Here is a 421,359-nt window from a genome sequence, read left to right on the forward strand (position 1 = left end):
ACGCTTGGCTGGCCGGACAAGACGCCCGAACTGAAGAAGTACTACCAGACCGACGTGCTGGTGACGGGCTTCGACATGATCTTCTTCTGGGTTGCCCGGATGATGATGATGGGCCTGCATTTCATGGACGAGGAGCCGTTCCAAACGGTCTACGTCCATGCGCTGGTGCGCGACAAGAACGGCGCCAAGATGTCGAAATCCAAGGGCAACGTCATCGACCCGCTGGAACTGATCGACGAATACGGAGCCGATGCGCTGCGCTTCACGCTGGCCATCATGGCCGCCCAGGGCCGCGACGTGAAACTCGATCCTGCCCGTATCGCCGGGTATCGCAATTTCGGCACCAAGCTGTGGAACGCCACGCGCTTCGCCGAGATGAACGGCGTCGCTCGCGATCCGGGATTTGCGCCGGAAACGGCGGTCGATCCGGTCAACCGCTGGATTCTCGCCGAACTGACGCGCACGGCGAATGCGGTCACCCAGGCCATCGAGGCCTACCGTTTCAACGATGCCGCCGGCGCCGCCTACCGCTTCGTGTGGAACCAGGTCTGCGACTGGTATCTCGAACTGCTCAAGCCCGTGTTCAACGGCGAGGACGAGAAGGCCAAGGCGGAGGCGCGCGCCTGCGCTGCCCATGTTCTTGACGAGACCTACAAGCTGCTGCACCCCTTCATGCCCTTCATCACGGAAGAGCTTTGGGACCACACGGCAAGCCGCGACGGCCTTCTTTGCCACGCGGCATGGCCGCAGCCGTCCTTCGAGGATGACGAGGCTGCCGCCGACATCAACTGGCTGATCGATCTCGTTTCCGGCGTGCGCTCGGTGCGCGCCGAGATGAACGTGCCGGCCGGCGCCATGGCACCGCTGGTGGTCACGGGCGCCAGCGAACCGACCCTGGCGCGCCTCGAGCGCCATGACGCGGCCATCCGGCGCCTTGCGCGCGTGGAGAGTATCGCCACGGCAGCCGAAGCCCCCCGTGGATCCGCCCAGATCGTCGTCGGCGAGGCCACCGTTTGCCTGCCGCTCGGTGACCTGATCGACCTCGAGGCGGAAGCCGCCCGGCTGGAGAAGGCCCATGCAAAGGCGGCCGACGAAACCGCGCGCATCGAAAAGAAGCTCGCCAACGAGAAGTTCGTCGCCAATGCGAAGGCCGAGGTCGTGGAGGCCGAGCGCGAGAAACTGGCCGAGGCGCAGGAAACGGCCGCGCGGCTGGCAACGGCCTTGCAGCGGATCCGCGAAGCCGGATGACCGGAGCGCACTTCAGGCGCAGCGATGCGTTACTGCAAATGGCAACAGGCCGGGCATCGTCGCCCGGCCTGTTTCGTTTTCTGGCACAGTTGCAAGGGGTGCCCGGTCAGGCCCCGCTGGCCGCCGTGCCATTGCCCTTGCGCTGCTCGGGGTGCAGGGTCTTGCCGAGGATATGGTCGTCCTGACCGATGACGTGGTGCGTGGACCCGACGATGAGCGGGTCGGGCGCATGGACCACGTGACGGTTCTTGTTGGGATAGGGCAGCGAATAGAGGAAGTGGCGCATGGTGTTGAGCCGCGCGCGCTTCTTGCAGTTCGACTTGATGATCGTCCATGGCGCGTCGGCGGTGTCCGTGTAGAAGAACATCGCTTCCTTCGCCTCCGTGTAGTCGTCCCACTTGTCCAGCGAGGCCTTGTCCACGGGCGACAGTTTCCACTGCTTCAGAGGGTCGGTCTCGCGCGCCTTGAAGCGGCGGTACTGCTCGTCCTGGGTCACGGAAAACCAGTACTTGTAGAGGCGGATGCCGGAGCGCGAGAGCATTTTTTCCACCTCGGGCGCCTCGCGCATGAATTCGAGATATTCCGTCGGCGAGCAGAAACCCATGACCCGCTCGACCCCGGCGCGATTGTACCAGGAGCGGTCGAACAGCACCATTTCGCCTGCACCTGGCAGGTGCTGGATATAACGCTGGAAGAACCATTGGGTCTTTTCCCGCTCGGTGGGCTTCGGCAGGGCCACGACGGTCGCCGCGCGCGGGTTCAGATGTTCCATGAAGCGCTTGATCGTGCCGCCCTTGCCCGCCGCATCCCGGCCCTCGAACAGCATCACCACCTTCTGCCCGGTCTCCTCGATCCAGCGCTGCGCCTTGAGGAGTTCCACCTGGAGCGCGGCCTTTTCCTTCTCGTAGGCCATCCGCTTCATCTTGCTCTTGTAGGGATACACGCCCTGTTCGAACAGCTTGGCGATGGCCTGCGGATCGTGCCGCATCTGCGCAAGATGGTGGTCGGGAACACGCACCTTGGACTTGACCGCAGCCTTGGTGTCTTCCTTTTCCACCAACGCCGTTTCCCCGACGGCCGCCATCGCCTCTTCCGCTGGCGCCGGAGGAGGCGCCGGGGCCGGTTCGCTGGCGGTGGTTGCCGTGTTGTCATCGATCATCGTGAACCCTCCGATATTTGCTAATATTCTACCTATGGTCGATGATAAGGCTTCATGTGTCCTTGATGCGTGTCAATCCGTGGCAAGACTTTTTTCTTCCCGTCTTGTTATTGCGGAGGCTGAAATCCACATACACGGTCCGGCGTCCCTGAGGGGTGCGTCGGCCATCCGATGGAGCGGGGCGAATGCACGGTACTGACTGGCTCTGGCCCGCATTCCTGGCCTTTGTATTCGCGGTTCTTTCATTCGACCTGTTCGTCATTCACCGCCGGGCAGAAGCCCTGTCCATCCGCAACGCGCTGATGACATGGGGCGTCTATGTGGCCCTGGCGCTGATCTTCGCGCTCGGCGTCTTCCACTTCGGCGGAGCGGGGAAGGGGGCGGAGTTCCTGACCGGCTATCTGGTCGAGCAGGCCCTGTCGATGGACAACATCTTTGTCATCGCCATGATCTTCGCCCATTTCAAGGTGCCGCCGGAAGCCCAGCACCGCGTGCTTTTCTACGGCATTCTTGGCGCCATCGTCATGCGCCTGTCGCTCATCGTGCCGGGGGTCCACCTCGTCCAGCAGTTCCATTTCATCGGTATGGCGCTTGGCGCCCTCCTGGTCTGGTCGGGCTGGAAGATGCTGCGCCACGACGGGGCGCAGATCGATCCGGGCCAATCGGCGGTCGTGCGGCTGCTCACGCGAAGCGGTCGCTGCCTGGACAGTTATCGCGGCAATCGTTTTCTCGTGAAGGTGGACGGCCGGCTCTGGATGACGCCGCTCTTTGTCGTCCTGGTCGCGGTCGAGGTCACCGATCTTGTCTTCGCCGTCGACTCGATCCCGGCCGTTCTCGCCATTTCCGATGATCCCTTCATCGTCTTTTCATCCAACGTCTTCGCCATCATGGGCCTGCGCGTGCTCTATTTCGTGCTTGCCGGCATGATCCGGGAATTCGAATACCTCCAGACCGGCCTGTCGCTCGTGCTCGTGTTCATCGGGATCAAGATGCTGCTGGCCGGCACCATCGAGATCCCGTCGCTTGTCGCCCTCGGAGTCACGGCCCTTCTCATTGGCGGATCGGTCATTGCCTCCATCGTCGCGCGGGCGGAGAATCCGCCGCCGCCAGGCCGGTCCTGAGCGGCTGGAAGGGGCGTCTTGTTGCGCTTCGGCAACAGCTATTCATCCAGCCATCGTGTAGGCATGGAAGGTGGCGGCGATTGCCCAAGTCCCGCCACAAAACGGGAGCACCCCGAAGCCATCGGAGAAAACGGCCCGGCATGCGGGCCAGGGCAGGCGTCGCGCGTTCGCGATGCGCGCTTGCGGACAGAAGCAGGGCCAACACGTGCAGGGCACAGGAACGAAACGGAGTTACCGGGCATTCGGCGGCCTTGCAGTGCTGACGATTGCCCTTCTCCTTCCCGTAACGCATGCTGCCGCCTTCGATCCCGGCAAGGGACAGAAGAGCGACGATCCGTGGGCGGCTTTCCGCTTCGGCTTCGATGCCTATCGCAGCGGCGACAAGAAGGAAGCGATCGAGGCCTATCGCTATGCCGCCGACAAGGGCCATGCCGGCGCGCAATGGAAGCTGGCGCGCATGTATGCCGATGGCGACGGTGTCAGCCGGAACGAATACGAAGCCTTCAAGATCTTCCGTAACATCGTTCGCATGGGCGCCGAACCGGGCAGCCCCAACGAGAGTTACGTGTCCGACGCGCTTGTGGCGCTGGCCGGCTACGTGCGCAAGGGAATACCCATGTCGCCCGTGCGCGCCGACCCTAGGCTCGCCCGCGATCTCTATCTCCAGGCCGCGTCCATGTTCGGCAATCCTGATGCGCAGTTCGAGATGGGCCGGATGCTGCTCGAGGGCGATGGCGGACGCGCGAACCGCAAGCAGGCGGCGCGCTGGCTTCGCCTGTCGGCCCGCAAGGGGCACTACAAGGCCGAGGCGCTCCTGGGCGACTTGCTGGTGCAGGACGGCAAGATGGTTCGCGGCCTCGCCATGCTGACGGCGGCGCTGGAACGCGCCGAGCCGGTCGACCAGGGCTGGATCCGCACCCGCCAGGAGGAAGCCTTCGGCCTTGCCGCCGAGAGCGACCGCCGCACCGCGATGGTCCTGGCCGAGCAATTCCTCCGCGAAGGCTACAAGTAAGCCCCTGGCACGATCCGGTCAGGAACCGGGGCGCCCGCCGGCCTTGCCGGTCCAGCGTGCCGGTTCGCACATCGAATCGGGCGGCAGGGTGAGGGGTGGCGTGCTATCCAGCCGGAAGGCAGCCCTGCGTGTCGCGGCTGCGCTGGCATTCTCCTGCTCGCAATCGCCGGTCCTGAGCCATGAGGTGTTGTTGAGGACCATGACGCAACGCGCCCGGAACGGCTTTCCCGCAGAGCGTATGCACACCTCCTCGTCCAGCCGGTATTCGGTCCCGTTGGCGCGGCATCTGCAATCGGGCGCGGCCTGAACCGCGCCGAAGAGCGGGAACAGAAAAAACACTGCGAGGATCACACGCGCCGTCTTCATGCGTGCCAGTCTAGCACAAGACGGTTCGCGGGCGCGACAGCACGTCATCACGCCAGGTGGACGAACACCGGTACATGGTCCGACGGCTTCTCCCAGCTGCGCACATGCTTTTCGATGCCCGCCGAAACGAGCCTGTCCGCCGCCTCTGGCGAGAGCATGAGGTGGTCGATGCGGATGCCGTTGTTCTTTTGCCAGGCCCCGCCCTGGTAATCCCAGAACGTGTAGGTTCCGGGTGCGTCTGTGACCGCGCGGATGGCATCGGTGTAGCCGAGGTTCTCCAGCCGCCGGAAGGCAGTGCGGCTTTCCGGCCGGAACAGCGCGTCGCCTTCCCATACCTTCGGATCGTGGCAATCCTCCGGTTCCGGGATGACGTTGTAGTCGCCGGCCAGGACATAGGGCTCTTCCAGTGCCAGGCGCTGGCGCGCATGGGCTTCCAGCCTGTCCATCCATGCCAGCTTGTAGGCGAACTTCTCCGTGTCCACGGGATTTCCGTTCGGCAGGTAGAGCGAGGCAACGCGAAGCACGCCCGATGGCATCGACCACACGCCTTCGATGAAGCGGGCCTGCTCGTCGCCGTCATCGCCGGGCAGGCCCCGCATCACCTCGTCCGGTGAGGTCTTCGACAGCAGCGCCACGCCGTTGAAACCCTTCTGGCCATGCGTCTCGACATGGTACCCGAGCGCCTCGATCTCCAGCCGGGGAAAGTTCTCGTCCACGGACTTGATTTCCTGCAGGCAGGCGATGTCCGGCGCGCTGTCGCGGAGCCAGGCGAGCAGGTTGTCGATGCGCGCCTTGACGCCGTTGATGTTCCAGGTCGCGATCTTCATGGCAAACTACGCAAAGCAAGTGTTTCAAGAAAATATGGATGGTTCCGCCAGTCCGTCTGCATGATCCTGCCGGAAAGCTGCGGCCGGTGGGGACCGGCGGCACTTAACAACAACAGAGGGGTCAATTCAATGAGTGACGCTGCTTCAATGCCGGCCGCCGCCGGTTCCGCGGACATGAAGGCCTTGCTTCGCGATCCGGACTATACGCCGCCGATTGCCCAGGCGGTTCCGCTTGGCATCCAGCATGTCCTTGCCATGTTCGCCTCGAATGTCACGCCGGCCATCATCGTGGCGGGTGCCGCCGGTTTCGGTTTCGGGTCCAATTCGCCCGAGTTTCCGAACCTGATCTACATGATCCAGATGTCTATGCTGTTCGCCGGCATCGCCACCCTGTTCCAGACCATCGGCATGGGGCCGGTCGGGGCGCGCCTGCCCATCGTGCAGGGCACCAGCTTCGCCTTCCTGCCGATCATGATCCCCGCCGTGGCGGGGCAGGGTGTGGCAGGCCTTGCCGGGCTCATGACCGGCGTGCTGATCGGCGGCATCTTCCACTTCTTCCTCGGTTTCGTGATCGGACGCATCCGCTTCGCGCTGCCGCCGCTCGTCACCGGCCTCATCGTCCTGATGATCGGTCTGGCCCTGATCCGCGTCGGCATCCAGTATGCCGCCGGCGGTGTGCCGCTGATCGGAAAGCCCGCCTATGGCACCATGGCCTATTGGGGTCCGGCGCTTGTCGTTGTCGTCGTCACGCTGGCCATCAAGTTCTTCACCAGGGGTTTCCTGTCCATCGCCGCGGTGCTGCTCGGCCTGATCGCCGGCTATGTCGTGGCCCTTCTCCTTGGCCAGGTCAACTTCGACAATGTCGGTCGCGCCGCTGCGTTCGCCCTGCCTGAGCCGTTCAAGTGGGGCTTCGAGTTCAATTCGGCGATCGTCATCGGCATGTGTTTCATGGCAATCGTCTCGGCCATCGAGACGGTCGGTGACACGTCGGGCATCTGCAAGGGCGGGGCAGGGCGCGAAGCCACCGACAAGGAAATCTCCGGCGCCACTTTCGCCGATGGTCTGGGCACGGCGGTTGCCGGCGTCTTTGGCGGCCTGCCGAACACCTCCTTCTCGCAGAATGTCGGCCTGATCTCGATCACCGGCGTCATGAGCCGCCACGTCGTCACCTATGGCGCGATCTTCCTCATCCTGTGCGGTTTCATTCCGAAGGTCGGTGCGGTCGTCTCCACCGTGCCGATCCACGTGCTTGGCGGTGGCGTCATCGTCATGTTCGGCATGGTGGCGGCCGCCGGCGTCAACATGCTGTCGGAGGTCAACTGGAACCGCCGCAACATGGTGATCTTCGCCGTCGCGCTCTCGGTCGGCCTCGGCCTGCAACTGGAACCCGACGCGCTGCAGCACCTGCCGGCCACGCTCAAGATCCTGCTGACCTCCGGCCTGCTGCCCTCGGCGCTGATTGCCATCGTGCTGAACCTGGCGCTGCCGGAAGAACTCGACTGACGGCCTGCCGGAAGCCGAAAAAACAGAGCCGCGGCGGGCCTCCCGTCGCGGCTCTTCCATTCGCCAATGTTTGCGTCTCAGACCGAAAAGCTCGTCCCGCAACCACAGCTTGCCACGGCATTCGGATTGTCGATCCGGAAGGCCTGGCCCATCAGTTCGTCAACGAAATCGACCTTCGAGCCGCCCATGTAGACCAGCGACAACTCGTCGATGAAGACCTTCGCGCCGTTCTTCTCGAACACGACATCGTCCTCGTTCTGGGCGTCGGTCAGGTCGATCAGATAGGAAAAGCCCGAACAGCCGCCGCCCTCGACGGCGATTCGCAGGCCGATCTTTTCCGGCTCCCGTTCCAGCACCTTCAGGATGCGGCGCGCGGCCGCATCGGTGACATCCACACCCTTCATCGTGCTTGCTGCGTCGTGACCCATCGTGTCCAGCCTTGCATTCGTTGTTGCCCCATAGGTAAGTAACCGCCACGGGACCGTCAACAGCGGCACGGATGACGGACCTGTGCGATTGCGGCAACAGGGGCGGGACAGGCATGATTCTCGGCGACATCGGATTCGGCTATCGCGAGCGCGCGGCCTGGGCCTGCGATCCGGCCCGCACGCGCGGCCGCCTGATCCCGGAACCGGAAAGCCGCACGCGCACGCCGTTTCAGCGCGACCGTGACCGGATCATCCATTCCAACGCCTTCCGTCGTCTCAAGCACAAGACACAGGTATTCGTCGCCCATGAGGGCGACCATTTCCGCACGCGCCTGACGCACACGATCGAGGTCTCGCAGATTGCCCGTGCGATTGCCCGTTCCCTGAAGGTGGACGAGGATCTCGCGGAGGCCGTGGCGCTGGTGCACGATTTCGGCCACACGCCCTTCGGCCATACCGGCGAGGACGCGCTGAACGAGAAGATGGCGGGCTTTGGCGGTTTCGATCACAATGCCCAGTCGCTGCGCATCGTCACGCGGCTGGAGCGCCGCTACGCCCAGTTCGATGGCCTGAACCTTTCATGGGAGACGCTGGAAGGCCTGGTCAAGCACAATGGCCCGCTGACAGACGCGGAAGGCAACGGGCTGGATGGGCCGGTGCCGCAGGACATCCTCGATTTCGACGCGGCCTTCCCCATGGGATTGTCCCAGCATGCGTCACTGGAAGCCCAGGCCGCGGCCATCGCCGACGACATCGCCTACAACACGCATGACATCGATGACGGCACCCGCGCGGGCCTGTTCACACTGGATGAACTGGAAGCCGAGGTGCCCTTCGTCGCCCGCACCCTGGCGACCGTGCGCGAGACCTGGCCCGTCCTCGATCCCGTGCGCACGGGCCACGAATTCATGCGCCGGCAGATCACGGCCATGGTCGAGGATGTCATATCCACCGCGCTTGAAAGGCTGGCACGCATCAGGCCGGCCAGCGCCGCCGATGTTCGCGCGGCCGGTCTCGCGATCGCGGGGTTTTCCGACGCGATGAAGGAAACCGACCGGGCGCTCAAGCGCTTCCTGTTCGCCCGCATGTACCGCCACCCGGATGTCATGCGCTGGCGGGTGGAAGCCGACCGCGTGGTCCGCGAACTCTTCGATGCCTACATGGCCGACCCGGCGGCGATGGGCGGACACTGGGCCGCCGAAACGCCCGCCGGTAAGGCGACGCGCGCGCGCCACGTCGCCGATTTCCTGTCCGGCATGACCGACACCTTCGCGCTCAAGGAATATGAACGCCTGTTTGACCGCAAGGTGGAGATGGGCTAGGCGAGGCCCGGCCTTTCCGGGCACCGGCCCGGTGTTTCATTTCTATGGACAGCAACCCATGAACATCTTCGCCGATTTCACGCAGCGGATTCTTGCCATTGTCGAAGGCCTCGGCCTGGAGGCGAAGGACGGCGGCGCACCCGACGTCTCGCGCATGGCCGTCGAGCCGCCGCGCGATGCCTCGCATGGCGACCTGGCGTGCAATGTCGCCATGGTGCTGGCCAGGCAGGTCGGGCGCAATCCGCGCGAACTGGCCCAGGCGATCGCCGATGCCATCGCGGGTGATGCCGACGTGGCGGCAGCCGAGGTCGCCGGTCCGGGCTTCATCAACCTGCGGCTTTCCGACAGGTACTGGCAATCGCTGCTGAAGGACATCCTGGCGTCCGGCGCCGGTTTCGGCCGTTCCGCCATGGGCCAGGGCCACAAGGTCAATGTCGAATACGTCTCGGCCAATCCCACGGGCCCGATGCATGTCGGCCATTGCCGCGGCGCGGTGGTGGGCGATGCGCTGGCGAACCTTCTCGGATTTGCCGGTTATGACGTGACCAAGGAATATTACATCAATGACGCGGGCGTGCAGATCGACGTGCTGGGCCGTTCCGCCCTGCTGCGCTACCGCGAGGCGCTCGGCGAGGATATCGGCGACATCCCGGCCGGGCTCTATCCCGGCGACTACCTGAAGCCCGTCGGCGAAGAACTGAAGGCCGAGCATGGGCCCGCACTCCTGTCGATGGACGATGACACGGCGCTTGCCATCGCCAAGGACAAGGCCGTCGCCATGATGATGGACATCATCCGGTCGGACCTGGCGGCGCTGAACGTCACCCACGAGGTGTTCTTCTCCGAACGCCAGCTTCACGCCGACAACGCCACGCTGATCCGCTCGGCGATCAACGACCTGACGATGAAGGGCCATGTCTATCGCGGCAAGCTGCCGCCCCCCAAGGGCCAGAAGCCGGAGGACTGGGAGGATCGCGAGCAGACCCTGTTCCGCTCCACCGATGTGGGTGACGATATCGACCGGCCGCTGGTCAAGTCGGACGGGGCCTATACTTATTTCGCCGCCGATGTCGCCTACATGCTGGACAAGTACCGGCGCGGCTACGAGAAGCTGATCTTCATACTCGGCGCCGACCATGGCGGCTATGTCAAGCGCATGGAGGCGCTGGCGCGCGCCATTTCCGGCGGGAAGATCGACCTGACCATCGTGCTGACCCAGCTCGTCAAGCTTTACCGCGACGGAGAACCGGTGCGCATGTCCAAGCGTGCGGGCGAGTTCGTCACCTTGCGCGACGTGGTCGACGAGGTCGGGCGCGATCCCGTGCGCTTCATGATGCTCTATCGCAAGGCCGACGCGCCGCTGGATTTCGACTTCGCCAAGGTGACCGAACAGTCCAAGGACAATCCGGTCTTCTACGTGCAATATGCCTCGGCGCGCTGCCATTCGGTCTTCCGCCAGGCTGTCGAGATGTACGGCCCGGACATCGCGGTCCGGGAAGGCCTGGAGGAGGGTGTGTCGCTGCTGACCGACGAGGGCGAGATCGCGCTCATCCGCAAGCTCGCCGAATGGCCCCGGCTTGTCGAGCAGGCCGCCGCAGCGCTGGAACCCCATCGCGTCGCCTTCTATCTCTACGACCTCGCCAGCGCCTTGCACGGCCACTGGAACCGGGGCACGGACAATCCCGACTTACGTTTTCTTAAGGTTAACGATCCAGTATTGACACGCGCCAGGCTAGGGCTGGTGCAGGCAGTACTGGACGTTCTCGTGGCCGGACTGGGTCTGGTCGGGGCGGATGCACCGGAAGAAATGCGTTAGTCAAGCAATCTTCTGCCTGTCACCTTTTGCCCACAATGGGCTGGTAACGCCGGTAATTTGGCGCCCGGCGGCGCCCGTTTGGTAAGGTGTACGGGACAGGACATGGCAGACACCAAATCCGCGAAGCTGGATCAAGATTTCAGCCTTTCGCCCGACGATCCCTTGTCGAAGCTGGCGAATTTCTTTGTCGTTTCGGACGATCCGCTCGGGCCGAAACCGGCGCCTGAACCCGTGATCGACATGGAGCAGGAACTCCTGCCCGCGCGCGACGAGGGTAACGCTCCCTTTGACGCTGCCGGCGAGGTGCAGGCCCCGGCGCCAGCAGAGCCGGTTTCGGCACAGCCCCCGCTTTCCGCGTGGGATTCGCCGGAACAGGCGCGTCCGGTGTACGCGGAAAGGGCGATGCAGGACGAACGGCCGGACAGCGGAACGGATGCCGGCGATGCGCCACTTGATGAGGCGACCGCGCTGGATGCCGAACTTGATGCCGAGTTCGCCGGCCTGCATTGGGAAACGGACGACACCGCGGAGCCTCGCGCCTTCGAGCCTGCCGTTCCCGATGATGCGGCCTTTGCGCCGGCCGGGAACGAGCATGTCAGCGAAGCCGGTTCCTTTGTGGCGCCGCAATCCTGGCAGACGCAGGCGGCCGATACGGCTGAAGGTCCGGTGCCGGACGCGTTGCCGGGCTCGGAACATGCCCCGGACGATATGCCCGAGACGGCAGCGGGATCCGCTTCCGCCGGGTTCGCGCCCTTGCCGGCCGGCCATGCGTGGCAACCGCCCGCATCCGGTCTGAAGGCGTGGGAACCGCCCGCATCCGGGCTTGACGAGGGCGTCGCGGATGACGTGCTGGACGAGATGATGGCGGTCGACTGGTCTTCCCGTTCGGGAGAGGCCTGGTCCGCCGAACAGGACGGCGCTGGCGCCGATGCCGGGCACGATGGTGCCGAGGAAGCCGCCTTCCAGCCGGAATTTGCTGACGAACCGTTTTCGACCGCCGCAGAAGACGGGGGCGACTGGATGCCGGAAGAACCGCTCGCGATGCGCGACGGCGGACCGGATCATGCGCCGCCGGCCCCGGAAAAGCCGCTGTCGTTTGCCGCAACGACGATCGAGGACGAACTGGCGGCCCTGCTCGCCGGAGAACCGGACAATGGCGCTCGGGACGACGTGCCGGCCCCCGTTGCGCCGGCCGTGGAGGCCTCTGGGCATGGTCCCGATGCCGACGTCGCCGGGTTTGACAGTCATGCCGGCATGCCGGCCTTGGACGCGAGTGAGGCGGCGCCATCTTACCAAGTGTCCCACGCCACCCATGAAGCGGCACGCATGAGCCGCCAGACGAATTTCGGCTGGGCGTTGCCGCCCCAGCAGCAACCGGGTTGGGGCGATGCCGCAACCAGCCATGAGGCAGGCGCGACCGATACCCTTCAGGATGAGGCGGATCCGGTTGGATATGCGCCGGCCACCCGTCCGTGGAACGACGGATCGCCCGAACCTGTGGAAGCGGCCGCCAAGAATGCGCCCGATTCGCAGGCCGGATTCGAAGCCGACGACCGGGCGTTTGAATTCGAGGGAGCGTTCACGGACGACTTCGATGTGGTCGACGCGGCGGATCTTTCTGCCAGCGAAACGGCCGAGGAGTTGCCCGAACGCATCGAAGCGGACGAGGAACCCGATATCGATCTCCCGGAATTCGACGAATCCGCCTTTCTCGACCAGAGTTTCATCGAGGATGACCTGCGGCTCGACAGTGAGGATCCCGCGCCGCCGTCCATTCCCGGGCAGGCGGCAGCCGGCGGCGAGGGCGATTTCGATATCGACCCCGACCTGCTGGCGGAGATCGAATCGATCCAGATGGAGCATCCCGGGGAAGGCGACGACTACGGCTACGGTTCGGACGGTGTCGAATTGCCGGACGCTCGCGATTCGGCCTCCGGGTCCGGCCAGTCCGCTGGCGGGTCCGCCATGCGAACCGGGCTGGCCGCAGGTGCAGCAGCAGCGGTCGGCGGCCTGGCCTCACGCTTCAGCACAGGTTCAAGGAAATCGGCGGCGGAACCCTTGCCCCCGGAAATCGAGACAACGGATGTCCCGGAATCCCGGATCGACATGGCCGATGACCTCGATTTGCCGGAAACAGCCTACCAGACGGATTCGGCGCACCATGCCGGACCGGACGACCTGGAAGAGATGCTGGCCGGACAAGAATTGTCCGACACCCATGTCGCGGCTGGTCAGCCGCAGGCGGCGATGGATTTCGAGACCTTCTTCGAACGCGAACTGGAAGATGCCGGCATATCCTTTGGTGCCGCGAAAAAGCCGGTCCATGCCCCCGATAGCCAGGCAACCGCCAGGCTTGAGGAACCCGTTTCCGTCCCCGTCACGCCAGGTGCCGCGCAGCGCACCTATGACGACGTGCTGCATGACGAGGATCTTGAACGCGAACTGGCCTTCGACGACTTCGCGGAACCGGCAGACGAGGGGCAGAAATCGAAACGCGGCCTGATGATCGCCGCCGTTGTCGCCGGTGTTGCCCTGGTCGGCGGTATCGGTGCGTTTGCCCTGACCGGCGGCGGCGGGGATGCCGGTGACACGCAGGCAATCGTCCGCGCCGATCCCGAACCGGTCAAGGTCAAGCCGGAAAACCCGGGCGGCACGAAGGTGCCCAACCAGAACCGGGTGGTCTACGAGGAAGCGGCCGGAGCGCCGGCCGGTGCCGAGCCGCAACAGGACAAGCTGGTGAGCAACGCCGAAACGCCGGTCGATGTAAGGACCCGTCCCGTGCGGGTCGTGTCGCCGGGGCCGGTCGATGCGGCTGCGGGCGGTGATTCGCCAGCGAATGAGCCATCAGGAACGGCCGCGCCGGCTGCGAAGTCGGAGGATCGCATCGATCCCGACCGGACGGCGCAGGAGCCGGGACCGTCGAGTGAACTGGCTGCAGTCGCGCCGCGGCGTGTCCGCACCTATGTGGTCCGGCCGGACGGAACGCTGGTGGCCACCGAGGCGCCGGCCCCTTCAGGCGCGGATATCGCTGCGACCGCGTCGCCTCAGGCAGAAGCCGCCGCAACAGAGCAGAAAGCGGGCGAAGAGGCGCCTGCCACGGCCGCAGGAATCCCCGTTCCCCAGCCCCGACCGCAGATTGGCGGCGAGACACGGACGGCCGGGACCGCGCCTGCCGAAACGGCTGCGCCGGCGCCTGTGACCGCGGCAGCGGACACGGCCAGAACCGAGGCTCCCGGCCTTCAGCCGCGCCAGGTGCGTACCACGACGATCCGGCGCGATACGGTCACCGCGCCGCCGGTCGTGCCCGAGCGCCCGGCCGATCAGCCGGTCAACATCGTCGGCACGACACGGCGCGACGGCCAGCAGGTCGCGGCTGCCCCGCCGGCTGCGCAGACGGGTCTCGCCAATGCCAATCCGCCGGCATGGGTGCAGATCGCCTCCCAGCCGTCGCGTGAACTCGCGCAGTCTTCCTATCGCAACCTTTCGCAGCGCTTTGGCAGCATCATTGGCGGACGCGGCGTCAATATCGTGCCGGCCGAGATCCCGGGGCGCGGCACCTTCTACCGCGTCAACATCCCGGCCGGCAGTTTCAACGAGGCAGCCAGCCTTTGCCGCGAGATCAAGGCCGCCGGCGGAGACTGCCTGGCGAAACGCTGACCCGGTTTCGGCCAGGCACCGGTTCCAATGGGGCCGCCCCGCGCGGCCCCTTTGCCTGTGGGGAAAGCCGCAAGCCCGGCCTTGCTTCGTGTCTTCACGGACGATTCGTGCAAGAATCGGAACATGAGCGAATCACGTGCGATGATCGCCGGCATGTCCGGCCTCGAACTGACGGCGGAAGAAAGGCACTTCTTCCGTGGTGAGCAGCCATGGGGCTACATCCTGTTCGCGCGCAATGTCGCGGATGCCGGGCAGCTCCGTGAGCTGACAGCATCGCTGCGCGAGATCGCCGGGCGTGACGTGCCGGTGTTCATCGACCAGGAAGGCGGACGCGTCCAGCGCATCAGGCCGCCGATGGCGCCGGATTACCCGCCCGGCGCCGCGCTTGGCGCGCTCTACAGGCGTGACAGGGAAGCCGGCCTGCGTGCCGCCTGGGTGATGTCCCGCCTGCATGCCTTCGACCTGAAGCGCTACGGTATCAATGCCGACTGCCTGCCCGTGCTCGACGTGCCGGTCGAAGGCGCCCACGACGTGATCGGCAACCGCGCCTATGGCAAGGATCCAGCCACCGTGGCCGAAATGGGCCGGGCCGCCGCCGAGGGCCTCCGGGCAGGCGGCGTCATGCCGGTCATCAAGCATATTCCCGGCCATGGCCGCGCCTTCGCCGACAGCCATCTGGAACTCCCCGTCGTCGATGCGAGTCCCGGGGAACTGCGCGCCCATGATTTCCCGCCCTTCAAGGCGCTGGCCGATATCCCCATGGCGATGACGGCGCATGTCGTCTATTCGGCGCTGGACCCGGACAATCCCGCGACCACGTCGCCGCGCGTGATCGCGGAGATCATCCGCGGCGAAATGGGCTTTGACGGGCTGCTGATGAGCGATGACGTGTCCATGAAGGCGCTCGCAGGCGCGTTCGGCGAGCGTACGCGCGCCATTTTCGCCGCCGGCTGCGATGTCGTGCTCCACTGCAATGGCCGGATGGACGAGATGCGCGCCGTGGCCGCCGGGGCGCCGCCGCTGGCAGGCCGGGCGCTTGAGCGTGCGCAACGGGCCGTGCTCGACCTTGGCCGTGATGACGGTGCCGATGAGAACGCCCTGCGGGCCGAATTCTCCAGCCTCTTCGAGGCCGTGGCGTGACGGGGGGCGCAAGGGTGGCGCCTGTGCACGACAGGCATGCGCGCACGCCGATGGACCAGCTCTGGTCCGAGCGCGAGGAACGGCCGTCCGGTCCGGAACTCGTCATCGATGTCGACGGCTTCGAGGGACCGCTCGATCTGCTGCTTCATCTTGCGCGCAACCAGAAGGTCGACCTGGCCCGCATTTCCGTTCTGGCGCTGGCCGAGCAGTATCTTGTCTTCATCGAGAAGGCCCGCGCGTTGAAGCTGGAACTGGCCGCCGATTACCTGGTCATGGCTGCATGGCTCGCCTTCCTGAAGTCGAAACTGCTTATCCCCAGGCCGCCGCGCGACGACGAACAGTCGGGCGAGGAAATGGCAGCGATGCTTCAATTCCGGCTGAAGCGCCTGGAGGCAATGCGCGATGCGGCCGCGCGTCTCGTCAACCGCAACAGGATCGGCCGGGACGTGTTCGTGCGCGGACAGCCCGAAGCCGTGATCGTGGATCGCAAGAACGAGTATGCCGCCTCGCTCTACGACCTGCTGATCGCCTATGCCTCGCAACGCCAGCGGCAGGCCGTTTCCCGCGTGCAGATCGCCCGGCGCGCGGTCTGGTCGCTGAAGGATGCGCGCGCGGTGCTGGAAAGGCTCGTGGGATCGATCACGGACTGGACCGCGCTTGACCGGTTCCTCGTCGATTTCCTGTCCACGCCGGAGGAACGCACGACCGCAATCGCCAGCACTTTCGTTGCCAGCCTTGAAATGGTCAGGGAAGGCGCATTGGATATCCGGCAGGACAAGGCCTTTGCGCCGATTTTCCTGAGACCGCGCGCCGTGCCGCGCGGGGGCCGGAATGCCATGGACGACGCCAATGGATGATCACGGACATGCGCCGATGACCCGCGATGACGAGCATTTTGCGCCCGGGCGCGCGGATACCGCGCCCGTGGATGCAGCTGCGCTCGCAGAAGTGGCGCGCATGGCAGAGGCGCTCGTCTTTGCCTCCGCCGATCCGGTTCCCGAAAAACTGCTCGCCGAGCGTCTGCCGGCCGGCGCACCCGTTTCCGCCGTCATGGAAAAACTCAAGGCCGATTATGCCGCGCGCGGGGTCAATCTCGTGCGGGTCGGCGATGCCTGGGCGTTCCGCACCGCCGGCGACCTGTCCTTCCTGATGAGCCGGGAGGCGGTGGAACAGAAGAAGCTGTCGCGTGCCGCGCTCGAAGTGCTCGCCATCATCGCCTACCATCAGCCGGTCACGCGTGCCGAGATGGAGGAAATTCGCGGCGTCGAAACATCGAAGGGCACGCTCGACACGCTGTTGGAAACAGGCTGGGTGCGGTTGCGGGGCCGCCGCCGCACGCCCGGCCGCCCGGTGACTTACGGAACCACCCGGGCATTCCTCGACCATTTCGGCCTGGAGGAATTGCGCGACCTGCCGGGGATGGACGAGTTGAAGGGGGCGGGGTTGTTGTCCTCGCGGATGCCTTCAGGCTTCTCCATGCCGACGCCGCTGGCTTCCCCGGATGACCTGACCGAGGACGAGGATCCCCTGAGCGATATCGATCTGGAGGAACTCGGCTTGTTGACACCGCGCGCAGGGGATGATTGACCCTGCTGGCCCGCGCTGTTTGCGCAGGCGGCAAGCGGATCGCGGCAGGCATGGCGCAGGCATGGCATTGATGCAAAAAAAGATCGGGCGCATGCCGGCGGGGGTTTCCTTCGCAGCCGAACTGGCGTTCGAGGACATTCATCACGCTTATGGCACCAAGCCGACGCTCAAGGGACTGTCCCTCGTTGCCGATGCCGGCAAGGTGACATGCCTCCTGGGCCCGTCCGGTTCCGGCAAGACGACGCTGCTGCGGATCGCTGCCGGTATCGAGAGCCAGGCAAGGGGCAGGGTGCTGCTGAACGGCCGCGAGATCGCCGGCCCGGACGTTTTCCTGCCGCCGGAGGAACGCTCCATCGGCCTTGTGTTCCAGGATTTCGCGCTGTTTCCCCACCTGACGATCCTGCAGAACGTGATGTTCGGGCTCACCGCCCTGTCGGCGGGCGAGGCGCGCGACGAGGCCATGATCGCGCTGTCGCGCGTCGGGCTGGAGCATTATGCCGGGGCCTATCCGCATGTTCTGTCGGGCGGCGAGCAGCAACGTGTGGCGCTGGCCCGCGCGATCGCGCCACGGCCGGCCGTGTTGCTCATGGACGAACCGTTTTCCGGTCTGGATTCCCGCCTGAAGGATGCCATCCGCTCCGAGACGCTGGCGATTTTGCGCCAGAGCCGCACAACCGCCATTGTCGTGACCCATGATGCGGAAGAGGCGATGCGCATGGGCGACCGTATCGCGCTGCTGAAAGATGGCCGTCTTGTGCAGGCCGGAACCGGCGACGAACTCTACCACGCGCCTGCCAACCTGTTCGCGGCCGGGTTCTTTTCGGAACTCAACTTGTTCGAATCGGTCGTGACGGGAGGAGCGGTGGAGACGCCGGTTGGCCGATTTGCGGCCGGAACGCTGGCCGACGGGACGCGGGCGACGGTGGCGATCCGCCTGGCCGGCATCGAGGTCGACCCGGCCGGCACCGCCGATGCGCGTGTGCTTTCGCGGCGGTTTCTCGGCATCGCCGAGATGGTCGATCTGGCGGTTCCGGGCGCGGAGAACACGATCCGGGCGCGTATCCGGCATGGTACACTGGAGCCTGGCCGGCGCGACATTCGCATCTCCGTGCGAAAAAGCGACGTACTTGTATTTGAAACCGGCGGCGAAAGCGCTTAAGTCACTCTCGAGAACGCACACACGAGGTTTGTCATGGGTACCTTTTCAATCTGGCACTGGATCATCGTTCTGGTGGTCGTGCTCCTGCTCTTCGGCCGCGGCAAGATTCCGGAGCTGATGGGCGATGTCGCCAAGGGCATCAAGAGCTTCAAGAAGGGCATGCAGGACGACGAAACGTCCGACAAGGCCAAGACCGTCGAACACCGCAAGGACGAGGTGGTGTCGGAAAACAAGGAAAAGTCCGCCAACTCCTGATGCCGTCCGGCATGGGGAAGGGGCGCCGCGCCCGGTTCGGGGGCGGCGTCGTGGCGTGTCTGACGGGGCGCTGGTGATATGCTCGACATTGGCTGGCCGGAACTGCTCGTAGTCGCGATCGTGATGATCATCGTCGTGGGTCCGAAGGATCTGCCGAAGATGTTGCGGACGTTCGGCAAGACGACGGCGAAGATGCGATCGATGGCCGGCGATTTCCGCCGCCAGTTCGATGACGCCTTGAAGGAAGCGGAACTGGAAGAACTGAAGTCGTTGGCCGACACTGCCCGGTCGATGAACCCGGCCAACGAGATCCGGAAAAATCTCAATCCGCTCAACAAGATCGGCGACGAGATCAAGAAGGATCTCAACGACGCAACGCGTGCGAAGCCGGCCGAGCCGGCCAAGGGCGGGGCGAAGGCCGATGGCGCCAGCCATCCCGCGGAACCTGCGAAATCGGGCGCAAGCGCGCTTCCGGGCGGGGGAGAGTCCGGCATGACGCCGAAGGACGGCGCAGAGACAGGAAAAGGCGCGTGAGCAAGAAGCAGGACGAAGTGGATATCGACGCCTCGTCGGCGCCGCTGATCGAACATCTCATCGAATTGCGCCAGCGCCTGATGTGGGCCGTGGGCGGGTTCTTCATCGCCTTTCTTCTGTGCTTCTTCTGGGCCAAGGACCTGTTCAATTTCCTGGTCCAGCCGTTCAAGTGGGCGGTCGAGTGGGCCGGGCTCGATCATCGCAAGGTCGCGCTGATCTACACCGCACCGCAGGAATTCTTCTTCACGCAGATCAAGATCGCCATGTTCGGCGGTCTGGTGCTGGCTTTTCCGCTCATCGCCGCGCAGATCTACAAGTTCATCGCGCCAGGCCTTTATCGGAACGAACGCCGCGCCTTCGTGCCGTTCCTGGTAGCGTCGCCGCTGCTTTTCCTGCTCGGTGCCGCGCTCGTTTACAGCTTCTTCATGCCCATGGTCATGTGGTTCTTCCTCGCCATGGAACAGACCGGCGGCGAGGGCCAGGTGGACATCTCGCTGCTGCCGAAGGTGTCTGAATATCTCAGCCTGATCATGACGCTGATCTTCGCCTTCGGCCTGGTCTTCCAGCTTCCCGTTGTGACCACGCTGCTCGCCCGCGCGGGGCTTGCCACGTCGGAAGGCTTGAAGGAGAAGCGCAAATACGCCATCGTCTTCGCCTTCATCGCGGCCGCAATCCTGACACCTCCCGATCCGGTGAGCCAGATCGGCCTTGCGCTGCCCACCATCCTTCTCTACGAGATTTCCATCTATACCGCGCGCCTTGTGGAGCGCGAGCGTGAGCAACGGCAGACGGATGACGACGGGGAAGGCGAAACCGAAACGCCCCCGGCGGACGAGGCGGCCGGACAGCCCGGTGAGCCGGACCTGGAGGAACAGGGCCGCGGCTCCATGCCGTGACCGGCCGGCGTGCTCTTTCCGAACCGGTTTCCCGCCCTGCCGGTCTCGCTTCGCTCGTGCGACTCGCGTAGGAAGCGCGTGCCGCAACTGACAAGGTCCGGGACTGTCCCATGCTCGATATCAAGTGGATCCGCGAAAATCCTGAAGTTCTGGACAAGGCGCTCGCCAGCCGTGGCGCGGCGCCCCAGTCAGCCGCGCTGATTGCGCTTGACGAGGAACGCCGTTCCCATATTGCGCGCCTCCAGGCGCTGCAGGAGCGCCGCAATGCCGCGTCGAAGGAAATCGGCATGGCGATGGGCCGGAAGGATGCGGAAACCGCGGAACGGCTGAAGGCGGAAGTCTCATCGATCAAGGATGAACTCCAGGCCGGCGAAGCCGTCGAGCGCGATCTGAATGCCCGGTTCACCGATGCCATGGCGCGCGTCCCCAATGTGCCTCTGCCCGACGTTCCCTTGGGCGAGGACGAGAGCGGCAATGTCGAGGTGCGCAAGGTCGGCCGCCGTCCGGAATTCGCGTTTGCCCCGAAGGAGCACTGGGAACTGGGCGAGGCGCTCGGCCTGATGGATTTCGAGGCTGCTGCAAGGCTGTCCGGCGCCCGTTTCACCGTGCTGAAAGGCGTGCTGGCCCGGCTGGAACGCGCGCTTGGCCAGTTCATGCTGGACGTTCATACCGGCGAGAATGGCTATACCGAGATCAATCCGCCGCTGCTCCTGAAGGATGATGCCTATTTCGGCACCGGGCAATTGCCGAAATTCGAGGAAGACCAGTTCTTTACCGCGCATGGTTCAAGCCGGCTGGGCCTGATCCCGACGGCTGAAGTGCCGATGACCAATCTCGTCGCCGGGCAGATCGTGGAGGCGGAAAGCCTGCCGTTCCGTTTCACCGCGCTGACGCCCTGCTTCCGCTCCGAGGCCGGATCGGCCGGCCGGGACACGCGCGGCATGCTGCGCCAGCACCAGTTCAACAAGGTCGAACTGGTGTCGATTACCGACGCCGAAACGTCACGCGACGAGCATGAGCGGATGACCGCCTGTGCCGAGGACATCCTGAAGCGGCTCGGCCTGCCCTTCCGCACGGTCGTCCTGTGCACCGGCGACATGGGCTTCGGTTCGCAGAAGACCTACGACATCGAGGTCTGGCTGCCGGGCCAGGACGCCTATCGCGAGATTTCATCCTGCTCCGTCTGTGGTGATTTCCAGGCCCGGCGCATGAATGCGCGCTACCGTGCCGCCGGAGAGAAGCAGACCCGCTTCGTCCATACGCTCAACGGTTCCGGCATCGCTGTGGGCCGCGCGCTGATTGCGGTCATGGAAAACTATCAGAACGAGGACGGGTCGATCACCGTACCGGAGGTTCTGCGTCCCTACATGGGCGGCATGGAGACCATTGCAGGCGCTTGAGGCCGCACCGGACAACAAAGAGGAGAGAGCATGCGAATCCTGCTGACCAATGATGATGGCATTCACGATGAGGGAATCGCCGTTCTCGAGCGGATTGCGCGGCAATTGTCCGATGATGTCTGGGTCGTGGCCCCGGAAACCGACCAGTCCGGCCTTGCTCACTCGCTGACGCTGTCGCATCCGCTGCGGCTTCGCAAGCTCGACGACCGCCATTTCGCCGTACGCGGCACGCCGACCGACTGTGTCATCATGGCGGTTCGCCACATCATGCCGGAAGCGCCCGATCTCATCCTTTCGGGTGTCAATTCCGGCACCAACATCGCCGATGACGTGACCTATTCCGGCACGGTGGCCGGCGCCATGGAGGGCACGCTGGTCGGCATACGCTCCATCGCGCTTAGCCAGGGATACAATTTCTCCGACGAGGGCAGGGTGGTTCCCTATGAAGTGGCCGAAACCCACGCCGTCGATGTGCTGCGCAAATGCCTGGCCGTCGACCTGCCCGAAGGCACGCTGCTGAACGTGAATTTCCCGAACTGCCGGCCCGGCGAGGTCAAGGGCGTTGCCGTGACGACGCAAGGACGCATCGTTCACGGGGTCGGTGTGGAAGAACGCCGCGACGGGCGCAACTTTCCCTATTTCTGGATCCGCTTTGCCCGCAAGGAGTTCGATGCCGTCGAGGGCACCGATATTGCCGCGCTGCGTGACGATTACATTTCCATCACACCGCTCAAGCTGAACCTGACCGCCCACGAGGCCCAGGACGCGCTCAGGAGCGCGTTCTGATGATCGGAATGCCCGGTTCGGGGACAGAAGCGCTCGCCGCCTTCGTCTTGCGGATGCGGGCGCAGGGCATCGACGACAAGCGCCTTTTCGCAGCCATTGAGGCGACGCCGCGGCGCGCCTTCATTCCGGCGGAGCATCAGCAGGCCGCCTACGGGTCCAGGTCCTGTCCGATCCCCTGCGGCGAGAGTATCGAAGGGCTCGACCTTCAGGCCAGGATCATCAACGCGCTCGACCTGCAGTCCGGCCACCGTGTCCTTGAAATCGGGACCGGATCCGGCTTCACCGCCGCGGTCATGGCGCGGATGGCATCCCGCGTCACGACGGTGGAGCGCTTCAGGACACTTGCCGGTCAGGCGGGCGAGCGGTTCCGGACCCTGGGGCTGCCAAATGTGGTCCATCGGCATGGCGATGCGGAAAAGGCCGTTGACGGCGAGGGCCCTTATGACCGGATCGTGGTCTGGGCGGCTTTCGACAACCTGCCGCGCGGTTATGTGGACCTGCTGTCGTCCGGCGGCGTGATGGTCGCCGCTGTTGGCGGTGCCGAAGAGAGTCAGTCGCTGGTCCGGCTGACGAAGGTGGGCAGCCGTTTCGAAAGGTCGGATTTCGGCCAGGTCCGCTTCCAGCCGCTGGCGCGTGGTGTTGCCGCCGCGCTTTGATCCCTGTCACCGAAGGTTGTTTTCAGCGGACCGCTCACGTCCGCAAATCGCAGGGAATCGCGCGCGCTTAACCCGTCAGTAACTCTAACGCGCTTTAATGATGTCGTGCGAGTTAGTGAGTATGGCGGGTTTCTGAACATGCGGATCACCAGTTTCAAGGGATATGCACGACACCTCTCCAGGGGAGCGGCCATCGCCCTGGTCGGTGGTGTGGCGGCCGGCTGCAGTTCCGATTCCATGCGCTTCACCGATGGCTTCTATACCGCATCGGTTCCCCCGCAGGCCACATCAGCCGCCGGCACCCAGGCCTATCCCGGCGACATCGACCGGCGCTCGACCGGTTCGGTGGCGCGTGGCAATGCGAATCTCATTCCCGGCGGGCGTGTCGCGCCCAGCGAAGGGGTCGGGTCGGTGTCGGTGTCCGGATCCAGTCCCCGCCCGCCGACCTCCGCCTATCCGGTTCGCCCCGACGGGGTCTACCGCGCGCCGGAAGCCTATCCGGGCACAGCAGGCGCAAATGTGTATCCGGCCGCGCCGGCCCGCCAGGCCGTTTCCGCGCCGTCCGTCGAGCGCCGAACCCTGGTGGCCCCGCAGCAGGCTGCCGTCGATACGATGGCGACAGGCTCGACACCTGCGCCGAAACCGGCGCCCGTCACATCCGGCGGTTCGGACAATGCGGCCAGCAGAGTTCGCGCGCCGGTGCCGGCGGTTTCCGCCAGTCAGGGCAATTCCGGAAACGAGCAGGGCTGGACGGCGTCCGGCGGTACGCGGATCACGCTGCGCGAAGGCGAGACGATCTACAACCTGTCGCGGCGCTTCGGCGTTCCGGCCCGCGAGATCATGCGTGTCAACAACATTTCCGATCCGCGTGACGTGTCCGCGGGTCAGGGAATCGTCATTCCGACCTATGTCTATTCCCACAAGGCGCCGACCTCCGCCCCGGATGCCAACCCGCAGACACAGGCAGCGAAATCATCGCGGGGCACGAAATACGACGTTCCTGCCGACAGGGTTCCGGTGCCCGGCCAGGCGCCGGCACGCAATGTTGCCGTCGTGCGGGAGACGCCGCGCCCGGAGGCCCCCCGGCCAAATGCCGTGACGGCGGGCAAGCAGAACCGTGCAACCGCCGCGACGAACTCTGGCGGAACCGGCTACACGGTCGCTTCCGGCGATTCCCTCTACGCCATCGCGCGCCGCCACGGCGTGAGCGTTGATGCCCTCAAGACCGCCAATGGCCTGGAGAGCGGTACCATTCGAGTGGGACAGAAGCTCACCATTCCAGGCCCGACCGGCGAGCCCGCGCGCACCGCTGCCGCCACGCAAAAGGTCGATCCGATCATCACGGGCGGCGCCGGACCGTCGGTGAAGTCCGGGAACGACCTGCCGACCTATACGCCGCCCAAACGCAAGGACGAGATCATCGAGCAGGCCGAGAAGGTGGCCGCCGTCGCGCCGGAGACGACCGGGATCGGCAAGTTGCGCTGGCCGGTGCGCGGACGCATCGTCTCGGCTTTCGGCGCCAATTCCGGCGGCAAGGCCAATGACGGCATCGACATCGCCGTTCCGGCCGGAACGCCGGTCAAGGCGGCCGAGAATGGCGTTGTGATCTATGCAGGCAGCGGGCTGAAGGAATTCGGCAACACGGTGCTGGTGCGCCATGACGACGGTCTCGTATCGGTGTATGGCCACAACAGCACGCTTCTGGTGTCGCGCGGCGACAAGGTCCGGCGCGGTCAGGAAATCGCCAAGGCGGGCAATTCCGGCTCCGCCAGCCAGCCCAAGCTGCATTTCGAGATCAGGAAGAACTCCAACCCGGTCAATCCGGTCGAATATCTGGAGTAAGGTTGGCGGACAGGCTGACCTCCAGGGCTCATCCGCAATCGTGCAATGCCCCGCCGCTTCCGGCGGGGCATTGTCGTTTCGGAACGCCCCCGCGGCGGACGCTTGGCATCACCCGAGCGGTTGCCCCAGCCGTCCGGCGAGATCCTGGATGAACTGCCAGGCAACGCGGCCCGAACGCCCGCCGCGCGTGACGGCCCATTCCAGCGCCTCGGCCCTGAGCGCGTCGGGGTCGATGTCGAGACCGAAATGGCCCGCATAGCCGCTGACCATGTCGAGATAATCGTCCTGCGAGCACTTGTGGAAGCCGAGCCACAGGCCGAAGCGGTCCGACAGCGACACCTTTTCCTCCACCGCCTCGCCCGGATTGATCGCGGTGGACCGCTCGTTGTCGATCATGTCGCGGGGTAACAGGTGGCGCCGGTTCGATGTGGCATAGAAGATGATGTTGTCCGGCCGGCCCTCGACACCGCCCTCCAGCGCGGCCTTGAGGGACTTGTAGGATGTGTCGTCATGGTCGAAGGAAAGATCGTCGCAGAAAAGGATCACGCGCACCGGCGCATCTTTGAGCAGCGACATCAGGCGCGGCAGCGTGTCGATGTCCTCGCGATGGATTTCCACCAGTTTCAGCGCCGGTCCGCTCAGGTCGCTCCTTCCCTGCGCCGCCACGGCATGGGCGGCCTTGACCAGGGACGACTTGCCCATGCCGCGCGCGCCCCAGAGCAGGACGTTGTTGGCCGGCAATCCGGCCGCGAAGCGTTCGGTATTGGCGACGAGAATGTCGCGCACCCGGTCCACGCCCTTGATAAGGCCGATATCGACACGGTTGACGCGGACGACAGGAGCAAGGGTGCCGGTTTCGGGCTCCCAGACGAAACAGTCGGCGGCGGCGAAATCGGGTGCCGGGGCAGGGCGGGGCTTGAGGCTCTCAACGGCCTCGGCGAGCCTGTCGAGGCGGGCGGCGATCTCATCGAGCGATATGCGGGTCATGGGTCCTCCATTCGGTCATGAGCCCGTAGCATGGCCGGTGACGCCGGAAAAGCGCCCGGGCGGTGTCTGTCGCAGTTGCATTGGGGGCCTGAACCACTATATTCCGCGCCAGTTTGCCATGCGGGATTCGACCCGCCTTCTCTCGTTTTCGCAGGAGTTTCCCGATGTTCGTCACCCCGGCATTCGCCCAGTCCGCCGCCCCCGCCGGCGGCGCCGACATTTTCATGAGCATCCTGCCGTTCATCCTGATTTTCGTGATCATGTACTTCCTCATCATCCGGCCGCAGCGCCAGCAGATGAAGAAGCGCGAGGAAATGCTCTCCGCGGTGCGCCGTGGCGACACGGTCATCACGAGCGGCGGAATCATCGGAAAGGTCGTCAAGGCCGAGGACTCCGAACTCGACGTCGAGATCGCCCAGGGCGTCAAGGTGCGCGTGCTGCGCGCCATGATCGCCGATGTCCGGGTGAAGGGCGAACCGATCGCCAACCAGAACGAAAAAGCCTGACGAGGCGCGGCCCGGGTTCCCGGGCTGGCCGACCGCAGCCGGAAACGGACTGATCCATGCTCTATTTCACGCGTTGGAAAACCATTCTCATCTGGCTGTCGGTCCTCGCCGGCCTTGTCTTCGCGGCACCCAACCTGTTCTCCCAGTCGACGCTCGATGCGCTTCCCGACTGGATGCCGAAGCAGCAGATGACGCTCGGCCTCGACCTCCAGGGCGGGTCGCATATCCTTTTGCGGATCGAGCGGGACGACATCGTCAAGGACCGGCTCGAGGCGACGCGTGATGAAATCCGCCGGCTGCTGCGTGAGGAAAGCATCGGCTACACCGGGCTCACCGGGTCGGGGCGCAACGTTCAGGTGCGCATCCGCGATGCCCAGCAGGTGACCGCGGCCAGGGAAGCCCTGTCACCGCTGACCGAGCCGGTTTCGGCGGGCATGTTCGGTGGGGGCACCATTCAGGAGGTAAGCCTTGAGGAGCCCGAGCCGGGCCTTTTGCGCTTCACGCTGACCGAGGATGGCCTCGACTATCGCACCTCGGCAGCCCTTACCCAGTCCATCGAGGTCGTCAGCCGCCGCGTCAACGAACTGGGCACCACCGAGCCCGTGATCCAGCGTCAGGGCAACGACCGCATTCTCGTCCAGGTGCCGGGTCTCGACGATCCCCAGCGCCTGAAGGACATACTCGGCCAGACCGCCAAGCTGACCTTCCAGATGGTCGACCAGTCCGTGCCGGTACAGGATGCCCTTGAGGGGCGCCCGCCTGCCGGCACCACGATCATGTATTCCAACGACGATCCGCCGGTTCCCTACCTGATCGAGGATCGCGTCATTGTTTCCGGCGAGAACCTTGTCGATGCGCAGCCCACCTTCGACCAGCGCACCTCCGAGCCGGTCGTCTCGTTCCGCTTCGACACCAAGGGCGCGCAGCGCTTCGGCCAGGCCACCCAGCAGAATGTCGGCCGCCTGTTCGCCATCATCCTTGACCAGCGGGTCATTTCCGCTCCGGTCATCCGTGAGCCGATCCTGGGTGGCTCCGGCCAGATATCGGGCTCCTTCACGGCGCAATCGGCCAATGACCTTGCGGTGCTGCTGCGTGCCGGCGCGCTGCCCGCCACGCTCACGATCATCGAGGAGCGCACGGTGGGTCCGGGCCTGGGGGCGGATTCCGTCGCCGCCGGCCAGTTGGCGGCGATGATCGGCGCGGTGCTCGTCCTCGTGTTCATGGTGCTTGCCTACGGCCTTCTCGGCGTCATTGCCAACATCGCGCTCATCGCCAACATCGGCATGATCGTGGCGCTTCTGTCCGTTCTTGGAGCGACACTCACGCTGCCGGGCATCGCGGGTATCGTGCTGACCGTCGGCATGGCGGTGGACTCGAACGTGCTGATCTACGAGCGCATACGCGAGGAGCGGCGCAATGGCCGATCGGTCATCCAGGCCATCGATGCCGGCTTCTCCCGCGCCATGGCGACCATCATCGATGCCAACGTGACGACGCTGATCGCCGCCGTAATCCTTTTCTATCTGGGCACGGGCCCCGTGCGCGGCTTCGCCGTGACGCTCGCCATCGGCATCCTGACCACGGTCTTCACCGCCTTCACCTTCACCCGCTGGATGATCGCCGCCTATGTGCGCAGCCAGCGGCCCAAGGAACTGCCGGGCGCGCTTGTCCACCTGGTTCCGGCCGTCACGAAGATCCCGTTCATGTGGCTGCGCCGCGCGACATTCAGCTTGTCGGCGCTCGCTGCCATTGGCGCGCTCGCATTGTTCGTGACCGTCAACATGAACTACGGCATCGACTTCAAGGGCGGTTCCCTCATCGAGATCAAGGCCCGTGAAGGCGCGGCCGACATCTCCGACATTCGCGGCCGCCTCGGCGAACTCAATCTGGGCGACGTCCAGGTGCAGGAATTCGGCGACCCCTCGGAGGTGCTGATCCGCGTCGAGGCGCAGGGCGGCGGCGAGAATGCCGAGCAGAGCGTGATCGCCAAGGTGCGCGACGAACTGGAGGAAGCCTACGAATTCCGCCGGGTCGAGGTGGTCGGGCCGACCGTGTCGGGCGAACTGGCGCGGGCCGGAACGCTGGGCGTCCTCGCCTCGCTCGCCGCGATCCTGCTTTACATCTGGGTCCGTTTCGAGTGGCAGTTCGCCGTCGGTGCCATCCTTGCGACGATGCACGACGTCATCATGACGATAGGATTCTTCGTCATAACGGGAATCGAGTTCAACCTTTCGTCCATCGCCGCGATCCTGACCATTGTCGGCTATTCGCTGAACGACACGGTCGTCGTCTACGACCGTGTGCGCGAGAACCTGCGACGATATCGCAAGATGCCCTTGCCGCAACTGCTCGACATGAGCATGAACGACACGCTGGCGCGCACCGTGATGACATCGGTGACAACGCTCCTGGCCCTGCTGGCGCTCTTCATGTTCGGCGGCGAGGTCATCCAGTCGTTTACCGCGGCCATGATCTTCGGTGTGGTGATCGGCACCTATTCGTCGATCTTCATCGCCGCGCCGCTACTCATCCTGTTCAATCTTCGCTCCGGCAAGGTCACGATCGAGGAGGATGAGAAGGCCGCCGGCGCGGAACCGGCCAAGGGCTGAACGATGGGTTCGGGCATCCAGATGCACCAGGCGCACTTTCCCGGTCGCGCCGCCATCGATGCCTATGGCAATGGCGGGTTCCGCTTCGCCGGGATGTCGCATCGTGGCTCGCTGATGTGCCTGCCGTCCGGTATTTACGGCTGGAAACCGTCCGATGCGGAGAATCCGACTGCCGCGGATCTGCAACGCATCTTCGATGAGGCCGGCGAAATCGAGATCCTGCTGGCGGGCATGGGCCCCGACCTGAAGCGGCTTCGTCCCGATCTCGCGCGCAGCCTGCGCGAGGCCGGCATCATCGCCGACGCCATGAGCACCGGCGCGGCGGTCAGAACCTACAATGTCCTGGTCGCCGAGGATCGCGCCGTTGCCGCTTTCTTCATAGCGGTCTGATGGAAGCCCCGGGCGCGCCATCGCTGGAAGCGCTGCTCGCCGAGCTGAAGGCGGGTGATCCGGACCGCTATCTGGCGGTCCTCTATGCCCCGGCGCAAAAGCGTGCCGATCTTGCCTCTCTCTACGCGTTCAACCTGGAGATCGCGCGCATCCGCGATGCCATCCGCGAGCCGATGGCAGGCGAAATCCGGCTGCAATGGTGGCGCGATGCGCTGTCGTCGCCAGAGGCTGGCGCCGATTCGGGCCACCCGGTCGCCGAAGCCTTCGCGAAGGTCATCGGAACATATGGCCTGCCTACATCCGCGCTGGATGCCTATTTCGAGGCGCGGATCTTCGATCTCTACGACGATCCCATGCCGTCGATGAACGATCTTGAAGGCTATTGCGGCGAGACCGCCGGGACGATCCTGCAACTGGCCGCCACGATCCTCGACCGTGACGCGGCGACCGGCACCGGTGAGGCCGCCGGCCACGCCGCCTGTGCGCAGGCCATGACCGGTCTCATCCGTTCCATGCCGCTGCACCGTGCGCGCGGCCAGTGCTACGTTCCCGCCGAACTCCTGGCCGCCAGCGGGCTCGACCGTGAAACCTATCTGGACAAGCCTGGCGCCAGACAGGCCGCGGCCCTGGTCTCGGCGCTTCGCGCCAAGGCAGCGGAACACCTCGCCCGCGCCAGCGCCGCCGCTGTGGCCCTGCCGAAAACCCTGCGCCCGGCCTATATCGTGCTCGCGCCGGTGCCGGCCTATCTCAAGGCCATTGAGCGGGCCGGGGCCGCCTGTCTGGAACAGACGCCGGAGATTTCGGCGCTTCGTCGTTCGTGGTCCTTCCTGCGCATGGGTCTGCGCGGCTGAAGGGCGGCAACGCGCTGCTTGACGTGCTGGTCCTGGCGACCGGGATGGCACCACGTTGAACCGCGGGAGGATTGCCGGTCAGGACCTGCCTGAATAACGGGACGTTTGGCAGCACTCCTTCCGGAATGCTGCTAACATGCTGTAATTGTTTATCTAAATCAGAAATCCGTCTTGACGGCGGGGCTATCGCATGGCGCAATCTCCAAGTCAACAATGCACTTGGAGGTTTCCCGTGAAGGTCAGTGACGGTTTCAGGAAGCAGATTGAGGGCTACGGTCTGACAACGGCCAGAATCGCCTACAGGATGCCCGATCACCGGTCCGTGCTGCAGGAATTCATCTGGCAGGAATACGATCTGTGGCCGAAATTTCCGGTGCTGAAGAAGTTTCTCGCCTTCTGGGAAGAGACCATCGAGGGGCCGCTTCACTCGGTCACGGTCGCCCATGCCCGGCTGATCCAGCCGGCGGAAGTGCGCGCGCTTGGCGCGGAGTTCCGGCTCCACTGAGCCGGAACCCGGTCAGGCCGGCGCGCCGAGGTCCTTGAAAACCGCCGCCCGCTTCTGCGCGCGCGCCTGGATGGCTTCCATCAGGTCTTCCGCGCGCAGCATGCCGCCGTTCCAGGTCGCGATGTAGTCCAGGCCGTCGGCGACCGAATGGTCGCGCGAAAAGGCAAGGTTGCGCTTGATGCCGGCGATGGCAAGCGGCGAGCGGGCCGCAAGCGCATCCGCCAGCAACCGTGCCTCCGCGATCATGACGTCGCGGTCGGGAAATGTGCCCGTGACAAGGCCGATACTGCGTGCCTCGGCGCTGTCGAAACGCCGCCCGGTCAGCGCCAGTTCCGCCGCGATGCCGGGGGCGATCAGCTTGGGCAGACGCTGCAAGGTGCCGACATCGGCGGCCATGCCGATATTGATTTCCTCGATGGCGAAGAACGCATCCTGCGACGCGAGGCGGATGTCGCAGGCGGTGATCATGTCGATCGCCCCGCCGATGCAGGCGCCGTGAATGGCCGCGATCACGGGGAAGGGGGCCTGTTCCAGTGCCGTGAACGTGTGTTGCAGCTTCAGGATCAGCCTGCGCAGCGTGTGGGCCGCGCGGCCCGGCTCAGCCTTCAGCATGGAGGCAATGGAATTGAAGGTGGAGAGATCCATGCCGCCGGAGAAATGGCGGCCGGCGCCGCACAGGATCGCCGCGCGCACGCTGCCCTGCGCGGTGAGGTCATCGATGATACGCGGCAGGTCCTCCCAGAAATCCGGCGACATGGCATTGGCCGTGTCCGGCCGGTTCATCGTGATTTCCGCGACCGGTCCGTTCCGTTCCACGGTGAAGAAGGGGCCTTCGGCCTTGCTCATCCATGCCTCCTGTTGTCCTGGCGGGCGCAGTTTCGTTTGCCGGGGTCCGCATGTAAAGCAGGCCGTCAGCCTTGCGGATCGGGAACCGTCATGTCCGCCGGGGCCGGTTCATTCTCCTGGATGATCGTGTTGTGCGGGCTGACGGTCTCTATGCGCCAGGGAAAGCCGGTTTCCGCGTCGATCCAGTATTTCCCTTGCATCGCCATGCCGGATGGTTGCAGCACATAGTCGAGGCTGAAGAGGTGAACCTTGCGCCCGTCCAGGTCCGCCTCGTAGTCGCAGGTGATGTTCGTCGCCGCGTCGGCCTGGGTACGCAGCGTTTCCATGGCCTGCGCCTGTGCCTCCTCCGACGATTCGCTCATCAGCGTCCACGTCTGGCCCTTGTCCGGTGTCGTGTAGAACCGGCCGCCTTCCCACAGTGTCATGGGTGTGCCGTCCTCCTCCATCGACATCCCGCGATTGTCCGGCAGGGTCAGCGCTTTCGATCGCATCGTCGTGTCGCCCATGATCGTCTGAACGTGCTGCAGGATCGCGACCGGGTGACGCACATCGGTCATGGCCGCGCGGGCATCCGCCTCGCAATCGCGCGCCAGCGCAGGGTTGGCAGAGAGCCAGAGCAGGCCAGCCGCTAGGAAAAGGTCGGTTCGGTTCGCCATGACGCGTTTCTCCGGGCACGGATGTTCTTCGCCCGGCAGCATGCCACACCCGGCACGTTTCGCCATACCCCTGATGGCGTATTACTCCGCTGCCTGGGCTTCCGGTGCCAGGCCGAGCCAGGCGCGGCAATCCGAAAGCGCGCGCGCGCTCATCGCCTGTTTCCGGGCCACGGCCTTTTCCTTGCCCCGGAAGCGCTTCACGCCTTCCGGCTTGCGGATCGCGCCGGGCTCAAGTGGCGGGAACAGCCCGAAATTGATGTTCATCGGCTGGAAGGAGCGTTTGCCCGGTTCTTCGTCGGAAACGATATGACCGCCGGTGATATGCCCGAGCAGCGCGCCGAAAGCGGTTGTTTCAGGCGGCGGCGCCAGTTCCGCCCCGAGCCTGCTAGCTGCCGCGAACCGTCCGGCCAGAAGTCCCATGGCAGCGGATTCGACATAGCCCTCGCAGCCCGTCACCTGGCCGGCGAAACGAAGGCCGGGGCGCGATTTCAGTTGCAGGGTGCCATCGAGGAGCAGCGGGGAATTGATGTAGGTGTTGCGGTGCAGGCCGCCGAGGCGGGCGAACTGGGCATCTTCAAGACCCGGAATCATGCGGAAGATGCGAACCTGTTCGGCATATTTGAGCTTCGTCTGGAACCCGACCATGTTGTACAGCGTGCCCAGCGCGTTGTCCTGGCGCAGCTGGACGACCGCAAAGGGCTTCACATCGGGCTGGTGCCGGTTGGTCAGTCCCATCGGTTTCATCGGGCCATGGCGCAATGTCTCGCGCCCGCGTTCGGCCATCACCTCGATGGGCAGGCAGCCGTCGAAATAGGGAACGCCCTCCCATTCGCGGAATTCGGTCTTCTCCCCCGCCAGGATTGCGTCGATGAAGGCATTGTACTGCGCTTCGTCGAGCGGGCAGTTGATGTAGTCCTTGCCGGTACCGCCGGGTCCCACCTTGTCGTAGCGCGACTGGAACCAGGCGGTATCGAGATCGACCGATTCGAAATGGATGATCGGGGCGATGGCATCGAAGAAGGAGAGCGACTCCTCGCCCGTTTCCTGCGCGATCGCCGCGGCAAGGCCCGGTGCGGTGAGGGGGCCGGTGGCGATGATGGCCTGATCCCAGTCTTGCGGCGGAAGACCGGTGATTTCCTCGCGCACGATGGTGACCAGCGGATGGGCTTCCAGCTTCTGCGTGACGGCATCGGCGAAACCTTCGCGGTCGACCGCGAGCGCCGATCCGGCCGGGACCTGATGGGCATCGCCACATGCCATGATCAGCGAGCCGGCCAGGCGCATTTCGGCATGCAGAAGGCCCACGGCATTGGTTTGCGCGTCGTCCGATCGGAAGGAATTGGAACAGACGAGTTCGGCCAGCCGGTCGGTCTTGTGGGCGTCGGTGCCGCGCACGCCGCGCATCTCGTGCAGGATGACCGGCACCCCCGCATTCGCGGCTTGCCAGGCGGCCTCGGAACCGGCCAGGCCGCCACCGATGATGTGAATGGGCTTCATGCCGAACTCCGTGATTGTCGCTGGCCGGGAAATAGGGCTTTTCGGCGCTGCGATCAATGCGTCGTCACCAGTGTGGACGAGTGGTCGAAACCGTCGCACCTGCCATTGCCTTGGCCGCCGTCATGGCAATAATGACGCCATGCACACTATACGTATCCTCTCCATTTGCCTGTTGGCGCCCGTTCTGGGCGCCTGCACATCCGTCTCGGCCAACTACTCCGCCTCGCTGTCCAAGGTGGCGGCATCGCGGCTGACGGTCTGCCACGGCTACAATTGCTATTTCCGCACGCAACTCGCCCTCGGCCCGGCCGACATGGAGCGGATCGGCCAGATCATGGACGCCGGCGCGGCATCGCCTGCCGCCGAGCGGCAGGCCGTTGGCGATGCGGTGGCCTATTTCGAGGACAGGGCAGGCGACACGATCGGCGTTCGCGACCGCGCCAAGTCCGAGCTCAATGAGGGCGGGACCAAGGGCCAGATGGACTGCATCGACGAATCCACCAATACGCGGACGTTCATGCTTCTTCTGCAGAAACAGGGGCTTCTGAAGCATCACACGGTCCAGACGAACGTGTCGCGCGGTTTCTTCCTGGATGCCCGTTATCCGCATTCGACGGCCGTGCTGAAGGAAACAGGGTCCGGAAAGCTCTGGGCGGTCGATAGCTGGTACGAACCGATGGGCGGCCGTCCGGACATCCTCGCGCTGGCCGAATGGAAGACCCGCGGCGTAGCCGGCGTTCGCTAGCAGGCCGGCCGGCCCGGAAGACAAAAAACACCCGCCGGGGGAGGAGATCCGGCGGGTGTCTTTATGTCAGGTTCGCGATTGGGAGGAGGAGGTCGCGAACCCATTTTCGCCGCGATTGGGAGGAGGTAATCCCGGCGAAATTCGTCAATTCCGTTCAGCGCGCCCGGCGCGCAATGAACGGAATGTCGGCGCGGGCGATGCCCAGATCGGCCAGTTCGCGGTTCGACAGGCGGTTCAGTTCGCTGATCGTCTCGCGCTCACGGCGCCAGTTGCGGTAATTGCGGATGATGTTCATCTCTTCGGACCTCGTCTTGTCAGGCCGTTCGCTTTCGTCCGGCCGTTGAGTGGAAGATAGGAGCGGGCCTGCGGTTTGTGGAGTGCCAATTCTGCAAGACAGCCATGCAATTTGTGCAATGCACAACACTCAAGACATTGATAACGCTGCGTAACCGCTCGTGATTGTGCATGTGCAACATGGATTGTGCCTTCAATCGGGTGCCGAAATCCAAATCGATTGAAGTGACCGGACCCGACGGGTGTGGCTGCGCCTGGCCTTTCGGGCGGCGTCATGCCGTTCCCGATCTTGCCGGAAAGCCTCGAAAAAACCGGATTCCGCGCCATTTTTCCTTTGAACGCCGATAGCGCGGTGATATAGAACGCGCGCTTCGGGCCGGTACGCACCGGCGGAGGCGGGTGTGGTGGAATTGGTAGACACGCCAGATTTAGGTTCTGGTGCCGCAAGGCGTGGGGGTTCAAGTCCCTCCACCCGCACCAGGCAGGCCAACCGGGCTTGAGGACAGGAAAGGCGGACCGGGAACCGGAAGCGGCGTCCCGGAGCGTCGACACGAAAGAACAAAGGTTTTGTGATGCAGGTTACCGAAACGCTCAATGAAGGGCTCAAGCGCGAGATCAAGGTTGTCGTGCCGGCCACCGACATGGAAGCGCGTCTCGCGGAGCGTCTCGCGGATGCCCGCTCGAAGGTGCGGATCAACGGTTTCCGTCCGGGCAAGGTCCCGACCGCCCATCTGCGCAAGATGTACGGCAAGTCGATCATGGCCGAGATCGTGAACGAGATCCTTGCCGATTCCTCGCGCAGCGTTCTGCAGGAGCGCGGCGAGAAGGCCGCCATGCAGCCCGAGGTCGCCATGACCGAGGACGAGGCCGAAGCCGGCCAGATCCTCGACGGCAAGGCCGATTTCGAGTTCACGCTTACCTATGAAGTCATTCCGCCCATCGAGATCCAGGACGCATCCTCGATCGCGGTGACGCGCCAGGTCGTCGACATCTCCGACGAGGAAGTGGACGAGCAGGTCCGCCAGATCGCCGAATCCGCCCGCGACTACGAGCCCAAGAAGGGCAAGGCCGCTGACGGCGACCGCGTGACCATCGACTACGTCGGCAAGCTGGACGGCGAGCCCTTCGATGGCGGAACCGACAGCGATGCCAACCTCGTTCTCGGTTCCGGCCGTTTCATTCCCGGTTTCGAGGAACAGCTCGTCGGCGTCAAGGCCGGTGAGGAGAAGACCATCACCGTAACCTTCCCGGACGACTACCAGGCCGCGCACCTTGCCGGCAAGGAAGTCACCTTCGATATCACCGTCAAGGAAGTGGCTGCACCCGGCGCACTCGAGATCAACGACGATCTGGCGCAGAAGCTGGGCCTTGAAAGCGCCGACAAGCTGCGCGAGATCGTCCGACAGCAGATCGAGAGCCAGTATGGCCAGGCGACCCGCCAGAAAGTGAAGCGCCAGCTTCTCGATGCGCTGGACGAGGCCTACAAGTTCGAGGCGCCGTCGCGCCTCGTCGACGCGGAATTCCGCAACATCTGGGGCACCGTCGAGGCCGACCTGCAGCGCGCGGGCAAGACCTTTGCCGATGAGGACACGACCGAGGAAGAAGCCCGCGAGGAATACATGCGCCTGGCCGAGCGCCGCGTGCGCCTGGGTCTCGTGCTCTCCGAGATCGGCGAAAAGGCCGGTGTCCAGGTGGGCGAGGAAGAAGTTCAGCGCGCAGTTTACGAACAGGTGCGCCAGTATCCGGGCCAGGAGCAGCAGGTCATCGACTACTTCCGCCAGAACCCGGAAGCCATCAATGCCATCCGCGCGCCCCTTTTCGAGGAAAAGGTCGTCGACCACCTGCTGACCCAGGTCAACGTGACAGACGAGACGGTCTCCAAGGAAGCCCTGCTGGCCGATGACGAGGACGAGCAGTCCGCCTCCGAAGCCAAGCCGGAGAAGAAGAAGGCCCCGGCCAAGAAGAAGGCTGCCGCAAAGAAGAAGGCGGACGACGCCGAGGAATAAGGCGAACGTCTTCTTGCAGGAACAGGACAAGGGCCGCCGGAAACGCTCCGGCGGCCTTTTTCATGGCCGTGATCAGAAAAGCTGAAGCGCCTTCATGCTGACATGGCCATCCTTGCCGATGATGATGTGGTCATGCACGGTGATGCCAAGCGGCGCCGCGCTTTCGGCGATTGTCCGGGTCATGTCGATGTCGGCACGCGACGGCGTCGGGTCACCCGAGGGATGGTTGTGCACAAGGATGATCGCGGTTGCGGCCAGTTCGAGGGCACGGTGAATGACCTCGCGCGTGTAGACCGGCGTGTGATCGACCGTTCCCGTCTGCTGGACCTCATCGGCGATGAGCGCGTTCTTCTTGTCCAGGAACAGGATCCGGAATTGCTCGCGTGGCTCGTGCGCCATCGCCGCGGTGCAATAGTTGATGACGGCGGACCATGACGCCATCACCTGCTTGTGCCGGATTTCCGATTTCAGCGCACGCTGCCCCACGGCCGAGACGAGCTTCAGTTCCGCCGCCACGATCGCGCCGACCCCGCTCACCTCCTGGAGCAGGTTGACCGGCGCGCCGAGAACGCCGGCGATCGAGCCGAACCGGCCGATCAGCGCCTTGGCGACCGGTTTGGTATCCCGGCGCGGTATCAGCCGGTAGAGCAGCAGTTCAAGCAACTCGTAATCCGCAAGCGCGCCTTCGCCGGCCGTTGCGAACTTTTCCCGCAGCCGTTCGCGGTGGCCGTGCCAGTGCGGCTTGGCTTCCTCGGGGCGGGACCTTGTCCGGAACGGGGAGGGTGCATGTGCGGAATCGGCAAACATGCCGCGCTCGTCGGCGTCTTCATCCATGGCTCAGTCTGTCCGCCCCGTGGCGCCGCGAGGGAATCGCCGGCAACCACAAACCCCACAGCCCTGAAACTACCGGATCGGGATCATGGAGGGAAGGGCAGAGCCTCAGCCCGCAGGCAGGCCCGGCTTGTCTAGACCCGCGGGCGACAGCGTGAAGATCTCGCAACCGTCGGCCGTCACGCCCACCGTGTGTTCGTATTGTGCCGAGAGCGAGCGGTCGCGGGTCACCGCGGTCCATCCGTCAGCCAGCACTTTCACATGCGGGCGCCCGAGATTGATCATCGGCTCGACGGTAAAGATCATGCCTTCCCGCATTTCCACGCCGTCCGAAGGCGTTCCGTAGTGCAGGATGTTCGGCGCGTCGTGGAACAGGCGACCGACACCGTGACCGCAGAAATCACGCACGACGGAGCAGCGCTCGCCTTCGGCATAGGCCTGGATGGCGGCCCCGATGGCGCCGGTCTTCACGCCAGGCCGGATGGCGGCGATGCCCCGCATCATGGACTCGTGCGTCACTTCCATCAGGCGTTCGGCAGCCCGCTTGATCTGGCCGACCGGGTACATGCGGCTTGAATCGCCATGCCAGCCATCGAGGATGTAGGTGACGTCGATGTTGACGATATCGCCTTCGCGCAGCGGCTTCTCATTCGGTATGCCGTGGCAGACGACGTGGTTGATCGAGGTGCAGCTGGACTTCGTGTATCCGCGATAGTTCAGCGTTGCCGGAATGGCGCCATTGTCAGCGCCGAATTCATAGACGAAACGGTCGATTTCCTCTGTCTGGAGGCCGGGACGGACCATGCCGGCCAGTTCGTCGAGGCAGCGCGCGGTCAATTGGCAGGCCTTGCGCATGCCTTCGAAGTCATCCGGCCCGTAGAGGCGGATCTGACCCGTGTTCTTCAGCGGCGCCGACGCCGCATCCACATATGTGACCATGATCCCGTTTCCCTGTGCCGGCTGTCGACCGGGTTGCAACCTGATTTCCACCCCCGTCAATGGCATCCAAATGGCATCAAATGCCGGGGCATTCAAGGCTTGGCCCGCCTGGCGCGTCATCCCGCCGGATCGATCATCCCGATCAGCCTGTCCGCCACGATGCCCTGCGTGGTCAGGCTGCAACCGAGCGCATGGGCCTCGACGCCCGCGGCGCGCGCGGCGCTGAAAGCCGCCGCATAGGCCGGGTCGAGGTCTGTGCACAGGCGGAACCGCTCGCAGTCGCCGCGCTGGATGAGATAGATCATCACCGCCCGGTGTCCCTCCTGTGCCATGGCGGCCAGTTCACCGAGGTGCTTGGCGCCGCGCGCCGTGACGGTATCGGGGAATTCCGCCAGGCCCTTTTCCCGCATCAGGTGAACGTTCTTCACCTCCACATAGGCGCGCCCCTTGGCGGGATCCTCGAGCAGGATGTCGATGCGCGAATTCCGGCCATAGCGCTGTTCGCGCTTCAGGGCGGCCCAGCCGTGGAGCCCCGGCACCAACCCGCCAAGAATTGCCTCCTCGACAAGCCGGTTGGGCAGGCCGGTATTGATGCCCACCAGCGTTCCGTCCGCCTCCACCAGTTCGAGCGTATGGGCATATTTGCGCTTGGGATTGCCGGAATGCGACAGCCAGACCGTCATGCCCGGTTCGCTCAGCCCCATCATCGATCCGGTATTGGGCACCGATACGGTCACCTCCTGCCCGTTGGCAAGGGTGACATCGGCCAGGAAGCGCTTGTAGCGCCGGATCAGCGTGGCGCGAAGGAGGGGACCGGGAAACTGCATGACAGACTTGATGCCGCAGCCGAAAGCATCGCGCAAGGCATCATCCCCGTGTTTTCCATGATCGGGGAAGCAGGCCCCGGACCAGGTCCACATGGACCGTACGACAAGTCAGCGACGGAACATCACGAAGCGGCCAACCTCCGGCTTTCCGGCGGAGTGATGTCCTGGCATGTCCTGGCCATGGCAAGCATCAAGAAAAATCCATATTATGAGGAAGAATGTTCTGTGGAATAGAATTATGTCGATCATCAATCTTCATCATCTCCGCCTGTTCAGGGCGGTTGCGCGCGACGGGACGCTGACCGGCGCCGCCCGGGCGCTCAACATTTCGCAATCGGCTGTCTCCACACAGATCAAGGCGCTGGAAGCGTCCCTTGGCCATGATCTCTTTGAACGGGCGGGGCGCAACCTGGTCCTGACCGAAGCCGGACGCATCGCCCTCGACCATGCGGAGGAAATCTTCCGTGCCGCGGAAGACCTGGCAGCCACGTTGAAGGCCGCCGGAACCAGGCGGCAAGTCCTGCGGATCGGCGCGCTCGCGACACTGTCGCGCAATTTCCAGATCGCCTTTCTCGAACCGGTCCTCGGCCGGGCGGATGTCGAGGTCGTGCTGCGATCGGGTGCGCAGCCGGATCTTCTGCGGGCGCTGGAAGCGATGGCTGTCGACGTGGTTCTCACGAATCTGGTTCCAGCCCGCGATTCGGTCAGCCCCTATCTCGTGCACAAGCTGTCGGAACAGCCCGTGAGCCTGATCGCGGTGCCCGATCCGGACTTGGCGGACCGGACGGTGCGGCAACTCCTGGAAGCGCGCTCGCTGATTCTCCCGACGCCGGAATCGGCATTGCGGGCCTCCTTCGACGCGCTCGTCGCACGGCTTGGCGTCGTGCCCCGGCTCGCGGCGGAGGCCGATGACATGGCCATGCTCCGGCTTCTCGCGCGAACGGGCGCCGGCCTTGCCGTGATCCCGCCAATCGTCGTTCGTGACGAACTTTCTGCGGGCACGCTTGTGGAATATGCAAGGCTCGACGGGATCACCGAGAATTTCTGCGCAGTCACCCTGCAAAGGCGGTTTGCGAATCCCCTCGTTGCCGAAGCGCTGGCCGCCTACACGGATATCGAGTGAGGCGTGCCGTCATTGCCTGTCAGGATTCGTCCTGAAGCGGGATTGCGCAGGAGAAACGATAGGGCCCTTCCATTTCCACGGTCATGGTCCCGCGCCATTTCTGTTCGACAAGCGCGTGTTTCAGTCTTGAACCGAAGCCCGTCCCGGAGATTTTCTTCGCCACTTTTTCGCTGTCGCTCCAATCCAGATGAAATATTCGCGCCTCGCCGGCCGGTTCGATATGCCAGGTGAGGCTGACCTTTCCACCGGGAGTCGACAGGCCCCCGTACTTGAGTGAATTGGTGGCCAGTTCGTAGAGGACGAGAGCCATGTCGAATGCCAGATCCGCCGGCAGGCGGATATCCCGGCCCCGGATTTCCAGACGGTCCCTTTGCAGGCCCAGCACTTCCTCGATCAGCGACCGGAACCGCATGTTGCTCCAGCCGCTCCTGGTGATCAGTTGATTGGCGCGGGATAGCGATTCCAGCCGGCTGATGAAGGATTGCAGCGCCGTGGCAGGGTCTGAATGGGTCCGGAAGGTCTGCGAGGCGAGCGAGGCAACCACCTGGAGAAGGTTGCCGGAGCGGTGCGCCATCTCCCGCAGGATGAGCCGCTGGCGTTCATTGGCCTCGTGCTGCCGGGCGCCCTGCGCGACGATGTTGGCGATGGAAATCAGCGCATCGACGTCATGTTCGTCGAATGTCCGCAGATCCCGGTCATGAATGCCGAAGACGCCGAAGGGACGGTCCGACGCCCCGGCGATCACGACGCTCATGCCGCTGCGCACACCGTGATCCCGGAGCAGGGCGGGGCCGGAAAAGCGGCTTTCGACCGTCAGGTCGGACACGATCACCGGCCGGGATGACGTGAGGGTGTAACCGGCCTGCGAATCCAGGTCGATCCCGACGCTGGCCTTGCCGACGAGGCCCTCATTCCAGCCGGTGCCGGACACCAGCTTCAGTTCATCGGCGCTGTCGACGAACTGGAGGATCTTGGCCAACGGAACATCGAAGACCTGTGCCGCGGTTTCGACGGCCTTGTCCATGATGTCGTTGAGCGAGACGTCGCCCAGCGCATAGCTGCCCAGTTCCTGTATGCCCTTCTGCTGGGTGAAGCGTTTCTCCAGGTCCTTCTTGCCACTGACGCTGGCCGTGACATCCCTGCAGACACCGGTCAGGTACCGCTCGCCGTTGCGGCCATGGAAGACACCGCCCTTCGCCTCGATCCACACCGGCCGGTTCGCGCGGGCCAGCGCGGACCGGTAGACCACCGCATAGGGTTCTCCCGTCTCGATGCTCCGGGTGATGGCGAGCCAGACCGCTTCCGCGTCTTCCGGATGCAGGTCGCGGCGAAAGCTTTCCAGGGTTCCGTCGAAGGAACCGGGCTCCATGCGGTGTATGGCTTCCAGGTTTTCGGTCCACTCCAGCGCCTCGCCTTCGATACGCCAGCGCCAGACACCGACTTCGCCCAGGCGAAGACCTGGAATGATATCGTCCGGATCCACCAACACCTCACCCGGCATGATACCCCTCGCGGCTTTGACAGGAAATTATCGGGCAGATTAGGAAACAATCACGACCTGGTCACCCGGAATCAGCCGCAGGCCGTGCGAATTCGCAAACCGGGCCGCCCGGTCCGGCCTGCCATCGTTGCGCCTTGCCTTCGGCGAGGACAGCGCGGATACACGGCATCGTCCGGGAAGCGGACATGCGGAAAACGGGACGGACATGCTTCTGACAACGATCTGGCCGATCTTTGCCCTGATCTGCGCCGGCTATCTGCTTGCGCGAAAAGGGTTCCCGGCAGCCGGATTCTGGCCCGCCGCCGAGCGTCTCACCTACTTCCTGCTGTTTCCGGCACTTCTCGTGTCCAGCCTGGCCGAAGCGCCGGTTCACGATCCGCATGTGCCGCGCCTTGGCGCGGCGGCCGTGGCGGCCATCCTGGTGGCGAGCGCGGGACTGGCCCTGGCGCAGCGCTTCCGTCCCATGCCGGCTGCCCGCTTCGGCCCGGTCCTCCAGGGCGTGGTCCGCTTCAACACCTATCTCGCCCTTGCCGTTCTTGCCCTGATCGCGGGGAGCGAAGGCATCGGGCGAGCGGCGGTCTATCTCGCGGTCTCGGTTCCCTTGGTCAATGTTCTGGCGATCATCGCGTTGAGCGGGGGCAGCACAACGCGGGCACCGCGGGCGCTGTTGCGCAGCGTCGCCGCAAATCCGCTCGTGCTTGCCTGCCTGGCGGGATTTGCCCTGGCCCTGAGCGGCATTGGCCTTCCCTTCGGCACGGGCGCTTTCCTGAAACTCCTGGGGCAGGGCAGCCTGCCGCTGGGACTGCTCTGTGTCGGTGCCGCGCTCAGACCCGAAACCCTGCGCGCCGATCTGCCCGGCCTGTTCGCGACCGGTGCGGCACGCCTGCTGTTCATGCCAGTCCTGGCCACCGCATCAGCATGGCTGTTCGGCCTGTCCGGTATCGAGGCGCTGGTGCTGGTCGTCTTCTCCGCCGTCCCCACGGCCCCGACGGCCTATGTCCTGACGCGGCAGATGAAGGGCGACGGCACGTTCATGGCCGGCATCGTCACTTTCCAGACCCTGGCCGTCGTGTTTACGCTCCCGCTCGTCCTGATGCTGGCCGGCGTCGATTGATGCCGGCGGGCAACACCCCGACCGCCAGATGACACCCGGCAAGCGGCGCGGAGACGAACAGTATCGCGGCGTTGACAGGCGTCAATGCCGGTATTTCCCGCCGTTCTCCTATTTGCGTCGTTGTTGATGTCTCTGGGAGAGAGAGAAATGCCGATAGCGATTGCACCGGTTCTGACCAATCTCGACGGCGACCGGGTGACCTTCACCCAGGGGCAGGGACCCGTCTTCATCGATGCGGCGGGAACAGGCACCGACAATCACGGCATGGCGCCGGTCGCGGCCGGATTGAGCGATGCGGACTCCGCCGATTTCGACGGCGGCAACCTGACGGTCAGCGTCGCGGCCGGTGCCGTGGCCGCCGAGGATCTCCTCACCCTCGATACATCCGGCACGGTGGCCCTGTCGGGCACGACGGCCGGTGCGACGGTCTCGGTGGGCGGCACCGTCATCGGCACGCTGGTCAACGATATCGCCGCGGGCAACGACCTCGTTGTCAGCTTCAATGCCAATGCCACGGCGTCCCTGGTGAGCACCCTGGTCCACTCGGTCCAGTACGAAAACACGAACACGGCCGGACCCGATACGGGCCTGCGCACGATCCGCGTCACGGTCGACGACGGCGATGGCGCGGTTTCGGCGAACAATGACGTGACGGTCGGCATCCTGCAGTCGGGTTCGGCTGAATTCACCGACAGCGGCCAGACGCTTGGCAGCAGCAACAGCCGCTATGTCACCATGGGCGATGTGGATGGCGACGGCGATCTCGATGTTCTTGTCGCAAACTCCAACCAGGCCAACCGCGTATATCTCAACGACGGAAGCGGAACTTTCGTCGACAGTGGCCAGGCGCTCGGCACGGCCGACAGCTGGGGCGTGGTTCTCGGCGATGTCGACAACGACGGCGATCTGGATGCATTCGTGACGAACCGGAACGCGGGCAACCGCGTCTGGTTGAATGACGGTACGGGTGTCTACACCGATAGCGGCCAGTCGCTTGGCACGGGTGACAGCCGCGCGGTTGCCTTTGGCGACGTGGACGGCGATGGGGATCTTGATGCCGTCGTCGCGAATTACGGACAGGCCAACCGGGTCTGGCTGAACAACGGCGCCGGCACGTTTACCGACAGCGGCCAGGCGCTCGGCACCTCGCAGACCCTCGGCATCACGCTCGGGGACGTGGACGGCGACGGCGATCTCGACATGTTCACCGCCAATGCGAACCAGGCGGACCGGGTCTGGATCAATGACGGGTCAGGCACCTTCACCGACAGCGGCCAGACCCTTGGCACCAGCTATGGAAGCAACGTCGTCCTGGGCGATCTCGACGGCGATGGCGATCTGGACGCTTTCGTGACCAATTGGGGTCAGCCCAACACGGTCTGGCTCAATGACGGCACCGGAACCTACACCGACAGTGGCCAGGCGCTCGGCAATTCGCGAAGCAATGGCGTCATGCTGGGCGACCTTGATGGCGACGGCGATCTCGACGCGTTCGTCGCCAACAACATCGATGGAAACCGGGTCTGGCTCAATGACGGGTCCGCAGTGTTCTCGGAAGGCGGGCTGGCGCTTGGTTCGGATTATGCCATTGGCGTCGCCCTCGGCGACATCGATGCGGATGGCGACCTCGACGCCTATGTGGCCAATGATCTGGGGTCGAACCGGGTTTGGGTGAATATCGAAAGCCCGGCAATCTCCGAACTGGCATCCGACACGGCTGGCTTTGTCGAAGGCTTCGGACCCGTCATCCTCGACCAGGCGCCAGGCGCGGTGGTCGTCGATGGCGACTCGGCCGATTTCGATACCGGAACGCTCACGGTTTCCATCGTGGCCGGAGGACATGCTGCGGAAGACGTGCTCGCCATCCGCAACGAGGGAACCGGCGCGGGCCAGATCGGCATATCGGGTGGCACGGTCACCTGGGGCGGCGTCGCGATCGGCACCTGGACGGGTGGCACCGGCGGCGCAGCCCTCGTGATCACCTTCAACGCTTCGGCAACGCCGGCCGCCGCCGAGGCCCTGATCCGCAATATCACATACGACAACCCCGGCAACGATGTCCCGACACCCGGCGACCGCACGGTGCGGTTCACCCTGACCGATGGCGATGGCGGGTCCAGCGGGGATCATGATGTCGTCGTCACGGTCACAGGCGTCAACGACGCTCCGGTCTTCACCGGCCTCGACGCGGCGCTCGTGGCACAGGCAAGCGGCGCGGCAGTCGTCATGGACAATGATGTGACCATTGCTGACGCCGAACTCGATGCGGCCGGTTCCTATGCCGGTGCGTCGATCACCATCCAGCGCCAGGGCGGCGCGGATGCCGGTGATATTTTCGGCCATTCCGGGACCCTTGAGACCTTGACGGAAGGGGGAAGCCTGACGGTTGGCGGTACGGTGATCGGGACGGTCACGGCGAACTCGGCTGGAACCTTGACCTTGACCTTCGAGGCAGCAGCAACGGCATCCCTCGTCAATGACGCCCTCCGCCAGGTCACCTTCCGCAACACCGGCAACGATACGTCGGCCGTCACTCTGGACTGGACCTTTTCCGACGGCAACAGTGGTGCCCAGGGAACAGGCGGCGCGGGCACGGCATCCGGATCCATATCCGTGACGCTGGCGATATTCACCGCACAAGACGATGTTGTCGATCTGAACGACTACGACCTGTCGGCGTTCCCGGGGCAGGCCGATGGCCTTGCCGGAAACGATGTGGTTGTCCTGAGCGAAACGCAGAACATCGGAACCCCGTTCTCCGCAGGCGTTGGCAACGATACGGTGACGGGTTCGGGCAGCGGCGATGTCATCAACGGTGATGCGGGAAATGATGTCCTGGTGGGGCGGGGAGGCGATGACACGCTTTCCGGCGGCGATGGCAACGACACGGTCCGTGGCGGATCAGGGGCGGATGTCCTGTCCGGCGGGGCTGGCTTCGACACGCTGAATTACGCGGATTCGACGGCGGCCGTTCAGGTCTTTCTGGGCGGGAACACGGCTTCCGGCGGCGATGCCGCCGGCGATACGATCTCCGGTTTTGAAAACCTCGTCGGTTCCAATTTCGATGACCGGCTCTATGGTTCCGCCCAGGTCAATCTTCTCGACGGAGGCGCCGGGAACGATATCCTGCTGGGTAACAATGGCAATGACACGCTGCGCGGGCGCGCCGGGCGCGATATCCTCTATGGCGGCAATGACGCCGACGTTTTCGTCTACCTCTCCATGTCCGATTCCGGCCAGTTGTTCGCCGACCGCGACCGCATCCAGGACTTCACCGATGGCGAGGACCGGTTCGACCTGTCGGCCCTTGATGCGAATGCCGGCCTTGGCGGGGATCAGGCCTTCACCTTTGTCGGCCGCTTCTTTTCCGGCACCGCCGGGGAATTGCGTGCCTATGAATATGCCGGTTTGGTCACCATCCTGGAGGGCGATGTCGACGGCGACCGGGTGGCCGATTTCCGTCTCGAAGTACTCGGCACGGGGCTCGGTATCGACGCAAGCGATTTCATTCTCTGACGGCCGCGGGATTGTGCCGACTGAAGTCCGGGACGGTGGGGGGACAGAGCGTAAGGCCGTCAGCTGCCGGAAACAGGCAGAACGCCGGGCAGCGGCCGAAGCAGACAATTGTTCTGGAAAGAGGTGGTACGCCCTACGGGACTCGAACCCGTGTTTCCGCCGTGAAAGGGCGGCGTCCTAGACCGCTAGACGAAGGGCGCGTTCAAGACGAGACGGCGTATAGAAAGATTCCGGGCGGTGGGCAACCCCTGTTGATGCGGATTGCGAAAAAAAGTTCTCCGCATGCCGATGCCAATGGCAGTTTCAGCGGACCGGGCATGGAGGCGGAAAGGCAAGGATCCGGTGCCACTGCCGCAGCGCGCCGGCATTTCAGATGCTTCCGGCATTTTTTTCATGTCGATTCGAGCGAGGCCGGCCCGCGTGACGGCTGCTTTCGGGCGCCGGGGCATGAAACGATCTGCGGAATGCCGATCGTTCTATTTGCGCTTGCGGGACGAACGGCGGCAGCGCCAGTTCCAGTCGCGTTCCGGGCCTATATCCACGTGCACCGACTGGGTGTGGCAATAGGTGCCGACACCGCCACGACCCGGCATGGTGCGCAGGTATTTCGCCAGATCCCACTTGGAAACGCCGGCGATCTGGATGTCGGCGGCAGCGCAATACATGTGCAGGGAATTTTTCGCGCCGCGCGCGCGCCTGTTGCGTTTCGGGCTGCGGTAACCGGACGTGACAACGACCTTCTGGCCGTAGTGGCGTTCCAGTGTCTTCAGGACGCGAACGAGCTGCGGCTTGAGGCAGGCGACATCGACGTCGGCGGTCTGCACGGCCAGTCCGTTCGGTGCAAGGCGCGCCAGGCCCGTGACCGATGCCACGCGCACCGGCCTGTCATCGGCTTCGTTGATATCGACGTCGCTGTCGTCGTAACCGCCGGACTTGCGCGTGATCTCGAAAAGGGATTCCGCGCGAACGCCGGGCAGGGCTGTCAGGCTCCCGGTGGCACCTGCGGGAAGGTCGGAGGTCAGCGATGCCGTCCGCACCGCTTTGCGCGCCGTGGCCGCGGGTTTTGGTGCGGCGGCCGGGGCACGGCTGCGGCCGGTGTCCGCCAGCGCCATGGCCGGGCGGGGAGGTTGCGTTGAAAACAGCGAGGACAGGAAGCCCCGCTTTTCGATCTGCGGAGAGGCGGAGGCAACCTGGATCGGCCGCGCTTCAGCCCCGCCGGCGGGGTTTGCCGCCACTGCGGCTGTTCCGCTCCCAGGCCGCGGCGCGGCGCTCGGCACGGGCAGCGGCCCCGCCGCCTGGGCCACGCGGGCCGATGCGATGGCGCTTTCGGCCGATTGCGATCCGGAGGATCCGTCGATCGTTTCGCCTGATTCCGGCAATGCTGCAGAGGCTGCCACCGTTTCGAACGGAGTTCCGCTTTCCCCCTGATCGCCGTCCGGGCCATCGCCGGAAGCGCCGGTTTCGGTGCCGGCTTCATTGCCCGCGGCCTGCAAGGAACTGGCGGCCACGTCGGCACCGTCCTGGCTGACCGGTTCGAAGGCGGCGGCGTCGCCCTGTGACTGACTTGTTCCCAGCGAGGCCTGGGATGCCACATCGGCCAGCGCGACTTCCATCGGCGGAACCGCTGTTGTGCTGCAACCGGTAAGGCCCGCTGCAATCGTCGCGACGGCCACACATCCCGCCAACGCGCTCCATCCGGGCAATCGCGCCTTGTTCAACAATCATCCCCCTTGGCCGCCGGCCCCCTCGGGCTCAAGCCACGGCCAGGCTCGCGGTAAAGTTCACAACGCCAATCGAATCGAGTCCCCTGGCGCGTGTTTGTGACTATAGCACGGCGGTTAATCGTCAATTGAGGCGACAAGATGAAGATGGCATGGCGGCCAGCTTGCGGCAAGGCGACGCATCTTGTGCCGGTATCCGGTCAGACACGCGCCAGCACATATTCACCAGGCGCATCGCAAAGGGCCTTGAGCTTCCTGCCGCCGATCTTGCGCGCCTTGACCCGCTCGCCGGCCTCCATGGACTCGATCCAGGCCTGCCAGTGCGGCCACCAGGATCCGGGGGTTTCCCGGGCCGAGGCCACCCAGTCCTCGAAAGAACCCTCCGGCTTGCCGCCGGTCCAGTACTGGTACTTCACCTTGTCGGGCGGATTGACGACACCCGCGATATGGCCGGATCCCGCCATCACATACTGGACATCGCCGCCGAAGAAGCGGCAGCCGTGAAAGACGGACTTGGCCGGCGCGATATGGTCCTCCCGCGTGGCGAGGTTGTAGACCGGGATCTTGATGTCCTCGAGATGAACCGGCGCGCCGCCAAGCTGCATGGTTCCCTTCGACAGGTTGTTCTCAAGATAGCAGTTGCGCAGGTAGAAGGAATGATTGGCGGCCGTCATCCGCGTGGAATCCGAGTTCCAGTAGAGCAGGTCGAAGGCCATCGGCGTCTTGCCGCGCATGTAGTTGTTGACGGCGTAGTTCCAGATCAGTTCGCGCGAGCGCAGCATGTTGAAGGCCGTCGCCATCTTGCCGCCATCCAGGTAGCCCTTCGTCTCCATCTGCCGCTCAACGGATTTCACCTGGTCCTCGTCGACGAAGACGAGCAGGTCGCCGCCATACGTGAAATCCACCTGGGTGGTGAAGAAGGTCGCGCTGCGGATGCGCGTTTCGCCGTCGCGGGCGAACATGGCAAGGGCGGCTGCCAGAAGCGTCCCGCCAACGCAATAGCCGATCGCATTGACCTCGCGCTCGCCGGTCGCCGCCTCGATGGAATCGAGCGCCAGCACGATGCCTTCCTCGATATAGGCCTCCCAGGTCTTCTTGCGGTGGCGCTCGTCCGGGTTGACCCAGGAGACGACGAAGACGGTATGCCCCTGTTCCGTCAGCCAGCGGATGAAGGATTTCTCCTTGTTGAGGTCGAGGATGTAGAACTTGTTGATCCACGGCGGGACGATCAGGAGAGGGCGCTTGAGCACGGTCGCGGTCGCCGCCTCGTACTGGATGATCTCGGCCGTCTCGGACCGCGCGATCACCTTTCCGGGCGTGTTGGCCATGTTGACGCCGACCTTGAACGGGCTCGTGTCGACCTGCCTGATCTTCAGGTCGCCCTGGCCTGCCTCGATATCCTCTGCCAGCATCTGCATCCCGCGCACGATGTTCTCGCCGTTCGAGGCGATCGTCTCGCGGTAGAGTTCGGGGTTGGTCAGCAGAAAATTGGATGGCGAAATGGCGTTGGAGATCTGGTCGACATAGAACCCCGCCTTGTGACGCGTCTTCGGGTCCAGGCCGTCGGCTTCCGTCACCAGGTCATGCGCCCAGCGGCTTGTCACCAGGTAGGTCTGCTTGAGGAAGTCGAAGAAGGCGTTGTTGTCCCATTCCGGATCCGCGAACCGCTTGTCGCCCTTTTCGGGTTTGACCGCACCCTCGTCGACGTCACCGGTGGCGCGGCGCACCGAGTTCGTCCACACCGTCATGTAGTTGGAGAAAAGGCGGGTCTGCGCGTCGAGCGCGCGCGCCGGATCAGAGAGCCAGTATTCGCCGACCTTCGAGAAGGTCTTGACCATGTCGGCCATGGGTTCGGCCATCGGATCGACCTTGCCCTCCTCGCGCGGCGCGATCCAGTTGGAAGCCGCCTTGCCCGCCGCCTCAATGGCCCTGGCCATGTTGCGCGCAAAGGCCTCGGGATCCTTGACGACGTAGGAATCAAGCTGATCGGTCGACGGACCCGATTCCTTCTTGTCCTTGCCGTCCTTAGACATTGGCCCTATTCCTCCCGAAAGCTCGTGTACCGGCTTGTTATTGACACAATAGGCTGTAACCGTTGCCCCATACAAGCGCGACAAAGGTTGGTCAGCTTTTCCTTGTCTCCCGCCCGCGCGATCCTGCGGAGTGCGCCTACAGGATGAATTCGATGAGGCTTTTCATGCCGCAAGGTGTCAGCATGATGACGGCGTTGCGGGCGGCGGCCGCTGCGTCCGGCCTGATTGTTGCTGCCTGCACGACCGCCAGCCTCGAGGATGCCGCGCCGCGCTCGCTCCTGCCTCCGCCTTCTGTTCCCGGAGCGGCCGAAACCCCGGCGCCGGCCGGAACGGTTGCCGGGGCGGATGAACCGGACACCGGCCGGCCTGCTCCGGTGCCGCCCACCTTGTCCAATGCGCGCGATACCGGCCAGTTCCCGAACATCAACGTCGTGCCGAAGGGCCAGACGGCCCAGATCAGCCCTGCGCAGCGGGCGGCCACCGTGTCCGAACTGAACGCGGCGCGCAATTCGCAGCGTGCGTCGGGCGCGGGCGCACGCGTCGGCGGCGAGGGGGAGTTGCGCCGTCTCGGACGCACGCACACTCGCGAAGCGCTGGAAGAGATCGAAAGCGAGTGACGGTATCGACCCGGCTCCGGCGAGGGTGTATAGCGAACGACTGAAGGGGTTCCGGCCAGCGCCCGGAGCCTTGCATCTCCAGGGATTTCGACGGTCACGAACATGGAAGAATTTCACAAGGTCCGCAGGCTTCCACCTTACGTCTTCGAGCAGGTCAACCGTCTGAAGGCCAGCGCCCGCGCCGCCGGCGCCGACATCATCGATCTCGGCATGGGCAATCCGGATCTGCCGACGCCGAAATCCATCGTCGACAAGCTTGTCGACGTGGTCCGCGATCCGCGCACCCACCGCTATTCCTCCTCGCGCGGAATTCCCGGCCTGCGCAAGGCTCAGGCCAACTACTATGCCCGCCGCTTCGGCGTGAAGCTCAATCCCGACACGCAGATCGTCGCCACGCTGGGCTCGAAGGAAGGCTTCGCGAACATGGCCCAGGCGATCACCGCGCCGGGCGATGTCATCCTGTGCCCGAACCCGACCTACCCGATCCATGCCTTCGGCTTCATCATGTCGGGCGGCGTGATCCGCGCGCTGCCGGTGGAACCGGATGACGCCTTCATGGCGGCACTGGACAGGGGCGTGCGCCATTCCATCCCCAAGCCGCTGGCGCTCATCCTGAACTATCCGTCGAACCCGACGGCCCATGTGGCATCGCTCGACTTCTACAAGGAAGTCGTGGCCTATGCCCGCAAGAACGACATCATCCTCCTGTCCGACCTTGCCTATTCGGAGATCTACTTCGATGGCGCTCCGCCGCCCTCGATCCTCGAGGTGCCCGGCGCCATGGATGTGGCCGTGGAGTTCACCTCCATGTCCAAGACCTTCTCCATGCCCGGCTGGCGCATGGGTTTCGCTGTCGGCAACGAACGCCTGATCGCGGCGCTTGCGCGCGTGAAGTCCTATCTGGACTACGGCGCGTTCACGCCGATCCAGGTGGCGGCCACCGCCGCGCTGAACGGCGACGGCACCGAGATCGAGGAAGTCCGCCAGATTTACAAGGCGCGCCGCGACGTCATGGTCGATTCGTTCGGCCGCGCCGGCTGGCAGGTTCCGCCACCGCCGGCGACCATGTTCGCCTGGGCCCCGATCCCCGAACCCTTCAAGGCGATGGGTTCGCTTGAATTCTCCAAACTGCTGGTCGAGAAGGCCCATGTGGCCGTGGCGCCTGGCATCGGTTTCGGCGAGCATGGCGACGATCACGTGCGCCTGGCGCTGGTGGAAAACGAGCACCGCATCCGCCAGGCCGCGCGCAACATCAAGAAGTTCCTGTCCGCCGCCTCGCCGGTGGACAACGGAAATGTCGTGCCGCTTTCCGCGCGGCGTTGACGTCGGGCGGGCCGGCGTCCTGCCGGCCCTGTCAAACCATATGACCGGATATCGAATCGGGGGACAAGGCGACCATGGCTGAGGCGCTGCGGGTAGGAATTGCCGGATTGGGCACTGTGGGCGCATCGGTGGTGCGCATTCTCGGCGAACACGGCGCCGTCCTGACGCGCCAGTGTGGCCGCGTGATCGAAGTCGCCGCTGTGAGCGCGCGCGACCGCGGCAAGGATCGCGGTGTCGATCTGTCCGGCGTGACCTGGTACGACGATCCGGTGGCGCTCGCCGCCTCGGCGGATATCGATGTCTTTGTCGAACTGATCGGTGGCGATGCCGGCGCGCCGCTGGATGCGGTCAAGGCCGCACTTGCAGCGGGACGCCATGTCGTGACCGCCAACAAGGCATTGCTGGCCCGGCACGGCGTGGAACTGGCCGCCAGCGCCGAGGAAAACGGCGTGCTCCTGAACTTCGAGGCGGCGGTGGCTGGCGGCATACCGGTCATCAAGACCATGCGCGAGGCGCTGGCGGGCAACACGGTCGAGCGCGTCTTCGGCATCATGAACGGCACCTGCAACTACATCCTGACCCGGATGGAGGAAGAGGAAATCCCGTTTGCCGAGGTGCTCGCCGATGCCCAGCGCCTGGGTTATGCCGAGGCCGATCCGACCTTCGACATCGAGGGCAACGACACCGCCCACAAGCTTTCCATCCTCACGGCCATTGCCTTCGGGACACAGATTGCCGCCAACGACATCTACCTCGAGGGCATTTCCAACATCACCCTGGCGGATATCCGCGCGGCCGGCGAGCTTGGCTACCGCATCAAGCTGCTCGGCGTGGCACAGAAGACCGACAGCGGCATCGAGCAGCGTGTCCATCCGACCATGGTGCCCAAGAGTTCGGTCATCGCGCAGGTTCATGGCGTGACCAACGCGGTCGCCATCGAAACGGACCTGCTCGGCGAACTTCTCCTGTCCGGCCCTGGCGCTGGCGGCAATGCGACGGCCTCGGCGGTCATCGGCGACATCGCCGACATTGCCAAGAGCCGCCCCGGCTTCCAGCACGGCCCGGCGCTCGGCTGGCCGGCGCGCGACCTCAAGCCCTGCGAGAAGGCGCAGATGCGCAGCCATGAGGGCGGCTACTTCATCCGCCTGACGGTGCATGACCGGGTCGGTGTCTTCGCCGACATTGCGCGGCGCATGGCCGACAACGCCATCTCGCTGGAGTCCATCGTCCAGCATTCCGATCCGGCCGGCGACGGCAAGGGCGCGGCCAAGACCGTCATCCTCGTCACGCACGAGACCACGGAGGCGGCCGTGCGCAAGGCGGTCGAGGGAATCACGGCCGACGGCCATCTGACCGACAGGCCGCAGGTCATCCGCATCGAGAGGGCGGGTTGAGCGTGCCATTCCGGGCATCCTCGGCAAGTCGTTGACTTTCAATCGGTTTGAATTTTACCGAACCGGCAGAAAGACCGGCGCGGGCCTTGCGGGCCGTCCGATGCTCTGACAAAAGATCGCGCCAGCAGGGGTGCGCCGGGAGGCCCGCCCCGCTTTCTATCGGATCTTTCCAGTCAGGACGTGCCATGGCCAAGAACGCATCTTCCGGTCTCGACCGTATCCTTACCCTCGAACTGGTGCGCGTCACCGAGGCGGCGGCCGTCGCGGCGGCGCGGCTGCGCGGGCGTGGCGACGAGAAGGCCGCCGACCAGGTGGCCGTCGATGCCATGCGCAACGAACTCAACCGCCTGCCGATCTCCGGCACGGTGGTGATCGGCGAGGGCGAACGCGACGAGGCGCCGATGCTTTTTATCGGCGAGGAGGTCGGCATGGGCGGCTCGGAGGTCGATATCGCGCTCGATCCGCTGGAAGGCACCACGATCTGCGCCAAGAACCTTCCCAATTCGCTGGCCGTCATCGCCATCGCGGAGAAGGGCAGCCTGCTCTACGCACCGGACGTCTACATGGACAAGATTGCCGTCGGCCCCGGCTATCCAAAGGGCATCGTCAGCCTGGAAGCCAGCGCCAGGGACAACATCAACGCCCTCGCCAAGGCCAAGGGCGTGCCGGTCAACGAGATCACGGCCTGCATCCTTGACCGTCCGCGCCATGCCCGCCTGATCGAGGACGTGCGCGAGACCGGCGCGGCGATCCGCCTGATCGGCGACGGCGACGTGGCCGGCGTGATCCACACCACCGACCCGGACGAGACGGGCATCGACATCTATCTTGGCATCGGCGGCGCGCCGGAAGGCGTGCTCGCGGCAGCCGCGCTGCGTTGCATCGGCGGCCAGATGGAGGGCAGGCTGCTGCTCAATTCCGACGAGAAGATCGCGCGCGCCCGATCCATGGGGATCGAGAATCCCGACAAGATCTACACCATGGAGGAAATGGCGCGCGGCGACGTCCTCTTCGCGGCGACCGGCGTGACCGACGGCAACCTGCTTTCGGGCGTGAAGTTCGCTCGCGACTATATCGGCACGCACACCATCGTCATGCGGTCCTCGTCGCAGACCGTGCGCGAGATCAAGGCGAAGCACCAGGACCAGAGCAAGTTCTGACCGGGTCCGACGGGGCAGCCGTCGCCCGGCGCAATTGCGGGTTGTCTGCGTTTCTTGCCAATATTGTGCCATCATGTCCGCGGAGGCTTGCGCCGCAGGAGACAGGAAAGGCGATATGTCGGCAAACGGAGGCCAAGGGCCCCAGCAGCCCGAACTGCGCCACCGGATCATGGCCGGTTTCATCGGCAATGTCGTGGAGTGGTATGATTTCGCACTCTATGGCTTTCTTGCGGGCGTCATCGCACCTGTGTTCTTTCCGGCCGGCAGCCCGACGGCCGGATTGATCGCGACATATGGCATCTTTGCCGCCGGTTTCATCATGCGGCCGCTCGGTGCGGCGGCGTTCGGCTGGTTCGGCGATCGCTACGGCCGCGCGCGCACGATGCAGATATCGGTCGTGATGATGGCGCTGCCGACGCTGTTGCTCGGACTGTTGCCGTCCTACCAGACAGCTGGCCTTCTGGCGCCGGCACTTCTGGTTCTGGTGCGCCTTGTGCAGGGGCTGTCGGTCGGTGGCGAATTTTCGTCCTCCGTGACCTATCTTGTGGAAACGGCGCCTGAAGGCAGGCGCGGTCTTGTCGGAAGCTGGACCAATATCGGGTCCATGACCGGGTCGCTGCTTGGCGTCGGCGCTGCCGCGCTGGTGACAAACGTCTTCAGCCAGGAGGCACTTGGCGAATGGGCCTGGCGCCTGCCGTTCCTGGCTGGTGCGCTGCTGGGCACCACGGCCATCTGGCTGAGGCGCAACCTGCATGCGTCCAAACGGTTCATGGCGCATCATGCCGCTCGTGACGACACGTCGCCGCTTCTGCAGGCATTCACCACCAACCGGCACGAGACCTTCCTGGCGCTTGCTTTCGCCGCCTCATACGGCACCAGCTACTATATCGCCTTTGTCTACCTGCCCGAATGGCTCTCGGCGCAAGGCCTCATGGAACGCGCGACTGCGCTCACGATCAACACCGGAATGACGCTGCTCATCATTCCGGCCATGCCGCTTCTGGCCATCGTGGGTGACCGCCTGCTGGCGCGGCGGACTTGGATCGCGATGGCCATGCTTGCGCTCGGCCTCGCCGCATGGCCAATGCATGAATGGATGCTGGCGTCCGGCGGATCGTGGCTGTCGGTGATCTGCACCCATGTGCTGACCTTCCTGCTGCTTGCGGTTCCGCTTGGGTCCGGTCCGGCCCTGTTTGCCGAGCTTTTTCCCGAAGCCGACCGCCTTTCGGGATACTCGGTCGCATTCAATCTCGGGCTGGGAGTCTTCGGCGGCCTGACGCCGATGATCTCTACGAGCCTGATCGCCGTAACCGGTCTGGCGACGGCGCCGGCCTTATACATGACATTGGCCGCCACGGTTGCCGTTGTAGCCCTGTTCATGATGCCGGACCGTAGCCGTACCCCGCTGCGATGACCCATGGCCACGCCATCGCGGCGCTTGCCAACCGGACGCAATCAACGCCACGGTGACCAGCCGCAACGAATCACTGTCAGGGAAGTCGATGGATAGTGCCTGTTTCCTCAATGTCCGGCAATCGGCTTCCGGTCTGGCCTGGCGTTCGCGCCTCGGGCCGGTGGAGGAAAACGCCGCGCTGGCCATGGCTCAGACCCTTGGCATCGACGATCTCGTCGCCCGGGTCATGGCAGGCCGCGGCGTCACGCTGGAGGAGGCAAAGGGCTTCCTGCAACCGACCATTCGCGCCCTCATGCCCGATCCGTCCAGCCTGACCGGCATGGACGAGGCGGCGGCGCGCATTGCCGCCAGTATCCTTGGAGGCGAGCGGGTCGCAATTTTCGGCGACTACGATGTCGACGGGGCAGCGTCCTCGGCGCTGATGAGCCGCTACCTGCGCCATTACGGGGTTCCGCACGAGATCTACATTCCAGACCGGATCTTCGAGGGTTATGGCCCCAATCCGGCCGCCATGCGCGAACTGCGCGCCCGTGGCGCGTCGCTGATCGTCACGGTCGATTGCGGCTCCAACAGCACCGAGGCCATCGCCGCAGCCAGCGATGCGGGCGCCGATGTGGTCGTGCTCGATCATCACCAGGTCGTCGGCGCATTGCCGGAAGCCGCACTTGGCGTGGTCAATCCCAACCGGGATGACGACCTGTCGGGCCAGGGCCATCTTTGTGCTGCCGGCGTTGTCTTCCTGGCGCTGGTCCGCGTTTCGGCCATGCTGCGCGCCCGTCCGGGTGTCAAGCCGCCGCCGGATCTGCTCGCCATGCTCGACCTCGTGGCCATGGCGACGGTCTGTGATGTCGTGCCGCTCAAGGGCCTCAACAGGGCCTTTGTCAGCCGTGGCGTCCAGGTTGCGCGGCGGCTGGAAACGCCCGGCATGGCGGCACTCGCCGAGGTTGCCCGCATCGGCGAGCCGATCGCGCCCTGGCATTTCGGCTTTGCACTCGGTCCGCGCATCAATGCCGGCGGGCGCATCGGCGATGCCGCGCTCGGAAGCCGGCTTCTGGCCGGCGACGATCCGGCCGAGGCACGCGAGATCGCGGCGCGGCTCGACATGCTGAACCGTGAACGCCAGGCCATGGAGCAATCCATGATGGAGGAAGCGCGCGCCCAGGCCGACGCCGAACTCATGCATGGCAATGGACCGGCCGTGCTGGTGACGGAAAGCACGGAGTGGCATCCGGGTATCGTGGGACTGATCGCCTCGCGGCTGAAGGATGCCGCCCGCCGGCCGGCCTTCGCCATCGCCTTTGACGCCAATGGCAGGGGGACGGGGTCCGGCCGGTCCATTCCGGGCCTCGATCTCGGCCGCCTGGTCGGCGAGGCGGTGCGCGAAGGGCTGCTGGTAAGGGGCGGTGGGCATGCCATGGCGGCCGGCATCACGGTGGAGCGCGCCAGGCTCGGCGATCTGCGTGCTTTCTTCGAGGAGCGGGCCCGCCAGGCGGTCGATACGCTGATGTCCGGGCAATCGATCAAGGTGGATGCCGCGCTGTCGGCCGAGGGCGCCAACCTGGCGCTAATGGACAGGCTGGATCAGGCCGGGCCGTACGGCGCCGGCCACCCGCAGCCGGTTTTCGCCATGCCCCGTCACACGGTGAGCGGGGTCCAGCCCGTCGGCAATGCCGGCGCGCATCTGCGTGTCACGCTGCAATCGCAGACCGGGCGGCGGATCGACGCCATGGCCTTTCGCGCCGCCGGTACGCCGCTCGGCCAATTCCTCACGCAGAGCCGGGGCCGCATGATCCATACGGCGGGCACACTCGCTGTGAATCACTGGAACGGCCAGATGCGTGTTCAGTACCGGCTGCTCGATGCGGCGGAAATCGTCTGAGAGTCAGCCCGTCACGGCCTGCAGGCGCTTGATGTCGGCCATGCGGTGCATGGTTTCCGCATAGCCCAGTTCAATGGCTTCGGCGGCCCGGTGGAACTCCGTCAGCCCGATCTGCGAGAGCGCGGGAAACAGCGACAGGTCCGGCGGATCGCCGGCAAGGCGGGCACGCGAGATGCGGTCCTGGATGATGTTGAAGGCCTCGACCATCACGCCGGTAATGCCGAGACGCATCGGCCGTGTATCCGGCTTTGCCATCTCTTCCTCGTCATTGTCGGCCGACTGGTCCATGGCCGCGTGCTTGACCACTGCGGCGCGGCCGAACAGGTCGTAGTGCAGGTTCACCGCGATGACGAGACGCTGTTCGTAGGCGCGGCAAACGGAAACGGGAACCGGATTGACCAGCGCGCCATCCACGAGGGTCCGGCCGTTGGAAATCACCGGCTCGAACACGCCCGGCAGCGCGTAGGAAGCGCGCATGGCCGTGATCAGCGAGCCGCTGTGCAGCCAGATCTCGTGACCCGTCATGATTTCCGTGGCCACGCAGACGAAGGGCGCGGGCAGGTCCTTGAAGGTCAGGCCTTCGAGATGGTCGCGCAGGCGCGCATCCAGCCGCATTCCGCCGAGAAGGCCGTTGCCGCCGAAGTTCAGGTCCAGCAGGCCCAGCAGGCGGCGGCGCGTCAGGCCGCGCGCGAATTCCTCCAGGTCATCGAGCTTGCCGGCCAGGTAGCAACCGCCGACCAGCGCGCCGATGGACGTGCCGGCGATCATCCCGATGGGAACCTCGGCTTCGTCCAGCGCCCGCAATACCCCGATATGCGCCCAGCCACGGGCGGCGCCGCCGCCAAGGGCGAGCGCGATACCCTTCTTGCCCGCCTTCGTCCGGGGAGGGGGTGCCTCCGTGGCCAATGCCGGCGGCGGCGCATCGATTTGCGCCGGGACGGTTCCCTTCCGTGACATGGCCCAAAGCTGCATGGCAGCCTCCTTTCGAGCCTCCACTCTGACACATTTTATTCAACGATGCGTAAATTCGAATGGAAGTTCGCGCGTTGAGCGGTATCAATGATTGTGCTTGTAGACCGTGTCCGCGTCGAACCGCGCCGGCGATCCGTCATCGGCAAGCGTTGGAACGCTGCCTTCCAGGCTGGCGATCCGGTAGAAGCAGGAGCGTTTGCCCGTATGGCAGGTGGCGTCGTGTCCGCCGACGCGAACCTTCAGCCAGACCGCGTCCTGGTCGCAATCTGTGCGAATCTCGACCACTTGCTGCATGTTGCCGGAGGTCTCGCCCTTCTTCCACAACTGGTTGCGCGAGCGCGACCAGTAATGCGCCAGGCCGGTCTCCAGCGTCAGCGCCAGCGCCTGCGCATTCATGAAGGCCACCATGAGGAGTTCGCCGTCGTCCGCATCGGTGACGACGGCGGTCACGAGGCCGTTGGCATCGAAACGGGGCGTGAAGTCCGTGCCCGTTTCAAGCGCGATCTTGTCGGAGGAGGGGGCCTTGAAGGCAATGTCCGTCATGTCCGGTCCCGGATGGTCTGCCGGCCGGGGCCGGACCGGCGGTTCAGCGGCGGCCCATGTCCCTTGCCAGGGTGAAGAAACGCACCTGCTCTTCCGGGTTGTCGCGGAAGGCGCCGGTGAAGGTGGATGTCGTGGTGGTCGACCCCTGCTGGCGGATGCCGCGCATGGCCATGCACATGTGCTCGGCCTCGATCATCACCGCGACGCCGCGCGGATTTAGCACGTCCTGGATGGAGGTCGCAATCTGCGCCGTCATGGCCTCCTGCGTTTGCAGGCGGCGGGCGAAGACATGGACCAGCCGGGCGATCTTGGACAGGCCGAGCACCTTGCCGTCCGGTAGGTAGGCGACATGGGCGCGCCCGATGATCGGCACCATGTGGTGTTCGCAATGGGAATGGAAAGAAATGTCGCGCACGAGGACGAGATCGTCGTAGCCGGCGACCTCCTCGAAGGTGCGGCCCAGTTCCTCCGACGGGTTGGCGCCGTAGCCGGAGAACATCTCCTCATAGGCCTTGACCACGCGCGCGGGCGTGTCGATGAGGCCTTCGCGGTCCGGGTTGTCGCCAACCCAACGCAGCAGCGTGCGAACGGCCGCTTCGGCCTCCTCACGGCTTGGCCGCTCCATGGCAGGCGGCTGGATTTCGGTGTCGGTGAGCGAAGAGATATTGGTAGCGATGGCATCCATGACGAGGCGTCTCCCGTAGTTCCTCACAAGATACGGAGGAACGAGTTGAACGGACCACTGCCTGCAACGGTTTTCCGGAAAATTCCGAAACCTGCCGACCTGCGGCGTTTCCAGCCAGGCCGTTGAGAAACTGTGCGATCGCACAGCTTGCCGCATGGCCTTTCCAGACCTTATATATGCTCACGAGACGGAAATCAAAGATGCATCCCGCGGCATTTGCCGTTCCGGTTGCGCCAGAGGACGGGACGATCATGATCGACGACGTCTACAATGCGAAAATCCTGGGGTTTGCGGGAAACATCCCGCGGATGGAGAGGCTTGCCGATCCGGATGCCACGGCGACAGCCCATTCCAAGCTGTGCGGCTCCACGGTGACGGTTGACCTCAAGGTTGCCGATGGCGTGGTGACGGATTTCGCCCATGACGTGAAGGCCTGTGCGCTCGGCCAGGCTTCGTCCTCGATCATGGCACAGACAATTGTCGGCGCCTCTGTTGAGGAACTGCGCGCGCTGCGCGAGACCATGCGGCGGATGCTGAAGGAAAACGGACCCGCTCCGGAAGGCCGGTTCGCCGACTTCAGGTACCTGGAGCCGGTGCGCGACTACAAGGCCCGCCATGCCTCCACCATGCTGACCTTCGATGCGGTGGTGGACTGCCTCGACCAGATCGAGCGGAAGGCGGCGGCCGCCTGACCATGACGGCCACTGCACGATCACGGGGGCGCAACTGGGCCGGTCCCTGGCGCAAGACGCCCGGCCGCCTGCTCGGAACCGGCTTCATCCGCCTTTACCAGCTCACGCTTTCCGGCTTCATCGGCAACACATGCCGTCACATGCCGACCTGCTCGGAATATGGATACGAGGCCGTGGCCCGCCATGGTTTGTGGAAGGGCGGCTGGCTGACGCTGTTCCGCGTCGGACGTTGCGGACCCGGAGGCACCTGCGGCATCGACAATGTGCCGGAGACGCTGGCACCGGACCAGCACTGGTGGACGCCCTGGCGCTTCTGGCGAAACGGCCGCCACGTTCACCGTCATTGACAGCGCGGCGGCGCGGCCAATCGTCGCCAGACCCTTTACGCCGGAGAATGTGCCGTCTAGATAGGCCGCGAAAATCAGGCCCGCGCCCGCGGGCCTTCAACCACCCGCGATCGTAGGCGGGACTGGACAACAGGAGACAGACCGATGGCTGATGCCGTTTCCCTGACATTTCCCGATGGTTCGAAGCGCGATTATCCGTTTGGCGCGACCGGCCGCGATGTGGCCGAGAGCATTTCCAGGTCGCTGGCCAAGAAGGCTGTCGCCATCGCGCTGGATGGTGTCTTGCGCGATCTTGCCGATCCGGTCGCCGACGGCGAGATCGAGATCGTGACGCGCGACGACCCGCGCGCGCTGGAACTCATCCGCCACGACGCCGCCCACGTCATGGCCGAGGCAGTGCAGGAATTGTGGCCGGGTACCCAGGTCACGATCGGACCGGTCATCGAGAACGGCTTCTACTACGACTTCGCCCGCAACGAGCCCTTCACGCCCGACGATCTGCCGAAGATCGAGAAGAAGATGAAGGAGATCGTTGCGCGCAACCGGCCCTTCACCAAGGAGGTCTGGTCGCGTGACAAGGCAAAGGAAGTCTTCGCCGGCAAGGGTGAGCATTTCAAGGTCGAACTGGTCGATGCGATTCCCGAAGACCAGGACGTGAAGATCTATCATCAGGGCGACTGGTTCGACCTGTGCCGCGGGCCGCACATGGTCTCGACCGGCCAGATCGGCAACGCGTTCAAGCTGATGAAGGTGGCCGGCGCCTATTGGCGCGGCGATTCCAACAACCCGATGCTGACCCGCATCTACGGCACCGCCTGGGCCGACCAGCAGCAGCTTGAGGATTACATCCACATGCTGGAGGAGGCGGAAAAGCGCGACCACCGCAAGCTCGGCCGCGAGATGGATCTGTTCCATTTCCAGGACGAGGGACCGGGCGTCGTCTTCTGGCACGCCAAGGGATGGCGCATGTTCCAGAGCCTCGTGTCCTACATGCGCCGGCGCCTCGACGAGCAGGGCTATGACGAGGTCAACGCGCCGCAGATCCTCGACAAGAGCCTTTGGGAGACGTCGGGCCACTGGGGCTGGTACCAGGAGAACATGTTCGCGGTGAAATCCGCCCATGCCTTCACCAACCCGGACGACGAGGAAGCCGATCACCGCGTCTTCGCGATCAAGCCGATGAACTGTCCCGGCCATGTCCAGATCTTCAAGCATGGCTTGAAGTCCTACAAGGAACTGCCCATCAAGCTGGCGGAATTCGGCAATGTGCACCGCTACGAACCGTCGGGCGCCCTGCACGGTCTGATGCGCGTGCGCGGCTTCACGCAGGACGATGCCCACATCTTCTGCACCGAGGAGCAGCTTGCGGCCGAATGCATGCGCATCAACGACCTCATCCTCTCCACCTATGCCGATTTCGGCTTTGACGAGATCACGGTTCTCCTTTCCACGCGGCCGGAAAAACGCGTCGGCCCGGACGAGAACTGGGATCATGCCGAGGAGGTGATGACCGCTGTCCTCAAGCAGATCGAGGAGAAGTCCGGCGGGCGCATCAAGACCGGCATCAATCCGGGCGAAGGCGCCTTCTATGGCCCGAAGTTCGAATATGTGCTGAAGGACGCCATCGGCCGCGAATGGCAATGCGGCACCACGCAGGTGGACTTCAACCTGCCGGAACGCTTCGGCGCCTTCTACATCGACGACAAGTCGGAGAAGAGGCAGCCGGTGATGATCCACCGTGCCATTTGCGGCTCCATGGAGCGCTTCCTCGGCATCCTGCTGGAAAACTACGCCGGCCATATGCCGCTGTGGTTCGCGCCGCTTCAGGTGGTGGTGGCCACCATCACGTCGGACGCGGACGGCTATGCCCGCGACGTGGCGGCGAAACTGAGGGATGCCGGCCTGATCGTCGAGGCCGACCTGCGCAACGAGAAGATCAACTACAAGGTCCGCGAGCACAGCCTCGCCAAGGTCCCCGTGATTCTCGTCTGCGGAAAGCGCGAGGCCGAAGAGGGTACGGTCAACCTGCGCCGCCTGGGATCGCGCGACCAGGAATCGCTGACTGTCGAGCAGGCCATGCATCGCCTGCTGGAAGAGGCAACGCCACCCGACCAGCGCCGCCGCCAGCAGGCCCGCATCGCCAACGTCAACTGACGCTGCGAAGCCGAAGGGCAGTGCTTCTTTCCATTCCGGCGCGGCCATGCCGCGCCGGTTTTTCTTGTCCGGACGCCTGCTCGATCAGGATATTAAGAATTGATTTACCAGTCTTCCGTTGTCCGGGCAGAAATTGTGACCGGGGTCACGGTGCCGGAAATGAACAAGTCATTCCTGATGCTTTTGTTCTTCCTGACAACTTGCTGCTTCGCCCGTATTGGCATAAAATGCAAACGTTCTTCCTTAACCTTCGCGGCTTGGAATGGCCGCGCTTGTGACGTTGGGTCCACCATGAAGCCGTTCCGCATGTTTCTTGCCCTTTCCCTCGCAGCAGCAGTGCTGACCGCCGCACCGGCGTCCGCCGAAAGCGATTGGCGCGCGTTCAAGCGCGATCAGGCTGCCGCGAAGATTAATGCAAATCCGCAGGCCAGCCTCCGGTCCGGCAAGAAGGATGCCGGGAGGAAACAGGCCGCCAGGCCGGTGAGCAAGAAGATCGCCAGCGTGACGGCGAAGAAGGCCAAGGCTTCCCCGGACGCGAAATATGCCGCGAAATTCGCCCCGGAAACGGTTGCCTTCAAGGGATACAAGCCCGGCACGATCGTCATCAATTCGGCGACGAAGGAACTCTTCTATGTCGAGAGCTGGTTCCGGGCGACGCGTTATCGCGTGGCGGTGGGCAAGGAGGGCCTCGGCTTTACCGGCCGCGCCAAGGTGGGCGACATGCAGGAATGGCCGCGCTGGATTCCGACGGCCGACATGATCAAGCGCGAGCCGAAGAAGTACGGCAAGTACAAGGATGGCATGGATGGCGGTCCTGGCAATCCGCTGGGCGCACGCGCCATCTACCTGTACCAGGGCAAGAACGACACCCACATCCGCATCCACGGAACCAACGCACCGCAGACCATCGGAACGGCGTCCTCGAACGGTTGCTTTCGCATGATCAACGACCATGTGATCGAACTCTTCGAGAAGGTGGAGATGGGCGCCGAGGTGGTGGTCCTTTAGAGCCGGCATTGAAAACGGATGGAGGCCGGCCCGCGAGCCGGCCTTTTTTCGTCGGCGCGGTCATCCTGCCAGCGGTGGAAAAATGCGCATCGGCAGAATTTAGGACTCGCATAATCGGCGTTCGCGCGCTAACCCTCCACTCCCATGGCGCGATATGTTTTCATCACTGGCGGCGTGGTTTCCTCCCTCGGCAAAGGCATCGCTGCGGCAGCGCTGGGCGCTCTGCTTCAGGCGCGTGGCTACCGAGTCCGGATCAGGAAACTCGACCCCTATCTCAACGTTGATCCGGGCACGATGTCGCCCTATCAGCATGGCGAAGTCTTTGTGACCGACGACGGGGCGGAAACCGACCTCGATCTCGGCCACTACGAGCGGTTCACCGGGCGGTCGGCGAACCAGCAGGACAACATCACCACCGGCCGCATCTACAAGAACATCATCGACAAGGAGCGGCGTGGCGACTATCTCGGCGCCACCGTGCAGGTCATCCCGCACGTCACCAACGAGATCAAGGACTTCGTTGTCGAAGGCAATGACGATTACGATTTCGTCCTGTGCGAGATCGGCGGCACGGTGGGCGACATCGAGGCCATGCCCTTCCTGGAAGCGATCCGCCAGCTGGGCAACGACCTGCCGCGCGGCCAGGCGATCTACATCCACCTGACGCTGATGCCCTACATCCCGGCGGCGGGCGAACTGAAGACCAAGCCGACCCAGCATTCGGTCAAGGAACTGCGTTCCATCGGCATCGCTCCCGACATCCTTCTGGTGCGGGCCGACCGGCCCATCCCGCCGGAGGAGCGGCGCAAGCTGTCGCTGTTCTGCAATGTGCGCGAGAGCGCCGTCATCCAGGCGCTGGATGTCGCCAATATCTATGACGTGCCGATCGCCTACCACGCCGAGGGGCTGGATGGTGAAGTGCTGTCGGCCTTCGGGATTGACCCGGCGCCCAAGCCGCGCATGGAGCGCTGGCAGGAAGTGTCTGACCGGATCCACAACCCGGAAGGCGAGGTGACCATCGCCGTGGTCGGCAAGTATACCGGCCTGAAGGATGCCTACAAGTCGCTGATCGAGGCGCTCGCCCATGGCGGCATGGCCAACCGGGTCCGCGTGAAGCTGGAATGGATCGAGGCGGAGATCTTCGAGAAGGAAGACCCTGCGCCCTGGCTGGAAAAGGTGCACGGCATCCTCGTGCCCGGCGGCTTCGGCGAGCGCGGGGCGGAAGGCAAGATCCTGGCCGCGAAGTTCGCCCGCGAGCGCAAGGTTCCCTATTTCGGCATCTGCTTCGGCATGCAGATGGCCTGCCTTGAGGCAGCCCGCTCGCTGGCGGGCATCGCGAATGCCTCGTCGACGGAATTCGGCGAGACGCGCGAGCCGGTCGTGGGCCTGATGACCGAATGGCTGAAGGGCAACATGCTGGAAAAGCGCAAGGCCTCCGGCGATCTGGGCGGAACCATGCGTCTTGGCGCCTATCCGGCGCAGTTGAAGGAAGGCACGCGGATCGCCACGATCTATGGCGCGACCGCGATATCCGAACGTCACCGCCACCGCTACGAGGTCAATGTCGACTACATGGAGCGGCTTGAGTCCTGCGGGCTTGTCTTCTCCGGCCTGTCGCCGGATGGTGTGCTGCCGGAAACGGTTGAATACGCGGACCATCCCTGGTTCATCGGCGTGCAGTACCACCCGGAACTGAAATCGCGGCCATTCGAGCCGCATCCGCTGTTCGCCAGTTTCATTGCCGCCGCCGTGGACCAGAGCCGCCTGGTGTGACGTCCGCCACGCGACAACAGCGCCGTCCGGTGCTAATGTTCGCGTTGATTCTGGGCAATGGGGACGGGCATGGATATCATCGGCATTGGCATTCTCGCGGCGCTCGCGCTGTATGCGGTCGTCACCTATAACGGCCTCGTGAAGGCGCGCCAGATGGTGCGCGAGGCCTGGTCGGGCATCGATGTGCAACTGAAACGGCGCGCCGACCTGATCCCCAACATCGTCAACACGGTGAAGGGCTATGCGGCCCACGAGCAGGAAACCCTGCAACGCGTCACCGAGATGCGCACGCGGGCGCAGGCCGTTCCGGCGGGCGATGTGGCGGGCAGGGCCGCGGCCGAATCCATGCTGTCCCAGGCGCTCGGACGGCTCATGGCGGTTGCCGAAGCCTATCCCGATCTCAAGGCAAACGAGAACTTCCGCGACCTGCAGGGCACGCTCGACAAGATCGAGGGCGAGTTGCAGATGGCGCGCCGCTACTACAATGGCGCTGCGCGCGACTTGAACGTGCGCGTGGAAAGCTTCCCCTCAAACCTGGTCGCCAACACGTTCAAGTTCTCCCAGGCCGACTATTTCGAGATAGAGGACGCATCCGACCGCGCCGTTCCGGAAGTCAGCTTCGGTCAGTGACGATGCCGGGGTGTTGTCGCCTGTCGCAGCCCGGCTTGATCCTTGCCGCAGCACTGCTTGCGGTTCTTTCCTGGCTTGCTGTCCCGGCCCTGGCGCAGGAGCAGATCCTGTCCTTCGATTCGCAGGTCGTGATGGCGCCCGACGGCGATCTGTCGGTCACCGAAACCATCCGCGTCCGCGCGGAAGGGCGCAACATCCGCCGCGGCATCTATCGCGACTTCCCGCTGCAGTTCGAGGATGCCGCGGGAAGAATGCGAACCGTCGGCTTCACCGTCCGCTCGGTGACCCGCGACGGAAAGCCGGAGCCCTACCGGATCGAACGGAACCGCAAGGTGGCCCGGGTCTATGTCGGCGATGCCAGCGTCTTCCTTTCCCCCGGCGTCTACGAATACACCATCGCCTACACCACGGACCGTCAGGTCCGCTTCTTCGATGGCCATGACGAACTGTTCTGGAACGTGACAGGCAATGCATGGGACTTTCCCATCAACCGGGCCACGGCGACCATCACCTTGCCCGAGGGCGGCCGCGTCGAGGAGACGGTTTCATTTACCGGGTCCTACGGATCGCGCGAGAACAATGCGGTGTCATCCGTTTTCAATGACCGGCGTTCCGCCATGTTCTCCACAACCGGACCCCTTGGACCGCGCGAAGGCCTGACCGTTGGCGTGCGGTTTGCCAAGGGCCTTGTGGCAGCCCCTGATCCGGCTGATGAATTGCGCTACTGGCTGCGGGAGAACCGCGACATCATCGTTCTGGGGACCGGGCTTTTCCTGATCCTGGCCTACTACCTGTTCGCCTGGTTCCGCGCCGGCCGCGATCTCCCCGAAGGCGTCATCGTGCCGCGGTGGGATCCCCCCGATGGCATCTCGCCGGCCCTGACAAGCTATATCGACCGGAAGGGGCTGTCTGGCAGCGGCTGGGGCGCGATCTCCGCCGGCATCCTCAACCTTGCGGTCAAGGGGCATGTTCGCCTTGAGGATGTCGGCAGCAAGACCGCGATTGTCGCGGAGAAAGGCGCTCCGCCACCGCTTGGACTGCCTGTGGGCGAGGCCGCGCTGATGAAGGCGGTCAACCGCAACGGCGGCCGGCTGGAACTCTCCAAGGCCGACGGGCCGAAGGTGCAGACCATGCAGCGGTCATTCGCGTCCGCCATGGAAAAAGAGCACCGCAATGCCTTCTATGTCCGCAATCTGGGATGGGTGATCGGCGGGGCCGGCCTGTCCGTTGCCGTTCTCCTGGTCACGGTCTTTTTTGGCAACATGGCTGAAGAAGAGATCGCCATGCTCTTGTTCCTGGGCGTTGCTTCGATCATCGCAACTGTGGTCATCGCCAATACCGCGCGCGATTTCGGCGCCGGCCTTGCCGGCAAGATCAGGGCGGTGTGGTCCATCGGGTTCGTGCTGGTGATGCTGTTTTCCTTCGGTGGCGGAATCGTCTCCTCGGTCATGGAGGACCGGCTTCCGCTGCTCGGCGGCAGCCTGCTCGCGCTGGCCGCGCTCAACGGCGTCTTCTATGTGCTGATGGGCGCGCCCACGCCACTGGGACGCAGGATGATGGACGGCATCGAGGGGCTGAAGACCTATATCCGACTTGCCGAGGCGGACAGGATGAACCTGAAGGGCGCACCGGCCATGTCGCCGGAGCATTATGAGCGCCTCTTGCCCTATGCCGTCGCCCTGCGGCTGGAAAAGCCGTGGAGCAGGGCATTCCAGGCATGGCTGGCGACAGCGGCCGCGGCGGGCGTCGCCGCAGCGGCCGGCTACCATGGTCCGCGCTGGTATGGCGGCCGCAGCTTCAGCGCCGATCGTTTCTCCGACACGATCGGCAACGTGACGTCCGGTCTCGAAAGCAGTCTTGCCGCCTCCATTCCCGCACCGAAATCATCCTCTTCGGGCTTTTCGGGCGGTGGCGGTTTTTCCGGCGGCGGCGGCGGCGGTGGCGGCGGGGGTGGCTGGTAGCCGCCTTGAAGAACGGGCCGCCAGGGGATAACAATTGTGCCGACAGCTCCGGGCCCAGGGGCGCAACAGGCAGAGCGGGTACCTTTGGGGGAGCCCTTGCAGACTTATCTTGATCGTGCCCGGCGTTTGCCGGCCCTACTGGTCTTGTTGACGCTGGGGCTGCTCGCAGCCTGCCAGGGCGTCGATGTCGTGGAATTCGCGCCGCTGTCGGGTCGTTACTCCGCACTGGTCGTCAATGCGGATACCGGCAATGAGATTCATGCCGAGAATGCCGATTCGCCGCGTTTTCCCGCCTCGCTGACCAAGATGATGACGCTTTACATGCTGTTCGAAGCCATCGAGCAGGGCAGGATTGCGCGTGACGGCGCAATACCGGTTTCGGCAAACGCGGCGCGCCGTCCGCCATCCAAGCTCGGGATCCGGGCAGGGGAGCAATTGCCGGTGGATACCGCCATCAGGGCGCTTGCCGTCAAGTCGGCAAACGATGTGGCGGCCGCCGTGGGCGAGTTCATTGCCGGATCGGAGAGCCGGTTCGCCGAGATGATGACCGGCCGCGCACAATCGCTTGGCCTGACACGTACGCGGTTCCGCAATGCGTCCGGCCTGCCGGACGAGGGGCAGGTCACCACGGCGCGCGACATGGCCCGCCTCGGCATCCTGCTGCGCCGGCGCTTCCCGCAATATTTCCACTATTTCGACCTGAAGGAATTCAGCTACAACGGCCGCACCATACGCGGCCACAACAGGCTCCTTGGTGATCCCGGCGTCGACGGGATCAAGACCGGCTATATCCGGGCATCCGGATTCAACATCGTCACGTCGGTCACGCGCGGCGGAAAGCGCTTCATCGTGGTGGTGATGGGCGGGGACAGCGGGCGGGAACGCGACACCCGCGTCCGGCAGCTGATCGCGGCCTATGCCAGATAGCCGCGCCGGCAGCGCATGAGACGCGAAGCGCCCGGATTTGTTGGCAGATACCGGTTTTTGGTGTTGACCGCCCGGCAGGCTCTCAATATGGTCCGGCCACTTTCGGCGGGGGCCATTTCGGCCAGCCGACGGGAGCGCGTAGCTCAGCTGGTAGAGCAACTGACTTTTAATCAGTAGGTCCAGGGTTCGAGCCCCTGCGCGCTCACCAATATATTCAAAAAGTTGGCTAGTTGTGAAGTCTCAGGAGGTTGTTCATCCTTGCGGGCCATCGGCTGGAGTTGTCGATTGCGGCCTAACCCCGTTCCGGATGAATAACCTCCTGTAACGTCACAGCTAGTGCCTGCCGCTCCTGCTTTCTCTGGCGTCTTTTCCAGGGACTACTTTGTGCCGTCCGTTTCCGCCGGCGTTCGCCTTGGCGATCAATCGGTTTGTGCCCCCACCTATACGCGGCCCTTCGGCGCCGCATCGGACTATTCCGGGTACAACGCCACGGTGGGCACGGACCTGTCCTGCGACTTCCACCTTTCGGACCGGGTTCCCTTCTAGGCGCTTCGCCCGTCCGACATCGTGCTGTCACCGCAGGAATAGGCGGTTGACGATGGTCAATGACCCGGCACGGCCGTGCGCACCATTGTAGGGATGAGAGGATCAGTTTTTCGGTGACCCATGGAAAGCCTGCGATTTTCCTGCCTTCGGCTCGTTCGTCTTCTGGCTTGTCTTTGGCTTTTTTCCGTTTCCATGTCGGTGGCCAGCATCGCGGATAGCGATCCTGGTTCATCCGGCCCTGCGTCTGCCGGACTGATGGACAACGGCTTCGACGTGGCCCAGGCCCTGCTTCCCGAGCCGGAAGACGAACCGGATGATCGTTCTGGTGCCAGGGTAGATATCGAGGGCATGGCACGCGTTCTGAAGATGACGGACGCCCAGGTCCGCATCGCCCGCATGCTCCACGAGGTGCGGACGGGAGACCGGACGCCGGAGCAGTTCTTCAGGGGACTGGCTTCAGATGACATGAAAGCGACCATGTTCGACGTGATGAAGGTCCGGTCGAAGCTGGTCGATCATCCGGAAAGCTGGTTCAAGGATCAGATCCTGGGTCCAACATACGAAGCCGGCGGGAGCCCCGTTGAGAGAAAACTGCTTCTCTGGCGCAGGACGGAGACCAAGGCTGCCATCAAGGAAGTTATCAACCGTTTCCGGAAGGCCGGCCGGGTGCCGGCCAACGACTTCAAGCTGATCATTTCACACATCGGCAAGTGGGCGAGCCAGGCGGATGTCTCACTGACCTTTACCGGCGATATCGATTTCAGCTTCGTATGCAATGATATCGATCTTGCCAAGGACATGAAGGCGGCTTTCGGAGAGATCATCTTCGAAAGGACCGGGCTGACGCCGACGGCGCTGGATTCCGTCGCCACGGCGCACGGGGCTGCGGGCCTGGAAGTCTATATCGGCGAACACGGGATGCAGTTTGCCGAAGAGCAGATGAAGATCAACGAGGTGGTCAATCTTGCAACCGGTGCGAGCCGGAAGGTCGAAGGGGATAATGCCGTGATGGAAATCGCCGGCATCCTGACTTCGGAACGCGCATTCGCCAGGGCGGCGGGTATCGAGTTGCCGACGCCAAAGGTCAACAACGAGCCGGGGCTGTCGATGGAGATGGCCCGTCATTTCCAGCACGACATCGTCAAGCCGAAGCTTTTCGACACGACCAATGCCGTCGTGAAGGCCGCAAAGTACCTTGACCGGAGCTACAAGGCGCTCGAGGCGGCCGGCGGTACGGCGGGGGATCCGAAACTGGCGAAATTCGCCGGCGAGATCACCACGCTTGCCAATGCAAAGCCGCAGACCGGGGCGACACGGGACAGCACGGTTCGTGCCATCTCCGACTATTTCGGCAGCCCGCCGCGAACGGTCTGGGATGCGAAATCGAAAAAGCTGGTGCTGACCATCGATACGAAGGCCATCGACGTTTTTCACGCCAAGGCCACGAAGGCGCTTTGGGCCACGGTCGTCCAGGGGTCCGATACGCAGACGAAAATGATGGACCAGCGCCTCCGCGACCTGCTCGAGCGGGATGCGAAAGGCGACCAGGAGGAAGCCGTCAAGGAGGAGATCGCCAAGCTCCGCCAGGACATGGTCGGCCTCGTCGACATGGTGGAAGCCGAGATACTCGCGATGAAGGGCGAGACGGTGCCGGTCGAGGTCTACGTCAACAACGCCAAGGTCAAGGCAATGATTGAGTTGCTGGCCAAGCGTTTCGGCACACGGATTCTCAGTATCGAGGAACTCAAGGACAAGCGGTTCGTCGAGGAATGGCTCAAGGCCCAGGGCGACAATCCCAAAAAGACCGGGCTCGAACTGATCAAGAGCTACATCATGGAGCGGACGATCGACGCCGCGGCGCGGGGAGCGATGCAGGGGGTGGAGAAGGCGAACCTGTTGCTCGACTTCGTGGACGACCGGCTCCTGGGGTCGTTGCGGGGCGAGGGCGACTTCGCCGCGTTCGAAGCGGAGATGAAGAATATCCACCTCGCCGAGATCGATCCGAAAACACAAACGGACGCCTTGGGCATGCTGACCGCGCTCAAGGGCAAGGTCGCATCCAAGATCCGGGAAACCAACATCCGCCTGAACGAACAGTTGCAGGCAACTTCGGCCCGGCGCCAAGGCATGAAGCTGATCATGGTCTACGGCCTGATCGATGAAATGGTGGCGTATCGGGATGCCTGGAACGCCGAGGGATGGAAGGGATTTGCCACGGAGTGGGTGCGCCGCCGCGTGCCGCTCGGCTCGGCGATCGAGAGCTACGTGATGGGCAATACGCTGCGGGCGGGATGGGATGCCATCACCACCATCGTGCCTCCGCTCGGGCTGCCAGAAGCCGCCTATGGCATGGCCGCGGCCGCTTATGACCGGCTGCAATCGACCTACTGGAACGAGCAACTCGAACTTTTCACCGACAGCCTTTATGAGACCGCCGTCTTTAAGCCCGAGTTCGAAGGCGCCGGCGACGAGCGCCGGATCGTCCGGTTTCGTCTCATCTCGACGACGTACGAGGGCAAGGAACTGAACCTGCGGGAGTTTGCGGAAAAACGGGAGGAAGAAGTCGCGGCCCTGCGCGACCAGGTCGCCAGGCACCGCATCGATCCGCGGGACTACCAGGACAGCCTGCACGGTTTTTCGGCATGGCTCGATGCCGACAAGGTGCTTAAGGCCAATCTCGAATCCACCGATCCCGTGCTGATGATGCTGGAAGACATGGCCAACCACGAAGCGACGGGGCCGAAACTGCTGGAGCGGATCGCGGAACAGCGGTTTGCCCGTTGGGAGGAGGTCAAGCTCGGCTACATCGTCAATCTGATCAAGCATCTGGAAGACCGGCGCCAGGCCGACCAGATTCTCCTGGACGGGACCGAAATCGACCTGTTCGAGGAATTGCGCCGGATCGCGATCGAACTGGGGATCGAGCAGGCGGTCCGCGATGGCCTTCAGAACGAAGCGCAGTCCAGCATTGCCAGGAACATCTACACCTGGCTCTGGGACACCAAGCGGTCCACGCTTCTGCAAGCGCCCGTGCGAAGCGAAATGTCGAAGGCGGTGCAGATCGGCAAGAAATACCTCGAGGCCTACAAGAAGGTTCTCGTGCTGGCGCGACGCGCAACAGCAGAGCCGTCGGAAGGTGAGGAAAGAAAACTGCCGGCGGGGGCGGCGCGCGATATCGAGGGCCCCTACCTGACCTCGACGCTGTTTCTTTCGGGGAATGGCGAACCCGACCTGGCGCGGGCAAGGATGTGGTTCGATGCCATCGACCGGTCGCGGGAGCGCACCCGGGCAGCCCTGGTCGAAATCAAGCGCGGTTTCCTGCCCAACGCCAATCTCGACGAGACGGATGCAGATTACGTCAACCGGGCGTTTGGCCACGAAGTCTGGATTGGGCCCTACCAGAACGCGAGGCTGCGCGATCCGCGCTGGACAGCGCGCGGCGCCTGGCATCGCGACGAACGCGACAAGGTCTACGACGAATATCGGCGCTGGCTGGAGCAGAAGGGGCCGGTGGAACTGACGGTGACGGCCGTCGACGCCGAAGACGCGAAAAAACGGCTCCACGCGCTGACGATCTCGCTGGAGCCCACCGACGGGCTCGGTGACCCGGTCAGTGCCTTCGCGCTCGGCAATTCCGTGCGGGCTGGCGTTTCGATGGGCCGCTACAGTCTCACGGTGTCCTCACCGGGTTATCTCGATGCGAAGAAGTCCGTGCTTCTGGGTCGCGGCCTGACACCAAAGCCACAGGAACATTTCGAGTTGAAACCCGATCCGGCGATCAAGACGGAGGAGGGGAAACAGGACGACGGTACCAAGAATATCGAAACGCCGCCCGACGAGAAGGACAAGGGCAAGGAGGAAACGGGGGAAAAGAACAAGAAGACGGATGGCGAGAAGGTCACCGACCAGGGTGAACAGGACGATGGTGGCGACGGCAAGGAAGATACGGCCGTGACCGGCCCCGAGGACGGTGGCGTCACCGACGAAGAGGAGTCAAAACGCGACGAGCCCGAGACGCCGGCCGAAACGCCGGTCTTTACAGGCGCTTGCGGCGACGGGTCCGTGTCCACGCCAAAGGCGCCAACGGTCACCCAGCCGAAAACCGGCTACCCGCCCGTGGCCAAGGCGCTGAGCCCGAGGCAGCAATGCATGGCCGGAAAGCCCAGGGGATCGGAAATTCCATGCCTCGACGGTGAGGACCAGCACTGGTACGAAGGCAAGTGGACCTGCTGCGACATGCTCGATGACCGGGTCACCGGCGTCGAGGTGATCGAAAGCCGCAAGATCGAGGGCGAGCTCCCGCCGCCGCCGCAGGATGACACCCTCTCCGCCTCGATCGAAGCGCCGACCCTGGACCTCGAACCCGGGCAGACCATCCGGCTCTCGGCGAAGGTCACCGGCGGGTCCGATCCCTGCACGATGCAATGGAAGGGCCCGGTTTCCGGCGCCAGCAAGACTGTCGACCTGACAGCTCCGGACACCCCGGGCGATATTCCTGTCGAGTTCCATGTTTCCGATGCCGACGGCCGGACCGCCATGGCCAGGAAAATCTTCAAGGTCGGCGGGTTGACGCTCTTCCTCTCGGCAACGCCGGGCCCACCGGTTCGGGTCGCCGTCGGCGATTGGGTCGACCTGTCTGTCACCCTGGAAAAGGCCGGGAAGTCCGTTGCGCCCCGGGACTACACGCTGCGCTGGGAACCATCGACCGAGGTCGAGTTCGCCAATGCCGAGGGGCCAGGCGTTGTCACCAACCGTGTCCAGTTCAAGAAAACCGGACGCCACCTTGTGTGGGTGGTGGCGCTGGCGAGACGCGACGGCGCCCTGTCGACGGTGGCGGAGTCCAACCAGGTCGCGATCGATGTCGTCGAGCCGTCGGTCGCTCTGACCGTCCTGCCGCAGGCGCCCTACATCGGCGAGGAGGTTCGCATCACGGCACAGGAACGGCCGGTGCTGGACGACAAGGACGCTTCCTACTGGTGGGAATTTTCCGGCGACGCCTATGCCGCCGGAGCCACCGCCGACCAGCGGGTCTTCAGCTTCAAGCCCCGGAGCACGGCACCGGTGGTGGTCACGGCGCACCTGAAAGGCAGGGCGGACGGGAACGAACTCGCGTCCGAATCCGTGACGGTCACGGCGCAACCCTACAGCGTTTCGGTGGTCAACCTCGGTCCTGCCTGGGGTGGGGACACGACGCGGACGAAGGTCTGGAAACCCGGCGAAGGCACCGCGACCCTGGAACAGGGAATCTCCACCTTCGAAGACGTGCGCCTGCGTGCCGACATCATGCCCGTTCCGAAGGATACGGTGCTGCGCTATGTCTGGTCGGTCGACGAGGCGTCGACCCTCTCGGGAAACGGGGCGACCCGAGAAACCCGGGTCCAGAGGTTGTCTGCCGGATCGATCGATGCGAGGGTGGAAATCCGCAACGCCGACAACGTGGTGCTCGGCACGGGAACCATTTCGGTGCCGGTCACGGCTCCGACCGATGATTCCATGACCGACAAGACCAGGGCGGACGAACTCACGTCGCTGATCACCCAGGCTCGCCAGCAATGGGCGGCCGGCGAAGTGGATCGCGCCTGCGACAGGGCCCGGAAAGCCGCGGCCACGGACGGGACGTCCCGTGAGGCCGCGTCGCTTGTCTCGTCCTATTGCGAGGGCGCGCGCACCATTTCCGGGGCGGTGGCCGCAGCAGACCGGGCGCTTTCCGGCCTGGATATCGCCTCGGCACGAACATGGCTTGCCGCCGGTGAGACCGTGAACCGGAAGGCGAAGGCGCTCGAGGACCTGGCGAAGCGGATCGCGGAGGCCGAGTCGCGGCGAGATGCCGTCCCGGAGCTCATCGGGGAGGCCAGCCAAGCGTTGGCAAACGGCGATATCGACGGGGCACGAAAGGCCGTCGAGGAGGCCCTCGCGATCAACCCGAATGATCCCGAGGCAAATGCCCTGAAACAGCAGGTCGAAACCGAGGCCGCGGCGCTTGCCGCGCGGAAAGCGGCTTGCGAACAGCGGCTGGCGGTCATTGCCCAGGGGGCGCGGCAGATCAGTGCAAGGGACTGGGCATCGGCGGTGGAGATGCTCGACAGGGGGCTTGCCGATTTCCGCACCGTGTGTCCGGACGACCAGTACGACGCGGTCTATGACAAGGCCATGGCGCTCAAGCAGAGGGCGGCCGGGGAAGTGGCGCGCAAGGCGGCCTGCGACCGGCGCTTGGGGCTCATCGCCACGGGCGCGCAGCAGTGCCAGAAGCAGAACTGGAGCGAATGCCAGTCAGCGCTGGAGACGGCGCTGCAAGGTATCGAAGCGGATTGCCCGCCGGACGCCGGCGCCGTCATCAACCGGGCAAAATCGATGCTCGCCACTGCCCAGGACCGGCAGAAGCGTTGCAACGAGCGTCTGGACCTCATTGAAAGCGGCATGAATGATTGTCGCCGCGGCGAGCTCGCGAGTTGCCGGGCATCGATCGAAAAGGCCGCGGACGGTGCAGAGGCCGATTGCGATCAACAAGGCATGATCGCAATCGGCCGGGCCAGGGACCATCTCGCTCAACTCGGCCCTGTTCCCGATGAAAACAGCAAGCCCGATGACGTACTCGACGTCATCGGCCGGGAAACGATCGGCAACTATGAGATCGTGTACACTGGTGGAGGCTTGACCTGGGCTGAGGCGGAAAGCGCTGCCCGGGCAGCCGGCGGCCACCTGCTCGTGATCAACTCCGCGCAGGAGAACGAACATTTTCTCGATCTGGTCAGAGAGAAATCCGAACTCTGGTTCATTGATGAGGCGGGCAATACCCAGGGACCATGGCTCGGCGGATATCAGCCGGAAGGTTCCAGTGAGCCCGGCGGCGGCTGGCGCTGGGTCACCGGCGAAGCTTTCGATTACACGAACTGGACACCCGGAGAGCCGAACAATGTCGGTGGCGCGGAGAATTGCGCACAGTTTTTCGGACGCGGTCGCGACAATCGCAACGTGACCTGGAATGACGTCGGCTGCGAGTCGAGATCGGTGCGCGCCTACATCATCGAGTTTCCGGCCAGCGATGCTCCCGATGCCAAGGCAGCCTGCGACCGGCGCATGGCGCTCATCGCCACGGGCGCGCAGCAGTGCCAGAAGCAGAACTGGAGCGAATGCCAGTCAATGCTGGAGACGGCGCTGCAAGGCATCGAAGCGGATTGCCCGCCGGACGCCGGCTCCGTCATCGACCGGGCAAGATCAATGCTCGCCACTGCCCAGGATAGGCAGAAGACCGAATCGGACCATGCGCCGGAGCCGCCGGCAACCCCGGACCTGCCAACCGTGCCAGATCAGCCGAAAGTACCCGATCAGCCGGTCACGCCGGTGACGCGTGATTCATGGGTTCTCGTCGAGAGCAAGGCATTCAAGCAGCCGACGACCAGGGAGACGAACATCAACATCGAGATGCCCCTTGTCGCCAACCGGGCCATGCTCGCCACCCGGGACATCTGGGGTGGCAATAACAATGACTACGTGGGTGAATGCCGATGGACTTCGCCGGACCCGCGCCTGGTACCGGGGCAGGTCTACAGCTTTACCGCGGACGTGGTGGCACATGGTGTCGCCCGCGACCGGTACAAGCACCTGGACTACGAGAATGCGCAACTCGCGCACGGGTTCAGCGTCTTCAACAAGGAGGGCAAGTGGACTGGCGGCTATTCGATCGGGAACTGCGTGGCATCCATTGGTGCGCAGACTTACGACGCCAAGAACACATGCCAAACCAATGACTGGAGCCCGCCAGAAGGGCAACCGGGAGACCGGCTGGTCTTCGACGTCACCTGCTCCGCACGCGCCGGGAGTTCCGGCTATCATTTCACCTATGAATGGCAAGCGGCTGGCGCGCAAACGGGCGAGGCGGCCAGCGACGCCGCGGCCGGTTGCGCGGGACTGCCGGGTGAGTGGAACTGGTTCATCAACGGTATCGTGACGATCCGGCCCGACCATACGCACCAGCAGGGCGATATCGGCGGGACATGGTCCTGTACGGGGACGACGGTGCGCATGGAGTGGAACCACGGCTACGTGGACGAACTGGAACTGTCCGCCGACGGGATGCACCTCAGTGGCAAGGGCTGGCCGAAGTCGAACCCGAACGGCACCTACCCGGTGAGCGGCGACCGCCGGAACGTCGAGACCGGGACAAAGCCAGGCGGAGGATGAAACCATGCCGAGCCAGAAAATCGTTTTCGCACTTTCATGCCTGCTCTTGGCCATGCCAGGCTTCGCGCATGCCGGGGACCCCTTGCAGGATGCGCTTGATGCCCTGAAGAAGGCGGAAGAGACGGTATCCGGGACGACTGCCGGCCAGGCGCCAAAGCCGGAAGAGCCATCACGGGCGGTGAAGCAGGGACCCGCCGACGGCGAAGAGACGGGACAACCGGCGGATGCGGCGCCGAAGCCGGACGGGTCCCAGGCGGAGATCGTCTTCTGGCAATCGATTGCCGCGTCGCGGAACGCTGCCGATTTCGAGGCCTATCTCGCCCGCTGGCCGGATGGCACGTTTGCAGCGCTGGCCCACAACCGGCTAGAAGCGCTGGCAACGGACCAGAGCCCGGCTTTGGAAGATCACTTACCCTCGGACGAGCCGCCGCCGGTTGCCGAGCATGAGCCGGCCGAGCCGGACAAGGACGCCGAACTGAACCGGCTCGTTGAGGAGATGGAGAGCAATTTCTTCGGTCGCGACCGGCCTGTCGACTATGCGCGTTCCTACGAGATCGCCCTGCAATGCGCGCCGATGGGTCATCCCAAGTGCATGTTCCGCCTGGGGCGGCTGCTTGAGACCGGGCGCGGCGTCCGTACGGATCCTGTTGCCGCAACGGACTGGTACAAGAAGGCTGCCGAGGCCGGCGAGCCTTACGCGATGTTCAACCTCGGCAACCAGTACTTCACCGGAACCATCGTGCCGAAGGATCTTACCCGCGCCTATTCGCTCTACGAACGGGCGTACCAGTTGAACCTGACCGAGGCGGGGTACGGCCTGGCGATGGTGCTTGTCGACAAGGCCTATCGCGGACGGCGCGATCCGGACCTGGCTGCGGATTTCATGCTGACGGCCATACAGCATGGGTTCGACCACGCGCGCCGCGTCATGATCGACAAGGGGCAGACGTGGCCGCGCGATTTCCGCATGGCGTTGCAACGGAGCCTGCGACGGGACGGGTTCTACCAGGGTGCGATCGACGGGGATTTCGGGCCGGGTACGAAGGGGGCCATCGAGCGCGCGTTCAAGACCATGTGAGCCTCGCTGCACGTCGCTGGTTTCGCGCCCAACCCAGACTGGAGAAGTGACAACCACTTCCGTCGTCCAGTCCGCACACTTAAGCGACAGGGCCGGTGCGGTGCGGCGTGTGGGTAAAAGAAAACGTCGATGGCGGCGATGTGCTCGGCGTTCGCATCAAGGCGCGAGCCACGACGCCGGCCTTTCTTCGCCGGAGTCAACCGACCCTGCCGCGCACTCGCAATCCGGGCGATGGCTGTTGAAACGCCAATCCCAAACCGGGCCGCTGCCGAGTGCGCAGACATGCCGGCCCGTGACACAGCCAGAACGCGGCTGCGCAGATCACCTTGCTGAAAGCGCGGGTCATGTTGCCTCCGACCAAATCACCTGTGGGAGCCATGGGATCAGAAGTCACTGGCAAAAGGAATCCTCAAACCGGATCCGTGTTCAACGGACGTGCTCTAGTAATCTTCTCTCGCGAAACGCGTCTTTCCCGTCTTGAGATCAAAGGTCATGCGTCCTTTCCAGGACGGGCAGCAATGCGGATCGTTTTCGAGCCAGCGCAGACCGAGGAATTCGATCTTGTCCCAGTCGACATGGAATCGCTCGATGATAAAGCGCATGTCGCCGATGACATCGGTCAGCACTAGCCGAACTCCGTTCTTGCCAGATACGGCAAAATACTGCCCATGCTTGTTTCCACCCGAACATTGGCGCGTATCGATCAACATCGCGTAGGAAGATGCCCCGAAAGGCTTGATGTCATAGGCTTCGACGAACTCGAAGCCCCACTCGCTTCGGTCGTCCCCTGGACATGCCGCATAGCGGCCGACCAGCCCCGAACCCTCCGTGAGCAGGTGGCGATGGGCGGCGCGAGACGCCTCTGCCAGCAACGTCGCCGCCTGGTCGAACCCGGAAAGGCCGGCGGCTCCGGAATGAGCGGCTTGGCACGGCCCGATCACCTTGATCGCATTCCGATCCAAGTCGAGGCTGTCGCCGGGCGACAGAAACCCACTTACGCGCAGCCTGTTGCCTTCATAGGGTCTCAGGTCCGCAGGCACGCGTTGCGTACCGCTTGCGGATGATCGTGACAGGAACAGATGGATCACATACTCGCCGGTGCTCTGGTGAGTGCCGAAATCGGTTGTCTCGGAAACAAATCTGCCGTCATGGACGCATCCGGTGATTTCAACGGCAACCGGTTCGGAAGCAAGGGCTCCAGAGGCGAGGCCAAGCATGATCGCAATCAACAGCACTATTCGCATTTCCAATCTCCGCGATTGAAAGAGCTGAGTTCATCCGATCGCGAACCAACGGTCCCCGATCAATTCCTGAACGCCCAAGCTTCGGCGGCCTGATAAGCTAATGGAACATGCGCCTCGGGGAATGCCTTGTGATTGATCGGAATCAATTCATTGCCCTCGAACCCTGTTGCTCACTCATTGACCTGCAACTGTGTTTTTCCTCCACTTGGGAATAGGGCCCGGCACGATCTGAAGCGCTAGCTAATGCACCCCTGGCGGGTGGTGGAGTTTCCGGGCCATCACCCTGAGACTGTCAGGATGCGTTCACCCCGATGCGGCGCGCACCCTTCTTCGCGCCGGATGCCTTAGGCATGGTCACCTTGAGAACGCCCTTGGAAAATTCGGCTGTGATCTTGTCTTCGACGATGCCTTCCGGAAGGCGAAAAGCCCGGCTGAACACGCCAAATCGGCGTTCGGTCAGCTCGCCTTTCTCTTCGCGCTCGGATTTCTTTTCCCCTCTGATCGGATGTGCCGGTCGGTCCTGCAAGACAAATGGCCAGTATATGAGGGACACCGTGGAGATAGCCCATGCGGGCCAGCATGGGAGGGTCCGCCTGCGATGCAGGCGGCTGCGGAACAACCGTCTTCTTGCTTCCGCCGTGAAAAGCCACCTTGAGGCCGAACCGCGTCTGGATGTGGTGGAGATGCGCCCATCCACGGGGTCCGTCATCGTCGGGGCCGTGCCACCACTGGCGCCCGAAGCAATCGCTGGCCTGGTAGGGGAGGCGCTGGCCTGGTAGGGGAGGCGCTGGCGAGGGCATTGGATGGGAGCGCGCCGGCAAATGCGCCCCTTCGTGAAATGGCTGGCGGGCAGGCGCCGGTTTACCGGCGTCATTTCCATCATCGAATCGCCGACCTCAGGCTTTTGCAGGTTCCGCGTCATCGGCGCCCTCTTCTGCCTCGGCAGCCGCTGCCCCGGCTTCTTCCTTCATGTTCGCGCGGATGTCGGCGAACATGTCCTCGAAATGCTCGAAGGCTTCTGCGCCGGCCATCTTCAGGTCATCGAAAATTGTTGATCCGTTCTTCATGGCGGAACGCAGGAAAGGACGCCCAGCGCGAGCCACTGCGGCCGCGACGCCGGATACAAGCAGGATTGCGCCCGTGGCGACCACGGCTCCGAGAATGAACGTTTTCTTTCCCATCGAATTGCTCCAAAAACGACAGGACGGGGCCGCAAGGATCATCGTATCTTATGGCATCGCCAACATGCGCATCTGCGTTGACGGATATCAAGACGCATTGGTTTGGCCACTCCGGTTGTGCCGTCCAGAAGCAGCAGGCTGCTTGCGCTCCGCGCCATGGTATCTTGAAAACCGGCATGCAGCGCCTTCCGGCCAGTACGTAGGCCCGCCAGCAAGCGGCCTCGCCATCAGGCGACCCGCTGGCCCTCGCGCCAGACCGAGCGGACAACAGGCACGTCTCCGGTTCTGCGGACACGGACGAGATCGGCGCGCAGGCCGGTCGCGATCCGGCCACGATCGTTCAGCCCGACTGTCCGAGCCGGGGTCGCGGTGACAAGGCGGATGGCGCGGGCCAGGTCCATGCCTTCCACATTTTCGGCCAGCACGAAGGGCGCGTGTAGCAGGCTTGCCGGAACATAGTCGGAGGACAGCACATCCAGAACACCTGCTTCGGCGAGCGCGCGCGCGGAAATGTTGCCGGAATGCGATTTGCCACGAACGACGTTCGGCGCACCCATCAGCACCGACATGCCAGCCGCATGGCTGGCGTCGGCCGCTTCGCGCGAAGTCGGAAACTCGGCCAGGCGGACTCCGAAGCGTTTTGCTTCCTCGACATGCTCCAGCGTGGCGTCGTCATGGCTGGCGATCGTGACGCCACGCGCCGCGCAGGCATCGGCGATCTCACGGCGATGCGGCGCGGCATACCGCGCCGATGCATCCTGGCGGCGCTTGACGAAATGGGCGAAGGCTTCATCGGAAAGGCCCCGCTTCTCCTTGTAGTAGAGCACGTACTGATCCATGGTCTGGAACTGGCGCTGGCCTGGCGCATGATCCATGAGCGAGGCAAGGCCGACCATGGGATCGGTGCGGAAATCCTCGAAATGCTCGATGACATCGGCGGCCGAGACCTCGCAGCGCAAATGGATGCGATGCTCCGCGCGCAGCCGGTCTTCCCGTGCCGCCTGCGCCAGCGCATCGGCAATGAGGCGCATTTCGCCCTTTGCGAAACCGCCTTCTTCATCGGATCCCAGGCGCAGGCAGTCGAAGACCGTCGTGATGCCGGAGGCCGCTACCTGCGCGTCATGCGCCTGGATGGCCGAGATCGCGTTCCAGCGCACGCCCGGGCGCGGCGAATAGTGCGCTTCGAGATGATCGGTATGCAGTTCGATCAGGCCGGGGAGGAGATAATCGCCCTCCAGGTCCTCGCCGCCTGCGGACCGGCCGTTGTCGATACAGGCGATCCGGCCGTCGCGAATGACGATCGTGCCGTCGATGACTTCGTCCTCAAGCACGAGGCGGGTATTGGTGAAGACCTTTTCAGACATGGGAAAGCGCCGGTTTCTGGCAGGGAATTGGCTGCCTGAAACGATGCAGGCTACGGACGGTGAATGGCGCGCCGGGCTCGTTTTCAGCGAACAGGGCCAGTCCGCCGACGGTCAGAGCCTCTCCGATCCGAGGGCCGAAATGATTCCGGATCGCCGTTTCCGCAAGTTCTTGCTTTTCAGGCTCGACAGGTCCCGTAAGGGTCATGTGAAAGCGGAACTCCTCGCGCACATAGGGATAACCCCATTGCAGGAGGTTCTTTCTCTGCCTTGCCGTCAGCTGGTCCGGATCGCGCCGCGCGATGTCGATCTCGCTGAGCGGGGCCATCAACGGATGGAAGTGCTCGACCGCGGCGCTTTCCATCGCATTGAGTGCATCGACAGGACTTGACGGAACCAGGGCGAAAAAGCGTCCGATGCGGCCCAGCGCCAGTTCCGGGATGTCGAAGGCCTCGTATTGCGTGCAAAAGGCATCAAGCGATGCCTCGATCGCGCTGGCGTCCAGCCCTGGTGCAAGCTGGAACGGGGCGACGATGGTCCCGTGAAACCCGTATCGCCGCGGCGCGGCGGTCATGAAGGCGATTTCGGCACGTTCAAGGCCGGCGTGACCGGTCTGCGCAACGGGTTCACCGGTGAAGGCATCGCGGCCCAGCCATCCGGACGCGGCCATGGTCAGCGGATGTTCCGCGGGCGGCGTGAAATAGATCGCGTAACGCATCGTCATGATCCTTCCGGTTTTCCGCCCCGATAGTCGATTTGCATGACAGCCTGACGATGCATCGCCTTCATCGCGTGCCCCGGCCGATCAGCTTCAGCCGCAGCCAACCCGACAGCGTGTCCATGGCCATCACAAGCAGAATGATGAGAATGATGTAGTAGGAGACCTCTTCCCAGTCCTTCTGCGTGGCGATTGCCTGCGTCAGGAGCAAGCCGATGCCGCCGCCGACAATGGCGCCGATGACGGTGGCGCTGCGCGTGTTGGATTCGAAATAATAGAGCACCTGGCTCAGGAAGACCGGCGTGACTTGTGGCAAGACACCGAAACGCGCCCGCTGCATGGCATTCGCCCCGGTCGAACGGACCCCTTCGATCTGGCGGTCATCGACGTTTTCCAAGGCCTCGGAAAACATCTTTCCGAAGGAACCCGTGTCGGTCATCAGGATGGCGAGCGCACCGGTCAGCGGTCCGGGTCCGAAGGCCCGGCTGAGAATGATCGTCCAGATCAGGCCGTCGACGCCCCGCACGAAATCGAAGAGACGGCGCAGCAGGAAACGGATGGACCGGGCCGGCGCGAAGTTGGATGCGGCCATGAAGGCGAGCGGCAGGGCGATCAGCGCCGCGCTCATCGTGCCGAGGAAGGCCATGAGCAATGTCTCGAACAGGGCCCAGTAAACATCGGCATGACGCCACATGCGGTTTTGAAGGAATTCCGACACCATGTATCCGGCATTGCTGCGCGCGGGGTCGATGCGTTCGCCTGAAACGGCCAGCGTGAACAGTTCCGCTACGCCCTTGCCGGAAAACGGGCTGTCGAGCGTGAAGAAGAAGAGTTCCCAGCCGTAGCTGTAGCGGAAGGTCTCGGTTCGCGCATTGGTGACGGAGATCCGTCCGCCGGGGACGGTCAGGGTTGCACGCGTCGACGAGGCGTTGATCCATTCCGGGGAGGTGCCGTCCGGCGTTGTCACGACAATCTGGCGGCCATCGCGCCGGATTTCGACCGTGCCATAGCCAAGCCGTTCGTAGACGACCGTGTCGCCCCGGTAACGGACAGTCTGGCCCTGCGGAAGGCCGATGTCGACATCGCCACCATCGACCCGGACCCAGTCCGGATAGACACCGTCGGGATAGACGCCTTTTGCCTCTCCCTCGATGGCGACGGAGAACGTGCCGTTGCGGTTGTCCCTGGTGACATGGGTCTTGTAGGAGACGAAGTCCGACAGGAGGATGCCGACATTGTCGAGGCGTGCCTTCGCCATGACGCCGGGAACGTCGAAGGCAAAGAAGACATAGACCAGATAGGCGAGAACGATCACGGGCACCGACATGGCCGCCAGTTTCCGGCGCCGGAACGACCGTTGGACGGTCACACCCAGCCGGACGGACGTTCGCGAAGGGCGGTCGAGCACGGCATCCAGCGACATTGTTCAGGCTCCGTGGACGAGGCGCGCGCGCAGACGGCCGGACAGCTGGTCGATCGCGACGATCGCAAGGAAGAGGAGAATGAAGATCGCCACGACCTCGTCATAGCGGCCTGTGCCCCATTGCATCGCGATCTTCAGGTCGTAGCCGATGCCGCCGGACCCGACGAAGCCGAGGATGGCGGATGCGCGCACGTTGATCTCGAGGCGCAGCAGGGCATAGGACAGCCAGTTCGGGCTGACCTGTGGCACGACGCCGAGCCACATGCGCTGGGTCCAGTTGGCGCCAACGGAGGTCAGGCCCTCGACCGGCTTGAGATCGGCGTTCTCGTTGACCTCCGAGAACAGCTTGCCGAGCGCGCCCACGGTATGGAAGGCGATCGCGATGACCGCCGGGATGGGGCCGCCGCCGATGATGAAGATGAGGATGAGCGCGATCACGATCTCCGGTAGCGCACGCATGATATCCATCATGCGCCGTACCACCGGGATCAGCGGGGGATGGGCGGCAAGGCCGCGTGTGGCCAAAAGCGACAGCACCACCGCACCAAGTCCGCCGACCAGTGTCGCCACGGCAGCGATGTTGATCGTCTCGATAAGGGAGGGGAGGAATTGCAGGAACAGGCCCGGCAGGTTGGCTGCCTTTTGGATGCCTTCGGCAAGAACTTCGCCGGGAAATTCGAAGAAACGGTGGATGCCATCCCAGAAACCGCCGGCGTTGCGGCTGTCGGCCAGTTGGAAGCCGGAAATCATCAGCAACGCGAACAACATGACGATGATCGCGCTATAAAGCTGCTTGCGGCGCGCCTGTTCCAGATAGGCGTGTCCGACGGGGGGAACTGGCGCAGTGGTGACGGATCTGGTCATGGATGTTCCGGACAGGACGGCGGCGGGCATCCTCGCCGGATGCCCGCCGCCAGGTGTCAAAATGGGATCAGCTGCCCTTGGCCTTGCGGACCTCGATGATGGTCTCATAGGCTTCATGGGTGATCGGCTGGAAGCCTGCGGTTTCACCGGCCGCCATGTTGTAGGCGCACTGGGCGTCCTGGGCGTGCAGGCCCTTCAGGAAGTCGGTGACCTTGGTCTTGACGTCGGCCGGCAGCGAACGGCGCAGGACGATCGGGCCTTCCGGGATCGGCTTGGACTTCCAGATCTCGACCAGGTCGTTCATGTCGACCAGGCCGGCATCAACAGCCTTGCGGAGTGCGCCGGAATTGTAGCCGTCTTCCCAGTTGCCCTGACCATCGGCCCAGGTCACGCCGGCATCGATGTCGCCGTTCTTCACCGCGACGATGGTCTGCTCGTGACCGCCCGTGAACACGACTTCGCCGAAATAGGCGCCGCTTTCCATCGTCGAGCCCGTCTCACGCGGGATCTCGATGGAGGGGATCAGGTAGCCGGAGGTAGAATTCGGATCGCCGAAACCGAACTTCTTGCCCTTGACGTCGGCCAGCGAGGTAATTCCGCTGTCCTTGCGGGCAAAACCGATGGAATGATAGGCGTAGGATCCGTCGAGATTGGTCTTGACGAGGACCACGTCCACGGCTTCCGGGTTGGTCAGGTAGGTCTTGGCATAGGACGAGGCGCCGAGCCAGGCCATGTCGATGGTGCCGCCAAGAAGCCCCTGGATGACGCCGTCATAGTCTGCAGGGGTGAAAATCTTGGTTTCAACGCCAAGCAGGTCCTGCACATAGGCACGGACGCATTCGTTGGACGTCAGACGGTCCTGGGCGTTTTCGCCACCAAGCACGCCGATGCGGAATTCCTTGATGTCCTCGGCCGAAGCCGGAGCGGCAAATGCGATGGCTGCCAGCGAGGCTGCAGCGAGAAGGGCTTTCCTGAACATGCGAGTTCTCCTGGTTGAAGCCGGTCCATCCGGCCCGTTTCTCAAGTTCCGGTCCGTTCTCAGGCAGGGGTGACGGCACCGGTTTCCAGCATCCGCCGGCTGGCGGCTTGCGGAATTCCTTCCGATCTTGCAGCCGCCCCCTCAAGGGCGGTCGAGGTCATGTCTTCCGACAGTTCGCCGTCGGCGACGCCGTAGATCATGCGCACCGCGTCGGTGGTCAGTTCGCTGGCAGGACCGTCGAACACGACCTTTCCGGCCGCCATGCCGATGATCCGCTCGCAATAGGCGCGCGCGGTGTCGAGCGTATGGAGGTTCGTGATGACGGTGAGGCCGTGATCGCGGTTGATGCTGGCGAGCGCATCCATGACGATCTTTGCATTGAGCGGGTCGAGCGAGGCAATGGGCTCGTCGGCCAGGATCATCTTGGGCGCCTGCATGAGCGCCCGGGCGATTGCGACGCGCTGTTGCTGGCCGCCCGACAGGGCTTCGGCCCGCTTCAGCGCATTCTCGCTGACCCCGAGGCTTTCCAGGATATCCACCGCCCGCAGGATGTCTTCGCGCGGATAGATGTTGAACAGGGTGCTGATCGTCGAGCGGCGGTTCAAGGTTCCGTGCAGCACGTTGGCCACGACATCGAGGCGCGGCACGAGATTGAACTGCTGGAAGATCATGGCGCAATCGCGCTGCCAACTGCGAAGCGCACTGCCGCGAAGGGCGGAAACTTCCGTTCCCTCGAAACGGATGACACCCTCCGACACGCCGATGAGGCGGTTGATCATGCGCAGCAATGTCGACTTGCCGGCGCCGGACCGGCCTATGATGCCGACCATCTGCCCCTGGGGGATGGAGAGCGTGACGGAATCGACCGCCGTGTTGGCCCCGAAGCGGCGGGTCACATCGGTGAGTTCAAGCATGTTCCATCCCGTCCACAAGCCGCAGATTATTAAGAGTTCATGATTTCGCTAACGCGGTTGTGTGAAGCGTCCATGTCGCATCCGTGACAGTTCGGTGACAGTGCACAGCGCTGTTACGGCCGTTCACAGGGCTTCGTGCTTGTCGAGAAAATCCGCTGCATCGAGCGCGCGGAAATCGTGGAGCGCGGCGCGCAGGCGATCATGGTCCCAGTCCCACCACGCCAGCCGGTCCATGCGCTCGCCCATGCCTTGCGCAAATCGCAAGCGGATCAGCCGGGCAGGCACGCCGCCGATGATCGTATAGGGTTCGACATCCTTCGAAACCACGGCGCCCGCGCCGATCACCGCCCCGTTGCCCACGGTTACGCCGGGCAGGATGGTCGCGCCGTGCCCGATCCAGACGTCGTGTCCGATGGTCACCACGTGCTCGCGCCGCCAATCGAAGAATTCCGCCTCGTTCTCGGCATCGGACCAGTAGTCGCCGGCGCGGTAAGTGAAGTGATGCAGACTTGCGCGCCAGACCGGATGATTGGTGGCATTGATGCGCACACTGGCAGCGATGTTGGCAAACTTGCCGATTTCGGCGCACCAGACGTTTCCATCCTGCATGATGTAGGAATAGTCACCGAGCACGGTATCCTGGATGCGGCAGCGTTCCGCCACTTCGGTGAACCGTCCCAGCGTCGAACCCGCGACCTCGGCGGTGGGGTGTATGAGCGGCGAAGGCGAAAGGCGCGTCATCGGTCAGGCCGCCGTTTGCCTGGGCCGGAAGCCGCTCACGTCGACAATCGTGTCGGCGACCCGCTCGCGAACCTGTTCGTCATGGAAAATGCCGAGCAGCGCCACGCCTTTCCGTTTCTTTTCCTTGATCATGGCGATGACAACGTCCCGATTGACCGCGTCCAGGGATGCGGTCGGCTCGTCGAGCAGCAGCACCGGATGGTCGGTGATGAAGCCCCGGGCGATATTGACGCGCTGTTGTTCGCCACCGGAAAACGTGGCCGGCGGCAGGTCCCAGAGTTGCGGCGCGAGGTTGAGTTGTTCGAGAAGCCGTGCCGCCGCCTTGCGGGCGCTGTCCCGGTCGCCCGTTCGCGCGGCCAGGGGTTCGGCCACGATGTCGAGACAGGAGACGCGCGGAACGACGGAAAGGAACTGGCTGACATAACCGATCGTCGTCTTCCTGAGCGCAACCACTTGCCTTGGCGATGCGCTCACCACGTCGACGCGGCCATTCGGCGTCGTCAGGAGGAGCTGACCGGCCCCGGCTGCATAGTTGCCATAGGCCATTTTCAGGATCGAGCTCTTGCCTGCGCCCGAAGGTCCGCCCAGAACGGCGCATTGGCCGGCATGAACGCGGAAGGACGCGCCCGCGATGACCGGAAGCACCACGCCGCGCCGCAGGTGCATGGTGAAGCTCTTTGCGAGATCGATGGCTTCGAGCATGACCGTCATGGTGTCAGACCTGCAGGATGGAAGAGACGAGAAGCTGGGTATAGGGGGCCTGCGGATCATCCAGCACGCGGTCGGTCAGACCGTGTTCCACAACGGCGCCGTCCTTCATGATCAGCAACCGGTCAGAGAGCAGGCGCGCCACGGCAAGGTCATGGGTGACGATGATGGCTGCAAGCCCGAGATCGGCGACCAGTCCCCGCAAAAGGTCGAGCAGGCGTGCCTGCACGGACACGTCGAGGCCGCCGGTCGGTTCGTCCATGAAGACAAGGCGCGGTGCGGTGACCAGGTTGCGGGCGATCTGCAGGCGCTGGCGCATGCCGCCGGAAAAGGCGCGCGGCTGGTCGTCGATGCGGTCGGCGCCGATTTCCACCCTTTCAAGCCAGGTAAGCGCCTCCTTGCGGATATTGCCATAGTGCCGGTTGCCAACCGCCATCAGGCGCTCGCCCACATTGGCACCGGCCGAAACCGTCATGCGCAGGCCATCGGCGGGATTCTGGTGCACGAAGCCCCAGTCGGTGCGCATCAGCATCCGCAGGTCGGCTTCCTCCATGTCCGCCAGATCCGCCACGACGCCATCACGCATGCGATAGTGCACGTTGCCGCCGGTCAGCGGCAGACGCGCGGAAATGCAGTTCAGCAGCGTTGTCTTCCCGGAGCCGGATTCGCCGGCTATGGCGAGGACTTCGCCGGGCCACAGGTCGAAGGAGATGTCCCGGCAGCCGGTCCGTGCTCCATAGCGCTTCGTTACGTTACGTACCGAAAGCAGGGGTTCGGCGTCCGCCTCGGCAACAGGTGCGGCGGGGAGGGCGATGTTGGCCGTCATTGCGCTGCCTCCGCATGAGTGTTCCCGGAGGCTGAACGCATGCCTTCGCAATGATCCGTATCGGAACAGACGAACATGCGCCCTCCCTGGTCGTCGAGGATGACTTCGTCGAGATAGACACCGCGTGACCCGCACAGGGCGCAGGGTTCGTCGAATGTCTGAACCGTGAAGGGATGATCCTCGAAATCGAGGCTGACGACCTGTGTGTAGGGCGGGATGGCGTAGATGCGTTTTTCGCGTCCGGCGCCGAAAAGCTGCAGCGCGGGCGAATTGTTCATCTTGGGATTGTCGAATTTCGGCGTCGGCGACGGGTCCATGACGTAGCGTCCCTCGACCTTGACGGGATAGGCGTACGTTGTGGCGATATGGCCGTTGCGCGCGATGTCCTCGTAGAGCTTGACGTGCATGAGGCCGTATTCCTCCAGCGCATGCATCTTCCGTGTCTCGGTTTCCCGCGGTTCCAGGAAGCGCAGCGGTTCGGGGATCGGCACCTGGTAGACGAGGATCTGTCCCTGCCTGAGCGGCGTCTCGGGGATGCGGTGCCGGGTCTGGATGATCGTCGCCTCCGACGTTTTCGTCGTCGGCGCAATGCCGGCCGTCTTTTCGAAGAACTTGCGGATCGAGACCGCGTTCGTCGTGTCGTCGGCGCCCTGGTCGATCACTTTCAGGCAATCGTCTTCCCCGATGATCGATGCGGTCACCTGGACACCGCCAGTGCCCCAGCCATAGGGCATGGGCATCTCGCGGCTTGCAAAGGGAACCTGGTAGCCGGGAATGGCGACCGCCTTGAGAATGGCGCGACGGATCATCCGCTTGGTCTGTTCATCAAGGTAGGCGAAGTTGTACTGGGCGATGACGCCGTGCTCGTTCGTCATTCGGCCGCCTCCAGTCCGTCGTCAGTCTTTGCGGTGGCGCCGCCATGGCTGGCGCGCATGCGCCGGATCAGGTCGAGTTCGGCCTGGAAATCCACATAGTGCGGCAGTTTCAGATGCTCGACGAAGCCGGTCGCCTGCACGTTGTCGCAATGGGAAATGACAAATTCCTCGTCCTGCGCCGGTGCGACGACATCCTCGCCATGTTCGCCGGCCCGCAGCGCCCTGTCGCAAAGGGCCATGGACATGGCCTTGCGCTCGGCCTGGCCGAAGACGAGACCGTAGCCGCGCGTGAATTGCGGCGGTACGCTGGCAGAACCCTTGAACTGGTTGACCAGTTGGCATTCGGTGACCTGCACGCGGCCTGCCGGGACCGAGAAACCCAGTTCCGGGATCTCGACCTCTACATCCACCTCGCCGATGCGGATTTCGCCGACAAAGGGATGGCTGCGGGCATAGCCGCGCTGCGTGGAATAACCGAGCGCAAGCAGGAAGCCCTCGTCGCCGCGGGCAAGTGCCTGCAACCGGGTGTCGCGTTCCATCGGGAATTCCATCGGATTGCGCGTGAGGTCCCCTGGTTGGCGATTCCGGTCGCTTTCGCCGTCGTCCTCGATCAGGCTGTCCCTGGCCAACAGGTCGGTCACGCGGGGCGCTGCTCCGGTGTCGGCATCGGTGCGGGCGCCTTCATCGACAGGCCGGTCGCCGGCAAGGTCCGGGTCAAGCAGGCGATGTGTGTAGTCGAAGGTCGGACCGAGCAATTGTCCGCCGGGCAAATCCTTGAAACAGGCCGAGATGCGCCGTTCCAGAAGCATGGTGCCCGTGTCGACCGGCAAGCTGTAGCCGAAACGGGGAAGGGTGGTCCGGAAGGCGCGGATGAGGAAAATCGCCTCGATCAGGTCACCGCGCGACTGCTTGATCGCCAGTGCTGCAAGCCGGCGATCGTAAAGCGAGCCTTCGCCCATCACGCGGTCGACCGAAAGGGCCAGTTGCTCGCTGATCTGCTCCAGCGTCAGCGCGGGGACCGAGCGGTCGCCGCGGCGCCGGTCGGCCAGAAGACGGTGGGCATTGTCGATGGCCTTTTCGCCACCCTTGACAGCGACATACATGGTTCAGCCTCCTGCCCCGGAAATGCGGACAGTACGCGGCAGGCAGGCAACCGCGGGTTTGCCGCTCGCGGCATCGATGCCGGTGAGGATCATGTCGATGCCGCGCGGGAAAAGCGCGCCATTGGCCTGCCATTGGCCAAGAAAGCCCTTGGGAAGGGTCCTGGCATGAAGTTCGGCGGTGGCGGCAATGCCGGGACCTTCCAGCCGCAGTCCGGCAAGGCCGTCGCGTGCGGTAGCGCTGAGAACGCCGGCGTCCAGGACGATCGTCGCGGAGCGGTCGGGATAGTCCTGCGTCCCCGCCCGGAAGCGCCTGATTTCCGGCAGGGCAAGAGGGTCGCAACACAGCACGAAATCGGCTTCCCGTTCCCCGGATACGGCGCGTGACCCGCAGTGAAACGCGATCCATGCCTTCAACGCATCGTTGCCGCGGAGGTCGTCGCCGAGCCACACGGTGACGTCGGCATCCGCCAGCGTCAAAAGCACAGCGGCCGAAGCGGCACTGACCGGAGCGGGAGCGAAGACCGCGGCATCGATCGCGTGCAGCGTGCCGGGATGCGCCATCGCATCCAGCAGGCACCGGAAAACGGCCTGCGACTGCCGGGCCGCGTCGGAAAAGCCGCCGGCATAGACGCCAGCCTGGTTGGGCATAGAAGCGTTCATCAATCCTCGCCCCGCACCATGGTGAAGAAGTCCACTTTCGTCGCGGCAGTCTGTTCACGCCGGGTCCGTTCGACGCTTGCCTCCGCGACGCGTAATGGCGTGAGAAGTCCGCTTTCGATCCGCTCCAGCTGGCGTTCGTCCTGGCACAGCGCATCAACCAGTGCGGCAATGCGCGCCTTTTCCAGGTCCCGGCCAAGCACCATCGCATGGCCAACGGTTCCATCCGCGAGGCCGACCGCCGCCCGGGTGACCGTCGCTTCGCCGAGGTTGAACGGCGCGCCGCCACCGCCCATTCGCCCGCGCACGGTGATGGCGCCGGTTTCGGGCCCGCGCAGGATGCTGTGCTCCGGTTCTTCGCCGAGCTTTGTCCAGAGGTCCATGAGATGGCGTGCGGAACTGCGGGCGAGAATGCCCATACGGGCCCTGCGCGCGTTCTGCTGGTCGGTCAATGCCATGCTGTCTGCCTCTTTGTCTATTTGTTTAGACAAGTAGATGAGATACTCTTGAAATAGAGTGGCCGCGTGACGGCGATGTGACAGGCAGGCCTGCCAGCGCCTGGAAAGGAGGACCAATGCAGCCCGACACAGCCCGGATGCCGAGGCAGAAGGGCGTCGCCCTCTGGCGACAGATTTCAGACCGGTTGCGTGCCGAGATCGCCGATAGCGGGTTTCATGCGGATGGAAAGCTTCCCACGGAAGCGGAACTCGCGGCCGCGTTCTCGGTCAACCGGCATACGATTCGCGCGGCGCTTTCCGCGCTCGCCGCCGAGGGCATCGTGCGGACGGAACAGGGCCGCGGAACCTTCATTGTCCGGCGGGAGCGTTTCACCTATCCGATCGGCCTTCGGACGCGGTTCTCTGCCGCGCTCGACGGCCAGACACCGCAGGCCAGGACGCGCATCGCCGGACACCGGGAGGAGACGGCACCGGCAGCCGCGGCACGCGCGCTCGCTTTGCCGTCGGGAAGCTGTGTCATACGCGTGGAAACCGTTGGTGATGCCGATGGCGAACCGATCACCTGCGCGACGCACTGGTTCGACGCGCGCCGTTTTGCCGGTATCGGCGCGGCGATCATGGCGCACGGGTCAATTACCCGGGCACTGCGGGATGCCGGCGTGGACGACTATACCCGTCGCGAAACGCTGATCGATGCCAGCCATGCCAGCCCGGAAGACCTGCATGTCCTCGTGCTTGCGCCGGGCGCCATCGTGTTCGTGACTACCGCCATCAATATCGACCCGGATGGCAAGCCGATCCAGTTTTCGCTCGCCCGTTTCGCCGCCGACCGGGTTTCATTGAAGGTTGGCGGCTGAACGCGTCAGCCTGCGATCGCGATGCCGCCGGGATCGGTGATCCAGCCATCCTCGCCGGTGACCTCCCATTTCACCTTTTCCTCGTCCAGGAAGTCGATGGAATGGACGACCACGTCCTCGCCGCGAATGAAGCAGACATTGTAGTTGGGCTGCAGCTCGCCATAGCCCATCCGCCGGGCATCGCCGGAAAAATCAGGCCAGCAGGTATGGTTGGTCGAGCGCGGCGCCGAAAACGGGATGCCGGCCGCCGTTCCGCTCAGCGTGTAATGGCAGTGTCCGAAGAACATGTGGCGCACCGTATCGCGATGCCTGCGCAGCAAGGCCTTGAGGTCCTCTTCCTCCCGGATGCCGATAAGGTCGGCATTGGCGACATGAACCCTGGTCGGATTGTGGTGCATGAAGAGATAGGCACCGACGCCCCTGTTCCTGGCATTGACCAGTTGTCCCTCCAGCCAGAGGCGGCGGGTCTCGCAATAGCTGCCCGCATGCTCCCCCTGAAGAACGGTATCCATGTAGATGAAATCGCCCTCGGGGGTCTCGTCCGTCCATTGAACGAATCCCGCTTCATCAGCCGGTGTATCGGGAAAGGCGGCGCGGAAGTTGGCGCGATTGTCATGGTTTCCGATCAGGAGGCGCGGTGCGCGCTCCCCCGTCAGGCTGCTGCCGGCCAGCATGGACCGGAGCAATTCATAGCTTTCCGGACGGCCGTGGTGGGTCAGGTCACCCGTGATGATCACACGGTCGGCGTCTCCCTGGAAGCGCTCGACATGGGCAAGGCATTTGCGGAAGTTCTCCAGCGGATCGAGTCCCAGGATCGGTTCCGGGTTGATGTGGATGTCGGAGATATGGACGATTTTCATCACGCGCCCCTCGGGATTGGAATTGCCGTCCTCTAGCCGTCTTGCTTATCATTCCCGTGACAAGATATGACTTTGCGAAACTGGCAACGGTCATCATGACAGCATCACTTCAGAAGCTCGCGGGCAATTTCGCCAAGGCGGTGGCGCAAGGCAACTGGCCCAAGGCGCTGGAAGCCTGCGATGGGCTGGTGGTCATCATGCCGGATCATGCCGGCGTCCTCTACAATCGGGCCCTTGTTCTCAAGGAACTTGGCCGGCACGAAGAGCGCATCGACAACCTGACGCAGGCGCTGACTCATGATCCCGGCCATTCCAATGCCCGGTTCGAACTGGCATGCGCGCAGATGGACAAGGGCCTGTTCCAGGAGGCAGCTGCAGGTTTCGCGGCGCATCTGGAGAACCAGCCTGGCGATGCCGATGCGCGTCTCAACCTCGGCCAGTGCCTGCTGCGCCTCGGCCGCGCCGGCGAGGCGCTGGAACACCTCAAGGCCGCGCGGGCGAAAACGGGAAGTCCGGACGTCATCGCCGCGCTGGCGACGGCCCTTCGTGAGACCGGTGATCTTGATGGTTGTGAAGCGGTGCTGGATGATCTGGGTCCAGGCCCTGAAAATGCGGCGCTGCGCCTGAAGGTCATGACACAGGGCGCGCGCGGGCGGTTCGCGCTGCGGCCCTGTCAGCCGCGCGCGGCGCGGTAGGCCTTGCGGTAAAGCCCCGGTTCCGCCTGAAGGCTGTCCTGGACTTCGAGATGGCGGGAAAGCGCCGCATCATCCATGGTCTGGAAGTCCAGTTCCAGCGTTTCGCGGCGCACTGGAAAGCCTTGTGCCACCGGCGTGCCGGCCGGCAGCACGCCCTCGAAATCCGGCTCGGTCCACAAGGCGGGGAAGTGGACGAAACCGTCACGCCAATGGTCGCAATCAACCAGGCCGGACAGCGTGCGGTAGGGCAGGTCGAGCCTGTTGACAGGGTGGATGAACAGCATGGACCATCCTTCCGGCAGGCCCACGGTCCAGAAATTGTTGAACTTGACGGCGAAGGACTGTGGATCGACACCGGGTACACCTGCGGCCTGTTCCGGTGCATGGAAACCCAAAGGGGAACGCGTCATGCGCGCCAGGGGATGCAAGGGCAGGTCCCAGTCCCATTCGAAAATGCCGTTGCGGACCCGGACGTCGCAGGCCAGCGGAAACAGGATCCCGCTACGCATGGCGTCGAGAAAGGGCGGGCATTGCTTGACGGTTCGCACCTCGCCGCCATCCAGCACGGCGCTTCGGGCCTTCGCGGGCAAGGCCCTGACCCATGACGGCAAAGACCCGGTGGCCGCGCAAGGTCTGCGAAGGCGGTCCTCGTAGCCGGGCAGGCAGGTCAGGGTGATCTTCATTTGCGCTTTCGTATCACCAGCGTGTGGGTAACCGCAACGATGACGGTTATGGCGATGAAGATGACGCCGATTGCATTGATCATCGGCGACAGGCCGAACCGCATGCGGCTGCCGATTTCGGTCACCAGCGTCCAGGAACCGCCAATGGCGAAAAACGTGGTGTTGTAGTTCTCGATCGATTGCAGAAAGGCGATGAAGGCGGCCGTCAGCACGGTCGGCATCAGAAAGGGCAGGGTAACGCGCCTGAAGGCGAAGAAGGGCGAGGCGCCGAGATCGAGCGCGGCCTCTTCGAGGACACGGTCCTGGCGCTGCAGGCGGGCCATGAACATGAGCATGCAATAGGCGGCAATGAAGGCAGCTTGCGCCATGATCGTGGTGAACAGCCCGGCCTGCACGCCGAACAGGTCGCGCCAGAAGATCATGGTTGTCGCGCCCAGAACGATGCCTGGTGTGAGAACGGGTGACACAAGCAGGGTGTAGAGGAAGGTGTTGGCGCGCGATTGCATGCGGGAGAGAATGAGAGCCCCGGCCAGTCCCATCGGGATGGCGGTGGCGATGACGCCCGCGGCGATGATCAGCGAATGCGCCAGGCCCTGCATGAAGCGATCGTCCTGCGGAAGCCTTGCGAACCATTCCAGCGTGAACCCCTGCCATTCGGTGGCAGAAGGCGTCGGATTGGCGTTGAATGCAGCCAGCACCATCAGGATCAGCGGCAGGAACATCCACGCGAAGAACAGGAGGAGGTAGCCGTTGAGGATCGCCTCGCCCCAATCGGCCGTGGCGCGCCCTTTCCGCAAGGGCGCCAGGGCCGGAATCGCCGCGGTCTGATCGGTCATGCATCCGTCTCCCGAAACAGGCCAGTCCTACCTGGCAATGTCGCGAATGCCGACCTTGAACACGGTCATGACGGCGAGAATGAAAACCATGCAGGCGGCGAGCAGCGAAAGCGAATAGGCCGCGCCCTCGTTCCAGCTGTCGGCTTCGAAAAAGCGACGGTAGATCACCTGGCTGAACCAGTCCGGATGCATGCCGCGTCCCACGATTTCAGGGACCGCAATGGAACCGGCCGACAGCATGAATGTCATGATGGCGCCGACAGCGATGCCGGGCTTGGCATGCGGGATGACGATGCGAGTATGGATGCGCCAGGTGGAGGCACCGAGGTCACGGGCCGCCTCGATCTGGTTGCGGTCCAGTGTCTCGACGGTGTTGTAGATCGGAAACACCATGAACAGGACATAGGCATAGACCATGACCGCAAAGACCGCGCCATTGGAAGCGACGAAGCGGAAGCCTTCACCGGCGGCGAAATCGATGATGCCCAGCCAGTCCAGCACGGAATTGATGAGGCCCTGGCGCTCCAGGATCATCACCCAGGCGAAAATGCGCAGCAGTTCGTTGATGGCATAGGGGATGACGAGCGCCAGCAGCAGCAGCGCCGCCCGGTCCGGCGTACCGGCCATCGCCACGGCATAGGCAACCGGATAACACACGAGAAAGGCCAGGACGGTCACGCAGAGCGCATAGAAAAGCGTTGCGATGAAGATCTGGAAATGCACCGCCGTCATGGAGGTGAAGTTCTCGAGCGAATAGTGCAGGTCGACGGCAACGGGACCCGATTCACGGGCTTCCAGTTCTCCGATCTGCGCCACGACATCGGCACGCTCGGCGATCAGCGCCTGCCGTTTCTTCTCCGTTTCGACAGGATTGGCCGCAGGCACCTTGCTGGCGGACAGGCCGGCAAAGGGATCGTTCGGTGACGGCGCGGCGGGCGCGCCACCAACCGACGGCGCGAACGGCGAGGGTGCGGCGGCGGCCGGTTGTTCAAGCGCCTTCAGTTGCTGGTCGATCTCGAATTGCCGGACATAGAGCTTCTCGATCTCGACGGAAAGCTGCGCCGAAACGCCACCGCGGTCTTCCACCTGGAACGCACGCTGGATCATGGAAAGCTGCGGCAGCAGGATCAGTCCGAAAAGCCAGAGCGCTACGATCAGGAACAGGCCGAAGGTCAACGGGCGGCCGAAACTGCGATAGAGCCCGTCCATTGCTCAGTCCTCGGCGCGCAGGACGATCGCGTCCTTGCGACGGAAGCCGATGGGCACCGGCTGGCCGGGCGCCAGCGCAGGTCCGTCCCCGGCATTGGTGACGTGAAGCGTGACGGGATGGCCGCCGGCGCGCATCAAAAGGTTCAGGAAAGGCCCTTCAAGGTCGCGGCGTTCCAGTTGAGCTTCCACCCGGTTTTCGAGGCCGGCGGCCGCACCGTTCAGCGCCAGCGCCATGCGTTCCGGGCGTATGAACAAATGGGCGTTGTCGCCGCGCTTCAGGCCATGCCTGTTGATGCCGGACAACCGTCCGAGCGGAGTCTCGATCAGGGCTGTTTCATTGTCGGTTTCGACGACTGTGCCGGAGAAGCGGTTCTGTTCGCCGACGAAGGTGGCCGCGAAAGCGGTCGATGGGGCGTTGTAGATTTCCTCGGCATCGCCGACCTGCTCGATGCGTCCCCGGTTCATCACGGCGACACGGTCCGACATGGTCAGCGCCTCGCCCTGGTCATGGGTGATGTAGATGAAGGTGACGCCGGTCTTGCGCTGGATGTCCTTGAGTTCCGCGCGCATGTGCTGGCGCAGCTTCAGGTCGAGCGCGGAAAGCGGCTCGTCGAGCAGCAGGACAGCCGGTTCGACGGCAAGCGCTCGTGCCACGGCGACGCGCTGGCGCTGGCCCCCGGACAATTCGCCCGGCTTCTTGCCGCCCTGGCCGTCGAGGGCGACGAGGGACAGGAGTTCGTCCGCGCGCCGCCGGCGCTCGGTTTTCGCCATGCCGCGGGCTTCGAGACCGAAGGCGACGTTCTCCCGGACGGTCATGAGCGGGAACAGGGCGAGGTTCTGGAAGATGAGTGCCGTGGGGCGATGGTTCGGGCCGATGCCCTCCATCGGCCTGCCACCGATTGCAACCGATCCCGTGGTCGGATCGAGAAAGCCCGAAATCATCCGCAGGATCGTGGTCTTGCCGCAACCCGAAGGGCCGAGAATGGAAAAGAACTCACCGGCCCGGATCGTCAGGTCCGTGGGTTCCACGGCAACGAATCCGTTTGGATAGCGCATCGAGACGCCGTTCAGGGTGACATCCTGTCCATGCATGGAGCATCTCCGCAAGCCGGTGAAAGGAGAGGGCGCGGGCGCCCTCTCCGGAGCCATCGCCGGTCAGGCGTTGGTGATCTTGTCGACATATTCCTGGCGCAGCGGGGCAAACCAGGGCGTATCGGCCTGCCACCACCAAAGGTTGGCAAGGTTCTCGGCGTTGTAGACCTCGTTGAACTGCTTCTTGTACTCGTCGCCGGCAAAGTCGGCGGCCCCGGCAACGGCGGAGTTGTAGCTGGTGTTCTTCGACATCATGCCACCCATTTCCGGCGTCATCAGCGCGTTGATGAAGGCATAGGCCTGTTCGATGTTCTCGGCGCCGGAGGGAACGCCGACGGAATCCATCCAGGTGATTCCGCCTTCCTTCGGCATGCGATACTTCCAGGCCGCGTCCTCACGGTTGAGCAGCAGTCCGGTCGTATCCCAAGTCTGGCCGATCTTTGCGCCGGCCTGCTTGAAGGCGTTGGTGGCTTCGGTGGCATTGTTCCAGAAGGCCGCGATCTTGTCCTTGTTGTCGATGACGAAGCGGGCGCAGGCGTCCCAGACGCGGCGGGCGTCGTCTTCGGACTTGTAGACATCGAGCATGCGGTCCGACTTCACCTCGCCCTTGGCATCGAGATAGAGGCCGACACCCATGATCACCGATTTCTGCCGGAAGGCCGACTTTCCGGCGGCTTCCGGCATCCAGAGCGAGCCATAGGACACGTCGCCATCGGCGATCGGCATGTCGGCGCTGTTGAAGGTGATCGCCTCGGTACCCCAGTTGAACGGCATCAGCATGCGCTTGCCGCGATAGGTGCCGCCCAGCTTGACGGAATCATTGACCATGGACTGGATCAGGTTGCCGGCATTGACGAGCTTGCCCTCGTCGAGTTCTGTCAGCAGGCCGTCGGGGTAGTAGTTGTTGCCGTTGGTGATCGACGGGAAGATCACGTCGAAGCCCTTGCCGCCGGCGGCCTTGAGCTTCTGCTCCGCCTCGTCGTTGGAGCCGTAGGTCGAGAGGTTGATCTTGATGCCGGTGTCCTTTTCGAACTTCTCGATCTGGTTGGCCTGGATGTAGTCGCCCCAGGCAAAGACATTGACCTGGCCGGAGGAGGCCAGGGCATCGGTAGCCCTGAGAATGGCGGGCGCAGCGACGAAGGCCGTTGTGGCCACGGTGGACTTGAGAAGCGAACGGCGCGAAAGCATGGGCAAACTCCTGGGCGGTTTTGCGTGAAATCCGGTTTGGGTGGACGGCGGCAAGAAATCCGCTCCACCACGATCCCGTTAGTTCGCGATTGCTACAGATGCCTGACAGTTTTACGACAGTTCCGTGTCAGGATGCCTTTGCCGGCCTGACCTTATGTGGTGGGTGGCAACCGCACCTCCCGCATCAACCCGTGCACCTTGAAGACGTGCTTGGCGATATCCAGACCCACTGAGAAACCCACCTTGCGAACCACATTGCGCGAGACTTTCAGGTCCCGGCAAATCGCCTTGATCGCCTTCTTCTTCATGAAATGGGAACGACGTATCTTCGCAAGCGTCTCCACAACCAGCATGTGGGCGACGATGTGCGCATCGAACATGAAGTCGTTTTACGGGAAGAGGCCGCCATCCGTTCGGGCGGCGGCCCGCATCGGGTCACTGCGACAGGCGCAGGCGAGTCAGGTTCAGCGCGATCTCCTGGAAGACCTCGTCGAGCTTGCCGGTGCTGGCGGCGTCATAGAAATTGGCCGGGCTGCTCGCGCAGCGCTTCATCAGGTTCTTCGCCGAAATCGGCACCTGCGTTCCATAGGTCACCGTATAGACCTCGATGCCCTGCTGGCGGCTGTAGTTGCAGGCCTGCTGGGTCCAGCTGTCCGCGCGCGCGGTGCTGGTGCCGTTGTGGTCGGCGGAAACGGGAAAGTTGGGCGCGCGCGTGTTCTCGCCATCGGTCATCACGACCATGATCTTGCGGACGACGGCATCCGTGGTGACCGGATCTGCGCCTTCCGTGAACGGCGCCACCGGGGAAAGGACGCGAAGGCCCCACATGACCCCATCGGCGATATAGGTCATGCCGCTGGCGTTCATGTTGTCGATCTTGGCCAGCACGTCAGCGCGGGTGCCGGACAACGGAAGCAGCGGTTTCGGGCAGGTGGCGTTCATGATGCCGGGAAAACGCTCGGACGGCGTGTCGTCGGTCAGGGCAAGCTTGTCGCTGGCGCTGCCGCGCGAACCCGCACAACCGCGCCAGACCTGGCTTCCGGTGTCGGCGGGAACGTCCATCCAGGCCGCATTGCGGTTGCTGGTTCCGACATTGACATATTGGGCGAAGGGCACCACGCCGACCTTCACCGAGACCGTCGGCTTGACCGCATCGAAAAGCGTGTTGGTGAAATTGGTCGCCGCGACCTTCAGCCCGCCGATCTTTCCCTGCGAGGCCATGGACCCGGTATTGTCGAGAACCAGCGCGACCTCGATACGCGTATCAGGCGAGATGAACGCCGCTGACCGGACGTCCATGTCGTAGTCCTGGTTGACGACCGCGCTCATGATGAGCGGTGAATAGGTAATCCGCGTGTCGAGCTTGACCTCATTGTCCTCGAAGCCATACCCGGTGACGACAAGACCGTCGAAATCGCCGTTGGCGGCAAGGAAGTCGTTGATCTCCGAGACCGGCGGCAAGGCCTTGTTCAGCTCGTAGTAGCGGGCAGCATAGAGCGTTGCGGCATCCGAGGCATTCTGCAGCTCTCCGCGCAGGCGCAGCATGTTGTTGTAGTCGACCGTGAAGGCCACCGCGGCAAGCAGGGGCACCGCCATGACGGCGAACATCATCGAGAAGTTGCCTTCGTCGCGATCACGGAGGAAGCGGGCAAGGGCACCGGGAAACGCTGGCATGGCAGGCCTGTCCTTGGATGATTGATAGCGCATCCAAAAACACTAAAAAACAAACATCTAAATTCCGCTAAGACGTTTGGTTTACGGCCCACTTCCCGCCATGAAACAAGTTTAGCGAAACCGGAACCACCCGGATATGCGCATGCCCATCGCCGGTGATGGACCCCGGCCGGTGGCGCGGGCGCTACTCCGCGGTCATGACCTCGACGTCCTGGTTCTGTCCGGCGACAACCGTGAAATCCCGCTGGTAGATGCGGTCGCGGTTCTTGGCCACGATGACATACTTGCCCTCCGCCAGGACCATGGAGGCGAAGGCACCGACATTCTCGCGCACGATGTCGCCGGCTTCCGTCATCACGACCCAGGACGTGTCGGCGATGGCTTCGCCGCCGCGCTCGCGTACAAGTTTCAGCGTGAGTTGGGCGGCACGGTGTTCCACCACGGCCTCGGTCAGCTTGCCCGATTCCACGCGGATGTCGGAACGGATCACCGCGTTGACGGAGCCATAGGTGGAGACGACATGATAGGTCCCCGCATTCAGGCGCACCACCGTTCCGGGTTTCACATCGGGGATGATCAGGGCCCGGTCGCCGTTCTCGTCTTCCTTGACGTCGTAGATGGAGAATTTGAGCTTCTGGGCCGGAATCCGGACGCCGCCCGACAGCATGGCGTTGAGTTTCAGCCCGCCGGCATCGAGAACGAGCGTTTCCGCTCGCGTTTCGCCCGGATTGACCGTCACGCGCTTGGTCGCTCCCGCGCGGCCGAACGCGGCGTGGACGAGATAGGACCCAGGCGCCAGGTCGAACCCGGCGCTGCCGCCCTGGGCGCTGGCGACGAGCGGCAACTGTCCGTCATCGCCGGGCGTGGGAAGAAAGACCCGCCAGACCATGCCGCGCGGGATCGGTTCGGAGCCTTCCACGAGGGTGGCGGCGAGTGTGAGGCGGCCGGCCCGGACAGCCAGCGGTCCGGAATCGGGCGCGGGGGCATAGGCACGGATGCCGGGCAGGCTGATCGGTGGCAGATCGGGGCCGGTGGCGTTCTGCGCCGACGCTGCCGGCATCATCCATGCGATAGCGGCGAGGGCCAGCAAGCCCGCGCGAATCCGGTCCAGACGGTGTGTCCATGCGCTCATGGCTTGCCATCAAGCCCAAGGCGGTGGCAATTTCAAGGCCGAAAAGCCGCCCGCGGCTCCAGCCTGTGGCCATTCCGGCCGACATTGCCATGCACAAGTGAGGACCGGGTATTGAATGCACTTGCAGACTATTTGCTGACGCGCCAGTCGCCGGCGATCCCCATGCTCAAGGAGCCCGGACCGGGGCCGGAGGAAATCGAGACGATGATCCGGATCGCCGCCCGCGTTCCGGACCACGGAAAACTGCAGCCCTGGCGGTTCATTCTCTACCGGGGCGAGGCGCGCCACCGCGTTGGCGAACTGCTTGCCTCGCGGCTGGAGGAACGCGACGGTCCTCTGTCGCCGGGCGCGCGGGAAAAGGAACTGGAGCGCTTCTCGCGGGCGCCGTTGGTCGTCGGCGTGATTTCATGTCCGCGCGAAAGCGACAAGATACCGCAATGGGAAATGTTCCTGTCCGCGGGCGCGGCCTGCATGAACCTCGTCCATGCCGCCCATGCGCTGGGATACGGTGCCAACTGGATCACCAACTGGTATTCGGAGGACGGCGAGGCGCGGCGTCTTCTGGGCCTGAAGCCCGGCGAGCGTGTTGCCGGGTTCGTTCACATCGGCACGGTCGAGGGAAGCCGTCCGGACCGGCCGCGCCCTGAACCGGGCGATGTCATGAGCGACTATGCCGGACCGGAGGAAGCATGATGTTCTACCAGCCCGCCAAAGGCCATGGCCTGCCGCATGATCCGTTCAAGGCCATCGTCGCGCCCAGGCCGATCGGCTGGATCTCGACCCGCTCGAAGGACGGCAGCCTCAACCTGGCACCCTATTCCTTCTTCAATGCCATCTCGACCCATCCCCATCTCCTGTTCTTCTCGTCGGAAGGCGAGAAGGACAGCGTGCGCAATGCCCGCGAGACAGGCGAGTTCGTCTGCAACCTGGTCTCCGCCGACCTGTTCGAGCAGATGAACAAGAGTTCGGTGGATGCACCGCGCGGCACGTCCGAATTCGACTATGCCGGCCTGACGCCAACCGGTTCGCGGCTGGTGCGCACGCCGCGGGTGGCCGAGGCCCATGCCGCGCTGGAATGCCGCGTGACCGACATCCAGGAGCCGCGCGGACTGGAAGGCCGCATGGCCGGCGTCTTCCTGGTGTTCGGCGAGGTGGTCGGCGTCCATATCGACGAATCGATCATGACCGACGGCCTTGTCGACATCGTGAAGGCCGGTACGGTCTCAAGGCTCGGCTACATGGACTACGCAAAGGTGACCGGGATCTTTTCGGCGCGGCGGCCGCGCTGGGAGTGATCGATCCCGCCCGGAAGGGCAGGGCAGGCTTGCCTTTCGCGCTGCAATGCATTATGGCGCGACCATTCCACACACGGGCTTCGGGCCTGACCGGGAGAAATCCGGTCCGGTCCTCCGGTGCCGGCACACGCCGTCATTGCCCGTGGAGGTTCAACCGGAAAGGATAGACGCAGATGTCTCTGCCTGATTTCTCCATGCGCCAGCTTCTGGAAGCCGGCGTCCACTTTGGTCACCAGACCCACCGCTGGAACCCGAAGATGTCGAGCTACATCTTCGGCGCCCGCAACAACATCCACATCATCGACCTCTCGCAGACGGTGCCGCTGCTGCACCAGGCGCTCAAGGCGGTGTCCGACACCGTGGCCGGCGGCGGCCGCGTGCTGTTCGTCGGCACCAAGCGCCAGGCTTCCGATCTGGTCGCCGACGCTGCCAAGCGGTCCGCGCAGTATTACGTGAATTCCCGCTGGCTCGGCGGCATGCTGACCAACTGGAAGACGATCTCGAACTCCATCCAGCGCCTGCGCAAGCTCGAGGAACTGCTGGCCGGCGAAGCCCAGGGCTTCACCAAGAAGGAGCGCCTGAACCTCGAGCGCGAGCGCGACAAGCTCGACCGCGCGCTCGGCGGCATCAAGGACATGGGTTCCACGCCGGACCTGATGTTCGTGATCGACACCAACAAGGAAGCCATCGCCATCCAGGAAGCCAAGCGCCTTGGCATCCCGGTCGTCGCGATCCTCGATTCCAACTGCGACCCTGACCTCGTCGATTACCCGATCCCGGGCAATGACGACGCCGCCCGCGCCATCTCGCTCTATTGCGACCTGATCGCGCGCGCCGCCATCGACGGCATCGCGCGTCAGCAGGGTTCCATGGGTGTCGACCTTGGCGCTTCGGAAGAAGCACCGGCCGAGCCGGCTCTCGGCGATACGGGCGCACAAGCCGCCCCGGGCGCCGAAGGCGAAGCCTGATTGGCGGTCATGTGACGGCGGCTGTCATGCCGCCGTCACGCGCCGTACCGTATTCCAGCCGGACGCGGGCGATTTCCGCGTCCATTTTCCGGCGCATCGCGGCGGCATCGATGCCGGTGTGATGCGCCCTCGCATTTCGACATGACGAGGCGACTTATGACGATTACCGCTGCAATGGTGAAGGAACTGCGCGAGAAGACCGGCGCAGGCATGATGGACTGCAAGACCGCGCTCAACGAAACGGCCGGCGACATGGAAGCCGCCGTCGACTGGCTGCGCGCCAAGGGCATTGCCAAGGCCGACAAGAAGGCCGGCCGCACTGCCGCCGAGGGCCTTGTCGGCATCGCTTCCGACGGCCCGTCGGCCGTCGTGGTGGAGGTCAACTCCGAAACCGACTTCGTGGCTCGCAACGAGGCCTTCCAGGAACTGGTCGCCGGCATCGCGAAGACGGCTCTTGGGACCGACGGTTCCGTCGATGCCGTCGGCGCGGCCACCTATCCGGCCTCCGGCAAGTCTGTCGCCGACACCGTGAAGGACGCTGTCGGCACGATCGGCGAGAACCTGACGCTTCGCCGTTCCGCCAAGCTGTCGGTCGGCAAGGGCGCGGTTGCGACCTATGTCCACAACTCGGTTGCCGAGGGTCTCGGCAAGCTGGCCGTGCTCGTCGGCATCGAGACGGACGGCGACGCGGAAAAGGCAGCGGCCTTTGCCCGCCAGGTGGCGATGCACGTTGCCGCGACCAATCCGCTGGCGCTGACGGACTCGGAAGTGGACGCCGATGTGGCGGCGCGTGAAAAGGCGATCTTCATCGAGCAGGCCCGCGAATCGGGCAAGCCGGACAACATCATCGAGAAGATGGTGGAAGGCCGCATGCGCAAGTTCTACGAGGAAGTCGTCCTCCTGAAGCAGGCCTTCGTCATGAACCCCGACCTGACGGTCGAGAAGGCGCTTGCCGAAGCCGTCAAGGAAATCGGCGCGCCGGCGAAACTGACCGGTTTCGTGCGGTTTGCCGTGGGTGAGGGCGTCGAAAAGGAAGAAACCGATTTCGCCGCCGAAGTGGCGGCCGCCGCCAAGGGCTGATGCCCGGCCGGCCTGTTCGGCAGAAAAATGCGATGGGGCGCTGCGTGACAACGCGGCGCCCTTCGTGTATCCGCATCCCCGTTCCGCCAGCATCAGCAAGGGAAAATCCATGACGTCCGAGCCCATCTACCGCCGTGTTCTTCTCAAGGCCTCGGGAGAGGCATTGATGGGCGGGCAGGGGTTCGGCATCGACGTCTCGGTCGTCGACCGGATCGCCGCCGACATCGCCGAAGCCCGCGCGATGGGGGTCGAGGTCGGTATCGTGATCGGAGGCGGCAACATTTTCCGTGGCGTCGCCGTGGCCTCGAAAGGCGGCGACCGGGTAACCGGCGACCACATGGGCATGCTCGCCACCGTCATCAATTCCCTGGCGCTGAGAACCTCTCTCGTCAAGCTTGGCATTGACGCCGTCGTGCTCTCCGCCATCGCCATGCCGGAATTGTGCGAGAGTTTTTCGCAGCGCCAGGCCACTGCCTACATGAATGCCGGCAAGGTCGTCATCTTCGCCGGCGGCACCGGAAACCCATTCTTCACCACCGATTCAGCCGCTGCGCTGCGCGCCGCCGAGATCGGTGCCGACGCCCTGTTCAAGGGCACGCAGGTCGATGGCATCTATTCGGCCGATCCCAAGAAGGATCCGCAAGCCGAGCGCTTCGAGCAGATCACGCATGACGAGGTCATCTCGCGCGGGCTGAACGTGATGGACACCGCCGCGATCGCGCTTGCGCGTGAGAACAACATTCCGATAATCGTCTATTCCATTCATGAAAAAGGCGGATTCGGCGAAATTCTGCGTGGCAATGGCCGTTGTACGGTCGTGCGCGATTCCTGAAGCGGACGCGCGTCCCGTTGGCCGAACTGGAGGATTGAAAGCATGAGCAACGGCATCGACATGAAAGATCTTGAGCGCCGCATGGAGGGCGCGGTCAACGCCTTCAAGAACGACCTGGCGTCGATCCGCACCGGGCGCGCTTCGTCCAACCTGCTCGACGCGATCACCGTCGAAGCCTATGGCTCGGCCATGCCGATCAACCAGGTCGCCACCGTCTCGGTTCCCGAACCGCGCATGATCTCGGTGTCGGTCTGGGACAAGACCATGGTCGGCGCCGTCGACCGGGCGATCCGCGAATCCAATCTGGGCTTCAATCCGATCATGGACGGCACGACGCTGCGTATTCCTGTTCCCGAACTCAATGAGGAACGCCGCAAGGAACTGGTAAAGATTTCCCATCAGTATGCCGAGCAGGCGCGTATCGCCGCCAGGCACGTTCGCCGCGACGGCATGGACCACCTCAAGAAGGCCGAAAAGGATGGCGATATCAGCCAGGATGAGCACCGCGCATTGTCCGACCGGGTCCAGAAACTGACCGACGACACCATTGCGCGCATCGACAAGCTCGGCCATGAAAAGGAAGCCGAGATCATGCAGGTTTGAGCCGCGCCGGCGCGCGCGGCCACCGATCGCGAGGACCGGGGCACGTCATGTCACAACCCGCCCATGTGGCGATCATCATGGATGGCAATGGCCGCTGGGCCGAACAGCGGCACCTGCCGCGCAGCGCCGGCCACAAGGCCGGCGTGGACGCCTTGCGCCGGACCGTGCGCGCCGCCGGCGACATGGGCTTGGACTATCTGACGGTCTACGCCTTTTCCTCGGAGAACTGGTCGCGCCCGCCAGGCGAGGTCACCGATCTGCTCGGGCTGTTCCGTCTGTTCGTGCGCCGCGACCTGGCCGAACTCCACGCCAACGGCGTGCGCGTTCGCATGATCGGCGACCGGGAAGGCCTGGCCCGCGATCTCGTCGCGCTGATCGACGAGGCGGAAGTGCTGACCCGCGACAATACCGGGCTGACGCTGGTCATCGCGTTCAACTACGGCGCCCGCGATGAGATCACCCGGGCGATGCAGCAGATCGCCGAACGCGTGGAGCGCGGCGAGATCGCTGCCTGCGACGTCAGCGCGGACATGATTTCCGGCCATCTCGATACCGCCGGCATGCCCGATCCGGACCTCCTCATCCGCACGAGCGGCGAGCTGCGCCTCTCCAACTTCATGCTCTGGCAGTCCGCTTACGCCGAGTTCCTGTTTCCCGACTGCTACTGGCCGGATTTCTCGGAACGTCACCTTCGCGAAGCCGTCGAGGCGTTCGCGGCACGTGACCGCCGCTTCGGCGGCTTGCGGCAACAGGATATCGCCTAGTGAGCAATCTGCGTCAGCGCGTCATCTCGGCACTCATCCTGGCGGCCATCGTCCTGACGCTGACCTGGCTGGGCGGAATCTGGTTCCGCTTCGTCGCTGCGGTCATCGGCGTGGCGGTGATGCACGAATGGCTTTCCATGCATCGCGACAGGCTGCACCCCATGGTTCGCGCCATGGCATGGGCCGCCATCGCGGCCGTGGCCGCGGCAATCCTCGCCGACGTTCCGGCGGCCTGGACCGGCCTTCTGATCGCGGGCGCCGGTTTCATCCTGCTCGCGCTGGGCATCCTGCGCGGTCAGGGCGGCATCGGTGCGCTCGGCTTTGTCTATGCGGCGGCACCAGCCTTGGTGCTTGCCAAGCTGCGCGGTGCCGACCCTTCCGGGCTGACGGCTATTCTGTTCCTCTTTGCCGTGGTCTGGGGCACCGATATCGCGGCCTATTTCTGCGGCCGGGCGCTGGGCGGGCCGAAGCTTGCCCCGTCCATTTCGCCGGGCAAGACCATTTCCGGCGCGATTGGCGGCGCGGCCGGCGGCGTGGCTGCCGGCATCGGCGTGATGGCCCTGACCGGCGGCATGGCGGGCGCCGGCGCATGGACGGTGCCGCTCCTTGCCGTGGCCATGTCCGTCGTTTCGCAAGGCGGCGACCTGTTCGAATCCGCGATCAAGCGCAAGGCCGGCGTGAAGGACAGCTCGAACCTCATACCCGGTCACGGAGGCGTGATGGACCGCGTTGACGCACTTGTCATCGCCGCCATCCTTCTCTACCTCTTCTGCGTCGTCACCGGGGGGGCGGATTCTCCGGCATCGGGGGTTTTTCCCGCTTTTGGATGGCGTTAGAAACGCTGCCATCGTGTTGCCTCGCTCGCGGCCGAGTGTGCGGGATCGGGAACGCCTAGCGTAGGGAAGAATACGTGTCGGATCTTCTGACTTCACTTGCCGGAACGGATGGCATCCTGCTGGGCGTGATCGTCCCGTTCCTGTTCGTTCTTGTCATCGTCGTCTTCGTGCACGAGATGGGGCACTATCTGGTCGGCCGCTGGTGCGGCATCGCCGCGAAGTCCTTTTCCATCGGGTTCGGACCCGAGATCGCAGGCTTTACCGACCGCCATGGCACGCGCTGGAAACTGTCGCTCATTCCGCTTGGCGGATACGTCAAGTTCCTCGGCGACATGACGGTCACGAGTTCCACCGCGGACGAAGGCGAACTGGAAGGCCTCACGCAAGCCGAGCGCAGCCGCGCCTTTCATCTGCAGCCCGTCTGGAAGCGCTTCCTCACCGTGCTGGCGGGCCCGGTGTTCAATTTCATCCTCACCATCATCGTCTTTGCGGTCATGTTTGCCACCAGCGGCCGCTACGAGATGGATGCGGTTGTCGGCGAACTGGTTGCCGACGGTCCGGCGGCCGCGGCAGGTTTCGAGCCTGGCGACAGGTTCGTGTCCATGGATGGTGTTCCGGTCACCGACTTCACGGATATCCAGCGCTATGTCCCGACCCAGGCGGGCGAGCCGATCCGCTTCGTTGTCGAGCGCAACGGCGAGCAGGTGGAATTGACTGTCACGCCGGAGCAGGTGGAACAGACCGATCCGCTCGGCAACCGGATCACCCGCTACCTGATCGGCATCCAGGCCGACACATCGCCGAATGCGACCCGCCATATCGAACTCGGCCCGCTCGAATCGCTCGGCCACGCCGTCAGTGAAACCGGCTACATCATCGTCGCGACCGGTCAATTCATGAAACGTCTTGTCATGGGACGTGAAGACCGATGCCAGCTTGGCGGGCCGGTGAAGATCGCCGACATGGCGGGCAAGGCGGCTGCCAAGGGCTTCGTCTGGCTGGTGCAACTGATCGCCATGCTGTCGGTCGGAATAGGAATTCTCAATCTGTTGCCCATTCCGCCTCTTGATGGCGGCCACCTGATGTTCTACGCCATCGAGGCGGTGAAGGGGCGGCCTGTCTCGGAAGCGGCCCTTGAGTCGGTTTACAAGGGCGGGTTTCTGGTCGTGCTTTTGTTCATGGGGTTCGTTTTCTGGAACGACCTCGTTGCGTGCAGGATGTAGAGTGGGAGGTTCCCGGGCAACGGCGATTTAGCGATTGTTTACCATGGTTGCAGTCGGGCGTGGCGTTAAAGCCACGGTGGCGGACTTAGTAAACACAATTTAACCGCCAGCCTTGCTTGTGTTGAAAATCCGGGTATTACGGTGTGGAGCAAGCGCCGGAAATTGCCCGGTATTCTCGCCAGGGGACTTCGAGAAACAAGGTAATTGAACCTGATGAAGGCATCATCCCATTTCAAGAGCGCCGTTTCCGCGGTAGCGCTGTCCGCCGGTCTTGCTGTGACCGGGTCGGTCGCACTGCAGGTCGCGACGGTGGCCGAGGTTCACGCGGCCGTGGTGCGCGCGATCGACGTGCGAGGCAATACCCGCGTCGATGACGACACGATTCGCTCCTACATCGACATCAAGCCGGGCCGCAATTTCGGTGCCGCCGATATCGACGAGGCCGTGAAGCGGCTGTTTTCCACGGGCCTCTTTTCCGATGTCCGCATCAATCAGGTCGGGTCGACCCTCGTCGTCGAGGTCGCCGAGTACCAGGTCGTCAACCAGGTGCTCTTCCAGGGCAACAAGAAGATCAAGGACGAGCAGCTTGCCGCGCGCGTCCAGACTCAGCCGCGCAGCGGGTTCTCGCCGGCGACCCTCGAGATCGACGCCGACACCGTGCGTGAGTCCTACCGGCGGATCGGCCGCTCGGATGCTGTCGTCACCACGGAAGTGATCGATGTCGGCCAGAACCGGGTCAACGTCGTCTTCAACATCCAGGAAGGCGGCCGCACGAAGATCGCCAATATCGATTTCGTGGGCAACAATGCCTTTTCGGATCGGCGCCTGCGCGATGTCGTGTCCATCAAGCGGTCGAACTTCCTCTCCTTCCTCATGCGCGACGACGTCTATGACGAGAACAAGCTGCGCGCCGACGAGGAAGCCCTTCGCCGCTTCTACTACAATCGCGGCTATGCGGACTTCCGTGTGATTTCCGCCGACGCGACGCTCGACGAGACAGAGAACGAGTACCGCATCACTTTCACCATCGACGAGGGCGAGCGGTACACGTTCGGCGACGTGCAGATCGAGAGCACGATCCCGGGTGTTGATACCGAGCAGCTCAAGCGTGTCGTTGAGACCGACAGCGGCGATGTCTACAGCGCCAAGAATGTCGAGGACAGCATTGTCGGGCTGACCGAGAACGTGGCCGGTGAGGGCTATGCCTTTGCGCAGGTCACCCCGCGCGGTGACCGTGATTTCACCAACCGCACCATTTCGGTCGTCTACACGGTCGACCAGGGTCCCAGGACCTATGTCGAGCGCATCGAGATCCGCGGCAATGATCGCACCCGCGATTACGTCATCCGCCGCGAATTCGACATCGCCGAGGGTGACGCCTTCAACCAGGTGCTTCTCCAGCGCGCCAAGCGCCGCCTCGAGGATCTGGACTATTTCGACTCCGTCAACATCTCGACCCAGCAGGGTTCGGAGGGCGACCAGGTCGTCATCGTCGTTGACGTCAAGGAGAAGTCGACCGGTGAATTCTCCATCGGCGGCGGTTATGTGACCGGCGGCGAGAATCCCGGACCCAAGGTCGAGCTTTCCATCGCGGAGCGCAACTTCCTCGGCCGTGGCCAGTTCATCCGCTTCTCCGCCGGTGGCGGACAGGATTCGCGTGACTACTCGGTGTCCTTCACCGAGCCGTATTTCCTCGGACGGCGCATTGCGGCCGGTTTCGACATTGCTCGCGAAACGACGGACGGCACCTTCTATGATACCGAGGTAACGCGGGGCACGGTGCGGTTCGGCTTACCGATCACTCATGCGCTGACGACGCAACTGGCCTACAACCTGTCCAGCGAACGCTACACGATGGACAAGCAGGCCAACACGGCGAACCTGCCGGCAACCGATCCCCTGTTCAACAGGCCGACCTATCGCGGTCTGCCCACCGATTGCGGCTCGGCCATACCGACAAACTGCCCGCTGCCGACAGCCACGCTTGACGCGATTGCCAACAGTCCGTGGGTCAAGTCCTCTGTCAGCGCCGCGTTGCTCTACAACACGATCGACGACATGAAGAACCCGCGCGACGGCATCTATGCCAAGTTCAGCGCGGAATATGCCGGCATTGGCGGCGATGCGCATTACATGCAGTTCACCGCGCGCGGACAATATTACAAGCAGTTGAACGAGGAACTGGATCTTGTCGGACTGCTGACCGCGGGCGCTGGTCATACCGCGCAGATCGGCAACAATCCGATCCGCCAGTTTGACCTGTTCAAGAATTCTGACCGGATGATCCGTGGTTTCGCCTACAACGGTTTCGGGCCTTACCAGAACATCGGCGGCGGCCTGATCGATCATATCGGCGGCACGACCTATTTCCACGGTTCGGCGGAACTCCAGTTCCCGATGCCGATCCTGCCGGAATCGCTGGGTATTCGCGGCGCGGTCTTCGCCGATGTGGCGACACTCTATGGTGTGCCGACCGGTGCTGCCTATGCCGGCGCGCTCGGAACAGGCATGGAATGGCGCGCTTCGGCCGGCGCCTCGCTCATCTGGCAGTCGCCGTTCGGTCCGCTGCGCGTCGATTATGCTGTTCCCTTCGTCAAGCAGACCGGGGACGAGATCGAGAACTTCAACTTCGGCATTTCGGGCCGCTTCTGACGCGGCCCGGCCTGTCGGTTCCTTGCTGAACCCGGCGCGGGTGCCAAAGGCATGACAGACATCGCCTTCTTTCACATGGCGCGTTCGCTGACTGTGGCTGACATGGCGTCCATGTGCGGCGCCCGGCTGGAGTCGAACGGTGGCAACCTGGATGCCGTCATTGGCGGGCTGGCTTCGGCGGACCGCTGCGGCGCCAGCGATCTCGCCTTTGTCGAGGGCCGGCGCAACCGGCATCTTCTCGACGGCATCGCCGCCGCCGCCGTGCTGGTCTCCGACGAACTCGTGGCGCACGTGCCTTCGGGCGTGGTTGCCCTTGTGGTGAAACAGCCGCATCGGGCCTTCGCCCAGGCCGGCCGTGCGCTCTATCCGTCCGCCGTCCGCCCGGAACCCGTGACCGGCGAGAATGGCATCTCGGCCAGGGCCTTCGTCCATGCCCAGGCAGCCCTTGAGCCGGGCGTGATCGTCGAGGCGGGGGCCGTCATCGGCGCCGGTGCGCAGATCGGGACAGGCACGGTCATCGGTCCGGGCGCTGTCGTCGGCCCCGGCTGCCGCATCGGCCGGGACTGTTTCGTCGGCCCGAACGCTTCGTTGATCGCTTCGCTGGTCGGCAACCGCGTGATCATCCATCCCGGTGTCCGGATCGGGCAGGACGGTTTCGGTTACATTCCCGGTCCCGCGGGCATGGAAAAGGTTCCCCAACTCGGCCGCGTTGTCGTGCAGGACGATGTCGAGATCGGCGCCAATACCACGATTGATCGCGGCGCGCTTGGCGATACCGTCATCGGCGAGGGCACCAAGATCGACAATCAGGTCCAGGTGGGGCACAACGTGAAGATCGGCCGCTGCTGCGCCATCGCCGCGCAATGCGGGATATCCGGGTCTGTCACGATCGGCAATTACGTCATGCTGGGTGGCCGCGCGGCCATTGCCGATCACCTGACACTCGGAGACGGGGCGCAACTGGGCGCCGCTTCAGGGCTCATGCATGACATGCCCGCCGGCGACAAATGGGTCGGCGCGCCAGCCATGCCGGCCAAGCGTTTTTTCCGCCAGATTGCAGCGCTGAAGGCCCTTTCCGAGGGACCTCGCAAGAAGGATGGTGACGATGAGTGAGACGACGACGCTGGAAACCTTCGACATCTTGCGCCTGATGAAACTTCTGCCTCACCGCTATCCGTTTCTGCTCATCGACCGGGTCATTGAGGTCGATGGCGACCGGTCGGCCATTGGCATCAAGAACGTGACCGCCAATGAGCCCCACTTCCAGGGTCATTTTCCGGCAGCGCCAGTGATGCCGGGCGTGTTGATCATCGAGGCAATGGCCCAGACAGCCGGCGCGATCTGCATCAATTCCGCCACGGGCACGGACGGTGACGCACCGAGCGTCGTCTATTTCCTGACCATCGACAATGCCAAGTTCCGCAAGCCGGTCGTTCCCGGAGACCGCCTTGAGATCCACGTGCTCAAGCAGAAGCAGCGCGGTTCGATCTGGAAGTTCGCCTGTGAGGCGAAGGTGGACGGCGCCAAGGTGGCGGAAGCTGTCATTTCCGCCATGATGACCGTTCCGGAACACGCGTGAGTGCCCGGCGTGGGTGAAATGCGCATTCATCCTTCGGCCGTCGTCGAGGAGGGCGCCCGGCTCGGGGAGGGCGTGATCGTCGGGCCGTTTTGCCATGTCGGTGCGAATGTCACCCTGGGCGACAATGTGGAACTGGTCAGCGGCGTCACCATCCTGGGCCATACCACGCTGGGACAGGGATGCAGGGTTTTTCCCGGCGCGGTTCTTGGCTGCGAGCCGCAGAACCATGCCCACAAGGGCGGGCCGACGACACTGGAAATCGGGCGCAATGCCACGATCCGTGAGGGCGTGACCATGCATACGGGGACCGATACGGCACGCGGGCGGACCACGGTCGGCGACGATTGCCATTTCCTGGCCTTTTCCCACGTCGCCCATGATTGCGATATCGGCAATCGCGTCACGCTCACCCAGGGCGCTGTCCTGGGCGGCCATTGCCAGGTTGGCGATGCAGCCATTCTTGGCGGCCTTGCCGCGGTGCACCAGTTTGTCCGGATCGGTCATCATGCCTTCGTCGGTGGCATGACCGGAGTCGAGCGCGACCTCATCCCCTACGGCATGGTCACGGGCAATCGTGCACGCTTGCGGGGGCTCAACATCGTCGGCATGCGCCGGTCCGGCATGGCGCGCGACGAGATCCGCTCCGTGCGCGCCGCATACAAGATGATCTTCGATCCCGCCACGCCCTTGCAGGACAATATCGAACGGGCCCGGCAGGCGTTTGCCGGCAGCGCGGCCGTGATGGATGTCATTGCGTTCATGACCAGCGACGCCCGGCGCAAGTTCGTCATGCCTCCGGTGAGCGGGCGCGGGGTGCCGGACGAAGCCGATGACGAATCATGAGACGGAACGGCCGGCGGTCCTGTCGGGCCGGAAAATCGCCATCGTCGCTGGAAGCGGCGCCTTGCCGGAAGTCCTGGCCGATGAACTCGAACGCGAGGGCAACAAGCCGGTCCTGATCGCCATCAAGGGCGAGGCGGACCGCTCCGTTCCCGCCCGTGCCGATGCCATACTCGATATCGAGGCGCTCGGCGGACTTCCCAAGCTGCTCAAGGGTCATGGTGTGCGCCATGTCGTGTTTGCCGGCGGTGTTTCGCGGCGGCCGAAATGGTACCGGATCCGGCTGACCTTCGGCCTGCTTCGCCTGCTGCCGCGCGGAATCCGGGCGCTTGGCGCGGGCGATGACGCGCTGTTGCGGATCGTCACGACCTTCATGGAGAACGAAGGCATCACGGTTGTCGGTGCACACGAGATCATGCCGCGCCTGCTATGCCCTGAGGGAACGCTCGGGGCCGTCACGCCCGGAAAGGACGACTGGACCGCCATTACCGCCGGTTTCAAGGCGGCGCGCGCCATCGGGGCGCTGGATATCGGTCAGGCCGCTGTCGCCTTCGGGCGTCGCGCCATCGCGCTTGAAGGGATCGAGGGGACCGAGGGCCTGCTGGAACGTACCCGGGACATGCGCAACCATGGCCGTCTCACAACCACACGCCGCGGTGTGCTGGTGAAATGCGCCAAGCCGGGCCAGGACGAGCGGGCCGATCTGCCGTCCATCGGGCCGCAGACCGTGATCAGTGCCCATGCCGCGGGCCTGTCCGGCATTGCGGTGGAGGCGGGACGCTCGCTTCTGCTGGAAGCCGGGCGTATCCGGGAGGAAGCCGACAGGCTGGGCCTTTACGTCGTCGGCGTGCGGGAGGACATGCTGTGAACCGGCCGATCCGCCTGGGCGTCGTTGCCGGCGAGGAGTCGGGCGATCTGCTGGCCGCCGATCTTGTCGATGCCTTGCGGCGCTTGACCGGACGCGACATCGAACTGACCGGTGTCGGCGGGGAACACCTCGCCGCACGCGGACTGAAAAGCCTGTTCAACCCCGGTGAAATCGCGCTGATGGGCTTTACCGCTGTGATCGCGCGGCTGCCCGGTCTCATCCGGCGGATCAGTCAGACCGCCGCCCATCTGGCTGCCGCGAAACCGGACCTGCTGCTCATCGTGGACAGTCCCGACTTCACCCATCGCGTCGCCCGCAAGCTGCGCGCGGCCTGTCCGGACGTGCCGGTTGTGGATTATGTCTGTCCGTCCGTCTGGGCATGGCGGCCCGCCCGCGCGCCCGCCATGACGGCCTATGTGGACCATGTGCTGTGCCTGTTGCCGTTCGAGCCGGAGACGCTGGAACGGCTCGGCGGGCCGGCGGCAACCTATGTCGGGCACAAGCTGGTGCGTGACGGAGGCCTGGAGCAGGCCTGGCAGGCCCGGCTTGAACGATCATTCGATCCGCGCAGTCCCGTGCTGTGCCTGTTGCCCGGCTCGCGCCGCTCGGAAGTGAAGTCGCTGCTGCCCTTCTTCGGCGAGACTGTCAGCGAACTGGCGAAACTGGGACCGGCGCCGGACCTGCTTCTGCCGACCGTTCCCCATGTGGAGGCCATGGTGCGCGACATGACGCGTGATTGGGACATCCGGCCTGAAATCGCGACGGGCGAGGATGCCCGGCGCGCCATGTTCGCCCGGACTGACGCTGCGCTGGCGGCATCGGGAACGGTGACGCTGGAACTGGCCCTTGCGGGCATCCCGCTGGTTTCCTGCTACCAGACCGACATGATCGCGCGTCTCCTGCGGCGTCTCATAACAGCCTGGTCGGCCTCGTTGCCGAACCTGATCGCCGGTTATCCGGTTGTGCCGGAGCTTTACGAGTTCATGCTGCGGCCAAACTATGCGGCGCGTCACCTTTCGGCGCTGTTGAGCGAGACGCCGTCGCGCAGTGCCCAGATCGCGGGCTTTGAAACGATCCGCGACCGGATGGCCACGGAGCGCCCTTCGGGCGAGATCGCGGCCGGTGTCGTCGCTTCCCTGATGGAACGCTGAACGGCGGCGGGACCGCTTCATCCGGGCAAGAAAAAAGCGCCCCGAAAGGCGCTTTTTCCGTCCCGTGTCTTGCCGCAGCTTCAGCGCTCGGTCACCGGCAGATAGTCGCGCTGCGCCGCACCGGTATAGAGCTGGCGCGGGCGTCCGATCTTCTGGCGCGGATCCTCGATCATTTCCTTCCACTGTGCAATCCAGCCGACGGTGCGGGCCACGGCGAAGAGGACGGTGAACATGTTGGTCGGGAAGCCCAGCGCCTTCAGCGTGATGCCGGAATAGAAGTCGATGTTCGGATAAAGCTTCTTCTCGATGAAGTACTCGTCCGTCAGCGCGATCCGCTCCAGTTCCATGGCCACGTCGAGCAGCGGATCGTCCTTGATGCCAAGTGTCTCAAGCACCTCGTGACAGGTCTTCTGCATGATCTTGGCGCGCGGATCGTAGTTCTTGTAGACGCGATGGCCGAAGCCCATCAGGCGGAACGGATCGTTCTTGTCCTTGGCCCGCGCGATGAACTCCGGAATGCGGTCCACAGAACCGATTTCCGAGAGCATGTTCAGCGCGGCCTCGTTGGCCCCGCCATGGGCCGGACCCCACAGGCAGGCAATGCCGGCAGCGATGCAGGCAAACGGATTGGCGCCCGACGAGCCGGCGAGGCGGACCGTCGAGGTGGACGCATTCTGCTCGTGGTCGGCATGAAGGATGAAGATGCGGTCCATGGCGCGCGCCAGCACCGGGTCGATCTTGTATTCCTCGCACGGCACCGCAAAGCACATGTGCAGGAAGTTGGAGGCGTAATCCAGATCGTTGCGCGGATAAACGAAGGGCTGGCCGATGTGGTACTTGTAGGCCATGGCCGCGATCGTCGGCATCTTGGCGATCATGCGCATCGAGGCGACCATGCGCTGGTGCGGATCGGAAATGTCCGTCGAGTCATGATAGAAGGCCGACATGGCGCCGATCACGCCGCACATGATGGCCATGGGATGGGCATCGCGGCGGAAGCCGGTGAAGAAGCGGCTCATCTGCTCATGCACCATGGTGTGGCGCGTGATGCGGTAGTGGAAGTCGTCGTTCTGCTCCTTGGTCGGCAGTTCGCCGTAGAGCAGCAGGTAGCAGGTTTCCATGAAGTCGCCGTGCTCGGCGAGCTGCTCGATCGGATAGCCGCGATGCAGCAGGATGCCTTCGTCACCGTCGATATAGGTGATCTTGGATTCGCAGCTTCCCGTGGACGTGTAACCCGGATCGTAGGTGAAATTGCCGGTCTTCGCGTAAAGCGCAGTGATGTCGATGACATCCGGCCCGATTGTCCCTGAATGGACCGGCAATTCGATCGTTTCGCCGCCTACTTCGAGTTTTGCGGTTTTCTCGTTCATTCAGGTCTCCTTTCGTGACGATCGACGCCAACAAACGATTTTGCATTGCAAAAATGTTGGCTGAGTAGCTATCCCATTTTAGACAGTCTGCCAAGCATGGCGGTCCCGTTTCCAGCCTTCCCAGCGTAAGCCTTTTGTCTTGCGGCGAAGGGCCTGAACCGGCCTCAAGGTCATGAAAAACAGGGCATTCACGCCGCCTGGTCGGCAATTCGCGCCAGGCTTTCCTCCCGGCCCAGCACGGCGAGCACGTCGAACACGCCGGGCGACGTTGCCCGTCCGGTCAGCGCCGCGCGCAGCGGCTGGGCCACCTTGCCGAGCTTGAGGTCCTTTTCCTCGGCGAACCGGCGAACGGCCGCCTCGGTGGTTTCCGCCGACCACGGATCGGCCTGTTCCAGCAGGGGCAGGATCCCGGTCAGCAGGACGCGCGCATCGGCGTCGAGAATGCCGGCGGCCTTCTCGTCCAGCGCCAGCGGCCGTTCATCGAAGATGAAGCCGGCGCCGTCGGCCAGTTCGTTGAGCGTCCTGGCGCGCTCCTTGAGCCCCGGCATGGCGGCCAGAAGCTGGGCCTTGCGTGTCTCGTCCAGTCTTGCCGCCAGAGCCGGCCCGGCAGGCAGGTGGGGCAGGGTATCCAGGAACACCGCCATCAGGTCGTCGGCATCCATGTTGCGCATGTGGACGCCGTTCAGCGCTTCCAGTTTCTTGAAGTCGAAACGGGCCGCGCCCTTGTTGATGTCGGCGATGTCGAACCAGGCGATCATGTTCTCCAGGCTCATCACCTCGTCGTCGCCATGGCTCCAGCCGAGTCGGACAAGGTAGTTCCGCATGGCGGACGGCAGGTAGCCCATCTCGCGATAGGCCTCCACGCCCAGCGCGCCGTGGCGCTTGGAAAGCTTGGCACCGTCCGGGCCGTGAATGAGCGGGATATGCGCCATCACCGGCACGTCCCAGCCCATGGCATCGTAGATGATGGTCTGGCGGGCGGCATTGGTCAGATGGTCGTCGCCGCGGATGATGTGGGTGACACCCATGTCGTGATCGTCCACCACCACCGCCAGCATGTAGGTTGGCGTGCCGTCGGAACGCAGGATGATGAAGTCGTCGAGATCCTTGTTGGGGAAGCGCACATCGCCCTGCACCTTGTCGGCGACCAGCGTCTCGCCGGAGAGCGGCGCCTTGATCCGCACGACCGGCGCGATGCCTTCCGGGGCTTGCGCGGCATCGCGGTCGCGCCAGGTGCCGTCATAGCGCGGCGGCCGGCCTTCGGCCCGGGCCTTCTCGCGCATTTCCGCCAGTTCTTCCTGCGAGCAATAGCAATAATAGGCCTTGCCCGCCTCGACGAGTGCATGGGCCACTTCGGCATGGCGCGCCGCGCGTGCGGCCTGCGACACCGGTTCGCCGTCCCAGCCGAGACCCAGCCAGGAGAGCCCGTCGAGGATCGCGGCCGTGGCGGCCTCGGTGGAGCGTTCCCGGTCGGTGTCCTCGATGCGAAGCAGCATCGTGCCGCCCGTATGGCGGGCATAAAGCCAGTTGAAAAGCGCGGTGCGCGCGCCGCCGATGTGCAGGTAGCCGGTGGGAGAGGGCGCAAAGCGGGTGACGACGGGTTTGGTCATGACAAGCCGGTCCGTTAGAATGGGAGCCCGGATGCCGGGGGGACAAGCGGGCTGGAAAAAACGTGCGCTCCATGTAGCATAGGGGCCGTGGGGCGCAAGTGCTGGCCGGAAGGCGCTGGCGGTTGGCCACGGGGGCGGACAAAGGGGTGAATGACGAACGGGCCATGTATGCGGCCCGTCCCCGTTTGCATGGCAACGGATTTTCGCCGCCCGTGGCGGCGCCGGAGGAAACGGGGAGCGCAACTCTTCCGGCAATCCGGCCGTCGACCCTGCCTGCAAGCCGGCCGCGCCGGGACGGGTGGCACAGGTGGCGAGACCGTCTCGTGCTTCCGGCCGTTGTCCGTTCCCTGCGCCACGACCTTGCTCTGGAGATCGATCGCGGCCTGATGTTCCTCGGCCTGCCGCTGGGCTTCGGGGCAGGCGCGGCCATCTATTTCGCTCTCCATGTGGAGCCGGACCTCTCCGCCCTCGTGTCGGGGGCGGCCGTCCTGTCGCTCTTTCTCTGGCTTGCGCGCGGGCGGGCGCGGCTGAGGCTGCTTCTCGCCGCGGTGCTAACGGTGATCTGCGGGATCACGGCTGCAAAGCTGGAAGCGGGACGCGGCGCCGCGGTCACCCTTGGCAGCGCCGTCACCACCACCCTGACCGGTCGCATTGCCATGGCGGAACGGTTGAGCGGCAAACGCATGCGGCTCATTGTCGAGACGGCCGGTTCAAGCCGGCCAAGCCTGCGATACCTGCCCGGGAAGGTTCGCATCACCACACGCGCCTCGGACCGGCTCCCGGAGGCCGGCGACGGTTTCCGCGCCCGCGTCCGGCTGATGCAACCGCCCGGACCGGTCCGGCCCGGCGGCTATGATTTCTCCTTCGAAAGCCATTTCGACGGCATCGGCGCCACCGGATTCGTCCTTGGCAGGCCCGAGATCGTCCGGCAGGCCGGCGCGGACGGGCTGCAGGCAGTGATCGCCCGGTTGCGTCATGCGCTGGCCGAACGGATCCGCACCCGCATCCCAGGCCAGAACGGGGAAATCGCGGTGGCCCTCGTGACCGGCCACAAGGGAAGCATCTCCGAGACCAACGCGGAGGCTTTGCGGACCAGCGGTCTGGCCCATATCCTCGCCATATCGGGTCTGCACATGGCCCTGGTCGCCGGAACTGTCGCAGGCGGATTGCGCGCCATCATGGCCGCCTTTCCCGGTTTCGCGGCCCGCCATCCCGTCCGCAAGCACGCCGCGCTTGCCGCGCTGCTGGCCGTGACCGGCTACCTCCTGATATCCGGAGGCGCCGTCGCCACGCGCCGAAGCTATGTGATGCTCGCTGTCATGCTGGTCGCGCTGTATGCCGACCGCATGGCGCTGACGATGCGCAACATCGCCATAGCGGCACTGGTCATCCTGGCGCTCAATCCGCACGAGATCGCCGGACCGGGGTTCCAGATGTCCTTTGCCGCAACCGCGGCGCTGGTCGCCGCCTATGCCGCTGTCCAGCAACACAGGATGGCCAGGCAGGCTGGCCGGCTGCAAGGTCCGGCGGGCTGGTTGTTGCGCTTCGCGGCAGCGTTGCTCTTCACATCGGCGATCGCCGGTGCCGCGACAGGTCTCTACGGCGCGTACCACTTCCAGCGTTATGCGCCGCTCGGGCCCGTAGCGAACCTGCTGGCCATGCCGGTGGTCTCGCTCGTTGTCATGCCGTCGGCGTTGGTCGCACATCTGCTGATCCCGTTCGATCTGGACGGCATCCTCTTCCGGCTGATGGGCGAGGGCATCGGCCTTGTCCTGCAGATCGCCCGCGCGGTATCCGCACGCACGGGCGCGGACGGCACCGGCATGCTGCCCGCCGCAACGCTCATCCTCGCCACGGCCGGGCTGGTCCTGCTGACGGTTCTCACGACCCGGCTGCGCCTTGCCGCCCTGCCGTTTTTCCTGGCCGCCATTCTGACCTACAAGGGCGCTGACGTGCCGGACGGATGGATCGCCGACGACGCAAAGACCTTGGCGCTGCGTGATGCCGGTGGGGCACTTGCCTTCAACCGCAATCGCATTTCCGGCTTCCTCCGGGAAAACTGGAGCCGGGCCGCGGGTGCCAAGGCGGTCCTTTCCGCCGAACGCCATTCAGGCGGAAACCTGACGGCACTGCTGGCGCAACCGCCAGCCGGAGACGGCACCGGTTTTATCTGCGATGAGCGGCTCTGTCTGGCAGCGGTGCGGGGCGGCTGGATCGTCCAGACCGGCGATCCCGGTGTCCTGCGCGAGGCCTGCGCGACTGCCCGCCTCATCCTTTACAGCAAGCCGTCCGGCGCACCGCGATGCACCGGCCGGCGCGCGGCCCTGGTCGTGACAGCGCGCGACCTCGCGCTGTCGGGATCGGCGGCGTTCCGGCTTCACCGCAAGGGCAGGGGCGTCACCGTCGAATACGCGATTTCGCGGCCTTACCGGCCCTGGCACAGCCACCGGCAATGGTCACGGGCGGCGCGGGGCCTGGACGAATGGAAACCAGATGACGACGGATGAAGGGGGCGGCTTGGGGGTGAAGGCACCGCGCCTGCGCGCGATGCCCGTTGTCGTGGCCTGGATGCAGGACAGGACTCAGGCGAAGGACCAGCGCTCCATCCAGCGTTCGCCGTCCATGTCCCAGACGGACGAGAACTCGTCCCCGGTGACCACTTCGGGACCGGTTGCGAAGACCCAGTTGGCGAACATCGGGATGATGGCGCCGCCGTCCTCGTTCAGGATCACCTGCATCTCGTAATACATCTGGCGGCGCTTTTCCTCGTCCAGTTCGGCGCGCGCCTTCACAAGCAGTTCGTTGAAGCGCGCATTGTCCCAGAACGTATCGTTCCAGGCGACGCCCGAGGCATAGGCCGTGCTGAACATCGCATCCTCGACGGCGCGGCCGCTCCAGTAGACGGCGCTGAAGGGATGCTTCATCCAGACATCGGCCCAGTAGCCGTCATTGGGCATCCGGTTGACCTTGAGATTGATCCCGGCGGGCTTGGCGGAATTCTGGTAGAGGACCGCAGCATCCACGGCGCCCGCAAAGGCGGCCTCGGCTGCCGACAGCGTCACGTCGAGGCTGTCGAGACCGGCCTGCTTCAGGTGGAATTTCGCCTTGTCGGGATCGTAGGCGGTTTGCGTCATCTCGTCGTTGAAATAGCGCTGGCCGCGCCCGATGGGATGATCATTGCCGACCGATCCGTAACCGAACAGGATCTTCTCGACCAGTTCTTCCCGGTTGACGGCGTACTTCATGGCGCGGCGGACATGAACGTCGGTGAAGGGATCCTTGTTGGTGGACATGGCGAAGGTGTAGTGCTGGTTGCCCGCCACCGAATGGATCGTCAGCTTCGGATTGCGCTCCAGCAGGCCGATCGTCTTGAGGTCCAGCCGGTCGGCAGCGTGGACGTCGCCGGAGATGAGCGCGGTCGTGCGGGCATTGACGTCTATGATCGACAGCAATTCGATCGCGTCGAAGAAGCCGCGGTCCTGGTTCCAGTCGTCCTTGTTGCGCTCGAAACTGGCCGAAACGCCGGGGTCGAAATTGGCGAGCCTGTAGGGTCCGCAGCCGATACCGGATTTCCAGTCCACGCCGCGGTCGTCGCCGGGCGGCAGGATGGCCAGGTGATAGTCGGCGAAGACGGCCGGGAAGTCGGCGCTGCCGGCATCGAGCGTGAACACCACGTCGTCGCCGTCAACCTTGATGTCGGTGATAGCGCTCAGGAGCGGTTTCGCGGCGGAGGTGGACTTCTCGCCGCGATGGTAGTTGATCGAGGTGGCCACATCGTCGGGTGTCACGGTCTTGCCGTTGTGGAACGTCACGCCCTTGCGGATTCGGAAGCGCCAGGTCTTGGCGTCCGGGGAAGGCTCCCAGCTTTCCGCCACCTGCGGTTCGATGGAGCCGTCCCGGGCAAAGCCTGTCAGGAAGCCGTGCGTGCCGTAGGACAGCGCGGTCATGAAACCGTTCTCGTAGGTCGCCGGATCGAGCTTGTCGGTTGTCGCGCCATGCCCCTTGGCGACACGCAGCGTCCCGCCCTTTTTCGGCTCGGCCCGGACCAGCCCCGGCAAAAGGCTGGTTCCGGCCATCGCCATCCCGGCAACGGCTGCACTCGTTCCCAGGAACCGGCGGCGGTTCGGCAGCAGAAGTCCCGTGTTGTTTCGCTTGGTCATGTCCTCTCCTTATCGTCTTTTCATTGGAAACCGGCACCGGCGGACGCCATGGCAGGGTTTGTCAGGAGGATAGGACAATGTTTCCGGAATGGCGAATCCGGGGCCGCAATCCAGGTTTCCTGCCCGGATGCATGCCATGCAGCCCCCGGATTCCAGCCGGTCATCCAGGCGCTGTCGTGGCTGCCGGAGCTGCAGGCGGCCACTTCGCACATGCAGGGCAAGGCGGCGGCTTTGCGATACTTCCGCTCGGTCATCAGCAAGGTGATTGCTTTATCAGCGATAATAGGTTTCCCTGCGACTATCGTTGCGCGGTTTTCGTGCAACATGCCCGCATCTCAATGACGGGAAAGCCTGGCAATGGGCTACAACGAACATGAAACAGAGGAGCACTCGATCACATGAAACCGATGAAGACCTTGCTCGCCGCGACCATCCTTGCCGCGGGTTTTGCCACGGCGGCGTCCGCCAAGACGCTCGTCTACTGCTCTGAAGGCTCTCCGGAAGGTTTCGATCCGGCGCTGTACACCGCCGGAACGACGTTCGACGCCTCGTCCAAGCCGGTCTACAACCGTCTGGTCGAATTCAAGCGCGGAACGACCGAAGTCGTGCCAGGCCTGGCGGAAAGCTGGGAAGTGTCCGACGACGGCATGGAATACACCTTCAAGATCCGGCCGGGTGTGAAGTTCCACACGACCGATTTTTTCACGCCGTCGCGCGAACTCAACGCTGATGACGTGATCTTCTCCTTTGAGCGGCAGCTCAACAAGGACAATCCCTTCCACGCCTATGTCGAGGGCGCGAGCTGGGAATACTTTTCCTACATGTCCATGCCTGACCTGATCAAATCCATCGAGAAGGTGGACGACATGACGGTCAAGTTCGTGCTGAACCGCGCCGAGGCGCCGTTCATGGCGAACATGGCGATGGATTTCGCCTCCATCGTGTCGAAAGAGTACGCCGACAAGCTGCAGGACGGCGGCGCGCTTTCCGACCTGAACCAGAAGCCGGTCGGCACCGGACCCTTCAGCTTCGTCGCTTATCAGCCCGACGCGGTCATCCGCTACAAGGCATTCCCCGACTACTGGAACGGCAAGCAGCCGATCGACGATCTCGTCTTCGCGATCACGACCGAAGCCTCCGTCCGCCAGCAGAAGCTGCTCGCCGGCGAGTGCCACGTCATGCCCTATCCGAACCCGGCCGACGTCCAGTCGCTCAAGGACAATCCGGACGTGACGGTCATGGAGCAGCAGGGCTTCAATGTCGGCTATCTGGCCTACAACACCCAGCAGGCGCCGTTCGACCGCGCGGAAGTCCGCCGCGCGCTGAACATGGCCATCAACAAGCAGGCGATCATGGATGCCGTCTTCCAGGGCTCCGGCTCGATTGCCAAGGCACCGCTTCCGCCGACCATCTGGGGCTACAACGACGGTCTCAAGGATGATCCCTACGATCCGGAAGCGGCGAAAAAGGCGCTCGAGGAAGCCGGGGTCTCAGATCTCAGCCTCAAGATCTGGGCCATGCCGGTGCAGCGCCCCTACAATCCGAATGCCCGCCGCATGGCGGAGTTGATGCAGGAGGATTTCTCCAAGATCGGCGTCGATGTCGAGATCGTGTCCTATGAATGGGCCGAGTATCTGGAGCGTTCGAAGGCGACAGACCGCGACGGTGCGGTCCTGCTCGGCTGGACCGGCGACAACGGCGATCCGGACAACTTCCTGGGCCTCCTGGGATGTGACGGCGTGGGCGGTGCCAACCGCGCGCAGTGGTGCAACGAAGAGTTCAACAAGATGCTCATCGAGGCCAAGTCCGGCACGCAGGAAGAACGCGCGGCGATCTACATGAAGATGCAGGAGCTCTTCAAGCAGGAAGCGCCGTGGGCCACGATCGCCCATTCGGTGGTGTTCATGCCGATGCGCTCCAACGTGACCGGCTACGTCATGGATCCGCTCGGCGGGCACTGGTTCGACGGCGTCGACATCGCCGAATAAACCTTCGGACCTGAACCTTCGGACAGCCGGGGCGCAAAACCGCCCCGGCTGTCCGGATCATTTCATGGCTCACGGGACGGCGTTCTGACCCATGCTTCGTTTCTTCCTCTACCGTCTGGCCCTGCTGGTTCCGACATTTGTCGGCGTCTCCATCGTGGCCTTCGCCTTCATCCGCATGTTGCCGGGCGATCCCATCATGCTGCTGGCCGGCGAGCGGGGCATGTCGGAAGAGCGCTACCGCGAGCTTCAGCAGCTTTACGGCTTCGACCAGCCGATCATCGTCCAGTACTTCGACTATGTCGGTGACATCCTGAGCGGCGATTTCGGCACGTCCATCGTCACCAAGCGGCCGGTTCTGGAAGAGTTCTTCACGCTGTTTCCCGCGACCATCGAACTGTCTCTGTGCGCCATCATCGTCGCCACGGCCATCGGCATTCCCGCCGGCGTGTTCGCCGCGGTCAAGCGCGGCTCGTGGTTCGACCAGTCGATCATGGGCGTCGCCCTCGTCGGCTATTCCATGCCGATCTTCTGGTGGGGCCTGCTGCTGATCATCTTCTTTTCCGGCGTGCTGCAATGGACCCCCGTCTCGGGCCGCATCTCGCTGCTCTACTTCTTCCCGCCCGTCACCGGCTTCATGCTGATCGACAGCCTCCTTTCGGGACAGAAGGGCGCTTTCGCATCCGCGGTGAGCCATCTCATCCTGCCGACCATCGTGCTCGCAACGATCCCGCTGGCCGTCATCGCCCGCCAGACGCGCTCCGCCATGCTGGAAGTGCTCGGCGAGGACTATGTGCGCACCGCCCGGTCCAAGGGATTGCCGCCAATGCGTGTCATCGGGCTGCACGCGCTGCGCAATGCGCTCATCCCTGTCGTCACCACCATCGGCCTCCAGGTCGGCGTGCTCCTTGCCGGCGCCATCCTTACCGAAACGATCTTCTCCTGGCCGGGAATCGGCAAGTGGATGGTCGATTCGGTGTTCAAGCGCGATTATTCGGTGGTGCAGGGCGGACTGCTGCTGATCGCCGCCATCATCATGATCGTCAATCTGCTGGTCGATGTGCTCTACGGGCTCATCAATCCGCGCATCCGGCGCTAGGAGGACAGGCTCATGGTCCATACCGAAGCCATGCAGGATACCCCTGCGACCGTGACCGCCGGCGCCATGCGGCGCGCCATGCTCAAGGAGTTCTGGTACTACTTTTCCCAGAACAAGGGCGCGGTGATCGGCCTTTACGTCTTTACCATCATCGCCATCATCGCGATCTTCGCACCGGTCTTTGCGCCGCACAGCCCGTCGCTGCAGAACCGCGAGGCGCTGCTGATGCCTCCGTTCTGGCAGGATGGAGGACAACTGACCTATCTCCTGGGAACCGATGCGGTCGGCCGCGATGTCCTTTCCCGGCTGATCTACGGCGCGCGCTATTCACTGTTCATCGGCCTCGTTGTCGTGACACTGTCGGTCAGCGTGGGCGTCCTGATCGGCCTGATCGCGGGTTTCTTCCGCGGATGGATCGACACGGCCATCATGCGCGTCATGGACGTCATCCTGGCTTTCCCCTCGCTGCTGCTGGCGCTCGTGCTCGTCGCCATTCTCGGTCCGGGCCTGATGAATGCGATGATCGCCATTGCGCTGATCCTGCAACCTCATTTCGTGCGCCTTACCCGCGCCGCGGTGCTGTCGGAGCGCGAGCGCGAATATGTCGTCTCCGCGCGCGTGGCGGGCGCCTCGCGTCTGCGCCTCATGTTCGTGACCATCCTGCCCAACTGCCTCGCGCCGCTGATCGTCCAGGCAACGCTGTCCTTCTCCTCGGCCATCCTCGATGCCGCCGCGCTCGGCTTCCTCGGCATGGGGGCGCAACCGCCGACGCCGGAGTGGGGGACGATGCTCGCAGACGCGCGCGAGTTCATCCTGCGCGCCTGGTGGGTCGTCACATTTCCCGGCCTTGCCATTCTCGTCACCGTGCTCGCCATCAATCTGATGGGCGACGGCCTGCGCGATGCGCTCGACCCGAAACTCAAGCAGAGCTGACGCCATGGCCCTTCTCGAGATCGAAAACCTGACCGTCACCTTCAAGACCTCATCCGGTCCGTTCAAGGCCGTCGACGGGGTGAGCCTGACCTGTGACAAGGGCGAGATCCTGTCGGTGGTCGGCGAATCGGGTTCCGGCAAGTCGGTTGCCATGCTTGCCCTGATGGGCCTGCTGCCCTGGACAGCGACGGTGACGGCGGACGCCATGCGCTTCGACGGCCGTGACATGCTGAAGCTTTCCGCGCGCGACCGGCGCAAGATCGTCGGGAAGGACATCTCGATGATCTTCCAGGAGCCGATGTCCAGCCTCAATCCGTGCTTCACGGTCGGCTTCCAGATCGGCGAGACGCTCCGGCTTCATCTCGGCATGGGCCGTGCCGAGCGGCGCGCCCGCTCCATCGAACTGCTCGAACTGGTCGGCATCCCGGCGCCGGAGGATCGCCTGTCGCAGTTTCCGCACCAGCTTTCCGGCGGCATGAGCCAGCGTGTGATGATCGCCATGGCGCTGGCCTGCAATCCCAAACTGCTGATCGCGGACGAACCGACGACGGCGCTCGACGTGACGATCCAGGCGCAGATCCTCGATCTTCTGGTCCGTCTCCAGCGCGAGCAGGGCATGGGTCTCATCCTCATCACCCACGACATGGGCGTGGTGGCCGAAACCGCCGAGCGCGTGCAGGTGCAATATGCCGGGCAGAAGGTTGAAGAGCAGGACGTGAAAGGCCTGTTCGACGACCCGCATCATCCCTATACCGCTGCCCTGCTTTCGGCCCTGCCGGAGCGGGCCCTGCGCCGCGGACGGCTGCCCTCCATCCCCGGCGTGGTTCCGGGGCAGGGCGACCGGCCGCCCGGCTGCCTGTTCGAACCGCGCTGCGCGTTCGCCACCGAAGCGTGCCGGCGCGGTGCGAAACGGCAGGGCCGCGAACTCGGCCTGGCGCTGTGCAACTACCCGCTCGTCAAGGGCGTTCCGCAAGGCCATCCGGACAAGACGGCGGAGGTGAAGGCATGAACGCGGTCGTAGCCGAAGCGTCAGGACTGAAACGCCACTACACGGTCAACCGGGGCCTGTTTCGCGATGCTGCCACGGTCAAGGCACTCAATGGCGCGTCCTTCTCGCTGGAAGCGGGCAAGACCTTGGCCGTGGTCGGCGAATCGGGCTGCGGCAAGTCCACCCTCGCTCGCCTCGTCACCATGATCGAGGAACCGACGGAAGGCACGTTGCTGATCGACGGCAAGCCGGTGAAGGCCGGTGATCCGGACCTCAGGCGCAAGGTGCAGATCGTTTTCCAGAATCCCTACGGCTCGCTCAACCCGCGCCAGAAGATCGGCGCGATCCTGGAAGAGCCGCTCAGGATCAATACCGGCGATTCGGCTGAAACGCGCCGCAGCAAGGCACAGGCGATGATGCAGCGCGTCGGCCTGCGGCCCGAGCACTATGAACGCTATCCGCACATGTTCTCCGGCGGCCAGCGCCAGCGCATCGCCATTGCCCGCGCGCTGATGCTCAATCCGAAACTGCTGGTGCTGGACGAGCCGGTCTCCGCGCTCGACGTGTCGATCCAGGCGCAGGTTCTCAATATCCTGATGGACCTTCAGAAGGAATTCGGCCTGGCCTACCTGTTCATCAGCCATGACCTGTCGGTGGTGCGCCACATCGCCGACGACATCATGGTGATGTATCTCGGAAAGCCGGTGGAGACCGGACCGGCCGAGGAGGTCTTCGCCAATCCGAAACACCCCTACACCGTCGCGCTTCTGTCGGCGACACCCTCGGCGGACCCGGCCGCGGCGCGCAAGCGGATCAAGCTGGAAGGCGAATTGCCGTCGCCGCTCAATCCTCCGCCAGGCTGTCCGTTCAATCCGCGCTGCTGGCGGGTGCTGGACGAATGCCGCAAGGTCGAACCGCCGCTGGAAGGTTCCGGTGCCCATCGCGTCGCCTGCTACAACCCCGTCGACGGTGCGGAACAGCGCTGACGCCGGCCGCGCGCATCATTGCCCGGCCGGACCGGTGCGCAAGGGTGCCCGGCTCATCCCGTTGGCGTTCCCGGCCGCCTTCTTGAGAAGTGCCAGCAGGGACGCACGCTCGTTCTCGTCGAGGCCGCAAAGGATGCGGTCCTGCACCTTGCCGACCACTGGCAAGACGGCCTCGAGCATGGCTTTTCCCGCAGGCGCCAGATGCAGCCGGCGCGCACGCCGGTCCTGCGGATTGACCGACCGGACCACGAGCCCCTTCTGGACAAGGCGGTCGACCACGCCGCCCAGGGTGACGCGGTCATGGGCGATGAGGCCGGCAAGCGTCGCCTGGTCGATGCCCGGATGGACTTCCAGCGCGTTGAGGGCGGCAAACTGGACGGGCGTGAGATCGAAGTCCATTGCGGCAAGATCCTCCAGGAAGATCGCGACGGAAATCTGGTGCAGGCGCCGGATCAGGAATCCCGGCATCTCCTGGAAATCCAACATGCGCGCACATCCCTGCCTGATCGCGAACCCGGTGCGCCTGACTATACGCCGGAAAGGGAAATCGCAAACGGCGTTGCCGCATATAGTTTATTGACATAATAGTTTCGATTGGCAATCATTTGGGCAACAAGCGCCCGAAGGGTGCCGGAATGACGGGAGTTTCCATGCTCGACATCGATATCCAGGGCGACATCGCGGTGCTCGCGATGAACCGTCCCGAGAAGCGCAACGCCATGTGTGACGAGCTGCTGGAGCGGATCGACGGGTTTTTCCGCAAGGTTCCCGATGGCGTCAAGGTGGCGGTCCTGTGTGGCCGCGGCGGGCATTTTTGTTCCGGCCTCGACCTCTCGGAACACGTCCAGCGCGATGCGGAAGGCACGATGCGCCATTCGCGCAACTGGCATGCGATCATGGACACGATCCAGTTCGGCGGCCTGCCCGTGGTCTCCGCCATGACGGGCGCTGTCATCGGCGGCGGACTGGAACTGGCCACCGCCACCCATGTGCGCGTCGCCGAGCCTTCCGTCATCTTCCAGCTTCCCGAAGGCCGGCGCGGAATCTATGTCGGCGGCGGCGCATCGGTGCGCGTCAGCCGGATCATCGGGGCCGACCGCATGACCGAGATGATGCTCACGGGCCGCAAGTACGATGCCGCCGAGGGCCTTGCGCTGGGTCTGACCCACTACAGCGTCGGGGAGGGCGAGGCCCTGCCGATGGCGATGGACCTGGCGCGCAAGATCGCCGACAATGCGCCCCTGTCGAACTACGTCATGATCCAGGCGCTGGCGCGCATCGAGGACATGGACAAGGCCGGCGGCCTTTTTACCGAAAGCCTGTGCGCGGCGCTGACCCAGACCAGCCCGCATGCCGTCGAAGGCCTCCAGGCATTCCTGCAGAAGCGCGATCCGAGCTTCCGCTGATCCGCTTTGACATTTCCATCCAGGGCAGGGAGGCCCGTCATGGTCGACATCACCAAGGTCCGCGCAATCGACATTCATACCCATGCGGAGGAGCCCTGCGGCTGCCACCCCGATGACGGCTATGATGACCTGCAGGCGACGATGGCGAAATATTTCGGTGCGCCGTGGAGCCATCCCCCGACCATCGAGCAGACCGCGGCCCATTTCCGCGAGCAGAACATCGCGGCCGTGATCTTCCCCGTCGATGCCGAACGGGAGACGGGTTACCGGCGCTACAGGAACGAGGAAGTGGCAGAGATCGCCGCGAAAAACGACGACATCCTCATCCCCTTTGCCTCGATCGACCCGTGGAAAGGCAAGATGGGCGTGCGTGAGGCGCGCCGCCTGATCGAGGATTTCGGCATCAAGGGCTTCAAGTTCCACCCCACCTTCCAGGGGTTCTATCCCAACGACCGCATGGCCTACGAGCTTTACGAGGTGATCGAGGAGGCCGGCTGCATCGCGCTCTTTCACACCGGACAGACCGGTGTCGGTTCCGGCATGCCCGGCGGCAACGGCATGCGCCTGAAATACTCCAATCCCATGTATCTTGATGACGTGGCGGTGGATTTCCCCGGCATGAAGATCATCATGGCGCATCCCTCCTTCCCCTGGCAGGAAGAGGCATTGGCCGTCGCCCAGCACAAGCCCAACGTCTATATCGACCTGTCGGGCTGGAGCCCGAAATACTTCCCGCCCATCCTCGTGCGCTACTGCAACTCGATCCTGAAGAACAAGGTCCTGTTCGGGTCCGACTGGCCGATGATCACGCCGGAGCGTTGGCTTGCCGATTTCGAGAAGATCGACATCAAGGACGAGGTCAGGCCGAAGATCCTCAAGGAGAATGCCGGCAAGCTGCTCGGGCTTCTCTGAGCAAGGCTGCCGGAGACGGAGCGTTTCCGGCGCCCGTCGAGGAGAGACGCAGGACGCTCTCCATCGCCCGCATCGGGCGCCTTGCGACGTGCGCGCAGCCGATGGCTTTTGCGCGCTATCCGCTTATGGTTTGATCTGCGTCAGGTCGCCGCCTGACAGGCCGTGTCATAAGGTGCAGCGGGAATTTCGGTTTTCGCCAGGCAGGCTTTGCCGAATTCTTTTTCCCCGGACGTGCACTGCGCGGGTGGAAATGCTATGCGGGACCGGCGGTTTTCGTCTAGTTTCCGGCGGTCATTTCCCTGCGGATCTGACGGCAGACCAAGAGAAGGATGGACAGGATGGCAGGCGTGGAAGCGGCGCAGACGATGGAGAAGACGGGCGAATTTCCGATCCCGGCCAATTGCCACGCCGAGACCGTGACGATGGTGCAGCATTATACGGACCGGCTCTTCCGTTTCCGGATCACGCGCCCGAAAACCTTCCGTTTCCGATCCGGCGAATTTGTCATGATTGGCCTGCCGAATGCTGCGCGCCCGGTCTTCCGCGCCTATTCCGTCGCCTGCCCGGCCTGGGACGAGGAACTCGAGTTCTTTTCCATCAAGGTGCCCGGCGGCCCGCTCACCGAACATCTCCAGAAGATCCAGCCCGGCGACACCGTTCTGATGAAGCCGAAGGCGACAGGCACACTTGTGGTTGACGCACTTCTGCCGGGCAAGCGCCTGTTCATGCTCTCGACCGGCACCGGCATCGCGCCTTTTGCCTCGCTGATCCGCGAACCGGAGGTCTACGAGAAGTTCGAGCAGGTGATCCTCACCCACACCTGCCGCCTCAAGGCCGAACTGCAATATGGCTACGACCTCGTGTCGCAGGCGAAGGAAGACATCCTTGTCGGCGAGGAGGCCAGCGCCAAGCTCGTTCACTTCCCGACCACGACACGTGAGGAAAGCTCGCAGATGGGCCGCATCACCACGCTGATCGAGAGCGGCGAACTGTTCGAGAAGCTCGGCCAGCCGCCTTTGGACCCGGCAACGGACCGTGTGATGATCTGTGGCTCGATGGGACTGAACAAGGACCTGAAGGCCATCCTGGAAGCGCGCGGCTTCGTCGAGGGCGCCAATTCCAAGCCGGGCGACTATGTCGTCGAACGGGCTTTCGTCGATTGAGCAAGGCACCGCATGGTGTGAACGAAAAGGCGGGTTCATCCCGCCTTTTTCATTTTCCGCTACAGGCGGTCAGCGCAATCCGTCCTCGCCCTTGACATCCGACGCCTCCAGCCCGCCCATGCGCGAATGGATGCGCGGTCCCTTGGCCATCGCCAGAACGAAGGCGATTTCGCCCGCGCGCGGGGCGTCGGATACGCGAATCTCCATGGCATCGAAGTGGCTGCGCACATAGGCGGCGTTGATATGGCCGAGCGGCACGTCCAGCGATGCGCCCATGCCGGCGAGCTTCATCGCCGAAGGCACGATGGCCTTCGCCTCGCCAAGGCGCTCGCGCATCGCGTAGCCGCCTGGCACATGCCACAGCGCGCCGTGCTCGATTTCCCCCGCTTCGCCAACGATGGCGCCCTTGCCGTAGCCGTCGATGCCCTCCAGCCCGCCGAGTTCGACGATCAGGCGTTCGGTCAGGTCGCGGCCGAGCGGCTTCAGGTCCTCCATGGCCGGTTGCAGGTCCGGCTCGTAGCGGCCGGCAAACGGGTTCGCGACGATGGCGATGGCAGCGGCGCGAAGGCGCGGGGCACGTCCGGCCGGTCCGTTGTCATGCAGGATTTCCTCCGAATGGACGACGATCTTGCGCACGATGAATTCAGGCATCTTGGGTCTCCATGCGTTGGCCACCCGGCAGGTGGCCAGGACAATTTCCGGCGGTCATGACCGCGCCGTTCAGCGAAAGGAGCGCCCCGCCGATCACGCCGCGCGCGGCCAGATCATCGGCGCAGGCCCGGCCGCGATCAAGCGCCGTGCGCACATCCGCAGCGTCGAGGGTGCCGACAGCGGTCGTCACCGGAAGCCCGCCAAGATCGGAATCGGGGGCAAGGGTGCAGGCCGCCTCCCGCGTGATGGCGGGATGGCCGGGCAGGTCCACCGCATTGGCGATGACCGTTGCCGCCGCATCGGCATCGGCGGCCGTGCGGGCAAAGACGGTGACGCTGTCGGCAATGCCCAGCGAATGGCTCCGCCCGCGCCAGCCCGAGGTCGCGATGCCGCGCCAGGGATTGTCATGGGACAGGATCAGGCGCCCGCCCGGAACGCCGGCGATGGCCGCCGTCATGCTGTCACCGGGAGACAGCCGGAAAGCGATGTCGCCGCCATTGTTCACGCTCGCCTTGCCCAGACCTCCAGCCTGCTCCATTGCCGCCAGAATCTCGTCCGCGACAGCACCGGCCACCGCGGCCATGGGTGTGATGAAACCGGGCAGATGCGGGCGCACGGCTGTCTCCATCGCCTTTGCGACCGGGCCGGCGCAGCGTCCGGTCGCGGTCGCCACACTGCGCAGCAGCGGCAATTCGTCGACCAGTTCCTGCAACAACCCGTGGAAGCGCCTCGCGGCGAAGCGAAATGCCTCTTCCGCGCCCGGACCGCCGGCATCGAGCACGAGATCGATGGGCCCGTGGTGGAAATGCATCCGTCGGCCGTCGGGCAGGCGGCGGAACTGCGGAGGTGCGAAGGTCATGGTCCTGGGCCGCGACGGACATGGGCCAGACCGCGAAACGCCGAGCCGTATTCGCCGCCGGCGCGCAGGATGTCGGCGAAGTCGCGCACCGCCTCGTCATGGCCGCCGAGCGCCCGGAATTCATCGCGCGTCATCGTGAACTCCAGCGGCGCGACGAGCGCGGGCGTCGGCACGGAGCCGAAGGAACGGGCCGGCAGGTCCAGCACATCGGCCATCACCGTGATGCCGCCGCCGGGCCAGAGGCAGGTGGCCGCGCCGCCAAAGGTCACCCGCGTGCGCCCTTCATGGACAGAGCGCGTCAGGCGCACGGGATTGCGGGTCACGCCGGAACGCAATGAACCGCCGGCCCCGCCCATGAACAGCACCGAGCACAGCGCCGGTTCGCAATTCTCCTCGATCAGCCGCACCGAGGGTTTCAGCGTCTCCGGCATGGGGTGGCGAACCGGCTTGAGGTCTTCGTCCAGCACGTAATAGGCGGACTGCTCGCCGGTCGTCGAAACCATGAGCAATGTCAGGCCCGGACGCGCGCCCTTATCCCGTTTCCATTCGCCCAGAATGATCAGCGGATCCTCGATGTCCGTGCCGCCCCAGCCAAGGCCGGGTTCTGCAACGCGGAAATAACGCCCGGGCGTGGACTTGCGGCCCTTGATGCGGATGCCTGTATCCGGCCACCCGATCACCTTGCCGGCCTGGTGTTCGGAAACGACGCCGGTGATGTGGTCGTCGACCACGACGACCTCGTCGACCAGCCCCTGCCATTGCGAGGCGAACATGCCGATGGTGGCGGATCCGCAGCCCACGCGCATGCGTGTCTCCGGCTTGCCGTCGACGACCGGCGCGGCCCCGGCCTGGACGACCACCGTGGAACCGCCGTCGATGGTGAGTTCCGCCGCTTCGCCATTGGCGAGCGCCAGCAGCGTCTCGCATGTCACGCGGCCTTCGGACTTGGAGCCGCCCGTGAGGTGATGGACGCCACCGAGCGAGAGCATCTGCGAGCCGTACTCCGATGTCATGACATGGCCGATGGCCTCGCCGCCGGCGCGCACGGTCACGGCTTCGGGACCGACATGTCGGTCCGTGTCGATTTTCACTTTCAGCCCGCAATAGGAGAAGATGGCTTCAGTGACCACGGTGACCACGTCCGCGCCCTCGATCTCGCGCGAGACGATGAACGGCGCCGGCTTGAAATCCGGATAGGTCGTGCCCGCGCCGATGGCGGTCAGGAAACCGGCGTCGTCGGAAAACAGTTCCCCGTTCCAGTCCTGTCCCTGGAACGGGATGACCTCGTCGCCAGCGGCAAGGCGGCGGTCCAGGATCGTCACCGGGTCGACGCGGACGATGCGCCCGGCCTCGTTGGCATAGCGGTCGCAGGCGCCCGCGCGACCCTCGGCGATGTAGCACATGACAGGGCAGGCATCGCAGCGGATCTTGTCGCCCTGGGCGGTGCTGACGGTCGGGCGCTCCGCGGTCATGCCTGCGCCTCCTTGGCCCTGAGCGCCGCGCGCAGCCGGTGCGGCAGGGCCGGAACCTTCGTCAGGCGGATGCCGGTGGCATGGGCGATGGCGTTGAGAATGGCCGGCGCGGTGGGGATCAGCACGTGTTCGCCCAGGCCCTTGGCGCCCATCGGTCCTTCCGGGTCCGCCTTCTCGATCAGGATGGAGCGGATCTCCGGCATGTCGCCTGATGTCGGGATCAGGTAGTCGTGCAGGTTCTCGGTGCGCCCGGGGATGTATTCCTCCATCAGCGCCATGCCGAGGCCCTGGGCGATGCCGCCCTCGATCTGGCCTTCCGCCAGTTGCGGATTGATGACGCGGCCGAGATCATGCGCCGCAACGATCCGCACGACGCGCACGGAGCCGAGCGCAAGGTCAACGTCCACTTCCGCCAGTTGCGCGCCATAGCCGTAAACCGCATAGGGCTTGCCCTGGCCATTTTCGTCGAGCGGTTCGGTCGGCGGGTCGTAGGTCTCTTCCGCGGCCAGGACATAGCCATGCGCATCGGCGGGCAGGGCGCCGAGGTCGACACGGCGAACGGCCGGCCCCTCGTTGAGCACAAGCGAGCGTCCGTCAATGGCGATTTCGGCGGCGGGTCCCATATTGCCCTGGCGAAGGATCGCCTCGCGCAAGGCCTTGCCGGCCAGGAGCGCCGCCTTGCCCGAGACGACCGTCTGGCGCGAGGCCGAGGTCTTGCCGCAATCCGGCGTCAGCGCGGTATCCGGGCCGATCCGCTCCACCATGGAAAGCGGCACGCCCAGCGCGTCGGCGAAGATCTGGCTGATGACCGTGTTGGCGCCCTGGCCGATATCGGTCGCGCCCTGGTGCAGCACGAGGCGCCCGTCAGGCGTGATGCCGGCGCGCATGGTGGAGGGATTCGGCAGCGCGGTATTGCCACAGCCATACCAGCAGGACGCCACGCCGACCCCTCGCTTGCGCCCCGTATTCTCGGCATTGAACGCGGCCGCTTCGTCCAGCGCCCGGTGCCAGTCGCCTTGCAGGGCATCCAGGCATTCGGCGATGCCCGCCCCGTCCATGACCTGGCCGCAGACGGACCGTTCGCCATCGGTGAGCGCATTGAGCCGGCGGAAGGCGAGCCTGTCCATGCCAAGGCTGTTCGCCAGGTCGTCATAGAGGCTTTCCTGCACGATCGCCGCCTGCGGAACGCCGAAACCGCGAAAGGCGCCCGAGATCGGCCCGTTGGTATGAACGGCCCTGGCCTCGGCATGATAATGGGGCGTTCGGTAGGGGCCGGATGCGTGAACCGGCACGCGCGTGGCGACCGTCGGTCCCCAGCTTGCATAGGCGCCGGTGTTGAAATCGCCGTCGAAGATCATGCCGGTGATGCGGCCTTCGGCATCGGCCCCGATGCTGGCCGTCATCAGCGCGGGATGGCGTTTCGTCGTGGCCATCATGGATTCGCTGCGCGTGAAGACCATGCGCGCCGGCCGGCCTGTCTTCAGCGCCACCAGTCCGATCAGGGGTTGCAGCGAAACGTCGAGCTTGGAGCCGAAGCCGCCGCCCGCGCTCACGGGAAGAATGCGGACCCGTTCCTTCGGCAGGCCGAGCACCAGGGCGGTTTCTTCCTGGTCCATGACCGGGGCCTGGGTACAGGCCTGGATTTCCAGCACGTCGCCGTTCATGCGGGCGAAGCCTGCCTCCGGCTCGATATAGGCATGTTCCACGTAACTGGTTTCAATCGAGATTGCAGCCCGGTGGACGGAAGCGGCGAGGGCACCACGGGCATCGCCGCATTTCACCTTGCCGGTTATCAGGACATTGCCCGGCCGCGTCTCGTGCAGGCAGTCAGCGCCGTCGCGCCTTGCCTCCTGCGGCTCGAGGATCGGGGGAAGCGGCTCCCATGCAACGGGAAAACCGGCCAGGTCGATCGCGCGGATCGCCTCCGCCTCACCGGCGACCAGCGCGACGGCTTCACCGCGAAAGCGGGTTTCATGCTCGGCCAGCACAGGCTGGTCGGCGAAGGGCGGGATCACGCCGAAACGGTTGCGTCCGGGAATGTCGGCGGCGGTGAAGACGGCGGCGATGCCGGGCCTGTTCGCCAGCCAGGCCTCGATGTCGCCGAGGCGGAACCGGGTCCGGTGATGCGGCGCGCGGATGGCGCGCACGACAAGCGCGTCGTCCGGCCAGGCGTCGGCGCCGAACACGTCCGTCCCCGCAACCTTCCGCCATCCGTCCAGGCGGGGCAAAGGCGTGCCCACGGCCTTGCCTGCAGCGGGATTGAGCGCGCCGTCGCCGGCCTCGCGCCAGGCGTCGCAGATCGCATCGACGATCTTGGTGTAACCGGTGCAGCGGCACAGGACGCCGCCGATGGCATCCTCGGCCTCTTGCCTGGTCGGCCGTGGCGTCGCGTCGAGCAGCGCCCTTGCCGCCATCAGCATGCCGGGGGTGCAGATGCCGCATTGTGCCGCGCCATGGCGCAGGAAGGATGCCTGAAGCCGGTCCGGCGCGCCATCGGGGGATAGTCCTTCCACGGTCAGCACGGACCGGCCGGCAACCTGCGCGGCGGGCGTCAGGCAGGCGCAGGCCGGAGCCCCGTCGATGAGAACGGTGCAGGCCCCGCAATCGCCGGCATCGCAGCCCGATTTCGTGCCGCGCAGCCCCAGTTCCTCGCGAAGCAGATGGCTGAGCCGGGCGCCGGGCGGTGTTTCGGCCTTGCAGGCCAGCCCGTTGAGGGTGAAGGCGATGGCGCTGCTCATGGACGCGCCCCGTCGGCCAATTCCGCAATTGCCCGGCGCAGCAATTCGGTGGCCGCCTCCAGCCGGTAGGCGCGGTCGGCGCGGATGTCGTCGATCGGCGCAAGGGCCGGGAAGACCAGTTCGTTGGTCACCGTGGCCGGCGCATGAGCCGCGGGCAAGCCTTCCAGCATCGCCTCCAGGGCGGGCAACCGCGTGGCGACAGGCCCGCATGCGCCGACGGCCAGCGCCGCCCGCCGGATCGTTCCGCCATCGATTTCCAGCCGCGCCGCGACCATGGCGACCGAGATCAGCAGGTGCTTGCGTGCGCCGAGCTTGATGAAATGCCCGTTGCCTCCGGCGCCGTGACCGGGAACGAGGATGGCGGTGACCATCTCGCCGGGCCGCAATGCCGTTTGCCGGGGACCGGTGATGAAATCTGCCAGCGGCAGGCATCGCGTGCCGCTGGCGCAGGTAATCTCGACCTCGGCATCGAGGATGAGGAGCGGCGGCACGCCATCGGCGGCGGGCGAAGCATTGCACAGGTTTCCGCCAATGGTGGCTGCGGTCTGGATCTGCGCCGAGCCCACTTCCCGGGCAGCAAGTTTCAGCGCATCGAAGGCAGGGGGCAGGTCGGCTGCGGCAATCGCGCGCCAGCTTGCCGCCGCGCCGATGCGCCAGCCGTCCCCGGTGCGGCGGATGGTCTTGAGTTCGGCAATCGCCGTTACGTCGACCACCGGCCAGGGCAGGGCCTGGTCTTGCGTGAGGGTGAAGAGATCGGTGCAGCCAGCGGCAATGCGGGCATCCTTTGCCGCAAGCCTGTCCAGCGCCTCGCCAAGCGTTTCGGGTCTCACATACGTCACGGACCGTCAGCCTCTCCTCTCGCTGCGCCCCTTATTGTTTGTATGCAAACGGATTTTGCGCTTGCACCGGAGTGGTGTCAACCGCAATGATCGGCCGTGGCCTGGCGATGGGAGAGGACCTGCCCGTGACTGATGGCGTCTACCGGCTGGACGAGCAGATCGGCTTCCTGCTGCGCAAGGCAAACCAGCGCCATCTCGCCATCTTTGCCGCCGGCATCGCCGATCTCACCCCGACCCAGTTCGCGGCCCTGGCCAAACTGCACGAATGCGGACCGCTTTCGCAGATCGATCTCGGCCGCCAGACGGCGATGGATGCGGCGACGATAAAGGGCGTGATCGACCGGCTTCGTGAGCGGGGGCTCGTGATGAGCAGGGCCGACGCCCGGGACCGCCGCCGACTCATCGTCAGCTTGACGGACGAGGGCAAGTCCGTTTTCCAGGATCGCGTGGTTCGTGCCGCCGCCATATCCCGCGAGACGCTCGCGCCCCTCGACAAGGAAGAGCGCCAGGTCCTGCTCGATTTGCTCGTGCGGATCGCGGAGAGTTCGGGCATCCAGTGAACAAAGCGATACAAGGGACTGTCATGACTATGAAAATGCCGGACACAGCCTTGCTGATGATCGATATCCAGAACGACTTCTGCCCCGGTGGCGCGCTCGCCGTCGGTGATGGCGACGCGGTGGTTCCCGTGGTCAATGCGCTGCAGGACCGGTTCGGCGTGCGTGTGCTGACCCAGGACTGGCACCCGGCGGATCATGCCTCCTTCGCCGCCAATCACGAAGGGAAAGAGCCGTTTTCGATGACCACGATGCCCTACGGGCCGCAGGTGCTCTGGCCGGTGCATTGCGTGCAGGGCAGCGAGGGAGCGGCGTTTCACAGTGACCTGAAGACCGATACGGCCGACCTGATCATCCGCAAGGGCTTTCGCGCCGCCATCGACAGCTATTCCGCCTTCTACGAGAACGACAAGACCACCCGCACGGGCCTCAGCGGCTACCTGCGCGACAGGGGCGTGTCCCACGTGGTCCTGACCGGCCTGGCGACGGATTTCTGCGTCTACTATTCGGCCATCGACGCGGTGCGCGACGGGTTTTCCGCCACGCTGGTCACAGATGCCTGCCGGGCCATCGACATGGACGGATCGCTTGCCGCGGCAATGGACGACATGCGGGCAAAGGGTGTCCGCATCACCAACAGCGGCGAACTGTAGGCGTCAACCGACACCGACATAGCGCTCGACAAGGCTGTGGTCGGCGCGCAGGACATCGGCCGCGATCACGTCACGGATGCGCCCGTTCTCCAGAAAGGCGACCCGGTCGGCGATGGCGAGCACCGCATCGACGCGCTGCTCGACCAGCAGGATGGCGACACCTTCGGCCTTCATCCCCACGATGACGTCCCGGATCAGGTCGATCATGGAGGGCTGCAGGCCCTCGGTCGGTTCGTCCAGCAAGAGGACCGACGGCTCGATGCAAAGCGCCCGGGCCGTGGCCAGCATCTGCTGTTCGCCGCCCGACAATGTGCCCGCCCGCTGGCGGTAGCGTTCGCGCAGGCGCGGGAACATGGTGAGCACCCGGTCGCGCGTTTGCGCGCCATGACCGCGCACCATCAGCCCGACTTCGAGGTTTTCCGCCACCGTCAGTTCCGAGAACAGCCGTCGTCCCTGCGGGATGTAGCCGATGCCGCGTTTGGGCACCTCGTGCGGTGGCAGGCTGGACAGCACCTGGCCGTCAAGCCGGACGGCGCCGCCGGTCAGCGGCAGGAGGCCCATGACGGCTTTCATGGTCGATGTCTTGCCCGCACCGTTGCGGCCCAGCAGGCAGAGGATCTCGCCGCGTTCCAGCGAAAGCGAGACGCCATGCAGGACAGGCGCGGCGCCATAGGCGGCGTGGATGGCGTCCAGTTCAAGCATGGGCGGTCCCCAGATAGGCTTCCTGCACCGCCCGGTTGGCGCGGATGGCGGCGGGTTCGCCTTCCGCCAGCACCTCGCCGAAGTTCATGACCGTGATGTAGTCGGCCAGTTCCATCACCACACGCATGTTGTGCTCGATCAGCAGGATCGTGGTCTGTGACGCGATGGCGCGGATCAGCGCGTTGAACTCCGCGATCTCGCTGTCGGAAAGGCCCTGCGTCGGCTCGTCAAGGATCAGCAGGCGCGGCGCCTGGGCAAGGCCCATGGCGATCTCGGCCAGCCGCTGGTGGCCGTAGGACAGGTCGCCGGCAAGCTGTCCGGCGCGTTCGCCGAGGCCGACACGGGCCAGCGCGTCGTCGACGGCGTCCTGCACGGCGGCGCGATCCCTGGCAAGGCGGCGGCGGGCGGCCAGCGCGATGTTCTCGTGCAGCGTCAGTTTCGGAAAGACGGACGTGATCTGGAACGTGTAGGCCATGCCGGCCTGGATGCGCTTGTGCGCGGGCAGGGCGGTGATGTCCCGCCCGTCGAAACGCACGCTTCCCTCGTCGCCCGGAATGCGGCCGCAAAGCAGCGACACGAAGGTCGTCTTGCCGGCGCCATTCGGTCCGATCAGCGCGCGGACCTGTCCCTCCGGCAAATCGAAATCGACGGCGTGCACGGCGCGCAGCCCGCCGAAACTCTTCGATACGCCCCGCGTTGAGAGGAGCGGCGTCACGGCAGCCATGGCGCGATCCTCCTGCGTACGGTGCCTGCAAGGCCAAGCGGGGCAAACAGCGTCAGCAGCACCAGCGCCGCGCCGGCCAGCAGCATGTAGGCCGTGGTGACGCTGCTCGTCAGGTCGATGAGGTAGAACATGAACAGCGTGCCGATAAAGGGGCCGACAATGGTGCCGGCGCCGCCAAGCAGCACCCAGAGCAGGGGAAGGATGGAATATTGCACGCCGGCGAAACTGGCGCCGGCATAGCCGAACAGAAGGCCGTAGGCCGCGCCGGACGCAGCCGAGATCGTGCCCGAAACGATGACGGCGCCGAGCTTGTGGGCAAACACGTCGTAACCGAGCATCCGCGTGCGTTCCTCGTTCTCGCGTATGGCAACAAGCACGCGCCCGAACGGCGACTGGACAAGGCGCGACGTGGCCAGCAGGACCACGGCGAACAGGATCAGCGCGGCAAAATAGCGGTTGTCGGCATCCGACAGGTCGATACCGAACAGGATCCGGTCGGCAGGCTGGATCACGAAACCCTCGTCGCCGCGTGTCCACGGCGTGAAATAGAGGATGGTGAGAAAGAGCGCCTGCGAGAACATCAGCGTCACGATCATGAAGGCGACGCCGGTCGTCCGCAAGGCGAGAAAGCCGACGGCCGCCGACAGCGCGATACCGGCCAGAAGCCCCAAGGCAAGGGCGGGCGCTGCGGAGAAGTCCAGATGCTGGATCGTCAGGCCCGTGCCGTACATGCCGGCCGCAAAGAACATGGCATGGCCGAGGCTGAGCAGGCCGGAATAGCCGAAAAGCACATTGTAGCCCATGGCGTAGACGGCCAGCACCATGATGCGTGCCAGGTTGCCCTGGTGGTAGTCGGGCAAGGCGAAATGCGCCAGGACGAGCGCGCCGACAAGCCCGCCATGCAGCAGGAAGGCCTTGGCCGCCGGGCTCATCGCGCCACCTTCCCGAACAGGCCCTGCGGGCGGAACACCAGCACAAGGGCGACGGCCAGCGTGGCGATGATCTTGGCCAGTGTTGGCGAGAAGAAGACCGAGATGATGCCGTCGCTCATGCCGATCAGCACCGCCGCCACCACGGTTCCGGCAAGGCTTCCCAGGCCACCGATGATGACGACGATGAAGGAAAGCAGCAGCGGATCGCCGCCCATCAGGTAATGGGCCTGCTGGATGGGCACGATCAGCACCGCGCCGAGTGCGGCCAGGCCCGCGCCAAGGCCGAAGGTCAGGGCATAGACCCGGTCAACGGGAATGGCGAAGGCCAGCGCCGTCTCCCGATCAAGCTGGGTGGCGCGCAGGATGATGCCGAGGCGCGTGCGCGTCATGACCAGCCACAGCCCGAGCAGCAGCACGATGGCGGCGCCGATGACGAACAGCTTGTAGGTGGAATAGCCGAACCAGGGGAAATAGATGCGGTGGTTGAACGGCGCTTCCACTGGCCGGGCTTCCGGTCCATAGGTCATCAGAACCAGTTGCTGGATGATGTAGAGGAGGCCGATCGTCGCGACGATGGTGCGCTCGGGATCGTATTCCACGCGCTTGAGCACCAGAAAGTCCGCCGCCGAGGCGATTGCCGCGACGATCAGCGGCGCGATGACCAGCGCCAGCACGAAACCGATGGCGGGGTGCCCGCCGGCCATGGACGCCACCCACCACGCGATCACCGCGCCCAGCATGAAGAACTCGCCATGGGCGACATTGACGACGCGCATGATGCCGAAGACCAGCGACAGGCCGGCCGCCGTCAGCGCCAGGACTGCCGCCGTGACCGCCCCCTCGAGCGAGGCCAGGAAGAGATAGGGTCCGAAATCCATGGTCAGGAGGGTCGACTGCGCCGGCACGGCAGGTCATGCCGGCGCGATGTCTGTCCCCGTTTGCATCCCCCGTTTGTGCGCGTCAGAGCGCCTGCGTGGTGTAATCGACCTCGTCGGGATAGAGGCCGTCCTCGATGGATGTCGTGTGCTGGACGACCAGCTTGTTGTTCTCGACCTTCGAAATGTATTGCGGGCCAAACACCTGGTGGGTCTTGCCGTTGAACAGCTTGTCGCCCTGCGGATGCTCGTTGGAGCGCGGCATCGTGGTCATTGCCTCGACGGCCTCGATCAGCTTCGCCCGGTCGCCAGGCCCCTGGTAGCCGGCGGACTCCATGCCCGCCTTGATGACGAACAGCGTTTCCCAGCACCCGAACATGTGGGCGTAGGTGGACACATCCTTGGGATCGGAGACCGAGGCACCATTCCCGTCCACGCCGACATGCTCGCGGTAGAACTTGTCGTATTCGCTCTGGTCGGCCTGGGCATAGCGGGGCATGCCTTCCCAGAAATAGGTGCCGTCGAGGAATTCCAGCCCCGGGCTGTTGAGGTCGACAGCCTCGAGACTGTCGATGAAGCCGAAGATCTGCGGCTTGTTCGGACCGTAGAACTCGCCCAGTTCCTTGACGAAGGTCAGCACGGCCGGCCCGACCATGACGTGGTAGATGACCTCGGTGTCGCGCGGGATCTTCGGGAAGTACTTGGTGAAGGAGGTTTCCGTGGGCGGAATGGCGATCTTCTCGATGATCTGGCCGCCATTGGCCTCGACAGCCTCCGAAAAGAAGTCGCGGTGATCGTGGCCGAAGGCATAGTCGGGGAAGATCATGGTGACCTTCTTGCCGAGGTTCTGGGTGACGAAAGGCGCCATGGACTTCACCTGGCTCTTCACGTCGCAGATGCCCGGCTGGAGCGTGTAGCGGTTGAGCGCGCCCGAGGCGACGTGATGGCCTTCGGAAACCACGAAATAGGGGATCTTCAATTCGCCCGCGCGGGGCGCCGAACCCATCACGACATGGGAAAACAGCGTGCCGTAGGCGATGTCGCAATTGTGCTGGCTGGCGAATTTCTCGACCACTTCCGCGCCGCGCTTGGGATCGGTACCGTCGTCCTCGGCGATGATCTCGACCGGCCGCCCGTTGATGCCGCCGCCTTCGTTGATGAGCTTTGCCGCCGCGGTCGTCACCCGGTCATACCAGCGCCCGTAGGCCGCGCCGATGCCCGTGCGGTGAACCTGGAAGCCGATCCTGATCGGCTCTGAGGACTGCGCCTGGGAATAGCGCACGAAGCCGGGCAGCGCCGCCGTGGCGCCAAGGGCGCCGGCACCGGCGGCTGCGCCCTTCAGGATGTCGCGGCGGGTTATTCCAAGGTCTTTCCTGTCATTGGTCTTCATGACGTTCTCCTCTGGAAGTCGGGCGGCGTGCCCCTTCAGATCGTAACCTTGCGCAAGGTCAGCCACGGAGTCCAGCGTTTTCAAGCGCTTCGCATCAGGCCCCGCGCGGGGCGGCCAGAAGCCAGAGGCCGAACAACGTGAAAACGATCATCACCGCGACGAGCGGGACCTGGGAGAGCAGCGCCTTGCGGTTGGACGCGAACATGGACAGCGCGATGGCATGGGCGGCGCAGATCGCGATCACGTGGCCGGCCACGACGCCGCCGGCCTGAGTCAGGAAGAGGATGCGCACGCTCTCGGTGGTGTTCAGGAAACCTGTCGTGATCTCGTTTTGCTCGCCGTGCTCGTGAAAGGCGTGGGTCAGGACTTCCAGCACATATTGCCCGTTGACAAGCAGGACGGTCAGGTAATGGGCGAGATGGTAGCCAGCCGCGATGGGCAGGATCGCGCCTGCCTGCCTGCAGAAGGTTTCGCCAAAGCGACCCGGTTCGCCGGCCAGTTTCAGGCCCGTCCATATCGCGGCGGCGAAGATGGCGGCAAATGCCAGCATGGTCGCGAGCAGGCCGAGCACGGTCTGCAGCCAGACCGCCGAACGGCCCGGGAACTCCAGCGGGTTGACGCCAATGAAGGCGAGCCATGCAAAGGTCTCGTTGATGCCGTCGAAGGAACCGGTTGCCATCATCATCAGGACAAGCAGGGCAAGCGAAGCCGTCAGGGGTTTCCCCTTGGCGATGGCATGACCCCAGAGTCCGATCCGCCAGCCGCCGTCATGGCGCGCAATGGGGCCGACCCAGGCCATCAATCCCATGATGACGGTGACGAATTCGCCGCGCGCCAGCCAGTCGCGCGGGCCGAAGAGCACCATGGCCGCCAGCGTGAAGCCGAGATAGCCTGAGAGGATCGCCGCCAGGCGGTCCGGATCGTCCGGGGCGATATCGGCGAGGTAAAAGCAGCCGAAGGCAAGGTAGAGCACGATGGCGGGCAGGGTCCCTGCAGCCTCCGGAAGGGGCACGAGGGCCGTTGTGCGGCCGGCGCGCTCCAACAGCCATGCCATCGCGGCAAACGGGTTCAGCCAGCGCCAGATGTCACCGGTCAGTGCCTGCAGAAACAGAAGCACGATCCACCAGACCGTCCAGACGGCAAGGGGCAGCGGGTTTTCCAGCGGATCGCGGGTGCCCAGAAACCCCGCTGCAATCAGCGCGAGGAGCAGGACGAGCGCGCCGACCTGGCTGGCATGGCGCAGGCCGTCCAGTCCCGGCAGGGGCAGGCGCAGCGATGAAAACAGCCGGGCCGTGAGGCTGCGTGGAAGCGCCAGCATCGCCAGTATCGTGACCACGACGACGGTGACGCCGGAGGCGATATAGATACCCGTCGGCAGCAGCAGGACAAGCCCGCCCTCCGACACATGCGCCAAGGCTGGCGATGCGCCGGAAAGGAGGAAGATCGATGCGCCGGCACCTCTCCGCCATGCCAAGCCGTTCGTCATCCGGCTCCCCAGAGTTCCCGCCACCATGCGGCCCCCGCATTCGACCCCGTCCGCGTTGACAAGGCAAGAGGTTTGCGCGTTCATTTGCATACGAAGAATTCGCGGGAGCGAGCATGGATGAGGCGGGCGTCCGCATAGCCGGGATCGACGTGGGCGGAACCTTCACCGACCTGGTCCTGCTCGACCAGGCAAACGGACGCGTGCGTCTGGCCAAGGTGCCGAGCACGTTGGACAACCAGGCATTCGGCGTTCTGGCGGCGCTGGAGGAAGCGGGCGCGGACCTCGCCAATCTGGGCCTGATCATCCACGGGACCACCACGACCACGAACGCCGTGCTGGAACGCAAGCTGTCCCGAACCGGCCTCATCACCACGCAAGGCTTTCGAGACGTCCTCGAGCTTGGTCGCAGGACACGGCCACAAGCCTATGGCATGAAAGGCGAATTCCGGCCGATCATCTCGCGCGACTTGCGTCTGGAAGTCAGCGAGCGCATGGATGCGGAAGGTGCGGTCGTCATCCCCCTCGATGAAGCGGCGGTGGAAACCGCGGCACGGCAATTGCTGGAGGCGGGATGCGAGTCGGTCGTCGTCCACTTCCTGCATGCCTATGCCAATCCGGCGCATGAGAAACGGGCCGGCGAGATCGTGCGCGCGCTATGGCCCAACGGTCATGTGACGCTCGGGCATGAAATCCTGTCGGAAGCACGCGAATTCGAACGCGGCGTGACGGCAGCCGTCAATGCCTCTGTCCAGCCCTTGCTGGAGCGCTACGTCCGGCGATTGCGCGAGGAACTGGAAGCGCGCGGCTATGGCGGCGAAGTCCTAGTCATGAATGGCAATGGCGGCATGGTCTCGTCTCGGCTGGTGGCCCGGGAGGCCGCCAAGACCGTCATGTCCGGCCCGGCGTCGGGCGTGAAGGCGGCGGCACATGCCGGTCTGCTGGCCGGCATCGCCAACCTCGTGACCTACGACATGGGCGGGACTTCGACCGATGTCGCGCTGATCCGCGGCGGCGTGCCGCCGGTCTCGTCGGAGATCGAGATCGAATATGCCATGCCCATCCACGTGCCGATGGTGGATGTGCGCACCGTCGGCGCCGGCGGCGGGTCCATCGCGCGGGTCAATGCCGCGGGCCTGCTCGATGTCGGGCCGATGAGTGCGGGCGCCGTGCCGGGGCCGGTCTGCTATGGCCGTGGCGGCACCGAACCGACCATCTCGGACGCCAACCTGCTTCTCGGCCGGCTCGACCCCGCGCGCCTGAAATCCGTGGAGGGTGGCGTATCGGTGGACCGGGTGGCCGCGATTTTCGAGGAACGGATCGGCAGGCCGCTCGGCCTCGACGCGACGGGTGCGGCTGCTGCCGTCATACGTATGGCAAACACGAAGATGGCCGGCGCGATCCGCATGGTCTCCGTCTCGATGGGCGCGGACCCGCGCGATTTCGCGCTGTTCGCCTTTGGCGGGGCGGGGCCGCTCCATGCCTGCGCACTGGCGCGCGAACTGGCCATTCCGCGTGTTCTTGTTCCGCCGCGCCCGGGCATGACCAATGCGCTCGGCTGCATCGTCGCCGACATGCGCCATGATTTCGTCAACACGATCAACAGTCCCGTCGCTTCCCTGGACATCAATGCCCTGCACCGCCTGATCGCGGAACGCATGGGCGAGGGTGAGGCATTGATCCGCAAGGAGAAGGTGGAGACCCGGACCATCCGGCACATCGTCTCCGCCGACATGCAGTTTGCCGGCCAGACCCACCTGTTGCGGGTCGCGATGCCGGATGCCTGGCCGGACAGGCAAACGATCCAGACCCTGTTCGAAAAGGCCTATTTCGCGCGCTTCAAGGTACAGTTGCCGGACATCCGTGCCGTCCTCGTCAATATCAATGTCTCGGTGATCGGTGAACGCCCGGCACTGGACCTCTCCGCCCTGATCGACCCGGCTGGCCGGAAGGCATCCCTGCCTGAGGCGCGGACCGGCACGCGGCCGGTCTGGTTCGACAGCGGCTGGTGCGAGACGCCGGTCTACTGGCGTGATTTCCTGCCACTCGCCTTCGATCTCGAAGGCCCGGCGGTGATCCAGCAGATGGATACGACCATCCTGGTCGAGCCGGGCGACCGCGCCAATGGCGATGTCCATGGCAATATCCTCGTCACGGTGGGAGGCAGTGATGGCACTTGATCCGGTGACACTGTCGGTCATTCAGGCTGGCCTTCAGCAGGTCTGCGACGAGATGGACCTGACCTTCTCGCGCGCCGCGTTCTCGCCCGTCATCGCGGAAGCAAACGACCGCTCCGACGGCATCTATTCCGCCGGGGACGGCTCGCTGATCGCGCAAGGCGCGGGCGGCCTTCCGGTCTTCGTCGGCACCATGCAATATTCCACACGCGCGCTGATCGCCATGATCGGCGAGGGCAGGGCCGCGGCACCCGCACCGGGCGACATCTACATCGTCAACGATCCTTATCTCGGCGGAACGCATCTCATGGATGTGCGCTTCGCCATGCCCTTCTACCGCGACGGCGAGATTTTCTGCTGGCTTTCCAACACCGGCCATTGGCCGGATACCGGTGGGGCGGTCCCCGGCGGCTTTTCGGCGTCGGCAACAGCGGTCGAGCAGGAGGGACTGCGCCTGCCACCGGTCCGGCTGTTCAAGCAGGGCGTTCTGGACCCGGAAATCTACGCGATCATCTGCTCCAATATCCGCGTGGCGGACCAGCGCATCGGCGATGTGAAGGCGCAGGCCGCGGCCCTTCAGGTGGGCGCTGACCGGCTTTCCGAACTGCTCGACCGCTATGGCGACGCAACCGTGCGCCAGGCCATCGGCGAATTGCGGTCACGCGCCGCCGAGCAGATGCGGGCGCTCGTTTCGGCGATCCCGGACGGCTGCTACCGTTCCGTCGCCTGGGTGGACAGCGATGGCGTGGTCAACGAACCGCTCGCCATCCGCCTCGCGGTCACGAAGGCCGGTGACACCCTGCATTTCGACTTTTCCGGCTCCTCGCCGCCCTGTGCCGGGCCCATGAACTCGGTGCTGGCGACGACGCTGTCCTCGGTCTATCTCGCCATGCGGCATATCTTCCCGGAAGTGCCGATCTCGGCAGGGGCGTTCGAGCCGCTGCATGTCACCGGCTACACCGGCACATTCCTCGATGCCCGTTATCCGCGCCCGGTCTCGGGCTGCGCGGCCGAGGTGTCGCAGCGCATCGCCGAGGCGGTCTTCGCGGCGCTCGTCGAAGCCTTGCCGGACCGGGTGACGGCGGCGCCCGCCGGCACGTCGGGCAATTTCGCCCTTGGCGGCCACGACCCGTCGAAAGGGCGCGATTTCGTCATGTATCAATTGTCCGGCGGCGGCTATGGCGGCAATGCCGACCATGACGGGCTTGCCAATGGCTGTTCGACCATCGGCATCTCGAAGGCGCCACCCGTCGAGATCATGGAGCAGGCCTTCCCGGTGCTCTACCGGCGCTATGCGCTGCGCGAAGGATCGGGCGGAGCCGGGCGTCATCGCGGCGGCTTCGGTCTCGACTATGAACTGGAACTCAGGCGCGGGTCCGCGCGCGCCTCCTTCGTCATGGACCATGGCCGCTTCGGTCCGCAAGGCGCGCTCGGCGGCGCCGATGGCGCGGTGAACGAGGTGACGGTCTGGCGGTCCGGCAAGCCCTACACGCCGGTCCACCTGTCGAAGGAGCAGGATATCCCGCTTGCCCCCGGCGACCGGGTGCATGTGCGCACGCCCGGCGGCGGCGGGTTCGGCGATCCCTTGACGCGCGACCCGGACGCCGTGGCCGAGGATGTGCGCCTGCAACGCTACACCGCAGACCAGGCGCATCGCCTTTTCGGCGTGGTGCTGGCCGGCGACTTGCTTCATGTCGACGCGGATGCAACAGCGAGGCTGCGCCGTGCGATGCGCGAAGGCGTTGCGCCACCCGCGGCGCTTGCCTATACGGACGCGGACAAAAGCGCGCATTGACCGGAACCGTGCCATGACAAAGCCCCATGTCCTGATAGCCGGCGGCGGCATCGGCGGCCTTGCCGCCGCCCTGACGCTCAACCAGATCGGCGTGTCCTGCACCGTCTTCGAACAGGTGCGCGACCTGAAGCCGCTCGGAGTCGGCATCAATATCCAGCCCAATGCGGTCCGAGAACTCTATGATCTGGGCTTCTCGGCCGGCGATCTGGACCGCGTTGGCCTGCCTGCAAGGGAATGGGCACTGGTGGGGCTGAACGGGAACGACATCTATTCGGAGCCGCGCGGCCTGCTGGCCGGCTACAACTGGCCCCAGTATGCGGTGCATCGCGGCCAGTTCCACATGATGCTGGCCGAGGCGTTCATGGCGCGGGCAGGTGCCGGTGCCTTGCGTCTCGGCGCCAGGGTCACGGGCTACGAAAACAACGCCGACGGAACCGTGACGGCGCTCATCGAACAGGGCGACGGCTCCACGACCCGCGAAACCGGCTCGCTGCTGATCGGGGCCGACGGCATCCATTCCGCCATCCGCGCGCAGATGCATCCCGGCCAGCCGCCGATCCACTGGGGCGGCGCGATCATGTGGCGGGGCACCACGCAAGCCGAACCGATCCGCACCGGCTCCTCCTTCGTCGGACTCGGAACGCACCGGCATCGCATGGTGATCTACCCGATTTCCCATCCGGACCCGGCGACAGGTCTGGCAACGATCAACTGGATTGCCGAGATGACGCTGGACAATTCGGAAGGCTGGCAGGCGAGCGGCTGGTTCCGGCCTGTCAAAATCGAGGAATTCGTCCACAATTTCGAGGGCTTCCGCTACGACTGGCTGGATGTGCCCGAAATGCTGCGCAAGGCCGATATCGCATACGAGAACCCGATGATCGACCGCGATCCGGTACCGACCTGGGTGGACGGGAGCGTGGCCCTGATGGGAGACGCCGCCCATGCCATGTATCCCACAGGCTCCAACGGCGCGAGCCAGGCGATCATGGACGCCCGGGTCATGGGCGCGGCCATGGTGGAACACGGGGTAACGCGGAATGCTCTTTCTGCCTACGACGCGAAGCTGTGCGGCCCTGTCTCCGAACTGATCCTGCGCAATCGCGGCGCCGGGCCGTTCGGCCTTCTCAACATGGTGGATGAGCGCTGCGGGGGCGAGTTCGACGACATCGACGATGTGATCCCGGCGGCGGAGCGGGCCGAATTCATGGCAAAGTACAAGGCCGCGGCCGGTTTCGCCATCGAGAAGCTCAATTCTTCCGGACCGACCATCGAACCCGGCTCCCGCGCCGCCGCCACCCAGCCGGCCTGACGCTCCGGTCCGGCCGGCTGTCTTCAAGGAACCATTGAAGTTCGATCGGCGGTTTTCACCGACGGATGAACCGATTCCGGTTGAAAAACCGACCTGGAACCGCCAAAACGCAGGGTCATATCAGAAGAGGGATGAACCATGCCTGCCTATCGCTCCCGCACGACCACCCACGGCCGCAACATGGCCGGCGCCCGCGGACTCTGGCGCGCCACCGGCGTGAAGGATTCCGATTTCGGCAAGCCGATCATCGCCGTGGTCAACTCCTTTACACAGTTCGTGCCGGGCCATGTCCACCTGAAGGACCTGGGCCAGCTCGTCGCGCGCGAAATCGAGGCGGCCGGCGGCATCGCCAAGGAATTCAACACCATTGCGGTGGATGACGGCATCGCCATGGGCCATGACGGCATGCTCTATTCGCTGCCGAGCCGCGAGATCATCGCCGACAGCGTGGAATACATGGTCAACGCGCATTGCGCCGACGCCATGGTCTGCATTTCCAACTGCGACAAGATCACGCCCGGCATGCTGATGGCCGCGCTGCGGCTCAACATTCCCGTCGTCTTTGTCTCCGGCGGACCGATGGAGGCCGGCAAGGTGGTCTGGGAGGATGGCCGGGAGCAGGCGCTGGACCTGGTCGACGCCATGGTCGCGGCCGCGGACGACAACGTGTCAGACGCCCAGGTCGAGGTGATCGAGCGCTCCGCCTGTCCGACCTGCGGTTCCTGCTCGGGGATGTTCACCGCCAATTCCATGAACTGCCTGACCGAGGCGCTCGGCCTGGCGCTGCCGGGCAACGGTTCCACGCTTGCCACCCATGCCGACCGCAAGCGCCTGTTCATCGAGGCGGGCCACCTGGTCGTGGACCTGGCGCGCCGCTATTACGAGCAGGACGACGAGAGCGTGCTGCCGCGCAACATTGCCAATTACGATGCCTTCGCCAACGCCATGACGCTGGATATCGCCATGGGCGGATCGACGAACACGGTCCTGCATCTGCTGGCAGCCGCGCACGAGGGCGAGGTCGATTTCACCATGTCCGACATCGACAAGCTGTCGCGCAAGGTGCCCGTCCTGTGCAAGGTCGCGCCCGCCGTCAGCCATGTGCACATGGAGGACGTTCACCGCGCCGGCGGCATCATGGCCATCCTCGGCGAACTCGATCGGGCCGGGCTCATCGACACGAGCCTGCCCACGGTGCATTCGGCCACGATGGGCGAGGCGCTGGAGCGCTGGGACATCATGCGCACGGAGGCCAGCAATGTGCACGAGTTCTACAGTGCGGCACCCGGCGGCGTGCCCACCCAGGTCGCCTTCTCGCAGTCGCGGCGTTATCCCGACCTCGACATGGACCGCGAGAAGGGCGTCATCCGTTCCAAGGAACACGCCTACAGCCAGGATGGCGGCCTTGCCGTGCTGTTCGGCAATCTCGCCGAGGATGGCTGCATCGTGAAGACGGCGGGCGTGGACGAATCGATCCTCAAGTTCTCCGGTCCGGCACGCCTGTTTGAAAGCCAGGACGCGTCGGTGAAGGCCATCCTGTCCAACGAGGTGAAGGCGGGCGACGTGGTGGTGATCCGCTACGAGGGCCCGCGCGGCGGCCCCGGCATGCAGGAGATGCTCTATCCGACCAGCTACCTGAAGTCGAAGGGCCTGGGCAAGGCCTGCGCCCTGATCACCGACGGGCGTTTTTCAGGCGGTACGTCGGGCCTCTCGATCGGCCATGTGTCGCCGGAAGCCGCCGAGGGCGGCACGATCGGCCTGGTGCGCGAGGGCGATCTGATCGAGATCGACATCCCCAACCGCACCATCCATCTGGCGGTCGACGATGCCGAACTGGCGCGCCGTCGCGAGGAACAGGACGAAAAGGGCTGGCAGCCGGTGGAAAAACGCAAGCGCAAGATCACGACGGCGCTCAAGGCCTATGCCGCGCTGACCACGTCCGCTTCCAAGGGCGCCGTGCGGGTCATCGAGTAAGCCGCGCGGCCGCCAGATCAAGTTATGCGGGGCGGTCATCCTGTGATGGCCGCCCTTTCGCATCGAAGCGCCGCTTGAACGGACCGGCGATTTCGGGCAAACCCGCGTCATGACAAACGCGCCACGCCCCCTCGATCATCTTGTATTGCCGGTTCCCTCGCTCGACGCCGCGCGCGCACGGCTTGCAGCACTCGGGTTCACCTGCGCGCCGGACGGCATCCACCCCTTCGGCACGGTCAACGCCTGTGTCTTTTTTTCCGACGGCACCTTCCTGGAACCGCTTGCCATCGGCGATGCGGTTCTGGCGGAGCGGACCGCGCGTGACGGCAATGCCTTTTCCGCCGGCGACGCGCGGTTCCGGGCCAAGGTTGGGAACAATGGTTTCTCGGCGCTCGTGCTCGGCAGCAACGATGCCGATGCCGACGATGCGTCCTTTCGCGCCGCAGGTTTCGGCGGTGGATCACGGCTGGATTTCTCGCGCGGATTCCGCGCGCCCGATGGCACCGGGGGTGAAGCCTCGTTCCGGCTGGCATTTGCAGCGCCACGGCCGGACGACGCAGCCTTTTTCTTCACCTGCCAGCGATTGAACGTTCCGAAGGTGGACCGCTCCGCCCTGGAGAGACACGTCAACGGCGTGACCGGTATTCGTGGCGTGGAACTGAGGGCCGGTGACCCGTCGCGCCTTCGCGGCTTTCTTGAGCAATTTACCGGAGGCGCTGCAACCGGCGATGACAAGTGCATCAGGGTGACCTTGCCCAATGCGGAAATTGCCATCCGCCGGGATGCCGGGGCGCAAGGTCCGGTTTGCCATGCCATCCGTTTTTCCTGCCGCGACCTGTCCTTGCTGCGCACAAGGCTGGATGAAGCCGGCATCGTCAGCAAGTCGGCGGAGGGTGGCGTGACCGTCCTGCCCGCGCCGGGGCAGGGCGCAACCTTCATCTTCGAGGAATGAACTCATGACCGCACCCAACAAGAGCGTCAATGTGGGCGCAGTCACCTTCTCCAATGCCGGGCCGCTCGCGCTGATCGCCGGACCATGCCAGCTTGAAAGCCGCCAGCATGCCTTTGACATGGCAGGCAGCCTGAAGGAGATCTGCGACAGCCTCGGCATCGGGCTTGTCTACAAGTCGTCCTACGACAAGGCCAACCGGACAAGCATCGGCGCGACACGCGGAGCGGGCCTTGATGCGGCCATGCCGGTTTTCGACGACCTGCGCCGCGAATTCGGCGTGCCGGTGCTGACCGATGTGCATACCGAAGAGCAATGCGCCATCGTCGCACCGCATGTCGATGTGCTGCAAATCCCGGCATTTCTTTGCCGGCAAACGGACCTGTTGGTGGCTGCTGCGCGCACCGGCAAGGTCGTCAATGTCAAGAAAGGGCAATTCCTCGCGCCCTGGGACATGACGAATGTCGTGAAGAAGGTGACCGGCAGCGGCAATCCGGACGTGCTGATCACGGAACGCGGCGCGTCCTTCGGCTACAACACGCTCGTCTCCGACATGCGCGCGCTGCCGATCATGGCCGAGTCCGGGGCGCCGGTGATCTTCGATGCCACCCACTCGGTGCAGCAACCCGGAGGGCAGGGTGCATCGTCGGGTGGCGACCGGCGCATGGTGCCCTATCTGGCCCGCGCTGCCGTGGCGACCGGAGTCGCCGGCGTTTTCATCGAGACCCATGACGATCCGGAAAACACCACATCCTCGGATGCGCCAAACATGATGAAGCTCGCCGACATGCCGGGGCTTCTCGAGCAATTGCTGGCAATCGACGCGATTGTCAAGAAGGCCGGCAATTAACCGGAATAAAGTTAACTTGCCGCGACCATGCCGGCTGGCAGGATCTGGCCTCGCTGCCCGTCGTCCGGGGGCTCCTGGCAACTGGTCAGGACTGCCGCGCCGAACAGGGCGAGAAGCGCAAGGGCTGTCAGATTGGGCATAACGTTGCTCCCTTCATAAAGGGCCCGGCCGCCGCTTTCTCGAGCATCGTTGCGCAAGCCGGCAGAAAAAGGACGCCGGTCATCAAGAATGATGACGGGCCGTAATCCGCGAGGCCGGGTTGCGGTTTCAAACGATTGCAGTTTTGCGACCAACCGTTCCGGGCCTTTCGGGCGGGCGCGCTTTCCGCTATGGAAGCCGCGGACCCTCCCATTCTTGTCTTGCAAAGGACCGATTCAATGACTGCGATCATCGACATTGTCGCTCGGGAAATCCTCGACAGCCGCGGCAATCCCACGGTCGAAGTGGATGTACGCCTGGAAGACGGCTCGTTCGGCCGTGCCGCCGTCCCCTCCGGCGCCTCGACCGGTGCCCATGAAGCCGTCGAACTGCGCGATGGCGGAACACGCTATCTCGGCAAGGGTGTGCAGAAGGCGGTGGACGCGGTCAACGGCGAGATCTTCGAGGCCATTGGCGGCATGGAAGCCGAGGACCAGATCCATGTCGACCAGGTCCTCATCGACCTCGACGGGACGCCGAACAAGGCGCGCCTTGGCGCCAATGCCATTCTCGGCGTCTCGCTTGCCGTCGCCAAGGCGGCCGCCGCGGCCTGCGGCTTGCCGCTCTACCGCTATGTCGGCGGCCCGAATGCCCGTGTGCTTCCCGTGCCGATGATGAACATCATCAATGGCGGTGCCCATGCCGACAACCCGATCGACTTCCAGGAATTCATGGTGATGCCGGTCGGTGCGTCCAGCATCGCGGAGGCCGTGCGCATGGGGGCCGAGATATTCCACACGCTCAAGAAGGATCTATCGGCGGCCGGCCACAACACCTCCGTCGGCGACGAGGGCGGCTTCGCGCCGAACCTGAAGAGCGCCGAAGCCGCGCTCGACTTCATCATGAAGTCGGTCGAGAAGGCCGGATACAAGCCCGGCGACGAGGTGGCGCTCGCGCTCGACTGCGCCTCGACCGAATTCTTCAAGGACGGAAAATATGCCTATGAGGGCGAGGGCGTGACCCGCTCGGGCGATGAGCAGGCCGCCTATCTGGCCAAGCTCTGCGAAAGCTATCCCATCATTTCCATCGAGGACGGCATGGCCGAGGACGACTGGGATGGCTGGGTGGCCCTCACGAAGGCCGTGGGCGACAAGGTGCAGCTTGTCGGCGACGACCTTTTCGTGACCAATTCGGCCCGTCTGCGTGACGGTATCCGCATCGGCGCCGCCAACTCGATCCTCGTCAAGGTCAACCAGATCGGTTCGCTGACCGAAACGCTCGATGCGGTGGAAACGGCGCACAAGGCATCCTACACGGCCGTCATGTCGCACCGCTCCGGCGAGACCGAGGATGCCACGATTGCCGATCTGGCGGTCGCCACCAATTGCGGGCAGATCAAGACCGGCTCGCTCGCGCGCTCCGACCGGCTGGCCAAGTACAACCAGCTGATCCGCATCGAGGAGGAACTGGGCGCCCAGGCCCGCTATGCAGGGCGCGGCATCCTGAAAGCCTGACACCTCATCGTTGCCAGATCGCTCAAGCGGCCGTATCCGGCAGGATGCGGCCGCTTTCTTTTTCATTTTAGCGGGTGATGTAACCAAGCCTTAAGCATGAGCGCCCATGATGCGGGCCTGTCTCTGGTATCGAGTAGCAGCCTGCCCATGTGGACCCGCCAGCACAAGCGCCGCAAGACCGGCCGATTGATCCTCCCCCTGATCGCGGGCGTTTTTCTGGGCTATTTCGGCTTCCACGCTTTCGAGGGTGAATACGGCCTGAAGAACAAGGCGCGGCTGGAGGAGCAGGTTGCGCAACTGGAACAGAAACTGGCCGAGGCAACCGCATTGCGCCACAGGCTTGAAGCCCGCAACAACCTGCTTCATGATGGGTCGATTGAAAAGGACATGCTGGACGAGCAGGTCCGCAGGCAATTGGGGCGGGTCGGCCCGGACGAGATCGTGATCCTCGTGGACCCGCGCAGTTGATGCATCCTGCGTAATTAACCGAAATTCGGTTCATTCTTGTTTTCCTCAACCTTTTGAGGGATTTGAATGCATGGCTCCCATGCGAGAAATGCACTTGCCGCATGAATGAAACCTGCTAGCGTGTCTGCCAAGGAACGGGTGGGAGGCCGTTCGGCTGCAGAGCCTTGCGCTTCCGTCCCGCAGAAACCCCAGACAGGGAGTGCAGCATGGCCGCAGCAGCAAGGAAGTCCTCATCCCGCAAGGGCGCGACCGGTTCGCCGGATCTCGTCCGCAAGGCGCCCGCGCCCGAGGAATTCGACAAGGACCAGGAATTCCGGGCCTATCGCGACATGTTGCTGATCCGCCGCTTCGAGGAGAAGGCCGGCCAGCTTTACGGCATGGGCTTCATCGGCGGGTTCTGCCATCTCTATATCGGCCAGGAGGCCGTGGTCACCGGCATCGAGATGGCCAAGAAGGATGGCGACCAGTTCATCACCGGCTATCGCGATCACGGCCACATGCTCGCCGCCGGCATGAGCGCACGCGGTGTGATGGCGGAACTGACAGGACGCCGGGGCGGCTATTCCAAGGGGAAGGGCGGCTCCATGCACATGTTCTCCAAGGAAAAACACTTCTATGGCGGCCACGGCATCGTCGGCGCGCAGGTGTCGCTGGGCACCGGCCTGGCCTTTGCCAACCGCTACCGCGAGAACGGCAGTGTCTCGGTCACCTTCTTCGGAGACGGCGCGGCCAACCAGGGCCAGGTCTACGAGAGCTTCAACATGGCCGCGCTCTGGAAGCTGCCGGTGATCTATGTCATCGAGAACAACCGCTACGCCATGGGCACGTCGGTGAGCCGTGCGTCTGCCGAGACCGATTTCTCCATGCGCGGCGTTTCCTTCAAGATCCCCGGCATGCAGGTGGACGGGATGGATGTGCGCGCTGTCAAGGCGGCTTCCGAGGAAGCCTTCGAATGGTGCCGCGGCGGCAACGGGCCGATCATCCTTGAAATGATGACCTACCGCTATCGCGGCCATTCCATGTCCGACCCGGCCAAGTACCGCACCAAGGACGAGGTGCAGAAGATGCGCACCGAGCAGGACCCCATCGAGCAGGTCAAGGCGCGGCTTCTGGAGAAGGAATGGGCCAAGGAGGACGAACTGAAGAAGATCGACAAGGAGGTGCGCGACGTGGTCGCCGACTCCGCCGAATTCGCCCAGAACGACCCGGAGCCGGATACGTCCGAGCTTTACACCGACATCCTGCTCTGAGGGGAAGACGACCATGCCGATTGAAATTCTCATGCCCGCCCTTTCCCCGACCATGGAGGAGGGCAACCTGGCCAAGTGGGTCAAGAAGGAAGGCGACAGCGTCGCCGCCGGCGACGTGATTGCCGAGATCGAGACCGACAAGGCGACCATGGAAGTCGAGGCCGTCGACGAGGGCGTGCTCGGCAGGATCCTCGTGGCGGAAGGCACCGAGGGCGTGAAGGTGAATACGCCGATCGCCCTGCTGCTGGCCGAGGGCGAGGATGAATCCGCGCTCGATGAAGCCGCTTCCGGCGGTGGCGGGTCCGAAGCATCGGAAACGTCTGGCGGATCCGGCAAGCCGGCCGGTGATGGCGGTCCGGAAAGCGGCGACCCCGTCTCCGACATGGAGGCACGCCGCGTGCCGGGCGAGGGCAAGGTTCACCCCGAACCGAAGAAGCCGGATGCCGGCGCCGATCCGGATATTCCCGACGGCACGAAGATGGTGAAGATGACCGTGCGCGAGGCGCTCAATTCGGCCATGGCCGAGGAGATGCGCCGCGACGGCGACGTGTTCATCATGGGCGAGGAGGTGGCCGAATACCAGGGCGCCTACAAGATCACCCAGAACCTGCTGGAGGAATTCGGCCCGAAGCGCGTCGTGGATACCCCGATCACCGAGCACGGCTTTGCCGGCATCGGCGTCGGTGCGGCGATGGCAGGACTGAAGCCCATCGTCGAGTTCATGACCTTCAACTTCGCCATGCAGGCCATCGACCAGATCATCAACTCGGCTGCGAAGACGCTCTACATGTCGGGCGGCCAGATGGGCGCGCCCATCGTCTTCCGCGGTCCCAATGGCGCGGCGGCGCGCGTGGCGGCACAGCATTCGCAATGCTACGCGGCGTGGTACAGCCACATCCCCGGCCTGAAGGTGATCCAGCCCTACACGGCGGCCGACGCCAAGGGCCTGCTGAAGGCGGCGATCCGCGATCCCAACCCGGTCATCTTCCTTGAAAACGAGATCCTCTACGGCCAGTCCTTCGAGGTGCCGGAGATGGAGGATTTCGTCCTGCCCATCGGCAAGGCGCGCATTCACAGGACCGGCAAGGATGTCACCATCGTCTCCTTCGGCATCGGCATGACCTATGCCGCCAAGGCGGCCGAGGAACTGGCGGGGCAGGGCATCGACGCGGAGGTCATCGACCTGCGCACCGTCCGGCCGATGGACATCGACACCGTCATCGAGAGCGTGAAGAAGACCAACCGCCTCGTGACGGTCGAGGAAGGCTTCCCGCAGTCGTCGGTCGGCGATCATATCGCCAGCCAGGTGATGCAGCGCGCCTTCGACTGGCTGGACGCGCCCGTCGTCACGGTCTGTGGCAAGGACGTCCCGATGCCTTACGCGGCCAACCTTGAGAAACTCGCCCTGCCCAGCGTGGCGGAGGTCATCGAGGCGGTGAAGGCCGTCACCTACAAGGCCTGAGGAGAGCGCCATGCCGATTGAAATCACCATGCCCGCGCTGTCCCCGACCATGGAGGAGGGCAACCTCTCCAAGTGGCTGGTCAAGGAAGGCGACAGCGTTTCCGCCGGCGACGTGATCGCCGAGATCGAGACCGACAAGGCGACCATGGAAGTGGAAGCCGTGGACGAGGGAACGGTGGCGAAAATCGTCGTTCCCGAGGGCACCGAGGGCGTCAAGGTCAACGCCGTCATCGCCATCCTGGCAGAGGAAGGCGAGGACGTTACCGAGGCTGCGAAGGGCGGTGGCGTCACCAAGGGAAGCTCTGAGAAGTCGTCCGGAGAGGAAAAGCCCGCTCCCTCCGCCCAGGGTCCGGCAAAGCATACCGCCGATCTGCTCGGGCCGGCCACCGATGCCGCGCCGAAATCGCCGCAGGCGGGACCCGCGCCGGATTCGGGCGGCGATCGTGTATTTTCCTCGCCGCTGGCGCGGCGCATCGCCAGGGAGGCTGGCATCGACATCGCGAAGGTCTCCGGCTCCGGTCCGAAGGGCCGCGTGGTCAAGGCCGATGTCGAGGCCGCCATCAAGGGCGGCGCGGCCAAGGCCGGAGCGCCCAAGGCCGAGCCGCAGAAAGCCGCACCCGCTGCCGCGCCGGCCATGGCAAGCGGACCGTCGACGGATGCCGTCTTGCGCAATTTCGCCGAGGGCAGCTATGAACTGGTCAAGCATGACAACATGCGCAAGACCATCGCCAAGCGCCTGACCGAAGCCAAGCAGACCATCCCGCATTTCTATGTGTCGATGGATTGCGAACTGGATGCGTTGCTGGCGCTGCGCGGACAGCTCAATGCTTCCGCACCGCAAAAGGATGGCAAGCCGGCCTTCAAGCTGTCGGTCAACGACATGATCATCAAGGCGCTGGCGCTGGCGCTGCGCGACGTTCCGGATGCCAACGTGTCGTGGACCGACGAGGCCATGGTCATGCACAAGCATGCCGATGTGGGCGTCGCGGTCTCCATTCCGGGCGGGCTGATCACGCCGATCGTGCGCCGCGCGGAGGAGAAGAGCCTGTCCACCATCTCCAACGAGATGAAGGACATGGGCGCGCGGGCGAAGGAGCGCAAGCTGAAGCCCGAGGAATACCAGGGCGGCACGACCGCCGTGTCCAACATGGGCATGATGGGCGTGTCGAACTTCTCCGCCGTGGTCAATCCGCCCCACGCCACCATCCTGGCCGTGGGTGCGGGCGAGAAGCGGGCCATCGTCAAGGATGATGCCATTGCCATCGCCACCATGATGACGGTGACGCTGTCGACCGATCATCGCTGCGTGGACGGCGCGCTCGGCGCCGAACTGCTTGGCGCCTTCAGGGGCTATATCGAGAACCCGATGAGCATGCTGGTCTGAGTCATGAAGACGGTCCTGGCCTTCGGCGATTCGCTGACCTGGGGATCCGATCCCGCCACCGGCGGACGGCATCCCGAGGCCATGCGCTGGCCCGTCGTGCTTGAAAAGGCGCTGGATGGCCGAGCGCGGGTGATTGCCGATGGCCTGCGCGGCCGGACAACCGCCTATGACGAGCATCTGGCCGATTGCGACCGCAACGGCGCGCGCATCCTGCCGACGGTTCTCTACACCCATGCGCCGGTGGATCTCGTCGTCCTCATGCTCGGCAGCAACGACATGAAGCCGCACGTCGCGGGCACGGCCGTCGCCGCGCTTCAGGGGATGCGCCGCCTGGTGACGATCGTCAGGAACCATGTGCCGGGCATCGAGGGCGCCGAGCCGCCGGGCGTGCTGATCGTGGCGCCGCCGCCGCTGTGCGAAACGGCCGATCCCTTCTATGCCGCCATGTTCGCCGGTGGCGTGGAGCAATCGGCCATGACGGCCTCGCTTTACGCCGATCTGGCGGACGAAGCCGATTGCGGCTTCTTCGACGCGGGCAGCGTGGCCCGGACCGCGCCCGCGGACGGCGTGCACATGGATGGCGAAAACACGCGCGCGCTCGGCAAGGCACTGGCGCCGATGGTTCACGTGATGCTCGGGCTTTGATCCGGGTCAAGGGATTGGAAGGAGGCAGGCCATAGGGTAATGGCGAACGGACAAAACAGGAGGTTCGCCGATGTCCCATGTGCCGCACGAACTGGCGGAGGAATTCCCGGAACACGTCGAGAAGATGCATGAGATGAAAACGTCAAATGCTCATTTCTCAAGGCTTTTCGACGAGTACCACGATATCAACCGCGCGATCCATCGCGCTGAGACCAATGTCGAGCCGACCGATGACTTCCACATGGAGGACATGCGCAAGCAGCGGCTGCGGCTGAAGGACGAAATATACGGGATGCTCGCGGGCTGAGCCTGCCATAACGGGCCGCGCGCCATCCCCCCAGAGAGCCGCAAGGCTTGAAAGAAGGAGAGGGCGCGTGGCCGAAACTTACGACGTGATCATCATCGGTTCGGGGCCGGGCGGCTATGTGACCGCCATCCGCTCCGCCCAGCTTGGTTTCAAGACCGCCATTGTCGAGCGCGAACACCTGGGCGGCATCTGCCTGAACTGGGGCTGCATCCCGACCAAGGCGCTGCTGCGTTCCGCCGAGATCATGCACTATGCCGATCATTTGAAGAATTACGGCCTCAAGCTGGAAGGCAAGGTGACCGCCGACGTGAAGGCGGTCGTGGACCGCTCGCGCGGCGTTTCGGGCCGGCTCAACGGCGGTGTCGGCTTCCTGATGAAGAAGAACAAGGTCGACGTGATCTGGGGCGAGGCCAAACTGGCCGGCAAGGGCCGGATCACCGTCGGCAAGCCGTCCAGGGCCGCGATGCAGCCGCAGCATCCCGCGCCCAAGGGCACGAAGGGCGAGGGCGAGTACACGGCCAAGCACATCATCGTGGCGACCGGCGCCCGGCCGCGCGCGCTGCCCGGCATCGAGCCCGACGGCAAGCTGATCTGGACCTATTTCGAGGCCATGGTGCCGCAGGAACTGCCGAAGAAGCTGCTTGTCATGGGATCCGGCGCGATCGGCATCGAGTTCGCCTCCTTCTACAATGCCATGGGCTGCGACGTGACGGTGGTCGAGGTCATGCCCACCATCATGCCGGTGGAGGATGCCGAGATTTCCGGCATTGCCCGCAAGCAACTGGAGAAGGCCGGGCTCAAGATCCACACGGAGGCCAAGGTCACGAAGGTGGAAAAGGGTTCCAACTCGGTGAAGGCCACGGTGGAAATGAAGGGCGGCAAGAGCGAGGTCATCGAGGCCGACCGCATGATTTCAGCCGTCGGCGTGCAGGGCAATATCGAGAACCTGGGGCTTGAAACGCTTGGCGTGAAGACCGAGCGCGGCTGCATCGTCATCGATGGGTACGGCCGCACCAATGTGGAAGGTATCTACGCCATCGGCGACGTGGCCGGTCCGCCCATGCTGGCGCACAAGGCGGAGCATGAAGGCGTCGTCTGCATCGAGAAGATCGCGGGCCTGCCCAACGTGCATCCGACCGACAAGGGCAAGATACCGGGCTGCACCTATTGCCATCCGCAGGTTGCCTCGGTCGGCCTGACGGAAGCGAAAGCAAAGGAACAGGGACGTGACATCCGCGTCGGACGCTTCTCCTTCGGAGCCAACGGCAAGGCCATCGCGCTCGGCGAGGACCAGGGGCTGGTCAAGACGATTTTCGACCGTAAGACCGGCGAACTGCTCGGCGCGCACATGGTTGGTGCCGAAGTCACCGAACTCATCCAGGGCTTCGTGGTCGCCATGAACCTGGAGACGACGGAAGAGGAACTGATGCACACGATCTTCCCGCACCCGACCTTGTCGGAAATGATGAAGGAGAGCGTTCTCGACGCCTATGGCCGTGTGCTGAACGCCTGAACGGACAAATGACGCATGTCATTGCGGTCCATGCAGACGGGTGGGAATCTGCATCGATGCCAATGCCGATCACCGCAAAGGAGCCTGCCATGATGAAACGTGCCATTCAGTGCCTTGCCGCCCTTGCAACGCTTGCAACCTTCAGCGTCACCATGCCGACGAGCGCCAGCGCCGACAGTTGCTGGGACCATAACGGATCGGTCATGCGCCTGCAGGCGCAGGGCAACAGCCGGTGGTTCTATTACGAGCGGCCGAAGTCCTCGCTGCGCGCGGCGGGGGTCCGCCGCGGGACATTGCTGTTCAATGGCCGCAAGTCCGGCGACTGGTATTCGGGAACCGCGCGGCGCTTTTCGCGGTATTGCCCGGGCGAACCGCTCGAATATTTCGTGGAAGGCCCGGTTGCGCGGTCGCAGACCCGCGTCACGGTCCGCGGCACCCGCGAGGTCTACGAGCGCTGCCGGCCGACCGGCCGTTACACCGAGGATACGCTTGTCTTTACCTATCTCTACCAGTGCTGAGCGGTGTGGCGGCTGAAACCGCACCGTGACAAACACCCTGCCGGTCACCATATGTCCGGCAGGGCGCGCAACGGGAAAGGATCAGGCGATGATGCATTCCTACGGACCTGAATTCGGCATCATGGGCATGGCCGGCGTGGGCTTTTTCGGCATGCTGCTGGTCGGTTTCCTGGCCGGCTACGTGGCCGAACGGGCGATGAACCGCGATCACGGCCTGCTGACCAACATCCTGGTCGGCATTGCGGGCTCGTTCGTTGGAGGCACACTGGCCAGCCTGTTGAACATCACCTATTACGGTTTCCTCGGAAACCTCGTGGTTGCGACTCTTGGCGCGATTGCCATCCTCTGGCTTTTCGGCAAGAGCAGCCGGGCCTCCTGATTGCAAGGCCGTCGAAAGGCGAAGGAAGACATGGTCACCATTCTCGACACCGTCACCGGAAAACAGCGTCCGCGCCATCCGGAAAAACAGAAAAACCCGGAAAACGAGATCCAGCGCAAGCCGGCCTGGATCCGGGTCAAGGCGCCCGTGTCGAAGACCTACCAGGAAACGCGCGCCATCGTGAAGGACAACAACCTCGTTACGGTGTGCGAGGAAGCCGGCTGCCCGAATATCGGGGAGTGCTGGGACAAGAAGCACGCCACCTTCATGATCATGGGCGAGATCTGTACCCGCGCCTGCGCCTTCTGCAACGTCATCACCGGCAAGCCCAACGCGCTTGATCCGAACGAACCGGAAAACGTGGCCAAGGCCGTGCGCCAGATGGGGCTCCAGCACGTCGTCATTACATCCGTCGACCGCGATGATCTGGCCGATGGCGGGGCGCGGCACTTCGCCGACGTGATCGCGGCCGTGCGTGCGGCATCGCCGGAAACGACGATCGAGATCCTGACGCCGGATTTCCTGCGCAAGGACGGCGCGCTGGAAGTGGTCGTGGCGGCGAAGCCCGACGTCTTCAACCACAACCTCGAGACCGTCGCCTCCAATTATCTGACGGTGCGGCCCGGCGCGCGCTATTTCCACTCCATCCGGCTTCTGCAACGGGTCAAGGAGATGGACCTCTCGATCTTCACCAAGTCAGGCATCATGGTCGGGCTGGGTGAGGAGCGCAACGAGGTGCTTCAACTCATGGACGACCTGCGTTCGGCCGACGTGGATTTCATCACCATCGGGCAATATCTCGCACCCACGCGCAAGCATCATCCCGTCAAGGCCTTCGTGACGCCCGACGAGTTCAAGTCCTATGAGACCGCGGCCTATTCCAAGGGCTTCCTTATGGTCTCGGCCAGCCCGCTGACCCGGTCGTCCCACCATGCCGGTGAGGATTTCGCCCGGCTGAAGGCCGCGCGCGAGGCCAGGCAGGCATCGGCAAGGGGCTGATCGCGTATCCATGCCCAAGTTCGAGACGAGACGGCCGGTCGATCACGCTGCCGGCGACATGTTCGCCCTTGTCGCCGACGTGGAAAAATATCCGGAATTCCTGCCCATGTGCGAGGCGCTGACGGTTCGCTCGCGCCGGGAGCGCGATCATCGCGAGATGATCGTCGCCGACATGACCGTTGGTTACAAGGCCATCCGCGAGACCTTCACCAGCCAGGTGCTGCTCGACCGCGAGGCACAGACGATCTCGGTGAAGTATATTGACGGCCCGTTCCGGTATCTCACCAACGAGTGGTCTTTCGAGCCACGCGGCGAGGGCGCCTGCACGGTGCATTTCTACATCGACTACGAGTTCAGGAGCCGTATTCTCGGCGCGATGATGGGTGCGGTGTTCGACCGTGCTTTCCGCATGTTCGCGGAAGCCTTCGAAAAGAGGGCCGACACCATCTACAGACGGGCCGGCAGTGCCTGATCACGCCTCCAGCGCCGTCTTGAGCATTGCAAGTGCATGCAGCACGGTGGCGCGGCGTACGCCGTCCCGGTCCAGTCCGGCAAAGACTCGGGCCTCGGTCAGGACCGGCTTGCCGGTTTGCGCAAGGCCGAACCAGACTAGTCCCACCGGCTTTTCCGCGCTGCCGCCACCCGGCCCCGCGACGCCCGTCACCGAGACGGCGAGAGCCGCATGCGAGCGGGCAAGCGCACCGGCGGCCATTTCGCCAGCCGTCTGTGCCGAAACCGCGCCATGGGCGGCCAGCGTTTCGTCGCTGACACCCAGCATGTCCCGCTTGGCTTCGTTGGAATAGGTGATGAAACCGCGATCGACCACGTCGGACGAACCGGCAATTTCGGTGAGGGCGGCGGCGATCAGGCCTCCGGTGCAGCTTTCCGCCGTGGCGATCATGACGCCCTTCGTCCGGGCGGTGTCCAGCACCGTGCTGGCGAATTCCCGCGTCGAAGCGCTCATTCCGGCACCTCGCCGGGATAGATGACGCTCGCCGTGGCGATGGCCGCGATGCCTTCGCGCCGGCCGACAAAGCCCATCTTCTCGTTGGTCGTCGCCTTGACCGAAATCCGCTCGGCCCCGATGCCGAGCATGGCGCCGAGCGCCGCCGTCATGGCTGCCCGATGGGGCCCCACCTTCGGCGCCTCCGCGATCAGCGTGATGTCGGCATTGGCGATGCGCCCGCCCTTCGCCTTCACCAGCCGCACGGCGTGTTCCACGAAGATATGCGAGGGAGCGCCTTTCCATTGCGGATCGGAAGGCGGGAAATGCGTTCCGATATCGCCTGCGCCGATTGTCGCCAGCAGCGCGTCGGTCAGGGCGTGCAGGCCGACATCGGCATCCGAATGACCGGACAAGGTCCGGTCATGGGCGATCTTCACGCCGCACAGCCAGACATGGTCGCCCGGCCCGAAGCTGTGCACGTCATAGCCGTTCCCGGTGCGCACATCGGGAAAGGCCGGGGTCAGAATGCGGTCTGCCATGGCAATGTCCCTCGGCCAGGTGATCTTGAAGTTGCCGGGCGACCCGTCGATGAGGCGGACCGGCAGGCCGGCCCATTCGGCGATGGCCGCGTCGTCGGTGAAGGTGCGCAACCCGTCCCGCGCGGCCTTGCGATGGGCTTCCAGGATGGCGGCAAAGGGAAATCCCTGGGGCGTCTGCGCGCCGTAAAGGCCCTCGCGGGCGACCGTGCCGGCGACAAGGCCATCCGCGTCGCCCTTCTTCAGGGTGTCGGAAACCGGCACCGCGGCCAGCACCCCGTTGCCGGGCGACAGCGCCTCGATGGCGCTGTCGATGATCGCCGTATCGCAGAAGGGACGCACACCGTCATGGATCAGGACGAAGCCGGGCGGATCGCCAGCCAGCGCTTCCAGGCCGGCCAGAACGGAGCCCTGGCGGTCCGCCGCGCCCGTCACCGCGGTCAGGCGCGCGGGATCGAGCCCCGTCGCGGCCTCGCCGAAAAGGCTCCGGTCATCGGCATGGACGACCGCGACGACACGGCGAATGCGCGGATGGCCCAGATAACATTCCAGTGCATGGCGCAGCACCGCCTTGCCGCCGATCCGGCGGTACTGTTTCGGTCCGCCGTCCTGACCGGCCCGTTCGCCCCGGCCCGCCGCAACGACGATTGCATCGTACCTTGCTTCCGCCATGCTTGTCCTTTTGAAGACCCTGTCCTTGCACTGACCGGGGCAAAGCCTTAATCGGCCATCGCCCTTCACGCCAGTCCGCGGCCCATTATCTTTTGCGGCATTGCGAAAGGCAATTGCAATGCCGTTTGAAACTGTCTAGAAAAGAGGCAGTCTTACAAATGCACGAAAATTAATCATGCATGATATCGCAGCATTGGCCGAACCTCTTGCGATCGGCAATGTGACCGTTCCGAACCGGGTATTCCTGGCGCCCATGTCGGGCGTGACAGACCAGGCGTTCCGCCTGCGCGCCCATCAGGCGGGCGCCGGCCTGACCGTCTCCGAGATGGTCGCCTCCGGCGAGCTTGCGAAGGGCCGTGCCGAATCGGTCCGGCGGATCCGGCTGGCGGGTGTGCCCGTCCAGTCGGTACAGCTTGCCGGGCGGGAAGCCGCGGCCATGGCCGAGGGCGCGCGCATTGCCGAGGAGGGCGGAGCCGACATCATCGACATCAACATGGGCTGTCCGGCGAAAAAGGTGACCGGCGGCTATTGCGGCTCCGCCCTGATGCGCGATCCGGACCATGCGCTTTCGCTGGTGCGCGCCGTCGTCGCTGCGGTTTCGGTCCCAGTCACGCTGAAGATGCGTCTCGGCTGGGACGGGGACAGCATGAATGCGCCGCTGATCGCGCGCATGGCGCAGGACGCCGGCGTTGCCATGATCACGGTGCATGGCCGCACGCGCATGCAGTTCTACAAGGGCAGGGCGGACTGGCGCGCCATCCATGCCGTGCGCAAGGCGGTGAGCGTGCCGCTGGTGGCCAATGGTGATGTGGAAACGGCGGCGGACGCGGCCGCCATCCTGGCGCAATCGGGCGCGGATGCCGTGATGATCGGGCGCGGCCACTACGGTCAGCCCTGGCTTGCCGGATCCATCGCGCGGGCCGCCGGTGCGGCCGGCGGCCAATTGCCCGTGCCGGCAGGCGGGGAAGCACTTGCCGAGTATGTCATCGAACATTACCGCGCCATGCTTGCGCTTTACGGCGAACAGTCCGGCCTGCGCCAGGCGCGCAAGCATCTGGGCTGGTATCTCGACCGCCACGCCCCGGCCTGTCCGCAAGACAGGCGCGCCGCAATCATGACCGGGACCGATCCGCAAGCCGTGATCGATGCGCTGCGGATGGTCCTGACCAATACGACCTTCACCCAGACACGGAGAGCCGCATGAAGCCGGCCGCGCAAACGCTGACAAGCACGGCCGACCCGGCCCAGCTCGTTCTCAACACGATCCGTCATCCCGTCATCATGGTCGACGAGAAGGGCTACATCACGTTCGCGAACGCCGATGCGGAATCCTTTTTCCGCTCGTCCTCGGCGATCCTCGCACGCAACCGGCTGGACCAGTTCATTCCCTTCGGTTCGCCGCTGGCCACGCTGGTGGATCAGGTGCGCGAGCGCCGCGCGCCGGTCAACGAATACCGGGTGGACATTTCCTCGCCGCGTCTCGGGCCGGACAAGGTGGTGGACATCTATGTCGCGCCGGTGATCGAGATCCCCGGTTCCGTCGTGGTGATGTTCCAGGAACGGACCATGGCCGACAAGATCGACCGCCAGATGACCCATCGCGGCGCGGCCCGCTCCGTCACCGGGCTGGCGGCCATGCTGGCGCACGAGATCAAGAACCCGCTGTCGGGCATTCGTGGCGCGGCGCAATTGCTTGAACTGTCGGCTTCCGACGAGGATCGCGCGCTGACGCGGCTGATCACCGACGAGACCGACCGGATCGTCGCGCTCGTCGACCGCATGGAAATCTTCTCCGACGAACGGCCCGTGGACAGGGCGCCCGTCAACATCCACGTGGTCCTCGATCATGTGAAGGCTTTGGCGCTCAACGGCTTTGCCCGCAAGCTGCGCATCAGCGAGGATTACGATCCGTCGCTGCCGCCGGTCTATGCCAACCGTGACCAGCTCGTGCAGATCTTCCTCAACCTGGTGAAGAACGCGGCGGAGGCGCTCGGCGAGCGGGGCGATGGCGAGATCACGCTGTCGACGGCCTTCCGGCCAGGCATCCGCCTGTCGGTTCCGGGCACCGCCGAACGCGTGTCGCTGCCGCTGGAATTCTGCGTGCGCGACAACGGCCCCGGCGTTCCCGAGGACATCCTGCCCTATATCTTCGATCCCTTCATTTCCACCAAGACCAATGGCTCGGGCCTGGGCCTTGCCCTGGTCGCCAAGATCGTTGGCGAACATGGCGGGGTGATCGAATGCGACACGTCGGTGCGCGGGACCACCTTCCGCATTCTCATGCCCGCCTTCAAACCCGGCATCAACGAGACCGGCGACATGCTGCCGGCAACGGAGAACTGACCCATGGCCAACGGAACCGTTCTGGTCGCCGACGACGACGCGGCAATCCGGACCGTGCTCAACCAGGCGCTGGCGCGCGCCGGCTACGATGTGCGGGTGACGTCGAATGCCGGGACGCTGTGGCGCTGGGTCGCGGCGGGCGAGGGCGATATCGTCGTCACCGATGTCGTCATGCCCGACGAGAACGCCTTCGACCTGCTGCCGCGCATCAAGAAGATAAGGCCAGAACTGCCGGTCATCGTGATGAGCGCGCAGAACACCTTCATGACGGCGATCAGGGCGTCGGAACGCGGCGCCTACGAATATCTGCCCAAGCCCTTCGACCTGACCGAACTGCTGAACATCGTCGGACGCGCCATGGCCGAGCCGAAGCGCCCGGTGGTGGACCGCAATGCCGAGGAACAGCCCGATTCCATGCCGCTGGTCGGCCGCTCGCCGGCCATGCAGGAAATCTACCGCATGCTTGCACGCATGATGCAGACCGACCTCACGGTGATGATCACCGGCGAGTCCGGAACCGGCAAGGAACTGGTCGCGCGCGCCTTGCACGAATACGGCCGGCGGCGCAACGGCCCCTTCGTCGCCATCAACATGGCCGCCATCCCGCGCGACCTGATCGAATCGGAACTGTTCGGGCACGAGCGCGGCGCCTTTACGGGCGCCCAGCACCGCTCCACCGGCCGTTTCGAGCAGGCCGAGGGCGGAACGCTCTTTCTCGACGAGATCGGCGACATGCCGATGGAGGCGCAAACACGCCTGCTGCGCGTGCTCCAGCAGGGAGAATACACCACCGTCGGCGGGCGCACTCCGATCAAGACCGATGTGCGCATCGTCGCCGCCACCAACAAGGACCTGCGCGTGGCGATCAACCAGGGCCTTTTCCGCGAGGACCTGTTCTACCGCCTCAACGTGGTGCCGCTGCGCCTGCCGCCGCTGCGCGAACGCGCCGAGGATGTCCCCGACCTGGTGCGCCATTTCTTCAAGGCCGGCGAGAAGGAAGGCCTGCCGGCCAAGCGCATGGCGCAGGACGCGCTGGAGATCATGAAGCGCTACCCCTGGCCGGGCAACGTGCGCGAACTGGAAAACCTCGTCCGGCGCCTGGCTGCCCTCTATCCGCAGGACGAGATCACCGCCGAAACCGTTGAAAGCGAACTGTCCGGCGTGTCGCCCGGCGCGGCGCCCGCTGCCATGGCGGGCCTGCCCGAGGAAATCACCATTTCCCAGGCGGTCGAACACTACCTGCAGCGCTATTTCCGTTCCTTTGGCGACGACCTGCCGCCGCCGGGCCTCTATCAGCGGGTGCTGCAGGAGGTCGAGTATCCCCTGGTGCTGGCCTGCATGACTGCCACGCGCGGCAACCAGATCAAGGCCGCCGAACTGCTCGGCCTGAACCGGAACACGCTGCGCAAGAAGATCCGCGAATTGGGGGTCAACGTGTACCGGACGGCGAAAACCGGATGAACGTGAATCCGCCTCAATTTCACCATTGGCCGCCAATAGAGCTTCCGTTCGCGCGTATTTTGTTGCAGAATCGCCACATTGCGTTGCAATAGGGTCACGCTCGGCTGACGCGCCAAAACCGAAACGGGTGGACGGTTTCTCGTGCTGGATCGCATGACGAAGGAGAGGAACGGCATGACGCCGGGCGAGGGGCGCAGGCTGCTTGCCCTGCCGGGTGTCCTGACGGTCGTCGCAGCCCTTCTGGTTGCCGTCGTTTCCTTCGTCATCCTGATGGGCCTGACGCCCATCCGTCCCGACGAGACGACGACGCTCGTGCTGATCGCCATCAATGCGGCGCTTGTGCTGACACTGATCGTCCTGATCCTGCGCGAGGCGCGCCGGATCATCCAGTCGCGCCGCGTCGGGAAGGCGGCTTCCCGGTTGCATGTGCGCATCGTCGCGCTGTTCTCGCTCGTCGCAGCCGTTCCGGCGATCATGGTCGCGATCGTCGCCTCGATCACGCTGGATGCGGGCCTCGACCGCTGGTTCGAGATCCGCACCCGCGCCATCATCAATTCCTCGCTCTCCATCGCCGAAGCCTATATCCGCGAGAACGCCGGGAGCCTGCAGGGGACCACGCTCTCCATGGCCGGTGACCTGGACCAGAACCGCCTCCTGTTCAGTCTCGACAAGGGCGGCTTCCGCAAGTTCCTGTCCGATCAGGCCAATGGCCGCGCGCTTGCCCATGCCGCCCTGATCAACGCGCAGGGCGCCTTTGTGATGACGGCCGAGACAGCGGCTGATTTTCCCATGCCGGAGCCGTTTCCGGAGGTCATTGAGCAGGCACAGGACGGCCGTCCGGTGCTCATTCCGCCGCGCTTCCGCAATCTTGTCGGTTGCGTGGTGAAGCTGCGCGAACTGGAAGACGGCGACCTGTTTCTCTATACGGTGCGCGTTGTCGATCCGGAGGTCATCAAGGCGCGCCAGATCGTTGCCGCCAACGTGGCCGAATACCAGGGGCTGGCCAACAACCGCACATCCACCCAGGTCGCCTTCGCGCTGCTCTATCTGGGCGTGACGCTGGTCGTTGTGCTGTCGGCGATCTGGACCGGCATCGCGGTCGCCGACCGGCTGGTGCGCCCGATCCGCCAGCTGATTGGCGCCGCCGACGAGGTTTCCACCGGCAATCTCGACGTCCGCGTCCCCGTCCGGCTTTCAGACGGCGACGTCGCCTCGCTTGGCGACACCTTCAACAAGATGCTGGCGCAGCTGAAAAGCCAGCGCAACGAACTGCTCGCCGCCAAGGACCAGATCGACGAACGCCGCCGGTTCTCCGAGGCCGTGCTGTCCGGCGTGACAGCGGGCGTGATCGGCGTTCAGTTCGACGGGTCGATCTCGCTCGTCAACCGGTCGGGTGAGCAGATGCTGGGCGTCCTCTCCGCCGATGTGGAAGGAAAGAACCTGTCGGAAATCCTGCCGCATATCGGCCAGGTCTTCGAGATCGCGCGCAACTCCGGACGTCCCGTCTGGCGCGAGCAGACGGCCTTCTACCGGAACGGGATGGAGCGGACCTTCAACGTGCAGATAACGGTGGAGGATTCCGACGACGAGGACCACGCCTACGTTGTCACCGTCGACGACATCACGGATCTGGTCACGGCGCAGCGAACCTCCGCCTGGGCGGATGTGGCGCGCCGCATTGCCCATGAGATCAAGAACCCGCTGACGCCGATCCAGCTATCGGCCGAGCGTATCCGCAGGCGCTACGGCAAGGTCATCACCGAGGACCGCGAGGTGTTCGACCAGTGCACCGACACGATCATCCGCCAGGTTGGCGACATCGGGCGCATGGTGGATGAATTCTCGGCCTTCGCGCGGATGCCGAAGCCGTCCATGGAGGAAACGGACCTGCGCGAGGCATTGCGCGAGGCGTCGTTCCTCGTCGAGGTTTCCCGCAGCGAGATCGCCTTCGAGCGGGCCTTCATGGACACGCCGCTGCCTGGCCGCTTCGACAATCGCCTGATGGCGCAGGCCGTCGGCAATCTCGTCAAGAACGCCGCCGAATCCATCGACGGGGCGATGGTGGAAGACCCTTCGCTGAGAGGGGTGATCCGCATTGCCGCCCGGGTGGAGAACGGACGGATCGTCGTCGAAGTGATCGACAATGGCCGCGGCCTGCCGCGAGACAACCGCCAGCGCCTGCTGGAACCCTACATGACAACGCGGGAGAAGGGCACGGGCCTCGGGCTGGCCATTGTCCGCAAGATCATCGAGGACCATGGCGGCACGCTCAGCCTGCACGATGCACCGGCATCGTTTCACGGCGGACGCGGCGCGATGATCCGCATCATGTTGCCTGCGACCGGCGCCGGCAGCGCCCGGTCACGGGAAGGGGCGCAAACGCAACAAGAAGAAGACCGGAAGGTGGACCATGGCGTCTGACATTCTCATCGTCGACGACGAAACCGACATTCGCGAGCTTGTGGCGGGTATCCTTGAGGACGAGGGACACGAGACGCGCACCGCCCACGACAGCGACAGCGCGCTGGCGGCGATCACGGAGCGGGTGCCGCGGCTTGTCTTTCTCGACATCTGGCTCCAGGGCTCCAGGCTCGACGGGCTTGCCCTGCTCGACGCGATCAAGAAGATGCATCCGGACCTGCCGGTCGTCATGATTTCCGGCCATGGCACGATCGAGACAGCCGTCTCTGCCATCCGGCGCGGCGCCTATGATTTTATCGAGAAGCCGTTCAAGTCGGACCGTCTGATCCTGATCGCGGAGCGGGCGCTGGAAACCTCCAAGCTCAAGCGCGAGGTTTCGGAACTGAAGAAACGGTCCGGCGATTCCTTCGACCTGATCGGCAATTCCAACGTGATGATGCATCTGCGCCAGATCATCGAGCGCGTTGCGCCGACCAACAGCCGCATCATGATCGTCGGGCCGTCAGGGTCGGGCAAGGAAGCCGTGGCGCGCGCGATCCATGCCCAGTCGGCCCGCGCCACCGGCCCGTTCGTGACGATCAACGCAGCCGCGATCACGCCGGAGCGCATGGAGATCGAACTGTTCGGCACCGAGTCGAACGGGGCCGAGCGCAAGGTCGGCGCGCTGGAGGAGGCCCATCGCGGAATCCTCTATCTCGACGAGGTGGCCGACATGCCCCGCGAAACCCAGAACAAGATCATGCGGGTCCTGGTCGACCAGCAGTTCGAGCGGGTGGGCGGTACGCGGCGGGTGAAGGTGGATGTGCGTATCATCTCGTCGACGGCGCGAAACCTGGAAGCCATGATCGCAGAAGGTGCGTTCCGCGAGGACCTCTATCACAGGCTTGCCGTGGTGCCGGTCGTCGTCCCGCCGCTGGCCGACCGGCGCGAGGACATTCCCTACCTGGCGGACTATTTCGTCAGCCAGATCGCCCGCCAGTCCGGCATCAAGCCGCGCCAGATCGGCGACGATGCGATGGCTGTCCTCCAGGCGCACAACTGGCCGGGCAATGTGCGCCAGCTGCGCAACAACGTGGAACGGCTGATGATCCTGGCGCGTGGCGATGATCCCGAATCGCCGATCACCGCCGACCTCCTGCCCGCCGAGATCGGCGAGATGATGCCGCGCACGCCGAGTCAGACCGACCAGCACATCATGGCCCTGCCGCTGCGCGAGGCCCGCGAGATGTTCGAGCGCGATTACCTCGTTGCCCAGATCAACCGGTTCGGCGGCAATATCTCGCGCACGGCGGAATTCATTGGTATGGAGAGGTCCGCGCTTCACCGGAAGCTGAAGTCGCTGGGCGTTTGAGGAAGGGCGGGGACCTGCCATGCGTGTCATCATCTGCGGAGCGGGCCGGGTGGGCTACGGCATTGCCGAGCGCCTGGCGGCGGAAGAAAACGACGTGACCGTCATCGACACGTCGCCGGAACTGATCCGTGCCATCCGCGACACGCTCGACGTGCGCGGTTTCGTCGGACACGGTTCGCACCCTGAAGTGCTCCAGGCCGCCGGCGCCGAACAGGCCGACATGATCGTCGCGGTCACGCTGCATGACGAGGTGAACATGGTGGCCTGCCAGGTCGCCCATTCGCTGTTCAACGTGCCGACCAAGATCGCGCGCATCCGCTCGCAATCCTACCTGCGCAAGCACTACCAGGACCTGTTCTCGCGCGATCACATGCCCATCGACGTCATCATCTCGCCTGAAGTCGAGGTGGGCGAAATGGTGCTGCGGCGCATCGCATTGCCCGGCGCGACGGATATCGTGCGTTTCGCGGAAGGCAACGTGGTCATGGTGGCCATCGAGTGCATGGAGGAATGCCCGGTCATCAACACGCCGCTGGCGCAGTTGACGGAGCTGTTTCCGGACTTGCCGTCGACCGTGGTCGGCGTGTCGCGTGACGGCAAGGTGTTCATTCCCCATTCCGCCGACCAGCTTGCAGCCGGCGATCTCGCCTATGTGGTCACCGAAAAGGGCCAGGTGAAGCGCACGCTCGGCCTGTTCGGGCACGAGGAGCCGGAAGCCAAGCGCATCGTGATCGTCGGCGGCGGCAATATCGGCCTGTTCGTCGCCCGCACGCTGGAAGGCCGCCAGGCCAACGCCAAGGTCAAGATCATCGAGAACAACCGCGAGCGCGCCATCGACATCGCCGACCAGCTGAACCGGACGGTCGTGCTGCATGGCGATGCACTCGAACAGCGCCTGCTCATGGAAGCCGACATCGCCGATGCCGATCTGATGGTGGGCCTGACCAATGACGACCAGGTCAACATCCTCGCCTCCGCCATGGCCAAGCGGCTTGGCTGCAAGTCGAATCTCGTTCTGATCAACAATCCGGGCTTCCACGAATTCGCCCGCACGCTCGGCATCGACGCCTATGTGAACCCGCGCAACATCACCATCTCGCGCGTCTTGCAGCATGTGCGCCGCGGCCGTATCCGCGCGGTCCACACCATCCAGCGCGGCGCCGCCGAGATCATCGAGGCCGAGGCACTGGAAACGTCATCGCTTGTGGGCGCGGAACTGCGCGAACTGGACCTGCCGGATGGAATGCGGATCGGCGCCATCTGGCGCGACGGAAAGATGACCAAGCCCGGAGGCTCGGTGAAGATCAGGCCCGGCGACAGGGTGGTGATCTTCGCGATGCAGGGGGCCGTGAAACAGGTGGAGCAGATGTTCCGGGTCAGCCTCGAATTCTTCTGACCGCCGCGCCCGCCAAGAAAAACCAGCCCTTTTCGGAGACCGGATCCCATGCCCCGCATCGCCTATGTCAATGGCCGTTACGTTCCCCACCGGGAAGCGGTCGTCCACGTCGAGGATCGCGGCTACCAGTTCGCCGACGGCGTCTATGAAGTCTGCGAGGTGGCCCGCGGCTACATCATCGACATCAGCCGCCATCTGGACCGGCTGGCGCGCTCGCTGCACGAACTGGACATCGCATGGCCGATGCACCGCGATGCGCTGGAAGTGGTGATGCGCGAAGTGGTCCGTCGCAATCGCGTCGCCAACGGATTGGTCTACCTGCAGGTCACGCGCGGCGTTGCACCGCGCGATCATGTCTTTCCCAACCCGCCCGTCCGGCCTTCGCTCGTCATCACCTCACGGCGGACAGACCCCGCGGTGGCGGCGGCACGGGCGGAGAAGGGCATCGCGGTCGTCACCGTGCCGGAAAACCGCTGGGAACGCGTCGACATCAAGACCACCGGCCTGCTGCCCAATGTCATGGCGCGCCAGGCGGCGAAAGAGGCCGGGGCCTCGGAGGCCTGGTTCGTTGACGATGACGGCCTGGTCACCGAGGGCGCGGCGACCAATGCCTGGATCGTCACCGGCGACGGCATCCTCGTCACGCGGCCGGCCGAGTTCGGCATCCTGCGCGGCGTCACCCGGACCACGGTGTTCGACGTGGCCGCTTCGCTTGGACTGGCGATCGAGGAGCGCCCGTTCAGCGTGGAGGAGGCGATGGCGGCGCGCGAGGTCTTCATCACCGCGGCGACCATGCTCGTCATGCCTGTCGTGCGCATCGATGAACGGACCGTTGCGAACGGAATTCCCGGTTCGATTGCACTTTCGCTGCGCAAGGCCTTCTTTGACATTGCAGAAAAGACCATGGTTTGATAACCGCAGGAAACGGAGAGGGCGGACTGTTTCTTTTGTGTTGCTGTGTCAGGCCGTCTGCCATCGCCAGATTGCTGCCGGTCGCCGGTGACAATGCCCCCGGATTGTCAATCAAGAATGACACGGTGAAAGAAAAAAATGGCTGAACGCTCACAAAATTTGCAAGATCTCTTTCTCAACACCGTCCGCAAGAACAAGAACCCGCTCACGATTTTCCTGATCAACGGGGTAAAACTGACCGGTGTTGTAACGTCATTCGACAATTTCTGCGTTCTCCTGCGCCGTGACGGTCATTCGCAACTTGTCTACAAGCATGCGATTTCGACAATCATGCCGAGTCAGCCCGTGCAGATGTTCGAGAGCGAAGAAAGCGCATCCTGATTGAGCCCTGACCGCAAAGACGGCGGGGGTGGCAATGAGGGCGAAGGCCTGCGCCTGGGTGTGCGGGCGCTCGTTCTCGTTCCCGTGCTCACCCGTCTGCAGGATCGCCGCGAAGGCGAGACCGGCGCGCGGCGCAAGCTGACGCGGTCCCCGGAAGCGCGCCTGGAAGAAGCCTGCGGTCTCGTCCGCGCCATCGACCAGGAGATCGTCCATGCGGAGGTCGTCACCGTCGCGCAGCCGCGACCGGCGACCCTGTTCGGCACCGGCCGGATCGAGGGTTTCGCCGAGATCGTTCGCGAGGCCGGCGCCGAGCTCGTCGTCGTCGATCATCCGCTGACCCCCGTCCAGCAACGCAACCTCGAACGGGAGCTGGGCGCGAAGGTTCTCGACCGAACCGGCCTTATCCTCGAAATCTTCGGCCGGCGGGCGCGCACCAAGGAAGGCGTGCTGCAGGTGGAACTGGCACATCTGGAATACCAGCGCGGCCGGCTGGTCCGGAGCTGGACCCACCTGGAGCGTCAGCGCGGCGGCGCCGGTTTCCTGGGTGGTCCCGGCGAAACGCAGATCGAGGCCGACCGGCGCATCCTCCAGGACAAGATCACCAAGCTGAAGCGCGAACTGGAAACCGTGCGGCGCACGCGCGACCTGCACAGGGCCAAGCGCCGGAAGGTTCCCTATCCGGTCGTTGCCATCGTCGGCTACACGAATGCCGGCAAGTCGACATTGTTCAACCGCCTGACCGGCGCCTCGGTCATGGCCGAGGACATGCTGTTTGCAACGCTGGACCCCACGTTGCGCCGGGTGAAATTGCCCCATGGCGCCACCATCATCCTCTCCGATACGGTCGGTTTCATTTCCGACCTTCCGACGCATCTGGTGGCCGCCTTCCGTGCGACGCTGGAGGAGGTCGTGGAAGCGGATCTCGTCATTCACCTGCGCGATATCTCCGACCCGGACACCTCCGCACAGGCAGAGGACGTGGAAGGCATCCTCGCCAGCCTGGGTGTCGATCCGGAGGACCGGCGCCGGGTTCTGGAAGTCTGGAACAAGATCGACAACCTGGCCGACAACGACCGTTTGCGGATCGCCGAGGATGCGGCGGAAATGCCGGATGCAAACCGGCCCATCGCCGTATCGGCTGTCACGGGCGAGGGGATCGACACGCTGATGGCGGCCATCGAGACCCGCATATCGGGTACCTTGCGGCCGCTCTCGGTCTCGCTCAAGCCGGATCAGATGGCGCTGGTCGACTGGATCTACCGCCATGCCTCGGTTCTCAAACGGACCGACCATGACGATGGCGGCGTCAGCCTGGAATTGCAGGCGCCGCAGGCCGCAGCCGACGAAATCCTCGAGCGGGTCTACGGAAAGCGTTCGCGCGATCCCTGGGAGGGGTAAGGCTCAGGGCTGGCGCTTTGCGGCCTGCCACAGTGCCTCCATCTCGTCGAGGCTGGCACCCCCGAGCGAATGTCCTTGCTCGTCAAGGGCCTGTTCAACCTTGTGAAACCTGTGCGTGAACTTGTCATTCGTTTGGCGCAGGGCGTCCTCGCTGTCGAGGCCCAGGTGCCGGCCAAGATTGACAAGGGCGAACAGGACATCCCCATATTCCTCGCGCGCATGGGCCGTGTCGCCGGAGGCCAGCGCCTCGCGCAGTTCGCCGATTTCCTCCTCGATCTTGTCGAGGACGGGCGCGGCGTCCTTCCAGTCGAATCCGACCTCGGCGGCGCGCTGCTGAAGTTTCAGCGCCCGCGTGAGGGCGGGAAGGGCGGTGGGAACCGAATCGAGATAGCCCTTGCCGCCGGGTTCGGGATCGAGACCCAGGGCAAGCCGTTCAGCCCGCTTTGCCGCCCGTTCCTCGGCCTTGATCTGGTTCCATGTGGCCTTGACCGCCGCCGGATTTGCGGCGTCGCCATCACCGAAGACATGCGGGTGCCGGCGGATCATCTTGGCGGTGATTGCCTCGACCACGTCCGCAAAAGCGAAGGCACCGCGCTCCTCGGCCATCCGTGCGTGAAAGACGACCTGAAGCAGCAGGTCGCCCAGCTCATCGCGCAGGTCGACCATGTCGCCGCGCTGGATCGCGTCCGCCACCTCATAGGCTTCCTCGATCGTGTAGGGCGCTATCGAGGCGAAGTCCTGCTCCAGGTCCCAGGGGCATCCCGTCACAGGCGTGCGCAACGCCGCCATGATCTCCAGCAGGCCCTCGATATGGCGCGCTGGCACCTTCTTGCCGCCGCTCATTCTTCGCGCCACCAGGTCTGCAACTGATAGCCGTAGACCGGCGTGGCATCGGGATGGCGGATCGCGCTGGAGTGGGCCACGCGTTGGCCTTCCAGGTGATAAAGCTGCACAAGGTAATGGCCAGACAGGAGCACGCGGTCATAGGCCCGCACGGCGGTGACGAAATCGTCCTTGTCGCGCGCCTTGAGAAGGGCATCGATCATGGCGTCGACAGCCGGGTTCGCGACACCGGCGAAATTGTAGGTCCCTTCCAGATCGCGCGCGGCCGATCCCCAGCGGCCGATCTGTTCGGCGCCGGGCGACAGCGACGAATAGTAGAATTGCATCATCACGTCGTAATCGTAGGTTTGCAGGCGCTGCTGGTATTGCGCGTCATCGACGCTGCGCAAATCCACCCCGATCCCGAGCGCGGCCAGCGTGCGCTGCCAGGCCGATGCCAGCGCCTCCCCGGACTTGCCCTTGAGCAGGATCTCGAACCGTACCGGTTGTCCGTCCGGCGCCCGCATCACCTGGTCTTCCAGCCGGTAGCCGGCCTCCTTCAGGATGTTGAAGGCATGGCGCAGGAAGGCGCGGTCGCGGCCCGAGCCGTCTGACGAGGCCGGCTCCAGGGTCCCCGCCATGGCCTCCGGTTCGACCGCTTGCGGAAAGGGAGCCAGAAGGTCCTGTTCCGCCTCGCTCGCCGGGCGGCCATGCGAGGCGAGTTCGGAGCCGTCAAAGAAGCTCTTTGTCCGGGTATAGGCCCCGTCATAGAGGTTGCGGTTGATCCATTCGAAATCCATGAGCGCGGCGAGCGCCTTGCGCAGCGCCTTGTCTGCCAGCAGGGGGCGGCGCGTGTTGAACACGAAGCCGAGCATCCCGGACGGCAGCCCTTCCTCGAACTCCGATTTCACGATGCGGCCGTCGGCGACGCCGGGAAATCCGTACTCGTTCTTCCAGCGCACCGGGTCCTTGTCGACGAAGACATCGACAAGCCCCTTCTTGAACGCCTCGAACATCGTCGCCTCGTCACGGAAATAGTCGATGCGGATCTCGTCGTAATTGTCGAAACCGCGCTTGGAGGGATGATCCTTCGCCCAGTAGTCCGGATTGCGCTTGAGCGTGATCGACTGGCCGGGATCGATCTGCGCCATCACGTAGGGTCCGGATGCGACCATGGGTTCCAGGGTCGAGCGGTCGAAGGTGTCAAAGTCGGTGGCGTGTTCGGGAAGGATGGGCAGAAGCGCGAGCAGCAGGGGCAGTTCGCGATCCGCCTTCTCGTTGAAGGTGAAGCGGACACCGCGCTCGCCGGTCCTCTCGATCGACTCCACGCCGTCCAGCCATCGCCGGTAGAGAGGGCGCGCCTTTTCCTTCATCAGTTTCATGGAAAAGAGTACGTCCTCCACGCGGATCGGCGCGCCGTCGGAAAAACGCGCGCGCTCATCCAGCGTGAACTCGATGAACGTCCGCTCCTCGTCCGTTTCGACCGAACGCGCGATCAGCGGGTAGAGCGTGAAGGCCTCGTCACGCGAACGCGCCATCAGGCTTTCAAAGACGTTGTATCCGAATTCCTGGTCGAACAGGCCGCGCGCGGCGTCGCCCTGCACGATGAACGGATTGACCGAGTTGAAGGTGCCACGAACGGCATAGACGATGCGCCCGCCCTTCGGCGCCTGCGGATTGGCATAGGGAAAATGCAGAAATCCGGCAGGCAGCGCCGGTTCGCCATGCATCGATATGGCATGGACCGGTTCGCCGTGGCTTGCCCCCGCGAACAGCACTGCCCCGATGATGGCGAAGACGATGCGCAGGCGAAGCATGGGCGGGCCCCCGGGTTGCGTTCTGGGTGTGATTCGGCAATGAAGGTAACATGCATGGTAGGCGGCTCAATGGCCAAGGCCGGCCATGCGGCGCACGGGTTTTTGCGGGCGTGCGGGCATCATGCGCGCTTGCCCTTCACCGCGCCCCGGTGTAACACCCGCGCGAACGGCATATGCTCGCCGCATTGGGTCCGGCGACATTCAATTGCCTCATTTTGGCAACACGAGACCTGCTGGCGGCGGCTGACAGCCGCCAAGGATTTAAGAGGATAGACATGATGAAGAAGCTGACTCTTGCAGCTTTCGCCCTGGCCGCCGCCGGAATGGCGTTCAGCACCCCTGCATCCGCCCAGCAGAACCAGATCCCGGAAGGCTGGTTCAAGCTTTGCCAGAAGCAGAAGGACAGCGATGTCTGCAACGTGCAGTTCATCAAGGCGGCCAAGGAGACCGGCCAGCTGCTGGTGGGCATCTCGCTCATCGAAATCACCGGCAAGGCCCAGCGCCGGATCATGCAGATCACGGTGCCGCCCATGCGCATCCTGCCGCCCGGCATCGGTCTCCAGATCGATGGCGGCAAGACCGCGAAGCTGGAATACGTGATCTGCCCGATCCAGCCGTCGCCAAGCTGCATCGCCGAGGCGCCGCTGACCGATGAGATCATCAATTCCTTCAAGAAGGGCGGCGAACTGACGATCACGGCGGTGAACTTCCAGAATCAGCCCACCCCGGTGAAGATCACGCTGAAGGGCTTCACCGAAGCCTATGATGGCGAGCCGATCCAGCAGTCGGACTACGAGGAGCGGCAGAAGAAGCTGCAGGAAGAGATCGCCAAGCGCCAGGAGGAGTTCCAGAAGAAGCTCCAGGCCGAGCAGGAAAAGGCGAAATCGAACTGAGCGGTTCCCGCCAGCATCGAAATGAATGAAAAAACGGGGCCGCAAGGCCCCGTTTGACGTTCAGGCACGCAAGCGAGGCGGTCAGTGCATGCTGGCCTCGCGTGGCACATAGCGGCCGTTGCTCATTCCCGCGAAATATTCGCGGACCTGGGGATGACGCACCGGTTCGCCGCTTTCGTCGGGCAGCAGGTTCTGCTCCGACACATACGCCACGTATTCGGTTTCGGCGTTCTCGGCGAAGAGGTGGTAGTAGGGCTGGTCCTTTCGGGGCCGGATTTCCGGCGGAATGGCCTGATACCATTCCTCTGTGTTGGCGAAGACCGGATCGACATCGAACACGACACCGCGGAACGGAAAAAGGCGGTGCCGGACAACCTGTCCGATCTGGAACTTGGCTTGGTTGATCATCGTCATCTGCTTCAAACTCCCCGTTAATTATGTGGGGCTGGCGCCGGTGCGATCAATACCCCGAAAGGCCGCATGTCCGCTTTGCCGGCTCATCTTGGCACAGGGAAATGAACCGGCCATGAACCGGAGCCTGATTGTGGGCGGTGCACGGCCGGACTGATCCGGCAGTGAAGGTTTTTCCAACCGGCCAGGCGTGACGGAACAGGCGTCCCGGTGTATGGGGAAGCGATGGTCCGGCCGTGTCCGCCGGGCATTCGCCGCCTTTCCTGTCGCAACAGCCCGTCCTGTCCCTCCATGAGCAATGTCATTGGCCTCGTTCTGCCATTCTTCGGGCTGATCCTCCTCGGTTTCGTTGTTGCGCGAATCACCCGCAAGCCGCTGATCGAAACCGGCTGGATGAACACCTTCATCATCTATATCGCGCTGCCGGCCCTGTTCTTCCAGCTTCTCTCCAAGACGCCGATCGAGAAGCTGACCGAATGGGGCTACATCTTCGGATCCGTCTTCTCCACTTATGTCGTCTTCGCGCTGATGTTCGTCTGGTCGGCGATCCGCTCGCGCGGCGAGATCGCCCAGAGCACGATCAAGGGCCTGGCCGCGGCCTATGGCAATATCGGCTACATGGGGCCGGGGCTTGCCCTGCTGGCTCTGGGACAGGACGCGGCCGTTCCGGTCGCCCTGATCTTCTGTTTCGAGAACATCCTCCATTTCGCGATCGCACCGCTGATGATGGGGCTGGCCGGCGGCACGGATGAACCGCCTTTGCGCATCGCCCTCGGCGTCGTGCGCAAGATCGCGCTGCATCCCTTCATCCTGGCGACCGTGGCGGGCGTCGGCGCCGCGGCGTTTCACGTAACGCCGCCGCTGCCGCTGGAGCGCCTGTTGCAATATCTCGCCAATGCGGCTGCGCCCTGCGCGCTCTTCGTCATGGGCGTGACGCTTGCCCTGCGGCCATTGACGCGAATGCCGGCCGAGATCGGCCTCATCGTGCCGCTGAAACTGCTTGTCCATCCGCTGATCTGCTGGGTGACGCTGAGCTGGGTGGGGAATTTCGACCCGGTCTGGGTCTGGTCCGCCGTACTGCTGGCCGGGCTTCCGACCGCCACCAACGTCTTTGTCATAGCCCAGCAATACGGGGTCTGGGTGGAGCGCGCCTCGGCAACGATCCTGGTGACGACGACGTTGTCGGTGCTTTCCGTGACCGGGCTACTGCTGCTGGTGACGGGCGGTCATCTTCCGGCCGACCTCTTTCCCTAGGCTTCGCAGGTCATCGGCGAAGCGGCCGAAACCGGTTCCCGGTGCCATTCCCTCGCGCATGAAGAATCCGCGCAGGGGTGGCAGCGAGCGCAACAGGGCAAGTCCGGCGCTGCGCGCGATCTGGGCTGGCAGGAAATCCGACAGGAGCGTTCCGTTCAGCGCGTTGACGGCGCCGGCACGCGCCAGGATATCGGGACGCCGGCGAGCGGTGTAACGGGCCAGCACCTCCGGCGCGCCGGGATCGCCGGCGCCTTCCAGCACTGAGGCAAGGTCCGTCACGTCGCGAAGACCGAGGTTCAGGCCCTGCGCGCCGATCGGCGGAAAGACGTGGGCGGCCTCGCCGACAAGCGCGATGCGCCGCGCCGCGAATGCTGACGGAAGGGTCGCGCTCAGCGGCCATGGCTGGCGCGGTCCCGGATGCGATATCTTGCCCAGCATGGAATCCAGGCGCTGCTCCAACGCCATGCAGAAGGCGTCTTCGGCCAGACCGGCAAGGCGTTCCGCCTCGTCCGGTGCGCTCACCCAGACGAGACTGGACCGGTGCGGATCGGCAAGCGGGACCTGCGTGACGGGGCCGTGTTCGGTATGCAGTTCGGTGGAGGTATCCTCATGCGGCCGTTCATGGTGAAAGGTCGTGACCAGGGCGACCTGCGGCAACGGGCGGCTTCGCACGTGAATGCCGGCGGCCTCGCGCCCGGGCGAAGCGCGGCCGTCTGCGGCGACGCCAAGCCTGCCCCTCAGCATATGGCCGTCGCCAAGCGACACGCTGACGCCGTCCTCCTCCGGCATCCACGATGTCACCGCCTGTTCATGACGCCGGATGGTGCCAGAAGACGCCACCGCCGCGGCAAGGAGTTCGTTGAGCCGGCGATTGGCGATGTTGTAGCCGAAGGCATCCTCTCCGATTTCGCCCGCCCGGAACGTGACGGTTGGGCTGCGGATCAGCCGCCGCGTCGCGTCGACGATCCGCATGGTGCGCAGGGGCGCCGCGTCGGCGTCTGCGATGTCAACGCCAAGGCCGCGCAGAAAAGCGATGCCGGGCATCATGATGGCCGTTGTGCGCAGATCACCGGCGTTGGCGGGCGGACCGGCAAGTGCCACGGTCCAGCCAGCCTGCGCAAGCGCCAGCGCAGCCGCCATGCCGGCCGGCCCGGCCCCAACGATGACGATATCGGTCTGCGCCATGCGATCTCCCGTGAAAAACGATCAGCCGGTGGCTGGTAGTCTCTGGTCTTGTCGGCTCGTATATGGCAGCACAAGGGCCTGCGGCAATGGGAAGCCGGCAGGCGGCATCGGTCTTGTCCAGGGGCAAATGCGCGCACAACGCTTTCCCGCACCGGAACAAGGAGGGGACATGGCGGCGATGACGGATTCCTCCGCGGGAGCGGGCAGGTGAAGCGTCCCCTGTTCTCCCGGCCGACCGGCAAGAAGGTGACATGGCCGCAGGCCAAGGCCTTTTCCGTTCACCTGCTGACGGCGTCCGGTTCCTTCCTGGCCTTCCTGTCCCTCGTCGCCTGCGCGGAGGAGCAGTGGACGGCGATGTTCCTCTGGCTGGGGCTCGCCCTGTTCGTCGACGGGATCGACGGGCCCATGGCGCGCAAGCTCCAGGTCAAGGAAGTCCTGCCAACCTGGTCCGGCGACATGCTCGACAACATCATCGACTATGTCACCTACGTGCTGATACCGGCCTTCGCGCTCTACAATCGCGGCTTCATGGGCGAGGGGCTGTCCTTCCTGTCGGCCGCGATCATCGTCGTGTCCAGCGCCATCTACTACGCCGACACTTCGATGAAGACGAAGGAGAACTTCTTCAAGGGATTCCCCGTCGTCTGGAACATGCTCGTCTTCACGCTGTTCGTGATCGAACCCGGCGAATGGACCTCGTTCGCGGCGGTCGTCTTCTCGGCGGTCCTGACCTTCCTGCCGGTCAATTTCCTGCACCCGGTCCGCGTCAAGCGGCTCCGCGAGATCAACCTGCCGGTCTTCCTGGCATGGTGCGCCCTCGGTGTCGTGGCGCTCGTGGAAGGCTTGCAGGCCAGTTTCTGGGTCAAGGTGGGCATATCGATCACCGGCCTCTACCTCTACTGGATCGGCGCCATCATGCAGCTGTTTCCCAATCTCGGCAAAAGGAGTTCGTGACAATGCACAAGGCTGTTCGCGTTCATGAAACCGGCGGGCCCGACGTCCTGCGCTACGAGGATGTGGAGACGCCGTCGCCCGCCAGCGGCGAGGCGCTGGTGCGGCACACGGCCATCGGGCTGAATTTCATCGACACCTATTTCCGCACCGGGCTCTATCCTGCGCCGGCCGGGCTGCCCTTCATTCCCGGCAACGAGGGCGCCGGGGTCGTCGAGGCTGTCGGCGAAGGGGTGACGGACCTCGCCGTTGGCGATCGCGTGGCGTATGCAGCCGGCCTTGGCGCCTATGCGGAGAAACGGGTCATCCCGGCCGACCGGCTGGTGAAGATTCCGGACGGTGTCAGTGACGAGCAGGCCGCCGGCATGATGCTCAAGGGCATGACCGCGTGGTACCTGCTGCGCCGGACCCACGCGGTGAAGCCGGGCGAGACGATCCTCTTCCATGCCGCCGCCGGCGGTGTCGGCCTGATCGCGGGGCAATGGGCCAAGCACCTGGGTGCGAACGTCATCGGCACGGCCGGTTCGCCCGACAAGATCGAACTGGCGCTCGCGCATGGCTATGACGAGGTGATCAACTACCGCGACCAGGATTTCGTGGCGGAAGTGGCCCGCCTGACGGGGGGCAAGAAATGCGACGTTGTCTATGATTCGGTGGGCAAGGATACCTATCCGGGATCGCTGGATTGCCTGAAGCCGTTCGGCCTCTTCGTCTCCTTCGGGCAATCGTCCGGGCCCATCGAGGGGTTCAACCTGGCGCATCTGAGCCAGAAGGGCTCGCTCTTCGCCACGCGTCCCACGCTGTTCACCTATGTCGCGGCGCGCGAAGATCTCGTACAGGCGGCCGGTGAACTGTTTGACCTCGTCGCGCGTGGAATCGTGACGATCAACATCAACCAGCGCTACGCGCTGAAGGACGCCGCGCAGGCCCATCGCGACCTGGAAGGCCGCAAGACGACCGGCACCACGGTACTCGTCCCGTGATTTGCCGGGAAAATGGTTGAAGCTGTTTCAAGGCAGGGATGGCTAAAGCCTTCGGGAACAGCCGATAGACTGCCGTCGTGTCATCGGAGTGGGGGGTAGGGCCGGTTGAGCGCAGTGTCAGCAGACAGCAATGGACGTCTACTTGATGTCGAGGGACTGACAAAGGTCTTCGGCACGCTGGTCGCCAACGACCACGTCGACCTGTCCATCGCGCCGGGCGAGATCCATGCGCTTCTCGGCGAGAACGGCGCCGGCAAATCCACGTTCGTGAAAATGCTGTTCGGTTCGCTGGAACCCAACGAGGGCGTGATCCGCTGGAAGGGCGTGCCGCAGGCGATCACCTCGCCGAACATGGCGCGCCAACTGGGCATCGGCATGGTCTTCCAGCATTTCTCGCTGTTCGAGGCCCTGTCGGCCGCCGAGAACATCGCGCTTGCGCTGGACCGCTCGACGCCGTTGGCGCAGATCGCTGACAGTGCCCGCAAGCTCTCCGTCGAATACGGCCTGCCGCTGGACCCGCATGCACTCGTCGGCGACCTGTCCGTCGGCGAGAGGCAGCGTATCGAGATCATCCGCTGCCTGCTGCAGAAGCCGGAACTGATCATCCTCGACGAGCCGACCTCGGTGCTGACGCCGCAGGAAGCCGACAAGCTGTTCGAGACGCTGGAGCGCCTGCGCGAGGAGGGCAAGTCGATCCTCTACATCTCGCACCGCCTGGAAGAAGTGAAACGGCTGTGCGACCGTGCAACCGTCTTGCGGCATGGCAAGGTCGTGGAGCATTGCAATCCGCGCGACGAGACCGCCGCGTCGCTGGCGCGCATGATGGTGGGCGAGGAAATCCAGACCGTCTCGCGGCCCGCGCCCGCGGGCGGCGAGGGCGATCCCCTTCTGGAGATCAACAGCCTTTCGCGCCCCGCGGCGACACCGTTCTCGGTTCCGCTGCGCGACATCACGCTGACGGTGCGCGCAGGTCACGTGATCGGCATTGCAGGCGTTGCCGGCAACGGGCAGGGCGAGTTCTTCGAGGCGGTGTCGGGCGAGGTGCGCCAGGACGAACCGGCATCGGTGCGCATTCGCGGAACAGACGCCGGATACCTCGACATCTCGGCTCGACGCAGGCTCGGCGCTGGTTTCGTGCCCGAGGAACGGCTCGGACATGGCGCGGCACCGGGGCTGCCGCTGTCGCAGAACCTGCTGCTGTCGCGCCATGCGACCGACCGGGAGACCTATCTCGGTCCGCTCGGCACGGTGAATTCGGCAGCGCTGGCCGATGGCGCGCGGCGGATTTCCAAGGCGATGGACGTGCGCAAGAGCGGCGACGACCCGGAAGCGTCCGCACTTTCGGGCGGCAATCTCCAGAAATTCATCATAGGCCGCGAGATGGACCGTCAGCCGGCGGTCATGATCGTCAACCAGCCGACATGGGGTGTGGATGCCGGTGCCGCGGCACGCATCCGCCAGGCGCTCATCGAACTGGCCCGCAAGGGCTCGGCAGTGCTTGTGATCAGCCAGGATCTCGACGAACTCTTCGAAATGTCCGACGCGATTGCCGTGATGCACAATGGCCGCCTGTCCGATCCCCTCCCGATCGGCGAGGCGACGTTCGAGAACATCGGACTGCTGATGGGTGGTGCCGAACCCGGCCACAGGGCCACGCCGCACGCGGAGGGGGCATGATGCGGATCGAACTTGTCAAGCGGCCTGGCCATTCGGTCCTGTTCAGCGCCCTGTCACCCTTTGTGGCGCTGGGATTGACCATCATCGCCGGCGCCATCATGTTCGCGCTTCTGGGCAAGAACCCGGCGGTCGGGCTTTATTCCTATTTCATCGAGCCATTGACGGAAACCTGGTCGCTGCACGAACTGGCGATCAAGGCCGCGCCGCTGATCCTCATCGCAACCGGCCTGTGCGTCTGCTACCTGTCGAACAACTGGAACATCGGGGCGGAGGGCCAGTTCATCACCGGCGCCATGCTCGGTTCGCTCCTCCCGGTCATCTTTCCCGGTTTCACCGGTCCGTTCGTGCTGCCGATGATGATCGTCATGGCCATGATCGGTGGCGCCGCCTATGCGGGGATACCTGCGCTGCTGAAAGTGCGTTTCGGCACCAATGAAATCCTGACGAGCCTCATGCTGGTCTATGTCGCCCAGCTTTTCAACGACTGGCTGGTGCGCGGGCCATGGCGCAATCCGGAGGGGTTCAGCTTTCCCGGCACGATTTCGTTCCATGCCGATGCGCTGTTGCCTGAAATCCTGCCGGCCTCCGGGCGTGCCAATCTCGGCATCGTGCTCGCCATCGTCGCGGCGGTTCTGGTCTGGTTCCTGCTGTCCCGCACGCTGAAGGGCTTCGAGGTGAAGGTTCTCGGCCAGAGTCCGCGCGCCGGCCGGTTCGCAGGCTTTTCGCCGAAGCGAATGACGCTGTTCGCCTTCCTGGTTTCCGGAGCGCTGGCCGGCCTTGCCGGGATCACGGAAGTTGCCGGCGCGGTGCAGAGCCTGAACGAGAAGCTTTCCGTCGGCTACGGTTTCACCGCCATCATCGTGGCGTTTCTCGGCCGCCTCAATCCGCTCGGCGTCATCGTGGCCGGTTTCGTGCTTGCGCTGACCTATCTGGGCGGCGAGGCAGCGCAGATATCGCTTCAGATCTCCGACAAGACCGCGCGCGTCTTCCAGGGCATGCTGCTTTTCTTCGTACTGGCGAGCGACACGCTCATTCACTACCGCGTGCGCATCGTGCGCGGCGCAGGGGAGGCAAGCCGTGCTTGAGGCCATCCTTCTGACCGTGGCCACGGCCGCGACTCCGCTCCTGTTGGCCGCCATCGGCGAACTGGTCGTGGAGCGCTCCGGCGTCCTGAACCTGGGCGTCGAGGGCATGATGCTGATCGGCGCCGTCACCGGCTTCGGCGTGGCGCTGACGACGGGCTCGCCCTGGCTCGGCGCCATCGCCGCCGTCATTGCCGGCGCGGCCTTTTCGCTGCTGTTCGGTTTCCTGACATTGACCCTCGTCACCAACCAGGTCGCGACCGGTCTGGCGCTGACCCTGCTCGGTATCGGCCTGTCGGGCCAGCTTGGCGAGTCCTTCGTGGGCACGCCGGGCGTGCGCATGGAAGCCATCGTCATTCCGGGCCTGACCGGCCTGCCATATGTCGGGCGCCTGCTGTTCGGCCAGGATCCGCTCTTCTATATTTCCATCGCGCTGACCGCCGCGACGGCCTGGTTCCTGTTCCGCACGCGGGCAGGCCTGACGCTGCGCGCGGTGGGAGACAGCCATGGCTCGGCCCACGCGCTGGGCATCAAGGTGATCCTGATCCGTTATCTCGCCGTGATGTTCGGCGGCGCCTGCGCCGGCCTTTCCGGCGCCTACCTGTCGCTGGCCTATACGCCGCAATGGGTGGAAAACATGACGGCCGGGCGCGGCTGGATCGCACTCGCACTGGTCGTGTTCGCGTCGTGGCGTCCCTGGCGTGTGCTGGCAGGCGCCTACCTGTTCGGCGCGATCACCATTCTCCAGCTTCACATCCAGGCGATCAGCCTGAACGAACTCGGCTTCCTGCCGGCACCTCTGTTCTGGATGGCGGAAATGGTGAAATCAGTGCCGTCGCAGTTCCTTTCTGCCTTGCCCTATCTGGCAACGGTGGTGGTGCTTGTGCTTATCTCACGGAACCGGCGGCTGACGATGATGAACACACCGGCCTCGCTGGGGCGGCCGTTTGTGCCAGACCGCTAACTATGACAAAAACCGGGAAAGCCCCTCGACATTCACACTCAAGAGGTTGAACACATGAAGAAACTGCTTCTCTCCCTTGCCACGGCAACCGTGCTGGGCGCCGCGGCCACATCCGGCGCCCTTGCGCAGATGGACAAGGTCAAGGCCTGCTTCATCTATGTCGGCCCCATCGGCGACTTCGGCTGGTCCTACCAGCATCACCAGGGCCTGCTCGCCGTCGAGGAAGCCCTCGGCGACAAGGTGGAAACCGCCTATCTGGAAAGCGTGCCGGAAGGTGCCGATGCCGAACGCGCCATCGAGCGCTTCGCGCGCTCCGGCTGCAACATCATCTTCACGACGTCCTTCGGCTACATGGATGCGACCAACAAGGTGGCCGCCAAGTTTCCCGACGTGAAGTTCGAGCACGCCACCGGCTACAAGCGCGAGCATCCGAACGTTGCCACCTACAACGCCCGCTTCTACGAGGGCCGCTACGTGCAGGGCGTGATCGCTGCCTCGCTGTCCGAGGCCGGCACGGCAGGCTACATCGCATCGTTCCCGATCCCGGAAGTGGTGATGGGCATCAACGCCTTCATGCTCGGCGCGCAGTCGGTCAATCCGGATTTCAAGGTGAAGGTGGTCTGGGCCAACACCTGGTTCGATCCCGGCAAGGAAGCCGACGCCGCCAAGGCGCTGATCGACCAGGGCGCCGACATCATAACGCAGCACACCGATTCCACCGCGCCGATGCAGGTTGCATCCGAGCGTGGCATCAAGGCCTTCGGCCAGGCCTCCGACATGATCAAGTTCGGGCCCGAAACCCAGCTGACCTCCATCGTCGACAACTGGGCGCCCTACTACATCAAGCGGGTCAAGGCCGTGCTCGACGGCACCTGGGAACAGGTCGACGTCTGGGCCGGCATGCCGGAAGGCGAAGTCCTGATGGCGCCTTACACCAACATGCCGGATGACCTGAAGGCCAAGGCCGAGGAAATCGAAGGCAAGATCAAGGACGGCACGTTCCATCCCTTCACCGGCCCAGTGAAGAAGCAGGACGGCTCCGACTGGCTGGCCGAGGGCGAAGTGGCCGATGACGGCACGCTGCTCGGCATGAACTTCTACGTCCAGGGCGTGGACGACAAGCTGCCGCAATAAGGCAGGAGCAGCTTCCTGAACGAGAGAGAGCGCGGGGCCTCGGGGTCCCGCGTTTTCAGTTTCGCCGAAGCGCGGCCCCGAAAAACGGCAATCTGTCGGCAAGCCGCACGGCGCCATGAAGAAGCGCTGAGACGGCGCGCCGGCCTGGTGTCTCGACGTGGCGCCAGACAGCCCAGGCGAGCGCGGTGACGATCAAGAGGGCGGCGACCGCTGCCAGGGCATGACCGGCATGGGGCGCCAACATATTGATCAGCACGTAGCCGATGTTCTGGTGCAGCAGGTAAAGCGGATAAGTGAGGCCGCCGAGCATCATGACGAGCGGTGTGGCCGGGATCAGGCTGCGCACCGCGACGGCAAACCAGAACAACAGGTGCACCACCAGGCCGCCGGTGAGAAGCTGCCGGTCGGTCAGGGCGATGCCGTAATGGGAAAGCATCCATCCCTGCATGCCCTTCATGTGCGACAGCGCCATCAGGAACGCCGCCGCGCAGAGCAGCACGGCCTCCATGCTGCGTCCGCGCGAAAGGAGGTAATGAGCCAGCATGCCACCGGCGAAGAATGGTGCATATTCGGTGATCAGCACCATGCGCAGGACGCCGCTGCCCAGCCAGTATTCGTTGACAATCGAAACGGCGAGCCAGAGCGCGAGCACAAGGAGCCGCGCATTTGAAAAGACACGGGTGAGGATCGCCACCGAGACCCAGAAATAGAAGACAAGTTCAAGCACGATCGTCCAGTAGACGCCGTCCATGAAGGGCTGACCGAATGCCGGGGCCACCATGGCGAGATTGGCGGCGTATTGGGCTGCGCTTGCGGGAAGCCGGGGATCGTCCGCAAATGCCAGCACAAGGAAGGTGATGGACATGCAGGCGACAAAACCGGGGTAAAGCCGGGAGAAGCGGGCAATCGCGAAACCGGTGAAACTGCGCCCTTCGGCCGACCAGGCAATGACGAAGCCGGAAATCAGGAAGAAGAGGTTGAGGCCGAGATAGCCGAAGATCGCCACCGCCCCGGCGGCCGGATAGGCGGCATCAAGAAGGGGTGCGCCGCCATGCGCGCCCCGGAACAGGTAGTGGAAGGCCACGACAGCCAGCGCCGAAACAAGCCGCAACAGGTCCAGCGACCCGACCCGTTCGGTTATTTCCGCATGTCTTTCACCTTGACTGGCCATTCGTCAACGCCTCGATCAGAGGCGCGACCCTAGCGTCAAGTATTCGTTAACGATACCGGAGCCTGCGGACAGGGTGAACCGGCAGGGTTAATTCAGACGGCCGTGCCCCGGAGGTCGTAGGCGTCCGCGGCGTCGATCTTGACGGTCACGATGTCGCCGACACGCAGCGGCCGGCGCGATTGCACATGCACCACGCCGTCGATCTCGGGCGCGTCGTATTTCGTGCGCCCTGTTCCCGATGTGCCGTCCGCCTTGTCGATGATGACGGGCAGGCGCTTGCCGACGCGCTGCTTGAGGAGTTTTGCAGAGACGCCTTGCTGGCGTTCCATGAAGCGCTTCCACCGCACCTGCTTGATTTCGTCCGGCACTTCCTCAAGGCCGAGGTCGTTCGAACGCGCTCCCTTGACCGGCTCATACTTGAAGCAGCCGGCCCGGTCGATCTTCGCTTCGTCGAGCCAGTCGAGCAGCATCTGGAAATCTTCCTCCGTCTCGCCCGGGAAACCGGCGATGAAGGTGGAACGGACCGCAAGGTCAGGACAGATTTCGCGCCAGCGGCGGATACGTTCCAGCGTCTTTTCCTGGTGGGCCGGGCGGCGCATGTTCTTCAGCACGGCCGGGCTGGCGTGCTGGAAGGGAATGTCGAGGTAGGGCAGGATCTTGCCTTCCGCCATCAGCGGAATGACGTCGTCGACATGGGGATAGGGGTAGACATAGTGCATGCGCACCCAGACGCCCATCTCGCCCAGTTCGCGCGCAAGATCGAGGAAACGCGTGCGCACCTGCCGGTCCTGCCAGGGGCTTTCGGCATATTTCAGGTCCAGGCCATAGGCACTGGTATCCTGGCTGATGACGAGGATTTCCTTCACCCCGGCCTTGACCAGCTTTTCGGCCTCGCGCAGCACGTCACCGGCCGGCCGGGAGACGAGGTCCCCGCGCAGCGCCGGGATGATGCAGAAGGAACAGCGGTTCGAGCAGCCCTCGGAAATCTTGAGATAGGCATAGTGGCGCGGCGTCAGCTTCACGCCCTGTTCCGGCACCAGGTCCAGGAAGGGATCATGGACGGGCGGGGCGGCTTCGTGCACGGCGGCCATGACGCTTTCATAGGCTTGCGGGCCGGTGATGGCGAGCACGCCCGGATGCCGTTCGCGGATGACATCCGGCTCCGCCCCGAGACAGCCGGTCACGATCACCTTGCCGTTCTCGTTCAGCGCCTGGCCGATGGCGCCCAGGGATTCGTCGCGGGCTGAATCGAGAAAACCGCAGGTATTGACGACGACGAGATCCGCGCCGTCGTGCTTTCGGGCGATCTCGTAGCCTTCGGCGCGCAGGCGCGTGATGATGCGCTCGGAATCGACCAGCGCCTTGGGGCAGCCGAGGGAAACGAAACTGACACGCGGTGCGGACATTGTGGCTCTTTCCGTGCTTCAGGGGGCAGGCGGCGGGCACGCGAAGGCGTGCATCGGGCCGCGATCGGTGAGGCGCATAAACCGGATCGGTGTCGAGAGCAAGGCAGACCGGCCGCGCCGGTCAGCCAAAAGCGATGGCAACGCTCCCGAACGGGCCGAAATCGGCCATGAACCGGCTCCCCGGCGGGGCCTCGACCGGGCGGACGAAGGACCCGGACAGGACGACGTCGCCCGCCGAAAGGCCTTGACCGTAAGCCGCCAGGCGCTTGGCCAGCCAGACAATCCCTGTCACCGGATCGTCGAGGACACCGGCGCCCAGCCCCGTTTCCTCCACCACGCCATTGCGCTTGAGAATGCATCCGGTCCAACGCAGGTCGAAAGTGCCGGGGGCATGGCGTTCATGGCCAAGCACGATACCGGCATTGGCGGCGTTGTCGGACACCGTGTCTGTGATGATGCGGGCCTTTCCCGTCTGCGGATCGGCGCGCAGGATGCGCGTGTCGAGGATTTCGAGCGCCGGCGCAACCGCTTGCGTGGCAGCCAGCACATCCTCCCGCGTCACGCTCGCACCCCGGAGATCACGGTTCAGGATGAAGGCGATTTCCGCCTCGATACGCGGCTGGATGAACCGGCCGGCCGGCACGGTTGCGCCCGTCTCGAACAGCATGTCGTCCAGCAGGACGCCGGAATCCGGCGTGGTGATGTTCAGTGCCTGCTGCATGGCGCGCGAGGTCAGGCCGATCTTCCAGCCGATCACGCGCGGGCCTTCCGCCATCTTGCGCGCGACCAGCGCGGCCTGGACCGCATAGGCCTCGTCCAGCGTCATGCCGGGATAAGCCAGGCTCAGCAAACCGCATTGAATGCCCGTTCGTTCCGCCTCCAAAAGCCTCCTTGCGGCATCCTCGATCTCGCCGGGCGTCATTCGTCCATCACTCCGTTGCGCAACAGGCCGATGCCGTCGGCCTCGACCTCGATGACGTCGCCGGGCTTGAGATAGCGCGGCGGATCGAACCGGGCGCCGGCCCCGGTCGGCGTCCCGGTGACGATGATGTCGCCGGGAACGAGCGTGGTGAAAGTCGAGATGTAGGCGATCTGGCGGGCGACGGGAAACAGCATCCGCCCGGTCCGGTCGTCCTGGCGCGTCTCGCCGTTGACGCGGGTCCGCAAGCCCACGTCGACGATCTGCGACGCATCCGTGAAGGGCACGAGCCAGGGACCCATGGCGCCCGAACCGTCCCAGTTCTTGCCCTGTGTCACGTTGAACTTGGCATGGCGCACCCAGTCGCGCAGCGTCCCCTCGTTGCACAGGGTGAGCGCGGCGATGTGTTCCAGCGCCTGCGTTTCGGCTATGCGCCGGCCGCCCTTGCCGATGACGATGGCGATCTCGCCCTCGTAATCAAGCTGATGCGTTTCCGGCGGCCGGGTGAGGGGCGTTTCATGGCCGACAAAGGAGCGCGCGAAGCGGATGAACAGGCTCATGTTGGGCGGTGCATCCTGCCCGTCCTTGTACTCGGCGTTCCGGTCGGGGAAGTTGACGCCGACGCAGATGATCTTCTCGGGATCCGGAACGGGGATTTCCCATTGGAAGGACCCATCGGGATGCGTGATGGCGCGGCCCATTGCGGCCTTGCCGACCGCTTCGAGCGCGCCGGCCTCGATGACGTTCCGGAGCGTGCGGTACTGCGGGAAGTCCGGCGACAGGGCGATCAGTCCGCCATCGGCGACTGCGCCCCAGAAGGCCTGTCCGCCCGATGAAAAGCTTGCCAGTCTCATGCGTCCTCCGCCAGTTCGATGAGGACGTCTCCGGCCATCGCCACGTCCGCTTCTTCCGCGTCGAACTGCCCGGCCTGGAAGCGGATGGCGATGGCGCCGTCGACCCGTGTCTGGGTGATGTAGATGCGCCCGTCGTCATTGATCCGGTTGACGAAGGCAAGCTGGGCCGCGTCGTCGCGTCCGGCAAGCCGGAAGGTGAAGAGCGACAGCACCGGCTCGGTGACGATCTCGAAGCCGGGTGTAGCACGCAGGCGTTCGGCCAGGGCTTCAGACCAGGCGACATGGTTGCGGATGCGCTGGCGCAGGCCTTCAAGGCCATGGCCGCGCATCAGGAACCAGAGCTTCAACGCGCGGAAACGGCGGCCGAGCGGGACCGACCATTCCGAATAGTTGATGAGACCGTCATGGCCGTGGGTTTTCAGGAATTCCGGCTGGATGGCGAGCGTCTTCACCAGGCTCGTCGGATCGGCGATGAAATGGGCCGAGCAGTCGAATTGCGCGCCGAGCCACTTGTGCGGGTTGAAGACAACGGAATCGGCGCCCTCGACACCGGTCCACAGTGTCCTGAACTCCGGGCAGATCATGGCCGAACCGGCCCATGCCGCATCGACATGGGTATAAAGGCCATGTTCCTTCGCGACCTTGATCACCGCCGCCAGGTCGTCGCAGGCGCCCACGCTGGTGCCGCCCGTGCAGGCAATCAGGCCGGCCGGCAGAAAACCGGCGTCGCGGTCGGCGCGAATGGCGGCTTCCAGCGCGGCCGGGTCGAGGCCGCGCCGCTCTCCGGTAACCGGAACGCGCACGAGGTTGTCCTGGCCGATGCCGGCAATCCAGATGGCGCGGTCGACGGAGGTATGCACCTCGGCGCTGGCATAGACGCGCAGGCGCGGCTGGCCCGACAGGCCCTGGTGGTTGCCGGCCCATTCCAGGGCGCGTTCGCGCATGGTCAGCACGGCGGCCAGCGTGGCCGAGGACGCGCTGTCCTGGATGACACCCGAGAAACGGTCCGGCAAGCCGATGGCCTGGCGCAGCCAGTCCATCATCCGGGTCTCCATCTCGGTCGCCGCCGGGCTTGTCTGCCACAGCATGCATTGCGCGGCCATGGCGGTGACGAGATACTCGGCCACCACCGATATGTCCGCCGCATTGGCCGGGAAATAGGCGAAGAAACGCGGATGCTGCCAGTGGGTCATGCCGGGCAGCACGATCCGCTCGAAGTCGGCCATGATCGCGTCCATGGCTTCGGCGGCCTCGGGCGGTGCGGCGGGCAATTGCGCGGCAATGTCACCCGGCGCCGTTTGCGCCCGCACCGGGCGCTCGCGCAGGCTTTCGCGGTAATCCGCGCCCCAGTCAGCAGCCTTGCGCGACCATTTGCGGAAATCTTCGGGTGTCATGGCATTGACCCTCTTTGCGGACCGGACATGCCGGGATGGAGTGTGGCCTGTGTGCGTTGGCAGCACCGGCCTTCACGGCGCGATGATCGGTTGGGCCTTCATGTCGCTCTCGCTCTGGGCGACACCGGTGAAGGCGCTACCTTCCTCGAACCAGCTTCTGGGCGCGGGCGCGCCCCACAGCGTCTGGCGCTGCGGGTCCTTCAGGTCCCAGCGGATCGGCTCCAGGTCCGGGTCCACCGTCTGGTAGTCGGAGCAGTAGATCTCGATGCGGTGGCCGTCAGGATCGCGGATATAGAGGAAGAAGGCGTTGGAAATGCCATGCCGGCCCGGTCCGCGCTCCATGTTCTTCAGGTAGCCGGTGGTCGACATCAGGTCGCACAGGTCGATGATGTTGAGCGGCGTGGGCACCCAGAAAGCCGTGTGGTGGAGGCGCGGGCCGGTTCCATTGGTGAACGCGATGTCGTGCACGCCGCCCTTGCGATGCGTCCAGGCGGCCCAGAGACGGCCGGTTTCCTCGTCCTCGGTATATTCGGTGACCCGGAAGCCCAGTTCGTTGTAGAACGCCACGGCCTCGTCGACATTGGGCGCAAAGCAGTTGAAATGGTCGATCCGGAGCGGCTTCACGCCATGATAGAGCGCGTATTTCTGGTGGATCGGCTCCAGCCGTTCCATTCTGAAATAGTACTCCATCGGCGCGCCGAAACAGTCATGCGTGCGCAGCGTCCGGCCCTGATGGTCGCGGTTCACCCATTCGACCGCGTGGCCGCGCGCGCTGAACCAGTCATGCGCCCGGTCGAGGTCTTCCTCGGAGAAGACCTTGTAGGCGAGGTAGTTCACCGAAGGCGTGCCGCCCTTGTGGAGCACCATGCAATGATGGCCGCGTTCCTCCATGGCGCGCAGCCAGATGGTGCGTTCGGTTTCGTCGGTCACCTGCAGGCCGAGTGTGTCGACGTAGAAGGCGCGACTGGCCGCCAGATCGGTCACGATCAGTTCCACATGGCTCAGGCGCACGATGTTGAAGGGCGGGTAGAGGTTGGGGGCAGGTACCGGCATGGCATGGGCTCCTGAAGCGATTGGCGGGCGAAGAGGCGAAAGACAGGCAAGAGCTGCCAGCCTGGGCGCTCAGGCGCCCAGCCGCGTTATCGTGTGGCGGCCGGTGGCGAAGGCCACGTTCTTCTGCTCCATGTAGAATTCGAACGACCAGTCGCCGCCGTCGCGGCCGATCCCGCTTGCCTTCATGCCGCCGAAAGGGGTGGGCAGGTGACGGACGTTTTCGGAGTTCACCCAGATCATGCCGGCTTCGAGACCCTCCGAAAAACGCAGCGCCCGGGTTATGTCATTGGTCCAGAAATAGCCTGTCAAGCCGTAGTCGACATCGTTGGCAATGGCCAGCGCCTCGTCCTCGTCCCTGAAGGTGATCGAGGTCAGGAAGGGGCCGAAGACCTCCTCGCGGGCAATGCGCATGTCCGAACGCGCATGGGTGAAAAGCGTCGGCTCCACGAACCAGCCTGTATCGCCGACACGCCCGCCGCCGGCCGCCAGATGCGCACCGTCCTGCTTGCCGGTCTCGACATAGGAGGTCACCTTCTCGAAATGCGTCCTGTGGATGAGGGGGCCGATTTCAGTCGCCGGATCGAGCGGATGGCCGACCTTGATGCGGCGAACCCGCTCGGCAAGGCGGGCGTGGAATTCCTCCGCGATCGTTTCCTGCACAAGCAGGCGTGAGGAGGAGGTGCAGCGCTCGCCATTGAGCGAATAGATCATGAAGATCACGGCATCGAGCGCCCGTTCTAGGTCGGCATCGTCGAACACGACGACCGGGTTCTTGCCGCCCAGTTCGAAATGCACGCGCTTGAGGGTCGGCGCGCCCTGCGCCATGATCATCGAACCGGTGCGGCTTTCGCCCACAAAGGCGATGGCCTTGATGTCGGGATGCTCGGTCAGCGCCTTGCCGGCCGTCTCGCCAAACCCGTTGACGAGATTGAGCACGCCGGCCGGCAATCCGGCGTCGTGGCAGATCTCGGCCAGCAGGCGCGCGGTCAGCGGTGAAAACTCCGCCGGCTTGTGTACTACCGTGCAGCCGGCGGCGAGCGCCGGCGCGATCTTCCACGTGGACAGCATGAAGGGCGTGTTCCACGGCGTGATGACACCGACCGGGCCGATCGGGGTGCGCGAAGTGACGTTGAGATGATCGGGCGAGGGCAGGGACTTGCCGTCACGCGCCGAGGGCGCCATGTCTGCGAAAAAGCGGAAGTTCTCCGCGCCCCGCAGCGCCGCCTTGGACATGAACCGGTAGGCCTGGCCCGTATCCCAGCATTCGCAAAGCGCGATTTCCTCGGCGCGCGCGACGATGGCATCGGCGATCCGGTGGAGGAGTTTCTTGCGCTCCGCGCCCTTCATCGCCCGCCATTCGGGAAACGCGGCCTTCGCGGCCTGCGCTGCCGCGTCGACATCGGCCGCACCGCTGCTGGCAACGCTGGCAATCAGGCTCTCGTCCACGGGCGAACGCGTTTCGAAGGTTTCGCCGGAGGCCGCCGGCAGCGTCTCGCCGCCGATCAGGTTTGCGATACCGGTGGCGCGGTAGCGATCGAGATGAGGCGCAAGCGCGGCAAGGCGGGTATCGAGGTCGCTCATGAATGATCTCCGGGAAGATACTTGCGGATGGAACTCACCTTGGGGCTCAGTTCCGGGTCGATGTCACGCATTTCCAGTGACAGCATGAAGGAGGATGTGTCCATGACCTTGGCGCAGAAGCGTTCGGCGGCGGCAAAGACATGCGCCGTGGCGCGTTTCTTGTCTTCCGGTGAACGCCCGCCGCGCAGCCGGATGGAAATGTCGAGGAAAGCATGGTGCGGATCGCCGTTTGCGATCACCCAATGGGTGCAGGCGGTCGCCCGCACGCGCACGCCTGCCAGCGGAAAGACCCCCGTTTCAACCGCCGCATCGCGCAGTGCGCGGCACAGGCCCGCCACATCGAGGCGATCCTCCAGGTTGCCGGAATAGTCGATCTGGATATGCGGCACGGGACCAGTCCTCCCCATTAATTGCTTTGTTAAGTATTGTCGCGGCAATGTCAAGGCCGTGCTTGGCAGGAACGGCGAAACAGCCGATAGAGGAAACATGACAGACGATTCGGAAAATGCGCAGCCCGCGCGTTTCGCGCCGACGGCCCGTTCCCTGCCCATCGCCCTCCTGCGCGCCCGCGAGACGGTCATGGGACCGATCCGCGTCATGTTGCAGCAAAGCGGCATTTCGGAACAGCAATGGCGCGTGCTTCGGGTTCTCGACGAGATGGGCGAGATAGAACAGAGTGCCATCGCGTCCGCCGCCTGCCTTCAATTGCCGAGCCTGACACGCATGTTGCGGACCATGGAGGCGGACGGCCTGATCGCTCGCCGCACGGACGATGCAGACCGGCGACGTACCCTTGTCTGCATCACGCAGAAGGGCCGGGCGCTGATTCTGGAGCATCTGCCGGACAGCGCGGCCATTTTTTCGCGGCTGGAGGAGCGGTTCGGCGCGCGGAACCTGAAACATCTTCTCGACCTGCTCGACGATCTTCGCCGGATCGATCTCTAGAAACACAGACCCGCCGGACATCCTGGCTTCCTGCAATCCGCGGACTGGATGGCGGAGCGCGTACGTCCGCGCGCGCAGCCCGAAGCCGCGCCAGGCCCCTCGTCCCGGGCAGCGAATCCTCTCGTCAAACACTTGACAAAAACGGGTCGTCATGAAAAAAATTTCAGACGATGATATTTTTATCATCCGGGAGGATTTCAAGTGGCTGTCAACGGTTCGTCCCTTTCGCTCGACAATGAAGCGTCCATGGCCGCGCGTGCGGCGTGGCTTCACTATGCCGGCGGCCTGACCCAGGCGGAGGTGGCCAAGCGTCTTGGCCTGACCTCCATGAAGGCACACCGCCTGATTACCCGCGCGAACCAGGCGGGTCTGGTGAAGGTGTTCATTGATGGCGAGGTGGCCGAGTGCGTGGCCCTGGAAGCCCGGCTGTGCGAGCGTCACGGACTGGATTATTGCTTGGTCGTTCCAGACATCGATTCCGACGACCTGCCGCTTCGCGCCCTGGGCAGGGCAGGAGCGCAGTTCCTCAAGCGCGAGATCGAACGCGAGGAAAACCTGCTGATCGGCATCGGCCATGGCCGCACGCTGGCGGCCAGCGTCGAGTTCCTGCCGCGCATGAGTGCCGGCAAGACGCGGTTCGTTTCGCTTCTCGGCGGCCTGACCCGCAAGTTCTCAGCCAATCCCCATGACGTGATCCACCGCCTGGCCGAGCGCACCGGCGCCGACGCCTATGTCATGCCCGTTCCCTTCTTCGCTAACACCGCGGAAGACCGTGATGTCCTGTTGTCGCAGCGCGGCATTTCCGACGTGCTCGACCTGGCGCGCTCGGCAAGCCTGTTCATCGTCGGCATCGGCACGGCAGAGCCCGGCGCTTCGCTGGTGGCGACAGGCATGATCGAACCGGCGGAAATCGCCGAGGTGAACGCGAAAGGCGGCGCCGGTGAAATCCTCGGCCATTTCTTCGACGACAAGGGCGATCCGGTCGACACCACGCTGACGGAACGCACCCTTGCGCTACGGCTGGATGAGTTGCGGGACCGCAGGATCATTGCCCTGGCTGGCGGGACGCTCAAGGTCCGCGCCATCCACTCCGTGTTTGAGAGCCGCCTGCTCAGCGGCCTCATTACCGATGAGCGCACGGCGCGTGCTCTCGTCAACCTTGAACCGTCCTGATCGGGACATCAACGGGAGGAAACCGAAATGCATGAAAAGGAAAAGCAGCTTTTCGACGGCTTCGTGCGCGGCTCGGTCAGCCGCCGCGACCTGATCCGCGGGGCTTGCCGCCCTCTGCGTCACGGCCGCAACTGCCAGCGTTCTGGTCAACGCCGCTGCCACCAAAGCCCTGGCGCAGAACGGATTCGACTGGAAGAAGCACGCGGGCACCACGATCAAGCTTCTCTTGAACAAGCACCCCTATACCGATGCCATGCTGGCCAACCTTGAGAACTTCAAGGAGCTGACGGGCATGGATGTCCAGTATGACGTTTTCCCGGAAGACGTCTATTTCGACAAGGTCACGGCGGCGCTGTCCTCCGGCTCCACCGAATACGACGCCTTCATGAGCGGCGCCTACATGACCTGGATCTACGGCCCGGCCAGCTGGATCGAGGATCTCAACCAGTGGATCAAGGACGACAGCAAGACCAACCCCGACTACAATTGGGGTGACATGCTGCCGGGCGTGGTGAAGTCCTGCGCATGGAACGGCAAGCCGGGCGGCGCGCTCGGGTCCGATGACGCCAAGCAGTGGTGCATCCCGCTCGCCTATGAGCAGAACAACCTGACCTACAACAAGCGCGTCTTCGATTCCGCCGGCATCGCGGTCCCGACCAACCTCGATGAACTGCTGGAAGCAGCCGCCAAGGGCAAGGCCGCGATGAACGGCGGCTACGGCGTCGGCGTGCGGCCCTACGCAGTGCGCCGGTCAGGCGAGGGGCCTGCCGCGCGCGTACTCACCAACCAGTGGCTGGGCGACCAGAGGCACATCGCCGCCGCCTTCGCCAACGGGACGCTTGTGCTGGTGGAGCATGACCGCGCCAATGTCGATATCGGCGCGGAAATCCGCGTTGCCCTCGACCCGGCGGACCTGCACGTTTTCGATCCCGGGAGCGGGAAGGCCATCGCCCACGGAGCGGAACTGGCGGGATGACCATGGGCGGCGATCTCATCATCGGCATCGATGCCGGAACATCGGTCATCAAGTCGATCGCCTTCGACCTGTCGGGCCGTCAGGTCGCCGTGGCCTCGACGCCGAACCGCTACACGGTGCGCCCGGACGGGGCGGCCTTCCAGCCGCTGGCAGGAACCTGGGAGGATTGCGCCCGCACCCTGCGCGAACTGGGCGCGAAGGTGCCGGACCTGGCCATCCGCACCGTGGGTCTGGCGGTCACCGCCCAGGGCGACGGCACATGGCTCGTCGGCAAGGACAATGAACCGGTGGCCGACGGCTGGCTCTGGCTCGACGCGCGCGCCGCGCCTGTCGTCCGCCGCCTGCGCCAGAGCGAGGCCGATGCGGCGCGTTTCGCGAAAACCGGCAGCGGGCTGAATGCCTGCCAGATGGGCACCCAGCTTGTGCGCATGAAGGAAATCATGCCCGAAGCCGTGGACAGGGCCGATGTGGCACTCCACTGCAAGGACTGGCTTTATCTCAATTTCACCGGCGTACGCGCCTGCGACCCGTCGGAAGCCAATTTCACCTTCGGTGATTTTCGCACGCGCCGATATGACGACGAAGTCATCGAGGCGCTCGGCCTTTCCGGCGAACGCCGTCTGCTTCCCGAAATCGTGGACGGATCCCGGGTCACCCATCCCCTCAGCGAGGCGGCGGCAACGGCGACCGGGCTCAAGGCCGGCACACCGGTTTCGCTCGGCTATGTCGATGTCGCGTGCACCGCGCTTGGCGGCGGTATCTACACCGCCGGCGCCGAGGCCGGATGCACCATCATCGGCTCGACCGGCATGCACATGCGCGCGACGACACCGGACCGCGTCCATCTCAATGCCGAGCGAACGGGCTATGTCATGTGCCTGCCTGTCCCCGGCCTGGTCGCGCAGATCCAGTCGAACATGGCCGCCACGCTCAACATCGACTGGCTGCTGAAGGTTGCCTCCGGCCTCATGGCCGACATGGGCAAACCCGTCGACCATCGCGATCTCATCGCTCATATCGATCCTTGGATCGCCGCTGCGGAGCCGGGCAGGGGTCTTTACCACCCCTACATCTCCGAAGCCGGCGAGCGCGGGCCCTTTGTGGACAACGCGGCGCGGGCGAGCTTCATCGGGCTTTCCTCGTCGCACCGCTTCCCCGATCTGGTGCGCGCCGTCATCGAGGGTCTGGGCCTTGCCGCCCGCGACTGCTACGACGCCATGGGCGCCGTGCCCGGCGAAATCCGCCTGACCGGCGGGGCGGCGCGCTCGAAAGCGCTGCGCGCCATCTTCTCGGCCTCCGTCAATGCCTCCGTGCGGACATCGGCACGCGAGGAAGCGGGCGCAGCGGGCGCGGCCATGATGGCGTGCGTCGCCAATGGCGTTCATGAAACCATGGACGCCTGCATCGCCGAATGGGTGACGCCGCTTTTGGGTGAGGCCGAGGCGCCGGATGCCGCGCTGGCCTCGGTCTATGCGCGCACCTATCGCGCCTATCGCGCCTCGCGCGAGGCGCTGGCGCCCGTCTGGGCGCAGCTTTCCGAGACAGGAGACGAATGATGTCCAGGACCGTCGCGATCATCGGCGACCATTTCATGCTGCCGGAGGTCTTCGAGGAAAAGATCTTGGCCGCCTGCGGCGACAAGGTGTCGATCCGCACCCGCAAGGACAACTGGCCCGATGAACCGATGGAACACGGCTATGCCGTGGAAGGCATGGACGGGCTGAAGGAATATTTCGGCACCGCCGATGGCGTGGTGGAGTTTGTCGGCGATGCCGAAATCATGGTGACGCAGCTGGCGCCGCTTTCGGCGGGGATGATGGACCGCTTGCCGAACCTGAAGCTCGTCGCCGTGTCGCGAGGCGGGCCGGTGAACATCGACATGGCGGCCGCGCGCGAACGCGGCATCACGGTCGTCAACACGCCGGGCCGCAATTCCACGGCCGTGGCGGAATTCACCATCGGGGCCATCCTGGCCGAGACGCGCAAGATCCGCGAAGGCCACGAGGCATTGCGCAAGGGGGTCTGGCGGGGCGATCTCTACCGCGCCGACGTGACCGGCCGCGAGCTGAACGAACTGACGGTTGGCGTCATCGGCTACGGCAATATCGGCACCAAGGTGGTCAAGCTGCTGCGCGCCTTCGGGACGCGCGTGCTGGTCTGCGATCCCTATGTCCAGCTCTCGCAGGAGGACCGCATGGGCGGCGTGGAGCATGTCGGATTCCACGAATTGCTGGAGCGTTCCGACGTCGTGTCCATGCATCCGCGCGTGACCGAGGAGACACGCCGGATGATCAATGCCGAGACGCTCAAGCTGATGCGTCCGGGCACGATCTTCGTCAATACCGCGCGCGGGCCGCTGGTCGATTATGATGCGCTTTACGAGGCGCTCGACTCCGGCCATCTGGCTGGCGCCATGCTGGAAACATTCGCCGTCGAACCGGTGCCGGAGGACTGGCCGCTGCTGCAACTGCCCAATGTGACGCTGACGCCGCACATTGCCGGCGCTTCCGTGCGGACGGTCACCTTCGCGGCGGAGCAGGCGGCGGAGGAAGTGCGCCGCTACATTGCAGGTGAAGGCCCGCTGAACCGTTGCTGAAGCCGGTTGCCCGCCGGGAAAAGCCGGCAAGCCATCCTTAGAGGGGGGGGCCAAACCGCCGCCCGATACGTGCGACAGGACCAATGCCATGACTGCCATTGCCAATGATCCGGAATTCCAGGCGCTGCGCGCCGTATCGGCCCGCGCAGGGGCGGACCCGCTGCTGGTGCAGGCGGCTGGCGGCAACACCTCGATCAAGCGCGACGGCATCCTCTGGATCAAGGCGTCGGGCACCTGGCTGATGAACGCGCTCAAGGACGACATTTTCGTTCCGGTGGACCTGGAAAGACTGCGCGAGGCGGTGCGGCGTGATGACGGCTCGGCGGAGAAGGCGCAGGACTTCGTCTTTGCCGATCGCAATCCGTCGGGCCTGCGTCCCTCCATCGAAACCACGGTTCATTCGGCGCTGCCGCAGGACATCGTCATTCATGTCCATTGCGTGGGCACCATTGCCCATGCGGTGCGGGCCGATGCACAAGCCGTCCTCGCCGAAAGGCTGGCCGGACTGGACTGGGCCTTCGTGCCCTATGTGAAGCCGGGGCTGACGCTGTCGAAATCGATCGAGGCCGTACTGAAGCCCGAGACGCGAGTTATCATCCTGGGCAATCATGGCCTCGTTGTCTGCGGCGACAACGTGGCCGAGACGGAAGCATTGCTGGACGAGGTGCACAGGCGCCTGACCGATGAGCCTCGCCAGTCCGGCGCGCCCGACTTCGCGGCCCTGGATGCAGCACGCCAGGGCAGCAATTATGCCCTTCCGGCGGACCCGGTGAGCCATGGCGCGGCGACTGACTCCGCCGCGGCGGCCATGGCCGGGCAGGGGAGCCTCTATCCCGATCACGTGATCTTCCTCGGTGTCGGCTCGGTCTTGGCGGGCGAAGGTGAAACCGCTTCCGATGTCGCGGCGCGCTTCACCAGGGCCGGTCTTCCCGAGCCGGTTTCCATCCTGTTTTCGGGCAAGGGCGTGCTGATGCATGGCAGCGCCAACGCGGGTGCAGAGGCGCTTGCGCGCTGTCTCGCCGACGTGACCACGCGCATACCGGAAGGCAGCGCGCTCAACTATCTCAGCGCCGCCGAGAACGCCGAACTGCTTGACTGGGACGCCGAAAAATACCGCCAGGCGCTCAATCGCGACCGGGCAGGGGCGTGACAATGGCGCGCGAACCGCTCTTCGTCGGCATCGATGCCGGGACTTCGGGGGTGCGCGCCATCGCCATCGACGCGAAACAGCAGGTGGTTGCGCAAGGCGCGGCGCGCATGGATGCCTTCGGCACCGACCACCGCTCGCCAAGAATCTGGCAAGCGGCTCTCAAAGCGTCACTCGAAAGCCTGTTCGCCACGGTCGATCCGTCATTGGTCAAGTCGCTCAGCGTCGACGGCACGTCGGGCACCATGCTGCCCGTGGACGCCGGCGGACAGCCCGTCGGCCAGCCGATGATGTACAACGATCCGGTGGAGGACGGGACAATCGTCGACGCCGTGGGGCGTGCCGCGCCGGAATCGAGCGCGGCCCGTGGCGTCAATTCGGCGCTCGCGCGCGCAATCGTGCTGCAGGGCGCGCCGGGCACCGTGCGCGTCATTCACCAGGCCGACTGGCTGGCAGGCCTGCTCTCGGGGCGCTTCGACCTGAGCGACGAGAACAACGCGCTGAAGACCGGCTACGATCCGGTATCGCGCCAGTGGCCGGACTGGATCGCCAGAACGGGCATGGCCACGGAGCGATTGCCGGCGGTCCTGGAACCGGGCAAGGTGATGGCGCGGGCAGGGGGCCGTCTGGCCCGCCAATTCGGGCTCGCTCCGCAGGCGTTGGTCATCGCCGGAACCACGGATGGCTGCGCCTCCTTCCTCGCAACCGGTGCGAGCCGGCCCGGCGACGGCGTGACCGCACTCGGAACGACGCTCACCATCAAGCTGTTCAGCGACAAACCGGTCTTCGCGCCGCAATTCGGTATCTACAGTCACCGCCTGGCCGGCGGCTGGCTGGCCGGCGGCGCGTCGAACACCGGCGGCAACGTGCTGGCGGCCCATTTCGCCAGCGACGAGATTGCCGCTCTGTCGCGGCGCATCGATCCGGAAACCGATACCGGGTTCGATTATTACCCACTCAGCAGGACCGGCGAGCGCTTTCCGGTCAATGATCCGGCCATGGTGCCCCGCATAGAGCCGCGCCCCGCCGACGATGCGCTTTTCCTGAAGGCGATCCTCGAAGGCATCGCGAATGTCGAGGCGATGGCCTATGCGAAGCTCTTCGAATTTGGCGCGCCGGCGCTGGCATCCATCCGGACGGTCGGCGGCGGCGCGTCCAATCCCGTCTGGTCGGCCATGCGGCAGCGAAAGCTGGCCGTCCCGGCGCTTCCTGTCCTTTCATTGGAAGCAGCCTTTGGCACCGCTCTTCTTGCCATGCAGGGCGCCGGGCAGGGGCAGGCATGACGATGACCGGTAACGCCGCCACACGAACTGCCAGTCTGCGCGATGTCATGGCGCGTCATGAAACGTTTCTGGTCGACCAGTTCGGTGTCCTGCATAACGGGACGAGTGCTTATCCCGGCGCCGTTGAGGCGCTTGCACGGATGACGGGGCAAGGACGCACGGTCCTGCTGCTTTCAAATTCCGGCAAGCGCGCGGCACAGAATATCAAGCGGCTGAATTCACTTGGCTTTTCCCCGGATACCTACAGCGCATTCGTCAGTTCAGGCGAAGTGGCCTGGCATCTGCTCAAGAGGGAACTGGAAAACGGTGACATGCAGAAAGGCGCGCGCTGCCTTCTTCTGGCGCGCGACGACGATCGGTCTGCCATCGATGGTCTCGGCTTCCGCGAAACCGACAATGGCGGGGACGCCGGCGTCATCCTGCTGTCCGGCAGCCGCGGCGACAGCTGGGCGATGGACGACTACCGCAGGCTCATGGAACCTGCCGCCCGGCGTGGCGTGCCGTGCCTTTGCACAAATCCTGACAAGATCATGCTGACGCCCACGGGCCCGCATTTCGGTGCCGGTGCCATCGCCGACGCCTACGAAGCGATGGGTGGCACTGTCCGCTGGATCGGTAAGCCGTATCCCGAGATGTACCGCTTCGCGCTTGAAGCGATCGGCACGGAACCGTCGCGGGACGTCTGCTGCATCGGTGACAGCGTGGAACACGACATCGCCGGAGGGGCCGGTCTCGGCCTGTCAACGGCGCTGGTGCGTTCGGGCATCCTGGCGGGGATGGGCGCCGACGAATTCGACGCTTTGTTCAATGAACACGGCGCGCGGCCGGATTATCTCATCGACCGTTTCGCGCTGTAAGGCGATCCGGCGCCGAGGGTGACGACAGGCTCACGCGAACAGAAACATCAATGTCGCATAAGATGGATTATGGAACTTAATGATGTCCGGATAGCGAGGAACCGCAGGCCCGGAACAAATCAGCCCTTCAGGTCGGCGACCACTGCATGCGCGGCTTCCAGCAAGGCTCCGGTCTGCGCCTCGAAGACCGCGTCATGCGCGCCGGCCGCAGCCCAGACGGTCTCGAAACGCCGCAGGGTCTCGTCCGCGAAGCACGGGATCTCGATCTTGTGGCCGATCGGTGAAACGCCGCCAATGGCAAAGCCGGTCTGTTCGCGGATCAGGCGCGGATCGGCACGGCCAAGGCTCTCGCCAGCCAGTGCCGCAGCCTTGGCAAGATCGAGCGAATTGTCTCCGGCAACCAGAAACAGATAAAGCCGCTGGCTTTCCTGTCCCTGGAAAATCAGCGACTTGACGATCTGCGCGACATCACAGCCGCATTGCTGCGCGGCTTCCGCCGCCGTGCGCGTGGATTCGCCCATGCGCCGCACGGTGATATCCATGCCCGCGCTCGACGCGGCCGCCTCGACACGCGCTATGCTCTTGCTCATTCCCGATTTCCTTCCAGCCCGTCGCCGCTGACCGGCAACTCCAGAACAAGCCCGTCATGGGCCGGTTCGACATTGTGCGGTGTTTCAGCCATGACCGTCGCATAATCCAGCGGCACATGCATGTGCGTCAGCACCGCGTGTTTCGGCCGCAATTGTTCGATCCACTCCAGCGCCTCGCCAAGCGAGAAATGACTTGGATGGCGCCGGTATTGCAAGGCATCGATGATCAGCAGATCGAGATTTACCAATCGTTCCAATGTCCTTTCCGGAAATGCTGATACATCGGAACAATAGGCGAGCGGTCCGATCCGGAATGCAAGCGAGTGGATGTCGCCATGGACCTGGCGCAAGGGTTCCAAGGTGATCGGGCCACCCTCGCCCGTGATCGAAAACGGCTCGTAGTGGCGGATCAGGTGACCACGCAGGATCGGCGGGTAGGACGATCCGGCCGGTGTGTGAAAGCAGTAGCCGAAGGCCTCGATCAGGCGGTCCATGGTCGCGTCATCGGCCCAGACGTTCATCAGCCGGCGCTGCGTGATGACATAGCCCCGCAGGTCGTCGATGCCGTGGATGTGGTCGGCATGGGGATGGGTATAGACCGCGCCGTCGAGCGTGTCGGCGCCGGCGCGAACCATCTGCTCGCGGAAATCGGGTCCGGTATCGATGACGACCCGCGTGATGCCATTCGCACCGATCCGTTCAACCAGCGCCGAGGCGCGTGTGCGCCGGTTTCGCGGATTGTCCGGATCGCAGGCGCCCCAGTCGCCGGAGATACGCGGCACGCCGGGCGACGAGCCGCATCCCAGGATCGTGAAGCGCAGGATATCGGCCATGATGTCCTCAGAGCGCGGGCATCTTGGAGAACAGGCGCAGGCAATTGGCGGTAGTGGCATCGGCCAGCGCTTCCTCGCTGATGCCCTTGCACTCGGCCAGGACCCGCGCCGTGTTCACGACGAAGGATGGTTCGTTGCGTTTTCCCCGGTGCGGCGGCGGCGCCAGGTAAGGCGCGTCTGTCTCCACCAGCAGCCGTTCCAGGGGCAGGTCGCGGGCGATGTCGCGGATTTCCTGGCTGTTCCTGAACGTCAGGATGCCGGAAAAGGAGACATGGCCGCCCAGTTCGATGCCGGTCTCAGCCAGTGCGCGGCCGGAGGAAAAGCAGTGCAGGATGAAAGGAAAGGCCCCCTTCCCCGTTTCCTCGCGCAGGATCGCCGCCATGTCGTCGTCGGCATCGCGCGAGTGGATGACCAGCGGCAGGCCGGTTTCGCGCGCCGCCGCGATGTGCTGGCGAAAACCAGCGGCCTGCGCGTCACGCGGTGACTTGTCGTAGAAATAGTCGAGCCCTGCCTCGCCGATGGCCACGCATTTGGAATGGTCCGCAAGCGCGACCAGATCGGCCGCGGTCACGCCGGTTTCCTCGCCGGCATTGTGCGGATGGGTACCGACCGAGCAGAAGACCGGGTCGTGGGCCTCGGCGATGGCCTTGATGGCATCGAAGCGCCGCACGCGGGTGGAGATCGTCACCATGCGCTTCACGCCGGCATCCAGCGCCCGCTGGACAACAGCCGCCCGCTCTTCCTCGAAATCGGGAAAGTCGAGGTGGCAATGGCTGTCGATGAGGACCGGCATTTGCGCCATGTCAGGCCTGCTCCTTGTCCACGTAGCGGGGGAAGACGCCCTGCGGGACCGGGAGTTCGGTGCCAGGCACGAGCCGGTCTTCCAGGTTGGCGAAGGCGCGCGCGCCGTCCGGCACGGCCACCAGGTCGAGCAGGCGCGAACAGGCCGCCGGCATGACCGGCTGGGCCAGGATCGCGATACGCCGCACGGTCTCGGCCACGGTGTAGAGAACCGTCGCCATGCGGTCCGGATCGGTCTTGCGCAGCACCCAGGGCGCCTGGGTGTCGATATACTTGTCGGCCTCGGTGACAATGGCGAAGATCGCTTCAACCGCCTTGTGGATGGCCTGGCGGTCCATCGCTTCGCGCGCGGCCTCCAGCGCCCTTGCCGCCGACGCGATCAACGCCTCGTCCTCCGGCTTCAGGTCGTCATTGCCGGGAACCAGGCCACCGCAATTCTTCGCGATCATCGAAAGCGAACGTTGCGCCAGGTTGCCCAATCCGTTGGCGAGATCCGCATTGGTGCGCTGGACGATGGCCTCGTGGCTGTAGGACCCGTCATTGCCGAAGGGCACTTCGCGCATGAAGAAATAACGCACCTGGTCGAGGCCGTATTCTTCGACCAGGGCGAACGGGTCGACCACGTTGCCGACCGACTTCGACATCTTCTCGCCCTTGTTGAACAGGAAGCCGTGGGCATAGACGCGGGCGGGCAGCGGCACGCCGGCGCTCATCAGGAAGGCCGGCCAGTAGACGGCATGGAAGCGCACGATATCCTTGCCGATGATGTGCAGCGCGGGCCAGTATTTCCAGCGCGCTGCATCGGCATCCGGGAAGCCGGCGGCGGTGATGTAATTGGTCAGCGCGTCCACCCAGACATACATGACGTGCTTGTCGTTTCCGGGCACGGGAATGCCCCAGTCGAAGCTGGTGCGCGAGATGGAAAGATCCTTCAGGCCGCCCTTGACGAAGCTCATCACCTCGTTGCGCCGTTCCGCCGGCGCCACGAAATCCGGGTTGTCGGTGTAGAGGCTGAGAAGCTTGTCGCCATAGGCGGAGAGGCGGAAATAATAGCTTTCCTCCTCCACCCACTCCACCGGCGAACCGAGCGGTTCGCGGCGCACGCCGTCCTCGCCGACCGTTGTCTCGCTCTCGTCGAAGAAGGCTTCCTGGCGCACGGAATACCAGCCGCCATAGGTATCGAGATAGATGTCGCCATTGGCTTCCATGCGCCGCCAGAGTTCCTGGCAGGAAATGCGGTGGCGTTCCTCGGTGGTGCGGATGAAATCGTCGTTGGAACAGCCCAGCACCTCGACCATGCGGCGGAAGACCGCGGAATTGCGGTCGGCCAGTTCGATGGGCGCGATCCCCTCCTTCTGGGCCGTCTGCTGCATCTTCTGCCCATGCTCGTCCGTGCCGGTCAGGAAGAAGACATCCTTGCCGTCAAGGCGCGCGAAACGGGCCAGGACGTCCGTCGCGATGGCCGTGTAGGCGTGGCCGATATGCGGCACACCGTTGGGATAGAAGATCGGCGTGGTGATGTAGAAACTGGACGTGGACATGATGGATGAAACGCTCCCGCACTGGGCGATTGATGTCTGGCGCGGGATAGCGCAATTGCGCCGCGATTGCCAGTGCGCCGCCCCTGTTTTGGGATCAGCCGTGGACGGCGGCGTGAAGCCGGTGCAGCAGTCCGCTGACGTGCTGACGCTTGTCGAGATTGTAGGTCTCGCGCTCGACGATCGTCTGGCGCGTTTCCTCCCACAACTCCGCAAGGCGGTTTGCCCCGGCCAGGTCCCCGGCCCTCGCAGCCGTTGCGGCATCGCGGCCGAGGCGGTCTGCCACATGGCGGTTGAACAGGTCGAGCGCGATTTCGGCATCCCGCCCGGCAAGGGCCTGGGCAATGCGGATCGCCTCGCCCGTATCGAAACGCGGCTGGTCAAGGACGCGGTCGACCGCCTCGGCCACGTCCAGGCCGCCATGACGGGTCAGCAGCAGGGCGTTGCGCACGCTTCCCTCCGCAAGTGCTGCAAGCCGCTGGCGCGCCGGCGGATCGTCCGGCGGCTCTTCGCCAAGGGCCGAGAGCGCAGCCATGAGGTCGCGCTCGCCAAGCGGACGAAGGCGATGCACCTGGCATCGTGAACGGATCGTCGGCAGCAGCCGGCCCGGCGAATGGCTGACGAGGATGAAGAGGGTGTCCCGCGGCGGCTCCTCCAGGTTCTTCAAAAGCGCATTCGCCGCAGCCGCGTTCATCTGTTCCGCCGGGTCGACGATGACAATGCGCCAGCTTCCGTCATGGGTGGTCATCGACAGGAAATGGCCAAGGCGGCGGATCTCGTCCACGGTGATGAAGTTCTTGTAGCCGGTACCCGTTTCACGCGGCGGTCTTGTCAGGTGCAGGACCGCAGGATGGGCGCCGCTGGCAAGCTGCCGCCAGACGGAATGCGACGGATCCGGCCGGACAAGCGAAGCGGGTGCATTGGGCCTGTCGCGCTCGGTCAGCATGTGAAAGGCAAGATGGTAGGCCAGTGTCGCCTTGCCGATGCCCTGCGGTCCGGTGAGCAATGCCGCGTGGTGCATCTTGCCCGTGCGCCAGGCGCTGGCAAACCACAGGGCGGTTTCTTCATGCCCGGCGAGATGGATGTTCTCGGCCGGTTCCGGAATGTCTGGCAGGCTGTCGGCCTGCTCCGGCGCTAGTCGCTCGCTCATCGCCCGTCACGCATCGGCGGCGGCCGGTTGGCCCGCGCCGCTCCGCTCCAGCAGCGCGGCGACCTGCCGGCGGACGGCGCCGGCAACGGCATCCGTGTCGCGGGCGGCATCGATCACGCGGCAGCGCTCCGGCTCCGCCGCGGCAATGGCGAGGAAGGCCTGGCGGCGCTCTTCATGCACCTCGGCCTCCTCCTTTTCGTAGCGGTCCGCATCGCCACCGCCGCGCCGCGCCCGGGCCCGTTCGAGGCCCGCTTCAGCCGGCAGGTCGAGGATGAGGGTCAGGTCGGGGATCATGCCGTTGACGGCGACTTCCTCGAGCCGCTCCATGAACCCGGGATCGAGCTTTCCGGACACCCCCTGGTAGACCCGCGAGGAATCCATGAACCGGTCGCACAGCACGATCATGCCGGCTTCCACGGCCGGCCGTATGACCTGCTCGACATGGTCCGACCGCGCGGTGGAAAAGAGGATCGCCTCCATTGCCGGGCCATAGTGTTCCGCCGCGCCCGACAGAAGCACGTGGCGCACGGCCTCGGCCCCAGGTGAACCGCCCGGCTCGCGTGTCAGCAGGACACGGTGCCCGCGGGCGCGCAGCCATTCGGCCAGCCGTTCGATCTGGGTGGTCTTGCCGGCCCCCTCGCCCCCCTCGAACGTGATGAATAGCCCTCGCGGCACCAGTTCCCGCCTTTCCTGCTGCAAACTTGCACTGGGTTTGTCTTAGTGCGCCCTGGCGGAAGCGTCCAGAGTGCCGGTCCGGTTGCGAAGGCGGCAGAGCCCGCAAAGGCTAACCGCGCAGCCAGCCGAGCATGAGTTCCTCGACGGCATCCAGCGCCCGCTGCTGAAGCGTGCCCTTCCCCACAGATTCGGCGGCATAAAGCGGCGTTTCCTGGCTGAGCGTATCGCCGATCCACACCTTCAGCGCGCCGATCCGCGTCCCTTCCTCCACCGGTACATCCACAGGACCTTCATAGACGATGCGGGCAATGAGCCGGTCGCGGTTCGTGATCGGCACGAGAATGGAAACGGGCCCGTCGGCACGCAGGGCGACGCCGGATTTCGCGCCGCCATACAGATCGGCCTCGCCGATGATCTCGCCTTCCTTGAAGATCTGCCTGCTCTCAAAGGCCCGGATGCCCCAGTCCAGGATCTTGCGGGCCTCCTCGGCGCGCTGGCGGTCCGTCTCCATGCCCGACATGGCGACGAAGATGCGCCGGCCCTCGCGATTCACCGAGCCGACAATCGCGTAACCGCTTTCCTCCGTGAAACCGGTCTTCATGCCGTCGGCACCGATATCCATGCGCAGAAGCGGATTGCGGTTGCGCTGCAGGATCTTGTTCCAGGTGAATTCGGTCTGGCTGTAATACCGGTAGTATTCGGGATAGGTCTTCCAGATGTGCATGGCGAGTTTCGCCAGATCCTTCATGGTGACGACCTGGCCCTCCGCGGGCAGTCCCGTGGAATTCCTGAAAACCGATTTCTCCAGCCCGATCTTGCGGGCCCGTTCGGTCATCAGGCGCGCGAAATTCTCTTCCGATCCGGCCATGCCCTCGGCAATGATGATGCAGCCGTCATTGGCCGATTGCACGATCACGGCCTGGATCAGGTCCTCCAGCCGGATTTCAGACTTCACCTCCGCGAACATGGTCGAGCCGCCCGACACCGCGCCGCCGGTGCGCCAGGCGTTTTCCGACACATAGAACGTGTCGTCCATGCTCAGGCGGCCGGTGCTGAGCGCATGGAACACTACCTCCATGGTCATCATCTTGGCCAGCGAGGCGGGTGGAACGAGCTTCTCCTCGTTCTTCGCAAACAGGATCGAGCCGGTGCCGGCGTCGATCATGTAGGCGGTGTCGGCCGTCGTTTCGAACAATTGCGCGCTGGCAGGGGTCACGGCCAGCAGAATGATCGCCCATCCCAGCAGCATGGAGCGGCGGATCGCCATCAAGATGATCATCGGAAAGCCTGCCCGCCCTGGTTCATTGCGCCCGGCCCAAGCTAGCAAGATGTGGCGGACGGGATCAACCGCGTTGCAGCGCGGCTCGATCGAAATGTCAGTCGCGAACGAAGAACGCGTCCGGGGCCCCGGCATTCCAGGCGGCGCGCAGCACGGCATTCTCGTCGCGGCCCTGGCGCACATGCAGCGTCAGGACATGCGACACGCCGTCTTGCGAGGAGAATGTCTGCAATTGCGACCGTCCCTCGCCCTTCAGGGCGTCGGCGATGGCAAGCGCCTGCCGGCGGTCAGCAAAGGTGCCGACATGGAGCGCCGGCCCCGTGACATCGACGCCGGAACGGCGCCATGACGCCTTGAGCGCTTCAGGGTTCAGGCCGTGGCCCAGGTCATGCGAGGCAAAGGCCGAGGCGGCAGCCGACACGCGTTCCGAAGCATAGGAGAGCGCCTGCACCGGTTGAGCCGAGGCAAGCCCGGAACCGGGGCGGGAAACCGGAACCGGCGCGATGTCCGGCAGGCGGAACAAGGAATCTCCGGTCGGTGCATAGGCTGCCGGGATGATCGAGCCGACCGGCATTGCCGACGGAGCGGACGTTGCGCCCGCATAGGCGTTGACGGCGCTGACGCCTGGCAGATTGCCTTCCGGCCGGCGCGCGCCGACCACGGAGGGGCCGGTATCGGCCATCGCCAGCATGACGCCGGACATCCCGGTTGCAGGCGACGCATTGCCCGGATTGTAGGATGCCATCAGCGTTTCGGTATTTTCGCCCTCGATGGGCGCCGGCCCGACATAGTCCACCCGGACGGTGGCGACACCGGAACTCTTGTAGTCGAGCAATTCGGCGGCGCGCCGCGACAGGTCAATGATGCGGTTGTGTGCGAATGGCCCGCGATCATTGACGCGGACGATGACGGATGCCCCGTTGGACATGTTCGTGACACGGGCATAGCTGGGCAGCGGCATGGTCGGGTGCGCTGCCGACAGGTGCGTCATGTCATAGACTTCGCCATTGGCGGTCAATCGTCCGTGGAAGGCATTGCCGTACCAGCTTGCCTTGCCGACCTTGCTGTAGTTCGGATCCTTCTTGGGATGATACCATTTCCCGGCGACGCGGTAGGGCTTGCCGATCTGTTCGCGGCCGCCGCCACGCTTGAGCCGCGACCGCTTTTCGGTGACGCGCGGGCTGGCCTTCACCCCATATTTTGCTTCAGGGAAATATTCCTTTCCGGAAGCCTCCGGCGCACGTGCGGACTTGTAGGAGGTCTTGGCGCCCGGACCCGCGCAAGCGGCCAGCACGATAAGCGCCGTTCCCGCAGCACAAATTGCAATGGCGCGCTTGAAGCCCGATACCATGATGTCTGCCCTCTCCTGACACTCGCCCTTTTCCGCCGGTTGGCCCGGTCTCGTCAACCGGGAACACTAGCCGAAAAGTTTTAGTAGTCGATTAATCCAATGTGTCGTCATCGGGGCAGGAATAAGGCAGGCGGGGCGTTTTGTCCTAACGCATGATGCGGCCATTCCCCGCATACCCGTCATCGCGGACCCAGCGGAACTTGTCGGCCCCTGTCAGGATGATGTTGAAGCAGAACGTGCGTCCGCGATACCAGCTTGGCCATTGCTGGCACAACTGGTCACCATTGACCCACCAGCGTCCTGTTTCGCGCGGCGCGAAGAAACGGGCGAGACCGAGCGCGGTGCCATCCCCTGTCACGCGGCCGGCCTGGTCGTAGCGCAAGGGAAAATCGCCGAAACCGGTTTCCAGGAAGACGGTACCTGTGACGACCATGTCCCGGACTTCGGACCCGGACAGCTTGGTTGCACTGGCCGGCAGGCAAAGCGCCAGGACCAGCACTCCGGCGGAAACGACACGACGCATTGAAAACCTCCTGTGAGATGGTCGGATTTCCCTCCTACGCGGATTTCCGTCTGGCGGATCATGCCGGACCGTCGCCCCGCCCCTTGAAATGGGACGCGCCTTGGCTCATAGGGATCGGCGTGGATGGGTGGCCGAGCGGTTTAAGGCACCGGTCTTGAAAACCGGCGTGCGCGAGAGCGTACCGTGGGTTCGAATCCCACCCCATCCGCCACCTGGTCCACCGAAAGCGTTCTCCCCATCCGGCTGCGGCCGGATTTTCCCGTTGTTTTCAAGTGATATGCGGGCCGGGCTGTTAACCGCCCCCTGCCACCAAGAGGTCGAGGTGCTGAACGACGACCGTGCCGACTGGCGGGAAGCCTGGGCGCTGTTTCCCGGTGACGTTGCCTATGTCTGGCACGGCGCCCTGCATGCAAGCCTCGTTGCCGCAAGCCTCGAGGCCTCGGGCTTTGCCATCCGCTCGCAAATCATCTGGGACAAGACCCGCCTCGTGATCGGTCGTGGCGATTACCATTGGGCCCACGAACCGGCGTGGTATGCGGTGCGCAAGGGCAAGACCGGCCACTGGTCCGGCGATCGGAAGCAGTCCACCGTGTGGGCAATCGAGCACCGTCGCTCCGACTCCGGCCATGGAACGCAGAAGCCCGTGGAATGCATGAAGCGCCCGATCGAGAACAACTCCTCGCCCGGCCAGGCGATCTACGAGCCCTTCTCCGGCTCCGGTACCACGATCATCGCGGCCGAGATGACGGGACGGGCCTGCCACGCCATCGAATTGAACCCTGCTTACGTGGATGTCGCCATCCGGCGCTGGCAGGACTTCACCGGAAAGCAGGCGGTGCTGGAGGCCACAGGTCAGGGCTTTGCCGATGCACAAAGCGAACGGACTGCCGGCAAGGCGGGGTTGTCATGTGGCGCCTAGCCATCTCTCCGGGTTCAGGGGGTGGGGGGGATCACATCTTGACAGGTTTTAGGGTGGAAACCGGTCGGGTCCCTCACCTTTCACATCCGCGAATTTGCCAAGGGGGGTCCCTGGAGCAGTTCGCCCCCGAGAACGGCGCAACAGCGCGGTTCCAGGCAAGTCCGGTGATGGCAAACCGGTATCGAACCGGCGACAAACTGCGGGGTTGAGTGGTACCGCCCGCCAGGAGAGGGAAGCTGACAATGCGCGGACGCAAACCCGTTCCGACTGCCCTGAAGCTCATCAACGGCAATCCCGGCAAACGGCCGCTGAACGGCAACGAGCCGAAGCCGGTCATCGCCATGCCCTCCTGCCCGTCCCATCTGTCGGCGCCGGCCAGGACAGAATGGAAGCGCCTGGTGCGCTACCTGCACGATCTCGGCATCATCACCGAACTCGATCGCTCGGCGCTGGCGGCCTACTGCCAGGCCTATGGGCGATGGGTGGAGGCGGAGCGGGCCCTGAAGAAGACCCCGCCGCTGCTGCGAACGCCGGCCGGCTATGTCCAGCCCTCTCCCTGGCTTGCCATCGCCAACAAGAACCTCGAACTCATGCACCGCTTCATGAGCGAGCTCGGCCTGTCACCGGTTGCCCGCAGCCGGGTCGAGACCGTGAACCGCCTTGCCCGGAAACCATGGGAGGATGACGATGACTTCTTCGATTGACCACAAGCGCCATGACGGCATGTCAGGGCCGGCCACCCCGACGGATGAGGTCTGAGATGGGCCGGCGCGCACATTGCCCGACGCCTGTGGACCGCCGGCAGGTCGAGACGCTGGCCGGTTACGGCGTTCCGGAGGCGCGGATTGCCGGGCTGCTTTCCATTGACCCAAAGACCTTGCGCAAGCACTACCGGTCGGAACTCGACCACGGCCACACAAAGGCCAATGCGAAGGTTGCCGAGAAACTGTTCCGGATTGCCACGGGTGACGGTCGTGAAGCGGTCACCGCCGCGATCTTCTGGCTCAAGACCCGGGCGGGCTGGATCGATGCCGCCAGAAGCGGTGCAGGCGCCTGGTCTGGCGAACAGGACGATCCGGCCAACCGCGTGACGCGGATCATCATTACTCCGGCGACCATGCCCGGCCAAGACGACGATAAGGATGCGGATGCGGATGAGGACGACGATCCGAGGCTGATCGAACATGACCGTACGGAAAGACGGAGAACCGGGCATGGATGAAACCGGCGAGATCGATACCACCCTGCCCGATGCCAGGCGGGTCGGGGCGCTGGCCGGCTTCGGCCTGACCGCCGGGGACATCGCCCGCATCTTCGATCTCACGCCAGCCACCGTCGAAGATCTGTTCGCCCGCGAACTGGCAGGCGGCCAGATCAAGGCCAATGCCCGGGTGGCTGAAAGCCTCTACCGCATGGCGCTCGGTGATGGGCGTGGTGCCGTCACGGCCGCCATCTTCTGGCTCAAGACCCGCGCCCGCTGGAAGGAAGAACCACGCAGCGACAACGGCGACCACACGGCCTCCGCTCTGCGCGCCGGCGAGGATGCCACCGCGCGGTTCCGCCAGAAGATCACGATTCTTGCCGCGCGCCTGAATGGCGAGAGCGACAGGACGCTTTAGGGGCCGAAAAACCTACCCTCTTCAGCCATGCGCAATCATGGTCCGGTGCAGCAAGAGCGACCCGTTGTGTCTCACAGGATGAAATCGCTGGCGTCGATGCCCAAACCGGTTCCGAGCAGTTCGATGCGGAAATCGGCTACGCCGTCACCATTGACATCGCCCTCGATGAACGTCAGGCCGCTGAATTCCCATGAGCGTAGTTGTCCGGCCGAGCGGGTAAACGAACCGCCGACATAGGTGAAGGCCTGGTCTCCGGATGTAGCCGTATCGGCATCCAGCGCGGAGAGATCGAACCGATCGTCACCGTCTGTGAAGTCCTGGATGCGGTCGCGGTCAGCGAACAGAAGGCCGGAATCCGACAGCGAGAAATAGACGAACGTGTCGCTGTGATTGCCACCGTAGATGACATCCCGCCCATCGCGGCCGCGCAGCGTGTCATTGCCATTGTTGCCGAGAAGAATGTCGTTTCCGGCGCCGCCATCAAGAAGGTTGACCTGGGCCGAACCAAACAACCGGTCACCAAAATCGGAACCAAAAACATTCTCAAAACCGGAGATCGTGTCACCGGTGGCGTCGCCGCCAGTGGCGGTGTTGCCGCCAAGGAAGACCTGCACTGAAGCAGTGGAATCTGCGTAGCTCAGCGTGTCGAAGCCGTCTCCGCCCGACAGCGTGTCAGCGCCCGCCCCGCCGCGGATCATGTCGTTGCCGTTGCCACCCGAAATGACATTAGGCTCGGCGTTGCCGATCAGGATATCAGCATGTTCCGAACCAACGACATTCTCGATATCGACGAGGATGTCACCATCGGCATCGCCACCGGCACCTGTCCCCAAGGCAAGGTTCACGGTCACGCCCTGTGAGGACGATCCGTAATCGGCCGTATCGATGCCCGTGCCGCCATTAAGCAAATCCGCTTCGGTCCCACCACTAAGAGTATCATTTCCGTCACCACCCTTTAATTCATCCATACCCCCACCACCGAACAACAAATCATCCGCGCCCCCGCCATAAAGGATGTCGTTGCCATCTCCGCCTTCCAGCCGGTCAGCAGAACCGTCGCTGTCATTGGTGTGATCACCATAAAGAGTGTCATTGCCGGCGTTTCCGTAGAGTTGATCCTCTCCTAAACTACCAAATATTTTGTCGTCTCCTGCCATTCCATAACAAATGTCGTTACCACCAGATAAAAACGCACTGTCGGCATTCTCACCTAAAATAACATAGTCATCGCCGAACCAAGTGGTAATGTCATATTTTTCGAATTCCGCAAAAATCGCGCGATCTCCAAATGTAATAATTCCTGTGCCTGTTGGGCTCGCATCAAATATTATGTTTTCGTCACCGTAACTTGTTAGATAAACGGTAAGTTTATCCTCACCATCGCCTCCGTACAACTCATCGAAACCGGGGTCTTCACCAAAACCATCCCAGTAAACGACTATATCGTTTCCGTCGCCTGCAAAGACGAGGTCATCTCCTTCGTTTCCATAGATTAGGTCGACCCCTGCGCCACCGTATATCGTATCATTACCGGACTTTCCGTAGATCCTATCCGACCCCGAAGTTCCATAGATGATATCGTCAAATGGCGTACCGTCCGTCTCGAGATTGGATGAGGGTATGTAAATGGTCGACATTTCTGCCTCTTCGATTTCGGCTTAACTTGTTTGAAATGATATTCTAAAAAAATCCGCACACAGGATTCAATATGGAATTTCGAATGTTTCCTCGAGACTGAGATTTGAATGACAACAAGGCACCCTTTCTAATTGATAAATATAGACTTTTCCTCCCATGTGAGCACACTGCAAACGGTGGTTTGCAGTTTGAACACCCGGGAGCGGATCATGGTGCAGCGCGCAATCGCATACTACCGGGTCTCGACGTCCCGCCAGGGACGATCGGGGCTCGGCATCGAGGCACAGAGGGCCGCAGTCACGCGTTTCGCAGAGGCGGAAGGCCTGGTCATCACGGCCGAGTTCGTGGAAATCGAAACCGGCAAGGGTTGCGATGCACTGGACAGGCGCCCTCGCCTCGCCGAGGCCCTCGACATGGCACGCAAGTGGGGCTGTCCGGTCATCGTCGCCAAGCTGGATCGCCTGTCCCGCGACGTCGCCTTCATCTCGGGGCTGATGGCCAGACGCGTCCCGTTCATCGTCGCAGAACTCGGTGCCGACGCTGATCCCTTCATGCTGCATCTCTATGCAGCCTTGGCGGAAAAGGAACGCCGTCTGATTTCGGATCGCACGAAAGCTGCCCTCGCCACTCGTTCGGCATCTGGCAAACGGCTCGGCAACCGGACCAATCCGGCAAAGGCTGCTGCCATCGGCTAGCAATCCTGCATTCAGGAAGCCGACCGCTTCGCAGCAAGCATCCAGCCGGTCATTGCCTCGATCCGGCGCTCAGGGATCACCAGCCTCCGCGGCATCGCCATGGCATTGAATGATCGCGGCATCCGCACCGCCCGCGGCGGCCGGTGGCAGGTATCCAATGTCCGCAACGTTCTGGCGCGGTGCGAGGCAGACGGAAGCACGGGCGGTATTTGATGGGTGGGAAGAATTCCTGAAAACGCCTTTCCCTATGCGAACAGCCCGACACTCCTAAACTGAACTGAAGATATCCACGCTGCCGATAATCCGGAACTCGATACCGAGTATGTCGGCGATCCCTTGCAACAGGTTTTCTCGTCCTTGGGAAAGGACCAACTTGCTGATCAGAGATTTTCATCAATCCGTCTTGCTATCATGTCCGCGGAAAGGCTCCGCCACGGTATCGAACGCATCCGGGCGATATCCGAAGCCAGGCATTATTTCGCTCATGTCGAATATCGGCTTGCCGTCATCGTTGCGACGAATTTGTCCCTCGATCATCAACATCGCGTAACCGTGAACCATGCTCCACAGCATCCATTCGGTGCGCCAGGGGCTACCCGGCGCATCTGCCTTGTCCCAGTCGAGACCGTGGGCAACTCCGCGTAGGACTTCGTAGCTGGCCCAGGCAGCGCGTTTCATGTCCATGTCGTCGGCGTTGCACAACGTACTTGAGAACATCAGCTTGAACAGTTCGGGGTTTTCCAAAGCGAAACGCAGATAACCATTACAGGCAGCATCCAGGCGCGCCCTTCCCGGCGGTTGACCCTCGACACCGCGCCGCATCTCAGCGGCATGTCGCTCGAAGCCAACCGTCGCTATCGCGGTAAGCAGGCCGCGCAATCCGTCAAAATGGTTCTTCGGAGCCGTGTGGCTCACACCCACCCGCGCAGCGATAGAACGCAACGAAACCGCTTCAAGTCCCTTTTCCTCAAGTTCGACGAGACCGGCCTCGACAAGGGCCGCCTTCAGATCACCGTGGTGATACTTATTTCTGTTTTCTTTCAGCATGATGGCGTCTCCATGTTTCCAATGTAAATTTTTTCGCTGGACATTTCAAGCAGATGCGACACATATATCGCCAGTGGAAATTTCCAATGGAGATATGCCGATGACACCCGACCTACTCTTCTCTCATGTAAGCACGGCGGCCATGGCCGGGTGGGCCCTGCTCATCCTCGGCCCGCGCCGCTATGCGTGGCTCAATGCGATCCCGCTCTGGATTATCCCGGCCGGTCTTTCCGCTGTCTATGCAGCACTGATCTTCAGTAGGCTCTCTGGCAGTGGCGGCGGGTTCGAAACATTGGAAGCCGTGGCCACGCTGATGTCCGACCGTTGGGTGCTGCTGGCGGGTTGGGTGCACTATCTCGCCTTCGACCTGTTTGTCGGTTCTGTCATGGCCGCCCGGTTGGATCGCGCCGGCGTCGGGCGCCTAGTGCAGACCCCAGTTCTCTTGTCGACCTTCATGCTCGGGCCGCTTGGCTTCCTGATCGCCGGCCTGACCGAACTTGGCCTGCGCGCCGCAGTAATCCCCACACAAACCCGTTCCTTGAAAGGTTTCCGCCATGTCTCTGCTTGATGCCAACATCACTGCAGTCCCTGCCGAGACATCCTCGCAGTTCCGCGTCCTTACAGTCGTGTCTATCGTTCTGCTCGCTCTCACGGTGCTCTGGGGTTTTGTCGACGTTCGAACCATCGAAGGTGTTCCGGTCTGGATGAAGCCGCTGAAGTTCGCGCTGAGTTTTGTCGTTCTCTTCGGCACGATCGCTCTTGTCGAACGGCGCCTGTCGGACCGGGTCCGCGACGGCTGGACGCTGCGGATCATCGGATGGCTGATGGCTGCGGCTTTCCTGTCGGAAATGGCATACATGATGTACCAGGCCGGTCGCGCCGAACCGTCGCATTTCAACGTGTCCACGCCGTTCCACCGCATGATGTATGAAATAGTGATGGCTGCGGGTGCCGTGTCTCTTGTCGCAGCGACGGCGGTGATCGGCTGGGTGGTAAAGCGTGACAAGCGCGCCGATCTTGGCCCCGCCTTGCGAGAAGCGATCTGGCTCGGCTTCCTGTTGACTTTCCTGTTGACGATGGTCGTGGCGGGCTATCTGAGTGTCAACGGCAGTCATTTCGTGGGTCTTCATCCAGAGGGCGCGCCGACAATGCCGTTTTTCGGTTGGTCTGGAATTGCCGGAGACCTCCGCCCGGCACATTTCGCCTCGATCCACGCGATGCAGGCCCTGCCACTCATGGCAATCTGGCTCGACCGCCGGGGCAGGCCTGGGTCCCTACGCACAATTCGTCTCGCTGCGCTCGGCTATTCGATCGTGACCGTCGCTCTCTTTGGCCAAGCGCTTCTGGAAATACCACTCATCCCGCTCCGCTGAGCAAGATACAAAGGGAGGTCGTTCGCTGCATAAAGCGCTACATCGTCCGCGAGGTCTACCGCATATTGAGCGCATCACCAACCAAGGCTATCGAAGCTTGACAGACATAGGAGCATCAACGCGGTTGCCGAGAGCTTCTTCAATCTGCTCAAACGGGAGCCGAACCGGCGCAGGACCTACAAGACCAAAGCCGAAGCAAGGCAGGACGTGTTCGAATATATCGAGATGTTCTACAACCCGAAACGCAAGCAAGTCAGGAACGGGATGCTGTCACCCGTCGAGTTCGAACCGCAGCAGGAAATGAGGACCGAGAGCGACTAGACTCGGGGCTATTCAGGCTGGAAATCCGCCCCTTCTTCCACTGGAGAAATAGTCTTTGATATGGTCGTCGTTAGGACCGAATCTCCCACAGCCTGGGTAAAGCACAAATCCTGATCGAACAATGGAGCAGGCGTTACAATACCATGAGCCAACACAGCGTTTTGATCTACCGCACGCCGGCCCCGGAAGCGGTTGTCCGGATGGACCACCGGCCGGTCATGCACTAACAATTAAATGGGATCACTCATAAGGGCCTGATCAATGGCAATGTGCTAAATGTCACGGATGGTAAGGAGTAGATTATTTGACATCTAAGGAGCAGGAACTTTGGGCCATTTTGGATCGTCAGCGATCTGCCCAACTTGCCGCGCCATATCCGGACGCAGATACCCGAATCGATCGAATTAACCGTGTTATTGCGCTACTCGTCGACAATGCGGATGCACTAACGGAAGCGACGGTGGCTGATTTCGGCCATCGGTGTCGGGAAGCGAGCGCGTATGCCGATATTGCGGTACCGATCAATCAACTGAAGCATGCGCGATCACGTTTGAAACGTTGGATGCGTCCGGAGAAGCATAGAAGCGAGTTTCCGTTTGGGCTGCTTGGCGCGCGCGCACGGGTTGAATTCCAGCCGAAGGGAGTTATCGGAATCATTGCGCCGTGGAATTTCCCAATCCAACTTGTTATCGGGCCTTTAGCTGGGATACTTGCTGCTGGGAACCGTGCGATGATCAAGCCTTCAGAGTTCTCTGAAGCGACATCGGCATTGATGAAGCGCTTGTTCGAACAAGCCTTCAACCAAGACGAAATTGCCGTTGTGACTGGAGGAGCGGACACCGGCGCAGCATTTTCTTCACTTCCTTTCGACCACCTTATCTTCACAGGATCTCCACCGGTTGCTGTTCATGTCGCGCACGCAGCGGCGGAAAACCTCGTGCCTCTTACCTTGGAACTTGGAGGCAAGTCACCGGTAATTCTGGGTCGCTCGGTTGACATGAAGAAAGCTGCTGCACGAATCATGAATGGCAAAACGCTGAATGCTGGTCAGATTTGCCTCTCCCCGGATTATCTCCTGATACCCGATGGATCGGTCGATGCTTTTATCGATGCTTCGCGTGCAGCAATCAACGACATGTTTCCATCCGGTTTGCGAGACAATGACGACTACACGTCAATTATCAACCAGCGCCATTTCGACAGGCTTCAAGGTTATCTAAATGATGCAAGGGAGAAGGGTGCCGAGACAATCGAGTTGAACCCCAGGTCCGAGAGTTTCGAACAACAGCCCCATCACAAGATTCCGCCCACCCTCGTGCTCAATCCGACCGACGAGATGGCTATCATGCAGCATGAGATCTTCGGTCCGTTGCTTCCGATCATGAACTATCAGGACGTCGATGAGGCTATCGAATACGTGAACAATCATCCGCGACCGCTGGCCCTGTACTATTTCGGCTCAGATCGGTCCGAGGAGGATCGTGTAATAAGGAACACGACATCCGGCGGCGTCACCGTGAATGACGTTATCCTGCACGTCATTCAGGAAGATCTGCCAATAGGCGGTATTGGCAATTCGGGTACGGGTTACTATCACGGCAAAGCAGGTTTCCTGGAGTTCAGCCACAGTCGCTCTGTTTTCCGACAGACCGGCAGCGAACTGATATCCATACTGAGGCCGCCCTTTGGCCGGCTTATCCGGCTTGACCTTGCCAATCGGATCAAGAAGTGAAGCGCGCAGCGACGCCCATACTTTGATAGAAACAAGTGCCGGCATGAACTGCCCTCCATTTCGATCGGACACTTGGGCATAAGCATGGAGACTCACGCATATGCCTGAGCACGTTCTTATGTCTAAGATTGAGATCATCACCGATGGTGGCCGTCGGCGTCGCTGGACTGCCGCTGAGAAGCTGCGGATCATGGAGGAAACGCTGGATGACCGAGCCAGCATCTCGGACGTCGCTCGCCGCAATAGTGTCGCACCCAACTGATCAGCCCACCTGAGTGGTCCAGTTTGATTGTTAGTGCATGACCGGTCTTCGGTCCATCGGGACGATGGTTTCCGGCGCCGGCGGCCGGTAGCCCAAGGCTCAGTTCGCCGTCCTGTTCGGTGAGCGCTTCATCCGGGCCATGGCGGCATGAATGAAAACCGCTCGCCCGCACACGGAATTCCTGACAGTCCCTGGTTGCGATATTCGGGCCGGAGACGGACGCATGAGCCGTCATTCAACCAGAGCCGCCCCTTCTTCGGCTGTCTCGCTGGCACTTTCAGCCCCTCCCGCCGCCACAGTCGCTCGACACGCTTGTCGTTCAACTGCCAGCCCGCATCCCTCAACAGAGCCGCAATCCGGCGATAGCCATAGCGGCCATATTGGCGAGCCAGTTCGATCATGTCCGCGACAAGACGCTCTTCATCGGCTCGTCCCTGCGGATTGCGTCGTTGCGTTGAGCGATGCTGACCCAGGACGCGGCAGACACAACGCTCGGAGAGCTTCATTTGGCTGCGCACACGATCAATGCAGGCACGGCGACGGGTGGGGCTCAGAAGTTTCCCCGTGCGGCCTCCGCCAGGATCAACTTGTCGAGCGTCAGGTCGGAGACAGCCTTGCGGAGACGCTCATTCTCCTTTTGCAGCCGTTTGAGCTCTTTCAGTTGGTCGGTTCCCATGCCGCCATATTGCTTGCGCCACCGGTAGTAGGTCTGCTCGGTTATGCGAACTTCCCGGATCGCATCGATCCGCGCCATTCCTTGGCCGACAAGCACCTCAACCTGCCGCAGCTTCGTGACGATCTCTTCCGGCTTGTGTCGCTTGTTTCCCATCTTCGATCCTCCGTTTTCCTGAACATAACGGCGGACCACTTCATTGGGGGAGGATCACTGGCCTATGACCCCGGGATTGTCGGAACCACCTCCCGGCTTGCCCTGATGACGGTTGTCTGGTCGGGCGATTGCAAGTTATTCGCGTTGTCATCGCCGCAGGTCCTTTCGAGCGTCCCCGCCTCCGGGCCGGTCGACGTGATGCTGGCGATGGTCCCCGCCACTGGCGCGGAGGGCGTTCCGGTAAGGCAGATCACCGGGATTGCATGGCGCGTCACCGAAGTCCTGGGCGCGCCCTGGAACGGTGAGGATCAAGCTACGCTGGTGATCGACGACGACAGGAATTTCTCGATCTTCGGCGGCTGCAACCGGTTGGTCGGCCAACAGACGCTTGTCGGCCAGGACATCGTGTTCCCTGCCGACTTCGCGGGAACCCTGATGGCCTGCCCTGACGATGCAGAGGCGCGCGAGCGGCAGTTTCTCGCCGCCCTCCAACGTGCGGCGCATTCACGTGCGCTATGGCGCGGGGCTGCTTCTGCTTGACGATGGGGCAAAGCCCTCATGCATTTCGAACCGGACCTGAGGTAGAATTCGACTAGGGGTCTCGCGGGGTGGGGGTCAGCGCCCGTTGGAACACCCCGCCTGAAACCCGTTGTCACAATGCGCGATCAACCGCTCCGTATCGGCCTGCGTCCAGCCGCGCGGGGCGGTCACCTGCACCCAGGGTCCGATGTAGTCGCGCGCGTAATAGGCGTGGCCGTAGCCCGGAGGCGATCCGAAGGACAGCGCCATGTCCAGCGCAAGCTGGAACTGCGTGACGATGGGCATGAAGACAAAGTGGTCCGACATGTCCGCCGCGGGCGGTTCGCGCATCCAGGGCGGCGCGCGCCAGAGCGAGGCGGGATCGTAGAACACCACCGGGTCGCTGGAATATTGCAGGAAGACGATGCGCATGGGCCCCCACTCGCCCTCGGCCTGCGAGGCATCGGCGAAATGGGACGCATAGCGCACAAGCGATCCGTCCCCGATCACCGGCAGGACCCATGGGCTGCCGGGGTTGCGCTGCTTCTGCACGTAGTTCCAGAAGGCCGAGGGGAAGGGCGGCCCCGCCCAGAACGCGCCGTCGATCGGATCGTCCAGCAAGCGGAACAGGTTGGTCGCATACATCGACGACCACGCACCCAAGCTGAGGCCGTGCACGTAGAGACGCGGGCGGCTTTCGGGTGGCAGGGTCTTCCAATAGCCATGCACCACGTCCTGCAGGGCGGTGGCCTGCTCCAGCCCGGCATTCGTCTCGAGGATCAGCGCAAGCGGCGACTGGAGATAGGAATACTGGACCGTGACCGTCGCGATGTCGCCATTATGCATGTATTCGACCGGATCGAAGGCCCCCGGATCCATCCAGCCTGTGCCGGTGGGGCTTGCCACGATCAGCACGTCGCGCTCGAAGGCGCCGAGGCGCTGCAGTTCCGCCAGCGCCAGTTCGGCCCGTGCGCGCGGTGTGTCGCCGTTGGCGCGGCCGACATAGACCCGGATCGGCTCCAGCGCCGGTCGTCCCGTGAAGGCCGAGATCGCGGCGGCATCGGGGCCGGAAGTGATGTAGTCGCGCCCCGGCGTGCCGATGGCCGCCCAGTCGACAAGGGACGCGGCACTGCCGGTCTTGCGGGGATCGTCGGGACGGGGCGGCGCCCGGTCGAACAGCGCCTGGGCCGTCTCGTAGCTTTCGTCGAGCCCGCTCACCACCGTGTCGAAGATCCCGTCCCGCGTCACGACGAAGAGGATCGTCACGACCGCGAGAAGACCCAGAACGTTGGCCCGCCGCGGCGGCATCACCCGGTAAAGACGGGCGCGGATCAGCCGGAAGAACGACGCGACCAGACGGCCCAGCAGGTAGGTCAAGGCGAAGGTTACGAAGGCTAGGACCAGCACCCGCGCCAGCCGCAGCGCATCGGCGGGTTCCATTCCCACCCTGGCGCGCAATTCGTTCTGCCAGGACAGGCTGGAGCCGAGCACCCAGAGAAAGAACGCCAAGATCGCAGCCCCCGCGAGCCAGGTCAGTCCCCTCGCCGGCCGACCCGACAGGATTGGCAGGTCCGACGCGCGCCACAGTAGCGCGATTATGACGCCCAGAAGGTAGCCCAGCCCAGTGACCAGCCCGCCAAGGATGCCCTGCACCTCTGGCCCTCGCGGGATCAGCGACGGGGTCAGCGAGGCGGCGAAGAACAGCAGGCCCAGCATCAGGCAGGGAACCGAGAAGCGTCCGACGATCCGGGACAGGATGGCTTTGGTCATGCGTCGCCCTCTGGTGTCTTTTCCGATGCCGCGCTGCGGCATGCGACTCTTGTGCCTCCAGCGCCCCGTCCGGGCAAGCCATCGCATCGTTCCTGGTGATTATCGTGCGGTGATCGTGGCTTGTTCGCTTTTTCGATGTCAAGCCGCGCTGATTTCACCGATACTGTGAAACACGATTTCAAGCCGGTTGCAGGGATAACGAGATGCCATCTTCAGGAGCCATTCTTGCGCAGGTCGTGGGCGCGGCCCTGGTCTGTTTCACGTCCGTCCTGGCCGTTCCCGCGCCGTCGCTGGCAGAGCAAGACGCGGATGCGCGCGAGGTCCCGTTCCTGACGCTGCGCAACCGGACCGACGCCACCGAACCAGGCGCGATCTTCAGTGACGAACGCAGCAGCCTCAGCGCGGGTCGGTGTCGGGTGCGCGAAGTCGACCTCAGCGTGCTCGCGCCGCTGGCCCAGGCCGCGCCCGCCTTCATCCGCGAGGAATTCCTGCGCGTGGATTCGGTGAGCGAGACGGACAGCGCCGCGCTTCTCGACAGCTTGCAGGCGACGGCACAGGGCGTCGCGCCAGTGATCTACGTTCACGGCTATTACATCGGCTTCGAAAAAGGCTGCCGCCGCGCGGTGCTGCTGCAGGAAAACGCCGACCTTGCGGGGCGCTTCCTGTGGTTCAGCTGGCCGTCCGACGGGGCGCTGGCCTATTACACCCATGACGAGGCCGACCTCTACTGGAGCGTGCCCGACCTCGCCGACGCCATCGTCGAGATGGAGCGCCGTTTCGGCCCAGGCATCGTGGATGTGGCCGGGCACAGCCTCGGCGCGCGCGGCGTCGTGCTGGCGCTTTACGAGGTGGCGAGCCGGAACCCCGACATCCGGCTGGACGAGATCGTTCTGCTGGCCCCGGACATGGATTTCGGCATCTTCCAGCGCATCCTGCCGCGCATCCGTCCCATCGCGGAGCGGATCACCGTCTATGTCACGAGCGGTGACCGCCCGCTGGCCCTTTCGGCGCAGTTGCACGGGTATCCGCGGCTGGGCGAGGCGGGCAACGACGTGTCGACCCTGTCCGGGGTCGAGGTGATCGACCTGAGCGCGCTGCCGGTGGAAAGCCCGACCGGCCATCTCTATCACATCTACAGCGCCGACGTGGGCCGCGACCTCGACCAGCTTCTGAACGGCGGTCTGCATGCGGCGGAACGACCGCACCTGGTGGCGGCTGGACCAAACCTGTGGGTGATGCAGCCGGGCGGCGAAACCGGGCCCGACTGAACCTGTTCGAGTGCAGAGCCCGTCGGTCAGGCGGCGTAGACCCTGGTTCCGTTCATCCAGGTTTCGAGCACCTTGATGCTCTTGATCTCGTCTGGCGGGACCGCGCGGGGATCGGCGTCGAGGATGACCATGTCGGCGAACTTGCCCGCTTCCAGTGTCCCGATCTCGTGTTCGGAGAACAGCTGCCAGGCCGCTTCGAAGGTGACCGCCCGGATCGCCGGCTCGACCGAGATGCGTTCCTCCGGAGCCAGCACGTAATCCGGTTCCTTCCAGGTGCGGCGCGTGACGGCCATTTCGATCATGTGCAGCGGCACCGGGTCCGTGACCATGAAATCCGAGTGCAGCGTAAAGCCCACGCCCGCGTCCTCGACGCTCTTGCAGCGGTCGAGCAGCTGGGCCTTTTCCTCGCCGAAGACGGTGTCGCGCATTGCGATGCCCCAGTAGTGGACATGGCCGATCAGGAAGCTTGCGGAGACGTTCAGGTCCTTCATCCGCTGGATCTGTTCGTAATGCAGGATCGAGCAATACTCGATCCGGACACCGACAGAGGCCATGTCGACGCCGGCCGCCTTCAGGGTGTCGCAGGCGTCGAGTATGTTGTCGATGCCCGCGTCACCGTTGCCATGGATGGCCAGTTGCCAGCCCTTCTGCGCGCGGTCGAACGCCGTCGCCGTCAGGTCCTCGCGCGATATGTAGGCAAGGCCTCGGTCGTCGGAATTCAGGTAGGGCTCGCGCTGCAGGCCGGTAAAGCCCTGGTTCGACCCGTCCGCCACCAACTTGTATCCCGTGCCGCGGGCGATGGGCGTGCCGTCGCCAGGTTTGACCCGGGCCTTGTCCCAGGCCTCGGTGCCGATCGTGTAGAAGGCATGGGCGCGCACGCGGGCGGACAGCTGGCCTGACTGCGCGGCGGCTGCTATCACGTCCACGTCGGCGGGCGACTGCGACAACCCTCCAAACTAAGTTCCGAGACGGTCGTCAGGCCGAACTGGCTCCACTTCCTGAGCAGAGTGATGAGCCCCGCGATCGGGTCGACCGTTGCCATGGCGGGGTTCTTCGAGGCGACCGGCATGAAGGCCACGTTGTTCTTCATGACGCCGGTCAGCTTGCCCGAGGCATCCCGCTCATACTCGCCGCCGGGTGGGTTCGGGATGTCGGCGGGGATACCGGTGACCTCGAAGGCCTTGCTGTTGGCATAGGCAATATGCCCCGAGGCGTTCATGACAAGGATCGGCCGGTCCCTGCTTCCCGGCGTCACCCGGCGGCGTCGAGACCGTCATTGCGCGCTGCGGCGACAATCGGCATGCCTCTAAGTGCCCGGCGCTTCGATACGCCGACGATGGCGGCGATCAGCACAAGGCAGACGAGCGACGCATTGTAGGTGCCAAGGTCGAGGCCGCCTTGCGAAACGGGCTTGGTGAGGAAGTCGCCAAAGGTGGCGCCGAAGGGCCGGGTGAAGATGAAGGCAATCCAGAACAGGGCGATGTCGTTCATAGCCTTCGAGTAGTGAAGCACAATCAAGACGGCGATGACTGCCGAGCAGACAAGCGCACCCTCGATATAGCCTAGTCCGGCATTGTCCACCAGAAAATCGCCGAAGGCCGTTCCGAGGCTGTTGGAGAACACGAACGCAACCCAGACGTGATTTCCGCGTCACGGCGCTGGATCGGATCGACGCTCAGGTTTCCGTCGCGCCAGCGCCAGAAGGCAAGCGTTGCGAAAATGCCTGCGGTGAGGATAACGGAGCCGGTGGCGTATCCCAGCCCCAATGTCCGGTCCATCATGTCCGATATCTCGGTGTCCGCCGTGGTCGTCGCCACGATGGCTGCCCAGAAAAGGGCCGGGTGAAAGGCGTTGGCGCGGACCTGGAAGAAGAGGATGGCCGCCAGCATGGCGCCCGTGATGCCCAACCCTGCGACATAGCCGAGATTGAGCGTCTGTGCGATGAAATCGCCGGTGGTCTCGCCAAGCGTCGTCGCGGTGATTTTCATGATCCAGAAAGCCAGGGTCACTTCGGCGATCTTGTTCAAGGATTCAGATGAAAGCGGCGCATGGAAACAGCCAGCCTTTTCAAGTGTGTCACCCATGATTGGATACCAGTTTTGAGGATGTCGAAGGGTCTGCTCGGGAGCGGAAATGGCGGTCGGGACGAACCCGGCGCACCCACCGCAGGCTTTGCCTCTTTTGGATCGCCAATCCTGCCGTCTTCGGTGCACGAAGGCAGGCCAGTGGCGGTGTCCACGCCTGTGGCATATTCGGTTGATGTCATTCCGCCCGATCGCTGCGCAAGGCTTCGTCGCCGTCATGGGTGATGGTCATGAAACCGATGACCGCAGCGATGGCGAAGAGGAAGACGAGGCTGGTGGCAGTCGTTCCAAGTCCCAGTCCGCCATCGGCCTTGGCCTGCGACAGGAGATCGCCGAATGAGGCGCCCATGGGACGGGTGAAGATGTAGGCGAGCCAGAAGGCCAGAATACCGTTCAGCTTGAAGACATAGTAGGCGAGAGCGATTGCAGCGATCAATGCGCTGTAGGCGAGACCGGCCTGGAGATAGCCGAGCGACAAACCATCCGCCAAAAGGTCACCGGCGGCAGTCCCAAGGGCGAAGGTGAACAGGATCGCCAGCCAGTAGAAGGCCTCGCGCGGAAAGTGTAGATCGTATGGATCGACAGCGTGCGCTCGAACACGAACCAGAGCGCGAATGTCGCGGCCAGCGCGATGGCGAAACCGGCGGTCGCGGCTTCAAGGCTGACGCCGAGATTGTCGACCAGATTGTCCGTGATCAAAGTGCCGACGACCGAGACCAGCACCACGGCCAACCAGTAGATCCATGGAATATAGCGCCGTTGCGCAAATTGCAGGACAAGCGCGGCGGTCAGAAAGCCGCTCATGATCACGGATGTCGCCGACAAGCCGAGGCCTAGATTGACGGCGAGATAGTCTGCGGCGGTCTCGCCCACGGTGACCGCCAGCAATTTGACGATCCAGAAATCCGCGGTGACTTGGGGGACGCGGTTATGGAGTGTGGCAGAGCCGCGCGATTGCGCGGCGCCTTGCGTCGTTTCTAGAGTTGTCATGTCGGCTCCTTTGCGGCGCAGCGGCCGCCTATCCTATGAAAATCCCGTCTAGGCCAGCATCATGCCGGCACGCTTCGGCTCGCTCTCGAGCCAGACAAAGCGTTACTGGACCCGGCAGGTGTCGGGGTTCTTTCGCCGAACTTACGGATTTGTAAGGCTGGGTCGCGTGAAGGCGGCCGCCGGCTTGTCGCCGCATGACAGCCACAAGCCGCAATCATCCGTAAGGTTTTCGAAAGGCGCTGGTGAAGTCCGGGCTCCATCTTCCTGTCATCGGACCGGCATAGGGCCGGCCGGATAATCAGGAGACAACCATGATCAAGAAGACCTCCCTCCTTGCGACAGTCATCACCGCTTCTCTTGGCGCTGGCGCCGCGACGTATTCCTTGGCCAATGACAACACTGCCGGGGCTGACAAGCAGGAGATGCAGGCGCTGGCATCAGCCACGCTCTCGGCTGGTGACGCCATCAAGGCGGCGCTCGCCCAAACGCCGGGAAAGGTGTCTGAACTCCAGTTCAATCTGGAAAATGGCGTGGCCAATTATGAGATTTCAATTCTCGGCCAGGATGGCGCTGAGCATGATGTCGCAGTAGACGCCACGACAGGAAAAGTCGCAGCCATCGCCGCCAACGAAGACGAGAATGGCGCCATGGACGAAACCGATGACGGCGGCCAAGAAGACGGCGAAGCGGACGACTGACGTCACCACTTCATGACTCGCGCTCAATGCGTGTCGCGAAAGAGGCCAGCCGTTTGACAGGTGTCGTCCGGCTGGCCTAGCCCTTGAAGGGCGCGGCCTCATTGCGCGTCGCATCAGTGAACGGAACCATAGTCCCCTTGTCCGATCCCAGTCCGGCGTGCGCCACCAAAAGGCGCAGATTGCCTACGGGAATTTGGGCGCTTGGGTTCGTTTCGCTGCTCATGGATGTCTCCTCCGAAATGATCCACGCGCTCTTGCCGGTCTTTCTGGTGACCGCACTTGGCGCATCGACGCTGGCGGTCGGGATAATCGAGGGGATCGCGGAAGCGACTGCATCCTTGACCAAGGTCTTCTCAGGCGCACTCAGCGACTCGTTCGGCAAACGAAAGGCGCTTGGCGGGCGCGTCAGCGCCATTCCTGGCCTGGCCGGATTTGCCGCCCTCGCGATGACGATGTTGGCTCTATTACGCCGCTTGCCAAATTTGAGGCAGGGTCCTGAAATCATATGACGGCAAGCAGTACCACAGACCCGAACCATACCCGAAAGCGGGTCAAATCTCGGTGGAAATGCCGGGTCAGTTCTCAGCGGAAATCAACGATCAGGCCGCCCTGGCGGGTGCGGTTGGCCTGCTTTCGCAGTTCCCGGGCCAGAAAGGTTGCCGATCCGAGTTCCGCGAAACGCTCGAAGATGGCCCGGACCTCAGCCGGCGATCGAAATTGCGGCGTTCAGACCGGACAGGAAGGCGCCATGCATCGTCCCGTAGTGTGCGATCGAAATGACTTCTCCTGCAAAGGCCAGTCGACCATTCCATTGCGGCCGGGCAAGCGCGCGCCGTTCGCGCGGTCCCCGTCCCACCGCGTTGCAACTGTAGCTTCCCGCCGCGAAGGGATCTCTTGCCCAATACGTCGCACGTGCCTCGCGCGGGGCGGGAAAGCTGCTTCCGAACAGATCCCTGAGCGCGCCGGTTGCCAAATCCACGAGGTCACGGTCCTGAAGCACCGCCACCGCGTCAGCTTGTTGACCATGGACAAATCCTCCCAGCACCGGTGCACCGCTCACGCCGGCAAATGATGCCCATGCGGAAAACGGGCCTTTGTCGGCCGCAGCGATCCAATAGGTATCTTCAGGCCATCGGGCTTTGTCGAAACGCAGCCAGACCTTCTCGATACGGCCCATGCCGAGACCGTCGATGGCAGAACGGACCTCATCAGAAAGGGGCGGGTCAAAGGCGATGCGGCCCGCCTTCAGCACGCCAAGCGGGACAGTGCAGAGGATGCGATCCGCAGGAACCACCTCTCCGTGCAACAAGGTGACAGCCTTCGGTGAAACCGCCACGACATCTTGACCAAGCCGGATATCAAGGCCCGCTGCCAGATCCGCGATCAAACGATCCAGCCCGCCGGGCAACCAGAGATCACGACCGGGAAAGGCTTCGCCATCGAACCCGTACCAGGCCGACAACGTTGTGGCTGGACAGCCGTAATTCGGCTCGACCTCGATCCGCAGGTGTCTCAGGGCGCGGGCACGCTCCGCCTCGGATGCGGTCTGCCAAGGTTCAGATGTCGTCAGTGCGTCCAATACGGACATGTCCTGCACTCCATCTTCCGCCTCGGACAAAGCCTGAGTGAGAAGGTTGGAACGGGTTGCGTCGTCCCAGGCCATGTGTTGCCCGTTCCCTGCGACCACGATGCCCCTGCCGTCAAAGGGGACGGTCTTGTGACGATGTTCCCGCGCGAGTGCCAGAACCGGGTTGCTTCCTTCTCCATGGATCCAACCTGCGCCCAGTTCCAGAGGCAGGTCGGGCCAGTCCCGAACTGTCCAGACTCGCCCACCAATACGGTTGCGCGCTTCAAGCACCGTCACGGCGTGACCGGCACCGGCGAGTTTCCGTGCAGCAGAAAGACCAGCAAGACCCGCGCCGATCACGATGATCCGCAGAGGCGAGAACGCAGACACGGGTCCGGGTCTCGCCGAGTCAACAGCGAGGGCGGCCAAACCCGCCAAAATCGCCCGTCTATCGATCCGGCTATGCATGGCATTCCCTTCGCGATTGCGCCCTTTGCAGGCTACCGGTGGCAAGCCCGGCACTCTGACGATTGGCCATACAATTAGGGGTGCCTGAACCAGTCGGCAACGCCGATGTTTACCTCCGCGAAGACCGCGGCAAGCTGGCATGGCATCCGGCCTCGGACTATCGGGACAACCGGAACACGTTATTGTCATGGGTGTTGCGCCGGGCATGCTCGACGGAATGTGGAAGCAACGGCAAGCAGTCCAAACCGTCACAGAAATGGTTGGTGAGGGAGGTCATCAAGCACATTGCACGGCATCGGTGGCACATAACGTTCGACGCGGCTACCCTGCCCTCCGCCACCTTTCGCGACTGGTGTCGAACTCGCTTTTTCCAACTCGAGATTGGCGTCAGGCTGTTCAGCCCGGCTGTGATCCTTACAGCTAGTGCTGCCCGGCGGTTGCCTGGCAGGCTGACGTTAGCTCCTCATCAGTTCCTTGATCTCGCCTATGAACGTCGCGTCGTCCTTGGCCTTTCGGTCTTCGAGCAAGGCATGGGCATCCTGGCCGGCGCGGAAGCGGAGGCGGTCGCCGGTTTCGCTGACGGCCTGCCAGATGGCCTCGGCGACGACGTCGGGGGCGGACGGGTTCGCGGCCAGCTTGCCGAACAACCGCCCCATGGCCTCGGCGGTCGGGGCATATTCCGACAGCGTTTCGTCCATCGCGAAATCAAAGGAACGGCCCCCGAAGTCGGTCTTGATCATGCCCGGCTCGACGATGCGCACCCGGATGCCGAGCGGTTCGAGTTCATAATGCAGCGCCTCGGACAGGCCTTCGACGGCAAACTTGGTACCGTGGTAGAGCGTGCCGAGCGGAAACGTGATCTGCCCGCCGATGGACGAGATGTTGACGATGGTGCCGGAACGGTTCGCACGCATATGCGGCAGCACGGCCTTCGTCACCTCCAGAAGGCCGATCACGTTGGTGTCGAACTGCCGGCGGATGCGCTCCGTCGAGAAGGCCTCCAGCGGGCCATAGGCACCGTAACCGGCGTTGTTCAGAAGTGCGTCGATTCGGCCGAACCGGGACAGCCCGTCAGCCACCGCCGCGGCAATGGTGCCCGCATCGGTCACGTCCAACCGAGTGACGAGGACATTTTCCAGCGCGCTGAGTTCTGCACTGGTGGTCGGGTCCCGCATGGTTGCGATGACGTTCCAGCCCTCGGACTGGAACTTCAGAGCCGTGGCCTTGCCGATTCCGGAGGAGGCGCCCGTGATCAGGATGGTGCTCATTTCTCTCTCCTCAGGCATTCAGGTCAAGCATCCGCTCGATCCCGAAGTTGGTCAGGACCGTGCGCGTGACGTCGTGCAGCACGCCGTTGTAGCGCTCGATCTCAGGGCCGACGCCGGTGTGATCGACAACCGTGCGGAACGGCTTTTTCCCGAAGGGCATGTCCAGCAGGGCCACCACCGCTTCGGCGATCCGCTCGGGGCGCTGCTCGGGCGTGGCCTCCAGCATCTGCGCCAGCCCGGCCGCCGACATCGCCGGGACTTGCGCGAAGTCGCCATAGCCAGCCTCGCGGCCCGGATCATTGGGCGCGACCATCCCGTCGAAGAAGGGCGTTGGCATCGCCCCGGGCTCGATGATGCAGGATTCGATGCCGAAACCCGAAAGCTCTGTCCGGTAGCATTCGGCGATGGCTTCCAGTGCCCATTTCGACGCCGAATAGGTGCCGTAGAACGGCGTGGCGATCCGACCGATCAGGCTGGAGGTGTAAAGGACCGTGCCGCGCTCCTGCGCGCGCATGTGTGGCAGGGCTGCGCGCATCACCCGTTGAACACCTGTGACATTCACGTCGAACACGCGGGTCATGTCCTCGGGCGACATCAATTCCTGGATGCCGTAGGACCCGATACCGGCATTTTTGAACAGTACGTCCAGCCCGCCGAGCGCGGCGATGGCGTCGGATACGCCGGCTTCGGTGCTGGCCGTGTCCGTAACGTCCATCTCGACGATCTGCGCACCCGCGGCCTCCAACTGCGCAACCGTATTGGCATTCCGCCCGTCGCGGCTGCGCACGCTGCCCGCGACCTCGTGCCCGCAGTCCAGAAGCGCCAGTGCCGTGGGCTTGCCGAAGCCGCCGGCAATTCCAGTAATCAGCACCTTTGACATGGTGGTCCTCCTCGTGTCCTTGTCAAATCGACCCTAGTGCGGCGGAGGCGTTCATTCTTTCCCGATTGACCGGATTTTTTGCCTGATCCTCCGATCGATGAAGATTTCTTACAAGGACGTGGGGCGCCTGTGCTAGACAAGGAGCAAGGAGGAATGCATGAAACACGGTGCCCTTCTGGGCCATGTACTCGCGTTGCTCGACCGGGAAGGACCCACGCAAGGCGCGCTCGCACACGCCCCGACCGGCCTGCATTTCCTGCGGTACACGGCTCCGACCGGGCAGGACGCGACCGTCTACCGCCCGCTTCTTTGCCTGGTTCTGCAAGGTGCCAAGGAGATAGCCACAAGCACGAGGACTCTGCGTGTCGCTGACGGGCAATCACTCGTTGTCAGTCATGCGCTGCCAGTCCTCTCGCGCGTCACCGGGGCCGCGCCGGACCGTCCTTACGTCGCGCTCGTTTTTCCGATCGACCTCGACCTCCTGCGCGGCATGGTCGCCGACGTGTCGCCCGTCCGTGCAGCCAGCCAGCATGACCCGTTCTCGATCTCGCTCTGCCAGACCGATCTGGAGATGGAGGGGGCGCTGCTACGCTATCTCTGGCAATGCAATCACGAAGAAGCGCACCGCCTGCTGGCCCCGATCACGGTGCGCGAAATCCACGCACGGCTCTTGTTGGGGACCCATGCCGAACCGCTTCGCAAGCTGCTCTGGCACGAGACGACGGCCAGTCGCATTTTCCAGGTAACGCATGAAATCCAATCAGACCTCGCCCGCCCGCTCGTAGTCGGCGATCTTGCGGACCGGGCCGGCATGAGCAGTTCTGCCTTTTTCCAGCACTTCAAGGCCGTGACGGGAACGTCGCCGCTGCAATACCAGAAGGACCTGCGTCTCCTGCGCGCCCGCGAGGCGTTACGCAGCACGAACGAAAAGATCTCCGAAATCGCGTTCACGGTAGGATATGAAAGCTCGGCCCAGTTCTCACGGGAATACGCCCGCAAGTTCGGCTTGCCCCCAAGACAGGACCGCTCCGTCCATGCAGCAGAGTAGTCGTCCGTCATCTGTCGTACGATTCGAACGGCAGTCGCTTCTTGAGCAGACAAAAAATTCGAATTCATTCCATATAAAAACAATCAATGACTTACGGGGTAGAGAAGGTTGGATTTGAGGCCCACCCCGTCCGCCACCTGGCCGACCGAAACGGTTCTCCCCATCCGGCTGCGGCCGGATTTTCCCGTTGTTTTCGAGGGTTATGCGCGAGGGGCTGAGCACTGGCCCAGGTGCCAGACGGGCCGGATGCCTTCTCTCAGGGTCGACATTCTCCAGACCTCATGACTGCTCGGGTCTGGTGAATAGCTTGCAAACATCTGGCATTGCGTTTGGACTTTAGAAGTGTGAATTCATTTCGCTGGCAGTTCCGCTCGACCGAGACGTTCCTGAAATCAAACATCAGATGAATTGCCGATGGGTTCGGTCCATGTGCTCAGTCCGATTTGGGGCCGGAAGGAGACTGGCGGGTTTTCGGTAGAGATACGAGGAAGCTGACGAAGATCTCTTCTGCGACGCAGGGCGCCTGCAGCCCGATCTGCGCAACGACATCAAGGCCATGCTCACGCTCTACCTGCGACGCAGCGACACCGCGAAATCCGGACACAAACCGTGATCCAATGACCAGAAGCGAGTTCGAACAGATGCCGGCGCCGCCCCGTTCCTTCCTGACTGTTACCGACAAAGTGATCCGCTGGCAGGTTTCCGCCCTCGACATCGCGGGCTGGGCGACCGACGGCGAGATCGCGTTCTCCGCCTGGCTGCCGACCGTGGAGAAGGCCGAAAAGCAGAACGCCTTGGAGATCGGGGAGATCGACGGCGCGGACGTGGACGCCCTGTTCCGTCGCTCGAAGAAGTCGGAAAGGGAATGGACTGCACGCCCGGTCGATGGGGTCGCCGTCACTGCGGTGGACGCGATCATCATGCGCAAGGAATTCGAGCGCTGCGAACACGCCTTGGGAATGTTCGACGCCGGGTCGGCCGCTCAGCTTCGGGCGGCGAGAGGCGCACGGGTGTGGCCGCGTTTTTGGGTTGGCTTTCGCACGCCGATCAATAACATGGGCCAAGCCGCGCATTGTGCGCGCGCCAATTTTCGGGAGGTTTCACCATGTTCAAGATCGGCACCCGCCTGCTTGCCGCAGGTGCCATGTCTGCGACGCTCGCTCTCGGCGCCCTGCCGGCCAAGGCCGACGAGTTCATCAACGTGCTCACCGGCGGCACCTCGGGCGTCTACTATCCGCTCGGTGCCGCGCTGGCCAAGATCTACGGCGAGAAGATCGAGGGCGCCCGCACCCAGGTCCAGTCCACCAAGGCTTCCGTCGAGAACCTGAACCTGCTCCAGAAGGGCAGCGGCGAGATCGCCTTCGCGCTCGGCGATTCCGTCAAGTCAGCTTGGGAAGGCGACGCCGAGGCCGGCTTCTCCAGCAAGCTCGAAAAGCTGCGCGGCATCGCGGCCATCTATCCGAACTACATCCAGATCGTCGCCTCGAAGGAATCCGGCATCACGTCTTTCGAGGACCTGAAGGGCAAGAGCCTGTCGGTCGGGGCTCCGAAGTCGGGTACCGAGCTCAATGCGCGCCGCATCTTCGAGGCCATGGGCATGAGCTACGAGGATCTCGGCCAGACCGAGTACCTGCCCTTCGGCGAGTCCGTCGAGCTGATCAAGAACCGCCAGCTCGACGCCACGCTGCAGTCGGCCGGCCTCGGCGTCGCCTCGATCAAGGATCTCGCGACCGCGCTGCCGATCACCATGGTTTCGGTGCCGTCCTCGGTGGCCGAGAAGCTTGGCGCACCGTTCCTCGCCGCGACGATCCCCGCGGGCACCTACGAGGGACAGGCGGCAGACGTGCCGACGCTTGCCATCACCAACATCCTGGTGACGCACTCCGACGTGTCGGACGAGACCGCCTACCAGATGACAAAACAGCTCTTCGAGAATCTGCCGGAGATGGTCGCCGCGCACGCCGCCGCCAAGGCGATCAGCCTCGATGCCGGGCCCAAGGGCCTGCCGATCCCGCTGCATCCGGGCGCGGAGCGCTACTACAAGGAAAAGGGCCTGCTCTGATCCGGGTCGTCCGCCCGTCGAGATCCCTTCGTCCTCCGCGGCCGCCTTCCGGGTGGCCGCTCATCCTTCGCGACTCCTTTTCCGGGGCATGACATGAGCAATCCGGCTGCCAGCGAAGTCGGTTCTTCCGCGACCTTCCATGATCCGACCGGAGGCGGGTTCCCCGCCTCGCGGGAAGGGCGGCTCCTGTTCTGGATCGCCGTCGCGTTTTCGGTGTTTCAGCTCGCCACAGCCGCGCACGTCGTCAACCTGCCGAGCCAGATCGTGCGGGCGTTCCACGTCGGCTTCCTGCTCCTGCTCGCCTTCCCGCTGGTGGCCTCGGCCGCAGCGTGGCGCCTGCCGTGGAAGGGGCTCGCCTGGGCGCTGGCGCTGGCAGCGATGGCCGTCGCAGCTTACCAGTGGATCGAGTACAAGCCTCTGATCTTGCGCGCCGGCGACCCGCTGCCGATCGACATCGTGTTCGGCGTCGTGTCGCTCGCCACCATCTTCCTCGCCGCATGGCTGATCATGGGGCCGGCGCTGCCAATCATCTCGGGCGCCTTCCTCGCCTATTGCCTGTTCGGGCAGTACCTGCCGTCGCCGCTCAACCACCGCGGCTACGACTTTTCGCAGGTCATCGACCACATGGCCTACGGGACGGAAGGCATCTACGGCATCCCGACCTACGTCTCGTCCACCTACATCTTCCTGTTCATCCTGTTCGGCGCCTTTCTCGAGAAGGGCGGGATGATCCGTCTCTTCACCGACATCTCGCTCGGGCTTGTCGGCCATGCGCGCGGCGGGGCGGCCAAGGTGTCGGTCATCTCGTCGGGCCTGATGGGCACGATCTCGGGCTCGGGCGTCGCCAACGTGGTGACCACCGGCCAGTTCACCATCCCGCTGATGAAGCGCTTCGGCTATCGCCCCGCCTTCGCCGGCGGCGTGGAGGCGACCGCCTCGATGGGCGGGCAGATCATGCCGCCCGTTATGGGCGCGGTCGCCTTCATCATGGCCGAGACGCTGGGCATCGAATATTACGAGGTCGTAAAGGCGGCGATCGTGCCGGCGGTGCTTTACTTCGCCTCGACCTTCTGGATGGTGCATCTGGAGGCCGGCAAGCGCGGGCTGATGGGCCTGTCGCGCGACGAGCTGCCTTCGGCTTGGGGCGCGTTGAAGCGCGGTTGGTACCTGCTACTGCCGCTCGGCGTGCTCGTCTACCTGCTCTTCACCGGCTACACGCCGCTGTTTGCCGGGACGGTGGGGCTGGCGCTTACAGTGCTCCTGATCCTCGGCGGTTCGGTGGCGCTCGGCCTGCCGGGGCAGGCGATTCGCATCATCTTCTGGATCGGGCTCGGCTTGGTGGCGGCGAGCTTCTTCCGCTTCGGCATCGGCTTGGTGCTTGCGGCCGTGGCGGTGCTGGTCCTCGCCAACGTCTTCGTGGAAGGCGGCCGCAAGACGCTGGCCGTCTGCCGCGATTCGCTCGCCGACGGCGCGCGGACGGCGCTTCCCGTCGGCATCGCCTGCGCCATTGTCGGCGTCATCATCGGCACCATGACGCTGACCGGCGTCGCCAACACCTTCGGCCAGTACATCGTCTCCGTCGGGCAGAACTCCCTGTTCCTGTCGCTCGTCCTTACCATGATCACCTGCATCGTGCTGGGTATGGGCATCCCGACGATCCCGAACTACATCATCACCTCGACCATCGCCGGGCCGGCGCTGCTCGAACTCGGTGTGCCGCTGATCGTCAGCCACATGTTCGTGTTCTACTTCGGCATCCTGGCAGACCTGACGCCGCCGGTGGCGTTGGCCTGCTTCGCGGCTGCGCCGATCGCCAAGGAGGGCGGGCTCAGAATCTCGATCGAGGCCGTGAAGGTCGCGGCGGCCGGTTTCGTCATCCCCTACATGGCCGTCTACACGCCGGCGCTGATGCTGCAGGATGGCGGGCCGCTGGCCGATGCGATCGGCTACTGGCCGGCGGTGGCCTACATCGTCTTCAAGGCGGGACTGGCGATCCTTTTGTGGGGCGCGGCGGTGATCGGGTTCCTGCGCGGGCCACTTGCGCCCTGGGAGCGCCTGATCGCCGCGGCGGCCGCCTTCACGCTGATCGCCGCGCTGCCGGTGACCGATGAGATCGGCTTCGCGCTCGCCGCCCTTGTGCTCGGGCTGCACTTGTGGCGGACTTGGGTGCGGCCGGTGGCGTCGGAGTGATGCGGTTGTGGATCGGAAACCGGTGAGGCTCCACGAGGCGCCCCTCTTTGCTGCCGGACGTCTCCCTCTCAAGGAGGTGATGCCGGCAGACAGAGGAGCGAAACCCTTGGTTCCGGAGGCCGCGAGGTCCGGGTCACCGTCATGCCGATAGCACTGTGCATCATCGCCTCGGGCAAGACCACGATGCTTGCGGCCTCCGCCTTCACACTCGCCTGGACGCATTCGGTGGAAAAGATTCGCTGGGAGGAGGACTGGCGGGTGACGCCGGCCGGGTTGGAACTCGTCGTCGCGCGGGTCGAAGGCACGGGCGCGGGGATGGAAATCCCCGATGGCGCGATGCTTGAGGACGGCATCTGGTCGTATCGGCCGGACTTGCCGCCGCAGGCGGCGCTGCATCTGGCGAGTTCCGGCGCCACGGCGAGCGGCTGGGAGTTTTGCGCGGACGGCCGCTGCCTGACGCTCGGGGCAGACCCCGGGGAGCCGGTCGAGATCAGGCGCTGCGAAGAATAGGGGCGTCCGGCGGCGTGACTGTTCTGCCCACTTGATCTGGGTTCAGCGCGCGCGAGTGCCACCTTCTACCATTAGCTGCCATCGAGGATATCGTCACCGATGTCGGGTGCAAGCAGCGTGAGGCGCATCACGTGGGTCATGTAGGCGGAAAGCGCAGGCCCAGCGCCCTGTCTGGAATTCTGTTGGAGTTGTCTAACTCCACGATGCCCTCGGCAGTTCCAAATCCTTCTGGCCGACGCGCATCGTACCGGCATTGACGATCGGATCATGATTCCACACGATCCGATCAACGGGGAGAGCTGGCGTGTTCCAATTCAACGAATTCCTGACAAAGCTTGGTTTTGACCTGGAGCGCACCCGCCGAACGCCTCGCCGCCCAGCGCGCACATGCCGCCCCCCATCGTCGCCACGCTCAAGCCGTGGCTGGAAGGCCAGCTCTCGCGCATTCCGCAGAAAACCCAACTGGCCGAGGACATCCGCTATACCGTCGCGCACTGGCCCGGCCTGATCCGGTTCCTCGACAATGGCACCCTCGAGCTCGACACCAATCCGGTCGAGAACCAGATCCGCCCGATCGCGCTGACACGGAAGAACGCTCTCTTCGCAGTAACGAAATCGGCGCCGAGAACTGGGCTTGAGCCATCCTCGACGCACACCCCAAATCCCGCATCGAGGACCTCATGCCCTGCTGCTACGCCCAGACGTCAAGCCTCACCGCATAGAGCCGCAGCGTAGCACTTACGGTAATCTGGTTAATGGCGCGATCTCCCTGGCGGTTGCCGCCGCCGGCTGGGTGGGTGTCAGTTCACCCGGAGATCATGCCGCCCTCAAATTTCCACAAACTCCGCGCCACGACCCGCCGATCTATGCGCGACGCGGTTCTGTTTACAATGGCATGATCGCTTTAAGAGATCGCCTCGGGGTCGAAGACAGAAGGAACGAGCCAAGGGCTTACCGCGAAGCTTCTTCATTCCAGGCGTAGAAATATCGATAATTGACGAGATAGTTGCCGTACTTGATCTCCACCACGATTGGAACCTCGGGGTCTCTCGCAGGGCCAGACGGGATTTCCCTCGAACCGGCAAGGAAGGCGCTTCCCGATGAAATCGTCAATTCAGAGCTGTAGTCTCGATCAAAGACGGACAGGCTCAGTAACGAGTAATCACGACCTTCTCGCCTATCGATGAAATATTCCGCTCCGGACATGCCCCAGCGAACCGATGCGCTGATACTGTTCGAAAGGTAGGCATTCGGGTGGGAATTTATCAGCACGGTTCCTCTCACCGGAAATGTGAGCGTTTCCCCGGGGACAAGGATCTGCGGAGGCGAATTCCAGTTGAAAACCCCCGAGATCGCCTGGTTTGCGAGATAATCGGGTGGAACCGAGGTCTGGACCTGGGTCGTGGACGAGACCGTCACGTTTCCGGCGCCGCCGGTCCATGTAACATTCGGGTAGCGTGGACTGAGTTCCACTTCATCCATTCGGACGAACTGCCAGTAGCCGCCCTCTGCGGGGAGAGGCACTGGCGCGATGATGGGCGCGGGGGCCACGGGGGCGGAGGGTGCTGCGGCGGTGCCACTGACATCGCGTCGGCAGGTGATGTAGCGGAAACCGTCGCAGAAGACCTGGTCACAGATCTCGCCGCTTCCGATGAGTTGGGTCGGGGTTGCGAGGCCGATATCGGACTCTTCAGCGAAACTCTCGGCGGCGGCAAAGCCGTTCGCCTGACAGTAGGCATCTGCGGCCTCCTGACCGCAACGCTGGGCCCAGAGGACACAGAGGTCGAGTCGATATCCGTTCCACGTCGGACGGTCAAAAGTATGGACCGGACTTGCCGCCGTTGTGGCCTTGGCGTTCCATTGCGCCAGTTCGGCCGCCACATCAAATGAACGTTTCTGCTCGAAACCGGAGGCTGACGCCGATAGCATTTCTCCCGCACGTACTTCCCGGACCTCGCCTGTCGCGGTCGCGGTCATCTCGACTACGCCTTCAATGACCTTGATCGTCGATCTCCCACTTTCTTGGTCGGCGATGAACTCTGTCCCCTTGATGGAGGCAGCAGCGTCATTCATGGTGACGTCCAGCGTTCCTTCCGTGACCATCTGCTTGACATTGACCCAAATCCGTCCTGCCAGCAGGAGCCACTTGTTCTGCTGAAACCTGTCTAGTGGGCAATTGATGAACACATGGGTGCGCGAACCCAATACGAAGGTCGACATGTCCACAAAGCTGATGGTGGCGCTGCTGTCACCACCAGTTTCAATATGGGTCCCGTTGCGCAGGAACATGTCGAGGGAGGCCGGCTCCTGGGCATCTGGATCAGTGTAGTGCCATGTAAGAACTTCACCGCCCCAATCTGTGAATTTTCCACCAGAATCGCCTCCCGACATGTACCCCGGCTTTCCACAATTCCCCTCTGTTAGAACCGGCTTGCTTTTCGGCTGCGGAGAAGGTTCCAGCTGTACTGTGGGTTCGGCCACCCCGTCGGGCGAGAAGATGTAGTTTCCCTGGTCCGTGCCATCCGGGAATTGTTGCGCCAAAAGCATCCTATCGCTGGGCACGGCGACGCCGCCGCCAACCTCGGAACTAGTGCCAAGCGGCGCGGTGTGTGGTGTGTCCTGATCAGGCGCGGAGCTGGCTATTCCCGGCGCGAAGAAACTCGCGAGAAGCATGAGGATCAGTACCTGCAGGGCGGTTCTTGTGCGTCCAACCGTCATTTGTCCGAGCCTTTCTCAAGATTGCCTTGCGCACCGCAACTCGACGGCGAGGACCCATCCTCCTTTAATATGCTTCTGGAGGCGTGCCAGATTCTTGACGTGGATCAAGAACCGGCGCTCAAGAAAGGCAGACACGCCAAGCCCGGGGTGCGGTGCCGCCGGGGCGAAAGGCCCCTACCTTGCTCACACGCTGCGCGCGCTGCTCGATGGTCACCCCAAGAGCCGCATCGACGAGCTCATGCCCTCGACCTTCGCACCCGCGTCAAGCCTCGCGGCATAGGGCCCCGGCCAAGCGCTTGCCATCGAGACGCCGGAAACCCGTGGTATTCGCGTCCCAGCCGGTGACGTTGCCGGGCTGCCGTGTTGTCCGGGCTGATGCGAAGCCCGGTGGCGGCGCCGGTCATCCCGGCGAACCACGGTTTCATTTCGGTCTCTGGGGAAGCCTGTTCTTGCGCCATGCCCTTCAATGAAATCGGCTGGCCGAGTTTCTTGATGTCCAGATTCACAAGCTCGCCCGGCATCTCGCGCTGGTAGAGTAGCATGACACTGACGGCCATCAAGCTTGCCGGGAGTGCAGTCGTTCTTGGCGTCCGGCAATATCAGGGCTATTCATGTCGACTGCAACGGTTCGGTGAACTTTGGCTCGGACAGGCAGGCCATATCAACATCGCGCCGCTATCGAAATTGCCGATCCGATCTCCCGAAAATTGGTGGAGCAGAACCTAACCTGGAAGACCATCCACTTTCCGAATGTCTTCCAAGCGCATGTCCCATTCCGCCCGGCTTCCAAAGCAGATATGCGCACTTGGGCCGACTTTGATCGCGCTATCCAAACTCCCAGCGGGAACAACCACCAAAGCACCCTCAGACTGAACGGTTGGAAGAGCAGACCCGCATTTGATGCAGAAGCTTCTTTCGTGTCGGGTCTCTGGAACCCGGTAGGTCCGGATGCAATCACGACCAGAAACCCAATCAACCGTCGCTGTCGATGAAAACAGGTTGGCCGCAAATGCGGACCCCGTGTCCTTTCGGCACCGCTTGCAGTGACAAAGAAAGAAACTCTCGAATTCACCCGAGATCTGAAATCGAACGGTTCCACACAAACAGGAGCCGGCAGTGTTTGGGATCATGGTGATAACCTCGCTTACGTTTCGCGCGAAACCGGAATGGTTGCAGCCTGCCAAATCGATGGGAGTCGAGCCTGGCATTCATCGACACCTACTGGTGAAGAACAAGTAGGCTTCAGGCTCAGGCAACGGCCGCGAGCGCAGCGACCCCGATATGAAACCCGACATGCGCTCCAATCGCACTTTCAAGCCCGCCGCATGTGACGGTCTTTCATGCGTCAGCGGCTTCAGGAAGCGCGTTGGCGGATCAAAACGTAAAAAAATGCGGAACTCGAAGCGTAGTCAATCAAGGGGCGAACCTGGTCACTGCGCGTCGATAAAGAACGTGGTCTCGCCATCCCTTGCTTCTGATCGGATGATCAGATATACATTCTGATCGGTCGATCAGAAACAATCCTGATCTGATCATTTGATCAGAAATAGCCGGAGAATCTCTGTTGAGCAGACCTATCGACAGCCAGGTGCAGAACCACACTCTCGTATCGCGCAGGCGCGACGAAATTCTTCAGGCCGCGATAAGGGTGTTCCGGTCGAAGGGATTTCACGAGGCCACGACCCGCATGATTGCGCGCGAGGCGAACGTGACGCAGAGCAACCTGTACAACTACGTCCGCACCAAGGGAGACATCCTTTATCTCGTCTGCGAGTACCTTGTCGGCCTCTACGAACAGGGCCTCGCGGATGTTGTGCAGACGCATGACGATCCGCGAGACCGACTGCTCGGCGGCCTCAAGGCAATCCTGCACATCATGTTGCAGCACAAGGAAGAACTCGTGCTGCTCTACAATGAAACGCATGCGCTCGAGAAAGACGACCGTCGCCAGATCCTCAAATCCGTGTCGCGCCTCAACGGGGCGTTTCAGCGCATCGTGACAGACTACGAGAACGCGGTCGGACCGCTCCTCGTATCGAACCGGCGCATCGCCGCCAATCTGATGACTTTTGTGCCGGCCATCGTCGCTCTGCGGTGGTGGGATCTTTCGGCGCAGGCCTCGCCGGACGTGATCGAAGACCAGATCTTCCGTTTCGTCCTCAATGGCCTCGGGGTCGCCCCCGACGGAGACAGACCGCTCGACCATGAGGGAGGAAATTCATGAGAACCGGTTTTAAGACTTTGTGCGCAGCGCTTTGCGCACTTGCGATCGGCAACGCTGTGCCGGCGTCGGCGCAAGACAGCGAAATCAGGGAGCATAACTTGCGTTTTGCCATGTCAGTCGGCGCAGAATCGCCTTGGACCCAGGCTGCGCAGCGGTTCGCTGACACTGTCGCAGAAACCTCGGGCGGCAAGATCAACGTCCGTGTGTTTCCGGACGGCGTGCTGTCAAACGGCAATCAGGTAACGGAATTCGAACTGCTACAGAACGGAACAGTCGACTTCACGTTCCATTCCAGCATCATACTGTCGATCCTTGACCCCCGATTTGCCTATTTCTCCCTGCCGTGGATTGCCCCGTCAGAAGAAGAACTGTTCAAGTTGATCGATGGCCCGGGCCAAAACGTTTGGTCTTCGCTGGAAGAAAAAGGCGTAAAACCACTCGGCGGGTATTCCACGAGCGGATTCCGGCAATTGACCAACAGTGTTCGACCGGTCACGACACCGGAAGACATTTCGGGCCTGACGCTCCGTGTCCCGGGGCTCAAGCTTTACCAATCCGTATTCAAACAGCTCGGCGTTAGTCCGGTGCCGACCAGCTTTGGCGAGCTATATGGAGCGCTGCAGCAAGGCGTGGTTGATGGACAGGAAAACCCGATCAGCCTGATCTACGTCAGCAGATTCCACGAAGTTCAGAAGTACATGACCGTCTGGAATTACTCTGCCGACGCGATTGGCATCCTGACCAATATGGCGCTGTGGGAAAAACTGAACGATGCCGAACGCAAGGTCCTTTCTGACGCTGCTCTGGATGCGGCAGGCTGGCATCGCAAGGCCCAGGCCGAAGCCAACGAGAAAGTGCTTTCCGAACTCGAAGGCAAGCTCGAGATCGTGACGCTTTCACCGGAACAGATCGCCGCGTTTCGTACAGCTGTCGCGCCGGTTTACGAGGAATTCGCACCGATCGTGGGCGAAGAACTCATGAGCACGGTTCCGGGCAAATAAGCCAGACCGCGGTCGCGAATTTCGCGACCGCACACCGCTCCTGCAGGCGTCTGAACGAGGGAAAAGACAATGCGCCGCTTGGCCGCAGCCGAATATCGTTGTCTGGAAGCAGCCCTTATCGCGCTGGTCTTGCTGAACGGCGTCAGCATCGCTTCACGCTATGTTTTTCGTCATGCGCTCGGCGAACTGTTCGAGATCATGATCCTCGGCGCCATTGCTGCCTACTGGTTGGCCATCGCAACCGCCGAAAAGGACCGCGTCCACCTTGGGGTCGACAGTTTCGTGATGTTGCTTCCGGACCGGCTGCGCCGGGCATTGCGGCTGATCCGGACGGCGATCGTTGCCGCCTTCTACGGCGTGATCGTGTGGTCCGGAATCCTCCTGGTGGTTCGGCAATTCGGCGGTGGCACGACATCCGGTCTGATGGACATCCCGCTTTGGACTGTTTCGATATTCATGCCGTTCAGCGCGGCAATTGCGCTCTGGCGCTGCCTGTCACTCGAATGCGGCCAAGCGGCGGCCCCGCCGACCGGAAAACCGGAGGCAGGTCAGGTATGAGCGTGACGATCGTTGTTTTCGTCCTCTTGGCGGCATTCATTGCCATCGACGTGCCGGTCGCAATCGCGCTCGGAGCGGCGGCAGTGGTCGGCGGTTACATGCTCGAGGGAAACCTTGGCTTCGTCGGTTCGGTCCTGTTTTCGTCGTTGCAGAAGATCGAACTGCTCGCGATCCCGTTCTTCATCCTTGCGGGCAATGTCTTCGACCGTTGCGGAATCATGCGGCGGCTCTTCGAACTGGTCGACTCGCTGGTCGGACGTGTACGCGGACGTACCGGGATCGTGACCAGCGGCGTCTCGGTGCTGCTCGGCGGTCTGTCCGGGTCCGGGCCTGCGGACACGGCCGCGCTTGGAGCGACCGTCGGTCCGATATTGCGCGACCGCGGCTACAGCGGCGGGTCAGCGGGCGCGCTGATCTCGGCCGGCGGCGCACTTGGGCTCGTCATGCCGCCCAGCATTGCCTTTATCCTGTATGCGGTGGCGGTACCGGGCGTCTCGATCGGCGAGATGTTTGTCGCAGGCCTCCTCCCCGGCATTCTCATGGGACTGTTGATAGCCCTGTGTGCCTGGCTGATAGCGACACGGACAGGCATAGACCGTGCCGAGGGACGTCTGTCGTTGCGAAATGTGGCCCGCGCTTTCAACCGCTCGATCCTGGGCCTCGGCGCGCCGATTGTCGTGGTCGGCGGTATTTATCTTGGCGTCTTCACCCCGACAGAGGCTGCCGGCGTGGCGGTTTTCTACGGGCTTCTTGTGGGACTCGTCTTCTATCGAGAAATCGGGATACGCGACGTGGCCGCCATCGCCCGCCGCACCATGATCGATACGGCAGTCGTGATGTTTATCGTCGCCTGTGCCTCGCTCTTCTCGTTCGTGATCACGCTCGACGGGCAGGTGATGGGATGGATCACCGAGTTCGCGATTGCCGTCCACAGCGAATGGCAGGTTTTCCTGCTTGCCGGCATCGTCCTCCTTCTGGCGGGACTCGTCATAGATGGAGCATCCATCTACCTCGTGATCGTGCCGCTGTTGGTCCCCGCTGTCCGGATGCAGGGTATCGACCTGACATGGTTCGGCGTCTTTGTAGCGGTCGCGGTCGCAATCGGTCAGTTCACTCCACCTGTCGGCGTGAACCTCTTCGTGGCGGCCCGCGTGCTCGACACAAGGATACAGGAGATCTTGCGAGGAATCCTGCCCTTCGTCCTCGTTTCGATCCTGGCGCTTTTCCTGATCTACCTCTTTCCCGGGCTGTCGACATGGTTGCCGTCGACGATGCCGGGCTGATCCGAACGGAGAAACACCCGTGAAACCCGACTGGTATCAAGACTCCCTTACAACATGGCCCGAAGTGCTCGACCGGCAGGCAAAGACGCAGGGCGAACGCACGTTCCTCGTGATGGACGACCGGACGGTCAGCTATGCCGCCTTCCGCAATGAGGCAGACCGAGTGGCGCGCGGCCTGCTTGCCCTGGGTGTCTCCAAGGGAGATGTCGTTGCGCTCTACATGACGAATTCGATCGAATGGGTCATCTGCCAGTTCGCCATCTACAAGGCCGGTGCAATTCTGCTGCCGCTCTACAGCTACTACCGTGAGAGCGAACTGGGCTACGCGCTGGAGCAATCCGGTGCTTCGGCACTGATCATGCAGGACCGCTTTCTTGGGAAGGTGGATGCCTGCGCAATTGCCCGGACCTCCATTCCCGAACTCGATACAGCGCCCGCCGACGCGTTCTCCAGCGCGAAATTTCCTTCCCTACAAAATATCGTGCGCGTCGGAAGCGGCGAGGACCTGCCGAGTCGGCACACGCTGGAAACAGTGATCGAACGTGGCGACGCGATCCCGCCGGCGGCGCTGGCGGCGCGTCAGGCGGAAATCACGCCATTCGACGTGATGAACATCATGTACACTTCGGGCACGACGGGTTTTCCCAAAGGTGGCATGTCGATGCACGTGACGAACCTCGTCACCACGCATCAATGGTCAAGACTGGCGGGGCTCGGGCAGGACGACGTAATCCTGTGTCACGTGCCGCTCTTCACCAATTTCGGCGGCCTCTACGGCGCACCGCTTGGGATGCGCAACGGGGCCAAGGTCGTGATCACGGAACAGTTCGATGCCGGCCGGTCACTGGAACTGATCGAAACGCACGCGGTCACCTACATCCCCGGCACACCGTCGATGTTCCGGATGCTGCTTGATCACCCGGATATTGCCACGAGGAATTTGTCCAGCGTTCGGGGGGGCCATGTCGCGGGCGCACCGCTGACCGATGCAACGATGCAGGACATCCTGGACGTTCTGGGCGCAGAGAGGATCATGCAAGCCTGGGGTCTCAGCGAATGCGGTGGCCTGTCGACTGTCACGACGGCCGATGACCCGCGTGAGAAACGCCTTTCCACGGTTGGCAAACCGCTTGCCAGTGCCGTTCTCAGAATCGTCGACGATCAGGGCCGCGAGGTGGAGCAAGGCGCGCAAGGTGAAATCCTGCTTGGTGATGCGCTGCCAGGGTCCTGTGTCGGCAAGGGTTACTGGAAAATGCCGGAAAAGACGGCACAAACAATCGACGAACAGGGTTTTTTCCATACTGGCGATGTCGGCTTCTTGGATGTCGACGGATACCTGCACATCACCGGGCGGGTCGACGACATGTTCACGGTCGGCGGGTTCAACATTTATCCCGCCGAGATCGAAAAGCGGCTCGAGGAAATGGCCGGCGTGCGCGAGGCTCATGTCATACCCGTGGCAGACCGGCGCATGGGGAACCTGCCTGCGGCATGGATCGTGCCCGATCCCGGCAATCCCCCGACCGCCGAGGCCGTGGCCCGACACGTACGAACCTTGATGACGTCCCAGAAGGTTCCGCGACGGGTCTTCTTCTGCGCTGCCGAAGACCTGCCCCGGACACCGGTCGGAAAGCTGAAGAAGAAGGACTTGCTCCGCATGACAGCCGAGAAAGTCGCAATCGACCCGGACGCGGGCCTCGTCCGCAGTGAGGAGCGCACGAAATGACCGAATGGCCACAATACGAAATGGCATCGTCGCCGCGTGGACGGATACTCGCCATGGATTCGGTAGGCTATGTCGACGGCCGGAATGATGTGACCGATGTGCTGATCTGCGGATCGCACGGTGCGGCCTGCTCGACCCAATTACTGGCCTGGGTCCGGCCGCGCGGGGTGATCATACATGACGCCGGTATCGGCAAGGACCGTGGCGGGGTAAGCGGCCTGAAGCTGCTCGATGCCTACATGATACCGGGCGCTGCCGTCGAATGCATGTCGGCGCGGATCGCGGACGGCCGGAACATGTACGAGGAAGGCGTGCTGTCCGCGTTGAACGGATCGGCTGAACGGATGGGCTTGCGTATTGGCATGCCGGTGCGCGAGGCGGCGCAACTCCTGCTGGACCGGAATCCTGCACCGCGCCAACCGGCGCGGAGGCAGATCAGGGTGCATCGCGATGATCTGGGGTCGGTCTACGCTCTCGATACAGTCAAATACGCCGACGAACGGATCGCAGGTGGTGTGCTCTGCATGGGATCACATGCCGCGCGAGCGATGGCGGACTATGTCGAGGAAATGACCTATCCGCTTGCTGGCGTGATTACAAATGATGCCGGTCGCGCACGCGATGACAGCGGGATCGAGGGCCTTGCACTTCTAGACGAACGGAACATGCCCGCCTGCGCCGTCAGCGTGGAGACCGCCCGCATGGGGGACGCAAGATCCACCTACCTGGATGGCCGGATTGCCGCGCTCAACAGGACCGCAACCGAAATCGGTATCCGCGAAGGCGACAGTGCGCGCAGTGCTGCGCGGAGAATGCTGGAGCATGCCCGACAGAAAGCTGAAGGAGACGCTGAACATGCATGAACGGAAATATGACTGGCGCGGCGTGATCCGCGAGATCGACCCGAAGGCAGCGGATATCATAACCGAGTATGTCGTTCACAGTGTCGCCAGAGAGAGTGAAATCCCGCGAAAATACAAGGAGTTGATCCTTATGGCTTGCTCGGCCGTCATCCGCTACGGCTCATCCGTCCGCACCCACGGGTCCGAGGCGATGTATCAGGGCGCGACGGACCGCGAGGTCATTGAGGCGTTGTCGCTTGCCTCCCTCACCGGGGGGTTCACCGCCTTCATCGAAGGTATCGAAGCGCTTGGTGACCAACTGACGGTCGCCCAGCCGGACGACAAGACCACTTCATGATGACGGAGAGTGACACTTCGATGACGAAACAAAGGGCTATCGATTACTGGACCAATATCTTCACCCCGGAAGGGCTGCGCAACATGTACCTCGAGAACGAGGAACTGGCGCCGGTGGTCGATTGGTGGCGGATGGACGACCGGATCAAGGGCTACACCACTGATGCCTTTGTCGCATTGATGGACGAGCTGGGGATAGAAAAGACCTTCGTGCCCAGCTTCAAGATGCAGAGTTGGAAACGCCGCGCACCGATCCTGAACGTGGAAGCCGCATCTGTTCGCGAAATCATGGAACAGACCCGCGGCCGGGTCGGCGGATTGTTCGGCATCGACATCGCCAAGGGCATGCAAGCCGTAAGGGAACTGGAAATCGCGGTCAGGGACTGGGGGTTCGAGGGCGCCCATATCCATTCCAACGGCTGGGGCATCGCCCTAAACGACCGCGAACTTTACCCGATCTATGCGAAATGCGTGGAACTGGACATTCCGGTGGTGGTCCAATCGGGTCATTCGGCTGAAAAGATGCCCTCCCGCACATCGCGGCCGATCCATCTGGATGACGTTGCCCTGTACTTCGATGAGTTGCGGATCGTCGCTTCGCACACCGGCTGGCCATGGGTTGAAGAGCTGATCGCGATGGCATGGAAACATCCCAACGTTTACATCGGATGCGGCGCCCATGCGCCAAAATACTGGGACAAGTCACTGATCCAGTTCCTGAACAGTCGGGGCAAGGGCAAGGTTCTCTGGGGCACGGACTTTCCCGTGGTCCGCCACAAGGACAGCCTTGAACAGGTGGCCGCGATCGACCTCAAACCGGAGGCACGCGCACTCCTGATGCATGGAGCAGCCGAGAAAGTCTTCGGCCTCGGTGGCAAGGGAACCTCAACATGAACCGGTTACGCCATCTGGACCGCGCGTGGCTGCTCGACGCGTTCCAGCCGCCCCCCGACCGCCCCCGTGGCAAGGTCGTGCCGCTGGATGATGCGATCCGCACGCATGTCGCACCGGGCATGGTGCTGCACTTCGCCTATTCCGAAGGGCGTCCCATGGCAGCCAGCAACGCTTTGGTGAGGGTATTTGGGGGCACTTCACCAGCGCTGACCGTAATCAGTTCAGGCCTCGTGTCGAACCAGACCGCGTTGGTGACCGAAGGCATCGTATCCAGGCTGATCGTGTCATTCGTCGGCGAGAATTATCCGACGCCGGCACCGAATCCGTTGCTGCAGGCCGCAATAGACAGCGGCGCGGTCGAGATCGAAAACAACTCCCTCCTGGTGCTCAGCCAGCGGCTGGCTGCCGGCGCACACGGGTTTCCTTTTGCGCTGACCCGGTCTCTTCACGGCAGTTCCATGGCGGACAACCCTAGCTATACCCGGATCGCCAACCCCTTCGGTTCCGGCGAGGAAATCGGTGCAGTGGAAGCGTTGGTTCCCGACATCACGATCATGCATGGATTGGCCGCGGACGAAGCCGGGAACATCCTGATGTCGCCGCCCTTCGGTGAAAGCGACATCGCCGCCTATGCAGCGCGCAAAGGCGTGATCGCGACAGTGGAGCGTATCGTTCCTGCCGAGGATCTGCGCCGCCATTCATCGCTTGTTAAAATACCCGCCGACCGGGTGCTGAGCGTCTCCGTGGCGCCATTCGGATGCCATCCCTACGCCATCTACAACCCGACGGACATGGACATACCGGGCTATGTCGAAGACGCCCGGGCATTCAGCGATATTCGCAAGGCGATCCGCGACGAGGCGTTGTTCCGGCAATGGACCAACGACTGGATCTTCGACGTATCAGACCATAACGCCTATCTGGAAAAGCTGGGCGCGGACAGGCTCGACCTGCTTCGAGGAAGGGCTTGTGGCGATGCATGGGCGGATGGCATCACGCAGGCAGATCTTGACCGACTGGCAGCGACGACCGGCCATGATGCGCGCGAAATGATGGTGATTGCCGCCGCTCGCATGGTGGCCCGGAAAGTCCGCGAAGATGGCCGCCGGATCGTCGAGGCAGGCGTCGGCTTCGCAAACCTTGCTGCCTGGCTCGCAGTTCATCGTCTGCAGCACGAAGAAGGAATCGACGCCGAACTCGTCGCCGAGATCGGTCTCTATGGTTACATGCCGAAACCCGGCGAGCCTTTCATCTTCTCGAACCGCAACCTGCCGTCCACCAAGTCCATGACAGGGGTCGATAGCATACTCGGGCTCCAGGTCGGAGGAAGGCACAACAACTGCATTGCGATCATCGGCTCCGGCCAGATCGATGCTGCGGGAAACATCAATTCCACGCTTTCCGGCGACGGCCGCTATCTGCTCGGCTCGGGTGGGGCGAACGACATTACCTCAACCGCAGCCGATGTCATCGCCGTGTCGCAGCAGTCGCGTCACCGGCTTGTCGAGACTCTACCCTACGTAACCAGCCCCGGCGCCAGAGTTTCGACCCTCGTCACGGATCTCGGGGTGTTTGAAAAGAGGGACGGACGACTAGTCCTCACGCAGTATTTCGAGTGTGCGGGCGAAGATCGCGACACAACGCTCCAGCATATTCGCGATCGCTGCGGCTGGGAGCTGCACGTGGCGGACGACATCATCGCTGCCGAGCCGCCGGATTCGGAAGACCTCCTCAGACTTCGCCTCTTCGACATCCGAAACGACTTTCTCGACTACGCACGGCCGGCCTCGGAGGAGACGACATGACCAACCGCGCTCCCGACCGCATCAAGAGTAGCATCGCGACGATGACCGAGGACACGATCACCGTGCACGGCCATGATCTGACGACAGAGTTGATGGGCAAGATCGACGCGGCGGCACTCTATTACCTCGAAGCGACCGGGCGGCTGCCGACCGAGGCGCAGAACGCGCTGCTGAACGCCATGATCGTGGCGATCGCAGAACATGGAATGATGCCGTCCGTCATTGCCGCCCGGATGACGATCATGGGCGCGCCGGAGAGTTTCCAGGGCGCTGTCGCGGCGGGGCTCCTTGGAGCGGGCGATGTCTTTGTCGGTCCGACCAGCAACGTCGCCTACATGCTGCAAGTCGAAGCGCAGGATCTCGAGGGAAAGGATGAGGAGCGCGCGGCCGCCATCGTCGCGCGCTATGGCGATCAGCGCCGCCGCATCCCCGGTCTGGGCCATCCTCATCATCGGATCGATCCGCGATCCGAAAAACTCTTGCAGATGCAGACCGAACACGGGCTGCCCGACACACACACGCGCTTGATGCTCGCCATCCAGCGCGCGGCTACCGAACGGCGGGGCAAACACCTGACGTTCAATGCGGTGGCCGCGGTCGGATGCATTGCCTCCGACATCGGGCTCGACTGGCGCGCGGTGCGAGGGATCGGGCTGGTGGCGCGCACGATCGGCCTGATCGGGCACGTGCTGGAAGAAATACGCCAACCGGCATCTCAAACCATCTGGGACCTTGTGCTGAACCACACCGACTATACCGGCCCCGTCCCGGCAAGGGTTCCGGATCAAACCACCAAAGGGAGGAAATGACATGAAAACGATGAAAATACTGACCGCGGCCCTGACATTGACAGCCATGCAGGCCGCACCCGCGACGGCGCAGGAATTCGAGCTTCAATTTGCCAGCTACGTTGGAGCCGCAGCGGCGCAGAGCCGGGCGCAGCAATGGTGGGCCGAGGAAGTAGAGAAGCGGACGAATGGCCGAGTGCAAGTCGAGTTCTTTTTCGGAGGCTCACTTCTGGGAGCGACCGACATCCTGCGTGGAGTGGGAGACGGGCGGGCGAGCATGGGCTATGTCGCCAATGCCTATCACCCGGCAGAACTGCCCTTGTCGAGCGTGGTCGGCGTACCGTTCATGACCTCCAACGCGGAAGCGCAGATGCGGACGTTCATGGACCTCTACGAGACCAACGCTGCATTCCGCGATGAATGGCAGTCCAAGAACGTGCATGTGCTCTTCTTCAATCCGCTGTCGGAAAACATACTCGGCACTCGCGAGCCGATTTCCGGTATCGGCGACCTGAAAGGCAAGCGCATCCGCGGTTTGGGCTATGTGAATCAGGTACTCGACGCAATTGGCGCGAACCCGGTGGCCATCGCAGCCCCCGAGATCTACGAGGCGCTCTTGCGCAACACGCTGGACGGCTATTCCGGATTCGCCTTCGAGGTCGTCACCGCACTCAAGCTGCAGGAAGTTGCGCCGCATACGGTCGCGACAGGGACCGGCAACTACGTCTTTGCTGCAACGCCGATCAACCTCGATCTTTGGAAGAGCATGCCCGAGGACATCCAGGCGGTGTTGACCGAGGTCAGCCACGAGTTCCAGGACAAGGTTGCGGAGTACCTTGCTGAAACCGAGGACGAAGTCTGCCAGACCATCATCGATGCGGGTGGCAGTGTTGGCGTTCTGCCTGCGGCGGATGTCGAGACGATTCGTACCGCGATCGGCGACAGCATCGAGAAGGACTGGATCAAGACAGCCGAGGCACGCGGAGCTGATGCCGGGGCGTTTCTGACCGAGTACAAGGCCAAGCTTGCCGAGTACGAGGCGAAAGTCGATTACATTTCCGGCGTGAAACGTTGCGCGGACCGCAAATAAGCCGTCCGGAACGGTACCGGCGCATCACGTGCCGGTACCGTTCGGCGAGCCAGAAGTGAACCCATGCTGCGCTTGATCCGAACACTTTCGACCGGCCTTGCCATCGTGGCGGCGTTATGCGTCGTCGGGATGATGGGACTGACCGTTGTAGACGTGGCCTCTCGCGCGATGACCAACAGATCCATACCGGGGGCGCAAGAAATCAGCGAGCAGTTGATTGTGGCGCTCGTATTTCTCGGCATGGCCTTTGCCTACCACAGACAGGAACACGTGGCCGTGACAATGTGTACCCGGGCCCTCCCGATCCCCACCCGTGGACCAGTACGACTGCTTGGGCGCTGCTTTCTACTCGGACTGCTCGTGTGGATGATTTGGGCTACCGGGCACGAAGCGGTCCGGTCCTATGCCCAAGGCGAGTTCCGGTTTGGGCTGCTGCAGGTACCGGTCTGGCCAGCGCGGGCCGCAATCCCGATCGGCCTCGCGGCGCTGGCCCTGCAGGTTTTGGCAGACATGGCAACTATTATCGTCGCAATACGAGCCGGACGCGACGACCGCCCTGCCCCCACCGAAGGCTATTTCTGAGAGCATCATGGGCACCGAACTGATCCTTGTCATTGTGCTGATCTCGCTCGTCGTTCTACTTGCGATCGAGGTTCCTGTGGCTTTCTGTCTGGCGGGCAGCGGTATACTCGGTCTGGTATTGCTACGCGGGACCTCGGTCGCCGGCGCCACGATGGCCAGCCTACCGTACCAGGCAACTTCATCCTTTACCCTGACAGTTGTGCCGATGTTCGTCCTGATGGGCATGTTTGCGATGCAGGCGAACGTGGCCGAGGACCTGTTCCGACTGACCAATCGTGCTCTAAGGTTTCTGCGCGGCGGCGTCGCGGTCGCGACCATCGTCACGTGTGCTGGCTTTGCGGCGGTCTGCGGCTCGAGCGTCGCAACTGCGGCAACTGTCGGACGGCTTACGATCGACGAAATGCGCCGTTACGGTTTTTCGGGCGGCTTTGCGGGGGCGCTGGTAGCCTCGGCCGGCACCCTTGGCGTGATGATTCCGCCGTCCATCGCACTTGTCCTCTTCGGCATCATCTCCAATGAATCCATCGGCGCGCTGCTGTTGGCAGGGATCGTGCCGGGGATTGTATCGGCAGTCATAATGGCGCTCGGAGTGCTGATACTTGCACGGTTTGGCTACGGCTTCGATCCCGCCATCGCCCGCGAGGTGGATAAATCCGCACCGGTTTCATCCGCGCGTTCATATAGCGGCATCGTGAAGCTCGCCCTGCTGTTCGCGATCGTGATCGGCGGCATTTATTCAGGCGTCATAACCGCGACAGAGGCTGCGGCAATTGGAGCGATGGCATCCTTCGCCATGCTGGTCCTAAGCGCACTCAAACGGGAGTTGAGATTTTGGCCCGCCCTCGCCGAAGCACTGTCCAGTACCGCATCGTTGTCGTCCATGGTCTTTGCCATCCTTATCGGCGCGAGCATCTTCTCCTATTTTCTCGTGACGGCAGGCGTACCGGGTGACTTCGCGGACTGGGTTCTTGGCTTCGACATTTCCCCGTCGCTGCTGGTGCTTCTGATGCTCTGCTCGCTCATCCCGTTGGGCATGATCCTCGACGGCGTGTCGATCCAGTTGATTACCGTGCCCCTCTTTTACCCCGTGGTCGTGACCGAACTCGGTTTCGATGGCCTCTGGTACGCGATCCTGACGGTGAAGATGATCGAACTCGGGCTCATCACTCCGCCGGTCGGCGTGAACGCCTTTATCGTCGCCAACCTCGTTGGCCGCGGCGGACTCGAACAGGTGTTCAGGAGCCTGTCCATTTTCGTGGTCATCGACCTGATCATATTCGGCGTTCTTTTCGCCTTTCCTGGAATCGTAACGTGGCTGCCGGACCGGATGCACTGACAAGGAGCGAGCCAATGGATGAACCCAAAAGCGTACCTGCCCCGCAGGAAATCGTGCTGCAGAACGAATACGGGAGGATCATCGTCATGGATTCGATCACCTTCTCGGACCATCGCAACAACAGCGGTGACGTTCTTGTCGGTGCGTCGTTTTGCGGAATGCTCTCCGTTCGCTGGCCGTTGCGGGTGAACCCCAAGGGTGTGATCTGCCACGCTGCCGGACCAGGGTTGGAACGTGCGGGTGAGAACGGGCTTTTCGCTCTGGAGGCAGACGGCATCCCCGGTGCGACGGCCGAAACGATGTCGTGCCGGATCGCCGATGGGCACGACATGTATACCAATGGAATTGTCGACAGGGTCAACGACCGTGCGGACCTGTTGGGGATCGCTCCGGGCATGCCCGTCAAGGAAGCCGCGCGGAGAATGCTCGAACGCTGGCGCACCCTGCCCGACGTCTACAAACCCTGCGTCATCGCCTACGAAGGCCCCGAAGGCATAGTCATGGCCATGGGATCGGTCACCTTCATCACGACCGAACATCGCGGACGGGTTGTCTGTGCCGGCTCCCACTTCGGCCGAACTTCCGCAGCCTACAGCTCCCGCTTTGATCTGGCCGGAGTGTTCTGCAACGACGGCGGCATGTGCAAGGACCAGTCCGGCATTTCGGGTTTGCAGGTTCTCGATGAAACGGGCGTACCCGGTGCAGCTGTTTCGACCGATAGCGCGCGGATCGGTGACGGAATGAGCACGTATCGTGACGGCGTTGTGTCCGCCCATAATATTGCTGCCGGGCGCGCAGGCGTGAAACCGGGCATGCCTGCTACAGAGGCGGCAATACTCATGTTGAATGCTTATTCGAATTGATCGGGCCTTCCAGAAAGTTCCTCAGCGACCGAAACGACGGCCAGCGAGCTTCTAGAGAACGTTCGATCCCGGTCCCACTCCCTCCGCCACCTGGCCCACCGAAAGCGTTCTACCGGTCCGGAAGTGGGCGGCTAGGTTTCCGGCTTCAAATGGTGATGGCGGGCAGTTGCAGGGGCGTGATTGGTCCTTCCAGATCACTTTCGACGAACGTCAGCTTCGCGGCCAGTCCCGACGAATGTCACGAAATCGATTTCATTGTCCCCAAAAGAAGCGGTCGCCTTCACCGCAGAACAGCGATCAACTCAAAACCTGAGCTTTGCCTTGGCGCTGAAACCGTAGAGCACGTCATTGCCGAATGTCGCCGTGAAACCGACGGGATTGGGAATTCCACCGGGCAGTACCATGGTGCTGAGCGCGCCGCCGGTCATCACACCGATATTTGCGCCAAACGACAACTCCACATTGTCATTGGGAATGATGACGACGGTCGCGTCAGCCACCCATGTATCGGTCTGGGAGGTAAATCCCTGTGTTGCACCCTGGTCCCAGGTCAGGCTGGTCGCCAGGGAAACGGCATCGTTGAACTGGTGGGCAACACCAAGCGTGACCGTGAACGTGTCTTTCCACAGGAGTGTCAGCGCACTCACCGCAGCCGGAGCTCCACATGCCGGCACGCCTGCAGGGCACAGCCACATATTGTCGGTGACACTCCAGTCGGTCCATTTGACCGAACCGAAAGCGAGCCAGCCCGGCGCAATGCCCGAGCGCACCTTCAACTCTATCGATTGCGGCATCGAAATGTTGCCGAAGATCGGGATGATCGCCGGCCCGGCGCTAAGCGTCCCGGACATCCGGTAGTCGATCTCCGAATTGTAGATCAGGCTGGCCCTCAGCGCATATTCAGGAATTTCGAAGGCAACACCGGCGCGCCAGCCGATCCCGCTGTCGCTGACAGCGGTGCGAGCCATTGCACCAACCCCGATTGCCCGCGTCAGTTCATAGTCGATCGTCTGGTAAGAGACACCACCTATGAAATGAAGCTGACCCTTTGACAATTGGTATCGGGCACTGCAGGTCAGACCATAGTCCTGTGAAGAGAAATGCTGCTCGACGGCCGATGCAGCATAGGTCCAAAATGCACCATAGTCGGCATGCCCGCCCCAAGGTTCGCGATAACTTGCCATGCAAGCCGCGGTGTCTCCCAGCCGGGCCGTCATGCTCAAGCGCGGGATGGCAAACGCTTCGGCCTCAGTAGCGTCGATGCTTGGCCCGAACACGCCGACGATGTTGTTGAGCGTACGCTGCGGAGCGATGTAGCGAACGGCAGATTCAAAGGAAATGGCCTTTTCCTGAAACAGAAAGTCCCAATCCTGCTCACCTGTGTCGTATCCGCCGGCGAATGCCGGTGCCGGGACAAGAATTGCCAGAGCAGCCAGTGCTGCGCTCAACATTGGCTGCATCAGCTTTCTCAATATCGCCGTCCCTGCATATGTGTTTCCGGCATAGACACCCTGCCCGCGCCCGTCCGACCTGATCCCCATCCGAAACGTCGATCCGAAGCAACATTCCGGTACAGATCAGGGTTCCTTTATATATTCAATCTCTTGAATCTATCGCTGTCAATCCATGCTGAAGAGGGGCTTCGGGATTGGTGGCAGCTCAGATGCAGCAAGAACGGATTCCGCTCTAGTCGACAATCTGCAAGTATTTGTGGATGTTTCCGGTAAGCCGGGACGTTCGGTAGTTCCCGTCCAGCCTCTTGAGCATGACCGGAAGTTCGCGTCCCGGGCGTACTGTAACCGCGACCTTCATCGACACCGCTGATCCATCCGGAATCTCTGGTTGCCAACGGGCCATGACGCTCGCGATTATCGTTTTGAGAAAGGCGAGAGCGAACCAGATGCCCAGGCAACGCCGCGGTCCCGCACTGAAGGTCAGCCATTGATATGGTGATCGGGAGATGCTGCTCCAGCGCTCCGGAACAAAACGGTCAGGGTCGGGATACAGAACGGCGTCGCGATTTGTCATCCAGGCACTGATCAGCATCTGTGAGCCGACCGGGATTTCATGACCCAGGATTTCCGTATCGGTGTGAGTTTTTCTACGCTGGATCGGCGCGGGAGGAACCAATCGAAGCGCTTCTTTTATGACTCCGTCCAGAAAAGGGAGGTTCATTATCACGCTGATATCGGATGGAGATATGGAATCGTAGCCGCTTACCTCTTCGTGAAGTTTTCTCGCGACATCAGGGTGGGTGGCAATGAGGACGAGCAGCCATGTAAGGATCGAGGTGGACGTGTCGTATGATGCCCCGAGCATGGTCCAACCATAGCCGGCGATACGGTCCGCTGATGCCGATTGTCCAAATTCATCCGGTGCATTTGTTATTGTCGACAGCACATCCGACTTGGCTTCGAAACCGTCCCGCGTTTTGCCCCAATCGACGATTGCATCGTAGGTGGCCTTGGCTTGTCGATGCAGTTTCGAAAATGGTGGCCTGCCATATTTTGCCGCAATCAGACTGGCGAGCGAAGCTCCGCTCAACCTGCCGTGTTGTTCCACCATATTGGCGGCGTGGATACCTTTGACGATATCCGGATCTCTGAACATTCCTTGAGATGCCAGAATTTTCATCAGGATGTTGATCCGGGGAATAATATTGATGACTTCATCCGTCGGCCATCGATCCAGTTGATCCATGACGACCTCGGAAATGACAGGGTAGACTTCTTCGACGATTTTTTTCCGAAACAACGGCCCGAACAACTTTATATAGTGTTCATATTCCGCGCCATTCGCGCTGAAATAGCCCTGCCTGAGGTGATTGTGGGTAGAGTTTCTATAGCCTTTGACTATTATGCCGCCGTTCCGAAAGGTGTCATAGTTTTTCAGGATCTGCTCAGCATATTGCGATCCCACGACGTGAAATATTGGCGCGCGTTTCTTTCTTGTCGATAACGATATCTCGGTGAAGTTGCCATGACGACTTGTGATGGCACGTGAAGCCGACAACGGATCAAATAGCAATTGCGCAATGGCTCCATAGGCTTGGAGCCCTTTCAACCTGGTGCCAGTTGACATCTGCATCTCGTGCGACTTCCTTTGAATGGGCCTTTGGCCGTTTCATGGTCTTTCGGCGGGCATGATGACCGAGCGTCCGACCGTTCGGTCGGCAGTATCCGTCAGTGTATTCATTTGATGTTCCAGAGCACACCGGACTTCTTCGATCTGCGCAGGAGAAGCCATGCGATCGACTTCGATGGGGGTACCAACAATGAAAACGCCGCGTCCCAAGGGGAGCGGCAACATGAAGCGGTCCCAACTCGAGAGTATGATGGCATTCGAGCAGGAATAGGCCGCCGGCACCAATGGACAACCGGATAGCTTCGCCAATTCAACGACACCTGTCTTCACCCTCATTCTCGGTCCACGCGAGCCATCGGGAGTAAGGCCGACGCAATGGCCAGAAGCAAGCACCCGGAGAATCCTGCGCGCAACATTCGAAGCGCCGGCCATTCGCGAGCGTTGTATCACGTTGATCTTGAATCTTTCGGCCGTAGCGAGCGCAAGTCGTCCGTCACGGCTTGTCGAGCCGACAACCCAAAGCGGCCTGGTTGATGGCCAGAATTTGGGCATCATCAATTGCCGACCGTGCCAGACGCAAAGGATGATGGGTTTTTCGCCCACGAATTCTTGAAGCGTGTCGTTTCGGGCATCAAGATACTGCCATCGATTTGAATAAAATACCATATTTATATATATTCTTCCAAAAAATGAAGCAATATTGCGCAAATAAGGATTGGAAAGAGCACCTCTTATATTTCGTTTCAAGATTCTCGCCCCCCAACTTTTTGATCTTTATGCTGCACTGCAAAACAAGATGCACACGACATTATTTTATAAATCAATGCACTAGGAAATACGCATCCGATCCTGCGCGCATGTTTTTCGAACAAATAGCGATCCGGCCGATAGCGGGCATCGCGGACATCAGCATCGCTCACTTCGGCCGCTTCCGTCCGCATGGCCCACCACCCGGGCCTCTGTCGGTCAGCCACGGCCCGGCGCCGGTCAGGACGGCGGAATCATCGTCCGGCCGACGCGGCCTGGATCCTGACACAGGCCGCGCCGTCTTACCTGATAGGCACCGGAACCGGTTGCGGCCGGATCATCTGCAGCCTCATGCAGCTGAAGCCCGCATTGTTGGGCAACGGAATCCTCGCCATGCCGGTCGGGCAGACGCAAATCCCGCGGACCATCGTTCCGCCAATGCATTGCGGCTGCGCCGGTACGGGGGTCGGCCGGTTAGGCACCGGAGTAGGCACAGGCGCTGGTGCAGGCAAGCAACGATAGTGGTTGCGCGCGAGCCTCTGGCGGTTCCAGCCGCGTGGGCAGATGCACTGGTTGCGATTGTCGACGCGACCGCCCTCGCAGACGACCGGCGACACTTGCGGCGGGCTGCAGCGGTAATGGTCGCGCGCGAGCGTCTGGCGATTCCAGCCACGCGGACAGACGCACTGGTTGCGATTGTCGACGCGACCGCCCTCGCAGATGATCGGCGAAGGTTGCGGCGGCGGATTGCAACGATAATGGTCGCGTGCGAGCCTCTGGCGGTTCCAGCCGCGCGGACAGATGCATTGGTTGCGGCTGTCTACCGACCCGCCCTCGCAGATGACCGGCGAAGGTTGTGGCGGCGGGCTGCAGCGGTAATGGTCGCGCGCGAGCCTCTGGCGGTTCCAGCCGGAGGGACAGATGCACCGGTTGCGGCTGTCCACCGACCCGCCCTCGCAGATGATCGGCGATGGTTGCGGCGGCGCAACTATGACGCATTCGCCGTCACGCTCGACCATCGGACTTGGGCAAACACACTCGCCACTGCCGCGCATATGGGTGAAGCCGGGCCGGCATTCCGGCAAGACAACCGAGACGCAGGCGCGGTCATTGGCCGGATTGATATCCTCGGCTTCAGCGCCGCCGCCGAGCAGCTTCGACAGCAGGGCGCGGTCGATCCGTGTACCGGGAGAAAGATTGAGGTTGGCAATTGCCGCATTCGCCGCATCGCGGGTCTTTCGCCCCATGATGCCGTCGATCGGGCCCGGATCATAGCCGAGTTGATCGAGCGTGCGCTGGAGCGTTCGGATGTCGTCGCGCGACAATCGCAAATCGCCGGCGTCCGGGCGATAGATCTCGACGCAGTTTTCCGCCGAACGGTTTCCGCCGCGACGCGGCAGGGTCATGTCGAGCGAAAGCACGGACAGCACCTGCCCGCGACCGGCAACGACCGCGCCCGGCTCCACGACACAGTCGATCGTCTGGCCGGACTGCGTGCAGGATGCACGCCCGGAGACGCGATTGAGCGTCGCGCCGGCCACCGACAAGGTGTCGCGGATGGCAATGCGTCCATTGAACGGCGTGTTGTTCTGGTTCGAAACCGTGATCTGGAACCGGCAATTCTCCTGTCCGTCGCAATTGCCGACCGTGCGCTTGGCAATCGCCAGATCGAGCGGCTTGACAATGGGCACGCAGCGGCCGGCCGCATTGCGTTCCAGCCCATCGGGACAGGGCTCTGGCCGTGGCTTGGCGAGAATTGTCGTCGTGAAACACGCCCGCTTGCGCATCGGACCGGGCTGCTGCTCGATTGACCCGGGAGAAGACTTGCGTATCCACTCGATCGTGCTGCAGGCGGTCTTTTCCAACGGGGTTTCCGGCGGCTCTTTCAGGTCGGGAGCGACCGAGCCTTCGAGACGAACGGCAATCTGCTCTCCGGGCTGAACGAAGCAATCATCGGCCCGGCATGTAAATCCGGTGGCCTGCGGCGTGGAACAGGACCATGCCGATGGCAAGCAGCCGCTCGCGGTTGAACTGATCACCGGTTTGGGGAATTGCGACCCGGCCGGGAGGGTGCCGTCGATCCTGAGCGGTCCGCGATAGGCCTCTTCCCGCACGGTTGCCGTGAACTGGTAGAAGGTGCAGCCGGGCGGCGTGCAGGTTCCCGTTCCGATGGCGTCGTAGTCAATGTTGCTGAGATCGGCCATCGACAACCGCGCCCTGTAGCAGGAGGCATGGGGAGCCTGCTTCAGCACCTGGTTTTCGACCTGCACGTAGGAACAGTTCACGATCCATGGGTGCCGGCGCTCGGAGACCGTCAATTGCGTCTGTGCGTCGACATGCTGGTACCAAGCCGGCGTGGCCCGGATCGACAGATCGAGCTGAATCGACCCTCCGGCCGGAATATGGGCATCGGCGATCGTACAGATTGCCGGATTGCTGCCTTGGCAGGTCCATCCTCCGGGCGCTTTCGGGAACCAGTTGTCCAATTTCCATCCGGTCGGCAGTTCCTCGCGAAGCGTGATCGGGCCGTCATAGGGCTGCCCGTTCGTTGCCGACACGGAGATCGTGAAGGCGCACAGGTGATCGAAGCGGCATTCGTGACCCGCCTTGCTTCCACCTGTCAGTTCGACATCGCTCGGTCCGGTCTTGGTAATCTTGAGATTCGGCCGCAACGAAACCGTCGAGCATGCCTCGCGGATGATCGTGCCATCGGTCGTGCGCTCAAGCGTGTCGTCGTCGAACGCAGCATCGCGGAACGTCGGCAGGGCGGATTCCAGCATTGCATCGGTGATCTCGCCGGTTTCGTCGAGCTTGCCGTTGCTGCCCTTGATGCCTTGGTCCTTCTTGTAGGCCATGACCGCGGCAATTTCCGCGATGTTGAGCGGAGTGTCGGGCTCGGAAAGCAGGTCATGGGTCATCTGCTTTTCGGCGATCAACAGACTGCGCACGAACGAAAGCTTCTTTTCATAGCTCCACGATGTGGGATCGGTGTCATACAGTTCGATCCTGGCGCAGTTTTCGAGCGACGCGTTTGACCCCGCCCACATCTGGCTGATCGTCGCCGAAACGCGGATCGTCCGGCTTTCGCCCGGTTTCAACGGTGTGTTCGTGGTGCACAGCAGGACTTCAAGCGTACCTTCGCGGCCGCAATTCAAGGCCGGATCGGCATCGATCTTCTTCACCTCGATCCCGTCCGCGCTGTCGGAATGGTCCCAGATTTCCAGCAGGCCCTCGTAGGCCCCCTTCCCTTCGTTGCGCACGGTAATCGTGAAGTCGCAGCTTTCGCCCGGCACGCACAGTGCCTTGTCGAAGCGCTTGGTGATCGTCAGTTTCGGCGGGTGACCGATCACCACATTCACGCAGGATTTGTGATTGGCGTCCTTACCATTTGCCGGCGGTGTTTCGAGGAAGTTGATCGCGGCGCAATTCTCGACGATGCCGTCGGGCTGGTTTGAAGGAATGTTGAGCTGAAGGCCGAAACCGAGGGTCTCGCTGCTGTCGAAGCCGCTCGTCGGGAAAAACTTGCTCTTGAAGGCATCATAGGTGCAGACCGTGCTCGCTCCGGCCTTGGCGCAGCTCCAGAGGCCCTGCGTCCCGCCACCGGCAAAACTCCAGCCGGCAGGCAAGGTATCGGTAACGGTGAACTTGCCCTTGTAGACATTGCTGCCAACGCCAGTGACGTTGAGCACGAAATCGCAACGTTTGCCGGGTTCGCATGTGGTGAGCAGGTTCTTGTTGATCTTCAGGTCCGGGCCGGATTCCTCCCCACCGAGAATATCGGCGGTTTCGCCAGCGGCTTGCTGTTGCCCACCTCCGGTCTGGCCGCCTGTCCCGACCGAAATGTTTCCTGGCGAACTGGAGACCGTCTGGCCCGGCGTGACGGGCCCGACCTTCCTGCCGGTCTCGAGCGTAATCGAAACACAGGTATCCGGCAGGATGCAGTTGTCGTGCACGACCGGATTACCCGATGGATTGAACCCGGCCGGCGCCTGGAAAGACCACTGCGTCTCGATGGTCTGTCCCGCCGGTACCTTGACCCAGGCGCCGCAGTTCCAGACATCGGGTTCAGGCTGCGAGCATTTCCAGTCGGCTGGCGGCGTCAGGATCCAGCCGCCGGGCAGCCATTTGTCGGCAAGTAACACCCCGCCATCGAAATCCGCGGTTCCTTCGTTGCGAAGCGAGATCGTGAACCGGCATGCCTCGACATTGTAGAGGCAGGGCGTGGTCGCAGACTTGACGACCTTGATCACGGGCGTACCCGATTGCTGGCCGTCGGTGACAACGGCCGTCAACTCGTCGCAATCGGAGTCATTGGCGCTGTTCTGGTCACCTTGCATCTTCAGGGACAGGGCGGCGCAGTTGCGCACCACGAAGGCACCGGGCTTGTCGACCGGCGCGGACCGGAGCATGACGGAGGCCTTGACGCTTTCGCCAGGCGCAAGGTTGCGCGGTGGACCGAAGCCGCAGGACAGGAAGGCACCCTTGGTCTGGCAGATCTGCGCTCCGCTCGCGCCCTCATAGGTCCAGGCGAGCGGCATCAGGTCATCGAAAATGATCGGCCCGAAATAGGTTTCCGTCCCGGCATTGGTGATCGTGACTTCGAAACCGAACGGGCAGGCATCGCCGACCCGGCAGTCGGTATTCGCGGTGGCCAGCGGCCCGGTCAGCGCCGGATGCACGAAGCGCTTCTCTATCTTGAGGTCGACGCCCTGGACCGGTTCTGGCTCCCGCAGCGTGACGCTCACACAGGCGCGATCATTGTCCGCGCGCTGGTCCTGCACAGCCTTGGACCAGTCGATCTCGGCGCAGTTGTCGACCGTGCCGGTAAACGTGCCGGGCGGGGTCGTGGTGAACAGTGAAACGACCGACTGCCCCGGCGCCAAATTTGCCTGCCGCCAGCAGGAGAACCGGTCGCCGCCGCCAACGGTCAGCATGCACCACCAGCCCGGTTTGACCGCGGTGAACGTCCAACCCGCCGGCATGATGTCGACATAGGAAACCGTCCCGGCGAAATTCGCCGTTCCGTTGTTGGTAATCCGCAGCGCGAACAGGCAGGGCTTGCCCGCAGCGCATTCGCCCTGTGCTTCCTTCGTTATCGCCAGGTCGTAGGGAAGCGCCTGTTGCGGGTTGTCGAATGTCAGCTGGGCACACCCCTCGTCATTGGCCGGGTTGACGTCGATCGCCCCCTGCCCGTGCTGGATGACCGCGCAATTGTTGATGATGCCCGGCACCTGGTTGGCCGGGATCTTGACGTCGAAGGCGACGACTTCGCTTTGCCCCGGCTCGAGCAGCAAGCCCGGATGGATGCAGGACGCTTCGGCGCCGAACTGGTTGCAGGACCAGAGCGAGCCTGCGGGACCCCCCGACGCCAACGCCCAGTCATTGGCAAGTCCGTCGGCGAGGCGCAGCGCGCCGGTATAGGGCTGATCGCCAACATTGGTGACGACCAGGACAATCGAGCACGTCTTTCCGGGAAAACAGGGCTGCGGCACGGCTTTTTGAAGAGCGAGGTCGGGCCCGGCGGCCGGTGCCGCCAGCGGCTGCTGGGCGGGCCACCAATCCTGGCCCTGGGCCTCGGGTGGCCACCAATCCTGCTCGCCGCCTTCCATCCAGTCGGGATCGCCCGCAAGCTGCCATTCGCCAGCAGCCGGATAAGGTGCGATGATTTCGACATCGCCGAGCTGCGCCATGTCGCCGCTATCGAGCGCGATATCGGGGATGACCGGCGGTTCGGCGCCCTCCGCGGCCGGTTGCGGGGATTCTGGTTCGCAGGAGTCAGGTTCGGCGCAGAGATTGTCGGCCGAATGCCAGACGGTACCAGCCGGCGCGTCCGGATCGATCTGCCCGTTCCGGTATCCAAAGCCGAAATCGACGCCGCCAGCGGCGTCCTGCCCGATCGGCAGCGACGAGGGCCGCCCCGATGCACCGATGACGGCCTGGACGACGGGCTCGTCATCGGCCGTGGCGGGGTTCCACTGACCGCCATCATCGAGGACCCAGCGCTGGGTTTCCCTGCCACGGTAGGCCGGACGGTCGAAGGCTGGCCAGGATTGCATCCCGGACGCGTCTTCGGTGACGATCAGGCCGCGGTTGCGGGCGAGCGCGAGGGTTCGCTGATCGACTGTCCTTGGAAAGGCGATGTCGGATATCGCGAAACGGTTGGCGGCCCCTTCCCCTTCAACAGGATCGCCGGGCACGACAAATTCGCGCCGCGCGGTTGTCGGCTTGAACTGGCCGACCGCGTTGAGCTCGACGGACCAGATCGCATTCGTCTTGTCTTCAGGCGACGCGGCTTCGAAGTCCGGGTTGCTGAAACCGGTGTCCGACCAGACCGCGTAGTAGGCGCGCACAGCGCCGGTTCCAGTGTCGCGCCGCACGGCGAGGCCCCAGACGCGGCGGCGGAAGTCGGCAAGGTTCCAGCATTGCGGCGTCGAGACGAACGGGCCTGCCGCGCAGTCTTCGATCTGGGCCGTCGTTGCAGGATCGAATTCGACGACCGGCAATGCACGCACCTCGCCGGTGGCGGCATCGAGGAAACCGGACCGGGCATGAAGGCCGTGATCGAAGCGGTCTCGCTCGACGCCGTCATCGATACCGAAGGCATGGATCATGCCGGTCTCCAGATCGGAAACCAGCAATTGGCGATGGTAGGGATCATAGGCGATGTTGCCGAGGCTGGCACCGGAGTTTTCGCGTCCGGCAAGGGTTACGTCTGCGAAAATCTCCGGCTGGTAGCCGTTGGCGGCATCAAGCTTCCATATCGTTCCCGGACCGCCGCCCGGTCCCCACTGCCCTTCCATCCAGCCATCATCCGTCCGGGCGAGGCCATGGATCGCGGAAGCGGAAAGGTAGATGTTCGCAGGTATCGCATCGTCGGTGGCTGCGCCGAATATCTCGCCAACCTGGCCGGCGGTGACCAGCGGCTGCTGGCTTGCCGGCTCGCCGCTATCCGCCTGTTCAGGCGTCTGGAGGTCGAGGACCTTTGCAACCGCGCCATCGGCGTCGATCTGCCATTGCCGCGTTCCGTCCGATGCGGTGACGTCCTTCGCGCCGGAGAACTTGGTGACAATGGCATCACCGGTTTCCGGAAGACCGTCCAGGGCCCATGACGGCGCAGCATTCAGCGACAACACCAGCGTCAGCAACCAGGCAAAGCTCGCACGCATCGTCATGTTCCTCCCTGACTGACGAAAGCATGCCAAAGGATTGCCCCGGACAAATTGACGACCATCAATGGCCAGGGGATCAGGTCCCGGGCCGGACGCCGGGAAATGACAATCGTCAATGAAAATGGACAAGCCTGGTGATGTGATAAGGGTTGGCGTTATGAGATGCAGCGGTCTATGACCCGCACAACCCGTCGAGCGGCAAAGGAAGAAGTGTGATGCAATTCCCTTCGGCCATCGCGTTCGCGACACGGCACATCCTGACCGCGATGGCGGCGGCAGGACTGGTCCTTGCCGCTGCAGACGGCGGCCTTGCGTGGGAAACCGACACCAATCGGATAGGCGCGACCTATTCCACCATCCCGCTCGACGATCCGGGCTCGGCCGCAGAAAGCTGTGCAGCGCTATGTGTGAAGGATGCGCAATGTCGCGCCTGGACACTGGTGAAAGAAGGCAACCCGGATCTTGGCGCCGGCACGTTTTCGTTGTGCCTTTTGAAGAACGCGGTTCCGGCCGCCGTTTTCGACGAGTGCTGCATATCGGGCGTTGCAGCAGGCGTCGAAGCGACCGAACCGTCACAGGTGAATGAAAGCGACGAGGCTCCGGTCCGACCGGATGCGCAATCCGCCGCGACAATGCCGGAGGGCCCGGTCACGGTTGAGATGTCGCCCGAAGTCGTCCCGGTCGGCAAGTGGCCGGAAGGAATTGCTCATGACGGCTCCGGGCTTTGGCTGGCCATGAGTGGCGAACGCCAGCTTTACCGGACCGATCCCGAAACGGGCGAGATTGTCCGGCGTGTCAAGGTCGGGCGTTTGCCGGTAAGACTCGCCGCCTTCGGCGACGGTCCGGTCTATGCGACGGTTGCCACCGACAAGATCATCTGGGCACAGCCGTCCGAGGGAAAAGGTCGCGCCATCGCCCGCCTCAAGGACTATCCGCAGTCGCTTGCGACCGACGGTGAATCGGTTTGGGCTCTGACCTGGGTGAACGGGTCTTCGAGCCAGACCCGCGTCGAACGCATCGATCCGGCAGGCGGCGAAACGACCCGGTCGGACATATTGCCGAGGAACGGTTTCGACGTGACGGTTTCAGGCGACACCGTGTGGACTTTGCATCGTCTCGACGGTGAAAACCGCAGTATGGTGGTCGGTTTGAACAAGGATACGCTTGCCGAAGAGATCAGCGAGGAAATCGACGGATTTCTGATGCTGCTCACCGCGGGCGAGCACGGGAATTATGCCGCCGGCGGCCAATCCACGAGCGGCGGCCTGATTGTCCGGCTCGATCCGCAAACCGGCGTGGAGACCGCTCGCCACGAGGGCGCCGCGCCGTTCGCGGCGGTGACGACCGGCTTTGACTATGTGATTGCCGCAGACGGCAACGGTTCCGTTTCCGTCCTCACCGGTGACGACCTGACACTGGTGCAGACAATCAACCTGACCACCGGCCCCGTCCGGCCGCAGGCGATCCTGGTTTGGGGGGATCAGTTGTTCATGACGACGCATTCCGGTACGGAAGATGCCGGCTCGTTGATCATTGTAAACGGCTGGAGACCTTGACACACCGAAGAGTCCCGGCAGATCTCAATTGCTCGAACTCGGTCAGCGAATGGCGATGAGCTAATCCGGCATGGCAACAACGTTCCTGGAGGACTTCCTGCAACCGAACAGGTCCTGCGGCTCTTCGTCCTGACAAGGCAGCGCGTGGTTGGCGCCGTCTGCAACGACCTGCCCGCTTCCCGTCCGTTCAGATGAAAAGCGGCACCAGCAGCAGGCCAGCGGAAACCGGCGCCGAGTGCCACTATCTTGATATGCGCGACCGTGACGCAGTCATGGCCATGCTGCGGCCCCTGGCACCGGATTTCCTGATCCTCGCACATGGCGCACCTGGTCGCACCGGAACGCTTTTCGACCAGCCAGCGGAAAGCGCCCAGCGCCTGGTCGACGTGAATATCCTGGGAATTCAGAATTGCCTGGGAGCGGTGGTGCCGGCAATGATTGAACGCAATGACGGGCATGTCGTCATGATCGGCTCAGTGGCGCTCTACCGCAGCCTCGGACAGCCGGTCTATTCCGCCACGAAGGCAGCGGTCCATTCGATGGCACGCAATCTCCGCATGGAATTGTTTCCGCACCGGGTTCGCGTTACCGAAATCCGGCCAGGCGGCGTTCGTTCCGGCATGCATGCGGAAATGTTTGACGGAGACATCGAAGAAGCCAGTCGCCGTGTCTATGACCCCGTGCATTGCCTGACCGCCGATGAAATCGCCGAAGGTATCGTTTGGGCATTGAACAAGCCGGCGCACCTTTGTGTCGCTGAACTTGAGATGACGGCCACCGGGCATGTCATCGGCGGGGTTCGCTACAAGGGAATGTAGGGAAACCGCAACATGCCCGTTGATCAGGGGCTGGCACCACTCGCTATTGCCCTTCGCCGATCGCTGCATGGCGGTTCAACTCTCTGGTTGTCTGCCACTTTCAGCGCCTTGTCACGTGGTCGGCAGCAACCGGAAAACGGTCTACGGACGTTCCGCCGGGGATCGCATGGTGGGCCTCCGAAATGCCATCCCCGTTCCGGTCCGCGAAACCCTCTTCCGGTTCGTCGAAATCGCCGTAGCGGTTGCCGTGTTGGCCGTCGTCCCATGCGTTTGACCCGGGCTTGTAGGCGTCCCGCATGGCCTTCAAGTACATCTCGCGCGCGGCCTTGCTGGTCCGCATCTGCTGCTTGACCTGCTCGGGTAAGGGCAAGGCTTCGATGATGGCATCCATGTCGTCGACGGCTGGCGCCCGACCCGAATTGTCGAAGGCATTCATCCGGCTGCCCGTGATGTCGTTGCGTGCAAGGACATTCCCGCTGGATTGACCGGAGAGCGGCGCCGGCGACCCGATCCGGATACCGTACTCGGCATTGTCCGTGACGGTGTTGCTCTCGACATGATTTCGGCCGGAGCTCTCAATCGCGATCCCCGCACGATTGCCGGCAATCCGGTTGGACGACACGCGAATGGTGTTGACTGCGACCATGCCGATGCCGCTTCCCGCATTGTCGTAGCTGGAATTGTTTTCAACGCGGCTATCCTCGACATAGCAGAACAGGTGGATGCCGGTGCCGATACCCTCCGGATTCACCTTGGCGACTGCCTTGCCTCCCAGGCCCGCGGTCACTTCACGTTCGACCCGTTCGATCATCGCCATGTCCGGCTTGCGTTCGATACCGGTCAGGTGAACGGTATTGGACAGGATGCTGACGCGCCGGGCATACCAATGCGCGGCAATCCCCATGGCCGCATTGCCACGCACCTCGTTGTCCGAAACCATGATGTCCTCGGATCGGATTGCCGTCTTCTGGTCCAGGGCCATCCGCGCGACGGCTTCCGGATCGGTCGCGCGATCAAGCAGCGAACGCCGTTCCCGGTGCAGCATGTCGACCAGTATGCCGGTGCCATTGCCGTTCACCGTGTTGCCGGTGATGCGATGCTTGCGGCCGCCGAGGATCTGGATGCCGGCATGGTGATTGCCTGTGACTTCCGAACTCTCCACCACCGAACCCTGGCCGCCCAGCATGAGGATTCCCCGGTCATTGTCGCGAACCTCGACCGCGCGCAGCGTGACATTGTCGGCTTCGGCACGGATGCCCGCCGCGCCCCAGTAAAGGAAAGGGTCCGTCTCGCGCCCCGAGTTGACGACTGCGATGTTTTCGACGGTCGTACCGGGAGCCTGGACGACCAGCACGGTCCCGTTTCCGTTTCCGTCAAGAACCGGTCGATTGCCGCCCTCCGGTATGCCGCGCAAGGTCAGCGGCACCTGAATGGAGAAGTTTCCCCTGTGAACGCCGCCGCTCACCTCGATCGTGTCTCCAGCCCGCGCCTTGTCGATGGCCGCCGTCAGCGTGTCGTAGGCGATCCCGGTGGAGGCGTTTCGAATGCCTTCCGCGCTGGCCGGCAGCGATATCGCGGGAAACGTGAACAGAAGCGCGAGGCAAAGGCGCGCAGCGGTCCGTCTGCAATCATTCATGGACATGTTTATCCCCGAAAACCGGTTCCATCTGGTGCATTTTCCGGTGAATTCGCATTGATTGCCATCAATCCGGCCGGATGACCGAGGTGCCAGGACGGCTTGGACATACTGGCTGATTGGCGGCGCCCGAGGAAAGGAAGAACCGCGGTTCAAGGCCTTGACCACACAAGGGCAACGGAAAAACCCGGCAGCACCGCCGTCGCGAAACCGGCCATGGCCATCGGCAGGATGAAGGCGATCGGCCCGAGCAGCACAACGCGAAACAGCTTCACAATCATTGCAGTGCCTCCCGTTTCCCTGGAAACGGCGTAGCCCTCCCCCACCACCTGCGCCACATCGTGCATCGTGGCACCGATCAGGATGCCCGTTTCGCGTTCGGAAAAGCCGATTGCGGAAAACAGGGCCGGGCAGGCGACCATCGCCATCGTCGACAGCGCCGCCACGGCGATGACGGTGAAGATCAGCTTGTCGTCGCGTCTTGAGCGTCGCGCGCGTTGTCGAGATACTGGCGAAGCCTTGTCAGGCCGGGAAGCGCGGCCTCAGCAAGGCCCGGCAGGTCCTGCTCGATCTTCGAAATGTCTGGCGCAACCGATGCGATCACCCTGTCCCGGAACATCCGGCCCGACGGCGTCAGCCAGACCTGCTTGGAGCGTGCGTCGCGCGGGTTGGGCCGTTCCTCGACCCAGTTGCGCTTCTTCAGGCCCGAGAGGGTGTGGGTCATCGTCGTCTTCGGCACCTGGAAAGCCTGTGAAAGTTCCAGCGGAGTCGCGCCGTCGCGCACCCGGGCAAGGTGGTTCAGCACCGCGAAGTGAGAAACGAGCACGTCTTTCGGCAAGCGCGACTGGAGGATCGCGCTTGCAAGCTGGTTTATGATTCCGACCTCGTTGAAGAGCCGGAACAGGGTTGGAACCTCGTCATCCATTCAGCTAACGAGCTTGTCCTCGAGGCGCCAGCGCGGCGTTTGCGGAATCTTCGGGCCGTAGCCCAGTCGGCCAAGCATCTGTACCGTCTGTCCGGGGGTGGCGTAAAGATCGTGGATGCGCTGGTACGGGCCTGCCATCTCTGGATATTCCTGGAGGGCCTGGCTGACGGGATGCAGCGAAAGGCCAAGGGCCGTTGTCGCAAGATTGAGCCGCAGCCAGCGCGCGCCGGCCTCAAGCTGGTCGCGGCGCGTGTTGCCGTCGGAGACCTGCAGGACATAGGCCGGCGTCCGCGCCATCACCTCGCGATAGATGTCGGCGGTCATTCGCGCCCCCATGCTGTCGAGCGGCAACTGGTTCTCCTGCGTGATGAAGCCAAGTGTCCCGCCGAGGTTGAAGAACGCACCCGTGAGATCGATGCCGTCAGGTGAGGCATCCACCTGACGGGCGCCAATGCGAAGGAGGTCGATGCTCTCCTTCCAGGTACGGGGGGTCTCCATTTCGATGACCCATGCTTCCCAGGTGAGGTTTCTCAGCGCCTGCACGGCGTCAGCCCCTGTCACCACGATCCCGTGTTCCCGGAGCGCGGCTATGGCATCGGCCGGCACCGGCCGGTCCTCGAACGGCTCCTTGCATGACCGCCGTTCCGCGACTGCGGCGTACAGCGGATCAGGCGCGGCGGCCCCGGGCACGAAACGCGCGATCGCCACGCGGCCTCCGTCTTCGCCGTCCGGATAGACGGTCAGGTCGACCCCGTACCCGGCCTGCGCCGCGGCCATGCGCATCAGTTCGATGAAGCAACCCATCCCGATCGTGATCTGGCGGCCGAAAGGGTCGGTATGCGGAAGGGTCCTGGTCGCATCCATGGAGAGCGCGACCCGGTCGTCGCCGATCAGTTCCGCCTGCCATGGCTGCAGGTTGTGCGGGTTCGGTGCGAGAAGCGCCCAGGACAGGGCATTGCGCCTGATCTCCCCGTATTCGCCGGCAAGCTTCCAGGGCTCCACCGCGCGGGTTGCCGTCCTCGTCGCGACATAGCCCCCGCCGGCCGCAGCCAGCACCACGCCGCCACCTATCAGCGATAGCACCCTTCGTCTCGACACGTTCATCGGAAATCTCCATTTAGTTCGATATCGGATTAATTAATACGAAATCGAACCAACTACAAGAGGCATACCCTCGTTCGACCCGGTTTGCCGTCATTTCAGAGGGATGGGCTGGATTGGCGGATCACCAACCCGGCGGCGGGAGGCACGCAAGCGCCGTCTCACGCCCGGCAGTCTGCGGTCATCGCGACTGCGACGACGAGGCAAGTCTCTTCCAGGTCGCTGAAAGCGTCCGTCGACGTAATGATGAACTGAACGGCGGCGACGCGAAGCCGACCGGAATCACTGGCCGGTGAAGACCGGCTTGCGCCCCTGCAGGCTTGCAGCCACGCCCTCGTCGGCATCCGCGGTCCACTCGAACGCCTGGCGCAGTTCACCGGCCAGTTTCCGGGCGGCTGCTTCTCCCTCTTCACGCCGCAGCCGGATGATCCGCTTCGCGCCACGCAGCGCAAGGGGCCCATTGCCCGCCAGGGTACCGGCAAGATCGCGCAGGGCGTCAAGAAGTTCGTCGGACGGAACCACGCGATTGACGAGACCGATCCTTTCCATCTCGGAGGTATCGACCGGGCGGGCGGAGCAGATCAGTTCCAATGCCCTGGCGTCCCCGACAAGAGCGGGAAGACGAAACGGCGCGCCGGCGCCCGGGAAACATCCCCATTTCGCTTCGGGCCAGGACAGGCAACAATGGCTTGCCGCGATCCGCATGTCGCAGGCCAGCGCCATTTCCGCGGCCCCGGCACGCACCTCGCCGTTGAACCCCGCGATGACGATTTGCGGCAGCGCCTCGATGGCGTCGAACACTTCATTGGCGGCATGCACCAGGTCCAGGACGCCTTGTTTGCCCAATGCCTCCTTCAAGGCCGGGGTGAGCAGGCCGGTGGAAAAGAACTCCGTTCCCGCACCGGTAACCGTCATGACATGAACCGTGCGGTCATCGTGCAACTGACGGCAGATGTCACGAAGCCCTTCCAGCACCTCCCGGCTCAACCGGTTGCCGTCGTCCTGGCGATCGATCGTGACGTGAAACACGCCGCCCGACGACTCTGTTCTCAAACCGTTCGTCATTTCGATCTCCTCCCTGCATGATTGTGTCAGCGCTGCAGCCCGGTCAGCCCCGCAAGCTCAGGCAACTTGAAAGACCTCAGGTGAGACTTCGACGCCCAAACCCGGCCTGGTGGGTTTGAGAAGTTCGCTGTTCTCGACCGCCAGATCGCCTTGCATCAGCGGATCATCGAGCCGCAGAAAGCCGTTCATTTCGCCTGGCAATTTCAGGTTGGGCAGCGAGAAAGCGAAATGGGCTTCCGCGGAATTGGCGATCATGCCGGCGAGCCCGTTGCCGACGGTCATCGGCATCCCCGCCGCCTGCACGATTGCAGCGATCTTGCGTGCGGGAAAAATCCCGCCGACTTTCATCAGCTTGATCTTGATCGCATCGGCGGCGCGGCGTTCCACGATCCGCAAGGCATCCTGCGGTGTGCGCACTGCTTCATCGGCAATGATCGGGGAATCGATTGCAGCCGATATGCGCGCCAGACCCTCGACATCCCAGTCGGCAACCGGCTGCTCAAAGGCGTTCGCACCCGCTTTCTCCAGCGCTCGAATATGGACGATCGCGGTATCGGCCCGGAAGCCCGCCATATGCAGCGACTGGCTGAAATCGACACCGATGAAAACGTCCTTGCCGACCGCCTCGCGCACCGCGGAGATGTTTGCGACATCCTGTTCGAGTGTCCCGCCGACCCGAAGGTTGATGTATTTGAAGCCGTCCTCGACGAACCCCCTCGCCTGTTCGGCCAACTCGCTGGCAGGCAGGATCCCGAGATGCGGGGCGCATAGCGGAATGCGCTCCCGGGCCGCACCTCCGATCATCTCGATTACCGGGCGGCCGGTCGTCTTCCCCATGAGATCGTGACAGGCCAGATCGACAGTCGCGTGGGCATATAGGTGTCCGCGGGCGGCACGCTGCATGCGTTCGTGCAGGGCTTCCAGATCAAACGGATTGGCGCCGACGAGAACCGGTTTGAGCTTGCGCTCCACGACCTGTGAAATCGTCTCGAGATATTCTTCATAGGGGGAGTACATCGCCGCGCTGGTCGAACTTTGCCCGTAACCGGTGAGCCCGTCGTCGGTTTCGATAACGGTGATCACCGAGGTCGTCACCCTGCGGTTCACCAGGGCAGTGATATAGGGGTAACGCATCGGCACTTCGGCGGTATAGGTGCGGACATTGGTAATCTTCATGTGATCCTCCGTGAAGCAAGGAAGCAGAATCCAGGCGTTTGCATGCGTTTGCAGCGGCGATGTGAGTGCTCAGCCCGGTCTCGGTGGCCGACGTTGATTGATGGTGCATGAACGCCCCTTTCTTCATCCGGACAGTGGTTTCCCGGAACGCGTGGGCAATAGCGCGCCGTGCGGCCATCTGGCGTTTTGGTGCTTCCTCCATTCTTCGAACGGGATTTGCGCTTCATGCTGCTCGCAGACGATTTCGCCACAGAATGATCCGTCGCGGAACCGGAGCTTTCGCATATCCGTTTTACCGAAGTCTTCGATTCAGCCACTCTCGGCTGCATTCGTGTCTGCGGCTTGCGGCGGCGAATGAAAGCAGGCCGGCCGGCCGCCGCCGCTTCTCATGCTGACTTGCGTGACGAGGCCGCGCCCGTGCTTCCGGTCGGCTTTCCCGGTCAAGCGCTCGAATAGCCGGGCCGGGGAACATGGCTCATCAGTGTCTGGGAATAACCGCCGTCGACGATGATCTCCTGCCCGGTGACATAGCCTGCCCGGCCGGACGCGAAGAAGAGCACGGCATCGGCGATGTCGCTGACATGGCCGATGCGGCGCAACGGCACGACTGCTTCGCGCGCAACCCGGGTGGGTTCGTGGGCATAGAAAGCCTCCGAAAGTGGCGTGCGCACGAGGCCGGGCGACACCACGTTGGAGCGCACCCCGCGCGGCCCCCATTCATGGGCAAGCTGGCGTGACAGCATGGAGACGGCCGCCTTCGAGGCGGAATAGGCATTGGAATAGGCTTGCTGATGCTGGCCCGATATCGAACCGACATGCACCAGCGAACCGGAGCCGCGCTCCAGCATGGCCGCCCCGAAGCGCTGCGCACAGCGCAGATAGCCGGTGAGGTTGACATCCAGCATGCGCTGCCAGTCCGCGATTTCCACCGTGTCGAGATTGCCGGGCTTCAGGAAGGCGGCATTGTTGACCAGGATGTCGGCCGCGCCGAATGCGCCCTTCACCGCTTCAACGGCCTGCTCCACGCTGTCGTCGCTCGTCACGTCGCAGAGGATGGCCTTGCCGCCGGTTTCCCGTGCCGCCGCCTCCAGTGTCGCGGCATTCAGGTCGAGCAGCGCCACCCTGGCACCCGCGTCGCGGAAGGCCGTGGCAATCGCCTTGCCGATACCGCCACCCGCGCCCGTGACGACGGCGACCTTGCCTTCCAACCCGAGCCAGCTCATACGTCGACCCCCGCCAGGTGGCGGCCCGTGATGTAGCCGAAGGTCATGGCTGGACCCAGCGTGATGCCCGCACCCGGATAATTGCCGCCCATGATGGACGCGCGATCGTTGCCCACCGCGTAAAGCCCGTCGATCGCCGAGCCGTCGGCGCGCAGCACCTGCCCTGTCACGCTCGTGCGGAGCCCGTCAAACGTGCCAAGGTCACCCATGATGATCTTCAAGGCGTAGAAGGGTCCTTGCAGGATCGGGCCGACGCAGGGGTTCGGCTTGTGTCCGGGATCGGCCAGGTAGCGGTTGAAGCTGGTCCGCCCGCGCCCGAAGGCGGGATCCTCGCCGTTGACGGCGTGGCTGTTGTATTCGGCGACCGTCGCCTCCAGGCCGGCCGGATCGATGCCCGTAGCCCCGGCCAGTTCCGCCAGCGTGCTGCCCTTCTGGAGATAACCGCTGGCGACATGCGGAGCGAGCGGCACGGGCGCCGGCTTGGCGAAACCGAGCCCGTATTTGCGGATCGTCGGATGGTCGCAGATCAGCCAGGCGGCCGTTTCGGTCTCACCCTCGCAGGCGCGTATCAGGGCTGCGCCAACATCGTGGTAGCTCTCGCTTTCATTGGTGAAGCGCCTGCCATTCTTCAGAACGGCGATGATGCCGGGCTTGTAGCGGTCGAGGAGGTGCGGGAACGGACGGGTGCTGCCATCGCGCTGCGGCACCTTCGACACCGGCATCCATGCCGAAGTGTCGTTGAACTCGATCGGGGCATGACCGCCCACGGCCTCGGCCAGGCGGATTCCGTCGCCGGTATTGGAGTCCGGCACCGGCGAAAAGTGTTCGCCACCGCGCGCCAGGTGCGGATAGGCCTTTTTCAGCTTCTCCATGTCGTGGGCAAAACCGCCCGTGGCAATGACGACCCCCTTGCGCGCGGTCAGCCGGGCGCCGGGCACGCGAACGCCTGTCACGCGGCCATCCGCGACGATCAGTTCCTCGGCCGGCGTTTCCGTGTAGAGCGGGATGTCGAGATCGAACACCGACTTGGCAAGCCGGGCAGCCAGCGCATTGCCGCTCGTCACCTGGACACCCCGGCCATAGCGCGCGACTTCCGAGAAGTGCTTGACCATGCGCTTCGTGACATAGGCAAAGCTGCCGAAATTCTTCGTGGCGTTGAAGAAGTGCTTGATGTCGGCATTGGAGGAATTGAACATCATGCCCATGAAGGTGATCGTCGCCAGCGGCGGACGCAGGCGCTTCAGGTTGTCGCCCAGTGCCGAGGTGTCGAACGGCGCGGCCAGGATGGAGCGGCCGACATCGACCCCGCCCGGCACGTCCGGGTGATAGTCGGGATAGAGCGTGGGGACGAATTGCACCGCCGTCTCGCGCTCGAAGAAGTCGACCATCTCCGGCCCGGCATCGATGAAGGCCTCGACGGCTTCCGCAGAATAGTAGTTGCCGGTCTCTTCCTTCATGTAGGTGATGGCGTCGTCGCGGCTGTCGGCGATCCCGGCTTCTCGGGCATGGCGGTTGAGCGGAATCCACAGGACACCGCCGGAAAAGGCCGTCGTGCCGCCGAAGACCGGTTCCTTCTCGATGATGCAGACCGAAAGCCCGTTCTTCCTGGCGGTGATCGCCGTGGACATGCCGCCGGCGCCGGACCCGACCACCACCACATCATATGCCTCATCCTTTTCAGGACCCATGGCCCTCGCCTCCTCCTCTTGCAACCTGCATCCGATAACGCCGAAGCCAGGCGGCGGCGCCAATGGACAGGACCTGTTTTTTATTGGACAATTCATCGCAAGATGGCGAGGCGCAATTGCCGCCAGGGAGGATGTTGCAACGCGTGAGCACACATGCCAAGGGGCCGGTTCCCAGCTTTTTCCTTTACGGTGACGAACAGCGCGACCAGGATCTCGACACGTTGCATGTCGAGCCGATCCGCGAACGCTCCATGCGCCACGATTGGATTATTCACCCCCATGTCCATCCCGACCACGTGCAATTCCTGTGGATCGCGGATGGCCATGGCGCCTTTTCCATCGAAGGCGCGGACTATTCCGCTCAAAGCCCGGCGCTGGTTGTCCAGCCGGCAGGCTCGCTTCATGAAATCCGCTTCAGGCCCGGAACGGAAGGCCGCGTCATCACGGCGGCCGTCAGCTTCGTGGAAGCCGTGGCCGGCGGGGACCATCGGCTTGTCGATGTCACCCGGCAGCCTGCCGCGCATACGCTTCCAGCCGGCAGCCCCATGGTGGACAAGCTCGGGGCTGCATTCGAGGAAATCCAGAACGAGGCGCGCTGGGAGGAGGTCGGCCGGCGCATGGCCATCCGCGCCCACATGCTGCTGGTGCTGGTTGCCCTGCTTCGGCTCAGCGAGACCCGGCTATCGGGCACGCATGCGCGCCGTGACCGCGACTTCGAGATCGTCACCCGCTATCGCGGCGCCCTGGAGGCGCATTTCCGCAGCCAGAAGGGTCTCACCTTCTATGCCCGGTCGCTTGGCATATCGACACAGCGCCTCAACACGGCCTGCAAGGCAAGGGCCGGGCGCACGGCCTCGGAACTCTTGCATGAGCGGGTCATCATCGAAGCCAAGCGCAACCTGCTCTATACCGAGATGACCGTCGCCGAGATCGGTCACGCCATCGGCTATGATGATCCGGCCTATTTCAACCGTTTCTTCTCGCAAAGGGTCGGCGTGCCGCCCGGCACGTTCCGCACCGATGCCGCCACGACGCGGCGCGTCTGAGCGGAAGGATCGTGCAAGAGAAAAGCGATTTCGTCCATTTCCATCCCGCCCGGCGAAGGCACGATGCGGTCGCACACGACAGGAAACCGCCAGCATGATTTTCGAACTGAGGACCTATGACCTGAAACCCGGCAAGGCGCCGGTCTACCTGGAGTTCTTCCGGACCTTCGGGTTGTCGCTCGTCACGCGCCACCTGCCGATGGGCGGATACTGGATGGCGGAGACCGGCCGGCTGAACCGGATCGAGCATCTGTGGATCTATGAGGATTTCGCCGAGCGCGATGCCTGCCGGGCTTCGCTGGCCGGGGATCGCGCCTGGATGGAGGACTTCATTCCCGGCGCCTTCGCCGATGTCACCGGCCAGGCCAACCGCTTCATGGCGCTGGAGCGTTCGTCCGCCGCGCTGGACGCGGTCATCGCATCGCGGCGCCAGGCCCATGCGAACGAGGAGGCCGGCGCGCCGATGTTCGCAGCCACGCTCAATTCGCTTTCGCTGTCGGAAACCAGGCTTGACGGCGACGCCATCCTGGGGGCGTTCCGGACCGTTTCAGGGGAAGAACCCGGTCGGCATGTCACACTCCGGTCCGGTTCTTTCGACAGCCTGACGGCAGATACCGGCGGCCTGATCGCCCATGCCCTCATCCGCCCGCTGGCATTCTCGCCACTGGCCTGAACCCGCGCTCCAACCGGAATGTGTGACGCGCCGCTGCCTTGGATGACCCATCGGATGCGGGTCCGGCGAACGACATCGCGGCTCCCGGTTCGGGCCGGCCGGAAACCGTGTGCGACCCCTCAAGAACCACTGCCGGCGCTGGCAAGGCCGGCATCGCCAAATGCAGCCCATCCACCGTCGACCGAGAGAACCGCGCCCGTGACATAACTGGCGGCCGGCGAACTGAGGAAATGGATCGTCTCGGCAATCTCTTCCGGTTCGGCCAGACGGCCCATGGGTGTGCGGGACGCGAGTTTATCGAAATCCACGAAACCTTCGTCGCGCAGTTTGAGAACCAGGGCTGTCTTGACGAAGCCGGGCGCGACCGCGTTCACACGGATGCCCTTGGCGGCGAACTCGCAGGCCATCGACTTCGTCATCTGGGAAATGCCGGCTTTCGCCGCGCCATAGGCATTCCGGCGCGGCAGGCCGACGACACCCGCAATGGATGAGAGATTGACGATAGACCCGCCTCCTCCATTCATCATGATGCGCGCAGTTTCCCTGGAAACGAGGAATGTTCCGCGCAAATGGACATCGAGTACCCGCGTGAACTCCTCGGCGTCTTGTTCGAGCGTGGGCTTGTGGCCGCTGCCGATGCCGGCATTGTTCACAACCGCATCGATCCTGCCAAAGCGCGCGGTAATCGCCGCTATCGCTTCCTGCACGCTGCTTTCACAGGCAACGTCGCAGGCAAGGGCAAAACTTGCAGCCCCCTCCTCCAGACGGCCTTGCGCCTTGTCCCCGTCAATATCGAGTATGGCAACCTCGTAACCGGCAGCCATGAAACGGCGCGCCGTGGCAAGACCCACGCCGTCGGCACCAACGGTCACGACCGCAACGCGTGTTGCGCTGTTATCCATGCTTTTCCTCCTGCTCGGGATCGGCTCCGCCGGCAGGCCCCGGCCAGCCCGGATACACCATATCCTGTGCACCGCCAAAGCGTCACCGCCCTCGCGGCCCTTTCATCCTTGCGAGCACTGCGCCGCCCAGGCGAACGCGCGCGCCATATGGCCGAGCGGCTCAAACCCATTCAGAGATCCACGCCGCGCAACAATGGACGCCCCAGGTCACCGGCTCGTGACGTCGCAACCAGGCGCTGATCGAGGCGTGTTGGACGGAAGCGAGGACATTGTCAGCGCGCCTCTCATGGCGAGCGAACAAATGCGTCTATATATTATATTTTGCTGAATTATATCGTGATAGCACTGCGCTGTCGGCAGTCCAGGACGCTGAAACGGAGGTTTGAGATCATGTTCCAACCGGTGGTGTCGGTGGCGCCATCGGTCTCGGCGCATTCCGGATTGGCCGGGTTGGTCAGGGGACCATGGCCGACAGGCCGAAGGCCCAGGCCCCGAGGAACATGCCTGCATCGACGTCCTCAAACGCCGGCGGTAGTCAGATCGTGATGCTGGTCATGACGATGTAGATAAAGGCCGATGCCAGACCAAGGATGATCATGGACGCCACGATCAATACGGGATCAGATGTGAATTGCTTGAGCATTTGGATGATCTCGATATCGCACAGAAGACGTCAACCGTCGAAACAAGGCGCTTGGTATCCACAATACTCGGTCACGTTTTTCCCGATGGACCCTCATGCGCCTTTTGCGGAGGGTTCGGTTTCACTGGCCAGCCGCACCTTCCGAAGCTTCTCCGTCTTGGCACGACGTGCACGTGCCTCGGTTTCGATGATGGATCGCGCTGTCCGGTCTGTTATCTCCGCTTTCGTTTCCGATTTGGACATCATCGGCTTGAACGAAGTCCGGAGCGTCGTGCTTTCCGTCATTTCTGCTCCCCTGCCACTGTTGGAACATGCAAAGGCCGGGCGTCTGCCCGGCCCTTCTCTCTCGACCATTGGTGCCAGTACATCCGTGGTCACCGGTCGGGAACTTTGGCTCAGGCTACCCTGATGTGTTCGGCCACGCTCTTGCCGGTCTTGGAATCCGGCATCACTTCGTAGCTGAGCTTCTGGCCTTCGCTGATCGTCGCCATGCCCGAGCGTTCGATCGCAGAGATGTGGACGAATACGTCCTTGCTGCCGTCTTCGGGCGTGATGAAGCCGAAGCCTTTTGAGGTGTTGAAGAACTTGACTGTTCCGGTTGTCATGACGATTTCCTTTCAATCGCACAAAAAGTAATTTGGCTGCCATTCTTGAAAATGACAAACCGCTACAAATCGATTCTGAAAGAGGAATATCGCCGCGGGCGCATTGCGCCAAAAACAAACTTCGACAAGCAAGATCGATGCGTTACATTTAAGAAATTATTGTGTTCGAAACAAGGACTGATGAAAAATATTTCGTTTTTATTTTTTCGACCGCCGGAACCAGATTATTTTTTCGAACGGGATTCCAGTTGGAGCGAAGCCGTATTCAAGCCTGGCCCTGTTTGGCGATCACCAGGTTGACGGCATGGGCACGGCCGAAATGATCGGTCTCGATGTCGAACAGGATGGCCTGACCCGTGACCAGGCCGCCAAGCCCTGCCCGATCCAGCGCCTTGATATCGACCATGATGTCTTTTCCGCCATCATCGGGCTTGATGGCACCCAGGCCTTTGCGGCCATCGTAAGTACGAACTACACCTGTATCCATTCGAATATCTCACAATTCATTTGGTAGAAACGCGCCAGAACGGCAGAAAAACCTGATCATCCACCGGTACCGCGGGACATGCAGCACCCATGATCGCCGAAACGGCCATTGGAAGAAGCCTCGGCAGGGTACGCGCTGCGGAGGAGTTTCACAAGGCGTGATGTGTCCATCGGCCTTTCTGCCGGGAATGTCCGTCGCCTTGCCTGTCCGCAGCCATGCGGTCCGGGACAGGTCCCGCACTTGCTCTTCACAGGCACGGGAGCCGCCCGTCGGGCAGCCGGAATTGAAGAACCCGGCCTTCGGCACTACCTGACCGCGCATGGCATTGGAACATGAAGCGCCGGTCGGTCCGGTCCTGATCCTCGATGATGTCTCGGACGGCGTCCTGCGCCTGTCGGCCCTGTTCGTCATGGCGAAGGACGAACAGCCCGCGCCGGTCATCGCGCCCGGTGGCGAGGCACCCGCGGTTCCCCTTTCCAGCTACGACCGCGCGACGGTGTGGCGCAGCCGCTTCATGCTGCCCGCAGACCGTCCTTCGGCCTATTCCTGGAACGGCAACACCTATGAGGTCGCCAGCGACCTTACCGGCGATCTTCGACTGGCCTACGTCTCCTGCAACGGGGAAGAGACAGGAGACATGGGCCGTGAAGGCTCCGAGCGGAACGCCATGTGGGCGCGTCTGCTCGACGAACACCGGCGCGTGCCTTTCGCGCTGATGCTGCACGGGGGAGACCAGGTCTATGCCGACGAGGTCACCGAAGGGCATGAACTCAGCCGCGACTGGCCGGAAAAAATCCCGCGCGACCCGTCGCGCGCCGCTCTGGCCGACCTGAAGCACCACCTGCGCGAACGGTTCCTCGAACGCTATCGCGCGCTCTATTCCGCGCCGCAGTTCGCATGGCTCGCGGCCCGCATCCCCTCGCTCATGCAGTGGGACGATCATGATATCTGCGACGGTTGGGGGTCGCTCCGGCAATCACGCACCTCTTCCCCGGTCGGACAATTGTTGTTCGCGGTGGCGCGCGAGAGCTTCCTCGCTTTTCAGCAGGCGGCGGGTGATGGCGACCTGCCCGCCCGTTTCGCCGACCCGGCGGGGCAGCATCTGGGCTGGGCGATCCATGGACCCGGCCTGCGCATCCTGGCACCCGACATGCGATCCGAGCGCACGCGGCGCCAGATCATGGGATCGGGCGGTTGGGCGATGATGGAGGGCGAGGCGAAGCGGGACATGCAAGGGCGCACCCTGCTGATGTCCAGTGTGCCTCTGCTTGGGCCCCGCCTGTCGCTGCTCGAGACGGTGATGGTCCTGATCCCGCGGATGCAGAAATACGAAGACGATCTGCGCGACCAATGGCAAAGCCGCGCCCACCGCGAAGAATGGCGCCGGATGCTTCGGCTTGTCAGGGACCTTGCACAACAAGACGGCCACGACATCACGTCCGTATCCGGCGAAATCCACCTGGCGACCCGCGCCGTCATGGAATTCGAGGACGGCTTGCACCTCAACCAGCTGGTTGCTTCCGGCATCGCGCATCGTGCGCCGCCGAAAGGGTGGGCGCGCTTCCTCGGCGCGCTCGCATGGTTGGGCGAGGATCCGTTGCCGGAATATCCGATCCGGATCGAGCGCATTCCAGGCCAGCGACACCGCTATGTCGCGGAGCGGAATTACCTCATCCTCGAACGAACGGCCGGACTTTGGCACGCCCGGTGGGATCTCGAGAAAAACGGCATGACGCCGCCGCTGGCGCTGTGATTGTGCCCCCCGGAACCCAACCGGATTGCTGCTGCCCAATTGCTGCGGCCCACATGCCCAATATGGGCATGCCACCCGTTGGCGGCGCAAGCGAGCGCGACTATTCCCAAGAGAGAATGGCCGGCAACGACCCGGGCGCATCAAGGCGGAGGTCGGGACGATGCGTGTGATCATGATCGGCGGAACCGGCTTTCTCGGCTTCTTCACGTGCCGGGCGTTGCTCGCCCGCGGGCATGAAGTTGTCGCTGCCGGCCTCGACACCCCTGCTCCGGGCACAATGCCCGCCGGCGTCGCGACAGTAGTCTTCGATATCCAGACGTCCACCGAAGCGGATCTCGCCAGGCTTCTGGATGGCGCCGACGCAGTCATCCACGCCGCAGGCGCCGATGGCCGCTTCTCTGGCAAGGCGCCGGTCATCGAGGCCTATCGCCGCCACAATGTCGCGCCGATCCGCAGGCTCGTCCCTGCCCTGCGGCAAGCCGGTGCGCAGCGGCTGGTGATCTTCGGCTCCTACTACACGACACTCGCCCGCGAATGCCCCGGCCTCGTGGACCTGTCGCGCAACCCCTATCCGCTCTCCCGGCAAGAGCAGATGGACGATGCCTTCGCGCTTGCCGGCAACGACATCGGCGTCGATGTCCTGGAATTGCCCTATATCTTCGGCGGGGCGCCCGGTCGCGGCACACTTTGGGGTTATCTCATGGACAAGGTCGCGGCGGACGGTCCGGTGCCGGTGCCCGGGGGCGGAACCGCCTGCGTGACGGCCGAACAGGTTGCGATGGCGGCCGCCGGTGCCGTGGAACGCGAAGGGCTTGGAACGGCATGGCCGATCGGCGGCGAAAACCTCTCCTACCGGTCGATTTATGGGCATTTCGCCGATGCGCTGGGTGTTGCGCCCGACTTCGTTGCGGTCGATCCGGATGCGCAGCGTGCCGCCGCCCTGGACCAGCGCGCCCGACTTGCCGCGGCCGGCATCGAGACCGGCTACGACCCGGAAGACGTCGCCCTCTGGCAGGAAGCGGAACTGTACATTGACCCTGAACCGGCGATGACCGCCCTCGGCTACGGCCCGGGCGACATCGCGCAAGCCATTCGCGAGACGGTGGACGCAACCAAGGTTCATGGCGGGCAGGGCCCCGCATCGCTGAGGAAACCCGCATGACCATCGAACCCGTCGCTCCCGAGACTTTCACCCCAGGCCGATTCGACCGGCAGGTCGTTCTGGTAACCGGCTCCGGCGGCGGCATGGGGCTGGCCTGCGCGCAACGCGCCGCGCGCGAGGGCGCTTCCGTCGTTCTCTGCGACATAAACGGCGATGCGGTTCGCAAGGCGGCGGACCATATCGTCGCCGCGGGTGGCCGTGCCCTTGGCATCTGCGCCGACATCACCCGACGCGAGGACTGCGCGGCGATGGTCATGGCCGCCGTCGACGCCTTCGGCGGTATCGACGTCGCCATCAACGCCGCCGGCGTCATGGATGGTGGCCGCGACGGTCAGCCTGCGCCGATCCATCTGGCCAGCGATACCTACCTGCGCCGTACGATGGAGATCAACGTGTTCGGTACGATGTTCGCCTGCGCTGCGGAGACGGCGCGGATGGTGGAACAGGGCCGGGGTGGCGCCATCGTCAACGTGGGGTCGACCACGGGCCTGACCGGCAGCGCGGGCACGCCCGCCTATGTCGCGAGCAAGCACGCGATAAACGGGCTGACCCGGGCAATGGCCATCGATTATGCTCCCTTTGGCATCCGCTGCAACTCTGTGAACATGGGACCTACCGATACGCCGATGCTGGAACGCGCGATGGCCTTTCTTTCCGGACACGCCGCGCCCGCCGGAACCGACGGCCCACGCCCGGCGGTAAAGCCGCGCGCCGCGATCGCACGGTTGTCCACCCCGTGGGAGCAGGCCGCCGTCATCCTCTTCGCAGCCTCCCGCGAGGCGAGCTACCTCACCGGTGCCCTGATCGCCAACGACGGTGGGTGGACCGCCTACTGAGTCCGGCAGGCTTCGTGCCGCCCGTCCGCACGCTGATGCCCGCGATGTCCCGTCGCCGGTGATCGGCCGGCATTCATGATCAGTAGATTCCGGGCATCACCATCGGTTTCCGTCAAGCCGGCCCGGTGACGCCGGCTGTGATCGCGCGCCGAACCTGTTTTCACGACATGCCGCCAGGATTCCCCATCCTGCGGCTTTTCTTTGCACTTTGGTCCGATAATATATTGACTAAATAATTTTTCTGTCCGACGCTCCGACATCCGCGCCCGAAACACAAATGGAGGAGACGACAATGAAGCTGGTCTACATAGGCGCCATGTGCGCCGCGCTTTTCACGGCCGTTACCGCAAGCGCCCAGGAAGTGACGCTCAAGATATCGGAACACTTTCCCATCACCCATGTCGGGTCGAAATCGGGTGCCCAGTTTTTCATGAAACGGGTCGAGGAACTCGCGCCGGGACTCGTCAAGTTCGAACATTATCCGGGCGAACAGCTTGCCAAGGCGGCCGGCCAGCTCGATGCCGTATCCAACGGACTGACCGATCTGGCTGTCGTCGGTCTCGTCTATGTCACGGAAAAGGTTCCCCTTTCGACCGCCGTCGAATTGCCGGGCCTGTTCACGGACGCAACCGTCGGTGCGCGTGCCTTCAGGCGCCTGGCGCAGAATGACCTGATGGACGTCGAATATGCGCCCCTCAACGTGCGGCCCGTCTTCAACTTCGTGGTCACGCCATACCAGCTCATGCTCACCGGGAACGAACCGGTAACCGACCTCGAGCAGATCAAGGGCAAGAAGCTTCGGGTCGCTGGCGCCACTGGCGAACTCATTGCCAGTTCACTCGGCGCGGTTGGCGTGAAGATGTCGCCGACCGATCTCTATCTCGCGCTGGAACGCGGGGTGGTTGACGGGGCGATTTCCAACATTGCCAGCCAGTTCACCTACAAAACCCACACCCTGCTCAACTCCTGGACGACCGATGCCAGCCTCGGCAACGTCGCCTTCGGTCTCTTCATCAACGAGCGCCGCTGGCAGAGCCTGCCGGACAATGTCCGGGACGTGCTGCTCAAGGCCGGAGAGGAAACCGGGGTCAACGTGGCGCAGTCCTATATCGACGGCGACGAGAAATCGAAGGCTGAGCTCAAGGAGATGGGCAAGACAGTCTATGAATTGTCGCCAGAGGTTCAGGCCCAGATGAATGAGCGCCTGCTCGTGGTCCAGCAGGAATGGCTCGACCAGATGGCGCAGCGCAACCTGCCGGGTGCCGAAATCCTCGAAACCTTCAAGACATACGTCGCCGAGGAAGCCGCAAGATGATCCGAAGGGTCCTCGACCTGGGGGACAAGCTCTTCATGGCCATCGCCGTCCTGGCGGTGGTGGCCATGGTCCTCTCGATCACGGTCGATGCGGCCGGGAGATACATCTTCAACAATCCCCTGTCCGGCAATTACGAATTCACCTCGCTTTTCGCCATGGTGGCGCTGACCTTCATGGGCATGCCCGCCACCTATGCGAAAGGCGGGCATATCCGTCTGGTTGCTTTCGCGCCGCTTCTCAACCGCATTCCCTGGCACCTGTCGGAACGGCTCAACGTCGCCTGTGCGCTTGCCGCGTTCGGACTGCTGGCCTGGATTTCCGGACAGGAGGCGATCCACAAGTTCGCCGTCAGGGAAACCACGCTCGGATCGATCCAGTTTCCCATGTACTGGAGCTACGTCTGGGTTGCGCTCGGCTCGGCCTGGCTGTCGATCAGGCTGGCATTCGAACTGTTTGCACCGCAGGACATCCACCAGACGGAGCCACTTGAATGACGGGAACATTCCTGGCGGTGACCGCGCTGCTGTTTCTTCTTCTGGTCAATGGAGCGCCTGTCGCATTTGCAATGCTGGCGACGGGCATATTGGGCATCTGGCTGGTCGGCGGGACATTTCCCGTGATCGGCGTTCTCGCTTCGGCGCCCTATGAGACCGTCGCGGCCTATACCCTCTCTACCCTGCCGATGTTCATCCTGATGGGTGAATTCCTGACTTCCGGGCGCTTCACCCGCGACATCTTCAACGCCTCATACAAGTGGCTCGGGCATCTGCGCGGCGGCCTCGGCTACGCGGCAATCAGCGGCGGTGTCATGCTCGCCGCCGTCACCGGGTCGAGCACGGCCGCCGCGAGCACGCTCGCCAGCGCCGCTTATCCGGAAATGAAGCGGTACGGCTACAAGGATTCCTTTTCCACCGCGTCCCTCGCCGTCGTGGGAACGCTGGCGATCCTGATCCCGCCCAGCGTCACGCTCATCATTTACGGCATCCTGACCGAAACATCCGTTGGCGCTCTCCTGATGGCGGGCATCATCCCCGGCATCCTCACCGCAGCCGGCTTCGTCGCCGCAATCAAGGTGTCCGTGAGCCGCAATCCCGAACTTGCACCCGTCGCACCCGAGCGCAGCACGCTCAGCGAACGCATGCTCTCCCTGCGCACGGTCTGGCCCGTCGTCCTGTTGATGGTCGCGATGCTGGCGGGCATCTACAGCGGCGCGATCACCGTGACCGAAGTCGGCGCAGTCGGCGCCACGCTTGCTTTCGTCATTGCCCTGACCATGCGCAGGCTCACAAGGGAAAGCGCGCTGCAGGCGATCGTCCGCACCGCCAGAAGCAGTGCCATGATCCTGACCATCATCGCCTGTGCCTCGGTCTTCGGCATCTTCATCACCCTGACCCGTGTGCCCCAAGGTCTGCTGGAATATGTCCAGGCATCCGGACTGAACCGCTGGGTGGTTCTTGCCATCATCATGGTTGCCCTGCTGATCCTCGGCTTCTTCCTTGACCAGTTGGCGATACTGGTGCTCACGCTGCCGATCATCTTCCCGGTTCTGCAGGGGCTCGAATTCAACGCTGTCTGGCTCGGCGTCCTTGTCATCAAGACGGTCGAGATCGGCCTGGTGACACCGCCGATGGGCTTGAACTGCTTCGTCGTATCCAGCGTGACGGGTGTACCGGTGCATCGCGTGTTCAGCGGCCTCTTCGTTTTTCTCGTCTTCGACGTCACGATGCTCGCCATCCTGATTGCGTTCCCGGAACTGACGCTCTTCCTGCCGCGTCTGGCCGGTTACAACTGATGCGATGATGACCGGGGGCGATACGTGACAGCGCCGGGCCTGGCCGGCATCAGGACGATCGAAGGATTGCGGGCGCTTGCACGGCGGCGGTTGCCGCGCGGCCTGTTCGAATTCATCGACCGCGGTACAGGGAACGAGACGGCGCTTCTCAACAATCGCGCCGCCTATGCCCGCATGCGTTTCCGCCCGCTCGGCCTGACCGGTTGCGGCTCGCGCAGCACCGCCGCCCGGATCCTGGGAAACGTCCACGCGGCACCGATGATCATCGCGCCCACGGGAGCGGCCGGCCTGGTCTGGCCGAACGGAGATCTCGCGCTTGCGCGTGCTGCCGCGGCGGCTGGAATCCCGTTCACAATGGCGACGCGGTCATTCAACTCCATCGAACAGGTCGGCGGCGAAGCCGGCGGCACGCTGTGGTTTCAGCTCTACGCGTCCCCCGATACCGGTTTTACCTTCCCGCTCCTGGAGCGCGCGTGGCAAAGCGGTTTTGAAACCCTCGTCGTGACCATTGACACGCCCGTCACGCCCGACCGCCACTACAATACCGTGAACGGTTTTTCCCTGCCCTTCCATCCGACAGCGAGAGCCTTGCTCGACATGGCCATGCATCCGCGCTGGCTTGTCAATGTCATCATCCGTTACCGTTTGCAGGGCGGCCTTCCCCGCTTTGAAAACATGCCCGGCCGGCCGAAGATCACACAGGGTCCTCCGGCCTCGGCCATGCTGGATGCCCGGCTCGACTGGTCTCATGTCAAGGAACTACGCCGGAAGTGGCCCGGGAAGTTCGTCATCAAGGGCGTTCTGCACGAAAAGACAGCCCTGCAGGCTGCCAAGGCCGGAGCCGATGCCATCGTGGTTTCCAACCACGGAGGACGAAACCTGGACACATCGGCCGCGCCCCTCGATGTGCTGCCCGCGATTGCAGCCCGGGTTGACGGCCGCATGGAACTGATCGTCGACAGCGGCATCGCGAGCGGCAGCGATATCGCCAAGGCCATCGCCTCGGGCGCGAATGCCGTCATGATCGGACGGGCGCCGCTCTGGGGTGCGGCCGCCGGTGGCGAAACCGGTATCAGCCGCGCCCTGGAAATCCTGCTGCGCGAACTCGACTACACCATGGCGATGACAGGCTGTGCCCGTCTGGACGAACTGGGGCCGCACATCCTGCACACCGATCCGTCCGGCTGAAACCCGGATGCGGCCGTTGCGCTGCGACCCTCCCGCCATCACCCGCTGCGCCGGATGCAGTCATGAACGCCTGGGCATCGCGGGCGTCACGACCCTGTCGGCTTCGGCCACGTCCTGGCCGTCAAGAAACCGCACCATGTTCGCGAAAACGTGGCGGGCGACACCTTCGACATTGTCGACGACGCTGCCAGCCGTGTGGGGTGTCAGGACGACCTGCTTGAAGCCGAGGATTCTTGCATCCCTCGTGGGCGGTTCCGGATCGAACGTGTCGAGCCCTGCCCCCATGAGATGACCGGTGGCGAGCGCCGCGCAAAGCGCCGCCTCATCGACGAGTTCCCCGCGCGCCGTGTTGATCAGAACGGCACCCGGCTTCATTCGTGCCAGCGACGCCGCTTCGATCGAGTGCCTGTTTTCCTCGCCTCCGGGATAGTGAAGGCTGACGATGTCGCTGCGTTCCAGCAGCGTATCGCGATCGACAAGACGTGCACGGAGATCGCTCTCCACCGCCGGCCCGGCCCGCACGGGATCGTAATAGACGATCTCGACATCGAAACCGGCAAGCTTGCGGGCCACCATCCGGCCGATATGGCCGAAGCCGATCAGGCCAACCGTCTTGCCGCGAAGCTGGAAGCAGCGCTCCCGCATCTTCGGAAACAGCCAGTCCCCCTGCCGCAATGCGGCGTCCACTTCCGCAAGCCGCCGGTAGACCGCCAGCATCAGCATGATCGCATGCTCCGCCACGGGGCTTGCATTGGAGCCGGCCGCGATCGCCACCGCGACACCCTCCTCCTCGGCGGTCCGCAGGTCGATGCGGTCGACGCCGATACCCCATTTCTGGATCAGCCGGAGGCGCGGCGCCTGGCGGATCATGTCGCCGGTCACCTCGGCCCAACCCGCCAGCACGAAATCGGCGTCCCGAACCAGCGCGGTCTGTTCCCCGGGGTCGTAGCTCTGCGCGAATTCGATCTCGAACCCGTCCGGCAGCGCGGCACGGACGATGTCGCGGATGCGCGGTGTCCAGACATCGAGGGTTGCGACCTTCATGTATCCAGACTCCCGCGGATGTCGGCGACCGCGCGTGCGGCGGCGCCCATGAGCAGGCCGATATCGGTCTCCGTGGTCAGGAACCGGGCGCCCTGGGCCACGTAGCCTGCCCGCCGGCGCGGGTCGCGGTCGCCACCGATTCCCAGCACCTTTCCGTGCCGGGATGCCGCGTCGGCCACGCGGTCGATTGCCTGGAGGATTTCCGGGCAGCCGAATTCACCGGGCCTGCCGAGCGCCAGCAACAGGTCGACGCAGCCGACATGGAGAACGTCAACGCCCGGAACCGCCGCGATCTCCTCGATGTTCGCCAGCGCTTCGGCTGTCTCGATCATGCAGACGATCAGCGTGTCGGCATTCACCAGGTCCATGGCCTCGCGCGCATCGCGCGGTTGGTAGTCGAACTGCACCAGCGGCCCGGGAAGCGACCGCCTTCCCTCTGGCGCGAACCGGGCGGCCGCGACGATCTGGCGGGCCTGCCCGGCCGTGTTCACATCCGGCACGATCAAACCGGCTGCTCCGGCATCCAGAAAAAGCGATGCATCCGCGTCGTCATACCCGCGCAAACGGACCAGCGCTGCAACGTCCTGCCCGCGCGCAGCCGTGATCATCGCGGCGATGGTTTCGCGGCTGAAGACGGCATGCTGTGTGTCGATGAACAGGAAATCATGACCGGTTGCCCGGCAGATCATCGCGATTTCGGCAGATCGCACGAGCCTGACGATGAGGCCCAGCGCCACATCACCGCTTTCGATCCTTCGGCGGATGGAATTGCGCAGGATCATGATCCGGTTTCCCTCCGCAAAGGCCGGTAGGCATCGCGCCAGTTCTCCGGCAAGGGCTCGGCCGCGCGCCGGGACATCATCTCCCGGAAGGCTGGGCGCGACTGGCAGCGTGACAGCCAGTCCGACACGCCCGGATGCGGATCGAACAGTGCGCCGGCTGGCTGGGCGTAGCGAAGGACCTCGGCGGCGTTGAGATCAGCCACGGTGAACCTCTTTCCCACAAGATAACCCTCCCCTGTCTCCAGCGCCTCGCCAAGATGGCGCAAGGGCGCCTCCATGGCCGCAATTGCGGTACCCAGCGCATCGTCGTCGCGTTCTTCCGGTGGCCGGATGACCCGGTTGACAAGAATGGCGACGCCGTGCGGCTCGCACATGGTCGCGGCCCAAAGGCTCCACATGACCGCCAGCCCGTCCTCATCATCGTTGCGCGGGGCGACAGGGCTGTGCCGTGCCTTGCGCGCAAGGTAGAGGTTGATGGCCAGCGACTCGGCTAATACCAGCCCGTCGTCGTCGATCACCGGAATCGTGCCCATCGGGCAGATCTGGCGGAACGCGGGGGAAGCGGTGTTCAACGGCGCATCCGGGCCTGTCGGGTGCGCCAGCCGGCTCGCCTGCACCACCGGAACATGCACGAATTCCGTACCGAGTTCCAAGGCGAGCCAGACGACGCGCGAGGCCCGCGAATTCAGGGTTCCGTAGAGTTTCAGCATGAACGTGTCCGGGACGCAGATATCGCCGGTTCAAATGGTAGACGAACCCAGGCGTTTGGTCTAATGATTTATAAAAAATATCATTCGCATTCATCATCAGGGCGCCGCGGCGGCGCCAATCTCGCTGGAAAGGCCATCGCATTGAGTGCATCGGAAAACGGATTCGGCTTGAACGGCAAGGTTGCCGTCGTGACGGGAGCCGGCAGCGGCATCGGGCGGGCAGTTGCAGGAACCCTTGCATCGCATGGCGCCAGACTTGTTCTCCTCGACCGGGACAAGAGGGCCGTTGATGAAGCCGGGGCCGAGATCAGGGCGCAAGGCGGCGAGTGCCATTCGCTGGTGTGCGATGTATCGGACGCCGGCCAGGTGAGCGCGGCCGGCGCTCACACCCTCGATGCCTTTGGTCCCGCCGACATCCTCGTCAACAATGCCGGCATGATCCGTCCCGGCCCGATCGGCGACACCACGCCGGAAAACTGGACTTCGGTTCTGGATGTGAACCTTACGGGCTATTTCCTGTGCGCCCGGACCTTCGGCGCGGCGATGCGGGCCGGCGGCAAGGGGTCCATCATCAACATTGCATCGATCGCCTCGACCTTTCCCACGCCCCATGCCGGCGCCTATTCGACCAGCAAGGCAGCCGTGGCGATGCTGTCGCACCAACTGGCCGTCGAATGGGGACCGGACGGCGTGCGCAGCAACGCGGTCTGCCCCGGCATGATCCTGACCGAACTCAGCCGGCCGATGTATTCCCGTCCGGGCGTCATGGAATCCCGCAGCGCGGCGGTTCCGTTGCGCCGGATCGGCACACCCGCCGAAGTGGCCGAGGTCGTCCTGTTCCTGGCCTCCGGGCGGTCGGCCTACGTCAACGGCGCCGAAATCAACGTTGACGGCGGATTTTCACGCAATCTCCTGGGCATGATACCCCGCGCCGGATACGATGCGGAACAGGAGGCGTCCGCATGACAGCGCGCAGGATTGCGGTCATTGGCGCAGGGGCTGCGGGTCTGTGCGCCGCCAAACACCTCATGCAGAAGGGCTTCGACGTCACGATCTTCGAGAAGAGTGACCGTATCGGCGGCCTCTGGGTCTATGACGAGGACGGATCGACGGCGGCCTACGCGTCGCTGCACTGCAATTCAGAAGCCCGCGTAACGGCCTATCGCGATTTCCCGTTTCCCGAAGACGGCCCGCTTTATCCCGATCACCGGCAGATGACAGCCTATTTCGAGGCGTATGCGGCCCATTTCGGACTCGTCGAGCGGATCCGGTTCAACACCGGGGTTGTCCGTGTCAGCCAGGCCGGCGACGGCTGGACAATTGAACTCGACGGCGGAACGAGCGAATCCTTCGACTCCGTTGTCGTCGGCTCCGGGCATCAGAGTGTCCCGCGTCACCCGCCCTTTGCGAAGGATTTCACCGGCAGGTACCTTCACGCGCACCAATACCGTGTCCCCGAGCCGTTCAAGGACGAAGACGTCCTTGTGGTCGGCGTCGGCAACAGCGCATGCGACATCGCCGCAGACATCTGCACGATGACGCGCTCGGTCACCATGGCGGCCCGGTCGCCGGTCCTTCTGATGCCACGCATGTTTCTAGGCGTCCCGACAAGCCGGGTTCTGGGCCGGCTGGAGAAGCCGTGGATGCCCTGGCCGATTCGCCGGTGGATACGCACCACCATCGCCCGCATCGCGCATGGCAGCATGGAGCAATGGGGCTTCGTCACCCCGAAGAAGCGCACGCATCCCGCCGGACATCACCTGCTGATCGGGCAATTCATCTGGGGCCGGATCAGCGCGCGGCCGGGCATTGCCAGTGTGGACGGCCAGCAGGTCAGGTTCGTCGACGGAACCACCGGCCGCTATGACACGATGATCGCCGCGACGGGCTACGAGGTCGAGACACCATTCCTCGAAGACCGCCACGCGCCGATGGAAGGCAAATGGTCCGGGCTGTATCTGCGGATGGCGAAGCCGGGCATTGCCGGCCTGTATTTCATCGGCTTCTTCAACGTATCGGGCGGGGGCAATGTCCGGATGATGGACGACCAGGCCGAATGGATCGCGGGTGTGGAAAGCGGTGAGATTGCCGTACCGGACGCGGACGAAATGCGTGCCGCGATGACAAGGGAACGCGAACGGATTGCCCGGCTTTATCCGGACAGCCCGCGATATGGACTGGAACTCGATCCGGCTGAATACAGACGGGACATCGCCCGTGCGCTGCGCAAGTCGCCGTCATCCAAAGCGAGACGCCACACGGCCTGATGGATGCAACCGGTTCTTCTTGCCAGGCCGCCTGAAGCGGACCTCGGCGTCAGCGGACGTTTTGCTGGAGAAACCGCAACCGAACCGTACGGCCGATCTGGTTTCCGGGCGAATTCGCCGCGATCTGGTTGAAGACGTGGTTTGCGAACGGAATCCGCACCAATTCGACATCCAATCCCGCAGACCTGGCTTCCCGGACGAACGACAATGTTCCCTGTGGCACCACCAGGCTGTCCTTTTCCGGCAGGATGATGAGCGTGGGAGGCGCCTTTTCGTTGATATAGGACCTGGAAGATACCGCGGCCAAGCGTTCAGGATATTGGCCGGGCGGGCCGCCGACATATCCTTCGATGAGCATTTTCGGTTCGAAACCGGGTACCGGATAACCATCCTCATAGATACTGACGGGATCGACAGCAGGATACTGGACCGCGATCGCCGCCGGCACCGGAATATCGTTCCCGCAGGACGACGCCGCTTCGCCGGCAGCCACCGCAAAGCCGGTGTTGATGGCGAGGTTTCCACCCGCGGAATCGCCGAGCAGGGCAATGCGTTTCCTGTCGCCACCGAACCGTTCCGCGTTCTGGTAGGTCCAGACAAGCGCGCATGCCACATCGTCCGGCGCCTTGTCCCATGTCGGTTCGCCGGGGGCAAAAAGGCGATACTCGACACTGACGACGAGCCAGCCCCTGTCGGCAAACCACCTGAGATCGGCAGCGGTTTCGGTAAAGGTTCCCGTCTTGAAGCCGCCGCCATGAACATAGACGATAACCGGTGCTGGAACCGGCTTCGGCGCAGGCAGATAGACAGCCGCGCGAAGGTCCGTTTCCGCCACTGTTCGAACCGTCTCGACCATGTCGGGCGCAGGTTCGCTCATTTCTTCAAGCATGAGGGTGGCGGGCAGGTCGATCGATCCGCCTGCGGCGTTCGCTGCAAGGCCGATCCGCACAAGGATGTAGCATGCCCCGATTGCGCCGGCCGCAGACACCGCCAGGGCAAGGCCTCCAAGCCGTCTCATGCGGTTCGCCATGGCGACGATGCCAACGAGGCACGACGCAATCGCGGCCAACAACAGGAACGGACCATAGGTCGTCCAGACCACTGAACCGATGACAGCGAACATGCTGCCGGCCGGATCGAGAAACGCGCCGATTACCAGCCCGAGCACTGCAAAGCCAATGAGGGCAGCAAGCAAAGCCAGGACGATCAGAGCAGGGCGCATCCCGAAAGAAAGCACGGTTCCGGCAATCGTGACAAGAACCGCCTCCCCGTCTTCTCGCCTTGTGGCCCGCGTCCGCGGAATGCATCAGCGGATGATGCACGGATTGCCAGACCAATGAACGACGCGGCGGCCAGTCGCGCGCGCCAATCATCTCTGCCGGTATTCCGGAAGCATCGCAAATGTCATTGATTTCCTTGAATTGCACGCAATGCGATGCATTGTCTGCAGCATGAAGACGCGGAAGCGGATCCCGGCAAAGCAGCCGCCAGTCACTTGCCGCCGCATCTCATTGGCTATCGACGCTCGCCAGGCTGGATTCCAGCGGCCGGATGATAGGTTTGAACTTCGGAAGCACTTGCCCCGACGCAGGAACCGGCATGCGTCGGATCCTGTTGTTGCCATAGAGCTAAGCCACCTTGATCCCTGCCAAGTTTCTGGGGCAGTTTGGCCTCCTGCATAGGAAGCCCGCACTTCCTTCGCCGTTCTTTCGGGCCGGCACCCCTGCCGCCAATCAACCCACACCGGAGCTTCACCATGGACGGATTTTCGCTGCTCGAGCTTTCGCCAATCCCGGAAGGCCTTGAGGCGGCAGATGCAATCGCCAATACGATCGATCTGGCCATCAAGGCGGAGGCCTTCGGTTATGACCGGTTCTGGCTGGCCGAGCATCACAACATAGCCGGCATCGCGAGTACGGCGACCGTGGTGCTGATCGGCAGGATCGCGGCCGCAACCCGGACGATGCGGGTCGGTTCCGGGGGGATCATGCTGCCCAACCATGCCCCGCTCATCGTCGCCGAGCAATTCGGTACATTGGCCACCCTGTTTCCGGACCGGATCGATCTTGGCCTCGGGCGTGCGCCGGGCGGCGACGCGAACACCGTGCGCGCGCTGCGGCGCTACATGGAACAGGCGGACAGTTTTCCGCACGACGTCATGGAATTGCTGGCGTATCTGGGCGACGTGCCGGAAGGCGCGCCCGTCCGTGCGATCCCCGGCGCCGGCACCCATGTTCCCGTCTGGATCCTCGGTTCCAGCCTTTACGGCGCACAACTGGCCGCGCATCTGGGCCTGCCCTATGCCTTCGCGTCGCATTTTGCGCCTCAGGCGCTCGCAGACGCCCTGGCGGTCTATCGCGGCAATTTCCGTCCGTCGGAGTGGCTGCAAAAGCCCCGCGTCATGATTGCAGCCAGCACGTGTGCCGCGGACACCGATGAAGAAGCGGAATTCCTGCGCTCTTCACAGATCCTGTCCTTTGCCAGGCGGCTGACAGGGCAGCGCGGAAAACTGCCAAGGCCGATGGAAAACGTGACAGCCACCATCCCGCCAAATGTCCTGGCGCGGGTCAATGAAGACCTGGCGGTGTCGGCGTTCGGCGCACCTGAAACCCTGCGCAGCGCTTTCAGCGCGATCATCGCGAAACATGCCCCGGACGAACTGATCGTGACCAGCTGGATCCACGATCACGCGGCGCGGACAAGATCCTTCGAGATCACCGCCGAAGTGCTGGAGAGCCTGCGGCAGTAATCCATTGCAGCACCCATCGCCGCAGTGCCGGAAATCGAGCGATTGAAGTCACCCCCAGGATACGAAACGGCCTGTGCCGGCTCACCTGGCGGGCGGGACGACAAGCATGTCTGCATCGAGCATCTCAAGGACACCGCGCGCGCCGCTGCCGATATAGGGCCTGTGTGACGAGGCCCTGTTGTGCTTGCCGAAGGCGACCAGGTCGGGTGAACAGTTACGCGCGCAACGGGCGAGAACGTCGCAGACCGTTCCGTCTTCGATCCGGATGTCGATTGCACCCTCATGCATCCCGACATCCCTTCGCACCTCTGCGACGCATTGCCTTGCGGCCTGAAGCAGTTCCTTTCGCAAGACGGCGAGGTCCCGGCCACCCTCGTTCGCATGCGCGATGGCAAAGTCGGCTGTCGGCGCGATCCTGAGCGCCATGGCATAGGCATGACGCGATGAAGGTGTCAGGTCGAGGCCCACCATGACGTTCTCGTAGTGCCGGGTCGGACGCGCCTTGACGACAATCGCCGGCCGGGCGCTGCTCATCAGTACGCCTTCCAGGATCGTGCCGTCGACGAACCCCGCACCCGTGGCTCTTTCACTGAGGCCGGTGACGATCAGGTCCGCGTCACAAGCAGCGGCTTCTTCCACGATCGATTGCACTGGATCCCCCGTGACGCTCTTGAACGAGGCCGGGGAGAACCCTGCACCGAAGTCGTCCCAAAGCGCCGACTCAAGGTAATTGACGGCTGCCGCCACCTGGCGGCTCAGCGCTTCTTCCGCGCCCTGCCCTGCACTGGGCGCGACGTGGACAACATGCAGGTCTGCCCGGTGCATACGGGCAACCAGAAGGGCTCTTTCCAGCGCATGCTGCGAATTCGGGCTGAGGTTGGTTGCAAGCAACAGGTTTTTCATGAATCCCCCGCATCCACGGCCGAGATGGAAGTCCTTCCGGTTTCCTGTGAATACGCAGATGGGTATCGGCCGAAACATTCGCAACCGCTCTGGGCACAGTTCACGTGGCTGGTGACCGGGTTCAAACGAACGGACCTCAAAGATAGCGGGCGAAAACGGCGATCCCGGCCGCAATGGCAGCGCCAACGCTCAGGTATCGAACCAGGTCGCGGCGATCCTGGCGGGACGATGCGGCGCCGCCATAGTCGAAGCGCTCATACCGTATGTTGTCCATCTTGAGGCCGAGGTCGAGGAGCGCATCGGATGTGGCGGTCACCATCGGCCCCGGACCGCAGATATAGGCACAGGCCTGCGTCCGATCCAGTGAACCGAGCAGTTGCGCCAGACATGCCGAGTCGATCCGGCCGGTATCGCCATTCCAGTCAGGAGCGCTTTCCTCACTGACCAGGACAACCTTGAAATCGAGCGCTTCCCTGGCTGCGTCGATTTCCTCCAGGCACGCGAAATTGCTCGGCCGGCCAACGGCATAGGCCATGCGTACAGGCCTTTTCTCGTGCCTGGAAACCATGTCCCTCAACAGTCCCATGATCGGAGCGATACCGACGCCGCCTGCCAGCAGAACTATGCATCCGGTTTCATTGTCATCGAGGATGAATTCCCCATACGGTCCGTCGATGCCGACCGGCGTGCCAGGCTCCAGTGATCCGATGCTGCCGGTGAAATCGCCGACTTCCTTGATGATGAGGCTCAATCCGGGCCGTCCGGGGCTGTCGGCTATGGAAAACGGATGGTCGAAAAGAGGCATTCTGTGGCGGCCGACCGTTATCCAGACGAACTGTCCGGCGCGATAACGCAAGCCAGGATTTCCCGATTGCGGCTGGATGTCGATTTCCCACAGGCGGTCCGCACGTTGAACGACCGACGCAACGGTCCACGGCCTCTGGTGAAGCCTGAACCAGCGCCATCCGTAGAGGACAAGCAGAATCGTCAGCACCGCCAGGCCCGTCAGCCACCACACGATGTGGACTGGCCAGGCCGAACTGAACCGGCCCGCCGACAGCGCATGATGGAGTCCCGCACCGACAGCCGTCAGACCCAGGACAACATGGCTTGCCCGCCAGATTTCGTAGCGCCATGGAAGACGGTCGCGCAAAAACGAAGTCGAAACCAGCACGGCCAGCGCGGCAAGAGAAACCACTCCGCTCCGGTAATGAGGAAGGATCAGATATGCCTGCAGCCTTTCCAGGCCCAAAGCCGGATCATGCAACGCGGTCGGAAGCACATAGAACAACGGATGCAGGACGATGGCGGAGAGGACCCATAGTGCCGAGACCTTGTGAAAGGTCATGATCTTGTCGATGCCCAGATGTCCCGAAACGAAGTTGAAGCGGCCCGACGTCACGAATTGAATCGCCATGGTGACTAGACCGGCCATGCCCAGCGCGGCGCCCGCAAGCTCCAGACGCGCCAGCGGTGCCGTTTGCTGGCTGCTCGCCAGCAGTAAGACCAGAAAGCACGCACCTGCGTAAAGCAGCGCCAGAATCCCGCCATGCAGGCGAAATTGCCTTACCGGTTTCAGCCTTGCACCCGCCTGGATCCTGTCCAATTCGTTTTCCGACATCCGGTTTCTTCCAAATGAAGATTTAACTTATCTGAAAACATGGGCATTCTGTCTTGATTGCGATCAACGCATTCATCGCGTTCCATGACAGGATTTGAAAGATTGGCTTGGGCAATGGGAGGAAAGCAATGCTTTTCCGGAGACTGAACCGTTTCACCCTTGCATTCCTGGCGGGCATAGCGAGCGCAGCCGTTCCGGCTAGCGCGGACGACAACCAGGCGCTTTCCGCAATTGTCGAAGCGTGGCTGGCCGCGCCCCATGGCGATTATCATTCCCGTTCGTTCACCTACTGGAACAAGGATGGCGAGGTGCCTGTGGCGTGCGCCGCATGCCACTCCGAGCAGGGTTTCCTGGATTACCTCGGCGCGGATGGAAGTCCTGCAGGTGTTGTGGACAAACCTTCGGCCATCAACTCCCCGATCGGCTGCGCCTCCTGCCATACCGGCGCTGCGCACGCGCTCGACAGCGTTTCCTTCCCTTCCGGTACGGTCGTGAACGGGCTCGGCAGTTCCGCTCTCTGCTCGGTTTGTCATCAGGGGCGCCAATCCGCGGGAGGCGTCGACAAGGCCGTCGCAGGCCTGGACGACGATACGGTCCAGCCGGCGCTTGCTTTCCTCAACGTCCATTACGGAATTGCAGCAGCGGTCATGCATGGGTCTGATGTGCAGGGCGGTTACCAATATCCGGGCAAGGCCTATGCCGGGCGGTTCATGCATGTTCCCAGTGCAGGCACGTGCACGTCCTGCCACGATGCCCATTCAACCACCGTTGCGACCGAAAGCTGTTTCGCATGCCATGGAGGCGTCACCGACATCCGCTCGATCCGCACGCGCCATACCGACTTTGATGGCGATGGAGATGCATCAGGCGGGATTCACCAGGAGATTTCCGGCCTCCATGCACGATTGATCGAGGCGATACGGAAATACGCCGCCGAGGTTGCGGGACAGCCGATCGTCTATGCGGACGGCCGCTTTCCCTACTTCTTCATGGACACTGACGGGGATGGGCAGATCGCGCCGGAAGACGCGGTGATGGCAAACAGGTATGCAAGCTGGACCCCGCGACTGCTGAAGGCGGCCTACAACTACCAGTTCGTCGCCAAGGACGCGGGAGGCTATGTTCACAATCCGGCCTATCTGCTGCAACTCCTCCACGACAGCCTTGAAAGCCTCTCCCGGCGCGTGGAAATCGACATGTCTGAAATCAGCCGCCCCTGATCTGGTCCTGGAACGTACAGTCAGGCATTTTCTCGGCAAGGTCCGGCTGAACCCTGCCCTCCGGTTTCGCCCTGCGTTTCCCATCCGAAGTCATGGAATGACAGACCTTCCCGGGCCGGACAGGCTTGTGTCATCGGCCGCGTGCCGAACCGCTACAGTCCCTGTTTCGGGTAATTCGCGCCCGGCCATACGGCATCGCCGGACCGCTGGTACTGGACGGGCCGGCTGACCTCGCCGCCAAGCGCACGGGCCGCCATCCAGCCCCAGTGAGGATTGTCGAGAAAGGCGCGCGCCAGCGCAACCATGTCTGCCTTGCCTTCGGCGACAACACGCTCGGCCTGTTCCGGCGTGACGATCAGGCCCACGGCACGGGTTGGCAAACCGGTTTCCCGGCGCACCTCTTCGGCGAAACCGACCTGATAACCCGGCCCTGTCGTGGGGATGGCGCTGGCCGAAATGGCACCGCTGGTGACGCAGACGAAATCGACGCCTTCGGTCTTCAACCGTGCAGCGAAGGCAGCCGCCTCGCCCGTGTCGATGCCGCCCTCGACCCAGTCATGGCCCGTGATCCGCACCCCCAGGGGACGCTCCTGCGGCCAGGCCGCGCGCACGGCGCGCACGACTTCCAGCGGAAAGCGCATCCGGTTCTCAAGCGAACCGCCATAGGCATCGGCGCGCCGGTTGGCGACGGGCGACAGGAACTGGTGCAAGAGATACCCGTGCGCCGCATGGATTTCGAGAAGATCGAAGCCCAGCCGGGCGGCCCGGCGGGCGGTTTCGGCATGGGCGCTGGCCACGCGGGCCATGTCCCCCTCGTCCATCGCCCGGGGAACATGCCAGTTGTCGCCGAAAGCCAGCGCCGACGGCGCGATCGTTTCCCACGATCCCGCGTCGTCATTCAGCGCCCTGCCGCCCTCCCACGGCCGCTGCGCCGACGCCTTCCGCCCGGCATGGCTGATCTGGATTCCGAGTTTTGCCGTTCCATGGGCGCGGCAGAACGCGACGACCCGTTCAAGCGCCTTCTCATTGGCGTCGCTATAGAGGCCGAGATCGCCATGGGTGATGCGTCCTTCACGGCTCACCGCCGTCGCCTCGACGACAAGCAGTCCCGCCCCGCCTGCGCTGAGCGTTCCCAGATGGGCAAGGTGCCAGTCATTGGCCGAGCCGTCCTCGGCGGAGTATTGGCACATCGGCGAAACGACGATCCGGTTCTCAAGGGTGAGACCGTTCAGGGTTATCGGAGAGAACAGGACACTCACGAGGCAGACCTTTCATTCACATGGATTTCGGTTCGTTCACGCCCAATCGTCAGGGATCAGCCAAGCGCCTGCTGCTGGAAATGCCCCGACATGAGCATGGCGTGCATAAGCGCGGCGCGCGGCGCCACCGTGGAGACGAGAATGTGTTCATGCACGGCATGGGCACCGGCTCCGTTGCAACCCAGTCCGTCGAGGACCGGACGGCCGAGCGCGGCGGCAAAATTGCCATCCGAAACGCCGCCGCGCGTGGTCTCGGCCATCGGAAGATCGAGATGGCCAGCCAGCGCCACGGTTGCTTCGTAAAGCCCGGCCACCGCCTCGGAGCGGACAAATGGCGGCCGGTTCAGCCCGCCCTCCACCTCAAGGCGGATATCCTGGCCAAGCGGTTTGCGCGACAGGAGCGCTGCCACAAGGCGCTCTGCTGTGGCCATGTCCTCCACCCGCATGTCGATATCGATACGGGCAAGGTCGGGCACCACGTTGGCGCGCGTTCCGCCCTGCACGGTCCCGACATTGAAGGTCGCCTTGGTCTCGGTTTCATTCATCGCCTCGATCTCGACGATGTGCCGGGCGATTTCGAGGATGGCGCTGCGCCCGTCGGTGCGGTTGCCACCGGCATGGGAGGAGACACCGTGCGCGGTCATGGTGAAGCAGGCCCAACCCTTGCGCGCGGTGACCACCGTTCCCGGCGCCTCGAAGGCAGGCTCTGGCACGAGAACGAAGGCGGCCTTGCCGGCAAGTTCCTCGATAAGCGCACGCGAGGTCGGGCTGCCCACCTCCTCGTCGCTGTTGAGATAGACTTGGACGGGGCGCGGCGGCACCAGGCCTTGCGCGGCGATGCGGCGAAGCGTCTCAGTCGCCAGGTAGGAACCGGCCTTCATGTCGAAGATGCCGGGGCCATGCAACCGGTCGCCATCGCGCCGCACAGGCCGCGCCGCCAGCGTGCCGGCATCCCAGACCGTGTCGACATGGCCCATGAGCAATGCCGGCGCTCCGTGGCATCCCTCCGGCGCGTATTCGATGAGCAATTGCCCGCCACGCCCCTCGCGCCCGGGCACGCGGCGCAGCTTGACGGGAAGTCCCCGGAAATCAGCCTCGATTGCATCGAGCAGCCGGTCGATCAGGTCGGGGCGGTCCGAGGGGGTTTCCATCTCGACCCACCGGATGATCCCGGCAACGAGGGCTTCCGTGTCGATGTCGCCTGCGCGGGGCAGGTCCGCTTCGAATTGCGCAATCATCGTCTGGTCCCTGTCCTGTTTGTCATGCGTGCTCCCGGCCGGACGGAGTCCGCCCGGTTTCCGTCTCGATGCCGTAGATGGCGTGTGCCGCTTCCGGCGAGATGAACCCGTCCTCGAGATCACGTTTCACGGCATCACGGTCCCGCGCGAGCGGGTCGCCCCAGCCGCCACCGCCTGGCAGCCTGATTTCCACAAGGTCGCCGGCTTTCAGCGCGAACGTGCTCGTGGCGCCCAGTTCGGTGATGACACCACCGCGCTCGACCGTCAGACTGGCGCTGATGCCGTCGCGTCCGCTGGCGCGCCCGCGTGGCGCAAGGCGGAAGCGGTCGGAATAGAGGCTGAGCGTGACATCGTCCTTCAGGATCCGGAACCTGCGGAACATCCCCTGCCCGCCATTGAACTGCCCTTCGCCCCAGGAATCGGGAATGAGGCCGAAGCCCTCGATGCGGATATGGGAATTGAGTTGCTCGATGGCTTCGACAGGTGTCAGCCGGCAGGAGGAAAGCACATGGTCGGTGGCGTGGATCGCATCATATCCGCGCGCGGCCCCCCATCCGCCACCCAGAACGTCGAGATGGATGGAGATGCCTCCTTGCGGGTCCGAATGGGCCAGGAAGAAGCCGGTGGTGGAATTCGCCCCCTCGCCCGGAACCCGGTCCGGCAAGACCTGGGCAAGGGCATCGTGAACCGCATCGAGCGCACGGCAGCAGGTTGTCGCCCGGGCGCGCACCGGGGCGCCGGGCCTCGGGTTGAGCACCGAGCCTTCCGGAAAGACGAGCGTCATCGGCCGGTTGCAACCGTCATTGGCGGGCATCCCGGTATCGTTCAGCACGCTGCGGAGAGCGGTGACCGCGCCGGCTATGCTGCTGGCCAGCGGCGAGTTGAACATGGTTCGCACCTGCGGGTCGGTTCCCGTGAAATCGATCGTCGCCTCGTCGCCGGCGATCGTGACGGTTGCGGCAATGCGGATGGGCTTGCCCTGCGGGTCGATGCCGTCGCCGTCGAGAAAGGCCTCGCCGGTCCAGCATCCGTCCGGAATGGCGCGGATCGCGGCGCGCATCCGCCGCTCCGAATAATCGAGCGCCTCCGCCATGGCCTGCCGCACCGTCGGCGCGCCGTATTTGTCGGCAAGTTCGCACAGGCGCCTGGCGCCGACATGATTGGCCGCGAATTGCGCGTCCATGTCGCCCATTCCGATTTCGGGCGTGCGGATATTGGCGAAGATCAGCCGCTCGGCCATGCCGCCATGCCAGTCCCGGTCGATGTCAAGAAGCAGCGGCGGGACGACGATTCCCTCCTGGATGAGTTCGCGCGCGCCTGTGTTGACGCCTGCCGCGCCGCCGCCGATGTCGAGATGGTGGGCGGTACTGCCGCTCCATCCCAGAAGTTCCCCGCCATGAAAGACCGGCGTGAAGAGAATGAGGTCGTTGAGGTGCTGGCCGCCGCTATAGGGATCGTTCAGCAGGATGAAGCTGCGCGGCCCGACCTTTGTCAGGTCGAGTTGCTCCGCTGCCGCCGCGAAGGATGCGCTCATCGCCGCCGTTTGCATGGGGATCATGTCGGCCTGGGCAATGACCCGGCCCTCGGCGTCGAGAAGTGCGGTCGAACAGTCCCGCGCCTCGCGCACCACGGCCGAGAAGGCCGAGCGGATCAGGTTGGTTGCCATTTCGTCGGCGGCAGACTGCAAGGCCTGGATGAGGATGACGGTGAGCGTCGGATCGGCGGTCATCGGGTCCTCCTGAGCATCAGGTCGCCGGTGGAAAGGCACTCCGCCTCCCAGCCGGACGGCACGACCGTGGTCGAAGTCGGCTCCGTCAGGATCGCCGGCCCGCTGAGCCTCTGGCCCGCCGCAAAGCCATCCCGTGCAAGCACGGTGGCTTCGGCCGCGTTTCCGTCGATGAGGATTTCAGCCGTCGCGGGCGCCGGGCCGCTGCCTTCAGGCAGGGGTGTCGAGATGCTGGCGCCCAGGCGTGCGGTGACGCGGACGCGGTAGGAAACGACCTCGACGTCCAGACCGGCGCGCGCATAGCCGTAGTGGTTCCGGTGTTCCTCCTCGAAAAGCTGTCGCAAGGCAGAAGCGGAAGCGGTTCCGGCATCCGTCCACACTGTGAGTTCGAAGGCCTGCCCGGCATAGCGCATGTCCAGCCCGATCGCCGTCTCGCGGTCGCCTGGACCGATGCCGTGTTTTTCAGCCAGTCTGTCGGCGAGTTTCAACAGACGCGAAAGGCGCGCGGCATCGAGGCTCGTTTCATCCAGCCTGTGACGGTCGCTGTGCGTCGCGTCGATGAGCGTATCGGCGATCAGCAGGCCGAATGCGCTTGCCAATCCGGGTGCCCACGGAACGAGAACCTGCTTCATGCCCAGCAGGTCCGCCACCATCGCGGCATGGAGCGGTCCGCCGCCGCCATAGGCCACCAGGGTGAAGTCGCGCGGATCGATGCCGCGGCTGGTGGAAACCAGGCGCACGGCTGCCGCCATGTTGCTGTTCACGAGCCTCAGGACCGCGTCCGCGGCCTTTCGGGCGTCCGCATCGGTGTCCAGCGGGGTCAGCGCCGCCTCCGCCGCCGCGCGCGACAACCGGATCCGCCCCGAGAAGAACTGGTCGGGCTGGAGAAGTCCGGCTACGACCTGCGCGTCGGTGACGGTCGGCTCCACACCGCCGCGTCCGTAACAGACCGGTCCGGGCTCGGAGCCCGCGCTTTCCGGTCCGACCGCAAGCAATCCGCCCTCATCGATCCGAGCGATGGAGCCGCCGCCTGCGCCGATGGTCGTCATGTCGATCGAGGCGGTGCGAAGCGGCAGACCGTCGATCCTGAGTTCGGGAACCATGCGCGGCACCAGTCCCGGCGCCATCGCGATATCGGTGCTGGTGCCGCCCATGTCGAGCGTGATGATGTCGCCGATACCGTTGCGTTGCGCGAACCAGACGGCTGCACGCACCCCGGCCGCCGGGCCCGACATCAGCATCCGAACGGCATTGGCGCCCGCCGCCTCGGTCGGCATGACGCCGCCATTGGATTGCATGATGTTGAGGACGCCGCGATAGCCGCGTGCCTTGAGGCTGCCATCGAGCCGCTTGAGGTAGGATTCGACGACCGGCTCCAGAAAGGCGTTGGCGACCGTCGTGACCGTGCGCTCATACTCGCGGAATTCGGGCGAAACCTCGTGGCTGGCCGACACCGCGACATGCGGTGCCCGCTCCCGGATCATCTGTGCCACCGCCCGTTCATGGGCCGGATTGCGGTAGGCATGAAGCAGGCTGACCGCAATTGCCGCTGCCCCCTTCTCCAGCAGGATCTCGGTTTCGCGCCATGCGGCCTCGAGATCGAGGGGCACGATCACATGGCCGTCGGCGCCCATCCGCTCCGGCACTTCGCCGATCATGCTGCGCCGGATCGGTGGCGGATTGCGGCGGTACTGCATGTCATAGATGCCGTGGTCGCGGTCGCCGCGACCGACGATGACAACATCCCGGAAACCCGCCGTCGTCAGAAGCCCGACCGCCGCGCCCTTGCGCGTGATCAGCGCATTGGTGGCCACCGTCGAGCCATGCGTGATCCCGCCGGCCTGTTCGAGCGGAAGCCCCGCATCGCCGATCACGGTCAGCACGGCCTCGTGGATGGCCGCCGGCGTCGAAGGCGTCTTGCCCGTATGCAGGCGCCCCTCGCCGTCCGCCCAGACGAGATCGGTGAATGTTCCGCCAATTTCCACGCCGATGCGGCTGGCGCCGCCCGATGTGCCCGTTTCCCGGTTCATTGCACTCGTCCTCGATGGCGACAGGCCGGCCCGGACGCGCTGGCCCGCGGCAAGGGATCAGTTGTCCGTGTTTTCAAGCGGCTCACCCAGATAGGCGGCCACGACCTTCGGATCCGACACCACTTCCTGCGGTGTGCCCTCGGCGATCTTGCTGCCCGCATCGATGACAAGGATCCGGTCGCAGATGCTGGTGACAGCCTTCATGTCGTGTTCGACGAGCCACACCGTCGTGCCCCGGTCACGCACCTTGCGCAGGCAGTTGACCATTTCCGCCGTCTCCGTCGGATTGAGCCCCGCACAGGGTTCGTCGGCCAGCAGCAGGGATGGCCGCGTGGCGAAGGCGCGCGCGACTTCCAGCTTGCGCAGCGCGCCCATGGTCAGACCCTCGGCTGTGCGGTCGGCAAGCTCGCCGAGGCCCGCAATAGCCAGCGCCTCCTCGACGGTCGCTTCGGCGTCATGGGTTTCCGGCCGGCCGAACATCGCGCCGATCGCCACGTTCTCGCGCACCGTCAGCGCCGGGAAAGGCTTTGAAATCTGGAAGGCACGGGCGATGCCCGCCTGGTTGCGCTTGTAGGTGGGCAGCCCGGAAATGTCCTCGCCCTTGAACCGGATTTCGCCCGCCGTGAGGGGGTAATACCCGGTTATCAGGTTGAACAGTGTCGACTTCCCCGCGCCGTTCGGACCGATGAGGCCGAAGATGGCATTCTCCGGGATCTCGAAATCCACGTTCTGGATGGCGGTAAGGCCGGCGAATGATTTGGTCACGCCCCGGCCCGACAGGATGATCCCGCTCATGTCTGTGCCTCCGCTTCACGATCCTTGCCGGCCGCCGAGGTTTGGCGCCATGCCCGCAACGCGCCGATGACACCGCCGGGCATGAGCAGGATGATGACCACGACCATGGCTCCGGTGATCAGCAGATGGATGTCGAGAAAGCGCGACAGGAGAACCTGGGTAATGAACAGCATGATGGCCGTGCCGATGATGGGACCGAAAAGGGTTCCGATGCCGCCGATCAGGCAGAAGACGATCATGTTCAATGAAAAATCGAGGCGGAATACGGTGTAGGTGGTGAAGTAGCCCACGCTGTAGGCATAGACGGCGCCGAGAATCCCCACCAGCATGGCCGAAAGCACGAAGGCGGCGATCTTGTAGCGTTCGGTCGCCACGCCCAGCATCATCGCGGTTTCCTCGTCCTCGCGGATGGAAAGCAGCGCATGGCCGAAACGTGACTTGCGGACCATCATCGCGATGATGACGCAGATCAGGAGAAGCCCGCCGAAGACATAGTAGAAGAAGTCCTCCGGCGCCATTCCGTCGAGCGCCGGCGGCGGCAGGAACACGCCGACACCGCCCTGGAACCAGCTCACATTGTTGACGAGTTCGCCGACGACCTGGCTGACGCCCAGCATGGCGATGGCGAAATAGATGCCGCGCAGGCGCAGGATCGGATAGGCAATGATCACGGCGAAAACGCCGCACAGGACGCCTGCGAAGAGAACCGGAACCAGGATCGCCCATGGCCCGGATCCGAACGGTCCGGCTTGCTGGACGAAGTGGGCGGCGGCGAAGGCCCCCATGCCGATGAAGACGGTGTGGCCGAAACTCCAGTAGCCGGAGAAGCCGCCAAGGATGTTCCACGCCACCGCCAGCGCGGCGGAGAAGAAGAACAGTTGCAGGACGCGGGTATAGAACGGACCGATCCACAACGGCAGGACGAGCGCGGCGATCACGACCGCCACGGCGGCGGCAAGGGCAAGTCCCTGCTTCATCGACTTTCTCCAAATGCGTTTCCAAGCAGCCCGTTCGGCCGCACAAGGAGCATCAGCACCAGGACCAGGAACATCGCCGCCTGTGTCAGCGCGGGGCCGACATATTGCGCGGTATAGGCGTTGATCAGCCCGAGCAGCAGGCCGCCGACCAGCGCGCCGGCCGGGCTTCCGATGCCGCCCAGCACGACGACGATGAAGGCGTTGAGCGTCCAGGCCACCTCGCTGGTGGCGGTAAAGGGCTGAACGATGCCGATGATGGCGCCCGATGCGCCTGCCATCGCCGCGCCAAGGCCGAATGTCAGCCCGTGCAGGTTGCGCGTGTTCAAACCCGACAGTTCCGCTGCGAGCGGTTGCTGCGCCGTGGCACGGATCGCCCGTCCGAAATGGGTCCGGGCAAGCACAAGGGCCAGGACCGATAGCAGCACCAGGCTGGCGCCCAGCGCCACGATCCGCACGAGGTCGATCCGCAGGTCGCCGAGCGTCAGGCTCGAAAAGCTGTAAGTGGGCGTGATCGTATGCACATCCGGGCCGAAGACGATCTGCAGCACGTTGCGCGCCATCATCGCCACGCCGAAGGTGACGACCAGCGATGCAACCAGCGAGGCACGCGAAATCGCCCACTGGATGATCGTGCGCTGATAGGCATAGCCGACGGCGAACAGGACCGCGCCGATCGGGATTATGGCGATCAGCGGATCGATACCGAGCTTGGTGAACAGGACGAGCGCGCCATAGGCCCCCGCGATGACGAAGATGCCATGCGTCAGGTTGACGATGCCGAGCACGCCGAACACCAGCGAGAAACCGACGGCGGCAAGCGAATAGATCCCGCCGAGCACGAGGCCGTTCAGGGTCGTCTGCAAGAAAAGGTTCATCGCGGCGCGCTCTCTGCTAGCCTTTTTCGCCGGCAGCCCACACCCGGGCCACCTCTTCGCCTGTCGCGAACCAGACGCCGGGATGGCGGCGGATGAAGGCGATGTATTCCCGTAGCATGGCCAGCCGCGACGGCCGCCCGATGATCTGCGGATGCATGACGATGTTGACCAGCCCGCCCCAGCGGTAGATCTCGGTGAATTCCTCTTTCCAGATGCTCAGGATGTGCTGGTTGGTGTGGATCGGCCGCGGCGACTGGATGGCGAACAGCGCGTAGGGTGCGTCGTCGAGGCTCCAGTGCCAGGGCAGTTCCACCGGACCTCGCCCGCCATCGGCAAGCACATGGCGGTAGGGGCTGATCTGGTCCATGAGCGAACTGTCGTAGTCGAAGCCGTATTCCTGCAGCAGGCCGATCATGTTCTCCGACGTCTCGCCCGCCGGCGAGCGATAGCCCTTCGGCTTGACACCGACGGTCTTCTTCAGCGCCTCCAGCCCCTTTTCCAGCGCCTCGCGCTCCTTGTCGGGATAATCCGGATCGATCCATTCGTGCAGATAGCCGTGATGGCCGATCTCGTGGCCGTCCGCGGCAATGGCCTCCATGCGGTCGGTGTATTTCTCCGCTGTCCATCCGGGGACGAAGAAGGTGGCCTTCAGGTCCTCCTCGCGCAACAGTTCCAGGATCTTGGGCACGCCGGTCTTCGCGCCGTAGATGCCCTGCGAAAGCACGCCGGGGCGGCGGGCGTTGTCGGGGTTGCGCGACAGCCACAGCGTCTCGGCGTCGAAATCGAAGGTCAGCATCACGGCGCAACGCGCACCATCCTGCCATTTCACCGGGGTCATGTCGTCCATCTGGTTCTCCTTCAATGCGTGCCGGGCCGGCTGCCGCCGGCATGAAGTGGAAATGACTGGAACGGTGCCTCGCAGGGCGGGCCGTCGGTGACATGGAGCACACGGTCGTCCAGGTCGATGAGAATGGCCGCCACCGTGATGACCCGCTTTTCCGCCGGCAAGGCCGTGTCGGCATGGCGGCAGATCGCCGCCGGAGCGGAAAAGTGGTCGCGCAGCCCTTCCTCGATCACGCCCCGGTCGATCCGGCCGGTGTGCCGGCGCAGGAAACGCTCCATGCGCGGCCCGCGATAGAGCGTGTTCGGCGCGATCCGTTCCATCTGCGATGTCGTGCGCGTTTCCTTCACAAGGTGATTGGCGTGCACGACGATACCGTCCACCGGCGAGAGATAGGAGCAGTATTCCGGGGTCGCCTCGATATCCAGGATTTCACCGTCGCTGTGGCCCAGCAGGAAGTTGCTGGATGCGGTGCGGTCGGTCTGGACGACCGGCATGAGCGCCTGGTCGAAACGCCAGGCATCGAGGATTTCCTTGCAGCGCACGTGAAACGGCTTGCGCATCCCCGTGGTACCGTCGCGCGGCGTGACGAGGCCGTTGACGCAAAGGCCGATTCCGGCGGCGTTCACGCCCATCTTGGAGCCGACGATTCCCGCTTCGCTGAAACCGATGAAATCGGGTTTACCCTCATCGGGCGAGGAAGCGCGCCGCACCCGCTGGACAAAGGTCCGCCCGCGGACCTTCTCAAGCCAGTCCCAGTTCTGGCAAAGCAGCGTATGACCGTTCGCACTGGCTTCGGGCATCACGCCGAACGACGTGCAGCCCTCCTGTTCGAGACGCGTATTGGCCGCCTTTGCCTCGGTTCCGAACGCCAGGTAGGTGATTTCGTAGCGGGCGTTCAGCATCGCGATCTCGGTGGCCGAAACGCCCGCCGCACCGGCTATCGCCGCCATTTCCTCGGCATATTCGCCATTGTCGTGCCGGATGAAATCGAGCCAGCCCTCGCTCTGCGCCAGAACGGTGCTGCGGTCGGCGCCGGCAGCCTCGAAGCGGGCGAGATAGGTCTCGATGTTGTCCCGGATCGCCTCCGCCAGCGTCGTGCCATGAACCGTGCCGCGCTCCCGCGGGTCGGGACCGAGTTCGAGAAGCGGAAGGGCTGCCATTCAGTGACTCCGGTCTGGTTGCGTGATGACGCATCAGGCTTGCCGGTCCGGCTCTCATGCCGGACCGGATTTCATTTCTGGGAATGAATGGAAGGAGCGGTCAGGCCCGCTCTTTCCAGGTCGGAGCCGGATAGACCGGCGCCGCCGAGGCCCCGTCCGGCGGGGCGATCACTTCCAGTTCGCCATTCTGCCGCTGGATCAGCAGCGGGCCGAGCAGCGAGGCATCGCCATCGCCGTCATCGGTGAAGCGGATCCGTCCGTAGAAGCACTCGAAGTCGATGGCCGCCAGGGCATCGCGCACCGCGTCGCGGTCGAGCGAGCCGGCGCGCCGCACCGCCTCGACATAGGTGACGATGCAGGCCGCGCCGCTGGCCATGTGGTAGGTCAGTTCACGGCCGAAATTGGCGCGGAAATACTTGGCGAAGTCACCGGCCGAGCCGAAATAGTCACCGGAATAAGGTGCCCGTTCCGTCCAGTAGGCCTGCGTGACCACACCGTTGGCGTAGTTGCCCAGCGCGTCCTTGTAGGCGGTCGTCTGCGGCCCGAGCGTCTGGTAGAGCATCGGCACGTTGGTATCGCTCGAAACCATCTGGCGTGCGATCAGGATCGACGTCTGGTCATGCGTGGTGCAGACCAGGATGTCGGGCGTGTTCTCGCGGATCGTGGTCAGGACGTTGGAAACGTCGCTGACCCCGACGGGAAGCGCGATGTAGTCGAGCACCGTGATGCCCGCTTCCTCGAGGCTGGCGCGCGCGCCCTTGGCCTGGAATTCGGAGAAGGCGTCGTTGGTGTACATGATCGACACGCTCTTCACCTTCGGCTCGAGGCTGGTGAACATGTTGACCGAGGACACGAACTGCCGCGAGGCGCGCGGGAAGATGCCGAAGACGCGCTTGCGTCCCTGGGTGAAGATCAGGTCAGAGCCGCCGCCGGCCTGGACCATGATGCGCCCGGCCGCTTCCGTGATCGAACAGGTCGGCAGAACGATGTTGGAGCCGAAGGAGCCGAGGAAGAAATCGACGCCTTCATCGACCTGGCGCTGGATGAGCGTCGTCGCGCGCGACGGATCGGAGGCATCGTCGAACAGGTTCAGGGCGAGCTTGTAGGTATTGCCGCCGACCTCGATGCCACCCTTTTCCTCGTTGATGTATTTCACCGCGCACTGGTAACCCTGGAGCACGTTCAGGCCGGTTTCGGCCGCCGCGCCGCTCATCGGAACGGAGCCGCCGAAGGTGATGGTGTTCTCCTGGCCGAACGCGATGGAAGGCGCGGCGCCGGCCAGCACGAGGGCGCCTGAGCCTTGTAGGAATGTCCTTCTCTTCATCTTCTCTCTCCTTTTGGGTTTGCCGGCTTCAGGCCAGCCCCAGATAGACTTCCTTGACCTTGGGATCGTTGAGCAGCGCCCGACCTTCCCCGGTTTGCACCACCCTGCCCTTTTCCAGGACATAGGCGTGATTGGCGATCATCAGCGTGTGATGGACATTCTGCTCGACCAGCAGGACGCTGATGCCTTCCTCGTTGAGCTTGCGCACCAGCGAAAAGATCTGCGCGACCAGGATCGGGCTCAGACCCAGCGACGGCTCGTCCAGGATCAGGATGCGCGGCCGGGTCATGAGGCCGCGCCCGATGGCGAGCATCTGCTGCTCGCCGCCCGACAGCGAGCCGGCATTCTGGCCCTGCCTGTCCCTCAGCCGGGGAAAAAGCGCGAACACATGGTCGAGATTCTGCTGGCAATGGGCACGGGCCCGGCGGACATGGCCGCTGAGCAGGAGGTTCTCGCGCACGGTCATGTGCTGGAAGACAAGGCGGCCTTCCGGAACCAGCGCGATCCCGAGTTCGACGACCTGATGCGCCGGCAGGCCGGTAATGTCCTGCCCGTCGAAAATGATTTTCCCGGCACGCGGCCGCAGCGCACCGGCGATCATCTTCACGCTGGTCGACTTGCCCGCGCCGTTGCCGCCGATCAGCGCCGCGATCTCGCCCTTGGGCAGTTCCAGGGAGCAGTCATTGACTGCCGTCACGCCGGAATAGTCGTATGCAAGGCCGGTCACCTTCAGCAAGGCCTGGCCGGAGGCATCCGCTTGAGTTTTCCGTTCCGGTAAGGCAGACATGCTTTCTCCCAAGAGCGTATTGCATAGCGATACGTTCGCACCGTAATTAAAGTCTATGCACCCCTGTTCCTTCGTGTCAAGGCATCTCCGGCGTGCCATGACCAAAGGCCACCGACGCGCGCGCCACGATCATGCCGGACGAAGGCCTGCCGCGGCCGCGGTGACAAGCGGGCCGCAGCGGGCGACGAATTCCTCGGGCTGCCACTCCGCCAGGGATCCGGCCACATGAATGGCGCCGACCGGCCGCCCCGTCCGGTCAAGAATCGCCGCGGCGACCGCGACTTCGCCGACAAGCACCTCCTCGATCGCCAGCGAGTAACCCGTTTCCCGGACCGCCTCGACCTGACGCAGGATCTGGTCGATCTCTACCGTGGTCCGGGGCGTGATCTTTCGCCGGTCGGAGCGTTCCAGGATGTCGAGGACCTCATCGTCGCCCAAATGGCTGAGCACCGCGCGGCCGCCCGAGGTGCAATAGGTCGGCACGCGCCGGCCGATCAGGTGAGCGTAGAACGTATCCCGCTTGCTCTGCATGCGAACGAGGTAAAGCATTGTCAGATCGTCAAAAAGACTGAGATCCACGCGCTCCTTGACCGTGCGGCGAAGATCGGCGAGCACGGGAATCGCGCTGTTGACCAGCGGGTTGGAGCGAAGATAGTCGAACGAACGCTCCAGCACGCGCCGGCCGGGGACAATGCCGTCCGGCGTCTTTTCCAGGTAGCCGATCTGGACCAGGGTGTGAACGATCCGCTGGGCAGCGCTCTTGTCCATGCCGCTTGCCGCGGCAATCTCCGACAGCGACATCGCCACCGGCTTCTCGGCAAACGCCTCCATCACCCTGAAGCCGCGCGCCAGAGCCTCCACGAACAACCGGTCCGTCCGTTGCGGAGCCTCCTGGGCCTTGGCCGCATTGGCGGCCTTTTCACGTCGTGGTTCGGTCATCTCGTCCTCCCGCCATTCCGCTCGCGGTTTCCGGCGCTACCTGTCGAGGACGAGGTTTGACCGCCGCGAACATTTCATTCTATGCTCCCATGTAATGTAACCATATTGCGGAGCGATACGCTAGCAATGAAAAATACGTCGACAAGCGATTTGGACTTTTTCCGTCTTGGCTTTGACAGCAGCCGGATGGCAGCCGGTTTGCGCCAATGGGTCGAGTGCGAAAGCCCGACCTATGACGCGGCCGCCGTCAACAGGATGATGGACCTGGCCGCCCGTGATCTTTCCATCATGGGCGCCGATATTCAACGGATTCCGGGCACGATGGGCTTTGGCGATTGCGTGAAGGCCCGTTTCCCTCACCCGCGCGCATCGGAGCCCGGCATTCTCGTTCTTGGCCACATGGATACCGTGCATCCGGTCGGCACGCTGGCGGATTTGCCCTGGCGGGAAGAAGCCGAGCGGATTTACGGGCCGGGTGTCCTCGACATGAAGGCCGGCAACTATCTTTCGCTGGAGGCGATCCGGCTGCTTGGCGCGGCCGGTTTCCGAACGCCGCTGCCGGTGACGGTCCTTTTCACCAGCGACGAGGAGGTCGGCAGCCCAAGCACGCGCGCCCTCATCGAGGCCGAGGCGGCGCGTCACCGCTATGTCCTCGTGCCCGAACCGGCGCGCCGCAACGGCGGCGTGGTCACAGGGCGCTATGCCATTGCGCGCTTCGACATCGTGACGCGCGGACGGCCGAGCCATGCCGGCCTGCGCCTGGGAGAAGGCGTATCGGCAATCCGGGAAATGGCGCACCAGATCATCGCCGTCGAGGCCATGACCGATGCCGAGACGGGCTACAGCGTCGGCGTGGTGCAGGGCGGGCAATGGTCGAACTGCGTCTCCACGACCTGCAATGCCAAGGCGCTCGTCTCGGCGACCACGGACGAGAACCTGGCGCAAGCCATAACCCGCATGGAGGCGCTGCGTCCCAGTGGCCATGACGCGCAGGTCGAGGTGACCCGCGATGTGACGCGGCCGGTCTGGAAGGCCAGCCCCGCGTCCTGGGCGCTCTATGAACATGCCGCCGGCCTGGCAAGGGATCTGGGATTCGAGATCCCGCACCAGGATTCCGGCGGCGGTTCCGATGGCAATTTCACCGGCGCCATGGGGATAGCCACGCTGGATGGTCTTGGCGCGCGCGGCGACGGCCCGCATACGCTGGACGAACATATCGTCACCGAAAGTCTCGCCGAGCGCGGCCGGCTGATGGCCGCGCTGCTGGCAACGCTGGATGGCAATGTCTGACCGCCCGTGATCCGGGCCTTGCACACGAAAAGGAGGAAGGGATGGGCGATCGCAAGCAGGCACAATCGGAAGTCCAGGTCGACACGGACGTCGTCCGGGTGACGAGATGGCACTTTCCGCCGGGTACCGAGACGGGATGGCACCGCCACGGCTACGATTATGTGGTGATCCCGGTGACGGGCGGCACGCTGACGGTCGAGGATGCGGAAGGATCCCGGCCCTACCCGATCGAAAAAGGCATGAGTTATGCCCGCAACGCCGCCGTTTCGCACAATATCGCCAACGATACGGATAGCGATATCACCTTTGTGGAGGTCGAACTGCTCGACCGTGCCGGGTAGGACTCGAATGCTTGTCCTTTGCGGGCAGGATCGCCGGATCTGATTCCCGCGCAGTTCCGAACGATCTGCACGCAAACCGACGGTCGCCTCCGTGAGCGCTGGCGCAATGAACCCTGGCGGGTCGATAGCCGCCAACGTCCGGACGACGACCGGCCGGCCGGTAGAACCCGTGCGCTTGGCCGGAGTAATATTGAAGCTTGCTCTAATTGAGTTGTTGACATAACCTTTTTCGATACGGGCGACTTGGCAGAAGGCACCGGTATTCTTCGATGAAGGTTGAACAACCGACGAACCGGGCAAGCCGGCGGCTGGAAGAGGTTCGTTCCGTGTTCATGACGGAGTACCGGACCTACCAATATCGCTTTGTCGAATTCTTCATTGAACACCTGACGGACATCAGCCGCGTATTCCGGGGCGATCTCCAGGCGATGATCGTGCTGGCGATCGTGGGACAGGTGCAACTCCGGGCAACGCGCAATGCCATCCAGGCCGGACTGGATCCCGCGGACCTGTCGCCGGAACGTCTCAGCGTCAATGCATCGAGCATTGCCGAGGTCACCGGCATTCCACGCGAGACAGTGCGCCGAAAACTCGAACGGCTCGTCGAGCGCGGCTGGCTGGTCCGCAACCCTGACAGCAGTTTCTGCCTCGCCGTCGTGCAGGGCGAGGCAACGGCTAGAAACGACCTGCTGGAGCTCGACGCAAGGGCACTGGAGCGGGTTGCAAGGCTGTTCCGGGACCTGGAAGTCCTTGTGTCCGCAAACACCGGAAGTGACGTGAACATTACTGCCCAAAATGGGCAGCATGAACCTGCCGACAAGAAACAGCTCTAGCTAGTCTTTCCTCCAAACGCGTTCGTTTTGGAGGATAGGATGTTCGATCCCAGGAATTTCCGGCTTGACGGTCAAGTGGCCCTTGTTACCGGCGCCGGTGCCGGTATCGGCAGAGGGATTGCCGAGATGTTTGCCGGTGCAGGCGCATCGGTCGTGGTCAGCGACCTGAAGCAGGAAACCGCGGACGCGGTCGCCAAGGGCATCACTGACGCCGGCGGCAAGGCCGTAGGCCTCGCCTGCAACGTGACCAAGGAAGAGGACCTGCAGGCCGCCGTGCAGGCTGCGATCGACAATTTCGGAAGTCTTTCCATCCTCGTGAACAACGCCGGCGGCGGCGGACCCAAGCCTTTCGACATGCCCATGGAGGATTTCCGCTGGGCCTATGAAATCAATGTCTTCGCGCCGTTCCGCCTGACCCAGCTCGCCGTGCCGCATATCGAGGCGGCCGGCGGCGGTGCGGTTCTCAATATCTCGTCGATGTCGGCCGAGAACAAGAACGTGCGCATGGCCTCCTACAGCTCGTCCAAGGCAGCGATCAGCCACCTGACGCGCAACATCGCCCACGATCTCGGGCCGAAGAAGATCCGCGTGAACGGCATCGCGCCGGGCGCGATCCGGACGGCGGCGCTGGCCTCCGTGCTCACGCCGGAGGTCGAGCAGACCATGCTCAAGCACACGCCGATCAAGCGCCTCGGCGAGCCCGCCGACATCGCGGGCGCTGCGCTCTACCTTTGCTCGCCGGCGGCGGAATGGGTCAGCGGCCAGATCCTGACCGTATCGGGCGGCGGCGTGCAGGAACTCGACTGACACCGGACAACGGGGCTTCGCCATGCGACCGGGACCTGAATGGTTTATCTTTCTTGAAGCGATCGGGCTGTTGTCCTTCGCCATCAACGCGATGATCGTGACCCGGCCCAAGGGGCTTTCGACGCTGGGCGTCTTCGTGGCGGCCGCCGTCACGGCGCTGGGCGGCGGCACCCTGCGGGACATCCTGCTGGGGCCCGCGGCGCTGCCCTTCTTCTGGGTCGCGTTCCCCTTCTACTTTGTAAGCATTTTCATCGTTGCGGTGATTTATGCCAATTCGGAAACTGTGCAGAACCTGATCGCCAAGCGTGACTTCGTGATGAAGGAAGGGACGGAGGCGCTGGCCTTCGCATCGCTGGGAAGTCTGGGCGCGGCCAAGACGTTCAATATCCTTTCGCCCGGAATGGGAGAGGGCATCTGGGCCGTGGCCCATGTGTGGGTCCTTTGTGCCTTCCTCGGCGCGATGACGGTGACCTTTGGCGGCATCATCCGCGACACGCTCCTCAACGAGTTCCCGTCGACGCTGAAGTCCGGCAACGGCGCGCTGGAATCGGTGTTCATTGGCGCGGGTCTGGTCGGGCTGCTGCTGCTGCTCGGCGCGAGCCAACCCATCGCGCTGCTCGCGGGGTTCGTGCTCACGCTCGTCCTTCGTGTCCGCATCGTCCTGGCCGCCCGGGTCAAGAAAGGAGCCTGACCCATGAAAATCGCCGTTTTCTACGCCAAGCCTTACGAGACGCCGCGCTTCGACGAGGTCAACGCCGAGCATGGCCACGAACTGACCTATTTCGACGCCGCGCTCAACGCGCAGACGGCGCCGCTGGCCAAGGGCTTCGACGCGGTGTGCATCTTCGTCAACGACAGCGCTGACGCGGCCACGGTGGATATCCTCGCCGAGGGCGGGGTGAAGCTGATCCTCTGCCGCTCGGCGGGCTACAACCACGTCGATCTGGAGGCGGTGAAACGCAATGGCATGGCCGTGATGCGCGTGCCGGCCTATTCGCCGGTCTCCATCGCCGAGCACGCGGTGGGCATGATCCTGTCGCTGGTGCGCAACCTGCATCACCAGCACACGCGTGTTCGCAGCGGTAATTTCTCGATGGACAACCTGACCGGCTTCACGCTGAACGGCCGCGCCGCGGGTATCGTCGGCACCGGAAACATCGGCCGTGCCACCGCCCGCATTCTCAAGGGGTTCGGCTGCAGCCTTCTCGGGACGGATCCATATCCCAATGACGAGATGATCGAACTCGGCATGAAATATGTCGACCGCGAGGACCTGTTCCGGCAGTCCGATATCGTGGTGCTGACCGCACCGCTCACCCCCGAAACAAAGCACATGATCAACGCCCAGTCGCTGAAGCTGTTCAAGCAGGGGGCGGTTCTCATCAATACCGGTCGCGGCCCGCTGGTCGACGCCAAGGCCGCGCTGGAGGCGCTGAAGAACCTGGAGACGATCTGGTATCTCGGCCTTGACGTCTACGAGGACGAGGCCGGCCTGTTCTTCGAGGACAAGTCAACGACGATCATCCAGGATGACACGCTGCAACTCCTGGTCAACATGAAGAATTGCCTCGTGACCCCGCATTCGGCCTGGCTGACGCGCGAGGCGCTGCACGATATCGCCGCGACCACGCTGGGCAACGCGACCGACTTCGCCGCCGGCACGCCCGATCCGGCGCGCACGGTCAAGCTCGACTGACGTCTCACAGAAAGGACACCCCATGAGCTTCGACGCATTCGCCGATTTCCGCATGGACGGCCACAATGTCATCATAACCGGCGCTGCGCAGAACATTGGCGCGCAAATCGCCAAGACGATCTCCGCGGCAGGCGCAAAGGTGATGATCTGCGACCTGCAGGCCGAGAAATGCGCCGACACGGCATCGGACATCGCCAGGGAGACCGGCAACGAAGTCCACGGAATGGGCTGCGACGTGACCAGTGACGAGGACATCCAGGCCGTCGTCGACGCCACTGTCAAGGCATTTGGCGGCGTCTCCACCCTCATCAACAATGTCGGTTGGGGTGCTCGGCAACCCGACCCCGCCGCCATCCCCAGGGAAGAATTCCTGAAGTCCTACAACCTGAACACGGTCAGCGCCTACCGGATGAGCATGGCCTGCCTGCCCTGGCTGGAAAAGGCGGAGAACGCCTCGATCACCAATTCAGGCTCGTTCTCTTCCGCAGTCCCTGCTTACGACATCCTGCCCTATGGCACGGCGAAGGCCGCGTTGAACCAGATGATGGTGTCGCTGGCGCACATGCTGGCGACGAAGGTGCGCGTCAACTCCGTCCTGATCGGGACGGTTATCACCCCGGGCTACGCCGATGCCGGCGTCACGCCCGAGATGCAGGAGAAGCTGGCCCATCCCGACAACCTCATCGGACGGGCAGGCAAGATGGAGGACATCGCGAATGCGATGCTCTACCTTGCCTCGCCGGCATCGAGCTGGGTGAGCGGCCAGATCATCAACATCCACGGCGGCGGCCACGTCACGCGGCTATTCGGCTGATGAGTCCGCGTGGCGAAAGGATAGCCATGCCATTCGTCAGACACAGCCTGCGTTTCGCGCAGGCTGTGTCGGCCTTGTGCCTTTTTGCGCTGGCCGCACCGGCTGCGGCCCAGGAGGGTGCTGGTCTTGGCGGTCCCGGTGCGGTGCAATTGCCATCGGCCGCAGAGACACTTGTCGTCGAGTCTGTCGAGATCAGTATCACGAACCCGACCGGAGATCCGGAACGCGATGCCGGGATCCCGCGTCTGGCCGCCGGCCGCTCCGGACTTGTTCCGGGCGACCGGCTGTCATCGGCCGCATTGAACCTTGCCGTAACCCGCATTGCCGGCCTCGACGGTGTTTCGCGTGTCACGCCGCGCCTGGTCCAGGACGGCACGAGCAGTGCGCGGACCCGTGTCGTCTTCGAGGTCGAACTCGCGCACGTGGATGTCACGGGCAAGGCGGCGCCGTCACTGGCCGGGGATGGATTTGCAGGACTTCCCTATCTCTGGCGAAGCGAACATGGTGCCCTGCGCCTGATCCTGGGCGGCGGGCACGGCATCTTCACCGACGGAAATCCCTGGTTCGGCAATGCCGCGGCATTCACGACCGGGAATCCGCTGGTGCAGAACCCGGCCATCGGCGCCAATACGGGCCGGCGTGCGACATGGGGTGAATCGTGGATCGAGTTCGGCCTAGGCGGCGTCACGCAACTGGGGGACTCCAACCTGGCTCTCTATGGCGCGGTGACGGGAATTGGCGTTGCCTCGCGCGGACGGGACATATTCCGCGACGATCCGCGCCAGACCCTGAACCTCGAGAAAGCCTATCTTGGCCTGCTCTGGGCGTCCGACGACCGCAGCCGCAGCGCGAACGTCTCGGTGGGACGCCTGAACTTCTCGCTGAATGACGGCTTTCTCGTTTCGCAGTTCGGCTCGCAGTGGAATGCAGGCCCGCGCCCGGGGATCTATCTCGCGCCGCGCACCACGCATGACCTGGCCGCTGTCGGTACCTTCAAGTTCGACAACTGGACTGCCACCGCATTCTACCTTGACCCGAATGAATACGAGCCGCTGGAGAGCGATACGCGGCTGGCCGGGTTCAACCTTCGCTACAACTTCACCGACCGCTTCTATGCCGATGGCTCCGTCATCAAGGCCGTGGGCTCCACGTCGCGCTATGCCGCTCCCACCGGGCCGGTAGGGACGCGGAACGGGCTGGTGACCTATGCAGGGCATGTCCGGTGGGCCGAGCCGGGAATCGTGCCAGGGCTTTGGCTGGAAGGCGAACTGGCACACCAGCGCCACTCCGATTTCGACATGAGCGCCTGGGCCGGCTATGCGACGATCGGCTACCTTGCGCAGGATCTGCCCTGGACGCCGAGCCTCTCCTACCGCTTCTCCGGCTTTTCCGGCGATGACCCGGCGACGGCGCGCTACGAGCGCTTCGACGCCCTCTATTCCGGCGGCCTGTCGGAATGGCTGCAGGGGATTTCGCTGGGAAAGGTTCTCAGGCCCGAGAACCGGCTGAGCCATCGCGTTCGACTGAATGTCGCGCCGACGAAGCGTCTCAACCTCACCTTTGACTGGTTTCTCCATCAGGCCGACGAGCTGAACAATATCGGTGCCAACCCGGCCATAGCGGCGCTTGCCTCGAAGGACCTCGGGCAGGAATTCCAGATGACCGCGCGCTGGGCGGTTTCGGAAAAACTCTTCTTCCTCGGCGTGGCGAGCGTCGCCTTGCCCGGAGATGCGCTCAAGATTGCCGCAGGTGGCAATGCAAAGCCCTGGACCACGCTTCAGGCACAGCTCTTCTGGTCCTACTAGCAATGGAAACACACCGGATGTCCGCCGCCGCACACGACCCGCGTGATCCCGCGGTTCTCCTCAAGGGCGCCCTGACTACGGGTGTAGCGAATGCCATCATCAACGGGGCGATCCAGGCCTACCTCATGGCCGGGCACGGACCCGTTGCCCTGACGGTCGATGCCATCGGCGGCGACGAGCATACGGTCATGGGCGCCGCCGTCATGCTTGCAACACTGCTTGCCATGATCCTGACGGCTGTCGGGCATGCAACGCTGAAGGCGCCGAAAATCCCCTTTGTCCCCGCCGGGCTCTGGCTCGTGCTCAAGCATGGGCTGTTCGCGTTCGGCGCGATCGTGGCGCTTTCGATCCTTTGGCAGCGCCTCGCCGGGACGATCGTCGTGGGTGTCCCGGCCGCGGTCTCAATCCTGGCCCTTGTCGCCGGAATCGTCGCGGCCATCACCCACGCGATGACAATCAGATCCAGCGTGAAGGAAACGCCATGAACGAACTGCCCTGGGACTCGCTTTTCGGCCTTCTTTTCATGACGATGGGTCCGATCCGCGCCATTGCCGTCTATTCCCATGTCGGGGAAGCAGATGATGCGCCGGGCGTTCGGGCCCTTGCCTTTCGCTCAGCCGCGATGGTCGCGGCCGCGTTTGTGATGACTGTCCTGGTCGGCAGCGGGGTGCTGCAAGCCTGGGGCGTATCCTTCCCCGCACTGATCGGCGCATCCGGACTGGTTCTCATGGCACTTTCGCTCCAGGCGCTGATGGCGCCGGTCGCACCTGCGCCCGCCATCGACCCCGAGAAGGTCCCGGCGGCGGCAATCGCCTTCCCGGGCCTCTTTCCCCCGATCGCTGTTGCTGTCCCCCTCATCTTCGCCGCACCCTTTCCCGGATGGGACACGAAGATCGGCATTCTCGGTCTCGGCCTGGCTATCATCCTGGTCAACTGGCTGCTGATGCGCCACTCCAAGGCGATCCTGCGGGTCATAGGTCCGGTCCCGTTGCAGCTTTTCGGCGCCGTGTTCGGCCTTCTGCAGCTGTCACTCGGGCTCGAGTTCATCCTGGATGCCTGGAAGATGCTTTGAGCCGGCAAACGGAAACCGGCATGCACCCCTGCAAGGACCACTGCGGCCGGAAGCCGCAAGCAGAGAGATCAACAATGCCAAAACGCCCGAGAGGAATGTCCATGAAAAACCGCTCGCTCGCCCTTGTGGCGGGACTACTGTTTGCTTCTGTCCTGACCGGTGCGGCGCATTCCAGTCCCGCTGTCAATGCGACAAGGTCAATCAATGGCCCGGTCACCGGCATCGTCGACTACACCCTGGTCGCCGACCGCAGATACAACCGGCTGAAACCGGGATGCCGGGCTGCCTTCTGCCGCCCCGGATACAATTTCGGCAAGTATGAAAGGTGGAAGCGCCGGCGCGACTTCGGACGAGCGGTGATAGGAACCGCCGTCATCGGCGCGATCATTGCGACCGCTGCCAACACCGTCCCGCCCCGTCCCTCGGACGACCTGTGCTGGGTGTGGACGGACGGTTCCCGCACGCGCGGGTACTGGAACTACTGCTACTGACGCCGCCGCCTTCTCCAGACAACCGAAACCCGGGACATGATCCAATGCGCAAGTTCGCACCCCACGCCGCCGCTCTCGCCCTCACGGCCGCCCTTGGTTTGTCAGGGCCGGCAATGGCCGATGATGAAATGCTGGAAGCCCAGCAGTTCACGGAAGCGGTAAAGGATTTCGGCTATGCCGGCGGAGTGGCCTGGCAATGCGCGGAACCGGAAATCCAGACGGAGATCGAACGCCAGTCCATGATCTCCTACCATGGATTGGTACGCCTGTTCGGCACGGATGAAGCGTTCCTCTTCGCGGCCGCTTTCGGTGCCGGCACCGCTGACCAGATCGACAAGGCCGAGTGCGAAGCCTTCGAAACCCGGTTCCGCGAGGGCCTGTCCAAGGCCAATGTCGAGTAGAACGCTGCCCGGTTTGGGCAGGTGAAGGGTGGCGAAAGCCGGGAATTGCCGAAAGATTGGCAGACCACGCATGGCGAGGCATTGTGATGTCTCGCGGTGCAGGCAGGATTGTACGGGACAGAAGCCCATGATCGGCGCACATGCCTTCCGTCGCATTCTTTTCCATGTGCTCTTTCCCGTTGCGCTCGTACTGATTTTCTCCGGCCGCATCCCTCTCGCCCATGCCCAGCAGGACGGTCAGCCCGAACAGGCACACGAGACAGTCGCGCTGACCGAGAGCCCGCGCGACGTCATTTCGTCGTTCCTGGCCTTGCGCGATGAACTCGAAACCATGTTCGCCGACTACCTCGAGGAACGCGCCGTCGATCCACAACGTGCCCGTCTCAACCGCGAGCGGATGCGTTCCCTGCTTGACATGAGCCAGGTTCCCGAGGCGGAACAGGATTATATCGGCGGCCGGACGGTTGCCTACCTGCTCGATATTTTCGGACGGATCAGGCTTCCCCAGGAGGGGGCGATTCCGGATGCAGGCGCATTTGACGGAGAAGACAACGCGGCTTGGCGCATACCTTCGACCCCTTTGCGGATCACGCGAATCCCCCAGGGTGAACGCGCCGGCGAGTTCCTCTTCGAGGCCCGCACGGTGAAGGTTGCGCCCCGCTTCTACGAGCAGATCAAGGCAATCCCGCTACGCACGGATCTGCCGTTCGAAAGCTGGGTGGACGAGATCCCCCAGCTTGCGGGTTCCTGGTTTCCGCCAGGTTTCGCCTCCTCCATCCCTGCCCCGTTGCGCAGCCTCTGGCTCGGAACACCGGTCTGGAAAACCATGGTGGTCGCGGCGGTTGTACTCATCCTGGCGGCGGGACTTGCATTCCTTGCAGGCCGGGTCCGCGCCCACCAGCCTGACGGGCGGATCCGCCAGGTGCTCTGGCAATCGCTCACACCGGCCTTGATTCTCGTCTGTCTGGCGGCTGTTCCGCCATTGTTGGGCGAGCAGCTTGTCCTGACCGGGGAATTTGCGCGGATCCTGGCCAACGTCTTTCTTGTCCTCGCCCACATGGTGACAGCCTGGCTATTCTGGCTTGCCGCACGGCTCTTCTTTGAATGGCTGATCCTTTCGCCCAACATCAAGGATGGAAGCCTCGACGCGGACCTGCTTCGTCTCCTTGCCGGGGTCGTCGGACTGACGGGCGTTGTGATCATTCTGGCCTATGCCGGCCATCTCGTCGGCCTGCCGGTCATGAGTGTGGTTGCCGGCCTTGGCATTGGCGGAATTGCCGTCGCGCTTGCCGTTCGGCCCACGCTGGAGAATCTCATCGGCGGGATCATACTCTACATCGACAAGCCGGTCCGGGTCGGCGATTTCTGCAGCTTCGGAACCGATACCGGGACGGTGGAGTCGATCGGTGTCCGCTCGACACAGATCAGGGCGCTCGACCGGACCCTGATTTCAATTCCGAATGCGCAGTTTGCCGACATGAAGCTCGTCAACTGGGCCCATTGCGACCGGATGCTGATCCTGACCACGATCGGCCTTCGCTTCGAGACGACGCCGGACCAGTTGCGTTTCTTCCTCGCGGAAGTGCGGAAGATGTTCCATGCGCATCCCAGGATCGATCCCGGAACCGTGCGTGTGCGCTATGAAGGTCCGGGCGAAAACGCCCGCAACGTCAATATCCGCGTCTATGCGCTCACGGCGGACTGGAACGACTTCTTCGCCATTCGCGAAGATGTCTTCCTGCGAATCGACGACCTCGTTGCCGAGGCCGGAGCCGCCTACGCTTTCCCGTCGCGCACGCTCTACCTTGGGCGCGACGAGGGCCTCGATGAAACCCGGAAGGGTAATGCCGAGGCCATCGTGGATGCATGGCGCCAAAGCCGCCAACTCCCCTTCCCGCGCCTGTCCGAAGAGCAGACGCAGGCCTTGCGCGGAACACTGGAGTATCCGCCGCATGGTTCGGTGGAATCGGAAGGCCGGTCCACACCTGGAACCGAGATCCCCGAGCGTCTTTCCGCCGAGCCGCAGTCGGAAACACCTGACCGCCCGAACCGGAACGAGTGAACCGGAAAGACGGTGGCGGCAGATCGCCGACAGCCTGCGCGTCCGTTGACGGAAAGTCGGCTAACCGTATCCGCCATTCATTCGAGCCACATGAAGAGCATGGCCCGGGACGGGGTTGCGCCCGCGCGGTGGCGTCACAGGATGAAATCAGCGGCGTCGATGCCAAGCCCGGTGCCGAGCAATTCGATGCGGAAGTCGGCCACGCCATCCCCGTTCACGTCGCCCTCGATGAAGGTCAGGCCGGAAAGTTCGAAGGAGCGGAGTTCTCCCGCATTGCCTGAGAAGAAACGTCCGACGAAACTGAAGGCCTGGTTGCCCGCCGTTCCACTGTCGGCATCGAGTGCCGACAGGTTGAACAGGTCGTCGCCGTCGGTGAAGTCCTGGATGCGGTCGCGGTCGGCGAACAGCAGGCCGGTATCGGTCAGCGACAGGTACACGAACGTATCGTTGTCATTGCCGCCATAGATGATGTCCCTGCCCTCCCGTCCGCGCAAGGTATCGTTGCCGTTGTTGCCGAGAAGGATATCGCTGCCTGCGCCGCCATCGAGCAGGTTGACCTGTGCGGAACCGAACAGTCGGTCATCGAAATTGCTGCCGACGGCGTTCTCGAACCCGGAAATCGTGTCGCCGGTGGCATGGCCGCCGGTTGCCGTGTTGCCCCCGAGGAAAACCTGTACCGCGTCATTTGAATCCGCATAGTTCAGCGTATCGAAACCCGCCCCGCCTGAAAGCGTATCGGCCCCGGCACCGCCTCGGACAGTGTCGTTGCCGTCCCCGCCCGAAAGCGTGTCGTCGCCGATACCGCCGAAGATCTGGTCGTTTCCGCCGTTTCCGGTCAGGATGTTGGCGGAATCATTGCCGGTCAGGGTGTTGCTGCCGTCATTGTCGATGACATTCTCGAAATTCGTGAACTCAGCCCCGAAGATGAAGAACGAGGATGCGGACAGATCGTAGTGGAGACCGGAGAAAGAATCCTGGCTTGCATCCAGCGTGTCAGTCTCCGTGCCGCCATCATACAGGCCCTGGCTGATGAAGATGTTGACGATGGTATCGTCACCGCCGCCACCGTAGACGGAATTCTCACCGGTGTCGGTGATCGTGTCATTGCCGTCGCCGCCGTAGATCGTGTCGTTGCCGAAACCCCCGTTGATGAAGTCGGCGACCGAGGAACCCGTGATGGTCTCGGCGTCCCCGTCGCCGAAGATTGTCACGCCGTCGCCCGGTTCGTTGAAGCCGGTAAAGCTGACGCCCGACAGGTCCAGGATGGTCGCCGTGTCCATGAAGAAGGTGAGACGGTAGGTCTGTCCGGAATGAGCATCCGCAGAGACCGCATCGAAACCGGCAAACTGGTCCGCATTGAACTGCGCCTCGACGCTGCCACCCGTGGAACTGTCATAGTGCAGGGCTTCGACCGACGAAACCGTGTCATCCCTGAAGTTGTAGGTCGCTGAAGTGAAACTGCGGACGATGAGCGTATCGGTATCTGTGCCGCCATCATAGGTTTCGCCTGCCTCGTCGTAGCCGTCCTGGACATAAAGTAAATCGTTGCCGACGCCACCATAGAGTCTGTCGATGCCCGAAAAGCCGAACAGGAGATCGATACCGTCGCCACCCTCGATCACGTTTGCATCGCCGTTGCCGATCAGGATATCGCCATGGGCCGATCCCGTCAGGTTCTCGATGCTGGAGAAAGTGTCGCCCTCCGCATCGCCGCCACTGGCCGAATTGATCACGAGATCGATCGTCACCCCGGCAGCCGAGTCCGCGTAACTCGCTGTGTCGGTTCCGTTGCCGCCATTCAGCGAGTCGGCGCCCGCCCCGCCTTCGATCGTGTCATTCTGCGAGGTGCCCGTGATGGTCTCATCATCCCCGTCACCGATAATCCTGAACACGTCATTGCCATCCCAGTCGATGAAGGACAGCCCGGACAGGTCCAGAACGGTATCCAGCCCCATGAAAACGTCGATCCGGTTGATAGATCCGGCCTGTTCGTTTCCGTCGATCGTTGCGGAAAGGCTGACCTCACCGACACCGAACTGGCCGGCATTCATCAGCAGGGTCCGCTCGTTCGCGATACCGTCGAAGAAGAATTGCACTTCCTCTACACTCAGGAACGTAACGGAACGAACATCAACGATGCCATCGGATCCCGTCACGAAGATCCGGTCGTTGAGCCCGTCGCCGCCATCCCATGTGCCTGTGTAGACCGCTGGTGCGCCGGTGGAAAACCGGAGGAAATCATCTCCCGAACCGGCATCCACGATGTCGTTTCCCGACCCGGCAATGATGGTGTCGCTGCCGCCGCCGCCATAGATTTCATCGTCGATCGACGATCCTTCAATGGTTTCGGCACTGTTGTCACCGGTGATCTCGAACGAGGCGTTCGTGGTGCTGCCGGTAAATGTCAGACCGGACAGGTCAAGCGAAGTGTCGGCACCCATCGAGATCTGGATGATCTCGAAATTGTCGTCCCAGATATCGAAGGAAACGGCGCCGGTCAGCGAGAACCCGCCACAGAACTGGTCGGCATCGAGCATGACCGTACGGCTATTGCCGAATTCGCTGTCATTCAGTTCGAGACGCTCGATGGAGGTCAGTGTCACGCCTGTCAGGTCATGAACGAAGTTTCCAATCCCGGAGAAGCGGACAGTATCGAGACCGCCGCCGCCGTTCAGCGTTGCGCCGGTCACGACAACGGAACCAGCGATCTCGAAGATGTCGCCGCCGCTCCCGGCGACGACCGTGTCGGCGCCGCCGCCAAGCAGGAAATCGTCGCCGTTGCCATCCTGGAGGTCGGCCACCGTGCCGCCCGTGAAACCGGTCAGCGTTCCATTCGAGGCATTCGCCGTGTCCGCGCCCGCCGTCCCCGTGAAAATGGTCATGTCCGGAACCTTCCCTCTGTTGAGCCTCACCCTGTGTCCGCCAGCCAAGTATCCGGGGGTCATGGACGAGTTGGTGATTTCATGAATGCGGGTTGGCCCACACCATTCCTGCCTGCACGGTCATTGTGGTCCCCCCGGAAACCCGGATGCCGCGATTGCCACCCTTGGCCCAGGTCCCGTATCGCTGGACAAAACTGCCCGTTGCACCGCCGCCCTTTGCCCGGACCCTTCAAAGAGCCGCCGCCGGCAACAGGCGGTGTGTGCAATCGTCATTCAGGAGGGAGGAGAACCGCCGGCAAGACGGGACAATCGTCCAGATCTCGCGCACACGGGAATGAATAGCCCCGCCGCACCTGCGGCAGGACAACCCCTCCAAGGCAAATTCTTTTTGATAACGGCACGATGAAAGCCCTGGAAGAACGCCAGAAATTCACGCCGTGACTGCTTTTGATCAAAATAAACAGCGATACAAATATAAGTCAATTCGAAACACTTAATTATTTCACTCGCAGTCATTTGACGAACCGCCGAATCCATTCACGCGCTAAACGGTTTCGCCGCCTCATCTGGAAAGGGAACGTGCCTGTGGATTTCCGCACGCAGGGCAGCCCGGAATGCTGCCACCGGTGATTGCTTTTTCCCTATATTCATTGGTAAGCAAATAATGTTGGTTCCGGCGGCACCTTTTGGCACGGCGGTTCCGGGAGAGCAGTCTGGAAAGAGGATAAACAGATCAATGACAACATACACGGTGACAGGGTTTTCGGCGACTTTCAACAACGTGACCGGCCTTGCAACGAGCTTCACGGCAGGCGTCGAGATCGAGATCGTCGTCAATGATTCCGTCACGACCTTCAGCTATGGGACCGACGCATCCAATCCCGGAGAACTGGACGACGTCACGATCAACCCGTTTGCCTACAACGAGCGCATCGACGGAACGTCAACTGACACCTTTTCCAGTGGCGCCGGACCTGACGCCCAGTTCGGGCGGATCATCTGGGACGACAACGGCACCACGCGCATCAGCTATGTCCTCAATCTGGAAGACACGACGACAGGCACAAGCTACATCTTCTGCGTCGGCGGCACACCTCTGCCGGCCTTTACAACGGCGACCGCCTTCAACAACTTCCTTTCCAACGACGTCGTCTCGTTCTCGGCCGCGCCGGTCGGGTCGGGTTTCGGTCCCGGCGAGAACATTTCCTTGCCCGGCGTCCCGAATGTGGCAACCAGCGCCAATGACACGGTCATCGGCACCGCTGGAGACGATTCCTTCGAGACCGGTGCGGGCAACGACGTCATTGCGACCGGCGGCGGCAACGATTACCTCGATGGCGGCGCCGGAAACGACGTTCTGAACCCCGGCGACAATGACGGTTTCGGCGACACCATCCGCGGCTCGACGGGCAATGACGCCATCATCTACACCGCCAATGTCAACGGCTACCAGGAGGTGGACTACCGGTCGATTCCGGGCGCGATCGTCGCCACGATCAACGGCGTCACCAACACGGCCAGCATCGTCAAGGGCGGTACGGGCACCGACACCTTCACCGATATCGCCAATCCGCTGGATGCCGGTTTCGTGAACGGCGGTTTCGCAATCCGGGGCACGGCCCTGGGCGACACATTCAACATCACCCTCGCCACGGACCAGTGGATGGCCATCCGCAGCGGCGACGGTGTCGATTCCTACACGATTTCCGGGAATGGCTCGGTGCGCCTGGACCTGCGTGGCGGCAACCAGGGCGCTATTGTCAACCTCAGTAACGGCGTCATCGCCAATGACGGTTTCGGCAATGCGGAAACCTTCAGCGGCACCTTCCAGCAGTTGCGCGGCACCGACTTCGCAGACACGTTCACCGGTTCGTCCGGCGATGACCAGTTCGACGGCAGCGGCGGCGACGACATCATCAATGGCGGCGGCGGCTTCGACCGTGTACGCTTTGACCGGCCACAGAACAATGTTGGCGTCGTCGTGAACCTGACGGCCGGTACCGCGACCGGTGAATGGAACGGTGTCGCCTACACCAAGACACTTTCCAACATCGAATGGATTCGCGGTTCTGTCCACAATGACGTGGTCACCGGTTCGGATGCTGGCGAGCGTTTCGATGGCGGCCTCGGCAATGACGTGCTCTCCGGCCTTGGCGGGAATGACACAATCGACGGCGGCGACGGCAATGACCTGGTCATCGGCGGCGCCGGCGCGGACATACTCTCCGGAGGAGCGGGCTTCGATACGCTCAGCTACGCAAGCTCCGGCGCCGCCGTTCAGGTCTTTCTGGGCGGGAACACGGCTTCGGGCGGCGATGCCGAGGGAGATACGATTTCCGGTTTCGAGAACGTCTTCGGCTCTGCCTACAATGACCGCCTGTTCGGCTCCGCACAGGTGAACCTGCTCGATGGCGGCGCAGGCAGCGACATCATGCTCGGCAACAATGGCAACGACACGCTGCGCGGCCGCGAAGGCCGGGATATCATGTATGGCGGCAACCAGAACGACACCTTCGTCTATCTGGACCTGTCCGATTCCGGTCTGCTGTTCGCCAATCGCGACCGCATCCAGGACTTCACCGACGGTGAGGACACCATCGACCTGTCGGCACTCGACGCCAACACGAATGTTGGAGGGAACCAGGCCTTCACCTACATCAACGGTGCCTTCACGGGCGTCGCGGGCCAGTTGCGGTCCTGGGAATTCGGCGGCCTGACCTTCATCGAAGGTGACGTTGACGGCAACGGCTCAGCCGATTTCCGCATCGAGCTGCTCGGCACGGGTCTCGGAATCGACGCAAGCGATTTCGTTCTCTGACCGGAAGCGGAGCCGACCGGGCCGGCAGGCAAGCCACAAGGCTGTCTGCCGGCCTTTTTTCTTGTCGCGGACCGGGCCGGGTTCGCGGCCGCGTCACGCCACGGCGGCATATGCCTCGTCGGTCGCACGGTTCAACGCCTCCGTGATGGCCAGCCGCGCCGCCTCGATCTCTCCTGCATCGGCCTTGCGGTCGATGAAGACCGGAGCGCCGGTCTTGATGCAGGCGCGGCCGAAGGGAAGGTTGAGCACGGCCTTGTCCCAGGCCTTCTCGAAACGGATATGGCGGCTTGTGGCATAGGCCAGCGGCACCACCGGGCGTCCGGATGCCATTGCGAGGCGCACGATGCCCTCGCCGGCGTCGCGCGGCCTGCCCTTGGAAATGTCCGCGATGGTGGCAACGTTCATCCCCTTGCGCAGGCAGCGCACAAGGTCGATGAGCGCCTGGGCCCCGCCCTTTTCCAGCCGCACGCCATCGCCCGTGCGGCCACCGGACCCCCGGATGACATGCATTCCCATCCGCTCGACAAGCCTGGCGTTCAGTTCAGCGTCGGCGCTCGTCGACAGCATGGTGGCGAATTCCATTCCGGGCGGCCGCAGGAACGGAACCATGAAATGCTGGCCGTGCCAGAGTGCGATGATGACCGGGAATTCGATGTCATCCGGTTTCTCGAGGCTGTCGGATTCGGGAACAAGACGGTTCGTCCGGAAGACGAAGGCAAGCCATCCATGCGCGATTGCGGCCAGGATCGTGTTCACGGTCCGTGACCGGAACACGCGCTTTCTCAGATTGCGAAACGTTGCCATGCGCCCTACGCGGCCCCCCGCCCCCTTGGAACCAACACCATGCCCGGTCGGGGCATTCCGCGAAGAACGGATTCGCGCCGATGGGCTACCATATTTGGCAGCGGTGATATATGGGAGTTCAAAATCAGGGTCAAACACAGCAGTCGCACTGCGACGGGGGACAGTTTCGCATGAAGGTCAGTCTTGACGATTTCCTGCAGCTTCTGAATGAGGAATTTCCCGGCAAGGGAATCGGAGCGGATACGAAAGTCGCCGAAACGGGCATCGATTCGCTCGACCTCGCCGACATCGTCTTCAAGATGGAGGACAAGTTCGGCGCCGAATACAGCCTCGATATCAACGAACTCAACATCGACGACGAAATCACCGTCGGCCAGATCTTCACACTGATCAAAGAACACTCCTGACAATGCGGCGCGTAGCAATCACCGGACTCGGCGTTCTCACGGCGAATGCGTCGAGCATTGCCGAATTTCGCGATACACTCCTGGAAGGACGCGTCGGCATCGCGCCGCGGCCCATCGGTGGCCTCGTAGGACGCGACATGCCGCTGGCATGTATCGATGACGCGGTGATGGCGGCAAGCGGCGTTGAACTGTCGCCGCGCTTCGACCGGCTGGCGCATCTGGCGCTCATTGCCGCCAAGGAAGCGATGGCAACCGCCGGCCTCGAAAAAGGCTCGGCGGAACTTGCGGAGGCCACCATCCTGTTCGGCACCGCCCTGGGCGGCGGCAACACGCTGGAGGAAGGCTATACCCGTTACTTCAAGGATGGCCGCAAGCCGCATCCCTTCTCCGTTCCGAAAATGATGCCGAGCGCGCCGGCTGCCGCGCTTTCCATGGCCTGGGGCATCAAGGGGCCGTCCAGCACGGTTTCCAGCGCCTGTTCCTCGTCGTCAGCCGCCATTGCTGCGGGCTGCAGCGCCATCCTTTCCGGAGAGGCCGACATCGTCGTGTCTGGCGGCACCGAATCCGCGCTGACAGAGACGATCCTGTTGGCATGGGAGCAGCTCAAGGTGGTCAGTACCGATACGTGCCGTCCGTTCAGCGCCACCCGCAAGGGTATGGTGCTGGGCGAAGGCGCGGCGGTCGTCATCCTGGAAGCAGAGGATCATGCACGCGCCCGTGGTGCGCAAATCCTCGGCTATGTTGCCGGAACCGGGGCGACCTCTGACGCCGCCGATCTCGTCAAGCCGAGCCAGGAGGGCCAGGTGGAAGCCATCCGCCGGGCGCTGAAGCGTGCCGGCATCGGGCCCCGCGACATCGGCTATATCAACGCGCATGGCACCGGCACCCGTCAGAACGACATTGTCGAATCGGCGACGATTCGTGCGGTTTTCGGCGACGAACCGCCGCCCGTTTCCAGCACCAAGTCGATCCATGGCCACACCATCGCCGCCGCTGGCGCGATCGAGGGAACCGCGACGCTGCTGGCGCTGCTCGGCCAGTTTGCCCCGCCCACGATGAACTTCGAGGAACCCGACCCGGAGTGCCCGCTCGACGTGGTGCCCAATGCCAGCCGGGCGCTCTCCATGGAATACGCCTTGTCCAATTCGTTTGCCTTCGGCGGCCACAACGTCGCTCTGATTTTCCAGAAGGCGGAATGAACGGCGAAATGCAGCCTCGGCGTGGGCAAGGGCGGGCGGTGGTTCCGCCTGTCTGGTGGCGGCTTGCGAACCGGGTGCGAATCTCCGGGAAACGAACATGCGTCTGGCGATCCTGATCGGCGGCCTGTCCGGCGCGGCCGGCGTTGGCCTCTCCGCCTATGCGGCCCATGCCGGCGGCGGCAATGCCGGCACCGCGGCGCAGATGCTGCTGTTTCATGCGCCGGCTTTCCTGGCTCTCGGCTTCTTTCCGGCCGGCCTGCTGCGCAATCTCGCCATCCTCGGCCTCACGCTCGGGCTTGCGCTGTTTTGCGGCGACCTTCTGGCGCGTGATTTCCTCGGCAGCCGCCTGTTCCCCATGGCGGCCCCGGCGGGCGGAATGACCCTGATCGCGGGCTGGCTGGTCGTGGCCTTGAGCGGTCTTGTCCGCAGCCGGTGAACCTTCAGTTCGTCAGCGGCAGAAGCCGTTCGGTCAGGCGAACCCAGTAGCCGACCCCGTGCGGAATGGCGTCATCGTTGAAGTCATAGGCCGGATGATGCAGCGATGCGCTGTCACCGTTGCCCATGAAGATGAAGGCGCCGGGCCGGGCGTTCAGCATGAAGGAAAAATCCTCCGCGCCCATCATCGGCGCGCAGTCCGCGGCCACCTTGTCATGGCCGGCGATCTCGCGGGCGGTTTCCAGCGCCAGCGCGGTTTCGTCGGGATGGTTCACGGTGACGGGGTAGCCGGTCCGGTAGGACAGCGTCGCCCTGGCGCCGAAAGCCGCTGCAACGGTCTCGATCATGGCCGCCATGCGCGCCTCCACATCCTGCCGGACGCTTTCCGACAGGGTGCGTACCGTGCCCTTCAGGGCCACGGTCTGCGGAATGACATTGTAGGCATCCGTGTCGGTGCGCATCGACGTGACAGACAGCACGGCGCTTTCCACCGGATCGACCGTGCGCGAAACGATGGATTGCAGACTGGTGATCAGATGGGCCGCGACCAGCGTCGTGTCCACCGTGGTATGGGGCATCGCTGCGTGGCCGCCCTTCCCTTCCAGTTGAACCGAGAAATGATCCGCCGCCGCCATGATCGGACCCGTCCGCATGGCAAAATGGCCGATTGGCAGCCCCGGCAGGTTGTGCATGCCGAACACGCGCTGGATGCCGAAGCGTTCCATGAGACCGTCCTCGACCATCGCCTTGCCGCCCGCCCCGCCCTCTTCGGCCGGCTGGAAAATGAAGACGGCCGTCCCGTCGAAGGAGCGCGTCTTGGCCAGCCACTCGGCCGCGCCAAGCAGCATCGCCGTATGGCCGTCATGGCCGCAGGCATGCATCTTGCCGGCGGTCTTCGACGCCCACGGCTTGCCGGTGATTTCGTTGATGGGAAGCGCGTCCATGTCGGCGCGCAGGGCGATCACCTGTCCCTTCGTGTCGCTTCGCCCCTTCAGCACGCCGACGACCCCAGTTCGCCCGATCCCCGTCACCACGTCATCGCACCCGAACGAGCGCAAACGGTCCGCCACGAAAGCCGCCGTACGGTGGACGTCATAGAGCAGTTCGGGATTGGCATGCAGGTCGCGCCGCCATTCCGTCAGGCGGGCGGCGGAGCGGGCGAAGTCTTCGATGGCGGCCATGCGGTATCCTGATTGGTATCCGGGGTGAACGTCGAAGTCTTTACATAGGCCGGCGCGCGCCTGTCCGCCAGTCGCCGGGCCCGCGTTATGCCGCCTCCGCCAGCTTCGCCAGTTGCGTCATGACCACCGCCGCACCCGCCAGGCGTTTTTCCTGGCTCGGCAGGTCGCGCATCAGGAAAACGCTCTGGTCGGGCCGGATCTTGGCGAGCGAACCCTGCCCGGCGATGTATTGCACCAGCGCGGCCGGGTTGGGGAACGTCCTGTCGCGGAACTGGATGACCACGCCTTTCGGTCCGGCGTCCAGCTTCTCGACATTGGCCTTGCGGCAAAGCGCCTTGATGTAGACGATCTTGAGCAGGTGCTGCACTTCGTCGGGAAGCGGCCCGAAGCGATCGATGAGTTCCGCGCCGAACCCGTCGATTTCCTGCGGCGTGGCGAGGTCCGCCAGTCGGCGGTAGAGGCCCATGCGCAACTGCAGGTCCGGCACGTAGTGTTCCGGGATCATCACAGACGTGCCCACCGAAATCTGCGGCGACCATCCGCTGTCGCTGGCGATCTCCTCGCCGCGAATTTCCTGCACCGCCTCTTCCAGCATCTGCTGGTAAAGCTCGTAGCCCACCTCCCGGATATGGCCCGACTGCTCCTCGCCGAGCAGGTTGCCGGCGCCGCGGATGTCGAGATCGTGGCTGGCAAGCTGGAAGCCCGCGCCGAGCGTGTCGAGCGATTGCAGCACTTTCAGCCGGCGTTCCGCGGTCGTCGTCAGGCTCTTGCGGGCCGGCAGGGTGAACAGCGCGTAGGCGCGAAGCTTCGACCGGCCCACCCGGCCACGCAACTGGTAAAGCTGGGCGAGACCGAACATGTCGGCGCGGTGGACAATCAGGGTGTTGGCCGTCGGGATGTCGAGACCGGATTCGACGATCGTCGTCGACAGCAACACGTCATACTGGCCGTCATAGAAGGCGTTCATGATGTCGTCGAGTTCACCTGCGGCGATCTGGCCGTGCGCGACGGCCACCTTCAGTTCCGGCACCTGCTCCGCCAGGAAGGTCCTGATCTCGTCCAGATCGGCGATGCGCGGCACGACATAGAAGCTCTGCCCGCCGCGATAGCGCTCGCGAAGCAATGTCTCGCGGATCACCACCGGATCGAAGGGCGAGATGAAGGTGCGCACCGCCATGCGGTCGACGGGCGGCGTGGTGATGAGCGAAAGCTCCCGCACGCCCGACAGCGACAGTTGCAACGTCCGCGGAATCGGCGTCGCCGACAAAGTAAGCACGTGGACGTCGCTTTTCAGTTCCTTGAGCCGCTCCTTGTGCTTGACGCCGAAATGCTGCTCCTCGTCGATGATCAGAAGGCCGAGCCGTGCGAATTTCACGCTGGTGCCGAGCAGCGCATGGGTGCCGACCACGATGTCGACGGTGCCGTCGGAAATGCCTTTCTTGGTGTCTGCCAGTTCCCTGGCCCCGACGAAGCGGGACGCCTGGCGAACCGTCACGGGCAGTCCGGCGAAGCGTTGCGAGAAGGTCTTGAAATGCTGGCGCGACAGCAGTGTCGTCGGCACCACGATGGCCACCTGCAGGCCCTCCATGGCCGCCACGAAGGCCGCGCGCAGCGCCACCTCGGTCTTGCCGAAGCCGACGTCGCCGCAGACCAGCCTGTCCATGGGCTTGCCCTTGCCGAGATCCTCGATGACCGCATCGATGGCAGTCTGCTGGTCCTCCGTCTCCTCATAGGGAAAACGGGCCGCGAATTCACCATAGAGACCTTCGGGCGGCGCCAGCTTCGGCGCGCCGCGCATCTCGCGCTCGGCGGCGATGCGGATGAGCTGGCCGGCCATTTCCAGCAGCTTCTTCTTGAGCTTGGCCTTGCGCGCCTGCCACGCGACACCGCCCAGCCGGTCCAGCACCGCTTCCGACGCCTCCGATCCGTAGCGCGACAGGAGGTCGATGTTCTCCACCGGAAGGAACAGCTTGCCATCGCCCGCATAATGCAGTTCGAGGCAATCATGGGGCGCGCCGGCGGCCTCGATGGTCCGCAGCCCCATGAACCGGCCAATACCGTGTTCGGCATGGACGACGACATCCCCGGCGGCAAGCGAGGAAACCTCGGAGATGAAATCGGCGCCCTTGCCTCGGCGTTTCGAGCGGCGCACCAGGCGGTCGCCAAGCATGTCCTGCTCGGCGATGACCGCAAGGCCGGGCGCAGTGAAGCCATGCTCGATGGGCAGCACCGAGAGTGCAACGGCCTGCCCCTTCAGCCGCTCCGCCTCCTCCAGCGTCGCTGCCGGCTCCATGCCGCCGAGCCCGTGTTCGGCCAGGATCTGCGACAGCCGGTCGAGCGAACCTTCCGTCCAGCCGGCGATGATGACCCGGTTGCCCGCCGATCTGAGCCCGGAAACATGCCTGACCACATGGTCGAACACGTTCGCGCCGGGATCCGCGCGTTCCTCGGCGAAATTGCGCGCCTGCTGCGCCTTGGCGTGAAGGATGTAGCGGCCTTCCGTGAACGGCTGGTCGAAAGGCGTGAGCGTGATGTTGAGGCGCTCGCTGGCCCGCCGTTCCGCTTCCTCGCGCGTCAGGTAGAGGCTTTCCGGCGGGACCGGGCGATAGGGGACGCCGCCGGCGCTTTCGCCCTGGTTGCGGCGCGCTTCGTAATGTTCGCGGATCTGCGCCACGCGCCCGTCCAGCGCCTCATGGGCGAGGTGGTCGAAAACGAAGGGGGCATGCGGAAGCAGGTCGAAGACTGTTTCCAGCCCCTCGTAGAAAAGCGGCAGCCAGTGCTCCATGCCGGCGAAGCGCCGTCCCTCAGTCACCGACTGGTAAAGCGCGTCGTCCCGCTGCGGAGCGCCGAAGGCCTCGATATAGGCGCGCCGGAACCGGCTGATCGTCTCGGGCGTCAGCGCCACCTCGCTCATGGCTTCCAGCCGCATCTGCTTGTGCTGGCCGGTGGTGCGCTGCGTGGCCGGATCGAAGGCCCGGATCGATTCCAGCGTGTCGCCGAAGAAATCGAGACGCAGCGGTTCTTCCGCGCCGGGCACGAACAGGTCGAGGATGCCGCCGCGAACCGCATACTCGCCGACATCGCGCACAGTCCCCGTGCGCTCGAAACCGCTCGTTTCCAGCCTTCGGATGAGCCCTTCCATGGCGATCTGGTTGCCCGGTTTGAGCGTCAGGCTCTGTGCCGCGATCACCTCGCGCGGCGGAATGCGCTGCAGCAGCGCATTGGCCGACATCAGCACGATGGCCCGGTGCGGCCTTTCGGCCAGCGCGATCAGGGCGGCAAGCGAATCGAGCCGGCGCGCGGCGGCATCCGAACCCGGCGACACGCGATCATAGGGCAGGCAGTCCCAGGCGGGCAGTTCGAGAACGGGGATGCCGGGCGCGGCATAGGCCAGCGCCTGCGCCAGTTGCGGAATCCGCGCACCGTCGCGCGCCACGAAGACGAGCGGCCGCTTCGCCGCCGCCTCCGCCGACAGACGCGCCAGCGCAAAGGCCTCGTAGCCGTCCGCCACGCCATCGATGATGACGGCGCGATGCAGGTCCGGCCTCACGCCGATCGGGGCAAGCAATGTCATGTCGGTCCGTCCTGCGTCGTTCAGAACGTCATCTGGTCGCGATGGGCGAGGATCTTGCGGTAGATCGCGGTGTCATGCTCGCGCGGAACCGGCTTCTCGCCCATGATCCATTTGAACAGGTCCTGGTCGTTCTCGGCCATCAGTGTTTCGAGCTGGTCGAGTTCCTCGTCGGAAAGGCTGCGGATCATCGCGTCGCAAAAGCCGCCGAACACCAGGTCCATCTCCCGCATGCCACGATGCCAGGCGCGAAACATGATCCTGCGCCTGCGCGTGTCGAGATCTGCCGATGTATGCGTGGTTCCGCTCATAGCCTTGCCATGGTTCCTGTGTGTCGCCGAAGCATATAGAGGTGAAAAGCCGTCCTGTCAGCCTTTCCCGCGCGCAAGCACGCACCTAATCTGCCAGTCATGAGACCATCCGTCCTCGATCCCCTGTTTGCGCCGGTCACGTCCATCGATGGCGTCGGCCCGAAGCTGGCCGCGCTGATCGCGAAGATCGTGCCGGGCGATCTGGCCGGACGCGAGGCGCGCATTGCCGACCTGGTCTTCACCCTGCCCCATTCCGTCATTGACCGTCGTTTCCGGCCCGGGGTCGCCAACGCGCCGGAGGGGACCATCGTCACGCTCGATCTCGCCATCGACCAGCACCAGCCGCCGCCGCGCGGCCGCGCCAACCTGCCCTATCGCGTGTTCGCGCATGACGCGACGGGCGAGATCGCGCTGACCTTCTTCCATGCCAAGCCCGCTTGGCTGGAAAAGCTCCTGCCGGAAGGCGGCGAAGTCACGGTCTCAGGCAAGGTGGAATGGTTCAATGGCCGCGCCTCCATGGTTCATCCGGACCATATTGCCCGGCCGGGCGAGACGTTTCCCGATGTCGAACCGGTCTACCCGTTGACGGCGGGCCTGTCCGGCCGCGTCCTGCGCAAGGCTGTCCTTGGGGCGCTCGCCCGCCTGCCGGACCTTCCCGACTGGCTGGACGGCGAGATCATGCGCCGGCAAAGTTTTCCGACCTTTGCCGACTCATTGCATCGGCTCCACGAGCCGCGAGACGCTCTCGATGCAAGCGCGGAATCGGTTGCCCGGCGCCGCCTCGCCTATGACGAGTTCCTCGCCGGGCAATTGTCGCTCGCCATGGTCCGCGCCCGGATGAAGCGCCTGTCCGGACGGCCCCTGCCCGGCACCGGCGCATTGAAGGAGAAATTGCGCGCAGCCCTGCCCTATGGCCTGACCGGCGCCCAGGAACGCGCGATCGCGGACATTTCGGCCGATCTCGCCGCCCCGGACCGGATGCTTCGCCTCCTGCAGGGCGATGTCGGCGCCGGCAAGACCGTCGTCGGCCTGATGGCCATGATGCAGGCCGCCGAATCGGGCGCGCAATCGGCCTTGCTGGCGCCGACCGAAATCCTCGCACGCCAGCATTTCGCGACCATTGCCCCGCTGGCCGAAGCCGCCGGATTGAAGGCCGCCATCCTGACCGGGCGGGAAAAGGGCCGCGACCGCGCCGCGATCCTTGCCGGACTTGCCGACGGCTCCATCCATCTGGCTGTCGGGACCCATGCGCTTTTCCAGGAGGGCGTCGCCTTTCATGACCTCGGCCTTGCCGTCGTCGATGAGCAGCACCGCTTCGGCGTGCACCAGCGTCTTGCGATGACCGCCAAGGGCACGGCACCGGACATGCTGGTCATGACCGCCACGCCCATTCCGCGCACCCTGGTCCTCTCGGCGTTCGGCGACATGGATGTTTCGCGCCTCGACGAGAAGCCGGCCGGGCGCAAGCCGGTCCGCACCGTCACGCTTCCCGCCGAACGCCTTGATGAACTGGTTGAACGCATGCGCGCGGCGGTGGGCCAGGGCCAGAAGGTCTACTGGATCTGCCCGCTGGTGGAGGAATCGGAAGAGGTGGAACTGACCGCTGCCGAGGATCGCTTCCGCTCGCTCCAGCCGGTCTTCGGCGACCGGGTCGGCCTGGTCCACGGGCGTATGAGCGGCGCGGAAAAGGATGCCGCCATGAGCGCCTTCAAGAAAGGTCGCACCCGCCTGCTCGTCGGCACGACGGTGATCGAGGTCGGGGTCGACGTGCCGGACGCCACGATCATCGTGATCGAGCATGCCGAGCGGTTCGGACTGGCGCAACTGCACCAGTTGCGCGGGCGCGTCGGGCGCGGTTCGGCCGAATCTTCCTGTGTGCTCGTCTACAAGGGCCCGCTGGGCGAAACGGCCCACCGCCGGATGGAAGTGATGCGCGAGACCGAGGACGGGTTCGTCATCGCGGAAGAGGATCTCAAGCTGCGCGGCGAAGGCGAATTGCTGGGCACCCGCCAATCCGGCACGCCAGGCTTCCGCGTTGCGCGCATCGACGCCCATGGCGACCTGCTGGCCATCGCGCGCGACGACGCACGGTTCATCCTGACGAAAGACCCCGAACTGGAAACGCCTCGCGGACAGGCGCTGCGCATCCTGCTCTACCTGTTCGGCCGTGACGAGGCGATCCGGCTGTTGCGCGCCGGCTAATCACTATTCGGCCGCGGGCTTGCGAGACTGCGATGCCTCGTCCGCCGGCACCTCCGGCGGCGTCACAAGCCCTGCATTCTCGGCGATCTGTTGCGTCTTGGCCTGATATTCCGGCGTCACCAGGCCAGCCGAGATAATCAGCTTCGCGGCTTCCTCCACAGTCATGTCCAGCACGTGGACATCCTTGCGGGGAACGAACAGGAGAAAGCCGGAAGTCGGGTTCGGTGTCGTCGGCAGGAAGACGGCGATGGTGTCGCCGCTTTCGCGCTGCAGGATCTGGCGGACCTCGCCCTGGGCTTCCGTCGCGATGAACACCAGTGCCCACAGTCCCTTGCGCGGATACTCGACCAGCGCCACCTGCTTGAACGTGTCGGACTTGTCTGAAAGCACCGTCTCGATGATCTGCTTGAGGCCGCGATAGATGGATCGCACCAGCGGCATCTGGCCAAGCAGGTCCTCGCCGAAACTGATGATCGACCGCCCGATGAAATTGGCCGTCAGGAACCCGATCAGCGTGATCGAGACCAGCGCGACGATCAGCCCGAAACCGGGAACCGGGAACGGCAGGTAGAAATCGGGATTGTAGCGCGCCGGGATATAGGGTTTCACCCATCCGTCGACCCAGCCGATGAAGGTCCATGCCAGCCACGCCGTCACCGCCAGCGGGGCGAGCACCACGAAACCTGTCAAAAAGTAGTTGCGCAGCCGCATCATGGCTGACCGCTTGTGCGGTGTTTCGCTCATTCCTGGTCCTGCTCACGGGAGGCCGACGACGCACCTAATCTAGTGCGCCGCAATATCGATTGAAAGAGCGAAGAATGCAGTCTTTCGGCGAGACCTATTCGACGGTGACCGATTTGGCCAGGTTGCGCGGCTGGTCCACGTCGGTGCCCATGAAAACGGCGGTGTGGTAGGCCAGCATCTGGATCGGAAGCGCATAGATGATCGGCTCTATGAACTCCGGAACATCCGGCAGCACGATCGTGTCCATCGTCTTGACGGTCGAGGCCGCGGCACCCTTGCGGTCGGTGATCAGGATGATCTTGCCGCCACGCGCGGCCACTTCCTGCATGTTGGACACCGTCTTCTCGAAGATGCGGTCATGCGGCGCGATGACGATGACCGGCATGTCCTCGTCGATCAGCGCGATGGGCCCGTGCTTCAGTTCGCCCGCCGCATAGCCTTCCGCGTGGATGTAGGAAATCTCCTTGAGCTTCAGCGCGCCTTCCATGGCCAGCGGGAAATTGGTGTCGCGGCCGAGATAGAGAACATGCTTGTAGCTGGCCAGGTCGCGGGCAACCCGCTCGATCTGGCTTTCCAGGTGCAGCACCTGCGAGGCGAGGCGCGGAGCCTCGGCCAGATCGCGCACGAGTTCGGCTTCGCGTTCTGCCGTGATCGCGCCGCGCTTGGCGGCCGCGCGCACCACCAGGGCGGCCAGCACGGACAACTGGCAGGTGAAGGCCTTCGTCGAGGCGACGCCGATCTCCGGGCCGGCAAAGGTCGGAAAGACGGCGTCGGATTCGCGGGCGATGGTGGATTCCCGCACGTTGACGACCGAGCCGATGGTCATGCCTTGCGCCTTGCAGTAGCGCAGCGACGCCAGCGTGTCGGCGGTTTCGCCGGACTGGGAGACGAAGATCGCCGCGTCACCGGCGCCCAGCGGCATTTCGCGATAGCGGAATTCCGAAGCGATATCGATGTCGACCGGCAAGCGCGCATGGCGTTCGAACCAGTATTTCGCGACGAGGCCGGCATAAAAGGCGGTGCCGCAGGCAGAGATCGTCAGCCGCTTCGTCGCCGCGAAATCGATGGCCGAATTCAGCGGCCGCGCCGAATGGGTGGAAAAATCGATATAGTTGGACAGCGTGTGGGCAATGACTTCCGGCTGCTCGTAGATTTCCTTCTGCATGAAATGGCGGTGGTTGCCCTTGTCCACCAGGAAGGCGGTGCCGACCGACTTCTGGCGCGGCCGCTCCACTTTCGCCCCGCTCTCGTCGAAGATTTCCAGGCTGCGCGAGGTCAGAACCGCCCAGTCGCCGTCTTCCAGGTAGGTGATGACATCGGTGAACGGGGCGAGCGCGATGGCGTCCGACCCGATATACATGTCCCCCTCGCCAAACCCGATGGCGAGCGGCGAGCCGCGCCGCGCTGCCACGAGAAGGTCTTCTTCGCCGTTGAACATGATCGCCAGCGCAAAGGCGCCGCGCAACCGCGGCAGGCATTCGCGCACGGCATCGACCGGCGCCAGGCCCTGGTCGAGCGACCGGGTGATCAGTTGCGCCACCGCCTCCGTGTCCGTGTCGGTCTCGAACCTGTAGCCATCGGCCTCCAGTTCGTTGCGAAGTTCCCAGAAGTTCTCGATGATGCCGTTGTGGACGACGGCAACGCGCGCCGTGGCATGCGGATGCGCGTTCTTCTCGTTCGGTGCGCCATGGGTGGCCCAGCGGGTGTGGCCGATGCCGATATGGCCGGCCAGCGGCTCGGCCTTCAGCCGGTTTTCCAGGTTGACCAGCTTGCCCTCGGCGCGCCGGCGCTGCAGAACGCCGCCTTCCAGCGTGGCGACGCCTGCGGAATCATAGCCGCGATATTCCAGCCGCTTCAGCGCATCCACCAGGAGCGGCGCCACAGATTCCCTGCCCACTATGCCGACGATTCCGCACATGCCGTTTCCGTGCCTTCCTGTATCCGGAGAGTTCCGTCACCCCACGCGGGTCGATAGCAGGACGGAACGCCGAAGCCAAAATCACAATCCGTTTCAGCGGGTTTCATCCAGGCTGAAACGCTTCCTTCGTTGGCAGTAGAGCACGTTTCCCATTACCAAATGGACAACGCCTCCGGCCTTTGCTGCCTGTCCGGCGCGCACCGTCATGTCTTCTTCTTCGCCGCCTTCTCGGCCGCGAACCGCTCGCGCAGCCGCGTTGCCAGTCCCGGCTTGTTGTGCTGGCGTCCGCGCGCGAATGCCACCGCGTCGTCCGGCACGTCGTCGGTGACGACGGACCCGGATGCCACATAGGCATTGGTGCCGATGGCAACCGGCGCCACCAGCGCGGAATTGGAACCGATGAAGGCGCCGGCGCCGATGCGCGTGATGTGCTTGTTGTAGCCGTCATAATTGCAGGTGATCGTGCCCGCCCCGATATTCGCGCCCGGCCCGACCTCGGCATCCCCGACATAGGTCAGGTGGTTGACCTTCGCACCCTCGCCGATCACCGCCTTCTTGACCTCGCAGAAATTGCCGACCTTCGCCCTGGCCTGCAGTTCGGCGCCCGGCCGCAACCGCGCGAACGGTCCAACCGACGCGCCTGCGCCGATGTCCGCCCCCTCCAGATGGCTGAAGGCGTGGATGACTGCCGGTCCGGTGATAGTGACGCCCGGCCCGAACACGACATTGGGCTCGATCACCGTCTCGGCGGCGATCTCGGTGTCCCAGCAGAAGAACACGGTGTCCGGCGCCTGCAGCGTCACGCCGTCAAGCATGGCCTGGCGGCGGCGGCGCTGCTGCCAGATCCTTTCCGCTTCGGCCAGTTCCACCCGGTTGTTGATGCCGAGCACCGATTCGAAAGCAACCTCCGTCGCCACGACGGACAGGCCCTGTTCGCGCGCGATCGCCACGATGTCGGTCAGGTAATATTCGCCCTTGGCGTTGTCGTTGCCCACCGCGTCGAGAAGCGCCAGCGCGTATGCGCCGGAAATCGCCATCAGCCCGCCATTGCAGAAGTCGATGGCGCGCTCGGTGTCGCTCGCATCCCTGTCCTCGCGAATCGCGACAAGTTCGCCGTTGTCGACGATCAACCGGCCGTAGCCGGCCGGATCGGCGGCACGGAAACCCATCACCACCACATGGGCGCCGTCTGCAAGTTTCTGCCGCGCCGCGGTCAGGTCCGCCGGATCGATAAGTGGCGTGTCGCCGAACATGACAAGCACGTCGTCATGGCCCTTTTCCAGCGCGGCACGTGCGGCGAGCACCGCGTGGGCGGTGCCGAGGCGCTCGGCCTGAAGATAGGTCTCCGCATTCGGGGCGAAGGGCGCGACCGCGGCGCGCACCGAATCGGCATCGCGACCGACCACCAGCGCCACCTCGCCCGCTCCGGACCGGGCCGCGGCGCGGACCACATGGGCGGCCATCGGCAGACCGGCGATCTCGTGCAGCACCTTGGAGCGGTTGCTTTTCATCCGGGTGCCTTCGCCGGCCGCCAGGATCACCGAAAGGCAGGTTCTTTCGCTCATGTCTCATCCCTCGCTGGGCCGGACCGGGCAGCGCCCTGTCAAAGACCCCGTTGCATGGTTTGCCTGCGCATGGTTTTAAGGCGTTACGCGACCGGCTGGAACGGTTTCCTGCTAGGAATTGGCCCGAGGGTCAACAATCCGTTCAGACGCCGCCTTTTTCGCAGTCCGGCCAAATGGCCGTCCGTTCAGGAAAGCTCAGTCTTGGAAGCCCCCTCGCCCGCCCGCACGGCCATCGCCTTTGCCGTCATGGCCGTCACACCCCTCTTCTTCTCGTCCAACCTGATCTTCGGCCGCGGCGTGATCGGCGAGGTTGCGCCCTTCACGCTGGCCTTCCTGCGCTGGCTCTTCGTGGCGCTGGCCCTGGCGCCGGTCCTCTACCGGCAGCGTGAAGCCGTGGCCGGCATGTTTCGCTCCCATTCGCCGCTGCTCCTCGTGGAGGGTTTTCTCGGCATGTGGATCTGTGGCGCCATCGTCTATGTCGCGCTTACCATGACGACAGCGACCAACGGGACGCTCATCTACACCACCTCGCCGGTCATCATCATCATCCTCGAGGCGATCTTCTTCGGTCGCGCCATCGGCTGGCGTGAGGCCCTGGGAAGCGTGATCGCCTTTGCCGGCGTCGCCGTGATCGTGCTCAAGGGGGATCTTGCCACCCTGGCGACCCTGACGTTCAATCCCGGCGATATCCTGTTCATTCTCGCAGCCATCGCCTGGGCGATCTATTCCGTCCTGATGCGCCGCGACGAGTTCAAGGCCGTGGGCAACATCGCCTCGCTCGGCATCGTCGCAGCGTTTGGCGCGCTGTGCCTGGCGCCCTTCGCTCTGGTCGAGTTCGTCTCCGGCGCCGCCATGCCCGTGACGCTGACCGCGTGGGGCAGCATTGCCGGCATCGTGCTCTTCGCCTCGCTGATCGCCTTTGGCGGCTTCCAGTTCGGCGTGCGCGTCCTCGGTCCCTCGCTCGCCGCCGTCTTCATGTACCTGCTGCCGCCCTATGGCGTGACGCTGGCGGTCCTGCTGCTGGGCGAGAGCTTCCGGCCCTTCCATGCCGCGGGCATCGTCATGGTCATGGGCGGCATCATCCTCGCCACCTTCCCGGCACGCTGGCTGGCCGGCAAACTGTCCCGGCCGGCGCAAAAGCGCGCCTGAGCGGTCAGCCGATCTGCTGGAACACGGGGAAGGTTTCGAGCAGCCAGAAGCTCATCGCCTGCATGCCGCCCGTCATGAAAAGCAGGCCGGCCACCACCAGCAGCGCGCCCATGGCCTTCTCGACCTTGCCGAGATGCACGCGGAAGCGCGAAAGGAACCGCATGAAGGCGCCCGAAAACACCGCCGCGAGCAGGAAGGGAATGCCGAGCCCGGCGGAGTAGACCGCCAGCATGGCCGCGCCCTCGCCGGCCGTGTCGCGCGCGCCGGCGAGCGTGAGGATCGAGCCGAGCACCGGCCCGATGCAGGGCGTCCAGCCGAACGCGAAGGCCAGTCCCATGACATAGGCGGCGGCCAGGCTGGCGGGCTTTCCATCGGCCTGGAAACGCGCCTCGCGCGACAGGAAGGGAATGCGGATGAGGCCGAGGAAGTTGAGCCCCATGATGATGATGACGATACCGGCGGCAATGGCCAGCGGTTCCTGCCACAGCCTGAGCAGCCGCCCGATGGCATAGGCCGAGGCACCGAGCGCGATGAACACGGTCGAGAAGCCGGCCACGAAGGCAAGCGAGGCGGCAATCAGCGCCTTGCGCGGCCGCGCGGTTGCGACTCCATCGGCGCGGAAATCGTCCACGGAAACGCCCGCCATGTAGCACAGGTAGGGCGGCACCAGCGGCAGCACACAGGGCGAAAGAAACGACAATGCACCTGCCCCCAGTGCGCTGAGATATCCGTAATCCATGCCCTTGCCCCGTTTCTGTCCAGACGGCGAACCTATAGCGCCACCACACTTCACGCGCCAATGACCAAAACGCGAGACAAAATGAAACAGGCGGCCAGTTCAGGGCCGCCTGTGTGATAGGTCTTCGTTGCCGGCCTTACTGGCCTGTGGGAACCTGGGATGGCTCCGGCGCCGCACCGCCGGCCGGCTGTCCGCCTTCGGCTGGCTGCGTATCCAGTTCCCCGCCCAACTGGTCGAGAATGCCGTTGCCGGTGCCCTGCTCACCCTGCTGGGTCTGCTGCGGCACGCGGTCGAGAATGTCGGTCGGACGCTCGCCGTAGCGTGCGATCAGCGACAGGCCGAGCGAGGTGGCGAAGAAAGCCGCGGCGAGAATGGCCGTGGTCCGCGTCAGCGCATTGGCCGCGCCGCGCGCCGTCATGAAGCCCGAGCCGCCGCCGATGCCGAGGCCGCCGCCTTCCGAACGCTGCAGCAGCACGACGCCGACAAGCGCCAGCACGATGATGAGATGAATGACGATGAGGACGGTTTCCATCGGGGATTTCCGGCCCGCGCGGAAGCGGGCTCTTCATGGTTCTGCATTGAAAGTTGCGGCTCAATACACGGGATTGCGCCGCAAGGAAAGGGTCACGACCGCTCAAAAACCCATATCGGATCGGCCGGCGGGATTTGCAAGGCCCGGCTACATGCTCATGTAGACTTCCGCGATCCCGAGGAAATCGCTTGCCTTGAGGCTTGCGCCGCCCACCAGCGCGCCGTCGACATTGGCCACGCCCAGCAGTTCGCGCGCATTTCCCGGCTTGACCGATCCGCCATAGAGGATGCGCATCCGGCGCGCGGCGTCGCCCAGCAGGTCCTCCAGCCGTTCGCGGATATGCGCATGGGCATCCTCCACGTCCTGCACCGTGGGGGTCAGGCCCGTGCCGATGGCCCAGACCGGCTCATAGGCAATGACGGTGCCGGCCGCATCGGCGCCAGCCGGAACCGATCCCTCGACCTGTCGCGTCAGCACGTCGAGCGTCTTGCCGGCCCGCCGCTCGTCCTCGGTCTCGCCGATGCAGATGATCGCGGTCAGACCGGCCCGCCATGCGGCCTTTGCCTTTGCCGCGACCAGCGCGTCGCTCTCGCCATGATCGCTGCGCCGTTCGGAGTGTCCCACGATGACGAAACGGGCGCCGGCATCCTTGATCATCTCGGCGGAAATGTCGCCGGTGTGGGCGCCGGACACGTTGGGATGGCAGTCCTCCCCGCCGGCTGCCACGGATGACGTGGACAGGATGTCGGCAGCGCGCGAAAGCAGCGTTGCCGGTACGCACAGCAAGCCGTCGCATTCGGCATCGAGCGTCGTGTTGAAGCCGTTGGCGATGGTCCTGATTTCCGGCAATTCCCTGCCGGTGCCGTTCATCTTCCAGTTTCCTGCCACAAGCGGCTTGATCCCCGGGGTCATGGTTCCGATATCCTCCTGGTGTGCCGGTCAGGGGCGCCGGATTCCCGGCCGCCGCCGCATTCGCCCTATACAGCGCCCTTGATCAGGGCTATCAGCCTCACCTAAAACCATTGCGCGCGAACCGCAACCAAGGAATACGGACCAGTTCATGCTCAACTCCCTTCGAAATGCCGCCGGTACATGGGTCGCAAAGGCACTGCTCATCTTGCTGGTGCTCAGCTTCGCGGTCTGGGGCATTTCCGGTCAGATCACCAGCGGCTTCAACAGCAATTCGGTGATAGAGGCCGGTGACACCTCCGTTTCCGTCACGGATTACCGTCTGGCCTATGATCGCGAACTTCGGCTGCTGTCACAGCGCTTCGGCCAGCGAATCACGCGCGAACAGGCCCAGGCGCTGGGTCTGGATCAGCAGGTTCTGTCGCAACTGGTCGCAGGCGCCGTGCTCGACGAACAGGCCCGCGAAATGGACCTGGGCCTCTCGAAGGACCGCCTTGCCGCCCTGACCGGCGAGGACCCGGCCTTCCAGGGCCCGGACGGACGCTTTGACCGGCGCGCCTTCGATTACGTCCTGCGCGAAGTGGGCATGCGCCCTGAAGATTACTTGCGCAACCGCCAGCAGGTTGCGGTGCGCCAGCAGATCGTCGAGGCGGTTTCGGACGGCCTGCGCATCCCGGACACCTTCCTCAAGGCGGCCGCCCTCTATCGCGGCGAGGACCGCACGGTCGAGTTCATCAAGCTGCCCGGCGCGCTGGTCGAACCGGTCGAACCGCCGGACGAGGCGGCATTGCAGGCCTATTTCGAGGAGAACAAGGCCAACTGGCGCGCGCCCGAGTACCGCCGTATCAATCATGTCGTCCTCGAACCGCAGGCGATCGCCGATCCGGCCGCCATCACCGACGAACAGGTCCGCGCCGACTACGAGGCCCGCAAGGACCGCTACACGACCGCCGAAACCCGCGCCGTCGACCAGCTTGTCTTCAAGTCGCGGGAGGAAGCCGACGCGGCGCGCATGCGCATCACCGGCGGCGCCACCTTCGACGAGGTGGCTGCCGCAGAGGGAAAGAGCGCGACGGATACCGATCTGGGTACGGTCGAGCGTTCCGCCATCCCCGACGAGCGCATTGCCGAGGCCGCCTTCTCGCTGGGCGAGAACCAGGTCTCCGGCGTGATTGACGGCACCTTCGGCCCGGTGATCCTGCGTGTGCGGGAGATCAATCCCGCCGACACGAAGCCGCTGGAAGCCGTTGCCGGCGAGATCCGCAACGAACTCGCGCTCGCCGAGGCCGACCGCATCCTGCTTGACGTCCACGATTCCTACGAGGACGCCCGCGCCGGCGGCGCGACGATGGCGGAAGCGGCCCGGCAGCTGAACCTGCCGATGACGACGATAGAGGCGGTCGACCGGACCGGGTTGGCTCCCGACGGCAGCGCTGTGGCGGACATTCCCGAGCAGGCCGAACTGCTCAAGGCAGCGTTCGAGGCCGAAACGGGCGTGGAAAACCCGCCGCTCAATCACGGCCGCTCCGGTTTCGTCTGGTACGAAGTGGACGGCGTGACGCCGGCGCGCGACCGCACCCTTGACGAGGTCCGCGATGCGGTGGTGGCGGCATGGACGGCCGACGAGCGCGCTGAGCGGCTGGCTGCCAGGGCTGGCGAACTGGAAAAGCGCCTTGCCGATGGCGAGACCCTCGACGCCATCGCCGCCGAACTGGATCTGGAAAAGCAGATCAAGCGCGGGCTGAAGCGCGGCGCCGACGATGCCGATATCGGCAAGGCCGGTGTCACCGCCGCCTTCTCCATCAGGCAGGGCGGCACCGGCCTTGTGCCGGGCCCGTCGTCGCAGACGCAGATCCTGTTCCGGGTCACGGAGGTGTTCGAACCGGCTGGCGCATCGGCCGAATCGATTCCCGATGCCGAACGCCAGCAACTGACCGGTGCGTTTTCAGACGATCTGCTGGAACAGCTTGTCGCCGTGCTGCGCGACAAGTACGCCGTGACCATGGACCGCGGCGCGCTGCAACGGGCCTTGTCCTTCTGAGGGGAAGGACGGCCGGAACCGATCCCGTATCGCGGAGGGGGCGATGAGTGAACTGAAAAGCGCGATAGCCAAGGTGGCAGAGGGCGCGCCGCTGAGCTTCGAGGAAGCGCGCAATGCCTTCGACATCATGATGTCGGGCAACGCGACGCCCAGCCAGATGGGCGGGTTCCTGATGGCGCTGCGCGTTCGCGGTGAAACGGTGGACGAGATTTCCGGCGCCGTCTCGACCATGCGCGCCAAGATGGTGCCGGTCGAGGCGCCCGCCGATGCCATCGACATCGTCGGCACGGGGGGCGACGGTTCCGGCACCTACAACGTCTCCACATGCGCCGCCTTCATCGTCGCCGGCTGCGGCGTGCCCGTCGCCAAGCATGGCAACCGCGCGCTGTCCTCGAAATCCGGCGCGGCGGACGCCCTCGCGGCGCTTGGCATCAACCTGGAACTTGATCCCGCCGGGATCGCGCGTTGCATCCGCGAGGCCGGACTGGGCTTCATGTTCGCGCCCGCCCACCATTCCGCCATGCGTTTTGTCGGCCCCACCCGCGTGGAACTGGGAACGCGCACGATCTTCAACCTGCTCGGGCCCCTTTCCAACCCGGCCGGGGTCAAGCGGCAGCTTGTCGGCGTGTTCGCGCCGCAATGGCTGGAATCGCTGGCCCATGTCCTCAGGGACCTGGGCTCGCAACGGGTCTGGATGGTCCACGGCGACGGCCTTGACGAGATGACCACCACAGGGGTTACCCATGTTGTGGAACTGAACGAAGGCACGGTGCGCCGTTTCGACGTGACACCTGAGGATGCCGGTCTGGCGCGCGCATCGCTCGCCGACCTCAAGGGCGGTGACGGCGCCCACAATGCGAAGGCCTTGCGCGGAGTGCTTCAGGGCGAGAAAAACGCCTACCGCGACATCGCCCTGCTGAACGCCGGCGCCTCGCTCGTCGTTGCGGACAAGGCGGAAACCGTCGCCGAGGGCGTCGCCATGGCCGCGGCCTCCATCGACGAAGGACGTGCCTTCGCCGCGCTGGAACGCCTGGTCGCGGTGTCCAACGCCGGCAAGGAAGCCTGACCATGGCCGATATCCTGAAGAAGATCGAAGCCTACAAACGCGAGGAAATCGCCGCCGCCAAGGCAGCCCTGCCGCTTGCAGAGGTAAGGGCCAGGGCACGCGATGCCGATGCGCCGCGCGGCTTCCTGAAGGCGCTTGAGGACCGCAAGGCGGCCACGCGCTTCGGCCTGATCGCCGAGATCAAGAAGGCCAGCCCGTCCAAGGGTCTGATCCGTGCCGATTTCGACCCACCGGCGCTGGCGCGCGCCTACGAGGCCGGTGGCGCGGCCTGCCTTTCGGTGCTCACCGACAGCCCGAGCTTTCAGGGTGCGCCCGAATTCCTGACGGCCGCGCGTGAGGCCGTCGCCCTGCCCGCCCTGCGCAAGGATTTCATGTTCGAGCCCTACCAGGTCTGGGAAGCCCGGTCATGGGGCGCCGACTGCATCCTCATCATCATGGCAAGCCTTTCCGACGGCGAGGCCCGCGCCCTTGAAGAGACGGCTTTCGAAGCGGGCATGGATGCGCTCATCGAGGTCCATGACGAGGCCGAAATGGAGCGCGCGCTGACCCTCTCCTCCCGCCTGCTCGGGGTGAACAACCGCAATCTGCGCACCTTCGAGGTCAGCCTCGCGACGACCGAGCGCCTGGCCGCGATGGCGCCGGACGACCGCCTGCTCGTCGGCGAGAGCGGCATCTTCACCCATGACGATTGCACGCGGCTTGCCGGCTGCGGCGTGACGACCTTCCTGGTGGGCGAAAGCCTGATGCGCCAGGACGATGTGACGGCCGCAACCCGCGCCCTGCTCGAGGGCGGCACCGCCCGCCGGGCTGTGGGCTGAGCCATGGCTGACCGTCTCACGCATATCGCCGATTCTGGCGAAGCCCACATGGTCGATGTCGGCGACAAGGCCGCGACCACCCGCACGGCCGTTGCGGAAGGCGCGGTGCGAATGAATGCCGGAACGCTCGCCATGATCCTGGCGGGCAATGCCAAGAAGGGCGACGTGATTGCCACCGCGCGCATCGCCGGCATCATGGCCGCCAAGAAGACGCACGAACTGGTGCCGCTGTGTCATCCATTGCTGCTGACAAAGGTGACTGTCGACATCGAGCCTGACGACGCCCTGCCCGGCCTTCGCGTACGCGCCCTGGCGCGCGTCAACGGCCAGACCGGTGTGGAAATGGAAGCGCTTTCTGCTGTCTCGGTGGCTTGCCTGACGATCTACGACATGGCCAAGGCCGTGGACCGCGGCATGGTGCTCACCGATATCCGCCTGATCGAGAAACAGGGCGGAAAATCGGGCCATTGGCGCGCAGAGGACTGAGGAAAGAGAACATGGCATTGCTTCCCGTCGCAGAGGCGCTGTCCCGGCTGCTTGAAGGCGCCGGACTGCTGGGCACGCAGGACGTGCACATCGCCGACGCGGCAGGCCGCTACCTGGCCGAGGACCTGGCCGCGCGCAGAACACAGCCGCCGTTCCCCGCTTCCGCCATGGACGGTTATGCCGTGCGGGCAGCCGACATCGCCACCGTGCCGGCCGAACTGGACGTGATCGGCGAATCCGCCGCCGGCCACCGCTTCTCCGGCAAGGTCGGTGCTGGCGAATGCGTCCGCATCTTCACCGGCGCACCGGTTCCGCCCGGCGCCGACACCGTCATCCTCCAGGAAGACGTGACGGTCCTTGGCGGCGGCCGCATCCGCGCCGGACAGTCAGAGCCGGAAGGCCGCAACATCCGCGTCGAAGGCCTGGACTTCCGCCAGGGCGGTACGATCCTGAAGGCCGGACGAAAGCTGGACGCCGCGGCGCTGTCGCTGGCCGCGGCAGCCAATCACGACCGCCTGCCGGTCGCGCGCAGGCCCCTGGTGGCGATCCTGGCGACCGGTGACGAACTCGTGCCGCCCGGCACCCTGCCCGGCCCGGACCAGATCATTGCATCCAATTCCTTCGGCGTTGCGGCCCTGGCCGCCGAGGCCGGCGCCGCGGTCATCGACCTGGGGATTGCCCGCGACGACCGCGCCGTCATAGCCGCCGCGGTCGGCCGCGCGCGCGATGCCGGCGCCGACATCATCGTCACCTTGGGCGGCGCTTCCGTCGGCGATCACGATCTCGTCCAGTCGGTCCTGACCGACATGGGCATGGACCTCGATTTCTGGAAGATCGCCATGCGGCCCGGCAAGCCCCTCATGGTCGGCCGCTTCGGCGAAACGCGCGTGCTCGGCCTGCCGGGAAATCCTGTCTCCAGCCTGGTCTGTGCCCATCTGTTCCTGCTGCCGCTGATCACCGCGATGTGCGGCGCCCGTCACGTCCACGACATCCGCATGGCCCGGCTGACCGTGCCGATGAAGGCCAATGGCGACCGGCAGGATCATGTGCGCGCGGTCTGCGCGGGCGATGGCACGGGCGGGCTCGGCGTCACGCCTTTCGAGCGCCAGGATTCCTCCATGCTTTCCACCCTCGCCGGGGCCAATTGCCTCGTGATCCGGCCCATCGCTGCCCCGCAAGCGGCAAAAGGCGTTGCGGTTCCCTGCCTCATCCTGCGCAATCCGGACACCTGACACCTTGCCCCGGACCGTCCTTTTCGGGACCGGATGGGCAGCCCCTTGCGGAACAGGACGGGAACAGATATGTTTGTTCCGGTTTTGTATTGCGACTCGTCTGGAGGTGGCCTGTGCTCACCCGCAAACAGCATGAACTTCTGCTCTTCATCCATCAGCGGCTGAAGGAGACGGGCATTCCGCCATCCTTCGACGAGATGAAGGATGCGCTGGACCTGGCTTCGAAATCGGGCATTCACCGCCTGATCACGGCGCTGGAGGAACGGGGCTTCATCCGCCGCCTGCCCAACCGGGCGCGCGCGCTGGAGGTGATCCGTCTTCCCGAGGCCATGGCGAACGGACCGCAGACGCGCGGATTCTCGCCAAGCGTCATCGAGGGTGGCCGGGGGCAACCGGCCGCGGCAAGACCGGCAACGCCCGAAGGCGATGCGGCGCAATCGATCGCCATCCCCGTGATGGGGCGCATTGCCGCAGGCGTGCCGATCGACGCGATCCAGCACCAGACCCACACCATTGCCGTTCCGCCGGACATGCTGGGCGGCGGCGAGCACTATGCGCTTGAGGTACGCGGCGATTCCATGATCGAGGCCGGCATCTTCGACGGTGACACGGTGATCATCCGCAACGGTCAGACCGCCAATCCCGGTGACATCGTCGTCGCCCTGGTGGACGAGGAGGAAGCGACGTTGAAGCGCTTCCGCCGCAAGGGCGCCTCGATTGCGCTCGAAGCGGCCAACCCGTCCTTCGAGACACGGATCTTCCCGCCCCACCGCGTCAAGGTGCAGGGCCGTCTTGTAGGACTGATCCGCCGCTACTGACGACCGGGAACGCCTTGCCTCGCGCGGCGTTCCCATCCTCTGTGAGGGAATGGTCCCGGCACCCTCTGGCAAGATGCCGGACGTTCCGCTTTCGGGAGGGGTGGTCCGGAGACCGGGAGCGGTCCGGTCGGATCAATGCGCGAAATTGTGCATCCCGCCATCGACCGGGATCACATTGCCGGTGATGTAGCCGGCCAGCGGCGAGGCGAGAAAGGCGACCAGGTTTCCGATATCCTCCGGTTTGCCGAAATATCCGATCGGAATGTTCCTCTCGATGAAGCTCTGCCGCGCTTCCTCGGTCGGATGCAGCCTGTTCAAGATCTGCTCGCTCACAATGCGGCCCGGCGGGATGGTGTTGACGGTGATGCCTTCCCTGGCGATGTCGCAGGCCAGCCCCTTTGCCCAGAGATGAACCGCTGCCTTTGCCGCGCTTGCAGCATTGACGCTGCGCGGTTCCATGGTGCCGCTCAGGTTGATGATGCGGCCCCAGCGGGCGGCACGCATGGCCGGCAACAATTCCTGTGTCATCCGCCGCACCGCGGTGAAGTTGAGCGCGAAAGCCTCGTCCCAGTCTTCATCCGGGGCATCGATCGGCAAGGGCCTCGACCCGCCCGCGCAATTGACGAGGATCTGGATCGGGCCGACCGCCTCCTGGGCTTCGCGGGCAATGCGCGCGACATCGTCCTTGTCCGTTATGTCGCCGGGGATCAGGACGAGCCGCCCATGGCCGGCGGCAGCCACCTTTTCGGCCAGCGCCTCCAGAAGATCCGCGCGCCGTGCTGTCGCAACAACGACAGCGCCTTCGCGTGCCAGGACTTCCACGATGCCCGCGCCGATGCCGGCGCTCGCGCCTGTTACCAGCGCCGTGCGTCCCTTGAGTTGCAAATCCATCCGGTCAGGTCCTCTTGAAGTAGTCGGCAAAGCGGTTCTTCTGAACCTTGCCGGTGGTGGTCAGGGGCAAGTCCTTCTCCTCCACGAAATGATAGAGACGCGGAACCTTGTAGGCGGCGAGTTCCTTGCGCATGGCCGCATCGAGGGTCTTTGTGAAGTCTTTAGGAACAGGGCCGCTCGGAACGATGACGGCGCCGATGATCTCGTCACGAACCTCGTCCGGCACTCCGACGACAAAGGCGAGCTTGACGCCGGGCTGGCTCATCAGCAGGTCCTCGACCTCGGCCGGCGACACGTTGATGCCGCCTGTCTTGATCATTTCCTTGATGCGGCCGCGGAAATAGAGAAAGCCGTCCTCATCGACGAACCCGAAATCGCCGGTGCGGAAATAGCCGTCCGGCGTGAACGCCTCGCGGTTCTTGTCCTCGTCCTTGTAGTACCCGATCGTCACATAGCGTTTGATCTGGATTTCCCCGATCCTGCCGCGCGGAAGCTCCTCATTCGTCTCCGGGTCGGCAATGCGCTGGATGACGCCGTCAAGCGGCCTGCCGACGGAGGCATGGACCTTGTCGCGTGGATCCAGCTTGCCGTCGCTGACATTGCAGTTTCCGTAGCTCTCGGTCAGCCCGTAGATGTGGCAGATTTCTGTCGCACCGAGTTCGACGATCCGCTTGAACTGTTCGACCGAACCCGTCGCTCCGCCCGAGCGCAGGCAGGTGAGATCGCGTTTGGGCCGGTCAGGGTGTTCGTGCATCGCTTGCGCCATGTTGGGCGTGCCGTAGAACAGCGTGCACCGCTCTTCCTCTATGATCCGCAGCGCTTCGCCCGCATCGAAATGTTCCTGCAGCACCACGCAGCCGCCATGGGTGAGAAGGTTGAACAGCGCGTTCTCGCAGCCCAGTCCCCAGTAGAGCGACACCGCCAGCCAGAGCCGGTCTTCATGGGTCACATGCATCCGGTTGCCGAGGTTCCACATGTTCTCGATCAGCGCATAGTGCTGGAGTTGGACGCCCTTGGGTGTGGAGGTCGAGCCGGATGTGTAGAGAAGATAGGTCACGTCCTGCGGATCGATGGCCGCCGCCGCGTCGTCCAGGACCTTCTCCGGCACGTCGCGTCCCAGTTCCGGAATGGTCTCGAAGGCGATGCTGTCGCGATAACCCCGGGATCCGTGGTGGATCAGTGTCTTCAGCTTCGGCACCTGCTGGTCATGCGGCTCGAGTTCGCCAAGCATCGCCACATAATCATATTTCAGGAAGCTGTCGGCGAAGATCAGGGCGTCCGCATCCGAATGCTTGAGGATATAGGCCAGCTCCCGCGTCGTGACCCATGTGTTGACGGCGATCATCACGCCGCCGAGGCTGCAGATGGCCAGATCGGCGATGATCCATTCGGGCTTGTTGCCCATCAGGATCGCAACGCGGCTTCCGCGACCGATCCCCAGGGCGGATAGACCTTTCGCGAAGGCGCGCACGGCCTCCTGCAACGAGGAATAGGTGTAGCGCTGGCCACCTCCGACTAGCGCTTCACGGTCACCGAAACGGTTCGCCTGCTCCGCCAGCAGCGCGGGAATGGTTCGACTCTCAGGCATTCGTGGTGTCATATGCGGTCAATCCCGTAGTAACGCGCGGCATTGCCGCCGGCGATCGCCGCGGCCTCGCCGGCTGTGAAGCGGTAGCCCCATTTCGCGGCCGTTTCCGGCAAGTCGCGGATGAACCCGGCCCAATCGGGCAATGTCGAGCGGGAACCGGTGAAACGCGGGCCGGAAGCCTGGTCGGAAGCGAACAGGATGCGCTCGGCGCCGACCAGGCCGCGCCACGTGGCAAGCCGCGCGACCAGTTCGCCTTCGTCTTCAGTGAAGTGTTCGTTCCAGTTGGAAATGTCGATCACGCAGTTCGGCAGGTCGGCGACCAGTTCGGCTGCCCGCTGCCACCAGTGCGGAAAGCCTGCATGGCAAAGGATGATCTTGAGATCCGGCAGTTCCCTGGCCAGCCGGGCGACATGGACCGGATGGACCGGGTTGCTCTCCGAGAAATCGGTTCCCGCGAAATCGGTCCAGACCCCGGTCCGGGTATGGATCTGGACCGGCACGCCGAGCGTGGCCGCCAGCTTCATCATCGGCCTGATGCCGTCATCGGCGGCGGAGAATCCGTCCGGCGTGATTTCCCCGATGCCGGCGAGGCCCTTGTTGACGATCGCGTCGCGGATGAGGTCGAGATGGTTGTCGCGGCGGAAGTCCACCGAGACATGGCAATGGAGGCGTCCCGGATGCCGCTTCTGAAGGCCGGAATAGAACTCGATCTGTTCCTCCAGCGGCGTCGGCGGTTCCTCGCCGAAAACCGGCGCGCCGACATCCAGCATCATGACCATGGTGGCGTCTATGCCGGCCGCATCCATGTTGCCGATGAAATCGTCCCCGTCCGGATCGACCAGCCCTTCGAGCAGTTTGGGCATGATCATGTCGGGCGTGCGGGCGGCATCCTTGGCTGCCCATCCCTCGGCGGCACGGCGGAAGAAGGCCGGCGGCAGGAAGCCCGCCCCCCAGATATGGGCATGAGAATCGATCACTGGCATTGCGGTTCCGCGTGCGTTTCCAATCCCCGGATTGTTCGGTGAAATGTGCCGCGGTCGCAATGATCAATCGAGGGAATTTCCGGCATAGCAGGTATAGGACCGTACTTTCGCCTTCCCGCAGCTAGTGAACGCTTTCCTTGCCGGAGAGTCCGGTCAGGGCCGCGCCATGCGAAGCGTCGGACAGCTTTCCCGCGCGCGCGGCGGCGGGGAGCTTGGCGACGCCATCCACACCGATCCGCGGAATCCACATGCCTTCGGCGACAAGATCGCGGACAAGCTCCTTGACCGTTTGCGCAAGCGAACGGGTGGCGATCGTTGTGGGAAGTTGCGTGGATGTTGCAAGCACGAGCTGGCGGCTCATGCGCGGCTCGACGATGGGCATGACGACATGTGTGCCCGCGCGGACCTGCTTGATGACACTGGCATAGGGAAGAATGCCGTAACCGACGCCGCGCTCCACGAGATCGAGGGTCGCCGACAGGCTGTCGATTTCGCATTCGACTTCCGGGATCACCTTGATCCTGCCAAGCAGCGTTTCCACGAGATTGCGCAAACCGTGCGGATGCGAGGGCAGGATGAGCGGGAGTTCGCCGAGCATGGCGCCATGAATGGGCTTCTCGCGCAGTGATGCCGGGGTGTTGGCCGGACCGATGAGCAGGAGTTCCTCCTCGATCAGCGGCTGGGTCAGGAGGGTCGATGTCTTCGGCGCGTCGTAGAGCACGGCCACGTCGATGCGCCCCGTCGAAAGCCATTCGAGCACATGGCCGCTATAGCCTTCCTGTACCTTGAGCTTGACGCGGGGATAGTTTTCCCGGAACCGCTCGATGAGCGGCACGGAAAGGATCGCATTGGCCGTCGGGGGAAGTCCCAGGATCAGTTTCCCGCTCGGACTGGCCCGCATCGAATCGATGTCGCTCGTGATTGCGCTGGCTTCGCTGAGGATGGCCCTGGCCCGCTCGAGGAGAAGCTCTCCTGCCTCGGTCAGCACGATGCCGCGGCCGTTGCGGTAGAGAAGCTCGATGCCAAGTTCCTCCTCCAGGCTGCGGATCTGCCGCGAAAGAACGGGCTGGGCAACCGACAGAACGACGGCAGCCTTCGAAAAGGCTCCGAGCTCGGTGACGGCGAGAAAATACTTGAGCTGCTTGATCTCCACGCTGCGATCCTCCCGACGCGCATGATTGCACTCCTTTTGCCGCGACACAATGTCTCACGCTCCCCAGCCAGACACTTGACGGCAAACCGCTGCCCGATCTTCGTACGGGTTCTTTGGATTGTTCTGAATAAAAGCAGGAACGTGGCAACCGGACCAGCGTCCGCCATCCTCCACATGAGGCATATCAGTTAGACGGATCAAAGCCGGAGCGAATGTCCCTCATTCGGACGGTTCGAGATCGAGCCGTACCGCCCAGCCCTCCATGTTGTCGACCGCCGGATAGCGCTCGAAAACCTTGGGATCATGACCCGGCACGATGTGTTTCATCGAGGGTGCCAGGCGCTTGACCGTCCGGTAGCCTTCCAGAAGATCGCCGAGATTCTCGAAAACGGCGAAGGCCCGGTCCGTCTCGATATGCTCGTAGTAATGCGAGGCATCGCCGGCGATGACCACGGGCCCCCGTTCGGTGTTGACGCGCACGATCTGCAAGCCCTTGGAATGCCCGCCCACCTTGTGCACCGTTATGCCCGGGGCCACCTCCGCCTCGCCATCGTAGAACGCGACCCGATTGGCGAAGACCTTGCGCACCATGGCAACCACGTCCTCTTCCTCGAAGGGATGGCGCATGAGTTCATGGCACATGCAGGGTCCGGTGGCGAAGGCCATCTCGCAGGCCTGGACATGGTAGCGGGCACGCGGCAGCAGGTCGTGATTGCCCGCGTGGTCATAGTGCATGTGGGTGATGATGACGTCCGAAACGGTGTCGGGATCGACACCGACGGCTTTCAGTCCGAGCCCGACAGGCTTGAGTGTCTGGCGGCCACGCCGCGCGCCGACCTCCTCGCTGAAGCCGGTATCGATCAGGAACGTACGCTTGTCGTTCTGGATCACCCAGTTGAAATACTCGATCGGCATGGGACCGTCATGCGGATCGCCACCATGGAAGTTTTCCGGCCGGCGCCGGTCCGACCTGGCATAGCGAAGCATGATGATCCGGTATGTGTCGTCCATCTTCAGTCCTTTTTCTCGCCGACCTGAACGCCGGCCCACCGCTCCGGCACCTCGATGATCTGTGTGAAATCGGACTGCGGCCCGATCTGGCTGTTGACCAGTTGCCAGAGCTGCTTGACGGAATTGCCGACCCACATCTGTACGCCGAGCGCCTCCGCTTCGTCCATGCACAGGCGCAAGTCCTTGTACATCAGCCCGGTCGCGAACCCGTAATCGAACTTGCGCGGAATGATCGCATTGGGAAACTTGTCCTGCGATGCGCTGTTGCGGCCGGAACCGACATTGATGACATCCACCGCGATGCTCGGATCGATCCCCGCCTTGACCGCCATGACAACGGCTTCCGAGGTCGCCGCCAGCGCGGTTGCCGACAACAGGTTGTTGACGAGTTTCATCGTCTGGCCGACGCCGGGCGTCTCGCCGATGAAGAACAGCTTGCCGATGTTCTTCAGCAGGGGCTCGACCTCGTCATAGTGGTGGCGCGGGCCGGAGACCATCACGGCCAGCGTTCCCTTTTCCGCCCCGGCCTTGCCGCCGGAAACCGGCGAATCCAGATGCGCGATCTGTTTCTCGCCCAGTTTGGCGGCGATGCGCACCGACGTGGTTGCGCCCGTTGTCGAAAGATCGATGAAGCGGCGCACCTTGGCACCCTCCACGACGCCGCCCGGACCGGTGGCCACGGCCTCGACGATGGGCGGGGTGGGAAGGCTTGCGAAAACCGTCTCGGCGGAATCGGCGACCTCCTTCGGCGTCGCGACCGCGCGGGCGCCGAGCTTGACGAAGGTCGCGCGGGCCTCCTCGCTCACGTCGTGGACGACAAGCTTGTTCCCGGCATCGATGAGCCTGCGCGCCATGGGGGCTCCCATGTTGCCAAGTCCGATAAAGCCGATTTCCTGGCTCATGTTCATGCTCTTTGGCTGGAGGTCATTTCTTGGCGTCGATTTCGGCGAAGACGCGCCGCGCGATGCGGAAGGAATCCACCGCCGCCGGAACGCCGCAATAGATCGCGACCTGGAGGAATACCTCACAGATCTCTTCGCGCGTCAGGCCGTTGTTGAGTGCGCCCTTGATGTGGACCTCGATCTCATGCGGGCGGTTCAGCGCCGAGAGCATGCCCAGGTTGAGGAAACTGCGGGTCTTGCGGTCAAGCCCCGGACGTCCCCAGACCGCACCCCAGCAATACTCGGTCACGAGTTCCTGCAGCGGCCGGTTGAAATCGTCGGCGGTCTTGATCGCGTTGTCGACATAGTCCTTGCCCAGAACCGCGCTCCGGATGGCAAGTCCCTTGTCGTACATATCCTTGTCCATGCTTCCTGTCCTCATTGATTGGGCTCCCTGACCGGGAGCGGATATGAAACATTATGAACATGAGTGCGCTCCGATGATGAGGGTGCGCACCCTCATAGCTGCTATTCCGGCCGGCGGCTCAAAGCCCCGCCCCGGTCCGGCGTTTGCCCCGCGAAGTGCTCTCCCGGGTTTTCGCCACGGCGCGACGCGGGAGTGCCGCGACGCAGGTCAGCGGATGACAAACGGGTTGCTGGCGCTTGTCTCCGTCGCGATCCAGACGGACTTGGTCTGCAGGAACTCGCGGATGGCGTCGATGCCGCTTTCCCGGCCGATGCCGGAGCGCTTGTAGCCGCCGAAAGGCGAGGTGTAGCTGACGGCGCGATAGGTGTTCACCCAGACGGTGCCGACTTCGAGTTTCTCCGACATCCGGATCGCGCGGCCGATGTCGCTGGTCCAGACGCCGGCGGCAAGGCCGAAGTCGATGTCGTTGGCAATGCGCAAGGCGTCCTCCTCGTCATCGAACGGGATCACCGCCAGGACCGGGCCGAACACCTCCTCCTGCGCGATGCGCATGTCATTGCGCACATCCGTGAAGATCGTCGGCTCGACGAATTGCGACCCGCTGACGCCCGGCCCGGTATAGGGCTTGCCGCCCAGCACGCAGCGCGCGCCTTCGCCCTTGGCGATGGCGATATAGTCGAGAACCTTGTCGTATTGCGGCGGCGTGGTGACCGGACCCACATTGGTCTCCGGGTTCATCGGATCGCCGATCCTCGCCGCACCCGCCACCTCGACCAGCCGCTTGACGAAGGCGTCATGGATGGAGCGCTGCAGCAACAGGCGTGAACCGGCGATGCAGGTCTGCCCGGAAGCAGCGAAAATGCCGGAAATCGCGCCCATGACAGCAGCTTCGATATCGGCGTCGTCAAACACGATGTTGGGCGACTTGCCGCCCAGTTCCAGCGTGACATGCTTGAGATCGCGGGCTGCCGCCTCATAGATCTTCTGGCCGGAAAGATCGGAACCGGTGAAGGCGATCTTGGCGATGTCCTTGTGGCCGACAAGCGCGGCGCCGACATCCTTGCCGAAGCCAGTGACCGTGTTCACGACACCCTTCGGGAAACCGGCCTGCGTGAACAGGTCCATGAATTCGAGAGTTGAGGCGGACGTGAACTCCGACGGCTTGATGACCGCCGTGTTGCCGGCGGCAAGCGCGGGGGCAAGCTTCCAGGCCAGCAACAGGAGCGGCGAATTCCACGGCGTGATCATCGCCACGACACCGAGCGGTTCGCGCCGCGTGAAATTGAAGATGTTCTTCTTGTCGGTCGGGATGACCGTGCCTTCGATCTTGTCGGCCAGGCCGCCATAGTAGCGGTACCATCCGGCAAGATAGTGGGTCTGGGTCGCCATCTCGGCGAGCAGCTTGCCATTGTCGCGCACCTCGATCTCGCCGAGACGTGCGGAATTCTCCTCGATGAGGTCGGCCAGCTTCATCATCAGCCGGCCGCGCGCCGAGGCCGACATCTCGCCCCATTCGCCGCGCCGGGCCGCCTTTGCGGCCTTGACCGCGCGGTCGACATCGTTCGCACTGCCATGGGCGATCTTCGCCCAGACCTCTCCGGTATAGGGGTTTTCCGTCTCGAACGTGCGTCCGCCCTCGGCATCGCAATAGGCGCCGTCGATATACAGTCCGTATGTCTTCACCGTTTTCCTCCCTTGGCCGGCATGGGATCTAGTTCTTGCGGGCGAGCAATCCGCGCCCGATCACCTGAGCCTGGATCTCCGCCGCCCCTTCGAAAATGTTGAGAATGCGCGCATCGCACAGCACGCGGCTGATCTCGGTCTCGATGGCATAGCCCGTACCGCCATGGATCTGCAGGCTGTTGTCGGCGCCCGACCATGCCACGCGCGCGGCCAGGAGCTTGGCCATGCCCGCCTCGATGTCGCAGCGGCGCCCCTTGTCCTTCTCGCGCGCGGCAAAATAGGTCAGTTCGCGGGCCATGATGATTTCGGCCATCAGCAGGGCCAGCTTGTCGGAAACACGGGGGAAGGCGACGATCGGCCGGCCGAACTGCTTGCGGTCCATCGCGTAGCGCAAACCGAGGTCGAAGGCATTGCGCGCGACACCGATGGCGCGGGCGGCGGTCTGGATGCGCGTGCCCTCGAACGTCTGCATCAACTGCTTGAAGCCCTGCCCTTCGACGCCGCCGAGCAGCCCCTCGGCAGGCACCCTGAAATTTTCGAAGGCGATGTCGTATTCCCGCATCCCGCGATATCCGAGCACCTCGATATCGCTGCCGCGGATGCCCTCGTCGGGAAAGGGCTCGTTCTCGGTGCCGCGCTGTTTTGGCGCAAGGAACATCGACAGACCCGAATAGCCGCTGTCGTCGGGCGCCGTGCGCGCCAGCAGCGTCATCAGGTCGGACCGGGCCGCATGGGTGATCCAGGTCTTGGCGCCGTCGATGCGCCAGGAGCCGTCCTCCTGCCTCGTCGCGCGAGTGCGCAGGCTGCCAAGGTCCGAGCCGGTATCGGGTTCGGTGAACACGGCGGTCGGGAACACCTCGCCGGACGCAAGCTTCGGCAGCCAATAGTCCTTCTGTTCCCTTGTCCCCGCGATCGCGATCAGTTCGGCCGCGATCTCGGTGCGCGTGCCGAGCGATCCCGCCGCGATCCAGCCGCGGCTCAGCTCCTCGGTGACAACGCACATGGCGAGCTTGCCAAGCCCCAGTCCGCCATAGGCCTCATCGACGCAGATGCCGAAAACCCCGAGATCGGCAAGTTCGCGCACGACATTGAGCGGGATGAGGCTGTCGGCCAGGTGCCAGCGATGTGCATGGGGGGCCACCTTGGCTTCGGCAAAGCGGCGGAACTGGTCGCGGATGATGTCGAGCGTGTCGTCATCCAGCGTTTCGTCGATCGTCCCGCCATTGCAAAGATGGTTGATCAGAGCCGCGCGGATTGCCGGCCCCTGGTTGTCTTCGAGAAAACCGGCGCAATCCTCGGCAAGCGCCGCCGCCGCGGCCATGGTTCCGAAATCCTGCGGCCGCACGATCTCGCTCTGGCTGATCGGGACGCCGCCGACCAATTGGCCCAGATACTCGGTGAACCCGATCCTGAAGAGCATCTGCTCGGGATCGGAAAACTTGTTGAGGCCGTAGAGATGCTCCGCCCAGCCGAGGGACGCCTTCAGCGCCTGGACGATGGTCGCCACCCAGGCCATGCCATGCAGGGCGCGCTGCTCGGTATCCGCAAGGGCGGGATCGAGCTTGCCATTGCTGCGGATACGGGCATCGACGGCGGACCGCACTGCGGCGAGATACCTGTCGGCCGATGACACGGCCGACCGGCCTGCCTCGATCAGTTCCAGATCCGGAAGAACCCCTGTTGAAAACCGCGGCACGTTCATTCGGTTCACCCCGGAGCCTTGGACGCACTGGCTACGACGCTCGCGTCGTGAAGCGCCCCGATTTGTGAGTCGGTAAGACCGAGAACCGAGGCCAGGACCTCGTCCGTATGCTCTCCGAGGCGCGGCGCGACGCCCGGAATCTCGCGTGTGAGGTCGGTGATCGTGCCCGCTGCGCCGGGCGTGAGATAGGAATGGCCGGAAGGATGGCTCAGCGTGTGGAAAAGCGGATTGGCGGCATTGAGCGCGCCGCCCTCGCCCATGGCTCCGGCCAGCGACCGGTAAGGCCCCCAGCACACGCCCGTGCCTGCAAACGCCGCCTCCAGTTCGCCGAGCGTCCTCTTGCCGACGGCCTCCGCAACGATCGGGTTCAGCCGGTCGCGATGCTCGAAACGCAGACCCTCGTCGGTTGACAGGTCAACGCCGCGCTCGGCTTCCAGCGAGCCGATTGCCTCTGCCAGGTCCAGCGTCCTGACCAGGTCGGACCAGTGGCGCGATGTCAGCGCGACGATCATCACGCGGTTTCCGTCGCGGGTCTCGAAATCCCGGCCGAAGGCGCCAAACAGGTTGTTGCCCATGCGCGGACGGTCTTCGCCTGACACCGTCACTTCCGCGACCTGGCCGAGATTGGCAATCGTGGCCATGGCGACATCGCCCAGCGGAACGCGAACCTCGGTGCCAAGCCCGGTGCGGCTGCGCCTGCGCTCAGCGGCCATCAGCGCGAAGGCGGCGTAATTGCCCGTTGCGATGTCCCAGGCAGGCAGCACATGATTGACCGGTTCGTCGCCGAGACTTTCAGGGCCGGTCATCATCGGAATCCCGAGCGCCGCGTTCACCGTGTAGTCGACCGCAGTCCCGCCATCGGCCCACCCCATGACGCGTACGGTGATCATGTCGGCGCGCCTGGCGGCCAGCCTGTCATGGGACAGGAATCCGTTCACGGGATAGTTGGTCACGAAGATCCCGCCCCCCTCGCCCGGAGCCGTTGCGAGCGCCACCGCCAGTTCACGGCCTTCCGGGGAAGAAAGGTTGAGGGCAATCGACTTCTTTCCCTTGTTGAGACCTTCCCAGTAGAGGCTGGCGCCGCCGCCCGGCGCGCGTGGCCAGCGCAGGAAGTCCGGCCCGCCGCCGATCGCGTCGATGCGGATCACCTCGGCGCCCAGTTGCGCAAGATGCAAGGCACACATGGGCGCGGCGACAAAGGCGGCACCCTCGACGATCCTCATGTCGGCAAGCAGCCGATACATCGGTTGTTGACCCTCCTTGATCCGGGCGCGCCCTTTACGGCTGGCATTTCAGGCCTGCGCCCGCTTTTGCTTCTTGGTGCAATTCAACACCGATCGGATACCGGAAGGCGACCTTCATACGGTCGAAAGCTGTTATGACAGCCTCTGCCCTCAACAAGCACGGCCAGATGACTCATGATCGGCATCGTGGTGCAGCGCTCATCTTGAGTGTTGCCGCATTCGTCCGGCCTGCCTTCCCCACAAACCGACAGATGGCGAACCGGCTGGCCGAACGCGCATCGCAGCAGGCGGCCGCCCCCGGTGGCCGTTCGCCTTGCCAGGGAGATCCAGATGGGTGTAGCGCAACGCATGGAAAGTGCCGGGTCGGACACGCAAGGCGGCCTGGTGGCTGCCCGCCTCGCTGACTTCACCATCGGCACGCCGCGTTCGGCGGTTCCGCCGGAGGTGATCGACAAGGCGCGCGCCTGCGTCGCCGACTATGTCGCCTGCGCGTTAGAGGCCGCTCATCTTGCCTGGGGGCGGCAGGCCATAGCCTATGGCGCCATCGGTCCGGAAGGCCCTTGCCGCGTCATCGGCACGCAAGAGCGTCTGGGGCCTGGCGAGGCCGCCTTCGTCAACGGTGCGCTGGGTCATGGACTGGTGCGCGAAGACATGCATGTGGCCAGTTGCACCCATCTCGGCGTCGTCGTCTGGCCGGCGCTGCTCGCGCTCTCGGAACTGGAAGACCTGCCCGGCGAGGATTTTCTCGCCTGCGGCGCAATCGGATACGAGGTCAGCGCGCGCGTCGGGCGGGCCCTGTTCGATGCCGACCTCCAAGCCCGGATCCGGCCGACGGGAACGGTCGGCGCGATCGGCGCGGCGGCGGCCTGCGCCCGCCTGCTCGGCCTGAGCCGTGACCAGACGATTGCCGCCATCGGCCTTGCCGCCAACATGGCGGGCGGCGTCAACGAATGGCCATGGGCCGGTGGCCATGAAATGGTCTTTCATGCGGCAACGGCCGCCCGTAGCGCAGTCACCGCGGCCCTTCTGGCAAGGACCGGCGTCTTTGCCTCGCCTTCGGCCATCGATGGCCGGGCCGGCCTCTTTGCCGCCTACGGACGCCGGGAAAGGGCCGCCGGGATCGTGCCGCTCGACGGCGGCACCTGGGAGATCATGTCGGTCTATTTCAAGCCGGCGCCCGCCTGCAACTATGTGCAGACCCCGATCCAGGCCGCGCTTTCCGTCGTCGCGAAAGGCGCAAGGGCCGGCGACATCGATGCAATCGATGTCGCCAGCTTCGGATCGGCCATCGATTATCCGGGATGCAACCATCCGGGCCCTTTCCCGGGCGTGTTCGAAGCCAAGATGAGCATCCAGTATGCGGTCGCCGCCGTCTTGGCGAGCGGCGGCATCAGCGAAGCCAACTACCGCATGCTCGACGATCCGGACGTGCTGCGGCTTGCGCGGTTGGTGACGCTGTCGGTCGATCCGGAGTTCGAGGCCGCCTATCCGGGCAGGCAGGGCGCCGGCATCACCGTCACGACGCGTGACGGCACCGTGTTTTCCGAACGGCTCGCCGATGTGCGTTCCTTTGACAACGCCGAGGTCTTCCAACGCCTGGCCGATGTGGCAACGGCGGAAATCGGGCCGATGAAGACCCAGGAGCTTCTGGCTGCCATCGACACCATCGGGAAGACAGGCAGCGCATCCGCGATCACCGGCGCGACGCGGCGCGCGATTGAGACGGGGAAACCATCATGACGAGGCTCAGGGCTGCGATAGCGGGCGTTGGTACCACCGACTACGGCCGGATGCCCGACCACGACGCCTATGATCTGGGCATGTGGGCGTTGACGAATGCGCTTGACGATGCGGGGCTCGGTTTTGCCGACATTGACGCAGTCCTCGTCAACCGCATTCCCGACTATCAGCGGTTCTGCGAGATCGCGGGCATGGACCCGCAACTGGTCAATATCACGCCGGGCCATGGCCGCTATTCTGGCATCCTGGTCGATACCGCCGTGTCCCTCGTCATGAGCGGGCGCCACGAAGTGGTGGCGCTCGTCTATGGCAACAATGGCCGCTCGGCGGGCGTGGCCTATGGCGGGGCGGATGACAGTTACGGTTCGGGCGGCGGCGCCATCTGGTTTCCCTATGGCATGACCTCTCCCGGCGCCTTCCACGCCATGATGATGCGCCGGCACATGGAACTCTACGGCACGAAGCCGGAGCAACTGGCGGAGGTGCCCATCGCCTTCCGCAAGCATGCCTCCCTGAACCCGCAGGCCGTCATGCGCGAACGCTTCGACCTGAAAGGCTATCTGAACGCGCGGATGATCGCGGAACCGCTGCGCCTGCTCGACTACTGCCTGATCAACGATGGCGGCGTGGCAATCATCGTCACCACGCCGGAGCGCGCCAGGGATCTGAGGAAGCCCCCGGTCTATGTCCGCGGCTCGGCGCTGCAGACGGCCTTTGCCGACTCCACCTTCCCGCCCGACGATTTCTGGGCCGGTCCGCTCGGCTCGGTTCGCGAGCGCAGTTTTGCCTCGGCGGGGCTCTCCCACGAGGACATGAACGCCCTGATGATCTACGACAATTTTTCCGCAACCGTGCTCTTCTCGCTGGAAGGCCTGGGCTATTGCGGCGTGGGCGAAAGCGGCGGCTTCGTCGAGGGCGGAACCTTGCAACTGGGCAACCGCTTCCCGACCAATACCTCCGGCGGACACCTGTCGGAGAGTTACATGCAGGGCTGGGCGCTGAACGTCGAGGCCGTGCGCCAGCTTCGCGGCGAATGCGGCGAGCGCCAGGTGAAGGACGCCACCAACATCCACTATGCGGCCGCCTCCCCGGTCTGTGCGTCCATCGTCTATTCGAGGGACCCGTCATGAGCCTAGCCCCCACGCCACTGCCCGCCAAGCCGCTGCCCCGGATCGAGGGACCCGAGCGCCCCTTCTGGGAAGGACTTCTGGAAGGCGTGATCCGCGTCCAGCACTGCCTTTCCTGCGGCAGGCCGCGTTTTCCCGCCAGCCGTTACTGCCCGCATTGCCACAGCCCTGAAAGCGAGTGGCGTGCGGTCGACCCGCATGGTGAAGTCGAAACCTACTGCGTCTTCCACAAGGCCTATTTCCCCGGCTTCGTCCCCGAGATGCCCTACGCGGTCGTCCAGGTCAGGCTGGATTGCGGCGTGCGGTTCTTCTCCAACATGGTCGGTATCGGCAACGACGAAATCCGGACCGGCATGCGTGTCAGGGCCGTGTTCGAAACCGCGGCGCCGGGAATTGCCCTTCTCAAGTTCAGACCCGAAGGAGACCAGCGATGAAGGCGATGGTTGTCGAGGCGCCGGGCGGCGTCGATGTGCTCCAGTACCGCGACGTCGAGGACCCCGTCGCCAATCGCAAGGATGTCATCATCAAGGTCGATTCCTGCGGCGTCTGCTATCATGACATCGTGACCCGCAACGGCACGCTCAAGCAGGGCGTGAAGATGCCGCTGATCCTCGGTCACGAGATTTCAGGCACGGTTGTCGAGGTTGGCGAGGACGTGACCGGTTTCAAGCCGGGCGACCGGGTGGCGACTGCCCAGCGCTACCACATTTGCGGTCATTGTTCCCATTGCCGGGGCGGTCACGAGCCCCTTTGCGAGGATCGCAAGTTCCTTGGCGACTACGGCATGGTCGGCGGCTATGCCGAATATGTCGCGGTGGAACATGACAACATCGCCCTCGTGCCCGATGGCGTCGCGCTCGATGAGGCCTCGATCGTGGCCTGCACCATCGGCACCATCTTCAATGCCATGCGCGATGTCGGCAATGTAAAGGCCGGCGAGACGGTTCTCATCACCGGCTCGGGAGGCGGGCTCGGCATGTCCGCGGTGCAGTTCGCCAAGGCACAGGGTGCGCGTGTCATCGCGCAGACGACATCGCCCGCCAAGGCCGAACAATTGCGCGAACTGGGCGCCGACGAAGTCGTTGCCCATGCCCGCGGAGAGGATTTCTCGGGCGAGGTGCGCCGGCTGACCGGCGGACGCGGCGTGGACGTGGCCGTCGACAATGTCGGCAACCTGCTCTTCAATCCGATCCGGAAATCCATCGCGGTCGGCGGCCGATGGTTGATGATCGGCCAGCTCACGGGCGATTTCGTGCCCTTCAATCCGGCGCAGCTCTTCCTGAAAAACATCTCGATGCTGGCGGCCACGTCGACCACGCGCGATCAGTTGCGCCACTGCCTCGAAATGGTCGCGCGCGGCGATATCCGCCCCATCGTGTCGCAGCGCATTCCGCTGTCGCAGGCCCGCCTTGCCCACGAGCTTGTCGAGGCGGGCTCCGTCTCCGGGCGAATTCTCCTCCAGCCGGGATTGGGATGATGAAGATCAACGCCGCGATCGTTGGCATCGGCGCGTCCGGGTTCGGCCGCCACCTGCCGGACAGCCAGCTCGGCCTTGCCGCCAAGGCCTTCAAGGCAGCGCTGGCGGACTCGGGGCTGAAACGCGAGGATATCGACGGCCTGTCGATCCACATGGGTTCGCCGGTGGGTCTCGACTACGACCGCGTGGCGGAAGGTCTCGGCCTCGAAATCCGCTACGTGAACCAGTCCTGGCTGCATGGGCGTTTCGTCACGAATGCGCTGCAACACGCCGCACTCGCCGTATCGGCGGGACTGGCCAATGTCGTTGCCTGCGTGACCGGCATCTCGTTCACCCGCGAACGCGACATACTCGGCGGCCCGGGCGATATCGAGGGCAATCGCGAGGAAGGCGGCACCCACGGCGAAAGCCCGCCCTACGGCCTGACGGCACCGGCCGGAGGCGCGGCCCTTTCCATGCAGCGCTACATGGCGCTTTATGGCGCGACCAGCGAGAAACTGGCGGCCGTGCCCATGTCGATCCGCCGCCACGCGCTCCGCAACCCCGATGCGATCATGAAGCAGGAACTGACGCTGGAGGCGCACCAGGCCTCGCGCATGGTTGTCGATCCGCTCCATCTCTTTGATTGCTGCCTGATCACGGACGGCGCCGTTGTCACCTTCGTCACCACCATGGAGCGCGCCCGCGACATGAAGCAGAAACCGGTGCGCATTGCCGGCATGCAGGGCATCCGTTCAGGCCGTGACGAGTTCATCTTCGCCCCGCCCGGCCTCGGCATTTCGCAACAGCCCTTCGATGGCAATCATGCCCGGGCAAAGGACCAGGAGGTGTATCGGGCGGCAGGCGTGGAGCGCTCGGACGTGAAAGGCCTCTATACCTATGACGCCTTCTCGCCGCTCCCGCTCTTCACGCTCGAACGCTTCGGGTTCTGCGGCACCGGCGAGGCAGCCGATTTCGTCCAGGACGGCACGATCGGCCCCGGCGGTTCCTTGCCGGTCAACACCAATGGCGGGCTGCTGTCGGAGGCGCATGTGGCGGGCTGGAACCATATCCGCGAAATGACGCGGCAACTGCGCGGGACCGCCGGCGAACGCCAGATCCCCGGCGCCGATGTTCTCCAATGGGGCACGGTCTGGGGCGATTCCGTCATCATGACGGCGGCATGAGGAGACGACGATGAGCCATCAGGGAATTACGTCACGCCCGCGCCCGCGCATCAGCCCGGACAGCGCACCCTTCTGGGAAGGGTGCAAGGAACACCGCCTGATGCTGCCCTGGTGCGAGGAATGCGGAAAGCCGCATCTCGTGCCCGGCCCGGTCTGCCCCTTCTGCCTGTCGGACAGGCTTGCCTGGCGGCAAGCCAGCGGCCGTGGCACGATCTCGACATGGGTTGTCGTCCACAAGGCCTGGTTTCCCGCCTTCGCCGAGGATATCCCCTACAACGTGGTACAGGTGGAGCTTGAGGAAGGCCCCCGGCTGACGGCAAGGCTGGTCGGCGCAGACAATTCGGTGCTCAAGGTCGGCCTGCCCGTCCAGGTCGCCTTTGAACGCATCGACGACGAACTGACCATGCCCTGCTTCAAGCCGGCATGACGCCCGTCCGGTTTCAGCCCGGGCGATAGGATGGTTCGGGCACGCCGGCAATGTCGCTGTCCATTGCCAGCAGGCCGCCTGCCCAGGGCTCGGCGGCAAGTTCCTCCGGCTTCATCCGGAAACGGCCCGTGGTGACATAGATCGTCTTCAGGTCCGGTCCGCCAAAGGCCAGGTGCGCGATGCGCGAGACCGGCAGGTCGATCTTCCGGTCGAGCGAACCGTCGGGGGCGAAACGCAGGATGCAACTGCCGCCGAAACGGGCGTTCCATACGTATCCTTCGCAATCGACGCTCGAACCGTCGCACTCGCCGGGCATGGCGCTCGTATCGGCAAAGACGCGGCGGCCCGAAATGTCGCCTGTCGCCTGGTCGTAGTCATAGGCGTAGATCAGGTTGGACCGGCCATCGCCGAAATAGAAGGTGTCTCCGTCCGGGCTCCAGCAGACCGAGTTGGGGAGCGTCACGTCCTCGCCCTGCAGCAGGCGGGTCTGGTCCCGGGTCACCTGCCACAACCGCCCCTTCGGCCCGCTCAGGTTCCTGTCCATGCTGCCGACCACGAAGCGGCCTGCGTGATCGACGCGCCCGTCATTCAGGATGTTGTCGGGACGGTCTGCCTCCGGTGTCGAAAGCCGGTCGAACAGCCCGGTCGCAGGTTCCCACATGGCAATGCCGCCCCGCCCGGCGACGATGTAACGCCCCTTGCCGGCCAGTCCGTAGGAGCCCAGCTTCTCCGGCGGCGTGAAGCTCTCGAGCCCGCCGGTCGCCGGATCGAAGAGATGCAGTGCGGGCTTGAAGATGTCGATCCAGCTCAGCCTGCCCGACGCTGCATCCCACAACGGCACCTCGCCGATGACATCCTCGGTCTGGAGAACGAGACGGGGTTCTGAGAGACGGACAGTCATGATGCCTCCTGGTCACCTGTTCCGGATGGCCGGCAGACTATCCTCGAAGCCGTTGGGACCGCTACTATAGCAGCTATGCAGCCCACGGAATTGACCTTGGGCCCAACTCCCGGACCAATAGCGAACGGACACGAAACTGGGTTTCTGCGCTTCAGTGGGCGCGACCCGCTTGGCGTTCATGCTTGGGGAGGAGAAATGGCCATTTCACGCTCGGTCTGCCATTGTCGGCACCGGATATCGTCATCGACGGACTTTCCGGGATTCACGGAACAGGTGGCAAGGACATGACGGACGGCATGATCCTCATGGAGAATTTTCTCCAGGCGTTGGCAGCCGGCATCATGGTCGGCTGCCTCTATGGCCTCATGTGCGTCGGCCTCGGCATGATCTTCGGCATCATGCGAGTCATCAACTTCGCCCAGGGCGACATGATGATGCTCGGCATGTATGCCGCCTGGTATCTGTTCATCGGCTTCGGCATGTTGTCGTTCCTGGGCGGCTATGCCGGCCCTATCGCGGCGGCCCTGCTTGCAGGCCCGATCCTCTTTGTCGTCGGATACTACGTCCATCAGGTCCTGATCTCCCGGGTGACCGGGTTCAAGATGGCGGACGCCGAGGGCGAAGGCCATTACGCACAGTTGATCCTGACGCTGGGCATCGCCCTGGTGATGACCAATGGCGGCCTGATCATCTTCGGCTCGGAACCGATTTCGGTCCGCACGCCGATGTCCTCCCGCGCCTGGGAAATCGGTCCTTTCTGGGGTGATTACGTATCGATCTTCATCAACCAGGCACGGGCGGTCGGTGCCATCGTCTCGGTGGGCGTGGCGATCGCCTTGTTCTTCTTCGTCAACCGCTCGCGACTGGGCAAGTCGATGCGCGCATCGGCAGACAATGCCGAAGCCGCCCTCTACATGGGCATCAACGTCGACAAGGCGCACCGCATCGCCTTCGGGATCGGTACCGGCGTGACCGCCATCGCCGGCGGCCTGGTGGCAACCTACTATCCGTTCCAGCCCTATGTCGGCATCGAGTTCGTCATCATCATGTATGCCGGTGTCGTGCTGGGCGGCTTCGGCTCCATCATCGGCGCCTTCTGGGGCGGGCTGGTGATCGGGCTTGTCCAGCAGCTTTCAACGCTCATCCTGCCCTTCCAGCTTCAGAACACAGCGATCTTCGTGGTGTTCCTGCTGGTCGTGCTGTTCCGTCCCCAGGGCCTGTTCGGGCGCAATGTGGAGCGTGTGTGATGGGCAAGAGAACCGGTTTCCTCTCATCGCTGCTCCCGCTCGGCATCTTCTGCGCCGCCTATCTCATCCTGCTTTTCACGGTGCAGTCCCAGTACTACCAGCTCATGCTGATCCTGGTCGCTGTTTGGGCCGTGATGGGCATCTCGTGGAACGTCCTGTCGGGCTATTCGGGCCTCATCTCCTTCGGTCACGCCTCGTTCTTCGGGCTCGGCGCCTTCACGGTCGTCCTTGGCCAGATCTACCTGGGCCTGACACCCTGGCTTGGCATCCCGCTGGCCGGAATCATCGGCGCGGCGGCCGGCATCCTCATCGGCCTGCCGACCTTCCGTCTGCGCGGCCACTATTTCGCGCTGGCCATGCTCGCCTATCCCCTCGCCCTTCTCTACATCTTCGAGTGGCTCGGCTACCAGGAAGTGGCCATCCCGATGGAGCGCGAGAACCCTGTTGCATGGATGCAGTTCGACAACCAACGCATCTATGCGCTGATTGCGCTTGGGCTGCTGATCGCGGCAATCATCGTGTCGCGGCTCATCGAGACATCGCGGTTCGGCATGTCCCTGCTCGCCATCAAGCAGAACGAGCTGGCGGCGGAGGCAGCCGGGATCGAGACCCGCAAGTGGAAGCTGCGGGCGATCGCGGTTTCGGGCGCCATTGCCGGCACGATCGGCGGCTTTTATGCAATTGTCCTGCTGGTCATCACGCCTGACACCGTCTTCGGAATGCTGACCTCGGCACAGGCGCTCATCGTCACGCTATTCGGCGGCGTGGGAACGGTCTGGGGCCCGATCATCGGCGCCGCGATCCTGATCCCGCTTGCCGAAACCCTACACGCCGAAGTGGGTAATCTCCTGCACGGCATTCAGGGCGTGGTCTATGGCGTCGCCATCATCATCATCATCCTGGTGGCACCCGAAGGCCTGATGTGGAAGATCCGCGATATCATGCAGGCCCGCAGCAAATCAGCCGAACCGGCCGAAGGGACCGCGGTCGCCGACATGGTCGCGAGCCCGGACACGCAGGATGATGAGCGCCCGGATGCCATGTCCGGCCGCACCATGCTGGAGGTCCGGAACCTCTCCAAGTCATTCGGTGGCCTCAGGGCTGTCCAGAACGTATCCTTCTCGGTCCCCGAGGGCGCCGTCATCGGCATCATCGGTCCGAACGGGGCCGGCAAGACGACGCTCTTCAACCTCCTCAACGGGTTCCAGAAGCCGGACGAGGGCGAGGTCATCTTCGAGGGCAAGAGCCTGCTCGGCCTTGCGCCTTCGGGTGTTTGCCGGCGGGGCATCGGCCGTACGTTCCAGGTCGCCCGTCCGTTCAAGCGCCTTTCGGTTCTCGATAACGTCCTGATCGGTGCCTATGTCGGCGCCGAAACCGACGAAATCGCGTTGCAGCACGCCCGCGAGGCGGTGGCGTTGGTCGGTCTCGAAAGCAAGGCCGACCGTCTCGCCGGCGGCCTCACCTCGATGGAGCAGCGCCTGATGGAACTTGCCCGTGCACTTGCCGGCAAGCCGAAGATGCTCTTCCTCGATGAGACTCTCGCCGGCCTCGGGGGCGTCGAGGTCAACGAGATGATCAACGTCATCCGCCGGCTTTCGGACACCGGAATCACCATCGTGATCATCGAACACACGATGCAGGCGATGTTGCGCCTCGCCGATCACTTCATCGTTCTCGACCACGGTGCGCTGCTGACCGAAGGCAAGCCGCGCGATGTCGTGCAGGAGGACGAGGTCATCGAGGCATATCTTGGCAAAAGGTGGCGTCAACGTGCTTGAGATCAGCAACCTTCACGCATCCTATGGCGGCGTTACCGCGCTCGACCATATCTCGCTTACCGTCGACGAAGGTCAGTTCGTCTCGATCGTCGGCCCCAACGGGGCCGGCAAGACGACCCTGTTCAAGGTGATCGCGGGGACGGTGCCTGCCCGATCGGGGAGCATTCAATTCGAAGGCAGGGATCTGCTGGCAACCTCGGCCTTCGAACGCGCCCACCTCGGCATTGCCCACATCCCGGAAGGCCGTCAGGTGTTTCCCAACATGTCGGTGCTGGAAAACCTGGAAATGGGCGCGTTTACCGATGCGGGCCAGAAACAGTGGAAGGAGAATCTCGATTTCATCTACACGCTGTTCCCGATCCTCAAGGAGCGCGCCGAGCAGATGGCCGGCACGCTTTCGGGAGGGCAGCAACAGATGGTCGCGATTGCCCGCGGGCTCGCCTCCTCGCCCAAGCTCATCATGCTTGACGAGCCGTCGATGGGGCTTGCCCCGACAGTCGCCGATTCGATTTTCGAGGCCATCGTGGAGATCCGCCGCCTGAAAAAGCTGACCGTCCTGCTCGTCGAGCAGAGGGCGATGGAAGCGCTCGAATCCTGTGAGAGAGGCTATGTGCTCGAAACGGGACGTGTCGTGCTGCAAGGTACGCCTACCGAACTCCTGTCGGACGACCGTGTCCGCCAGGCCTATCTCGGCATGTAGCCGGGAACTTTCGATCAACCAGTTCTAGGGAGGAACAACATGTTTACGCGCAGAACGATCCTGAAGGCGACAGCCGCGGCCGGAACCGCGGCGATGCTCGCCACCGCCCCCTTGCCAGCGATGGCGCAGGACGGCCCCATCCAGGTCGGCCTCATCGGGCCGCTGTCCGGTCCGTGGGCCCGCCAGGGCGAACTGATGCTCAAGGGCGCCGAACTTGCCATCAAGGACATCAACGACGCCGGCGGCATCGAGTCCCTTGGCGGCCGCAAGCTCGAACTGGTCGTCTTCGATGCCGGCGAATCCGTCGAGACCGCGAAGAACGCGGCCCAGCGCATGGTCTCGCAGCATCCCGATCTCGTCGCCGTGACGGGGGCCTGGCTCTCGTCCTTCACGCTTGCCGTGTCGGAAGTCACCGAGCGCGCCGAACTGCCGATGATCTCGCTGTCCTACTCGGACCAGATCACCGGCCGTGGCTTCAAGTACATCTTCCAGATGCCGAAGACCGGGGGCGCGCAGGCACGCGAGGCCGTTCCTTCGCTGGTGCAACTGGCGGAACTGACCACCGGCAGCAAGCCCACCAAGGCCGGCATGATCGGTGACAACACGGCCTCCTCGGTCAGCTTCGTCACCCCGCTGCGCGAAGGCCTGATGAAGGATCTCGGCATCGAGATCATGTTTGACGAAACCTGGACGCCCCCGCTCGCAGACGCCACCGCGCTCATCCAGCGCGCCCGCTCCACGCGGCCGGACTTCATGATCATGGCTTCAACCGCGGTGCCGGACAACAAGCTCCTGCTGGAGAAGGTCAACGAGTTCAATCTCGGCGGCGGCCGCATGCCGATCATCGGTTCGGGCGCCCACCTGGGCACGCCCGAGCTTCTCAAGAACGTCGGCGCCGACCTGGTCGAAGGCGTCATGACCGTCGTCGGCAACTGGCCGGGCAAGGGGCAGGAAGAACTGGTCGCACGCTTCAAGGAAGCCTCCGGCGAGCCCTGGATGACGCAGGATTCCATCTCCACCTATGGCGACATCCAGCTCATGGCCTACGCCCTGAACAAGGCCGGCGAGGCCAGCCGTTCGGCCGTTGCCGAGACACTGCGCTCGCTTGATATCACCGACGGACCCGCGATCTACTATCCGGGTGGGCAGATCAAGTTCAACGAAGCCGGTCTCAACGTCGGCGCCAGCCTCGTGATCGTGCAGTGGCAGGGCGGTGTCCCCTACAGCGTGTTCCCGCCGGAAACCGCGCAGGCAAAGCCGATCTGGCCGACCAACTGATCCACGGCTTCATGGCCAAGACTGGAAGCGGCGCCTTCGGGCGCCGCTTTTCTTTCCTGCTTCGAAAAAAGGCCGCCCGTCAGGCGGCCTTTTGCTGTCTTGTCATTGTTTGAGATCCGCTGGTCCGATCATGCGCCGGGCAGAACCGGCAGAAGGGGTCAGGCGCGCTGGGCGATCCGTACGATCTGTTCGTGGATGGTGTCGGGCACTTCGATGAAGCCTTCCTTCGTCCGTTGCTCGCGCAAGGCGCGCGAGCGGTCGAACGGCATGCGCACCGGACCGCCGCCTTCGACCGGACGTGTCGAACGGATGGCGTCCGAATAGGCGGCGACCTCCTTCTTGAAATCGTCGAGCGAGGTCAGAAGGTCCGGGCGCATGGCCATCACCACCATGCCGAACGAGGTCAGTTCGCCCGGGATCATCGGCGAACCCGCCAGCATGCCGAAAAGCTGCACGACGATGGCAAGTCCCGATCCGCGCGGCCCGCCCCAGGCCGTGAATGCGCCACCGAGGGCTGATGCGGGATCGGTGGTCGGCTTGCCGTCGGCGTCGAACGCCACGCCTTCGGGGATCGTCTGGCCGAGACGCCTTGCCAGCACGACCTGTGCATGAATGATGCTCGACGTGCCGATGTCCCAGATCACCGGGTCGCTGGCGCTCGGGAACCCGAAACAGATCGGATTGGTGCCGAACCGCCCTTCGGTGCCGCCATGGGGCGCGACCCAGGCCGATGCATTGGAGGCGATCATGATCACGAGGTCCTGCGCCGTCGCCTGTTCGGCATAGTAGGACAACATGCCCGTGTACCAGGTCTCGTTTGCCCCGACGATCGAGATGCCGCTTGCCTTGGCTTTATCGATGGCAACGTCCGTGGCGCGCTGACCGACCAGATAACCCAGCTTGTCAGCGCCATCGATGGCCGCTGAGACCGGGGTTTCCCTGGTGATCGTGATTTCGCGGCCCGAATGGCCGGTCCGGTCGATACGGTCGGCGATCGACAGCATACGCGCGAAACCCGCATATTCCAGGCCGCGCAATTCGCAGTCCATCAGGTGGCCGGCCGCTATCCTGGCTTCATCCTTCCGGTAACCGAGCTTGACCAGAACGTCTTCCGCAAGCGCATGAGCTTCAGCAATCGACAGTTTCACAATCGTTTCTCCTCCCTGCAAGGTCCATCCCGGGCGGACGGACAAGACAATGATGACTGAAACTATCACGCCGGCGCCCAGCGGCGTGGAGCGCTCGCCGCAATCCGTGACAAATCAGCTATGCACCATGCAGCCCGGACGAGACGCGACAATGCTTCTATGCTTTATTCGACCAATGGGAGCGGAGAGGAATCCATGAACGAAGAAGCCCTGCTCATGGTGTTGTGGCAACCGCCTGCGGCCTATGAGGAAGAGTTCAACGCCTGGTATGACACGGAACACCTGCCTGAGCGTGCCTGCATAGAGGGCTTCCGCACGGCGCGGCGTTATGTCGGCCTCGGCGACGGACCGAGCCACATGGCACTCTATGATCTCTCAAGTCTCGGCGTATTGGACGAGCCGGCCTACCAGGCAATCAGCGGCGACCACTACAGCCCGTGGTCCAGGCGCATCATGGCGCGCATTCCCCTCCAGCGGATCGCAGCCACGCTCCATACCGGGACGCCCGACATGACGAGCGATTGCATTCGCCTGGCGGTGATGAAGTTCGCGGTTGCCTCACCGGCCGATATCGACCGCCTGGCCAGCGCCCTGCCCGCTCTGCTCGACGGCGCGAATGGCGTCACGCGATGGAGGGTGTTCGCCGGTGTTGCCCCGAAGCCGGATTTCGCGCTGGTCGTGGTGGAATGCTCGACCACCGCGATCCCGCAGATCGATACGGCATCGACCGGACTGACAGCGACCCTTGCGGCCTCCTACCGGCCCTACCTCTACTGAGGGGAACGCGATGCAGCTCGACGGCAACCTCAATTTCGAACGTGGCGGCAATCGGGACGGTCCCACCCTGCTGCTGGTTCACGCCATGGGCGCCGATCTTTCCTTCTGGTCGGCCTGCCGGTCGATCTGGGAACCGCACCTTGATTGCATTGCCATCGATCAGCGCGGGGCCGGCCGGTCGCCGGCATCGTCCGTCCCGCTCTCCCCTGCCGACCATGCGGCCGATCTCGCCGCATTCTGCAAGCGCCACGATCTCACACGGGTCGGCGCGGTCGGCTGCGCGGTCGGTGCCATGGCGGCAGCCGTCTTCGCGGCGCGCCACCCGGACCTCGTCAACATGCTCGTGCTCTCCAATCCGGGTCACAGGATCGCCGATCCGGCGCGCTCGCTTCTCGCCCGGCGCGCCGAAACGGCGCGGGAGGGCGGCATGTCAGCCATCATGCCGGCGGCGACGGCGGCCGCCTTCGAGGGCTGCCCCGACGATGACCGCCAGCGCGACTACGTAGCCCGTTTCGCCGCGCAGGATCCGCAAGCCTATGCCTTGCAGATCGAGGGCATGCTGGATGCCGACATTTCCGGGGATCTCCCTTCCATCGCCTGCCCGACCCTGATCGTCGGCGGCGGACGGGACCGCCTTCTGCCCATCTTCCATGCCGAGGCGATCCATGCCGCCATGCCAGGTTCCCGGCTGGTCCGCTATGAGGACGGGGCCCACTTCATCCCCTATCAGCAACCGGACCGTTTCGCCCGCGAGGTCCTGCGTTTCATCGACGCGAACGCCAGATAGCCGCAACGCCTGAGAGGACATCGACATGGATCTCGGTCTTGAAAACAAGGTCGTCATCGTCACCGGCGGATCGAAGGGCATCGGGCTTTCGTGCGCCAGGGCGTTCCTGGCCGAAGGCGCCAGGGTCGGTATCGTGTCGCGCTCGCCGGACAACATTGCCGGCGCGTTGCGCGAACTGCCCGGCGCCATCGGCGCCACGGCCGATCTTGTCGATCCTGAAGCCGCCGAACGTGCGCTGGACGAACTGGAAGCGGCGCTCGGACCCGTCGATATTCTCGTCAACAGTGCCGGCGCGGCGCGGCGCACGCCGCCCGATGACTTGCGGCCGGCTGTCTGGCGGGCCGCGATGGATTCCAAGTTCTTCAGCTACATCAACATGATCGATCCCGCCATCAAGCGCATGGCGGCGCGCGGAACCGGTGTTGTCGTCAACGTGATCGGCGCGGGCGGCAAGGTCGCGGCCCCGACGCATATTGCAGGCGGCTCGGCCAATGCGGCGCTTCAACTGGCAACCGCTGGTCTTGCGACTGCCTATGCCGGGCGCGGCATCCGGGTGGTGGCAATCAGTCCCGGCCTGACCGAAACTACCCGCGTCGATGAAGGCTTCAGGGCCCAGGCAGCGGCGTCCGGCATCTCCATGCAGGAAGCGCGAACACGCGCGGTCGCCCGGATACCGATGGGCCGTGCGGCCGATCCCGGCGAGATCGCCAACATGGTGGTGTTCGCGGCGAGCGGCAAGGCCAGCTATCTGACCGGCGTCTCGATCGTCATGGATGGCGCGACGAACCCGGTTGTCGTGTGAAGCCCTGACCGGAGGCATTCGGGCACGACATTTTTTACCGCACTCCCGAAGGTGTCAGGTTGCCGGCCCGGCGTGATCGCCGCCCGCCTGTGCTTCTCCCGCGATGCGCGGATTGAAGGAGCCGGTCTCCTCGAAATAGCGCTGGAGTGCGGCAAGCGCGGCGGTATGGTTGGCCCGCAGGATCGCGCCGGCAAGATTGGAATCGTGGTTTTCGTAAGCCTTGACCAGCTGGATGTGATCCTCCAGCGACTTCACCATCCGGTTGGGAAGCGAAAGGCTGATACGGCGTATGGCGAGCGTGCGCAGCAGCAGGGAGTCATGGATGCGCTTGGCGGTCTGGTTCCCGGAGGCCCGCGTGTCATTGTCGTGAAATTCCACGCTCAGCCAGGAAAAGGCCGCCACGTCGCCGATCTCGGCCGCCTTTTGCATCCGCCCGAGGATGCCGTCGAGAAGGTCGATGTGATCATCCGTGACCTTCGTCGCCAGGTCGGCCGCCATGAGTTCGAACAGCGCCGTCCGCGTCCGGTAAATCTCGGAGACCTCTGTGAGGGTATGGACATGGGCGCGCGGGCGGCGGCGCGGCGGAATTTCGACCAGGCCTTCGTTTTCGAGCAGGATTAGGGCCTCGCGCACGGGTGTGCGGCTGGTATGGTAGCGGCGCGACAGTTCGACCGTGTTGAGATCGTGACCCGGCAGGATCACCGCTTCAACGATCTCGGCGCCGATCTCGCAGGCGATCTGGGCCACGAGCGAAGGCCTGTCATGGCGGCTGGCAACAATCGACCGGATGACGTGCTGGGCCTGTGCCAGGGATTCCTCGCGCGTCATCTTTCCTTCGCCGCCGCGCCACCAGGAAAGCCCCCGGCCGCCTTCCGGCCGCCCGCCTTGAGAGGCCGTTGCGCCCGTGGTCACGATTTGCGGCGAGGAACCTCGCATCCCGTTTCACCTTTCATGGTCACACGCGCTCGAACGTGCCTACACGGCCGGGCAGCGATTCCAGTTCAAGACCATATGTCGTGTTTGCGGTTCTGAAGAAAAGGTCAAGCCGTTCATCAGGAGAACAATCCCCGGCGATCTTCTTGAAGGCGTTCCACAGCACCGGATAGGAAACCGATCCCTTGTCGACCGGGAAATTGCTTTCGAACATGCAGCGCCGGGGCGAGAAAGTCTCCATGCATTCGCGCATATAGGGACCCCAGGCGGCAGCCAGATCGTCCGACGAGGGTGGCAACGGCCGCTCGTCGAAATCGAAACCGGACATCCGCATGCCGAAGCCGCCGAGTTTCACCCGGATGTTCGCAAAACCTGCGAGGCGGCGCATCCAATGGCGCCAGTCGCCGAACACCTCGTCACGGCGGCCCGCATAGGGACCCATGCCGATCGGCCCGCCCTGGTGGTTCAGGACGATCGCCAGGTCCGGCATGGCATGGGCAAGATCGACGAGATCGTTGAGCTGCGTATGGTACATCCAGGCGTCGAACACGAGCCCGCGCCGCGAGACCTCACGAAGGCCCTGGCGCACCGCCGGCTCGTAAAGCAGCCCGGCAGGCTGGGAAGTCACGGAGCCCCGCGCCTGCGGGTCGCCATGCCAGGCGGTGGTGTAGCGGATGCCCCGGAACCGTCCCCGCCCCGCCTCGATATGGGCGTCGAGGACGGGGCCGGCCGCTTCGCCCAGCATCATGTCGACAAAGCCGATGATGCCGGCCGCGACCCTGGGACCCTCCGGGACAAGCGCGCTTTCCTCGGTGATGGCCGCGACCATTTCGGTCTCGCCCAGCGAACGCAGTTCCGGCGGGCCATCGGTGCGGTAACCCTCCCTGCCCTCTGCAAAGACCGTCGCGACCACGTTGTGGCCGCTCGAAAGGTCGCCTTGGATATCGGCAAGCAGGTACCGGCTGCCCGGCTTGTCCCAGAGATGATGGTGCGCATCGATGATCGGGAGGTCCGGGTCGATCACGGCTTCCCGGTGCAGGCTGAGCCACGCTTCCCGGACGGGGATATGCTTGGGCTTCGGGGCATCGCTCATCTCGGCTACCGGTCAGGGGATGAGGACGCTGGCGCCCTGTGTCATGCGCGACTCCAGGGCCCGGTGTGCATCGGCCGCATCGGCGAGGCGGAAGGTCTGGTTCACCCGGATCTGCACCGCGCCGCGCAGGACGACATCCATGAGATCGTTCGCCCGCGACAGGAGTTCGCCCCGGCTGCGCACGAACCATGCGAAGGCCGCGCCGGTGATGCTCAGCGAACCCAGCCTGTTCAGATCGAAGATCTTGACCGGGGGAACCGGACCCGAGGCCGTGCCGAAGCTGACCAGCAGCCCGTGCGGGCGCAGGCTCATCAGCGAACTCTCGAACGTGTCATGGCCGACGCTGTCATAGACGACCGGCACGCCCTCGCCGCCGGTCAGTTGCCTCACCCGCTCCGCCACGTTGTCCCGGCCCGATATCAGCACGTGATGGCACCCGTGCTCCCTGGCCGTCCGGGCCTTCTCGTCGGAACTGACGACACCGATGACCCGCGCGCCCAGATGGTTTGCCCATTGGGTCATCACGGTGCCGACGCCGCCGGCAGCCGCATGGACAAGGATCGTCTCCCCTGCCCTCACTGGATAGACGCTCTTCAGCAGATATTGCGCGGTCAGGCCTTTCACGATCATTCCGGCCGCGGTCACATCGTCGATTTCGTCCGGCAGCAGGATCAGCCGGCTGGCATCGAACAGGCGCGCCTCCGCATAGGACCCTGGCGGGAAAGCCGGACCGCCCGCCGCATAGGCGACACGGTCGCCGACTTTCACCTCGGTGACGCCCGGTCCGACCTTTTCGACCACGCCCGCCGCCTCGCCGCCCAGCACATGCGGCAGGCTCGGCATCGGGTAGCGGCCCTCCCGGTTGTGGGTATCGGCGAAGTTGAGGCCGATTGCCGTATGGCGGACATAGGCTTGCCCGGGTCCCGGTTCCCCGATCTCGACATCCTCGTAGCGCAGGTTTTCGGGCCCGCCATATTCGTGGATTCGTACGGCTTTCACCATGGTCATGTTCCTGATTTCTCGATGCGCTTCATTCGTCCAGTTCGAAACGGGGCAAGGCGACGCCATCGTCCATTTCGGCAACCGTCAGCTTCACGCGGCGCCCGACCGGTCTGTCGTCGCGCGGATCGCCGATGAGGTTGCTGATGACGGTCGGACCCTCGTCGAGCCTGACCGCGATGACATTGTAGGGAGCCGGATAGGCGGGAAGATACTGCTTGTGAAAGACGATCCACGACAGAAGTTCGCCCCGGCCCGATACCGGTTTCCATTCGCAATCCGGCGAAAGGCATGCCTGGCACGCCGGACCGGGCGGATAGCGCCATGTTCCGCACTGCGCGCAGCACTGGAGATGCAGCTTGCCCGTTTCCTTGAGCAATTGCCACATCGGGGCATCGTAAAGACCCATGACCCGGGGTGGCGTGATCGATGTCTGCGGTTCCATTGTCATGCCCCGTAGATGATGGATACGGCCTTGCCGGCCACATCGGAGGTATAGTGGACACGCCGGCAGTTGCCGATCTGGCGGTCGCCGCATTCTCCACGTGCCTGGCGGACACATTCGATCTGGTGGTTCCAGCCCTGCATGTAGCTCTCCGAAAGATGCCCGCCGCTGGTGTTGGTCGGCAGCCTGCCGGCCAGGCCGATGCCCTGTTCCCGCATGAACTTGCCGGATTCGCCAACTTGGCAATAGCCATAGCCTTCAAGCGCCAGCGGAACGTGGACGGAGAAGCTGTCATAGACCTGCAGCACGTCGATGTCGGACGGATCGAGACCGGACTGACCGAATATCTGCTCGGCCACCGCCTGTTGTGCCGGACGATAGAAGTCGGTCAGCCGCGGTTCCAGGCTTGTCGCACCGGCATTGAGGTCGTAACGGCCAAGCGCCTCGATATAGACGGGTTTGCGCGAGAGCTTCCTGGCCATCTCCGCCTCGGCGATGATCAGCGCCACGCCCCCGTCATTGATGAGGCAGTAGTCGAACAGGCGCAGCGGCTCGGTGATGTAGGGAGCAGCCATGTAGTTATCGATGGTGATCCGCTTGCGCTGGATGGCGTTCGGATTGAGCGATGCGCCTTCCCGCTGCGCGACCGCCACATGGCCGAGATCACGTTCGCTGACGCCGTAAAGTTCGGCGAAGCGCTGGAACATCAGCGCGTAGAGCGCGCCCTGCGAGGTCATGCCCCACGGCGCGTGATAGACATATGACAGGAACATGTCGCCACCCATCGCCTGGGGGCCGCCATACTGCGTGCCGACCGAACGCTGGTCGTTCCCGTAGACCAGCGCGACCACATCCGCCATGCCGGTCTCGATCGCCATGCAGGCCTGGACGACCGACAGCACCGCGTCGGCCTGGTCGCCCCACCGGACGTTCATGTTCAGGACTTCGGCCATGCGCTCATAGGCCGTGGTCGGACCGACGATCAGCCCGTCGATCTGGTCGCGCGTCATTTCGGCGTCGGCCAGCGCGTTGCGAAAGGCGCTGGCAGCATAGCCATAGCAGTCATCAGGGCGCTCGCCGGCACGTACCCGTTTCCAGTCGCCGACCCAGTCCGTATGGCCGACGCCGACGACAGCGGCGACGCGGTTGCGCATGCTCATGTGAAAACTCCTGCCCGTTCCAGATCGTCGAGTTCCTGCTCCGTTCGGCCGAGCAGGGTCGAGAGTACCTCGCGCGTGTGTTCCCCGAGCAGGGGCGGACGCGACAGGTCGACGCGCTCGCCGTCGATCCGGTAGGGCGGCGAGGCATAGAGGCTGTTGCCGAGTTCGGGATGCTCCACGCGTTGCCAGTAGCCACGCGCGGCAAGCTGCGCATCCTGCTCGACCAGGTAGCGGGAACTGGCGACGACAGCGGCCGGCACGCCGGCGGCGCGCAGGACCGACACCGCCGATTCCACGTCGCGGGCCGCGGCCCAGTCAGACACCATCCGGTCGAGTTCTTCGCTCCGGGAGACGCGTTCCGCCGTGGTGGCAAAACCCTCAAGCCCGCCCGCGCCGAGGATCCCGGCAAGACGGCTCCACTCGTCATCCGTCGTGGCGGTGACCGCGATCCAGTCGTCATCGCCCGCGCAGCGGTAGATGCCGTGTGGCGCGGCTTCGTCCGAGGCATTGCCCGTCTGCGGGCGATCGCTGCCTTCCATCGCGCAGCGAACGACTTCCGCTCCGATGAAGTTGATGGTCGATTCCACCTGCGAAAGGTCGATCTTCGCGCCAAGCCCGGTCAGCCGGCGGCGGCGCAGGGCAGCCAGCACGGCAAAGGCCGCGTGATAGGGATTGGCGGCATGGTCGGGATAATGCGTGCCGGGGCCGACCGGGTCGCCGGGGCGATAACCCGTCGACCACATCAGGCCGGTCACCGCGCTGATGGTCATGCCGACGCCAAGCAACTCCGCGCGCGGACCGCTTTCGCCATACATGGGCATCGAGAGATACACGATGTCGGGCTTGATCGCGCGCACGGCCTCGTAGCTCAGTCCCATGCGGTCCATGGCGCCGGGGCCGAAATTGTTGGAAACGACATCGGAATTGCGGACCAGGTCATGGACCTGTTCCCGGCCCATCGGCGACTTGACATCAAGCACCACGCTCTTCTTGCCACTGTTGCGCGAGGCAAAGTAGCCGCTCCGGTTCAAGCCGAACTTGCGATCCTTGAACGGACCACCGGTGCGCACCGAATCCAGCCGTGTCGTGCTCTCGATCTTGATCACATCGGCGCCGAAATCGGAAAAGATCTTGGTGCAGAAGGGACCGGCACCTGCCCATGTCAGGTCGGTGAAGCGGATCCCTTTGAGAAATTGTGGCTTCATTCGCCCTGCTCCCCGTTGCGCAGCGGAGGCGGGGAAACCGCCCAGAACTCCGGCGTGATCTTGTAGGGTGGCCCGGGAAAGGCAATTTCCCGGCCCGCGACTGTCATGGTGCGGAAGAAGGCGCGATGCGCAAGCTGCGGGTCTTCGAAAATGTCCGTCACGCGGGAGACCGGGCCCAGCACGATGCGGCGTGCGATCGCTTCCCGGGTCAGCGTTTCACGGTCGAAATCCCGCGTGAAATCGGTGAAGATCGCGCGGAAGGCGTCACGCGCCTCGCGTGTCAGCCGCCATTCGCGGTCCTGCCAGCAAGGTTCCGAGAATTTCGCGCCGGAAGGATGGCCGCGATCCTGCATGAAGCCCACCAGCGACTTGAACGAACTGCCAAGCGCCAGGGGCGCGGCAAGAAAGACGAAGCCGTCCTTGCAGGGAAAGATGTCCTCGGAGGCGTCCCGCGTGCCCTCGCCGCCACGCATGGAAACGCGCTGCTCGAGATCCCAGACCTGGATCGCATTCTGAAGCGAATGGGCGATGCATTCCTGCGCCGAAACGTCGATCAGGTGCCCGGTCCCGGTGGCTTCCGTGTCGACGAGTGCGATGGCGGTCACGGTCGCGGCATAGATCGAGGCCACCATCGTCGCCTGGTCGAAGGGCAGGCTGAGCGGCGCTTCCTCGATGCGCCCCGACATCCACGCGATACCGCCGGCCGCCTGGATGACGAGATCGGACGCAGGCGCATCCGCGAGCGGTCCGGTCATGCCGAAGGGCGAGACGGCGGTGACGACCGCCTGCGGCGCGATGGCGCGCAGATGTGCGATCCGGTCATACATCGGCCCGCCGCGCTCCACGAAAATGGCCAGCGCGCCGCGTGCGAGTTCATCGAACGCGTCAGTGCCGCCTTGCGTGGCGAGGTCGAGAACCAGGCTCTTCTTGCTGGCGTTGAAGAACACGAACCGCGCGAGCGCACCGGCCCCGCCACGTTCCGCCTCCATCCTGTCGGGCAGGCCGCCAGGCGGTTCGATCCGGATGACCTCCGCGCCAAGATCGGCAAACAGCCGTCCGGCATAGCTGCCATAGCGGTAGGTCATGTCGAGGATACGGACCCCGTGATAGGGATGGAGCGCCGCGTTCTGATCGTTATCGGAAACGTGTGACATCACATCTTGCCGGGCAGATAGAGGACGAGTTCGGGGAATGCGAGAAGCAGCCCCAGCATGAGGGCGCAGGTCATGATGAACGGCCAGAGCGCGCCGAAGATCTGTTCGAGCGTGACGAGATTGCCCGCTGCGCCTTTCACGACGAAACAGTTGATGCCGACCGGCGGCGTGATCGCACCGATCTCGGCAAGGACGATGACATAGACGCCGAACCAGAGCGGGTCGAAGCCCAGTCCCATCATGACCGGATGGGTGATCGGCAGGGAAATCGCCAGAAGCGATGGCGCGTCCATCAACATGCCGAGCACCAGATAGATCAGCGTGACCAGCGCCACGACGGTCCACACACCATAGCCACCGTCGACAAGAACGGTCTGGATGGCGCCGGAGACACCGCTCAGCGCCAGGAAACGGGCAAACAGCAGGCCGCCGATGATGATCGCGAAGATCATGGCGGTCAGCACGACGGTATCCAACAGCACCCGGACGAAGCCGATCCCGCGGAAGCCGCGCTGGCGGATCACGGCCATGACGAAAGTGACAAAAGCGCCGATGCCGCCCGCTTCCGTGGGGGTGAACACGCCACCATAGAGACCGCCCAGCATGAGAGCGATGACCAGGAACAACGGCCCGACCATGCGCAGCGACCAGAGCCGCTCGGAAAGCGAATAGCGCCGGTCGTCGGGCGGGGCTTTCCGGGGACTGGTCATGGCGATGATCAGGATGGTCAGTCCGATCAGGCTCGCGAAGATCATGCCCGGTATGATGCCTGCAATCAGCAGCTTGCCGATGGCCGCATTCGTCAGGATGCCGTAGACGACCATGAGGGCGCTCGGCGGAATGAGGACGGCAAGCGTCCCCGCGATCGCGATCGACGCGGCGGCAAACCCGCGATCGTAACCGCGTTCGATCATCTCCGGCAGGGCCAGCTTGGTGAACAGCGTGGCCGTGCCGACGCTCGATCCCGAAGCGGCACCGAATGCCGCGGCGGCCCCGGTGCTCGCGACCGCGAGCCCGCCCGGCAACCGGCCGAACCATTTCGAGCACGCATCGAACAGGTCGTTTCCGATCCCTGCGCGCATGGCGAAGAACCCCATCAGCAGGAACATGGGGATGACGCTGAAATGGAAACTGGAGACCACCGAATAGTAGATCGTGCCGAGGATGGAGATTGCGCCGGCAAAATTGGTGAGCAGGATCAGGCCGGCGAAGCCCACCGCGGTGAGCGCCATCATGATCGGCGCACCCAGCAGGATGGAGGCCAGCAGGAAGAAGATCCCCGCGAACCCGATTGTCAGGCTAGACATCGCCATGGATCTCCGCGTCCTCGACGTCCGGATCGTGGAAATCCGGGATCAGCGCTGTCCCGATGGCATCGAGAAGGAACTGGATTGAAATGAGCAGCGTGCCCAGGCTCACCGCCATCTTGGAAGGCCAGATCGCGAACTGGATGCTGGCGCCCCAGGTCTGCTCGTTCAGCCGGTAGGATCGCAAAGCGTATTCGAACGTTCCGTAGGTGACGGCGGCAAACAGCAGGAAACCCACGACCGCCCAGAACAGGTGGAGCCAGCGGCGCGTGCTTTTCGAGAGCAGCGACGTGAAGAACACCGTGTTGACATGCTGGCGCTTCAGCAATGTGTAGGCGAAGGGAAGCATGATCGCGCCGACCAGAAGCGACTGTGTGATCTCGAGGGCGGCCGGCAACGGCCAGTTGACGAGCTTTCTGAGCACCGCGTTGAGATCGATGACGCACATGATGGCGAAGGTCAGGAAGCCGGCAAGCATGGCAGCTGCCCACAGAGCCTTCCCGTAGAACCGGTGAACCTTCAGGAATATGCTGCGCATTGCAGGCCTTCCGTCCCGGAAATGGACGGACGGACGCCGGGACAGCGCCCGTCCGGACCGTTTCAGTTCGTGAGTTCGGAGACGACACGGTCAGCGTCGGCTTCCGGCATGCCGGAGTCCATCGCCCGCTGCTTCCAGCTGTTGCGCACGGCCTGCACCTTTTCCGAGCCGAGCGTCACCTTGAGGAAATCCTCGGCCGGGATCGAGCTGATGATCTCCACGGTGCCATCGGCCTGCCACTTGGCCTTGAGCTCTTCTTCCTTGGCCCGGAAGAGCCGCAGCAACTCGGTCAGATGGTCACCCTTCAGCGAGTCGATGACCTGCTTTTCCGCGTCGGAGAGCGAGGCATACTTGTCGGTGTTCATGACGATGATGTGGCCCCAGGATGCACCCATCGGCACGTCGACGAAGTACTTGGCCACTTCCTGCAGCTTGAAGGCATCGACCAGCGCGATATCGGCGGCCGAGCAGTCGAGGATGTTGTTGCTCAGCGCTTCATAGGCTTCCACGTCGGGCATGCCGACGGAGACGGCGCCGAGCGCCTCAAGCGTCGCCGGCAGGGCCACGCCGTAGGAGCGGATGCGCTTGCCCTTGAAGTCTTCCAGGGTCCGGATCGGCTTGTTGCAGATGAAGCCGTATGGCGGCAGCGGACGGACCGCGACCAGTTTCAGCTTGAATCTGGCCAGTTCCTCTCCGAATGCCGGGATTTCCTCGTGCCATTTCAGCATCAGTTCGCCGAGCTCCTGCTGGCTTTTCGGCTGCGGCCAGAAGAACGGAATGGCGTTGTTGATCTTGAACTGGTCCGGGAAATAGGGCGTCACCAGGTTGCCCATGTCGATGACGCCATTCTCGATCGCGCTCGGGATCTCGCCGACCGTGGCAAGCACGCCGCCGTAGTTGATGTCGATCTTCAGTTCGCCGTTGGACCGCTTGGCCGTCTCGTCGACCGCCCACTGCGCCGCCGCTGCATACATCGAGCAGCACTGCGGCAGATGCTCGCCCCATTTCAGGACCGTCTCGGCGCTTGCCGCGGCGGTCAGTGCACTGGATGCGCCAAGCGCAAGAATCACGTTTCTGATCTGCTTGAACATAGGTTTTCCTCCCGTTGGTCTTTCCCGCGTCCTGTCTTTGCGATGGAGCGGGACCGCGCCATCGCCATATCCTCCCGGTCAGGCGGGCTGGTCGTTTCCCTCGATCGGACGCAGGAACCGTCCGTGCTCCAGCCGCATGTCGCCGTCCACATAAAGGGTGGGCTCCAGGATCACGCCATCCATGTGGATCTTGGAGCGGACCGAGCCGCCGACATCGATATTTGTGCCCAGGCCGAAATGCATCGTTCCCATGACGTTCTTGTCCTCGCGCTGAATGCCGCGAATGAGCGCCTTCGCGTTCACGCCGATCGAGGCTTCCGCGGGACACATGAAGGCGTTCTCGTCGCCATAGACGTCGAGGTAGTCGCGCAGGACCCGCGCGGACGCGCCGCCTTCGATCCTCACCACCCGGCCATTCTCGACATGCAACTCGATGGGGTCTTCCAGGCGTCCGATGTGATGCATGGTCAGGTCGATCACCAGCTTGCCGTTGGCGGAGCCTTCCACCGGCGCGACGTTGAACTCGCCGGTCGGGAACAGGTAGTAGTAGAGGTTGCCGCCCTTGCGGTTCTCGTCCTTGTCGAAATCGACGATCTTGTAGGGATCGAAATCCGGACCGGGCAGCGGCGGAACGAAGATGCGGTTCTCCACGCTGTAGGTGAAATCCGTGCCGTATTTGGACGTGACACGGCATTCCCTGGCGTTCTCGCCGAATATGTCCTTGGCAACATAGTGCTTGCGCACCATGACCTGCCGCATGTCCTCTGTCACCGCGCCGGACTGGAACCATTCCAGCGTCATCCCCCCATCCATGCAGATCGACGGGATACGTGCCTCCATGGCCCGGAAGCTCGCCGGCGAATGCAACATGCCGGTCGAGGCAAGCAGGATGTTCACGTCGGACTTCATCATGGCTTCGCAGACCGCGGCCGGCGGATCGTAATAATCGGCCGGACGGCGCTCGAACAGCGCCACGGTCACGTCGGCACCGATCTCCTGCAGGATGCTCATCACCACCTGCCATACCCGCGGGTCATGCGCGGTGTCGGTGAGGATCAGCGCCCGGTCACCCGCCTTGACGTTCCGCACGAGCGGCCTTCTCAGATACTCCATGCTGCCGGTCACGAGGGCGTTGCCAGTCATTCGATCCTCCCAGATCCGGCACCTGCCATTCGGCGCCGTCACGTCCGTTATTGCCGGGAAAGACTTTCATGACATCTGCCCAACGTCAACTTGTGTCGACACTACGAAAAATGAAAAGCAGAAATGCGTTTTCCGGAAATCCCGTTTCCGGACCCTGAAACGCGCAATAACGCGGTATTTACGACGTTCTGAATGTATGAACCGCTCCATGTGGCGGTCTGGCGAACGGAGTGCGAAAAAAGCCGCTCTTCGGCATGTCGACACAACGGGCCGCATATGGACTTCGGCCACGTGTGCAGGAGACCCGGCCAACGAAAGCGAGGCGAGATTCAGGCCGGGCCTTGACGCGACCGGGACAGAAGACGGAAGGCGCGTGAAGACCGATCGGGTCCCACCCCGTTGCCGGCAAAAGGCAAACAGCAATGGACGGACCGGGATTGGCCGGTTCACGACCTGCCATCCTCATGCCCGGCTGGAAACCCGGCGCCCTCCCCTTGAACGTCTGAAGAATCCGGCACGGCAAGGCGCCGCCGCTTAGGCGCCATACGCCTTCAGGCATTGGAAACAGGGGCCGCCCGTGACGGGCCCCAGCAGCGGAAGCACCGAATACGCCGGTTGTTCAAACCGGGGGCCGTGACTGTTCCAACAGACTCCGGGAAGGACCTACGCCTTCAATTCGGGCGGTCTGGCAGTTGCTCGAGGAAGCCTGCGACGCCTGCAGTGAAATCCACTGCGGATTCGATCTGCATCATGTGCGGCGCGCCGGGTAGGATCAGCAATTGGCTGCCCGGAATTGCGGCGGCAAGCGCGCGCATTGCATCCAGCGGTATCGCGAGGTCGTGTTCGCCCGCAACCACGAGCGCCGGCATCTCCAGTTCGCCAAGCCTGTCGAGCACGTCATGCTCCGCAATGGCCTCCCAGGCGGCAGCCCATCCGGACGGAGAATCCGAAAGCAGGCGCGCGCGGACCTGGGCAACTTCGGGTGTCGACAGATAGGACTGATTGAACCATCGTTCCAGAGTGCCGTCGACAACGGCTTCCATGCCGCCCGCCTCAGCGTCTTCCCCGCGCTTGAGGATGGCGCCGCGCGCATCGGCGCCGATCCGTCCGCCACAGCCGGCCACCACAAGCGCGCTGACGAGGTCAGGCCGAGCAAGCGCCACCTGCTGCGCGATCATGCCGCCGAAGGAAAGGCCGACCAGGATGGCCGGTCCCTCATCCAGATGCTCGATCAATTCGACAACATCGGCTACACGATCCGCCATCCGGCCCGGCCGCGAAGCCGGGGGAGAATCCCCGTGTCCGGCGAGATCGACGGCGACAACCCGGAATGAACCGGTCAATCGCGCCGAAAGCGACTCCCAAAAACGCCCGTCCAGACCGACAGGATGGAGCAGCAGTACCGGCTTCCCTTTTCCAGATGACCGAAAGGACAACAATGCCATTGATGGCTCCACCATGAAAATGTCGACAAGCTGGCAAATGCATAGGCTGTAAAGCCGAACGGATCAAGGCTCCGCAAGCCTCGCCGTTTGCGACTTCACACGCATGAACCGGATGGAGAGGCGACACGGACCGGAAACGGATCCCAACATGACATGGCGGCTGAGTGAGGCTGTTCGGAGAAGCGCGCGGGGCCCTTGCGGGGGCAGGATCTCTGGTTTTCTGACCCGCCGCCCCTGGGCGGAACGCCGGCCGCGCGAGTCCGGAACAGGTCCGCGGCGGAGGGATAGGGGACATGCAGGGCGAAGTGAAACCGGCTTGCCCTGTAGCGGCTGTCGATCAGCTACCGGCCCTCCGGCGCCCGGCCGTCGCCCTGGTATGTCTTTGCTCCGACCGGGTTCGAACCGAGCGCAACGCGGTAGCGCTTCAGATCGGCGTCCCCTGGCGCAGCTCAAGCATCGGCCCTTGCTTGGACACGACAATCAAGTCGGCGCGCGCTCCCGCCGGCAAGGGTGCCCCGGGACAGACCCGGCCTGCACCCGGAAGCGCGTTGGCCGTCGCTGTTCCCCATCGAAAAGCAGAGCGGGTTTCCCCATCGCCCTCCCCGGCCGTCAAAGCCCTGACGACTGCAGCAGCGCATAACGAATGAACCCCGCAGAGGCCGCGAATATCAGCGCGGCCAGGAGCACACGAAAGAAGCGGCCGCCTTTCTTGCGTCCTGCCAGGGTGATCGCGTTGGCCAGTCCGATGACGAACCCGCAGGCCGCGATATAGCCGACGATATGTTCCACGGTGTAGAAATTGAACCGGATCGCGGCGTAGACGGACAGGCTCATCGCCAGCGCCCAGCCGCCGGCGACGAGCAGGAACCGGCCCGGTCCCGCGACCATCTCGCCGGCATACGGAAAAACCATCAGCAGGCCAGCGGCCGCACCGGCGACCAGTCCGGCCGCTGCGGCCTCGGTCGCGAAATTGATGTCGCTGGCCGTAAAGCCGGACTGCAGGATCTGGTTGAGAATGAGCTGCGGGTCACCTGGAATGTGAAAGACAAGCAGGCCGCCGACACCCCAGCCGACGGCCCAGGCCACCGCCATGGCGACGACATTGACGATCATGGAACCGAGCACGCGGCCTGCAGATAGGCCGTCGCCACCCTGCTGGCGGGAATCGGCCGGCGCAGCGTCGACCGGCTGGCGACCATAGACGGCATGCGGCGCAGCGACCGGGGCGGAGCGGGCGGGCGGCGCGTTTCGCTGGAGCGGTTCGGACCGGCGCCTAGGCCCGGCGGGGGACGGCGATTTCGCGGCTTCAATCCGCGCTCCGCAATTGCCACAAAACGCGGCTCCCGGTTCCAGGCGTGCCCCGCACTCGGGGCAAAAACTCGCTGCTTCCGTCATGCAACTCTCCTCGCGGACGTCTGCCGGGACCACTCCCACCCATGGACCGGTGCCGCCGAAAAAGGGACCCAGCCCACAAGGGATGTTTCACCGGCTTCCATCTGCAGCATCGCATCACGGACCGCTGAAACGATTGACGGATGTCAACGGTCAAGATCGCGCGCTGTGAAAGTATGAGGTCCAGGTCATTCCGGTTCCGCCTTGACCGTTCAGCGGGCAGGTCGCCGGGACTGACAGGGTTGTCGGCTTTCTCGAGGTCGTTTGATGGCGTTGCAATGCGCACATTGCGGAGAAAAACTGGAGCCGGGCGATCAGTTCTGCCCGTCCTGCGGGGCGAAGGCCGATCAGGAGGCCGGCACGCCGCCGCCCGGCGCCGGACCGATCGACATCGGCAGGGCCGTGTCATCGGGCTCCCGCTGGGCTGAGATCCTGCGCCGGATCGTACCGCTGGCGTCGCTGGTGCTCCTCTATGTCTCGCTCGCGCTCGGCGATTACCTCTGGGCCGGGATCGCCGCCGTCGCGGCCGTTCTCTTCTATCTGCTGCCACCACGGATACGGCCGCCCCAAGGCGCTTATGCCTACGAGCGGATTCCAGCCGTCATCGGGCCGGACATTCTCGGCTTTTTCCTGACATCGGCCTTCATCGGTCTGCCGCTGGTCGCAAGGGCAATCGAGGGTGGGCATTGGGACGACTTGCTGGAAGAGATCCATCCCTCCGCGGTCCTCGTCTGGCCGATGGCGTTGATCAGCTTGGTCATTCTCGTCATCGCCTACCGCAATGCGAGCTTCTGGTTGAGGATCGAGCAGGACGGCCTCCGGGTCCGGCGGTCATCGGGCGAGAGGTTCGCGGCCTATTCCGCCATCCGGCAGGTGGACCTGCACCGGCGCGGGCTGCCGCGCTGGATCAAGGCGCTGACACCTTTCCTCATCCTCGGCGGAAAATACGGTGCGGCCGGCTCGATCATGCTGGCGCGTGACGAGACCGGGATCCGGCTGGACATGCGCGATGGTACGTCGATCACCATCGCCGCCGACGCGCTGGAAAAAGCTCTCCTGAAAGTCCTGGCCGCCCTGAAAGCCCATGGGGTCGAGATGACGCCTGACCTGAAGGAGGCACTGGCATGACATCGGCTCGCCATGGCCCGGACCGGCAGGAGTGATCGACATGCGCAGAAAGCTGCTTGCCCTTCTTTCGGCTGCCGTCATCGTCGCCGCCTGTTCCCAGAACGACCCCTCGAAGGGGTCGGTCGTGGTCTACGTATCGGTCGACCAGACGATCGCGGAGCCGGTGCTGGAGGCTTTCGCCCGGGAAACCGGCATCGAGGTCAAACCCGTTTACGACGTGGAAGCCGCCAAGACCAGCGGCCTTGCGAAACGCCTTGCCGAGGAGGCCGACACCCCGCGGGCAGACGTGTTCTGGAGTGGCGAGCCGGTCCAGACGGAAGTCATGGCGCAAGCCGGCCTTTTCAGCCCCTATCTGCCAAACAAGCTGCGCCCGGGCCCTCAACCGGGACCGGGAAACCGCTGGGTCGCATTCGGCGGGCGGGCGCGGGTCTTCATCCTCAACACCGCCCGGCTGCAGAAAGCCGATTGGCCGACATCGATCTATGACCTGGTCGCAGACGGGCGCGACACCAGCCGGGCCGTTATCGCCTACCCGCTGTTCGGCACGTCCGCGACCCATGCAAGCGCTCTCTTCACCGCGCTCGGTCCCGAGCGTGCGGGCGCCTTCTTCGACAGTATCGTCGCGCACAAGGTCCGCATCGTCGATGGCAACTCCGTCGTTCGCGACCTCGTCGCGGCCGGGACCGCCGACTTCGGGCTGACCGATACCGACGACGCCTGTTCCGCCTACGAAAGGAAACCGGGCGAGGTCGCCGTCGTGTTCCCCGACCAAACGGCCGACGGGATGGGGACGCTGGTCATTCCCAATTCGGTTGCACTTGTGAAGGGCGGCCCGAACCCGCAAGCCGGCAAACTGCTCATCGATCACCTCCTTTCGGAGGCCGTGGCGGACCAGCTCGCGGATGCCGGATGGTTCCGAATCGACGGGACACGTGTCTTCTCGCCCGAGACCTGCGGTCTTCCTGCCAAGGTGAAGCCGATGGCGGTCGATTACGCGGCGCTCGCCCTGACGATGGGCGACGTGATCCGCGAGTTGCGCGACCGGATCGTGAGGTAGCGCGATGGCAACAACCGGGGCCGGGCAACCTTCGGGCAGGGAGATGGCGCGGCGCGCGCGGTCCGTCCCCGGCGCCCTGCTCTGGCTCGTCGTGGGCCTCGGGCCGATCCTGGCCCTGCTTGCTGCCACGCGGACAAGCGAGCACATGGCCGAGGCGCTGATCCCCAGCCTCCGCCGCACCGGCCTGTTCATGACATCCATCGGGCTCGCCTTCTCGGTCGCGGTTTTCGCCGCCACGGTTTCGGTCCTGGCTGCGCGGGCGCTCCGCCGGCGGTCCGGCCGGGTAGCCGCCATGCTCTACTGGGCGCCGCTCGCCATGATCGCGGTGCCGCCCTATGTCCATGCCAACGCCTGGATGAGCGCGGGCGCCGGCATCGACGCCCTGCTCGGGCGCACGGGGGCAACGGCGCCGGGCGCGCCGGATGCCGTCGCGGCCTTCTGGGTGCAATCCATGGCCTTCCTCCCCGCCGCCTACGGCTTCGTGCTGCTGGGCATAGCACGCATGGACCCCGCGCTCGTCGATGCCGGCCGCATCCATGCCAACGACTGGCGGGTGTTCCGGCGGATCGAACTGCCCATGATGGCACCGTCGGTCATCGTCGGCGGCGGCCTGGCCGCGATCCTCTCGCTGACCGATTTCAGCACGCCGGCCCTTTTCCAGTTGCCCTCTTACGCGATGGACGTGTTCGTGACCTACGGATCGGGGGCGGACGCCGGTGCCGTTTTCCTGCTCGCGCTTCCCATGGTCGTGACCGGTATCGCGATCATCGTGGCCCTGCTCGGCCGGATCGAGAGTGGCACGCGCCTTCCCGACATCCCGCCCTACACGGCGGTTTCCTGCGACACGCCGCCTGCGTGGTTCAAGTCGCTCGAAACCGCCGCGCTCGTCGTGCTTGCCATGCAATCGGCCGTTCCCGTCGTGGCTCTCATCCAGGCAACCGGTTCGCCGGCGGTGTTCGCGCAGACCGTCGCGGCAGCATCGCGCGACATTGCCGGAAGCATGGAGTCCGCCTGTATCTCGGCCCTGTTGGCGATCCTGCTCGGCCTGCTGCTGTTCCGGCACGTGGAAAACCGGGGCGTCATGCTGCTCTGCCTGCTTCCGCTGGCAATGCCGGGAACGCTGACCGGCGTCGGCCTCATCCACCTGTGGAACAACGATGCGACGTCCGCGGTGTACGGCGGACCGGCCATGCCGGTCCTCGCCTCGCTGGCGCGTTTCGCGCCGATCGGCATCCTCCTGCTCCATGCCCATCACCGCACGGTCTCGCGAGACCTGATCGACGCGGCGCTGATGTTCCGGGGAAACGGCGCGGCGACGTGGAGGTGGATTTACCTGCCGCTCTACTGGCGCGCGGCGGCCGGAGTTTTCCTGATCGTTTTCGCGCTTTCCCTCGGCGAGCTTGCGGCGACCATCCTCATCGCGCCACCCGGACAGGGGGCGCTCAGCATTCGCATCTTCAATCTCCTTCACTATGGCAGCACCGCCGCCGTCGCCAGCCTCAGCCTGCTGATGCTGCTCCTGTCGATGACCGCTGCCGTCGTTCTGCTGGCCCTTTTCAACACGCGCGGCGCGGTCCGAACGGCGGGGAGGACTGCATGATCGCGGCGGAACACCTGGTCAAGTCGCATGGCGGCGGAGCGGTTCTCGACGATGTCTCGCTCCAGCTTGCCGACGGCTCGATGACCGTCCTGACCGGCCCGTCGGGGTCCGGCAAATCCACCCTCCTGCGCATTCTCGCCGGGCTGGACCGGCCTGACGCAGGCGTCGTGACCATCGACGGCACGGTAGCGAGCGCGCCGGGCGTCTGCCTGGCGCCGCATCGTCGCGGCATCGGCTTCGTGTTCCAGTCGCCGACGCTCTGGCCGCACATGACGGTCGCGGCAAACGTCGCCTTCGCCATTCCCCACGGATCGAAACGGGACCGTGACGAGCGGGCGCTTGGCCTGCTTGGCAGCGTCGGCGTGGCCGATCTCGCAACGCGCTACCCCGGCGAGATCTCGCAAGGACAGGCCCATCGGGTGGCGCTGGCGCGGGCGCTGGCGCCGGAACCCCGCCATCTCTTCCTCGACGAACCGCTCGCCAATCTCGAATCTCCGACCCGGGCGGCACTCCTGGATCTCATCAAGCAGCAGGTCTCGGGCCGCGATGTCGCCGTGCTTTTCGTCACCCACGACCGGGAGGAAATGCGCCATCTGGGCGGAAACCTGCTGCGGCTCCAGGACGGCCGGCTGGCGGCCATGATGACGGAGGACGCGGGCTGATGGACAGGCAGCTTGTCATGTCGCCGCGGCCGGCACTCCGGAACACCGGATGGCGCTGGACCGCCGCCTGGATTGTCGTGGTCCTGGCCGGCGCGGCCTGGGTGTTCCGTCCCGCACCGTCCTACGTGGCGCCAGCAGGCTGGACCTATGTGGCTGAAACCGGACCCGTGCTCGATGCGGTCCCGGATGGACCCGACCTCGCTGTCGTCGGGCGAAACGGCCTGACGATGCTGCACGAGGACGGGACCGTCGGAGCCGTCGCGCTGTCCGGGTTCACCGCGCAACCCATCGCGTTTTCCATCGCCCGCGAACCCGGCGGGCGGTTGTGGATCGGTCACGAGTCGGGGCTCTCGCTGCGGACTGCACGCGGATGGATCACTGTGGATCACCTTGCGGGAACACGACTCAACGAGGTGCGCGGCCTTGCCTTCGATCCCGCCGGGGGCGTCTGGGCCGGCGATGCGAGCGGCGTCTGGAAGATCGACGGCGCGCCCGTCGGCGGCCATTTTGCCGGCCGGTCCGTCCTGGCAGGCGTCCGGGTGCTTTGCCTGCTCGCCGACCGGGACGGTGGCCTCTGGGTGGGAACCGACAACGGGCTCTACCATCGCGGCGCCGCCGCTGACGACTGGCAGAGCTGGTCGGTCCGGGACGGCCTGCCCAATCGCCAGGTTGCCGCGATGATGCAGGACCGGCAGGGCCGCATCTGGGTGGGAACCGGCTTTCACGATCAGGGCGGCACGCTTCTTTTCGTTCGCGGTCCGGCGGGCTGGGGGATCGAACGGGACATCCCGCGATCACTGCTGGCTGCGCCGAAAACGCGAAGCCTGTTCGAGGACGACGGCGGGTATGTCTGGCTGGGGACCGAGACCGATGGATTCAGCGTCATCGGCGCGGATCTGACCGCATCAACCATCATCCGCGGCACGGTCCTGCCGAGCGGCGAGGTCACCACCATCGGCCGTGCGCCGAATGGAAGGACCTGGCTTGGAACGCTGAACGGATTGCTGCTGCTCGAACCGGAGGCCGTTGCCGAAGGCCTGCTGCCAACCGGGGCAGGCGCGACCGTGGGCAGGAGCGACGGGAATACATCGCAGGCCGCCCGGCAAGCCGGGTCCGGGTCTTGAAAAGGGAGCATGGAAAGCCATGGCGTTTTGCACCCATTGTGGAGCCAAGCTGAAGGACAACAGCCGTTTCTGCCCGTCCTGCGGAGCGGCGACGACCGCGGCAGGGCAATCGGGCCAGAAAGCGGGCAGCAAAGGCGCGAAAGCGGGAAAATCCGGGCCAGGAGCCCGCAAGGCATCCGCTGCCATGGCCGCGCCGCCTGACCTTCCCAGCCCGAGTCCGGAAGTGCCCGACAAGCTGGTGCCCCTGATAGGCTACATCGCCAGCCGGACGATCAGCGCCTTCTTCCGGCAGCTTCCGACGACAATCGCCTTCGGGCTCGCTGCCTGGGTGTTCCACACCTATCTGCTGGTCGTGGTCAACGAAGGCTTCAACATGGGAAGCCTGACAGGCCGGTTCCTGGCATTGCAGGGACAGGGTATCTCGGGGAGCCTGCTCTGGATGGTGGGCACGATGATCCTGACTGGCCTGTGGCGGCGCATCCGCGGCAAGGGTCCACGGGTCAGCCTGGGCGACCGGATCGCCGCGATGCGCGCCTACCTGACCGAAGCGCCGATGGATGCCTATTCGGTGATCGCCGGCGGCGTGGGCATTGCGCTGTCGATCGCCACTTTCACCAATTCCTCGTCCAGCCTCGTGCTGGCGGTGGGCTTCGGCGCCCTGATTGCCTCCAAGGCAGGTTCGGTCTTCTCGCTGCTGTTCAAGACAGCCTGGAATACGCTTTTCTCGACCGTTCGCCGGGCTCAGGTCCGCAGATATGGCATGGCCGCCGGCTACCTGGCGGTGGCAGCCTCCTCGCTCGGCATGCTCGCCAATTCGATGGTGCCGGTCGGCGGCGTCATTCCCGGCGTGATCCTGCTCGGCGCGGCGGTCTTCCTCGGCATGCGCACGCGTAGCGAGGAAATGGCGGGGCTGTTCATCCTCGCCGGCCTTGGCACGTGGTGGGCGCTGTTCGGACCGGCGGATCTCGTTTTCGCCGATGACGGCGGCTGGCAGGAATCGGGCGGGACGCTGACCGCCTGGATCAACAGCCAGGGCGCCATTCAAGCCATCATCTACGGCGTCGGTCCCGCGATCGGCACCGGGCTGGGCGTGGTACTCGGCGGCGTGCTCAGCGACATCGGCGGACAGATCCCTGAGTTCGACGACGGAAACGGCGGAGACGACGACCAGGGGTCGCAGGGTGACGGCGTTCCGCCGACGATCCACGATCCCGATCTCGTCGATCCGGAAACCGGTGAACGGCTGATCGTTCATGACGGCCAGAGCTACGAAGGCGGCAAGGCCGGGCAGGTCTGGTACGACGGCAAATGGGTGGACCGTGACGATGCCATCAGTCGTATAGGCCAGTACGAGAAGGATCACCCCCTCTACGATCCCCGGACGGGCGACTACCTGATCGTCAACGATGGCAAGACCTACGAGGGCGGCAAGCCCGGACAGGTCTGGTTTGACGGAAAATGGATGGACCGCTCGGAAGCGCAACGCAATCTCGACAATGTCAACGCGGAACTGGAACGCGAAAGCCAGCGCATCCGCGAAGAGCAGCGTCAATGGAGCGACGAGCAAAGGCGCATCCGCGAGGACAAGCTGAGAAACGAGGGCTATGTCTTCGACAAGGAGCAGAACGCGTGGGTGCAGGGACCGGGATACAAGCCGACACCCAGCCCATCGGATCTCTTGCGAAAGGCACAAGAGGATCGCGAACAGCGGATTCTCAAGTCGGCCGACAAGGTGTCCGACCGCGTGACCGGCGAGTTGCGGGAACACATCGAAGAGCTTCGCAACAGCGGGAAATATGAGGAACTGGCCGAAGTCTGCCGCGATTACTGGCGCGGCGAGGTCCGCGAAGGCCAGGAAGAATCGATCAGCCAGCAACGCTGGGCAACGGCCTATGGCATCGGCGAAATGGGCGCGAAGGCCACCGTGGCGGCGTCCCGCGGCGCATTGATGGTCCTCGGCGGACCGGCCGGCGCGGCGGCAACGGCAATCAGCGTCGGCGCGGTTTCCGCCGCCGGCGAGGGTGCTGAGAAATGGGTGGAGGGCGGTAGCGCCCTCGACGTAGCAAAATCGACGGCCGCCGGCTTCCTGAGCGGCGCCAAGGACGGCGCCATCGGCCATTTCACCAACCTTCCGGGAACCAGCGGCGTGGTGAAGGTGCTGGTTCCGGCCGCGGCCGACACGGCGGAGACCTTCATCCGCACCGGCGACATCAAGCGTTCGCTGGCGACCGGTGCCGTCTCGGCCGCCGGTGACATGATCGGGCTGGGAACAGATGCCCTGCCCGGCGGTCTGAAGAGGGAGTTGATCGGCGCCGCCACGTCGGCGGCGTCCGGCGGAACGCTCAGCGTCATCAATGGCGGCGACTTCGGCGAAGGCGCCATCGACGGGCTGGTCAACCATGTCGGCGGCAAGGTGGGCAGCAGCGTCGGGACCAGCGCAGTCAACCGCCACGACGCCCAGGCTGAAAGCACGGTCCAACAGGCCCAAGCCGAGGTGTCCGGTCAGCGCCGCCAGACGGTTCTAACCCACGACCAGGCTGAGAACGTGCTGGCCGGGCTGCGCGCCGACCGCGACGATCCCAACACCTCGCCCGCCGACCGGCAGATGATCGACGAGCACATTGCCGCGATCGAGAACGGACCGCGCCAGTCGGAACGGATCAACGAGCTGGATCGTTCGCGCATCCAGCGGGACCAGAACGGCGATCCGGTCGTCGGTTCGGACGGTCACCCGGTCAAGTCCGACAAGGTGGACACCCGCGGTGCGCTCGATCAGCTGCAGGACACGCGCTCCAGCCGGACTGCCAAACAGGCCGACCCGGAGTTGCGCGACGCCATCGTCAAGACCCGGACCGAGGAGATCTACGCGCCGGCCGACCGGAGGACGATCAACCGCGCCGGCGAAAACCCGGACGTCCGGAATATGATGCAGCCGGGCGACAAGCTGGCCATGGACACGTTCTCGACGCCGGGCAAGCCGCCTTCGCTGGGCGCCGACCGGGACGCCCGGCTGGTCATCGAGCGGGATACGGGCCGTGTCGATTCCAATGGCAACCGTATCATCGACAAGATCGAGGTTCCGAGGAAGCACTGGGAGAGCGACGCCTACAAGGACTTCTACGATCATTCGATGGATATCGTCGGCGGCCGCGAAAACGTGACGCCGGACAGCCATCCGGAATTCTTCCGGCGCCGCGAGGAACTGGACTACCTGAAGGGGTCGGGCATGTCCCAGGACGAGATCGATGCACGGGCCTGGGGTGAGGCGCACAACCAGCTTTTCACCGACAAGTACCACGTCGAGGCGAGCGCAGCCAATTCCGACCAGGCCCTTCGCAACGCGGAGGGGCGGATGACCTCGAATGTCCAGGAAGTTCAGGCCGGACGGGGCGGCCAACTGACCGATCAGGAAGGCTATGCCCGCATGTGGGGCGAGAAATCGCGCTTCTACGAACACAATACCCCGGAAGCCGTGGCGCAGTCGCAGAAGGGGATCGAGGCCCAGTTGCAGGTCCGCGAGGGATTGCGCGCCCAGGGTTACCGGGTGCCGGAACTGCCGCCGAATACGGCCAGGGCGATGGAGCTGATTTCCCGCGCCGCGGTCGGGGTCGACGCGACCCCCGAGGCGATGGCGCGTCTCAACAGCGACCTGCAGGGTCTTGGCTATCGCGACACCAACGACGCGATGCAGAAAATTGCCTCGCAAACCGAAGCGCTCAAGTGGAGCCAGAAGCAGGGCCTGACCACCGGTGGCGTGATCAGCACCGCCCGTGGCGCGCTCGGACCGCAGGAGCCAAACGATGAGTAACGCGATGGATAGGACCCGCGCAGCAAGCGGCGCGTTGACGATCACTGCAGAGGATTCCGCCGGAGCAGAAAGGAATGCGACATGACCCTGACAAGCTTTTCGGAGATCCCCCGGGGTGTTCTGGCAAGCCTGCTCGACCTGTGTGGCGAGGCCGGGGACATGTCGCCGCGCCATCTCATGGGCGAGGCCGAGCCGCTGAACCCGCTGCAGATCGCCCAGCTTTACGCCGGCGGCTACCTCAGCAAGGCGGCCTTTTCCCGCGACGCGATGACGCCGCAGTTCCGGCGGGCGGCCCGGGTGCTGCTCGATCCGCGGACGAACCTGACCTTCCGCATCTGGGGATCGGAAGACCTCTGCGCGGAAAGCAATGTCCAGTTCCCGGGAGACGTTGTGGACGGCGGTGGCGTCATGCTTCTGCCGGTTTCCGGCAGCTATCGCATCTCCGCCTTCGTCGAGCCAGAGGACATCATCCGCGACCTGGCACAGGCTCTTCCGCCCGACAGCAACCGGCTGGTGAACCCCTTCCTGTTCGAAGGACAATTCGATGCCGCCGTGGCCGCCGTCCTGTTCGCACTTGTCGATCTCCAGAGAGCATCGACAGACCGCCGGCAGGGATTTTCGAGCCAGGACATTTTCGGCTACCTGCACGGCCAATGGGGCATGACCGGCTTTAGCCAGCTCCTGACCTACGTGCAGACCGCCGGGATGCAATCGCGTCCTCCACAGCCTCTGGAGGTCGACGCCGCGCTGGCGCAGCTGGAGGCGGCCGGGACCATCCGACGATTCCGCTCCGGGCACTGCCAGGTGTCCGACGATCTTCGGCCGTTGGTCGACCTGACGCGTTCGCTAGTTGCCGGCCTGCAATGGCAGCGCGTCACCCGGCTCGCGGAGGGCGACCGCCTCGTCAACAGCCGGATCTACGCCTATGGCGACGGCGGACTGACGCTTTGTTTCATCCCGACGATCAAGGGGCGCCTCTACGTGGGCACCGTCGACTACAAGAGCGTGCTCGATTTCGTCATCGAAGAGGTCGGCGGCCTGATGCCGGATGCCGGCAGGGATGTCGCCACGCCGGACGAGGCACGGGAGCAAGCGTCCAAACCGGCCTCCGCCCCGGCTTCAAGGCACCGGATGCCGCCGGTCCCGCCGCCGGCACCGGACCGCGCACCACCCAAACGTGCCGCCAAGGCTACCCCTGCCCCGCCGCCGCCGGTCCTGCATTCCGATCCCGCAGGACCCAAGGCTGCACCACCGCCGCTGCCGCCAGCGGCCCGCAAGAAAGGCCCGGTTTCCCGCACGCCGGCACCGGCCGAGGGTTCGGACTTTACGTGCCATGCCTGCGGCGCGCCCTTGAAAAAGGGCCAGAAGTTCTGCCCCAACTGCGGTGCCGAGGCCGTGCAGGAGCCGGAGCCGTCCACATGCCCGTCCTGCGGCCATCCGGTGAAACCCGGTGCAAGGTTCTGCACGCACTGCGGCCACAAGTTCGAGGCGACGAAACCCGATCCTGTCTGCCCGTCCTGCGGGAGGTCCGTGAAGCCGGGTGCGAAGTTCTGCACCGGATGTGGCGCCAAGCTTTGAGACGAGACCCGGCGACAACGATGACAACCGGTTGCTGGCGCCGGGCAGAGCCTGGCACTGCGGTCGCCACCCGGGCATGATCGGAGAAACCCGGATCGGGCAGGCGTGAACAGCCCGGCGTTTTCCAGACGCCTTCGGAGTTCAATTCCTGCTGCCGTTCGAACTCGACGGGTGACGGCATCCCGGTCCTGGCGTGCTTTCGCTTCGGGTTGCAGACCCTCTCGATGCGGTCGAACCCGTCGTGCATGGCTTCGACGCGGGTCTCCCAGGTCCGTTGCCGTGTTCGCTTGCGCTTGAGTAGACTGAAAAAGCTCTAGGCATCCGCGTTCTCATGGCAGTTGCCGACTCTTGCGAAGCCGTGCGCCTTCTGGATGCATGGGGTAAAGATGGAGAAGCCGATGATCGATTTAAAGCGATTTCTGAACATCGAAACAGGCGGAGGCGCAAAGACGCCGTCGTGCATGCAGCCCGGTTTTCCCCGGCTTTGTTGAGCACCGTTTCTGCCCCTACTGGTGACAACGCGGTGACGACACGGAGCTTGAAACGCAAAAAGCCCGCCGAAGCGGCGGGCATTTTTTGTGTGGCATTTTTAGATGGTTGTTTGGTTGCGGGGGCAGGATTTGAACCGTCCTTCGGACCCTTCAGGTTATGGTCCTAAGGACGACGAGCTGCCTCGCCATTGGCAAGCGAAGCTTTCGCGCCGGCGACATGGCCTGTGTTTGGGGGGAATTTGGTTGCGGGGGCAGGATTTGAACCTGCGACCTTCAGGTTATGAGCCTGACGAGCTACCGGGCTGCTCCACCCCG

At 64.0% G+C, this 421,359-nt stretch carries 373 protein-coding genes, 4 tRNA genes and 9 pseudogenes; 214 read left to right on the forward strand and 172 right to left on the reverse strand.

Annotated elements, in window-relative coordinates; all coding sequences use genetic code 11:
* Positions 1–1,248: class I tRNA ligase family protein (locus ACLB6G_RS12025; protein ID WP_410356434.1), on the forward strand; the 1,248-nt coding region annotated here is incomplete at its 5' end.
* A 106-nt stretch (positions 1,249–1,354) separates the two neighbouring features.
* Here the strand turns inward: ACLB6G_RS12025 and ppk2 are convergent.
* The gene (gene ppk2 / locus ACLB6G_RS12030) at positions 1,355–2,407 is read right to left on the reverse strand and encodes a polyphosphate kinase 2 (protein WP_410356435.1); all 1,053 of its coding nucleotides are present in this window, start codon (positions 2,405–2,407) and stop codon (positions 1,355–1,357) included.
* A 185-nt stretch (positions 2,408–2,592) separates the two neighbouring features.
* Between ppk2 and ACLB6G_RS12035 the strand changes: the two genes are divergently transcribed.
* Both ACLB6G_RS12035 and ACLB6G_RS12040 read left to right on the forward strand, forming a co-directional pair.
* The gene (locus ACLB6G_RS12035) at positions 2,593–3,528 is read left to right on the forward strand and encodes a TerC family protein (protein WP_410356436.1); all 936 of its coding nucleotides are present in this window, start codon (positions 2,593–2,595) and stop codon (positions 3,526–3,528) included.
* Between the two features lie 205 nt (positions 3,529–3,733).
* On the forward strand, positions 3,734–4,540 hold the full coding sequence (locus ACLB6G_RS12040; RefSeq protein WP_410356437.1) for a tetratricopeptide repeat protein: 807 nt from the start codon (positions 3,734–3,736) through the stop codon (positions 4,538–4,540).
* 18 nt (positions 4,541–4,558) lie between these two features.
* Here ACLB6G_RS12040 and ACLB6G_RS12045 read toward each other — a convergent pair whose 3' ends face one another.
* A complete protein-coding gene (locus ACLB6G_RS12045; RefSeq protein ID WP_410356438.1) occupies positions 4,559–4,906 on the reverse strand; it encodes a hypothetical protein in 348 nt (115 codons plus the stop codon).
* A 47-nt stretch (positions 4,907–4,953) separates the two neighbouring features.
* Positions 4,954–5,733 carry an exodeoxyribonuclease III gene (gene xth / locus ACLB6G_RS12050; RefSeq protein ID WP_410356439.1) on the reverse strand — a complete coding sequence of 260 codons (780 nt, stop codon included), beginning with the start codon at positions 5,731–5,733 and terminating at the stop codon, positions 4,954–4,956.
* A 174-nt stretch (positions 5,734–5,907) separates the two neighbouring features.
* Between xth and ACLB6G_RS12055 the strand changes: the two genes are divergently transcribed.
* Positions 5,908–7,236, forward strand: a complete 1,329-nt coding sequence (locus ACLB6G_RS12055) for a uracil-xanthine permease family protein (protein ID WP_410356440.1) — start codon at positions 5,908–5,910, stop codon at positions 7,234–7,236.
* 77 nt (positions 7,237–7,313) lie between these two features.
* Here ACLB6G_RS12055 and ACLB6G_RS12060 read toward each other — a convergent pair whose 3' ends face one another.
* A complete protein-coding gene (locus ACLB6G_RS12060; RefSeq protein ID WP_410356441.1) occupies positions 7,314–7,664 on the reverse strand; it encodes a HesB/IscA family protein in 351 nt (116 codons plus the stop codon).
* Positions 7,665–7,777: 113 nt separating this feature from the next.
* Between ACLB6G_RS12060 and ACLB6G_RS12065 the strand changes: the two genes are divergently transcribed.
* The 14 genes from ACLB6G_RS12065 to ACLB6G_RS12130 all read left to right on the forward strand — a co-directional run bounded on the left by ACLB6G_RS12065 (position 7,778) and on the right by ACLB6G_RS12130 (position 24,714).
* Positions 7,778–8,986 carry a deoxyguanosinetriphosphate triphosphohydrolase gene (locus tag ACLB6G_RS12065; protein ID WP_410356442.1) on the forward strand — a complete coding sequence of 403 codons (1,209 nt, stop codon included), beginning with the start codon at positions 7,778–7,780 and terminating at the stop codon, positions 8,984–8,986.
* Between the two features lie 58 nt (positions 8,987–9,044).
* Positions 9,045–10,802: an arginine--tRNA ligase gene (argS, locus tag ACLB6G_RS12070; RefSeq protein ID WP_410356443.1), complete on the forward strand. Its 1,758-nt coding sequence runs from the start codon at positions 9,045–9,047 to the stop codon at positions 10,800–10,802.
* A gap of 102 nt (positions 10,803–10,904) precedes the next feature.
* Positions 10,905–14,459, forward strand: coding sequence for an SPOR domain-containing protein (locus ACLB6G_RS12075; protein ID WP_410356444.1), 3,555 nt, complete (start codon positions 10,905–10,907; stop codon positions 14,457–14,459).
* 123 nt (positions 14,460–14,582) lie between these two features.
* A complete protein-coding gene (gene nagZ, locus ACLB6G_RS12080) occupies positions 14,583–15,599 on the forward strand; it encodes a beta-N-acetylhexosaminidase (protein WP_410356445.1) in 1,017 nt (338 codons plus the stop codon).
* Between the two features lie 50 nt (positions 15,600–15,649).
* Complete coding sequence (locus ACLB6G_RS12085) at positions 15,650–16,456, forward strand: segregation and condensation protein A (RefSeq protein WP_410356787.1); 807 nt, start codon at positions 15,650–15,652, stop codon at positions 16,454–16,456.
* On the forward strand, positions 16,449–17,186 hold the full coding sequence (gene scpB, locus ACLB6G_RS12090) for an SMC-Scp complex subunit ScpB (protein ID WP_410356446.1): 738 nt from the start codon (positions 16,449–16,451) through the stop codon (positions 17,184–17,186). The genes ACLB6G_RS12085 and scpB overlap by 8 nt, the downstream gene beginning before the upstream one ends.
* A 61-nt stretch (positions 17,187–17,247) precedes the next feature.
* Positions 17,248–18,345, forward strand: coding sequence for an ABC transporter ATP-binding protein (locus ACLB6G_RS12095; RefSeq protein WP_410356447.1), 1,098 nt, complete (start codon positions 17,248–17,250; stop codon positions 18,343–18,345).
* A 33-nt stretch (positions 18,346–18,378) separates the two neighbouring features.
* On the forward strand, positions 18,379–18,600 hold the full coding sequence (locus ACLB6G_RS12100) for a twin-arginine translocase TatA/TatE family subunit (RefSeq protein ID WP_410356448.1): 222 nt from the start codon (positions 18,379–18,381) through the stop codon (positions 18,598–18,600).
* 78 nt (positions 18,601–18,678) lie between these two features.
* Complete coding sequence (tatB, locus tag ACLB6G_RS12105; protein WP_410356449.1) at positions 18,679–19,134, forward strand: Sec-independent protein translocase protein TatB; 456 nt, start codon at positions 18,679–18,681, stop codon at positions 19,132–19,134.
* The gene (gene tatC, locus ACLB6G_RS12110; protein WP_410356450.1) at positions 19,131–20,030 is read left to right on the forward strand and encodes a twin-arginine translocase subunit TatC; all 900 of its coding nucleotides are present in this window, start codon (positions 19,131–19,133) and stop codon (positions 20,028–20,030) included. The genes tatB and tatC overlap by 4 nt, the downstream gene beginning before the upstream one ends.
* 110 nt (positions 20,031–20,140) lie before the next feature.
* Entirely contained in the window at positions 20,141–21,430 is a 1,290-nt protein-coding gene (serS, locus tag ACLB6G_RS12115; RefSeq protein ID WP_410356451.1) for a serine--tRNA ligase, read from the forward strand.
* Between the two features lie 30 nt (positions 21,431–21,460).
* Positions 21,461–22,216, forward strand: coding sequence for a 5'/3'-nucleotidase SurE (gene surE, locus ACLB6G_RS12120; protein ID WP_410356452.1), 756 nt, complete (start codon positions 21,461–21,463; stop codon positions 22,214–22,216).
* On the forward strand, positions 22,216–22,872 hold the full coding sequence (locus ACLB6G_RS12125) for a protein-L-isoaspartate(D-aspartate) O-methyltransferase (RefSeq protein ID WP_410356453.1): 657 nt from the start codon (positions 22,216–22,218) through the stop codon (positions 22,870–22,872). Before surE ends, ACLB6G_RS12125 begins: the two co-directional genes overlap by 1 nt.
* Before the next feature lie 138 nt (positions 22,873–23,010).
* Positions 23,011–24,714, forward strand: coding sequence for a peptidoglycan DD-metalloendopeptidase family protein (locus ACLB6G_RS12130; protein ID WP_410356454.1), 1,704 nt, complete (start codon positions 23,011–23,013; stop codon positions 24,712–24,714).
* Between the two features lie 108 nt (positions 24,715–24,822).
* On the opposite strand, the gene ACLB6G_RS12135 is transcribed toward ACLB6G_RS12130, so the two are convergent.
* Complete coding sequence (locus tag ACLB6G_RS12135; protein ID WP_410356455.1) at positions 24,823–25,701, reverse strand: ATP-binding protein; 879 nt, start codon at positions 25,699–25,701, stop codon at positions 24,823–24,825.
* Positions 25,702–25,865: 164 nt separating this feature from the next.
* Between ACLB6G_RS12135 and yajC the strand changes: the two genes are divergently transcribed.
* The 5 genes from yajC (at position 25,866) to ACLB6G_RS12160 (ending at position 30,562) form a co-directional block, all read left to right on the forward strand.
* Positions 25,866–26,207 carry a preprotein translocase subunit YajC gene (yajC, locus tag ACLB6G_RS12140; protein ID WP_410356456.1) on the forward strand — a complete coding sequence of 114 codons (342 nt, stop codon included), beginning with the start codon at positions 25,866–25,868 and terminating at the stop codon, positions 26,205–26,207.
* Positions 26,208–26,263: 56 nt separating this feature from the next.
* A complete protein-coding gene (secDF, locus tag ACLB6G_RS12145; protein ID WP_410356457.1) occupies positions 26,264–28,816 on the forward strand; it encodes a protein translocase subunit SecDF in 2,553 nt (850 codons plus the stop codon).
* A gap of 3 nt (positions 28,817–28,819) precedes the next feature.
* Positions 28,820–29,206 (forward strand): Mth938-like domain-containing protein, encoded by a 387-nt coding sequence (locus tag ACLB6G_RS12150; RefSeq protein ID WP_410356458.1) that lies wholly within the window; start codon positions 28,820–28,822, stop codon positions 29,204–29,206.
* Positions 29,206–30,057, forward strand: coding sequence for a phytoene/squalene synthase family protein (locus tag ACLB6G_RS12155; RefSeq protein WP_410356459.1), 852 nt, complete (start codon positions 29,206–29,208; stop codon positions 30,055–30,057). Before ACLB6G_RS12150 ends, ACLB6G_RS12155 begins: the two co-directional genes overlap by 1 nt.
* 190 nt (positions 30,058–30,247) lie before the next feature.
* Positions 30,248–30,562, forward strand: a complete 315-nt coding sequence (locus ACLB6G_RS12160) for an usg protein (protein WP_410356460.1) — start codon at positions 30,248–30,250, stop codon at positions 30,560–30,562.
* Positions 30,563–30,574: 12 nt separating this feature from the next.
* Here ACLB6G_RS12160 and ACLB6G_RS12165 read toward each other — a convergent pair whose 3' ends face one another.
* From ACLB6G_RS12165 to trmFO, 3 genes are all read right to left on the reverse strand, one after another.
* The gene (locus ACLB6G_RS12165) at positions 30,575–31,408 is read right to left on the reverse strand and encodes a crotonase/enoyl-CoA hydratase family protein (RefSeq protein WP_410356461.1); all 834 of its coding nucleotides are present in this window, start codon (positions 31,406–31,408) and stop codon (positions 30,575–30,577) included.
* A gap of 65 nt (positions 31,409–31,473) precedes the next feature.
* Entirely contained in the window at positions 31,474–32,064 is a 591-nt protein-coding gene (locus tag ACLB6G_RS12170; RefSeq protein WP_410356462.1) for a hypothetical protein, read from the reverse strand.
* 81 nt (positions 32,065–32,145) lie between these two features.
* Complete coding sequence (gene trmFO, locus ACLB6G_RS12175; protein WP_410356463.1) at positions 32,146–33,561, reverse strand: methylenetetrahydrofolate--tRNA-(uracil(54)-C(5))-methyltransferase (FADH(2)-oxidizing) TrmFO; 1,416 nt, start codon at positions 33,559–33,561, stop codon at positions 32,146–32,148.
* A gap of 139 nt (positions 33,562–33,700) precedes the next feature.
* Between trmFO and ACLB6G_RS12180 the strand changes: the two genes are divergently transcribed.
* Positions 33,701–34,306 carry a hypothetical protein gene (locus tag ACLB6G_RS12180; RefSeq protein ID WP_410356464.1) on the forward strand — a complete coding sequence of 202 codons (606 nt, stop codon included), beginning with the start codon at positions 33,701–33,703 and terminating at the stop codon, positions 34,304–34,306.
* A gap of 154 nt (positions 34,307–34,460) precedes the next feature.
* Here the strand turns inward: ACLB6G_RS12180 and ACLB6G_RS12185 are convergent, their stop codons facing one another.
* On the reverse strand, positions 34,461–34,601 hold the full coding sequence (locus tag ACLB6G_RS12185) for a DUF1127 domain-containing protein (protein ID WP_371273327.1): 141 nt from the start codon (positions 34,599–34,601) through the stop codon (positions 34,461–34,463).
* 394 nt (positions 34,602–34,995) lie between these two features.
* Here ACLB6G_RS12185 and ACLB6G_RS12190 point away from each other — a divergent pair.
* Both ACLB6G_RS12190 and tig read left to right on the forward strand, forming a co-directional pair.
* Positions 34,996–35,080: transfer RNA gene (locus ACLB6G_RS12190), tRNA-Leu, on the forward strand.
* Positions 35,081–35,172: 92 nt separating this feature from the next.
* A complete protein-coding gene (gene tig / locus ACLB6G_RS12195; protein ID WP_410356465.1) occupies positions 35,173–36,606 on the forward strand; it encodes a trigger factor in 1,434 nt (477 codons plus the stop codon).
* A gap of 72 nt (positions 36,607–36,678) precedes the next feature.
* Here the strand turns inward: tig and radC are convergent, their stop codons facing one another.
* From radC to sfsA, 3 genes are all read right to left on the reverse strand, one after another.
* Complete coding sequence (gene radC / locus ACLB6G_RS12200) at positions 36,679–37,440, reverse strand: RadC family protein (RefSeq protein WP_410356466.1); 762 nt, start codon at positions 37,438–37,440, stop codon at positions 36,679–36,681.
* Between the two features lie 105 nt (positions 37,441–37,545).
* Positions 37,546–38,376, reverse strand: coding sequence for a type I methionyl aminopeptidase (gene map, locus ACLB6G_RS12205; protein ID WP_410356467.1), 831 nt, complete (start codon positions 38,374–38,376; stop codon positions 37,546–37,548).
* Positions 38,377–38,492: 116 nt separating this feature from the next.
* The gene (sfsA, locus tag ACLB6G_RS12210; RefSeq protein WP_410356788.1) at positions 38,493–39,203 is read right to left on the reverse strand and encodes a DNA/RNA nuclease SfsA; all 711 of its coding nucleotides are present in this window, start codon (positions 39,201–39,203) and stop codon (positions 38,493–38,495) included.
* Between the two features lie 238 nt (positions 39,204–39,441).
* Here sfsA and ACLB6G_RS12215 point away from each other — a divergent pair, with 238 nt between their 5' ends.
* Entirely contained in the window at positions 39,442–40,326 is an 885-nt protein-coding gene (locus tag ACLB6G_RS12215) for a LysR family transcriptional regulator (protein WP_410356468.1), read from the forward strand.
* 19 nt (positions 40,327–40,345) lie between these two features.
* Here ACLB6G_RS12215 and ACLB6G_RS12220 read toward each other — a convergent pair whose 3' ends face one another.
* Positions 40,346–41,809: a sensor histidine kinase gene (locus tag ACLB6G_RS12220; RefSeq protein ID WP_410356469.1), complete on the reverse strand. Its 1,464-nt coding sequence runs from the start codon at positions 41,807–41,809 to the stop codon at positions 40,346–40,348.
* Between the two features lie 223 nt (positions 41,810–42,032).
* Here ACLB6G_RS12220 and ACLB6G_RS12225 point away from each other — a divergent pair, with 223 nt between their 5' ends.
* Positions 42,033–42,941, forward strand: a complete 909-nt coding sequence (locus ACLB6G_RS12225; protein WP_410356470.1) for an AEC family transporter — start codon at positions 42,033–42,035, stop codon at positions 42,939–42,941.
* Positions 42,942–43,088: 147 nt separating this feature from the next.
* The gene (locus tag ACLB6G_RS12230; protein WP_410356471.1) at positions 43,089–46,457 is read left to right on the forward strand and encodes a beta strand repeat-containing protein; all 3,369 of its coding nucleotides are present in this window, start codon (positions 43,089–43,091) and stop codon (positions 46,455–46,457) included.
* A 124-nt stretch (positions 46,458–46,581) separates the two neighbouring features.
* Here the strand turns inward: ACLB6G_RS12230 and ACLB6G_RS12235 are convergent.
* From ACLB6G_RS12235 to ACLB6G_RS12245, 3 genes are all read right to left on the reverse strand, one after another.
* Positions 46,582–46,657: transfer RNA gene (locus tag ACLB6G_RS12235), tRNA-Glu, on the reverse strand.
* Between the two features lie 276 nt (positions 46,658–46,933).
* Complete coding sequence (locus ACLB6G_RS12240) at positions 46,934–48,070, reverse strand: YcbK family protein (RefSeq protein WP_410356472.1); 1,137 nt, start codon at positions 48,068–48,070, stop codon at positions 46,934–46,936.
* 308 nt (positions 48,071–48,378) lie between these two features.
* Positions 48,379–50,211, reverse strand: a complete 1,833-nt coding sequence (locus tag ACLB6G_RS12245) for a PHA/PHB synthase family protein (protein ID WP_410356473.1) — start codon at positions 50,209–50,211, stop codon at positions 48,379–48,381.
* Between the two features lie 152 nt (positions 50,212–50,363).
* On the opposite strand from ACLB6G_RS12245, the gene ACLB6G_RS12250 reads away from it, so the two are divergent.
* The 6 genes from ACLB6G_RS12250 (at position 50,364) to recJ (ending at position 57,998) form a co-directional block, all read left to right on the forward strand.
* Positions 50,364–50,828: a hypothetical protein gene (locus ACLB6G_RS12250; protein ID WP_410356474.1), complete on the forward strand. Its 465-nt coding sequence runs from the start codon at positions 50,364–50,366 to the stop codon at positions 50,826–50,828.
* Positions 50,829–50,930: 102 nt separating this feature from the next.
* Positions 50,931–52,151, forward strand: a complete 1,221-nt coding sequence (locus tag ACLB6G_RS12255; RefSeq protein ID WP_410356475.1) for an LL-diaminopimelate aminotransferase — start codon at positions 50,931–50,933, stop codon at positions 52,149–52,151.
* 74 nt (positions 52,152–52,225) lie between these two features.
* A complete protein-coding gene (locus ACLB6G_RS12260; protein WP_410356476.1) occupies positions 52,226–53,545 on the forward strand; it encodes a homoserine dehydrogenase in 1,320 nt (439 codons plus the stop codon).
* A gap of 185 nt (positions 53,546–53,730) precedes the next feature.
* Positions 53,731–54,705 carry a class II fructose-bisphosphatase gene (glpX, locus tag ACLB6G_RS12265; RefSeq protein ID WP_410356477.1) on the forward strand — a complete coding sequence of 325 codons (975 nt, stop codon included), beginning with the start codon at positions 53,731–53,733 and terminating at the stop codon, positions 54,703–54,705.
* A 115-nt stretch (positions 54,706–54,820) separates the two neighbouring features.
* A complete protein-coding gene (locus tag ACLB6G_RS12270) occupies positions 54,821–56,119 on the forward strand; it encodes an MFS transporter (protein ID WP_410356478.1) in 1,299 nt (432 codons plus the stop codon).
* An 88-nt stretch (positions 56,120–56,207) separates the two neighbouring features.
* Positions 56,208–57,998, forward strand: a complete 1,791-nt coding sequence (gene recJ, locus ACLB6G_RS12275) for a single-stranded-DNA-specific exonuclease RecJ (protein ID WP_410356479.1) — start codon at positions 56,208–56,210, stop codon at positions 57,996–57,998.
* Positions 57,999–58,001: 3 nt separating this feature from the next.
* Here recJ and ACLB6G_RS12280 read toward each other — a convergent pair whose 3' ends face one another.
* From ACLB6G_RS12280 to folE, 3 genes are all read right to left on the reverse strand, one after another.
* Entirely contained in the window at positions 58,002–58,970 is a 969-nt protein-coding gene (locus tag ACLB6G_RS12280) for a patatin-like phospholipase family protein (protein WP_410356480.1), read from the reverse strand.
* Between the two features lie 84 nt (positions 58,971–59,054).
* Positions 59,055–59,513 (reverse strand): phosphoribosyl-AMP cyclohydrolase, encoded by a 459-nt coding sequence (gene hisI, locus ACLB6G_RS12285; RefSeq protein ID WP_410356481.1) that lies wholly within the window; start codon positions 59,511–59,513, stop codon positions 59,055–59,057.
* A 43-nt stretch (positions 59,514–59,556) separates the two neighbouring features.
* Positions 59,557–60,198 carry a GTP cyclohydrolase I FolE gene (folE, locus tag ACLB6G_RS12290; protein WP_410356482.1) on the reverse strand — a complete coding sequence of 214 codons (642 nt, stop codon included), beginning with the start codon at positions 60,196–60,198 and terminating at the stop codon, positions 59,557–59,559.
* Between the two features lie 251 nt (positions 60,199–60,449).
* On the opposite strand from folE, the gene ACLB6G_RS12295 reads away from it, so the two are divergent.
* The 11 genes from ACLB6G_RS12295 to ACLB6G_RS12345 all read left to right on the forward strand — a co-directional run bounded on the left by ACLB6G_RS12295 (position 60,450) and on the right by ACLB6G_RS12345 (position 79,495).
* The gene (locus ACLB6G_RS12295) at positions 60,450–60,890 is read left to right on the forward strand and encodes an iron-sulfur cluster assembly scaffold protein (protein ID WP_410356789.1); all 441 of its coding nucleotides are present in this window, start codon (positions 60,450–60,452) and stop codon (positions 60,888–60,890) included.
* A 2-nt stretch (positions 60,891–60,892) separates the two neighbouring features.
* Entirely contained in the window at positions 60,893–61,237 is a 345-nt protein-coding gene (gene yidD / locus ACLB6G_RS12300) for a membrane protein insertion efficiency factor YidD (protein WP_410356483.1), read from the forward strand.
* Positions 61,238–61,381: 144 nt separating this feature from the next.
* Complete coding sequence (gene thrS / locus ACLB6G_RS12305; protein ID WP_410356484.1) at positions 61,382–63,391, forward strand: threonine--tRNA ligase; 2,010 nt, start codon at positions 61,382–61,384, stop codon at positions 63,389–63,391.
* Positions 63,392–63,697: 306 nt separating this feature from the next.
* The gene (locus ACLB6G_RS12310) at positions 63,698–64,399 is read left to right on the forward strand and encodes a L,D-transpeptidase (protein ID WP_410356485.1); all 702 of its coding nucleotides are present in this window, start codon (positions 63,698–63,700) and stop codon (positions 64,397–64,399) included.
* Positions 64,400–64,543: 144 nt separating this feature from the next.
* Positions 64,544–66,172, forward strand: a complete 1,629-nt coding sequence (locus tag ACLB6G_RS12315) for a CTP synthase (protein ID WP_410356486.1) — start codon at positions 64,544–64,546, stop codon at positions 66,170–66,172.
* A 69-nt stretch (positions 66,173–66,241) separates the two neighbouring features.
* On the forward strand, positions 66,242–66,802 hold the full coding sequence (locus ACLB6G_RS12320; protein WP_410356487.1) for a LemA family protein: 561 nt from the start codon (positions 66,242–66,244) through the stop codon (positions 66,800–66,802).
* A 2-nt stretch (positions 66,803–66,804) separates the two neighbouring features.
* A complete protein-coding gene (locus ACLB6G_RS12325) occupies positions 66,805–68,763 on the forward strand; it encodes a DUF2207 domain-containing protein (protein WP_410356488.1) in 1,959 nt (652 codons plus the stop codon).
* A 96-nt stretch (positions 68,764–68,859) separates the two neighbouring features.
* Complete coding sequence (locus ACLB6G_RS12330; protein ID WP_410356489.1) at positions 68,860–69,690, forward strand: D-alanyl-D-alanine carboxypeptidase family protein; 831 nt, start codon at positions 68,860–68,862, stop codon at positions 69,688–69,690.
* A 132-nt stretch (positions 69,691–69,822) separates the two neighbouring features.
* Positions 69,823–69,898: transfer RNA gene (locus ACLB6G_RS12335), tRNA-Lys, on the forward strand.
* Positions 69,899–70,491: 593 nt separating this feature from the next.
* Entirely contained in the window at positions 70,492–78,417 is a 7,926-nt protein-coding gene (locus ACLB6G_RS12340) for a lectin-like protein (protein ID WP_410356490.1), read from the forward strand.
* 4 nt (positions 78,418–78,421) lie between these two features.
* Positions 78,422–79,495 carry a hypothetical protein gene (locus tag ACLB6G_RS12345; RefSeq protein WP_410356491.1) on the forward strand — a complete coding sequence of 358 codons (1,074 nt, stop codon included), beginning with the start codon at positions 78,422–78,424 and terminating at the stop codon, positions 79,493–79,495.
* A 155-nt stretch (positions 79,496–79,650) separates the two neighbouring features.
* Here the strand turns inward: ACLB6G_RS12345 and ACLB6G_RS12350 are convergent.
* The 17 genes and pseudogenes from ACLB6G_RS12350 to phnG all read right to left on the reverse strand — a co-directional run.
* A pseudogene (locus ACLB6G_RS12350) lies at positions 79,651–79,779 on the reverse strand (IS630 family transposase); the annotation flags it as partial.
* 156 nt (positions 79,780–79,935) lie between these two features.
* Positions 79,936–80,739: a hypothetical protein gene (locus ACLB6G_RS12355; protein ID WP_410356492.1), complete on the reverse strand. Its 804-nt coding sequence runs from the start codon at positions 80,737–80,739 to the stop codon at positions 79,936–79,938.
* A gap of 292 nt (positions 80,740–81,031) precedes the next feature.
* The gene (locus ACLB6G_RS12360; protein ID WP_410356493.1) at positions 81,032–81,661 is read right to left on the reverse strand and encodes an Hsp20/alpha crystallin family protein; all 630 of its coding nucleotides are present in this window, start codon (positions 81,659–81,661) and stop codon (positions 81,032–81,034) included.
* Positions 81,636–81,962: a hypothetical protein gene (locus tag ACLB6G_RS12365; protein WP_410356494.1), complete on the reverse strand. Its 327-nt coding sequence runs from the start codon at positions 81,960–81,962 to the stop codon at positions 81,636–81,638. The genes ACLB6G_RS12360 and ACLB6G_RS12365 overlap by 26 nt, the downstream gene beginning before the upstream one ends.
* A gap of 185 nt (positions 81,963–82,147) precedes the next feature.
* Positions 82,148–83,284, reverse strand: coding sequence for an alpha-D-ribose 1-methylphosphonate 5-triphosphate diphosphatase (locus ACLB6G_RS12370; RefSeq protein WP_410356495.1), 1,137 nt, complete (start codon positions 83,282–83,284; stop codon positions 82,148–82,150).
* A complete protein-coding gene (locus tag ACLB6G_RS12375; RefSeq protein ID WP_410356790.1) occupies positions 83,277–83,999 on the reverse strand; it encodes a DUF1045 domain-containing protein in 723 nt (240 codons plus the stop codon). The genes ACLB6G_RS12370 and ACLB6G_RS12375 overlap by 8 nt, the downstream gene beginning before the upstream one ends.
* Before the next feature lie 67 nt (positions 84,000–84,066).
* Positions 84,067–85,422 (reverse strand): phosphonate ABC transporter, permease protein PhnE, encoded by a 1,356-nt coding sequence (phnE, locus tag ACLB6G_RS12380; protein WP_410356496.1) that lies wholly within the window; start codon positions 85,420–85,422, stop codon positions 84,067–84,069.
* Positions 85,423–85,425: 3 nt separating this feature from the next.
* Complete coding sequence (gene phnE, locus ACLB6G_RS12385) at positions 85,426–86,286, reverse strand: phosphonate ABC transporter, permease protein PhnE (RefSeq protein ID WP_410356497.1); 861 nt, start codon at positions 86,284–86,286, stop codon at positions 85,426–85,428.
* A 67-nt stretch (positions 86,287–86,353) separates the two neighbouring features.
* Positions 86,354–87,265 carry a phosphonate ABC transporter substrate-binding protein gene (gene phnD / locus ACLB6G_RS12390; protein ID WP_410356498.1) on the reverse strand — a complete coding sequence of 304 codons (912 nt, stop codon included), beginning with the start codon at positions 87,263–87,265 and terminating at the stop codon, positions 86,354–86,356.
* Between the two features lie 59 nt (positions 87,266–87,324).
* Entirely contained in the window at positions 87,325–88,179 is an 855-nt protein-coding gene (gene phnC, locus ACLB6G_RS12395) for a phosphonate ABC transporter ATP-binding protein (RefSeq protein WP_410356499.1), read from the reverse strand.
* Between the two features lie 123 nt (positions 88,180–88,302).
* On the reverse strand, positions 88,303–88,920 hold the full coding sequence (locus ACLB6G_RS12400; RefSeq protein WP_410356500.1) for a DapH/DapD/GlmU-related protein: 618 nt from the start codon (positions 88,918–88,920) through the stop codon (positions 88,303–88,305).
* A gap of 3 nt (positions 88,921–88,923) precedes the next feature.
* Positions 88,924–89,631, reverse strand: a complete 708-nt coding sequence (gene phnL / locus ACLB6G_RS12405) for a phosphonate C-P lyase system protein PhnL (RefSeq protein ID WP_410356501.1) — start codon at positions 89,629–89,631, stop codon at positions 88,924–88,926.
* Between the two features lie 4 nt (positions 89,632–89,635).
* Entirely contained in the window at positions 89,636–90,454 is an 819-nt protein-coding gene (gene phnK, locus ACLB6G_RS12410; protein ID WP_410356502.1) for a phosphonate C-P lyase system protein PhnK, read from the reverse strand.
* A complete protein-coding gene (locus ACLB6G_RS12415; protein ID WP_410356503.1) occupies positions 90,451–91,329 on the reverse strand; it encodes an alpha-D-ribose 1-methylphosphonate 5-phosphate C-P-lyase PhnJ in 879 nt (292 codons plus the stop codon). Before ACLB6G_RS12415 ends, phnK begins: the two co-directional genes overlap by 4 nt.
* Positions 91,326–92,432, reverse strand: coding sequence for a carbon-phosphorus lyase complex subunit PhnI (locus ACLB6G_RS12420; protein WP_410356504.1), 1,107 nt, complete (start codon positions 92,430–92,432; stop codon positions 91,326–91,328). Before ACLB6G_RS12420 ends, ACLB6G_RS12415 begins: the two co-directional genes overlap by 4 nt.
* Positions 92,433–92,435: 3 nt before the next feature.
* Positions 92,436–93,092: a phosphonate C-P lyase system protein PhnH gene (gene phnH / locus ACLB6G_RS12425; RefSeq protein WP_410356505.1), complete on the reverse strand. Its 657-nt coding sequence runs from the start codon at positions 93,090–93,092 to the stop codon at positions 92,436–92,438.
* Positions 93,092–93,547, reverse strand: coding sequence for a phosphonate C-P lyase system protein PhnG (gene phnG / locus ACLB6G_RS12430; RefSeq protein WP_410356506.1), 456 nt, complete (start codon positions 93,545–93,547; stop codon positions 93,092–93,094). The genes phnH and phnG overlap by 1 nt, the downstream gene beginning before the upstream one ends.
* Positions 93,548–93,663: 116 nt before the next feature.
* Here phnG and phnF point away from each other — a divergent pair, with 116 nt between their 5' ends.
* Positions 93,664–94,404 (forward strand): phosphonate metabolism transcriptional regulator PhnF, encoded by a 741-nt coding sequence (gene phnF / locus ACLB6G_RS12435; RefSeq protein ID WP_410356507.1) that lies wholly within the window; start codon positions 93,664–93,666, stop codon positions 94,402–94,404.
* Between the two features lie 5 nt (positions 94,405–94,409).
* On the opposite strand, the gene ACLB6G_RS12440 is transcribed toward phnF, so the two are convergent.
* A complete protein-coding gene (locus tag ACLB6G_RS12440) occupies positions 94,410–95,264 on the reverse strand; it encodes a phosphodiesterase (protein ID WP_410356508.1) in 855 nt (284 codons plus the stop codon).
* A 95-nt stretch (positions 95,265–95,359) separates the two neighbouring features.
* On the opposite strand from ACLB6G_RS12440, the gene ACLB6G_RS12445 reads away from it, so the two are divergent.
* Complete coding sequence (locus ACLB6G_RS12445) at positions 95,360–95,959, forward strand: tetratricopeptide repeat protein (protein WP_410356509.1); 600 nt, start codon at positions 95,360–95,362, stop codon at positions 95,957–95,959.
* On the opposite strand, the gene ACLB6G_RS12450 is transcribed toward ACLB6G_RS12445, so the two are convergent.
* The 8 genes from ACLB6G_RS12450 to ACLB6G_RS12485 form a co-directional block, all read right to left on the reverse strand.
* Complete coding sequence (locus ACLB6G_RS12450; RefSeq protein WP_410356510.1) at positions 95,938–96,642, reverse strand: hypothetical protein; 705 nt, start codon at positions 96,640–96,642, stop codon at positions 95,938–95,940. The genes ACLB6G_RS12445 and ACLB6G_RS12450 overlap by 22 nt on opposite strands.
* The gene (locus tag ACLB6G_RS12455; protein ID WP_410356511.1) at positions 96,639–97,478 is read right to left on the reverse strand and encodes an ABC transporter permease; all 840 of its coding nucleotides are present in this window, start codon (positions 97,476–97,478) and stop codon (positions 96,639–96,641) included. The genes ACLB6G_RS12450 and ACLB6G_RS12455 overlap by 4 nt, the downstream gene beginning before the upstream one ends.
* 27 nt (positions 97,479–97,505) lie before the next feature.
* Positions 97,506–98,687, reverse strand: coding sequence for an ABC transporter permease (locus ACLB6G_RS12460; RefSeq protein ID WP_410356512.1), 1,182 nt, complete (start codon positions 98,685–98,687; stop codon positions 97,506–97,508).
* Between the two features lie 3 nt (positions 98,688–98,690).
* The gene (locus ACLB6G_RS12465; protein ID WP_410356513.1) at positions 98,691–99,779 is read right to left on the reverse strand and encodes an ABC transporter ATP-binding protein; all 1,089 of its coding nucleotides are present in this window, start codon (positions 99,777–99,779) and stop codon (positions 98,691–98,693) included.
* A gap of 63 nt (positions 99,780–99,842) precedes the next feature.
* Positions 99,843–100,967: an extracellular solute-binding protein gene (locus tag ACLB6G_RS12470; protein WP_410356514.1), complete on the reverse strand. Its 1,125-nt coding sequence runs from the start codon at positions 100,965–100,967 to the stop codon at positions 99,843–99,845.
* A gap of 152 nt (positions 100,968–101,119) precedes the next feature.
* A complete protein-coding gene (locus tag ACLB6G_RS12475) occupies positions 101,120–101,347 on the reverse strand; it encodes a hypothetical protein (protein ID WP_410356807.1) in 228 nt (75 codons plus the stop codon).
* 55 nt (positions 101,348–101,402) lie between these two features.
* A complete protein-coding gene (locus ACLB6G_RS12480; protein ID WP_410356515.1) occupies positions 101,403–102,641 on the reverse strand; it encodes a pilus assembly protein TadG-related protein in 1,239 nt (412 codons plus the stop codon).
* 184 nt (positions 102,642–102,825) lie between these two features.
* A complete protein-coding gene (locus tag ACLB6G_RS12485) occupies positions 102,826–103,773 on the reverse strand; it encodes a hypothetical protein (protein ID WP_410356516.1) in 948 nt (315 codons plus the stop codon).
* Positions 103,774–103,935: 162 nt separating this feature from the next.
* Between ACLB6G_RS12485 and ACLB6G_RS12490 the strand changes: the two genes are divergently transcribed.
* The 15 genes from ACLB6G_RS12490 to lpxB all read left to right on the forward strand — a co-directional run bounded on the left by ACLB6G_RS12490 (position 103,936) and on the right by lpxB (position 118,464).
* Entirely contained in the window at positions 103,936–104,466 is a 531-nt protein-coding gene (locus tag ACLB6G_RS12490; protein ID WP_410356791.1) for a nitroreductase family protein, read from the forward strand.
* Positions 104,466–105,068, forward strand: coding sequence for a flavin reductase family protein (locus ACLB6G_RS12495; protein ID WP_410356792.1), 603 nt, complete (start codon positions 104,466–104,468; stop codon positions 105,066–105,068). The genes ACLB6G_RS12490 and ACLB6G_RS12495 overlap by 1 nt, the downstream gene beginning before the upstream one ends.
* Positions 105,069–105,241: 173 nt before the next feature.
* Complete coding sequence (gene rpsB / locus ACLB6G_RS12500; RefSeq protein ID WP_410356517.1) at positions 105,242–106,036, forward strand: 30S ribosomal protein S2; 795 nt, start codon at positions 105,242–105,244, stop codon at positions 106,034–106,036.
* Positions 106,037–106,192: 156 nt separating this feature from the next.
* A complete protein-coding gene (gene tsf / locus ACLB6G_RS12505; RefSeq protein ID WP_410356793.1) occupies positions 106,193–107,116 on the forward strand; it encodes a translation elongation factor Ts in 924 nt (307 codons plus the stop codon).
* Between the two features lie 109 nt (positions 107,117–107,225).
* Positions 107,226–107,948 carry a UMP kinase gene (gene pyrH, locus ACLB6G_RS12510; protein ID WP_410356518.1) on the forward strand — a complete coding sequence of 241 codons (723 nt, stop codon included), beginning with the start codon at positions 107,226–107,228 and terminating at the stop codon, positions 107,946–107,948.
* Positions 107,949–107,990: 42 nt separating this feature from the next.
* On the forward strand, positions 107,991–108,551 hold the full coding sequence (gene frr, locus ACLB6G_RS12515) for a ribosome recycling factor (protein WP_410356519.1): 561 nt from the start codon (positions 107,991–107,993) through the stop codon (positions 108,549–108,551).
* 47 nt (positions 108,552–108,598) lie between these two features.
* The gene (locus tag ACLB6G_RS12520; RefSeq protein WP_410356520.1) at positions 108,599–109,315 is read left to right on the forward strand and encodes an isoprenyl transferase; all 717 of its coding nucleotides are present in this window, start codon (positions 108,599–108,601) and stop codon (positions 109,313–109,315) included.
* Positions 109,315–110,151 carry a phosphatidate cytidylyltransferase gene (locus ACLB6G_RS12525; RefSeq protein WP_410356521.1) on the forward strand — a complete coding sequence of 279 codons (837 nt, stop codon included), beginning with the start codon at positions 109,315–109,317 and terminating at the stop codon, positions 110,149–110,151. The genes ACLB6G_RS12520 and ACLB6G_RS12525 overlap by 1 nt, the downstream gene beginning before the upstream one ends.
* Before the next feature lie 74 nt (positions 110,152–110,225).
* A complete protein-coding gene (rseP, locus tag ACLB6G_RS12530) occupies positions 110,226–111,374 on the forward strand; it encodes an RIP metalloprotease RseP (RefSeq protein ID WP_410356522.1) in 1,149 nt (382 codons plus the stop codon).
* A gap of 213 nt (positions 111,375–111,587) precedes the next feature.
* Positions 111,588–114,026 (forward strand): outer membrane protein assembly factor BamA, encoded by a 2,439-nt coding sequence (gene bamA, locus ACLB6G_RS12535; RefSeq protein ID WP_410356523.1) that lies wholly within the window; start codon positions 111,588–111,590, stop codon positions 114,024–114,026.
* Between the two features lie 51 nt (positions 114,027–114,077).
* Positions 114,078–115,139, forward strand: a complete 1,062-nt coding sequence (lpxD, locus tag ACLB6G_RS12540; protein ID WP_410356524.1) for a UDP-3-O-(3-hydroxymyristoyl)glucosamine N-acyltransferase — start codon at positions 114,078–114,080, stop codon at positions 115,137–115,139.
* Complete coding sequence (gene fabZ / locus ACLB6G_RS12545; RefSeq protein WP_410356525.1) at positions 115,132–115,605, forward strand: 3-hydroxyacyl-ACP dehydratase FabZ; 474 nt, start codon at positions 115,132–115,134, stop codon at positions 115,603–115,605. The genes lpxD and fabZ overlap by 8 nt, the downstream gene beginning before the upstream one ends.
* 9 nt (positions 115,606–115,614) lie before the next feature.
* A complete protein-coding gene (lpxA, locus tag ACLB6G_RS12550) occupies positions 115,615–116,448 on the forward strand; it encodes an acyl-ACP--UDP-N-acetylglucosamine O-acyltransferase (protein WP_410356526.1) in 834 nt (277 codons plus the stop codon).
* Complete coding sequence (locus ACLB6G_RS12555; protein ID WP_410356527.1) at positions 116,435–117,313, forward strand: LpxI family protein; 879 nt, start codon at positions 116,435–116,437, stop codon at positions 117,311–117,313. Before lpxA ends, ACLB6G_RS12555 begins: the two co-directional genes overlap by 14 nt.
* On the forward strand, positions 117,310–118,464 hold the full coding sequence (gene lpxB, locus ACLB6G_RS12560) for a lipid-A-disaccharide synthase (protein WP_410356528.1): 1,155 nt from the start codon (positions 117,310–117,312) through the stop codon (positions 118,462–118,464). Before ACLB6G_RS12555 ends, lpxB begins: the two co-directional genes overlap by 4 nt.
* Before the next feature lie 80 nt (positions 118,465–118,544).
* On the opposite strand, the gene gltA is transcribed toward lpxB, so the two are convergent.
* Together gltA and gltX are read right to left on the reverse strand one after the other, a co-directional pair.
* Positions 118,545–119,834 carry a citrate synthase gene (gene gltA, locus ACLB6G_RS12565; protein WP_410356529.1) on the reverse strand — a complete coding sequence of 430 codons (1,290 nt, stop codon included), beginning with the start codon at positions 119,832–119,834 and terminating at the stop codon, positions 118,545–118,547.
* Between the two features lie 188 nt (positions 119,835–120,022).
* Positions 120,023–121,444, reverse strand: a complete 1,422-nt coding sequence (gene gltX, locus ACLB6G_RS12570) for a glutamate--tRNA ligase (protein WP_410356530.1) — start codon at positions 121,442–121,444, stop codon at positions 120,023–120,025.
* Between the two features lie 323 nt (positions 121,445–121,767).
* Here gltX and ACLB6G_RS12575 point away from each other — a divergent pair, with 323 nt between their 5' ends.
* Positions 121,768–123,951: a ComEC/Rec2 family competence protein gene (locus ACLB6G_RS12575; protein ID WP_410356531.1), complete on the forward strand. Its 2,184-nt coding sequence runs from the start codon at positions 121,768–121,770 to the stop codon at positions 123,949–123,951.
* Positions 123,952–124,026: 75 nt separating this feature from the next.
* On the opposite strand, the gene ACLB6G_RS12580 is transcribed toward ACLB6G_RS12575, so the two are convergent.
* Both ACLB6G_RS12580 and ACLB6G_RS12585 read right to left on the reverse strand, forming a co-directional pair.
* Positions 124,027–125,604 carry an ABC transporter substrate-binding protein gene (locus ACLB6G_RS12580; protein ID WP_410356532.1) on the reverse strand — a complete coding sequence of 526 codons (1,578 nt, stop codon included), beginning with the start codon at positions 125,602–125,604 and terminating at the stop codon, positions 124,027–124,029.
* A 20-nt stretch (positions 125,605–125,624) separates the two neighbouring features.
* Entirely contained in the window at positions 125,625–125,930 is a 306-nt protein-coding gene (locus tag ACLB6G_RS12585; RefSeq protein WP_410356533.1) for a hypothetical protein, read from the reverse strand.
* 72 nt (positions 125,931–126,002) lie between these two features.
* Between ACLB6G_RS12585 and ACLB6G_RS12590 the strand changes: the two genes are divergently transcribed.
* The 5 genes from ACLB6G_RS12590 to ACLB6G_RS12610 all read left to right on the forward strand — a co-directional run bounded on the left by ACLB6G_RS12590 (position 126,003) and on the right by ACLB6G_RS12610 (position 131,595).
* Positions 126,003–127,592 (forward strand): ABC transporter substrate-binding protein, encoded by a 1,590-nt coding sequence (locus ACLB6G_RS12590; RefSeq protein WP_410356534.1) that lies wholly within the window; start codon positions 126,003–126,005, stop codon positions 127,590–127,592.
* Positions 127,593–127,683: 91 nt separating this feature from the next.
* Positions 127,684–128,688, forward strand: a complete 1,005-nt coding sequence (locus ACLB6G_RS12595; protein WP_410356535.1) for an ABC transporter permease subunit — start codon at positions 127,684–127,686, stop codon at positions 128,686–128,688.
* A 30-nt stretch (positions 128,689–128,718) separates the two neighbouring features.
* A complete protein-coding gene (locus tag ACLB6G_RS12600) occupies positions 128,719–129,621 on the forward strand; it encodes an ABC transporter permease subunit (RefSeq protein WP_410356794.1) in 903 nt (300 codons plus the stop codon).
* Between the two features lie 4 nt (positions 129,622–129,625).
* Positions 129,626–130,630, forward strand: coding sequence for an ABC transporter ATP-binding protein (locus ACLB6G_RS12605; protein ID WP_410356536.1), 1,005 nt, complete (start codon positions 129,626–129,628; stop codon positions 130,628–130,630).
* Complete coding sequence (locus tag ACLB6G_RS12610) at positions 130,627–131,595, forward strand: peptide ABC transporter ATP-binding protein (protein WP_410356537.1); 969 nt, start codon at positions 130,627–130,629, stop codon at positions 131,593–131,595. Before ACLB6G_RS12605 ends, ACLB6G_RS12610 begins: the two co-directional genes overlap by 4 nt.
* Before the next feature lie 15 nt (positions 131,596–131,610).
* Here the strand turns inward: ACLB6G_RS12610 and ACLB6G_RS12615 are convergent, their stop codons facing one another.
* Entirely contained in the window at positions 131,611–132,081 is a 471-nt protein-coding gene (locus ACLB6G_RS12615; RefSeq protein WP_410356538.1) for a MarR family winged helix-turn-helix transcriptional regulator, read from the reverse strand.
* 164 nt (positions 132,082–132,245) lie between these two features.
* Here ACLB6G_RS12615 and ACLB6G_RS12620 point away from each other — a divergent pair, with 164 nt between their 5' ends.
* The 3 genes from ACLB6G_RS12620 (at position 132,246) to ACLB6G_RS12630 (ending at position 135,076) form a co-directional block, all read left to right on the forward strand.
* Positions 132,246–133,001: a crotonase/enoyl-CoA hydratase family protein gene (locus ACLB6G_RS12620; RefSeq protein WP_410356539.1), complete on the forward strand. Its 756-nt coding sequence runs from the start codon at positions 132,246–132,248 to the stop codon at positions 132,999–133,001.
* Between the two features lie 39 nt (positions 133,002–133,040).
* Entirely contained in the window at positions 133,041–133,913 is an 873-nt protein-coding gene (locus tag ACLB6G_RS12625) for an amidohydrolase family protein (RefSeq protein ID WP_410356540.1), read from the forward strand.
* A 338-nt stretch (positions 133,914–134,251) separates the two neighbouring features.
* Positions 134,252–135,076 carry a ferredoxin--NADP reductase gene (locus tag ACLB6G_RS12630; protein WP_410356795.1) on the forward strand — a complete coding sequence of 275 codons (825 nt, stop codon included), beginning with the start codon at positions 134,252–134,254 and terminating at the stop codon, positions 135,074–135,076.
* Between the two features lie 69 nt (positions 135,077–135,145).
* Here the strand turns inward: ACLB6G_RS12630 and ACLB6G_RS12635 are convergent, their stop codons facing one another.
* From ACLB6G_RS12635 to ACLB6G_RS12655, 5 genes are read right to left on the reverse strand one after another with little or no spacing between them, the layout of a single operon-like run.
* Positions 135,146–135,727: an amino acid synthesis family protein gene (locus ACLB6G_RS12635; protein ID WP_410356541.1), complete on the reverse strand. Its 582-nt coding sequence runs from the start codon at positions 135,725–135,727 to the stop codon at positions 135,146–135,148.
* Positions 135,720–136,586, reverse strand: a complete 867-nt coding sequence (locus ACLB6G_RS12640; protein WP_410356542.1) for a UPF0280 family protein — start codon at positions 136,584–136,586, stop codon at positions 135,720–135,722. Before ACLB6G_RS12640 ends, ACLB6G_RS12635 begins: the two co-directional genes overlap by 8 nt.
* Positions 136,583–138,058, reverse strand: a complete 1,476-nt coding sequence (locus tag ACLB6G_RS12645; protein ID WP_410356543.1) for a 6-hydroxynicotinate reductase — start codon at positions 138,056–138,058, stop codon at positions 136,583–136,585. The genes ACLB6G_RS12640 and ACLB6G_RS12645 overlap by 4 nt, the downstream gene beginning before the upstream one ends.
* Positions 138,055–140,796, reverse strand: coding sequence for a molybdopterin-dependent oxidoreductase (locus ACLB6G_RS12650; protein ID WP_410356544.1), 2,742 nt, complete (start codon positions 140,794–140,796; stop codon positions 138,055–138,057). Before ACLB6G_RS12650 ends, ACLB6G_RS12645 begins: the two co-directional genes overlap by 4 nt.
* Complete coding sequence (locus tag ACLB6G_RS12655) at positions 140,793–141,635, reverse strand: FAD binding domain-containing protein (protein ID WP_410356545.1); 843 nt, start codon at positions 141,633–141,635, stop codon at positions 140,793–140,795. Before ACLB6G_RS12655 ends, ACLB6G_RS12650 begins: the two co-directional genes overlap by 4 nt.
* A gap of 86 nt (positions 141,636–141,721) precedes the next feature.
* Here ACLB6G_RS12655 and ACLB6G_RS12660 point away from each other — a divergent pair, with 86 nt between their 5' ends.
* Both ACLB6G_RS12660 and pncA read left to right on the forward strand, forming a co-directional pair.
* Positions 141,722–142,195 (forward strand): MarR family winged helix-turn-helix transcriptional regulator, encoded by a 474-nt coding sequence (locus ACLB6G_RS12660; protein WP_410356546.1) that lies wholly within the window; start codon positions 141,722–141,724, stop codon positions 142,193–142,195.
* 35 nt (positions 142,196–142,230) lie between these two features.
* Positions 142,231–142,845 (forward strand): bifunctional nicotinamidase/pyrazinamidase, encoded by a 615-nt coding sequence (gene pncA, locus ACLB6G_RS12665; RefSeq protein WP_410356547.1) that lies wholly within the window; start codon positions 142,231–142,233, stop codon positions 142,843–142,845.
* A 3-nt stretch (positions 142,846–142,848) separates the two neighbouring features.
* Here the strand turns inward: pncA and ACLB6G_RS12670 are convergent, their stop codons facing one another.
* From ACLB6G_RS12670 to ACLB6G_RS12695, 6 genes are all read right to left on the reverse strand, one after another.
* On the reverse strand, positions 142,849–143,547 hold the full coding sequence (locus ACLB6G_RS12670; RefSeq protein ID WP_410356548.1) for an ABC transporter ATP-binding protein: 699 nt from the start codon (positions 143,545–143,547) through the stop codon (positions 142,849–142,851).
* On the reverse strand, positions 143,540–144,271 hold the full coding sequence (locus ACLB6G_RS12675) for an ABC transporter ATP-binding protein (protein ID WP_410356549.1): 732 nt from the start codon (positions 144,269–144,271) through the stop codon (positions 143,540–143,542). Before ACLB6G_RS12675 ends, ACLB6G_RS12670 begins: the two co-directional genes overlap by 8 nt.
* Entirely contained in the window at positions 144,259–145,203 is a 945-nt protein-coding gene (locus ACLB6G_RS12680; RefSeq protein ID WP_410356550.1) for a branched-chain amino acid ABC transporter permease, read from the reverse strand. The genes ACLB6G_RS12675 and ACLB6G_RS12680 overlap by 13 nt, the downstream gene beginning before the upstream one ends.
* Positions 145,200–146,081 carry a branched-chain amino acid ABC transporter permease gene (locus ACLB6G_RS12685; protein WP_410356796.1) on the reverse strand — a complete coding sequence of 294 codons (882 nt, stop codon included), beginning with the start codon at positions 146,079–146,081 and terminating at the stop codon, positions 145,200–145,202. The genes ACLB6G_RS12680 and ACLB6G_RS12685 overlap by 4 nt, the downstream gene beginning before the upstream one ends.
* Positions 146,082–146,163: 82 nt before the next feature.
* A complete protein-coding gene (locus ACLB6G_RS12690; RefSeq protein ID WP_410356551.1) occupies positions 146,164–147,468 on the reverse strand; it encodes an ABC transporter substrate-binding protein in 1,305 nt (434 codons plus the stop codon).
* A 94-nt stretch (positions 147,469–147,562) separates the two neighbouring features.
* Positions 147,563–148,954: a hypothetical protein gene (locus ACLB6G_RS12695; protein ID WP_410356552.1), complete on the reverse strand. Its 1,392-nt coding sequence runs from the start codon at positions 148,952–148,954 to the stop codon at positions 147,563–147,565.
* Positions 148,955–149,067: 113 nt separating this feature from the next.
* Here ACLB6G_RS12695 and ACLB6G_RS12700 point away from each other — a divergent pair, with 113 nt between their 5' ends.
* From ACLB6G_RS12700 to kdsA, 6 genes are all read left to right on the forward strand, one after another.
* Positions 149,068–151,131: a hydantoinase/oxoprolinase family protein gene (locus ACLB6G_RS12700; protein ID WP_410356553.1), complete on the forward strand. Its 2,064-nt coding sequence runs from the start codon at positions 149,068–149,070 to the stop codon at positions 151,129–151,131.
* A complete protein-coding gene (locus ACLB6G_RS12705) occupies positions 151,121–152,923 on the forward strand; it encodes a hydantoinase B/oxoprolinase family protein (RefSeq protein ID WP_410356554.1) in 1,803 nt (600 codons plus the stop codon). The genes ACLB6G_RS12700 and ACLB6G_RS12705 overlap by 11 nt, the downstream gene beginning before the upstream one ends.
* Positions 152,924–152,936: 13 nt before the next feature.
* Positions 152,937–154,235, forward strand: coding sequence for a flavin-dependent oxidoreductase (locus ACLB6G_RS12710; RefSeq protein WP_410356555.1), 1,299 nt, complete (start codon positions 152,937–152,939; stop codon positions 154,233–154,235).
* Positions 154,236–154,373: 138 nt separating this feature from the next.
* The gene (ilvD, locus tag ACLB6G_RS12715) at positions 154,374–156,209 is read left to right on the forward strand and encodes a dihydroxy-acid dehydratase (protein WP_410356556.1); all 1,836 of its coding nucleotides are present in this window, start codon (positions 154,374–154,376) and stop codon (positions 156,207–156,209) included.
* Positions 156,210–156,318: 109 nt separating this feature from the next.
* Positions 156,319–157,161, forward strand: a complete 843-nt coding sequence (locus ACLB6G_RS12720) for a VOC family protein (protein ID WP_410356557.1) — start codon at positions 156,319–156,321, stop codon at positions 157,159–157,161.
* Between the two features lie 4 nt (positions 157,162–157,165).
* A complete protein-coding gene (gene kdsA, locus ACLB6G_RS12725) occupies positions 157,166–158,008 on the forward strand; it encodes a 3-deoxy-8-phosphooctulonate synthase (RefSeq protein WP_410356558.1) in 843 nt (280 codons plus the stop codon).
* A gap of 11 nt (positions 158,009–158,019) precedes the next feature.
* Here the strand turns inward: kdsA and ACLB6G_RS12730 are convergent, their stop codons facing one another.
* Positions 158,020–158,148, reverse strand: a complete 129-nt coding sequence (locus tag ACLB6G_RS12730; protein WP_410356559.1) for a hypothetical protein — start codon at positions 158,146–158,148, stop codon at positions 158,020–158,022.
* A gap of 237 nt (positions 158,149–158,385) precedes the next feature.
* On the opposite strand from ACLB6G_RS12730, the gene eno reads away from it, so the two are divergent.
* The 12 genes from eno (at position 158,386) to ACLB6G_RS12790 (ending at position 169,057) form a co-directional block, all read left to right on the forward strand.
* Positions 158,386–159,660: a phosphopyruvate hydratase gene (gene eno / locus ACLB6G_RS12735; RefSeq protein WP_410356560.1), complete on the forward strand. Its 1,275-nt coding sequence runs from the start codon at positions 158,386–158,388 to the stop codon at positions 159,658–159,660.
* A 147-nt stretch (positions 159,661–159,807) separates the two neighbouring features.
* Complete coding sequence (locus tag ACLB6G_RS12740; protein ID WP_410356797.1) at positions 159,808–160,128, forward strand: FtsB family cell division protein; 321 nt, start codon at positions 159,808–159,810, stop codon at positions 160,126–160,128.
* Positions 160,129–160,334: 206 nt separating this feature from the next.
* Entirely contained in the window at positions 160,335–161,378 is a 1,044-nt protein-coding gene (pdhA, locus tag ACLB6G_RS12745; RefSeq protein ID WP_410356561.1) for a pyruvate dehydrogenase (acetyl-transferring) E1 component subunit alpha, read from the forward strand.
* A 13-nt stretch (positions 161,379–161,391) separates the two neighbouring features.
* Positions 161,392–162,840, forward strand: coding sequence for a pyruvate dehydrogenase complex E1 component subunit beta (locus ACLB6G_RS12750; RefSeq protein ID WP_410356562.1), 1,449 nt, complete (start codon positions 161,392–161,394; stop codon positions 162,838–162,840).
* 10 nt (positions 162,841–162,850) lie between these two features.
* Positions 162,851–164,224 carry a pyruvate dehydrogenase complex dihydrolipoamide acetyltransferase gene (locus tag ACLB6G_RS12755; RefSeq protein ID WP_410356563.1) on the forward strand — a complete coding sequence of 458 codons (1,374 nt, stop codon included), beginning with the start codon at positions 162,851–162,853 and terminating at the stop codon, positions 164,222–164,224.
* A 3-nt stretch (positions 164,225–164,227) separates the two neighbouring features.
* Positions 164,228–164,869, forward strand: a complete 642-nt coding sequence (locus ACLB6G_RS12760) for an SGNH/GDSL hydrolase family protein (RefSeq protein WP_410356564.1) — start codon at positions 164,228–164,230, stop codon at positions 164,867–164,869.
* A gap of 70 nt (positions 164,870–164,939) precedes the next feature.
* On the forward strand, positions 164,940–165,176 hold the full coding sequence (locus ACLB6G_RS12765) for a YdcH family protein (RefSeq protein WP_410356565.1): 237 nt from the start codon (positions 164,940–164,942) through the stop codon (positions 165,174–165,176).
* Positions 165,177–165,243: 67 nt separating this feature from the next.
* Positions 165,244–166,689: a dihydrolipoyl dehydrogenase gene (gene lpdA, locus ACLB6G_RS12770; RefSeq protein ID WP_410356567.1), complete on the forward strand. Its 1,446-nt coding sequence runs from the start codon at positions 165,244–165,246 to the stop codon at positions 166,687–166,689.
* A gap of 89 nt (positions 166,690–166,778) precedes the next feature.
* A complete protein-coding gene (locus tag ACLB6G_RS12775; RefSeq protein WP_410356568.1) occupies positions 166,779–167,207 on the forward strand; it encodes a hypothetical protein in 429 nt (142 codons plus the stop codon).
* Between the two features lie 88 nt (positions 167,208–167,295).
* Positions 167,296–167,586, forward strand: coding sequence for a GlsB/YeaQ/YmgE family stress response membrane protein (locus tag ACLB6G_RS12780; RefSeq protein WP_410356569.1), 291 nt, complete (start codon positions 167,296–167,298; stop codon positions 167,584–167,586).
* 30 nt (positions 167,587–167,616) lie between these two features.
* Positions 167,617–168,585 carry a lipoyl synthase gene (lipA, locus tag ACLB6G_RS12785; protein WP_410356570.1) on the forward strand — a complete coding sequence of 323 codons (969 nt, stop codon included), beginning with the start codon at positions 167,617–167,619 and terminating at the stop codon, positions 168,583–168,585.
* 10 nt (positions 168,586–168,595) lie between these two features.
* Positions 168,596–169,057: a type II toxin-antitoxin system RatA family toxin gene (locus tag ACLB6G_RS12790; RefSeq protein ID WP_410356571.1), complete on the forward strand. Its 462-nt coding sequence runs from the start codon at positions 168,596–168,598 to the stop codon at positions 169,055–169,057.
* Here ACLB6G_RS12790 and ACLB6G_RS12795 read toward each other — a convergent pair whose 3' ends face one another.
* Both ACLB6G_RS12795 and ACLB6G_RS12800 read right to left on the reverse strand, forming a co-directional pair.
* Positions 169,058–169,549 carry a CinA family protein gene (locus tag ACLB6G_RS12795; protein WP_410356572.1) on the reverse strand — a complete coding sequence of 164 codons (492 nt, stop codon included), beginning with the start codon at positions 169,547–169,549 and terminating at the stop codon, positions 169,058–169,060. It lies immediately after the preceding gene.
* A complete protein-coding gene (locus ACLB6G_RS12800) occupies positions 169,546–170,739 on the reverse strand; it encodes a bifunctional 2-C-methyl-D-erythritol 4-phosphate cytidylyltransferase/2-C-methyl-D-erythritol 2,4-cyclodiphosphate synthase (RefSeq protein WP_410356574.1) in 1,194 nt (397 codons plus the stop codon). The genes ACLB6G_RS12795 and ACLB6G_RS12800 overlap by 4 nt, the downstream gene beginning before the upstream one ends.
* A gap of 175 nt (positions 170,740–170,914) precedes the next feature.
* On the opposite strand from ACLB6G_RS12800, the gene dusB reads away from it, so the two are divergent.
* The 9 genes from dusB (at position 170,915) to hflX (ending at position 182,402) form a co-directional block, all read left to right on the forward strand.
* The gene (dusB, locus tag ACLB6G_RS12805) at positions 170,915–171,943 is read left to right on the forward strand and encodes a tRNA dihydrouridine synthase DusB (protein WP_410356575.1); all 1,029 of its coding nucleotides are present in this window, start codon (positions 170,915–170,917) and stop codon (positions 171,941–171,943) included.
* Positions 171,940–173,082, forward strand: coding sequence for a two-component system sensor histidine kinase NtrB (locus tag ACLB6G_RS12810; protein ID WP_410356576.1), 1,143 nt, complete (start codon positions 171,940–171,942; stop codon positions 173,080–173,082). Before dusB ends, ACLB6G_RS12810 begins: the two co-directional genes overlap by 4 nt.
* A gap of 3 nt (positions 173,083–173,085) precedes the next feature.
* Positions 173,086–174,543 carry a nitrogen regulation protein NR(I) gene (ntrC, locus tag ACLB6G_RS12815; protein WP_410356577.1) on the forward strand — a complete coding sequence of 486 codons (1,458 nt, stop codon included), beginning with the start codon at positions 173,086–173,088 and terminating at the stop codon, positions 174,541–174,543.
* Positions 174,544–174,696: 153 nt separating this feature from the next.
* Positions 174,697–176,964 carry a sensor histidine kinase NtrY-like gene (locus ACLB6G_RS12820; RefSeq protein ID WP_410356578.1) on the forward strand — a complete coding sequence of 756 codons (2,268 nt, stop codon included), beginning with the start codon at positions 174,697–174,699 and terminating at the stop codon, positions 176,962–176,964.
* Positions 176,954–178,315 (forward strand): nitrogen assimilation response regulator NtrX, encoded by a 1,362-nt coding sequence (gene ntrX, locus ACLB6G_RS12825; RefSeq protein ID WP_410356579.1) that lies wholly within the window; start codon positions 176,954–176,956, stop codon positions 178,313–178,315. Before ACLB6G_RS12820 ends, ntrX begins: the two co-directional genes overlap by 11 nt.
* A 19-nt stretch (positions 178,316–178,334) precedes the next feature.
* A complete protein-coding gene (gene trkA, locus ACLB6G_RS12830) occupies positions 178,335–179,711 on the forward strand; it encodes a Trk system potassium transporter TrkA (RefSeq protein WP_410356580.1) in 1,377 nt (458 codons plus the stop codon).
* Between the two features lie 48 nt (positions 179,712–179,759).
* Entirely contained in the window at positions 179,760–180,623 is an 864-nt protein-coding gene (locus ACLB6G_RS12835) for a D-amino-acid transaminase (RefSeq protein WP_410356581.1), read from the forward strand.
* A 138-nt stretch (positions 180,624–180,761) separates the two neighbouring features.
* A complete protein-coding gene (gene hfq / locus ACLB6G_RS12840) occupies positions 180,762–181,004 on the forward strand; it encodes an RNA chaperone Hfq (RefSeq protein WP_410356582.1) in 243 nt (80 codons plus the stop codon).
* A complete protein-coding gene (gene hflX / locus ACLB6G_RS12845) occupies positions 181,005–182,402 on the forward strand; it encodes a GTPase HflX (RefSeq protein ID WP_410356583.1) in 1,398 nt (465 codons plus the stop codon).
* A 3-nt stretch (positions 182,403–182,405) separates the two neighbouring features.
* Here hflX and mazG read toward each other — a convergent pair whose 3' ends face one another.
* Both mazG and ACLB6G_RS12855 read right to left on the reverse strand, forming a co-directional pair.
* A complete protein-coding gene (gene mazG, locus ACLB6G_RS12850) occupies positions 182,406–183,245 on the reverse strand; it encodes a nucleoside triphosphate pyrophosphohydrolase (RefSeq protein ID WP_410356585.1) in 840 nt (279 codons plus the stop codon).
* A complete protein-coding gene (locus ACLB6G_RS12855; RefSeq protein WP_410356586.1) occupies positions 183,242–185,041 on the reverse strand; it encodes an extracellular solute-binding protein in 1,800 nt (599 codons plus the stop codon). Before ACLB6G_RS12855 ends, mazG begins: the two co-directional genes overlap by 4 nt.
* A gap of 278 nt (positions 185,042–185,319) precedes the next feature.
* Between ACLB6G_RS12855 and ACLB6G_RS12860 the strand changes: the two genes are divergently transcribed.
* A complete protein-coding gene (locus ACLB6G_RS12860; RefSeq protein ID WP_410356587.1) occupies positions 185,320–185,934 on the forward strand; it encodes an invasion associated locus B family protein in 615 nt (204 codons plus the stop codon).
* Between the two features lie 81 nt (positions 185,935–186,015).
* Here the strand turns inward: ACLB6G_RS12860 and hspQ are convergent, their stop codons facing one another.
* A complete protein-coding gene (gene hspQ, locus ACLB6G_RS12865) occupies positions 186,016–186,348 on the reverse strand; it encodes a heat shock protein HspQ (protein ID WP_410356588.1) in 333 nt (110 codons plus the stop codon).
* A gap of 288 nt (positions 186,349–186,636) precedes the next feature.
* Here hspQ and ACLB6G_RS12870 point away from each other — a divergent pair, with 288 nt between their 5' ends.
* Positions 186,637–187,599, forward strand: coding sequence for an AEC family transporter (locus ACLB6G_RS12870; protein ID WP_410356589.1), 963 nt, complete (start codon positions 186,637–186,639; stop codon positions 187,597–187,599).
* Here the strand turns inward: ACLB6G_RS12870 and ACLB6G_RS12875 are convergent.
* A complete protein-coding gene (locus ACLB6G_RS12875) occupies positions 187,549–188,784 on the reverse strand; it encodes a UbiH/UbiF family hydroxylase (protein ID WP_410356590.1) in 1,236 nt (411 codons plus the stop codon). The two genes, ACLB6G_RS12870 and ACLB6G_RS12875, sit on opposite strands and share 51 nt — an antisense overlap.
* Before the next feature lie 207 nt (positions 188,785–188,991).
* Here ACLB6G_RS12875 and pcsA point away from each other — a divergent pair, with 207 nt between their 5' ends.
* The 6 genes from pcsA to ACLB6G_RS12905 all read left to right on the forward strand — a co-directional run bounded on the left by pcsA (position 188,992) and on the right by ACLB6G_RS12905 (position 195,575).
* Positions 188,992–189,738, forward strand: a complete 747-nt coding sequence (gene pcsA / locus ACLB6G_RS12880; protein WP_410356591.1) for a phosphatidylcholine synthase — start codon at positions 188,992–188,994, stop codon at positions 189,736–189,738.
* 2 nt (positions 189,739–189,740) lie between these two features.
* Entirely contained in the window at positions 189,741–190,718 is a 978-nt protein-coding gene (locus tag ACLB6G_RS12885) for a quinone oxidoreductase family protein (protein WP_410356592.1), read from the forward strand.
* 105 nt (positions 190,719–190,823) lie between these two features.
* On the forward strand, positions 190,824–192,395 hold the full coding sequence (locus ACLB6G_RS12890; RefSeq protein ID WP_410356593.1) for an ABC transporter ATP-binding protein: 1,572 nt from the start codon (positions 190,824–190,826) through the stop codon (positions 192,393–192,395).
* On the forward strand, positions 192,392–193,480 hold the full coding sequence (locus ACLB6G_RS12895) for an ABC transporter permease (protein WP_410356594.1): 1,089 nt from the start codon (positions 192,392–192,394) through the stop codon (positions 193,478–193,480). Before ACLB6G_RS12890 ends, ACLB6G_RS12895 begins: the two co-directional genes overlap by 4 nt.
* Positions 193,473–194,441: an ABC transporter permease gene (locus ACLB6G_RS12900; protein ID WP_410356595.1), complete on the forward strand. Its 969-nt coding sequence runs from the start codon at positions 193,473–193,475 to the stop codon at positions 194,439–194,441. The genes ACLB6G_RS12895 and ACLB6G_RS12900 overlap by 8 nt, the downstream gene beginning before the upstream one ends.
* 54 nt (positions 194,442–194,495) lie before the next feature.
* Positions 194,496–195,575: a BMP family ABC transporter substrate-binding protein gene (locus ACLB6G_RS12905; protein ID WP_410356596.1), complete on the forward strand. Its 1,080-nt coding sequence runs from the start codon at positions 194,496–194,498 to the stop codon at positions 195,573–195,575.
* 55 nt (positions 195,576–195,630) lie between these two features.
* Here ACLB6G_RS12905 and ACLB6G_RS12910 read toward each other — a convergent pair whose 3' ends face one another.
* The 8 genes from ACLB6G_RS12910 to ACLB6G_RS12945 all read right to left on the reverse strand — a co-directional run bounded on the left by ACLB6G_RS12910 (position 195,631) and on the right by ACLB6G_RS12945 (position 204,342).
* Positions 195,631–196,746 carry an acyltransferase family protein gene (locus tag ACLB6G_RS12910; protein ID WP_410356597.1) on the reverse strand — a complete coding sequence of 372 codons (1,116 nt, stop codon included), beginning with the start codon at positions 196,744–196,746 and terminating at the stop codon, positions 195,631–195,633.
* A gap of 92 nt (positions 196,747–196,838) precedes the next feature.
* Positions 196,839–198,152 carry a 30S ribosomal protein S12 methylthiotransferase RimO gene (gene rimO / locus ACLB6G_RS12915; protein WP_410356598.1) on the reverse strand — a complete coding sequence of 438 codons (1,314 nt, stop codon included), beginning with the start codon at positions 198,150–198,152 and terminating at the stop codon, positions 196,839–196,841.
* Positions 198,153–198,273: 121 nt separating this feature from the next.
* Positions 198,274–199,074 carry a 2-oxo-hept-4-ene-1,7-dioate hydratase gene (gene hpaH / locus ACLB6G_RS12920; protein ID WP_410356599.1) on the reverse strand — a complete coding sequence of 267 codons (801 nt, stop codon included), beginning with the start codon at positions 199,072–199,074 and terminating at the stop codon, positions 198,274–198,276.
* Positions 199,071–199,925 carry a fumarylacetoacetate hydrolase family protein gene (locus ACLB6G_RS12925; protein WP_410356600.1) on the reverse strand — a complete coding sequence of 285 codons (855 nt, stop codon included), beginning with the start codon at positions 199,923–199,925 and terminating at the stop codon, positions 199,071–199,073. The genes hpaH and ACLB6G_RS12925 overlap by 4 nt, the downstream gene beginning before the upstream one ends.
* A complete protein-coding gene (locus tag ACLB6G_RS12930; protein WP_410356602.1) occupies positions 199,922–201,319 on the reverse strand; it encodes a pyridoxal phosphate-dependent decarboxylase family protein in 1,398 nt (465 codons plus the stop codon). Before ACLB6G_RS12930 ends, ACLB6G_RS12925 begins: the two co-directional genes overlap by 4 nt.
* Before the next feature lie 72 nt (positions 201,320–201,391).
* Positions 201,392–202,372: a 3,4-dihydroxyphenylacetate 2,3-dioxygenase gene (hpaD, locus tag ACLB6G_RS12935; RefSeq protein WP_410356603.1), complete on the reverse strand. Its 981-nt coding sequence runs from the start codon at positions 202,370–202,372 to the stop codon at positions 201,392–201,394.
* Between the two features lie 69 nt (positions 202,373–202,441).
* Positions 202,442–203,953 carry a 5-carboxymethyl-2-hydroxymuconate semialdehyde dehydrogenase gene (hpaE, locus tag ACLB6G_RS12940; protein ID WP_410356604.1) on the reverse strand — a complete coding sequence of 504 codons (1,512 nt, stop codon included), beginning with the start codon at positions 203,951–203,953 and terminating at the stop codon, positions 202,442–202,444.
* Positions 203,950–204,342 (reverse strand): 5-carboxymethyl-2-hydroxymuconate isomerase, encoded by a 393-nt coding sequence (locus tag ACLB6G_RS12945; protein WP_410356605.1) that lies wholly within the window; start codon positions 204,340–204,342, stop codon positions 203,950–203,952. The genes hpaE and ACLB6G_RS12945 overlap by 4 nt, the downstream gene beginning before the upstream one ends.
* 97 nt (positions 204,343–204,439) lie before the next feature.
* On the opposite strand from ACLB6G_RS12945, the gene hpaR reads away from it, so the two are divergent.
* From hpaR to ACLB6G_RS12985, 8 genes are all read left to right on the forward strand, one after another.
* Positions 204,440–204,898 (forward strand): homoprotocatechuate degradation operon regulator HpaR, encoded by a 459-nt coding sequence (gene hpaR / locus ACLB6G_RS12950; RefSeq protein WP_410356606.1) that lies wholly within the window; start codon positions 204,440–204,442, stop codon positions 204,896–204,898.
* Positions 204,899–205,144: 246 nt separating this feature from the next.
* A complete protein-coding gene (locus ACLB6G_RS12955) occupies positions 205,145–206,071 on the forward strand; it encodes a sugar-binding transcriptional regulator (protein WP_410356798.1) in 927 nt (308 codons plus the stop codon).
* 292 nt (positions 206,072–206,363) lie between these two features.
* Positions 206,364–207,047 (forward strand): extracellular solute-binding protein, encoded by a 684-nt coding sequence (locus ACLB6G_RS12960; RefSeq protein WP_410356799.1) that lies wholly within the window; start codon positions 206,364–206,366, stop codon positions 207,045–207,047.
* Positions 207,044–208,603 (forward strand): FGGY-family carbohydrate kinase, encoded by a 1,560-nt coding sequence (locus ACLB6G_RS12965; RefSeq protein WP_410356607.1) that lies wholly within the window; start codon positions 207,044–207,046, stop codon positions 208,601–208,603. Before ACLB6G_RS12960 ends, ACLB6G_RS12965 begins: the two co-directional genes overlap by 4 nt.
* Positions 208,603–209,643, forward strand: a complete 1,041-nt coding sequence (locus ACLB6G_RS12970) for a 2-hydroxyacid dehydrogenase (protein ID WP_410356800.1) — start codon at positions 208,603–208,605, stop codon at positions 209,641–209,643. The genes ACLB6G_RS12965 and ACLB6G_RS12970 overlap by 1 nt, the downstream gene beginning before the upstream one ends.
* A 97-nt stretch (positions 209,644–209,740) precedes the next feature.
* Positions 209,741–210,793 carry a class II aldolase/adducin family protein gene (locus ACLB6G_RS12975; RefSeq protein ID WP_410356801.1) on the forward strand — a complete coding sequence of 351 codons (1,053 nt, stop codon included), beginning with the start codon at positions 209,741–209,743 and terminating at the stop codon, positions 210,791–210,793.
* 2 nt (positions 210,794–210,795) lie between these two features.
* On the forward strand, positions 210,796–212,073 hold the full coding sequence (locus ACLB6G_RS12980) for an FGGY-family carbohydrate kinase (protein WP_410356608.1): 1,278 nt from the start codon (positions 210,796–210,798) through the stop codon (positions 212,071–212,073).
* A 2-nt stretch (positions 212,074–212,075) separates the two neighbouring features.
* On the forward strand, positions 212,076–212,930 hold the full coding sequence (locus tag ACLB6G_RS12985; RefSeq protein ID WP_410356802.1) for a TIGR01459 family HAD-type hydrolase: 855 nt from the start codon (positions 212,076–212,078) through the stop codon (positions 212,928–212,930).
* Between the two features lie 119 nt (positions 212,931–213,049).
* Here the strand turns inward: ACLB6G_RS12985 and ACLB6G_RS12990 are convergent, their stop codons facing one another.
* The 9 genes from ACLB6G_RS12990 to ACLB6G_RS13030 all read right to left on the reverse strand — a co-directional run bounded on the left by ACLB6G_RS12990 (position 213,050) and on the right by ACLB6G_RS13030 (position 221,670).
* On the reverse strand, positions 213,050–213,520 hold the full coding sequence (locus tag ACLB6G_RS12990; protein WP_410356609.1) for a YbaK/EbsC family protein: 471 nt from the start codon (positions 213,518–213,520) through the stop codon (positions 213,050–213,052).
* Complete coding sequence (locus ACLB6G_RS12995) at positions 213,517–214,353, reverse strand: MBL fold metallo-hydrolase (protein ID WP_410356610.1); 837 nt, start codon at positions 214,351–214,353, stop codon at positions 213,517–213,519. The genes ACLB6G_RS12990 and ACLB6G_RS12995 overlap by 4 nt, the downstream gene beginning before the upstream one ends.
* Before the next feature lie 7 nt (positions 214,354–214,360).
* Complete coding sequence (locus ACLB6G_RS13000) at positions 214,361–215,155, reverse strand: TatD family hydrolase (RefSeq protein ID WP_410356611.1); 795 nt, start codon at positions 215,153–215,155, stop codon at positions 214,361–214,363.
* A 1-nt stretch (position 215,156) separates the two neighbouring features.
* Complete coding sequence (gene metG / locus ACLB6G_RS13005) at positions 215,157–216,695, reverse strand: methionine--tRNA ligase (RefSeq protein WP_410356612.1); 1,539 nt, start codon at positions 216,693–216,695, stop codon at positions 215,157–215,159.
* A 94-nt stretch (positions 216,696–216,789) separates the two neighbouring features.
* Complete coding sequence (locus tag ACLB6G_RS13010) at positions 216,790–217,842, reverse strand: DNA polymerase III subunit delta' (protein WP_410356613.1); 1,053 nt, start codon at positions 217,840–217,842, stop codon at positions 216,790–216,792.
* A 6-nt stretch (positions 217,843–217,848) separates the two neighbouring features.
* Positions 217,849–218,517, reverse strand: coding sequence for a dTMP kinase (gene tmk / locus ACLB6G_RS13015; RefSeq protein ID WP_410356614.1), 669 nt, complete (start codon positions 218,515–218,517; stop codon positions 217,849–217,851).
* A gap of 109 nt (positions 218,518–218,626) precedes the next feature.
* Positions 218,627–219,784 (reverse strand): D-alanyl-D-alanine carboxypeptidase family protein, encoded by a 1,158-nt coding sequence (locus ACLB6G_RS13020; RefSeq protein ID WP_410356803.1) that lies wholly within the window; start codon positions 219,782–219,784, stop codon positions 218,627–218,629.
* 109 nt (positions 219,785–219,893) lie between these two features.
* Positions 219,894–221,147 carry a septal ring lytic transglycosylase RlpA family protein gene (locus ACLB6G_RS13025; protein WP_410356615.1) on the reverse strand — a complete coding sequence of 418 codons (1,254 nt, stop codon included), beginning with the start codon at positions 221,145–221,147 and terminating at the stop codon, positions 219,894–219,896.
* Positions 221,148–221,292: 145 nt separating this feature from the next.
* Positions 221,293–221,670 carry a hypothetical protein gene (locus ACLB6G_RS13030; RefSeq protein ID WP_410356616.1) on the reverse strand — a complete coding sequence of 126 codons (378 nt, stop codon included), beginning with the start codon at positions 221,668–221,670 and terminating at the stop codon, positions 221,293–221,295.
* 121 nt (positions 221,671–221,791) lie between these two features.
* On the opposite strand from ACLB6G_RS13030, the gene ACLB6G_RS13035 reads away from it, so the two are divergent.
* The 5 genes from ACLB6G_RS13035 to ACLB6G_RS13055 all read left to right on the forward strand — a co-directional run bounded on the left by ACLB6G_RS13035 (position 221,792) and on the right by ACLB6G_RS13055 (position 224,208).
* Positions 221,792–221,881: transfer RNA gene (locus ACLB6G_RS13035), tRNA-Ser, on the forward strand.
* 111 nt (positions 221,882–221,992) lie between these two features.
* Entirely contained in the window at positions 221,993–222,589 is a 597-nt protein-coding gene (locus ACLB6G_RS13040; RefSeq protein ID WP_410356617.1) for a DNA-methyltransferase, read from the forward strand.
* 242 nt (positions 222,590–222,831) lie between these two features.
* A complete protein-coding gene (locus ACLB6G_RS13045) occupies positions 222,832–223,293 on the forward strand; it encodes a phage terminase small subunit P27 family (RefSeq protein WP_410356618.1) in 462 nt (153 codons plus the stop codon).
* A gap of 56 nt (positions 223,294–223,349) precedes the next feature.
* Complete coding sequence (locus tag ACLB6G_RS13050; RefSeq protein ID WP_410356619.1) at positions 223,350–223,811, forward strand: hypothetical protein; 462 nt, start codon at positions 223,350–223,352, stop codon at positions 223,809–223,811.
* Entirely contained in the window at positions 223,804–224,208 is a 405-nt protein-coding gene (locus ACLB6G_RS13055; RefSeq protein ID WP_410356620.1) for a hypothetical protein, read from the forward strand. The genes ACLB6G_RS13050 and ACLB6G_RS13055 overlap by 8 nt, the downstream gene beginning before the upstream one ends.
* Before the next feature lie 71 nt (positions 224,209–224,279).
* Here ACLB6G_RS13055 and ACLB6G_RS13060 read toward each other — a convergent pair whose 3' ends face one another.
* On the reverse strand, positions 224,280–225,845 hold the full coding sequence (locus ACLB6G_RS13060; RefSeq protein ID WP_410356621.1) for a calcium-binding protein: 1,566 nt from the start codon (positions 225,843–225,845) through the stop codon (positions 224,280–224,282).
* 210 nt (positions 225,846–226,055) lie between these two features.
* On the opposite strand from ACLB6G_RS13060, the gene ACLB6G_RS13065 reads away from it, so the two are divergent.
* On the forward strand, positions 226,056–226,541 hold the full coding sequence (locus ACLB6G_RS13065) for a recombinase family protein (protein WP_410356622.1): 486 nt from the start codon (positions 226,056–226,058) through the stop codon (positions 226,539–226,541).
* Positions 226,542–226,616: 75 nt separating this feature from the next.
* Positions 226,617–226,754, forward strand: a complete 138-nt coding sequence (locus ACLB6G_RS13070) for a recombinase family protein (protein ID WP_410356804.1) — start codon at positions 226,617–226,619, stop codon at positions 226,752–226,754.
* Between the two features lie 180 nt (positions 226,755–226,934).
* Here ACLB6G_RS13070 and ACLB6G_RS13075 read toward each other — a convergent pair whose 3' ends face one another.
* The gene (locus ACLB6G_RS13075) at positions 226,935–227,588 is read right to left on the reverse strand and encodes a TetR/AcrR family transcriptional regulator (RefSeq protein ID WP_410356623.1); all 654 of its coding nucleotides are present in this window, start codon (positions 227,586–227,588) and stop codon (positions 226,935–226,937) included.
* Positions 227,589–227,688: 100 nt separating this feature from the next.
* Between ACLB6G_RS13075 and ACLB6G_RS13080 the strand changes: the two genes are divergently transcribed.
* The 5 genes and pseudogenes from ACLB6G_RS13080 to ACLB6G_RS13100 form a co-directional block, all read left to right on the forward strand.
* Complete coding sequence (locus ACLB6G_RS13080; protein WP_410356624.1) at positions 227,689–228,156, forward strand: ABA4-like family protein; 468 nt, start codon at positions 227,689–227,691, stop codon at positions 228,154–228,156.
* On the forward strand, positions 228,143–228,961 hold the full coding sequence (locus ACLB6G_RS13085) for a hypothetical protein (protein ID WP_410356625.1): 819 nt from the start codon (positions 228,143–228,145) through the stop codon (positions 228,959–228,961). The genes ACLB6G_RS13080 and ACLB6G_RS13085 overlap by 14 nt, the downstream gene beginning before the upstream one ends.
* A 117-nt stretch (positions 228,962–229,078) precedes the next feature.
* Positions 229,079–229,282: pseudogene (locus ACLB6G_RS13090) on the forward strand (IS3 family transposase); the annotation flags it as partial.
* A 304-nt stretch (positions 229,283–229,586) separates the two neighbouring features.
* The gene (locus ACLB6G_RS13095; protein ID WP_410356626.1) at positions 229,587–231,014 is read left to right on the forward strand and encodes a coniferyl aldehyde dehydrogenase; all 1,428 of its coding nucleotides are present in this window, start codon (positions 229,587–229,589) and stop codon (positions 231,012–231,014) included.
* A gap of 100 nt (positions 231,015–231,114) precedes the next feature.
* Positions 231,115–231,273, forward strand: a pseudogene (locus tag ACLB6G_RS13100) (transposase); the annotation flags it as partial.
* Positions 231,274–231,470: 197 nt separating this feature from the next.
* On the opposite strand, the pseudogene ACLB6G_RS13105 reads toward ACLB6G_RS13100, so the two are convergent.
* Positions 231,471–232,105 (reverse strand): annotated as a pseudogene (locus ACLB6G_RS13105) (IS3 family transposase); the annotation flags it as partial.
* A 105-nt stretch (positions 232,106–232,210) separates the two neighbouring features.
* Here ACLB6G_RS13105 and ACLB6G_RS13110 point away from each other — a divergent pair.
* Entirely contained in the window at positions 232,211–232,645 is a 435-nt protein-coding gene (locus ACLB6G_RS13110) for an META domain-containing protein (RefSeq protein ID WP_410356627.1), read from the forward strand.
* A gap of 75 nt (positions 232,646–232,720) precedes the next feature.
* Here ACLB6G_RS13110 and ACLB6G_RS13115 read toward each other — a convergent pair whose 3' ends face one another.
* Positions 232,721–234,394, reverse strand: coding sequence for an alpha/beta hydrolase (locus ACLB6G_RS13115; protein ID WP_410356628.1), 1,674 nt, complete (start codon positions 234,392–234,394; stop codon positions 232,721–232,723).
* 203 nt (positions 234,395–234,597) lie between these two features.
* Here ACLB6G_RS13115 and ACLB6G_RS13120 point away from each other — a divergent pair, with 203 nt between their 5' ends.
* Entirely contained in the window at positions 234,598–235,662 is a 1,065-nt protein-coding gene (locus ACLB6G_RS13120; protein ID WP_410356629.1) for an alpha/beta hydrolase, read from the forward strand.
* A gap of 26 nt (positions 235,663–235,688) precedes the next feature.
* Here ACLB6G_RS13120 and ACLB6G_RS13125 read toward each other — a convergent pair whose 3' ends face one another.
* From ACLB6G_RS13125 to ACLB6G_RS13145, 5 genes and pseudogenes are all read right to left on the reverse strand, one after another.
* On the reverse strand, positions 235,689–236,609 hold the full coding sequence (locus ACLB6G_RS13125; protein ID WP_410356630.1) for an amidohydrolase: 921 nt from the start codon (positions 236,607–236,609) through the stop codon (positions 235,689–235,691).
* A complete protein-coding gene (locus tag ACLB6G_RS13130; RefSeq protein WP_410356631.1) occupies positions 236,579–236,881 on the reverse strand; it encodes an amidohydrolase family protein in 303 nt (100 codons plus the stop codon). The genes ACLB6G_RS13125 and ACLB6G_RS13130 overlap by 31 nt, the downstream gene beginning before the upstream one ends.
* Before the next feature lie 32 nt (positions 236,882–236,913).
* Positions 236,914–237,243, reverse strand: a complete 330-nt coding sequence (locus tag ACLB6G_RS13135; protein ID WP_410356632.1) for a COG4705 family protein — start codon at positions 237,241–237,243, stop codon at positions 236,914–236,916.
* A complete protein-coding gene (locus ACLB6G_RS13140; RefSeq protein ID WP_410356633.1) occupies positions 237,225–237,746 on the reverse strand; it encodes a COG4705 family protein in 522 nt (173 codons plus the stop codon). The genes ACLB6G_RS13135 and ACLB6G_RS13140 overlap by 19 nt, the downstream gene beginning before the upstream one ends.
* A 178-nt stretch (positions 237,747–237,924) precedes the next feature.
* Positions 237,925–238,736: pseudogene (locus tag ACLB6G_RS13145) on the reverse strand (COG4705 family protein).
* A gap of 311 nt (positions 238,737–239,047) precedes the next feature.
* Between ACLB6G_RS13145 and ACLB6G_RS13150 the strand changes: the two are divergent.
* Positions 239,048–239,434, forward strand: a complete 387-nt coding sequence (locus ACLB6G_RS13150) for a PepSY domain-containing protein (protein ID WP_410356634.1) — start codon at positions 239,048–239,050, stop codon at positions 239,432–239,434.
* Positions 239,435–239,510: 76 nt separating this feature from the next.
* Here ACLB6G_RS13150 and ACLB6G_RS13155 read toward each other — a convergent pair whose 3' ends face one another.
* Positions 239,511–239,657, reverse strand: coding sequence for a hypothetical protein (locus ACLB6G_RS13155; protein ID WP_410356808.1), 147 nt, complete (start codon positions 239,655–239,657; stop codon positions 239,511–239,513).
* Between ACLB6G_RS13155 and ACLB6G_RS13160 the strand changes: the two are divergent.
* Positions 239,614–239,829, forward strand: a pseudogene (locus ACLB6G_RS13160) (MFS transporter); the annotation flags it as partial. The gene ACLB6G_RS13155 and the pseudogene ACLB6G_RS13160 overlap by 44 nt on opposite strands.
* A gap of 305 nt (positions 239,830–240,134) precedes the next feature.
* Here ACLB6G_RS13160 and ACLB6G_RS13165 read toward each other — a convergent pair.
* The 3 genes from ACLB6G_RS13165 to ACLB6G_RS13175 form a co-directional block, all read right to left on the reverse strand.
* Complete coding sequence (locus tag ACLB6G_RS13165; protein ID WP_410356635.1) at positions 240,135–241,391, reverse strand: flavin monoamine oxidase family protein; 1,257 nt, start codon at positions 241,389–241,391, stop codon at positions 240,135–240,137.
* Between the two features lie 533 nt (positions 241,392–241,924).
* The gene (locus ACLB6G_RS13170; RefSeq protein WP_410356636.1) at positions 241,925–242,737 is read right to left on the reverse strand and encodes an SDR family oxidoreductase; all 813 of its coding nucleotides are present in this window, start codon (positions 242,735–242,737) and stop codon (positions 241,925–241,927) included.
* Positions 242,738–242,747: 10 nt separating this feature from the next.
* Positions 242,748–243,617, reverse strand: a complete 870-nt coding sequence (locus ACLB6G_RS13175; RefSeq protein WP_410356637.1) for an SDR family NAD(P)-dependent oxidoreductase — start codon at positions 243,615–243,617, stop codon at positions 242,748–242,750.
* Positions 243,618–243,774: 157 nt separating this feature from the next.
* On the opposite strand from ACLB6G_RS13175, the gene ACLB6G_RS13180 reads away from it, so the two are divergent.
* Positions 243,775–244,665, forward strand: coding sequence for an AraC family transcriptional regulator (locus tag ACLB6G_RS13180; protein ID WP_410356638.1), 891 nt, complete (start codon positions 243,775–243,777; stop codon positions 244,663–244,665).
* A 433-nt stretch (positions 244,666–245,098) separates the two neighbouring features.
* Here ACLB6G_RS13180 and ACLB6G_RS13185 read toward each other — a convergent pair whose 3' ends face one another.
* On the reverse strand, positions 245,099–245,587 hold the full coding sequence (locus ACLB6G_RS13185; protein ID WP_410356639.1) for a hypothetical protein: 489 nt from the start codon (positions 245,585–245,587) through the stop codon (positions 245,099–245,101).
* Between the two features lie 183 nt (positions 245,588–245,770).
* Here ACLB6G_RS13185 and ACLB6G_RS13190 point away from each other — a divergent pair, with 183 nt between their 5' ends.
* The 4 genes and pseudogenes from ACLB6G_RS13190 to ACLB6G_RS13205 form a co-directional block, all read left to right on the forward strand.
* On the forward strand, positions 245,771–246,727 hold the full coding sequence (locus ACLB6G_RS13190) for a TAXI family TRAP transporter solute-binding subunit (RefSeq protein ID WP_410356640.1): 957 nt from the start codon (positions 245,771–245,773) through the stop codon (positions 246,725–246,727).
* A gap of 93 nt (positions 246,728–246,820) precedes the next feature.
* Positions 246,821–248,917, forward strand: a complete 2,097-nt coding sequence (locus tag ACLB6G_RS13195; protein WP_410356641.1) for a TRAP transporter permease — start codon at positions 246,821–246,823, stop codon at positions 248,915–248,917.
* Positions 248,918–249,058: 141 nt separating this feature from the next.
* Positions 249,059–249,427 carry a DUF1850 domain-containing protein gene (locus ACLB6G_RS13200; protein WP_410356643.1) on the forward strand — a complete coding sequence of 123 codons (369 nt, stop codon included), beginning with the start codon at positions 249,059–249,061 and terminating at the stop codon, positions 249,425–249,427.
* Positions 249,428–249,823: 396 nt separating this feature from the next.
* Positions 249,824–250,062: pseudogene (locus ACLB6G_RS13205) on the forward strand (IS66 family transposase); the annotation flags it as partial.
* 316 nt (positions 250,063–250,378) lie between these two features.
* On the opposite strand, the gene ACLB6G_RS13210 reads toward ACLB6G_RS13205, so the two are convergent.
* The 3 genes from ACLB6G_RS13210 to ACLB6G_RS13220 all read right to left on the reverse strand — a co-directional run bounded on the left by ACLB6G_RS13210 (position 250,379) and on the right by ACLB6G_RS13220 (position 253,353).
* The gene (locus tag ACLB6G_RS13210) at positions 250,379–252,145 is read right to left on the reverse strand and encodes a FecR domain-containing protein (RefSeq protein WP_410356644.1); all 1,767 of its coding nucleotides are present in this window, start codon (positions 252,143–252,145) and stop codon (positions 250,379–250,381) included.
* Positions 252,146–252,381: 236 nt separating this feature from the next.
* Positions 252,382–252,702, reverse strand: coding sequence for a hypothetical protein (locus ACLB6G_RS13215; protein WP_410356645.1), 321 nt, complete (start codon positions 252,700–252,702; stop codon positions 252,382–252,384).
* 165 nt (positions 252,703–252,867) lie between these two features.
* Positions 252,868–253,353 (reverse strand): GFA family protein, encoded by a 486-nt coding sequence (locus tag ACLB6G_RS13220; RefSeq protein ID WP_410356646.1) that lies wholly within the window; start codon positions 253,351–253,353, stop codon positions 252,868–252,870.
* A gap of 356 nt (positions 253,354–253,709) precedes the next feature.
* Between ACLB6G_RS13220 and ACLB6G_RS13225 the strand changes: the two genes are divergently transcribed.
* The 14 genes from ACLB6G_RS13225 to ACLB6G_RS13290 all read left to right on the forward strand — a co-directional run bounded on the left by ACLB6G_RS13225 (position 253,710) and on the right by ACLB6G_RS13290 (position 267,494).
* Positions 253,710–254,369 (forward strand): TetR/AcrR family transcriptional regulator, encoded by a 660-nt coding sequence (locus tag ACLB6G_RS13225; RefSeq protein WP_410356647.1) that lies wholly within the window; start codon positions 253,710–253,712, stop codon positions 254,367–254,369.
* A complete protein-coding gene (locus ACLB6G_RS13230; RefSeq protein ID WP_410356648.1) occupies positions 254,366–255,370 on the forward strand; it encodes a DctP family TRAP transporter solute-binding subunit in 1,005 nt (334 codons plus the stop codon). The genes ACLB6G_RS13225 and ACLB6G_RS13230 overlap by 4 nt, the downstream gene beginning before the upstream one ends.
* A 69-nt stretch (positions 255,371–255,439) precedes the next feature.
* Positions 255,440–255,928: a TRAP transporter small permease gene (locus tag ACLB6G_RS13235; protein ID WP_410356649.1), complete on the forward strand. Its 489-nt coding sequence runs from the start codon at positions 255,440–255,442 to the stop codon at positions 255,926–255,928.
* Entirely contained in the window at positions 255,925–257,211 is a 1,287-nt protein-coding gene (locus tag ACLB6G_RS13240; protein WP_410356650.1) for a TRAP transporter large permease, read from the forward strand. Before ACLB6G_RS13235 ends, ACLB6G_RS13240 begins: the two co-directional genes overlap by 4 nt.
* A 19-nt stretch (positions 257,212–257,230) precedes the next feature.
* Positions 257,231–258,937, forward strand: coding sequence for a class I adenylate-forming enzyme family protein (locus ACLB6G_RS13245; protein ID WP_410356651.1), 1,707 nt, complete (start codon positions 257,231–257,233; stop codon positions 258,935–258,937).
* Between the two features lie 20 nt (positions 258,938–258,957).
* Complete coding sequence (locus ACLB6G_RS13250) at positions 258,958–259,800, forward strand: hypothetical protein (RefSeq protein ID WP_410356652.1); 843 nt, start codon at positions 258,958–258,960, stop codon at positions 259,798–259,800.
* Positions 259,760–260,137 carry a carboxymuconolactone decarboxylase family protein gene (locus ACLB6G_RS13255; RefSeq protein ID WP_410356653.1) on the forward strand — a complete coding sequence of 126 codons (378 nt, stop codon included), beginning with the start codon at positions 259,760–259,762 and terminating at the stop codon, positions 260,135–260,137. The genes ACLB6G_RS13250 and ACLB6G_RS13255 overlap by 41 nt, the downstream gene beginning before the upstream one ends.
* A complete protein-coding gene (locus ACLB6G_RS13260; RefSeq protein ID WP_410356654.1) occupies positions 260,134–261,030 on the forward strand; it encodes an amidohydrolase family protein in 897 nt (298 codons plus the stop codon). Before ACLB6G_RS13255 ends, ACLB6G_RS13260 begins: the two co-directional genes overlap by 4 nt.
* A complete protein-coding gene (locus ACLB6G_RS13265; protein ID WP_410356655.1) occupies positions 261,027–262,835 on the forward strand; it encodes a CoA-transferase in 1,809 nt (602 codons plus the stop codon). Before ACLB6G_RS13260 ends, ACLB6G_RS13265 begins: the two co-directional genes overlap by 4 nt.
* Positions 262,832–263,644, forward strand: a complete 813-nt coding sequence (locus ACLB6G_RS13270; RefSeq protein ID WP_410356656.1) for a citryl-CoA lyase — start codon at positions 262,832–262,834, stop codon at positions 263,642–263,644. Before ACLB6G_RS13265 ends, ACLB6G_RS13270 begins: the two co-directional genes overlap by 4 nt.
* Position 263,645: 1 nt before the next feature.
* Positions 263,646–264,713, forward strand: a complete 1,068-nt coding sequence (locus ACLB6G_RS13275) for a C4-dicarboxylate TRAP transporter substrate-binding protein (RefSeq protein WP_410356657.1) — start codon at positions 263,646–263,648, stop codon at positions 264,711–264,713.
* A gap of 63 nt (positions 264,714–264,776) precedes the next feature.
* The gene (locus tag ACLB6G_RS13280) at positions 264,777–265,295 is read left to right on the forward strand and encodes a TRAP transporter small permease subunit (protein WP_410356658.1); all 519 of its coding nucleotides are present in this window, start codon (positions 264,777–264,779) and stop codon (positions 265,293–265,295) included.
* Positions 265,296–265,302: 7 nt separating this feature from the next.
* Positions 265,303–266,631 carry a TRAP transporter large permease gene (locus ACLB6G_RS13285; protein ID WP_410356659.1) on the forward strand — a complete coding sequence of 443 codons (1,329 nt, stop codon included), beginning with the start codon at positions 265,303–265,305 and terminating at the stop codon, positions 266,629–266,631.
* Positions 266,632–266,645: 14 nt separating this feature from the next.
* Positions 266,646–267,494, forward strand: coding sequence for a hypothetical protein (locus tag ACLB6G_RS13290; protein ID WP_410356660.1), 849 nt, complete (start codon positions 266,646–266,648; stop codon positions 267,492–267,494).
* Positions 267,495–267,796: 302 nt separating this feature from the next.
* On the opposite strand, the gene ACLB6G_RS13295 is transcribed toward ACLB6G_RS13290, so the two are convergent.
* The 4 genes from ACLB6G_RS13295 to ACLB6G_RS13310 all read right to left on the reverse strand — a co-directional run bounded on the left by ACLB6G_RS13295 (position 267,797) and on the right by ACLB6G_RS13310 (position 278,497).
* On the reverse strand, positions 267,797–268,966 hold the full coding sequence (locus ACLB6G_RS13295) for an OmpP1/FadL family transporter (RefSeq protein ID WP_410356661.1): 1,170 nt from the start codon (positions 268,964–268,966) through the stop codon (positions 267,797–267,799).
* A gap of 214 nt (positions 268,967–269,180) precedes the next feature.
* Positions 269,181–270,581, reverse strand: coding sequence for a cytochrome P450 (locus ACLB6G_RS13300; protein ID WP_410356662.1), 1,401 nt, complete (start codon positions 270,579–270,581; stop codon positions 269,181–269,183).
* A gap of 36 nt (positions 270,582–270,617) precedes the next feature.
* On the reverse strand, positions 270,618–271,325 hold the full coding sequence (locus ACLB6G_RS13305; RefSeq protein WP_410356663.1) for a lysophospholipid acyltransferase family protein: 708 nt from the start codon (positions 271,323–271,325) through the stop codon (positions 270,618–270,620).
* Positions 271,326–271,627: 302 nt separating this feature from the next.
* Positions 271,628–278,497, reverse strand: a complete 6,870-nt coding sequence (locus ACLB6G_RS13310; RefSeq protein WP_410356664.1) for a peptidoglycan-binding protein — start codon at positions 278,495–278,497, stop codon at positions 271,628–271,630.
* A 263-nt stretch (positions 278,498–278,760) separates the two neighbouring features.
* Here ACLB6G_RS13310 and ACLB6G_RS13315 point away from each other — a divergent pair, with 263 nt between their 5' ends.
* Together ACLB6G_RS13315 and ACLB6G_RS13320 are read left to right on the forward strand one after the other, a co-directional pair.
* Complete coding sequence (locus ACLB6G_RS13315) at positions 278,761–280,050, forward strand: PAN domain-containing protein (protein WP_410356665.1); 1,290 nt, start codon at positions 278,761–278,763, stop codon at positions 280,048–280,050.
* A 191-nt stretch (positions 280,051–280,241) separates the two neighbouring features.
* Positions 280,242–280,868, forward strand: coding sequence for an SDR family oxidoreductase (locus ACLB6G_RS13320; RefSeq protein WP_410356666.1), 627 nt, complete (start codon positions 280,242–280,244; stop codon positions 280,866–280,868).
* Positions 280,869–280,968: 100 nt separating this feature from the next.
* On the opposite strand, the gene ACLB6G_RS13325 is transcribed toward ACLB6G_RS13320, so the two are convergent.
* From ACLB6G_RS13325 to ACLB6G_RS13360, 8 genes are all read right to left on the reverse strand, one after another.
* Positions 280,969–282,504 (reverse strand): right-handed parallel beta-helix repeat-containing protein, encoded by a 1,536-nt coding sequence (locus tag ACLB6G_RS13325; RefSeq protein ID WP_410356667.1) that lies wholly within the window; start codon positions 282,502–282,504, stop codon positions 280,969–280,971.
* 152 nt (positions 282,505–282,656) lie between these two features.
* On the reverse strand, positions 282,657–282,932 hold the full coding sequence (locus ACLB6G_RS13330) for a putative sulfate exporter family transporter (RefSeq protein ID WP_410356668.1): 276 nt from the start codon (positions 282,930–282,932) through the stop codon (positions 282,657–282,659).
* A gap of 35 nt (positions 282,933–282,967) precedes the next feature.
* Complete coding sequence (locus tag ACLB6G_RS13335) at positions 282,968–283,429, reverse strand: MarR family winged helix-turn-helix transcriptional regulator (RefSeq protein WP_410356669.1); 462 nt, start codon at positions 283,427–283,429, stop codon at positions 282,968–282,970.
* Positions 283,430–284,533, reverse strand: coding sequence for an Acg family FMN-binding oxidoreductase (locus tag ACLB6G_RS13340; RefSeq protein ID WP_410356670.1), 1,104 nt, complete (start codon positions 284,531–284,533; stop codon positions 283,430–283,432).
* 279 nt (positions 284,534–284,812) lie between these two features.
* The gene (locus ACLB6G_RS13345) at positions 284,813–285,595 is read right to left on the reverse strand and encodes an enoyl-CoA hydratase/isomerase family protein (protein WP_410356671.1); all 783 of its coding nucleotides are present in this window, start codon (positions 285,593–285,595) and stop codon (positions 284,813–284,815) included.
* A gap of 57 nt (positions 285,596–285,652) precedes the next feature.
* Positions 285,653–286,771, reverse strand: a complete 1,119-nt coding sequence (locus ACLB6G_RS13350; protein ID WP_410356672.1) for a mandelate racemase/muconate lactonizing enzyme family protein — start codon at positions 286,769–286,771, stop codon at positions 285,653–285,655.
* 440 nt (positions 286,772–287,211) lie between these two features.
* Positions 287,212–287,994: an SDR family NAD(P)-dependent oxidoreductase gene (locus ACLB6G_RS13355; protein WP_410356673.1), complete on the reverse strand. Its 783-nt coding sequence runs from the start codon at positions 287,992–287,994 to the stop codon at positions 287,212–287,214.
* On the reverse strand, positions 287,991–289,682 hold the full coding sequence (locus ACLB6G_RS13360) for an FAD-dependent oxidoreductase (protein WP_410356674.1): 1,692 nt from the start codon (positions 289,680–289,682) through the stop codon (positions 287,991–287,993). Before ACLB6G_RS13360 ends, ACLB6G_RS13355 begins: the two co-directional genes overlap by 4 nt.
* Positions 289,683–289,825: 143 nt before the next feature.
* Between ACLB6G_RS13360 and ACLB6G_RS13365 the strand changes: the two genes are divergently transcribed.
* Together ACLB6G_RS13365 and ACLB6G_RS13370 are read left to right on the forward strand one after the other, a co-directional pair.
* Entirely contained in the window at positions 289,826–290,728 is a 903-nt protein-coding gene (locus tag ACLB6G_RS13365; protein WP_410356675.1) for a helix-turn-helix domain-containing protein, read from the forward strand.
* A gap of 94 nt (positions 290,729–290,822) precedes the next feature.
* Entirely contained in the window at positions 290,823–291,401 is a 579-nt protein-coding gene (locus ACLB6G_RS13370) for an NIPSNAP family protein (RefSeq protein WP_410356676.1), read from the forward strand.
* Between the two features lie 119 nt (positions 291,402–291,520).
* Here ACLB6G_RS13370 and ACLB6G_RS13375 read toward each other — a convergent pair whose 3' ends face one another.
* A complete protein-coding gene (locus ACLB6G_RS13375) occupies positions 291,521–292,303 on the reverse strand; it encodes an SDR family NAD(P)-dependent oxidoreductase (RefSeq protein WP_410356677.1) in 783 nt (260 codons plus the stop codon).
* A gap of 596 nt (positions 292,304–292,899) precedes the next feature.
* Here ACLB6G_RS13375 and ACLB6G_RS13380 point away from each other — a divergent pair.
* Positions 292,900–293,355 (forward strand): hypothetical protein, encoded by a 456-nt coding sequence (locus tag ACLB6G_RS13380; RefSeq protein WP_410356678.1) that lies wholly within the window; start codon positions 292,900–292,902, stop codon positions 293,353–293,355.
* On the opposite strand, the gene ACLB6G_RS13385 is transcribed toward ACLB6G_RS13380, so the two are convergent.
* Complete coding sequence (locus ACLB6G_RS13385) at positions 293,342–293,551, reverse strand: cold-shock protein (protein ID WP_410356679.1); 210 nt, start codon at positions 293,549–293,551, stop codon at positions 293,342–293,344. The two genes, ACLB6G_RS13380 and ACLB6G_RS13385, sit on opposite strands and share 14 nt — an antisense overlap.
* A 265-nt stretch (positions 293,552–293,816) precedes the next feature.
* On the reverse strand, positions 293,817–294,038 hold the full coding sequence (locus ACLB6G_RS13390) for a cold-shock protein (protein ID WP_410356680.1): 222 nt from the start codon (positions 294,036–294,038) through the stop codon (positions 293,817–293,819).
* A 319-nt stretch (positions 294,039–294,357) separates the two neighbouring features.
* On the opposite strand from ACLB6G_RS13390, the gene ACLB6G_RS13395 reads away from it, so the two are divergent.
* The 7 genes from ACLB6G_RS13395 to ACLB6G_RS13425 all read left to right on the forward strand — a co-directional run bounded on the left by ACLB6G_RS13395 (position 294,358) and on the right by ACLB6G_RS13425 (position 302,084).
* Positions 294,358–295,791, forward strand: coding sequence for an alkaline phosphatase D family protein (locus ACLB6G_RS13395; protein ID WP_410356681.1), 1,434 nt, complete (start codon positions 294,358–294,360; stop codon positions 295,789–295,791).
* A 160-nt stretch (positions 295,792–295,951) separates the two neighbouring features.
* Positions 295,952–296,953, forward strand: coding sequence for an NAD-dependent epimerase/dehydratase family protein (locus tag ACLB6G_RS13400; RefSeq protein ID WP_410356682.1), 1,002 nt, complete (start codon positions 295,952–295,954; stop codon positions 296,951–296,953).
* On the forward strand, positions 296,950–297,789 hold the full coding sequence (locus ACLB6G_RS13405) for an SDR family NAD(P)-dependent oxidoreductase (RefSeq protein ID WP_410356683.1): 840 nt from the start codon (positions 296,950–296,952) through the stop codon (positions 297,787–297,789). Before ACLB6G_RS13400 ends, ACLB6G_RS13405 begins: the two co-directional genes overlap by 4 nt.
* Before the next feature lie 292 nt (positions 297,790–298,081).
* Complete coding sequence (locus ACLB6G_RS13410; protein ID WP_410356684.1) at positions 298,082–299,104, forward strand: TRAP transporter substrate-binding protein; 1,023 nt, start codon at positions 298,082–298,084, stop codon at positions 299,102–299,104.
* Entirely contained in the window at positions 299,101–299,598 is a 498-nt protein-coding gene (locus ACLB6G_RS13415; RefSeq protein WP_410356685.1) for a TRAP transporter small permease, read from the forward strand. Before ACLB6G_RS13410 ends, ACLB6G_RS13415 begins: the two co-directional genes overlap by 4 nt.
* A complete protein-coding gene (locus ACLB6G_RS13420; RefSeq protein WP_410356686.1) occupies positions 299,595–300,896 on the forward strand; it encodes a TRAP transporter large permease in 1,302 nt (433 codons plus the stop codon). Before ACLB6G_RS13415 ends, ACLB6G_RS13420 begins: the two co-directional genes overlap by 4 nt.
* A 24-nt stretch (positions 300,897–300,920) precedes the next feature.
* Positions 300,921–302,084, forward strand: coding sequence for an alpha-hydroxy acid oxidase (locus ACLB6G_RS13425; protein WP_410356687.1), 1,164 nt, complete (start codon positions 300,921–300,923; stop codon positions 302,082–302,084).
* 60 nt (positions 302,085–302,144) lie between these two features.
* On the opposite strand, the gene ACLB6G_RS13430 is transcribed toward ACLB6G_RS13425, so the two are convergent.
* From ACLB6G_RS13430 to ACLB6G_RS13440, 3 genes are read right to left on the reverse strand one after another with little or no spacing between them, the layout of a single operon-like run.
* Positions 302,145–303,128, reverse strand: coding sequence for a 2-hydroxyacid dehydrogenase (locus tag ACLB6G_RS13430; RefSeq protein WP_410356688.1), 984 nt, complete (start codon positions 303,126–303,128; stop codon positions 302,145–302,147).
* Positions 303,125–303,910 carry an HpcH/HpaI aldolase family protein gene (locus ACLB6G_RS13435; RefSeq protein WP_410356689.1) on the reverse strand — a complete coding sequence of 262 codons (786 nt, stop codon included), beginning with the start codon at positions 303,908–303,910 and terminating at the stop codon, positions 303,125–303,127. Before ACLB6G_RS13435 ends, ACLB6G_RS13430 begins: the two co-directional genes overlap by 4 nt.
* A complete protein-coding gene (locus tag ACLB6G_RS13440) occupies positions 303,907–304,620 on the reverse strand; it encodes a glutathione S-transferase family protein (RefSeq protein ID WP_410356690.1) in 714 nt (237 codons plus the stop codon). Before ACLB6G_RS13440 ends, ACLB6G_RS13435 begins: the two co-directional genes overlap by 4 nt.
* Here ACLB6G_RS13440 and ACLB6G_RS13445 point away from each other — a divergent pair.
* Both ACLB6G_RS13445 and ACLB6G_RS13450 read left to right on the forward strand, forming a co-directional pair.
* Entirely contained in the window at positions 304,537–305,586 is a 1,050-nt protein-coding gene (locus tag ACLB6G_RS13445) for an SDR family NAD(P)-dependent oxidoreductase (RefSeq protein WP_410356691.1), read from the forward strand. The genes ACLB6G_RS13440 and ACLB6G_RS13445 overlap by 84 nt on opposite strands.
* A complete protein-coding gene (locus ACLB6G_RS13450) occupies positions 305,583–306,887 on the forward strand; it encodes a flavin-containing monooxygenase (protein WP_410356692.1) in 1,305 nt (434 codons plus the stop codon). Before ACLB6G_RS13445 ends, ACLB6G_RS13450 begins: the two co-directional genes overlap by 4 nt.
* A gap of 49 nt (positions 306,888–306,936) precedes the next feature.
* Here the strand turns inward: ACLB6G_RS13450 and ACLB6G_RS13455 are convergent, their stop codons facing one another.
* Positions 306,937–308,109, reverse strand: coding sequence for an alpha/beta hydrolase (locus ACLB6G_RS13455; protein ID WP_410356693.1), 1,173 nt, complete (start codon positions 308,107–308,109; stop codon positions 306,937–306,939).
* Between the two features lie 534 nt (positions 308,110–308,643).
* On the opposite strand from ACLB6G_RS13455, the gene ACLB6G_RS13460 reads away from it, so the two are divergent.
* Complete coding sequence (locus ACLB6G_RS13460; RefSeq protein WP_410356694.1) at positions 308,644–309,636, forward strand: LLM class flavin-dependent oxidoreductase; 993 nt, start codon at positions 308,644–308,646, stop codon at positions 309,634–309,636.
* Between the two features lie 81 nt (positions 309,637–309,717).
* Here ACLB6G_RS13460 and ACLB6G_RS13465 read toward each other — a convergent pair whose 3' ends face one another.
* Both ACLB6G_RS13465 and ACLB6G_RS13470 read right to left on the reverse strand, forming a co-directional pair.
* Positions 309,718–310,539 (reverse strand): universal stress protein, encoded by an 822-nt coding sequence (locus tag ACLB6G_RS13465; RefSeq protein WP_410356695.1) that lies wholly within the window; start codon positions 310,537–310,539, stop codon positions 309,718–309,720.
* Positions 310,540–310,675: 136 nt separating this feature from the next.
* Positions 310,676–312,160: a ferredoxin reductase family protein gene (locus ACLB6G_RS13470; RefSeq protein WP_410356696.1), complete on the reverse strand. Its 1,485-nt coding sequence runs from the start codon at positions 312,158–312,160 to the stop codon at positions 310,676–310,678.
* A gap of 314 nt (positions 312,161–312,474) precedes the next feature.
* Here ACLB6G_RS13470 and ACLB6G_RS13475 point away from each other — a divergent pair, with 314 nt between their 5' ends.
* The gene (locus ACLB6G_RS13475; RefSeq protein ID WP_410356697.1) at positions 312,475–313,380 is read left to right on the forward strand and encodes a cytochrome c3 family protein; all 906 of its coding nucleotides are present in this window, start codon (positions 312,475–312,477) and stop codon (positions 313,378–313,380) included.
* A gap of 152 nt (positions 313,381–313,532) precedes the next feature.
* Here the strand turns inward: ACLB6G_RS13475 and ACLB6G_RS13480 are convergent, their stop codons facing one another.
* From ACLB6G_RS13480 to ACLB6G_RS13535, 12 genes are all read right to left on the reverse strand, one after another.
* A complete protein-coding gene (locus tag ACLB6G_RS13480) occupies positions 313,533–314,639 on the reverse strand; it encodes an NADH:flavin oxidoreductase/NADH oxidase (RefSeq protein WP_410356698.1) in 1,107 nt (368 codons plus the stop codon).
* Positions 314,640–314,695: 56 nt separating this feature from the next.
* The gene (locus ACLB6G_RS13485; RefSeq protein WP_410356699.1) at positions 314,696–315,877 is read right to left on the reverse strand and encodes a M20 family metallopeptidase; all 1,182 of its coding nucleotides are present in this window, start codon (positions 315,875–315,877) and stop codon (positions 314,696–314,698) included.
* 22 nt (positions 315,878–315,899) lie between these two features.
* On the reverse strand, positions 315,900–317,606 hold the full coding sequence (locus ACLB6G_RS13490; protein WP_410356700.1) for a hydantoinase B/oxoprolinase family protein: 1,707 nt from the start codon (positions 317,604–317,606) through the stop codon (positions 315,900–315,902).
* On the reverse strand, positions 317,603–319,633 hold the full coding sequence (locus ACLB6G_RS13495; protein WP_410356701.1) for a hydantoinase/oxoprolinase family protein: 2,031 nt from the start codon (positions 319,631–319,633) through the stop codon (positions 317,603–317,605). Before ACLB6G_RS13495 ends, ACLB6G_RS13490 begins: the two co-directional genes overlap by 4 nt.
* Positions 319,634–319,690: 57 nt before the next feature.
* Positions 319,691–320,428, reverse strand: coding sequence for an ABC transporter ATP-binding protein (locus ACLB6G_RS13500; protein ID WP_410356702.1), 738 nt, complete (start codon positions 320,426–320,428; stop codon positions 319,691–319,693).
* Positions 320,425–321,405 (reverse strand): branched-chain amino acid ABC transporter permease, encoded by a 981-nt coding sequence (locus tag ACLB6G_RS13505; RefSeq protein ID WP_410356703.1) that lies wholly within the window; start codon positions 321,403–321,405, stop codon positions 320,425–320,427. Before ACLB6G_RS13505 ends, ACLB6G_RS13500 begins: the two co-directional genes overlap by 4 nt.
* Entirely contained in the window at positions 321,402–322,280 is an 879-nt protein-coding gene (locus ACLB6G_RS13510; RefSeq protein ID WP_410356704.1) for a branched-chain amino acid ABC transporter permease, read from the reverse strand. Before ACLB6G_RS13510 ends, ACLB6G_RS13505 begins: the two co-directional genes overlap by 4 nt.
* Before the next feature lie 16 nt (positions 322,281–322,296).
* Positions 322,297–323,127, reverse strand: coding sequence for a polysaccharide deacetylase family protein (locus tag ACLB6G_RS13515; RefSeq protein WP_410356705.1), 831 nt, complete (start codon positions 323,125–323,127; stop codon positions 322,297–322,299).
* An 11-nt stretch (positions 323,128–323,138) separates the two neighbouring features.
* Entirely contained in the window at positions 323,139–324,284 is a 1,146-nt protein-coding gene (locus tag ACLB6G_RS13520; protein ID WP_410356706.1) for a C45 family autoproteolytic acyltransferase/hydolase, read from the reverse strand.
* Positions 324,285–324,384: 100 nt separating this feature from the next.
* Positions 324,385–325,608: an amino acid ABC transporter substrate-binding protein gene (locus ACLB6G_RS13525; RefSeq protein ID WP_410356707.1), complete on the reverse strand. Its 1,224-nt coding sequence runs from the start codon at positions 325,606–325,608 to the stop codon at positions 324,385–324,387.
* Between the two features lie 28 nt (positions 325,609–325,636).
* Positions 325,637–326,344: an ABC transporter ATP-binding protein gene (locus ACLB6G_RS13530; RefSeq protein ID WP_410356805.1), complete on the reverse strand. Its 708-nt coding sequence runs from the start codon at positions 326,342–326,344 to the stop codon at positions 325,637–325,639.
* 180 nt (positions 326,345–326,524) lie between these two features.
* Positions 326,525–327,334: an IclR family transcriptional regulator gene (locus ACLB6G_RS13535; RefSeq protein WP_410356708.1), complete on the reverse strand. Its 810-nt coding sequence runs from the start codon at positions 327,332–327,334 to the stop codon at positions 326,525–326,527.
* A 126-nt stretch (positions 327,335–327,460) separates the two neighbouring features.
* Between ACLB6G_RS13535 and ACLB6G_RS13540 the strand changes: the two genes are divergently transcribed.
* The 13 genes from ACLB6G_RS13540 to ACLB6G_RS13600 all read left to right on the forward strand — a co-directional run bounded on the left by ACLB6G_RS13540 (position 327,461) and on the right by ACLB6G_RS13600 (position 338,946).
* Complete coding sequence (locus tag ACLB6G_RS13540) at positions 327,461–328,624, forward strand: M20/M25/M40 family metallo-hydrolase (RefSeq protein ID WP_410356709.1); 1,164 nt, start codon at positions 327,461–327,463, stop codon at positions 328,622–328,624.
* A 41-nt stretch (positions 328,625–328,665) separates the two neighbouring features.
* Positions 328,666–328,965: a cupin domain-containing protein gene (locus tag ACLB6G_RS13545; RefSeq protein ID WP_410356710.1), complete on the forward strand. Its 300-nt coding sequence runs from the start codon at positions 328,666–328,668 to the stop codon at positions 328,963–328,965.
* 269 nt (positions 328,966–329,234) lie between these two features.
* Positions 329,235–329,798 carry a helix-turn-helix domain-containing protein gene (locus ACLB6G_RS13550; RefSeq protein WP_410356711.1) on the forward strand — a complete coding sequence of 188 codons (564 nt, stop codon included), beginning with the start codon at positions 329,235–329,237 and terminating at the stop codon, positions 329,796–329,798.
* 39 nt (positions 329,799–329,837) lie between these two features.
* Positions 329,838–330,605 (forward strand): 7-alpha-hydroxysteroid dehydrogenase, encoded by a 768-nt coding sequence (hdhA, locus tag ACLB6G_RS13555; RefSeq protein WP_410356712.1) that lies wholly within the window; start codon positions 329,838–329,840, stop codon positions 330,603–330,605.
* Between the two features lie 22 nt (positions 330,606–330,627).
* Entirely contained in the window at positions 330,628–331,296 is a 669-nt protein-coding gene (locus ACLB6G_RS13560) for a trimeric intracellular cation channel family protein (RefSeq protein WP_410356713.1), read from the forward strand.
* 3 nt (positions 331,297–331,299) lie between these two features.
* A complete protein-coding gene (locus tag ACLB6G_RS13565; protein WP_410356714.1) occupies positions 331,300–332,301 on the forward strand; it encodes a 2-hydroxyacid dehydrogenase in 1,002 nt (333 codons plus the stop codon).
* Between the two features lie 22 nt (positions 332,302–332,323).
* Positions 332,324–333,115 carry an SDR family oxidoreductase gene (locus ACLB6G_RS13570; protein WP_410356715.1) on the forward strand — a complete coding sequence of 264 codons (792 nt, stop codon included), beginning with the start codon at positions 332,324–332,326 and terminating at the stop codon, positions 333,113–333,115.
* 26 nt (positions 333,116–333,141) lie between these two features.
* Positions 333,142–334,920 carry an alginate export family protein gene (locus tag ACLB6G_RS13575; protein WP_410356716.1) on the forward strand — a complete coding sequence of 593 codons (1,779 nt, stop codon included), beginning with the start codon at positions 333,142–333,144 and terminating at the stop codon, positions 334,918–334,920.
* 17 nt (positions 334,921–334,937) lie between these two features.
* On the forward strand, positions 334,938–335,405 hold the full coding sequence (locus tag ACLB6G_RS13580) for a hypothetical protein (protein WP_410356717.1): 468 nt from the start codon (positions 334,938–334,940) through the stop codon (positions 335,403–335,405).
* Positions 335,402–335,992: a MarC family protein gene (locus tag ACLB6G_RS13585; RefSeq protein ID WP_410356718.1), complete on the forward strand. Its 591-nt coding sequence runs from the start codon at positions 335,402–335,404 to the stop codon at positions 335,990–335,992. The genes ACLB6G_RS13580 and ACLB6G_RS13585 overlap by 4 nt, the downstream gene beginning before the upstream one ends.
* A 101-nt stretch (positions 335,993–336,093) precedes the next feature.
* Positions 336,094–336,483 (forward strand): hypothetical protein, encoded by a 390-nt coding sequence (locus ACLB6G_RS13590; protein WP_410356719.1) that lies wholly within the window; start codon positions 336,094–336,096, stop codon positions 336,481–336,483.
* A 44-nt stretch (positions 336,484–336,527) separates the two neighbouring features.
* Positions 336,528–336,884, forward strand: a complete 357-nt coding sequence (locus ACLB6G_RS13595; protein WP_410356720.1) for a hypothetical protein — start codon at positions 336,528–336,530, stop codon at positions 336,882–336,884.
* A 127-nt stretch (positions 336,885–337,011) separates the two neighbouring features.
* Complete coding sequence (locus ACLB6G_RS13600) at positions 337,012–338,946, forward strand: mechanosensitive ion channel family protein (RefSeq protein WP_410356721.1); 1,935 nt, start codon at positions 337,012–337,014, stop codon at positions 338,944–338,946.
* 134 nt (positions 338,947–339,080) lie between these two features.
* Here ACLB6G_RS13600 and ACLB6G_RS13605 read toward each other — a convergent pair whose 3' ends face one another.
* Positions 339,081–341,828, reverse strand: coding sequence for a calcium-binding protein (locus tag ACLB6G_RS13605; protein ID WP_410356722.1), 2,748 nt, complete (start codon positions 341,826–341,828; stop codon positions 339,081–339,083).
* Positions 341,829–342,564: 736 nt separating this feature from the next.
* On the opposite strand from ACLB6G_RS13605, the gene ACLB6G_RS13610 reads away from it, so the two are divergent.
* Complete coding sequence (locus ACLB6G_RS13610; protein WP_410356723.1) at positions 342,565–344,646, forward strand: calcium-binding protein; 2,082 nt, start codon at positions 342,565–342,567, stop codon at positions 344,644–344,646.
* 93 nt (positions 344,647–344,739) lie between these two features.
* Here ACLB6G_RS13610 and ACLB6G_RS13615 read toward each other — a convergent pair whose 3' ends face one another.
* A complete protein-coding gene (locus tag ACLB6G_RS13615) occupies positions 344,740–345,402 on the reverse strand; it encodes a lysophospholipid acyltransferase family protein (protein WP_410356724.1) in 663 nt (220 codons plus the stop codon).
* Between the two features lie 218 nt (positions 345,403–345,620).
* On the opposite strand from ACLB6G_RS13615, the gene ACLB6G_RS13620 reads away from it, so the two are divergent.
* The 3 genes from ACLB6G_RS13620 to ACLB6G_RS13630 all read left to right on the forward strand — a co-directional run bounded on the left by ACLB6G_RS13620 (position 345,621) and on the right by ACLB6G_RS13630 (position 347,492).
* A complete protein-coding gene (locus ACLB6G_RS13620; protein WP_410356725.1) occupies positions 345,621–345,857 on the forward strand; it encodes a phosphopantetheine-binding protein in 237 nt (78 codons plus the stop codon).
* A gap of 2 nt (positions 345,858–345,859) precedes the next feature.
* Positions 345,860–347,056: a beta-ketoacyl-[acyl-carrier-protein] synthase family protein gene (locus ACLB6G_RS13625; RefSeq protein ID WP_410356726.1), complete on the forward strand. Its 1,197-nt coding sequence runs from the start codon at positions 345,860–345,862 to the stop codon at positions 347,054–347,056.
* Positions 347,057–347,153: 97 nt separating this feature from the next.
* Complete coding sequence (locus ACLB6G_RS13630; protein ID WP_410356727.1) at positions 347,154–347,492, forward strand: DUF423 domain-containing protein; 339 nt, start codon at positions 347,154–347,156, stop codon at positions 347,490–347,492.
* Positions 347,493–347,496: 4 nt separating this feature from the next.
* Here ACLB6G_RS13630 and ACLB6G_RS13635 read toward each other — a convergent pair whose 3' ends face one another.
* From ACLB6G_RS13635 to ACLB6G_RS13645, 3 genes are all read right to left on the reverse strand, one after another.
* The gene (locus ACLB6G_RS13635) at positions 347,497–348,672 is read right to left on the reverse strand and encodes a M20 aminoacylase family protein (protein WP_410356728.1); all 1,176 of its coding nucleotides are present in this window, start codon (positions 348,670–348,672) and stop codon (positions 347,497–347,499) included.
* Positions 348,673–348,757: 85 nt separating this feature from the next.
* Positions 348,758–352,246, reverse strand: coding sequence for a transcription-repair coupling factor (gene mfd, locus ACLB6G_RS13640; RefSeq protein ID WP_410356729.1), 3,489 nt, complete (start codon positions 352,244–352,246; stop codon positions 348,758–348,760).
* A 20-nt stretch (positions 352,247–352,266) separates the two neighbouring features.
* Complete coding sequence (locus tag ACLB6G_RS13645) at positions 352,267–352,554, reverse strand: FAD assembly factor SdhE (protein ID WP_410356730.1); 288 nt, start codon at positions 352,552–352,554, stop codon at positions 352,267–352,269.
* 99 nt (positions 352,555–352,653) lie between these two features.
* On the opposite strand from ACLB6G_RS13645, the gene recG reads away from it, so the two are divergent.
* On the forward strand, positions 352,654–354,756 hold the full coding sequence (gene recG, locus ACLB6G_RS13650; protein WP_410356731.1) for an ATP-dependent DNA helicase RecG: 2,103 nt from the start codon (positions 352,654–352,656) through the stop codon (positions 354,754–354,756).
* Between the two features lie 3 nt (positions 354,757–354,759).
* Here the strand turns inward: recG and ACLB6G_RS13655 are convergent, their stop codons facing one another.
* The 3 genes from ACLB6G_RS13655 to glmU all read right to left on the reverse strand — a co-directional run bounded on the left by ACLB6G_RS13655 (position 354,760) and on the right by glmU (position 358,983).
* Positions 354,760–355,500: a DUF502 domain-containing protein gene (locus tag ACLB6G_RS13655; RefSeq protein ID WP_410356732.1), complete on the reverse strand. Its 741-nt coding sequence runs from the start codon at positions 355,498–355,500 to the stop codon at positions 354,760–354,762.
* Between the two features lie 94 nt (positions 355,501–355,594).
* Positions 355,595–357,418: a glutamine--fructose-6-phosphate transaminase (isomerizing) gene (glmS, locus tag ACLB6G_RS13660; protein WP_410356733.1), complete on the reverse strand. Its 1,824-nt coding sequence runs from the start codon at positions 357,416–357,418 to the stop codon at positions 355,595–355,597.
* Between the two features lie 203 nt (positions 357,419–357,621).
* On the reverse strand, positions 357,622–358,983 hold the full coding sequence (gene glmU, locus ACLB6G_RS13665; protein ID WP_410356734.1) for a bifunctional UDP-N-acetylglucosamine diphosphorylase/glucosamine-1-phosphate N-acetyltransferase GlmU: 1,362 nt from the start codon (positions 358,981–358,983) through the stop codon (positions 357,622–357,624).
* A 201-nt stretch (positions 358,984–359,184) separates the two neighbouring features.
* Between glmU and ACLB6G_RS13670 the strand changes: the two genes are divergently transcribed.
* Positions 359,185–360,132: a DMT family transporter gene (locus ACLB6G_RS13670; protein WP_410356735.1), complete on the forward strand. Its 948-nt coding sequence runs from the start codon at positions 359,185–359,187 to the stop codon at positions 360,130–360,132.
* A gap of 4 nt (positions 360,133–360,136) precedes the next feature.
* On the opposite strand, the gene ACLB6G_RS13675 is transcribed toward ACLB6G_RS13670, so the two are convergent.
* The 3 genes from ACLB6G_RS13675 to tpiA all read right to left on the reverse strand — a co-directional run bounded on the left by ACLB6G_RS13675 (position 360,137) and on the right by tpiA (position 362,315).
* On the reverse strand, positions 360,137–360,871 hold the full coding sequence (locus tag ACLB6G_RS13675; protein ID WP_410356736.1) for a cytochrome c biogenesis CcdA family protein: 735 nt from the start codon (positions 360,869–360,871) through the stop codon (positions 360,137–360,139).
* A 136-nt stretch (positions 360,872–361,007) separates the two neighbouring features.
* On the reverse strand, positions 361,008–361,403 hold the full coding sequence (secG, locus tag ACLB6G_RS13680; RefSeq protein ID WP_410356737.1) for a preprotein translocase subunit SecG: 396 nt from the start codon (positions 361,401–361,403) through the stop codon (positions 361,008–361,010).
* A 147-nt stretch (positions 361,404–361,550) separates the two neighbouring features.
* Entirely contained in the window at positions 361,551–362,315 is a 765-nt protein-coding gene (tpiA, locus tag ACLB6G_RS13685; protein WP_410356738.1) for a triose-phosphate isomerase, read from the reverse strand.
* A 148-nt stretch (positions 362,316–362,463) separates the two neighbouring features.
* On the opposite strand from tpiA, the gene ACLB6G_RS13690 reads away from it, so the two are divergent.
* The 6 genes from ACLB6G_RS13690 (at position 362,464) to lexA (ending at position 368,773) form a co-directional block, all read left to right on the forward strand.
* Entirely contained in the window at positions 362,464–364,353 is a 1,890-nt protein-coding gene (locus tag ACLB6G_RS13690; protein ID WP_410356739.1) for a peptidylprolyl isomerase, read from the forward strand.
* 43 nt (positions 364,354–364,396) lie between these two features.
* Positions 364,397–365,419: an anthranilate phosphoribosyltransferase gene (gene trpD / locus ACLB6G_RS13695; protein ID WP_410356740.1), complete on the forward strand. Its 1,023-nt coding sequence runs from the start codon at positions 364,397–364,399 to the stop codon at positions 365,417–365,419.
* Between the two features lie 2 nt (positions 365,420–365,421).
* On the forward strand, positions 365,422–366,237 hold the full coding sequence (trpC, locus tag ACLB6G_RS13700) for an indole-3-glycerol phosphate synthase TrpC (RefSeq protein ID WP_410356741.1): 816 nt from the start codon (positions 365,422–365,424) through the stop codon (positions 366,235–366,237).
* Positions 366,238–366,240: 3 nt separating this feature from the next.
* The gene (gene moaC, locus ACLB6G_RS13705) at positions 366,241–366,723 is read left to right on the forward strand and encodes a cyclic pyranopterin monophosphate synthase MoaC (protein ID WP_410356742.1); all 483 of its coding nucleotides are present in this window, start codon (positions 366,241–366,243) and stop codon (positions 366,721–366,723) included.
* A gap of 11 nt (positions 366,724–366,734) precedes the next feature.
* Positions 366,735–367,955: a molybdopterin molybdotransferase MoeA gene (locus ACLB6G_RS13710; protein ID WP_410356743.1), complete on the forward strand. Its 1,221-nt coding sequence runs from the start codon at positions 366,735–366,737 to the stop codon at positions 367,953–367,955.
* A gap of 113 nt (positions 367,956–368,068) precedes the next feature.
* Complete coding sequence (gene lexA, locus ACLB6G_RS13715) at positions 368,069–368,773, forward strand: transcriptional repressor LexA (RefSeq protein WP_410356744.1); 705 nt, start codon at positions 368,069–368,071, stop codon at positions 368,771–368,773.
* Between the two features lie 132 nt (positions 368,774–368,905).
* Here the strand turns inward: lexA and ACLB6G_RS13720 are convergent, their stop codons facing one another.
* The 10 genes from ACLB6G_RS13720 to ACLB6G_RS13765 all read right to left on the reverse strand — a co-directional run bounded on the left by ACLB6G_RS13720 (position 368,906) and on the right by ACLB6G_RS13765 (position 380,336).
* Positions 368,906–369,664, reverse strand: coding sequence for an SDR family NAD(P)-dependent oxidoreductase (locus tag ACLB6G_RS13720; RefSeq protein ID WP_410356745.1), 759 nt, complete (start codon positions 369,662–369,664; stop codon positions 368,906–368,908).
* 4 nt (positions 369,665–369,668) lie between these two features.
* Positions 369,669–371,252 (reverse strand): class I adenylate-forming enzyme family protein, encoded by a 1,584-nt coding sequence (locus tag ACLB6G_RS13725; protein ID WP_410356746.1) that lies wholly within the window; start codon positions 371,250–371,252, stop codon positions 369,669–369,671.
* Positions 371,253–371,260: 8 nt separating this feature from the next.
* Positions 371,261–372,235, reverse strand: a complete 975-nt coding sequence (locus ACLB6G_RS13730; protein WP_410356747.1) for an amidohydrolase family protein — start codon at positions 372,233–372,235, stop codon at positions 371,261–371,263.
* A 121-nt stretch (positions 372,236–372,356) separates the two neighbouring features.
* Positions 372,357–373,388, reverse strand: coding sequence for a LysR substrate-binding domain-containing protein (locus tag ACLB6G_RS13735; protein WP_410356748.1), 1,032 nt, complete (start codon positions 373,386–373,388; stop codon positions 372,357–372,359).
* Between the two features lie 219 nt (positions 373,389–373,607).
* Positions 373,608–374,399 carry an N-acyl homoserine lactonase family protein gene (locus tag ACLB6G_RS13740; protein WP_410356749.1) on the reverse strand — a complete coding sequence of 264 codons (792 nt, stop codon included), beginning with the start codon at positions 374,397–374,399 and terminating at the stop codon, positions 373,608–373,610.
* A gap of 2 nt (positions 374,400–374,401) precedes the next feature.
* Positions 374,402–375,301 (reverse strand): NAD(P)-dependent oxidoreductase, encoded by a 900-nt coding sequence (locus tag ACLB6G_RS13745; protein WP_410356750.1) that lies wholly within the window; start codon positions 375,299–375,301, stop codon positions 374,402–374,404.
* 22 nt (positions 375,302–375,323) lie between these two features.
* On the reverse strand, positions 375,324–375,707 hold the full coding sequence (locus tag ACLB6G_RS13750; RefSeq protein WP_410356751.1) for a carboxymuconolactone decarboxylase family protein: 384 nt from the start codon (positions 375,705–375,707) through the stop codon (positions 375,324–375,326).
* 207 nt (positions 375,708–375,914) lie between these two features.
* Positions 375,915–377,390: an aldehyde dehydrogenase gene (locus ACLB6G_RS13755; RefSeq protein WP_410356752.1), complete on the reverse strand. Its 1,476-nt coding sequence runs from the start codon at positions 377,388–377,390 to the stop codon at positions 375,915–375,917.
* A gap of 28 nt (positions 377,391–377,418) precedes the next feature.
* Complete coding sequence (locus ACLB6G_RS13760) at positions 377,419–379,092, reverse strand: acyl-CoA dehydrogenase family protein (RefSeq protein WP_410356753.1); 1,674 nt, start codon at positions 379,090–379,092, stop codon at positions 377,419–377,421.
* 5 nt (positions 379,093–379,097) lie between these two features.
* Positions 379,098–380,336 carry a CoA transferase gene (locus tag ACLB6G_RS13765; RefSeq protein WP_410356754.1) on the reverse strand — a complete coding sequence of 413 codons (1,239 nt, stop codon included), beginning with the start codon at positions 380,334–380,336 and terminating at the stop codon, positions 379,098–379,100.
* A 330-nt stretch (positions 380,337–380,666) separates the two neighbouring features.
* Between ACLB6G_RS13765 and ACLB6G_RS13770 the strand changes: the two genes are divergently transcribed.
* Genes ACLB6G_RS13770 through ACLB6G_RS13795 form a run of 6 tightly spaced genes read left to right on the forward strand, consistent with a single transcriptional unit; the run spans position 380,667 to position 386,273 of the window.
* Complete coding sequence (locus tag ACLB6G_RS13770; RefSeq protein WP_410356755.1) at positions 380,667–382,076, forward strand: MmgE/PrpD family protein; 1,410 nt, start codon at positions 380,667–380,669, stop codon at positions 382,074–382,076.
* Entirely contained in the window at positions 382,073–383,206 is a 1,134-nt protein-coding gene (locus ACLB6G_RS13775; RefSeq protein WP_410356756.1) for a thiolase family protein, read from the forward strand. Before ACLB6G_RS13770 ends, ACLB6G_RS13775 begins: the two co-directional genes overlap by 4 nt.
* On the forward strand, positions 383,203–383,637 hold the full coding sequence (locus tag ACLB6G_RS13780) for a Zn-ribbon domain-containing OB-fold protein (protein ID WP_410356757.1): 435 nt from the start codon (positions 383,203–383,205) through the stop codon (positions 383,635–383,637). The genes ACLB6G_RS13775 and ACLB6G_RS13780 overlap by 4 nt, the downstream gene beginning before the upstream one ends.
* The gene (locus ACLB6G_RS13785; RefSeq protein WP_410356758.1) at positions 383,634–384,680 is read left to right on the forward strand and encodes an alcohol dehydrogenase catalytic domain-containing protein; all 1,047 of its coding nucleotides are present in this window, start codon (positions 383,634–383,636) and stop codon (positions 384,678–384,680) included. Before ACLB6G_RS13780 ends, ACLB6G_RS13785 begins: the two co-directional genes overlap by 4 nt.
* Complete coding sequence (locus ACLB6G_RS13790; RefSeq protein ID WP_410356759.1) at positions 384,677–385,846, forward strand: thiolase C-terminal domain-containing protein; 1,170 nt, start codon at positions 384,677–384,679, stop codon at positions 385,844–385,846. The genes ACLB6G_RS13785 and ACLB6G_RS13790 overlap by 4 nt, the downstream gene beginning before the upstream one ends.
* A gap of 10 nt (positions 385,847–385,856) precedes the next feature.
* Positions 385,857–386,273 carry a Zn-ribbon domain-containing OB-fold protein gene (locus ACLB6G_RS13795; RefSeq protein ID WP_410356760.1) on the forward strand — a complete coding sequence of 139 codons (417 nt, stop codon included), beginning with the start codon at positions 385,857–385,859 and terminating at the stop codon, positions 386,271–386,273.
* Between the two features lie 13 nt (positions 386,274–386,286).
* Here ACLB6G_RS13795 and ACLB6G_RS13800 read toward each other — a convergent pair whose 3' ends face one another.
* Positions 386,287–387,174 (reverse strand): SMP-30/gluconolactonase/LRE family protein, encoded by an 888-nt coding sequence (locus ACLB6G_RS13800; protein ID WP_410356761.1) that lies wholly within the window; start codon positions 387,172–387,174, stop codon positions 386,287–386,289.
* Positions 387,175–387,356: 182 nt separating this feature from the next.
* Between ACLB6G_RS13800 and ACLB6G_RS13805 the strand changes: the two genes are divergently transcribed.
* The 4 genes from ACLB6G_RS13805 to ACLB6G_RS13820 are packed head-to-tail and all read left to right on the forward strand — an operon-like array spanning position 387,357 to position 392,177.
* Positions 387,357–388,421: a branched-chain amino acid ABC transporter permease gene (locus tag ACLB6G_RS13805; RefSeq protein ID WP_410356762.1), complete on the forward strand. Its 1,065-nt coding sequence runs from the start codon at positions 387,357–387,359 to the stop codon at positions 388,419–388,421.
* Entirely contained in the window at positions 388,421–390,199 is a 1,779-nt protein-coding gene (locus tag ACLB6G_RS13810) for a branched-chain amino acid ABC transporter ATP-binding protein/permease (protein ID WP_410356763.1), read from the forward strand. Before ACLB6G_RS13805 ends, ACLB6G_RS13810 begins: the two co-directional genes overlap by 1 nt.
* Positions 390,135–390,899 carry an ABC transporter ATP-binding protein gene (locus tag ACLB6G_RS13815; RefSeq protein WP_410356764.1) on the forward strand — a complete coding sequence of 255 codons (765 nt, stop codon included), beginning with the start codon at positions 390,135–390,137 and terminating at the stop codon, positions 390,897–390,899. The genes ACLB6G_RS13810 and ACLB6G_RS13815 overlap by 65 nt, the downstream gene beginning before the upstream one ends.
* Before the next feature lie 39 nt (positions 390,900–390,938).
* A complete protein-coding gene (locus tag ACLB6G_RS13820; RefSeq protein WP_410356765.1) occupies positions 390,939–392,177 on the forward strand; it encodes an ABC transporter substrate-binding protein in 1,239 nt (412 codons plus the stop codon).
* Between the two features lie 158 nt (positions 392,178–392,335).
* Here the strand turns inward: ACLB6G_RS13820 and ACLB6G_RS13825 are convergent, their stop codons facing one another.
* Positions 392,336–393,325 carry an Ldh family oxidoreductase gene (locus ACLB6G_RS13825; RefSeq protein WP_410356766.1) on the reverse strand — a complete coding sequence of 330 codons (990 nt, stop codon included), beginning with the start codon at positions 393,323–393,325 and terminating at the stop codon, positions 392,336–392,338.
* A 195-nt stretch (positions 393,326–393,520) separates the two neighbouring features.
* Between ACLB6G_RS13825 and ACLB6G_RS13830 the strand changes: the two genes are divergently transcribed.
* Genes ACLB6G_RS13830 through ACLB6G_RS13840 form a run of 3 tightly spaced genes read left to right on the forward strand, consistent with a single transcriptional unit; the run spans position 393,521 to position 395,691 of the window.
* The gene (locus tag ACLB6G_RS13830) at positions 393,521–394,102 is read left to right on the forward strand and encodes a hypothetical protein (RefSeq protein ID WP_410356767.1); all 582 of its coding nucleotides are present in this window, start codon (positions 393,521–393,523) and stop codon (positions 394,100–394,102) included.
* A gap of 10 nt (positions 394,103–394,112) precedes the next feature.
* The gene (locus ACLB6G_RS13835; protein WP_410356768.1) at positions 394,113–394,889 is read left to right on the forward strand and encodes an alpha/beta fold hydrolase; all 777 of its coding nucleotides are present in this window, start codon (positions 394,113–394,115) and stop codon (positions 394,887–394,889) included.
* 25 nt (positions 394,890–394,914) lie between these two features.
* Positions 394,915–395,691 carry an SDR family oxidoreductase gene (locus ACLB6G_RS13840; protein ID WP_410356769.1) on the forward strand — a complete coding sequence of 259 codons (777 nt, stop codon included), beginning with the start codon at positions 394,915–394,917 and terminating at the stop codon, positions 395,689–395,691.
* Between the two features lie 54 nt (positions 395,692–395,745).
* Here the strand turns inward: ACLB6G_RS13840 and ACLB6G_RS13845 are convergent, their stop codons facing one another.
* The 14 genes and pseudogenes from ACLB6G_RS13845 to ACLB6G_RS13910 form a co-directional block, all read right to left on the reverse strand.
* Positions 395,746–396,627: a GntR family transcriptional regulator gene (locus ACLB6G_RS13845; RefSeq protein ID WP_410356770.1), complete on the reverse strand. Its 882-nt coding sequence runs from the start codon at positions 396,625–396,627 to the stop codon at positions 395,746–395,748.
* Between the two features lie 19 nt (positions 396,628–396,646).
* Positions 396,647–397,717 carry an amidohydrolase family protein gene (locus tag ACLB6G_RS13850; protein ID WP_410356771.1) on the reverse strand — a complete coding sequence of 357 codons (1,071 nt, stop codon included), beginning with the start codon at positions 397,715–397,717 and terminating at the stop codon, positions 396,647–396,649.
* Positions 397,718–397,729: 12 nt separating this feature from the next.
* Complete coding sequence (locus ACLB6G_RS13855; protein ID WP_410356806.1) at positions 397,730–398,719, reverse strand: quinone oxidoreductase family protein; 990 nt, start codon at positions 398,717–398,719, stop codon at positions 397,730–397,732.
* A gap of 28 nt (positions 398,720–398,747) precedes the next feature.
* A complete protein-coding gene (locus ACLB6G_RS13860) occupies positions 398,748–399,161 on the reverse strand; it encodes a Zn-ribbon domain-containing OB-fold protein (RefSeq protein WP_410356772.1) in 414 nt (137 codons plus the stop codon).
* Positions 399,162–399,163: 2 nt separating this feature from the next.
* Positions 399,164–400,321, reverse strand: coding sequence for a thiolase family protein (locus tag ACLB6G_RS13865; RefSeq protein WP_410356773.1), 1,158 nt, complete (start codon positions 400,319–400,321; stop codon positions 399,164–399,166).
* The gene (locus ACLB6G_RS13870; protein WP_410356774.1) at positions 400,318–401,526 is read right to left on the reverse strand and encodes a CaiB/BaiF CoA transferase family protein; all 1,209 of its coding nucleotides are present in this window, start codon (positions 401,524–401,526) and stop codon (positions 400,318–400,320) included. The genes ACLB6G_RS13865 and ACLB6G_RS13870 overlap by 4 nt, the downstream gene beginning before the upstream one ends.
* Positions 401,523–402,680 (reverse strand): CoA transferase, encoded by a 1,158-nt coding sequence (locus ACLB6G_RS13875; RefSeq protein WP_410356775.1) that lies wholly within the window; start codon positions 402,678–402,680, stop codon positions 401,523–401,525. The genes ACLB6G_RS13870 and ACLB6G_RS13875 overlap by 4 nt, the downstream gene beginning before the upstream one ends.
* Positions 402,680–403,987: a TRAP transporter large permease gene (locus ACLB6G_RS13880; RefSeq protein WP_410356776.1), complete on the reverse strand. Its 1,308-nt coding sequence runs from the start codon at positions 403,985–403,987 to the stop codon at positions 402,680–402,682. The genes ACLB6G_RS13875 and ACLB6G_RS13880 overlap by 1 nt, the downstream gene beginning before the upstream one ends.
* Positions 403,980–404,525: a TRAP transporter small permease subunit gene (locus ACLB6G_RS13885; RefSeq protein ID WP_410356777.1), complete on the reverse strand. Its 546-nt coding sequence runs from the start codon at positions 404,523–404,525 to the stop codon at positions 403,980–403,982. Before ACLB6G_RS13885 ends, ACLB6G_RS13880 begins: the two co-directional genes overlap by 8 nt.
* Before the next feature lie 62 nt (positions 404,526–404,587).
* A complete protein-coding gene (dctP, locus tag ACLB6G_RS13890) occupies positions 404,588–405,616 on the reverse strand; it encodes a TRAP transporter substrate-binding protein DctP (protein WP_410356778.1) in 1,029 nt (342 codons plus the stop codon).
* A gap of 78 nt (positions 405,617–405,694) precedes the next feature.
* Positions 405,695–406,759, reverse strand: a complete 1,065-nt coding sequence (locus ACLB6G_RS13895; RefSeq protein ID WP_410356779.1) for an aminopeptidase — start codon at positions 406,757–406,759, stop codon at positions 405,695–405,697.
* 671 nt (positions 406,760–407,430) lie between these two features.
* The gene (locus tag ACLB6G_RS13900; protein WP_410356780.1) at positions 407,431–408,219 is read right to left on the reverse strand and encodes an alpha/beta fold hydrolase; all 789 of its coding nucleotides are present in this window, start codon (positions 408,217–408,219) and stop codon (positions 407,431–407,433) included.
* Positions 408,220–408,813: 594 nt separating this feature from the next.
* Positions 408,814–409,329 carry a hypothetical protein gene (locus tag ACLB6G_RS13905; protein ID WP_410356809.1) on the reverse strand — a complete coding sequence of 172 codons (516 nt, stop codon included), beginning with the start codon at positions 409,327–409,329 and terminating at the stop codon, positions 408,814–408,816.
* 192 nt (positions 409,330–409,521) lie between these two features.
* Positions 409,522–409,599, reverse strand: a pseudogene (locus tag ACLB6G_RS13910) (zinc-ribbon domain-containing protein); the annotation flags it as partial.
* Positions 409,600–409,863: 264 nt separating this feature from the next.
* Between ACLB6G_RS13910 and ACLB6G_RS13915 the strand changes: the two are divergent.
* The 8 genes and pseudogenes from ACLB6G_RS13915 to ACLB6G_RS13950 all read left to right on the forward strand — a co-directional run bounded on the left by ACLB6G_RS13915 (position 409,864) and on the right by ACLB6G_RS13950 (position 420,553).
* Complete coding sequence (locus tag ACLB6G_RS13915) at positions 409,864–410,724, forward strand: zinc ribbon domain-containing protein (RefSeq protein WP_410356781.1); 861 nt, start codon at positions 409,864–409,866, stop codon at positions 410,722–410,724.
* A gap of 40 nt (positions 410,725–410,764) precedes the next feature.
* On the forward strand, positions 410,765–411,781 hold the full coding sequence (locus tag ACLB6G_RS13920) for an extracellular solute-binding protein (protein WP_410356782.1): 1,017 nt from the start codon (positions 410,765–410,767) through the stop codon (positions 411,779–411,781).
* 4 nt (positions 411,782–411,785) lie between these two features.
* Positions 411,786–413,381 carry an ABC transporter permease gene (locus ACLB6G_RS13925; RefSeq protein WP_410356783.1) on the forward strand — a complete coding sequence of 532 codons (1,596 nt, stop codon included), beginning with the start codon at positions 411,786–411,788 and terminating at the stop codon, positions 413,379–413,381.
* Positions 413,378–414,043, forward strand: a complete 666-nt coding sequence (locus ACLB6G_RS13930; RefSeq protein ID WP_410356784.1) for an ABC transporter ATP-binding protein — start codon at positions 413,378–413,380, stop codon at positions 414,041–414,043. Before ACLB6G_RS13925 ends, ACLB6G_RS13930 begins: the two co-directional genes overlap by 4 nt.
* Positions 414,043–415,167, forward strand: a complete 1,125-nt coding sequence (locus tag ACLB6G_RS13935) for a ligand-binding sensor domain-containing protein (protein ID WP_410356785.1) — start codon at positions 414,043–414,045, stop codon at positions 415,165–415,167. Before ACLB6G_RS13930 ends, ACLB6G_RS13935 begins: the two co-directional genes overlap by 1 nt.
* 19 nt (positions 415,168–415,186) lie before the next feature.
* A pseudogene (locus ACLB6G_RS13940) lies at positions 415,187–415,252 on the forward strand (zinc-ribbon domain-containing protein); the annotation flags it as partial.
* A 99-nt stretch (positions 415,253–415,351) separates the two neighbouring features.
* Positions 415,352–418,975, forward strand: coding sequence for an MFS transporter (locus ACLB6G_RS13945; protein WP_410356810.1), 3,624 nt, complete (start codon positions 415,352–415,354; stop codon positions 418,973–418,975).
* Between the two features lie 81 nt (positions 418,976–419,056).
* Complete coding sequence (locus tag ACLB6G_RS13950; protein ID WP_410356786.1) at positions 419,057–420,553, forward strand: zinc ribbon domain-containing protein; 1,497 nt, start codon at positions 419,057–419,059, stop codon at positions 420,551–420,553.
* The last annotated feature ends 806 nt before the right edge of the window (positions 420,554–421,359 follow it).

The sequence above is a fragment of the Zhengella sedimenti genome, assembly GCF_046506625.1.
Taxonomy (GTDB): domain Bacteria; phylum Pseudomonadota; class Alphaproteobacteria; order Rhizobiales; family Rhizobiaceae; genus Zhengella; species Zhengella sedimenti.

What these genes read in the sequence shown, in the direction of transcription:
- ACLB6G_RS13155 (WP_410356808.1), bottom strand. Translation starts at nt 239,657, where the DNA reads ATGAGCAGCGAAACGAACCCAAGCGCCCAAATTCCCGTAGGCAATCTG.
- ACLB6G_RS12670 (WP_410356548.1), bottom strand. Translation starts at nt 143,547, where the DNA reads ATGCTTGAACTGGACGCCATCCACGCCGCCTATGGCGCCGCGCCTGTC.
- ACLB6G_RS13780 (WP_410356757.1), top strand. Translation starts at nt 383,203, where the DNA reads ATGAGCCTAGCCCCCACGCCACTGCCCGCCAAGCCGCTGCCCCGGATC.
- ACLB6G_RS12340 (WP_410356490.1), top strand. Translation starts at nt 70,492, where the DNA reads ATGGACAACGGCTTCGACGTGGCCCAGGCCCTGCTTCCCGAGCCGGAA.
- metG (WP_410356612.1), bottom strand. Translation starts at nt 216,695, where the DNA reads ATGTCCACGTCCAGTTTCTACATCACCACGCCGATCTTCTATCCCAAC.
- trmFO (WP_410356463.1), bottom strand. Translation starts at nt 33,561, where the DNA reads ATGAAGCCCATTCACATCATCGGTGGCGGCCTGGCCGGTTCCGAGGCC.
- hpaH (WP_410356599.1), bottom strand. Translation starts at nt 199,074, where the DNA reads ATGACGCCCGGCGAGATCGAGGATGCCGCAAGGAGGCTTTTGGAGGCG.
- tpiA (WP_410356738.1), bottom strand. Translation starts at nt 362,315, where the DNA reads ATGACCCCGGGGATCAAGCCGCTTGTGGCAGGAAACTGGAAGATGAAC.
- ACLB6G_RS12450 (WP_410356510.1), bottom strand. Translation starts at nt 96,642, where the DNA reads ATGAAGATCACCCTGACCTGCCTGCCCGGCTACGAGGACCGCCTTCGC.
- frr (WP_410356519.1), top strand. Translation starts at nt 107,991, where the DNA reads ATGAGCAACGGCATCGACATGAAAGATCTTGAGCGCCGCATGGAGGGC.
- ACLB6G_RS13010 (WP_410356613.1), bottom strand. Translation starts at nt 217,842, where the DNA reads ATGAGCGAGCGACTAGCGCCGGAGCAGGCCGACAGCCTGCCAGACATT.
- ACLB6G_RS12160 (WP_410356460.1), top strand. Translation starts at nt 30,248, where the DNA reads ATGGCGCAATCTCCAAGTCAACAATGCACTTGGAGGTTTCCCGTGAAG.
- ACLB6G_RS12930 (WP_410356602.1), bottom strand. Translation starts at nt 201,319, where the DNA reads ATGACACCCGAAGATTTCCGCAAATGGTCGCGCAAGGCTGCTGACTGG.
- folE (WP_410356482.1), bottom strand. Translation starts at nt 60,198, where the DNA reads ATGGATGCCATCGCTACCAATATCTCTTCGCTCACCGACACCGAAATC.
- ACLB6G_RS12095 (WP_410356447.1), top strand. Translation starts at nt 17,248, where the DNA reads ATGGCATTGATGCAAAAAAAGATCGGGCGCATGCCGGCGGGGGTTTCC.
- yajC (WP_410356456.1), top strand. Translation starts at nt 25,866, where the DNA reads ATGTTCGTCACCCCGGCATTCGCCCAGTCCGCCGCCCCCGCCGGCGGC.
- ACLB6G_RS12980 (WP_410356608.1), top strand. Translation starts at nt 210,796, where the DNA reads ATGGCGCGCGAACCGCTCTTCGTCGGCATCGATGCCGGGACTTCGGGG.
- ACLB6G_RS12345 (WP_410356491.1), top strand. Translation starts at nt 78,422, where the DNA reads ATGCCGAGCCAGAAAATCGTTTTCGCACTTTCATGCCTGCTCTTGGCC.
- ACLB6G_RS12180 (WP_410356464.1), top strand. Translation starts at nt 33,701, where the DNA reads ATGCACACTATACGTATCCTCTCCATTTGCCTGTTGGCGCCCGTTCTG.
- ACLB6G_RS13605 (WP_410356722.1), bottom strand. Translation starts at nt 341,828, where the DNA reads ATGACCATTTTCACGGGGACGGCGGGCGCGGACACGGCGAATGCCTCG.
- phnH (WP_410356505.1), bottom strand. Translation starts at nt 93,092, where the DNA reads ATGAACGCTTCTATGCCCAACCAGGCTGGCGTCTATGCCGGCGGCTTT.
- ACLB6G_RS13855 (WP_410356806.1), bottom strand. Translation starts at nt 398,719, where the DNA reads ATGGTGAAAGCCGTACGAATCCACGAATATGGCGGGCCCGAAAACCTG.
- ACLB6G_RS12910 (WP_410356597.1), bottom strand. Translation starts at nt 196,746, where the DNA reads ATGGCCAGTCAAGGTGAAAGACATGCGGAAATAACCGAACGGGTCGGG.
- ACLB6G_RS13560 (WP_410356713.1), top strand. Translation starts at nt 330,628, where the DNA reads ATGCGACCGGGACCTGAATGGTTTATCTTTCTTGAAGCGATCGGGCTG.
- mfd (WP_410356729.1), bottom strand. Translation starts at nt 352,246, where the DNA reads ATGACATTGCTTGCCCCGATCGGCGTGAGGCCGGACCTGCATCGCGCC.
- ACLB6G_RS13220 (WP_410356646.1), bottom strand. Translation starts at nt 253,353, where the DNA reads ATGCCAGGCTCGACTCCCATCGATTTGGCAGGCTGCAACCATTCCGGT.
- ACLB6G_RS12245 (WP_410356473.1), bottom strand. Translation starts at nt 50,211, where the DNA reads ATGTCTAAGGACGGCAAGGACAAGAAGGAATCGGGTCCGTCGACCGAT.
- ACLB6G_RS13450 (WP_410356692.1), top strand. Translation starts at nt 305,583, where the DNA reads ATGACAGCGCGCAGGATTGCGGTCATTGGCGCAGGGGCTGCGGGTCTG.
- ACLB6G_RS12100 (WP_410356448.1), top strand. Translation starts at nt 18,379, where the DNA reads ATGGGTACCTTTTCAATCTGGCACTGGATCATCGTTCTGGTGGTCGTG.
- ACLB6G_RS13520 (WP_410356706.1), bottom strand. Translation starts at nt 324,284, where the DNA reads ATGGCAGCCCTTCCGCTTCTCGAACTCGGTCCCGACCCGCGGGAGCGC.
- ACLB6G_RS13030 (WP_410356616.1), bottom strand. Translation starts at nt 221,670, where the DNA reads ATGCGTCGTGTCGTTTCCGCCGGAGTGCTGGTCCTGGCGCTTTGCCTG.
- fabZ (WP_410356525.1), top strand. Translation starts at nt 115,132, where the DNA reads ATGAGTGAGACGACGACGCTGGAAACCTTCGACATCTTGCGCCTGATG.
- ACLB6G_RS12955 (WP_410356798.1), top strand. Translation starts at nt 205,145, where the DNA reads ATGGCCGCGCGTGCGGCGTGGCTTCACTATGCCGGCGGCCTGACCCAG.
- ACLB6G_RS12710 (WP_410356555.1), top strand. Translation starts at nt 152,937, where the DNA reads ATGACAAAGCCCCATGTCCTGATAGCCGGCGGCGGCATCGGCGGCCTT.
- ACLB6G_RS12605 (WP_410356536.1), top strand. Translation starts at nt 129,626, where the DNA reads ATGGCCCTTCTCGAGATCGAAAACCTGACCGTCACCTTCAAGACCTCA.
- ACLB6G_RS13760 (WP_410356753.1), bottom strand. Translation starts at nt 379,092, where the DNA reads ATGAACGTGCCGCGGTTTTCAACAGGGGTTCTTCCGGATCTGGAACTG.
- ACLB6G_RS13235 (WP_410356649.1), top strand. Translation starts at nt 255,440, where the DNA reads ATGCGCCGCTTGGCCGCAGCCGAATATCGTTGTCTGGAAGCAGCCCTT.
- gltA (WP_410356529.1), bottom strand. Translation starts at nt 119,834, where the DNA reads ATGAACGAGAAAACCGCAAAACTCGAAGTAGGCGGCGAAACGATCGAA.
- ACLB6G_RS13370 (WP_410356676.1), top strand. Translation starts at nt 290,823, where the DNA reads ATGATTTTCGAACTGAGGACCTATGACCTGAAACCCGGCAAGGCGCCG.
- ACLB6G_RS12685 (WP_410356796.1), bottom strand. Translation starts at nt 146,081, where the DNA reads ATGGATTTCGGACCCTATCTCTTCCTGGCCTCGCTCGAGGGGGCGGTC.
- ACLB6G_RS12215 (WP_410356468.1), top strand. Translation starts at nt 39,442, where the DNA reads ATGTCGATCATCAATCTTCATCATCTCCGCCTGTTCAGGGCGGTTGCG.
- ACLB6G_RS13445 (WP_410356691.1), top strand. Translation starts at nt 304,537, where the DNA reads ATGCACGAATTCCGTACCGAGTTCCAAGGCGAGCCAGACGACGCGCGA.
- ACLB6G_RS12730 (WP_410356559.1), bottom strand. Translation starts at nt 158,148, where the DNA reads ATGCCCAATCTGACAGCCCTTGCGCTTCTCGCCCTGTTCGGCGCGGCA.
- ACLB6G_RS13595 (WP_410356720.1), top strand. Translation starts at nt 336,528, where the DNA reads ATGCGCAAGTTCGCACCCCACGCCGCCGCTCTCGCCCTCACGGCCGCC.
- glmS (WP_410356733.1), bottom strand. Translation starts at nt 357,418, where the DNA reads ATGTGCGGAATCGTCGGCATAGTGGGCAGGGAATCTGTGGCGCCGCTC.
- ACLB6G_RS13060 (WP_410356621.1), bottom strand. Translation starts at nt 225,845, where the DNA reads ATGTCGACCATTTACATACCCTCATCCAATCTCGAGACGGACGGTACG.
- ACLB6G_RS13590 (WP_410356719.1), top strand. Translation starts at nt 336,094, where the DNA reads ATGAAAAACCGCTCGCTCGCCCTTGTGGCGGGACTACTGTTTGCTTCT.
- ACLB6G_RS13080 (WP_410356624.1), top strand. Translation starts at nt 227,689, where the DNA reads ATGACACCCGACCTACTCTTCTCTCATGTAAGCACGGCGGCCATGGCC.
- ACLB6G_RS13925 (WP_410356783.1), top strand. Translation starts at nt 411,786, where the DNA reads ATGGCAACAACCGGGGCCGGGCAACCTTCGGGCAGGGAGATGGCGCGG.
- ACLB6G_RS12470 (WP_410356514.1), bottom strand. Translation starts at nt 100,967, where the DNA reads ATGCTTTCGCGCCGTTCGCTTCTCAAGTCCACCGTGGCCACAACGGCC.
- ACLB6G_RS13055 (WP_410356620.1), top strand. Translation starts at nt 223,804, where the DNA reads ATGGATGAAACCGGCGAGATCGATACCACCCTGCCCGATGCCAGGCGG.
- ACLB6G_RS13215 (WP_410356645.1), bottom strand. Translation starts at nt 252,702, where the DNA reads ATGGCCGTCAGTGTCATGCTACTCTACCAGCGCGAGATGCCGGGCGAG.
- ACLB6G_RS13395 (WP_410356681.1), top strand. Translation starts at nt 294,358, where the DNA reads ATGGCATTGGAACATGAAGCGCCGGTCGGTCCGGTCCTGATCCTCGAT.
- hpaR (WP_410356606.1), top strand. Translation starts at nt 204,440, where the DNA reads ATGACAGACGATTCGGAAAATGCGCAGCCCGCGCGTTTCGCGCCGACG.
- ACLB6G_RS13515 (WP_410356705.1), bottom strand. Translation starts at nt 323,127, where the DNA reads ATGGACGACATGACCCCGGTGAAATGGCAGGATGGTGCGCGTTGCGCC.
- ACLB6G_RS13470 (WP_410356696.1), bottom strand. Translation starts at nt 312,160, where the DNA reads ATGTCGGAAAACGAATTGGACAGGATCCAGGCGGGTGCAAGGCTGAAA.
- rimO (WP_410356598.1), bottom strand. Translation starts at nt 198,152, where the DNA reads ATGTCCGCACCGCGTGTCAGTTTCGTTTCCCTCGGCTGCCCCAAGGCG.
- ACLB6G_RS12365 (WP_410356494.1), bottom strand. Translation starts at nt 81,962, where the DNA reads ATGATCCTTGCGGCCCCGTCCTGTCGTTTTTGGAGCAATTCGATGGGA.
- ACLB6G_RS13380 (WP_410356678.1), top strand. Translation starts at nt 292,900, where the DNA reads ATGGACGCCACGATCAATACGGGATCAGATGTGAATTGCTTGAGCATT.
- ACLB6G_RS12375 (WP_410356790.1), bottom strand. Translation starts at nt 83,999, where the DNA reads ATGCGTTACGCGATCTATTTCACGCCGCCCGCGGAACATCCGCTGACC.
- ACLB6G_RS13625 (WP_410356726.1), top strand. Translation starts at nt 345,860, where the DNA reads ATGCGGCGCGTAGCAATCACCGGACTCGGCGTTCTCACGGCGAATGCG.
- ACLB6G_RS12765 (WP_410356565.1), top strand. Translation starts at nt 164,940, where the DNA reads ATGTCCCATGTGCCGCACGAACTGGCGGAGGAATTCCCGGAACACGTC.
- ACLB6G_RS13600 (WP_410356721.1), top strand. Translation starts at nt 337,012, where the DNA reads ATGATCGGCGCACATGCCTTCCGTCGCATTCTTTTCCATGTGCTCTTT.
- ACLB6G_RS13610 (WP_410356723.1), top strand. Translation starts at nt 342,565, where the DNA reads ATGACAACATACACGGTGACAGGGTTTTCGGCGACTTTCAACAACGTG.
- secDF (WP_410356457.1), top strand. Translation starts at nt 26,264, where the DNA reads ATGCTCTATTTCACGCGTTGGAAAACCATTCTCATCTGGCTGTCGGTC.
- ACLB6G_RS13275 (WP_410356657.1), top strand. Translation starts at nt 263,646, where the DNA reads ATGAAAACGATGAAAATACTGACCGCGGCCCTGACATTGACAGCCATG.
- ACLB6G_RS12360 (WP_410356493.1), bottom strand. Translation starts at nt 81,661, where the DNA reads ATGACGCGGAACCTGCAAAAGCCTGAGGTCGGCGATTCGATGATGGAA.
- ACLB6G_RS13815 (WP_410356764.1), top strand. Translation starts at nt 390,135, where the DNA reads ATGTCGTGCAGGAGGACGAGGTCATCGAGGCATATCTTGGCAAAAGGT.
- ACLB6G_RS13280 (WP_410356658.1), top strand. Translation starts at nt 264,777, where the DNA reads ATGCTGCGCTTGATCCGAACACTTTCGACCGGCCTTGCCATCGTGGCG.
- ACLB6G_RS13230 (WP_410356648.1), top strand. Translation starts at nt 254,366, where the DNA reads ATGAGAACCGGTTTTAAGACTTTGTGCGCAGCGCTTTGCGCACTTGCG.
- ACLB6G_RS13930 (WP_410356784.1), top strand. Translation starts at nt 413,378, where the DNA reads ATGATCGCGGCGGAACACCTGGTCAAGTCGCATGGCGGCGGAGCGGTT.
- ACLB6G_RS12635 (WP_410356541.1), bottom strand. Translation starts at nt 135,727, where the DNA reads ATGCCTGAATTCATCGTGCGCAAGATCGTCGTCCATTCGGAGGAAATC.
- ACLB6G_RS13075 (WP_410356623.1), bottom strand. Translation starts at nt 227,588, where the DNA reads ATGCTGAAAGAAAACAGAAATAAGTATCACCACGGTGATCTGAAGGCG.
- ACLB6G_RS13400 (WP_410356682.1), top strand. Translation starts at nt 295,952, where the DNA reads ATGCGTGTGATCATGATCGGCGGAACCGGCTTTCTCGGCTTCTTCACG.
- ACLB6G_RS13845 (WP_410356770.1), bottom strand. Translation starts at nt 396,627, where the DNA reads ATGCGAGGTTCCTCGCCGCAAATCGTGACCACGGGCGCAACGGCCTCT.
- ACLB6G_RS12520 (WP_410356520.1), top strand. Translation starts at nt 108,599, where the DNA reads ATGTCACAACCCGCCCATGTGGCGATCATCATGGATGGCAATGGCCGC.
- ACLB6G_RS13290 (WP_410356660.1), top strand. Translation starts at nt 266,646, where the DNA reads ATGGATGAACCCAAAAGCGTACCTGCCCCGCAGGAAATCGTGCTGCAG.
- bamA (WP_410356523.1), top strand. Translation starts at nt 111,588, where the DNA reads ATGAAGGCATCATCCCATTTCAAGAGCGCCGTTTCCGCGGTAGCGCTG.
- hfq (WP_410356582.1), top strand. Translation starts at nt 180,762, where the DNA reads ATGGCTGAACGCTCACAAAATTTGCAAGATCTCTTTCTCAACACCGTC.
- ACLB6G_RS12675 (WP_410356549.1), bottom strand. Translation starts at nt 144,271, where the DNA reads ATGGCTGCCGTGACGCCGCTCCTCTCAACGCGGGGCGTATCGAAGAGT.
- ntrC (WP_410356577.1), top strand. Translation starts at nt 173,086, where the DNA reads ATGGCCAACGGAACCGTTCTGGTCGCCGACGACGACGCGGCAATCCGG.
- ACLB6G_RS13325 (WP_410356667.1), bottom strand. Translation starts at nt 282,504, where the DNA reads ATGAATGATTGCAGACGGACCGCTGCGCGCCTTTGCCTCGCGCTTCTG.
- ACLB6G_RS12875 (WP_410356590.1), bottom strand. Translation starts at nt 188,784, where the DNA reads ATGGCGCAGACCGATATCGTCATCGTTGGGGCCGGGCCGGCCGGCATG.
- ACLB6G_RS12820 (WP_410356578.1), top strand. Translation starts at nt 174,697, where the DNA reads ATGACGAAGGAGAGGAACGGCATGACGCCGGGCGAGGGGCGCAGGCTG.
- ACLB6G_RS13655 (WP_410356732.1), bottom strand. Translation starts at nt 355,500, where the DNA reads ATGAGCGAAACACCGCACAAGCGGTCAGCCATGATGCGGCTGCGCAAC.
- ACLB6G_RS13195 (WP_410356641.1), top strand. Translation starts at nt 246,821, where the DNA reads ATGAGCAATCCGGCTGCCAGCGAAGTCGGTTCTTCCGCGACCTTCCAT.
- ACLB6G_RS13550 (WP_410356711.1), top strand. Translation starts at nt 329,235, where the DNA reads ATGAAGGTTGAACAACCGACGAACCGGGCAAGCCGGCGGCTGGAAGAG.
- ACLB6G_RS12960 (WP_410356799.1), top strand. Translation starts at nt 206,364, where the DNA reads ATGGATGTCCAGTATGACGTTTTCCCGGAAGACGTCTATTTCGACAAG.
- ACLB6G_RS13460 (WP_410356694.1), top strand. Translation starts at nt 308,644, where the DNA reads ATGGACGGATTTTCGCTGCTCGAGCTTTCGCCAATCCCGGAAGGCCTT.
- ACLB6G_RS12630 (WP_410356795.1), top strand. Translation starts at nt 134,252, where the DNA reads ATGGCAGGCGTGGAAGCGGCGCAGACGATGGAGAAGACGGGCGAATTT.
- ACLB6G_RS13385 (WP_410356679.1), bottom strand. Translation starts at nt 293,551, where the DNA reads ATGACAACCGGAACAGTCAAGTTCTTCAACACCTCAAAAGGCTTCGGC.
- ACLB6G_RS12855 (WP_410356586.1), bottom strand. Translation starts at nt 185,041, where the DNA reads ATGCTTCGCCTGCGCATCGTCTTCGCCATCATCGGGGCAGTGCTGTTC.
- ACLB6G_RS12445 (WP_410356509.1), top strand. Translation starts at nt 95,360, where the DNA reads ATGACAGCATCACTTCAGAAGCTCGCGGGCAATTTCGCCAAGGCGGTG.
- ACLB6G_RS12740 (WP_410356797.1), top strand. Translation starts at nt 159,808, where the DNA reads ATGTGGACCCGCCAGCACAAGCGCCGCAAGACCGGCCGATTGATCCTC.
- ACLB6G_RS12620 (WP_410356539.1), top strand. Translation starts at nt 132,246, where the DNA reads ATGCTCGACATCGATATCCAGGGCGACATCGCGGTGCTCGCGATGAAC.
- ACLB6G_RS12690 (WP_410356551.1), bottom strand. Translation starts at nt 147,468, where the DNA reads ATGAAGACCAATGACAGGAAAGACCTTGGAATAACCCGCCGCGACATC.
- ACLB6G_RS12355 (WP_410356492.1), bottom strand. Translation starts at nt 80,739, where the DNA reads ATGCGAATAGTGCTGTTGATTGCGATCATGCTTGGCCTCGCCTCTGGA.
- hpaE (WP_410356604.1), bottom strand. Translation starts at nt 203,953, where the DNA reads ATGAGCGACCTCGATACCCGCCTTGCCGCGCTTGCGCCTCATCTCGAT.
- ACLB6G_RS12495 (WP_410356792.1), top strand. Translation starts at nt 104,466, where the DNA reads ATGTTCTACCAGCCCGCCAAAGGCCATGGCCTGCCGCATGATCCGTTC.
- ACLB6G_RS12060 (WP_410356441.1), bottom strand. Translation starts at nt 7,664, where the DNA reads ATGGGTCACGACGCAGCAAGCACGATGAAGGGTGTGGATGTCACCGAT.
- ACLB6G_RS12185 (WP_371273327.1), bottom strand. Translation starts at nt 34,601, where the DNA reads ATGAACATCATCCGCAATTACCGCAACTGGCGCCGTGAGCGCGAGACG.
- nagZ (WP_410356445.1), top strand. Translation starts at nt 14,583, where the DNA reads ATGAGCGAATCACGTGCGATGATCGCCGGCATGTCCGGCCTCGAACTG.
- kdsA (WP_410356558.1), top strand. Translation starts at nt 157,166, where the DNA reads ATGACCGCACCCAACAAGAGCGTCAATGTGGGCGCAGTCACCTTCTCC.
- pncA (WP_410356547.1), top strand. Translation starts at nt 142,231, where the DNA reads ATGCCGGACACAGCCTTGCTGATGATCGATATCCAGAACGACTTCTGC.
- ACLB6G_RS12370 (WP_410356495.1), bottom strand. Translation starts at nt 83,284, where the DNA reads ATGTCTGAAAAGGTCTTCACCAATACCCGCCTCGTGCTTGAGGACGAA.
- ACLB6G_RS12860 (WP_410356587.1), top strand. Translation starts at nt 185,320, where the DNA reads ATGAAGAAGCTGACTCTTGCAGCTTTCGCCCTGGCCGCCGCCGGAATG.
- ACLB6G_RS12680 (WP_410356550.1), bottom strand. Translation starts at nt 145,203, where the DNA reads ATGAGCCCGGCGGCCAAGGCCTTCCTGCTGCATGGCGGGCTTGTCGGC.
- ACLB6G_RS12580 (WP_410356532.1), bottom strand. Translation starts at nt 125,604, where the DNA reads ATGACCAAGCGAAACAACACGGGACTTCTGCTGCCGAACCGCCGCCGG.
- ACLB6G_RS13505 (WP_410356703.1), bottom strand. Translation starts at nt 321,405, where the DNA reads ATGAAGCAGGGACTTGCCCTTGCCGCCGCCGTGGCGGTCGTGATCGCC.
- ACLB6G_RS12720 (WP_410356557.1), top strand. Translation starts at nt 156,319, where the DNA reads ATGACAAACGCGCCACGCCCCCTCGATCATCTTGTATTGCCGGTTCCC.
- ACLB6G_RS13150 (WP_410356634.1), top strand. Translation starts at nt 239,048, where the DNA reads ATGATCAAGAAGACCTCCCTCCTTGCGACAGTCATCACCGCTTCTCTT.
- ACLB6G_RS12970 (WP_410356800.1), top strand. Translation starts at nt 208,603, where the DNA reads ATGTCCAGGACCGTCGCGATCATCGGCGACCATTTCATGCTGCCGGAG.
- ACLB6G_RS12750 (WP_410356562.1), top strand. Translation starts at nt 161,392, where the DNA reads ATGCCGATTGAAATTCTCATGCCCGCCCTTTCCCCGACCATGGAGGAG.
- ACLB6G_RS12795 (WP_410356572.1), bottom strand. Translation starts at nt 169,549, where the DNA reads ATGAGCGCTTCGACGCGGGAATTCGCCAGCACGGTGCTGGACACCGCC.
- ACLB6G_RS13350 (WP_410356672.1), bottom strand. Translation starts at nt 286,771, where the DNA reads ATGAAGATTACCAATGTCCGCACCTATACCGCCGAAGTGCCGATGCGT.
- ACLB6G_RS12295 (WP_410356789.1), top strand. Translation starts at nt 60,450, where the DNA reads ATGATCGACGACGTCTACAATGCGAAAATCCTGGGGTTTGCGGGAAAC.
- ACLB6G_RS12065 (WP_410356442.1), top strand. Translation starts at nt 7,778, where the DNA reads ATGATTCTCGGCGACATCGGATTCGGCTATCGCGAGCGCGCGGCCTGG.
- ACLB6G_RS13885 (WP_410356777.1), bottom strand. Translation starts at nt 404,525, where the DNA reads ATGCGCAGCATATTCCTGAAGGTTCACCGGTTCTACGGGAAGGCTCTG.
- ACLB6G_RS13820 (WP_410356765.1), top strand. Translation starts at nt 390,939, where the DNA reads ATGTTTACGCGCAGAACGATCCTGAAGGCGACAGCCGCGGCCGGAACC.
- ilvD (WP_410356556.1), top strand. Translation starts at nt 154,374, where the DNA reads ATGCCTGCCTATCGCTCCCGCACGACCACCCACGGCCGCAACATGGCC.
- ACLB6G_RS13200 (WP_410356643.1), top strand. Translation starts at nt 249,059, where the DNA reads ATGCCGATAGCACTGTGCATCATCGCCTCGGGCAAGACCACGATGCTT.
- ACLB6G_RS13710 (WP_410356743.1), top strand. Translation starts at nt 366,735, where the DNA reads ATGGCATTGCTTCCCGTCGCAGAGGCGCTGTCCCGGCTGCTTGAAGGC.
- phnD (WP_410356498.1), bottom strand. Translation starts at nt 87,265, where the DNA reads ATGTTCAGGAAAGCCCTTCTCGCTGCAGCCTCGCTGGCAGCCATCGCA.
- phnC (WP_410356499.1), bottom strand. Translation starts at nt 88,179, where the DNA reads ATGCTTGAACTCACCGATGTGACCCGCCGCTTCGGGGCCAACACGGCG.
- recJ (WP_410356479.1), top strand. Translation starts at nt 56,208, where the DNA reads ATGGATAGTGCCTGTTTCCTCAATGTCCGGCAATCGGCTTCCGGTCTG.
- ACLB6G_RS12650 (WP_410356544.1), bottom strand. Translation starts at nt 140,796, where the DNA reads ATGAGCAGCGCCATCGCCTTCACCCTCAACGGGCTGGCCTGCAAGGCC.
- ACLB6G_RS12790 (WP_410356571.1), top strand. Translation starts at nt 168,596, where the DNA reads ATGCCCAAGTTCGAGACGAGACGGCCGGTCGATCACGCTGCCGGCGAC.
- ACLB6G_RS12045 (WP_410356438.1), bottom strand. Translation starts at nt 4,906, where the DNA reads ATGAAGACGGCGCGTGTGATCCTCGCAGTGTTTTTTCTGTTCCCGCTC.
- ACLB6G_RS13575 (WP_410356716.1), top strand. Translation starts at nt 333,142, where the DNA reads ATGCCATTCGTCAGACACAGCCTGCGTTTCGCGCAGGCTGTGTCGGCC.
- rpsB (WP_410356517.1), top strand. Translation starts at nt 105,242, where the DNA reads ATGTCTCTGCCTGATTTCTCCATGCGCCAGCTTCTGGAAGCCGGCGTC.
- hspQ (WP_410356588.1), bottom strand. Translation starts at nt 186,348, where the DNA reads ATGACGATGATCAACCAAGCCAAGTTCCAGATCGGACAGGTTGTCCGG.
- ACLB6G_RS12780 (WP_410356569.1), top strand. Translation starts at nt 167,296, where the DNA reads ATGATGCATTCCTACGGACCTGAATTCGGCATCATGGGCATGGCCGGC.
- tsf (WP_410356793.1), top strand. Translation starts at nt 106,193, where the DNA reads ATGACGATTACCGCTGCAATGGTGAAGGAACTGCGCGAGAAGACCGGC.
- phnE (WP_410356497.1), bottom strand. Translation starts at nt 86,286, where the DNA reads ATGACCAGATCCGTCACCACTGCGCCAGTTCCCCCCGTCGGACACGCC.
- ACLB6G_RS12705 (WP_410356554.1), top strand. Translation starts at nt 151,121, where the DNA reads ATGGCACTTGATCCGGTGACACTGTCGGTCATTCAGGCTGGCCTTCAG.
- ACLB6G_RS13880 (WP_410356776.1), bottom strand. Translation starts at nt 403,987, where the DNA reads ATGTCTAGCCTGACAATCGGGTTCGCGGGGATCTTCTTCCTGCTGGCC.
- ACLB6G_RS13895 (WP_410356779.1), bottom strand. Translation starts at nt 406,759, where the DNA reads ATGACTGGCAACGCCCTCGTGACCGGCAGCATGGAGTATCTGAGAAGG.
- ACLB6G_RS12255 (WP_410356475.1), top strand. Translation starts at nt 50,931, where the DNA reads ATGGAAGAATTTCACAAGGTCCGCAGGCTTCCACCTTACGTCTTCGAG.
- ACLB6G_RS13405 (WP_410356683.1), top strand. Translation starts at nt 296,950, where the DNA reads ATGACCATCGAACCCGTCGCTCCCGAGACTTTCACCCCAGGCCGATTC.
- ACLB6G_RS13565 (WP_410356714.1), top strand. Translation starts at nt 331,300, where the DNA reads ATGAAAATCGCCGTTTTCTACGCCAAGCCTTACGAGACGCCGCGCTTC.
- ACLB6G_RS13415 (WP_410356685.1), top strand. Translation starts at nt 299,101, where the DNA reads ATGATCCGAAGGGTCCTCGACCTGGGGGACAAGCTCTTCATGGCCATC.
- ACLB6G_RS12475 (WP_410356807.1), bottom strand. Translation starts at nt 101,347, where the DNA reads ATGTTCGATGCGCACATCGTCGCCCACATGCTGGTTGTGGAGACGCTT.
- ACLB6G_RS13390 (WP_410356680.1), bottom strand. Translation starts at nt 294,038, where the DNA reads ATGGATACAGGTGTAGTTCGTACTTACGATGGCCGCAAAGGCCTGGGT.
- dctP (WP_410356778.1), bottom strand. Translation starts at nt 405,616, where the DNA reads ATGTTCAAGCAGATCAGAAACGTGATTCTTGCGCTTGGCGCATCCAGT.
- ACLB6G_RS12600 (WP_410356794.1), top strand. Translation starts at nt 128,719, where the DNA reads ATGCAGGATACCCCTGCGACCGTGACCGCCGGCGCCATGCGGCGCGCC.
- ACLB6G_RS13725 (WP_410356746.1), bottom strand. Translation starts at nt 371,252, where the DNA reads ATGCCTGAGAGTCGAACCATTCCCGCGCTGCTGGCGGAGCAGGCGAAC.
- lipA (WP_410356570.1), top strand. Translation starts at nt 167,617, where the DNA reads ATGGTCACCATTCTCGACACCGTCACCGGAAAACAGCGTCCGCGCCAT.
- ACLB6G_RS13865 (WP_410356773.1), bottom strand. Translation starts at nt 400,321, where the DNA reads ATGAGCATGCGCAACCGCGTCGCCGCTGTCGTCGGCGTCGGCCATACG.
- map (WP_410356467.1), bottom strand. Translation starts at nt 38,376, where the DNA reads ATGGTCACATATGTGGATGCGGCGTCGGCGCCGCTGAAGAACACGGGT.
- ACLB6G_RS12995 (WP_410356610.1), bottom strand. Translation starts at nt 214,353, where the DNA reads ATGGCCGATATCCTGCGCTTCACGATCCTGGGATGCGGCTCGTCGCCC.
- ACLB6G_RS12885 (WP_410356592.1), top strand. Translation starts at nt 189,741, where the DNA reads ATGCACAAGGCTGTTCGCGTTCATGAAACCGGCGGGCCCGACGTCCTG.
- ACLB6G_RS13355 (WP_410356673.1), bottom strand. Translation starts at nt 287,994, where the DNA reads ATGAGCTGGCTCGGGTTGGAAGGCAAGGTCGCCGTCGTCACGGGCGCG.
- ACLB6G_RS13085 (WP_410356625.1), top strand. Translation starts at nt 228,143, where the DNA reads ATGTCTCTGCTTGATGCCAACATCACTGCAGTCCCTGCCGAGACATCC.
- ACLB6G_RS12135 (WP_410356455.1), bottom strand. Translation starts at nt 25,701, where the DNA reads ATGACCCGCATATCGCTCGATGAGATCGCCGCCCGCCTCGACAGGCTC.
- ACLB6G_RS12310 (WP_410356485.1), top strand. Translation starts at nt 63,698, where the DNA reads ATGTTTCTTGCCCTTTCCCTCGCAGCAGCAGTGCTGACCGCCGCACCG.
- ACLB6G_RS13025 (WP_410356615.1), bottom strand. Translation starts at nt 221,147, where the DNA reads ATGGTATCGGGCTTCAAGCGCGCCATTGCAATTTGTGCTGCGGGAACG.
- ACLB6G_RS12775 (WP_410356568.1), top strand. Translation starts at nt 166,779, where the DNA reads ATGATGAAACGTGCCATTCAGTGCCTTGCCGCCCTTGCAACGCTTGCA.
- ACLB6G_RS13485 (WP_410356699.1), bottom strand. Translation starts at nt 315,877, where the DNA reads ATGATTGCGCAATTCGAAGCGGACCTGCCCCGCGCAGGCGACATCGAC.
- ACLB6G_RS13065 (WP_410356622.1), top strand. Translation starts at nt 226,056, where the DNA reads ATGGTGCAGCGCGCAATCGCATACTACCGGGTCTCGACGTCCCGCCAG.
- ACLB6G_RS13455 (WP_410356693.1), bottom strand. Translation starts at nt 308,109, where the DNA reads ATGCGCCCTGCTCTGATCGTCCTGGCTTTGCTTGCTGCCCTCATTGGC.
- dusB (WP_410356575.1), top strand. Translation starts at nt 170,915, where the DNA reads ATGCATGATATCGCAGCATTGGCCGAACCTCTTGCGATCGGCAATGTG.
- phnK (WP_410356502.1), bottom strand. Translation starts at nt 90,454, where the DNA reads ATGACGGCCAACATCGCCCTCCCCGCCGCACCTGTTGCCGAGGCGGAC.
- ACLB6G_RS12490 (WP_410356791.1), top strand. Translation starts at nt 103,936, where the DNA reads ATGCTCAAGGAGCCCGGACCGGGGCCGGAGGAAATCGAGACGATGATC.
- ACLB6G_RS13510 (WP_410356704.1), bottom strand. Translation starts at nt 322,280, where the DNA reads ATGAACCTTTTCTTGCAGACGACCCTGAACGGCCTCGTGCTCGGCGGG.
- phnF (WP_410356507.1), top strand. Translation starts at nt 93,664, where the DNA reads ATGCAGCCCGACACAGCCCGGATGCCGAGGCAGAAGGGCGTCGCCCTC.
- ACLB6G_RS13320 (WP_410356666.1), top strand. Translation starts at nt 280,242, where the DNA reads ATGAAAAGCGGCACCAGCAGCAGGCCAGCGGAAACCGGCGCCGAGTGC.
- scpB (WP_410356446.1), top strand. Translation starts at nt 16,449, where the DNA reads ATGGATGATCACGGACATGCGCCGATGACCCGCGATGACGAGCATTTT.
- ACLB6G_RS13745 (WP_410356750.1), bottom strand. Translation starts at nt 375,301, where the DNA reads ATGAGCCAGGAAATCGGCTTTATCGGACTTGGCAACATGGGAGCCCCC.
- ACLB6G_RS13620 (WP_410356725.1), top strand. Translation starts at nt 345,621, where the DNA reads ATGAAGGTCAGTCTTGACGATTTCCTGCAGCTTCTGAATGAGGAATTT.
- ACLB6G_RS13430 (WP_410356688.1), bottom strand. Translation starts at nt 303,128, where the DNA reads ATGAAGGTCGCAACCCTCGATGTCTGGACACCGCGCATCCGCGACATC.
- trkA (WP_410356580.1), top strand. Translation starts at nt 178,335, where the DNA reads ATGCGTGTCATCATCTGCGGAGCGGGCCGGGTGGGCTACGGCATTGCC.
- glpX (WP_410356477.1), top strand. Translation starts at nt 53,731, where the DNA reads ATGGCCAAGAACGCATCTTCCGGTCTCGACCGTATCCTTACCCTCGAA.
- ACLB6G_RS13110 (WP_410356627.1), top strand. Translation starts at nt 232,211, where the DNA reads ATGACGGTTGTCTGGTCGGGCGATTGCAAGTTATTCGCGTTGTCATCG.
- ACLB6G_RS13255 (WP_410356653.1), top strand. Translation starts at nt 259,760, where the DNA reads ATGCCCGACAGAAAGCTGAAGGAGACGCTGAACATGCATGAACGGAAA.
- ACLB6G_RS13335 (WP_410356669.1), bottom strand. Translation starts at nt 283,429, where the DNA reads ATGGATGACGAGGTTCCAACCCTGTTCCGGCTCTTCAACGAGGTCGGA.
- ACLB6G_RS13375 (WP_410356677.1), bottom strand. Translation starts at nt 292,303, where the DNA reads ATGGATAACAGCGCAACACGCGTTGCGGTCGTGACCGTTGGTGCCGAC.
- ACLB6G_RS13115 (WP_410356628.1), bottom strand. Translation starts at nt 234,394, where the DNA reads ATGACCAAAGCCATCCTGTCCCGGATCGTCGGACGCTTCTCGGTTCCC.
- ACLB6G_RS12990 (WP_410356609.1), bottom strand. Translation starts at nt 213,520, where the DNA reads ATGAGCAAGAGCATAGCGCGTGTCGAGGCGGCCGCGTCGAGCGCGGGC.
- ACLB6G_RS13020 (WP_410356803.1), bottom strand. Translation starts at nt 219,784, where the DNA reads ATGGCGATCCGCCGCTCCATGCTGCTGGGATGGGCGATCATTCTGCTG.
- ACLB6G_RS13750 (WP_410356751.1), bottom strand. Translation starts at nt 375,707, where the DNA reads ATGGACAAGGATATGTACGACAAGGGACTTGCCATCCGGAGCGCGGTT.
- ACLB6G_RS12415 (WP_410356503.1), bottom strand. Translation starts at nt 91,329, where the DNA reads ATGACGAACGAGCACGGCGTCATCGCCCAGTACAACTTCGCCTACCTT.
- ACLB6G_RS12420 (WP_410356504.1), bottom strand. Translation starts at nt 92,432, where the DNA reads ATGTATGTCGCTGTCAAGGGTGGCGAAAAGGCCATCGACAATGCCCAC.
- ACLB6G_RS13435 (WP_410356689.1), bottom strand. Translation starts at nt 303,910, where the DNA reads ATGATCCTGCGCAATTCCATCCGCCGAAGGATCGAAAGCGGTGATGTG.
- ACLB6G_RS12755 (WP_410356563.1), top strand. Translation starts at nt 162,851, where the DNA reads ATGCCGATTGAAATCACCATGCCCGCGCTGTCCCCGACCATGGAGGAG.
- ACLB6G_RS13330 (WP_410356668.1), bottom strand. Translation starts at nt 282,932, where the DNA reads ATGGCGATGGTCGCCTGCCCGGCCCTGTTTTCCGCAATCGGCTTTTCC.
- ACLB6G_RS12625 (WP_410356540.1), top strand. Translation starts at nt 133,041, where the DNA reads ATGGTCGACATCACCAAGGTCCGCGCAATCGACATTCATACCCATGCG.
- hisI (WP_410356481.1), bottom strand. Translation starts at nt 59,513, where the DNA reads ATGACGGACATTGCCTTCAAGGCCCCCTCCTCCGACAAGATCGCGCTT.
- ACLB6G_RS13185 (WP_410356639.1), bottom strand. Translation starts at nt 245,587, where the DNA reads ATGATGATCGCGTCCACCGCAGTGACGGCGACCCCATCGACCGGGCGT.
- yidD (WP_410356483.1), top strand. Translation starts at nt 60,893, where the DNA reads ATGACGGCCACTGCACGATCACGGGGGCGCAACTGGGCCGGTCCCTGG.
- ACLB6G_RS13870 (WP_410356774.1), bottom strand. Translation starts at nt 401,526, where the DNA reads ATGAAGCCACAATTTCTCAAAGGGATCCGCTTCACCGACCTGACATGG.
- ACLB6G_RS13690 (WP_410356739.1), top strand. Translation starts at nt 362,464, where the DNA reads ATGCTCAACTCCCTTCGAAATGCCGCCGGTACATGGGTCGCAAAGGCA.
- ACLB6G_RS13490 (WP_410356700.1), bottom strand. Translation starts at nt 317,606, where the DNA reads ATGACCGCCGATCCGACGCTCACCGTCATCCTCATCCAGGCCTTGCAG.
- ACLB6G_RS13000 (WP_410356611.1), bottom strand. Translation starts at nt 215,155, where the DNA reads ATGGCGCAAATGCCGGTCCTCATCGACAGCCATTGCCACCTCGACTTT.
- ACLB6G_RS12985 (WP_410356802.1), top strand. Translation starts at nt 212,076, where the DNA reads ATGACCGGTAACGCCGCCACACGAACTGCCAGTCTGCGCGATGTCATG.
- ACLB6G_RS13410 (WP_410356684.1), top strand. Translation starts at nt 298,082, where the DNA reads ATGAAGCTGGTCTACATAGGCGCCATGTGCGCCGCGCTTTTCACGGCC.
- ACLB6G_RS13260 (WP_410356654.1), top strand. Translation starts at nt 260,134, where the DNA reads ATGATGACGGAGAGTGACACTTCGATGACGAAACAAAGGGCTATCGAT.
- ACLB6G_RS12695 (WP_410356552.1), bottom strand. Translation starts at nt 148,954, where the DNA reads ATGACGAACGGCTTGGCATGGCGGAGAGGTGCCGGCGCATCGATCTTC.
- ACLB6G_RS13545 (WP_410356710.1), top strand. Translation starts at nt 328,666, where the DNA reads ATGGGCGATCGCAAGCAGGCACAATCGGAAGTCCAGGTCGACACGGAC.
- ACLB6G_RS13140 (WP_410356633.1), bottom strand. Translation starts at nt 237,746, where the DNA reads ATGGGTGACACACTTGAAAAGGCTGGCTGTTTCCATGCGCCGCTTTCA.
- ACLB6G_RS13120 (WP_410356629.1), top strand. Translation starts at nt 234,598, where the DNA reads ATGCCATCTTCAGGAGCCATTCTTGCGCAGGTCGTGGGCGCGGCCCTG.
- ACLB6G_RS13775 (WP_410356756.1), top strand. Translation starts at nt 382,073, where the DNA reads ATGACGAGGCTCAGGGCTGCGATAGCGGGCGTTGGTACCACCGACTAC.
- ACLB6G_RS12640 (WP_410356542.1), bottom strand. Translation starts at nt 136,586, where the DNA reads ATGACCTTCGCACCTCCGCAGTTCCGCCGCCTGCCCGACGGCCGACGG.
- ACLB6G_RS12455 (WP_410356511.1), bottom strand. Translation starts at nt 97,478, where the DNA reads ATGACCGATCAGACCGCGGCGATTCCGGCCCTGGCGCCCTTGCGGAAA.
- ACLB6G_RS13525 (WP_410356707.1), bottom strand. Translation starts at nt 325,608, where the DNA reads ATGAAGAGAAGGACATTCCTACAAGGCTCAGGCGCCCTCGTGCTGGCC.
- secG (WP_410356737.1), bottom strand. Translation starts at nt 361,403, where the DNA reads ATGGAAACCGTCCTCATCGTCATTCATCTCATCATCGTGCTGGCGCTT.
- pyrH (WP_410356518.1), top strand. Translation starts at nt 107,226, where the DNA reads ATGACGTCCGAGCCCATCTACCGCCGTGTTCTTCTCAAGGCCTCGGGA.
- ACLB6G_RS12315 (WP_410356486.1), top strand. Translation starts at nt 64,544, where the DNA reads ATGGCGCGATATGTTTTCATCACTGGCGGCGTGGTTTCCTCCCTCGGC.
- ACLB6G_RS12240 (WP_410356472.1), bottom strand. Translation starts at nt 48,070, where the DNA reads ATGGAAGTCGCGCTGGCCGATGTGGCATCCCAGGCCTCGCTGGGAACA.
- ACLB6G_RS12325 (WP_410356488.1), top strand. Translation starts at nt 66,805, where the DNA reads ATGCCGGGGTGTTGTCGCCTGTCGCAGCCCGGCTTGATCCTTGCCGCA.
- ACLB6G_RS13360 (WP_410356674.1), bottom strand. Translation starts at nt 289,682, where the DNA reads ATGGGTCCTGAAAAGGATGAGGCATATGATGTGGTGGTGGTCGGGTCC.
- ACLB6G_RS13050 (WP_410356619.1), top strand. Translation starts at nt 223,350, where the DNA reads ATGGGCCGGCGCGCACATTGCCCGACGCCTGTGGACCGCCGGCAGGTC.
- ACLB6G_RS13045 (WP_410356618.1), top strand. Translation starts at nt 222,832, where the DNA reads ATGCGCGGACGCAAACCCGTTCCGACTGCCCTGAAGCTCATCAACGGC.
- moaC (WP_410356742.1), top strand. Translation starts at nt 366,241, where the DNA reads ATGGCTGACCGTCTCACGCATATCGCCGATTCTGGCGAAGCCCACATG.
- tig (WP_410356465.1), top strand. Translation starts at nt 35,173, where the DNA reads ATGCAGGTTACCGAAACGCTCAATGAAGGGCTCAAGCGCGAGATCAAG.
- ACLB6G_RS13130 (WP_410356631.1), bottom strand. Translation starts at nt 236,881, where the DNA reads ATGAACGCCTCGGGGCATATTGCCTATGCCAACAGCAAGGCCTTCGAG.
- ACLB6G_RS13180 (WP_410356638.1), top strand. Translation starts at nt 243,775, where the DNA reads ATGAAACACGGTGCCCTTCTGGGCCATGTACTCGCGTTGCTCGACCGG.
- ACLB6G_RS12150 (WP_410356458.1), top strand. Translation starts at nt 28,820, where the DNA reads ATGGGTTCGGGCATCCAGATGCACCAGGCGCACTTTCCCGGTCGCGCC.
- ACLB6G_RS13340 (WP_410356670.1), bottom strand. Translation starts at nt 284,533, where the DNA reads ATGAACGTGTCGAGACGAAGGGTGCTATCGCTGATAGGTGGCGGCGTG.
- ACLB6G_RS12055 (WP_410356440.1), top strand. Translation starts at nt 5,908, where the DNA reads ATGAAGGCCTTGCTTCGCGATCCGGACTATACGCCGCCGATTGCCCAG.
- ACLB6G_RS13300 (WP_410356662.1), bottom strand. Translation starts at nt 270,581, where the DNA reads ATGCAGATGTCAACTGGCACCAGGTTGAAAGGGCTCCAAGCCTATGGA.
- ACLB6G_RS12075 (WP_410356444.1), top strand. Translation starts at nt 10,905, where the DNA reads ATGGCAGACACCAAATCCGCGAAGCTGGATCAAGATTTCAGCCTTTCG.
- ACLB6G_RS13785 (WP_410356758.1), top strand. Translation starts at nt 383,634, where the DNA reads ATGAAGGCGATGGTTGTCGAGGCGCCGGGCGGCGTCGATGTGCTCCAG.
- ACLB6G_RS13250 (WP_410356652.1), top strand. Translation starts at nt 258,958, where the DNA reads ATGGCATCGTCGCCGCGTGGACGGATACTCGCCATGGATTCGGTAGGC.
- ACLB6G_RS13585 (WP_410356718.1), top strand. Translation starts at nt 335,402, where the DNA reads ATGAACGAACTGCCCTGGGACTCGCTTTTCGGCCTTCTTTTCATGACG.
- tatB (WP_410356449.1), top strand. Translation starts at nt 18,679, where the DNA reads ATGCTCGACATTGGCTGGCCGGAACTGCTCGTAGTCGCGATCGTGATG.
- thrS (WP_410356484.1), top strand. Translation starts at nt 61,382, where the DNA reads ATGGCTGATGCCGTTTCCCTGACATTTCCCGATGGTTCGAAGCGCGAT.
- ACLB6G_RS13945 (WP_410356810.1), top strand. Translation starts at nt 415,352, where the DNA reads ATGGCCGCGCCGCCTGACCTTCCCAGCCCGAGTCCGGAAGTGCCCGAC.
- ACLB6G_RS13875 (WP_410356775.1), bottom strand. Translation starts at nt 402,680, where the DNA reads ATGTCACACGTTTCCGATAACGATCAGAACGCGGCGCTCCATCCCTAT.
- ACLB6G_RS12165 (WP_410356461.1), bottom strand. Translation starts at nt 31,408, where the DNA reads ATGAGCAAGGCCGAAGGCCCCTTCTTCACCGTGGAACGGAACGGACCG.
- ntrX (WP_410356579.1), top strand. Translation starts at nt 176,954, where the DNA reads ATGGCGTCTGACATTCTCATCGTCGACGACGAAACCGACATTCGCGAG.
- ACLB6G_RS13675 (WP_410356736.1), bottom strand. Translation starts at nt 360,871, where the DNA reads ATGGATTACGGATATCTCAGCGCACTGGGGGCAGGTGCATTGTCGTTT.
- ACLB6G_RS13270 (WP_410356656.1), top strand. Translation starts at nt 262,832, where the DNA reads ATGACCAACCGCGCTCCCGACCGCATCAAGAGTAGCATCGCGACGATG.
- phnE (WP_410356496.1), bottom strand. Translation starts at nt 85,422, where the DNA reads ATGTCGCTGGATGCCGTGCTCGACCGCCCTTCGCGAACGTCCGTCCGG.
- ACLB6G_RS12320 (WP_410356487.1), top strand. Translation starts at nt 66,242, where the DNA reads ATGGATATCATCGGCATTGGCATTCTCGCGGCGCTCGCGCTGTATGCG.
- ACLB6G_RS13830 (WP_410356767.1), top strand. Translation starts at nt 393,521, where the DNA reads ATGAACGAAGAAGCCCTGCTCATGGTGTTGTGGCAACCGCCTGCGGCC.
- surE (WP_410356452.1), top strand. Translation starts at nt 21,461, where the DNA reads ATGCGAATCCTGCTGACCAATGATGATGGCATTCACGATGAGGGAATC.
- trpD (WP_410356740.1), top strand. Translation starts at nt 364,397, where the DNA reads ATGAGTGAACTGAAAAGCGCGATAGCCAAGGTGGCAGAGGGCGCGCCG.
- ACLB6G_RS12645 (WP_410356543.1), bottom strand. Translation starts at nt 138,058, where the DNA reads ATGACCGCGGAGCGCCCGACCGTCAGCACCGCCCAGGGCGACAAGATC.
- ACLB6G_RS12480 (WP_410356515.1), bottom strand. Translation starts at nt 102,641, where the DNA reads ATGCCAGCGTTTCCCGGTGCCCTTGCCCGCTTCCTCCGTGATCGCGAC.
- glmU (WP_410356734.1), bottom strand. Translation starts at nt 358,983, where the DNA reads ATGAGCGAAAGAACCTGCCTTTCGGTGATCCTGGCGGCCGGCGAAGGC.
- ACLB6G_RS13285 (WP_410356659.1), top strand. Translation starts at nt 265,303, where the DNA reads ATGGGCACCGAACTGATCCTTGTCATTGTGCTGATCTCGCTCGTCGTT.
- ACLB6G_RS13580 (WP_410356717.1), top strand. Translation starts at nt 334,938, where the DNA reads ATGTCCGCCGCCGCACACGACCCGCGTGATCCCGCGGTTCTCCTCAAG.
- eno (WP_410356560.1), top strand. Translation starts at nt 158,386, where the DNA reads ATGACTGCGATCATCGACATTGTCGCTCGGGAAATCCTCGACAGCCGC.
- ACLB6G_RS12835 (WP_410356581.1), top strand. Translation starts at nt 179,760, where the DNA reads ATGCCCCGCATCGCCTATGTCAATGGCCGTTACGTTCCCCACCGGGAA.
- ACLB6G_RS12760 (WP_410356564.1), top strand. Translation starts at nt 164,228, where the DNA reads ATGAAGACGGTCCTGGCCTTCGGCGATTCGCTGACCTGGGGATCCGAT.
- ACLB6G_RS12585 (WP_410356533.1), bottom strand. Translation starts at nt 125,930, where the DNA reads ATGTTGCACGAAAACCGCGCAACGATAGTCGCAGGGAAACCTATTATC.
- phnL (WP_410356501.1), bottom strand. Translation starts at nt 89,631, where the DNA reads ATGACGGTCATGCTCGAAGCCATCGATCTCGCAAAGAGCTTCACCATG.
- serS (WP_410356451.1), top strand. Translation starts at nt 20,141, where the DNA reads ATGCTCGATATCAAGTGGATCCGCGAAAATCCTGAAGTTCTGGACAAG.
- ACLB6G_RS13170 (WP_410356636.1), bottom strand. Translation starts at nt 242,737, where the DNA reads ATGAGCACCATCCTGATCACGGGCGCCTCCTCCGGAATCGGCAAGGCC.
- pdhA (WP_410356561.1), top strand. Translation starts at nt 160,335, where the DNA reads ATGGCCGCAGCAGCAAGGAAGTCCTCATCCCGCAAGGGCGCGACCGGT.
- ACLB6G_RS13800 (WP_410356761.1), bottom strand. Translation starts at nt 387,174, where the DNA reads ATGACTGTCCGTCTCTCAGAACCCCGTCTCGTTCTCCAGACCGAGGAT.
- trpC (WP_410356741.1), top strand. Translation starts at nt 365,422, where the DNA reads ATGGCCGATATCCTGAAGAAGATCGAAGCCTACAAACGCGAGGAAATC.
- xth (WP_410356439.1), bottom strand. Translation starts at nt 5,733, where the DNA reads ATGAAGATCGCGACCTGGAACATCAACGGCGTCAAGGCGCGCATCGAC.
- hdhA (WP_410356712.1), top strand. Translation starts at nt 329,838, where the DNA reads ATGTTCGATCCCAGGAATTTCCGGCTTGACGGTCAAGTGGCCCTTGTT.
- ACLB6G_RS13440 (WP_410356690.1), bottom strand. Translation starts at nt 304,620, where the DNA reads ATGCTGAAACTCTACGGAACCCTGAATTCGCGGGCCTCGCGCGTCGTC.
- ACLB6G_RS13835 (WP_410356768.1), top strand. Translation starts at nt 394,113, where the DNA reads ATGCAGCTCGACGGCAACCTCAATTTCGAACGTGGCGGCAATCGGGAC.
- ACLB6G_RS13500 (WP_410356702.1), bottom strand. Translation starts at nt 320,428, where the DNA reads ATGAGCGGGATCATCCTGTCGGGCCGGGGCGTGACCAAATCATTCGCC.
- ACLB6G_RS13840 (WP_410356769.1), top strand. Translation starts at nt 394,915, where the DNA reads ATGGATCTCGGTCTTGAAAACAAGGTCGTCATCGTCACCGGCGGATCG.
- ACLB6G_RS13720 (WP_410356745.1), bottom strand. Translation starts at nt 369,664, where the DNA reads ATGGATTTGCAACTCAAGGGACGCACGGCGCTGGTAACAGGCGCGAGC.
- ACLB6G_RS13950 (WP_410356786.1), top strand. Translation starts at nt 419,057, where the DNA reads ATGACCCTGACAAGCTTTTCGGAGATCCCCCGGGGTGTTCTGGCAAGC.
- ACLB6G_RS12400 (WP_410356500.1), bottom strand. Translation starts at nt 88,920, where the DNA reads ATGACGCGCCTTTCGCCTTCGCCGCTCATACACCCCACCGCCGAGGTC.
- ACLB6G_RS13645 (WP_410356730.1), bottom strand. Translation starts at nt 352,554, where the DNA reads ATGAGCGGAACCACGCATACATCGGCAGATCTCGACACGCGCAGGCGC.
- ACLB6G_RS13210 (WP_410356644.1), bottom strand. Translation starts at nt 252,145, where the DNA reads ATGACGGTTGGACGCACAAGAACCGCCCTGCAGGTACTGATCCTCATG.
- ACLB6G_RS12250 (WP_410356474.1), top strand. Translation starts at nt 50,364, where the DNA reads ATGAGGCTTTTCATGCCGCAAGGTGTCAGCATGATGACGGCGTTGCGG.
- ACLB6G_RS12590 (WP_410356534.1), top strand. Translation starts at nt 126,003, where the DNA reads ATGAAACCGATGAAGACCTTGCTCGCCGCGACCATCCTTGCCGCGGGT.
- ACLB6G_RS13730 (WP_410356747.1), bottom strand. Translation starts at nt 372,235, where the DNA reads ATGCCAGTGATCGATTCTCATGCCCATATCTGGGGGGCGGGCTTCCTG.
- ACLB6G_RS12700 (WP_410356553.1), top strand. Translation starts at nt 149,068, where the DNA reads ATGGATGAGGCGGGCGTCCGCATAGCCGGGATCGACGTGGGCGGAACC.
- ACLB6G_RS12810 (WP_410356576.1), top strand. Translation starts at nt 171,940, where the DNA reads ATGAAGCCGGCCGCGCAAACGCTGACAAGCACGGCCGACCCGGCCCAG.
- ACLB6G_RS13190 (WP_410356640.1), top strand. Translation starts at nt 245,771, where the DNA reads ATGTTCAAGATCGGCACCCGCCTGCTTGCCGCAGGTGCCATGTCTGCG.
- radC (WP_410356466.1), bottom strand. Translation starts at nt 37,440, where the DNA reads ATGGATGAAGACGCCGACGAGCGCGGCATGTTTGCCGATTCCGCACAT.
- ACLB6G_RS12130 (WP_410356454.1), top strand. Translation starts at nt 23,011, where the DNA reads ATGCGGATCACCAGTTTCAAGGGATATGCACGACACCTCTCCAGGGGA.
- ACLB6G_RS12155 (WP_410356459.1), top strand. Translation starts at nt 29,206, where the DNA reads ATGGAAGCCCCGGGCGCGCCATCGCTGGAAGCGCTGCTCGCCGAGCTG.
- ACLB6G_RS13790 (WP_410356759.1), top strand. Translation starts at nt 384,677, where the DNA reads ATGATGAAGATCAACGCCGCGATCGTTGGCATCGGCGCGTCCGGGTTC.
- ACLB6G_RS12465 (WP_410356513.1), bottom strand. Translation starts at nt 99,779, where the DNA reads ATGCATGGACAGGATGTCACCCTGAACGGCGTCTCGATGCGCTATCCA.
- ACLB6G_RS13635 (WP_410356728.1), bottom strand. Translation starts at nt 348,672, where the DNA reads ATGGCCGCCATCGAAGACTTCGCCCGCTCCGCCGCCCGCCTGACGGAA.
- ACLB6G_RS13810 (WP_410356763.1), top strand. Translation starts at nt 388,421, where the DNA reads ATGGGCAAGAGAACCGGTTTCCTCTCATCGCTGCTCCCGCTCGGCATC.
- ACLB6G_RS13850 (WP_410356771.1), bottom strand. Translation starts at nt 397,717, where the DNA reads ATGAGCGATGCCCCGAAGCCCAAGCATATCCCCGTCCGGGAAGCGTGG.
- ACLB6G_RS12870 (WP_410356589.1), top strand. Translation starts at nt 186,637, where the DNA reads ATGAGCAATGTCATTGGCCTCGTTCTGCCATTCTTCGGGCTGATCCTC.
- ACLB6G_RS12125 (WP_410356453.1), top strand. Translation starts at nt 22,216, where the DNA reads ATGATCGGAATGCCCGGTTCGGGGACAGAAGCGCTCGCCGCCTTCGTC.
- ACLB6G_RS12035 (WP_410356436.1), top strand. Translation starts at nt 2,593, where the DNA reads ATGCACGGTACTGACTGGCTCTGGCCCGCATTCCTGGCCTTTGTATTC.
- ACLB6G_RS13495 (WP_410356701.1), bottom strand. Translation starts at nt 319,633, where the DNA reads ATGAACCGGGAAACGGGCACATCGGGCGGCGCCAGCCGCATCGGCGTG.
- ACLB6G_RS13900 (WP_410356780.1), bottom strand. Translation starts at nt 408,219, where the DNA reads ATGGTGGAGCCATCAATGGCATTGTTGTCCTTTCGGTCATCTGGAAAA.
- ACLB6G_RS13915 (WP_410356781.1), top strand. Translation starts at nt 409,864, where the DNA reads ATGGCGTTGCAATGCGCACATTGCGGAGAAAAACTGGAGCCGGGCGAT.
- ACLB6G_RS12615 (WP_410356538.1), bottom strand. Translation starts at nt 132,081, where the DNA reads ATGTTGGATTTCCAGGAGATGCCGGGATTCCTGATCCGGCGCCTGCAC.
- ppk2 (WP_410356435.1), bottom strand. Translation starts at nt 2,407, where the DNA reads ATGATCGATGACAACACGGCAACCACCGCCAGCGAACCGGCCCCGGCG.
- ACLB6G_RS12460 (WP_410356512.1), bottom strand. Translation starts at nt 98,687, where the DNA reads ATGGACGGGCTCTATCGCAGTTTCGGCCGCCCGTTGACCTTCGGCCTG.
- ACLB6G_RS12280 (WP_410356480.1), bottom strand. Translation starts at nt 58,970, where the DNA reads ATGCAGCTTTGGGCCATGTCACGGAAGGGAACCGTCCCGGCGCAAATC.
- ACLB6G_RS12965 (WP_410356607.1), top strand. Translation starts at nt 207,044, where the DNA reads ATGACCATGGGCGGCGATCTCATCATCGGCATCGATGCCGGAACATCG.
- recG (WP_410356731.1), top strand. Translation starts at nt 352,654, where the DNA reads ATGAGACCATCCGTCCTCGATCCCCTGTTTGCGCCGGTCACGTCCATC.
- ACLB6G_RS12800 (WP_410356574.1), bottom strand. Translation starts at nt 170,739, where the DNA reads ATGGCGGAAGCAAGGTACGATGCAATCGTCGTTGCGGCGGGCCGGGGC.
- phnG (WP_410356506.1), bottom strand. Translation starts at nt 93,547, where the DNA reads ATGGCATTGACCGACCAGCAGAACGCGCGCAGGGCCCGTATGGGCATT.
- ACLB6G_RS13860 (WP_410356772.1), bottom strand. Translation starts at nt 399,161, where the DNA reads ATGGAACCGCAGACATCGATCACGCCACCCCGGGTCATGGGTCTTTAC.
- argS (WP_410356443.1), top strand. Translation starts at nt 9,045, where the DNA reads ATGAACATCTTCGCCGATTTCACGCAGCGGATTCTTGCCATTGTCGAA.
- mazG (WP_410356585.1), bottom strand. Translation starts at nt 183,245, where the DNA reads ATGAGCGGCGGCAAGAAGGTGCCAGCGCGCCATATCGAGGGCCTGCTG.
- ACLB6G_RS13420 (WP_410356686.1), top strand. Translation starts at nt 299,595, where the DNA reads ATGACGGGAACATTCCTGGCGGTGACCGCGCTGCTGTTTCTTCTTCTG.
- ACLB6G_RS13935 (WP_410356785.1), top strand. Translation starts at nt 414,043, where the DNA reads ATGGACAGGCAGCTTGTCATGTCGCCGCGGCCGGCACTCCGGAACACC.
- ACLB6G_RS12485 (WP_410356516.1), bottom strand. Translation starts at nt 103,773, where the DNA reads ATGAGCGCATGGACACACCGTCTGGACCGGATTCGCGCGGGCTTGCTG.
- ACLB6G_RS13315 (WP_410356665.1), top strand. Translation starts at nt 278,761, where the DNA reads ATGGCGGCGGCAGGACTGGTCCTTGCCGCTGCAGACGGCGGCCTTGCG.
- ACLB6G_RS13345 (WP_410356671.1), bottom strand. Translation starts at nt 285,595, where the DNA reads ATGACGAACGGTTTGAGAACAGAGTCGTCGGGCGGCGTGTTTCACGTC.
- ACLB6G_RS13310 (WP_410356664.1), bottom strand. Translation starts at nt 278,497, where the DNA reads ATGACGATGCGTGCGAGCTTTGCCTGGTTGCTGACGCTGGTGTTGTCG.
- ACLB6G_RS13240 (WP_410356650.1), top strand. Translation starts at nt 255,925, where the DNA reads ATGAGCGTGACGATCGTTGTTTTCGTCCTCTTGGCGGCATTCATTGCC.
- gltX (WP_410356530.1), bottom strand. Translation starts at nt 121,444, where the DNA reads ATGACCAAACCCGTCGTCACCCGCTTTGCGCCCTCTCCCACCGGCTAC.
- ACLB6G_RS12895 (WP_410356594.1), top strand. Translation starts at nt 192,392, where the DNA reads ATGATGCGGATCGAACTTGTCAAGCGGCCTGGCCATTCGGTCCTGTTC.
- ACLB6G_RS13265 (WP_410356655.1), top strand. Translation starts at nt 261,027, where the DNA reads ATGAACCGGTTACGCCATCTGGACCGCGCGTGGCTGCTCGACGCGTTC.
- ACLB6G_RS13770 (WP_410356755.1), top strand. Translation starts at nt 380,667, where the DNA reads ATGGGTGTAGCGCAACGCATGGAAAGTGCCGGGTCGGACACGCAAGGC.
- ACLB6G_RS12260 (WP_410356476.1), top strand. Translation starts at nt 52,226, where the DNA reads ATGGCTGAGGCGCTGCGGGTAGGAATTGCCGGATTGGGCACTGTGGGC.
- ACLB6G_RS13175 (WP_410356637.1), bottom strand. Translation starts at nt 243,617, where the DNA reads ATGTCAAAGGTGCTGATTACTGGAATTGCCGGCGGCTTCGGCAAGCCC.
- sfsA (WP_410356788.1), bottom strand. Translation starts at nt 39,203, where the DNA reads ATGCAGTTTCCCGGTCCCCTCCTTCGCGCCACGCTGATCCGGCGCTAC.
- ACLB6G_RS13535 (WP_410356708.1), bottom strand. Translation starts at nt 327,334, where the DNA reads ATGACCGAACCACGACGTGAAAAGGCCGCCAATGCGGCCAAGGCCCAG.
- ACLB6G_RS13570 (WP_410356715.1), top strand. Translation starts at nt 332,324, where the DNA reads ATGAGCTTCGACGCATTCGCCGATTTCCGCATGGACGGCCACAATGTC.
- ACLB6G_RS12595 (WP_410356535.1), top strand. Translation starts at nt 127,684, where the DNA reads ATGCTTCGTTTCTTCCTCTACCGTCTGGCCCTGCTGGTTCCGACATTT.
- ACLB6G_RS12660 (WP_410356546.1), top strand. Translation starts at nt 141,722, where the DNA reads ATGATCGGCCGTGGCCTGGCGATGGGAGAGGACCTGCCCGTGACTGAT.
- ACLB6G_RS13740 (WP_410356749.1), bottom strand. Translation starts at nt 374,399, where the DNA reads ATGGACGACACATACCGGATCATCATGCTTCGCTATGCCAGGTCGGAC.
- ACLB6G_RS12230 (WP_410356471.1), top strand. Translation starts at nt 43,089, where the DNA reads ATGCCGATAGCGATTGCACCGGTTCTGACCAATCTCGACGGCGACCGG.
- hpaD (WP_410356603.1), bottom strand. Translation starts at nt 202,372, where the DNA reads ATGCCGGTACCTGCCCCCAACCTCTACCCGCCCTTCAACATCGTGCGC.
- ACLB6G_RS12440 (WP_410356508.1), bottom strand. Translation starts at nt 95,264, where the DNA reads ATGAAAATCGTCCATATCTCCGACATCCACATCAACCCGGAACCGATC.
- ACLB6G_RS12170 (WP_410356462.1), bottom strand. Translation starts at nt 32,064, where the DNA reads ATGGCGAACCGAACCGACCTTTTCCTAGCGGCTGGCCTGCTCTGGCTC.
- ACLB6G_RS13630 (WP_410356727.1), top strand. Translation starts at nt 347,154, where the DNA reads ATGCGTCTGGCGATCCTGATCGGCGGCCTGTCCGGCGCGGCCGGCGTT.
- ACLB6G_RS12555 (WP_410356527.1), top strand. Translation starts at nt 116,435, where the DNA reads ATGACGAATCATGAGACGGAACGGCCGGCGGTCCTGTCGGGCCGGAAA.
- ACLB6G_RS13465 (WP_410356695.1), bottom strand. Translation starts at nt 310,539, where the DNA reads ATGAAAAACCTGTTGCTTGCAACCAACCTCAGCCCGAATTCGCAGCAT.
- ACLB6G_RS12925 (WP_410356600.1), bottom strand. Translation starts at nt 199,925, where the DNA reads ATGAGACTGGCAAGCTTTTCATCGGGCGGACAGGCCTTCTGGGGCGCA.
- ACLB6G_RS13765 (WP_410356754.1), bottom strand. Translation starts at nt 380,336, where the DNA reads ATGTATCGGCTGCTTGCCGACATGAGGATCGTCGAGGGTGCCGCCTTT.
- ACLB6G_RS13795 (WP_410356760.1), top strand. Translation starts at nt 385,857, where the DNA reads ATGAGCCATCAGGGAATTACGTCACGCCCGCGCCCGCGCATCAGCCCG.
- ACLB6G_RS12905 (WP_410356596.1), top strand. Translation starts at nt 194,496, where the DNA reads ATGAAGAAACTGCTTCTCTCCCTTGCCACGGCAACCGTGCTGGGCGCC.
- ACLB6G_RS12610 (WP_410356537.1), top strand. Translation starts at nt 130,627, where the DNA reads ATGAACGCGGTCGTAGCCGAAGCGTCAGGACTGAAACGCCACTACACG.
- ACLB6G_RS12270 (WP_410356478.1), top strand. Translation starts at nt 54,821, where the DNA reads ATGTCGGCAAACGGAGGCCAAGGGCCCCAGCAGCCCGAACTGCGCCAC.
- ACLB6G_RS13920 (WP_410356782.1), top strand. Translation starts at nt 410,765, where the DNA reads ATGCGCAGAAAGCTGCTTGCCCTTCTTTCGGCTGCCGTCATCGTCGCC.
- lpxD (WP_410356524.1), top strand. Translation starts at nt 114,078, where the DNA reads ATGACAGACATCGCCTTCTTTCACATGGCGCGTTCGCTGACTGTGGCT.
- ACLB6G_RS12085 (WP_410356787.1), top strand. Translation starts at nt 15,650, where the DNA reads ATGGACCAGCTCTGGTCCGAGCGCGAGGAACGGCCGTCCGGTCCGGAA.
- ACLB6G_RS13540 (WP_410356709.1), top strand. Translation starts at nt 327,461, where the DNA reads ATGAAAAATACGTCGACAAGCGATTTGGACTTTTTCCGTCTTGGCTTT.
- ACLB6G_RS12225 (WP_410356470.1), top strand. Translation starts at nt 42,033, where the DNA reads ATGCTTCTGACAACGATCTGGCCGATCTTTGCCCTGATCTGCGCCGGC.